The organism is Sphingopyxis sp. C-1 (assembly GCF_001047015.1).
In the GTDB taxonomy this organism is placed as follows: domain Bacteria; phylum Pseudomonadota; class Alphaproteobacteria; order Sphingomonadales; family Sphingomonadaceae; genus Sphingopyxis.
Genome location: NZ_BBRO01000001.1, coordinates 593,378 through 1,047,263, shown reverse-complemented (window position 1 = coordinate 1,047,263; position 453,886 = coordinate 593,378). Strand labels below are relative to the sequence as shown.

431 protein-coding genes, 2 tRNA genes, 1 other RNA gene, 1 pseudogene and 1 other annotated feature (1 of these 436 only partly in view) are annotated in these 453,886 nt (G+C 63.7%); of the genes and pseudogenes, 196 read left to right on the top strand and 239 right to left on the bottom strand.

Features of this window, described 5'->3' with window-relative positions:
• Positions 1-289: 289 nt before the first annotated feature.
• Positions 290-2,491 (bottom strand): catalase/peroxidase HPI, encoded by a 2,202-nt coding sequence (gene katG / locus SC1_RS04780; protein ID WP_062178277.1) that lies wholly within the window; start codon positions 2,489-2,491, stop codon positions 290-292.
• A 364-nt stretch (positions 2,492-2,855) separates the two neighbouring features.
• Here katG and SC1_RS22090 point away from each other — a divergent pair, with 364 nt between their 5' ends.
• Positions 2,856-3,002, top strand: coding sequence for a hypothetical protein (locus SC1_RS22090; RefSeq protein WP_193749110.1), 147 nt, complete (start codon positions 2,856-2,858; stop codon positions 3,000-3,002).
• A 69-nt stretch (positions 3,003-3,071) separates the two neighbouring features.
• Here SC1_RS22090 and SC1_RS04775 read toward each other — a convergent pair whose 3' ends face one another.
• The gene (locus SC1_RS04775; RefSeq protein ID WP_083435687.1) at positions 3,072-5,594 is read right to left on the bottom strand and encodes a TonB-dependent receptor; all 2,523 of its coding nucleotides are present in this window, start codon (positions 5,592-5,594) and stop codon (positions 3,072-3,074) included.
• Between the two features lie 88 nt (positions 5,595-5,682).
• Entirely contained in the window at positions 5,683-5,853 is a 171-nt protein-coding gene (locus SC1_RS21490) for a YezD family protein (RefSeq protein ID WP_082521326.1), read from the bottom strand.
• Positions 5,854-6,057: 204 nt separating this feature from the next.
• Between SC1_RS21490 and SC1_RS04770 the strand changes: the two genes are divergently transcribed.
• The 4 genes from SC1_RS04770 (at position 6,058) to ptsP (ending at position 11,165) form a co-directional block, all read left to right on the top strand.
• Positions 6,058-7,062: a nitronate monooxygenase family protein gene (locus SC1_RS04770; RefSeq protein ID WP_062178275.1), complete on the top strand. Its 1,005-nt coding sequence runs from the start codon at positions 6,058-6,060 to the stop codon at positions 7,060-7,062.
• A gap of 32 nt (positions 7,063-7,094) precedes the next feature.
• Positions 7,095-7,814 carry a hypothetical protein gene (locus SC1_RS04765; RefSeq protein WP_062178272.1) on the top strand — a complete coding sequence of 240 codons (720 nt, stop codon included), beginning with the start codon at positions 7,095-7,097 and terminating at the stop codon, positions 7,812-7,814.
• Positions 7,815-8,161: 347 nt separating this feature from the next.
• Complete coding sequence (locus tag SC1_RS04760) at positions 8,162-8,809, top strand: hypothetical protein (RefSeq protein ID WP_062178268.1); 648 nt, start codon at positions 8,162-8,164, stop codon at positions 8,807-8,809.
• Positions 8,810-8,867: 58 nt separating this feature from the next.
• Positions 8,868-11,165 (top strand): phosphoenolpyruvate--protein phosphotransferase, encoded by a 2,298-nt coding sequence (gene ptsP / locus SC1_RS04755; RefSeq protein WP_062178265.1) that lies wholly within the window; start codon positions 8,868-8,870, stop codon positions 11,163-11,165.
• Here the strand turns inward: ptsP and SC1_RS04750 are convergent.
• Positions 11,144-12,163, bottom strand: a complete 1,020-nt coding sequence (locus SC1_RS04750) for a phosphatase PAP2 family protein (RefSeq protein WP_083435686.1) — start codon at positions 12,161-12,163, stop codon at positions 11,144-11,146. The two genes, ptsP and SC1_RS04750, sit on opposite strands and share 22 nt — an antisense overlap.
• A 141-nt stretch (positions 12,164-12,304) precedes the next feature.
• On the opposite strand from SC1_RS04750, the gene SC1_RS04745 reads away from it, so the two are divergent.
• On the top strand, positions 12,305-12,721 hold the full coding sequence (locus SC1_RS04745; protein ID WP_062178251.1) for a GFA family protein: 417 nt from the start codon (positions 12,305-12,307) through the stop codon (positions 12,719-12,721).
• Here the strand turns inward: SC1_RS04745 and SC1_RS04740 are convergent, their stop codons facing one another.
• The 6 genes from SC1_RS04740 to SC1_RS04715 form a co-directional block, all read right to left on the bottom strand.
• Positions 12,722-13,993, bottom strand: a complete 1,272-nt coding sequence (locus SC1_RS04740) for a serine hydrolase (protein WP_062183583.1) — start codon at positions 13,991-13,993, stop codon at positions 12,722-12,724.
• A 79-nt stretch (positions 13,994-14,072) separates the two neighbouring features.
• Positions 14,073-14,426 (bottom strand): MmcQ/YjbR family DNA-binding protein, encoded by a 354-nt coding sequence (locus SC1_RS04735; protein ID WP_062178248.1) that lies wholly within the window; start codon positions 14,424-14,426, stop codon positions 14,073-14,075.
• A 13-nt stretch (positions 14,427-14,439) separates the two neighbouring features.
• A complete protein-coding gene (locus SC1_RS04730; RefSeq protein ID WP_062178245.1) occupies positions 14,440-15,186 on the bottom strand; it encodes a hypothetical protein in 747 nt (248 codons plus the stop codon).
• 76 nt (positions 15,187-15,262) lie between these two features.
• Positions 15,263-16,582 (bottom strand): replication-associated recombination protein A, encoded by a 1,320-nt coding sequence (locus SC1_RS04725; protein WP_062178242.1) that lies wholly within the window; start codon positions 16,580-16,582, stop codon positions 15,263-15,265.
• A 6-nt stretch (positions 16,583-16,588) separates the two neighbouring features.
• Positions 16,589-17,746 (bottom strand): glycosyltransferase family 1 protein, encoded by a 1,158-nt coding sequence (locus tag SC1_RS04720; RefSeq protein ID WP_062178239.1) that lies wholly within the window; start codon positions 17,744-17,746, stop codon positions 16,589-16,591.
• Between the two features lie 44 nt (positions 17,747-17,790).
• Positions 17,791-18,852, bottom strand: coding sequence for a hypothetical protein (locus tag SC1_RS04715; RefSeq protein ID WP_062178236.1), 1,062 nt, complete (start codon positions 18,850-18,852; stop codon positions 17,791-17,793).
• A 176-nt stretch (positions 18,853-19,028) separates the two neighbouring features.
• Between SC1_RS04715 and SC1_RS04710 the strand changes: the two genes are divergently transcribed.
• Complete coding sequence (locus SC1_RS04710) at positions 19,029-19,748, top strand: hypothetical protein (protein ID WP_062183580.1); 720 nt, start codon at positions 19,029-19,031, stop codon at positions 19,746-19,748.
• Positions 19,749-19,756: 8 nt separating this feature from the next.
• Here the strand turns inward: SC1_RS04710 and SC1_RS04705 are convergent, their stop codons facing one another.
• Positions 19,757-20,695, bottom strand: coding sequence for a hemolysin family protein (locus SC1_RS04705; protein WP_062178234.1), 939 nt, complete (start codon positions 20,693-20,695; stop codon positions 19,757-19,759).
• A 19-nt stretch (positions 20,696-20,714) separates the two neighbouring features.
• On the bottom strand, positions 20,715-21,221 hold the full coding sequence (ybeY, locus tag SC1_RS04700; protein WP_062178231.1) for an rRNA maturation RNase YbeY: 507 nt from the start codon (positions 21,219-21,221) through the stop codon (positions 20,715-20,717).
• 176 nt (positions 21,222-21,397) lie between these two features.
• Here ybeY and SC1_RS04695 point away from each other — a divergent pair, with 176 nt between their 5' ends.
• Positions 21,398-22,024 carry a TetR/AcrR family transcriptional regulator gene (locus SC1_RS04695; protein WP_238586575.1) on the top strand — a complete coding sequence of 209 codons (627 nt, stop codon included), beginning with the start codon at positions 21,398-21,400 and terminating at the stop codon, positions 22,022-22,024.
• A 72-nt stretch (positions 22,025-22,096) separates the two neighbouring features.
• Positions 22,097-22,921 carry an SDR family oxidoreductase gene (locus SC1_RS04690; protein ID WP_062178225.1) on the top strand — a complete coding sequence of 275 codons (825 nt, stop codon included), beginning with the start codon at positions 22,097-22,099 and terminating at the stop codon, positions 22,919-22,921.
• 14 nt (positions 22,922-22,935) lie between these two features.
• Here the strand turns inward: SC1_RS04690 and SC1_RS04685 are convergent, their stop codons facing one another.
• On the bottom strand, positions 22,936-23,814 hold the full coding sequence (locus tag SC1_RS04685; protein WP_062178224.1) for a sigma-70 family RNA polymerase sigma factor: 879 nt from the start codon (positions 23,812-23,814) through the stop codon (positions 22,936-22,938).
• The gene (locus SC1_RS04680; RefSeq protein WP_062178222.1) at positions 23,814-24,269 is read right to left on the bottom strand and encodes a carboxymuconolactone decarboxylase family protein; all 456 of its coding nucleotides are present in this window, start codon (positions 24,267-24,269) and stop codon (positions 23,814-23,816) included. The genes SC1_RS04685 and SC1_RS04680 overlap by 1 nt, the downstream gene beginning before the upstream one ends.
• Positions 24,270-24,409: 140 nt before the next feature.
• Here SC1_RS04680 and SC1_RS04675 point away from each other — a divergent pair, with 140 nt between their 5' ends.
• Positions 24,410-24,787 carry a DoxX family protein gene (locus SC1_RS04675; protein WP_062178219.1) on the top strand — a complete coding sequence of 126 codons (378 nt, stop codon included), beginning with the start codon at positions 24,410-24,412 and terminating at the stop codon, positions 24,785-24,787.
• A gap of 731 nt (positions 24,788-25,518) precedes the next feature.
• On the opposite strand, the gene SC1_RS04670 is transcribed toward SC1_RS04675, so the two are convergent.
• The 11 genes from SC1_RS04670 to SC1_RS21790 all read right to left on the bottom strand — a co-directional run bounded on the left by SC1_RS04670 (position 25,519) and on the right by SC1_RS21790 (position 36,363).
• Positions 25,519-26,496 (bottom strand): DUF6607 family protein, encoded by a 978-nt coding sequence (locus SC1_RS04670; protein ID WP_062178216.1) that lies wholly within the window; start codon positions 26,494-26,496, stop codon positions 25,519-25,521.
• Between the two features lie 22 nt (positions 26,497-26,518).
• Positions 26,519-28,825, bottom strand: a complete 2,307-nt coding sequence (locus SC1_RS04665) for a TonB-dependent hemoglobin/transferrin/lactoferrin family receptor (protein ID WP_238586574.1) — start codon at positions 28,823-28,825, stop codon at positions 26,519-26,521.
• Between the two features lie 889 nt (positions 28,826-29,714).
• Positions 29,715-30,722 carry a PhoH family protein gene (locus SC1_RS04660; RefSeq protein ID WP_062178213.1) on the bottom strand — a complete coding sequence of 336 codons (1,008 nt, stop codon included), beginning with the start codon at positions 30,720-30,722 and terminating at the stop codon, positions 29,715-29,717.
• Between the two features lie 130 nt (positions 30,723-30,852).
• Positions 30,853-32,190 carry a tRNA (N6-isopentenyl adenosine(37)-C2)-methylthiotransferase MiaB gene (gene miaB, locus SC1_RS04655; protein WP_062178210.1) on the bottom strand — a complete coding sequence of 446 codons (1,338 nt, stop codon included), beginning with the start codon at positions 32,188-32,190 and terminating at the stop codon, positions 30,853-30,855.
• A gap of 7 nt (positions 32,191-32,197) precedes the next feature.
• Entirely contained in the window at positions 32,198-32,986 is a 789-nt protein-coding gene (locus tag SC1_RS04650) for a 1-acyl-sn-glycerol-3-phosphate acyltransferase (protein WP_238586572.1), read from the bottom strand.
• On the bottom strand, positions 32,955-33,380 hold the full coding sequence (locus SC1_RS04645; protein ID WP_056369183.1) for a Fur family transcriptional regulator: 426 nt from the start codon (positions 33,378-33,380) through the stop codon (positions 32,955-32,957). The genes SC1_RS04650 and SC1_RS04645 overlap by 32 nt, the downstream gene beginning before the upstream one ends.
• A 134-nt stretch (positions 33,381-33,514) precedes the next feature.
• On the bottom strand, positions 33,515-33,949 hold the full coding sequence (locus tag SC1_RS04640; protein WP_062178207.1) for a MucR family transcriptional regulator: 435 nt from the start codon (positions 33,947-33,949) through the stop codon (positions 33,515-33,517).
• A 108-nt stretch (positions 33,950-34,057) separates the two neighbouring features.
• Positions 34,058-34,540, bottom strand: a complete 483-nt coding sequence (locus tag SC1_RS04635) for a GNAT family N-acetyltransferase (protein WP_238586571.1) — start codon at positions 34,538-34,540, stop codon at positions 34,058-34,060.
• Complete coding sequence (gene tsaB, locus SC1_RS04630) at positions 34,537-35,154, bottom strand: tRNA (adenosine(37)-N6)-threonylcarbamoyltransferase complex dimerization subunit type 1 TsaB (RefSeq protein ID WP_062178204.1); 618 nt, start codon at positions 35,152-35,154, stop codon at positions 34,537-34,539. The genes SC1_RS04635 and tsaB overlap by 4 nt, the downstream gene beginning before the upstream one ends.
• A 17-nt stretch (positions 35,155-35,171) precedes the next feature.
• On the bottom strand, positions 35,172-35,765 hold the full coding sequence (locus SC1_RS04625; RefSeq protein WP_062178201.1) for a malonic semialdehyde reductase: 594 nt from the start codon (positions 35,763-35,765) through the stop codon (positions 35,172-35,174).
• Positions 35,766-35,790: 25 nt separating this feature from the next.
• On the bottom strand, positions 35,791-36,363 hold the full coding sequence (locus tag SC1_RS21790) for a NifU family protein (RefSeq protein ID WP_062183568.1): 573 nt from the start codon (positions 36,361-36,363) through the stop codon (positions 35,791-35,793).
• A gap of 63 nt (positions 36,364-36,426) precedes the next feature.
• Here SC1_RS21790 and SC1_RS04615 point away from each other — a divergent pair, with 63 nt between their 5' ends.
• From SC1_RS04615 to SC1_RS04605, 3 genes are all read left to right on the top strand, one after another.
• Positions 36,427-37,296, top strand: a complete 870-nt coding sequence (locus tag SC1_RS04615; protein ID WP_062178199.1) for a hypothetical protein — start codon at positions 36,427-36,429, stop codon at positions 37,294-37,296.
• A 17-nt stretch (positions 37,297-37,313) separates the two neighbouring features.
• Positions 37,314-37,389: transfer RNA gene (locus tag SC1_RS04610), tRNA-Thr, on the top strand.
• A 196-nt stretch (positions 37,390-37,585) separates the two neighbouring features.
• Entirely contained in the window at positions 37,586-37,933 is a 348-nt protein-coding gene (locus tag SC1_RS04605) for a RidA family protein (protein WP_062178197.1), read from the top strand.
• Positions 37,934-38,032: 99 nt separating this feature from the next.
• Here SC1_RS04605 and SC1_RS04600 read toward each other — a convergent pair whose 3' ends face one another.
• Positions 38,033-40,813, bottom strand: coding sequence for a TonB-dependent siderophore receptor (locus SC1_RS04600; RefSeq protein ID WP_062178195.1), 2,781 nt, complete (start codon positions 40,811-40,813; stop codon positions 38,033-38,035).
• Positions 40,814-41,012: 199 nt separating this feature from the next.
• On the opposite strand from SC1_RS04600, the gene SC1_RS04595 reads away from it, so the two are divergent.
• From SC1_RS04595 to SC1_RS04570, 6 genes are all read left to right on the top strand, one after another.
• Positions 41,013-42,896, top strand: coding sequence for a CocE/NonD family hydrolase (locus tag SC1_RS04595; RefSeq protein WP_202966782.1), 1,884 nt, complete (start codon positions 41,013-41,015; stop codon positions 42,894-42,896).
• 94 nt (positions 42,897-42,990) lie between these two features.
• Positions 42,991-44,136 (top strand): dipeptidase, encoded by a 1,146-nt coding sequence (locus SC1_RS04590; RefSeq protein ID WP_238586570.1) that lies wholly within the window; start codon positions 42,991-42,993, stop codon positions 44,134-44,136.
• Positions 44,136-45,176, top strand: coding sequence for a DUF1611 domain-containing protein (locus tag SC1_RS04585; RefSeq protein WP_062178189.1), 1,041 nt, complete (start codon positions 44,136-44,138; stop codon positions 45,174-45,176). Before SC1_RS04590 ends, SC1_RS04585 begins: the two co-directional genes overlap by 1 nt.
• 26 nt (positions 45,177-45,202) lie before the next feature.
• Entirely contained in the window at positions 45,203-46,687 is a 1,485-nt protein-coding gene (locus tag SC1_RS04580; protein ID WP_062178186.1) for a serine hydrolase, read from the top strand.
• A gap of 12 nt (positions 46,688-46,699) precedes the next feature.
• Positions 46,700-48,649 (top strand): serine hydrolase, encoded by a 1,950-nt coding sequence (locus tag SC1_RS04575; RefSeq protein WP_062178183.1) that lies wholly within the window; start codon positions 46,700-46,702, stop codon positions 48,647-48,649.
• Positions 48,650-48,668: 19 nt separating this feature from the next.
• Positions 48,669-50,294 (top strand): amidohydrolase family protein, encoded by a 1,626-nt coding sequence (locus SC1_RS04570; protein WP_062178179.1) that lies wholly within the window; start codon positions 48,669-48,671, stop codon positions 50,292-50,294.
• A gap of 12 nt (positions 50,295-50,306) precedes the next feature.
• Here the strand turns inward: SC1_RS04570 and SC1_RS04565 are convergent, their stop codons facing one another.
• From SC1_RS04565 to SC1_RS04515, 11 genes are all read right to left on the bottom strand, one after another.
• On the bottom strand, positions 50,307-52,835 hold the full coding sequence (locus tag SC1_RS04565) for a glycoside hydrolase family 3 C-terminal domain-containing protein (protein WP_083435682.1): 2,529 nt from the start codon (positions 52,833-52,835) through the stop codon (positions 50,307-50,309).
• Positions 52,835-53,170: a hypothetical protein gene (locus SC1_RS04560; RefSeq protein ID WP_193749109.1), complete on the bottom strand. Its 336-nt coding sequence runs from the start codon at positions 53,168-53,170 to the stop codon at positions 52,835-52,837. Before SC1_RS04560 ends, SC1_RS04565 begins: the two co-directional genes overlap by 1 nt.
• A complete protein-coding gene (locus SC1_RS04555; RefSeq protein ID WP_062178175.1) occupies positions 53,167-54,843 on the bottom strand; it encodes an AMP-binding protein in 1,677 nt (558 codons plus the stop codon). Before SC1_RS04555 ends, SC1_RS04560 begins: the two co-directional genes overlap by 4 nt.
• Positions 54,840-56,438: a tannase/feruloyl esterase family alpha/beta hydrolase gene (locus SC1_RS04550; RefSeq protein ID WP_062178172.1), complete on the bottom strand. Its 1,599-nt coding sequence runs from the start codon at positions 56,436-56,438 to the stop codon at positions 54,840-54,842. Before SC1_RS04550 ends, SC1_RS04555 begins: the two co-directional genes overlap by 4 nt.
• Positions 56,435-57,289 carry an alpha/beta hydrolase gene (locus SC1_RS04545; protein WP_238586569.1) on the bottom strand — a complete coding sequence of 285 codons (855 nt, stop codon included), beginning with the start codon at positions 57,287-57,289 and terminating at the stop codon, positions 56,435-56,437. Before SC1_RS04545 ends, SC1_RS04550 begins: the two co-directional genes overlap by 4 nt.
• An 8-nt stretch (positions 57,290-57,297) precedes the next feature.
• Complete coding sequence (locus SC1_RS04540; protein ID WP_062178167.1) at positions 57,298-58,761, bottom strand: carboxylesterase/lipase family protein; 1,464 nt, start codon at positions 58,759-58,761, stop codon at positions 57,298-57,300.
• Entirely contained in the window at positions 58,761-62,081 is a 3,321-nt protein-coding gene (locus tag SC1_RS04535; protein WP_083435679.1) for an alpha-L-rhamnosidase, read from the bottom strand. The genes SC1_RS04540 and SC1_RS04535 overlap by 1 nt, the downstream gene beginning before the upstream one ends.
• Complete coding sequence (locus SC1_RS04530; protein WP_062178162.1) at positions 62,029-64,674, bottom strand: TonB-dependent siderophore receptor; 2,646 nt, start codon at positions 64,672-64,674, stop codon at positions 62,029-62,031. The genes SC1_RS04535 and SC1_RS04530 overlap by 53 nt, the downstream gene beginning before the upstream one ends.
• A gap of 211 nt (positions 64,675-64,885) precedes the next feature.
• On the bottom strand, positions 64,886-65,647 hold the full coding sequence (locus SC1_RS04525; RefSeq protein WP_238586568.1) for a DeoR/GlpR family DNA-binding transcription regulator: 762 nt from the start codon (positions 65,645-65,647) through the stop codon (positions 64,886-64,888).
• An 84-nt stretch (positions 65,648-65,731) separates the two neighbouring features.
• Positions 65,732-67,027 carry an L-rhamnose catabolism isomerase gene (gene rhaI, locus SC1_RS04520; RefSeq protein ID WP_062178157.1) on the bottom strand — a complete coding sequence of 432 codons (1,296 nt, stop codon included), beginning with the start codon at positions 67,025-67,027 and terminating at the stop codon, positions 65,732-65,734.
• A gap of 22 nt (positions 67,028-67,049) precedes the next feature.
• Positions 67,050-69,164 (bottom strand): bifunctional rhamnulose-1-phosphate aldolase/short-chain dehydrogenase, encoded by a 2,115-nt coding sequence (locus SC1_RS04515; protein WP_062178154.1) that lies wholly within the window; start codon positions 69,162-69,164, stop codon positions 67,050-67,052.
• Between the two features lie 115 nt (positions 69,165-69,279).
• Between SC1_RS04515 and SC1_RS04510 the strand changes: the two genes are divergently transcribed.
• The 3 genes from SC1_RS04510 to rhaT are packed head-to-tail and all read left to right on the top strand — an operon-like array spanning position 69,280 to position 72,921.
• A complete protein-coding gene (locus tag SC1_RS04510) occupies positions 69,280-70,698 on the top strand; it encodes an FGGY-family carbohydrate kinase (RefSeq protein WP_062178151.1) in 1,419 nt (472 codons plus the stop codon).
• A complete protein-coding gene (gene lldD, locus SC1_RS04505) occupies positions 70,695-71,837 on the top strand; it encodes an FMN-dependent L-lactate dehydrogenase LldD (protein WP_062178148.1) in 1,143 nt (380 codons plus the stop codon). Before SC1_RS04510 ends, lldD begins: the two co-directional genes overlap by 4 nt.
• A 22-nt stretch (positions 71,838-71,859) precedes the next feature.
• Complete coding sequence (rhaT, locus tag SC1_RS04500) at positions 71,860-72,921, top strand: L-rhamnose/proton symporter RhaT (protein WP_062178146.1); 1,062 nt, start codon at positions 71,860-71,862, stop codon at positions 72,919-72,921.
• A 6-nt stretch (positions 72,922-72,927) separates the two neighbouring features.
• Here rhaT and SC1_RS04495 read toward each other — a convergent pair whose 3' ends face one another.
• Positions 72,928-73,551, bottom strand: a complete 624-nt coding sequence (locus SC1_RS04495) for a cation transporter (protein WP_062178143.1) — start codon at positions 73,549-73,551, stop codon at positions 72,928-72,930.
• A gap of 69 nt (positions 73,552-73,620) precedes the next feature.
• Here SC1_RS04495 and SC1_RS04490 point away from each other — a divergent pair, with 69 nt between their 5' ends.
• Positions 73,621-74,031 carry a helix-turn-helix domain-containing protein gene (locus SC1_RS04490; RefSeq protein WP_062178140.1) on the top strand — a complete coding sequence of 137 codons (411 nt, stop codon included), beginning with the start codon at positions 73,621-73,623 and terminating at the stop codon, positions 74,029-74,031.
• 48 nt (positions 74,032-74,079) lie between these two features.
• Here the strand turns inward: SC1_RS04490 and ssrA are convergent.
• Positions 74,080-74,436: a transfer-messenger RNA gene (ssrA, locus tag SC1_RS04485) on the bottom strand.
• Between the two features lie 38 nt (positions 74,437-74,474).
• Positions 74,475-74,891, bottom strand: coding sequence for a large conductance mechanosensitive channel protein MscL (gene mscL / locus SC1_RS04480; protein ID WP_062178138.1), 417 nt, complete (start codon positions 74,889-74,891; stop codon positions 74,475-74,477).
• A 116-nt stretch (positions 74,892-75,007) separates the two neighbouring features.
• On the opposite strand from mscL, the gene SC1_RS04475 reads away from it, so the two are divergent.
• From SC1_RS04475 to SC1_RS04460, 4 genes are all read left to right on the top strand, one after another.
• Positions 75,008-75,610, top strand: coding sequence for a LemA family protein (locus SC1_RS04475; protein WP_083435677.1), 603 nt, complete (start codon positions 75,008-75,010; stop codon positions 75,608-75,610).
• Between the two features lie 7 nt (positions 75,611-75,617).
• Positions 75,618-76,439: a YgcG family protein gene (locus SC1_RS04470; protein ID WP_238586567.1), complete on the top strand. Its 822-nt coding sequence runs from the start codon at positions 75,618-75,620 to the stop codon at positions 76,437-76,439.
• Positions 76,440-76,451: 12 nt separating this feature from the next.
• Positions 76,452-77,132, top strand: a complete 681-nt coding sequence (locus tag SC1_RS04465; protein WP_062178133.1) for a TPM domain-containing protein — start codon at positions 76,452-76,454, stop codon at positions 77,130-77,132.
• A 99-nt stretch (positions 77,133-77,231) separates the two neighbouring features.
• Positions 77,232-77,777, top strand: a complete 546-nt coding sequence (locus SC1_RS04460) for an NUDIX hydrolase (protein ID WP_062178130.1) — start codon at positions 77,232-77,234, stop codon at positions 77,775-77,777.
• Between the two features lie 185 nt (positions 77,778-77,962).
• Here SC1_RS04460 and SC1_RS04455 read toward each other — a convergent pair whose 3' ends face one another.
• The 5 genes from SC1_RS04455 to carA all read right to left on the bottom strand — a co-directional run bounded on the left by SC1_RS04455 (position 77,963) and on the right by carA (position 84,119).
• Positions 77,963-78,598 carry a rhomboid family intramembrane serine protease gene (locus tag SC1_RS04455; protein ID WP_062178126.1) on the bottom strand — a complete coding sequence of 212 codons (636 nt, stop codon included), beginning with the start codon at positions 78,596-78,598 and terminating at the stop codon, positions 77,963-77,965.
• Between the two features lie 14 nt (positions 78,599-78,612).
• Positions 78,613-79,089, bottom strand: a complete 477-nt coding sequence (gene greA, locus SC1_RS04450; RefSeq protein WP_062178124.1) for a transcription elongation factor GreA — start codon at positions 79,087-79,089, stop codon at positions 78,613-78,615.
• 97 nt (positions 79,090-79,186) lie between these two features.
• Complete coding sequence (carB, locus tag SC1_RS04445; RefSeq protein ID WP_062178121.1) at positions 79,187-82,507, bottom strand: carbamoyl-phosphate synthase large subunit; 3,321 nt, start codon at positions 82,505-82,507, stop codon at positions 79,187-79,189.
• Positions 82,507-82,950 carry a hypothetical protein gene (locus tag SC1_RS21785; RefSeq protein ID WP_152682297.1) on the bottom strand — a complete coding sequence of 148 codons (444 nt, stop codon included), beginning with the start codon at positions 82,948-82,950 and terminating at the stop codon, positions 82,507-82,509. Before SC1_RS21785 ends, carB begins: the two co-directional genes overlap by 1 nt.
• Positions 82,947-84,119: a glutamine-hydrolyzing carbamoyl-phosphate synthase small subunit gene (gene carA, locus SC1_RS04435; protein WP_062178115.1), complete on the bottom strand. Its 1,173-nt coding sequence runs from the start codon at positions 84,117-84,119 to the stop codon at positions 82,947-82,949. Before carA ends, SC1_RS21785 begins: the two co-directional genes overlap by 4 nt.
• 131 nt (positions 84,120-84,250) lie before the next feature.
• Between carA and SC1_RS04430 the strand changes: the two genes are divergently transcribed.
• From SC1_RS04430 to SC1_RS04390, 9 genes are all read left to right on the top strand, one after another.
• Complete coding sequence (locus SC1_RS04430) at positions 84,251-84,703, top strand: GatB/YqeY domain-containing protein (RefSeq protein WP_062183557.1); 453 nt, start codon at positions 84,251-84,253, stop codon at positions 84,701-84,703.
• Between the two features lie 116 nt (positions 84,704-84,819).
• Positions 84,820-84,960, top strand: a complete 141-nt coding sequence (locus SC1_RS22610) for a GIY-YIG nuclease family protein (protein WP_368389946.1) — start codon at positions 84,820-84,822, stop codon at positions 84,958-84,960.
• A 256-nt stretch (positions 84,961-85,216) separates the two neighbouring features.
• Positions 85,217-87,112: a DNA primase gene (gene dnaG / locus SC1_RS04420; protein ID WP_062178112.1), complete on the top strand. Its 1,896-nt coding sequence runs from the start codon at positions 85,217-85,219 to the stop codon at positions 87,110-87,112.
• 36 nt (positions 87,113-87,148) lie between these two features.
• The gene (gene rpoD / locus SC1_RS04415) at positions 87,149-89,164 is read left to right on the top strand and encodes an RNA polymerase sigma factor RpoD (protein WP_062178109.1); all 2,016 of its coding nucleotides are present in this window, start codon (positions 87,149-87,151) and stop codon (positions 89,162-89,164) included.
• 545 nt (positions 89,165-89,709) lie between these two features.
• Positions 89,710-90,291, top strand: coding sequence for a LuxR C-terminal-related transcriptional regulator (locus SC1_RS04410; protein ID WP_062178107.1), 582 nt, complete (start codon positions 89,710-89,712; stop codon positions 90,289-90,291).
• 64 nt (positions 90,292-90,355) lie between these two features.
• A complete protein-coding gene (locus SC1_RS04405) occupies positions 90,356-90,703 on the top strand; it encodes a hypothetical protein (protein WP_062178104.1) in 348 nt (115 codons plus the stop codon).
• Positions 90,704-90,741: 38 nt separating this feature from the next.
• On the top strand, positions 90,742-91,239 hold the full coding sequence (locus tag SC1_RS22085; RefSeq protein ID WP_062178102.1) for a hypothetical protein: 498 nt from the start codon (positions 90,742-90,744) through the stop codon (positions 91,237-91,239).
• Positions 91,179-91,766 carry a JAB domain-containing protein gene (locus tag SC1_RS22080; protein ID WP_062178098.1) on the top strand — a complete coding sequence of 196 codons (588 nt, stop codon included), beginning with the start codon at positions 91,179-91,181 and terminating at the stop codon, positions 91,764-91,766. The genes SC1_RS22085 and SC1_RS22080 overlap by 61 nt, the downstream gene beginning before the upstream one ends.
• Before the next feature lie 149 nt (positions 91,767-91,915).
• The gene (locus SC1_RS04390) at positions 91,916-92,278 is read left to right on the top strand and encodes a winged helix DNA-binding protein (RefSeq protein ID WP_062178094.1); all 363 of its coding nucleotides are present in this window, start codon (positions 91,916-91,918) and stop codon (positions 92,276-92,278) included.
• A 173-nt stretch (positions 92,279-92,451) separates the two neighbouring features.
• On the opposite strand, the gene SC1_RS04385 is transcribed toward SC1_RS04390, so the two are convergent.
• The 12 genes from SC1_RS04385 to SC1_RS04335 all read right to left on the bottom strand — a co-directional run bounded on the left by SC1_RS04385 (position 92,452) and on the right by SC1_RS04335 (position 105,012).
• Entirely contained in the window at positions 92,452-94,782 is a 2,331-nt protein-coding gene (locus SC1_RS04385) for an EAL domain-containing protein (RefSeq protein WP_062178091.1), read from the bottom strand.
• Positions 94,783-94,991: 209 nt separating this feature from the next.
• A complete protein-coding gene (locus SC1_RS04380) occupies positions 94,992-97,439 on the bottom strand; it encodes a fimbrial biogenesis outer membrane usher protein (protein ID WP_062178088.1) in 2,448 nt (815 codons plus the stop codon).
• 47 nt (positions 97,440-97,486) lie between these two features.
• Positions 97,487-98,242, bottom strand: coding sequence for a fimbria/pilus periplasmic chaperone (locus SC1_RS04375; RefSeq protein ID WP_238586566.1), 756 nt, complete (start codon positions 98,240-98,242; stop codon positions 97,487-97,489).
• Positions 98,243-98,371: 129 nt separating this feature from the next.
• A complete protein-coding gene (locus tag SC1_RS22075) occupies positions 98,372-98,539 on the bottom strand; it encodes a hypothetical protein (protein ID WP_193749108.1) in 168 nt (55 codons plus the stop codon).
• Positions 98,540-98,611: 72 nt separating this feature from the next.
• On the bottom strand, positions 98,612-99,172 hold the full coding sequence (locus SC1_RS04370; protein ID WP_062178083.1) for a hypothetical protein: 561 nt from the start codon (positions 99,170-99,172) through the stop codon (positions 98,612-98,614).
• Between the two features lie 148 nt (positions 99,173-99,320).
• Complete coding sequence (locus SC1_RS04365) at positions 99,321-100,256, bottom strand: hypothetical protein (protein WP_152682296.1); 936 nt, start codon at positions 100,254-100,256, stop codon at positions 99,321-99,323.
• Between the two features lie 98 nt (positions 100,257-100,354).
• Complete coding sequence (locus tag SC1_RS04360; protein WP_152682295.1) at positions 100,355-100,717, bottom strand: hypothetical protein; 363 nt, start codon at positions 100,715-100,717, stop codon at positions 100,355-100,357.
• Positions 100,718-100,779: 62 nt separating this feature from the next.
• Entirely contained in the window at positions 100,780-101,349 is a 570-nt protein-coding gene (locus tag SC1_RS04355; RefSeq protein ID WP_152682294.1) for a hypothetical protein, read from the bottom strand.
• 178 nt (positions 101,350-101,527) lie between these two features.
• Positions 101,528-102,154, bottom strand: coding sequence for a response regulator transcription factor (locus tag SC1_RS04350; RefSeq protein ID WP_062178072.1), 627 nt, complete (start codon positions 102,152-102,154; stop codon positions 101,528-101,530).
• An 89-nt stretch (positions 102,155-102,243) separates the two neighbouring features.
• Positions 102,244-102,528 carry an Hpt domain-containing protein gene (locus SC1_RS04345; protein WP_062178069.1) on the bottom strand — a complete coding sequence of 95 codons (285 nt, stop codon included), beginning with the start codon at positions 102,526-102,528 and terminating at the stop codon, positions 102,244-102,246.
• Positions 102,521-102,892, bottom strand: coding sequence for a response regulator (locus tag SC1_RS04340; protein WP_062178066.1), 372 nt, complete (start codon positions 102,890-102,892; stop codon positions 102,521-102,523). Before SC1_RS04340 ends, SC1_RS04345 begins: the two co-directional genes overlap by 8 nt.
• Positions 102,889-105,012 (bottom strand): CHASE3 domain-containing protein, encoded by a 2,124-nt coding sequence (locus SC1_RS04335; RefSeq protein ID WP_193749106.1) that lies wholly within the window; start codon positions 105,010-105,012, stop codon positions 102,889-102,891. The genes SC1_RS04340 and SC1_RS04335 overlap by 4 nt, the downstream gene beginning before the upstream one ends.
• Positions 105,013-105,272: 260 nt before the next feature.
• Here SC1_RS04335 and SC1_RS04330 point away from each other — a divergent pair, with 260 nt between their 5' ends.
• Both SC1_RS04330 and SC1_RS04325 read left to right on the top strand, forming a co-directional pair.
• On the top strand, positions 105,273-106,184 hold the full coding sequence (locus tag SC1_RS04330) for a LysR family transcriptional regulator (RefSeq protein ID WP_062178061.1): 912 nt from the start codon (positions 105,273-105,275) through the stop codon (positions 106,182-106,184).
• A 137-nt stretch (positions 106,185-106,321) separates the two neighbouring features.
• Positions 106,322-107,524 carry an acyl-CoA dehydrogenase family protein gene (locus SC1_RS04325; RefSeq protein WP_238586565.1) on the top strand — a complete coding sequence of 401 codons (1,203 nt, stop codon included), beginning with the start codon at positions 106,322-106,324 and terminating at the stop codon, positions 107,522-107,524.
• A gap of 22 nt (positions 107,525-107,546) precedes the next feature.
• On the opposite strand, the gene SC1_RS04320 is transcribed toward SC1_RS04325, so the two are convergent.
• From SC1_RS04320 to SC1_RS04300, 5 genes are all read right to left on the bottom strand, one after another.
• The gene (locus SC1_RS04320; protein ID WP_062178055.1) at positions 107,547-108,884 is read right to left on the bottom strand and encodes a hypothetical protein; all 1,338 of its coding nucleotides are present in this window, start codon (positions 108,882-108,884) and stop codon (positions 107,547-107,549) included.
• A 12-nt stretch (positions 108,885-108,896) separates the two neighbouring features.
• Positions 108,897-111,053 carry a polysaccharide biosynthesis tyrosine autokinase gene (locus SC1_RS04315; RefSeq protein ID WP_083435670.1) on the bottom strand — a complete coding sequence of 719 codons (2,157 nt, stop codon included), beginning with the start codon at positions 111,051-111,053 and terminating at the stop codon, positions 108,897-108,899.
• Between the two features lie 22 nt (positions 111,054-111,075).
• On the bottom strand, positions 111,076-111,933 hold the full coding sequence (galU, locus tag SC1_RS04310; RefSeq protein ID WP_062178052.1) for a UTP--glucose-1-phosphate uridylyltransferase GalU: 858 nt from the start codon (positions 111,931-111,933) through the stop codon (positions 111,076-111,078).
• Between the two features lie 158 nt (positions 111,934-112,091).
• On the bottom strand, positions 112,092-113,027 hold the full coding sequence (locus tag SC1_RS04305; RefSeq protein ID WP_062178049.1) for a hypothetical protein: 936 nt from the start codon (positions 113,025-113,027) through the stop codon (positions 112,092-112,094).
• 70 nt (positions 113,028-113,097) lie between these two features.
• Entirely contained in the window at positions 113,098-114,369 is a 1,272-nt protein-coding gene (locus tag SC1_RS04300; RefSeq protein WP_062178046.1) for an aldehyde dehydrogenase family protein, read from the bottom strand.
• 309 nt (positions 114,370-114,678) lie between these two features.
• Here SC1_RS04300 and SC1_RS04295 point away from each other — a divergent pair, with 309 nt between their 5' ends.
• From SC1_RS04295 to SC1_RS04285, 3 genes are all read left to right on the top strand, one after another.
• On the top strand, positions 114,679-116,031 hold the full coding sequence (locus SC1_RS04295) for a UDP-glucose/GDP-mannose dehydrogenase family protein (RefSeq protein WP_062178043.1): 1,353 nt from the start codon (positions 114,679-114,681) through the stop codon (positions 116,029-116,031).
• Complete coding sequence (locus SC1_RS04290) at positions 116,028-117,041, top strand: NAD-dependent epimerase/dehydratase family protein (RefSeq protein ID WP_062178039.1); 1,014 nt, start codon at positions 116,028-116,030, stop codon at positions 117,039-117,041. Before SC1_RS04295 ends, SC1_RS04290 begins: the two co-directional genes overlap by 4 nt.
• 94 nt (positions 117,042-117,135) lie before the next feature.
• Entirely contained in the window at positions 117,136-118,269 is a 1,134-nt protein-coding gene (locus SC1_RS04285; RefSeq protein ID WP_193749105.1) for a glycosyltransferase family 4 protein, read from the top strand.
• Here SC1_RS04285 and SC1_RS04280 read toward each other — a convergent pair.
• Together SC1_RS04280 and SC1_RS04275 are read right to left on the bottom strand one after the other, a co-directional pair.
• The gene (locus SC1_RS04280) at positions 118,266-118,538 is read right to left on the bottom strand and encodes a hypothetical protein (RefSeq protein ID WP_062178032.1); all 273 of its coding nucleotides are present in this window, start codon (positions 118,536-118,538) and stop codon (positions 118,266-118,268) included. The two genes, SC1_RS04285 and SC1_RS04280, sit on opposite strands and share 4 nt — an antisense overlap.
• A 34-nt stretch (positions 118,539-118,572) precedes the next feature.
• Complete coding sequence (locus tag SC1_RS04275) at positions 118,573-119,733, bottom strand: acyltransferase (RefSeq protein WP_062178028.1); 1,161 nt, start codon at positions 119,731-119,733, stop codon at positions 118,573-118,575.
• A 185-nt stretch (positions 119,734-119,918) separates the two neighbouring features.
• Here SC1_RS04275 and SC1_RS04270 point away from each other — a divergent pair, with 185 nt between their 5' ends.
• Genes SC1_RS04270 through SC1_RS04260 form a run of 3 tightly spaced genes read left to right on the top strand, consistent with a single transcriptional unit; the run spans position 119,919 to position 122,388 of the window.
• Positions 119,919-121,079 (top strand): glycosyltransferase, encoded by a 1,161-nt coding sequence (locus tag SC1_RS04270; RefSeq protein WP_062178025.1) that lies wholly within the window; start codon positions 119,919-119,921, stop codon positions 121,077-121,079.
• 17 nt (positions 121,080-121,096) lie between these two features.
• A complete protein-coding gene (locus SC1_RS04265; RefSeq protein ID WP_062183551.1) occupies positions 121,097-121,660 on the top strand; it encodes a polysaccharide biosynthesis/export family protein in 564 nt (187 codons plus the stop codon).
• Positions 121,661-121,665: 5 nt separating this feature from the next.
• Complete coding sequence (locus tag SC1_RS04260; RefSeq protein WP_238586564.1) at positions 121,666-122,388, top strand: serine acetyltransferase; 723 nt, start codon at positions 121,666-121,668, stop codon at positions 122,386-122,388.
• 6 nt (positions 122,389-122,394) lie between these two features.
• On the opposite strand, the gene SC1_RS04255 is transcribed toward SC1_RS04260, so the two are convergent.
• From SC1_RS04255 to SC1_RS04240, 4 genes are read right to left on the bottom strand one after another with little or no spacing between them, the layout of a single operon-like run.
• A complete protein-coding gene (locus SC1_RS04255) occupies positions 122,395-123,693 on the bottom strand; it encodes an outer membrane beta-barrel protein (protein WP_062178022.1) in 1,299 nt (432 codons plus the stop codon).
• A complete protein-coding gene (locus SC1_RS04250; protein WP_152682292.1) occupies positions 123,690-124,607 on the bottom strand; it encodes an endonuclease/exonuclease/phosphatase family protein in 918 nt (305 codons plus the stop codon). Before SC1_RS04250 ends, SC1_RS04255 begins: the two co-directional genes overlap by 4 nt.
• On the bottom strand, positions 124,604-125,569 hold the full coding sequence (locus SC1_RS04245) for a glycosyltransferase family A protein (protein WP_062178013.1): 966 nt from the start codon (positions 125,567-125,569) through the stop codon (positions 124,604-124,606). The genes SC1_RS04250 and SC1_RS04245 overlap by 4 nt, the downstream gene beginning before the upstream one ends.
• Positions 125,569-126,438, bottom strand: coding sequence for a glycosyltransferase family 2 protein (locus SC1_RS04240; RefSeq protein WP_062178011.1), 870 nt, complete (start codon positions 126,436-126,438; stop codon positions 125,569-125,571). The genes SC1_RS04245 and SC1_RS04240 overlap by 1 nt, the downstream gene beginning before the upstream one ends.
• A 225-nt stretch (positions 126,439-126,663) precedes the next feature.
• Between SC1_RS04240 and SC1_RS04235 the strand changes: the two genes are divergently transcribed.
• From SC1_RS04235 to SC1_RS04225, 3 genes are read left to right on the top strand one after another with little or no spacing between them, the layout of a single operon-like run.
• Entirely contained in the window at positions 126,664-127,425 is a 762-nt protein-coding gene (locus SC1_RS04235) for a glycosyltransferase family 25 protein (protein ID WP_238586563.1), read from the top strand.
• Complete coding sequence (locus SC1_RS04230; protein WP_062178008.1) at positions 127,415-128,896, top strand: oligosaccharide flippase family protein; 1,482 nt, start codon at positions 127,415-127,417, stop codon at positions 128,894-128,896. Before SC1_RS04235 ends, SC1_RS04230 begins: the two co-directional genes overlap by 11 nt.
• Positions 128,893-129,891 carry a polysaccharide pyruvyl transferase family protein gene (locus SC1_RS04225; RefSeq protein ID WP_062178004.1) on the top strand — a complete coding sequence of 333 codons (999 nt, stop codon included), beginning with the start codon at positions 128,893-128,895 and terminating at the stop codon, positions 129,889-129,891. Before SC1_RS04230 ends, SC1_RS04225 begins: the two co-directional genes overlap by 4 nt.
• Positions 129,892-129,913: 22 nt before the next feature.
• Here SC1_RS04225 and SC1_RS04220 read toward each other — a convergent pair whose 3' ends face one another.
• Complete coding sequence (locus SC1_RS04220; protein ID WP_062178001.1) at positions 129,914-131,302, bottom strand: exopolysaccharide biosynthesis polyprenyl glycosylphosphotransferase; 1,389 nt, start codon at positions 131,300-131,302, stop codon at positions 129,914-129,916.
• A 271-nt stretch (positions 131,303-131,573) separates the two neighbouring features.
• Between SC1_RS04220 and SC1_RS04215 the strand changes: the two genes are divergently transcribed.
• Positions 131,574-132,671 (top strand): thioredoxin family protein, encoded by a 1,098-nt coding sequence (locus tag SC1_RS04215; protein ID WP_152682291.1) that lies wholly within the window; start codon positions 131,574-131,576, stop codon positions 132,669-132,671.
• Positions 132,672-132,675: 4 nt separating this feature from the next.
• On the opposite strand, the gene SC1_RS04210 is transcribed toward SC1_RS04215, so the two are convergent.
• Together SC1_RS04210 and SC1_RS04205 are read right to left on the bottom strand one after the other, a co-directional pair.
• Positions 132,676-133,347, bottom strand: coding sequence for a UTRA domain-containing protein (locus SC1_RS04210; RefSeq protein ID WP_062177995.1), 672 nt, complete (start codon positions 133,345-133,347; stop codon positions 132,676-132,678).
• Complete coding sequence (locus SC1_RS04205) at positions 133,344-134,693, bottom strand: formimidoylglutamate deiminase (protein ID WP_202966781.1); 1,350 nt, start codon at positions 134,691-134,693, stop codon at positions 133,344-133,346. Before SC1_RS04205 ends, SC1_RS04210 begins: the two co-directional genes overlap by 4 nt.
• Positions 134,694-134,722: 29 nt before the next feature.
• Between SC1_RS04205 and hutI the strand changes: the two genes are divergently transcribed.
• The 11 genes from hutI (at position 134,723) to SC1_RS04150 (ending at position 144,800) form a co-directional block, all read left to right on the top strand.
• Positions 134,723-135,934 carry an imidazolonepropionase gene (hutI, locus tag SC1_RS04200; RefSeq protein WP_062177990.1) on the top strand — a complete coding sequence of 404 codons (1,212 nt, stop codon included), beginning with the start codon at positions 134,723-134,725 and terminating at the stop codon, positions 135,932-135,934.
• Entirely contained in the window at positions 135,931-137,463 is a 1,533-nt protein-coding gene (hutH, locus tag SC1_RS04195) for a histidine ammonia-lyase (RefSeq protein WP_062177987.1), read from the top strand. The genes hutI and hutH overlap by 4 nt, the downstream gene beginning before the upstream one ends.
• A complete protein-coding gene (hutG, locus tag SC1_RS04190; protein ID WP_062177984.1) occupies positions 137,463-138,266 on the top strand; it encodes an N-formylglutamate deformylase in 804 nt (267 codons plus the stop codon). Before hutH ends, hutG begins: the two co-directional genes overlap by 1 nt.
• A complete protein-coding gene (gene hutU / locus SC1_RS04185) occupies positions 138,263-139,942 on the top strand; it encodes a urocanate hydratase (protein WP_062177981.1) in 1,680 nt (559 codons plus the stop codon). The genes hutG and hutU overlap by 4 nt, the downstream gene beginning before the upstream one ends.
• A gap of 74 nt (positions 139,943-140,016) precedes the next feature.
• Positions 140,017-141,180 (top strand): acyl-CoA dehydrogenase family protein, encoded by a 1,164-nt coding sequence (locus tag SC1_RS04180; RefSeq protein ID WP_062177977.1) that lies wholly within the window; start codon positions 140,017-140,019, stop codon positions 141,178-141,180.
• Positions 141,180-142,022 carry a MaoC family dehydratase N-terminal domain-containing protein gene (locus SC1_RS04175; protein ID WP_062177974.1) on the top strand — a complete coding sequence of 281 codons (843 nt, stop codon included), beginning with the start codon at positions 141,180-141,182 and terminating at the stop codon, positions 142,020-142,022. Before SC1_RS04180 ends, SC1_RS04175 begins: the two co-directional genes overlap by 1 nt.
• A 67-nt stretch (positions 142,023-142,089) precedes the next feature.
• Positions 142,090-142,272, top strand: coding sequence for an ATP-binding protein (locus tag SC1_RS04170; protein ID WP_062177971.1), 183 nt, complete (start codon positions 142,090-142,092; stop codon positions 142,270-142,272).
• A gap of 89 nt (positions 142,273-142,361) precedes the next feature.
• Positions 142,362-143,000 (top strand): hypothetical protein, encoded by a 639-nt coding sequence (locus SC1_RS04165; protein ID WP_062177969.1) that lies wholly within the window; start codon positions 142,362-142,364, stop codon positions 142,998-143,000.
• Positions 143,001-143,081: 81 nt separating this feature from the next.
• Positions 143,082-143,483 (top strand): hypothetical protein, encoded by a 402-nt coding sequence (locus SC1_RS04160; RefSeq protein ID WP_062177966.1) that lies wholly within the window; start codon positions 143,082-143,084, stop codon positions 143,481-143,483.
• A 16-nt stretch (positions 143,484-143,499) separates the two neighbouring features.
• Positions 143,500-144,225: a C39 family peptidase gene (locus tag SC1_RS04155; RefSeq protein WP_193749103.1), complete on the top strand. Its 726-nt coding sequence runs from the start codon at positions 143,500-143,502 to the stop codon at positions 144,223-144,225.
• 8 nt (positions 144,226-144,233) lie between these two features.
• Positions 144,234-144,800 carry a hypothetical protein gene (locus SC1_RS04150; protein ID WP_062177961.1) on the top strand — a complete coding sequence of 189 codons (567 nt, stop codon included), beginning with the start codon at positions 144,234-144,236 and terminating at the stop codon, positions 144,798-144,800.
• Positions 144,801-144,905: 105 nt separating this feature from the next.
• Here SC1_RS04150 and SC1_RS04145 read toward each other — a convergent pair whose 3' ends face one another.
• Together SC1_RS04145 and SC1_RS04140 are read right to left on the bottom strand one after the other, a co-directional pair.
• Entirely contained in the window at positions 144,906-146,357 is a 1,452-nt protein-coding gene (locus SC1_RS04145; RefSeq protein ID WP_062177959.1) for a hypothetical protein, read from the bottom strand.
• Positions 146,354-147,034, bottom strand: a complete 681-nt coding sequence (locus SC1_RS04140) for a helix-turn-helix domain-containing protein (protein WP_062177956.1) — start codon at positions 147,032-147,034, stop codon at positions 146,354-146,356. Before SC1_RS04140 ends, SC1_RS04145 begins: the two co-directional genes overlap by 4 nt.
• Positions 147,035-147,407: 373 nt before the next feature.
• Between SC1_RS04140 and SC1_RS04135 the strand changes: the two genes are divergently transcribed.
• Positions 147,408-147,659, top strand: a complete 252-nt coding sequence (locus SC1_RS04135) for a response regulator transcription factor (protein ID WP_238586562.1) — start codon at positions 147,408-147,410, stop codon at positions 147,657-147,659.
• Positions 147,660-147,842: 183 nt separating this feature from the next.
• A complete protein-coding gene (locus SC1_RS04125) occupies positions 147,843-149,078 on the top strand; it encodes a site-specific integrase (protein WP_062177951.1) in 1,236 nt (411 codons plus the stop codon).
• Between the two features lie 13 nt (positions 149,079-149,091).
• Here the strand turns inward: SC1_RS04125 and SC1_RS04120 are convergent, their stop codons facing one another.
• From SC1_RS04120 to SC1_RS04085, 9 genes are all read right to left on the bottom strand, one after another.
• Positions 149,092-149,310, bottom strand: a complete 219-nt coding sequence (locus SC1_RS04120) for a DUF2274 domain-containing protein (RefSeq protein ID WP_062177948.1) — start codon at positions 149,308-149,310, stop codon at positions 149,092-149,094.
• Positions 149,307-150,545 carry a TrbI/VirB10 family protein gene (locus tag SC1_RS04115; RefSeq protein WP_062177946.1) on the bottom strand — a complete coding sequence of 413 codons (1,239 nt, stop codon included), beginning with the start codon at positions 150,543-150,545 and terminating at the stop codon, positions 149,307-149,309. Before SC1_RS04115 ends, SC1_RS04120 begins: the two co-directional genes overlap by 4 nt.
• Complete coding sequence (locus SC1_RS04110) at positions 150,542-151,132, bottom strand: TrbG/VirB9 family P-type conjugative transfer protein (protein WP_370568700.1); 591 nt, start codon at positions 151,130-151,132, stop codon at positions 150,542-150,544. The genes SC1_RS04115 and SC1_RS04110 overlap by 4 nt, the downstream gene beginning before the upstream one ends.
• Before the next feature lie 223 nt (positions 151,133-151,355).
• Positions 151,356-151,505 (bottom strand): hypothetical protein, encoded by a 150-nt coding sequence (locus SC1_RS21780; protein ID WP_370568699.1) that lies wholly within the window; start codon positions 151,503-151,505, stop codon positions 151,356-151,358.
• A 103-nt stretch (positions 151,506-151,608) separates the two neighbouring features.
• Positions 151,609-151,884, bottom strand: coding sequence for an excalibur calcium-binding domain-containing protein (locus SC1_RS04105; RefSeq protein WP_238586561.1), 276 nt, complete (start codon positions 151,882-151,884; stop codon positions 151,609-151,611).
• A 77-nt stretch (positions 151,885-151,961) separates the two neighbouring features.
• Positions 151,962-152,390 (bottom strand): thermonuclease family protein, encoded by a 429-nt coding sequence (locus SC1_RS04100; RefSeq protein ID WP_062177943.1) that lies wholly within the window; start codon positions 152,388-152,390, stop codon positions 151,962-151,964.
• Positions 152,391-152,645: 255 nt separating this feature from the next.
• Positions 152,646-152,864 carry a hypothetical protein gene (locus tag SC1_RS22070; RefSeq protein WP_193749102.1) on the bottom strand — a complete coding sequence of 73 codons (219 nt, stop codon included), beginning with the start codon at positions 152,862-152,864 and terminating at the stop codon, positions 152,646-152,648.
• Positions 152,865-152,995: 131 nt separating this feature from the next.
• The gene (locus SC1_RS04090) at positions 152,996-153,673 is read right to left on the bottom strand and encodes a hypothetical protein (RefSeq protein WP_062177936.1); all 678 of its coding nucleotides are present in this window, start codon (positions 153,671-153,673) and stop codon (positions 152,996-152,998) included.
• Positions 153,670-155,166, bottom strand: a complete 1,497-nt coding sequence (locus SC1_RS04085; RefSeq protein ID WP_062177933.1) for a DUF389 domain-containing protein — start codon at positions 155,164-155,166, stop codon at positions 153,670-153,672. Before SC1_RS04085 ends, SC1_RS04090 begins: the two co-directional genes overlap by 4 nt.
• Before the next feature lie 183 nt (positions 155,167-155,349).
• On the opposite strand from SC1_RS04085, the gene SC1_RS04080 reads away from it, so the two are divergent.
• Positions 155,350-155,508: a hypothetical protein gene (locus SC1_RS04080; RefSeq protein ID WP_238586560.1), complete on the top strand. Its 159-nt coding sequence runs from the start codon at positions 155,350-155,352 to the stop codon at positions 155,506-155,508.
• A 135-nt stretch (positions 155,509-155,643) separates the two neighbouring features.
• Here SC1_RS04080 and nhaA read toward each other — a convergent pair whose 3' ends face one another.
• Both nhaA and SC1_RS04070 read right to left on the bottom strand, forming a co-directional pair.
• Entirely contained in the window at positions 155,644-156,894 is a 1,251-nt protein-coding gene (nhaA, locus tag SC1_RS04075) for a Na+/H+ antiporter NhaA (protein ID WP_062177927.1), read from the bottom strand.
• Positions 156,895-156,968: 74 nt separating this feature from the next.
• Positions 156,969-157,466, bottom strand: a complete 498-nt coding sequence (locus SC1_RS04070; protein ID WP_062177923.1) for a MarR family winged helix-turn-helix transcriptional regulator — start codon at positions 157,464-157,466, stop codon at positions 156,969-156,971.
• Between the two features lie 219 nt (positions 157,467-157,685).
• Between SC1_RS04070 and ectA the strand changes: the two genes are divergently transcribed.
• From ectA to SC1_RS04005, 13 genes are all read left to right on the top strand, one after another.
• Positions 157,686-158,234, top strand: coding sequence for a diaminobutyrate acetyltransferase (ectA, locus tag SC1_RS04065; protein ID WP_083435668.1), 549 nt, complete (start codon positions 157,686-157,688; stop codon positions 158,232-158,234).
• Between the two features lie 4 nt (positions 158,235-158,238).
• The gene (gene ectB / locus SC1_RS04060; RefSeq protein WP_062177918.1) at positions 158,239-159,543 is read left to right on the top strand and encodes a diaminobutyrate--2-oxoglutarate transaminase; all 1,305 of its coding nucleotides are present in this window, start codon (positions 158,239-158,241) and stop codon (positions 159,541-159,543) included.
• Positions 159,544-159,557: 14 nt separating this feature from the next.
• Positions 159,558-159,971 (top strand): ectoine synthase, encoded by a 414-nt coding sequence (locus tag SC1_RS04055; protein ID WP_054587271.1) that lies wholly within the window; start codon positions 159,558-159,560, stop codon positions 159,969-159,971.
• A 23-nt stretch (positions 159,972-159,994) separates the two neighbouring features.
• The gene (gene thpD / locus SC1_RS04050) at positions 159,995-160,915 is read left to right on the top strand and encodes an ectoine hydroxylase (protein ID WP_062177915.1); all 921 of its coding nucleotides are present in this window, start codon (positions 159,995-159,997) and stop codon (positions 160,913-160,915) included.
• Positions 160,912-162,357, top strand: a complete 1,446-nt coding sequence (locus SC1_RS04045) for an aspartate kinase (protein ID WP_062177912.1) — start codon at positions 160,912-160,914, stop codon at positions 162,355-162,357. Before thpD ends, SC1_RS04045 begins: the two co-directional genes overlap by 4 nt.
• Positions 162,358-162,379: 22 nt before the next feature.
• Positions 162,380-163,654 (top strand): MFS transporter, encoded by a 1,275-nt coding sequence (locus SC1_RS04040; protein WP_062177910.1) that lies wholly within the window; start codon positions 162,380-162,382, stop codon positions 163,652-163,654.
• Positions 163,651-164,991: an MFS transporter gene (locus SC1_RS04035; protein ID WP_062177908.1), complete on the top strand. Its 1,341-nt coding sequence runs from the start codon at positions 163,651-163,653 to the stop codon at positions 164,989-164,991. The genes SC1_RS04040 and SC1_RS04035 overlap by 4 nt, the downstream gene beginning before the upstream one ends.
• Positions 164,992-165,038: 47 nt before the next feature.
• On the top strand, positions 165,039-166,265 hold the full coding sequence (locus SC1_RS04030; protein ID WP_083435890.1) for a mechanosensitive ion channel family protein: 1,227 nt from the start codon (positions 165,039-165,041) through the stop codon (positions 166,263-166,265).
• 68 nt (positions 166,266-166,333) lie between these two features.
• A complete protein-coding gene (locus SC1_RS04025) occupies positions 166,334-168,133 on the top strand; it encodes a sodium:proton antiporter (RefSeq protein ID WP_062177905.1) in 1,800 nt (599 codons plus the stop codon).
• Between the two features lie 179 nt (positions 168,134-168,312).
• On the top strand, positions 168,313-168,846 hold the full coding sequence (locus SC1_RS04020; RefSeq protein WP_083435889.1) for a fasciclin domain-containing protein: 534 nt from the start codon (positions 168,313-168,315) through the stop codon (positions 168,844-168,846).
• Positions 168,847-169,318: 472 nt separating this feature from the next.
• The gene (locus SC1_RS04015) at positions 169,319-171,061 is read left to right on the top strand and encodes an SLC13 family permease (protein WP_238586559.1); all 1,743 of its coding nucleotides are present in this window, start codon (positions 169,319-169,321) and stop codon (positions 171,059-171,061) included.
• Positions 171,062-171,184: 123 nt separating this feature from the next.
• Complete coding sequence (locus SC1_RS04010; protein WP_238586558.1) at positions 171,185-171,595, top strand: GNAT family acetyltransferase; 411 nt, start codon at positions 171,185-171,187, stop codon at positions 171,593-171,595.
• A gap of 50 nt (positions 171,596-171,645) precedes the next feature.
• Complete coding sequence (locus tag SC1_RS04005; protein WP_062177896.1) at positions 171,646-172,071, top strand: GFA family protein; 426 nt, start codon at positions 171,646-171,648, stop codon at positions 172,069-172,071.
• Positions 172,072-172,103: 32 nt separating this feature from the next.
• Here the strand turns inward: SC1_RS04005 and SC1_RS04000 are convergent, their stop codons facing one another.
• Together SC1_RS04000 and SC1_RS03995 are read right to left on the bottom strand one after the other, a co-directional pair.
• A complete protein-coding gene (locus SC1_RS04000) occupies positions 172,104-173,465 on the bottom strand; it encodes a chloride channel protein (protein ID WP_062177891.1) in 1,362 nt (453 codons plus the stop codon).
• Between the two features lie 208 nt (positions 173,466-173,673).
• On the bottom strand, positions 173,674-176,286 hold the full coding sequence (locus tag SC1_RS03995) for a hypothetical protein (RefSeq protein WP_062177889.1): 2,613 nt from the start codon (positions 176,284-176,286) through the stop codon (positions 173,674-173,676).
• Between the two features lie 376 nt (positions 176,287-176,662).
• Here SC1_RS03995 and SC1_RS22065 point away from each other — a divergent pair, with 376 nt between their 5' ends.
• Positions 176,663-176,881 (top strand): hypothetical protein, encoded by a 219-nt coding sequence (locus tag SC1_RS22065; RefSeq protein ID WP_193749101.1) that lies wholly within the window; start codon positions 176,663-176,665, stop codon positions 176,879-176,881.
• Here SC1_RS22065 and SC1_RS03985 read toward each other — a convergent pair.
• From SC1_RS03985 to SC1_RS03970, 4 genes are read right to left on the bottom strand one after another with little or no spacing between them, the layout of a single operon-like run.
• On the bottom strand, positions 176,874-177,356 hold the full coding sequence (locus SC1_RS03985) for a hypothetical protein (protein WP_062177884.1): 483 nt from the start codon (positions 177,354-177,356) through the stop codon (positions 176,874-176,876). The genes SC1_RS22065 and SC1_RS03985 overlap by 8 nt on opposite strands.
• 21 nt (positions 177,357-177,377) lie before the next feature.
• Positions 177,378-177,848, bottom strand: coding sequence for a hypothetical protein (locus SC1_RS03980; RefSeq protein ID WP_062177882.1), 471 nt, complete (start codon positions 177,846-177,848; stop codon positions 177,378-177,380).
• A gap of 25 nt (positions 177,849-177,873) precedes the next feature.
• Positions 177,874-178,317, bottom strand: coding sequence for a hypothetical protein (locus SC1_RS03975; protein WP_152682288.1), 444 nt, complete (start codon positions 178,315-178,317; stop codon positions 177,874-177,876).
• 46 nt (positions 178,318-178,363) lie between these two features.
• The gene (locus SC1_RS03970; protein WP_062177874.1) at positions 178,364-179,491 is read right to left on the bottom strand and encodes a hypothetical protein; all 1,128 of its coding nucleotides are present in this window, start codon (positions 179,489-179,491) and stop codon (positions 178,364-178,366) included.
• A gap of 169 nt (positions 179,492-179,660) precedes the next feature.
• On the opposite strand from SC1_RS03970, the gene SC1_RS03965 reads away from it, so the two are divergent.
• The 4 genes from SC1_RS03965 (at position 179,661) to SC1_RS03950 (ending at position 184,331) form a co-directional block, all read left to right on the top strand.
• Positions 179,661-182,063: a serine/threonine-protein kinase gene (locus SC1_RS03965; RefSeq protein WP_062177871.1), complete on the top strand. Its 2,403-nt coding sequence runs from the start codon at positions 179,661-179,663 to the stop codon at positions 182,061-182,063.
• 115 nt (positions 182,064-182,178) lie between these two features.
• Positions 182,179-182,748, top strand: a complete 570-nt coding sequence (locus SC1_RS03960; protein ID WP_062177870.1) for a hypothetical protein — start codon at positions 182,179-182,181, stop codon at positions 182,746-182,748.
• Between the two features lie 3 nt (positions 182,749-182,751).
• Complete coding sequence (locus tag SC1_RS03955; protein WP_152682287.1) at positions 182,752-183,726, top strand: hypothetical protein; 975 nt, start codon at positions 182,752-182,754, stop codon at positions 183,724-183,726.
• A 71-nt stretch (positions 183,727-183,797) separates the two neighbouring features.
• The gene (locus tag SC1_RS03950) at positions 183,798-184,331 is read left to right on the top strand and encodes an ECF-type sigma factor (protein ID WP_062177864.1); all 534 of its coding nucleotides are present in this window, start codon (positions 183,798-183,800) and stop codon (positions 184,329-184,331) included.
• Between the two features lie 34 nt (positions 184,332-184,365).
• Here the strand turns inward: SC1_RS03950 and SC1_RS03945 are convergent, their stop codons facing one another.
• The 3 genes from SC1_RS03945 to SC1_RS03935 form a co-directional block, all read right to left on the bottom strand.
• The gene (locus tag SC1_RS03945) at positions 184,366-184,770 is read right to left on the bottom strand and encodes a response regulator (RefSeq protein ID WP_062177862.1); all 405 of its coding nucleotides are present in this window, start codon (positions 184,768-184,770) and stop codon (positions 184,366-184,368) included.
• Positions 184,737-185,126, bottom strand: coding sequence for a response regulator (locus SC1_RS03940; protein ID WP_202966779.1), 390 nt, complete (start codon positions 185,124-185,126; stop codon positions 184,737-184,739). The genes SC1_RS03945 and SC1_RS03940 overlap by 34 nt, the downstream gene beginning before the upstream one ends.
• Positions 185,127-185,343: 217 nt before the next feature.
• Positions 185,344-186,363 carry a YihY/virulence factor BrkB family protein gene (locus SC1_RS03935; protein WP_238586557.1) on the bottom strand — a complete coding sequence of 340 codons (1,020 nt, stop codon included), beginning with the start codon at positions 186,361-186,363 and terminating at the stop codon, positions 185,344-185,346.
• Positions 186,364-186,499: 136 nt separating this feature from the next.
• Positions 186,500-186,555, top strand: a sequence feature (sul1 is cis-regulatory element that is thought to sense ions involved in sulfur or methionine metabolism; They are found in Alphaproteobacteria).
• 60 nt (positions 186,556-186,615) lie between these two features.
• Here SC1_RS03935 and SC1_RS03930 point away from each other — a divergent pair.
• Positions 186,616-188,112: a SulP family inorganic anion transporter gene (locus SC1_RS03930; RefSeq protein ID WP_062177859.1), complete on the top strand. Its 1,497-nt coding sequence runs from the start codon at positions 186,616-186,618 to the stop codon at positions 188,110-188,112.
• A 440-nt stretch (positions 188,113-188,552) separates the two neighbouring features.
• Here the strand turns inward: SC1_RS03930 and SC1_RS03925 are convergent, their stop codons facing one another.
• From SC1_RS03925 to SC1_RS03910, 4 genes are all read right to left on the bottom strand, one after another.
• Positions 188,553-189,203 carry an NrsF family protein gene (locus tag SC1_RS03925; protein WP_062177856.1) on the bottom strand — a complete coding sequence of 217 codons (651 nt, stop codon included), beginning with the start codon at positions 189,201-189,203 and terminating at the stop codon, positions 188,553-188,555.
• 2 nt (positions 189,204-189,205) lie between these two features.
• On the bottom strand, positions 189,206-189,727 hold the full coding sequence (locus tag SC1_RS03920) for a sigma-70 family RNA polymerase sigma factor (protein ID WP_062177852.1): 522 nt from the start codon (positions 189,725-189,727) through the stop codon (positions 189,206-189,208).
• Entirely contained in the window at positions 189,727-190,185 is a 459-nt protein-coding gene (locus SC1_RS03915; RefSeq protein ID WP_370568697.1) for a DoxX family protein, read from the bottom strand. The genes SC1_RS03920 and SC1_RS03915 overlap by 1 nt, the downstream gene beginning before the upstream one ends.
• A gap of 188 nt (positions 190,186-190,373) precedes the next feature.
• A complete protein-coding gene (locus SC1_RS03910) occupies positions 190,374-190,643 on the bottom strand; it encodes a DUF2282 domain-containing protein (RefSeq protein ID WP_062183531.1) in 270 nt (89 codons plus the stop codon).
• A 230-nt stretch (positions 190,644-190,873) separates the two neighbouring features.
• Between SC1_RS03910 and SC1_RS03905 the strand changes: the two genes are divergently transcribed.
• From SC1_RS03905 to SC1_RS03875, 7 genes are all read left to right on the top strand, one after another.
• Positions 190,874-191,134, top strand: coding sequence for a hypothetical protein (locus SC1_RS03905; RefSeq protein ID WP_062177849.1), 261 nt, complete (start codon positions 190,874-190,876; stop codon positions 191,132-191,134).
• Between the two features lie 75 nt (positions 191,135-191,209).
• Positions 191,210-192,040: a DUF692 domain-containing protein gene (locus tag SC1_RS03900; protein WP_062177845.1), complete on the top strand. Its 831-nt coding sequence runs from the start codon at positions 191,210-191,212 to the stop codon at positions 192,038-192,040.
• Positions 192,037-192,819, top strand: coding sequence for a putative DNA-binding domain-containing protein (locus tag SC1_RS03895; RefSeq protein ID WP_083435666.1), 783 nt, complete (start codon positions 192,037-192,039; stop codon positions 192,817-192,819). Before SC1_RS03900 ends, SC1_RS03895 begins: the two co-directional genes overlap by 4 nt.
• Positions 192,820-193,233: 414 nt before the next feature.
• On the top strand, positions 193,234-194,664 hold the full coding sequence (locus SC1_RS03890) for a DUF1800 family protein (RefSeq protein ID WP_062177839.1): 1,431 nt from the start codon (positions 193,234-193,236) through the stop codon (positions 194,662-194,664).
• A 3-nt stretch (positions 194,665-194,667) separates the two neighbouring features.
• Positions 194,668-195,789 carry a DUF1501 domain-containing protein gene (locus SC1_RS03885; protein ID WP_062183530.1) on the top strand — a complete coding sequence of 374 codons (1,122 nt, stop codon included), beginning with the start codon at positions 194,668-194,670 and terminating at the stop codon, positions 195,787-195,789.
• A 313-nt stretch (positions 195,790-196,102) separates the two neighbouring features.
• Positions 196,103-198,514 carry a CHAT domain-containing tetratricopeptide repeat protein gene (locus SC1_RS03880; RefSeq protein WP_062177836.1) on the top strand — a complete coding sequence of 804 codons (2,412 nt, stop codon included), beginning with the start codon at positions 196,103-196,105 and terminating at the stop codon, positions 198,512-198,514.
• A gap of 68 nt (positions 198,515-198,582) precedes the next feature.
• Positions 198,583-198,912 (top strand): DUF1153 domain-containing protein, encoded by a 330-nt coding sequence (locus SC1_RS03875; protein WP_083435664.1) that lies wholly within the window; start codon positions 198,583-198,585, stop codon positions 198,910-198,912.
• Positions 198,913-199,103: 191 nt separating this feature from the next.
• Here SC1_RS03875 and SC1_RS03870 read toward each other — a convergent pair whose 3' ends face one another.
• Positions 199,104-199,748 (bottom strand): Crp/Fnr family transcriptional regulator, encoded by a 645-nt coding sequence (locus tag SC1_RS03870; RefSeq protein WP_062177833.1) that lies wholly within the window; start codon positions 199,746-199,748, stop codon positions 199,104-199,106.
• Positions 199,749-199,846: 98 nt separating this feature from the next.
• Between SC1_RS03870 and SC1_RS03865 the strand changes: the two genes are divergently transcribed.
• Complete coding sequence (locus tag SC1_RS03865) at positions 199,847-200,725, top strand: sterol desaturase family protein (protein ID WP_062183527.1); 879 nt, start codon at positions 199,847-199,849, stop codon at positions 200,723-200,725.
• Positions 200,726-201,158: 433 nt separating this feature from the next.
• Here SC1_RS03865 and SC1_RS03855 read toward each other — a convergent pair whose 3' ends face one another.
• Positions 201,159-201,974, bottom strand: a complete 816-nt coding sequence (locus SC1_RS03855) for a preprotein translocase subunit YajC (RefSeq protein WP_062177827.1) — start codon at positions 201,972-201,974, stop codon at positions 201,159-201,161.
• A 148-nt stretch (positions 201,975-202,122) separates the two neighbouring features.
• Between SC1_RS03855 and SC1_RS03850 the strand changes: the two genes are divergently transcribed.
• From SC1_RS03850 to SC1_RS03835, 4 genes are all read left to right on the top strand, one after another.
• Complete coding sequence (locus tag SC1_RS03850; protein ID WP_062177824.1) at positions 202,123-203,379, top strand: DUF4118 domain-containing protein; 1,257 nt, start codon at positions 202,123-202,125, stop codon at positions 203,377-203,379.
• Positions 203,380-203,983: 604 nt separating this feature from the next.
• Positions 203,984-204,355 carry a PRC-barrel domain-containing protein gene (locus tag SC1_RS03845; protein ID WP_062177821.1) on the top strand — a complete coding sequence of 124 codons (372 nt, stop codon included), beginning with the start codon at positions 203,984-203,986 and terminating at the stop codon, positions 204,353-204,355.
• Between the two features lie 538 nt (positions 204,356-204,893).
• Complete coding sequence (locus SC1_RS03840; RefSeq protein WP_193749100.1) at positions 204,894-206,498, top strand: hypothetical protein; 1,605 nt, start codon at positions 204,894-204,896, stop codon at positions 206,496-206,498.
• A gap of 135 nt (positions 206,499-206,633) precedes the next feature.
• A complete protein-coding gene (locus SC1_RS03835; RefSeq protein WP_152682285.1) occupies positions 206,634-207,056 on the top strand; it encodes a hypothetical protein in 423 nt (140 codons plus the stop codon).
• 249 nt (positions 207,057-207,305) lie between these two features.
• On the opposite strand, the gene SC1_RS03830 is transcribed toward SC1_RS03835, so the two are convergent.
• A complete protein-coding gene (locus SC1_RS03830) occupies positions 207,306-210,026 on the bottom strand; it encodes a winged helix-turn-helix domain-containing protein (protein ID WP_062177813.1) in 2,721 nt (906 codons plus the stop codon).
• Positions 210,027-210,134: 108 nt separating this feature from the next.
• Here SC1_RS03830 and SC1_RS03825 point away from each other — a divergent pair, with 108 nt between their 5' ends.
• Genes SC1_RS03825 through SC1_RS03805 form a run of 5 tightly spaced genes read left to right on the top strand, consistent with a single transcriptional unit; the run spans position 210,135 to position 214,135 of the window.
• Positions 210,135-210,464, top strand: a complete 330-nt coding sequence (locus SC1_RS03825) for a hypothetical protein (protein ID WP_062177809.1) — start codon at positions 210,135-210,137, stop codon at positions 210,462-210,464.
• Positions 210,465-210,474: 10 nt separating this feature from the next.
• Positions 210,475-211,182 carry a hypothetical protein gene (locus SC1_RS03820; RefSeq protein WP_152682284.1) on the top strand — a complete coding sequence of 236 codons (708 nt, stop codon included), beginning with the start codon at positions 210,475-210,477 and terminating at the stop codon, positions 211,180-211,182.
• Positions 211,118-212,197 carry a hypothetical protein gene (locus tag SC1_RS03815; RefSeq protein WP_152682283.1) on the top strand — a complete coding sequence of 360 codons (1,080 nt, stop codon included), beginning with the start codon at positions 211,118-211,120 and terminating at the stop codon, positions 212,195-212,197. The genes SC1_RS03820 and SC1_RS03815 overlap by 65 nt, the downstream gene beginning before the upstream one ends.
• 32 nt (positions 212,198-212,229) lie before the next feature.
• Entirely contained in the window at positions 212,230-213,255 is a 1,026-nt protein-coding gene (locus SC1_RS03810) for a hypothetical protein (protein WP_152682282.1), read from the top strand.
• A gap of 19 nt (positions 213,256-213,274) precedes the next feature.
• Entirely contained in the window at positions 213,275-214,135 is an 861-nt protein-coding gene (locus tag SC1_RS03805) for a hypothetical protein (RefSeq protein ID WP_152682281.1), read from the top strand.
• A 310-nt stretch (positions 214,136-214,445) separates the two neighbouring features.
• Here the strand turns inward: SC1_RS03805 and SC1_RS03800 are convergent, their stop codons facing one another.
• Positions 214,446-216,485, bottom strand: coding sequence for an AAA family ATPase (locus tag SC1_RS03800; RefSeq protein WP_062177796.1), 2,040 nt, complete (start codon positions 216,483-216,485; stop codon positions 214,446-214,448).
• A gap of 506 nt (positions 216,486-216,991) precedes the next feature.
• On the opposite strand from SC1_RS03800, the gene SC1_RS21475 reads away from it, so the two are divergent.
• A complete protein-coding gene (locus tag SC1_RS21475) occupies positions 216,992-217,531 on the top strand; it encodes a nuclear transport factor 2 family protein (protein WP_193749099.1) in 540 nt (179 codons plus the stop codon).
• 256 nt (positions 217,532-217,787) lie between these two features.
• On the opposite strand, the gene SC1_RS03790 is transcribed toward SC1_RS21475, so the two are convergent.
• Complete coding sequence (locus SC1_RS03790) at positions 217,788-218,756, bottom strand: DUF4238 domain-containing protein (protein ID WP_062177789.1); 969 nt, start codon at positions 218,754-218,756, stop codon at positions 217,788-217,790.
• Positions 218,757-218,948: 192 nt separating this feature from the next.
• Here SC1_RS03790 and SC1_RS03785 point away from each other — a divergent pair, with 192 nt between their 5' ends.
• Together SC1_RS03785 and SC1_RS03780 are read left to right on the top strand one after the other, a co-directional pair.
• On the top strand, positions 218,949-220,493 hold the full coding sequence (locus tag SC1_RS03785; RefSeq protein ID WP_193749098.1) for a helix-turn-helix domain-containing protein: 1,545 nt from the start codon (positions 218,949-218,951) through the stop codon (positions 220,491-220,493).
• 176 nt (positions 220,494-220,669) lie between these two features.
• Positions 220,670-221,941, top strand: coding sequence for a hypothetical protein (locus SC1_RS03780; protein WP_062177783.1), 1,272 nt, complete (start codon positions 220,670-220,672; stop codon positions 221,939-221,941).
• A gap of 104 nt (positions 221,942-222,045) precedes the next feature.
• Here SC1_RS03780 and SC1_RS03775 read toward each other — a convergent pair whose 3' ends face one another.
• On the bottom strand, positions 222,046-223,101 hold the full coding sequence (locus tag SC1_RS03775; protein WP_062177781.1) for a hypothetical protein: 1,056 nt from the start codon (positions 223,099-223,101) through the stop codon (positions 222,046-222,048).
• Between the two features lie 171 nt (positions 223,102-223,272).
• Between SC1_RS03775 and SC1_RS03770 the strand changes: the two genes are divergently transcribed.
• Genes SC1_RS03770 through SC1_RS03760 form a run of 3 tightly spaced genes read left to right on the top strand, consistent with a single transcriptional unit; the run spans position 223,273 to position 225,345 of the window.
• Complete coding sequence (locus tag SC1_RS03770; protein ID WP_152682280.1) at positions 223,273-223,851, top strand: ATP-binding protein; 579 nt, start codon at positions 223,273-223,275, stop codon at positions 223,849-223,851.
• Entirely contained in the window at positions 223,848-224,774 is a 927-nt protein-coding gene (locus tag SC1_RS03765; protein ID WP_083435660.1) for a bis-aminopropyl spermidine synthase family protein, read from the top strand. Before SC1_RS03770 ends, SC1_RS03765 begins: the two co-directional genes overlap by 4 nt.
• Positions 224,761-225,345 (top strand): hypothetical protein, encoded by a 585-nt coding sequence (locus SC1_RS03760; RefSeq protein WP_202966777.1) that lies wholly within the window; start codon positions 224,761-224,763, stop codon positions 225,343-225,345. Before SC1_RS03765 ends, SC1_RS03760 begins: the two co-directional genes overlap by 14 nt.
• A 48-nt stretch (positions 225,346-225,393) precedes the next feature.
• Here SC1_RS03760 and SC1_RS03755 read toward each other — a convergent pair whose 3' ends face one another.
• From SC1_RS03755 to SC1_RS03730, 6 genes are all read right to left on the bottom strand, one after another.
• Positions 225,394-226,059, bottom strand: coding sequence for a hypothetical protein (locus SC1_RS03755; RefSeq protein WP_062177773.1), 666 nt, complete (start codon positions 226,057-226,059; stop codon positions 225,394-225,396).
• Positions 226,052-227,044: a hypothetical protein gene (locus tag SC1_RS03750; protein ID WP_202966776.1), complete on the bottom strand. Its 993-nt coding sequence runs from the start codon at positions 227,042-227,044 to the stop codon at positions 226,052-226,054. Before SC1_RS03750 ends, SC1_RS03755 begins: the two co-directional genes overlap by 8 nt.
• A 1,282-nt stretch (positions 227,045-228,326) precedes the next feature.
• Positions 228,327-230,594: a TonB-dependent receptor gene (locus tag SC1_RS03745; protein WP_062177769.1), complete on the bottom strand. Its 2,268-nt coding sequence runs from the start codon at positions 230,592-230,594 to the stop codon at positions 228,327-228,329.
• A gap of 292 nt (positions 230,595-230,886) precedes the next feature.
• On the bottom strand, positions 230,887-232,161 hold the full coding sequence (locus tag SC1_RS03740) for an MFS transporter (protein WP_062177766.1): 1,275 nt from the start codon (positions 232,159-232,161) through the stop codon (positions 230,887-230,889).
• A 77-nt stretch (positions 232,162-232,238) separates the two neighbouring features.
• Complete coding sequence (locus SC1_RS03735; RefSeq protein ID WP_062177764.1) at positions 232,239-233,201, bottom strand: VOC family protein; 963 nt, start codon at positions 233,199-233,201, stop codon at positions 232,239-232,241.
• 11 nt (positions 233,202-233,212) lie between these two features.
• The gene (locus SC1_RS03730) at positions 233,213-234,073 is read right to left on the bottom strand and encodes a fumarylacetoacetate hydrolase family protein (RefSeq protein WP_062183519.1); all 861 of its coding nucleotides are present in this window, start codon (positions 234,071-234,073) and stop codon (positions 233,213-233,215) included.
• Between the two features lie 353 nt (positions 234,074-234,426).
• Between SC1_RS03730 and SC1_RS03725 the strand changes: the two genes are divergently transcribed.
• Both SC1_RS03725 and SC1_RS03720 read left to right on the top strand, forming a co-directional pair.
• Positions 234,427-236,082 carry an FAD-dependent monooxygenase gene (locus SC1_RS03725; RefSeq protein ID WP_062177762.1) on the top strand — a complete coding sequence of 552 codons (1,656 nt, stop codon included), beginning with the start codon at positions 234,427-234,429 and terminating at the stop codon, positions 236,080-236,082.
• Between the two features lie 34 nt (positions 236,083-236,116).
• Positions 236,117-237,667: an amidohydrolase family protein gene (locus SC1_RS03720; protein WP_238586556.1), complete on the top strand. Its 1,551-nt coding sequence runs from the start codon at positions 236,117-236,119 to the stop codon at positions 237,665-237,667.
• Here SC1_RS03720 and SC1_RS03715 read toward each other — a convergent pair.
• From SC1_RS03715 to SC1_RS03705, 3 genes are all read right to left on the bottom strand, one after another.
• Positions 237,639-238,616: a LysR substrate-binding domain-containing protein gene (locus SC1_RS03715; RefSeq protein WP_062177757.1), complete on the bottom strand. Its 978-nt coding sequence runs from the start codon at positions 238,614-238,616 to the stop codon at positions 237,639-237,641. The genes SC1_RS03720 and SC1_RS03715 overlap by 29 nt on opposite strands.
• Before the next feature lie 87 nt (positions 238,617-238,703).
• On the bottom strand, positions 238,704-239,672 hold the full coding sequence (locus tag SC1_RS03710; RefSeq protein WP_193749097.1) for an MBL fold metallo-hydrolase: 969 nt from the start codon (positions 239,670-239,672) through the stop codon (positions 238,704-238,706).
• A 37-nt stretch (positions 239,673-239,709) separates the two neighbouring features.
• Entirely contained in the window at positions 239,710-240,687 is a 978-nt protein-coding gene (locus SC1_RS03705) for an amidohydrolase family protein (protein WP_062177748.1), read from the bottom strand.
• A 194-nt stretch (positions 240,688-240,881) separates the two neighbouring features.
• Here SC1_RS03705 and SC1_RS03700 point away from each other — a divergent pair, with 194 nt between their 5' ends.
• Entirely contained in the window at positions 240,882-241,946 is a 1,065-nt protein-coding gene (locus tag SC1_RS03700) for a sulfatase/phosphatase domain-containing protein (protein ID WP_152682279.1), read from the top strand.
• A gap of 127 nt (positions 241,947-242,073) precedes the next feature.
• Here SC1_RS03700 and SC1_RS03695 read toward each other — a convergent pair whose 3' ends face one another.
• The 5 genes from SC1_RS03695 to SC1_RS03675 form a co-directional block, all read right to left on the bottom strand.
• Positions 242,074-242,382: a hypothetical protein gene (locus tag SC1_RS03695; protein WP_238586555.1), complete on the bottom strand. Its 309-nt coding sequence runs from the start codon at positions 242,380-242,382 to the stop codon at positions 242,074-242,076.
• 27 nt (positions 242,383-242,409) lie between these two features.
• Complete coding sequence (locus SC1_RS03690; protein WP_062177741.1) at positions 242,410-243,141, bottom strand: SDR family NAD(P)-dependent oxidoreductase; 732 nt, start codon at positions 243,139-243,141, stop codon at positions 242,410-242,412.
• Positions 243,142-243,217: 76 nt separating this feature from the next.
• Positions 243,218-244,168 (bottom strand): fumarylacetoacetate hydrolase family protein, encoded by a 951-nt coding sequence (locus SC1_RS03685; RefSeq protein ID WP_062177738.1) that lies wholly within the window; start codon positions 244,166-244,168, stop codon positions 243,218-243,220.
• Between the two features lie 5 nt (positions 244,169-244,173).
• The gene (locus SC1_RS03680) at positions 244,174-245,292 is read right to left on the bottom strand and encodes a VOC family protein (RefSeq protein ID WP_062177736.1); all 1,119 of its coding nucleotides are present in this window, start codon (positions 245,290-245,292) and stop codon (positions 244,174-244,176) included.
• Entirely contained in the window at positions 245,289-246,875 is a 1,587-nt protein-coding gene (locus SC1_RS03675; RefSeq protein ID WP_062177733.1) for a bifunctional 3-(3-hydroxy-phenyl)propionate/3-hydroxycinnamic acid hydroxylase, read from the bottom strand. The genes SC1_RS03680 and SC1_RS03675 overlap by 4 nt, the downstream gene beginning before the upstream one ends.
• A 121-nt stretch (positions 246,876-246,996) precedes the next feature.
• Between SC1_RS03675 and SC1_RS03670 the strand changes: the two genes are divergently transcribed.
• The gene (locus tag SC1_RS03670; RefSeq protein WP_193749096.1) at positions 246,997-247,677 is read left to right on the top strand and encodes a TetR/AcrR family transcriptional regulator; all 681 of its coding nucleotides are present in this window, start codon (positions 246,997-246,999) and stop codon (positions 247,675-247,677) included.
• A gap of 85 nt (positions 247,678-247,762) precedes the next feature.
• On the opposite strand, the gene SC1_RS03665 is transcribed toward SC1_RS03670, so the two are convergent.
• The 5 genes from SC1_RS03665 to SC1_RS03645 form a co-directional block, all read right to left on the bottom strand.
• Complete coding sequence (locus SC1_RS03665; RefSeq protein ID WP_062177726.1) at positions 247,763-250,147, bottom strand: TonB-dependent receptor; 2,385 nt, start codon at positions 250,145-250,147, stop codon at positions 247,763-247,765.
• A gap of 297 nt (positions 250,148-250,444) precedes the next feature.
• Positions 250,445-251,878, bottom strand: a complete 1,434-nt coding sequence (locus tag SC1_RS03660; RefSeq protein WP_062177723.1) for a sulfatase — start codon at positions 251,876-251,878, stop codon at positions 250,445-250,447.
• Positions 251,879-251,904: 26 nt separating this feature from the next.
• A complete protein-coding gene (locus SC1_RS03655; RefSeq protein ID WP_062177719.1) occupies positions 251,905-254,325 on the bottom strand; it encodes a TonB-dependent receptor in 2,421 nt (806 codons plus the stop codon).
• Between the two features lie 84 nt (positions 254,326-254,409).
• On the bottom strand, positions 254,410-255,243 hold the full coding sequence (locus SC1_RS03650) for a VOC family protein (RefSeq protein ID WP_238586554.1): 834 nt from the start codon (positions 255,241-255,243) through the stop codon (positions 254,410-254,412).
• A gap of 532 nt (positions 255,244-255,775) precedes the next feature.
• The gene (locus tag SC1_RS03645) at positions 255,776-256,441 is read right to left on the bottom strand and encodes a TetR/AcrR family transcriptional regulator (RefSeq protein WP_062177714.1); all 666 of its coding nucleotides are present in this window, start codon (positions 256,439-256,441) and stop codon (positions 255,776-255,778) included.
• Between the two features lie 299 nt (positions 256,442-256,740).
• Here SC1_RS03645 and SC1_RS03640 point away from each other — a divergent pair, with 299 nt between their 5' ends.
• The 5 genes from SC1_RS03640 to SC1_RS03620 are packed head-to-tail and all read left to right on the top strand — an operon-like array spanning position 256,741 to position 261,699.
• Entirely contained in the window at positions 256,741-258,243 is a 1,503-nt protein-coding gene (locus tag SC1_RS03640) for a bifunctional 3-(3-hydroxy-phenyl)propionate/3-hydroxycinnamic acid hydroxylase (protein ID WP_062177711.1), read from the top strand.
• Positions 258,240-258,950 carry a 3-oxoacid CoA-transferase subunit A gene (locus SC1_RS03635; RefSeq protein WP_062177708.1) on the top strand — a complete coding sequence of 237 codons (711 nt, stop codon included), beginning with the start codon at positions 258,240-258,242 and terminating at the stop codon, positions 258,948-258,950. Before SC1_RS03640 ends, SC1_RS03635 begins: the two co-directional genes overlap by 4 nt.
• On the top strand, positions 258,947-259,585 hold the full coding sequence (locus SC1_RS03630) for a 3-oxoacid CoA-transferase subunit B (protein ID WP_062177706.1): 639 nt from the start codon (positions 258,947-258,949) through the stop codon (positions 259,583-259,585). The genes SC1_RS03635 and SC1_RS03630 overlap by 4 nt, the downstream gene beginning before the upstream one ends.
• Before the next feature lie 22 nt (positions 259,586-259,607).
• Positions 259,608-260,450 (top strand): fumarylacetoacetate hydrolase family protein, encoded by an 843-nt coding sequence (locus SC1_RS03625; RefSeq protein WP_062177704.1) that lies wholly within the window; start codon positions 259,608-259,610, stop codon positions 260,448-260,450.
• Positions 260,434-261,699, top strand: a complete 1,266-nt coding sequence (locus SC1_RS03620; RefSeq protein ID WP_193749095.1) for an MFS transporter — start codon at positions 260,434-260,436, stop codon at positions 261,697-261,699. Before SC1_RS03625 ends, SC1_RS03620 begins: the two co-directional genes overlap by 17 nt.
• A gap of 31 nt (positions 261,700-261,730) precedes the next feature.
• Here SC1_RS03620 and SC1_RS22060 read toward each other — a convergent pair whose 3' ends face one another.
• A complete protein-coding gene (locus SC1_RS22060; protein ID WP_193749094.1) occupies positions 261,731-261,895 on the bottom strand; it encodes a hypothetical protein in 165 nt (54 codons plus the stop codon).
• Between SC1_RS22060 and SC1_RS03615 the strand changes: the two genes are divergently transcribed.
• The 3 genes from SC1_RS03615 to SC1_RS03605 all read left to right on the top strand — a co-directional run bounded on the left by SC1_RS03615 (position 261,869) and on the right by SC1_RS03605 (position 264,044).
• On the top strand, positions 261,869-262,777 hold the full coding sequence (locus SC1_RS03615; protein WP_193749093.1) for an MBL fold metallo-hydrolase: 909 nt from the start codon (positions 261,869-261,871) through the stop codon (positions 262,775-262,777). The genes SC1_RS22060 and SC1_RS03615 overlap by 27 nt on opposite strands.
• Positions 262,778-263,019: 242 nt before the next feature.
• Positions 263,020-263,469 (top strand): helix-turn-helix domain-containing protein, encoded by a 450-nt coding sequence (locus SC1_RS03610; RefSeq protein WP_062177695.1) that lies wholly within the window; start codon positions 263,020-263,022, stop codon positions 263,467-263,469.
• Positions 263,466-264,044 (top strand): PIN domain-containing protein, encoded by a 579-nt coding sequence (locus SC1_RS03605; RefSeq protein WP_062177691.1) that lies wholly within the window; start codon positions 263,466-263,468, stop codon positions 264,042-264,044. The genes SC1_RS03610 and SC1_RS03605 overlap by 4 nt, the downstream gene beginning before the upstream one ends.
• Positions 264,045-264,066: 22 nt before the next feature.
• Here SC1_RS03605 and SC1_RS03600 read toward each other — a convergent pair whose 3' ends face one another.
• The 4 genes from SC1_RS03600 to SC1_RS03585 all read right to left on the bottom strand — a co-directional run bounded on the left by SC1_RS03600 (position 264,067) and on the right by SC1_RS03585 (position 269,190).
• Positions 264,067-264,993, bottom strand: coding sequence for a HEPN domain-containing protein (locus tag SC1_RS03600; RefSeq protein WP_062177687.1), 927 nt, complete (start codon positions 264,991-264,993; stop codon positions 264,067-264,069).
• A gap of 65 nt (positions 264,994-265,058) precedes the next feature.
• On the bottom strand, positions 265,059-266,009 hold the full coding sequence (locus SC1_RS03595; RefSeq protein ID WP_062177684.1) for a DUF2493 domain-containing protein: 951 nt from the start codon (positions 266,007-266,009) through the stop codon (positions 265,059-265,061).
• Between the two features lie 324 nt (positions 266,010-266,333).
• The gene (locus SC1_RS03590; protein WP_062177681.1) at positions 266,334-267,395 is read right to left on the bottom strand and encodes a toprim domain-containing protein; all 1,062 of its coding nucleotides are present in this window, start codon (positions 267,393-267,395) and stop codon (positions 266,334-266,336) included.
• A 205-nt stretch (positions 267,396-267,600) separates the two neighbouring features.
• Entirely contained in the window at positions 267,601-269,190 is a 1,590-nt protein-coding gene (locus SC1_RS03585) for a hypothetical protein (RefSeq protein WP_062177678.1), read from the bottom strand.
• A gap of 25 nt (positions 269,191-269,215) precedes the next feature.
• Here SC1_RS03585 and SC1_RS22530 point away from each other — a divergent pair, with 25 nt between their 5' ends.
• The 4 genes from SC1_RS22530 (at position 269,216) to SC1_RS03570 (ending at position 275,152) form a co-directional block, all read left to right on the top strand.
• Positions 269,216-269,344 (top strand): sigma factor-like helix-turn-helix DNA-binding protein, encoded by a 129-nt coding sequence (locus tag SC1_RS22530; protein WP_274520223.1) that lies wholly within the window; start codon positions 269,216-269,218, stop codon positions 269,342-269,344.
• Positions 269,341-270,330: a FecR domain-containing protein gene (locus SC1_RS03580; protein WP_062177676.1), complete on the top strand. Its 990-nt coding sequence runs from the start codon at positions 269,341-269,343 to the stop codon at positions 270,328-270,330. The genes SC1_RS22530 and SC1_RS03580 overlap by 4 nt, the downstream gene beginning before the upstream one ends.
• Before the next feature lie 98 nt (positions 270,331-270,428).
• Positions 270,429-272,954, top strand: coding sequence for a TonB-dependent receptor (locus tag SC1_RS03575; RefSeq protein ID WP_062177673.1), 2,526 nt, complete (start codon positions 270,429-270,431; stop codon positions 272,952-272,954).
• A 5-nt stretch (positions 272,955-272,959) separates the two neighbouring features.
• Entirely contained in the window at positions 272,960-275,152 is a 2,193-nt protein-coding gene (locus SC1_RS03570) for a prolyl oligopeptidase family serine peptidase (protein ID WP_062177670.1), read from the top strand.
• Here SC1_RS03570 and SC1_RS03565 read toward each other — a convergent pair.
• The 8 genes from SC1_RS03565 to SC1_RS03540 form a co-directional block, all read right to left on the bottom strand.
• Positions 275,149-276,624: an asparagine synthase-related protein gene (locus tag SC1_RS03565; protein ID WP_062177667.1), complete on the bottom strand. Its 1,476-nt coding sequence runs from the start codon at positions 276,622-276,624 to the stop codon at positions 275,149-275,151. The genes SC1_RS03570 and SC1_RS03565 overlap by 4 nt on opposite strands.
• 245 nt (positions 276,625-276,869) lie before the next feature.
• Positions 276,870-277,511, bottom strand: a complete 642-nt coding sequence (locus SC1_RS03560) for a lasso peptide biosynthesis B2 protein (protein ID WP_062177663.1) — start codon at positions 277,509-277,511, stop codon at positions 276,870-276,872.
• Between the two features lie 52 nt (positions 277,512-277,563).
• On the bottom strand, positions 277,564-277,692 hold the full coding sequence (locus tag SC1_RS22525) for a hypothetical protein (protein WP_274520222.1): 129 nt from the start codon (positions 277,690-277,692) through the stop codon (positions 277,564-277,566).
• Between the two features lie 53 nt (positions 277,693-277,745).
• Positions 277,746-277,892: a benenodin family lasso peptide gene (locus SC1_RS21775; protein ID WP_152682275.1), complete on the bottom strand. Its 147-nt coding sequence runs from the start codon at positions 277,890-277,892 to the stop codon at positions 277,746-277,748.
• Positions 277,893-278,400: 508 nt separating this feature from the next.
• Positions 278,401-278,477, bottom strand: a tRNA-Arg gene (locus tag SC1_RS03555).
• Between the two features lie 49 nt (positions 278,478-278,526).
• Entirely contained in the window at positions 278,527-279,036 is a 510-nt protein-coding gene (locus SC1_RS03550) for a DUF1178 family protein (protein WP_370568696.1), read from the bottom strand.
• Complete coding sequence (grxC, locus tag SC1_RS03545) at positions 278,996-279,256, bottom strand: glutaredoxin 3 (RefSeq protein WP_062177660.1); 261 nt, start codon at positions 279,254-279,256, stop codon at positions 278,996-278,998. Before grxC ends, SC1_RS03550 begins: the two co-directional genes overlap by 41 nt.
• A gap of 4 nt (positions 279,257-279,260) precedes the next feature.
• The gene (locus SC1_RS03540) at positions 279,261-280,043 is read right to left on the bottom strand and encodes a double zinc ribbon domain-containing protein (RefSeq protein ID WP_370568747.1); all 783 of its coding nucleotides are present in this window, start codon (positions 280,041-280,043) and stop codon (positions 279,261-279,263) included.
• Between the two features lie 183 nt (positions 280,044-280,226).
• Between SC1_RS03540 and SC1_RS03535 the strand changes: the two genes are divergently transcribed.
• The gene (locus SC1_RS03535) at positions 280,227-281,018 is read left to right on the top strand and encodes a methyltransferase domain-containing protein (RefSeq protein ID WP_238586552.1); all 792 of its coding nucleotides are present in this window, start codon (positions 280,227-280,229) and stop codon (positions 281,016-281,018) included.
• Here SC1_RS03535 and SC1_RS03530 read toward each other — a convergent pair.
• Positions 281,015-281,443: a (deoxy)nucleoside triphosphate pyrophosphohydrolase gene (locus tag SC1_RS03530; RefSeq protein ID WP_083435651.1), complete on the bottom strand. Its 429-nt coding sequence runs from the start codon at positions 281,441-281,443 to the stop codon at positions 281,015-281,017. The genes SC1_RS03535 and SC1_RS03530 overlap by 4 nt on opposite strands.
• An 87-nt stretch (positions 281,444-281,530) precedes the next feature.
• On the opposite strand from SC1_RS03530, the gene SC1_RS21465 reads away from it, so the two are divergent.
• Together SC1_RS21465 and SC1_RS03525 are read left to right on the top strand one after the other, a co-directional pair.
• The gene (locus SC1_RS21465; protein ID WP_370568695.1) at positions 281,531-281,680 is read left to right on the top strand and encodes a Flp family type IVb pilin; all 150 of its coding nucleotides are present in this window, start codon (positions 281,531-281,533) and stop codon (positions 281,678-281,680) included.
• Between the two features lie 144 nt (positions 281,681-281,824).
• Positions 281,825-281,992: a Flp family type IVb pilin gene (locus SC1_RS03525; protein WP_062177648.1), complete on the top strand. Its 168-nt coding sequence runs from the start codon at positions 281,825-281,827 to the stop codon at positions 281,990-281,992.
• A gap of 88 nt (positions 281,993-282,080) precedes the next feature.
• On the opposite strand, the gene SC1_RS03520 is transcribed toward SC1_RS03525, so the two are convergent.
• The 4 genes from SC1_RS03520 to SC1_RS03505 all read right to left on the bottom strand — a co-directional run bounded on the left by SC1_RS03520 (position 282,081) and on the right by SC1_RS03505 (position 287,406).
• Positions 282,081-283,580: a M48 family metalloprotease gene (locus SC1_RS03520; protein ID WP_062177645.1), complete on the bottom strand. Its 1,500-nt coding sequence runs from the start codon at positions 283,578-283,580 to the stop codon at positions 282,081-282,083.
• A gap of 135 nt (positions 283,581-283,715) precedes the next feature.
• Positions 283,716-284,663, bottom strand: a complete 948-nt coding sequence (locus SC1_RS03515; RefSeq protein WP_062177642.1) for an acetyl-CoA carboxylase carboxyltransferase subunit alpha — start codon at positions 284,661-284,663, stop codon at positions 283,716-283,718.
• Positions 284,664-284,672: 9 nt separating this feature from the next.
• The gene (locus SC1_RS03510; protein ID WP_062183514.1) at positions 284,673-285,596 is read right to left on the bottom strand and encodes a tyrosine recombinase; all 924 of its coding nucleotides are present in this window, start codon (positions 285,594-285,596) and stop codon (positions 284,673-284,675) included.
• Positions 285,589-287,406, bottom strand: a complete 1,818-nt coding sequence (locus SC1_RS03505) for a hypothetical protein (RefSeq protein ID WP_062177639.1) — start codon at positions 287,404-287,406, stop codon at positions 285,589-285,591. Before SC1_RS03505 ends, SC1_RS03510 begins: the two co-directional genes overlap by 8 nt.
• Before the next feature lie 159 nt (positions 287,407-287,565).
• Here SC1_RS03505 and SC1_RS03500 point away from each other — a divergent pair, with 159 nt between their 5' ends.
• From SC1_RS03500 to SC1_RS03490, 3 genes are all read left to right on the top strand, one after another.
• Entirely contained in the window at positions 287,566-288,156 is a 591-nt protein-coding gene (locus SC1_RS03500; protein WP_083435649.1) for a shikimate kinase, read from the top strand.
• Complete coding sequence (gene aroB / locus SC1_RS03495; RefSeq protein WP_062177636.1) at positions 288,144-289,238, top strand: 3-dehydroquinate synthase; 1,095 nt, start codon at positions 288,144-288,146, stop codon at positions 289,236-289,238. Before SC1_RS03500 ends, aroB begins: the two co-directional genes overlap by 13 nt.
• 181 nt (positions 289,239-289,419) lie before the next feature.
• The gene (locus SC1_RS03490; protein WP_062177633.1) at positions 289,420-289,776 is read left to right on the top strand and encodes a hypothetical protein; all 357 of its coding nucleotides are present in this window, start codon (positions 289,420-289,422) and stop codon (positions 289,774-289,776) included.
• Between the two features lie 978 nt (positions 289,777-290,754).
• Here the strand turns inward: SC1_RS03490 and nth are convergent.
• Positions 290,755-291,411, bottom strand: coding sequence for an endonuclease III (gene nth, locus SC1_RS03480; RefSeq protein ID WP_062177626.1), 657 nt, complete (start codon positions 291,409-291,411; stop codon positions 290,755-290,757).
• A 5-nt stretch (positions 291,412-291,416) separates the two neighbouring features.
• Complete coding sequence (dapB, locus tag SC1_RS03475; protein WP_062177623.1) at positions 291,417-292,145, bottom strand: 4-hydroxy-tetrahydrodipicolinate reductase; 729 nt, start codon at positions 292,143-292,145, stop codon at positions 291,417-291,419.
• A gap of 124 nt (positions 292,146-292,269) precedes the next feature.
• Between dapB and SC1_RS03470 the strand changes: the two genes are divergently transcribed.
• Both SC1_RS03470 and SC1_RS22605 read left to right on the top strand, forming a co-directional pair.
• The gene (locus tag SC1_RS03470; RefSeq protein WP_062177620.1) at positions 292,270-292,974 is read left to right on the top strand and encodes an NAD-dependent deacylase; all 705 of its coding nucleotides are present in this window, start codon (positions 292,270-292,272) and stop codon (positions 292,972-292,974) included.
• A 396-nt stretch (positions 292,975-293,370) separates the two neighbouring features.
• Positions 293,371-293,481: an F-box-like domain-containing protein gene (locus SC1_RS22605; RefSeq protein ID WP_368389973.1), complete on the top strand. Its 111-nt coding sequence runs from the start codon at positions 293,371-293,373 to the stop codon at positions 293,479-293,481.
• Between the two features lie 56 nt (positions 293,482-293,537).
• On the opposite strand, the pseudogene SC1_RS03465 reads toward SC1_RS22605, so the two are convergent.
• From SC1_RS03465 to radA, 4 genes and pseudogenes are all read right to left on the bottom strand, one after another.
• Positions 293,538-295,139 (bottom strand): annotated as a pseudogene (locus SC1_RS03465) (cation:proton antiporter); the annotation flags it as partial.
• Positions 295,136-295,564 carry an iron-sulfur cluster assembly scaffold protein gene (locus SC1_RS03460; protein ID WP_062177613.1) on the bottom strand — a complete coding sequence of 143 codons (429 nt, stop codon included), beginning with the start codon at positions 295,562-295,564 and terminating at the stop codon, positions 295,136-295,138. The gene SC1_RS03460 and the pseudogene SC1_RS03465, both read right to left, overlap by 4 nt.
• Positions 295,561-296,106, bottom strand: a complete 546-nt coding sequence (locus SC1_RS03455; RefSeq protein WP_083435648.1) for a CvpA family protein — start codon at positions 296,104-296,106, stop codon at positions 295,561-295,563. The genes SC1_RS03460 and SC1_RS03455 overlap by 4 nt, the downstream gene beginning before the upstream one ends.
• Before the next feature lie 10 nt (positions 296,107-296,116).
• Positions 296,117-297,478 (bottom strand): DNA repair protein RadA, encoded by a 1,362-nt coding sequence (gene radA / locus SC1_RS03450; RefSeq protein WP_062177610.1) that lies wholly within the window; start codon positions 297,476-297,478, stop codon positions 296,117-296,119.
• A 147-nt stretch (positions 297,479-297,625) separates the two neighbouring features.
• Here radA and fsa point away from each other — a divergent pair, with 147 nt between their 5' ends.
• The 3 genes from fsa (at position 297,626) to SC1_RS03435 (ending at position 300,741) form a co-directional block, all read left to right on the top strand.
• The gene (gene fsa, locus SC1_RS03445; RefSeq protein ID WP_062177607.1) at positions 297,626-298,276 is read left to right on the top strand and encodes a fructose-6-phosphate aldolase; all 651 of its coding nucleotides are present in this window, start codon (positions 297,626-297,628) and stop codon (positions 298,274-298,276) included.
• 166 nt (positions 298,277-298,442) lie between these two features.
• Positions 298,443-299,237, top strand: a complete 795-nt coding sequence (locus tag SC1_RS03440; protein ID WP_062183506.1) for an enoyl-CoA hydratase-related protein — start codon at positions 298,443-298,445, stop codon at positions 299,235-299,237.
• Position 299,238: 1 nt separating this feature from the next.
• A complete protein-coding gene (locus tag SC1_RS03435) occupies positions 299,239-300,741 on the top strand; it encodes an acetyl-CoA acetyltransferase (RefSeq protein WP_062177604.1) in 1,503 nt (500 codons plus the stop codon).
• A 3-nt stretch (positions 300,742-300,744) separates the two neighbouring features.
• Here SC1_RS03435 and SC1_RS03430 read toward each other — a convergent pair whose 3' ends face one another.
• Positions 300,745-302,244 carry an aldehyde dehydrogenase family protein gene (locus SC1_RS03430; protein WP_062177601.1) on the bottom strand — a complete coding sequence of 500 codons (1,500 nt, stop codon included), beginning with the start codon at positions 302,242-302,244 and terminating at the stop codon, positions 300,745-300,747.
• Positions 302,245-302,341: 97 nt separating this feature from the next.
• Here SC1_RS03430 and acs point away from each other — a divergent pair, with 97 nt between their 5' ends.
• On the top strand, positions 302,342-304,306 hold the full coding sequence (acs, locus tag SC1_RS03425) for an acetate--CoA ligase (RefSeq protein ID WP_062177597.1): 1,965 nt from the start codon (positions 302,342-302,344) through the stop codon (positions 304,304-304,306).
• Between the two features lie 183 nt (positions 304,307-304,489).
• On the opposite strand, the gene SC1_RS03420 is transcribed toward acs, so the two are convergent.
• From SC1_RS03420 to SC1_RS03385, 8 genes are all read right to left on the bottom strand, one after another.
• Positions 304,490-305,692, bottom strand: a complete 1,203-nt coding sequence (locus tag SC1_RS03420) for a serine hydrolase (protein ID WP_062177594.1) — start codon at positions 305,690-305,692, stop codon at positions 304,490-304,492.
• A 48-nt stretch (positions 305,693-305,740) separates the two neighbouring features.
• Positions 305,741-306,475, bottom strand: coding sequence for a peptidase (locus tag SC1_RS03415; RefSeq protein ID WP_062177591.1), 735 nt, complete (start codon positions 306,473-306,475; stop codon positions 305,741-305,743).
• A 46-nt stretch (positions 306,476-306,521) separates the two neighbouring features.
• A complete protein-coding gene (locus SC1_RS03410; RefSeq protein ID WP_062177588.1) occupies positions 306,522-307,325 on the bottom strand; it encodes a transglutaminase family protein in 804 nt (267 codons plus the stop codon).
• 2 nt (positions 307,326-307,327) lie between these two features.
• Positions 307,328-308,272, bottom strand: coding sequence for an alpha-E domain-containing protein (locus tag SC1_RS03405; protein WP_062177586.1), 945 nt, complete (start codon positions 308,270-308,272; stop codon positions 307,328-307,330).
• Positions 308,272-309,669, bottom strand: coding sequence for a circularly permuted type 2 ATP-grasp protein (locus SC1_RS03400; protein WP_062177583.1), 1,398 nt, complete (start codon positions 309,667-309,669; stop codon positions 308,272-308,274). The genes SC1_RS03405 and SC1_RS03400 overlap by 1 nt, the downstream gene beginning before the upstream one ends.
• A gap of 304 nt (positions 309,670-309,973) precedes the next feature.
• Positions 309,974-312,709, bottom strand: coding sequence for a preprotein translocase subunit SecA (secA, locus tag SC1_RS03395; protein ID WP_062177580.1), 2,736 nt, complete (start codon positions 312,707-312,709; stop codon positions 309,974-309,976).
• A 108-nt stretch (positions 312,710-312,817) separates the two neighbouring features.
• Positions 312,818-313,084, bottom strand: coding sequence for a hypothetical protein (locus SC1_RS03390; RefSeq protein ID WP_062177577.1), 267 nt, complete (start codon positions 313,082-313,084; stop codon positions 312,818-312,820).
• Between the two features lie 277 nt (positions 313,085-313,361).
• The gene (locus tag SC1_RS03385) at positions 313,362-313,877 is read right to left on the bottom strand and encodes a hypothetical protein (protein WP_062177574.1); all 516 of its coding nucleotides are present in this window, start codon (positions 313,875-313,877) and stop codon (positions 313,362-313,364) included.
• A 109-nt stretch (positions 313,878-313,986) separates the two neighbouring features.
• Here SC1_RS03385 and SC1_RS03380 point away from each other — a divergent pair, with 109 nt between their 5' ends.
• On the top strand, positions 313,987-314,790 hold the full coding sequence (locus SC1_RS03380; RefSeq protein WP_062177571.1) for an SDR family oxidoreductase: 804 nt from the start codon (positions 313,987-313,989) through the stop codon (positions 314,788-314,790).
• Between the two features lie 484 nt (positions 314,791-315,274).
• Here the strand turns inward: SC1_RS03380 and SC1_RS03375 are convergent, their stop codons facing one another.
• Positions 315,275-315,997 carry a head GIN domain-containing protein gene (locus tag SC1_RS03375; RefSeq protein WP_062177570.1) on the bottom strand — a complete coding sequence of 241 codons (723 nt, stop codon included), beginning with the start codon at positions 315,995-315,997 and terminating at the stop codon, positions 315,275-315,277.
• 43 nt (positions 315,998-316,040) lie between these two features.
• Complete coding sequence (locus SC1_RS03370; protein WP_062177567.1) at positions 316,041-316,790, bottom strand: head GIN domain-containing protein; 750 nt, start codon at positions 316,788-316,790, stop codon at positions 316,041-316,043.
• A 120-nt stretch (positions 316,791-316,910) separates the two neighbouring features.
• Here SC1_RS03370 and SC1_RS03365 point away from each other — a divergent pair, with 120 nt between their 5' ends.
• From SC1_RS03365 to SC1_RS03345, 5 genes are all read left to right on the top strand, one after another.
• Positions 316,911-317,387, top strand: a complete 477-nt coding sequence (locus tag SC1_RS03365) for a GreA/GreB family elongation factor (protein ID WP_062177564.1) — start codon at positions 316,911-316,913, stop codon at positions 317,385-317,387.
• Positions 317,384-317,563 carry a hypothetical protein gene (locus tag SC1_RS03360; RefSeq protein WP_062177561.1) on the top strand — a complete coding sequence of 60 codons (180 nt, stop codon included), beginning with the start codon at positions 317,384-317,386 and terminating at the stop codon, positions 317,561-317,563. The genes SC1_RS03365 and SC1_RS03360 overlap by 4 nt, the downstream gene beginning before the upstream one ends.
• Before the next feature lie 7 nt (positions 317,564-317,570).
• Complete coding sequence (locus SC1_RS03355) at positions 317,571-318,749, top strand: NAD(P)/FAD-dependent oxidoreductase (protein ID WP_062177558.1); 1,179 nt, start codon at positions 317,571-317,573, stop codon at positions 318,747-318,749.
• Between the two features lie 67 nt (positions 318,750-318,816).
• Positions 318,817-320,676, top strand: coding sequence for a DEAD/DEAH box helicase (locus SC1_RS03350; RefSeq protein WP_062177555.1), 1,860 nt, complete (start codon positions 318,817-318,819; stop codon positions 320,674-320,676).
• Positions 320,677-320,776: 100 nt separating this feature from the next.
• Positions 320,777-321,763, top strand: coding sequence for a quinone oxidoreductase (locus SC1_RS03345; protein WP_062177552.1), 987 nt, complete (start codon positions 320,777-320,779; stop codon positions 321,761-321,763).
• 24 nt (positions 321,764-321,787) lie between these two features.
• Here the strand turns inward: SC1_RS03345 and fghA are convergent, their stop codons facing one another.
• From fghA to SC1_RS03280, 13 genes are all read right to left on the bottom strand, one after another.
• Entirely contained in the window at positions 321,788-322,636 is an 849-nt protein-coding gene (gene fghA / locus SC1_RS03340; protein WP_062177549.1) for an S-formylglutathione hydrolase, read from the bottom strand.
• On the bottom strand, positions 322,633-323,136 hold the full coding sequence (locus SC1_RS03335) for a prolyl-tRNA synthetase associated domain-containing protein (protein ID WP_062177547.1): 504 nt from the start codon (positions 323,134-323,136) through the stop codon (positions 322,633-322,635). Before SC1_RS03335 ends, fghA begins: the two co-directional genes overlap by 4 nt.
• A gap of 9 nt (positions 323,137-323,145) precedes the next feature.
• Entirely contained in the window at positions 323,146-323,526 is a 381-nt protein-coding gene (locus tag SC1_RS03330; RefSeq protein ID WP_062177544.1) for a VOC family protein, read from the bottom strand.
• 56 nt (positions 323,527-323,582) lie between these two features.
• Complete coding sequence (gene purU / locus SC1_RS03325) at positions 323,583-324,443, bottom strand: formyltetrahydrofolate deformylase (RefSeq protein ID WP_062177541.1); 861 nt, start codon at positions 324,441-324,443, stop codon at positions 323,583-323,585.
• Positions 324,444-324,566: 123 nt separating this feature from the next.
• Complete coding sequence (locus tag SC1_RS03320) at positions 324,567-325,679, bottom strand: S-(hydroxymethyl)glutathione dehydrogenase/class III alcohol dehydrogenase (RefSeq protein WP_062177538.1); 1,113 nt, start codon at positions 325,677-325,679, stop codon at positions 324,567-324,569.
• A 114-nt stretch (positions 325,680-325,793) separates the two neighbouring features.
• A complete protein-coding gene (locus tag SC1_RS03315) occupies positions 325,794-326,123 on the bottom strand; it encodes an SMR family transporter (RefSeq protein ID WP_062177536.1) in 330 nt (109 codons plus the stop codon).
• Positions 326,124-326,465: 342 nt separating this feature from the next.
• Positions 326,466-327,845 carry an L-serine ammonia-lyase gene (locus SC1_RS03310; protein WP_062177533.1) on the bottom strand — a complete coding sequence of 460 codons (1,380 nt, stop codon included), beginning with the start codon at positions 327,843-327,845 and terminating at the stop codon, positions 326,466-326,468.
• 232 nt (positions 327,846-328,077) lie between these two features.
• Positions 328,078-328,692, bottom strand: a complete 615-nt coding sequence (locus SC1_RS03305) for a superoxide dismutase (RefSeq protein ID WP_062177530.1) — start codon at positions 328,690-328,692, stop codon at positions 328,078-328,080.
• Positions 328,693-328,881: 189 nt separating this feature from the next.
• Positions 328,882-330,450: a cisplatin damage response ATP-dependent DNA ligase gene (locus SC1_RS03300; RefSeq protein ID WP_062177527.1), complete on the bottom strand. Its 1,569-nt coding sequence runs from the start codon at positions 330,448-330,450 to the stop codon at positions 328,882-328,884.
• Positions 330,447-331,460 (bottom strand): ligase-associated DNA damage response exonuclease, encoded by a 1,014-nt coding sequence (locus SC1_RS03295; RefSeq protein ID WP_062177525.1) that lies wholly within the window; start codon positions 331,458-331,460, stop codon positions 330,447-330,449. Before SC1_RS03295 ends, SC1_RS03300 begins: the two co-directional genes overlap by 4 nt.
• Positions 331,460-332,890, bottom strand: coding sequence for a UdgX family uracil-DNA binding protein (locus SC1_RS03290; RefSeq protein WP_062177522.1), 1,431 nt, complete (start codon positions 332,888-332,890; stop codon positions 331,460-331,462). Before SC1_RS03290 ends, SC1_RS03295 begins: the two co-directional genes overlap by 1 nt.
• A complete protein-coding gene (locus tag SC1_RS03285; protein ID WP_062177519.1) occupies positions 332,887-334,137 on the bottom strand; it encodes a putative DNA modification/repair radical SAM protein in 1,251 nt (416 codons plus the stop codon). Before SC1_RS03285 ends, SC1_RS03290 begins: the two co-directional genes overlap by 4 nt.
• Before the next feature lie 50 nt (positions 334,138-334,187).
• Positions 334,188-335,735 (bottom strand): sensor histidine kinase, encoded by a 1,548-nt coding sequence (locus tag SC1_RS03280; RefSeq protein ID WP_062177517.1) that lies wholly within the window; start codon positions 335,733-335,735, stop codon positions 334,188-334,190.
• A gap of 206 nt (positions 335,736-335,941) precedes the next feature.
• Here SC1_RS03280 and SC1_RS03275 point away from each other — a divergent pair, with 206 nt between their 5' ends.
• Entirely contained in the window at positions 335,942-336,736 is a 795-nt protein-coding gene (locus SC1_RS03275; protein WP_062177514.1) for a response regulator, read from the top strand.
• Between the two features lie 48 nt (positions 336,737-336,784).
• On the opposite strand, the gene SC1_RS03270 is transcribed toward SC1_RS03275, so the two are convergent.
• Positions 336,785-337,387: a sigma-70 family RNA polymerase sigma factor gene (locus tag SC1_RS03270; protein WP_062177511.1), complete on the bottom strand. Its 603-nt coding sequence runs from the start codon at positions 337,385-337,387 to the stop codon at positions 336,785-336,787.
• Positions 337,388-337,733: 346 nt separating this feature from the next.
• Between SC1_RS03270 and SC1_RS03265 the strand changes: the two genes are divergently transcribed.
• The 4 genes from SC1_RS03265 (at position 337,734) to SC1_RS03250 (ending at position 340,764) form a co-directional block, all read left to right on the top strand.
• Positions 337,734-338,027 carry a NepR family anti-sigma factor gene (locus SC1_RS03265; protein ID WP_238586551.1) on the top strand — a complete coding sequence of 98 codons (294 nt, stop codon included), beginning with the start codon at positions 337,734-337,736 and terminating at the stop codon, positions 338,025-338,027.
• Positions 338,027-338,662: a sigma-70 family RNA polymerase sigma factor gene (locus SC1_RS03260; RefSeq protein ID WP_062177505.1), complete on the top strand. Its 636-nt coding sequence runs from the start codon at positions 338,027-338,029 to the stop codon at positions 338,660-338,662. Before SC1_RS03265 ends, SC1_RS03260 begins: the two co-directional genes overlap by 1 nt.
• A gap of 102 nt (positions 338,663-338,764) precedes the next feature.
• Positions 338,765-339,943, top strand: coding sequence for a PQQ-dependent sugar dehydrogenase (locus SC1_RS03255; protein WP_062177502.1), 1,179 nt, complete (start codon positions 338,765-338,767; stop codon positions 339,941-339,943).
• A 47-nt stretch (positions 339,944-339,990) separates the two neighbouring features.
• Positions 339,991-340,764 (top strand): triacylglycerol lipase, encoded by a 774-nt coding sequence (locus SC1_RS03250; RefSeq protein ID WP_062177499.1) that lies wholly within the window; start codon positions 339,991-339,993, stop codon positions 340,762-340,764.
• Here SC1_RS03250 and SC1_RS03245 read toward each other — a convergent pair.
• Positions 340,743-341,261, bottom strand: coding sequence for a GNAT family N-acetyltransferase (locus SC1_RS03245; protein WP_062177497.1), 519 nt, complete (start codon positions 341,259-341,261; stop codon positions 340,743-340,745). The two genes, SC1_RS03250 and SC1_RS03245, sit on opposite strands and share 22 nt — an antisense overlap.
• 253 nt (positions 341,262-341,514) lie before the next feature.
• On the opposite strand from SC1_RS03245, the gene SC1_RS03240 reads away from it, so the two are divergent.
• Both SC1_RS03240 and SC1_RS03235 read left to right on the top strand, forming a co-directional pair.
• A complete protein-coding gene (locus tag SC1_RS03240; protein ID WP_062177493.1) occupies positions 341,515-341,979 on the top strand; it encodes an Rrf2 family transcriptional regulator in 465 nt (154 codons plus the stop codon).
• Positions 341,972-342,667 carry a class I SAM-dependent methyltransferase gene (locus SC1_RS03235; protein ID WP_062177491.1) on the top strand — a complete coding sequence of 232 codons (696 nt, stop codon included), beginning with the start codon at positions 341,972-341,974 and terminating at the stop codon, positions 342,665-342,667. Before SC1_RS03240 ends, SC1_RS03235 begins: the two co-directional genes overlap by 8 nt.
• Positions 342,668-342,673: 6 nt before the next feature.
• Here SC1_RS03235 and SC1_RS03230 read toward each other — a convergent pair whose 3' ends face one another.
• Entirely contained in the window at positions 342,674-343,789 is a 1,116-nt protein-coding gene (locus SC1_RS03230) for a fatty acid desaturase (RefSeq protein ID WP_062177487.1), read from the bottom strand.
• 118 nt (positions 343,790-343,907) lie between these two features.
• On the opposite strand from SC1_RS03230, the gene SC1_RS03225 reads away from it, so the two are divergent.
• The 3 genes from SC1_RS03225 to SC1_RS03215 all read left to right on the top strand — a co-directional run bounded on the left by SC1_RS03225 (position 343,908) and on the right by SC1_RS03215 (position 347,693).
• A complete protein-coding gene (locus SC1_RS03225) occupies positions 343,908-345,074 on the top strand; it encodes a hypothetical protein (protein ID WP_062177485.1) in 1,167 nt (388 codons plus the stop codon).
• 63 nt (positions 345,075-345,137) lie between these two features.
• A complete protein-coding gene (locus SC1_RS03220) occupies positions 345,138-346,568 on the top strand; it encodes a DUF1800 family protein (RefSeq protein WP_062177482.1) in 1,431 nt (476 codons plus the stop codon).
• 3 nt (positions 346,569-346,571) lie between these two features.
• Positions 346,572-347,693: a DUF1501 domain-containing protein gene (locus SC1_RS03215; protein ID WP_062177479.1), complete on the top strand. Its 1,122-nt coding sequence runs from the start codon at positions 346,572-346,574 to the stop codon at positions 347,691-347,693.
• 3 nt (positions 347,694-347,696) lie between these two features.
• On the opposite strand, the gene xth is transcribed toward SC1_RS03215, so the two are convergent.
• The 7 genes from xth to SC1_RS03180 form a co-directional block, all read right to left on the bottom strand.
• Positions 347,697-348,467, bottom strand: coding sequence for an exodeoxyribonuclease III (xth, locus tag SC1_RS03210; protein WP_062177476.1), 771 nt, complete (start codon positions 348,465-348,467; stop codon positions 347,697-347,699).
• Positions 348,468-348,506: 39 nt separating this feature from the next.
• Positions 348,507-348,848, bottom strand: a complete 342-nt coding sequence (erpA, locus tag SC1_RS03205) for an iron-sulfur cluster insertion protein ErpA (RefSeq protein WP_062183503.1) — start codon at positions 348,846-348,848, stop codon at positions 348,507-348,509.
• Between the two features lie 92 nt (positions 348,849-348,940).
• Positions 348,941-349,615: a M23 family metallopeptidase gene (locus SC1_RS03200; RefSeq protein ID WP_238586550.1), complete on the bottom strand. Its 675-nt coding sequence runs from the start codon at positions 349,613-349,615 to the stop codon at positions 348,941-348,943.
• 143 nt (positions 349,616-349,758) lie between these two features.
• Positions 349,759-350,550: a ferritin-like domain-containing protein gene (locus tag SC1_RS03195; RefSeq protein WP_062177470.1), complete on the bottom strand. Its 792-nt coding sequence runs from the start codon at positions 350,548-350,550 to the stop codon at positions 349,759-349,761.
• Positions 350,550-351,014, bottom strand: coding sequence for a peroxiredoxin (locus SC1_RS03190; RefSeq protein WP_193749092.1), 465 nt, complete (start codon positions 351,012-351,014; stop codon positions 350,550-350,552). The genes SC1_RS03195 and SC1_RS03190 overlap by 1 nt, the downstream gene beginning before the upstream one ends.
• Complete coding sequence (locus SC1_RS03185; protein WP_062177467.1) at positions 351,011-353,719, bottom strand: bifunctional [glutamine synthetase] adenylyltransferase/[glutamine synthetase]-adenylyl-L-tyrosine phosphorylase; 2,709 nt, start codon at positions 353,717-353,719, stop codon at positions 351,011-351,013. The genes SC1_RS03190 and SC1_RS03185 overlap by 4 nt, the downstream gene beginning before the upstream one ends.
• 64 nt (positions 353,720-353,783) lie before the next feature.
• Positions 353,784-354,578 carry a response regulator gene (locus tag SC1_RS03180; RefSeq protein ID WP_062177464.1) on the bottom strand — a complete coding sequence of 265 codons (795 nt, stop codon included), beginning with the start codon at positions 354,576-354,578 and terminating at the stop codon, positions 353,784-353,786.
• A 209-nt stretch (positions 354,579-354,787) separates the two neighbouring features.
• On the opposite strand from SC1_RS03180, the gene SC1_RS22055 reads away from it, so the two are divergent.
• A complete protein-coding gene (locus SC1_RS22055) occupies positions 354,788-354,958 on the top strand; it encodes a NepR family anti-sigma factor (RefSeq protein ID WP_193749091.1) in 171 nt (56 codons plus the stop codon).
• Between the two features lies 1 nt (position 354,959).
• Here SC1_RS22055 and tgt read toward each other — a convergent pair whose 3' ends face one another.
• The 3 genes from tgt to SC1_RS03165 all read right to left on the bottom strand — a co-directional run bounded on the left by tgt (position 354,960) and on the right by SC1_RS03165 (position 358,833).
• Entirely contained in the window at positions 354,960-356,099 is a 1,140-nt protein-coding gene (gene tgt, locus SC1_RS03175) for a tRNA guanosine(34) transglycosylase Tgt (protein WP_062177461.1), read from the bottom strand.
• 45 nt (positions 356,100-356,144) lie between these two features.
• Complete coding sequence (locus tag SC1_RS03170; RefSeq protein WP_062177458.1) at positions 356,145-356,633, bottom strand: hemerythrin domain-containing protein; 489 nt, start codon at positions 356,631-356,633, stop codon at positions 356,145-356,147.
• A 61-nt stretch (positions 356,634-356,694) separates the two neighbouring features.
• Positions 356,695-358,833 (bottom strand): EAL domain-containing protein, encoded by a 2,139-nt coding sequence (locus SC1_RS03165; RefSeq protein WP_238586549.1) that lies wholly within the window; start codon positions 358,831-358,833, stop codon positions 356,695-356,697.
• A 276-nt stretch (positions 358,834-359,109) separates the two neighbouring features.
• Between SC1_RS03165 and SC1_RS03160 the strand changes: the two genes are divergently transcribed.
• A complete protein-coding gene (locus SC1_RS03160; RefSeq protein WP_238586548.1) occupies positions 359,110-359,769 on the top strand; it encodes a helix-turn-helix domain-containing protein in 660 nt (219 codons plus the stop codon).
• Positions 359,770-359,840: 71 nt separating this feature from the next.
• On the opposite strand, the gene SC1_RS03155 is transcribed toward SC1_RS03160, so the two are convergent.
• From SC1_RS03155 to SC1_RS03130, 6 genes are all read right to left on the bottom strand, one after another.
• Positions 359,841-360,254, bottom strand: a complete 414-nt coding sequence (locus tag SC1_RS03155) for a hypothetical protein (protein ID WP_062177449.1) — start codon at positions 360,252-360,254, stop codon at positions 359,841-359,843.
• Between the two features lie 121 nt (positions 360,255-360,375).
• Complete coding sequence (locus SC1_RS22365) at positions 360,376-361,293, bottom strand: hypothetical protein (protein WP_062177446.1); 918 nt, start codon at positions 361,291-361,293, stop codon at positions 360,376-360,378.
• 8 nt (positions 361,294-361,301) lie between these two features.
• Positions 361,302-363,920, bottom strand: a complete 2,619-nt coding sequence (locus SC1_RS03145) for a hypothetical protein (protein ID WP_238586547.1) — start codon at positions 363,918-363,920, stop codon at positions 361,302-361,304.
• Positions 363,917-364,720, bottom strand: a complete 804-nt coding sequence (locus SC1_RS03140) for a molecular chaperone (RefSeq protein WP_062183492.1) — start codon at positions 364,718-364,720, stop codon at positions 363,917-363,919. The genes SC1_RS03145 and SC1_RS03140 overlap by 4 nt, the downstream gene beginning before the upstream one ends.
• 103 nt (positions 364,721-364,823) lie before the next feature.
• A complete protein-coding gene (locus SC1_RS03135; protein ID WP_062177443.1) occupies positions 364,824-365,576 on the bottom strand; it encodes a hypothetical protein in 753 nt (250 codons plus the stop codon).
• Positions 365,577-365,722: 146 nt separating this feature from the next.
• A complete protein-coding gene (locus SC1_RS03130; protein WP_062177439.1) occupies positions 365,723-366,247 on the bottom strand; it encodes a spore coat protein U domain-containing protein in 525 nt (174 codons plus the stop codon).
• Between the two features lie 517 nt (positions 366,248-366,764).
• On the opposite strand from SC1_RS03130, the gene SC1_RS03125 reads away from it, so the two are divergent.
• Together SC1_RS03125 and SC1_RS03120 are read left to right on the top strand one after the other, a co-directional pair.
• The gene (locus SC1_RS03125) at positions 366,765-367,457 is read left to right on the top strand and encodes a helix-turn-helix domain-containing protein (protein WP_062177436.1); all 693 of its coding nucleotides are present in this window, start codon (positions 366,765-366,767) and stop codon (positions 367,455-367,457) included.
• An 84-nt stretch (positions 367,458-367,541) separates the two neighbouring features.
• Entirely contained in the window at positions 367,542-368,294 is a 753-nt protein-coding gene (locus SC1_RS03120; protein WP_062177433.1) for a MerR family transcriptional regulator, read from the top strand.
• Here the strand turns inward: SC1_RS03120 and queA are convergent.
• The 5 genes from queA to SC1_RS03095 all read right to left on the bottom strand — a co-directional run bounded on the left by queA (position 368,273) and on the right by SC1_RS03095 (position 371,930).
• The gene (gene queA / locus SC1_RS03115) at positions 368,273-369,319 is read right to left on the bottom strand and encodes a tRNA preQ1(34) S-adenosylmethionine ribosyltransferase-isomerase QueA (protein ID WP_062177430.1); all 1,047 of its coding nucleotides are present in this window, start codon (positions 369,317-369,319) and stop codon (positions 368,273-368,275) included. The genes SC1_RS03120 and queA overlap by 22 nt on opposite strands.
• A 23-nt stretch (positions 369,320-369,342) precedes the next feature.
• Positions 369,343-370,146, bottom strand: coding sequence for a peptidylprolyl isomerase (locus SC1_RS03110; RefSeq protein ID WP_062177426.1), 804 nt, complete (start codon positions 370,144-370,146; stop codon positions 369,343-369,345).
• Between the two features lie 87 nt (positions 370,147-370,233).
• Entirely contained in the window at positions 370,234-370,740 is a 507-nt protein-coding gene (gene coaD, locus SC1_RS03105; protein WP_062177423.1) for a pantetheine-phosphate adenylyltransferase, read from the bottom strand.
• Positions 370,740-371,660, bottom strand: coding sequence for a polyprenyl synthetase family protein (locus SC1_RS03100; RefSeq protein ID WP_193749090.1), 921 nt, complete (start codon positions 371,658-371,660; stop codon positions 370,740-370,742). Before SC1_RS03100 ends, coaD begins: the two co-directional genes overlap by 1 nt.
• A 6-nt stretch (positions 371,661-371,666) precedes the next feature.
• The gene (locus SC1_RS03095; RefSeq protein ID WP_062177420.1) at positions 371,667-371,930 is read right to left on the bottom strand and encodes an exodeoxyribonuclease VII small subunit; all 264 of its coding nucleotides are present in this window, start codon (positions 371,928-371,930) and stop codon (positions 371,667-371,669) included.
• 72 nt (positions 371,931-372,002) lie between these two features.
• Between SC1_RS03095 and SC1_RS03090 the strand changes: the two genes are divergently transcribed.
• From SC1_RS03090 to SC1_RS03075, 4 genes are all read left to right on the top strand, one after another.
• On the top strand, positions 372,003-372,656 hold the full coding sequence (locus tag SC1_RS03090) for a hypothetical protein (RefSeq protein WP_062177419.1): 654 nt from the start codon (positions 372,003-372,005) through the stop codon (positions 372,654-372,656).
• Between the two features lie 130 nt (positions 372,657-372,786).
• Positions 372,787-373,083 carry a hypothetical protein gene (locus SC1_RS03085; protein WP_062177415.1) on the top strand — a complete coding sequence of 99 codons (297 nt, stop codon included), beginning with the start codon at positions 372,787-372,789 and terminating at the stop codon, positions 373,081-373,083.
• An 83-nt stretch (positions 373,084-373,166) separates the two neighbouring features.
• Complete coding sequence (gene purL / locus SC1_RS03080) at positions 373,167-375,410, top strand: phosphoribosylformylglycinamidine synthase subunit PurL (protein WP_062177411.1); 2,244 nt, start codon at positions 373,167-373,169, stop codon at positions 375,408-375,410.
• Between the two features lie 130 nt (positions 375,411-375,540).
• Positions 375,541-376,278 (top strand): DUF72 domain-containing protein, encoded by a 738-nt coding sequence (locus SC1_RS03075; RefSeq protein ID WP_062177408.1) that lies wholly within the window; start codon positions 375,541-375,543, stop codon positions 376,276-376,278.
• Between the two features lie 30 nt (positions 376,279-376,308).
• Here SC1_RS03075 and SC1_RS03070 read toward each other — a convergent pair whose 3' ends face one another.
• Positions 376,309-377,088 carry a Coq4 family protein gene (locus tag SC1_RS03070; RefSeq protein ID WP_062177404.1) on the bottom strand — a complete coding sequence of 260 codons (780 nt, stop codon included), beginning with the start codon at positions 377,086-377,088 and terminating at the stop codon, positions 376,309-376,311.
• Positions 377,089-377,228: 140 nt separating this feature from the next.
• On the opposite strand from SC1_RS03070, the gene SC1_RS03065 reads away from it, so the two are divergent.
• On the top strand, positions 377,229-378,476 hold the full coding sequence (locus SC1_RS03065) for a DUF418 domain-containing protein (protein ID WP_152682274.1): 1,248 nt from the start codon (positions 377,229-377,231) through the stop codon (positions 378,474-378,476).
• On the opposite strand, the gene SC1_RS03060 is transcribed toward SC1_RS03065, so the two are convergent.
• The 6 genes from SC1_RS03060 to panB form a co-directional block, all read right to left on the bottom strand.
• A complete protein-coding gene (locus SC1_RS03060) occupies positions 378,470-378,874 on the bottom strand; it encodes an Hpt domain-containing protein (protein WP_193749089.1) in 405 nt (134 codons plus the stop codon). The two genes, SC1_RS03065 and SC1_RS03060, sit on opposite strands and share 7 nt — an antisense overlap.
• A gap of 117 nt (positions 378,875-378,991) precedes the next feature.
• On the bottom strand, positions 378,992-379,222 hold the full coding sequence (locus tag SC1_RS03055; protein WP_062177401.1) for a sulfurtransferase TusA family protein: 231 nt from the start codon (positions 379,220-379,222) through the stop codon (positions 378,992-378,994).
• Positions 379,219-380,607 (bottom strand): ribosome biogenesis GTPase Der, encoded by a 1,389-nt coding sequence (gene der, locus SC1_RS03050; protein WP_062177398.1) that lies wholly within the window; start codon positions 380,605-380,607, stop codon positions 379,219-379,221. Before der ends, SC1_RS03055 begins: the two co-directional genes overlap by 4 nt.
• A 46-nt stretch (positions 380,608-380,653) precedes the next feature.
• Positions 380,654-381,988: a PQQ-binding-like beta-propeller repeat protein gene (locus SC1_RS03045; RefSeq protein ID WP_062177394.1), complete on the bottom strand. Its 1,335-nt coding sequence runs from the start codon at positions 381,986-381,988 to the stop codon at positions 380,654-380,656.
• A 1-nt stretch (position 381,989) separates the two neighbouring features.
• A complete protein-coding gene (locus SC1_RS03040; RefSeq protein ID WP_062177391.1) occupies positions 381,990-382,763 on the bottom strand; it encodes a tetratricopeptide repeat protein in 774 nt (257 codons plus the stop codon).
• Positions 382,764-382,873: 110 nt separating this feature from the next.
• A complete protein-coding gene (gene panB, locus SC1_RS03035; protein WP_062177388.1) occupies positions 382,874-383,737 on the bottom strand; it encodes a 3-methyl-2-oxobutanoate hydroxymethyltransferase in 864 nt (287 codons plus the stop codon).
• A 127-nt stretch (positions 383,738-383,864) separates the two neighbouring features.
• On the opposite strand from panB, the gene SC1_RS03030 reads away from it, so the two are divergent.
• The 3 genes from SC1_RS03030 to SC1_RS03020 are packed head-to-tail and all read left to right on the top strand — an operon-like array spanning position 383,865 to position 384,969.
• Positions 383,865-384,287: a hypothetical protein gene (locus tag SC1_RS03030; protein ID WP_062177386.1), complete on the top strand. Its 423-nt coding sequence runs from the start codon at positions 383,865-383,867 to the stop codon at positions 384,285-384,287.
• Between the two features lie 39 nt (positions 384,288-384,326).
• Entirely contained in the window at positions 384,327-384,752 is a 426-nt protein-coding gene (locus SC1_RS03025; RefSeq protein ID WP_062183479.1) for a hypothetical protein, read from the top strand.
• Positions 384,745-384,969, top strand: coding sequence for a helix-turn-helix transcriptional regulator (locus tag SC1_RS03020; RefSeq protein ID WP_062177383.1), 225 nt, complete (start codon positions 384,745-384,747; stop codon positions 384,967-384,969). The genes SC1_RS03025 and SC1_RS03020 overlap by 8 nt, the downstream gene beginning before the upstream one ends.
• 59 nt (positions 384,970-385,028) lie before the next feature.
• On the opposite strand, the gene SC1_RS03015 is transcribed toward SC1_RS03020, so the two are convergent.
• The 4 genes from SC1_RS03015 to SC1_RS03000 are packed head-to-tail and all read right to left on the bottom strand — an operon-like array spanning position 385,029 to position 388,109.
• A complete protein-coding gene (locus SC1_RS03015; protein ID WP_062177378.1) occupies positions 385,029-385,958 on the bottom strand; it encodes an aldo/keto reductase in 930 nt (309 codons plus the stop codon).
• The gene (locus SC1_RS03010) at positions 385,955-387,028 is read right to left on the bottom strand and encodes a glycerophosphodiester phosphodiesterase (RefSeq protein WP_062183476.1); all 1,074 of its coding nucleotides are present in this window, start codon (positions 387,026-387,028) and stop codon (positions 385,955-385,957) included. The genes SC1_RS03015 and SC1_RS03010 overlap by 4 nt, the downstream gene beginning before the upstream one ends.
• Positions 387,025-387,375, bottom strand: coding sequence for an ArsC family reductase (locus SC1_RS03005; protein WP_193749088.1), 351 nt, complete (start codon positions 387,373-387,375; stop codon positions 387,025-387,027). Before SC1_RS03005 ends, SC1_RS03010 begins: the two co-directional genes overlap by 4 nt.
• A 56-nt stretch (positions 387,376-387,431) precedes the next feature.
• Positions 387,432-388,109, bottom strand: coding sequence for a cyclic nucleotide-binding domain-containing protein (locus tag SC1_RS03000; RefSeq protein ID WP_062177375.1), 678 nt, complete (start codon positions 388,107-388,109; stop codon positions 387,432-387,434).
• 253 nt (positions 388,110-388,362) lie between these two features.
• Here SC1_RS03000 and SC1_RS02995 point away from each other — a divergent pair, with 253 nt between their 5' ends.
• Complete coding sequence (locus SC1_RS02995) at positions 388,363-389,736, top strand: class II 3-deoxy-7-phosphoheptulonate synthase (protein ID WP_062177372.1); 1,374 nt, start codon at positions 388,363-388,365, stop codon at positions 389,734-389,736.
• 59 nt (positions 389,737-389,795) lie between these two features.
• Here SC1_RS02995 and SC1_RS02990 read toward each other — a convergent pair whose 3' ends face one another.
• Both SC1_RS02990 and SC1_RS02985 read right to left on the bottom strand, forming a co-directional pair.
• Positions 389,796-391,298, bottom strand: coding sequence for a M28 family peptidase (locus SC1_RS02990; protein WP_238586545.1), 1,503 nt, complete (start codon positions 391,296-391,298; stop codon positions 389,796-389,798).
• A gap of 67 nt (positions 391,299-391,365) precedes the next feature.
• Entirely contained in the window at positions 391,366-392,178 is an 813-nt protein-coding gene (locus SC1_RS02985) for a CoA ester lyase (RefSeq protein WP_062177368.1), read from the bottom strand.
• Positions 392,179-392,261: 83 nt separating this feature from the next.
• On the opposite strand from SC1_RS02985, the gene SC1_RS02980 reads away from it, so the two are divergent.
• Together SC1_RS02980 and SC1_RS02975 are read left to right on the top strand one after the other, a co-directional pair.
• Positions 392,262-393,176 (top strand): SPFH domain-containing protein, encoded by a 915-nt coding sequence (locus SC1_RS02980; RefSeq protein ID WP_062177365.1) that lies wholly within the window; start codon positions 392,262-392,264, stop codon positions 393,174-393,176.
• Between the two features lies 1 nt (position 393,177).
• Positions 393,178-393,624 (top strand): NfeD family protein, encoded by a 447-nt coding sequence (locus SC1_RS02975; RefSeq protein WP_062177362.1) that lies wholly within the window; start codon positions 393,178-393,180, stop codon positions 393,622-393,624.
• Here SC1_RS02975 and SC1_RS02970 read toward each other — a convergent pair.
• From SC1_RS02970 to SC1_RS02960, 3 genes are all read right to left on the bottom strand, one after another.
• Positions 393,621-394,151, bottom strand: a complete 531-nt coding sequence (locus SC1_RS02970; protein WP_062177347.1) for a GNAT family N-acetyltransferase — start codon at positions 394,149-394,151, stop codon at positions 393,621-393,623. The genes SC1_RS02975 and SC1_RS02970 overlap by 4 nt on opposite strands.
• 31 nt (positions 394,152-394,182) lie before the next feature.
• A complete protein-coding gene (locus tag SC1_RS02965) occupies positions 394,183-394,743 on the bottom strand; it encodes a hypothetical protein (RefSeq protein ID WP_062183467.1) in 561 nt (186 codons plus the stop codon).
• 132 nt (positions 394,744-394,875) lie between these two features.
• Entirely contained in the window at positions 394,876-395,766 is an 891-nt protein-coding gene (locus tag SC1_RS02960; RefSeq protein ID WP_062183464.1) for a metal-dependent hydrolase, read from the bottom strand.
• 56 nt (positions 395,767-395,822) lie between these two features.
• Here SC1_RS02960 and SC1_RS02955 point away from each other — a divergent pair, with 56 nt between their 5' ends.
• The 3 genes from SC1_RS02955 (at position 395,823) to SC1_RS02945 (ending at position 398,491) form a co-directional block, all read left to right on the top strand.
• A complete protein-coding gene (locus SC1_RS02955) occupies positions 395,823-396,437 on the top strand; it encodes a TetR/AcrR family transcriptional regulator (RefSeq protein ID WP_062177344.1) in 615 nt (204 codons plus the stop codon).
• A 168-nt stretch (positions 396,438-396,605) separates the two neighbouring features.
• Positions 396,606-397,646, top strand: coding sequence for a GTPase ObgE (gene obgE, locus SC1_RS02950; protein ID WP_062177342.1), 1,041 nt, complete (start codon positions 396,606-396,608; stop codon positions 397,644-397,646).
• 50 nt (positions 397,647-397,696) lie between these two features.
• Positions 397,697-398,491: a MipA/OmpV family protein gene (locus SC1_RS02945; RefSeq protein WP_062177339.1), complete on the top strand. Its 795-nt coding sequence runs from the start codon at positions 397,697-397,699 to the stop codon at positions 398,489-398,491.
• A 39-nt stretch (positions 398,492-398,530) separates the two neighbouring features.
• Here the strand turns inward: SC1_RS02945 and SC1_RS02940 are convergent, their stop codons facing one another.
• Together SC1_RS02940 and SC1_RS02935 are read right to left on the bottom strand one after the other, a co-directional pair.
• On the bottom strand, positions 398,531-399,418 hold the full coding sequence (locus tag SC1_RS02940) for an OmpA family protein (RefSeq protein WP_062177337.1): 888 nt from the start codon (positions 399,416-399,418) through the stop codon (positions 398,531-398,533).
• Positions 399,419-399,663: 245 nt separating this feature from the next.
• Positions 399,664-400,098 carry a VOC family protein gene (locus SC1_RS02935; protein ID WP_062177335.1) on the bottom strand — a complete coding sequence of 145 codons (435 nt, stop codon included), beginning with the start codon at positions 400,096-400,098 and terminating at the stop codon, positions 399,664-399,666.
• 160 nt (positions 400,099-400,258) lie between these two features.
• Between SC1_RS02935 and SC1_RS02930 the strand changes: the two genes are divergently transcribed.
• Both SC1_RS02930 and SC1_RS02925 read left to right on the top strand, forming a co-directional pair.
• Entirely contained in the window at positions 400,259-401,578 is a 1,320-nt protein-coding gene (locus tag SC1_RS02930; RefSeq protein ID WP_083435647.1) for a S41 family peptidase, read from the top strand.
• The gene (locus SC1_RS02925; RefSeq protein WP_062177330.1) at positions 401,562-402,041 is read left to right on the top strand and encodes a MarR family winged helix-turn-helix transcriptional regulator; all 480 of its coding nucleotides are present in this window, start codon (positions 401,562-401,564) and stop codon (positions 402,039-402,041) included. Before SC1_RS02930 ends, SC1_RS02925 begins: the two co-directional genes overlap by 17 nt.
• On the opposite strand, the gene SC1_RS02920 is transcribed toward SC1_RS02925, so the two are convergent.
• From SC1_RS02920 to SC1_RS02910, 3 genes are read right to left on the bottom strand one after another with little or no spacing between them, the layout of a single operon-like run.
• Positions 402,042-402,524, bottom strand: coding sequence for a GNAT family N-acetyltransferase (locus tag SC1_RS02920; RefSeq protein WP_062177327.1), 483 nt, complete (start codon positions 402,522-402,524; stop codon positions 402,042-402,044).
• On the bottom strand, positions 402,521-402,913 hold the full coding sequence (locus SC1_RS02915; protein ID WP_062177324.1) for a thioesterase family protein: 393 nt from the start codon (positions 402,911-402,913) through the stop codon (positions 402,521-402,523). Before SC1_RS02915 ends, SC1_RS02920 begins: the two co-directional genes overlap by 4 nt.
• On the bottom strand, positions 402,910-404,160 hold the full coding sequence (locus tag SC1_RS02910) for a threonine ammonia-lyase (RefSeq protein ID WP_062177321.1): 1,251 nt from the start codon (positions 404,158-404,160) through the stop codon (positions 402,910-402,912). Before SC1_RS02910 ends, SC1_RS02915 begins: the two co-directional genes overlap by 4 nt.
• A 58-nt stretch (positions 404,161-404,218) precedes the next feature.
• On the opposite strand from SC1_RS02910, the gene SC1_RS02905 reads away from it, so the two are divergent.
• The 4 genes from SC1_RS02905 (at position 404,219) to SC1_RS02890 (ending at position 409,263) form a co-directional block, all read left to right on the top strand.
• On the top strand, positions 404,219-405,097 hold the full coding sequence (locus SC1_RS02905) for an NAD(P)-dependent oxidoreductase (RefSeq protein WP_062183458.1): 879 nt from the start codon (positions 404,219-404,221) through the stop codon (positions 405,095-405,097).
• The gene (locus tag SC1_RS02900) at positions 405,094-406,755 is read left to right on the top strand and encodes an amidohydrolase (protein ID WP_083435646.1); all 1,662 of its coding nucleotides are present in this window, start codon (positions 405,094-405,096) and stop codon (positions 406,753-406,755) included. Before SC1_RS02905 ends, SC1_RS02900 begins: the two co-directional genes overlap by 4 nt.
• Entirely contained in the window at positions 406,745-408,016 is a 1,272-nt protein-coding gene (locus SC1_RS02895; protein ID WP_062177319.1) for an FAD-dependent oxidoreductase, read from the top strand. Before SC1_RS02900 ends, SC1_RS02895 begins: the two co-directional genes overlap by 11 nt.
• Before the next feature lie 98 nt (positions 408,017-408,114).
• Positions 408,115-409,263: an alpha-hydroxy acid oxidase gene (locus SC1_RS02890; RefSeq protein ID WP_062177317.1), complete on the top strand. Its 1,149-nt coding sequence runs from the start codon at positions 408,115-408,117 to the stop codon at positions 409,261-409,263.
• 101 nt (positions 409,264-409,364) lie between these two features.
• On the opposite strand, the gene creD is transcribed toward SC1_RS02890, so the two are convergent.
• Together creD and SC1_RS02880 are read right to left on the bottom strand one after the other, a co-directional pair.
• Positions 409,365-410,762 carry a cell envelope integrity protein CreD gene (gene creD / locus SC1_RS02885; protein ID WP_238586544.1) on the bottom strand — a complete coding sequence of 466 codons (1,398 nt, stop codon included), beginning with the start codon at positions 410,760-410,762 and terminating at the stop codon, positions 409,365-409,367.
• A gap of 225 nt (positions 410,763-410,987) precedes the next feature.
• A complete protein-coding gene (locus SC1_RS02880; protein ID WP_062177312.1) occupies positions 410,988-411,737 on the bottom strand; it encodes a TorF family putative porin in 750 nt (249 codons plus the stop codon).
• Between the two features lie 265 nt (positions 411,738-412,002).
• On the opposite strand from SC1_RS02880, the gene ispG reads away from it, so the two are divergent.
• On the top strand, positions 412,003-413,154 hold the full coding sequence (gene ispG / locus SC1_RS02875) for a flavodoxin-dependent (E)-4-hydroxy-3-methylbut-2-enyl-diphosphate synthase (protein ID WP_062177309.1): 1,152 nt from the start codon (positions 412,003-412,005) through the stop codon (positions 413,152-413,154).
• 21 nt (positions 413,155-413,175) lie between these two features.
• Here ispG and SC1_RS02870 read toward each other — a convergent pair whose 3' ends face one another.
• Positions 413,176-414,072: a beta-1,6-N-acetylglucosaminyltransferase gene (locus SC1_RS02870; RefSeq protein WP_062177306.1), complete on the bottom strand. Its 897-nt coding sequence runs from the start codon at positions 414,070-414,072 to the stop codon at positions 413,176-413,178.
• Between the two features lie 269 nt (positions 414,073-414,341).
• On the opposite strand from SC1_RS02870, the gene SC1_RS02865 reads away from it, so the two are divergent.
• Positions 414,342-414,821, top strand: coding sequence for a GNAT family N-acetyltransferase (locus SC1_RS02865; RefSeq protein WP_062177305.1), 480 nt, complete (start codon positions 414,342-414,344; stop codon positions 414,819-414,821).
• Between the two features lie 96 nt (positions 414,822-414,917).
• On the opposite strand, the gene SC1_RS02860 is transcribed toward SC1_RS02865, so the two are convergent.
• The 4 genes from SC1_RS02860 to SC1_RS02845 form a co-directional block, all read right to left on the bottom strand.
• On the bottom strand, positions 414,918-416,036 hold the full coding sequence (locus tag SC1_RS02860; RefSeq protein WP_062177302.1) for a S41 family peptidase: 1,119 nt from the start codon (positions 416,034-416,036) through the stop codon (positions 414,918-414,920).
• Between the two features lie 79 nt (positions 416,037-416,115).
• Positions 416,116-416,313: a hypothetical protein gene (locus SC1_RS02855; RefSeq protein WP_062177300.1), complete on the bottom strand. Its 198-nt coding sequence runs from the start codon at positions 416,311-416,313 to the stop codon at positions 416,116-416,118.
• Between the two features lie 13 nt (positions 416,314-416,326).
• Entirely contained in the window at positions 416,327-417,481 is a 1,155-nt protein-coding gene (locus SC1_RS02850) for an acyltransferase family protein (RefSeq protein WP_238586543.1), read from the bottom strand.
• Positions 417,482-417,568: 87 nt separating this feature from the next.
• Positions 417,569-419,095: an acyl-CoA carboxylase subunit beta gene (locus tag SC1_RS02845; protein ID WP_062177294.1), complete on the bottom strand. Its 1,527-nt coding sequence runs from the start codon at positions 419,093-419,095 to the stop codon at positions 417,569-417,571.
• Positions 419,096-419,153: 58 nt separating this feature from the next.
• Here SC1_RS02845 and SC1_RS02840 point away from each other — a divergent pair, with 58 nt between their 5' ends.
• Together SC1_RS02840 and SC1_RS02835 are read left to right on the top strand one after the other, a co-directional pair.
• Positions 419,154-419,645 (top strand): thioredoxin family protein, encoded by a 492-nt coding sequence (locus SC1_RS02840; protein ID WP_238586542.1) that lies wholly within the window; start codon positions 419,154-419,156, stop codon positions 419,643-419,645.
• A 10-nt stretch (positions 419,646-419,655) separates the two neighbouring features.
• Positions 419,656-420,435: an SDR family NAD(P)-dependent oxidoreductase gene (locus SC1_RS02835; protein ID WP_062177288.1), complete on the top strand. Its 780-nt coding sequence runs from the start codon at positions 419,656-419,658 to the stop codon at positions 420,433-420,435.
• A gap of 3 nt (positions 420,436-420,438) precedes the next feature.
• Here SC1_RS02835 and SC1_RS02830 read toward each other — a convergent pair whose 3' ends face one another.
• Complete coding sequence (locus SC1_RS02830; RefSeq protein WP_062177286.1) at positions 420,439-421,002, bottom strand: VOC family protein; 564 nt, start codon at positions 421,000-421,002, stop codon at positions 420,439-420,441.
• A gap of 86 nt (positions 421,003-421,088) precedes the next feature.
• Between SC1_RS02830 and SC1_RS02825 the strand changes: the two genes are divergently transcribed.
• A complete protein-coding gene (locus tag SC1_RS02825; protein ID WP_062177283.1) occupies positions 421,089-421,991 on the top strand; it encodes a DMT family transporter in 903 nt (300 codons plus the stop codon).
• Positions 421,992-422,096: 105 nt separating this feature from the next.
• Here the strand turns inward: SC1_RS02825 and SC1_RS02820 are convergent, their stop codons facing one another.
• Complete coding sequence (locus SC1_RS02820) at positions 422,097-423,029, bottom strand: L-threonylcarbamoyladenylate synthase (protein WP_083435880.1); 933 nt, start codon at positions 423,027-423,029, stop codon at positions 422,097-422,099.
• Positions 423,030-423,101: 72 nt separating this feature from the next.
• Here SC1_RS02820 and SC1_RS02815 point away from each other — a divergent pair, with 72 nt between their 5' ends.
• The 8 genes from SC1_RS02815 (at position 423,102) to SC1_RS02780 (ending at position 434,075) form a co-directional block, all read left to right on the top strand.
• Positions 423,102-424,844, top strand: coding sequence for an acyl-CoA dehydrogenase (locus SC1_RS02815; protein WP_062177281.1), 1,743 nt, complete (start codon positions 423,102-423,104; stop codon positions 424,842-424,844).
• 114 nt (positions 424,845-424,958) lie between these two features.
• On the top strand, positions 424,959-427,250 hold the full coding sequence (locus SC1_RS02810) for an EAL domain-containing protein (RefSeq protein ID WP_062177278.1): 2,292 nt from the start codon (positions 424,959-424,961) through the stop codon (positions 427,248-427,250).
• A 723-nt stretch (positions 427,251-427,973) separates the two neighbouring features.
• Entirely contained in the window at positions 427,974-429,932 is a 1,959-nt protein-coding gene (locus tag SC1_RS02805) for a ribonucleoside-diphosphate reductase subunit alpha (protein ID WP_083435643.1), read from the top strand.
• A 120-nt stretch (positions 429,933-430,052) separates the two neighbouring features.
• The gene (locus tag SC1_RS02800) at positions 430,053-431,114 is read left to right on the top strand and encodes a ribonucleotide-diphosphate reductase subunit beta (protein ID WP_062177276.1); all 1,062 of its coding nucleotides are present in this window, start codon (positions 430,053-430,055) and stop codon (positions 431,112-431,114) included.
• A gap of 122 nt (positions 431,115-431,236) precedes the next feature.
• Positions 431,237-431,467, top strand: coding sequence for a hypothetical protein (locus SC1_RS02795; protein ID WP_062177273.1), 231 nt, complete (start codon positions 431,237-431,239; stop codon positions 431,465-431,467).
• A 69-nt stretch (positions 431,468-431,536) separates the two neighbouring features.
• On the top strand, positions 431,537-431,830 hold the full coding sequence (locus tag SC1_RS02790; RefSeq protein WP_062177270.1) for a BrnT family toxin: 294 nt from the start codon (positions 431,537-431,539) through the stop codon (positions 431,828-431,830).
• Positions 431,823-432,482, top strand: a complete 660-nt coding sequence (locus SC1_RS21455) for a Panacea domain-containing protein (protein WP_083435642.1) — start codon at positions 431,823-431,825, stop codon at positions 432,480-432,482. Before SC1_RS02790 ends, SC1_RS21455 begins: the two co-directional genes overlap by 8 nt.
• Before the next feature lie 855 nt (positions 432,483-433,337).
• A complete protein-coding gene (locus SC1_RS02780; RefSeq protein ID WP_062177264.1) occupies positions 433,338-434,075 on the top strand; it encodes a hypothetical protein in 738 nt (245 codons plus the stop codon).
• A 31-nt stretch (positions 434,076-434,106) separates the two neighbouring features.
• Here the strand turns inward: SC1_RS02780 and SC1_RS02775 are convergent, their stop codons facing one another.
• The gene (locus SC1_RS02775) at positions 434,107-434,859 is read right to left on the bottom strand and encodes a hypothetical protein (protein WP_062177262.1); all 753 of its coding nucleotides are present in this window, start codon (positions 434,857-434,859) and stop codon (positions 434,107-434,109) included.
• A 173-nt stretch (positions 434,860-435,032) separates the two neighbouring features.
• On the opposite strand from SC1_RS02775, the gene SC1_RS02770 reads away from it, so the two are divergent.
• From SC1_RS02770 to SC1_RS02765, 3 genes are all read left to right on the top strand, one after another.
• On the top strand, positions 435,033-435,647 hold the full coding sequence (locus SC1_RS02770) for a hypothetical protein (RefSeq protein ID WP_152682273.1): 615 nt from the start codon (positions 435,033-435,035) through the stop codon (positions 435,645-435,647).
• Positions 435,648-435,723: 76 nt separating this feature from the next.
• A complete protein-coding gene (locus SC1_RS22050) occupies positions 435,724-435,891 on the top strand; it encodes a hypothetical protein (RefSeq protein WP_193749087.1) in 168 nt (55 codons plus the stop codon).
• 163 nt (positions 435,892-436,054) lie between these two features.
• Positions 436,055-436,522, top strand: coding sequence for a hypothetical protein (locus SC1_RS02765; protein WP_062177257.1), 468 nt, complete (start codon positions 436,055-436,057; stop codon positions 436,520-436,522).
• A 289-nt stretch (positions 436,523-436,811) separates the two neighbouring features.
• On the opposite strand, the gene SC1_RS02760 is transcribed toward SC1_RS02765, so the two are convergent.
• Positions 436,812-437,051 (bottom strand): DUF2171 domain-containing protein, encoded by a 240-nt coding sequence (locus tag SC1_RS02760; protein WP_056368769.1) that lies wholly within the window; start codon positions 437,049-437,051, stop codon positions 436,812-436,814.
• A gap of 139 nt (positions 437,052-437,190) precedes the next feature.
• Here SC1_RS02760 and SC1_RS02755 point away from each other — a divergent pair, with 139 nt between their 5' ends.
• On the top strand, positions 437,191-437,931 hold the full coding sequence (locus tag SC1_RS02755) for a hypothetical protein (RefSeq protein WP_062177254.1): 741 nt from the start codon (positions 437,191-437,193) through the stop codon (positions 437,929-437,931).
• Between the two features lie 99 nt (positions 437,932-438,030).
• On the opposite strand, the gene SC1_RS02750 is transcribed toward SC1_RS02755, so the two are convergent.
• The 4 genes from SC1_RS02750 to mnmA form a co-directional block, all read right to left on the bottom strand.
• On the bottom strand, positions 438,031-438,342 hold the full coding sequence (locus tag SC1_RS02750) for a hypothetical protein (protein WP_062177251.1): 312 nt from the start codon (positions 438,340-438,342) through the stop codon (positions 438,031-438,033).
• A 55-nt stretch (positions 438,343-438,397) separates the two neighbouring features.
• A complete protein-coding gene (locus SC1_RS02745; RefSeq protein WP_083435641.1) occupies positions 438,398-439,090 on the bottom strand; it encodes a DsbA family oxidoreductase in 693 nt (230 codons plus the stop codon).
• Positions 439,091-439,545: 455 nt separating this feature from the next.
• Positions 439,546-439,965 (bottom strand): hypothetical protein, encoded by a 420-nt coding sequence (locus tag SC1_RS02740; protein ID WP_062177248.1) that lies wholly within the window; start codon positions 439,963-439,965, stop codon positions 439,546-439,548.
• Positions 439,966-440,018: 53 nt separating this feature from the next.
• Positions 440,019-441,179, bottom strand: coding sequence for a tRNA 2-thiouridine(34) synthase MnmA (mnmA, locus tag SC1_RS02735; RefSeq protein WP_083435640.1), 1,161 nt, complete (start codon positions 441,177-441,179; stop codon positions 440,019-440,021).
• Positions 441,180-441,311: 132 nt separating this feature from the next.
• On the opposite strand from mnmA, the gene SC1_RS02730 reads away from it, so the two are divergent.
• The 4 genes from SC1_RS02730 to SC1_RS02715 all read left to right on the top strand — a co-directional run bounded on the left by SC1_RS02730 (position 441,312) and on the right by SC1_RS02715 (position 442,706).
• A complete protein-coding gene (locus SC1_RS02730; RefSeq protein WP_062177245.1) occupies positions 441,312-441,692 on the top strand; it encodes a hypothetical protein in 381 nt (126 codons plus the stop codon).
• Positions 441,693-441,694: 2 nt separating this feature from the next.
• Positions 441,695-441,994, top strand: a complete 300-nt coding sequence (locus tag SC1_RS02725) for a DUF1153 domain-containing protein (RefSeq protein WP_037518529.1) — start codon at positions 441,695-441,697, stop codon at positions 441,992-441,994.
• A gap of 101 nt (positions 441,995-442,095) precedes the next feature.
• Positions 442,096-442,302, top strand: coding sequence for a hypothetical protein (locus SC1_RS02720; RefSeq protein ID WP_083435639.1), 207 nt, complete (start codon positions 442,096-442,098; stop codon positions 442,300-442,302).
• Positions 442,303-442,421: 119 nt separating this feature from the next.
• Positions 442,422-442,706, top strand: coding sequence for a hypothetical protein (locus SC1_RS02715; protein WP_062177243.1), 285 nt, complete (start codon positions 442,422-442,424; stop codon positions 442,704-442,706).
• 213 nt (positions 442,707-442,919) lie between these two features.
• Here SC1_RS02715 and SC1_RS02710 read toward each other — a convergent pair whose 3' ends face one another.
• Positions 442,920-443,567 (bottom strand): GNAT family N-acetyltransferase, encoded by a 648-nt coding sequence (locus SC1_RS02710; protein ID WP_062183438.1) that lies wholly within the window; start codon positions 443,565-443,567, stop codon positions 442,920-442,922.
• A 183-nt stretch (positions 443,568-443,750) separates the two neighbouring features.
• Here SC1_RS02710 and SC1_RS02705 point away from each other — a divergent pair, with 183 nt between their 5' ends.
• Positions 443,751-444,092 carry a helix-turn-helix domain-containing protein gene (locus SC1_RS02705; RefSeq protein WP_193749086.1) on the top strand — a complete coding sequence of 114 codons (342 nt, stop codon included), beginning with the start codon at positions 443,751-443,753 and terminating at the stop codon, positions 444,090-444,092.
• Between the two features lie 76 nt (positions 444,093-444,168).
• On the opposite strand, the gene lepA is transcribed toward SC1_RS02705, so the two are convergent.
• Positions 444,169-445,992, bottom strand: a complete 1,824-nt coding sequence (lepA, locus tag SC1_RS02700; RefSeq protein WP_062177237.1) for a translation elongation factor 4 — start codon at positions 445,990-445,992, stop codon at positions 444,169-444,171.
• 428 nt (positions 445,993-446,420) lie between these two features.
• On the opposite strand from lepA, the gene SC1_RS02695 reads away from it, so the two are divergent.
• Entirely contained in the window at positions 446,421-447,371 is a 951-nt protein-coding gene (locus SC1_RS02695; protein ID WP_062177233.1) for a beta-propeller fold lactonase family protein, read from the top strand.
• Between the two features lie 9 nt (positions 447,372-447,380).
• On the opposite strand, the gene SC1_RS02690 is transcribed toward SC1_RS02695, so the two are convergent.
• The 6 genes from SC1_RS02690 to argH all read right to left on the bottom strand — a co-directional run bounded on the left by SC1_RS02690 (position 447,381) and on the right by argH (position 453,010).
• Positions 447,381-448,556, bottom strand: coding sequence for an aminotransferase (locus SC1_RS02690; RefSeq protein WP_062177230.1), 1,176 nt, complete (start codon positions 448,554-448,556; stop codon positions 447,381-447,383).
• Positions 448,553-449,323, bottom strand: a complete 771-nt coding sequence (locus SC1_RS02685) for a bifunctional precorrin-2 dehydrogenase/sirohydrochlorin ferrochelatase (RefSeq protein WP_062177228.1) — start codon at positions 449,321-449,323, stop codon at positions 448,553-448,555. The genes SC1_RS02690 and SC1_RS02685 overlap by 4 nt, the downstream gene beginning before the upstream one ends.
• Before the next feature lie 70 nt (positions 449,324-449,393).
• Positions 449,394-449,927 carry a GNAT family N-acetyltransferase gene (locus tag SC1_RS02680; RefSeq protein WP_062177225.1) on the bottom strand — a complete coding sequence of 178 codons (534 nt, stop codon included), beginning with the start codon at positions 449,925-449,927 and terminating at the stop codon, positions 449,394-449,396.
• 61 nt (positions 449,928-449,988) lie between these two features.
• A complete protein-coding gene (lysA, locus tag SC1_RS02675; protein WP_062177222.1) occupies positions 449,989-451,248 on the bottom strand; it encodes a diaminopimelate decarboxylase in 1,260 nt (419 codons plus the stop codon).
• Positions 451,249-451,382: 134 nt separating this feature from the next.
• Positions 451,383-451,634, bottom strand: a complete 252-nt coding sequence (locus SC1_RS02670; protein ID WP_062177219.1) for a hypothetical protein — start codon at positions 451,632-451,634, stop codon at positions 451,383-451,385.
• Complete coding sequence (gene argH, locus SC1_RS02665) at positions 451,634-453,010, bottom strand: argininosuccinate lyase (protein WP_062177216.1); 1,377 nt, start codon at positions 453,008-453,010, stop codon at positions 451,634-451,636. Before argH ends, SC1_RS02670 begins: the two co-directional genes overlap by 1 nt.
• Here argH and SC1_RS02660 point away from each other — a divergent pair.
• Complete coding sequence (locus SC1_RS02660; protein WP_062183435.1) at positions 453,009-453,638, top strand: TlpA disulfide reductase family protein; 630 nt, start codon at positions 453,009-453,011, stop codon at positions 453,636-453,638. The two genes, argH and SC1_RS02660, sit on opposite strands and share 2 nt — an antisense overlap.
• Positions 453,639-453,716: 78 nt before the next feature.
• Here the strand turns inward: SC1_RS02660 and SC1_RS02655 are convergent, their stop codons facing one another.
• On the bottom strand, positions 453,717-453,886 hold the 3' portion of the coding sequence (locus SC1_RS02655) for a hypothetical protein (RefSeq protein WP_062177213.1). 169 nt of this gene lie beyond the right edge of the window; 170 of the gene's 339 nt are visible here — the last part of the coding sequence; its start codon lies beyond the right edge, outside the window — the gene reads right to left on this strand; it ends in the stop codon at positions 453,717-453,719.

The following is a 453,886-nucleotide window of genomic DNA, read 5'->3' as shown; positions in this document are numbered from 1 at the left end:
AGCTGGTCGCTGCCTGGCTTGCGGGTACGACCACGATCGGACGTGCCGCGCACATCCGGCACTCCGCGACTTGCAAATCGGGGCGCTCATAGGGCTGAACTTTCCTGAACTTTGGAATATCGCGCGGCCACAAAGGCCACATTTTTAAATGCGCGCATGCAGGGCTTTTGTGGCTTTAAGCCCAAAGAAAGACCCGCCCCCAGGCCCATGTCCCCGGGGGCGGGTCGCGACCCGTCGTCCGTTGGCCGCCTCCGGCCCCGCGGCATGATTGCGGGACCGGGGCGCCGGATCAGGCGAGGTCGAAACGGTCGGCGTTCATCACCTTGGTCCACGCCTTTACGAAGTCCTTGACGAATTTCTCCTCATGGCCCTTCTCGGCATAGACTTCGGCGACTGCGCGGAGTTCCGCGTTCGAGCCGAAGATCAGGTCGGCGCGTGTCGCGCGCCACGTCTCGCCCCCGCTCGCGCGGTCGGTCGCGACATATTCCTGGTCGTCCGAGCCTTCGACGGACTTCCACACATTGGTCATGTCGAGCAGGTTGACGAAATAATCGTTCGTCAACTGGCCCGAACGTTTTGTGAAATGCCCGTGCCCGCGCTCGCCGTGATTGGCGCCGAGGACGCGCAGCCCCCCGATCAGCACCGTCATTTCGGGCACCGACAGGCCGAGCAGCGAGGCGCGGTCGAGCATCATTTCCTCGATCTTCACCGCGAGCTTCTTCTTGCCGACATAGTTGCGGAAGGCGTCAGCCTCGGGCTCCATCACCGCGAAGCTGTCGGCGTCGGTCTGCTCCGCCGACGCATCGCCGCGGCCGCCGTTGAAGGGCACCGAAACGCCGAAACCCGCATCCTTGATCGCCTTTTCGAGCCCGACGACACCGCCAAGCACGATCGCGTCGGCCATCGACAGGCTGCCGCGCAGGCCGTCGAGCGTGCCGAGCACCTTCGCGAGTTCGGCAGGTTCGTTGACTTCCCAGTCCTTTTGCGGCGCAAGGCGCACACGCGCACCATTGGCCCCGCCGCGGAAGTCGGATTTGCGATAGGTACTCGCCGAGGCCCAGGCCGTCTTGATCAACTGGCTGACGGTCAGGCCGCTGGCCGTGATCTTGTCCTTTACCGCCTTGACGTCGGCGTCCGACGGCTTCGAGCCGGCGGGGATCGGGTCCTGCCAGATCAGATCTTCGGCCGGGACTTCGGGGCCGAGATAGCGAATCTTCGGCCCCATATCGCGGTGGGTCAGCTTGAACCATGCCCGCGCGAAGGCATCCCGAAACGCCTCATGATCGTCGCGGAACTTCTCGCTGATCTTGCGGTATGCCGGATCGCGCTTCAGCGCCATGTCGGCGGTGGTCATCATCGTCGGGACCTTCAGGTTCGGATCCCAGGCCGCGGGGGCCATATCCTCTTCCTTCTGGTCGATCGGCTGCCACTGGTTGGCCCCCGCCGGCGACTTCACCAGCTCATAATCATAATCGAACAGCAGGCGGAAGAAATTGTCGGTCCATTTGTCCGGCGTATTCGTCCACGCGCCTTCGAGGCCGCTGGTGACCGTATGCTCTCCGATGCCGCCGCTTTCATGCCCGCTGACCCAGCCAAAGCCCTGCGCAGCGAGGTCGCCGCCCGCGGGAGCGTTGCCGAGCAGCGACGCATCGCCATTGCCGTGCGCCTTGCCGAACGTATGGCCGCCCGCGGTGAGCGCGACTGTTTCCTCGTCGTTCATCGCCATGCGCGCGAAGGTTTCCTTCATGTCGCGCGCCATGCCTTCATCATCGTGCGAATTGCCCTGGGGCCCCTCCGGATTGACGTAGATCAGGCCCATCTGGATCGCGGCGAGCGGCCCTTCGATCGCATGGAAGCCATGTTCGGGGGCGATGCGCGTCTGCACGCCCTGGTTGACCCATTTGTCTTCGCTGCCCCAATAAATGTCGCGTTCCGGCTCGAACACGTCGGCGCGGCCGCCGCCGAAACCGAAGACCGGTCCGCCCATGCTTTCGATCGCGACATTGCCTGCGAGGATAAACAGGTCGGCCCAACTGATCTTGTTGCCGTATTTCTGCTTGATCGGCCACAGCAGGCGGCGCGCCTTGTCGAGGTTTCCGTTGTCGGGCCAACTGTCGAGCGGCGCGAAGCGCTGTTGCCCGCTATTGGCGCCGCCGCGCCCATCGGCGGTGCGATAGGTGCCGGCGGCGTGCCATGCCATGCGGATGAAAAAAGGCCCGTAGTGACCATAGTCCGCCGGCCACCAGGGCTGGCTGTCGGTCATCAGCGCGGTCAAATCATCCTTCAGCCCCTGATAGTCGATCGACTTGAAGGCGGCCGCATAATCGAAGTCATCGCCCAAGGGATTCGACGAGCCGTTCGGGTTCAGTATCTCGGTCGCCAGCATCTCGGGCCACCAATCCTTGTTGGTGCGACCAAGCAGCGCGCGTGCGCCTCCCGGCTGATGGACCGGGCAACCGCCCGCTGGATCGATGGGGGTGGGGTCGTTCATGCAGTCTCTCCTTTTATGGTTTCTTGGAAAGCGTGGCGCAGGCCGATGACCGGCGCATGACGAGTGGGCGACCTGGGGGTCACCATATGGCTTTCGGTGCGGGCATGGCGCGAGTCGATGCCGTCATCCTTTCGCTCTGACCCGGCAACGATAGGCCCCGTCCGCCCATCGACCTAAACGAATAAGGTGAATTCAGTGATTGAGTGGTCCGATCATAGACGCAGCTTTCCTCCACGCTCCAGCGCGTCCATCGCACAACGGCCACGCCTCGGCGAAAGCACGACGAGTTGCGGAACATCGGCCGCAGCGGTCGGTTTTTCGGATGCCGCATGATTATGTTTTGCGCGGCAAAAGGAGATGGAAAGTGGCTAACACCCCCAACCAGCAGAATGAGAAGAAGCCGCAGTCGGATCGTCACCGCCAGCAGCAACAGCAGCAGGGCGGCGAGAACCGCCAGCCCGGCAGCGAACAGCGTCCCGATCAGGGCCGCCAGAACCCGCAGCAGCGCTGACACCGTCAGCCTGCAAGAGAAAGGGCCGCCCTCGCGGGCGGCCCTTTTCTTTTGTCCAGAATATGAAGGTCAGAAGCTGAACTTCACCGTCCCGCCCCAAGTGCGCTCGTCGCCCACCTGACCGGCGATCAGGCCGGTGTTGCCGGGCGCGACCTGCAGCAATTCGATATAATCGATATCGAAGGCGTTGCGGACCCACCCAAAAACATCGAGGCCCTCGCCGCGGAAACCGACGCGGAAGTTGGTAAGCGCATAGCCCTTTACATTGGTATAGATCGACGGCGACGCGTTCGAATTCCAATGCGAGCGGTAATTGCCGTCGACGCCCAGATAAATCTGCCCTTCCTTCGCCAGCAACGTCACCGGAACATTGGTTTCGGCGCCGTAGGAAAAGGCCCATTTCGACACGCCGGGCAGGCGCTGGCCAGAGATGTCGCACTGCCGCGGGCTCAGCGCGCCGGGAACCCCCGGCTGCGAATAGTTTGGCGTCGCATTTGCCGGCTGAAGCGTTCCGCCCGACAGTTCGGGCGGGCACGGCGCGTTGGTGAACTTCTTGTACTTGGCGTCGGTATAGGCGCCATTGGCATAAGCGGTGAAGCGATCGCTCGCGACGATCTTGAGGTCCGCTTCGATGCCCTGCGTCCGAACCTTGTCGGCGTTGGCGAGATAGCCGCGCACCGTGCCGAACTGCCCGCCGTTCACCGTAGCCTGGAAATCCTTGATTTCGGTGCGATACGCCGAGAGGTTGAACGTCGCGCGCCGGTCCAGGAACTGCGTCTTGAGGCCGATTTCGAAATGGTCGATCGATTCAGGCTTCACCGTGCTCGCATCATAATTGACCGTGTTGTCGGCATTCAGCGGCAGGCCATTCTGGTTGATGCCCAGCGTCTTGAAGCTCTTGGCATAGGTCGCATAGGCCAGAATATCGGGCGCGACCTTGTAGTTCACGTTGAAATCATAGGTGAAGTTCCACGCGCTGTCCGACGGCGCGCTTTCCTGCGGCTGATAGACGCCGCACTGCGCCGCCAATATTGCGGGAAGGCTGGTGCCTGGTGCCGGGGTGCAATTGATCACCTGCCCCGCGCCGTTCGTCACGACGCGCCGGTAAAAACCCGATTTCTTGTCATAATTGACGCGCGCGCCCGGCTGGATCGTCAGGGCGTCGGTCACCTTCCAGCTAAGCTGGCCGAACAGCGCGGCGCTGGTGCTCTTGAGATATTGCGTATTGGTGGCGGTCAGGCCGTTGAGGACGGCGGGATTATCCGCCAATGCGCCGGTCAGGCTCCATTTGCTGGCATCGGCGCCCTGCTGCTCGGTCCCCTGCGTGTCGATCCGCTGCTTGAAGCCGAACAGGCCGACGACGAAATCGACCTTGTCGCCCTCGTAATTGTAGCGGAATTCCTGGCTATATTGGTCCTGCTGCGACGGGTTCTGCGATTTCGAGACGATCGAGAGGCCGGTGAAGTCGCGGTCATTCTCGGGCTTCCAGTCCCAGAAGCGCCAGGCGCTGATCGACGTCAAGGAACCGGGGCCGACGTCCCATTTAACGCGCACCGAAGCGCCGCCGATCTTGTTACCGGCGTTCAGGCTGGCATCCAGGTCGGTCAGGCGGTCATAGGGATTGGTGCTTGGCACGGCATAGTTGCGCCCCGGATTGGCGGCATTCACCGCCGCAACCAGCGCGTCATACTGACGGGCGAGCGCGCGCTGCGTCCGGCCCACGCGGACATAGGTCGTGCCGTAACCTTCGGGGTCCTGTTTGCTATAGTCGCCCGCGAGCGTGATGCTGAGATCTTCGTTGGGCTGGAACAGCAACTGGCCGCGCAGACCCAGATTGTCCTGCTCGTTGATCCAGCGATCGCTGACCGTGTTATAAAGCGTGCCACGTCGGCTGGTAGCCGCGATGGCGATGCGCGCTGCAATCTTGTCCGTCAGCGGGCCGGAAATTGCCGCCTTCGCCTGACGATAATTGAGATTGCCGACGCTCACTTCCGCCCTGCCCTCGAAATCGAAGGTCGGCTGGTTCGTCGTAATGTTGATTGCGCCGGCGGTCGTATTCTTGCCGTACAGCGTGCCCTGTGGCCCGCGCAGAACTTCGACCTGCGCGACATCGAGGAAGTCGAAAGTCGCGGCGGCAACGCGCGAATTGTAAACATCGTCGACATAGATGCCGACGCCCTGCTCGAAACCGTCGCTGGTCAGACCGAACGGCACGCCGAGGCCGCGAATATTGACCGAGGTGTTGCGGGGGTTCGAGGTGTAGACCTGCAGCGTCGGGGCGAGCTGCTGGAGCTTCACGACGTTGAAATTGCCTGTCGCCTCGATCGAATCGCCGCGGATCACCGAGATGGCGACCGGTACTTCCTGCGCGGTTTCCTGACGGCGGCGGGCGGTGACGATGATGATGTCGCCGCGGCTGGCCTGATCGTCGGTATCAACGGCGGCATCGGCAGCGGTCGCAGCGGCGGCAGCGGCTTCGTCGGCGGCGGTTTCAGCGGCCGAAGCGGGCGTCGCGCCGCACGCGAGCAAAAAGGACAGTGTAAGCGAGGAGGCCTGCACGCGGCGGCGGACCGAAGGATATTTCGCAGTCATGGGTCAATTCCTGTTGCAATAGAAATCACCACATCCGGCGGTCCGGTCTGCGGCAAGTGGGACATAAGTCCCTTTGGGAGCTCAAAATTCAGTTGGGGTAGCGGTGCCGCTCGGTCACATCGACCTGCACAAGACGCCCCTCGTGCACGGTCAGCTGGATCGCACCGAACTTCAGCTTGTCGAGTGCTTCGAGCACAGTCTGAATGGCGCGCGGCACCTCTTCGGAGCCGCCTTTGGCGACTTCGTTGATAGCGCTCATGATAATTCCTTTCCCTCGTGGATTCGCCGGACAAGCATATGCCAAGTGATTTAGTAGACAATGATTGATTTGCTTTCTGCGCCGAAAGGTTGGGTTGTCGCGCCCAACGGACCGCGCCGAACGGAATCACACGTGCGACGGGCCGACTGGCCGAGCGACGCTAGGGATTGCGCGCGAGTCCCAGTGCTGGCAAAGGCTGGCTCAATGAGCAAAATTAACGATCTGATGGCCCGCGGAACCGAGCTTCTCGGCAGCGACTATGCCATTCTCTGCGGTGCGATGAGCTGGGTTTCCGAACGCCATCTGGTCAGCGCGATCAGCAATGCCGGCGGTTTCGGCGTGATTGCGTGCGGCGCGATGACCCCGGAGCTTCTCGACACCGAAATCGCGGCGACAAAAGCGCTCGCAAAACGCAATTTCGGCGTGAACCTGATCACGATGCACCCGCAGTTGTTCGAATTGATCGAGGTGTGCGCGAAGCATGCTGTCGGTCATGTCGTGCTCGCGGGCGGGCTTCCGCCCAAGGGCAGCCTGGAGGCGATCAAGGCATCGGGCGCCAAGGTCATCTGCTTCGCCCCGACGCTGGCGCTGGCGAAAAAGCTGGTTCGTTCGGGCGTAGACGCGCTGGTGATCGAAGGGATGGAGGCCGGCGGCCATATCGGTCCGGTGTCGACGAGCGTCCTGGCGCAGGAAATCCTGCCCACGCTCGCGGACGAGGTCCCGGTGTTCGTCGCAGGCGGTATCGGTCGCGGCGAGGCAATCGCCGCCTATCTGGAAATGGGCGCGTCGGGCGTGCAACTCGGCACGCGCTTCGTCTGCGCGACCGAAAGCATCGCCCACCCCAATTTCAAAAAAGCCTTTCTACGTGCATCGGCGCGCGAAGCGATCGCGAGCGTCCAGATCGACCCGCGCCTGCCCGTGATCCCGGTTCGCGCGCTCAAAAATGCGGGCACGGAGGCTTTCACTGCGAAACAGCGCGAAGTCGCGAACAAGCTCGACAAGGGCGAAGTCGACATGATGGAAGCGCAGCTCGAAATCGAACATTATTGGGCAGGCGCACTACGCCGCGCAGTGATCGACGGCGACGTCGAAAATGGTTCGTTAATGGCAGGGCAATCTGTCGGTATGGTATCGGAAGAGGAGAGCGCGGCAGCAATCGTCGCATCTCTGGTGCAACAGGCCGAAGCGGCGTTGCACGCTCGGGGTTGATCCCGCATATTTATGCGGATGGGGAGTGGGTCATGAATTTGTCGCGTAAAATCATCGTAGCCGGTTTGCTTGCGAGCCTTGCGGCCTGTGCGCCGAAGGCCCCGCCGCCCCCGCCTCCGCCGCCTCCGCCGCCGGTTGCGGTGGTCATCCCGCCGCGGCCGCTACCGCCGGGCAACGCGTCGCTGACCCAGATTCTGCCCGCTCGCGGTCTTGACGGCCGTTTTGTCACCGCAAACAGCGGCGTGACCGGCGACAAGGCCTTCTGGCAGCTTAAGATCGGTCTCAATGTGGCCGCCATCGGCTGCCGCGGGCTTGAAGAAACGACGCTCGTCTCCGCGTACAACAACATCATCAAGACGCACGGCAAGGTGATCAAATCCACCGAGAAATCGGTGATCACCCAACTTGGCAAAGAGAATAAGAACAATGGCATCGCGCCGCGCGATCGCCTGTCGACGCAGTTGTTCAACTATTTCGCGCAGCCGCCGGCGCAGCGCGGTTTCTGCACGCGCGCCAACGAAATCGCGCAGATCGTCTCGTCGACGCCGACCGCGCAGCTCGTCGAACAAGCTCCCGCGCATCTCGCCCGGCTCGATGAGCCGTTCAACGACTTCTATCAGGCCTATGCCCAATATCAGGTCGACGCCGTTGCGTGGGACGCCAAATATGCGCCTAAGCCGGTGATTATGAATACTCCCGCCACGCCGATCGCAACACCTGCACAACCGGGAACGTCGCCATCCGGCATCTGACCTGAACGTCAGGCGGGGCGGCCTGTTGCATTCGCGCAACGCCGCCCTCGCGAGGCGATGGAATTTCCATCGGCTCGTCGCATTTTCCGCGACGGCACAGCGCGCCGGTTGACGTCATGCCGTCGACGCTGCGACGGCACGGCCCTTGTCGTAACAAGTCAGATATTCCCCGCTTTTCTGCCGGTCTGCGCACCATTTCCTCATGGTTAAGCAATGCTCGCAATGGATGCTCAACGGGGCGTTCATGATGAATTTCCGGAAACCTTTCGACTCTCTCCTACCGCTTAGCTTCAGCCTCGCCGGGATCGTCCGGTGTTGCTCGGGGGAGCATTGGGGGAATTGGGAACATGACCAGAGGGATCGGATTCGCCGCGGCGTGCGCGGCGGCGTTGGCTGCTGCGCCCGCAGCGGCCCAATATATGCCACAGGAACCGCAGGCGCCGGGGTATGCAGCAGCCAATTTACGGCTGCCGCCGCGCGATGCACAGGGGGACTATGCAACGCCAAATCGTGATTTGACCGGTCACGACGCGTTCTGGAACTTGCGCATCGCGCTCAACGTCGCGGCCATCGGTTGCCGGCATCCGGGATCGCTGCAGTTGATCGCCGACTATAACAGCATCATCGCGCGGCACGGCGGATTGATCCGCTCGGCCGAAACCGCGGTGATCGCCCGGCTGGGACGCGAAACGGGTAGCAATGGCATCGCTGCACGCGACCGCACCTCGACAAAATTGTTCAACTATTTCGCACAGCCGCCCGCGCAGAAGGATTTCTGCCGCGTCGCCGGATCGATCGCGCAGCAGGTCAGCGGGATGGACAGCGCGGGTGCAATGGCGATGGCGCCCGCAATGCTGGCACAGGTCGACCAGCCGTTCGTCGACTTCTATGACGCCTATGCGCGCTATCAGGTCGAACTTGCCGCCTATCGCGCCCAAAGCGGTCATCAGCCGAGGACCGAACCGGGCATTCAGATGGCCGCCGCGAAACCCTGAGCGAAATTCGCTGGGGGTCATAGCAACGGTGCCAAGCATCTGTTAGCAGGGCGGAGCGATGACCAATGCTCCGCCCCCACCTTCGACCGCGGCCCAGTCCGCGCGCAATATCCTGACCCGGTTGCACGAGGTCATGGCATCGCGCGCCAATGCGCAGGGCAAGCTCAATCAGGTCGTCGGGATCATCGGCGAATGCCTCGATAGCGAGGTCTGCTCGATCTATCTGCTGCGCGAAGGCGCGCTCGAACTTTATGCGACGCGCGGGCTGAAGCAGGAGGCGGTGCACGTCACCCGCCTGGGCCTTGGCGAAGGACTGGTGGGGACGATCGCCGACCAGATCGAAACGCTCAACCTCGACGAAGCCGCCGCGCACCCGGACTTTTCCTATCGCCCTGAAACGGGCGAGGAACTGTTCCACAGCTTCGCCGGTGTGCCGATCATCCGCCGCGAACGCGCGGTCGGCGTGCTGTGTGTCCAGCACAGCGATCCCCGCCGCTATGACGATATCGAGATAGAGACGTTGCAGACCGTCGCGATGGTGCTGTCCGAACTGATCGCCAACGCCGACCTCGTCGATACCGCGGCGCGCACCGATGCCGCCGCGGCCGATCAGTCGGCGCAGCGGCTGAACGGCCAGAAGCTGGTCGACGGCATGGGCGCGGGCGTTGCGGTGTTTCACCAGCCGCGCATCACCATCGAGCATACGGTCGCCGACGATATCGAGGCCGAACGGCACCGCGTCTATGCCGCATTCGACAAGATGCGCGAGCAGATCGACCGCATGGCGAGCTCGGCTGATTTCGGCGTCGGCGGCGAGCATGAGGAGGTCATCGAGACCTATAAGATGTTCGCCTATGACGAGGGATGGTCGCGCCGGATCAACGAGGCGATCGACAGCGGCCTGACCGCCGAGGCGGCGATCGAGCGCGTCCAGCAACGCACCCGCATGCGAATGCGTCAGATTGACGATCCCCTGTTGCGCGACCGCATGCACGATCTCGAAGACCTGTCGAACCGGCTGATCCGCATCGTGTCGGGGCAGATGGGCACCGCGGCGCAAATGGGGCTCCGCCAGGATTCGATCCTGATCGCGCGCAACCTTGGGCCGGCCGAACTGCTCGAATATGATCGCCGCCGCCTGAAAGGCGTCGTGCTCGAAGAAGGGTCCTTGACCGCGCATGTCATCATCGTCGCGCGTGCGATGGGCGTTCCGGTGCTCGGCCGCGTCAGCGACGTGCGGGCCTCGATCCGCGAAGGCGACCTGCTGCTGCTCGACGCCACGGCAGGCCAGCTCCACGTGCGCCCGACACAGGCGGTGCAGGACGCCTTCGACGCCAAGCTGGAGATTTCGCAAAAGCGCCGCGCCAATCTCGCGTCGCTGCGCGATCTGCCCGCTGTCACCAAAGACGGCGTACCGATCGAGCTGATGATCAACGCGGGGCTGCGCGAGGATGTCGCCGCGCTCGACCTGACCGGCGCGCGCGGGATCGGCCTGTTCCGCACCGAATTCCAGTTCCTTGTGTCAGCGACATTACCCTCGCGCGACCGCCAGCAGCGGCTTTACCGCGACGTGCTCGATGCTGCAGGCGACCGGCCGGTGATCTTTCGCACCGTCGACATCGGCGGCGACAAGGCGCTGCCCTATATGAATGTCGGCGACAGCGCGCACGAGGAAAACCCCGCGATGGGCTGGCGCGCTCTGCGCCTCGCGCTCGAACGCGAAGGATTGCTGAAGGTTCAGGCGCGCGCGCTGATGGAGGCCGCGGCGGGACGCACGCTCAACGTGATGTTCCCGATGGTATCCGAGCCGTGGGAATATGAGGCCGCGCGCGACCTGTTCGTCGGCCAGCGCGCCTGGCTCGCGAGCCACAACAAGAAACTGCCGGTCGCGATCCGCTATGGCGCGATGCTGGAGGTTCCGGGCCTTCTCGAAACCCTCGACCTGATGCTGCCGCATCTCGACTTCCTGTCGATCGGTACCAACGATCTCACCCAGTTCCTGTTCGCCGCCGACCGCGCGCATCCGCGGCTCGCCGAACGCTACGACTGGCTGTCGCCGACCGTCATGCGTTATCTCGCGCGCGTCGTCCGCACGGTATCGGGATCGAAGGTCGCGCTCGGTGTGTGCGGCGAGATGGGCGGCCGCCCACTCGAAGCCATGGCGCTGCTCGGCGTTGGTATCGAACGCCTGTCGATCACGCCCGCGGGCGTTGGCCCCGTCAAGGCGATGATCCGTTCGCTCGACCTCGCAGCGTTGCGCGCCGACATGCCGGCGATCCTAGCCCAGCCGTCAGCCGACCCGCGCGGTCAGTATCTGGCGTGGGCGCAGCAGCATCAGGTCGATCTGGGCGATTGATCGAACCGGCGATCTCCCGGATATAATCGGTTCCGGACAACAGTCGTAAGCGCGCAAGCGGCATAGACCGATACTCCGGCGACGATTGCGCCCGCAAAGGTGTCCGTGAGATGGTGGCTGCCATGGAACAGCGTACCGATCCAGACCAGCAGGTTGAACCCCACCGCTGGCCAGCGAAGCGCAGGAATTCGCCAGAAGGCCCACGCGGCCTGGATAGCCATGATCGTGTGAAAGCTGGGAAAGGTAATCAGTCCCATAATCGACGACCGGTTTAGATCGAAAAGCGCGCCCGTTCGCAACTGCATCACATGAACGACCGTCCGGCCCTCTGAACTGAGCGCCATCTGCGGGTGATCCGCGGCCGTCAGCTGCAGATATCCGTATGCGCCGACGGCGGGCAAAAGGACTGCGATGAGATGAACGGCGACCAGCGACAAGAAGGTCGCGGCAAGCAGCTTCATCAGGCGGTCGTTCTGGCGTGCGAGGATCAGCACGGGCAGGGCCAGCATGGCCTGGATGCCTGCCTGGTCATAGGCGATGCGCGTCCAATGCACCAAGGCGGGATAGTCGCCGAACCGATGGAGCATCGTCAACCAATCGAAGCCCAACCATTGATCGGCCGCATAGAGCTGGGCATCGATCAGTGGAAAACCGCGCCCGGCCGAATAGATTAGATACCCGGCTTCAGCGCCCAGAACCTTGCCGAGCTGCACCGCAAGGATGAAACCGAGGACCGTGGCGATCACCGGCGAAAACCGAAAGGTGCAATAGCCAGCGGTGACGATCGCCAGAGCAAAGATCAGTGGGATGCTTGCGCCCGGCGGCCGGAGCGCGACATTGGCAAAGAACCAGAGAATGCCAAGACCCGAGAAGAGAAGCGCACTGGCGCAAGCGACGATGATAGAGGGTACCAGCTCTTCTCGCGTGAAGGCGCCGTCCCACTTCGTCAATGCATCGCCGGGATCGAGGCGCAGCAACAGGGAGGATGTTGAGGTCATGGAGCGGAGTTAACTATCTTTCCGCGATTAAAATCGCGTAAACGAGCGATTTTTCAATATTTTCACAGATGGATGAACCATGTTGAACGCGATATTTGTTTATGTTATGTTCTCCACTCGATTCCTTGAGGAGAGAAAGCGATGACCGAGCAAGCCCCACGTGCCAGCGGCCAATGTCATTGCGGCGCAATCCGCTATTCGATGAGCACCGCGGTGCAGCATCACGCGCTTTGCCACTGCAGCGATTGCCGCCGCCATTCGGGCGCGCCGCTCGTCGGCTGGGCGCTCGTCGGCAATGACGAGATCGAAATCGACGGTAACGCCAAGATCTACGCATCATCCGAACATGGCCGTCGCCATTTCTGTGCCGATTGCGGCACAGGACTCTTCTACACCAACGATGCGATCTTTCCCGGCCAAATCGATGTGCAGACCGCAACGCTCGACGATCCCGACCTCATCCCCGCGCAGGCGCAGATTCAGACTGCCGAGCGTATCGGCTGGATGGAAAAGCTGAGCGATCTTCCGGCGTTCGAGCGTTACCCGCCCTTCGAATGATCAGCGGTCGGCGGCGACAATGGCCTTGACGAGTTCGGCGGTGTCGAGCCTGGCCTTGTCGTCGTCATAACCCTGACGGACGATCACCAGTTCGCGCGACGGGATGATGACGACATATTGGCCGCGATTGCCGAAAGCGCCAAAAGCGTCGGCGGGAATACCGTCCGACTTGTTCAGCAGCCAGAAGCCCGCGCCATAGCCGAACGGTCCGTCGGGTTGCGGCCCGCTCGGCGCCGTGACGAAGCGGCGCCAGTCGGCGGGAAGCAGGCGCTTACCCTGCCACATACCGTCGTTCTGATAGAGCAGCCCCAGCCGCGCGAGGTCGCGCGCGGTCGTCCACACCTGGCTCGACAGGATATAATCGCCGTCCTTGTCATGCTCGACGAAAGTGCGCGTCATGCCGATCCGATCGAAGAAGGCGGCGGGGTCAAGCGGCGCCCCTGCCTTTTTCAGCGCAGCCTTCAGCGACAGCGTCGCGAGCAGCGTGTCGTTGTTGGCATAACGATAACGGCTGTTCGGCGGGTTGAGCAGAGGCCATTGCGTAGTCCATTGCCGCACCGACGCCCCACCCATATAAATGGCGTCGCTGCGGTTGCCCGCAGTATCGCTGGTGAGGCCGCTCGCCATTCGCATCAGTTGTTCGGTCGTGATCGCCGCGCGCGGATCGCCCGGCGACTGCCATTCGGCGATCATCGCGGGCTTTGTGACGTCGATCGAGCCCTGCTGCACCGCATGGCCGATCAACGTCGCCGCCATCGATTTCGCCACCGAAAAGGTGCGCTGTGCGGTATGGATATCATGCCCGCCCCAATAGCGCTCGAGCGCGATCCGGCCGTTTTTGACGATCAGCAGCGAGCTGGTGCGCCCGCCGAAACGGTCGATGCCCATTGCCGTTTCCTCGAACGGGCTCTTGCCCTTGGGAATGGGGCGGCGCGCATCCTTGTCGCCGATCGGCCAAGGCCGGGCGTCGAGATCGGCGCGGCGCTCGGCGGCGGGTATCGCTGCCGACTGTGCCCCGATCGGCAACGCGACGCAGCCGTCGCGCCCGCTCCATTCGGCGATGCGCGGCGGCATATCGTCGCGATAGCTTACGCTGACGCGCTTTGCCCCGGTATCGACATCGGCCTTCAACGCCCGGACGTCGGCCTCAATCTCCGGATAGATGCCGGTGAGTTCGTCGCGCTCGATCGCCTCGATCGGCTTGCCTGCGCCGTTCCAGAGCGACGAACAGACGAACGCAGCGCGATAGCCCGCCGCCCATGCGCGGTTCAACTCGGCGTTGGGTTTGGGCGCCTGCGCGGCTCCGGGAACGGCGCCGGCTAAGAGGAAGGCGCCGAGAACGCACAGAAGGTCAGGGGCGGTCGCCGAAAGCCTGCCGCTGCGCCTTTTTTGCACGATCCCACCAAGCACGCCGGATGACATTGGCGACGCGTTCGGGATCGTCCGATCCGAAGCGGACGAGCAGCGCGTGCCAGCCTTCGTAATGCGGCGTTTGCCAGAAGGTGCCGGGATCGGTTTCAAGCAGGATTTCCTTTTCGTCGGGCTTGCACATCACCGCAAAACTGCCCGGCTCGCGTCCGGGAGACGCGAGAGCCTTGCCGTTGAGCTTGGGACAAGGCGTGCCGTAAAAGGAAAGCATTTCAACCTCTGGGAGCGTGCAGGCAAAGGCTACCACATCGTCCCAACTGTCGAATACAAGCGTCATGCGTCCCGTCGAACTAGTCTTCGAGCGTCCCGGCCATAACCTCGACGTCCCGTCCCAACGGCTGCATGGGCTGGAAGCGCAGGCGCGTCAACACCAGCCGGTCGCCCTGAATATCGAGGTCATAGAAAGCGTTGCCGCCGCGAGGACAGCAATTGCCGTCGCCGTCGCGCGCAACAGGTGCGGAGGCGAACATCTCGTCAAAGGTGAATTGCGCCGGGCCGCGCAGCCAATAACCTGTCGGCAGTAGCTTCCCGCCCTGTTCCGCCCAGTCGGACATATCGACGCGGCGCCATTTGGGTCCGTCGGTATCGCTCGCGAAAAGCGCGTCGGCATTGCCGCCGCCACTACCCGCGAGTGTGCCGCCGATATGGACGAGCCGCCGTTTGTCATTGTCGACGACCAGATCGGGCGTCCCGATCGACCCCGAGCTTTCGGCAAATCCCGCTAGCGCCGTCTTGCCCGCCTTGTCCTGCGACAGGAGCACGACCATCCGCGCCTGCGGCCCGTCGCGCGGCGCAAGCAACATCTTTTGCCAGAGCAGGGTCGCGTCGCGGTCGCTGCTGTTGATCCGTCCGCTGGCTTCGACGCTGCACTTGCCGCCGAAGTCGTAAAGGCATCGCTGCGCAATATTGGTAACGCGTACGCGCGTCAGCGCGATCTTCGCCGTTACCTCCGCAGCGGTGCAGGTGGTTTCGATAGTGCCGCTTGGACAGGACAGGATCGGTGTCGCTGCAGCGGCAAGGACAAGCGCCAATGCCATGATGACTACCCCAGTTTCGGCGCGACCCGGATTGCGCCAAAACTATACCCATGCGCGGTGCGGGGCAAGACTGACGTCATTCCTTCACATGCCGACGCTCATCCCACCAGGCGAGCCGTTCGGCGATGCGCTTTTCGAACCCGCGATCGACGGGGCGATAGAAGGTCGCCGGCGCCATATTGTCGGGCCAGTAATTGTCGCCCGAAAAGCCGTCGGGCGCATCATGGTCGTAGCTGTAGCCCGCGCCATAACCCAGATCTTTCATTAACTTGGTCGGCGCATTGAGGATGTTGGCGGGCGGCGCGAGGCTACCGGTTTCGCGCGCGGCCGCCCACGCCGCCTTCTGCGCTGCATAGGCCGCGTTCGACTTGGGTGCGGTAGCGCAATAGAGGCACGCCTGCACGATCGCGAGTTCGCCTTCGGGCGATCCGAGGAACTGGTAAGCGTCTTTTGCCGCAAGGCACTGCACCAGCGCCTGCGGATCGGCGAGGCCGATATCCTCGCTCGCGAAGCGGGTGATTCGCCGCAACACATAGAGCGGCTCCTCGCCCGCCACGAGCATGCGCGCGAGCCAATAGAGAGCCGCCTGCGGGTCCGACCCGCGCAGCGCCTTATGCAGCGCCGAGATCAGATTGTAATGGCCGTCGCGATCCTTGTCGTAGACCGGCATCCGGCGATGCAGGAATTGCGCGAGCTCCGCCGGATCGAGTGGTGCCTCGATCGTCACCGAGAAGAGCGTTTCGACCTGGTTGAGCAGGAAGCGGCCGTCGCCGTCGGCGCTGGCAATCAACGCCGAGCGCGCCGCGTCGGTCACCGGCAGGCGCTGGTCAACCTCTGCCTCGGCACGCTCGATCAGCGTACCAAGCGCCGCCTCGCCCAACCGGTTGAGCACCAGCACCTGCGCGCGGCTGAGCAATGCAGCATTAAGCGCGAAGCTCGGATTCTCAGTCGTCGCACCGACGAGCACCACGGTGCCGCGCTCGACATAAGGCAGGAAGCCGTCCTGTTGCGCACGATTGAAACGATGGATCTCGTCGACGAAAAGCAGGGTCCGCTTGCCGGCCGCAGCCATCTTTTCGGCATCGGCAAAGGCTTGCCGGAGGTCTGCAACGCCCGAGAAGACAGCCGATAGCGGCGCGAAACGCATTCCTACCGCCTCGGCGAGCAGCCGCGCGATCGTCGTCTTGCCAGTGCCCGGCGGACCCCAGAGGATGATCGACGACAATTGCCCCGCCGCAACCATCCGGCCGATCGCCCCCTCGGGCCCGGTCAGATGTTCCTGCCCGACGACGTCGACAAGCGTGCGAGGACGCAATTTTTCGGCGAGCGGCACCGGGCCGGTCGCCCTGCCCTGCTGCGCCGCCGGCACATCCTCGCCGAACAGATCCTCGGCCATCGTTCCTCAGCCCCGGCGGCGCTGCTTTTGGCGGATCAGGCGGATATAGGTATCGGCGACCGTCTGGTTGATCGCATCCCATTGATAGGCGCCGCTTTCGAGCACCGCCGCAGAACCATGTTCGGCGCGAAGCTGGATATCGCGGCAATAGCGCTCAAGATGATCGGCAAAGCCGGTGATCGATCCCGGGGTAACGAGATAGCCGGTCTGCCCATGCTTGACGATGCTGGCGCTGCCGGTCGCGCGCGCCGCGACGACGGGCAGCCCGCAAGCCATCGCTTCCAGCGTCACATTGCCAAAGGTTTCGGTGACCGAAGGATTGAAGAAGATATCGCATGAGGCGAGCGCGTGGGCGAGATCTTCGCCGCCCTGAAAGCCGACGAAATTCGCGTTGGGCAACCGCGACTCAAACCATTCGCGGGCGGGGCCCTCGCCGATCACGACGACCTTGTGCGGGACGCCGCGCCGTTGGAGCACCTCCACCGCGTCGGCGAACACGTCGAGCCCCTTTTCCATGACCAGCCGGCCGAGGAAGGCGATCGCGGGAACATCGTCTTCGATGCCGAGCGAGCGGCGCCATGCCACGTCGCGGCGCGCCGGATTGAAAATCCCCTGTTCGACGCCGCGGGTCCAGATGCCGATATCATAGTTCATCCGTTGCTCGCGCAACACCTGCGCAAAGCTTTCGGACGGTGCGATCAGCGCATCGCATTTGCGGTAAAGCTTGCGCAACCACGCAACCATTACGGGCTCGAGGAACGACAGATTATAGTAGCGAACGTAGGTTTCGAAACGCGTGTGCACCGAACAGGCGACCGGAAGCCGCCGACGCCGCGCCCACGCCGCCGCCTGCCGCGCGACGCGGTCGGGGCTGGAGATATGGACGATATTGGGTGCAAAAGCGGTGATGTCCTCGCGGACGCGCGATGAAAAGGACACGGGAATGCGATATTCGCTCCGCCCTGGAATCGCGACCGACGGCACGCTGACCAGATCGCCCGTCGGTTCGAAAGCGGGGTGCTCGACGGTCGGCGAATAGACGCGAACCGCGGCGCCGTGAACCAGAAGATAGCCCACAAGACGGTTCAGCGCCTTGTTCGCGCCGTCGGTGGTCATGTTGTAATTGCCGCTGAACAGGGCGATGCGAAGGTCGGAGACGTCCATCACGCCTCCGCTAGTCCCGTCGCGGTGCAAACGCAACGCCGCCGTCAGGCCATGATGCTATAAGGTTCGCCGGGCTTCGCACGGCACATGCGCTTCGATACGCGCGTTTCCTCGCCCTCGACAATCGCGATGTCGGTGATCGACAGACATTTGCTGCCATTGGGCTCGGTGTTGAGTGCGGTGATCGTCGACGACCCCGCCACGCCTTCACGCGTCGGGCTCGTCCAATTCGCGGTCGCACCGACCTCTTCCTTTTTCGTGACGGCCACCGTCGCCTCCGCGGCGACTTTCTGCTCCTTTTCGTCGAGCTGGCACGCGATTTCGGCAACGAGCACCGCCCCTACCAATCCCGACACGAGCGTACCGACGCCCTTGAGGCCCACGGCGCTACCCGCCACACCGCCGATGAGGCCGCCCAGCGCGCCGCCGCGCTTGCGGGCGCGCTTGCATTTGGGGTCGGGAGCGTCGCTGTCCGCGCGCTTCGTTTCCTCGGCCTTCTTTTTTGGGGGCTGCTCGACGGTTTCTGGCGCTACGACTTTGACGCCAGATGCTGGCGCCGGATAACCGTTGCAGCCGGTGTTGAAGCAGAAGCGGTCGGCGAGATAGGCGCGGTCGGTCTGATATTGCGCCTCAAGTCCGCGATATGCAGCGAGGTTCGCGCCTTCGGGATCAGAGGCGGCGTGTTCCGCCATCACGGCCTTATAGAAGCGGTCCTGCGTCGCCGGGGAATAGCGCATATTACCGCCGACCCTGGTCGTATAAAGCGACGACAGCGCATTTTGATAGACAATCATCGCCTCGCGGTACGGCAGCATTTTCTGCGAATAATAGGCGTCGATCGCCACCGTGCAGCGATTGATCGCGGCCGCCTTGTCGAACGGCGCGTCGATCTTCTTATAATCCTCGCGGCATTTCGGATAGCTGCGGGTATCTAGCGCGGGCCGCTCTGGGAGAGCCGGCAGCGCGGGTTCGGTGACCGGTGGCGGGACAAAAGCCTTGTCGCCCTCGCTCGGCACACTCTGCCAAGCTGCCGCGGCAACATTACTCGACAGCAGCACCAAGAAAATGGCGCCCCACCCCGATCGATATCGCAGCTTTGCCGGCATGATTGAACTCCCACCCTTGTCTCCAAGGCTAGGACCGAATGACCGTCCTCACAAGTCGGGTCAATGACCCGGATCACACCGCAAACGAGCGTGTCGTGATATTGTTTTGGCTGCGGCGATGACATAGCATGACCGCGTGTGCGGTCGGGGGTCTGCACGTTGCTGGGGATGATCGTATGAACCGTTGGATCAAATCGATCGCTGCGCTTGTCGCGACGCTCGCATGCACTGCCGCGACCCCGCCCGGCATGGATCCCGACAACCCCACTTGCCCCGCCAAGCCCAATTGGTCGGACTATAGAACGATGGTGCTGACCCCGTTCCAGCGCAGCGGCGAAACCGTGCTGCTGGCCGAAGGGCGCGTCGACAGCGAACTTCCCGCGCGGCTTGAGAAGGTTCTGACCGACAATCCGTCGATCAGCGAAATCTGGATTCGTTCGCCGGGTGGCGATGCGCGCGCCGGCAATGCCGCAGGATTGCTGATCCGCAAATTCAGCAAAGAGCGGCAAATGGTGACACGAATTCCAGCGGGTTGGACCTGTTTCAGCGCGTGCAATTTCGTCTTCATGGGCGGCCGTGCACGCACGATCGACCCGGGCGGTTATTTCATGGTCCATATGTTCACGATGACCGGCGACAAGAACGCCATTCAGTCAAGCGTCGCACTGGGCGCCGAGTCCACCACCGAATTGATCAGCGACGTCGAGCGCGAGGCCGCCTTGATGGCGACTGAGGACAATGATCTGCTGATCCGTCTCGACGTATCACGCGACCTGCTGTCCGACATCATGTACCGGCAAAAGTCGGTGGCGACCGAAAGCGACCGTTCGACGCGCCGATGCCTGACTATGGCCGAAGCGCTGCGCTATAATGTGATCAATATCGGTCCCGAATAACCGGCGCGCTAGTCCCCGGTCTCCGACGGCGCCTCAAGGTCGACCACCACCGGCGGGTGAAGGCGCAAACGGTGCACGCGGCGTTCGTCGGCCTCGGTCACCTCGATGCGCCAGCCGCTCGGATGCTGCAGGATTTCGCCGACCTCTGGAACATGGCCGGCCAGCACGGCGGCAAGGCCGCCCAGCGTATCGACATCTTCCTCGACCTCGGCAAGCCGCGGGTCGATCGCCTCCCCGATATCGTCGAGTTCGGCGCGCGCATCGGCTTCCCAGCAGCCGCCCTCGCCGGGTGCGAAAAGCGCGGTCGGCTCGTCGTCATGCTCGTCCTCGATCTCGCCGACGATTTCCTCGACCAGATCCTCGATCGTCAGCAGCCCCTCGGTGCCCGAATATTCGTCGATCACGATCGCGAGATGGGTGCGCTTGGCGCGCATCTCGGCGAGCAGGTCGAGCACGCCCATCGATTGCGGAACGTAAAGCGGCTGGCGGATGAGGTCGAGCAGCGGCGGCGGCGTCCGCCCCTCCGCAAGCACCGCGAACACGTCCTTGACGTGGATCATCCCGACGACTTCGTCCAGATTTTCGCGGTAGACCGGCAGACGGCTATGCCCCGCCTCGGCAAACAGCGCGACGATATCGGCAAAGCTCGCGCTTTCGGGGATCGCGATGATGTCGGCGCGCGGTACCGCGACATCGTCGACCGTCTGCTCGCCAAAGTGAAGTAGGTTACGCAGCATCTTGCGCTCGATCGGCGACAGGTCGCCGACGACGCTGCTCCCGCGCCGTTCCTGCCCTTCCTCTTCGGCCTCGTCGATGACCTCTTCGATCTGTTCGCGCAGCGACGGTTCCTTGTCGCCGCCGAACAACAGGGTTTTCAGCCCGGAGAATAATCCGGGTCTACTACTGTCCTCTTCCGATCGGTTCGAAGATCCCTGGTCGTCGGGCATAGATAATGGCTTTTCCCTGTTAATCCTGATCCGCATATGGATTGGCGATGCCCAGCGATGCAAGCGCTTTCACCTCAAGCGCCTCCATGGCGGCCGCCGACCCGTCGTCCATATGGTCGTAACCGACAAGATGCAGCGTGCCGTGGACGATCAGATGCGTCGCGTGATCGGGGATCGAAATCCCCTTTTCCTCCGCTTCGCGCGCGCAGGTTTCGCGCGCCAACACGATGTCGCCGAGCAGGATTTCGCCGTCGTCGCTGTTCGACATGGCGATGAGGAGGTCGGCCTGTACCTGCGGAAAGGAGAGGACGTTGGTCGGCTTGTCCTTGCCGCGAAAATCGCGGTTGAGCGTGTGGACCTCGGCGTCGTCGGTCAGTCGCACCGATACCTCGACGAGCGGCGCGGCGTCGGCGAGCGAGGCATAGGGCGTCAGCGCAAGCGCCGCGGCGACCGCCTGCCCCGCCCGCACCTCCCAATCCAGCGGATCGGGCCAAGGCGTCGCGGCATAGGTTTCGACGCTCAGCACCGAATTGCTCCCGCGAAGAAATCAGCGGAAAACTGCGCAACTTCACTCGCAAATCGCGTTTTTCGTGTCGCAGGCGGTACGGGGATTCTGTCGTGGTTCATGGGTCGACGCTATAGCGGGGATGCGGTGTAGGACAGATAAAAAGCCATGGAGCCAAACATCGTCGAAATGAACTGATGCGGCACTTGCCCATTCAGTTATTGACTGATCGTTCCATAATTCCTATTTGGTCCCTCATGGCACGACCCAAGGCATTCGATACCGATGAGGCGCTGGACGCGGCAGTCGCTGTATTTCGCGATCATGGGTATGAGGGATCGTCGGCATCGATGCTCGTCGGCGCAATGGGGATCGGCCGGCAGAGCCTTTATGATAGCTTCGGCGACAAATGGCAGCTCTATTGCGCCGCGCTAAGGCGCTACACCACGACCGAAGTCCAGGCGCATCTCCAAACGCTGCGAAGGGAAGAGCGCGCCATCGATGGCATCCGTGCCATGATGGATCGCGTCGTTGTGGAGGCGTCGAATCCCTGCCTCGGCGTTGGTTCGATCTGCGAGTTCGGGACGAGCCGCGCCGATCTGGAAGAGATCAAAAACTCCGCCGCGGCTGTTTTGTACGACGCGATCGCGGAACGCGTTCGCGAAGCGAAGGAGCAGGGTGACCTTGCCGCAGATTTGGACCCGGTGGCGGTCGCGGGCTTCTTTGACAGCAGCTTTGCGGGAATACGCATCGCCGCGCGCGGGGGCGCCGACCAGAAGCAACTGCAATTGCTCGGAGAACTCGCCCTGCGGGCGCTTCGCTGACCCCCTTTTTTTGATCATTTCTGGAACAATCATTCCATAACTTACCGATCCCGCACAACAAGGAGAATATCGATGACGTCCCCCACGATCCTGATTACCGGCACCAGCAGCGGCCTTGGCCGAATGACCGCCCTCCATTTCGCGAAGCAAGGTTGGAATGTCGCCGCGACGATGCGCTCGCCCGAGAGGGACGAGACGTTCAGGGACCTGAAAAATGTCGCGGTGATTCCACTCGACGTGACCGACGTCGCCTCGGTCCGGGCTGCCGTGGCAGCCGCGATCGATCGCTTCGGCGCCATCGACGCGGTGGTGAACAATGCCGGCGCGGGCGCCTATGGGCCGCTCGAACTTGCCGAGGAGGCAACGATCGACTGGCAATATGCGGTCAATGTGCGCGGCCCGATCAACGTCATCCGCGCAATCCTGCCGCATTTCCGGGAAAGAAAGGCCGGCGCCATCGTCAATGTCAGTTCTTATATGGGCCTGACAAGTGCGGTGCCGACTGGGTCGCTCTACAACATGTCAAAATTCGCGCTCGAAGGGCTGATCGAGGGCCTCCATTATGAGCTGCGCCCGTTCAATATCCGCCTGCGCCTCGTCGAACCAGGCGGCTTCACGGGCAATAAATTCCGCGACAATATGATCTTCCACCGTTCGGACGAAATCCGCGATTACGACCCGCTGGTCGGACAGCTCGAAGCCATGTTCGCGTCGGTCGATCCCGCGCGCCTCGACGACCCCCAGGTGATTATCGACGCGATCCATACGGCCGCTGTCGATCCGGACAGCCCATTCCGGGCCGTCATCGGCGCCGAAGGCAATGGCCTTATGGCGATGCGGAGCGCGATGCCGATCGAGCAATATCTCGATACGATCGCCGGACAATTCGGCCTGTAGTCGCCCGCGCGACGTCAGTGCATATGCTTCAGCTTGTCGGGGTTGCGCATGACATAGATGGCAGTGATCTTGCCGTCCTCGATTTCCAGCGCCGTCGTCTGCAGTTCGCCGTCGGCTTCGCGCGTGACGAAGCCCGGCAGCCCGTTGATCGTGCCGGCGTGGACGAGCGTCGAGCCGTATTTTCCGAACAGCACCGCCAGGCTGCGATGCAGTTTCAGCACGATGTCATGGCCGAGGACGGGGCCCATCGCGGCGGGGCGCTTGCCGCCACCGTCGGCCCACATGCCGACATCGGCGGCAAGCAGCGCGCCGAGCGCGCCCATGTCGCCGCTGCGCGATGCCGCGAAAAAGGCGTTGGCGATCTGAAGCCCCTGCTCTTTTTCAAGCTTGTAGCGCGGGCGCGCGTCGCGGACGTGGGTTCGCGCGCGCGCCGCAAGCTGGCGCGTCGCGGCGGGGTCGCGGTCGATCGTCTTGGCGACCTCTTCGAACTCGACGCCGAAGACGTCGTGGAGCAGGAAGGCGGCACGTTCGAGCGGCGACAGCCGTTCGAGCGCGATCATCAGCGGCAGCGTGACGTCGTCCTCTTCCTCCTCCTCGACCAGCGGATCGGGGAGCCAGGGGCCGACATAGGTCTCGCGCTGACTGCGTGCCGACTTTATCTGGTCGAGGCAGAGACGCGTCACGGTCCGCCGCAGGAAGGCCGCGGGCTCGCGCACGGCGCTGCGGTCGGTGCCGAGCCAGCGAATGAAGGCATCCTGCACCACATCCTCGGCATCCGCGACCGAGCCGAGCATGCGGTAGGCCACGCGCGTGAGGAGCGGGCGCAGCGGGTCGAAACTCCCCGCTGCGTCCGCTGCCGCATCGATTTCGCCGCGGATGCCCTCAGGGGTCATCAGGCAGCCTTCAACGCGCCGTTTTCGTACCAAAGGTCGAAACCGACCGCGATACGATTCCAGCCATTGATGACGTTGATCATCACGGTCAGATTCACCTGTTCCTCCGGCGTGAAATGCGCTTCGAGCGCATCCTTCGCAGCCTTCTGTGTGTGCCCTGCGGACAGCTTGGTCAAGGCGTCGGTCCAGGCGAGTGCCGCGCGTTCGCGGTCGGTATAGACCGGGGCTTCGTGCCAGGCCGAGAGCAGATAGATGCGCTGTTCGGTCTCGCCCTTCGCGCGGGCTTCGACAGTGTGCATGTTGATGCAGTTGGCGCAGCCGTTGAGGATCGACGAGCGGATCTTCACCAGTTCGATCAGGCTCGGCTCGAGGCTCTTTTCGGCGCCGAGGCTGACAGCCATCCATTGCTTCATCAGGTGCGGGGCGGCGGCGTAGGGGTCGGTTACCTTGGTCATGTCATATCTCCTTCATGGGGGTTGTGCAGACTTGACGAGACAGGATCGGCGGATGTGACATGGATCGCGAAAAAAATTCGCGCGGGCCGAAAAATCGGTTAGCTTGCCCACCTCGATAATCAGAACGAGGGGGTCCAATCATGAAATTTCTCGATGGTTTCGGCGAACAGGCCTATGCATTGCTGCGCATCGTTGCGGGTGTACTGTTCCTCGCGCACGGGGTGCAGAAATTCCTCAACTTCCCTGTCGCCTTTCCGATGCCGCTCAACCCGATGCTATATGCTGCGGGGACGATCGAACTGGTCGCGGGCGCGCTGATCATCATCGGCCTGTTCACCCGTCCCGCCGCCTTCATCGCGAGCGGCATGTCGGCGGTCGGTTACTGGGTCGCGCACGGCAGCCAGGGGCCCTTCCCGATCGTCAACGGCGGCGAGACGATCATCCTCTACTGCTTCATCTTCCTGTTTATCGCGACGCGCGGTGCGGGAATCTGGAGTGTCGAAGGCGCTAAGAAATAGGCATTCCAACTCTATCTTGTGGCAGGGATAAGGGAGATGAACGTCGGGCGAACGCCGGCCTCCGGAGAAGTGGCCGCTCGCGGCCTTAAGGCGACAAAAGATACGGACGTACGCGTCCAGAATATCTCCTTTGTCGCCTTAAGGCGATGACGGGCGCGGAGTGTCGAAGGAGTGTTCTGCAGGGTGATCGATGCGGTCATCCACAAGGGTAGATCATCGCCGGATATATTGGGAAAGCGGTTTTTTCTGTGCGAGGTTCTGGCTGATTTTGGTCGGGAGCTGCCGTTGTAGGTGTGTACCCTAGCGAAGGCCGGGGTCCAAAATTCCAACACTAACCTTGCGCTTTTCCGAACTGGGCCCCGGCTTTCGCCGGGGTACACGGATGGGCAGGAGTCGACCGGGAGCTGCCCTCTCCATCTTCGTCACCCAGGACTTGATCCGGGGTCCCGCTTGATCTCGAAGGCCGGTAGATGCGCAAAAAAGCGGGATCCCGGGTCAGGCCCGGGATGACGGAAGTGGGGTAACGAACGGAAGCGGACGATAGTGATGTGCACCCCGGCGAAAGCCGGGGCCCAGAATTCCAACGCTGCCTTTCCGCACTAGGCCCCGGCTTGCGCCGGGGTGCACAAAGGGCAGCTCACCACCCCGTTGCCGCCATTCGCCCGCACCACAAAATAGGGGGCGGCCCTTGCGAGCCGCCCCCAGTTTCGGGCTTCACATGGTGAAGGTCTTCAAAGCTTGCGCGTGTTGGTCTCGATCAGCTTTTTCGCCTCGGCGATGGCTTTCGCGGTGGTCAGCTTCTTTTCCTGAATATCGTCGGCCATTTCGAGCAGGCGGCCGCTGATCACGGTGCCCGTCTGTGCTTCCTCATCGATCGCGATACCGCCCTTGGCTGCGGCGACACGGTCCCATTCGGCGCGCACGGCGGCCCAATAGTCCTTGGTTGCGGCCCAATAATCGTCGGCCGCCTTCACGTCATATTGGTCATATTTGATATAGGTGTTGAGGACATATTCCTGGACGATCGGCACCAGCTTGCCGTCCTTCGTCCCCATTTTCGTATTGTCCTGCCAGTGGACCCAGCCGTCGGGCGAGGGCTGGTGGCGGTTGATCGAGAGGTAGCGGTCGTAGACCGGATTACGCACGGCATCGCGGCGCGCCAGTGGGCGCCAGGTCCAGTTCGAGCGCCAGCGGCGGACGCCGCCCTGCGTTTCGAACTGACCCCAGCCGCCATATCTTGGGGAATCATCGACCTGATACACCGTCTGCGACCAGCGACCGGTGCGCATCTTTTCGGGCACATCTTCCCACGTCCAGGCGTTGCGGTCGGAATAGACCAGCACCTTCGCAGGTTCATATTCCCAATCCTGGCGCCAATGCTTGATGATCATGCTCTTGTCGTCGTCGCCGGTGATGACGAGCATATGCTGCAGGCTGATCTTGCGGCCGGTGTCCTCGATGACGCGCACGACCTCATTGCCGCCCGAACGCTTGGGTTCGAGGACCTCGTACGTCGGATCCCAGCGCGTCGATTCCTGCATGTTAAAGCTGACGCGGTAATTGCCCGCCATCGCGAGGATGTCGGCACGGTCCTGTTCGAAGTTGGCGGCGGCAGCCTCGGCGGCGATCGGCGGATGGGCCGAAGCGGCGATGGGCAGCGCTGCGGTCAGCAACAGCAACCCGGCGGCGATCTTACGATAGGTTTTCATCGGTGCAGTCCTTTTCGTTTTTTTAAAAGCGGAAGCTGAGCGACACGCTCGCGTTGCGGCCGGGCTGGGTATAGGCGTCGGCGATCACGGCGATCGGCAGGTTCCGGCCGCCAATGAGCGTCGTGTTGGCAAGGCCGCGCGCGTCGCTCCACCAGCTATATTTCTTGTCGAGGATGTTGAAGACGCCGCCGCGCAGCGTCAGCCCCTCGGTCAGGCGGACAAAGGCGGTCGCGTCGAGGATGGTGAAACCGTCGGGGCGGTAACCGCCGGCGGTGCGCGACGCTTCCTTGCGTGCGCTGTGCGTCATGATCAACTGGCCGCCGAAACGGCCCTGCGGCTGACGATAGCCGACCCCCGCGACGAGCTTGAGCGGATCGATCGATTCGAGCGGCGAGCGAATGCCGTCGGGGTCGATGATGTCACCCTTCGCATAGGATAGGGCGAGCGTCGTATACAGGCCGGACGACGCTCGCCCCTCGAACCGCGCCTCGGCCCCTTTGACCCGGACGCGATCGAGATTCACGAATTGGAAGATAGCGGGGTCGGCGGGCGTAAAGCTGCCGTCGACCTGCTCCTGGCTGATGAAATCCTTGTAGCGCGCCGAAAAGCCCGTGACGTCGAGGCTGATCGCGTCGCTCGAAAAGCGGATGCCGCCCTCAAAGCTTTCGCTGCGCTCGGGCCCCAGATCGGGGTTCGGGATCGACGTATAGCCCGACGCGAGGTTCGAGAAGAACTGGTTCACCTGCCCCGGCTCGGGTGCCTTGAAGCCCGTCGCATAGTTGGCGAACAGGCGGAATTCGTCGGTGACCTTCCACACCGCGCCGAACTTTGGCGACAGGCGCGAGCCGTCCTGTTTGGCGCCGGCGAAGGTCGGCAGCAGCGGATCGTCGTCGGGCGACAGGTCGTACCAGTCGAAACGCAGCGCCGGATAGAGGATCAGACGTCCGTCGGCGATGGTGATTTCGTCGCCGACAAACAGGCCCGCGCGCGTGAAATCGGTGCTCGGGAAGGCGCGTGTCGGATAAACCTCGCCGAACGGCGGCACGGTGCCGTCGCGCAGACCGCGCTGACGCGTCTTGCTGATGTCGCCGCCGAAGACGAGACGGTGAGCGATCGCGCCGGTCGCGAAATCGGCGCGGGCATCAGCCGCGGCGCCGATCACGCGGTTCTCGAACGTGTTGAGGCGCGTGCGGTCGGCCGCGGGGGTGCGATCTTCCTCGGTATATTGATTGTCTTCGCCGTCCTGCCAATAGAGCGCGACGCGGGCGAAATCGATCGCGCCCTCGCCTTCCCAGCTCCAGTCGAGCGAGACGCGCTTGCGCTCTCCGCTGTCCCACGCTTCCAGCCGGTCGACGCTGGCGGTGACGACGCCCGCCGCATTCCGCGTCGCGGTGACGCCGGTGAGGCCGTTGGTGTAGAGGTCGGTGTCGAGATATTCACCGGTCAGGCGGATCTTGTGGCCGTTGGCGGGGTCATAGACGATGCGCGCGAGCGCCGCGTTGGAGCGGCCATCCTGGGGGTTCGGCCGCGTGCGGAGCGGACCGGTGTTCGCGTCCTTGCCCGAAGTGCCCGCGACGCCGTCGACATAGATGCCGCCCGCAACATCGCCCTTGTTGTCGAGTTCCTTGTGATCGCGCCGCGTATAGGCGGCCATGATCGACCAGTCGCCGCTGCGTCCCGCAAGGATTGCGGTTTCGCTGAATTCCTTGTCGGCGCTGCTATAGGCGGCGCGGAGGAGGCCGCCGACATTCTTGCCGGGTTCGAGGAAATCGACGGGGTCCGAGGTGATGAAGCTGACCGCGCCCGCTAGGCCGTCACTTCCATAAAGCGCGGACGACGGACCGCGCAGGATTTCGACCGACTTGACGAGACCAAGGTCGACATAGTCGCCGCGACCCGACGCCTGCGCGCCGAAGCTGAAGCCGTCGGGAACGCGGACGCCGTCGACCTGGACGAGCACGCGATTGCCCCCGATGCCGCGGATGTTGAAGCTGTCGTTGCCCGCGCGGCCGGTGGTGCCGAGCGCGGCGCCGAAGCGCGCGGGCTGGCGCTGGACGCTGACGCCGGGTTCGAAGCGGACGAGGTCGCGGATATCGGTGACGAGTTCGTCGGCGATCTGTTCGTCGCTCTTCACCGTAATAGTGACGGGAATATCCTCGGCCTTCACGGCGGTGCGCGTGGCGGTGACGACGATACGGTTCTTGAGCGACACCCAATATTCGCCGTCATTGTCCTGCGCAAAGGCCGGCGTAGCGGTCGCGGCGAGCGCGAGGCCCAGCGCGCTGCTCGCGGCAAGGCGGGTTACGGACGGCAGATATCGGATGTTCAATTTAATTCCCCCGGTTAGATTGCGACTGACTCGCAATAGCGGCGCTCTAGGCGCGCAAATTCAGAGGGTCAAGATGCTATTGCGAATCGTTTTCGACATGATGGCGCATGGCCCCGCGCGACCGCCGGCCGCAAAGCGTGGAGAATGCGGAAACAAGCTCGGAATCATGAAGGCGGGTAGCGACCGGGGGCGGACAGATTCTCCCCTCGTCACCCCGGGCTTGACCCGGGGTCCCGCTTGAGGTCGAAGCCGGAGAGTGCCTCAAAAAGCGGGATCCCGGGTCGAGCCCGGGATGACGAGAGCGAAGAAACGACCGGAAACTAACGACGGTAATGTGTGCCCCGGCGAAAGCCGGGGTCCAGGGCGGCAATCCGCACAGCTCGGCTCTCCAGAGCCCTGGGCCCCGGCCTTCGCCGGGGTGCGCAAATGGGAAACGACCGGTTGCCGACCAATCCTTTTTCGTCACCCCGGACTTGATCCGGGGTCCCGCTTGAAATCGAAGCCAGTGGGTGCCGTCAAAAAGCGGGATCCCGGGTCAAGCCCGGGATGACGGAAGTGGGGGGACGGGATGTCAGCTCACCACCCCAAAACAGACATCGCCTTCAAATAGGCCTTTCCTACATTATTCGGCCGTGCCAGCCTTCATCCGGCTCTTTCATTCGGTGAACAAAAAGGTGGTCGCGACCCGGCTTGCGGATGCGACCATGGTCGGACGTGCCGCGCACGTCGAGCGCTCCGCGACTTGCAAATCGGGGCGCTCATAGGGCTGAACTTTCCTGAACTTTGGAATATTGCGCCGCCCTCGCGCCGACCCGATCCGGATTCAGCCGGGCGATAGCCAAAGAGGGTAACGACAGCTCCCCACCCCAAACAGCCGCTGTTCCGCGCGCTAAGCTCCCGGCCCCTCATAGGCATCGACGATGCGCCCGACGATCGGATGGCGGACAACGTCGGCGCTGGTGAAGTAGCTGACGTTGATGCCCTCCAGCCCTTCGAGCCGGCCGACCGCATCGGCAAGGCCCGAGGTTGCGGGGATCGGCAAGTCGACCTGTTTCGGGTCGCCGCAGATCACCATGCGGCTGTTCATCCCGAAACGCGTCAGGAACATCTTCATTTGTGGGATCGTCGTATTCTGCGCTTCGTCGAGGATAATGAACGCGTCGGCGAGCGTGCGCCCGCGCATGAAGGCAAGCGGCGCGATCTCGATCTCGCCCGACGCAATCCGGCGCTCGACCTGCTCGGCGGGCAGGCAGTCGTGGAGCGCGTCGTAGAGCGGGCGCAGATAAGGATCGACCTTTTCCTTCATGTCACCGGGCAGGAAGCCCAGCTTTTCGCCCGCCTCGACCGCGGGGCGCGAAAGAATCAGCCGCTGGACGCTGCCGGTGATGAGCTGCGCCACCGCCTGCGCAACCGCGAGATAGGTCTTGCCCGTGCCCGCCGGACCAAGCGCGAAAATCACGTCGTCGCGCGCAAGCGCCTGCATATAGGGCACCTGCGACGGCGCGCGGGGGACGATCGTCTTTTTGCGCGTCCGGATCATGATCGGCGGCGCCTCATCCTTGTCGTGGCGGATGATGCCCGCGAGCGTCGGCTGCGCCGACATCGCGATCACGCCGTCGACCAGGCCGGTGTCAACCTCCTGCCCCTGTTCGATGCGGTTGTAGAGTTCGGTGAGCACGTCGCGCGCGCGCGCGGCGGCTTCGGCTTCGCCCTCGATCTGCACGCGATTGCCGCGCGCCGAGATATAGACGCCAAGGCGGTTTTCGATCGCGACGAGGTTGCGGTCGAACTCGCCGAAAAGAATGCCCAAAAGCTGCGTTCGCTCAAATTCCGCGGTCAGTCGGACGCGGTCGCCGGGTTCGGCGGGGGTGGAGGCGGTCAGCGGGCGTTTGGACATATGGGCAAGGCTCCTTCGATCGACGACACGACTGTACTCCCGCCAAGACGGGAGTCCATGACTTGCGGACTGCGAATGCGACGGAAGGAGACGGAGTGTGTCTTCGAAGAGACAGCTTCCGCCAGGCGCACTAGGCGACCTCTTCCGTCAAGGCTTCGGCGCCGACACTGTTCGCGCCGGCCGAAGTGATCCGTACATCGATCATATCGCCGATCTTCAGCCCCGGCGCGATGACATGCACCGACTGGAGCCAGGGCGACTTGCCGATGAGCTGGCCGTCGAGCTTGCCCTTGCGTTCCAGGAGCAGGCGCGTCGTGCGGCCGACGGTCGCTTCGTTGAACGCCTGCTGCTGTTCGTTGAGCAGCGCCTGCAATCGCTGGAGGCGGTCGTTCATCACCGCCTCTTCGATCTGGCCCTCCATCGTCGCGGCGGGGGTGCCGGGGCGGCGCGAATATTTGAAGCTATATGCCATCGCATAATTGGTGGCGCGGACGATATCGAGCGTCGCCTCGAAATCCTGGTCGCTTTCACCGGGGAAACCGACGATGAAGTCGCCCGAAATCGCGATATCCGGGCGAACGGCGCGGACGCGTTCGATGATCTTCAAGTAGCTTTCGACCGAATGGCTGCGGTTCATCGCGGCAAGGATGCGGTCGCTGCCCGCCTGCACCGGCAGGTGGAGGAAGGGCATCAGCTTGTCGATCTCGCCATGCGCGGCGATCAACCCATCGGTCATGTCATTGGGGTGGCTGGTCGTATAGCGGATACGATCCAAACCATCCTCGCGCGCCAGTTCGCGGATCAACCCGTCGAGGCCGATTGCCCTGCCCTTGTCGTCTTCGCCATCCCATGCGTTGACGTTCTGCCCAAGCAAGGTGATCTCACGCACCCCGCCCGCGACGAGCGCACGCGCCTCCGCGATCAGATCCGCATAAGGCCGGCTGATCTCGGCACCGCGCGTGTAGGGCACGACACAATAGGTGCAGAATTTGTCGCAGCCTTCCTGCACGGTCAGGAAAGCGGTCGGGCGCTGGCCGCCGGCGCGCTTCGGCAGCGCGCCGAACTTGCTTTCGAGCGGCATGTCGAGATCGATCGCCTTTTCGCCCTTTTCGGCGCGGGCGATCAAGTCGGGCAAGCGGTGATAGGCCTGCGGGCCGACGACGACATCGACGCTGGGCGCGCGGCGGGCGATCTCGGCACCCTCGGCCTGCGCGACGCAACCGGCGACCGCGATCGTCGGGGTGCTGCCGTCGGCGCGCTTCAGCCGGCCGATGTCCGAATAGACTTTCTCGGCCGCCTTTTCGCGGATGTGGCAGGTGTTGAGCACGACAAGGTCGGCGTCGGCGCCATCGGCGGCGGCAACATAGCCCTCGGCGCCCAGCATCTCGGCCATGCGCTCGCCGTCATAGACGTTCATCTGGCAACCGAAGGATTTGACGTGAAATGTTTTAGGAGAGTCGGATTTCATCGGCGCGCTATAGGCGATGCGGCGCGCTGGCGGAAGACCGTGCGATTTCCGCCGCGATCGTCGCGCGCGCCGCCTCGGCGAGCAGTTTTCGGTCGCCTTCGACGATATCGGGAAGCGGATCGAGATAGTGGATCGTCAGGTGGATCGGGCGCTTGCGCGCGAGCAGCCGTTTGAAATTGCCGAGCCCGGATTCAGGATCGAGCCAGGCGATGTCGCTCGCCTCGGGCCCGTAATCGAGAAACACCGGCTGAACGCGCAGGTTCGGCGGCGTCGGGATCATCGCCTGGAACAATGACGCGCGGAACGGCAGCAGTCCGTCGCCGGGGCCCGTCGTACCTTCGGGAAAGAGCGTCACGGGACGGCCGCGCGCGAGCGCGTTGCGCAGGTCGTTCGCCTGATTGTGAATCTCGCGCCGCGCCTCGCGCTGGACATAGACGGTGTGGTTCTGGTCGGCGAGCCAGCCAACGAGCGGCGTCGTGCCGACCTCTGCCTTCGACACGAACGCCGAGCGTGCGGCACCGCCCAGAGCGAGAATGTCGAGCCAACTCACATGGTTCGACACGAACAGTACATTGCGCCGGAGCCGCGTACCCGTCGTGCGGATGCGCAACCCCGCGATCCAGCCGACGGCGTTTAGGAAGGCCATGACCATCGGCGACGGACGCCCGACGGCGCGATAGAGAAGGTGCGGGACGATCAGAAAAAGGAGCGTCAGCACCATCAAGGCGAGACGGGCGACCGTCCGCCAGGTAATCGTACTGCGATCAGTCGCGCTTGCGATCGATGGCGACACCATAAAGCTCCATGCGGTGGTCGACGAGGCGGAAGCCCAGCCGTTCGGCGATCACCTTCTGCAACGCCTCGAGCTCGGGATCGACGAATTCGATCACCTTGCCGGTTTCGACGTCGATCAGATGATCGTGATGCGCCTCGGGCGCGGCTTCGTAACGCGAGCGGCCGTCGCCAAAGTCGTGACGATCGAGGATGCCCGCCTCTTCGAACAGGCGGACGGTACGATAGACGGTGGCGATCGAGATGCCGCTATCGACCTTTGATGCACGCTCATAGAGCGTCTCGACGTCGGGGTGATCCTCCGAATCCGAGATTACGCGCGCAATGATGCGACGCTGCTCGGTGATACGCAGCCCCTTTTCGTGGCACAGGGCTTCGAGATCGATGTTACCGGACATGCTTGCCTTTCCTGCAGATGCAGCCGTGTCTGTCTTTGTTACAAACTGTATAGGCACGCCCCGCGGATAGGACAAGGGCGGCACCCCTACGACGCCGCCCTTCCCTGCTCCGCCGGAGCTAATATCGCAGTGCCTCAGACCTTCGGCTTACGCTTGCGGCCACCGCCACGACCTTTGGTGCCGAGGCCGATTTCTTTCGCCAGCGCACGGCGCTTTTCGGCGTAATTCGGGGCAACCATCGGATAGTCGGCGGGAAGCCCCCATTTGGCGCGATAGTCTTCGGGGGTCATGCCATAATGCGTCATCAGGTGTCGGCGCAGCATCTTCAACTTTTTGCCGTCTTCGAGACAGACAATATAGTCGGGCTTCACCGAGGTGCGGATCGACACCGCCGGCACCAGCTTTTCCTCGACGACTGCTTCGGTCCCGAGACCGGACAGCGCGGCGTGCACATTATTTATCAAAAGGGAGAGGTCTGAAATGGCGACGCTGTTATTGCTGACATGTGCCGCGACGATGTCGGCAGTCAGCGTAACGAGCATCTCGTTGGTATCGGCTTGGTCGGACATGAGACTATTCCTCGTATATATTACCCAAGAGCAAGGTCGGCGAATATTGGATCTGTTCTTTCGCCGGCCCGATTACTGCCACTTTGGATGGAATTCCGCAATGACCGATCAGTCGGGCTTTGCCTCTCGTGCCGATCTCCGCATGGTTATTGCGTCGCGAACGACGCCGTCGGTACCACGATAATAGGCCGGACGCCGCCCGCACTCGCTAAAGCCGGCGGATTCATAAAGATGAACCGCGTCATTATCTGCCCGCATTTCAAGGAAATAATCTTCGGCACCCAGTTCAGCGGCCCAAGCGCGCCAGTCGTCGATCAGTAATGCGCCGATACCGCGGCCTCGAAACTGCGGATCGACCGCAAGCAACAATAATTCGCTTTCGGGACCGGCGATACGCGCCGCAGAGAAACCGCAGGCCCGCTCGCCATCCCATGCGAGGCATACGCGCGCCGACGGCAAAGCGAATAACGTCAAAAGCTGCGCCCCGCTCCACGCTTCGCCATAGGCGGGCTCGAACGCGGCATCCATTACGCGCATTACCGCGGCAAGGTCGCCGACACGGGCGGTGGCAAGGCGAACGTCTGCGGTCATGCCGGCGCCATCGGCTTGGCGTCGGGGGCGCGGCCATAGATCGGGCTGGGCTGGTCGTTCAGCGCGGCGGCGGGCAAGCGGAGGAACGCGCGCGCGTCGGGCAAGGTCGCAAGTGCGCACCCCGAACCACGACGCTCAACAAAAGGTTCGGCACGGTTTCCGACGACGAGTTCGCCCTCGATCAACACCGCCTCGTCCGGCACAAGCGAGCGAATCTCAGCACGCGGCAACAGGTCCGCGGCGAACGGCTGGACGAACCATTGACCATGCCCGCCTTCGACCACGACCAGCCCGCCGCCCGCCGCCGCGATGGCATCGGCTGCCCCTGCCGCGACGAGCGCGAGCGTCGAAAAGCCGCGTACCGGCACTTGCCAGCCAAGCGCCAGCGCGCGAGCCGCCGCCACGCCGATACGTACCCCGGCAAAACTGCCCGGGCCGCATCCCGCAGCGATGATGTCGGCACGTCCGCCGCCGGCAAGTTCGGCAATCAGCGGAACCAGCCGCTCGGCATGACCGCGGCCGATGATCTCATGACGATAGTCGACGACGGCCTCCGCCTCCAGCAGCGCCACCGAACAGGCCTCGCTCGCCGAATCGATGACCAGATACCGCATGGAGGTGAGGCGCTCGCTCAGGCGATGCGGTTGAAGCGCGCGAAGTCCGGCCGCGGGCTGCGTTCGAAGATCGTCGCCGGATCGCCATAGCCGAGGGTCGAGATGAAATTGCTCTTCACATGCGGCTGGTCGGCGAAGAAGGCTTCGTCGACCGCGGCGTTGTTGAAGCCCGACATCGGCCCGGTATCGAGACCAAGTGCGCGCGCTGCGAGAATGAAATAGGCGCCCTGCAGGCTCGAATTGCGGAAGGCGGTCGTCTGCGCCAGCGCATCATTGCCGACGAACCAGCTCCGCGCATCGGTGTGCGGAAAGAGTTCGGGCAGATTTTCGTAGAACTCGTTGTCGCTCGCGATGATCGCGGTGACCGGTGCGGCAAGAATCTTTTCGGCATTGGCCGGGAGCGCGAACGCCGCAACCTTTTGCTTCGCTTCGTCGCTCACGCACCAGACGATCCGCGCCGGCAGGCTGTTCGCGCTGGTCGGGCCGAATTTCACCAGATCCCAGATCGCGTGCAGTTGCGTCTCCGAAACAGGCTTGTCGAGATAGCCGTTATAGGTGCGCGCGGTACGAAAAAGCTGGTCGAGAGCGCTGTCGGAAAGCGGCTCGCTCATGGGCTAACTCCTCAGGAAATATTGGTCAGACGGCGTGGACTGCCGTTACCTCAGGCACATAATGTTTCAAGAGGGACTCGATGCCATTCTTGAGCGTTGCGGTCGATGACGGACATCCCGCGCAGGCGCCCTGCATCTTGAGGTACACATTGCCCTTGTCGAAACCGCGATAGACGATGTCGCCACCGTCGTTGGCGACCGCAGGACGGACGCGCGTTTCGATAAGTTCCTTGATCTGGTCGATGATGTCGGCGTCGGCGGGATCATCGGCGAACCCCTCATCCTCGGCCGGCACCGAAAAGCCCGCGCTCGCGGCGTTGAACAGCGGCACTTCGGCAAGGAAATGGTCCATGACGATGCCCAGGACGTCTGGCTTTACGTCGGCCCATTCGGCGCCGGGCGCAATCGTCACCGACACGAATTCACGGCCGAAAAAGACGCCGGTCACATCGCCGAGCGAGAAAAGCGCGCTCGCGAGCGGCGACGCCTCGGCCTCTTCGGGGCTGGCAAAGTCGCGAGTCCCCGTTTCCATCACCGCCCGGCCGGGCAGGAATTTGAGCGTCGCGGGATTGGGCGTCGATTCGGTTTCGATCAGCATGGCGTGCATGTGGGGCGGAGCGAGGCTTTGTGCAAGATGATAGGGATGCGCTAAGGCGCCCCGATGCGCCGTTTCACTCATTTCGCCGCCATCGACTGGTCGGGTGCACGCGGAGAACGGCAGCGCGGGATCGCGCTCGCTGTCGCGAGCGACACGGCGGCGCCCGCCCTGGTGCAGCCCGAGCATGTCTGGTCGCGCGCCGAAATCCTGAACTGGCTGGAGGATGTCGCGGCGGCGGGCACGAATATGTTGATCGGATTCGACTTTTCGGCAGCCTTCGCCTTCGCCGACCATGGCGCCTATTTCCCCGGCTGGACGGAGACTCCTGCTGACATGGGCGCGCTCTGGGCGCTCGTCGAGCAGTTCGCCGGCGACGATCCATATTATGAGGCTGGCGGGTTTCTCACGCATCCGGAGGCGCGCCGGCACTTTCGGCAAACGGGTGCGGCCGGCGACCTGTTCGAGCCCGGCGCGGGGCGACTGCGTGTCGTCGAACAGCATCAGCGCACGACGAAGCAGGCGGCAAGCGTAAGCAATTTCAACCTCGTCGGCGCGGCGCAGGTCGGCAAGGCCAGCCTGTCGGGGATGCGGCTGCTCCACCGGCTGACAGGCCGCATACCCTTGTGGCCCCGCGATCCCGTGCCTCGAACAGGCCCGATGCTGGTCGAAATCTATACCAGCCTTGCCGCGCGTGCGGCGGGTCTTCCTCCGGGACGCAGCAAGATCCGTGACGGCGCCGCGCTCGACAAGGCGCTCGCGGCGCTGGGTTCGCCCCCTTGCGGCTTGACCGGCCCCGTCAGCGACCATGCGAGCGACGCGCTGCTCACCGCCGCATGGCTGCGCGCAATAGCCGGCGACACGGCGCCTTGGGCGCCATCGCCGCTGACCGACGCCCTCGCACAAACCGAAGGCTGGACCTTTGGCGTCATTTGAAGCAAAGGGCGAAAAGTGCCGGCTTAGCTCAGTTGGTAGAGCACCTGATTTGTAATCAGGGGGCCACGGGTTCGAATCCTGTAGCCGGCACCATCACATAATTCGGGAGGTTTCAGGTGCGCTTTCGGGCGCTGCCGGTCCTAGACGCGGTGGCGCCGTGCGCATGATCAAATTGCCGAACTCTTCGCGACCTGTCATCCGCCCTTCGGCAAATTGGCGCGGGGTCGTCTCGCGGCGACGCCTGCGACCATGATTTCATTTGCCGGTCCCACAAACGAAGGAGATTCATATGACCATCGAACGCCTGCATGCAGGTCCACGCATGAGCCAGGCCGTGATCCATGGCGGCATCGTTTATCTTGCCGGCCAGGTTGGCGCACCGGGCGAGGACGCGACCACGCAAACACGCGCCATTCTCGCATCGATCGACGCGCTGCTCGCCGAAGCCGGCACGGACCGGTCGCACCTGCTCACGGCAATGGTCTGGTTGGCCGACATGGCCGATTTCGCCGCGATGAACGCGGTCTGGGAAGACTGGATTGGCGGCGCCAATGCGCCGACGCGGGCGACCGGCGAAGTTCGTCTGGCGACGCCCGATTACCGGGTAGAAATCATCGTCACGGCCGCTCGACCTTGAAGTAGAAACGAAGGCTTCTGCCTGCTCCCTTATCGAGGCAGTCGAAGCAAGGCCGGGACTGCGTGACCTTGCTTCGAACTGCCCCGAAAACGGATTCGATCAGAAATTGACCCTCGCGCCGACGGTCATATAGGTGCCGACCACGTCATACAGCGTGCTGTTGACGGTAATCAGCGGCGGCTTGCGGTTGAAGACGTTGTTGACGTTGGCGAACAGGGTGAAGCGGTCCTCAATCTTGAACCGCGCGCCCAGGTCGACATAGGTCCGCGACGCGATCTTGTTGTTGATGAGCGTCGTGCGCGTCCGGTCGTAATTGCCGCCATCGATGTAACGGGCGCGGATGTCGAACCCGAAACTGCTATCTTCATAGGTCGCACTGAGCGTTCCGCGCCACTTCGGCGTTGCACGCAGCACCGCATCGCCGACGTCGCCGGCTGTCTCGACGCGCGTGATGCCGGTATCGAACACCAGCTTGTCGACATAGGTCGCAAGCGCGCGGATGCGCAGGCTGCCCGGCAGGCCCGAACTGACGTTCGACAGGTTGACGACATAGGATGCCTCCATATCCAGCCCACTCGTCTCGAAGCTTGCGATATTCTGCTGGGTGGCCGCAACCTGCGTCACCGTCCCCGTCGCATCGCGCGTGACGCTATCGCAGGCAGAGGTGACCCCGCGCGAACACAGAAGCGTCAGGTTTGACCCGTTGAGCGCTGTGATCGCACCGTCGATCTTGATCTTGTAGTAATCGACCGAGGCGCTGAAGCCGCGCAGAAACGACGGCGAATAGGTTGCACCAATCGATGTCGTATAGCTCACTTCGGGTACGAGATTGGGGTTACCGCCGGTATAGGTCGTGACGGCGGACGGCGTCGGATTATAGGCAGGGTTCGCTGCGGCCCGCCCAGCCCTGTCCTGATCGTTGAGCAGCCCGATGTTGATCGACCGGAGCGCGAACAATTCGCCGATACCCGGCGAACGAATGTCGCGCGACCGCGTTGCGCGAAGGAGCAGGTCGTTGAACAGCCGCGCGGTACCGCCAGCTTTCCACGTCCAGATGCCGCCGCTGGTGCTGTAATCGGAATAACGCGCCGCCCCGCTCAAATCGAGTTCCACCGCATTTTCAAGCTTGAGCAGCGGAAACAGCACTTCGCCGAAGGCTTCCTTGACGTTGAACCCGCCCGACGTGGGCGTCGAAAAGACGAGGATGCCGAAATTACTGGCATTCGCGACCGTGAAGTCTTCGCGCGATGAAACCTGTTCTTCCCAGCGCGCCTCGGCGCCGAGCGCGAGGGTCACCGGGCCAGCCCATAGCGAGAATAGATCCCCCTGAACTTCGGCGCCCACCGAATCGAGCTTGTTGGTGCTGAACGCCCGCTGCGCGCCTGTGACATAGGCGCGCGCTTCGGGGGACGCATTCAAGGCGCCGAAGGGATTCAGCGGCCGGCAGGCGGCATCGTCGTTCGCCGTGGTGGCGTCGGCATTGATCGCGCAGACGATTTGCCCGCCGCTCAATACCGCGTTGATCGCATTGTTGAACTGCCGGACAAGGCGCGAATTGCCCATCGTCTGATCGCTGTCGACCTCGCCATGGCTGTACCAGGCCTTGTAGCGGAAGCCGTTGCCGAAGGTGCCGTCGACGCCGATCGCGCCTTCCTTGCTGACCCGCTCACCGCGGAATTGCAGTTGCAGGATGTCGTTGAAATAGCGGCCGAAGGTGAAGCTCGTCTCCCCGGCGGCGGCAAGCCGATCGCGGATCGCGGTCGACAGATAGGGATTGTTCGCCTGGATCGTGAGATATGGCAGGCCGAGCGCTCCGCCGACCGTATAATCGCCGAAGAAGGGCGCGTTCGACACCGCGCGCGCATAGCTGCCATCCACCCAGAAAGTCGCATCGCCCACTTCGTAGCTCAGCCGGGCATAGGTGCTCAGCCGCTCGAACGGGGACGAAACCGGAATCGTGTCATAGAGGTTGATGCCGTCCGCGCCACCGACCATCCGGAGCGGAAACGCGCCCGCACCGACACTCGTGCCACGCGCGAAAGGCCGCAGCGTCCCGTCGGCGTTGAAGGTCTGTCCCGCGAGCACGCCGCTGGTGATGAGGCCGCCCAACGTGACGTTGCCGAAATTCACGTCGCGAACCAGTTCCGACCCCGTGCCCGACGGGATGAAATCGGGGCTGTTGAGCTGCTGCCGCGTGCTCCGCTGGATCACGCCCTCGTCTTTGACATATTCGCCGCCGATGATGAAATGACCGCGCCCGTCGGCGAAGCTCGTGCCGAATTTCGCATCGAAGCCATAGCGGAAGCCATCGCCGCGCGACGAAGTGCCGACATTGCCGCCGATCGAGAGGCCTTCATAATCCTTGTCGAGCAAGATGTTTACGACGCCAGCGACTGCGCCGGAGCCCCAGGCCGCCGACGCGCCGCCGGTCACGACCTCGACGCGCTCGACCAGATTCGTCGGGATGAAATTGAGATTGCCCTCACCCACGAAACGGCGACCGTCGAGCAGCACGAGCGTGCGGTTCGAGCCGAGGCCGCGCATGTCGACGGGTGCGGTACCGGTCGACGTGTTGCCGTTCGACACGCTTGGCGTCGTGGTCGGTCGGATTTGCGGAAGGTCGTTCAATACCTGCTGGATGTTCGGGCGCGCGCCGAGGCGCAGATCTTCTTCGCCGATCACCGTCGTCGGCGTCGGCTGATCATAGCCGGCGCGTGCGATGCGCGATCCGGTGACGAGAATCTCTTCGTCGGCCGTGGCCTCCGTGTCGGCGACGGTCTGCGCCGCGGCCGGCACGGCGAGCAACAATCCGGCCGCCAACGCCGCAATACTGCTGCCGCGCGCGATCCGGTAACCGAGTTTGTCGTTAAGGTTGTGCATCTCATCCGCCCCTTTGTGCTGAGCCGCTCGATGGCGGCTTATCTGGTTTCCCCTGCAATGAAGCTGCCATAATGTCCTATTCAGGACAATATATTTCTTTTGCGAGAAATTAAGCCCATAACTGACAAGGCGTTTAGGTTGAGGTCTGTAAACCGCCGGTGTCGAATCGGGCCCGAAAACTGGGATGACGGAGTTGCTGATGTTGCGCTTTTGCTCGCCGCTCGCTTTGGTTCTTGCCGCCGTGGCGGCGCAGCCCGTAGCCGCGCAGGACCTTTCGAAATACACTCCGCAAGCCTTGGAGAGCGAACTCGCGGCGCTCGCGGATTCGCGCATCGCGGTGATGGTGCCGATGCGCGACGGGGTACGCCTGTCGACAAACATCTATACGCCGAAGAACGCCAAGGGCCCGCTGCCGGTGATCCTGTGGAAGACGCCCTATAACGAACATAAGCTGCGCGGATCGACGCAGCGCTATGCGATCGAGGCGGCGCGACGCGGCTACATCTTCATCGTCCAGAACGAACGCGGCCGCTATTTTTCCGAAGGCAAATATGAGATTCTCGGCAAGCCGCAAACCGACGGATATGACACGCTGAGCTGGATCGCGTCGCAGGGCTGGTCGAACGGCAAGGTCGGCACGCTCGGATGCTCGTCCTCTGCCGAATGGCAGCTCGCCCTCGCTGCGCAGAACCATCCCGCGCACGCGGCGATGGTGCCGATGGCGGCGGGCGCCGGGATCGGCAAGGTCGGCCGTTTCCAGGAACAGGGCAATTGGTACACCGGCGGCGTACCGCGCAGTCTGTTCTTCGTCTGGCTCTATGGCGTCGACAATCCCGTCCGCGCCCAGCTTCCCGCCGACATCGACGAGGCCACCCGCGCGCGCGCAACGCTCAACAACGACCTCGCCGCGACCAAGCCCAGCGTCGACTGGAACAAACACATCAAGCACCTGCCGGTGGATAGCTTGCTGTCGAGCCTGGGCGAGCCGCCGCAGACCTTCGACACCCTTATCGCGCGCACGCCCGCCGACCCGGCTTGGCGCGAGGGCGGGCTTTATCACGACGACATGGGCTGGGGCGTGCCCGCGCTATGGTTCAATAGCTGGTACGACGTCTCGATCGGGCCGAATCTTGAGTTGTTCAACCACGCCCGCGCGAGCAAGACCGACGCCGAGGCGGCGGCAAACCAATATGCGGTGATCGCGCCCGTCACCCATTGCGGCTATTCGCGCCTCGGCAAGGATACAGTGGTCGGCGAGCGATCGATGGGCGACACGAGCTTCGATGTCGACGGTGCGGTCTTCGGCTGGTTCGATCGCTGGCTGAAGGGCGACAAAAAAGCCTTCCCCGACTCGACGCCGCACGTCCGCTATTTCGCGATGGGTGCCAACCAATGGCGCAGCAACGAGAGTTGGCCGCCCAAGGGTACCAAGCCGCTGCGCCTGTATCTCGACAGCGGCGGCGACGCGAACAGCCTCAACGGTGGGGGCCGCCTGGTCGCCGCCGCGCCCGCCACGGATACGCCCGACCGCTTCCGCTACGATCCGATGAACCCCGTGCCGACGGTCGGCGGCGGCGACTGCTGCAACGGCGGCATCGTGATCCCCGGCGCATTCGACCAGCGCGGCGTCGAGATCCGCGACGATGTGCTCGTCTATTCGACCGAGCCGCTGACCGAGGCGATCGAGGTGAGCGGTTTCGTCGACGCGCTGCTGAACGTCTCGTCGAGCGCGGCCGATACCGATTTCGCGGTGAAGCTGGTCGACGTCGCGCCCGACGGCACCGCGTGGATCATCGGCGATACGATTTTTCGCGCCCGCTATCGCGATGGCTTCGACAAGCCGGCGATGATGCGTCCGGGAGAGGTGTATCCAATCAGGCCGTCGCCGATCGCGACGAGCATCCGTTTCGGCGTCGGCCACCGCATCCGCATCGAGGTGACTTCGTCCAACTTCCCCAAATTCGTACGCAACCTCAACACCGGCGGCCCGAACGAGCGCGAGAGCAAGGGCGTCGTCGCAACGAACAGCATCCACCATGCGCCCGGCCGACTGTCCTATGTCGAATTGCCCGTGGTGCGATGAACTTCGGGAAGGTTCTTCGGCTCGAAGGAAATGATTGACGATACCCAATTGGGACAATATCGTCCTGATTAGAAAATTTGCGAAATGGGGGATGATGATGTTATTTTCTCGACGACAGGCGATTTGCGCCGCCGGCGCAGCGCTCGCCGCCCCCCTTGCCGCGCCTTATATCGCCCGTGCGAATCTCCAGATCAGCCCCTTCACGAACCGCGCCTATTCGAAGCGCGCGATCGAACTGGTCCAGCGCGCGGTCGTCGTGGACATGCTGGCCCCGATCAAGATCGATTTCGATCCCAGCTATTATACCAAGGCGCTGAGCGAAAAGGAAACCGCGGACTTTCGCGCCAGCGGCATCAACGCCATCCATCACGCGGTGGGCATCGGCGGCCCGACGGCAAAGGAACAGGCGCTCAGCTTCTTCGCGATCTGGGGCAACTTCGTCGCGCGCAACAGCCATGTCTTTACCGGGGTCGACAAGTTCGCCGACATCCTGCGTGCCAAGAAGGACGGCAAGGTCGCGGTGATCATGGGGCTGCAGAATGCGGACCATTTCAACCGCCCCGCCGACGTCAAGACCTTCTATGAGATCGGGCAGCGCTGCGCCCAGCTCACCTATAACTCGCAAAACCGCATCGGATCCGGGTCGACCGACCGCGTCGACGGCGGCGTCAGCGATTTCGGCGTCGAGATCATCAAGGCGATGAACGAAGTCGGCATGCTGGTCGACGTGTCGCATTGCGGCGACCGCACAACCCTGGACGCAATCGAGATTTCACCGAAGCCGATCGCGATCACGCACAGCAATTGCCGCGCGCTGATCGACCATCCGCGCGTCAAGACTGATGAGGCAATCAAGGCCTGCGCCGCGAAAGGCGGCGTGATGGGCATCACCGGGGTGCGCAATTTCGTGAGCAAGACCGATCCGACGACGATCGTGAACTATGTCGACCATATCGACCATGTGGTGAAGCTTGTCGGCATCGACCATGTCGGCGTCGGCACCGATTCCGACCTCTATGGCTATGACGATACGTCGCCCGAGATGAACAAGATGCTGCGCGGCGCCTATAAGGACAGCTACGCCTTTCGCGAGAAGATCGACATCGACGGGTTCGACCACCCGCGCAAGATGTTCGATCTGACCGAAGAATTGCTGCGCCGCAAATATTCGGACGCGAACATCCTTGCGGTACTCGGCGGCAATTTCCAGCGGTTGCTGACCGCGACCTGGGGCGGTTGATGAACGCGCTGACCGACCGCCTTGCCGGTGCACTTGTGCTGCCGCAGCCCTATGTGCTGTTCCTGGGCGACACGACGATCGCCGGTTACGCCAAAACCGCCTTTGGGCTGAAGGATTGGGCGCCCGACAAATGTGTCGGCGAACTGCGGCTGCCCGGCGCCACGGTCACCACCGGGCTGGAAGCGCTCACCGCCGCCGAAGCGCGGGCACGCGGTGCGCGCGCGCTGGTGATCGGGGTCGCCAACCCGGGCGGGGTGATCCCGGCAAATTGGCGTGCATCGTTGATCGAGGCGCTGGAGGCGGGCCTCGACCTGATCGCGGGCATGCACATGCGTCTCGCCGACATTCCCGAACTCGCCGAAGCGGCGCACCGGCTCGGCCGCCAACTGATCGACGTGCGCGTGCCACCCTCGCAGCTTCCGGTCGGAACCGGGCGGAAACGCAGCGGCAAGCGGCTGCTGACCGTCGGAACCGACTGCGCGCTCGGCAAGAAATATACCGCGCTGGCGCTATTTCGTGCGTTCGAGCAGCGCGGCATCGACAGTGATTTTCGCGCAAGCGGTCAGACAGGCATCATGATCGCGGGCGGCGGCATCCCGATGGACGCGGTCGTCTCCGATTTCGAGGCCGGTGCGGCCGAGCTGTTGTCGCCCGATGCGCCCGCAAACCATTGGGACGTGATCGAAGGTCAGGGCGCGCTGACCCACCCATCCTATGCCGCGGTGTCGCTTGGCCTGCTCCATGGCAGCCAGCCCGATGTCTTCGTCGTCTGCCACGAGCCCGGCCGTACCGAGATGCTCGGCACCGCAGGCTATACGCTGACCAGCGTCGAGGAAGTGGTCGAACTCACGATGCTGCTGGGCCGACGGACCAATCCCGCGATCCGTTGCGGCGGCTTTGCCTTCAACACCTCGGCGCTCGACGAAGAGACGGCGACCGAGCTGATGGCGCGTGAGAGCGCGCGGCTGGGCCTGCCCGTGGCCGATCCGATCCGCGGCGGGCCTGCATTCGACGCCCTCGTCGATAGCTGCCTTGCATGAACCCCTTTGATCTTCGGAGACCTTGCATGACCCGATTCCCGGCCCTGCGCCGTACCGCATATGCCGCCGCGCTGCTCGGCTCGATCGCCCTGCCCTCCGTCGCCACGGCGCAATCCGCTGCGGAAACCAGCTATAGCATCCCGCAGGACCGGATCGGCGGGCTTGCCGATTTCGTCGACGGCGTGATGGCGCAGCAGATCGCGACGCGCGAAGTCGCGGGCGCCATTGTCACCGTCGTCTATCGCGACAAGGTGCTATTCTCGCGCGGTTACGGCTTTGCCGATATCGACAAAAGCGTCGCTGTCGACGGGCAGCAGACGCTGTTCCGACCGGGATCGGTGTCGAAGATGTTCACGTGGAGCGCGCTGCTGCAACAAGTCGAAGCGGGCCGCGTCGACCTTGACGCCGATGTGAACAAATATCTCGATTTCAAAATCCCCGAGTTCGAGGGCAAGCCGATCCGCGTGCGCGACCTTTTGTCGCACACGCCGGGGATGAGCGATGTCGGCGGGCTGACCGCACCGACGCCCGACAAGATCACGCCCTATGTCGAATGGATGAAGACGCATATTCCCGTTCGCCATTGGGCCCCCGGGACCGAGACATCCTATTCCAACTATGGCTCGGTGCTCGCCGGCTATATCGTCGAGCGCGTGTCGGGCGAAGCTTTCCCCGATTATGTCGAAAAGCATATCTTCGCGCCGCTCGGCATGAATGCCACGACCTTTCGCGAACCGCTGCCCGCCGCGCTCGCACCCCGGATGGCGTCGGGCTATCAGGTCAAGGACGGGCGGCTGGTGGCCGAACCGTTCGAACTGTTCAGCCCGGTGATGCCCGCTGGGTCGGGCACGAGCAGCGGCCCCGACATGGCCCGTTTCATGATGGCGATGATGAACGGCGGCGCGCTGGGCAAGGCGCGCATCCTGAAGCCCGAGTCGGTCAAATTGCTGATGACCGATTCGGTCGCCAACGCCCCCGGCCTGCCCGGCATGGCGCACGGCTTTTTTGTCGTTCGTGAAAAGGGCCCGCGCATGGTTGGGCATGGCGGCAACACCGGCGATTTCCATTCGAACATGATTTTGGCGCCCGAGGCCGGGCTCGGCTTCTTCGTCTCCGAGACCGGCGGCCAGGGCAGCTATGGCGGGCGGACCGAACTGACCGAAGCGCTGATCGGCCGGCTGTTCCCGGTCGCTCCCGCCCCGCGCATCGCCGCACCGGCGGGTGAGGTGCTGCCGCTCGGCGCCTATCGCGGCAATCGCCGCGACTATGCGCGCACCCCCAACCCCGAACGCGACCTGAAAATCGCAGCGGCCGGACCGAATGCCGTCACCGTCACCAGCGAGGGCAAAACCACCTATTGGGAACGCGTCGGCCCGATGCGGTTCGAACAGGCCACGGGTGCCCGCGCCGGCGGCCCTTACGAGCAATTGCTGTTCCACGGCGCCGAGGGGCGCTGGCGCCTGTCCTTCACGTCGCAACCGCATGTTCTCTATCATTTTGTCCAACCCTGAGGAGAAGCCATCATGAAGCTGTTGATCGCACTCGCGCTCTCCTGCGCGCCCGTCGCCGCCCTCGCGCAGACCGTCGCGGCCGATACGCCCGGCAAGCTCGCCAGCGGCGTGCAATATGTGCAGCCCAAGGACTGGACCGCATCGAAGCAGGGCCCCGCGCTCGTCTTCACATCGCCCGAGGGAGACCTGCGTATTGTGGTCGCCGAAATCGGCGCTGCCGCCGACGCCGCGGATGCCGCCGCCAAAGCCTGGGCGGTCGTCCGGCCGGGTGCCGTGCCGACGCAGCGCACCAGCACCGCGGCGCCTCCGGCCGACGGCTGGGACGAGCGCGTGAGCTTTGCCTATGAAACATTGCCGACCGAGCGCGCCGCGCGCTCGGCAAGCGCGCTGCGCAAGGGCACCGCGTGGACCGTGCTGATCGTCGATGGTTCGGCGGGTACCGCCGCCAAGCGCTCGGCCGCGATGTCGGTGGTGTCGCAGGGCCTTCGCCCGGCGGGTTTCCAGAAGGAAAGTTTCGCCGGCAAGACCGCGCACGAACTCACGCCCGAGCGGATCAAGCTGCTCACCGACTTCGTCGAGCAGAGCCGTGAGGAACTCGAAGTCCCCGGCGTCGGCTTTGCGCTGATCGACGATGGCAAGGTGCTGTGGCAGGGCGGCTTCGGCGTTCGCGCGCTCGGCTCGCCCGAAAAGGTCGACGAGCACACCAAGTTCATGATCGCGTCGAACACCAAGGGGATGACCACGCTCCTCCTGTCGACGCTTGCCGACGAAGGCAAACTGCGCTGGGACGAGAAGGTCGTCGACCTGTATCCAGAGTTCCGCCTCGGCAATGACGAGGTCACCAAGTCGGTACTGGTCAAGCATCTGATCTGCGCTTGCACCGGTTTGCCGCGCAAGGATTTCGGCTTCATCCTCGCCGACAAGGGACAGCCTGCCGCGGACACGTTCAAACAGCTTGCCGCGACGATGCCGACCAGCAAGTTCGGCGACCTGTTCCAATATAACAACCAGCTCGCCTCGGCGGCGGGCTATGTCGGCGGGCACATCCTCTATCCGAAGATGGAATTCGGCGCCGCCTATGACCGGGCGATGGAAGAGAAAGTCTTCAAGCCGCTCGGCATGAAGGACAGCACCTTCGATTATGCCGAGGGCATGGCGGGCAATTGGGCGGCGCCGCACGGCCTCGACATCGACGGCAAGGTGACTTTGATGTCGAACGACTTCAACTGGTCGCCCTATCCGTATCGCCCTGCGGGCGCAGCCTTTTCCACCACCGCCGACATGGTGCGCTATGTCCAGCTCGAACTCGGCAAGGGCATGCTCGACGGCAAGCGCCTGGTGAGCGAAACCAACCTGCTCGCGCGCCGGGAAAAAGGCGTGCAGGTCGGACCCGACAGCTGGTACGGCATGGGCCTGTTCCAGCGCGACGCATCGGGCGTGCAGGTCGTCACGCATGGCGGCACATTGGTCGGCTATCACAGCACCTGGTTTGCGCTTCCCGAGTCCGGTGTCGGCATGGTGATCCTGACCAACAGCGATCCGGGCGCATCGATGCTGGCGCCGACGCTCCGCCGCCTGCTCGAAATACTCTATGACGGCCAGCCCGAGGCGGCGCGCGATATCACCGCGGCGGCGACACGGATCAAGGCGCAGGCCGGTGCGAAGCGCGAGCGGTTGACCTATCCGGGCGACGCAGCGGTGCTGGCGGGCCTCGCCGGTCACTATCGCGACCCGTCGGTCGGGCAGATCACGATCAGCGAAAAGAACGGCCAGAAATGGATCAAGGCCGGCTTCGTCGAGGGGCCGATCGCGACGCGCAAGAATGCCGACGGCAGCATGTCGATCATCTCGGTCGGCCCCGGCAACATCGGCGTCGATGCGCTGGTCGGCACCAAGGACGGCAAGCGCACGCTCAGCATCAACGACGGCCAGCAGACGCAATATCTGTACGTCGAGGACTGAAAATCAGGGAGATTTCCGCATGACACGGCCGTTCGCGCTTGCCCTTGCCTCGTTGCTGCTGGTCGGCGCGGCCGCGCCTCCGCCCGCCGCCTATGACATCGTCATTCGCGGCGGCCGCGTGCTCGACGGCGCGGGCAATCCTTGGGTCACCGCCGACGTCGCGATCAAGGACGGCCGCATCGCGCGCGTCGGCGTGATCGAGACGAAGGGGAAACAGGAGATCGATGCGCGCGGCCGCTATGTCTCGCCGGGGTTCATCGACATGCTTGATCAGTCGGGACGCGTGCTGCTGCGCGACGGATCGGCGGCAAACAAGCTCCAGATGGGCGTCACCACGCTGATCGCCGGCGAAGGCGGAACCGCGGTCCCCGCGGGCGAACTCGCGGGTTATTTCAACACGCTCGAGACGCAGGGCATCGCCGTCAACTTCGGTACCTATTATGGCGCGATCCAGGCGCGCGTGAAGGTGATGGGCGATGGCGATGGCGCCCCGAACGAAACCCAGATGCGCGCCATGGAGGATGAGGTGCGTACCGCGATGAAGGCGGGTGCATTCGGCATTTCGTCGGCGCTCATCTATTCGCCGGCGAGCTTTCAGGCGACGGACGACCTTGCGCGGCTCGCTGCAATTCCGGGCAAATGCGGCGGCTTTTATGCGACGCATATGCGCGACGAGAGCGACAAATTGCTCGCCGCGATCGACGAGGCGGTCCAGATCGGCGAACGCAGCGGCGCGAAGGTCGAGGTGTTCCACATCAAGGCCGCCTATGCGCCGCTGTGGGGCAAGCTGATGCCGCAGGCGATCGCGCGGATCGAGGCGGCGCGGACGCGCGGCGTCGACATCGGCGCGAATATCTATCCCTATCGCGCCGGTGGCACCGGGCTCGACGTCACCGTTCCGACGCATGTCTTCGCAAAGGGCCGCGAGGCAGCGCATGAAGCGGTGCGCGATCCCGCCGTTCGTGTTCAGCTCAAAAAGGAACTCGCCGCCGGGCCGCAGGCGGACTGGTCGAACCTGGTCCATGCGTCGGGCGGGTGGAAGAATGTCGTGCTCGCTAACGGTCAGGCCGAACAGTACAAGCGCTTCAACGGCCAGAATTTCGCCGAGATCGGCAAGGCGCTGGGCAAGGATCCCGCCGACGCCGCGTGGGACATCTGGCTTGCCGCGCTGCCCGCGCGCGCGTCGGCGCTCTATTTCATGATGGACGACAAGGACATCGACCTCGCGATGAAACAGCCGTGGGTCAGCATCGGGACCGACGCCTCGGCAGCGGACAGCACGGTCGCCGCCGAAACCGCGGGGCGGCCGCATCCGCGCTCCTATGGCACCTTTCCGCGCATCATCGCCGAATATGTCCAGGCACGTCCGGTGCTGACGTTGCCCGACGCGATCCGCAAGATGACCGGCTGGCCGGCGCAGCGGCTAGGCCTCTCCGATCGCGGGCTGCTACGCGAAGGCATGCGCGCCGACATCGTCGTCTTTGACCTCGCGGCGATCAAGGACCGGGCGACCTATGAAGCGCCGACGGCAGCGCCCGAAGGCATCGGCGACGTGATCGTCAACGGCGTCGTCGCTCTGGCCAAGGGGCAACCGACCGGTTCGCGGAGCGGCAACGTCCTGCGTCATGCGTGCACCGCGATCTGAGCCAGCGACTTTTCAATCCGCCGTCACGTCAATCTCGCGCTGCTGGCGGATATCCGCCGATGACGATCCGGCCATGATCCGGTAGCGGCCGGGCACGACGCGCCATTTCCCCTGCTCTGCATCGAATTGCGAAAAGGCGCGGGGATCCAGCGTCACGCTGACGGTTCGGCGCGCGCCGGCCGCAAGGTCGACCTTGGCAAAGCCGCGCAGCGCGATCGGCAGATCACCGGCGGCGGGGGCGAGCGGCGCGACATAGATCTGCACCACTTCCTTGCCGGCACGCTTGCCCGTGTTGCGGAGCGTGAGTTTCGCCGACACCAGTTCGCCGCCGTTGACGCGCACAGGCGCCGACAGCGCCGAATAGGCGAAGCTGGTGTAGCTGAGCCCATGGCCGAAGGGGAACAGCGGCTTCACACCCTTTGTGACATAGCCGCGGTAACCCACGAGCAGGCCTTCGGAATAAGGCGTCTTGGCACCCTTGAGGTTGACCATATCGTCTTCGCTCCGGGCCGGGAAGGTCACGGGCAGTTTACCCGAGGGGTTGACCTTGCCGGTGAGCACGCTCGCGAGCGCCGCCGCGCCGCCTTCACCCGGCAGCCACATGTCGACGATCGCGGGTGCCTTGTCGGACCAGGGCATCGTCATCGCGGCGCCCGCATTGACGACGACCGCAGTCTTCGGATTGGCGGCGATGATCGCCTCGACGAGCTTGTTCTGGTCGCCCGGCAGGTCGAGCGAGGTGCGGTCATACCCTTCGCCTTCGGTTGTCGACGAGGAGCCGACGAACACAAGCGCGGCATCGGCACCGCGCGCCGCCGCGACCGCCTCGTCGAACGAGGGGAGCGGTTCGCGGATACCGAAGCTCAGATACTCATAGGGCGTCTGGCCGGTGACATAGTCGATGCGGATCGGATAGCTGCGCCCCGCTTCGAGCTGGACCGACACCGTCCGGCGCGGGATCGGGAAGCCGAGGACGTCGCGGATGTCGGGCTTTGACGCACTTTCCTTGTTGAGCACGGTCTTGCCGTCGAGCGTGATTGTCGCATTGCCGGTACCGCGCGTGCTGAATTCATAGGTGCCGCTCGTTTCGGGCCAGAACAGCCCCTCCCAGCGGAACGCCGCATAGCCCGTCACCTGCGGTCCGGCGATATTGCCGCTGATCCGCTTCAAAAAGCTCGTCGCGGTTTCGCGTTTCACCGGCTCGCCGCTCATGTCGGCAGTGGCGTAATAGGTCGCGGCGAGGCCAGTGACGCTGCGGTCGGTTCCGGGGCTGAACAATTTGGGGTTCGCGCCCGGCGGCGTTTCCTCATTGTCGACGCCGCGCGCGAAGTCGATCCTGACACCCGGCAGCGCAGCCTTGAGCGCCGCGAGCGGCGTGCTCGTCTCGAACGGTACGACAGCCGAGCTGCCGCCGCCCTGAATACGCACGACGTCGGCGTTCGGGCCGATCACCGCAAGCGTCTTGATCGACGATGGCAACGGCAGAACGCCGCTGTTCTTGAGGAGGACGATCGCCTCTTCGGCGGCGCTCTGCGCGAGCGCTGCATTGCGCGGGGTCGTTTCGGCGATCGGGCGTGCAACGCCGCGCTCGATCGCGCCGCTGCGCACGATCAACCGCACCATGCGGCGCGCATTGTCGTCAAGCTGCGCGGGGGTAACCTTGCCCTCTTCGACCGCCTTTTTGAGCTTTGGCCCGAAATGGTTCGGCGGTCCCGGCATTTCGAGGTCCATGCCAGCGTTGACGGTGGTCGCGGTCGAATGGACCGCGCCCCAGTCGGACACCACGAAGCCCTTATAGCCCCATTCGGTCTTGAGCAGGTCGGTCAGCAGCCAACGGTTCTCCGCCGCATGCGTGCCGTTAATCTTGTTGTACGATGCCATCACCGACCAGGGGTCGCCCTGTTTGATCACGGTCTCGAACGCCTGGAGGTAGATTTCGCGCAGCGTGCGCGGATCGACCACTGAATCGACGATGAAGCGGTTGGTTTCCTGATTGTTCGCCGCAAAATGCTTGAGCGACACGCCGATACCCGCGCCCTGTGCGCCCTTCACATAGCCGAGCCCGATCTGACCAGCCAGATACGGGTCTTCGGAGTAGGTTTCGAAATTGCGACCCCAGCGCGGGGTACGAACGATGTTGACCGTCGGTGCGAGCAGCACGTCGGCGCCATGCGCGATCGTTTCCTTGCCGATCGCCGCGCCGACTTTTGCCGTGAGGTCGGGATTCCAGGTCGCCGCCATCGCGACACCGACAGGGAACACCGTCGCGGGCTTACCCTCCGGCGAGCGCACGCCGGTCGGACCGTCGGTCATGCGGATCGAGGGGATGCCGAGCCGTTCGATCGGGTTCAGCGTCATCGAGCTTTCGCCCGCGAGCAGCAGGATTTTCTCGTCGAGCGTCAGCCGCCCCATCAGATCGTCGACACGCGCCTCGATCGGCGCGGATTTATCCTTGTAGATCATATCCTGCGCCTGTGCGCCGGACAGCGCCACCGTGGAGGACAGCAAACTTGCCGTCAGATAGGCTGTCCGGCCCTTCATCACTTGATCTCCGCCAGGTCCTTGGCGGTCGCGGCGAGCATCTCGTCGGTGATCTTGCCGTTCGAATAGGGTTGAAGCTGCGTCAGGCTGATCGCCTTGAACATCTCATATTCGGGCAGTGCGATCATGCCGGGGAAATGCTTTTCGATCACCGCCTTGCCCTTTTCGTCGGCGACGATGTCCTGCAGCGGGGTGTCGAGGTTGAACTTCGCATCGCTGGCGGGGGCAGCCGCGGCCGGTGCGGGCGCGGCGGGTGCGGGTGCCGGCGCGGTCGTGCCTTGAGCAAAGGCGGGAGCAGCGGCCATCAGCGCCGCAACAAATATGGCAGTTTTCATTCTACTTCTTCCTTTTGAAGATCGGCGACCATCGCTTCTCTGATCAGATATTTCTGGACCTTCCCCGTCACCGTGGTGGGGAATTCGCCGACGATACGCACGTAGCGCGGGACTTTATAGTGGGCGATCTGGCCGCGACAGAATTCGCGTATCGCTTCGGCATCGACGTTGGCATCGGGCTTCAACCGTACCCATGCGCACAGTTCCTCGCCCATGCGTTCGTCGGGGATGCCAACCACCGCCACATCCTCGACAAAGGGATGGCGATAGAGATAATCCTCGATCTCGCGCGGGTAGATATTCTCGCCGCCGCGGATGACCATATCCTTGAGGCGGCCGACGATATTGCCATAGCCCTCGGCATCGATCGTCGCGAGATCGCCCGAATGCATCCAGCCGTCGGCGTCGATCGAATCCGCGGTGCGTTCGGCCTCGTCCCAATAACCGATCATCACCGAATATCCGCGCGTGCAAAGCTCGCCGGCTTCGCCCGAGGGGACGATATTGCCACCGCCATCGACGATCTTGCATTCGAGGTGCGGCTGCACGCGGCCGATCGAGCCGACGCGGCGTTCGAACGGATCGTCGGGCGCTGTCTGGAAGCTCACCGGGCTGGTTTCGGTCATCCCGTAAGCGATCGTCACGTCGCGCATGTTCAGCCGCTCGACAACCTGCCGCATCAGCGGTTCGGGGCAGATTGCGCCGGCCATGCAACCGGTGCGCAGCGAGGACACATCAAAGTCATCGAAGCGCGGATGCGCGAGCACCGCAATGAACATTGTCGGGACGCCGTAGAGCGCCGTGCAACGTTCGGCTTCGACGGCGCGCAGTACGGCTTCGGGATCGAAACCTTCGGACGGATAGATCATCGCCGCGCCGTGGGTGATGCTGGCGAGATTGCCCATCACCATGCCGAAGCAATGATAGAGCGGCACGGGGATGCAGATGCGGTCGCCCTCCCCCAGCCCCTGCGTACGACCGACGAAATACCCGTTGTTCAGGATGTTGCGATGGCTGAGCGTCGCCCCCTTCGGCAGACCGGTGGTGCCGCTGGTGAACTGGATATTGATCGCGTCGTTGGGATCGAGCGCCGGGCCGATGGCGGCGAGACGCTGGCGGTCGGTATCGGTAGCAAGCGTCGCCGCATCGTCGAACGGCAGCCAACCTGGACGCGCTTCCGGACCGATGAGGATCAGCGAGCGCAGGGTCGGCAGACGTTCGGCGCGCAACTGACCGGGCGTGCTGGTGACCGCCTCGGGCGCGAGTTCCTCGATCATGCCCGGATAGTCGCTCGTCTTGAAGCTGGTCGCCGCGACGAGCGCCGAAAGGCCGACCTTGTTGATCGTATATTCGACCTCGGACAGGCGATAGGCCGGGTTGATCGTGACGAGGATCAGCCCGGCGCGCGCCGCGGCAAACTGGGTCAGCGTCCATTCGGCGCAATTGGGTGCCCAGATGCCGATCCGGTCGCCGGGATTGAGGCCAAGCGCAAGCAGTCCGGCGGCGAAAGCGTCGGACCGTTCGAGCAGTTCGGCGAAGGTCCAGCGAATGCCCTGCCCGACCGATACGAGCGCGTCGCTGCTCCCCCAGCGTTCGGCGGCAAGCGCGAGCGCTTCGCCGATCGTATGCTCGATCAGCGGCGGTTCGCTCGCGCCTGTCACATGGCTCGTCATTTCCCGGGCGCCTCGCACGTAAAGCTGGCTGCGTCGTCGGTCGAACCTTTGCCGTCCCACTTTGCGACCTTCGGAAATGCACAGAGCGGCCGCGTCCGCCCGGCCTTGGCGGGCAAGCCGATATAGGCGAACAGGTCGTTGTCATATTTGGTCGCGATGATCCGCTCTGGCGCTGGGCCGCCCTGCCGCCAGCCATCGAGTGCCGCCAGCGGATCGAAGTTGTTCGGTCCCGGTCCCGCAAGGCAGTGCGACATGCCGGGCACCATGAACAGGCGGACCGAAGTCGCCGTAGCCTTCGGGTTCGCCGCGACCAGGCGCTCGTAATAGTCGAGCGTATTCTGTGCCGGAATCCCGGCATCGTTCCAGCCGTGATAGAGGATCAGCTTGCCGCCGCGTTTGTAGAAGGCACCGAGGTCGGTGCTGTCCGCATCAAGATCGCCGCCGACCCGCGCCTTCGCCAACGCATAGTCGCGTTCGAGGTTGAAATCCGAAAGCTGCCAGTCGGGATTGGCGTGGACAAAATAGCGGAAGAAGGCGGTGCCGAACTTTACATGCTGCGACGTCTTGCCCGTCAGCCATTGTGACCAGGTGCCTGCCTCCGCCTCGGCGCCGGGTGCGAAACCGGGGTAGAAGCTCTTGCCTCCGGTCGTCTTTGGACCTTCGTAGAACAGCCTTGCGGTCGCGACTTCGCCCGGCGTCAGGCAATCGGCGCCATCGCCGCCTTTGCAGGCGAGTTTGGCCGGATCGAAATGACATGCGCGCGGATCGTCGATCACGCCATCCTTCACCCCGTCGAGCCCGTCGCACTGGCCGAGCGATGCGGCCTGGAGCAATTTCAGCTTCGCCATCGGCAGGTCGGCGCCGGGCTTGCCCGCCGCGACGGCGTTGTTGGCAAAGGCGCTCGCCATGCGCGTCCATGGCATCGCGGGGGCTCCCGCGATGATCGCGTCATAATCGGCCGGGTATCGCTGCGCGAGGGTCAGCGCCTGCCGCCCGCCATCCGAACAGCCATGGAAATAGCTCGCCGCGAGCGGGTTTTCGTAAAAGGCGGCGATCACCTGTTTCGCAGTCTCCGCGCCGACATGATTGGCGCGCCAGCCATAGTCGCGGATCTTTTCGGGCGCGTTCAGCGCCCAGCTTGCGTCGACATCGGCTTCGCTGAAATGCCCCATGTCAGTACCGACCGCAGCATAGCCCTTTTGCACCGCGCCGCGCATAAGCAGCGACGGCAGCAGCATGTTCGCGCCGAAACCGCCATTGCCCGCGCCGAGCAGCTTGCCGTTCCACCCCGCGCGCTCGGGTAACCAGACCTCGACCTTGATCGACGATCCGGGCACCGGCGACAGCGTAGCCTGTACGCGGCAGAAGGCGGCGGGGGCTGGAAGGCCGGGCTTGCCCGCCTCCAGATTGACCATTGCGCCGCCCGAAAGCGAGGTCGCGGCGTCGACCTTGCCGTCCTTCAGCGTCATGCCGGTCAGCGCTTCGCAGCTTCCGACCTTCTGCGCCGAGGAAGCCGGTGTCGGGGCGGGTTCGTTTGCGGTGCAGCCCGCGAGCAACGATCCGCCGGCGAGCAGGAGGAGCGATGCCGCCCTCATTTGCCGACCAGTCCCTGGCTGCGCAGCCATCCGGACATTGCGTCGGTCCATGCGTCGCTCGGTTTGCCGCTCTTCTTCATGCCGAAACCATGGCCTCCGCTTTCGTAAGTGACGATCGTGCTGCTCGCGCCAGCCGCCTTCCACGCCGCGGCAAGGCGGACGCTGTCGTCATATGCCAGCTTGTCGTCCTTTGCCGCTGCGACGAACAGCGGCGGCGCCTTCTTTGGCACCGCGATTGTGTCGGGCAGCAGGCCCGGATAGATGGCGATCGCGAAGTCTGGACGGCTCGCGGGCTTGTTCGCCGTCAGCGTCCATACCGTCACCGCGCCGCCCGCCGAAAAGCCCATCAGCCCTACCCGGTTCGACTTGATGCGATAGCGGGCGGCATTTTTGCGCACCCACTTCACCGCATTCTCGCCGTCGGCGGTCGCGAGCGGGCGCAGCGGTTCGACCGCTGTGCGCAGCGAAGGAAGATTTGCGAGATAGCGCATCATCTGGAGCGGAAAATCGGCTCCGGTTTCGAGCAGACGATATTTGAGTACGAACGCGGTGACGCCCTGGCTGTTCAGCCATTTGGCGACCGCCTCGCCCTCATTTTCGATCGACAGCATGTGAAAACCACCGCCGGGCGCAACGATTACCGCAGTGCCGTTGGGCTTATCAGCGACATAGGGCGTCAGCGTCGCGTCGGATACATTGCGCACGATCGTCCCGAACGGTCCGGTCTCGCGCACTTCCTTCGACGTCGCGGGAACGGGGTCGGACGACAGGCGGATCGCTTCCCACGCGCAGGCGGGGATCGCGACGATGGCGAGCGCGCCGGCGATGGCGGCAGTAAGGCGCATGGTCATGACTTTCATTATTTTCCGTCCCGTGCGGCGGCGATGGCAGTGAGCGCAGGCGTGGTTGCCGGCGCCATTGCGGTTGCGTCGATACCCATCGACAGAAGCTGCGGCCTTACGGGGTCGAGCCGTACCCATGCGGGAAGTCCGCTTCCGTTCGGATCGCCGGTTTTCGCGAAGTTGGTCCAATAGTCGCCAAGCTGCTTCGCGGCGGCGCGGTCGGCGGCGGTCGCGTCGGCGAGCAGGTTGCCGAACTGGAATGCGACGTCCGACGCGTGAACGGCTCCGACATCGGGCTTGCGCTGGCCTTCAGCGACATAGCCGAAACGATAGAGGAAGGTCGGCACCCCCGCGCGCGCCTGCAACAGGCCGAAAGCGAGTGCCGGCTCGGCGAAGATCGCGTCACCGCCAAGCCGGCGGTTCGCTTCATCCTCGCTCGCATAGGCGGCTTTCACCGCAGCGGCGGAAGCACCGAGCGACTTTTCGACCGGGCCGTTGACCATCGCGCGAAACGGCGCCGGGATGAAGCCGAGTTCATCATCGTTGCTGCCGATAATATAGGGAATGCGCGCCTGTTTACCCTCGGCAAAGATCGTCTCGGCCCCCGCGGGCACGATCGTCCCGTCGGTCATCGGCCCCGAATAGCGATCCTCTTCCTTGCTCATCAAGGCAAGGCTGCCGAGAACCTTGTCGGCGGACAGCGCGCGCAAGGCCGCAGCGTCGGCAGCGCCTGCTCGCGCACCGAACGCCTGCCCCTTCGCTTGTGCATCCGCAAGCGTCGGCCAGTCATCGCGGCCGCCCCCCGAAGCGACGATCGCGCGCGCGAACAGGCCCCTGGCGGCGGGCGACGCCATCAGGCGCGACACCGATTCCCCGCCCGCGCTCTCGCCGAAGATCGTAACCTTGGCCGGATCGCCGCCGAACGACGCGATGTTGCGCTGGACCCATTTCAGCGCAGCAATCTGATCCATCAGCCCCCAGTTGCCGTCCTTGCCCAACGCGCGGTGCGCGAAGAAGCCGAAGCGGCCAAGGCGATAGTTGAAGCTGACGATCACGACGTCGCGCTTCGCAAGCACGCCGCCATCGGTCTCGGGCAAGGTCCCCGACCCACCGACGAAGCCGCCGCCGTGAATCCAGACCATCACCGGCAGCTTCGCTCCCTTGGCTGGCTTCGGTGTCCAGACGTTGAGCGTCAGGCAATCCTCGTTCATCGGCCGCGATCCGGGCTGGATACCGGGGAGCGGATTCTGCATGCAATCGGGGCCGTAAGCGGTTGCGTCGCGTGGTGCACTCCACGGCGCCGCGGGCGCGGGTGCGCTCCAGCGCAGGGCCCCGACCGGCGGCGCGGCATAGGGAATGCCCTTGAACGCCGCAACGCCATCCGCCGTTACGCCCGTGATAGCGCCACTGTCGATCGCCACTTGCTGGGCCGCGACCGGCGATGCCAACAAGGCAGCCGAAACCAATATGCTGCGGATCATTATTTGCCTCCGGTCGTGAAGATGAAACGGCCGGGGCCGGTACGATAGATGAAATAACCCTTGTCCTCGCGAACGGGGCTGGCGCCCGCAGGCGGGGTTACGGCGCCAAAGCGTGTCGGCACCCAAATCTCCCCCGCCGTATTCGCCGGCACCTCGGCGGTCAGCGCCAGCCTGCCCCCGTCGACCTTCCATCCCGAGAGGGCGCGGCCATGCACCGTATCCATTGCGGCTTCGGCACTCGCCAGCCCGTCCGGGATCGCGGGTTTGACCACCACGAGCTTGTACCCCGGTGCGCCGGGACGCAGGCCGGCGAGCCGCTGACGCATCCAATCGGCGATCGACGCGAAATAATGATGGTCGCGCGATCGGCTGTTCAGGCTCCACGTCTCGAACATCGTCGAATGACCGTTCTTGATCCACCAGCCCCAGCTCGGCTCGTCGGTGCGCGTCGCGACGCGATAGGCAAGGTTTGCATGACCGTAATCGCTGAGGATTTCGAGCAGGTAGCGCGCGCCATAGACACCGGTGTGCAGCCCCTGCTTGTCGACGTCGCGTGCGATCGTGTCGGCGACATCCTGTTCGCGGCCCGCGGGCACCATGCCGAACGCGAGCGGCAGGATATTCTGCACCTGCGTCGCCGGACCCGCGACGCCCTTTGCATCGACCGTCCGGTACCAGCCGTTCGCCGCATCCCAATAGCGCGCGTTATAAGCAGCACGGATGTCGGCCGCGAGTTTTCCATAACGCTCGGCGTCGTCGGCCTTGCCGATGATCGCCGACGATTTCGCAAGCAGGTCCGCCTGATGGAAGAAATAGGCCGTGGTCACCGCATCGATGCCGCCGCCGCGCGCATTGCTGTAATCCATGCCGCCCGCCGACGCCCATTCGGACAGTCCCGCCGAGCGTTGATAGTCGGGCGCCTTGATGAAGGTCGCGGTGTAATCGACCAGTCGCCGCTGCATATCCTGATTGTCGGCAAGGATGCGCGTGTCGCCATAGGTCGTATAAAGTTCCCACGGCAGGATCATCGCCGCGACGTCCCAGGGCGTCGTCGGGCCCCAGATCACGTTCCAGCCGGGGGTGTTCTCATATCCGTAGAAAGGCGTCGTCGGCGCAATCTCCGGCACTTCACCCTTGTCCGACTGCGCGTCGCGGAAATCGGCCAGCCATTTCGTCCAGACGCGCGCTATATCCAGACTGCGCGCCGCGGCGCCCGCCGATGCCTGTGCATCGCCGCTCCAGCCATTCTTCTCATAGGTCGGCGTGTCGGTCTGGAAGCCATGAAGATTGTTGAGGATCGACGCGATCGCGGCAAAGTCGATCTGATTCAGCAACGGGTCGGCACTCGTGAAGCTGCCGGTACGCGCGACCGCCGAATGGACGATGCGGGCGGTCAATGCACCCACGGGCGGCCTGTCGGGGAAACCGTCGACCTGCACATAGCGAAAGCCACGATAGCCGAAGCGCGGTTCCCATTGCTCGGCGCCCTTGCCTGCCAGCGTATAGCGGTCGGTCTGAAGCTGCGCGTCGATCAGCCCGGCGGCAGGGACGACTTTGCCGTCGTCGGCAACACGCTCGCTCGCGATCATCGAAACGGTCAGCCCGCGCGACCCGCTGACTTTGAGCACCGGCCAACCCGCAACGATGCGCCCGAAGTCATATACATGGACGCCCGGCGCGACCTCCTTCACCGCGACCGGCGCGATATCCTCGACCGGCTCGATCGCTTCGCTGTCGGCGGCGACAATCTGCCCTGCCGGACCAGCAACGACCGAAGCCGCCGACCATTTGCGGTCGCGAAAGCCCGCACGATCCCAGCCTGTCGGCACCAGCCGCGCATCGAAGCGCTCGCCGCGATGCACCGAGTCATTGAGCGTCGGGCCCGAAATGGTGCGCCAGCCGCCATCGGTCGCGACCGTTTCGCGGGTCCCATCGGCGTAGGTGATTTCCAGCTGCGCCTTGAGCGCAGGCTCGGCGTGCCAGGGTGCCGCGTGAAAATACCATTCGTTCGGATCGGTCAGCCCGTACCAGCCGCGCCCCAACTCGGCGCCGATCACATTCTCTCCGCGGCGCAGCAGCGCAGTCACGTCCAGCGTGTAAGCGAGCACGCGCTTATCATAGGCGGTGTAACCGACGCCGAGCGACGAGCCGACGATCGTGCCATTGACCGAAAGCCGGGGCATGCCCCCGCCCGCATAATAGAGCCGCGCGCTCGCGACCGGTTTGCCGAGGCGAAAAGCGCGGCGAACAAGTGGCGCCGGCAGTTCGATCGGGAGGACCAGGTCGACACCCGGAACCCCGCTCGCGACCACCAACCCATCCTTACCAACGCCACCGCCGGTGAAAGGATTGTCGCCGCCCGCAAAATCATATGCAACCGCAGGGCTTTGGGTGCCCGACACGCGGACCGAATGCACGATCGCAGCCGCCGCTTCCTTACCAGCGAAGCCGATCGTGCCATGCTTGTGCGCGTCATTGTCGACCGTCCCGACGACGACCCCGTCGATGCGCGTCACGATCTGACGACCCTCGGCGCGGATCGAAAGCGCGATGCGGCGCCCCTTGAGCGGTGCCGCAAGCTTGACCTGCCCCAGCCGCTCCATCTTGATCGCCGAACTCGTCCCGCCCGGATAGCGGCGGATCGTCTGGATCAGTTCGGGCCCGTTCTTGTCGTCCGCGAGCGTCCAGACATAGGCGTCGCCATAGGTTTTGCCGTTGGGCAGCGCGCGAAACAATATGTCGACGCTCTTGCCCGTCAGCGTCAACTCGGCGTCGAGCGTCAGGTCGCCCCAGTCATGGGCAAGGCGTTGGGGCCCCGAAATCCATTTGGCCTGCCAGTCGCCATCGGCAAGCAATCCCGTTTCCCACCAGGCCGGCGTGCTCCAGCCAGAGACCTTGCCATCGGCGTCCCACACCTGCACCTGCCACCAATAGCGCTGGCGCGACACCAGCGCTGGTCCGGCGTAGGCGATCTGGACATTGTCCGTCGACACGGTCTTGCCGCTATCCCAGAGCGGCGCGCGCTCAAGGTCGGCTTCGGAGGTCGCGACACGTATGCGATATGCGCTCTGTCGCGCCACCGGCGATCGCCAGGCAAGGCGCGGCGCCGCCGTGTCGAGGCCCAGCGGCGCCGCAGCATATTCGGTCCTGAGTTCGGCGGGCGCCGGATCGGCCGCCCACACGGGCGAGGTTGCCATGCCGACGGCCGCGAGCGCACCCAGCAACAGGCCTCGCAAGCTTCCGATCAGCGGCAACCCAACCTCCTCGTCAGAATTTGGTGCGAATACCGAAGGATACCAGCCGGCCGAGCGTGCTGCCATTCGTATATCCCGATGCACTGTTCAGGAACGGCGGATCCTCGTCAAAGACATTGTCGACGTTCAGCGTCAGCAGCGTGTTTGCGAGCATGTCGCCGAGATCGTAGCTGAAGAAAAGATCGACGGTGTCGAACGCGGCGACGCGTTCCTGCGGCGCCAACCCGACGACCGGATAGCCGCTGCGATGGTTGAGCGTCGCGCGCGCCGTAAAATCACCGACCGTCGCGCCGAGCCCTGCCGTGAAGAGGAAGCGACCGGTGCCATTTTTGAGATCGTCGTTGACCGGGCCGCCCTGCACAACCTGCGTCTCGCGATTGAGGAGGTAGCTGCCGGTGAAATTCGCATTGACCGAACCGAAGCCGGTCGGGCGATTATAGGCGAGGTTGAAGTCGACGCCGTCGACATTCACCGCGCCGAGGTTCGCCCGCTGCGCAAGGAACAGCACATAGGGCGAGCTGAACGCAAATAGCGTCGCGAGGTTCGGCACGCCGTCGACGCGGAGATTGCCGGCCGCGGCCTGCGCCTGCGCGAGCGTCGGGTTGAGGATGAAGAAATCCGCATAGGCCGGCGTCGTGAACAAGAGCGGCGACGTGAACGGCGGGACCGCGATGGCGTCCTTGAACTTCACGTTGAAATAGGTCGCGCTGGCGACGAAACCTTCAAGCGCGGCGGGCTTGAGATCGAAGCCAAGCGACCAGGTATCGGCCTTCTCCGGTTTCAGATTGGCGTTGCCGCCCGCGATCGCGATCGTCGGACGCAGCGCGTCGAAGGGCGAGCTGTTCGGCGCGCGGAACGGACTGAACGGAAGCACCTGCACGCGCGCGTCGACCGAGTTGCCCAGGTCGGCAAGGCTTGGCGCGTGGAACGACGTGCCGTAGTTGCCACGGATCGTCAGCGCCTCGAACGGGCGCCAAGTCACGCCGATCTTGGGATTGGTCGTGCTGCCCACATCGCTGTAATCGTCGTAGCGGACCGAGCCCGACAGTTCGAGGCTGTAGAAGCCGGGCGCGCGATTGTCGGCGCCGAAGATCGGGATCAGCAGTTCGCCGAACAGCGACTTCACATTGCGCGCGGCATAAGCGTTCGAGCCGGTGACCGCATTTTCGGGGCCGCTGCCGGTGAAGGAGCGGATATTCTCGTAATGATATTCCCCGCCGACCGCGAGGCGGATGTCGCCGCCGGGCAAGCTGGTCAGCGGACCGTCGAGCACGACGCGCCCTTCGGCCAGTTCCTGCGTCGCGTCGCCATAGTTGACGAAATCGTCGATCGCCGCGAGCACCGCGGGCGACGTTGCCGAGAGGTTATAGGGGTTGAGCGCGGTCGCGGTCGTGGTGCCCGCCAGCGCAAGCGTCGCCAGGGTCGAGTTGAAAGAGCGCTCGGTCGATTCATTCTCGCTGCGTCCGAAGTTGGCCAGCGTACGCAGCTGCCAGCCACCGCCGAGCTCGAAATCGAAGCTGGGGGTGATGCCATAAGAGGTGAAGCTCGACGGGCTGTCGTTGCTGGGCCCGAAGACATCGTCGAATGCGAACGAAACGGTGTGCGCGAGTTCGGTGCCGATCGGGCGGAAGAAGGGATTCGCAGCGGTGATCGTTCCGCTCGCGCTGCTTTGCGCACTGCGGTGCAGCGTATCGCGCTTCGACCAATAGGCCGACAGCTTGAACGCGACCGAGTCGCTGAGGTCCTGCGTCAATCCGGCGAAAACGCTGTGGCGTTCCTCGCGCGGATAGATTGCCGCATAGTCGGTCTGGTCGCAGCGATTGACGCCCGGCGTCCGGCCGGGAAGCGCATAGGTCGTCGTGCCGACGGTGATATTCGCCAACGCGCAGGCGGTGCTGCGGAAATCGCCGCCGCCGCGATCGGTCTGGTTCGCGGTCGCATAGCCGCGGTCGAGCCCGATAAGGTCGTCGTGCCAGGCGTAGGAATAGGAGATGAAGACCGAGCCCGAACCCCAATCCTTGCCCGCGATGACGCTGGCGTCGATCGTCTGGTAATCCTTGGCAAAGCCATAGCGCGCATTGACGCCGATGCCGTCGTAGCGGTCGCGCGTGATGAAGTTGATCACGCCGCCGATCGCGTCGGAGCCATAGATGGACGAACCGCCATCGGGAATGACATCGACACGCTTGATGACGTCGGGCGGGATGACCGACGGGTCGAAACTCGTCTGCAAAATACCCGCGCCGACCATGCGGTGCCCATCGACGAGCACGAGCGTGGTCGAACCACCGCTGTTGCCAAGATTGCGAATGTTCGGACGCACGATCGGATTGCCGAAATTGCCCAGGCCCGCCGGGATCGTACCGAAATTGCCGACCTGCGGGATCGAGGCGAGAAGGTCGTTCGCCGAGGCTGCGCCCGAGGCGACGACATCGGCCTCGCTGACCGCGACGACATTGGTGCCGACCGGCGCAACGCCGCGCAGCAGGGTACCGGTCACGACGATATCGGCATTGGTCGGTGCTTCGGAATCGGCATCCTGCGCATGGACACCGGTCGCGCCGAGCAGCGCCCCCGCACACGCCATTGCCGAAATGCCCCGCCGCCACGCGTTCCGCCGCGCAGCAAAATCCAGACCCGCGTTCGTCATCGCCTTCATCGCATCCTCCCTGCACTCGCCCTCGCGAGTTGTCCCTTTTGACGGAGGCGCCTGTCCGGCAATCTTGTTCCTCCGATGCCACGCTTCGCTGAGCGTTTCTGCATCAATGCTCATTATTTGTCTTTATCAATCACGTCAACGATCAATTTCAATCATTCGTGCCTGAACGGCACGCCAGACCGCGGTTTTCTTTTTAAGGGTTCTGGAAAATTCAGGCGATGATGACGCGGATGCCGGCGGCTTCCATCATCGCGACATGACGCGTTTCGATTCCAGAGTCGGTGACGACGACGTCGATCTCGTCCAGCGCACATACGACGTTGCCCGACGGGCCCGAAAATTTAGAACTGTCGACGAGCACGATGATCTCGTCGGCGCGTTCGATCAGCCGGCGTTCGGCCGCAACAAGGATCACGTCGGCCTGCATTAGCCCCGCGGGACCCATCGACGCCGCACCCATGAACAGCTTCGGCGCGTGAAAGCGCGGCATGCCGTCATCGCCGGCGGCCGACAGGACGATATTCTGTTCGCGAAAGACCTGGCCCGATGGAATGAGGATCCGCGTCGTCGACTGCGGCAACAGCGCGCTGACGATGTGAAGCGAGTTGGTCAGAACCTGCAGGCTCAGCCCGTCCAGGTGCGGGCACATCTGCAGCGTCGTCGAGCCGCCGTCGATCATGACGCCTTCGCCCGGAATGCAGAGCCCTGCGGCGGCGCGGCCGATCGCTTCCTTGGCGCCGCGATTGCGGCCGATATTTTCGTGGAATGGAACGCCCGACAGTCCGTCTTCGGACGTACTGGATGTAACGCTTCCGCCTCCGACGCGCTTCGCCCCGCCACGTACGCGCGTGATGACGCCCGCCTCTTCCAGCCGGTCGAGATCGCGTCGGATGGTGGCTGGCGACGCGGCGACGCGGCTTTCGAGGTCGCGGAACGAGACGAAACCGCTCTCGCCCAGGCTATCGAGGATCATTTTTTCGCGTTCGGCTGCGTGCATCGGGGTCCCTGTCTGATTGCGTCTATTTGACGGGAGCTGCGCCGAGTTGCAATCGAATGATTAGACGATCCCCGCCGTCGTGCCCGCCGCGCGCCGTTCCTGCGCCTTGCGATCCCGCCACCCGCTCGCGCGATAGGCCGTAATTGCATCGATCGCCCCGCCCGCCTCGGCGCGCGCCGCCGCGAGGATCGGGGTGACGTCGGTGCGGTACGCGACGCGCAGCGCCTGGAACGCCATCATCGTGTCGTTCGCTTCCTGCGCCGCGAGCAAAGCCTCGCGGTCGACGAGCAGCGCCTTGGCATAGGCCGCGACGATCGCCTCGGCCGACGACAACATGCTTTCGATCGGGTCGGTCACATTGTGCGACTGGTCGATCATGTAGGCGGGGCGGAAATCGCCGCGCGGGTTCATCTCGGCCTCGATCAACTCGTTGAAGACGAGGAAGAGCTGGTGCGGATTGATCGATCCCGAGTCGAGGTCGTCGTCGCCATATTTGCTGTCGTTGAAGTGGAAGCCGCCGAGCTTTCCGAAGCGATGGAGCCGGGCGACGATCTGTTCGATGTTTACGTTCGGCGCGTGATGCCCAAGATCGACAAGGCATTTCGCCTTGTCGCCAAGCTCCTGCGCGACGAGGATCGAACTGCCCCAGTCGGCGATCACGGTCGAATAGAAGGCGGGTTCGAACATCTTGTGTTCGATCAGCATACGCCAGTCGTCGGGGAGCGCGGCATAGACCTGCGCAGCCGCATCGAGATAGCGGTCGAGGCTGCGACCGAGATCCTGCTGTCCCGGAAAATTGGTGCCGTCGCCGACCCAGACGGTCAGGTCGGTGACGCCAAGCTGCCGGCCAATCTCGATACATTCGATGTTGTGCGCGACCGCCTGCTCGCGCACCTCAGCGCGCGTTGAGGAAAGCGAGCCCGTGGCGTAGCTTGCCGCCTGCCCTGGCTGATCCTGAAAGGTGTTGCTGTTCACCGCATCGAAGCCGAGCCCGAGCGCCGCCGCTTCCTCGCGCAACCCGCGGTAGTCGCCGACCTTGTCCCACGGAAAATGTGGACTGACGCGCGGCGTCGCGCGCCCGAGTTGCTGAATGACCGCACAATCTTCAAGCTTTTCGTGAATGTTGGTCGGCTCGCCGGCAATCGGGAATTTGGCGAAGCGCGTGCCGCCGCGCCCGGCGCCCCAACTCGGCACCGCGACCGAGAAACCCGCGACCTTTGCCTTCACGCCGTCGATGTCGATCCCCCGCCGGCCAAGCTGGCGGCCGAGGCTGCCATAATCGTCGTCGAGCGCATCGATCAGACCGGCGTTCAGCCGCTCGATGTCATCCTGTGCGAGCGGCAGGTCGCCGGCCATAAATCTCTCCTGATTCCGTATCTTATCGCGTAAATGCCTGCGCGTTGCCCGCGTCGACGTTGATCATATTGCCGGTCGACTTTGCCGACATATCAGAACTGAGGAAATAGACCGCTTCAGCGACATCCTCGGGCAGCACGTCGCGCTTCAGCATCGACCGGTTGCGATAATGTTCTTCGAGCTCGCTGCCCGAATCGATGCCGTGCGCACCCGCGCGTTCGCGGCGCCAGTCGCCGTCCCAGATACGCGATCCCTTGATCACCGCATCGGGATTGACCGTGTTGACGCGGATACCGAACGGCGCCCCTTCCAGCGCGAGGCAGCGCGCAAGGTGCAGTGCCGCCGCCTTTGCCGACGCATAGGCCGAGGCGTTGGTCGCCGCGGCGATCCCGTTCTTCGACCCGATGAAAACGATCGAACCGCCGCCCTGCGCCTTCATCAGCGGAAAGGCTGCGCGCGCGGTGAGGAAATAGCCCTGCGCAAGCACATCGTAATTGCGCTGCCACAGTTCGAGCGTCGTATCCTCGATCGGCGCCGACGAGGCGATGCCCGCGTTCGCGACAAGAATGTCGAGCCCCCCGAACTCGCGCGCGCAGTCCGCAAAGGCCGCCGCAACCTGCACTTCGTCGGTCACGTCGCACACTGCCGAGCGAATGCGGTCGCGGCCAAAGCGGCCTTCAAGTTCCTGCGCCGCCTTGGTCAGCGCATCGGCATCGCGGTCGACAAGCAGCACGCACGCATCGTCAGCGGCAAGGCGTTCGGCGGTTGCGGCACCGATGCCGCCCGCGCCGCCGGTTACGAGCGCGATGCGACCGGCGAGAGGCTTGCGCTTCGGCATGCGCTGGAGCTTCGCTTCCTCGAGCAGCCAATATTCGATATCGAACGCTTCCTGCTCGTCGAGCCCGACATAGGCGCCGATCGCCTCGGCACCGCGCATCACATTGATCGCGTTCGCATAGAATTCGCCCGCAAGCCGCGCGGTCGTCTTGTCACCGGCAAATGTCATACGGCCGATGCCGGGAACCAGCACGACGACGGGATTGGGATCGCGCATTGCCGGCGAACCCGGCCGCGCGCATCGCTGATAATAAGCGGCATAGTCGGCGCGATACGCCTCGATCCGCTCCGCCAGATAGTTGCTGTCGTCGATCCGTGCCGGGTCGAGCACGAGCGGCGCAATCTTGGTGCGCAGGAAATGGTCGGGGCACGAAGTGCCGATCACTGCGAGTTTTGCAAAATCTCGGCTGCTCGTGAATTCGAGCGTTTCGGCATCGTCGGCGAAATGCCCCACGCGCCGTCCCCCCATCAACCCGCGCAGCAGCGGCATCAGCCTGGCGGCTGCGAAGGCGCGTTCGGCGGCTGGCAGCGGCGCGATGACCTCACCTCCGAACCCCGACTTGGTGGCCAGCTTGGCGTTCAGATGCCTCGCGGCATCGGTGATCAGCGCGATGGTGTTATCGTAACAGACCTTGGCGCTATCGCCCCAGCAGATGATGCCATGGCCCGCGAGCATCACGCCGCGAAGACCCGGATGAGCGGCAACATAGTCGCGCAATTTGAGCCCGAGATCGAACCCGGGGCGCTGCCAGGGCAGCCAGCCCACCGCTCCGCCCCAGATCGCCTTGGTCGCAGCCTCGCCTTCGCTCGACGCGGCGAGCGCGATGATCGCGTCCGGATGGACATGGTCGACATGTGCAAAGGGCAGATAGCTATGGAGCGGGGTATCGATCGACGCCGCGCGCGGATTGAGCGCGAAGGTGCAGTGCGGCAGATAGCCGACCATCTCGTCTTCATGCTCCAGCCCGCGATAGAGCTTCTCGAGACCAAGAAGCTTGCTCTGGTAGAGTGTCGAAAACCCGTCGAGCTTCATCGAACCGATGTCGCCCCCCGATCCCTTCACCCACAGGACCGGCACCGTTTCGCCGGTGAGCGGATCGCGCGCATCGAGCTTGGCCGATGTGTTCCCCCCGCCGAAATTGGTGACGGTGAGGTCCGACCCGAGCCGGTTAGAGCGATAGAGCAGCAGATCTTCGGGCGACTTGTCCGCCGCCTCTTCGTCCGACCAGCGATTCGCCGGAATGACGAATGGCAGCGCGGCAGCGTTGGATTTCGGTGGGACGTCCAGAAGATCGGGCATGAAGGAAACTCGTTGTTTCGACTATGACAAGCCATGTATCGAAAACGCTGGCGTCCTGCAATCAGTTTCGATAAAGTTCGATCAAATTCGGTCGCAACGAAGCAAAGGGAGAGGGATGAAGGGTCGCGCCACCATAGTCCTCGATATCGGGAAAACCTTGGCAAAGCTGAGCCTCTGGTCGCCGGATGGCGCCTTGATTGAACGGCGCGTGCGGCCGAACGAGCGCATCAGGACGGCGGGCTATGCCGCGCTCGACACGGCCGGGATCGAAGCCTGGGCCGTCGAGGTGCTGCGATATTTCGCGACGCTTGCGGACGTAGGCGCGATCGTTCCGGTGGGCCATGGTGCCGGCGCAGCGATTATTCGCGGCGACCATCTTGCTTGCCCCCCGCTCGACTATGAAGAAGCGCTGCCGGCGGACTTGCGCACAGCCTATGCGGCCGAGCGGGACGCCTTTGCAGAGACGGGCTCCCCCGCCCTGCCCGACGGGCTCAATCTCGGCGCGCAGCTTTTCCGTCTTGAGCGTCGCGACCCCACGCTCGCGCGCGGCACGCAAATCGTGCCTTGGGCGCAATATTGGAGTTGGCTATTGAGCGGGGTGGCCGCATCGGAGGTGACCAGCCTCGGCTGTCATACCGATCTCTGGAACCCGATCGCCGGCAGGCCGTCCGGACTCGCCGAACGGCACGGCTGGGCGGAACGACTTGCCCCGCTGCGCACGGCGGGCGACATATTGGGCACGCTGCGGCCCGAATGGGTTTTCCGGACCGGGCTGCCCGCCGACACCGAGATCCATTGCGGCCTTCATGATTCGAACGCGGCGCTGCTCGCCGCGCGCGGCTTCGCCGAAATCGCAGATCATGAGTCGACCGTGCTGTCGACGGGCACATGGTTCGTCGCGATGCGATCTCCCCAGGACGCGGCGTCGGTCGACATCGCCCGCCTCGACGAGCGTCGCGATTGCCTGATCAACGTCGATGTCCACGGCACACCGATCCCGTCGGCCCGATTCATGGGTGGGCGCGAGATCGAGACATTGATCGGCCTCGACACGCGGCAAAGCGACATTGCGCCTGACCAACCCGCACTGCTGGACGCGCTGCCCGATACGCTCGCCGGTGGCGCAATGCTGCTGCCCACCTTCGCGCCGGGCTTCGGCCCCTTCCCGCATGGTCGCGGCCGATGGATCGCCGAGCCTCCGGGGCAGCCCGCGCGCCGCGCCGCAGTGTCGCTATACGCCGCGCTGGTCACCGACGCGTCGTTGGGCCTGATCGGCACAAGGGAACGCCTGTTGATCGAGGGCCGCTTCGCCGAAGGGCAGGTTTTCGTCCGCGCGCTTGCGGCGCTGCGGCCCGACCTTCGCACCTATATCGGTAAGGCGCACAATGACGTTTCCTATGGTGCGCTGCGGCTCTTGGACGCCGCGTTGCCCACGGCAGAACCGCTCGAACTGGTCGAGCCGCTCGATATCGATCTTGGGCCCTATCGCGACCGCTGGCGCGAAGAAGCCGAACGGGTGGAAGAAACCGCGTGAAAGCAGCATCGATCGGCGACTATCGCGAAGCCGCCCGGCGACGCCTGCCGCACTTCCTGTTCGAATATTTCGACGGCGGCTCCTATGCCGAGCGGACGCTACATGCCAACATCGCCGACCTGCAGGACATTGCGCTGCGCCAGCACGTGCTGAACGACGTGTCGGCGATCGACCTGTCGACGACGTTGTTCGGCCAGCCAGTATCGATGCCCGTCGCGCTCGGTCCGATCGGCCTCGCCGGAATGGCTGCACGCCGCGGCGAGGTACAGGCCGCGCGTGCGGCGGCAGCGAAGGGTGTGCCCTTTACGCTGTCGACCGTTTCGGCCTGCTCCCTCGCCGAGGTCGCGCAGGGCTCCCCGACGCCCTTCTGGTTCCAGCTCTATATGATGCGCGACCGCGGCTTTATGCGATCGCTGCTCGACGAGGCCAGCGAGGCCCGCTGCCCCGTGCTCGTCTTCACCGTCGACATGCCGCTCCCGGGCGCGCGCTATCGCGATGTGCGCTCGGGCCTGTCGGGCGCCTCGGGACTTCGCGGGCAACTGCGCCGTATCGGCCAGGCCATGACCCGCCCCGGCTGGGCATGGGACGTCGGCATCCATGGCCGCCCGCATCAGCTAGGCAACGTCGCGCCGCTGCTCGGCCCGAAATCGGGACTCGAAGACTTCTTGGGCTGGATGAAAAATAACTTCGATCCGGGCATAACTTGGGCCGACCTGGATTTCGTTCGCGCCCACTGGGCCAGACCTATCGTCTTAAAGGGCATTTTGGACACCGAAGACGCACGGCGCGCCGCCGAGGCGGGGGTCGACGGGATCATCGTATCGAATCATGGCGGGCGCCAGCTCGATGGAGTGCCGTCGGTCGCGCGCGCGCTGCCCGCGATCGCCGATGCGGTCGGTGACCGGCTGACGCTGCTCGCCGATGGCGGCGTGCGGTCGGGCCTCGATGTCGTGCGGATGCTCGCATTGGGCGCCAAAGGCGTGCTGCTCGGTCGGGCCTGGGCATTTGCGCTCGCGGCGGACGGGGGACGCGGCGTGCGACACGTGCTCGACCTGATCGAGGCCGAAATGCGTGTCGCAATGGCGCTTACCGGGGTGACCGGGGTGGACAGGATCGGGCCGGAGACATTAGCCGCCTGACGGGAATGAGGGGAGAAAAAGGATGGATGCGAACCCGCTGCTCGGCGTGTTCTTTCACTGGCTGGGCGGGCTATCGTCGGCGAGCTTCTATGTGCCGTACAAGCGCATCCGCGCCTGGTCGTGGGAGGTTTTCTGGATCACCGGCGGCATCTTCTCGTGGCTGATAGCTCCTTGGCTCTTCGCCTCGATCCAGACCCACGACCTGGTCGGTGTCCTCAGCCGGACGCCCGGTGATATCTGGTTCTGGTGCTGGTTCTGGGGCGCGATGTGGGGACTTGGCGGACTGACCTTCGGGCTCACCATGCGCTACCTTGGCCTCTCGCTTGGCATGGCGGTCGCGCTCGGGCTGACGACCGTCATCGGCACGATGGGGCCGCCGATCTTTCGCGGGACCTTGGGAGAATTGTTCGCCACGACCAGCGGGCAGACGGTGTTTCTCGGCATCGCGATTACGCTGATAGGGATCGTCATTGTCGCGCAGGCCGGACGCCGCAAGGAACGTGAGATGGGCGCGGCGGTCGCAGAGGCCGACAAATCCGAATTCAATCTCCGCAAAGGATTGGCGATCGCAGTCTTCTCCGGCATCATGTCGGGCTGTTTCGCCTGGGGCCTCGACGCCGGCGCGCCGATCCGCGAGCTGACGCTCGCCGCCGGGACCGACCCGCTATGGCAGGGACTGCCCGTTCTGTGCGTCGTGCTGCTCGGCGGGCTTACGACAAACCTAATATGGTGCGCGATCCTCATCGCGCGCAACCGCAGCATACGCCAGTTCGCCGGCGAAGCCGCGCCCGGTGCGACCGAACGGCCGCCGCTCGCGCTCAACTATGGCCTCGCTGCGCTCGGCGGCACGCTCTGGTATTTCCAATTCTTCTTCTACACGATGGGCGAAAGCCAGATGGGGCGCTTCGGCTTCTCAAGCTGGACGCTGCATATGGCGAGCATCATCCTCTTTTCGACCCTCTGGGGCTTCGCGCTCAAGGAATGGGCGCCCGCGGGCCAGCGCACCCGCGCGCTGGTCTGGCTCGGGATTGCAGTGCTGATGGCGTCGACCGTCGTGATCGGCCTCGGCAACAGCCTCGCGTAATCTCTCCTAGGCAGGCGTTGCGGTAAGTTCGCCGCGCGCCTGCCGGAACACCTCGACGCTTCCCCAGATCGCGAGTGCAGCCATGATCGCAGCGACGATCAGGTCGGGCCAACTGCGCCCGGTGCCGAACACGCCGAGCGCCGCGCCCATCACCGCGATATTGCCGATCGCATCGTTGCGCGAGCAGATCCACACCGAACGCATGTTCGCGTCGCCGGTGCGATAGCGATAGAGCATAAGCGCGACCGCCACATTGGCAGCGAGCGCGAGCGCGCCGATCAGTCCCATCGTCTCGGCATGCGGCGCCGATCCGCTAACAAAACCCCAGACCGCCGATCCGAATACCCAAAGGCCGAAGGCGAGCATCGTCCCCGCCTTCAGCAAAGCGGCGCGCGCACGCCATGCGAGCGCCATGCCCGCAACGCCAAGGCTGATCGCATAATTTGCGCTGTCGCCGAGGAAGTCGAGCGCATCAGCCTGAAGCGCGCGCGAGTCCGCCGCGACGCCCGCGACGATCTCGACGCCGAACATCGCTGCGTTAATCAGCAGCGCGATCCACAGGATACGCCGCCACTTGGGATCGTTGAGCGCGGTCTTGCCACTTTTGCCGGCACAGCATTGATCGGCCATCGCCGAAATCTCCTGTCATCTTCGAGTCGGCACCCTATATGCACCCTGTAGCAACTACAGGGTCAAGCGATGAAAATTGGCGAACTGTCGCGTGCCACCGGCACGAATATCGAAACCATCCGCTATTATGAGCGCATCGGTCTGCTGCCCGCGCCGAGTCGCACCGCCGCGAACTACCGCAGCTATGGCGACGCGCATCGGTCGCGGTTGAGCTTTGTGCGCCATTCGCGCGATCTGGGCTTCACGATCGAAGAGATTCGTTCGCTGCTGGACCTGTCGGACGATCCCGCGCGCGATTGCGGTGAGGCCGACCGTATCGCGACCGCGCATCTGGAACAGGTCGAAGAAAAGATCGCGCAATTGACCGCGCTGCGTGACGAGCTCGCGCGGATCGTCGGGCGTTGCCGCGGTGGTGCGGCGGCCGACTGCCGGGTGATCGAGGCACTTGGCGATCACCGGCACTGCGAAAGCGCGCATTGATTTGGGAAAGGTGGGACGATTCTGTTGCCCGGCTCGTCCCCAGCCGCTGGTATCCGATTCTGTTGCCCGGTTCGGTCCGAACCGCGTTCTATTTGTCTAACCTTAGGCCGTGAGGCTTATCGGTTAGGCAGCCAGAGCGAGTGCTTCGTTATCGTTAGCACCTATTGGTTTTGAGCCTTTAACGGGTTACTCAGCCCGGAAGAAAATATCGTCTTTGAACACACGTCGATCCTGGTTCGGCCCCGTCAGAAGCCCGCGCGCCCATCGAAGAAACGCGGGTTTGTGGTGGAGCCGCCGGGTACTGCCCCCGGGTCCGCTGTGTCTATTCCACGACACCATTTATCCTCATAGCCGGCCGAAACCGGCACGACTTATATAGGAAGCCCGCCCGCACTTGGAAAGAGCGCAGGCGGGCCATTCGTCCCGTAACGGGCTCAACTCCCTTATTTCTTTCGCAATTCGTCCCGGATTTCGGTGAGGATATCGACCTCGGTCGGACCTGCGGGCGCGTCAGGCGCCTTCCGCACGACCTTGTTCACCGCCTTTACCAGCAGAAAGATGATCCACGCCAGAATCAGGAAATTGATCGTCGCCGTGATAAAGGCGCCATAGCCGAACATCGCGACCCCGGCCTCTTTCAGCGCCGCATAGTCGGTCGCCGAAACGCCCTCAGGAACCGGGCCGAGACGAATAAACATGTTCGAGAAATCGACCCCGCCAAAGAGCGCGCCGACGACTGGCATGATGATATCTTCGGTCAGCGATTTGGTGATCGTCGCAAACGCGCCGCCGATGATCACACCGACCGCAAGGTCGATGACATTGCCGCGCGCGATAAATTCCCTGAATTCACTCAGCATCTTGTCGTACCCCGGATTGTTGAGCCTTGCCGAGAAAGGTGCCGCGACGATTGCACAAAGGCAAGCGGCTTCCTATTATGTGTATTGTTGCGGCAAAACGCCGCCGGAGGGAGTTTTTGACCATGACCTATCGTTCCGCTCGCTGGTTGATCCTGCCTGTCGCCGCGATGAGCCTGTCCGCCTGCGGCATCAACAGCGTCCCGACCAAGGAAGAAGCGGCGAAAGCCAAATGGGCGAATGTCGAAGCCGCGTACCAGCGCCGCGCCGACCTGATCCCCAACCTCGTCGAAACCGCAAAGGGCGCGTCGAAGATCGAACAGTCGACGCTTGAGGGCGTAATCCAGGCGCGCGCCTCGGCGACGCAGGTCAAGCTCAGCACCGACGACCTCAATGACCCCGCGAAGGTTCAGGCCTTTCAGCAGGCACAGGGCAATGTGTCGGGTGCGCTGGGCCGCCTGCTCGTCACCGTCGAACAATATCCCGACCTCAAGAGCCAGGCCCGCTTCGCCGACCTGATGACGCAGCTCGAGGGCACCGAGAACCGCATCAACGTGACGGTGCAGGACTATAATGCCGCGGTGCAGGACTATAATACGACGATCCGCACCTTCCCCGACATCATCGGCGCAAAGATCGTGCATGGCGCGCAGCCGATGACGCCATATAAGGCTGTCACGCCCAACGCCAACCAGGCGCCGAAGGTCGACTTCGGGCAATAAGGTGGGCGTGCCCACCCCATTTCGATCGCTGACAGCAGCGGCCCTGGCAGGGCTGCTGCTGTTCGCGGCGCCTGCCGCGGCGCAGACTTTTCCCAAGCTCGCGGGGAATCCGGTCGTCGATCAGGCCGATATCATTCCGGCGGCGGAGGAAGCGGCACTCAATAAACAGTTGCTCGAACTCCAGCAAAGGACCGGGCATCAGCTTGTCGTCGCGACGGTACGCGACCTCGAAGGCCATGACGTCGCCGATTACGGCTACCGCCTCGGCCGCGAATGGCAGATCGGCGACAAGGAAAAGGACGACGGCGTCGTCTTCCTGATCGCCCCGAACGAACGGCGGATGAATATCGCGGTCGGCTATGGCCTCGAACCGATCCTGACCGACGCCTTGTCGGGCCGGATCATCCGCGACGTCGTGACGCCGAAGTTCAAGGCGGGCGATATGCCCGGCGGAATTCAGGACGGCGTCAACGCTATCGCGCAGCAGATCCAGCTTACACCCGAGGAAGCCGCCGCGCGCGCCGCCGCCGCCGACAAGGCCGAGCGCGACCGCGCCGGCGACGGCAATTTCGGCGGGTTGTTCTTCATCGGTTTCATCTTCTTCATCTTTTTCGTCATCCCCTGGCTGTCGAGCCGGTCGCGGCGCGGCAAGAAGCGGCGCAAGGACAGCCCGTGGGGCGCCCCGCCGATCATCATCTGGGGCGGCGACGACGATGACCATTGGGGATCGGGCGGCGGCTCTTCATGGGGCGGCGGCGGTGGCGGCTTCGGCGGATTTTCGGGCGGCGGCGGCAGCTTCGGGGGCGGCGGCGCCTCCGGCGGCTGGTAAGGGAGCGGGCGCATGAAAGTCAGCCATGTCAGCGAAGCCGACCACGATATCGTCACCGCCGCGGTCGCGGCGGCCGAGACGCACACAAGCGGCGAGATCGTCACCGTCGTTGCCGGCAAATCCAACGACTATGACGATGTCGCGCTAGTCTGGGCGAGCATCATCGCCTTTCTCGCGATGTCGATCGTCGCGCTTTTTCCCGAATTCTACCGCGGCCTGTACGACCGGTTGACCGGCGGCTGGGGACATGAGCTGACGGCCAATCAATGGCTTGGAACGGTGATTGCGATCGGCGTCGTCAAATGGATCGGCATGTGGCTGATTCTGCTCTGGCGGCCGCTGCGCATGGCGCTTACCCCGCGCAGCATCAAGGCCGAGCGCGTGCGCGCCCGCGCGATCGACCTGTTCAAAGTCGGAACCGAGGGCAAGACCGTGGGCCGCACCGGCGTTCTCCTCTACCTCAGCCTTAAGGAGCATCGCGCCGATATCGTCGCCGACGAGGCGATCGCCGCCAAGGTATCCGCCGATGTCTGGGGCGACGCGATGGCTGCGCTGATCGAACGCGTACGCGCAGGAGAGCCGGGTCAAGGCATGGCCGAAGCGGTGCGCCAGATGGGCATCGTGCTTGCCGCGCATTTCCCGCGCGGTAGCGAAAATCCGAACGAATTGCCGGACCGGCTCATCGAATTATAGTCCTTCGTCGTTGCGAGCGGTGAAGCCGCGTGGCAATCCAGCGCAGCGCAAACCGGCCTGGATTGCGTCGCTCCGCTCGCAATGACGATAGGATAAGATATGCCCCTCCCCTTACCCGACGCCCCCATCGAAACGCGGTGGGAAGGCCGCTTCATCACGGTCAAGCAGCAGGGCACGTGGGAATATGTCTCGCGCTCGCGCGGCATTCACGCTGCGGTGATTCTCGCGATCGACGAGGCCGACGATGGCCGCCATGTCATCCTTGTCGAACAATATCGCGTCCCGCTGAAGGTTCGGTGCATCGAATTGCCCGCAGGGCTGGTTGGCGACGATGGGATCGCGGAAGTTGCAGAAGTTGCCGCGCAGCGTGAGCTGGAGGAAGAGACGGGGTATCAAGCTACCCGTTGGCGTACCGTCGGCGAATTCTACAGCTCGCCGGGAATGGTCAGCGAAAGCTTCACCCTGCTGGTCGCAACCGGCCTGACGAAGATCGGCGAAGGCGGCGGGGTCGATGGCGAGGATATCATCGTCCACCGCGTACCGCTGGATAGCATCGCCGATTTCGTGGCGGCGAAACGTGCCGAGGGATGCGGGATCGATGTCCGCGTGGCGATGCTGTTGGCGGGTGGATTGTTGGCCGGATAGTGGATTTCGAGCGGAAGCTGTCGTCTCTCTCGTCGTCACCCCGGACTTGATCCGGGGTCACGCTTGATACCGAAGGTAGCGCGTGCGTCAAAAAAGCGGGATCCCGGGTCAAGCCCGGGATGACGGAAGTGGGTGACTGAACGTCGGCCCCACCCCAAAGCCGATATTCTCGTCAGATCCGGTAACTAGCGCGCGCCGAAGCGCCAGCGGAGTAGTGGGCGCGCCAGCAGGAGGCCGGCGAGGAAGCCGCCGACATGCGCCCAGATCGCGACCGCGCCGAACCCGCCGCCGCCCGTAAAACCGATAAGCAGCTGAAGCCCGATCCACGCCGCGGCGAGCCAGAGCGCGCGCACCCAATGGCCGGGAATCGGGCCGATCGCAGAAGCCTTTGACCGGCTGAAGATCAGCGCGAAGACGGCGATCAGCGCCGAGATGGCGCCGCTTGCACCGATCATCGGCACCGCCGATGCCGGATCGGCGAGATATTGGGCAAGCGCGCCGCCATAGGCGCCGACAAGCAGCAGTACCGCCATCGCTTTCGATCCCAACGGCGCCTCTAGCTGGCGGCCGATGAAAAGCAGCACCAGCATGTTGAAGGCGATGTGCAACACGCCGCCATGCAGGAAGGCCGACGACAGCGGCGTCAGCACAAAGGGAACCATCGTCCCCGGCGGCAGGATCAGTTCGGAACCGAAACGCGCGGGGATGAACCCCGCGCGCACGATCGCGTCGATCTGGAAGCCGGTGATCCAGAGGAGCACGAAGACGACGACGCAGACGAGCGCATAGCCCGTGACCAGCGGCGCGTCCTGAGGCTTCATCCTCGCAGCGCCCGTCAGATGAATTCGATCTTGGTCACCAGATAATATTTGTCGCCCGCAGGCACGGTGACTTCGACCTCGTCGTCGACGCGACGACCGATGAGCGCACGGCCGAGCGGCGAATTATAGCTGATCTTGCCGTCCTTGGCGTCGGCTTCGGCCTGCCCGACGATTTGATAGCGGACGGGCTTGTCATCCTCGTCAGCGAGCGTGACGGTGGCACCGAACACGATGCGGTCGCCCGACAGCGTCGTCGGGTCGATCACCTGCGCGCGCGAAAGCTTGTCCTCGAGATCGCCGATCGTCGCTTCAACCTGACCCTGGCGTTCCTTCGCGGCGTGATATTCGGCATTTTCCGAAAGGTCGCCATGCGCGCGTGCTTCCTCGATCGCATCGACGATCAACGGTCGCTCGGCTTTGAGGATCGCGAGTTGCGCGTTCAGCTTCTCATAGCCTTCTGCCAGCATCGGCACCTTTTCAACGCTTGCCATTATCCTGTTGTCCTTCGTCAATAATCCAGCGCCAGCGAAACTTCGCCGGGCGGCTGCGCCGCTGTTCCGTCAATGTCGGGGAGTTGGAGCGGTGCCTTCAATAATAGTCCTGAAGCGGCTTCACTTCAAGAGAGTGCGCGCGAAGCGCCCCGATCGCCTGCGTCGACGCGTCACTTGCCGCAGCCGTCGTGTAATAGGCGATGTCCGCCGCGAGCGCCGACGCGCGGATCGACTGCGAATCCTGCAACGATTGCCAACCCTCGGTCGTGTTGAAGATCAGTTGGACGTCGCCGTCCTTGATCCTGTCGACGATATGCGGACGACCTTCGGCAACCTTGTTGACGCGCTCGACCTCGATGCCCTGCCCCGCCAGATAATCGGCGGTGCCGCCGGTCGCGACGACCTTCCAGCCCCAGTCGGTCAGTTGCTTCACCGCGCCGAGAATGCGCGGCTTGTCGCTGTCCTTGACCGACACGAAGACACGGCCCGTCGTCGGCAGGCGGTCGCCCGCGCCGAGCTGCGCCTTGGCAAAGGCGAGGTTGAAATTGCGGTCGATTCCCATGACTTCGCCGGTGGACTTCATTTCGGGCGACAGCACCGGATCGGTGCCCGGGAAGCGCGCGAAGGGGAACACCGCTTCCTTCACCGCGACATGCGCGATGTCGCGGTTGATCTTGGGAAGGTAGGCAAGCTTCTCGCCCGCCATCACACGCGCCGCGATCTTGGCGATCGGCGAACCGACGGCCTTTGCGACGAAGGGCACGGTACGGCTGGCGCGCGGATTGACCTCGATCAGATAGACCTCGTCATCCTTCACCGCGAACTGGATGTTCATGAGGCCGCGGACCTCGAGCGCGCGCGCGAGCGCTTCGGTCTGTCGTTCGATTTCGGCGATGATTTCGGCCGACAGGCTGTACGGCGGGATCGAGCAGGCGCTGTCGCCCGAATGGACCCCGGCTTCCTCGATATGCTGGAGCACGCCCGCAACGACGACGTCGGTCCCGTCGCACAAGGCATCGACATCGACCTCGATCGCGTCGCGCAGATAGCGGTCGATCAGCACCGGCGAGTCGCCCGACACCTGTACCGCGGTCTCGATATAATTTTCGAGCTGCGCCTGATCGTCGACGATCTCCATCGCGCGGCCGCCGAGCACATAGGAGGGACGCGTGAGCACCGGGTAACCGATGCGCGCCGCAACCGCGACGGCTTCCTCGCGGCTGCGCGCGATGCCATTCTCGGGCTGTTTCAGGCCAAGCTTGTTGACGAGTGCCGCAAAGCGCTCGCGGTCTTCGGCTAGGTCGATCGCATCGGGCGAGGTACCGAGGATCGGGATACCCGCTTCGGCGAGCGCCTGCGCAAGCTTCAGTGGGGTCTGCCCGCCGAACTGCACGATCACCCCGACGAGCTCGCCCTTCGACATTTCGACGTGCAGGATTTCGAGCACATCTTCGGCGGTCAGCGGCTCGAAATAGAGGCGGTCCGACGTGTCATAGTCGGTCGACACCGTCTCCGGGTTGCAGTTGATCATGATTGTTTCATAACCCGCTTCCTCAAGCGCGAAGCAGGCGTGGCAGCAGCAATAATCGAACTCGATTCCCTGCCCGATCCGGTTCGGGCCGCCGCCGAGGATAACGACCTTCTTCCGATCGCTCGGGTTCGCCTCATTCTCGGGCTCGCCAAAGGTCGGCGCTTCGTAGGTAGAATAGAGATAGGGCGTCTGTGCCTGAAATTCGGCGGCACAGGTGTCGATCGTCTTGAACACCGGGCGGACGCCCAGCTTGTGGCGCAGCGCGCGCACTTCGGCCTCGGTCACGCCGCCGGTCATCGCCTTTACCGCTTCGTGGATCAGGCCCGAACCCCGCGCGGTCGCGCGCTTCGATCCGGGGCGCAGATTCGCCGACTGAAGCGCAAGATAGGCGAGACGCTTGTCCGAGAAGCCCATGGCTTTCAGCTTGCGAAGCCCCTCGGCGTCGCGCGGCAGGCCGTTTTCGCAAACATCCTGTTCGGCCGCAACAATCTCGGCGATGCGTTCGAGGAACCACATGTCGTAACCCGCGACGCGGTTGATCTCGGTGAGCGGCAATCCCTCGCGGATCGCCTGCGCGGTATTGAGCAGCCGGTCGGGGGTGCGCTTCGCGAGTTCGCTGCGAAGCTGGTCGTGGCTCGCGCCCTTGAGGCGATCGACGAAGTTGAAGCCGCTCAGGCCCGTCTCCAACCCGCGCAGCGCCTTTTGCAAGCTCTCGTGGATCGTTCGGCCGATCGCCATCACTTCGCCAACCGACTTCATCGCGGTCGACAGCGTCGCCTCGGCGCCCTTGAACTTTTCAAAGGCGAAGCGCGGGATTTTGGTTACGACATAGTCGATGGTCGGTTCGAACGACGCCGGGGTGACGCCCGTGATGTCGTTCATGATCTCGTCGAGCGTGTAGCCGACCGCGAGCTTCGCCGCGACCTTGGCGATCGGGAAGCCCGTCGCCTTCGACGCGAGTGCCGACGAACGCGACACGCGCGGATTCATCTCGATCACGATCAGGCGGCCGTCCTTGGGATTGACCGCGAACTGCACGTTCGAACCGCCTGTTTCGACGCCGATTTCACGCAGCACCGCGATGCTCGCGTTGCGCATGATCTGATATTCCTTGTCGGTCAGCGTCAGCGCCGGCGCGACGGTGATGCTGTCGCCGGTATGCACGCCCATCGGATCGACATTTTCGATCGAGCAGATGATGATGCAATTGTCCTTGCGGTCCCGGACAACCTCCATCTCATATTCTTTCCAGCCGAGGAGCGATTCCTCGATCAGGACCTCGGTCGTCGGCGACGCGATCAGGCCGCCGCGGACGATATGCTCGAATTCCTCACGGTTATACGCGATGCCGCCGCCGGTGCCGCCCATGGTGAAACTGGGACGGATGATCGACGGCAGGCCGGTGCGTTCGAGTACGGCGAACGCCTCTTCAAGCGTGTGCGCAATGCCCGAGCGCGCGCTTTCCAGCCCGATCTTGTCCATCGCGTCGCGGAACTTGATCCGGTCCTCGGCCTTGTCGATCGCCTCGGCATCGGCGCCGATCATCTCGACGCCATATTTCTCCAGCGTTCCGTCGTTGAACAGCGCCAGCGCGGTGTTGAGCGCGGTCTGCCCGCCCATCGTCGGCAGCACCGCATCGGGGCGCTCCTTCGCGATGATCTTCGCGACGATCTCGGGCGTGATCGGCTCCACATATGTGGCGTCCGCCAGATCGGGATCGGTCATGATCGTCGCGGGGTTGGAGTTGACGAGGACGATGCGATAGCCCTCCTCCTTCAACGCCTTGATCGCCTGCGTTCCCGAATAGTCGAACTCGCACGCCTGACCGATAACGATCGGGCCGGCGCCGATGACGAGGATGGATTGGATGTCGGTTCTTTTGGGCATTATTTTTTCGTCTCGTTCTTCGCCACAAAGACGGCTTCGACCATCTCAGCTACTTGTTTTTGATCGAATATGAGCTTGCTGGAATAGCCACAGATCTCGTTCGTGGCGTTCAGCAAAACCAGCAGGTTTTCGTTGAAAGCCTTTTGGATGTCCGCGCCGGACACCCCTCGCTTCAGCGGCACAACGATCGACGGATTTTCGATAATCTTTGTTCGATCCTGTTTCGGTGTGCAAAGACCGATCTGTTTGATCTCCATACCTTGGTCGACCCGTTCGACAAGAATTGGAGGAGGTTGGCTGGAAGCCAAAGCATTGCATAGCGGCTCACCGTCGCGACCCTGCTTACCTGCGGGGCACTCGATCACCCATTCCGGAAACTCTACCGGAATAGACATCACCTGCGCATTCGCGGCGAGTAGCGACATGATTGCCGAGACGATCACTTCAGCCCACCCACAAACTTCTCAAACAGATAGAAACTGTCCTGCGGGCCCGGGCTCGCCTCGGGGTGATATTGCACGCTGAACGCCCGCTTGCCCGTGATCGCGATGCCGCAGTTCGATCCGTCGAACAGGCTCTTGTGCGTTTCGACCACACCGGCGGGCAGCGTCGCGGCGTCGACTGCGAAGCCATGGTTCATGCTGGTGATCTCGACCACGCCATCTTCGGCGCGCTGTACCGGGTGGTTTGCGCCGCGATGGCCTTGATGCATCTTTACCGTTTTCGCGCCCGCCGCGATGCCGAGCATCTGGTGGCCGAGGCAGATGCCGAAGATCGGCACGTCGCGTTCGAGCAGACCCTGGATCACCGGCACCGCATAATCGCCCGTAGCCGCGGGATCGCCGGGACCGTTCGAGAGGAACACGCCCGCGGGCTGGTGGCTGAGCACCTCGTCGAGGGTCGCGGTTGCGGGCACCACTGTGACGCGCGCGCCGGCTTTCACGAGATTGCGGAAGATATTGTCCTTCGCGCCATAGTCGATCGCGACGACATGCGGGCGCTCGCCGCCCTCTTCGCTCGCATAGCCATGCCCCAGCGTCCACGCGCCGCCGGTCCAGTCGCCGGTGTCGGTGCGGCTGACACCCTTCGCAAGGTCCATACCCTCGAGTCCCGCCCAGCCGCGCGCTTGTCCAAGCAGTTCGTCGATATCGAACTTGCCGTCGGGGCTGTGCGCGATCACGCCGTTCGGCGCCCCCGCGTCGCGGATGCGGCGCGTCAGTGCTCGCGTGTCTATGCCGGCGAGGCCGATCACGCCCTGCTCCACCATCCATTCGGGGAGCGTCTGGACGCTGCGGAAGTTGCTGGGCTGCGTCGGCAGCTCGCGCGTGATGGCACCGAGCGCGCCGTGTACGCCGCGTTCCATATCCTCGGGGTTCGCGCCGACATTGCCGATGTGCGGGAAGGTGAAGGTGACGATCTGCCCCGCATAGCTGGGGTCGGTCAGGATTTCCTGATAGCCCGTCATCGACGTATTGAAACAAATCTCGCCCACAGCGGCGCCCGCAGCGCCATAGCCGACGCCCCACAGGATCGTGCCATCGGCAAGGACAAGGACGCCAGTCGCCCCGGAAGGCTGGTTTTTGGGCGCGGCAGAGGGGTTGGCAGGTGCCATTCAACATGCTCCGGACGGGGGGCTAAACGGCCGACCAAGTAGGAGGCAAAAAAGTGATTCACAAGCTATCGGATTAGGAAACTTCTCGCTAGAGAGGGCCTTTCCGAAATTTGCAGCGCATGGGGACACGCATGATTCGTGACGACATCAAGGCTGCGCAGGTCGCCGCGATGAAAGCCGGCGACAAGGCGCGGCTCGGCACCATCCGGCTGATGCTGGCCAAGATCAAGGACAAGGACATCGAGCTTCGCACCGGCACCGCGCCGGCCGACGACGATGTGCTCGTCACCGACGTGCTTCAGAAAATGGTGAAGCAGCGCCGCGAATCGATCACCATGTACGAACAGGGCGGCCGCCAGGAACTCGCCGACATCGAGGCGGCGGAAGTCGTCGTGATCGAGGATTTCCTGCCCGCGCAGCTTAGCGACGACGAAGCGACCGCGGCGATCAAGGCGATCGTGGTCGAACTGGGCGCCGACAGCCTCAAGGACATGGGCAAGGTCATGGCCGCCGTGAAAGACCGGCTGGGCAGCCAGTTGGACATGAGCAAGGCGAGCGGGTGGGTTAAGGCGGCGTTGAGCTAACGCGTCGGCGAACCTCGCTTTCCGTTCGTGTCGAGCGAAGTCGAGACACCCATCGCATTAGCCAAAACGCGACGGGCATCTCGACTTCGCTCGGTGCGAATGGGTAAGGAGGATGGATGGCGTTTTGGACCTACATCCTGCTTTGTGCCGACGGGCTTTGCTACACCGGTCATACGGATGATCTTGAACGCCGCATCGGTCAGCATCAAAGTGGCGCGATCGAAGGTTTCACGTCCTCTCCAGGCCCGTTCGTCTGATGTGGTCGCAAGACTTTTCGACGCGCTTCGAAGCATTGGATGCAGAACGCCGGATCAAGAAATGGTCGCGAGCGAAAAAGGAAGCCTTGATCCGTGGCGATTGGGAAACTGTGAGCCATTTCGCCAAGCCCCCTCAGGAACGCCATCCCTCTCCGTTCGCATCGAGCGAAGTCGAGATGCCGGGAGGCCATGCGCCGACGATGGGTGTCTCGACTTCGCTCGACACGAACGGATTTGGGACTGAGGGCCTTTCCTCGTGAGCCTCACCCCCCAATGGCTCGACGAACTGCGCGCCCGCATCACCCTGTCGACCCTCATCGGCCGCACCGTGAAAGTCACCCGCGCCGGCCGCGAATATAAGGCCTGCTGCCCCTTCCATAACGAAAAGACGCCCAGCTTCACGATCAATGACGAGAAGGGCTTCTACCACTGCTTCGGCTGCTCGGCGCATGGCGATGCGATCCGCTGGATGACCGATCAGCGCGGGCTGTCGTTCATGGACGCGGTCAAGGAGCTGGCCGCCGAGGCGGGCATGGACGTCCCTGCCGCCGACCCGCGCGCCGCGAAAAAGGCCGAGGAGCAGGCGAGCCTGCGCGACGTCACCCAAGGCGCCGCCGACTGGTTCACCCAGCAACTCGACAGCAGCAACGGCGCTCCGGCGCGCGAATATCTGGCGAAGCGCGGCATTTCGGACGCGACGCGCAAAGCCTTCGGCTTCGGCCTCGCGCCCGACAGCCGCAGCGCGCTGAAAGAAGCGCTCAAGAAATTCCCGACCGCGATGCTCGTCGAATCGGGAATGCTGATCGCCGTCGACGACAAGGAACCCTATGACCGGTTCCGCGGCCGGCTGATGATCCCGATCCGCGATGCGCGCGGGCGCGTGATCGCGTTCGGCGGGCGCATTTTGGGCGACGGCGAGCCCAAATATCTGAACTCGCCCGACACGCCGCTCTTCGACAAGGGGCGGACGCTCTACAATCTGGACAAGGCGAGCCCGGCGTCGCGGCAGACGAACCGGATCATCGTCGTCGAGGGCTATATGGACGTCATCGCACTCGCCGAGGCGGGGATTGCCGATGCCGTCGCGCCGCTGGGCACCGCGCTCACCGAGAATCAACTCGGGATGATCTGGCGGATGGTGCCCGTGCCCGTCCTCTGCTTCGACGGCGACAGCGCCGGCCAAAAGGCGGCGATGCGCGCCGCGATGCGCGCCCTCCCCCTGCTCCGCCCCGGCTTCAGCCTGTCCTTCGCGACGCTTCCCACCGGGCAGGATCCCGACGATATCGTCCGCGCGCGCGGCGCGGCAGGTTTCACAGAAATCCTCGAAGAGGCACAGCCGCTCGTCGAGCGGCTGTGGGCGCACGAAGTCGCGGCGGGGCCCCTTGCCACGCCCGAAGAGCGCGCGGCGCTGAAAACCCGCCTGCTCACGCACGCGGATGCTATTCAGGATGCCGACGTCCGCCACCATTATCGCGAAGCGTTCCGCGAACGGCTCGACGCGCTGTTTGCTCGAAAAATGCCGGAACGGCCGCAGCGCCAGCCATGGACGCCCAACGCGCCGCGCGACGGGTTCGGTGGAGGGGGTCGCCGCTTCGCGCCAGACCCGCGGCTGCAACCTCCGGCCGACGAGACGCGTTCCATCGGACAAGCCGGGATTTCAGCCCCTTATGTCGCGGCATTGATCGGCGGATTGCTGCGCTATCCCGAAGCGCTTCGGCGCAACGAGGAGGCGCTGACGCGCCTGCCAGTGAGCGATTCCGGCGACGCCGAATTGCTCGGCATAATGCTTGACAGCGCAATGTGCCAGGAAGGGCTTGATTGCGAGGGGTTGCTTGCCATATTGGAGCCAATGAAAGTGTATAATAGGGCGACGACATTGCTCAGAGCCGACGGAATGCACTTCTCGTTCAATCGCAGGCTGGAAAGCAATGACGAGGCCGCAGCGGCGCGGGAAACGGCGCTTCGCGACCTCGACGAATATATCGGCGTGCTGGTCACCCAGCCCGAAATCCGCGAGCGGCTGGCACAGGCCACGGCGGATTTTCAGCGCACGATGGATGACGAAGGCCTGGCGCGTCAGCAGAAACTGCGCGCCATGGACGAAGACCTGACCCGCCGCCTGGCCGCGCTGTCCGAGAGCAGCAGCCAGTAACGACCAGTAAATGCCCCTTCAGGCAGGAAGATATAGATGGCCACCAAGAACACCGAAGCCGATACCGACGCCCCGCTGATCGACCTCAACGAGGCCGACGTCAAAAAGCTGATCGCGCGCGGCAAGAAGCGCGGTTACCTGACCTATGACGAACTGAACGAGGCGCTGCCGCAGGACGAGATGTCGTCGGAGCAGATCGAGGATATCATGTCGGCGATCTCCGACATGGGCATCAACATCGTCGAGAGCGACGAGGATGTTCAGGAAGAAGCCGAGCAGGAAACCGACGACGAAGTCGATGTTTCGGCCGGCACCGGATCGGTTTCGAACCCCGCGATCGAAAAGAAGAAGGAAACGGTCGATCGCACCGACGATCCCGTTCGCATGTACCTGCGCGAGATGGGGGCGGTCGAACTGCTCAGCCGCGAAGGCGAAATCGCTATCGCGAAGCGCATCGAGGCGGGCCGCGACACGATGATCCTTGGCCTGTGCGAAAGCCCCCTGACGTTCAACGCGATTATCGACTGGTCGACCGCGCTCAACAACGGCGACATGCAGCTGCGTGAAATCGTCGACCTGGAAGCGATGCTGTCGAAGGACCCCGCGCCCGAGAATATGGACGAGGAAGGCGCCGAGGACGACGGCGAGATCAGCGAAAAGACCGCCGGCGTCTCGTTCAAGGACGAGGACGAAGTCGAGGAAGAACCGTCGGCCGACGGTGACGACGAAGACGGCGAAGGCTCGTCGGGCAAGCGCGAAAGCTTCGAGGAGGATGAGGAAGACAACACGCTCAGCCTCGCCGCGATGGAAGAGTTGCTGAAGCCCGATGCGCTCGAAAAATTCGCGAACATCACCAAGAGCTTCAAGGCTTTCCAGAAGCTGCAGGAAGCGCGCCTCGAATCGCTCTCGGGCGGCGAGGAATTCCCTGCGGCGTCGGAAAAGAAGTACCACAAGCTGCGCGAGGAACTCACCGCGCAGGTCGAAAGCGTGCAGTTCCACGGCACCAAGATCGAATATCTTGTCGACCAGCTCTACAGCTACAACCGCCGCCTGACCGCACTCGGCGGCCAGATGCTGCGCCTGGCCGAGCGCCACAAGGTGCCGCGCAAGTCGTTCCTCGACAATTATGTCGGGCGCGAGCTGGAAGAGAACTGGCTCGACGAAGTTTCGGGTCTCGACAAGAAATGGGCCGCCTTCGCCGAGAATGAAGCCGGCGCAGTCGACCGTATTCGCATCGAGATTTCGGAAATCGCGCAGGCGGCGGGCATGAGCCTCGTCGAATTCCGCCGCGTCGTGAACATGGTCCAAAAGGGCGAGCGCGAAGCGCGCATCGCCAAGAAGGAAATGGTCGAGGCGAACCTGCGTCTCGTGATCTCGATCGCCAAGAAATATACGAACCGCGGCCTGCAGTTCCTCGACCTCATCCAGGAAGGCAATATCGGCCTGATGAAGGCGGTGGACAAGTTCGAATATCGTCGCGGCTACAAGTTCAGCACCTATGCGACCTGGTGGATCCGACAGGCGATCACTCGCTCGATCGCCGACCAGGCGCGCACGATCCGCATCCCGGTCCATATGATCGAGACGATCAACAAGCTGGTGCGCTGCAGCCGCCAGTTCCTCCACGAAAGCGGCCGCGAGCCGACGCCGGAGGAAATGGCCGAGCGTCTGTCGATGCCGCTCGAAAAGGTCCGCAAGGTGATGAAGATCGCCAAGGAGCCGATTTCGCTCGAAACGCCGATCGGCGACGAGGAAGACAGCCACCTGGGCGATTTCATCGAGGACAAGAATGCGGTGATCCCGGTCGACGCCGCGGTGCAGTCGAACCTTAAGGAAACCGTTACGCGAGTCCTGGCGTCGCTGACTCCGCGTGAGGAACGTGTTCTCCGCATGCGCTTCGGCATCGGGATGAACACCGATCACACGCTCGAAGAAGTGGGCCAGCAGTTCAGCGTGACGCGCGAACGCATCCGCCAGATCGAGGCCAAGGCGCTCCGCAAGCTGAAGCATCCGTCGCGCAGCCGCAAGATGCGCAGCTTCCTCGACCAGTAAACGAATGGCCCCGCCTCGGCGGGGCCTTTTTTTTTGGACGGCAGCTATATGTCTGTGGGCCTATCGCCGCGATGTCGGCTTTGGGTTTGGTAGCGGCCCTCGCCTCTTCGTTCGCCATCGCGGAAAGCGGCGAGGCGCCGGACATCGCCTCCAGACGAGCCCGGCACTCCGCTAATCTACGCCGCGGGTTGCGCCAGATATTCCGACGACGACGGGAGCAGTCCAGGGACTCGACGGCCCAGCGATCTGTTGGCGCAACAATCGTTACCAGACTGGCCGCATCCTGGCAGCGATTGGTGGAAGCCGTTTCGATGGCAGAAATCGAACGGAATGGAGACGGATATCATGGCTAGCCTGCGCATCGCCGACGGAATAGCGCCCTGAAATGATACCAGAATGTCTGCTGGACCGCTCATTGAACGGTTTTAGGTTAACATCGGAAATGGCCGAATTTGGGCAAGGCGCATGGAATATGTTATCCCTTGTTAAGGAAACATTGCGCCAAGCATGTTCCTGACAGCACGAGAAATGACTAACCGAGCGGAATGAAAGTCGTGGCCTCGCATAGCCCATCACCCGGAGACTTTGATTTCCTGACAGAGAAGCAGGTCGCTGTGCTCGACCTGCTGGCGAACAATCGAACCAGCAAGGAAATTGCCTGGACGCTCGGCGTGTCCGAAACCGCCGTCAACCGCCGGGTCGAGGTGATCCGATCGCGCCTTGGCGGCGTCACGCGCCAGGAAGTGGCCCGGCGTTACCGTGAATGGAAGGCGACCAAAAGCAGCACCGCCGCACCGACGAGCCGTGACAAGTCATTGAAAGACAAGGATACCACATGTGTAGATTCTGAAACCCGGATTCTACAACTGGCCGGCGACCCGACAATCGACACAGAAACGCCTCAGGACGGCGAGGCTTCCGCCGCGACCTTCGAGGACCCGGTCACAATGTCGATCGACGCGCCTTGGAAGGAGTGGAAGGAGCCCCGCATTGTCCCGAGGGTGCTCGACGGCGATAATGCCACTTTCACCCGCGGCGCCGCGATCGGGATCTTGCTGACCCTGATTCTCGCCAGCCTGATCCTCGCGATCACGGTGGCACAGTCGCTCGCGGATGCAGTGCGCTAGCCGACCCTGAAGGACTGGACAGAATTGGGGGGTGGGGACGAGCGCCGCCGCCAAGGGGAATATTATGACCATCGAAGCCGCCAAGCCTGCTCCGGCCTATATGGCACGGATTCGTAAGCAGATCCGCGATGCCGAAGCCAAGGCCGACGAGAGCCTGATCGCCAAGCTTGAACTGATGAGCTCGATTCTTCGGGCACGACAGGTCGAGGATATGCCCGCACCGCACGTCGGCCAGGACGCGATCATCCGCATCGGCCGCGCAGTCGCCTCGGACATCAGCTCGGCGAACGATATTTTCCGTTCGCACAATGCGCTTGTCGATGCGCAGACGCAGATCACCGGATGCCCGCCGGGCCATGGCGACACGCTTGCCTTTGTCGATGAAGACGGGAAGCGTCAGGCAGCCGCCTGATCCTTGACGCCGCCCGGCAGGAGGCTCACCACCATCCGGTGGACCCTTTTCTGATCATCAATCTTGTCTCGGTTGGCTTTCTCAGTGCGGCTGCGCTGCGCTGGGGAGCCGGTCCGGAAAAGATATGTGCGGCGGCGATCTTCGCGATGACCTTCGGCGACCCCGTGTACCATCTTTTGGTGGCACACGGCCCCAGATACGGGACGGTCGACGTCGGGCATTTCATAATGGACGTTGCCGTTGCCGCCGTCTTCACGGGCGTCGCGCTTCGGGCGAACAGGGTTTACCCGATATGGCTCGCGGCCTTTCAACTGGTCTCGCTCCTCTCGCACTTCGCGCGCGAGGTGACCGACTTCTTTCCCAAGCTCGCCTACGGGCTGATGAGCTATGGACCCTATTACACGACCCTGCTGATCCTGGCTCTGGGCATAGCGGCGCATGCGCGGCGGAGCCGACACCTGGGGCCATACCGGTCGTGGCGACGCTCCTCGAACCATTCGCGGGCAAGCGAGCTGGCGCAGCAGCCGAACGGCTGATCGGACATTTCGGCGGACTTGGCCGTGCCCTTGCAGCCTCGCACGAGCAGCTCGGTGCAGCCCTTAGTGAAGACCCCGATGTTGTCAGTTCGATATTGGCCGCGCGCAATCTGTTCGGTGCGGCGCTCCACGAACAGGTCAGCCGCACGCGTATATCGGCCGACGACCCCGATTACCGGCGCTATCTGCGCTTTACCATCGGCAAGGGGACGGTCGAACGGCTGCACGCGACCTTTGTCACGGCCGACTGGTGCTATCTTGCCGACGACCAGATCGCTCTTGGGACGACATCTCAAGTCGCCATAAATCTGCGCTTCCTCCTCAGCCGAGCCTTTGACGTCGGCGCGCACGGTGTCCTCTTGGCGCATAACCATCCATCAGGTTCCGCCGAGCCAAGCGCCCGTGACATTAGCCAGACGCGCGTCATCGCGCGGGTCATGCGCATGGTCGAGATCGAGTTGCTCGATCATCTGATCATCGGGGCCGACGCAATCGTCAGCATGAAAGATCGGGGGCACCTCGCATGACCGGCCGTTCGAGAAAAATATCGCTCGCGGCCGGTTTCGGCCACCCTTCTCACGCGACTGTCGAAACAGGTGTCTACGGCGGCCGTGCACACGCCCCGCGCGCCGAGGAGGCAGTTGACGCTGGAGCGGCTCCCGAGCATCGGGCCCAAATGGCCGCAGTCGCCAAGGCCGAATATGCTGCGCGTCGTCGCCGCGACAGGATATTCGCCACGGACCTGTTCGCCGATCCGGCGTGGGACATGCTGCTCGATCTTTATGTCCAACGGCATCTGTCGCGACCGGTGAGCATTCACAGCCTCTGCATCGCCGCCGCGGTGCCTCAGACAACTGCTCTGCGCTGGATCGGGAAGCTAGATCGCTCCGGACTAATCGTCCGCCGCCGCTGTCCCTATGACAATCGCGTCATCCATGTGTCGCTGAGCGACGAAGGCCTGAACGTGATGGAGCGCTATCTTGTCGGCCAACTGGGCGAAAGCGGTACCGCCGCCGGTCCACGACCAACGCTCAGTTGAGTGAAAGCCATAGGAGACCGCAGCACCGCAGTCGTTTGCGCGGTGATCAGAAGGCGGAACGCAAAATCGGTACGGTGAGGATCGAAAGGGGCCGGCCGACAGATCGATATGGCGGTCGATCTGATCCGCGATGCCGTGGCCGTTGCCGGACGTCCGACGGCAAACTGCACCCCCTATTGTCCGACGACGCGCAGGAAACCTGGGATGCCCACAACCGCCTCTGCCGGCCCGCCAAACAGAAACCCTTGCGCCTGCGGACAACCTTCCTCGAGAACCATGCGACGCTGCTCCTCGGTTTCCACCCCTTCCGCTACCACTGGGAGATCAAGGCTGCGGCCGAGCCCGACGATCGCACGGATGATCGAGCGCGCCGATTCATCGTCGGTCACATGGCTGACGAAACTCCGATCGATCTTGATCTTGTCGAACGGAAAGGCCTGAAGGTTCGACAGTGACGAATAACCCGTACCGAAATCGTCCATCACGATCCGCACACCGAGGGCCTTTAACCGGTGAAGCGTCGCGAGCGCGCTCTCCCGATCCCGCAGCATGACGCTTTCGGTTACCTCGAGTTCGAGCCGATCGGCGGCAAGCCCGGCCTGAGTAAGGGCATCCTCCACAATTGCAGCCAGATTGGGCAGCTGAAACTGCACCGCCGACACATTGACCGCGATGTTGACATGCTCCGGCCATTGCATGGCAGCGGCACATGCCTCGCGCAGCACCCACTCACCTATTGGGATGATCGCGCCGACATCTTCGGCGATCGGCACGAAGATTTCGGGAGGGATCGGCCCACGCGTCGGGTGCGCCCAGCGAAGCAGCGCCTCATAGCCGACGATGCGCCCGCCCGATGTCGCAACGAGCGGTTGGTACATGAGACTGAGCTGGGCGCGCGTAATGGCGTGGCGGAGATCATGTTCGAGTTCGCGACGTTCGCGGACGAGTTGATCCATTTCAAGATCGAAGAAGCAGGCCATCCCGCGGCCGCGCTCCTTCGCCCGATAAAGCGCAACATCAGCATGGTGACGAATGGCCTCAGCACCGGCCGCATCGCCAGGGAAGAGTGCGACCCCGATGCTCACGCCCACCGCCATCGGGTCGCGTGTGATGTCCATCTTCGCGGCAAAGGCATCAAGAATGTCGCGCGCGAGCCGCCGCGCATCAGGCAGATCGTCGATGCCGCGTTGGATAATCAGAAATTCGTCGCCACCGATGCGCGCGACAAGATCCGCCTCGCTGGTCACATCGCGGAGCAGCGCGGCGACCCGACAAAGGATCGCGTCCCCGGCCGCATGACCGAAGATGTCGTTGACCGCCTTGAAACGATCGAGATCGAGCGCGAAGAGCGCAAAACTCTCTCCGCTTCGGACCAAGCCATCCAGTACCGCAGTCAACCGCGCGCGATTGGGGAGCCCGGTCAATACGTCATGGGCGGCGAGATGTTCGACCTGAAGTTCAGCGCGCTTCCGCGCCGTGAGATCGCGCACCGCGAGCACTTCGCAGCGACGTCCACGATATTCGACGGCATGCGTTGCGACCTCGACGATCAGATCGTCGCCCTCACCGCGAGTGATGACCGCCTCGGCTGCTCCCGTCCGCGGGGCTGAGAGGTCCTGACCGTCGACAGGTGCCAGCCAGCGACCGGGGTCGCTCCCAATCAGTTCAACCGGCGATACGCCAAGAAGCGCGGCAAGCTGGCCATTCGCCTCGACGATCCGGCCTCGGCTCAGAATAGCCAGCCCTTCGAGCGTCGCCTCGGTAAGGCCCCGCAAATCGGTAAGCATACGATCAAGGAAAGCGCCTCCCAGAACCACAGCAATCAGGCCGAGCGTCGCCGCGACGATCGCAACGATCAACCATTCATGCCCAGCGACGGCCGCAGGATCGAATCTGGCGGGATCGGGTGCGAGAACAGTTGCCGACATCGCTGTGAAATGAAGCGCAACAACGCCGGCGACCGAAAGCAGTGCGGGCAGGATGATCCGCCATTGCCCGGCCATCCGACCGAAAGCGAACAGCGCGAGACCGAAGCAGGAGGCGAGAATCAGGAAAGCGACCGCGATCGCGCCAAAATCATATCGGACGACCGCGGGCGCAATGATCGCGGCCATGCCGATGAAGTGCATCGCGGCAACACCGATGGCGGCGATGAGGCCGGCCACCATAGAAGCCGGCGGTTCGAAATTGCGGCCTGCGACGAGAAAGCTCAACCAGAAGGCGAAGATCGCGATCGCCACGGAGAGCATCGTCAGGCCGGGATCGAAGCTCAACGGCATCGATCCGTCATAGGCGAGCATCGCGATGAAATGGGTTGCCCAGACTCCGACGCCCGCCGCGACCGCAGCAACCGCGACCCATTGTCGGCGGCGCGTCTCCACGCAGTCGATCGAACGCGCGAGCAACAGGAACAGCGCGGCGCTGCCAAGTATCCAGACCATCGCTGCCAGAAGGACGAACCGCAGATCATGCTGCCCGACAATACATTCGAAAACCCTGAACATGAATCACCCCCCGTTTCGGCAAAGATCATCCGGAGGGGCTAAATTCGCCGTTATGGTCGGACGAAGAGACTTATCCGGATCGGATCAATTGGGCCCCAAGGAAGAAAGCATCGACGGCATCGACGGACTCGCGATGGAGATCAGGCAAACTCGACGAGCATTCGGGCCTGACCGAAAGAATCCTGCCTTCACGGTCCATCATAAAGCGATCACGGCCTGTTCGGAATGAGGTCTCCCGCTGCTATAGTGCGATCGGCGCCATCGGGGATCGTCAGGATGAATTGCGTCCGGTCCGGGTCGGTCAGGGTGATCCGCCAGCGCCCGGGCGCGAGACCGGTCGCACCGAACCGGCCAGCGCCGTTGGTGAACAGCGGGACGGGCTCGCGCTCGGGATGCGCCTCCTCCACCGCGCTGCCGGCGACCAGCGCGATCGGTTCGCCATTGGCGCCAAGCAGGCGCCCGACGGCGCTGATCATATAATCCGATCCCACCGTCAGCCGGTATCCGCTGCGATAGCCGGGCAGCAGCCGGAACGATCCCTCGCCCAGGTCGGTGCCGATCGGCGCGTCGGGTGCGGTCACGAGCAGATTGCGCTCGCTGTAGCTGCTGAGGCTCGGTTGCAGCGCGGTGCCAAGTGCGCCGCTGTTCGCGGTCGAAAAGCGGCCGTTGGCGTCGATGAAGATGTTGGTGCCTTGAAGCGAAGGGTGTGCACTTACGATGGCGAAACTGTCCTGGATCGGGCGCCCGATCGAGAAGGCGCCGTCGGCGACCGCGAGCGAGGTGCCGAAGCGTAGCGAGGTGCGCTGGCTGGTCGATCCACCCAGATCGCGCTCGAACGTCCCGAAATGGCTGAAGCCGAGTTCGGCGCGGTTGCTGTAATAGATGCCGTTCGCCGTGGTCGCGACGCCAAGGTCGCTATGCTCGACATCGGCACTGAAATTATACGCACCCGTGCCCGAGCCATGATAGGTCTGGTACGTCATGCGCTTGCGGTCGTTGCGGCTGTCATAGTCCGCGCGCACGCTGGACGCGCGATCGAGGCGGAAGACAAGCGACAGAAAGACGCCGACACGATCCTGCCGGCCGGCACGCTCGTAGCTGACGTCGCCGGTCAGGTTAAAACGCGGCGAAATGCGCCAGCCGCCCGTCGCGCGCAGGCTCGCGACATTGGGCTCGTCAGCACGCCCGCGCGAATAGCGTGCATCGAGCCCCGCATAGAGCGCGTCATTGATCGCGCCATTATAACTCGCGCCCGCGACATAGCGGTACGGATTCGACGGTAGACCGACGCCGATCGGCGCGAAGTTGCGGCTGCGCGCCTCGAACGACAGCGACAGAGCGTCAGCGCCGCCGCTGCGCCGCGCAATCGTGCGCTGAAAGGTCAGGATCGACGCCCAGCCCGACCCGATATCCCTGACGTGCGAGGCCGAGGCAAAGCCGCCGAACGAACCGATCGGGGTCGCGATCACCGCCTCCGCACCCCCCATCCAGCCGCCGCGATCCGCCTGCGCATTGACGCCGAGGGTCAACTGGTCGCTGACCCCGCGCCGATAGAAGCCGCTGAACGCCATATCGTCGCTATAGACCGGGCCACGCCGGCCGAGCGGCGCAAGCACCCCGGCATAAAGGCCGAACTCGCTGAGCCCTTCGGCAAGCTGCGCCTGATCAAGAAAGATGTCGAAATTGAAGGATTCGGTACGCCCGGCATCGTCCGTGATCGTGAGGCGAACGTCGTTCGAGCCTTGGGTAAAGGGAAAGTCCTTAAGGTCGAACGTTCCCGGGTCGAGTTCGAGGCGCCGGACAAGCTGGCCGTTGACGCGCACTTCGACGACCGAGCGCCGCTCGATACGAAAGCTGCGGTTGCCACGCGGACGGATGATCCGCTGCGGGTCGAGCAGCGAATAGAAGCGCGACACCGACAGGCCGCTGATTTCCGGCGCCGCCTGAAAGCCACGCGCGAGCGTCTGCAAATCACCGCCCGTCCAACGCACAAGATTGTTGCGGTCGTCATAGACAAGGCGCGTGCCGCGGCGCTGGAAATCTGCGCCGCGCGCGCCGGCCTGCCAATTCGCTTCGCTTTCGAGCACGACTCCGCCGAGACGCGCGGCGCCGTCGAGGAAGGTGATCGGCGCGGCCAGTCCCTCGTCGCTGCCCTGCTGCACCCAGTCCATCGACCCGCGGATATTGAGATAGGCGCTGAAATCGGCGGGCGCGATATAGTTGACGGTGCCCCGCGCCGCGTCGTCGCCAAGCGTGACCGACCGGCTCGCGCGGCTGGCGGGCGCGATCTCCATCACCAATTGCAGCGTTTGGGGGTCGTAACGAATTCCAACGCCGACGCCCTGGAGGTCGGTCCGCGTGATCGTACCCCGTTCGGCAAGACGCGCACGCAACCGATCGACGAGCACGGGCGCGAGCCGCGGCGCCAGCAGCGCGAACAGCCGTTCGGCCGAAAAGCTCGCCTGCCCGCCGGGTTCGAGCGTCAGCGTCGTGTCGCCAAGATAGGCCTGTCCGTCGAGCAGCGGCGCGGTCAGCACGACGGCACGGCCGGTCGCGTTGATAGCCGCGCCGTCGGCGCCCGGGTCGATGACCACGCGGGAGCCGGCGTCGGGCGTGCCCTGCGCCTGGCTGGCGACTGGAATCGCCGAGGCAGCCAATAAGAATCCTGCAACGAAAAGAGGGTTCATGCGACCCGCCGGTGTCTTCAGCTATCGGGCGTGAACAGCGCCTCGATCCGCCCACCCGGTTGCGGAAGGCGCATGGGCAAGGTCATCCGGCGCGTCTGCCCGCCGCCGATCAAACCGTAACCGAGCGTTTGCTGAAGTTCGGGCCCCGAAATTTCTTTGCGGAAGATTTCCTTTCCGTCGGGCGCGAACTGGACGACGCGGACGCGGCCGCGCGACAGATAGCCGTGCGCAGCCGATGCATTGGCGACCGCGATCACCGGCGCCGGATTGCCCTCGGCGTCCTTGCCGATTTCGGCCGACGCGATCGACAGAGCGGGTTTGACGCCGTCGGGCGAGACGCTGACAAGAATCTGGAAATTATAGAGAAGCTGGACATTCGACTGGGTGTCGTTCGTCTGCACCGGCAGCTGCGCCGCGGTAAGGAAATAATGCTTGCTGCGTGCGAGCGCCGGTTCGCCGACATATTGCACGCGAAAGCTCTGCCGCTGGCCCGGCTGGATCAGCGTCTGCGGGGGAAAGATCGACAGGTCGCCCGGATCCTTGCCGGTTGCGTTGACGCCATCGGGCGTCAGGTCGAGCCCCTCGACGCGCATTTCGACCGGCAACGGCTTGTCGAAGGTATTTTCGACCGTCACCACCTGGCTCATCGCGCGACCCGAGGTCGTGAGGTCGATGACCACCGGCTGGACGACCATTGCATAGGTTGCGACCGATACGGCGGCCGCGATCGCCACAGCGACCAACGCGCCACCAAAACTCCTGAGCAACTGCAATGACCTACTCCTCGCCCGTTGCCCCACCCGCTGGCGCGACGATGGACCGAAGCCTGTAATCCGCCAAGAAAGAAATTTAGTAATCATAGCGTTATCCATAAAGGCGACCGGCTTTCCGGCCGGCCGCCTTCATTTGGGAAGAGGGACCCCCAACCAGTCGGCCCGCCGCCCGAACGCGGGCATGTCGGCCATTCGTTCATATTCCGCTGCGAGAAAAAGCAGTTCGGCCTGCTCCTGCGGTTCGGCGTCAAGCGCGCGAAGGCGGAGTTCGGCCGCTAGGGCTTTGGGATTTCGCATGACCATATCCTTTAAAAGGCTAATCCCGGCAGGCCAGTGGACGTTGGCCTGCCGGGAACACCCCCCCAGGTGTCAGGCGGTCGGAGCGATCGTGATTTCGACCTTGCCGGCATAGGTGCCGGCGTCGAGGATCGCCGTCGAATCTGCGGTTGCGCCGCTGCCAACGGTCAGCGTGATGTTGTTCGAGACGGCAGCGAGACGATCGCCAACCTGACCCGAAGTCGCGCCCGAGCTCAGCGACTGGTCGGCGACCGAGGTCGTGCCGCCCTTTGCGCCCATCGCAACGAGCGTCGCGGTGTAGTGCACGGTGTTGGTGTAGCCGTTCGGCGAGTTGGTCGCGGCAGCATTCACCAGCGGCTTGGCGTCGACCGTGATCTTTGGGTTCGCGCCGTTGCACTTCACGGTGAAGTTGCGGCTGAGGCCCCCGGTGTTGCCCGCGAAGGCAGGGTCGACGGTGCCGTCGGCCTTGGCAAGTTCGCCGAGCGTGATGCTGCCGGTGATCGGCGTGACGGCCGAGCAGCGAGCGGCGACGGTACCGGTCACATCGACCGAACCAGCGGCAGTCTGGGCGAAAGCGGGAGCAGCGGCGAAGGTCGAACCGATGATCAGGGCCGAGAGAACAAGCTTTTTCATTTCATATCTCCAATCGAAAATCCTGAGGGGCTCATCGCCCCGACGAGTTGGAGATAGGCCGGATCCACGCCCGGCAATATTTAGCGTCCGGCAAAAACGAAGCTAACTTCGGGCATCATTCCCTATACCCGACGATATAGCGAGAGGGTCAGAGCCCGGCGCAGCTGGTCGCCGAGCTTGCGGTGACGATCGGCGTGAAGGTGATGCTGATGATGTCGCTATAGTTGGTCGCGGGCGTCTTCGCCGATCCGCCTTCCTTTAGCGTCGCACGCAGCGGCAGCACCCCAGCGCTGCCGTCCATGCCCGCGCGCGCGCAGGTACGCGTGCCGAAACCGCTGTTCGAGCTTATATCCTGCCCAAGGAAACGCGCGCTGTAACGGATCGTCTGTGCCGCGTTGGACAGGTTGCCGCCGGGATAGGTCAGCTTGAAATCATTCTGCGAGCGCATCTTGACCTCGAACGGCCCCGAACTGCGCACGCGCAGCGAGTTCGCCGCCGAGGTCGTGTAGCGATCGGGCGCCGCGAGCACCGCCGCGGTCGTCGCGTCGCCGATCTCGCCGAAATCGAGCGGCGATCCGGCGTAATATGCCTGCAGCGCGCTCACCGTGTTGACGTTGATCCGGATCGATCCGGTATCGCGCGTCGGGACCGACACGCTCGCCATGCCATTCTCGCCCGAACAGATATAAAGGAGGTCGAGGATGATCGGATCGCCCGCCGACAGGTCGGTCCCCGGCGGCACCGTCACGCGCAGGTTGAGCGGCGTCGACGTGTCCGCAGCGAGCAGGCTGCCGAAATCATAGCGGATCTCGCCCGCCGCGCCCGCACCACTGTCCTTCGAATTCAGCGAGCGCGGACGTCCGGCAGTCGCCCCCTCTGGATAGATGACGCGATAGCCGTTGTAAGTAACGTCGAGCGCGGGGGAGCCCGAGGGCGATACGATCACCAGGCTGACCTCCCGCGTGCGGCCGAGGATCAGGCCCCGGTTGCGGCGGAGAATCAGCGGGACCGTCGCTTCGGACAGGCCGCCGGGCGAAAAGGGATCATAGGTGATGCTGGCGGGTGCGGTCGCGGCGCCGGTCACACCGCAAACCGATGATATCTGCGATTGGGCGGCCGCTGGCTCTGCGAGCGCGAATCCGAACGCCAATCCCAGCGCTGATAAACCGGTCGTCCAAACCCTCATAGCTGAGGTGTTACGACGATCTCCAATGCTGTGCGAGCGGAGAGTGATGCGGCGGCGACGGGCCGCTCTGTGGCTGCGGGAACTCGCTTTATCAGCAATCCGTCCGAATCGACCATCCGCACTTCCGACGCCAGAACCGGCCGCCCGTGATTGCAGATCGCCCGTGCCGAAATCACCTTCGGCGCCGCGTTCGTCGCGACGATCTTCATCGGATCGACAACCCAGCATCGCGGGGCGACCTCGCCGTAAACGGCGATCTGATTGACCTCTTCGGCCATTGCCGGCGCCGCAAGATTCAGCCCCGTCAGCACAAGCGCGACGCGAGCGATCCGGTTCGAAATCAATCTCGTAGGTGTCATATCGAACCCCGAAATAGGGTCCGATAGTTAATAAGGGCGGATTCGAATTGTTCAACATCGCGTTAAGGACTGACACTGACGGTGATCGAGAGAGTATCGGTGTAGCGACCCGCGGCGAGCGTGTCGGTTCCCGAGTAAGCCGGCGCGCTGACACGCAGATACGAACCGTTCGCCTTGGTCGAAGCGCCGCCAAGGCGAAGCCCGGCGGCCGTGCTCGCCGTGCCGGCGAAGGTGCAACTGCCGCCCGCGGCGAGCGTCGCGGCGGCACAGCTCGCCGAGGCGTTCGTGCCATTGTCGGCCGCCACATAGAGCGCGACATTATAAGGCGCCTTGGTCTGGTAGCCGGTAGCGCCCGTCGCGGCATTGGCCATGCCGCCATTGGCCGACGACACCGCGATCCGCGATGCGCCGGAGCAATTGAGCTGGATCGCGAAATCCTTGGTAAAGCCGCTCTGGTCGAAATCGGCCTGGTCAATGGCGCCCGACGGTGCACCCGACGTCGCGAAACCGCAGCGGCCGAGCACCGACGCGCGGACCTCTACCCCGACTTCGATGCTGTTAACGGCTCCCTGCCCCGCGGCATAAGCGGTCACCTGCGCATGCGCGTGCTGGCTGGCGATCACACTGATCACCGCCAAGGCCAGCAAGAAAAGGGTGCGCAAAAAGCCCATGAATCGCCTGTCGTCGGTGACGGCCCGATGCCGCCAACTTGATCGACAAATGCGCTAACTCTTGCGCATGCGATATTCACCGGGAGGCGACAAAGGCGCTCCCCAACGGCTAAAACGGCTTATATCTTTCGGTATAGATTCAGGCGCCGCGGTCCTGCGCCAAAAGGATCAATTCGGTGCGGCCACGGATGTTAAGCTTATCAAAAACCTTGTGAAGATGAACCTTCACCGTCCCTTCGGTCAGCCCAAGCTCGTCGGCGATTTCCTTGTTGCGCAGCCCGCGCCGCGCCAGCGAGGCAACCGCACGCTCACGCCCGCTCAGCGCCTCGAACGGGTCGCGTGGAGCGTCCGGCGACATCGCCTGTTCCATCACGCGCTGCATCACGTCCTGGTCGAGCCAGCGCCGCCCCTGCACCACGCTTTCAAGACAGGTCAACAGGTCGCGCGGCGCGGTCGCCTTGATGACGATGCCGTTGATCGAAAGCTGGATCGCCTCGCGCGCAAGTTCGTCGTTGAGACCACCGGTCAGCAGGACGACGGGCCGGTTGTCGCCGCGGCTGCGCAGCGTCCGCAGCACGTCGAGCCCGCTGCGTTCGGGCATGCCGTTATCGAGGATCAGAAGATCGGGCCGCGCGCTGCCCAGCGTTTCGAGTACCGCAGCGCCGGTGTTGACCGTCGCCACCACGTCGAAATTCGTCTTGTCGAGAAGCGCCGTGATGCCTGCCATGGTCAGCGGGTCATCGTCCGCCACGAGCACTTTCGTCATGTAACTCCACCGACATGCTGTTGGGATTTATATATTATCACTCGCTGCGGGCCGCGGTCCACCCCGTTGCGGTTACCCGAATTAACCAATCAGCGCCCATTCATCGCGCCGAGCTGGCCAAGCAGGTCACGCGTCAGCCCTTTGACGTCGTCGGGCGACCGTCCGGCATCGATTGCTTCCTCCACAGCGCGCGCCGCGTCACCGATCGCGCCATAGCCGAACATGCCCGCGCGCCCGGCGAGGCTGTGCGACAGGCGCGACAGTTCGGCCCGGTCCCCGCGCTCCAGACTATCTTCGATCGCCACACCCGTTTCAGCGGCCTGCGCCGCGAAGCGTTCGGCAAGGGCGGCGAGGCGAGCGTCGATTTCACCCATCGAGGAACGTCCGCACCTGCCGCGCCAGCGTCATCGCGTCGAAGGGTTTCGCGATGACACCGCGCGCGCCGAGTTCGCGGAGCCGCGCCACTTCGTGCGCCTGCGTCCGCGCGGTGATGAAGACCACGGGAATGGCCGTCGTCGCAGCGTCCTGCCGCAGGATTTCGAGAACGCCTGGCCCGTCGAGTTCGGGCATCATCACGTCGAGCAGGATCAGGTCGGGCTGCCAGTCGCGCGCCGCCTTAATTCCCTCGCGGCCCGACCCGCAGGTGCGAATATCGAAATCGGCATCGAGCGAAAGCGCCATCTCGGCGACTTCGCGAATATCCGCTTCGTCGTCGACATAGAGGATTTGGATGCTCATTTACCGCCTCCACCGTTGCCGCGCCCCGAAACGATACGCCCACTCACCTCGCTGACCAATCGGTCGAGACTGGCGCGCGATTTTACGAGGACCAGATCGATACCGTTCTTCGGCGCTCCGTCGACTTCCTGTGCGGTGAAGAGAATGATCGGCAAGGTCGGCGATCGTTTGCGAAGCGGTTCGACCAAGTCGGTCCCGCAGCCGTCGAGCATCCCGATGTCGAGAATCGCGGCATCATAGCGCGTGCGCCGGATCGCGGCCCGCGCCTCCGCGACGCTGGGCGTCGAATGGATCATCGCCTTGCCGTCGAATGCGCTGGCCACCACCGCGAGCATGTCGGGGTCGTCGTCGACGTGGAGCACGACCGGAAGCGCGCGATCCGTTCGCTGGCTTGGTTCGGCCGCGTCGGGCGCGGGCGCCATGCCCGGGGTCTCCGCCGCCGGCAGGTCGACATGAAATATACTGCCCGCGCCCTCGACACTCTCGAAATCGACCGCACCGCCAAGCCGTACGACAATCTCGCGTACGATGCTGAGGCCAAGCCCGGTGCCGCCCTTCTGGCGCGAATCCGACGCATCCGCCTGCGCGAACTTTCCGAAGATGCGGTTGCGAAATGCCTCGGGAATGCCTTCACCGCGGTCGATGACGCTGATCCTGTAACGCCGATCGAGCGGTGTTACGCGCACCGTCACCGCTTCACCGCGCCGCGAAAATTTGATCGCATTGGAAAGCAGGTTAGTCACGACCTGCATCAACCGATCCTCGTCCGCGAGGACGGCGGCCTCCGGCGCGACGGTTTCGACCTGCACCGATACGCCATATTCGCCCGCAAAACCGGCCGCCTGATGCGCCGCAGCCTCCAGCAGCGGACCGAGCGCCAGCGGCCGGACATCGAACTGCATCCGCCCCGCTTCGATCTTCTCGATATCAAGGATATCGTTGATCAACCGCACGAGACGCGCGGCGTTGCTGTGCGCAATTTCGACCAGTCGCGCGGCCTTCGGGGGAATTTCCCCCGCCGCTCCACCGCTGATGAGTCCCAGCGATCCCGCGATAGAGGTCAGCGGTGTCCGCAATTCATGACTGACCGTCGCGACGAATTCGCCCTTCATCTGTTCGATTTCGCGGCGGTCACTGATGTCGCGGATCACGGCGACGAACAAGGTGGCGTCGGCAAGATGGACCGGGCTGACCGACACTTCGAGCGGAAAAGTCTGGCCATTCTGGCGGCGACCGACGAACTCCTGGATCTGTCCGTAGCTTTCCTTGCGGTTCGCCTTCAGGCGGCGCAGGAAGGTCTCGATCTGTCCGCGGTCGGGCGCGATTTCGAAAAGTGCCCCGATGTCGCGGCGCAACAATGATTCAGACGGTACGCCGAACATATTGGCCGCCGAAGGATTCAGGCTTTCGATGCTCCCGCTCGGGTTCAGCACGATCATCCCGTCCTTGGCGCTGTCGAAGATCGCTTCCTGACGCGCGGCCAGATCGCGGGCGCGGCGATGCGCCCTCTTCCGCGCCAACTGGCTACGCGCGATCAGGAAAGCCGCGAGCGCGAGCAGCATGATCAAACCGACCTGCAAGGTGAAGGTCCGCTGCCGCAGACGTTCGCGAGCATTATTCGCGAGCACGGTTCGCTGTTCGAGTTTCGCTCGCTCGCCTTCGGAAATCGTGCCGATCAGCGTGCGGATATGGTCCATCGACCTCTTGCCCTCGCCGCCCGTTATCAGCCGCGCCGCCTCGTCGCGTCGGCCCTCTTCGACGAGCGCGATCGTTCTCGCGACAAAGCGACGTTTCTCGATCGACGTGCGTTCGAGCTCGGCCATCAGCGCCGCCTGACCGTCGGCCCCCGCGAATTTTTCGAAGGCTTCGAAATTGGCATCGATCCGCGCCTCGGCACTCCGGTACGGCGCGAGAAAGCTGGGATCGCCGGTGATGACATAGCCCCGCTGCCCCAGTTCGATATCCTGATGCAGCGTCAGCACCGCCTGCAAAACGGCGCGCGCATTATAGGATTCGGCAACATCCTGCCTCAGGCGCGCATTCTGTTCGAAACCGCGGTCGGTCGCGAGCGAGAGGAACGACAGGATCAACAGCACGCCTATCGCGGCGGTGATCAACACCCAATTCGCTTTTCCTGCCCGCAGCCAGGCTGATGCACGACCCATCAATGCAAGTCCCAACCTACCGGACCAAAGGGCCCGTTCGACGGTATCGATAGCAGAAGAGAAACGGCGATGCATTGAAAAGGGATGGTTAATCAATGGTGTCGCGACATTATAACGCAAAGGGCAAGACGGACGGCCTAGCCACGGTTTCCTTCCGGATCATTAGCGATTAGGGCCGATAATCCATCACATGTCACGTCGCGGAGGAGGACGTCTTGCGCCAGCTCGCCAGGTTCGATCTCAACCTGCTGCGGATATTCGACGCGATCTTCGTCAAGGGCGGCGTATCGGCGGCGGCACGCCATCTGAACCTGTCGCAGCCGGCGATCAGCCATGCCCTGACGCGCCTGCGAACGCAGTTCGACGACCCGCTGTTCGTGCGGCAGGGCAACGGGCTGGTGCCCACCCCGGCGGCGCGCGCTATCGCGGGGCCCGTTCGCGAGGCGTTGCGCGGGCTCGATGCCGCGCTCGATGCCGCCGCATCGTTCGACCCGGCCGAAGCGTCGCGCGAATTCCGTATCGGCGTGCGCCTTTCGGGCGAAATGCCGCGCTTCTCTTCGCTCGTCGCGCGGGTCCGGCGCGAAGCCCCGCATGTCGCACTCGCCAGCGTGACCTTCCGCCGCCGAGATCTGGTGATGATGCTCGCGAGCGGCGACCTCGACCTCGCGCTCGATGTCGCCCTGCCCGCGGACGACCGGCTCCAGCGGCATTATCTCGGCACCGAGCCTCTCGTCATCGTGGCGCGCATAGGGCATCCGCGCGTCGACGGCGCGATCGACCTCGATACCTATCTCGCGCTCGAACATATCATCGCGACTTCAAGACCCTATGGTCCCGGGATCGAAGACATGGCCTTGGACCGCATGGGCCTGTCGCGGCGCGTCGCGGTCCGCTGCCAGCATGCGATCACCGCCTGGCAAATCGTCGCGGCATCGGACATGCTGTTCTCGCTGCCGCGGTCGCATGCGGAGGTTCTGGGTGCGATGTGGCCGATGCAACTCGTTGACCTGCCGTTGCCGGTCGAACAGGGCGGCAGCTATCTTTACTGGCATCAGGCAGCGCAGGCCGACCCGGGTCTGGGCTGGCTGCGCACGATCATCGCCGACGAACTGGCGCAGCCCGCATAGTTATTCGCGATACGAATATCCTATATTCATCCATATCATTTTCTTCGATAACATGGTGCGACTAAGGCTGCGGGCGAAACCAGCGGAGAATTGTCATCACCGAGATCGAACTCGAAGCCGAACTCAACGACCTCAGAATGTCGAAAGAAGCGCAGCCGCTGTTCGATGCGGTCAAGCGCCACATCGCCGAGAATGTCGACCCGATCACCGAGGAGTTTTTCCGCCTCGGCGAAGGCCGCGCCGACCGCTGGAGTTGGGCGCCAGGACAGCTCGAACTGCTGGAAGGCGCGAAGAACAAGGCGAAGGCCGCGGGCCTCTGGAACTTCTTCCTGCCGCACGGCGATACGGGCACCCCGCTCAGCAATCTAGACTATGCCTATATCGCCGCCGAACTCGGCAAGTCTCCGCTCGCATCGGAATCGCTGAACTGCTCGGCGCCGGACACGGGCAATATGGAAGTGCTCGAAATGGTGGGCACGCCCGAGCAGAAGGAGCGCTGGCTTAAACCCCTTTTGAACGGCGAAATCCGCTCGGCCTATGTCATGACCGAACCCGACGTTGCCTCGTCCGACGCCAGCAATTTGGAAACGAGCGCGGTGCTCGACGGCGACGAATGGGTGATCAACGGCGAGAAATATTTCATCAGCGGCGCCGGCGATCCGCGCTGCAAGATCCTGATCTGTATGCTCAAGACCAACCCCGAGGCGTCGCGCAAGGGACAGCATTCGCAAATCCTGGTGCCGATGGACACGCCCGGCGTGAAGGTGCTTGGCCCGATGCGCGTCTTTGGCGCCGACCATGCGCCGCAGGGGCATATGCACATGCGTTTCGACAATGTCCGCGTTCCGCGTGAGAATATCCTGCTCGGAGAGGGCCGTGGGTTCGAGATTTCGCAAATGCGCCTCGGGCCCGGGCGCATCCACCATTGCATGCGCACGATCGGCAAGGCCGAGGTCGCGCTCGACCTGATGGTCAAGCGGGGCAATTCGCGCACCGCCTTTGGCCGCCAACTGTCGCAGCTCGGCAAGAATCTGGAGGTTATTGCCCGCGCGCGCGTCGAGATCGAAGCGATGCGCCTGATCGTGCTGAAGGCCGCGAAGGCGATGGACCTGCTCGGCAATCGCGAAGCGCGCGTCTGGGTTAGCATGGCGAAAGCGATGGTCCCCGAACGCGCCTGCCAGATCATCGATCAGGCGATCCAGATCCACGGCGCCACGGGCATCTCGCACTGGACGCCGCTCGCCGATCTTTACGCAGACGTCCGCCATCTACGCTTCGCCGACGGTCCGGACGAGGTTCATTATATGGTCGTCGGACGTGAAGAGCTGGGGCGGCACTGAGCCGCTTCCGGCGCTCGCCCGCTCAGCCGCGGGCGAGCTGCAACGCGCGGACGCGTGGCGGTGCCGCGCGGGCCGCGTGGATGGTATAGCCGCAGAGCAACCCGTAGAGCGCGAGCCCCTCGACCTGCCAAAAGGGCATCGTCGCCATGTTGAGCAGGAAGAAAGCGAAATGCGCGGCGAGCAGCTTGAAGCGTTCGCCGCGTGCCGAAGCCGCCGCGGCGAACATCGCCGTCCATAGCGTGACCATCGCCCCGATCCCGAACCAGCCGAGTTCGTAAAGCGTCGCGACCAGCGTGTTGTGCGGATAGACCTTGAACACGCCTTCCCAGCTCTCCGGCCCCAGGCCGAACAGATGCTGGATCGGCGTGCCTTCGGCCCAGGCGTAGATATAGCTGCTCCAGATCAGCGGGCGCGCCGACATCACCTGCCGTTCGAGGAGATCGAAATCGCGCGGCGGTTTGATCATGCCCGCCGGGTCCGCGAGGAAGGCGGCGAGATCGGTGAATTTCTCGCTGTAGAACAGCGCCGCAACCGAGACGAACAGGACACCCGCCACCGCCGCGCTCACCGCCATCGCGGCGCGCTGGTCGCGCCGCACACTCATCGTCAGCCCGCTTAGGAACACTGCCAGGGCGAGCGGCGCGAACGCAAGGATTGTCGTGCGATAGCCTGCGAGCAGGACGCCGACGAAGGTCGCGGTCAGGAAAGCGACGCGGACCGCGCGCGGCGCCGACTTCGCAAAACAGCCGACGAGAAAACCCGTCATCATCGCGACCGAAAAGGCCGCCTCGTGATTATAGCCGCCGATCCAGACCAGCCCGTCGCCATCCTCCGATCCTTTCGGCAGGTTCAGCGCCAGCGAGAGCATCTGGAAGACAAGCAGCGGCAGGAACGAAACCATCGCCCAGCCTAGGAAGCGCGCTTCGGGATCGACGCGCAGCGCCTGGAACACCGCGATCATGATGACGATCATATAGGCATATTTGACCGCCGCGTTGATTCCCCCGGCCGCATCGCCGTTGAGGCCGGCGCTGACGAGCGCGAGCAGGATCAGCGCATAGACGGGCAGCAGCCATTTGAGCGCCAGATTGGCGGGCCGCACCACGAAGAGCAGCCCGAACGCCGTCACCCCGATCGAGAGCAGCGCGTTGCCCGAAAGGCCGGCCGCCAGCGGCTTGAACATATAGAGGTGATAGGCACCGGCCGTATATCGCATCCACAACGCCACGACGACGAAGGCGCCCGCCACGCTGCCCGCCCGCCGCGCCGCGATGACGAGCGAGACGAGCAGCACCGCCGTGACCGGCAGCAGGATGCCGAGTCCGAATGACGGACCATAGGGTAACGCCTGTCCGGTCACGGCGCCGCCCGATCAGTCGGCATAATAGGAGCGATACGCCTTCATAAAGGTGCCGCCATCTTCATATCCCGCCCGCTCCTGCTCGCGCACGTCGACCAGTGTCAGCACCGCGCCCAGCATTTCTGCGTGGACGTCGTAGAGCCGCCGCAGCGCCACAGAAACCGCCTTCGACGGCGTCTTGCGCCAGCGCACCAAAAGCACCACGCCGTCGGCCATGCTGGCAATCACGCGCGCCTCGTCCACCGGCAGCACCGGCGGCGTGTCGAGGATGACGAGGTCGTAGCGCTCGCGCACCTGCTCGATCAGTTCGGCGAGCCGCGGGCTTTCGGTCAGGCCAACACCCTTGGAATCGATCCGCTGGGGCAGAAGGAAAGCGCCCGACAGGCTGTCCTTGACGATCGCCTGATCGAGCGTCGCCTGGCCCGCGAGCACCTCGTCCAGCCCAAGCGTCACCCCATCGGTGAATTGCCGGCTTGAGGCGCGGCGGCGCGCGTCGGCATCGATCAGCAGCACTTTGCCGCCCGCAGCGGCAACCGCCCGGGCGAGACCCATTGCGGTGGTCGTCTTGCCCTCGCCCGGCACCGCTGAAGTGATTGCGACGACGCGGATCGGACTCGCTGCTTCGGCGAACTGGATCGACGTGCGGAGCGTGCGAAAAGCCTCAGCATAGGTGGATTGTGGACGCTTCAGCAACAGCTCCGCCGGGGGTGCCGGCGGGCCCAGCTTGCGATAGCCCGGCAGTGTGTTGGCGTCGGGGATCGAAGCAAGCGTTGAAAGCCCCAACATATCCTCGATCGCGTCGCTTGTTTCGATGCCGCGTTCGAGCAACTGCAGCAGCACAACCAGCAACACGCCGATACCCAGCCCGCCGACAATGGCCATCGCGGCATAGATGAGCATGTTGGGCGAACTCGGCGCACCGGGTACGCGCGCCCGGCTGACGATGTAGGAATCGCTCTGCTCCAGCCCCGCTTGAGCGACCGTCTGGCGATAACGATCAAGAAATGCCTGATAGAGGGTCCGTGAAGATTCGGCGTTACGTTCCAGTTCGCCCAGCCGGACCGATGCCTCGTTATCACTGGCAAGCTTGCCCTGCGATTGCGCGACCGAACCCGCGAGCGAACCCGCGCGCTGGTTGGCGATGCTCGCCTGGATCGAGACGTTGGCGACGATACGCTGCACTTCGGCCGCGATCGCCGCGTCAGCGGTGCGAAGCTGATTCTGCGCCTGCATCAGCGCGGGATGACGCGGACCGTAGCGTTTCTCGAGCGCCGCAACCTCGCGACCCGCTTCGGCACGCTGAGCACGGAGCTGACTGACCACCGGCGAATCGAGTGAGTCGCCCAACTCCTCGCCGTTCCGTCCGCCGGCAAGCTGCGCGCGAGCGGCCGAGAGGCGCGCCTGTGCCGCGGCATTTTCCGCTTTCGCCTGAGCGAGCTGGGTCGAAAGGCCCGAGAGCTCCTGCTGCGTGATCGTGCTCGCTTCCGAGACGGCGAAAAGATTGTGCGCGGCGCGATAATCCGCGACTTCGCGCTCGGCGCGCAGCAATTGCGTGCGCAGTTCCTCTAACCTTTGTTCGAGGAATTTGCTCGCGCGCTGCGTCGCGTCGGTCTTGGATCCGACCTGCCCCGACACATAATCGTCGACCAGCGCATTGGCGATCTGCGCCGCCTGCACAGGCGTGCTGCCTTCGTACGATACGCTGATCGCATAGGAGAGGCCGTCGCGTTTCACGGTCAACCCACCGAGCAGCGTGCCGATCGCGCGCTGGCGACCGATCAGGTCTGGCTGCGCCGTTGGCTGACCCTCACCGGCCGCATTGTTGAACGCCGGATCACGGGCCAACCGTAACCGATCGACCACGCGCCCAATCAGTTCGGGCGAACGTAGGGCCTGCACCTCGGTATCGACCGCAGCGGAATCGGGATCGGACGTCGGCACCACCGAATCAACGTTGATCACGCGCTCGGCCGTCCGTTCGAGCGCAACCTGTGCGGTCGCGAGATAGCGCGGTTCAGCGGCAATATAAGCGGCCGCGGCGATGACGATCGCCGCGGCCATCGCCGCACAAAGCACCATCCATCGCCGGCGCAGGACTCCGCCGACACGGCGCAAATCGATCAGCGCGCCGCGATCGACCTGCGGGTCTGCTTGCCGGCTGCGCGGCATGTGTCGTGTAACTGCGTCCATATCACGCCGCGGCCAGGAACGCGCGCACCGCGGGCGCGATGTCGGGACGGGCCAGTGCCAGCGCCAGCGTCGCGGTCACGAACCCGCTCTTGTCGCCGCAGTCGTACCGCTTCCCTTCGAAGGTGACGCCGTGGAACGGCTGCTGGCCGATCATCCGCGCCAGCGCGTCGGTGAGTTGGATTTCACCGCCCGCGCCTTCCTCCTGGCTGCCGAGGACATCCATCACCTCCGGCTGGAGGATATAGCGGCCGATGACGGCAAGCCGCGACGGCGCGACGTCTGCTGCGGGCTTTTCGACCAGCCCCCGGACTTCGGTGACCGCCCCCGCACTCACGCCCGGCGTGATGATGCCGTATTTATGCGTATCCTCCGCCGCAACTTCCTCGGTGCAGATGAGGTTGCCGCCGAGCTCCGCATAGGCGTCGACCATCTGCTTAAGGCACCCGGGCTCGCCGACCATCAGATCGTCGGGGAGCAACACTGCAAAGGGCTCGTCACCGACGAGACGACGGGCGCACCACACGGCATGACCCAGCCCCAGCGGCTCCTGCTGCCGCACGATATTGATGTCGCCCGGCGGCGGACGGGTGCCGTCGAGCGCGGCAAGCGATTTGCCGCGCCGCGCCATCGCCTCTTCGAGTTCGAAGGCATGGTCGAAATGATCTTCGATCAGGCTCTTGCCGCGGCTGGTCACGAAAATGAACTGCTCGATGCCCGCCTCGCGGGCTTCATCGACCGCATATTGAATCAAGGGCCGGTCGACGACAGGAAGCATTTCCTTTGGCATCGACTTGGTCGCCGGAAGGAACCGGGTTCCAAGGCCGCCGATGGGGAACACGGCCTTGCGTATCTTTCGCATCTTTTCACCCTTTTCTGGTCACTGGGTTCCCCCCCAAAAAACCAGCTTTCGGATTGTGCAGACACGATCGTCTCGCGCTGACGGACGGCAACTGCGCCTTTACGCTGCATTGCAGCAAGAGCCCGGCGTCGAAGCGTGTGCAAAGTGCGCCGGGCCATTCAGAGCGTCGGAGGTGTACCAACGAAGGACACTCCGCCCGGCACCGAACCGCCACCTCGCGAACGCCATAGCTGGGTACCGGGCGGAACATTGATGTCGTGCGAGCCGATGATGATCCGCGCCGCACCATTGTGGACGTCGAAGATCGGCCAGCCCCGATCGCTCTTTACGACCAGATGCTCGATATGGATGGTCACCGGTTCGCTCGCGCCCCGCGCTCCCATGATCGTGAAATGGTTTGTGTCACCGATCCCGCCGATCTTGACGGGGTCGAGACTGGTGAGCCGCGTCGCGCGAATACTGGACCACAGCCGAAAATTACGTGCATTCCGGCCGCTGATGCAGTCATCGAGCGTCGTTTCGGTCGATTTGAGATCAAATCCGCCATCGCTGTTGTCCCACGCGGCGCATTGTCGGAAGAGGAAGCGCGAATTGCCGCGCTCGGTCGAGAAGCCGTCGCCGTTCCAATATTGGCGGGGCTTACGCTGCCATTGAAACCCGCGCATCAAGCATCGTTCGATCCGGAAGTCGTGGGCGGTGCCGTCGAAGGCGATACCCACCGGCAGATCGGTCTTACCGGTCGCGAGCGTCCCGGAAGCGCTGACATCCTCGATCACGCCGTCATGACTGTCGTAGCGAATGCGGGCGAAGCTGCGGCGGAGATTGCTCGCCCGCGCGCCGCTGACCCGGAGCCCCGCGCAGCCTGCGCTTACTCGATCAGGCGCCGCACCATTTTCGATAACCCGGTAGCCGCCATCGACCTGGATGCCGGAAATCACGACATCGCGGACCGGCTCGCGGATCACGAACAGGCCGTTGCCGACATTGCTCGCCCGCACGCCGCGATAGACCCCGCCCGATTGCGCGAAATAGACCGGCTCCCCGCCCGCGACGACCGAAACGGCACTGGCGAAAAGAGAGGGGGTGCCATCCATAGGCCATGGCTTTTGATGTGGCGTACCGCGCGGCACCAGCCATATGCGGCGTTGCGTGGCGCGGCCGGGATCAGTGTAGTGCGGGCGCTGCCCCGCCCAGATCGTCGCCGGTTTCGCGCGCGAAGCGGCGAGCGAAATCGGGCCAGGGCTGGCGATACACATGCCGGATCCGGCTAAATCGGCGGAAGCCCGCTTCGCCATGGTCGATGTTAAGTGTCATGCCCGCGTCGGGTTTTGCCGCCGATGGCGCCCGACCGTCGATCGCGATGGCCGACGAAAGCGTATGTTCCAATATGTGCCGACGCTCCGCAGCATCGCGACCGAAATAATAGATGGCGAGCGGCGGCGGACGCCGGTGGATCGTATCGATCGCATCCTCGATCCGCGCATAGTTCCGCAGCGGCAGGATGGGCCCCGTGCTATCCTCCTGCATCACCAGCATATCCTCGCTGGCGTGGCGGATGATGTGGAGCGGCGCCGCCGACCCGCGCGGCTGTGCCGTCATCACCTCGCCCCCGCGCGCGCGCGCGTCGTCCAATAGCCGCGCCAGCCGCTGCTGATCACCCTCGGTCGATGGCGCATCTTCGGCAACCGGCTGCATCGCCGCACGCCACAGCCATGCCGCGATCGCCTCTTCCTGTTCGTCGGGCACGAGAAGATAGTCGGGCGCGAGCGGCCCCCGTCCGTCCTTGAGCCACTTGCGCGCGACCACATTGTCGGCCGCCTTGGCAAAGTCGGCCGAACGGCCGAAAATGGCCGGCGACTTGCTCGACCGCGCGATCGTTACCCCCTCGCCGTCCTGGGGCTCACTCGTCACCAGCAGGTCGAACGCCTGTTCCGCAAAGACGTCGCCGGACGCTACCGCCAGTTCGAGCATATCAAAGAAGCCCGGCGCAAGATCGCCGATCAGCCGCGCGAGTTGCGGCGAAGCAGCGTCGAATTTCAGCATCACCCGATTGCCCGCGGCGAGCGCGCTCGCGACGATGCTGGCCGTCTGGAGCAGCGGCAAGGAAGCCGGCGCAGATATGCCGATGACCCCGAGCGGCTGATATTCGGCATAGTCGCCGCCCCCGCCCAATCGCGCGAGCAGCCCATGCCCGCCTTCGGGACGCATCCAGCGGCCGACATTGGTCATCGAAGCGCGCAGAGCCGCGATCGCCGGCTTCACTTCGGTCAGCATCGCCGAATCGGCATCCTGATTCGCCTGATCCGCAGCGAGCGCCAAACAGAGCGCATCGGCATTTTGTTCGATCATCAGCATCGCGCGCCGCAGCCGGTCGCGGCGAATGGCCAGCGACACCGGCAAGTCGGCGAAAAATGCCGCGCGTTGCGCTTCCAGCATCCTGCCCTTCCCACCACTTATCCCGTCTGGCTTCTACTCCGACGCCGACCCGTGGCAAGTTCAAGTCGAAACGTTTCGTCGCATTGCAGCCAAATCGCCTGACCATCGTTTAGGCAAAGCCGCGAATTATCTGCTTATAATATATCCCCTTTTCTCGACTTGTCCCGTTTCGGGCCGGGATTTTGGGAACGATCATTTCGCCTTTCAATTGCCTCCGCTCAAAGCTGGCAAGTTGACCGTTAACCGTCGCGACGCGATTGTTCGCAGGCGCAGCAAAATCGCCTTCATATAAAAAGGGAGCAACGCGTAATGCGTATCGTAATGATCGGGTCCGGCTATGTCGGGCTCGTTTCTGGCGCGTGTTTTGCCGATTTCGGCCATCATGTGACCTGCGTCGACAAGGACGCGAACAAGATCGCCCGCCTGCAGGCTGGCGGCATCCCCATCTATGAACCCGGGCTCGATGATCTGGTCGCGCGCAATGTTGCCGCGGGCAATCTCGCCTTTACCACCGAGCTGTCCGAGGCTGTCGGCGCCGCCGATGTGGTGTTCATCGCAGTCGGCACCCCCAGCCGCCGCGGCGACGGCCACGCCGACTTGTCCTATGTTCATGACGCGGCGCGCGAGATCGCCGGGGCGCTCTCCGGCTTTACGGTGATCGTCACCAAGTCGACCGTGCCGGTCGGTACCGGCGACGAAGTTGAGCGGATCGTCCGCGAGTGCAATCCCGTCGCCGAGTTCGCGGTCGCCTCCAATCCCGAATTCCTGCGCGAAGGCGCCGCGATCGAAGATTTCAAGCGCCCGGACCGCGTCGTGATCGGCATCGAGGACGAGCGCGCCCGCGGGCCACTGGAAGAAGTTTATCGTCCCCTGTCGTTGAACAGGGCGCCGATCGTCTTCACACGCCGGCGGACGAGCGAGCTGACCAAATATGCCGCCAACGCCTTCCTGGCGATGAAGATCACCTACATCAACGAGATGGCGGATCTGTGCGAACGGGTGGGAGCGGACGTCCAGGAGGTCGCGCGCGGCATCGGGCTCGACAATCGGATCGGCGGCAAATTCCTGAATGCCGGCCCCGGCTATGGCGGCTCATGTTTCCCCAAGGATACGCTCGCGCTGATGAAGACGGCGCAGGATCATGACGCGCCGCTGCGACTGATCGAGGCGACGGTCGCGGTGAACGACCAGCGCAAGCGCGCAATGGGCCGCAAGATCATCGCAGCGATGGACGGGCAGGTGCGCGGCTGCACTGTCGCGGTGCTCGGTCTGACCTTCAAACCCAACACCGACGACATGCGCGATGCGCCGTCGATCGCGATCATCCAGACGTTGCAGGATGCGGGCGCCAAAGTCCGCGCCTATGACCCCGAAGGGATGGACGCGGCCAAAGCGGTGTTGAGCGACGTCGAATATGCGTCCTCCGCCTATGCCGCCGCCGACGGCGCGGCGGCGACAGTGATCGTCACCGAATGGGACGCGTTCCGGGCGCTCGACCTGGTTCGCCTGAAGGCCGCAATGGCCGAGCCGGTGCTTGTTGATCTGCGCAACATCTATCCCCCCGCACGGGCCGAAGAAGCGGGCCTGCGCTATGTCGGCATCGGCCGACCGGGCCAGCTCGCCGACGAGGCCGGAGCCGCGAACGAAAGGCACGCCGCGTGACCGACGACAGCCCCATTTTGGTAACCGGCGCCGCAGGCTTCATCGGCCATGCGGTGTCCGAACGGCTCCTCGCGCGGGGCGAACGCGTACTCGGGCTCGACAATTTCACCGACTATTACGACGTCGCACTGAAGAAGGCGCGCACGGCGCGGCTGGTCGACAATTTCAATTTCCGGCTGATCGATGGGGACATCGCCAGCCCCGGACTGATCAGCGAGCTGGTCGAGGCGAACGGCATCCGCCGCATAGTCCATCTCGCCGCGCAGGCGGGGGTACGCTACAGCCTCGAAAACCCCTTCGCTTACGAACATAGCAACCTAAAAGGGCATCTCGCGGTGCTGGAGGCGGCGCGCCACGCGGGCAATATCGAGCATCTCGTCTATGCCTCGTCGAGCTCGGTCTATGGCGACCGACCGCTCGGCGGCACGGGCTTTCGCGAGGACGAGCCCTGCACCGCGCCGGTCTCGCTCTATGCGGCGACCAAACGCAGTTGCGAGCTGATGAGCGAAAGCTATGCCAAACTCTATCACCTGCCGCTGAGCGGCCTGCGTTTCTTCACCGTCTATGGTCCCTGGGGCCGGCCCGACATGGCCTATTATGGCTTCGCGCAGAAGATCCTGCTCGGCCAACCGATCGAGGTGTTCGGCGAAGGCCGGATGGCGCGCGACTTCACCTATATCGACGATATTGTCGACGGCGTGGTCGGCGTGCTCGACCGGCCGCCGGCGGGCGGTGAAAACCGGCTGCTCAACATCGGCGACTGCAACCCCGTCGGACTGATGGACATGATCGGCCTGCTCGAACGCGCGCTCGGCCGGCCAGCGATCAAGCTGATGCGGCCGATGCAGCCGGGCGACGTGACCGCGACCTACGCGGACATTTCGGCGATAAATGCGCTCACCGGATACAGCCCCAAGGTCCCGCTGGCGCGCGGGATCGAGCGGTTCGTCGACTGGTATCTGGGCGAAATAGAAAATGGTGGAAGAGGGCCGATGGCAGCGGTTGCCTGAGCCGGGAAATCCGGCCGGGCGCTAGTGGAGTTTGATAATGCTGCAACGGACAAGTGCGTCTTCCAGCGATCCCGCGAGGTCGCCCATCATCTGCGTGACCGGCCTTCGCGGCTTCCCGCATGTGATGGGCGGCATCGAAAGCCACTGCGAGGAGCTGCTCCCGCGGATCAAGGCGATATGGCCCGATCATCGCTCGGTCGTGCTCGGCCGCGCGCCCTATCTGCCGGAAGCGGTCGGAGAACATCGCGGTGTCGAGATCGTCGGCATCCCCTGCCCGCGCTCGCAAAATCTGGAGGCGGTGGTGTCCACCTTCCTCGCGGTCCTGTCCGCCCGCAAGCGCGGCGCCGGGCTGATCCATATCCACGCGATCGGCCCCGGCCTGCTCGCGCCGCTGGCCCGGCTGCTCGGGCTGAAGGTCGTCGTGACGCACCACGGGACCGACTATCACCGCGCCAAATGGGGTCTGCTCGCGCGCACCGCACTCCGCGCCGGCGAGTGGTTGGCGCTCAGCTTCGCGAACCGGGTGATCGCTGTCTCTCCCTCGCTCGCCACCCAGTTGCAGCAGAGCTTTCCTAAACGCGCGCACGCAATTTCCTATATTCCCAACGGCACATCGGATTTGCCCGGTGATGCCGATCCGGCGTTGGTGCTGGAACGGCTGGGGCTACAGGATGGCAATTTCCTGCTCGCGGTGGCCCGGCTCGTTCCCGAAAAGGGCCTGCACGATCTGATCGATGCCTATGAGCAGTCGAATTGCACGGCGAAGCTGGTGATTGCGGGGTCGGCTGACCACGAAAGCGAATATGCCCGCGAACTGCTCGCGCGCGCCAGCGACCGCGTGATCTTTGCCGGTGTTCAGTCGCGCGCGACGCTGAAGTGCCTTTATGAACAGTGCGCGCTGTTCGTGATGCCCTCCTATCACGAGGGTCTGCCCATAGCGGCGCTCGAAGCGGCGAGTTGCGGCGCGCGGATGCTGCTGAGCGACATCTCCGCCAATCTCGATATTGGGCTCGATCCGGAAAATTATTTCCCGGTCGGCGATGTCGCGGCGCTCACCGGGCGGCTCAACGCCGATTGCGCGGATTTTCAGGTCGATCGCGACGCGGTGCGCGCTCGCTTCAGTTGGGACAGGGCGGCGGAAGAGACGCTGGACGTCTATCGCGCCACGCTCGCGCCCGGCCGCCGGGCTCCGCGCGCCACCGGCTATTCGGGGGCGGTGGAAGCCTAGGCGCCGAGCCGGGCGATAACCGTCGCCCGGTCCGCCGCGTCGATCGGCCCGTTCACCGATATCCCGGCATCGGTCCGTATCGCCGATGCAATCAGCGGGTGCCACGCATTCGCCCGCCACTGCCAACTGCGGATGCGCCAACGCCCCGTACCTTCGGCATCGATCGCCAGCGTCGGCCGCCCGGCGGCTTTGGATCCGGCGTCTTTTGCGGTGCAGCCAGCAATGGCTGCGGTTCCCGCCATCGACGTCAGCAACGTTCGGCGATCCATCGAAACATCTCCTCGTAAATCCAGCGACCGGTGATTACGGCGCGGCGATTTTTTCAGGGGCCGTCTGAAGGGCGCGGGGGGTACCGCGCCCGGCCACCCATTTGATCGCCGCTTTGCCGAGGCGCTGCCCGGGCACCTCCACAAGCCTGTAGGTCAGGAAAGCAACGGCATAGGTCGCCGGTATCACGATCGCCCCGGTCAGGGCAAAGCGGCCGACCGCGCCGAGCCCGGTTCCGAAATGTCCGATCACCATCGCCGCGACGGGCTGCAGGATCAGCAGATGGATCAGATAGGTGCCGTAGGACAGCTCACCGAGCCAATAAAAGGGCCGGCTGCCGAGCAGGCGTGAAGCCCAGCCGACCGGCCCGAGCGAGTGCCAATGGACCAGCGCGAAAAAGCCGAGAACGAGCAGCTCGCGCACGACAAAATGGAGCATGTCCTGATCGCCCCCGTTGGGAATCGCGGCGAGCAGCATCGCGGCGCCGAGGCGTAACCATAGCTGTGCGCCGCTCTCGCCCGGCCCCGCGGCGATCAGCATGCCGGCAAGGAAAAGCTGAAGTTTCAATGGCAGGAAAGACGGCATCGGATAGTCGAGCCCTGCCCCACCGGCGACAAGGGCAATGACAACCCCGGCTCCAGCCGCAAGAAATGCCGACGGGACCCATCCGATCCGCCGACCGAGCAGGATGAGGAAGGGAAAGAGCAGATAGAATTGCATCTCGAGCCCCAGGCTCCAGTCGGGCAGCGGGGTGCGAAAGGCATAGTCGGGCAGCAATCCGAACAGGAAGGTCAGGTGCAGCGCGATGTTGGTCGGGCTCGCGTCGGTATAGCGTTCGGCGGGCTGGAGTCCTTGACCGAGGAAAGTGTCGATCGCGACGCGGTCGGCATAGATCGCCGGCCCCGCGATCAGTGCGGCCGCGAGCGCCACATAGAAAAGCGGCGCCAGCCGGAAAAAGCGGCGTGTCCAGAAGGCGGCCCAAGTGCCGGGGGCGTTCCAGTCCTCGCTGCCCGCGCGAAGCCGGTACTGATACATCATCAAGAAGCCCGAAAGCAGGATGAACAGGTCGACACCGAGGTCCGGCTTGCCGATCAGCGGCAGGCGGAAACCGGTCAGGATCATCATATGTCCGATGAGCACCCAGAGGGCCGCGACGCCGCGCAGGCCATCCAGACACTCGACTCGCCGAATGTCCATAAAATACCTCCGCAAAACGTCCGTCGATGTTCGCCCTGATAGACGTATCGGGGGGCGAAACCCTTTGAAATCGGCCAGCCGCCCCGCCGGGGCGATGAAGCGGGGGATGCTGTGTGCACTGCAACAAATGGCCGTGGTAAGCGTTCTCCCGAAGCGAATTCCGCACCCCATATCAGCGAGGAAATATGTTGCACCGAAAGCGGATTTTATTCGCGATCAACTCGCTCGCGGGCGGCGGCGCCGAGCGCGTGCTCGTCACCTTGCTCGGCGGTTCCGAGCCCTGGCGCACGCGCTATGATATCCATCTCGCGCTGCTCGACGACGAGCCGCGCGCCTATGATGTGCCCGAATGGGTCGGGGTCCATCAGCTGGACGCAAAGCATAAATTGCTGCCGAGCCTGATGCAGCTACGCGCGCTCGCACGGCAGCTTTCGCCCGACGCGACGCTCAGCTTCCTGACCCGCGCCAATATTGCCAACGCCTGGGCGATGGCGGGGCGCGGCAAGCCCTGGCTGATCAGCGAGCGCGTCAATACCAGCGCGCATCTGGGCGGTGCGTTCGCGGCCAAGGCGATGGTCCGCATGGTCTATCCAGGCGCGGCGCACGTCATTGCCGTGTCCGAGGGCGTGGTCGACGACCTTGCCGCCAATTTCGGCGTCGCGCGCACCCGCATGTCGGCGATCGCCAACCCCGTCGACCATCGGCGTATCGCAGAACTTGCGGCCGAGCCGCCAGCTTTCAAGCCAGCGGGCCCCTATATCGTCGCGGCCGGGCGCCTGATGCCCAACAAGAATTTCCCGCTCCTCCTGCGCGCCTATGCCAAGGCGGCGCCGCAGGAACGCCTCGTCATCCTCGGCGAAGGACCCGAACGCGGCGCGCTGGAAGCGCTGGCCGGGACGCTCGGCATTGCCGACCGCGTCGACATGCCCGGCTTCGTCGCCAATCCGTTCGCGCTGGTGTCGCGCGCGCAACTTTACGCGATGCCGTCGAATGCAGAGGGCTTTCCCAACGGGCTGGTCGAAGCGATGGCGTGCGGCGTCCCCGTCGTTGCGACCAATTGCGCGTCGGGCCCGTCCGAAATTCTGGCCGGCCGGTCGCGCGATGCGATTGGCGGCAGGATCGATGTCGAAGCCGGTGCGTTGGTGCCGACCAATGATGTGCAGGCCTTTGCCGCGGCGCTCGTCGACGTGCTCGCCGAACCGCGGCGCAGCGCTTGCGGGCAGAGCGCGCGTGCGCGTTCGCTCGCCTATGGCGTCGAACAGGCCGCGGCAAATTACTGGGCACGGATCGAGGCGGCGCTGGGCGCACCCTCCGCGCTGCCCGAACTCACCGATATTGCAGCATGAAGGCCGGGAGCAAGTTGATGAAATGGCACAGACAGATCGCGTTGGCGGGGGCGCTTGCGATACTCGGCGGGTGCGCCGGGCAGGCCCCGCTAGCGGGCAGCGGGGACGCGCCGCCACCCGCCGCCGCGTTCGTCCTTTCGCCTGGCGACAAGGTAAAGGTCGCGACCTTTGGCGAAGAAACGCTGACGGGCGATTTTGAGGTCTCGCCCGCCGGCACGATCGCATTCCCGCTGATCGGAGAAGTCAAGGCGGCGGGGCTTCAGACCGAACAGCTTTCGAGGGATATCGAGGCGAAGCTTGGCCAGGGCTATCTGCTCGAACCCAAAGTTTCGGTGCAGGTCGCAAGTTTCCGTCCGGTCTATGTGCTCGGCGAGGTGAACAAGCCGGGAGAATATCCGTATACGCAGGGGCTGACCATTCGCGGTGCGGTCGCGAAGGCCGATGGTTTCACTTATCGCGCCAATGAAAAACGCGTTTTCCTGAAGCGCGCGGGCGAAGCTGGCGAGAAGGAATATCCGATGACCGCCGATTTCGCCGTACTACCCGGCGACACGATCCGTTTCGGCGAGCGCTATTTCTGATGGATATGGCCACCGCATCGCTCACGCCCGTCCCGGCGTTCGACGAACCCATGTCCGACGAGGCGGGCAAGCCGCATCTTCGCGGCTGCCCCGTAAGCTTCGCCAAGCTGAAGGCGCTGCTCGCAGCCGATCTCTACCGCTATGCGGGGCGTGTCAGTTTCGGCGCCTTCGCAAAGCATTATGCCTTCACCCCCGGATATAAATATACGGTCCTGATGCGCACCGCCGGCTGGCTGAAGCTCAAGCCCGCCAAGGGTTTCGGACTCTATATCATCGCCAAATGGCTGCTGCTGCGTGCGCGCTACAAATATGGATTCGCGATCCCCGAATATATGGAGATCGGGCCGGGACTGTTCCTCAACCGCTTCGGCGGATTCTATTTTCACGGCGACACGGTGCTGGGCAGCAACGTCAATATCACGCACGGCGTCGTCCTTGGATATATGAACCGCGGCAGCCGGCGCGGCGCACCGATGATCGGCGACCGCACCTTCCTGGGATCGGGTGCGAAGGTCATCGGCGGGATTCATGTCGGCGCGGAAGCCGCGATCGGCGCCAACGCCGTCGTGACAAAGGACGTGCCCGAGCGCGGGGTCGTTGGCGGCATCCCCGCGAAATTGCTCTCGGATCAGGGATCGCACGGCTATATCAACCGCCTTGCACCGCCCGAGCTTCTCGCGGCCTGCGAAGGCGCGCTCTATGGCTCGCGGGCAAAAAGGGCCGACTGACCGGACCTAAAGGCCCGAGAAAGTCACACCGACCGAAACGCGATTATCCGCAAATTCCCGCCCGGCGGTCGCACCCCAGCTTGACTGGGTGCGGCGCTGGAGATCGACGCGCAGCGCCATCCGCTTGCTCACCAGGTACGTCGCGCTGCCGCGCCAGGTCCAACGGTCGTCTTTTCGGTCGATATTGTTGAAATCGCGCTTTTCCAACTCGCCGCCCGCGCTGATGATCAGGTTGCGCAGCAGTTCGTAATCGGCGCGCACCGTCATGTCGGTCGCGAGATAGCCGGTCGCGCCATTCACCCCCGTTTCCTTGATGCCGCGGTCGACGGTGCCGGTGATCGTCACCAGCGGGGTCAGGAAATAGGCAAGCTCGCCGCGCACAAGGAGGCCCGAGACATCCTCGAACTCGGTCGGCCGGTAATCCTGCTGGAAATAGCCGAGCCGCAGCGCCCCCCTCGCCTTGCGGCCGAGTTCGAAACTCGCGCCGCCGGCAAGCTCGAAACCTTTGGAATCGCGCGCCGGAACCGGGCCGATCCGCTCGCGATAGTCGCGTTTGTTGACCGACCCGGCCACGAACAGGGCGATGCTCGGGCTCAGCGCATATTCACCGACGGCGGTGCCGGTATAGATTGTGTGATCGCGAAAATCCTGGTCGATCTCTTCGCCGCCGGGGGTCAGGCTGTCGCCGTAATTGCGGTTCTCGACATCGAGCACGCCGCGAACGCGCAGCCGGTTGAAGACATGCGTATAGGTCGCCGTGCCGCCGTTCAAATCGAAGCGGACCGGGCGCGATGCCTGCGTCGGACTGTCGGGCGAAACGCGTTCCTGGCTGTAGCGCCCATTTCGCAAGGTGACGTTGAGCGTGTCAGACTTGCTGATCGTATAGAGCGCCCCCGCATTCACCGAATATTGCGTGGCGTTCTCGCTCGCACGATCCGCATAGCGCAAGAGGTCGAGCTCGCCATCGAGCGACAGCTTGAGGTCGGGCGAGGGCCGGACCAACGACAAGCGCGGGCGAATGCGCAGATAGGCATCGCCGATCCGGTCGTCCTCCTGCGCATAGAGATTGTCGTCGTAACCGGCGCCGATCGCCATGCGCGGCGTCAGTTCAAGGACGCCGAGTTGGATCGCCTCGGGCGTGTAGTCGGGCCGGCGGCGTTCGAGCACGGCGATATTGCGGTCGCGCCCGAAACTGTTTTCGCTCGAAACCGAGCCGAGGCCATCGGTCGCATCGGATTGCTGCGCGGTCGCAGGCATTGCGACGCCGCAGCCGCCGAGCAGCGCAAAGGTAATCGCGCGTTTCACGGGCGCGCCAGCGTCACGAGGATCGGAACATGGTCCGACCCGGTGGCAGGCAGCCGCCGCGCCGATACCAACCCCCAATCGGCCCCGGCATAAAGCTGGTCGATCGGCAGCACGGGAAAGGCGCGCGGCCAGCTAGGCAGCGCGCGCGTCATGCGGGTAAGCGGTGCGAGGGCGCGGTCCTGCTCGCGCATCGCCGCGGCCCAGGGGGTAAGGTTCATGTCGCCTCCAACGATCAAGGACCCGCGTTCGATCCGTGCCAATGCATGCGCCACATCGCGCCTGCGCACCGCCTGATCGCGCGATGTGGGGCGCGGATAGTGGAGCGTCACCACGGTAAACGGATCGACGCCGGGCTCCGCGATTTGCGCCCAGAGCATCGGGGGGCCGAATTTGCGGCCTTTCGCATCCTCTAGGAAATAGTCGCTGTCGGCGATCGGCCAGCGCGAGAAGATCGCAAGATCGCATCCCGGCGGACATTTGGTTGCATAGGCGAAATGCTGGCGCAGCGCCGCAAGCATCGGCTGAAAACTGCCGTCCACCTCCTGCAGCATCACCACATCGGGCTTTGCATCGATGATCGCCTGCGCGGTATCGGCGGGGTCGCTGTTCCCGCTCCAGACATTGTGGGTCAGCAGCCGGACGGGGGTCGCGCCCTTTTGCGCGGCTGGTATTTCGCGCGCCAGTTCGGGCATGACGCCGATCGCCACCGGCGTCAGCCCGAGCAAGGCCACGACGGCCGTCCAGCGCAGGCTTCGGCGGGCGAACAGCAATCCCAACAGGACGGCCGCGCCGAACAGCGGTAGAAACGACGCCAACACGTCGAGCGCCGGAACCAGCCCGCCCCCAAGCGACAACCAAGCAGCAAGGCAACCCCCGCCGGCCAGCAGGACACCAAGAGTGCGGATCGGCTTCACGCGCGGGCACGCAGCCGGTTGCGCAGCGCGTAGCTCGATTGGCGGAGCGAGGCAGGGATCAGCTTCGCGGCGAGGAGCAGCGCGGCGGTGCTCGCCCCCTCGGGCAGGTAAAGGTCGCCGACCCGGATCGCCGTGCGGCCGGGATATTTCATGGCGTAGCGCGCATAATGGGCGATTTCCTGGTTCACGAGCCGCCGCAGCAACGCGGCCTCGCGCCCGGTAGCGACGGCAATCATTTCGCGCGCGGTCTCGACGAGACAAGGGACGTCGAGCGTCGTCGTCGAATTGCTGACCTTGTTGTCGCTGTCGCGGTGAAAGACCGCGGTGACGCGCGGGTCGTACCGCAGCGCACCCCTGGCGAGCACGCGCAGCCACAAATCCTTGTCGCCGCCGCGTACGGCGCGCCCTTCGGGGAAAAGCCCCGCCTCGAACAGCGTATCGCGCCGGATCGCGATCGCACCCGTCCACATCGGGCACTCGCGCACGGCCAGCCAAGCGGCAAGAAAGCCGGCGAGGTCGAGGCTTTGCGGTTGCTCCAGCTCCGGCGCGATCCGCTGCGGCTGCACGCGATCGTCGAAAACATGGTCAAACCGCGTCGCTGCCGCGCGCGCAGCCGGGTCGGCACCTATGCTTTCCGCAAGGACAGCGAGATGATCGGGATTCCACAGATCGTCGGCGTCGAGAAAAGCGATCCAATCGCCACGCGCGGCGCGAATACCGATATTGCGCCCGGCATAGCCGCCCGGCCCCGGCGTCGACAGATCCAGCAGCTTGATCCGCTCATCCCCGATCGCCGCGACGATCTCGCGCCCGCCGTCGGTCGAACGATTGTCGACCACCAATATCTCGTGCGGCTGGAATCTTTGGGCAAAGATGCTCTCGATCGCCGCACGCACATGCGCGGCCTTGTTATAGAGCGGCATCACCACGGAAAATTGTGGGGCGTCATGGAGAGAAGTCATCAGTCGCGTGCTGCCTTTCGTCCCCCCGCAAGATTGAGAAATTCACCCACCGCCACCCCGGCGAGTTGCAACGTCAGCCCCATCACCGCCAGCCGGCGTCGCAAAGGCAATTCGCGTGTGATCGCCGCGCGGCGTAGTCGCCGGACCGTGTCGACCGCGGTGATACCGAGCACATGGGCAAGGCGTGGACGCTGCCTCGTCCGATCCCAACGCCCGCCGCTCAGCCGCTGACGCTTGCGCACCAGCTCGGCACGGCTTGCGCGCACCGGATGGCGTACGACCATCGTAGGAACATAGACGAGCGGATAGCCTGCATCGCGGATGCGTAGCGCCATCTGCCGGTCGCCGCCCGACTTCAGCGCAGCATCGAACCCGTCCAGCGCCTTCAACACCGCCGTCTCGCTCGCCCAGTTCGCGGTCGCGCAATTGCCGCGCGCGGCATGCGCCTGCGGAAAGCTGAACAGTCGTTCGTAATCGCCGAATACCTCGCGCTCCTGCGCGATCTCGTCGAACAGTTCGATCTTGCCCGCGAGCACACCGAAGCCGGGATTCGCCTCCGCCGCGCGCAATATCTGTTCCAGCCAGTCGGGGGCGGGTTCGCAATCTGCGTCCGTAAAGGCCGTGATCGGGGCGCGCACGCGCCCGATTCCAAGGTTGCGCGCGACATAGGAACCCGGCTGCTTCTCTTCGAGCAGATCGACACCGGGATAGCTGCGCGCGATGTTACGCGTTGCGTCGCTCGATCCATTGTCGACGACGATAATCTGATACGCGCTGCGGGAAAGCGTCTGACGCGCGAGCGCGTCGAGGCAACGGCCCAGCACGGCCTCGCCGTTCCATACGGGTATGACGACTGCGACTTGAAACATAGATACGCCTGTCCAGTGCCCCCGCACGGGACCCAATCGGCCCGCCGCCGCCTCCGGGTCAACCGGATGCTGCACCTGCGAAGACGAGTTGCCCTGTTGGCCGGACGACCGGAGCGCGAGCGCCTTCGCTCTCAAATAATTGCCCGCTACCAAGGATCGCGTCGGGCCCGTCGTTGGTTCTGAACCGCGCAGCCATGCGCAACCGCAAGTAAAAGGCGATATCAAGTGGGTGATTCCTTACCCGAATCGGGCGTAGCAACCGAAGTGCTGGTGGTGTCGCTCGAAACGGCCACAGCGCGCCGGGCAGCCTTTGCCGCGCGCGCCAAAGACACGTCGCTCGGCTGGCGCTTCTTCGATGCCTGCACCGCCCCCGCGCTGGGAATGACAATCGACGAACCCGCGATCCGCAGCAACAAGGGCCGCCCGATGAGCAAGGGCGAGATCGGATGCTACGCCAGCCATTTCTCGATCTGGCAGGACATGGTCGCGCGCGGCGTGCGGCAGGCGATCGTCCTTGAGGACGATACGGTCGTCGACTGGGCGTATCTCGAACCGCTCGCCCGCACCGATCTTCACGCCGAGGGTATCGATTACCTGAGGCTCTATGCAAAGCGCCCCACGTGGCAACGCGTCGTTCGGCGCGACTTCCTCCAGCATTCGCGCGCGATCGTCGAGCTGGTCGGACTTGCCTATGGCACGCAGGGCTATGCGATCACGCTCGACGGCGCGCGGCGGCTTGCCGAGCATTGCCGCACCGTCCGCCGCCCGATCGACGACGAGATGGACCGGTCGTGGGCGCATGGCCTGCCCAATCTCGCGCTCTATCCCGCGCCAATTCTGGAAGCGGCGATCGTTTCCGATATCGGCAGCTCGCGCTTCGGACCCAAGAGCGATCCGCTCTATCATTCGGTCAGGCAAAAGGCCTGGCGCTCGCTCGAACGCGCACGCATGCGGATGCTGAAAGCGAGACGCCTGCTTGAGCGCTGACCTCCCCGCCCGCTTCGACGACGGGTTACGCGCGCGCAGTCGCAGCTCGATTGGCTGGACGGTCACGCGCTTCCTGTCGGACCAGATTTTCTCGTTCATCGTCTTCGTGATCCTTGCGCGTCTGCTGACGCGCGCAGATATCGGCGCCTTTGCGGTGATGGCGGTGACCGCCGAAGCCTTCCGCATCATCGCGACCGCGGGGCTGGTGCAGACGATTGCGCGCAAACGCGACATCACCCCCGCCTTCCTCGACACCATCTATCGTTCGCAACAGGCCTTTTCCTTCGTGTCGGCGATCCTGATCATGGCGCTTGCGGCGCCGATCGCCGACTGGATGGGCGCGCCAAATATCGCCCTCCCGCTTGCGGTGATGAGCCTTGCGCTGCCGATATCCTCCTTTGGCGCCACCCATATGGCGCTGCGGCTGCGCGAATTCGGGCATCGGACCACCGCGCTCCGTTCGGTCGTCGGCGGGTTGATCGGCGGTGCCTGCGCGGTGGCCGCCGCCTTTGCGGGACTGGGCCTCTGGAGCCTCGTCATCCAGCGCCTGGTCACCGAGATCGTCGGCGTCGTCCTGTCGCGCGCCTCTTATGACTGGAAGCCCGGCTGGCAATTCGACTGGGCCATATTGCGCGGCAACATCATGCTCAACGCCAGCCTGATCTATGTCCAGCTCGCCTTCCTTGCCACCGTACGCGTGCAGGAGATGGCGATCGGCGCAGGAATCGGGCTGGCGGCCGTCGGCGTCTATCGCACCGCCTGGCGCACCGTCGAACTGATCGGCCGCGGCGCGATCCAACCTTTCACGCAGGTGGCAGTCCAGACGCTCGCGCGCGTGAAGGACGATCCTGCCGAACTGCGCGAAGCCTATCGCTGGATGATCTCGCGCGCCTCTGCTCTGTCCTTTCCGGCGCTCGTCGGTTTCGGCGCGCTCGCGCCGATCGCGATCCCCACCGTGTTCGGAGCGAAATGGGACGAGGCCGGGCAGCTCGCACAGATTTTCGCCTTCATGGCCGTGCCGTTCACGCTCAATTTCTTTGCCTCGCCGTCGCTCAGCGTCCTTGGCGCATCGCGCAGCCTGATTTCGCTTTCGACGACGCAATTGGCGCTGGGCGTGATCCTGACGCTCGCGGCGCTACCTTATGGGCTGTTCGCGGTCGCCGTCGCTTATGTCGGGCGCGCTTATCTGACACTGCCAATGCAGATATGGCTGCTGCGCCGCGCCTCTGGAATCCGACCGATCGACAGTTTCCGCGCCGTGCGCGCTCCCTTGTTCGCCTCGACGCTGATGGGCGTGGCGCTCGCGATCGCGATGCGGCTGCTCGATGCGCGCCTGCCGGACTGGCAATCGCTGCTGCTGCTCATCGCAATCGGCGGATTTTTCTATGCCATCGCGCTGCTCGCCATCTCCGGGTCGTGGCGCGGCCATTTCCTCTCCCTGTTCAGACGCTTTAGAAAGATCCCGACATGACACAGAAGACCGCCGACCAGCTCGTCGGCGAACTCGCTCAGCGGTTCTCGCAGCAACTCGACCGGGTACTCCCCGCGGGCCAGCTCGCGCTGGTCGACTTCCCCGATCATTCCAACGTCGGCGATTCGGCGATCTGGCTCGGCGAGATGGCCTATCTGCGACGGTCGGGCCGCCTTCCCGCTTATTATTCGGCGATCGCCGATTTCGACGACGCCGCGTGCCGGGCGGCGATCGGCGGCGGGGCGATCCTGATCCATGGCGGCGGGAATATGGGGACGCTGTGGCCGAAGCACGAAGCATTTCGCCTGCACCTGCTGCGCACGCATCGCGGACGCCCGATCATCCAGATGCCGCAGTCGATCCACTATGCCGACCCCGCCGCAGCGGCCGAAATGGCCGAGGCGATCCGCGCGCACGGGCAATTCACCCTGCTCGTTCGCGACGCGCGCTCGCTCGCCTTTGCCGAGCAGCATTTCGATTGCGATATCCGGCTGTGTCCCGATGCCGCGCTGATGCTAGGGCGCCAGCGGCGCGACCCCGCCACCGTCCCGGTCTTTGCCCTGCTCCGTACCGACCATGAACGCGCCGCCGACGAGGCCACCCTGCCCGCCGGCGTCGTCGCCGACGACTGGCTAGAGGAAGATGCGGGCCAGAAACGCCGCCTGCGCCTGTCGCTAAAGCTCGGCCGCCTCTTCACTCGCGATCCGATGGCGCAGCGCGCCGCGCGACAACGGCGCCTTGCCGAATGGCGGTTCCAGCGCGGCCTCACCATGCTGTCGGCCGGCGAGCTGGTCGTCACCGACCGGCTGCACGCGCATATCCTGTCGCTGCTGCTCGACATCCCGCACGTCCTGCTCGACAACAGCTATGGCAAGGTCGCGGGTTTCGCCGATCAATGGACGGGCGATTATGCGGGGCTGATGCGCGCCACCACCCGCGCCGAAGCCTTCGACACGGCCCTGGCCTGCCGCGCCCCGCAGATCGTGGACGGCTGAGCGCCGTCCACAAGCCTTTACCTCAATAAGCGTTGCGGTGGACGAGTACTTGCGCGGTGCGCGCGAGGATCGAAACGTCGCGCAGCAACGACCAGCCATGCTGATATTCGAGATCGGATTCGAGCCGGTCGAGAATATCGCGCTTCGTGTTGGTGGCCCCGCGAAAGCCGCGAATCTGGGCGAGCCCCGTGATCCCGGGCTTGAGTGCATGACGGTGCCAATATTGCCGGTCGACGCGCCAGAACAGCTCGTCCCCGGCGGTCGAACCCAGCGCGTGCGGGCGCGGCCCGACAAGGCTCATCTCACCCGACAACACATTGATGAGCTGCGGCAGTTCGTCGATGCTCGTCGCGCGGATGAATTTGCCGACGCGCGTGATCCGGTCGTCGTCGCGGCTTGCCGACCGCGCCCCGTTCGCGTCGGTCGTCTCGACGCGCATGCTGCGGAATTTCAGGATGCGGAAGATGCGATTGCCGCGTCCCATCCGTTCCTGACGGAAAAAGACCGGGCCGGGCGTATCGAGCTTGATCGCCAGCGCGACAATCATCAGCAGCGGCGACAACAGGATCAGCGCAGGGATCGTCACGGCCAGGTCGAGCGCGCGTTTCTTTACCCGGTTCGCCCGGTTGAGCGGGCCCCACGACACGACCAGCGTCGTCACCCCGCCGCGCTGCCGCGTGGTGAGCGGGCCCAGTTCGGCAATCTCGGGCATCACGATCTCGCCCACGATGTTGACGCCCTTCAACGCGCGCGCCCATTCGGCCCGATGCGCGGGGGCACAAACGATCGTCACGCGATCATAATCTTGCAGCACCGTACCGAGACGATCGAGCATATAGGGATCGTCCAGATCGGTCCGCAGCCCCGATGCGCGCGCGTCGATGATCTCGCGATCAAGGTAGGAGGACGGCAGGTTCGCGCCGTCGACGATGACCAGTTCGGCGGTCATATCGCCGAAAGCGCGGCGCACCATTCGGCAGATCAGAAGCCGCTGCGCCACCAGCAACGTCACCGCGGTCACCATGCCCATCCCGATGGCGAGCCGCGGCACCTTGCCGGTGATCCGTAGCGAGAAGGCGACCAACAGGAAGACGAACAGGGTTGTCGCGAACGACAAGAGCGTCTGCCGCACGCTTTTGACCGGATGCGTCAGGCAGCGCGGATTATAGGCCTGATTCTGGAATGCGATCGCGAAATGGACGAACAGGGCACCCAGCATCGCGGTCAGCAATCCATCCGAAATGACGCGCGGCTGTTCGATCATCAGCGTCACCGCAAAGCCGACCGCGAGCGCGGCCGCGTCCAGGGCGATCAGCCCGAGACAGAGCCATATTTTGGCATCGCGCCGTGCCGCTTTGGCGAGTGGCGTTCGAACGGGCGCACCGTGGAGCGCCAAGTCGATCTTTGTCATGGGATGGGGAGGCTCCCTGAATTTGCATGATATTGTTGCGATGCAACATGCCTGGGCCCTCGGCGAATACAAGCGGACCGCGCGAGCACGTGCCGGATACAGGATGATCCGTGCGGAGACCGTCGGTCCACCGCGTTCAAGCGGGCGCGCGCAGCCGCCGCGCGCGGCAGGTAACTTTTCTGTCCGCGTAAACGAAGGTGTCATTGCGGCCGCCAAGCGCAAGCATGATCCTCGGCCTGTGAAGCATCTTTTATCGAAGGAAAGACAGTTTATGCCCGGCAAAGGACGCCGTTTCGGTTTCGCCAGCATTGCAGCGCTTGCCGCGGTGGGCGCCGTCGTCGCCTGTTTCGGCGACATTCCCGGGGGGCCGCTCGTCGCTCGCCCAATCCCCGTCGCCGGCGCTGCCGAGACGTCTGTCCGCCCCCTTGCCGCGCTGGACGCCGACGGACCCTGGCTGGGCAATGACGCACCGAAAGCGCTGCGCGGAAAGGTCGTCCTCGTCAATTTCTGGACCTATTCGTGCATCAACTCGCTGCGCCCGCTCCCCTATCTTCGCGACTGGGCCCAAAAATATAAGGATGACGGCCTGGTGGTGGTCGGCGTGCATACCCCCGAGTTCGCGTTCGAAAAGAATGTCGGCAACGTCCGGCGCGCCGTCGCGGAGTTGGGCGTCAGTTGGCCGGTCAAGCTCGACAGCGACTATGCCACCTGGCAGAAATTCGGCAACGACGGATGGCCGGGCTTCTATTTCATCGACGCCAAGGGCCGCGTCCGCAGCCACCGCTTGGGCGAAGGCGATTATGCGGCGTCCGAGCGGCTGCTTCAGGAATTGCTGGCCGAAGCGAACGGAAGGCCGATCCATGCGCCGCTAACCGGCGATATCGGAAAGGGCATCGAGGCATCGCCCGATTGGGCCGAACTACGCTCGGGCGAAACCTATGTCGGCTATCGCCAAGCCCAGAACCTCGCCGCGCCGCAGCGGTTCAAATCCGACAGCTCGGCCCAATATGACGCCCCGGCGTCGATCGGCCCGAACCAATGGAATCTCGCCGGACGGTGGACCGTCGGCGGCGAATACGCGCGTGCGGATGCGGCGTCCGCGCGGATACGCTACCGCTTTCAGGCCCGCGACCTGCATCTCGTCCTCGGCGCGCGGCCAGACGGCAAGCCCGCGCGCTTTCGGGTGACGCTCGATGGACAGCCGCCCGCGGGCGATCACGGCGTCGATGTCGATGCAAACGGGATGGGCGTCGTCACCGGCGACCGTTTGTATCAACTGGTCCGACAGTCGGCGGGCGTGAAGGCGCGGACGTTCGAAATCGAATTTCTCGACCCCGGCGTCCGCGCCTATGCCTTCACCTTCGGCTAGTTCGTCACGGCCCGGCGTTGAATTCGGCGACCAGATCGAAACGATCGCCGCGAAATAGCTGCCGCACATGCGTCACGACGCGGCCCGCGCGCCAGGTCGTCCGGTCGAGTTCGAGGCAGGCAGTGCCCGTGAGCAGCCCCGCTTCCTTGCGCGTCGGGTTCACCGCGCGGATCACGTGGCGCGCCTGCGTCCAAGGGATATGGCCGAGCAGCCAGGTTCCAGGCGCCTCCTGCGCAAAGTCGGCATCCGCCGCCTCGGGCACTTCGCCGAGCGCGATGAAGCGGCGCTCCAGCGCAAACGCCTCGCCCGCCGCCATGTGGACGCCCTCGATGCATAGCGCCGGTCCGGGACATAGCTCTTCGCCCGCCGTCGATGTTTCGATTGACGTCAGTTCCCAGCGATAGGCTTCGCCGCGCGCCGCGATCAGTTCGGCAAGGTCGGGCACGGTCATCACCGCCGAATGGACCGGCGGATGCGCTACGAATGTCCCCGCCTTGCGTCGGCGTTCGACCAACCCCGATGCGGCAAGTTCGCCGAGCGCCTTGCTCACCGTCGCGCGCGCGCAACCGTAGCGCGCAGCGAGTTCCTGTTCGGTCGGCACGCGGTCGCCGGGGCGCCATTCGCCAGTCTGGATCGACGCGGTGATTTCGTCGCGGATACGGCGCGCAGGGTTCATGCGAGCAGCCGCGCGACGCAGGCGCGATAGGTCGCACCGACTGCCTCGCCCTCGACATGACGGCCATGCGCGACGCGCTTGACGCCCGCGCGCCAAACGCTGTCGATCGCACCTGAGCGTGCCGCAAATATCCAGCGGTCGAGCAGCGTGGCATCGTCGGTTCCCGCGAAAACGGGATGATCGAGATCGAGGGAAACGATGTCCGCGGCGTGCCCGGCGGCCAGTCCGGCCGGCACGCCCAGCGCCTGCGCCCCGCCCTTTACGGCATTTGCGAAGAGATTGGCGCCGACGAACGGCGCCGCGTCGCTTGCAAGCAACGCGCGCGCGCGCTGCGCCAAGCGCTGCGAATATTCGAGCGCGCGCAGTTCCTGCGCCGCATCGACGAGGATATTGCTGTCGGTGCCGACCCCGAAGCGCCCACCCGCGGCGAGATAGTCGACTGCCGGAAAAATGCCGTCGCCCAGATTACCTTCGGTGATCGGGCACAGTCCGGCGACCGCGCCGCTTGCGGCAAGCCGAGGGACTTCGTTGGCATCAAGGTGAGTCGAATGGATGAGGCACCAGCGTTCGTCGACCCCGGCGTTATCGAGCAGCCATTCAACCGGTCGCGCGCCGCTCCATGCGACGCAGTCGGCGACTTCCTTCACCTGTTCAGCGGCGTGGATATGCACCGGCCCCGTCGGCGACAGGTCGAGCAGCGCCGCCAGTTCATCGGGCGTCACGGCGCGAAGCGAGTGGGGCGCGACCCCGATATTGGCGTCGCCGGAGAGTTTCGACCGCGAGGCGTCGAGCAACGCGGCAAAGCCGTCGATGTCGTTGAGGAAACGCCGCTGCCCAGGGCTCGGCGGCGCCGCATCGAAATTGCCATGCGCGTAAAAGACGGGGAGCAGCGTCAAACCGACACCCGTTTCGGCGCTCGCCCGCACGATCGCGCCGGCCATTTCCGCGCGATCGGCATAGGCAGCGCCCGCCGGATCATGGTGCAGATAATGAAATTCGCCGACGCGGGTGAACCCCGTCTCCAGCATCTCGACATAGGCCTGCGCGGTGATCGCCGCGACATCCTCGGGCGTTAGCCGATCGAGGAAGCGGTACATGATCTCGCGCCAGCTCCAGAAATTATCGTCGGGGCGGCTGCGGCGCTCAGAAAGTCCGGCCATGCCGCGCTGGAAGCCGTGGCTGTGGACGTTGCAAAGACCCGGAAGCGCGACGCGATGCCGTTCGTCATCGGGCTCGGCCGCAACACCGGTTTCGATCGATGCGATCCGGCCGTCGGCAACACCCAGCCGCACGTCCTTTTTCCATCCATTGTCGATCCACGCACGTTCGAACCAGAGAGCCATCACCTGTCGTCCTCATATTATGTCTAGACATAATGGCGCATAAGAACGACAGTGTCCAGATGGAGCAACACTGGACGAACGCCCGACTCGCGACGATGGCCGATGGAGACCTCGGCCTGATCGACGATGGCGTGGTGGCCGCGAAGGACGGCCGAATCGTCTATGCCGGTCCGGCCGAAGGCGCCCCAGCAGCGACAGGAACGGTGCATGATTGCAAAGGCCGGCTGATCACCCCCGGGCTGATCGACTGCCACACGCATCTCGTCCACGGCGGCAATCGCGCGAACGAATGGGCGATGCGATTGGCGGGCGCGAGTTATGAAGAGATTGCCCGCGCCGGCGGCGGAATCGTTTCGACGATGCGCGCAACGCGCGAGGCGAGCGAGGCCGAACTGGTCGCCAGCGCGCTCCCGCGTCTCGACGCACTGATCGCCGAGGGTGTCACGACGATCGAGATCAAATCGGGCTATGGCCTGTCGACCGACGACGAACTCAAGATGCTGCGCGCCGCGCGCGCGCTTGGCGATCACCGCGCGGTCCGTATCGAACCGACCTTTCTCGGCGCGCACGCGCTGCCCCCCGAATATAAGGGCGACAGCGACGCCTATATCGACCTCGTCGTCGGCGAGATGATCCCCGCGGCGGCGCCGCTCGCGACCGCGGTCGACGCCTTTTGCGAAGGCATCGGCTTTTCGCCCGCGCAATGCTCGCGCGTGATCGAGGCGGCGCAGGCGCACGGCCTCGCGGTCAAGCTCCACGCCGAACAATTGTCGGCGCTCCACGGCAGCGCGCTCGCCGCACGGCATGGCGCGTTATCCGCCGACCATCTCGAACATGCGACCGACGATGATGTCCGCGCGATGGCCGAGGCCGGAACCGTCGCCGTGCTGCTGCCCGGCGCTTATTATTTCATGCGCGAAACCAAGCTGCCGCCCATCGACGCGATGCGCCGCCATGGCACGCGCATTGCGATCGCGACCGACAACAACCCCGGCACCTCGCCGACGACGTCGCTGCTGCTGATGCTCAACATGGGCGCGACCTTGTTCGGCCTGACGGTCGTCGAGGCGCTGCGCGCCGTGACGGTCAACGCCGCGGCGGCGCTCGGGCTAAGCGCCGAGGTCGGCACGCTCGAGCCCGGCAAGGCATGCGATCTCGCGATCTGGAACGTCAGCGACCCCGCTGAACTTGTCTATCGCATCGGCTTCAACTCACTTCACCAACGCATCAAGGACGGACAATGATCATCGAGCCCGGGCATATATCGCTCGCCGACTGGCGTGAAATCTATGAGGGCGCGAGCGCTGAACTAAGCGACGGAGCATGGGAAGCGATCGACGCGAGCGTTGCCGCGGTCGCGCGTATCGTTGCGAAAGGCGCGCCCGTCTATGGCATCAACACCGGCTTCGGAAAGCTAGCGAGCGTGCGTATCGCCGACGACGATCTGGCGACGCTCCAGCGCAATATCGTGCTCAGCCATGCCGCGGGCACCGGCGCTCCATCACCGACAAAGGTCGTGCGGCTGATGATGGCGCTGAAGCTTGCGAGCTTCGGCATGGGCGCCTCGGGCGTGCAACGCGAAACCGTCGCGATGATCGAGGCAATGCTGGCGAAAGGCCTCACCCCCGTGGTCCCGTCGCAGGGTTCGGTGGGCGCGAGCGGTGACCTTGCGCCGCTGTCGCATATGGCCGCCGCGATGATCGGCGTCGGGGCGATCGAGGTCGGCGGCAAGACGTTGCCCGCCGCCGAAGCGCTGGCGCAGGCCGGCCTGGCGCCGCTCGACCTTGGTCCGAAGGAAGGCCTTGCGCTTTTGAACGGTACGCAATTTTCGACCGCCAATGCGCTCTCGGGCCTGTTCCGCGCCGAGACCGTCTTCCGCTCGGCGCTCATCACCGGCGCGCTTTCGACCGAGGCCGCGAAAGGCTCCGACGCCCCCTTCGACGCGCGCATCCACGCATTGCGCGGCCATGCGGGCCAGCGCGAGGTCGGCGACACGTTGCGCACTTTGATGGCCGGATCGGCGATCCGCGCCTCGCACGCCATCGACGATCCGCGCGTGCAGGACCCCTATTGCCTCCGCTGCCAGCCGCAGGTGATGGGCGCCGTGCTCGATCTGCTGCGACAGGCCGCAACGACGCTCGGCATCGAGGCCAATGGCGTTTCGGACAATCCACTGATCTTTGCCGGAGCTGGTCCGTTTGGGGACGAGGCACTATCGGGCGGCAATTTCCACGCCGAGCCCGTCGCCTTTGCCGCCGACATGATCGCGATGGCCTTGTGCGAGATCGGCTCGATTTCGGAGCGGCGGATCGCGATGCTCGTCGATCCCGCACTTTCGGGTCTGCCGGCCTTCCTCACGCCGCGTCCCGGCCTCAACTCGGGCTTCATGATCCCGCAGGTCACCGCCGCCGCGCTCGTCAGCGAGAATAAGCAGCGCGCCTATCCCGCCAGCGTCGACTCGATCCCGACCTCGGCCAATCAGGAGGATCATGTGTCGATGGCCGCACACGGCGCGCGCCGCCTGCTCGACATGGCCGACAATGTCAGCGCGGTGATCGGCATCGAATTGCTCGCGGCGTGCCAGGGCATCGACTTCCACGCGCCGCTGAAATCGAGCGATGCGCTGGAGGCGGCGCACAAGCATCTGCGCGCCGAGGTGCCGACGCTCGAAGACGACCGGCATTTCCATCCCGATATGGAGGCCGCAACCGCGCTGATCCGCACCGGCAGCCTCGTCGCTGCCGTACCCGCCAGCCTGCCGGGCGTAGGCTGATGGATTGGCTGCGCGTCCATCGCGGCGACGCGCCGCTCGTTATTTCCTTCCCACACGGCGGGACCGATCTGGCGGGTCTCGACGAGCAGTTCGTCTCACCCTGGCACGCGCAGATCGACACCGACTGGTGGATCGCCGAGCTCTACGCCTTCGCCGCCGATCTGGGCGCAACGCTGGTCGCGACCGACATCTCGCGCAGCGTGATCGACATGAACCGCGATCCCTCCGGCGCGTCGCTCTACCCCGGACAGGCGACGACCGAGCTGTGCCCGACGACGACCTTTGACGGAGATGCGCTCTATCGCTTTGATCCACCGGACGAGCCAGAGATCATGCAGCGGCTGAACTCTTACCACCGACCGTATCACGATATGCTGACACGGGAACTCGACCGCCTGCAATCGGCGCATGGCCGCGTCGTCCTCTATGACGCGCATTCGATCCGCAGCCATGTCCCGCGCCTGTTCGACGGCGAACTGCCGCAGTTCAACATCGGCACCAATGGGGGCGCGACCTGTGCGCCCGAGCTGGAAACCATCGTTGCGAACATCTGCGCCGCGAGCGGCCGCAGTCATGTCGTCAACGGCCGTTTCAAGGGTGGTTGGACAACGCGCCACTATGGCCGCCCCGACGACGGCATTCATGCCATCCAAATGGAATTGGCACAGCGCGGCTACATGACCGAACCCGAACCGATCACCCACGCCAACTGGCCATCCACCCTTGCCCCCAATCCCGCGATCCGGCCCGTGCTGGAGCAAGTGATCGCCGCGACCCTCGATTTTGCGAAAGGACATTCATGACCACCCGCCCCCTGAATCCAAGACTCGATAACAGCCGCGTGATCCGCCCGGCCACCGGCAGCGAGATCAGTGCGAAAAGCTGGCTCACCGAAGCGCCGATGCGGATGCTGATGAACAATCTGCACCCCGACGTCGCCGAAGCACCGCACGAACTCGTCGTCTATGGCGGCATCGGCCGCGCCGCGCGCGACTGGGAAAGCTATGACAAGATCGTCGAGACGCTGAAGCGGCTCGAAGGCGACGAGACTTTGCTCATTCAGTCGGGCAAACCCGTCGGTGTCTTCCGCACTCACGAAAACGCTCCGCGCGTCCTGCTCGCCAATTCGAACCTCGTCCCCGAATGGGCGAATTGGGAGCATTTCCATGAGCTCGATAAAAAGGGCCTGATGATGTACGGCCAGATGACGGCCGGAAGTTGGATTTATATCGGCAGCCAGGGCATCGTTCAGGGCACCTACGAAACCTTCGTCGAAATGGGCCGTCAGCATTATGGCGGCAGTCTAGCGGGGCGCTGGCTGCTCACCGCCGGGCTGGGCGGCATGGGCGGCGCGCAGCCGCTCGCGGCCGTGATGGCGGGCGCGAGCTGTCTTGCGATCGAATGCCAGCCGAGCCGCATCGAGATGCGCCTGCGCACCGGATATCTCGACAAGCAGGCGAACAGCATCGACGAAGCGATCGCAATGATCGAGGCGAGCCATGCCGAGGGCAAGCCCGTGTCGGTCGGCCTGCTCGGCAACGCCGCGGAGATCCTGCCGGAGATGGTCCGCCGCGGCATTCGTCCCGACCTGCTCACCGACCAGACCTCAGCGCACGATCCGGTCAACGGCTACCTCCCCGCCGGCTGGAGCCTCGACCAATGGTTTTCGAAACGCGAGAGCGATCCCGTCGCGGTCGCCAAGGCCGCGAAGGCGTCGATGGCCGTGCATGTTCAGGCGATGCTCGACTTTCAGGCCGCGGGCGTCCCGACAACCGACTATGGCAATAATATCCGGCAGATGGCCAAGGATGAGGGCGTCGAAAATGCGTTCGACTTCCCGGGCTTCGTCCCGGCCTATGTCCGCCCGCTCTTCTGCCGCGGCATCGGTCCGTTCCGCTGGGCGGCGCTGTCGGGCGATCCCGAGGATATCTACAAGACCGACGCCAAGGTGAAGGAACTGCTTCCCGACAATGCTCACCTTCACAACTGGCTCGACATGGCGCGCGAGAAGATCCAGTTCCAGGGCTTGCCCGCACGCATCTGTTGGGTCGGCCTCGGCGACCGCCACCGGCTTGGCCTCGCCTTCAACGAGATGGTCGCCAACGGCGAGCTCAAAGCTCCGGTCGTGATCGGCCGCGACCATCTGGATTCAGGTTCGGTCGCCAGCCCCAATCGCGAGACCGAGGCCATGCGCGATGGCAGCGATGCCGTCAGCGACTGGCCGCTGCTCAACGCGCTTCTCAACACCGCGAGCGGCGCCACCTGGGTGTCGCTCCACCACGGCGGCGGGGTCGGCATGGGTTATTCGCAGCACAGCGGCATGGTGATCGTCGCCGATGGCACGCCCGAGGCGGCGAAGCGGCTTGAGCGCGTGCTGTGGAACGATCCCGGCACCGGCGTGATGCGCCACGCCGATGCGGGCTATGACATCGCGATCGACTGCGCGCGCGAAAAGGGACTCGACCTGCCAAGCGTTTAGCGCTTGTTTCAGTTGCGCCGAAACAGCTTCGCATTCTAAGGCTCTCCCCACACCAAGGGGAGAGCCAAAAGCCGATGTCCGAAGCGCAGTCGCAGAGCCACCCGGAAATCCGCGATGCAGTGCGCAGGCTCTGCGCCGAATTTCCCGGCGAATATTGGCAGCGGCTTGACCGCGATCGCATCTATCCGACCGAATTTGTCCGCACGTTGACCGAGGCGGGGTTCCTCTCGGTCCTTATCCCGGAACAATATGGCGGATCGGGCCTGGGGCTGAGCGCCGCAACCGCGGTGCTCGAGGAAATCCATCGTTCGGGCTGCAACGGCGGTGCGTGTCACGCACAGATGTACACGATGGGCACGCTGCTCAAACACGGATCGGACGCGCAGAAACAGGCCTATCTTCCCGCCATCGCCAGCGGCGAACTGCGGCTGCAGGCCTTCGGCGTCACCGAACCGACCGCAGGCACCGACACCACGCGCATCCGCACCTTTGCCAAGCGGGTCGGCGACAAATATATCGTCAACGGCCAGAAAATCTGGATCAGCCGTGCCGAACATTCCGACCTGATGGTCCTGCTCTGCCGCACCACCCCGCGCGAGGAGTGCGCGAAGCCCTCCGACGGGATGAGCGTCCTCCTCGTCGACATGCGCGAGGCGCAAGGGAACGGCCTCACCATTCGCCCCGTCCGCACGATGCTCAACCATGCGACGACCGAATTATTCTTCGACGACCTTGAGGTTCCCGCCGCCAACCTGATCGGCGAGGAGGGCAAGGGCTTTCGCTATATCCTGTCGGGCATGAACGCCGAACGCATCCTGATCGCATCCGAATGCATCGGCGACGGCCGCTTCTTCATCGACCGCGCCACGGCCTATGCGAAGGACCGCTCGGTCTTCGGCCGCGCCATCGGAGAAAACCAGGGCGTACAGTTCCCGATCGCGCGCGCTTATGTACAGGTCGCCGCAGCGGCCGAGATGGTCGACAAGGCGGCGCGCCTGTTCGACGCCGGGCAGGATGGCGGGACCGAGGCGAATATGGCGAAGATGCTCGCATCCGAGGCGAGCTGGTACGCCGCCGATATGTGTGTCCAGACGCACGGCGGCTTCGGCTTTGCCGAGGAATATGACATTGAGCGCAAATTCCGCGAGACGCGGCTCTATCAGGTCGCGCCGATCAGCACGAATTTGATCCTGAGCCACGTCGCGACCCACGCGCTCGGTCTGCCCAAAAGTTTCTGATGGACGACTATTCCGCCTGGGTCGGTCGCAGCGAAACGCGCGTAGATGTCGCCACCGCTGCCCCGCTCGCTGGCCTCGCCGCGCTGCTCGATCATGACGTTTCGCCATGGGTTCCCGGCGAAGTGCCGCCGCTTGGTCATTGGCTCTATTTCCTGCCCGATGCGCGCCAGTCGGTGATCGGCGAGGATGGCCATCCGCGCCGTGACGGCACGGGTCTGCTGCCCCCCGTTCCTCTCCCCCGCCGCATGTGGGCGGGAAGCCGCATCGACTTCCTCGCGCCGGTCGCGGTGGGCGCCGCGCTGACCCGCGTCACGACGATCGAGGCGATCAAGCCCAAACGCGGCGCGAGCGGGGACCTCCTATTCGTTACCCTGCGTCACGACATTGCGGCGGACGGCGTCGCCGCGATCCGAGAGGAACAGGACATCGTCTTTCGCGAACCCGCGCCGACGGTTCCCGCGCCCGCCGCCCTTCCGGTCGCCCCGCCAGAATCCGAGCCCGCCGACGCGGTGCGCAGCCTGACGCCCGACCCGGTACTGCTGTTCCGCTACTCGGCGCTTACCTTCAACGCGCACCGCATCCACTATGACCGCGACTATGCCCGCGATATCGAGGGTTATGCCGGTCTCGTCGTCCACGGTCCGCTGATCGCGACCTTGTTGATGGATCATTTCCTGCAATCCACGGCTGGCGCGAAGCCGCGCCATTTCCGCTTCCGCGCCGAAGCGCCTCTCGTCGACGGCGCGCCCTTCGACCTCTGCCTTGCCCGCGATGGCAACACCGCGCGCTTGTGGGCGCGTGACGCGGCGGGGCGTGCAACGATGCGCGCGGATATCGGCTGATGGCGCGGCCATTCCCGAGCATATTCCTCGCGAAAGTCGGCGCGAGGCGGATTTCGGACTGATCAGCATGCGCGAACGCGCCGAACGGATCGGCGGCAAATTCGCAATCGACAGCGCACCCGGAAAGGGCACGATGGTGTCGCTGAGCGTGGCGGCTAACCTCGTCTACAAGCACTCCCGACGTGCAGGCCTTTGGAAACGGCTCAAGGATTATTTCGCCGGCGGTACTTACGATTCTCGTCCCGACTGACCTCCGCAAATCCCCCTACGGGGATCATCTGGGTATTTCTCCACGCCCGACATTGTGAATTCGCAAAGCGGGCGAGGCATCGGCGGATCATGATCGCCTTGTTCGCACCGATGCGGACGGAGTCGGGGAGGATCCGCATCAGCAATGCCGTTCGGGCATCGCGAGCCATCCCCTTTTATCGAGAGGAAGAAGTCATGATGAAGAAAGTCATGCTGGCGGTGTCGACGCTGGCTCTTGCTGTCACGGCCGCACCCGCCTTCGCGCAGGGCAGCCAAGATCAGGACAACGACAACACCACGACCGGCGCCGCAGGCGGCCTCGGCAACGACACCACTGTCGTCAACGACCTGATCGATCTGTTTGTACAGGACAATGCGGCCGACACCTTCTCGGACGACGACCAGGACAATGACGGCAATGGCTCGGGCAACGGCAATAATTCCGTTGTTGCGTTCCAGGTTCTCACCGCAACCAACACCAACCAACAGATGGACGAACTCGTCGATCTGGACGGTGAAGACGACACCGATACGGCTGTCGGCTACAACAGCGGCAACAACTCGGTCTCTGGCAGCGCCTTCGCGGCATATGCCGGTATTCTGAACGCTGCTTGGAACACGGGCATCAACTCGAATGCCCAGGCTGCAACCAACATCGCAGCACAAGGCACGGTCAGCTTCGGCGACAGCGCTCCGGCCGCAGCCGGCGGCGGTGGCGGCGACGACTAAGCGTCCCCCCGGATGGCCGGCCCGGCACCACTGGCGGGCCGGCCATTTACACCAGTTTCGCTTTCAAGGAGCGCCCGTGTCATGAAACCCCCGATCGTCCTGCTGCTCATGGCGGGCTTATCAACGCCGGCTTGGGCGCAATCGCCTCCTCCGCAAGCCCAGCTCCCGATCGTGACCCAGGCGGCTCCGTCCGACATCGTGGTGACCGCGGACGTGCCGGTTCGCGCCGAACGCAAGTCGCCGATGTTGAAGGATGCCGAGCTTGAAACATTGCGCGGCGGCCAATCGCTCGTGATCACCAATCAGACCATGGACTCGATCGTCAGCGGCAACGTCCTCAAAGGCGACTATACCGCCGGCGCGGTCACGCTGAGCGATTTTGCGCTGTCCAATTTCAACGGTGTCGGCAATCTTTTGATCAACACCGGTGCGCAGGTGAGTGCCCAGAGTGGTATGAACCTGACCATCAACCTCGGCGATTGAGCCCGCGATGCGGCGCATGCGCTTCTTGATCGCAGGCCTGCTGTGTGCCCTCTCCGTCACCCCGGCCACCGCCGAGGTCCGGCTCACCGGTCCCGAAACGGGCGGCAATTACCAGCTTCACGTGATGACCTGGTGGGACATCCCTTTCCGTTCCGTCATTCGCCAGCGGTATGATTTTAGCTGCGGCTCCGCTGCCGTCGCGACCCTGCTCACCTATCATTATGGCGCACCGACATCCGAATCGATGCCGTTCCGTTCAATGTGGGAAAAGGGCGACCGCGAAGCGATCCGCAAAGTCGGCTTCTCGATGCTGGACATGAAGAATTATCTCGCGACGCGCGGCTACCGCGCCGAGGGATTCCGGATCACCGCCGAACAATTGAAACAGGTCAAGCGTCCGACGATCGTCCTGATGGACCTTAAGGGCTTCAAGCATTTCGTCGTGATCAAAGGCGTGCGCGGCGATCGCGTACTCACCGGCGATTCGGTGCTCGGCCTCAACGAATATTCGCTCGCGGATTTCGAGAAGCACTGGAATGGCATTGCGCTGGCGATCGTGGAGGGCGGACAGAAGCGCCCTTCCTTCAATCTCGCCGGTGACTGGGGTCCCTGGTCACGGGCTCCCTTGGAAAGAGAAGGGTCGCTTCATGTATCGGTCGGCGATCTGACGACCAACCTTCCCCCTCAGTATCAGCTGTCGCCGCAGATCCTGCTCGATGTGCGCGTCGGTACCGTGAAATGAGATCAACCATGTCCCCACGCATCCTCCTGCTCGTCTTCGCGCCCACGCTCCTCGCCGCGAGCGAGCCGGAGGATGCAACCCTGCTGGCCGAGGCACAGACCGTACCCGACGAAGTGCTCGCCATTCAGCGCGGCGGCTTCGCCTTTCAGGGCATGACCATTTCCTTCGGCGCCGATATCCGCAGCTTCGTGAACGATGAGCTGGCGCTCCGCACGATCGTCAGCTGGACGCCGGAAGGACAGACGATCGAACGCTTTGTGTCGCCGTCGCTGACCGCGGTCAGCGCAGCGCAGGTTCAGGGCGGCATTTTGACCAGCGGCGGCATCACCATGCGGGTGGGCGATGAATCGGTGTTCCTCGCGAACAACGGACAAACGGCGCTCGTCCAGAGCACCGATGCAATCCAGAATGTCCTGATCAACACCGCCAGCAACGTCTCGTTGAATCAGCAGGTCGACGCCGTGCTCGACCTCAGCGGTTATGAAGGTTTCCGCGACGCAATTGCTTCAACCCGGATGAGCGATGCGATCGGATCTGTGATGGGCGCTCAAACGGTCAGCGCACTCGGGAACTGAACGACCCCCCGCCCCCGTTTCGACAGGGACGGTTCACCTGGCCCCGCCTCTTCAGGCGGGGCTTCTTTCGTTATAACTGCTGTTCCGAACTTTCGGCGTCGGGATTTATATCTTGCCGCCGAACGGCATCCGCAGCGTGATCGACACGTCCGGCGCATCCTCGGTCACGCCGATTTCGAAGCCGAGGTTTAAGACGTCCCGCTCGGTCAGACGGTAGGACATACCGAAATTGAGCGAACCGACGTGCAGGTAGTTCGATTTCTGACGCGTATCGCCGATCTCGGTCTTTGTCGGAAAGATATAGTTGTGCCGATAGCCAAGCGAGAAGGAAAAGCGCGGATTGAGCGCGAAACCGAAACCGATATTGGCCGAAACGGCGTCGCCCGGATCAACGCGCCCGATCATCACATCCCCGACCATCTTATTTACGTCGCGCGGGATATGGTAAAGATAGGCCATTCCGCCGTAGATCACTGCGGGATCCGACGGCATCAGGAAATTGACCCCTGGCTGCACCGCCCAAAATCCCGAACCGGTGGCAAGGCCCGTCGCGACGCCGAATTCGTCGTAACCGACCTCGAACGGCCCCTTGCCCGTATCCGACTTCACGCGCAGCGTTCCGACGAAGATCGGTTTTTGTCCGACCGGGCGATTGAATTGATAGCGCAGCGAAAATTCCGCATCGCCGATTCCGTCCTCGCGCAGCGCGATCGAACGGACGATACCCTCGTCTCGCTGCTGTACGACCTCGATCCGATCGTTGCGATAGAGATAGGGTATGCGCACCTCGGCTTCGAGCCGGTCGCTGATCCCGTAGCGGAGCGAGGCGGTGCCGACGAGCGTGTCGCGGTCGGCGTCGGTCGCCTCGATCAGCCCGATCTGGATGCCGGGAATCAGCTCGATCCCGCGGAACACAAGGCGATTGGTCGACGAGCGCGTATATTCGAACGAGGGTTCGAAGATGAGATTGCCGGCGCGCGTCAACACGCCCTGCCCCTCTGGAACAGCGGCAACGCGTTGCTCAGTCGGCTCTTCCGGCGGCGGCGCCTCGCCCACCGGCGCATCCGGCAGGGCGACCGCGTCGCTCCCTGGACCGGGAAGCGCGGGGCCGGCCACACCTTGCCCCCCCATGCCCGTTCCGCGAAACATCTCAAGCGGGGCCTCGGCGAGGGCAAAGGAAGAGAGACGGTCGATCTGTGCCTGCTGGGCGATCAACTGTCCCTGCACCTTCACTATCTGTTGCCGCTGTTCGACGAGCATCGTGTTCTGCTGATCGATTAGCGCACGCTGCTCCGCGATGATCCGGCGCAGCGCTTCGATCTCACTCTCGACGCTCGCGGCCGGCGGGCTTTCCGCAACGCCCCCCGAACCCGCCGGCGCCGCGGCTATCGCCGTGTTCCACGTCGGCGCAGTATCCAGAAATGGCAACGCTTCGCACAAACATTCGAGCGTCGGCATTTCATGCGCCTCGGCCTGCGAGGGCGTAAGAACCGCCGAAAGGCCGACCGCCGCCACACCCATATGGCGCAGCATCGGCGGAGCAACGATGCCGCTCATGCCCCTGCCCCTTGCCCAGTGAATGTTCGCCGGGGCCGCATCGCACCCATATTGTCGATCGCAACGCCCATTTCCTCGCCGGCGATCGCGCGGAGCCCGTCGAGATCGACCAGCCGGCACAATTGGGGGCCCTCCAGCTCGATCAGCCCCTGACGAACAAAGCCCGAGATCGTCCGGCTAACCGTATGGATCGTCAGGCCCAGATGATCGGCGATATCGCCGCGCGTCATCGGCAACGGAACGCTGCCAAGCGCCGACAGCCGTTTCGCCGCGATCAATAAAAACGCGGCAACGCGCTCATTGGCATTGCGGCGACCGAGCAGGAATATGCATTGGTTCGCACTGTCCAGCGCCCGTTCGAGCGCTCGATTCTGTCCAAACGAATCGGGATCGACGTTCAATGCCGGACGGCGGGTCAGGATCGTGTTGGTGACGGCTTCGGCCGCAGCATCGCGGGCGCCATATTCGACGCCAAAGACATCGCCTTGATAGAAGAAGCCGGTCAGTTGGCGGTGGCCATCGACGTGAAAATGGCAGGTTCTGACGGTTCCCGAGATGACTTCGAACCAGCAATCACCCGGATCGCCCTGCGAAAAAATAATCTCGCCTTTACGAAATTTTAGGATGGTATCCTGCGGAATGGACCCGCGTTGAAACTCTGCCGACAGACCTTGCACGCCACGTCTCCAATCTGGAATTGGTATTTGCGGCGACCCCGTTTGCGAGTCTCATCTGCCTTTGCGGGTGTTGAATCCATCCGCATAAAAACCAAGGAATTCGTGTGTATGAACAGCTAAGGAAAATCACTTACGTAAATTTCCTTAGCATTTCAGGGCAGATTAAGACTGAATTTCAATATCATAGGCCTATTGTCATAGGCAGTGTCGCTAGATAGTTAATTAGCTTAGGTTAATTGATAAACAGCGCACAAACATATATCATCGAAAGCAGAGCAGGTGGGTTGCGGCTATTGCCGCGCAAAAGATGCTCGTCGGTCGCACAGAGTCTACGCCTTGGGTGTCAGGGGATTGCGCCGTGCATCGAAACGCATTGAACACCGAACCGCATTTGACCTTTCGTGAGCATCAAATACTAGAATTGGTAGCAGTCGGCTGCTCGGCCAAGCAGATCGCGCTTGAGATCAATATCGCTCCGCGAACCGTTGAACGTCATATCGAAAATGTGCGGCTGAAACTGAACGCGCGCAACCGCGCGCATCTCATAACGCAGGCGATGCATCTTGGCCTGCTGATCATCGAAACCCCGCCTCCGGACGAACCGACGCTTTTCGAACTCAAATAATGGTGCACCCGACTGGATTCGAACCAGTGGCCCCCAGATTAGGAATCTAATTTTGGGGCTTTCCGGGGGCTATCCGAGAATTTTCTAAACTACGATTTATATCATAATTTCAATGTATTACTTACGCCACGGTAAGATCGAGTTTTCCTTGGTTTTCTTCGGCGTGATTGCTATGTGATTGCTATGCCGACCATCAGATTGAGCAAACGGACCGTCGACGGAGCCTGTCCCGGGGCTCGGGACCAGTTCCTTTGGGACAGCTTTCGGAAGGGCTTTGGGCTCAAGGTTACACCTGCCGGCAAGCGCATTTACATCCTTCAATATCGAATGGGAGGCCGCGGAACTCCGACTCGGCGATACAAGATTGGGCAGCACGGGAGTGGCTGGACGCCAGAGTTGGCCGGTCAAGAGGCAGAGCGGTTACTGATGCTCGTAAGCCAGGGGATCGACCCCGCCGAGGAGAAGAAGCGCAAACGGCAGGTCGATACCGAACTGATCTTCGACGCTGTCGCCGACAAATTCGAGAGACTGGCTTTCGAGACCGGTCGCGATCGCTACCGCGATTTCGTGAAATCGATCCTGCGGAAGCATTTGCGGCCAAATCTGGGAACGCGTTCCCTGCCCTCGATCAAGGGCTCCGAGATCGTGGCGATTATCGACGACATCCCGGGACAAAGCGCTGCGCTCCGGCGAAACGTGTTTGCCGTCGCACGGCGGCTCATGCGCTGGGCCAAAGGTCGGGGCATGATCGAGAAAAACCCCCTGGAAGGTTTCGAGGTGCCGACAGCGGCGCGCAGCCGTGACCGCGTGCTCAAGGACGCAGAAATCAAGCTGATTTGGGAAGCCAGCGAAGATATTGGCCTCGCGTTCACCGGGCTCGTTCGGCTTCTCCTCCTGACCGGCCAGCGACGAGAGGAGGTCGCCGCGCTGGAATGGAATGAACTCGACCGTGCCAGAGCCGAATGGATATTGCCCGCCGCGCGCGCCAAAAATGGCCGAGAGCATCTCATTCCGCTGTCGGCGCAAATTATTGCGGAACTCGACCGAATTGCAGGCGGAAGGAAATGGCCGGCGAAAGGCTTCGTGCTTACGACCGACGGCGGCCAGTCCCGCGTATCGGGTTATTCAAAGTGCAAGGCCAAGCTCGACGAGCAAGTGGCCAAGCTTCTCGATGAGGATGCCGCACCCTTCGCTCCCTGGCGTTTTCACGACCTTCGCCGGACGGTTGCCACGGGCCTCCAAAGCCTGCGAATTCCGGGAGACTGGATCGAGGCCGTTCAGAATCGCAGCAAGGGCGGTGTTGCGGGCGTCTATCAGCGCTACACTTTCGCCGATGAAAAGCGCGAAGCACTCGACACGTGGGGCGCACATATTGCTTCTGTCACGCGCAAAAAGCGCGCGCCCGCACGAACGAAATAGGACGCCCCCGGCGCTAGCGTCGGCGCTGTTTGCTGAACTCGCGGTCGCCCGCGATGAACCGCTCGACGATAGGTGCGATCAGCTTTTCCGGCGGCATCGGTGACGCCAGACCGTTCAATCGTCCATGGACCGCAGCATAATCCTTCAACTCCCGCATCAAGGCCCCCGGCAATTCGACAGTGAGCTTGACCGGTCGATCCTCGGCGATTGGCCCCAAGCGCAACTTGCTCATGATGGTCCTCCGGCGATCGGCTCGAGTATCAGATCGCGCGTGACGACGACGCGAAATTCGAAGCCCGGCCGCACGGTGATGGTCGGCGGGATCGCAATTTGCCGCGACACCAGCTGGCGCCCCGTCTCGCCCAGCGTGTCCTGCAAACCATCGCGCAGCGCCCGGACAAGCCGATCATCGTTACTCGAACCCAGCTGTGTGCCGATGCCGAGCAATGTGGAGACGAGGGCCGCCTTGACCATATGTCCCCAGTGATGATCGGCGCGGTCGGCAAGCCCCGCCATGCCCGAAGCGTCGGCGCCGGGCTGCCGCGCGAGATCGAGCGAGCGCCCGCCCGGGAGGATCAGCCGGTCCCAGGCGAGCAGGACGCGATTCTGTCCGGCGGCGATGTCGCTGCTGTAGGCTCCGACCAGGCGCGAGCCCTGCGGAATAAGCAGCACCCGGCCAGTCGCACTATCGAATATATTCTGTGTCACTTGCGCCGTGATCTGTCCGGGAAGATCCGATTGGATGCCTGTGAGAAGTGCTGCCGGGATCACGCTGCCAGCCTGCACAATATAGGGCGAAGAAGGCTCGGTAAGACGTGCCGGGTTTTCCATCGGCCCGCCTTCCCGGGTTCGCATGAAGGTCTGGGGCCGGTCGGCGGACTGAATACCGGCTTGGCCCGCCAATACGTCCCGTTTTGACGAGCCTTCCGCAGCGAGCCCGGCGTCCGGCGCAGTGCTTGACGCGCCAGCAAGAAAGAGCCGGCTCGAACGGGCAGCGTCGCCCTCCTGTGCCAGGCGTGCGCGATTCTGCTCGATCGCGCTGGCACGCGGATCAACCGGCTGAGGCTCCGCCGGCGGTATCATCTCACCGTCCCTTTGGGCCGCGAGGATCGCACGGCCAAGGTCGCCGGGAAGCGGACCTCCAAGTTTCGGGACCTTGCTATAATCCGCAGGGGCCCCCGTCACGACCTCCGATTTGTTCGGCGTGTCGCTCTCGTAAACATTGACGGCGGTTTTCGGCGCCCCCGGCTGAAGCGCATAGATCAGCGCGCCGGCGATCGCGAAGCCCGATGTTGCGCCTATAATGGCGAGGGTCTTGCGCGAAAGCCGCATGACCTGCGGCGGCTCGCCGCCAAGCCGGAACCCTTCGGGGCTTGCCGGAGCTATGGGCGCCTCGACGTCCGCCGCGGAATGATCCGGCGCCGCGGCTCCGATCGGCGCTTCCGTTTCATATTCGGGGAGGCTCATGAACGGCCGCCCACGCGCGCCGTGCGCTCAATGATCACGCGGCGTGCCGCCTTCCCCGCTCCCAGGCGAAGTTCGCCGCGCTCGAACAGGCGATCGACGATCATGTATCGACCGTGCACCCGGTAATTCAGCAACTCTGCCGCCCCCTTTTCGCCAATCGCGAAGAGCGGCGGCATGTCGCCCACAGCAATCGCCTCGCCGAACTCGATGAAAAGTTGGCGCCCGTCGTCGAAAATCCGAACCGGCCGCCAGTGCGGCTTGTCGCCCGACAAGCGGTAGCGAAAGTTGAGCGCCGCGACATCGATCCCTGCCGCGACCGGCGCTGCGGGCTCGCGTTCGGCTTCGGCGGCGCGCAGCGCGATGAGTTCATGTTCGGGATACGTCCAGGAGACCGACGCCATATAAATCGCCGGCGTCGCGCGAAGCTCGAGATGATAGGTTCTGCGGGTAGTGTTGATGACGGGCTCGCTGTCCTTCACCTTGCGGCCATTCGGCACGATGGCAATCGGCGCCGTGACATTGAGCGTGGCGAGCGTGCCTTCGAAGCTGCCGTCGGCCTTGACGGTCAGGTTTGCAATGGTGGGCATGACAAGTCTCCTCTTTCTGGTCGGGGACCATCCCCGATGGCGCCAGGAAAAGGATCCGCGAGCCGCCGTCACCGAGCGGCACGCGAGGGCGAACCCCGAATGGGGTTGACGGCCCAAGGCGAGCCGGGTCCGCAGCAAGGCGACAAGAAGGGGTGGTAAACGGCCGGAAAGGAAGCGCGATGACTGCGGGCAACTGGCCGATGCCGGCGGCGGAAATCCTGGCCTAGCTTCCCGTGTCGGCGCGCTGAAGCATCGCGAGGCAGGCCGCGATGGACTGCCACCGCGCGACGCCGGCGGCGTCTCCGGCAAGGTCCAGCGCCCGGATCCGTTCGGCAATGTGCGCCCGTGCCTTGACGCCATGCAGTTTTTTCAATGGCGAGTGCGCACGCCCATAGATGCTTCTCGTCGGTCACCCGGCATCCCGGGCTGGTCGCCGGCCATGGTTCAGAGAGGCGATCATGAACCGCGTTTCATTCCTATTCGCAGCCCACGCCATCGCCATCCCGGTCAAGATGGCGCCCATAGCCGGGGTCGCCGCGCCGGACGGGCGCGGCACCGGCAGCGCGCGCTGCCGAGCAATTGGCGTAAGATGCCCCGCCGCCGGAAACGCGTTGGGGCCGTTCGGCGGACGACCCGCTGCCGCCTTGCTGGCGATGGCAATGCCCCCCGCCATTTTTGCGATCATTATGGCAGCCGTCGGCCGCCAGGCCGCCGGGATGGGCCGCGGCGCCAAATGACAGCGAAGCGGCCATTACCGCAGATCCCAACATGATCAGTCGCATCGCATCCCCCTCGGCCGAGACTAAGATGCCACGCGCATTCTGTCCAATCAGTCGCAGCGATGCTTGCCCCAATATTTGGTCCACCGCGCGGCATATCCACCGCGCACCATCGCGCAGGACAGGTCGCCCGACTTCGGCGATGTGCAGAATGCAGCCGTGCGATTTCCCCCCGCCCCGCCGCGCGAGATGCAGGTCATTGCGGGCCCGCGGACCAGGATATGGCCGGTCCGGTTTCTGCCCTGCGGCTCGCCAACGAGCCGCGCGAGATGGTCACGTGCCGCGACCGGATCGGCGTTTGGGCATGGATGCCCGGCGCTGCAGCTGCCGTCCATTTCGCGCGCGGCCACGCCCGCCAAGCGGATGTGCGGGCCTTCGGCGCACCAGATGGGGCCATCGCCATCCCATACAGCCGTGGGTGTGCAGGTGAAGGCCTGACCAGATGGAACGACCGCCGCGAAGAGAAGGAGGATGAGCATGGACTCGCCCTAGGCAGGGTCGTCTCATGGAGCAAGCGGCCGCCCCTGGCGCGGGCGCGCACCGCCAGAAGGACGCGCTCTTGGAGAGCCCGCAGGCGGGTGGCGTGCGCGCGGGCCTGTGGGCCAGCCGCCGCCCGACAAGGAAAGCGAGCCAAGTGCGCCGCGCGGCCAAAGCAAAGCTGCGCCCCCTGGGGCCGCTTGCCGGCGCCAGAGCGCGCGCATCATATGCCGCGCACGACTTGCGCGCAGAGGGTGTCAGGCCTTGTGGCGAATGACCGGCTTGTCCCGGGCACAGAGGGTACATGGTGCCCTGAGCCGCTCGAACCCATCGCCCCCGCTCGCCGCAAGCGTCACGACGGCTGTCTGCGCGACCGACGAGAGGTCCAGTCGATCGGTGATGCATTCGTCGCAAACGGCCGCCCCGGCCATGCGCCTGACGAGAGCCTTTACCCGGTCTTCAATGGTCGCACGCATGTTCATAGCGCCGCAATACCGTCGAAAATCCGCCTGTCGATAACCCGAATCGAGAATATTACGATCCACTGCGCCTTGATCGGATCGATGCAGGTGGCCGGGAAGGATGCACCGGCGGGACGGCGACCAGGCTATCCTTCGATCAGCAACAGGGTGGCCGGCGTCTCGGCCGCGACCGACAGGCGGCTCTCGTTTCGGATCGCGAGACCGTCATGGCGCGTCATGCGATGACCTGCGGCGGCGATCGTCCCGTCGATCACGACCAGATAGGCGTACTCGCGGGCGAGTTGCAGATCGATGACCTGCCCGCCCGAAAGGTCCAGCCATTTGACGCGCGCGGGCGCACGCAGGCGGACATGCGCGACATCATCGTCGGCGCCGCTGGCGAGCCAATCCGCCACGGCCGACAGCGAGGAGGCTTCGCGAAAGACCGCGGGCTCGTCCGCGGCGCTCGTCAACGCGACCGTGGTGAAGGAGGCTGGCCTGCCCGACCGATTGGCGATGCCGAACTCCGCGCCGGTACCGGCGGCGATACAGGCGAACCGGTTCTGCCCGATCGCGATATCACGATCTGCAGGCCGTGTGATCTGTATCTCGCCTTCGTCGACGATCAGGAGCATGTCGGTGGCGAAATGGAAACTGGGTTGCAGCTCGGCGCGAGCGGCAAGAACATCGTGATTGAGATAGCGGGTGCGCCCCCATTCGAGGCGCTCGACATCCTGGTAGCCGGCGAAGCAGAAATGGTGCCGCGCCTGAAGCCACGCGAGGTCGGTCTCGCCAAGATCCGACGCGGGGCGATATTCGATCATGGCCGCGCGCGTTCGCCCGGGGTCACGACCCACTGCAGTTCGAGCCTGGCACCGCCTGCGGCCATCCGCACCGATTCTTCGGGCAAGCCGAGCGCGGCGGCAACTTTTGCGCGCCGGGCCGGATTGCCGCCCACGATATCGAGGGCCAGATCGCGCCGCCGCGCGGCCCACGCGGCGGTCGCCACAGCCTCCCGGCCGGCGGCGTCCAGTTCATCCTTGTCGAACGTCACCGCCGGTAAGTCGAGAGCCGGCGGCACAAGCTCGACGGTCCAGTTTGGCTCGGTGCGCGCGACACGGGCTTCGAGTTCGCGATAGGTCGCAAGATCGGCCGTACCGATCCTGACCGCCCGGACCAGTGCGCGGCGGCGCTCGGGATCGACCAGGACTTTTTCCCTGTCGACCCCGGAAACCAGCGCCAGCTTGTCGGCCACCCGCTCGCCTGCAAGCCCGGGCGCGGGACCGCGTGCGGCCGCGACCTGATTGGTCTCGGCGTCGCCGCTGCCGACCCGCAGCTGATCGATTTCGAGCCGCACGGGCTGACCGAGCGACCGTGTCAGCGCCGCGGCCGCGGACCGCTCGGCGTCCTTGACCAGGGCCGGGGTGAGCACGGTCGCGGTGATGGCGAGCGGCCGCGCCTCATAATCGATCTGGAGATCGCTGATCCGCGCATCACGGCCGAACTGTCCGGCAACAATTTCGCCGGTCTGACGCGACGTCACCGCTTCCCACGCGATTTGCTTCAACGCGAGGCCGAGCGGAACGCCGAGCGCCAGAAAGACGATCATGATCAGAGTCGCCTGAAGCCGCGTCTGCTGGGGCGACAGCGTATGACCGAAGCCATAAAGCCGCGCCATGATGGCCGCGGCCAGCGCTATCACCATCAGGTTGGTCAGAAACAGCAGGCCGGCCCCGGCGAATACGGTGCCATTGCCCGTTGCAAGTCCGAAGCCGATTGTCGCCAGCGGCGGCATGAGGGCGGTGGCGATCGCCACGCCGACGATCGCGCCGTGGCGGCCGCGCACCATCGCATAGGCACCCGCAAGACCCGAAAAGAGGGCGACGAGGAGATCGAAGAAATTGGGACGGGTGCGCGCGGCGATTTCGGCGGTCACCGTCTGGAGCGGCGAGAGCACCACGATGAGGGCGCTGAAGCCCACCGCGAGGACAATGCCCAGTCCGAGGGCAACGAGCGAGTGATAAACTTCCTCGGAATCGAAGGTCGCGAGCCCGAAACCGAGCGCGACGATCGGACCCATTAGCGGCGAGATCAGCATGGCGCCGATCACCACGGCAGGCGAGGACAGCAGCAGGCCGAGAATGGCGATGCCGCCCGACATCAATGTCATGAAGGCGTAATGGCCATTCCAGCCGCCCTCGGCGCGGACGCGATCGACGACATCGGCATAATCGACCGTGCCGACGACCTCGCGCAGCCACCACCGCTCCAGCAAGCCGGTGCCCTGCGACGAAAAGAATCTTCTCCAGGCCTTCATTCGTTGTGCCTGTCGCAGCGAGGCTTGGAACGCAAGGCAAGACGACCTAGACTGGTTTGGCGCCAGCGCGTCGCGCGGGTCGCCGAGCGGCCGGAAGCTTGGCCGGAATGCGGCGAAATAGCCACTTGCAGGAGCGAAGGAGCCGCTCGGAAAGGACCGCCCATGCATGCAGCAATGCCACCCTTGAAGCTTTTCGCGCTTTGCGCCTTCCTTGCCATGATGGTGGGGGGAATGGGCTTTTCGCTCTACAAGATGATCCCGACGCGGCGTGCACGGCTTGCGGTTCTCGCTATTGGCCTGTCAGGCCTTGCGGTCGGCGCTATCCTGCTCCTTCCACTCTGAGCGTTTGGAGACCGCCGCGCGGCGACAGGTCACAATGTCATGATCGCGCGCGGACACAGGTCAGGGGACGCAGGTCAACGACCAGAGTGCGGGTCCATCAAGAAATAGCCGCGATCTTGATCGCGGCTATGTGGGTCAGCAGCGCGCAACGTCTCCGTTCTGCTCGATCTCCTCATTCAGCTCGGCTTCTTCGCGAAGTTGCTCGGATGCAGGTGGTGCACGGCGCAGCAGGATATATCCGAGCAGCGCGGCGAGCAGCGACCCCGTCAATGTGCCGAGCTTTGCTTCCTCGACAAGCGAAGGATCGGCAAATGCCAGGCCACCAATGAAGAGACTCATGGTGAATCCGATGCCGCACAGCACCGAGACGGCATAGATTTGCAGCCATGTGGCGCCGCGCGGACGCGTGGCGAACCCGGTCTTTACGGCAACCCAGACCGCGCCGAAGATGCCGAGTTGTTTCCCGAGAAACAGACCGGCCGCGATCCCCACCGGCAGCGGCGCGAGGATTTCATTCCATGTGATCCCGGCCAGATGCACACCGGCGTTCGCGAACCCGAAGAGCGGAACGATGAAGAAAGCCACGGGTGCATCGAGAAGATGCTCGAGCCTGTGAAGCGGCGAGTGAGCGTCGTCGGGGGTTCCCGGCGTCGGGATCAGAGGGACCGCAAAGGCGGCCACCACACCCGCAATCGTCGCGTGGATGCCCGACAGCAGGACGGCGTACCAGAGCATGGCAAAGCCGAGAAGGTAGAGCGAGATCGCCCGAACGCCGAGACGGTTGAGGACGAACAGCGCGGCGACGATAGCGGCAGCCGCCGCGAGCGGAACGAGCGCGAGACTCGAGGTATAGAAGGCGGCAATGATCGCGACGGCGCCCATGTCGTCGACGATGGCGACGGTCACGAGAAAGAGTTTCAGCGACGTCGGTGCGCGGCGACCAAGAAGCGCCAGCACGCCGATGGCGAAAGCGATATCGGTGGCCGACGGGATGGCCCAGCCGTTTGCAAGCGCCGGGTCGCCACCGGCAATGAGCAGGTAAATGACGGCTGGAACGGCCATGCCGGCGGCGGCCGCGAGAATGGGCAACCGGCGCTGGTTCCAGGTCGAGAGGCGTCCATCGACAAGCTCGCGCTTGATTTCGAGGCCAACGAACAGGAAGAAAATCGCCATCAACCCGTCGTTGATCCACAGGTGTAGCGTCATCGGTCCGAGCTTGTCGGTGAGCGCCGGACTGACCGGCGTATGCAGCCAGTCGTGATATTGCGACGCGAAGGGTGAATTTGCGACGGCCATGGCAAGCGCCGCGGCAAACATCAGGATGATGCCGCCCGCCGCTTCGCTGGCCATAAACGCGCGGAGCGCTGATCGGGTTTTTGGAGCCATGCGAGGCTCCCTAGCTTGCGCCCGCGCCGCACAAAAGGTGCACAGGAAAAAAGAATGACCGAGCCGTAACCGGTTCAGGCAAGGTCGGCGCCCCCTGTCCGGTCAATGGCGCCACTGTCGAGGAGGGGAGCGGCGTCCATTTCTCCGGCGCCAAGCAAGGCTGCCAGGCGTTCGGTGCTGGCGAGGATCATCGCCTGCTCCCATGGCGGCAGGTCGGCGAAGCGATCGATGAAGATTCCCTGCAGCATATCGGGCGCCTCGGCCACGCGGCGGCGTCCCTCGGCGGTCGCGCTCAAGAGGATTTGACGCTTGTCGCGATCGCTGCGCGTTCGAACCGCGAGGTCGAGGGCGACGAGCCGGTCGACGATGGCGGTGATCGTCGCCTGGCTGAACTGCAGCTGCTTGGCGAGAGCACTCGGCGTGCCCTCGGCATGGGCATCGATTTCGCGCAGGACGAGCATTTGCGACGGCGTGAGGCCGGTCGCCACGGCGAGCTTGCGGCTGCCGCCTTCGGTCGCCCGCAGGATACGCCGAAGCGCTTTCAAGGTGGCATTTGCAATCTCGGATTCCATCCGGATTTGTTAGCCGCGCAGCGGGGCCGGACAACCCCGTATTTTATATCAACCCATTTTATTATATTTCAGGTTGTGAAGTATATTTCGTCGCACGGGTTGAACGCCTCGACGTTATCCCTATATTTTGCGCATCCTCCCGGCGAGTCGCGATGCGCTTGCCTCGAATTATCCTTCAGGAGATGAACAATATTTGACCGGCAACAGGACGAAGAGTCATTGCCTTCAGAAAAAGAAGCGGGCGTCCCATCTTCCCCCGCCGGGTTCGCGTTCAGAGCGCCCGTCGCCACCGACGGACCGGTGATAACGGCGCTCATTTCGCGCTGCCCGCCGCTTGATCGCAATTCGGCTTACTGCAACCTCATCCAGTCGACCCATTTCGCCGACCATTGTGTGGTCGCGCAGCAGGGCGAGCGGATCGTCGGCTGGGTCTCGGGACATCGTCCCCCATCCGACCCGGCGAGCTTTTTCGTCTGGCAGGTCGCCGTCGCGTCAGAGGGACGCGGACAAGGCCTTGCAAAGCGGATGATCAAGTCTCTGCTCGCGCGGCCAGCGCAGCGGGGCGTCACCTCCCTGACGACCACCGTGACCGAAGACAATAAGGCGTCCTGGGCACTGTTTCACTCGCTCGCTCGCGACTGGAATGCGCCGCTCGAACGCACCGCGCTTTTCGAGCGCGATGCGCATTTCGCCGGGGCCTATCCGACCGAATATGAGGCCCGCATCGGCCCGTTCGACCTCAAAAAGATTATAGAAGCACAGGGGTAAATCGATGACTATGCAACCGAAGCCGTCCGGCGCGATTCCGGACAGGACCCTCTATGAGCGCCGCGAGTCCGCGGTACGAAGCTATGCCCGGTCGATGCCGCGCCAGTTCGGCAAGGCTGAAGGGGTCTGGATGCACGACAGCGAGGGTGGGCGCTATCTCGACTTCCTGTCGGGCTGCTCGACGCTCAACTATGGTCACAACCATCCACTGCTGAAACAGGCGCTGCTCGACTATATCGCCGCCGACGGGATCGCGCATGGTCTCGACCTGCACACCGACGCCAAGGAGGCCTTTCTTCGCGCGTTCGAGGATGTCATCCTCACCCCGCGCGAGCTCGATTATCGCGTCATGTTTACCGGTCCCACCGGGACCAATGCGGTCGAGGCCGCGATCAAGCTCGCGCGCAAGATCACGGGCCGCGAGATGGTCATCGCCTTCACCAATGGCTTTCACGGCATGACGCTTGGCGCGCTCGCGTGCACCGGCAACGCCGCCAAGCGCGGCGGCGCCGGGGTGCCGCTCAGTCACGTCGCACACGAACCTTATGATGGCTATTATGGCCCCGAGGTCGACACTGCCGATTTGCTTGAACAGCGATTGTCCGATCCGTCGAGCGGCCTCGACGCCCCAGCCGCCATTCTCGTCGAAACCGTCCAAGGCGAAGGCGGGCTCAACGCCGCGTCGCCCGAATGGCTGCGCCGGATCGCGGCCATCGCAAAGGCACATGGCGCCCTCTTGATCGTCGATGACATCCAGGCGGGCTGCGGCCGGACCGGCGGCTTCTTCAGCTTCGAGACGATGGGGTTCACCCCCGACATCATCACGATGGCCAAATCGCTGTCGGGCATGGGACTGCCCTTCGCGCTCACGCTTTTCCGTCCCGAGTTCGACCAGTTCTCGCCCGGCGAGCATAATGGCACCTTCCGCGGCAACAACCATGCCTTCGTTACAGCAACCGCGGCGCTCCGCCACTTCTGGAGCGACGACGCCTTCCAAAGCGACGTCCGTCGCCGCGGTGACCTGCTCGAAGGCCGGCTGGCGCGCATCGCGGCGGAGCATGGCTTCGAACTTCGCGGGCGCGGCATGATGCGCGGCGTGAGTACAGGCTCGGGCGACCTCGCGGGCGCGATTACCGCCGCCTGCTTCGACGCCGGCCTGATCATCGAAACCAGCGGCGCGCACGACGAGGTGATCAAGGTGCTGGCGCCGCTCGTCATCGACGATGCCGTGCTCAGCGCCGGCCTCGACATTCTCGAAACCCGGATCCGCGAAGCGATGGCCGCCGATTACGCCGTCGCCGCCGAATAAATCAGGAGACAGACATGATCATTCGTAACCTCAATGACGTCCGCAAGACCGACCGCAATGTCCGTTCGGACGGCTGGGCCAGCGCCCGCATGCTGCTCAAGGACGACGGAATGGGCTTTTCCTTCCACATCACCACCATGTTCGCCGGCACCGAATTGAAGATGCATTACCAGAATCATCTGGAATCGGTCTTCGTGCTGAAGGGCAAGGGCACCATCGAAGATCTCGCCACCGGCGAGATTCACAAGCTCGAGCCGGGCGTCATGTACGCGCTCAACGACAATGATCGCCACATCGTGCGCCCCGAGACCGATATCTTGACCGCCTGCGCCTTCAATCCGCCGGTGACCGGCACGGAAGTGCATGACGAAACCGGCGCCTATCCCGCCGATCCGGACCATGTGCGCGCGACCGTTCTTGCCGAATGATAGAAGAAAAACAGGGATCTTCCATGATTGACCTCTACCCCTCGCGCCACGCCGCGGCAGCAGAGATGCGGCCGCGGCAGGATCCCGTCGTCCATAGCGAATGGGACAATGACGCGCCGATCAGCCCGGCGCAGGCCGCGCAGTTCGACCGCGACGGCTATATCGTGCTCGAGGATATCTTCTCGGCCGATGAAGTGGCCTTTCTGCAACAGGCCGCGGGCGCGTTGCTCGCCGATCCCGCCGCGCTCGACGAGGACACGATCGTCACCGAGCCGCAGGGCAAGGAAATCCGTTCGATCTTCGAGATTCACCGGCAGAATGCGGTGATGGCACGCCTCGCCGCCGACGAACGCCTCGCCGACGTTGCAAGGTTCCTGCTCGGCGACGAGGTTTATATTCACCAGTCGCGTCTCAATTACAAACCGGGTTTTACCGGCAAGGAATTCTACTGGCACAGCGATTTCGAAACCTGGCATGTCGAGGATGGCATGCCGCGGATGCGCGCGCTGTCGATGTCGATCCTGCTCGCCGAGAACACCCCGCACAATGGGCCTTTGATGGTCCTGCCGGGATCGCACCGCACCTATCTCACCTGCATAGGCGAGACGCCCGACGATCATTATCTGAGCTCGCTCAAGCGCCAGGAATATGGCGTCCCCGACGAAGACAGCCTCGCTGAACTGGCGCATCGGCACGGCATTGTCGCACCGACCGGCAAACCGGGCACGGTGATCCTGTTCGACTGCAATCTAATGCACGGTTCGAACGGCAACATCACGCCCTTCCCGCGCGCGAACGCGTTCCTTGTCTATAATGCTGTGAGCAACCGGCTCGAAAAGCCGTTCGGCGCACCCAAGCCCCGCCCCTGGTTCCTTGCCCATCGCGGCGAGCCGGAGCCCCTGCGGAGCGAAGGCGGTCGTCTCGACGCACCGGTGCCGGCATGACGGGCCGCCACAGTGTCGAGAAAATCGGCGGCACCTCGATGGCAGCGACCGAGACGCTGCTCGACAATGTCCTTATAGCGGATCGCAAGGGCTCAGATCTCTACCAGCGCATCTTCGTCGTGTCGGCTTACGCAGGCATGACCGATCTGCTGCTTGAGAACAAGAAAAGCGGCGCCCCGGGCGTCTATGGGCGCTTCGTCGCCGATGATGCCGCCGAGGGCTGGCGCAACGCGCTCGGCATCGTCCGCGAAGCGGTGCGCGATCGCAACGCCGCGATGTTCGCGCGGGCGAAGAGCCGCGCCGAAGCCGATGCCTTTATCGAGCAACGGATCAGGGCCGTTGCCGCGTGCCTTGAGGATCTGGCGCGGCTGCGCAGTCACGGCCGCTTCTGCGTCAAGGAGCAGTTGCTGACGCTTCGCGAGCTTCTCGCGGGGATCGGCGAGGCGCATAGCGCCCACAGCCTGGCACTGTTGCTGCGCGATCGCGGCGTGAATGCCCGGTTCGTCGATCTCAGCTTGTGGGACCAGGATGACCTGCGCAGTCTCGACCAAAGGATTGAGGAGGCGTTCGCGACGATCAACCTGGCCAACACCCTGCCGATCGTCACCGGCTATGCTGGCTGCGAAGGTGGAATGGTGCGCCGCTACGCACGCGGCTATACCGAAATGACCTTTTCGCGGCTCGCGGTGCTGACCGGCGCGCGCGAGGCGATCATCCACAAGGAATTCCACCTGTCGAGCGCCGACCCAAAACTGGTCGGCGCCGACAAGGCGCGCAAGATCGGGCGGACAAATTATGACGTTGCCGACCAGCTTGCCAATCTCGGCATGGAGGCGATCCATCCGGGCGCGGGGCGCGGGCTTCGCCAGACCGATATTCCGCTGCGCGTCCGCAACACCTTCGATCGCGAGGATGAAGGCACGCTAGTAACCGGGGACTATGTCTCGGACGTCGCGCGGGTCGAGATCGTCACCGGCATTCGCCAGATGCAGGCGCTGCAATTTTTCGAGCAGGACATGGTGGGGATCAAGGGGTATGACTCCGCGATCCTCGATGCGCTGGCGCGCCACGGGCTGTGGATCGTCAGCAAATCGTCGAACGCCAACACGATCACCCATTATCTCGCGGCCTCTCCCGACGCGGTGAAGAAGGTGATCGCCGACCTGCAGAAAGACTATCCGGAGGCCGCCATCTCGGCCCACCCCGTGGCGATGGTATCGGCGATCGGCAGCGATATCTCGCGGCCCGGGCTTGTCCCCGATGCCCTGCGTGCGCTCGATGAAGCGGGCATCCCGATGATCGCGATGCAACACCAGATCCGCAACGTCGATATCCAGTTCATTGTCGAGTCCCGCGATTTCGATGAAGCGGTGCGCGCGCTCCATCGGGCGCTGGTGGAGAATGAGGGTCTTCAGGCTGCCGAAGGCAGGCGCGCCGCCTGACGCGGCCCCCCGACGACGCCTGATGCTTGCAACCATCCTGCCGGTCCGCAGTCTGCTGATCGCCATCTTTATCATGATGGCGGGCAGCGGCTTTCTGTCGACCTTGATCGGGCTCCGGCTCGAGCGCGCCGGCAGCGGGACGATGATCATCGGTCTCGTCGCGACCGCCTATTTTGCCGGACTTGTGATCGGCGCGCTCAGGGCGGGCGATATTGTCCGCCGCGTCGGCCATATTCGCGCCTTTGCGGCGCTTGTCGCACTTCTGTCCGCGAGCACCCTCGCCTATGCGCTGTTCGCGCATCCCCTGCTTTGGGGCGCGCTGCGACTGGTTGACGGTCTCTGCGTCGCCGGCGTTTTTGTTTGTGTCGAGAGCTGGCTCAACGACCGCGCCGAAGCGGGCACGCGTGGCACCATACTCGCCTGGTATATGGTCGCGCTCTATTCGGGGCAGGCGTTCGGCCAGTTGATCCTGCGTTCGGGCAACACCGCGCCGCAGGTCCCATTCCAAATCGCCGCGATCCTGATTTCGCTCGCGATCATCCCGGTCTGTCTGACCCGGAGTAGCGCGCCGGTTCTCGAGGAGGCCGCGTCGCTGCCACTGCGGCGCCTGTTCGAGGCCTCGCCGCTCGGCGTCGTGGGAGCGGGCGTCACCGGGCTTTTGCTTGGCGCCTTCTATGGCCTCGCAGCCATTTACGCGCGTCGGATCGGCCTCGATCTCGGCGAGACCGCGACCTTCATGATGACGGTCATCCTCGGCGGTGTTGCGCTGCAATGGCCGCTCGGCCGGTTGTCGGACCGCTATGACCGCCGCCGGGTCATCCTCGCCTGCTTCGCCGCCACCTGGGCAGCGAGCATCGCGCTGGCGACGCAGCCGCAGGGCCTGCTCCTTTTCGGCCTCGGCGCCGCCTTTGGCGGCCTGAGCTTCGCGCTCTATCCGCTCTGCGTCGCCTATGCGAACGACCGGCTTCTTCCGTCCGAGCGCGTCTCGGCAAGCGGCCAGCTCGTGCTTCTCTATTCCGCCGGCGCCGCGCTTGGCCCGCTCGGCGCGGCCGCCTCGATGACGCTCACCGATGCGGGCGGGCTCTTCCTCTTCATCGCGCTGGCCGCCGCGGCGATGCTGGCCTTCGGCATGTGGCGCGTCGCGATGAGCGATCCCGTCCCGGGAGACCGGCAGCAGGATTTCCAGATTCTGCCGCGCACGACCCCGGTCGCCGCGCTGCTCGACCCCGCCGGCCCCGATCAGCCCGTCTTGTCAACCGAACCCAACACCATAGGTGACCAATGGATAACCCGATGACGCTTCACGCCCCCGGGCACCCCCCGCCCTTTCCCGAGCCTTCGCCGCTCCACCGCGCGGTCGGTGCCTCGGCGCTCGGCAATGCAGTCGAATGGTTCGATTATGGCATCTATGCCTATGGGCTGACCTATATTTCGGCCGCGCTGTTCCCCGGAGACACCGAAGAAGCGGTGCTGTTCGCGCTCGCAACCTTCGCCATATCCTTCCTCATTCGTCCGCTCGGTGGGCTGTTCTGGGGACCGCTCGGCGACCGGATCGGCCGCAAGTCGGTCCTCGCGATGACGATCCTCCTGATGGCGGGCGCGACCTTCGCCGTCGGCCTTATTCCCTCCTATGACACCGTCGGCTTCTGGGCTCCAACTGCGCTCGTCGTTCTGCGCATGCTTCAAGGGTTTTCGACCGGCGGTGAATATGGCGGCGCGGCGACCTTCATGGCCGAATATGCGCCCGACGACAGGCGTGGCTTCTACGGCAGCTTCCTCGAATTCGGGACGCTGGCGGGCTTCTCGCTCGGCGCGGCTATCATGCTCGGCTATTCGCTTCACCTCGGCGACGAGGCGATGCACGAGTGGGGCTGGCGCATTCCGTTTCTGATCGCCGGGCCGATCGGTCTCGTCGGCATGTATCTGCGGTCAAAGATGGAAGACACGCCGATCTTCCGCGAAGAAATGGCGGCCGCCGCGGAACGCAAGCCGCCGGGTCTCGGGTCGCTGATGCGCAATCACTGGCGCCCCTTGCTCGTCGTCAGCGGACTTGTCGTCGCGCTCAACGTCGTCAACTATTCGCTGCTGAGCTATATGCCGACCTATCTCCAGCGTCGCATCGGCCTGTCCAGTGAGGAGGCCTTGCTCGTGCCGATCATCGGCATGGTCTTCATGATGGTCTTTCTGCCCTTCGCCGGCGCGCTCTCGGACCGCGTCGGCCGCAAGCCCATGTGGCGCTGGTCGCTGATCGGCCTGCTCGTTTTCGTCGTACCGCTCTACATGCTGATCGGAACGGGGTTCGCGGGCGCGATCATCGGCTTCATGGCGCTGGGGCTGCTCTACGTCCCGCAGCTCGCGACCATCTCGGCGACCTTTCCTGCCATGTTCCCGACCGCCGTGCGTTTCGCGGGCTTCGCGATCGCCTATAATGTCTCGACGTCGATCTTCGGCGGCACCGCGCCGATCGTCGGGAGCGGCCTGATCAGCCTGACGGGCGATCCGCTTATGCCGGCCTATTATATGGCGCTCGCCTGCCTCGTCGGGCTCATCGCCTTGCGCTTCATGCCCGAGACGGCCGGCCGGTCGCTCCGCGAAGATCCGTTCGCCCCCAACACCGTCGCCAAAGACGAATGAAAGGAGACCGGTCCGCATCGCCCGGAACCGAAACCATGCACAATATGATGAGCGAAGCTTTTCCGACCGTGACCGACATCCCTTTGCTTGCCGGCACGCCGCCATGGGCCGAAACCCTCATTGCGCTCGCCATACTCGGCGCGGTTGCCTGGCTCGCGAATTTCCTTGTCCGGAAAATCGTCCTGCGTTTCGTGCTGCGCTGGCTGCCGCATGACGGTCCCACCCCCGCGCCGATCGCCGCGCGTCTGGCCAATATCGTCCCGGCGCTCATTATCGCGTCGGGCATCGCCGCAGTCCCGCATCTCGCGCCGACCGTCGCGATCGTCGTCGGCAATGTCGTTTCCGCCTCGATCATCCTGTTCGTGGCGATGGCGATCGGCGAGGCGCTCGGTCTGGCCAACCAGCTTTACGAACAACGCCCGGGATCGGCGAGCCGCCCGATCAAGGGCTATGTGCAGGTCCTCAAGATCCTTCTGTATGCGGGCGCGGCGATCCTGATCGTCGCCGCGCTGATGGAGCAGTCGCCGCTGCTGTTGCTCTCGGGTCTGGGCGCAATGGCGGCCGTGCTGATGCTGGTGTTCAAAGACACGATCCTGTCGCTGGTCGCCTCAGTCCAGCTCACATCGAACGATATGCTGCGCGTCGGTGACTGGATCGAGATGCCCCAGCTCAATGCGGACGGCGACGTGATCGATATCGCACTGCACACGATCAAGGTGCAGAATTGGGACAAGACGATCACGACCATCCCCACCCACCGCTTGATCGCCGAAAGCTTCAAGAACTGGCGCGGCATGGCGGAATCGGGCGGGCGGCGGATCAAGCGCGCGCTCCTGCTCGACCAGAATTGCATCCGCTTCCTGTCCCCCGGGGAGCGAAGGGAACTGGGCCGGATTGCGTTGATCCGCGATTATCTCGATCGCAAGCAGGACGAGCTTGGCGAATGGAACGCGCGCCTCGGCGACGCCGGACGCGAACCGGCGAATGCCCGCCGCGTGACGAACATCGGGACTTTCCGGGCTTATGTCGTGGCCTATCTGCGGGCGAGGACCGACATTGCCGACGGGATGACGTTGATCGTTCGCCAGCTCGCGCCGACGCCGCAAGGCCTGCCGCTCGAGATATATTGCTTCACCGGCACGACCGCCTGGAGCGATTATGAGGACATCCAGTCCGACATCTTCGACCATCTGCTGGCGATCCTCCCGGCATTTCATCTCCGGCCGTTTCAGGAACCGAGCGGCCGCGACCTGCAAGCCCGGTTGGCGGCATGACAGCGCGTTGAACGGCCCCGCCCAAGCCGCCTAGTCGTGCGCCATCATTTGCCGCATAGGCGGCGGTCATGTTCGTGATCGACTCCCTCCTCATCAAAATTGCCCTGATCGGCGTCATCGGAATCGGTGCGCAGTGGGTCGCCTGGCGGACCGGGCGTCCGGCTATCGCGCTGATGCTGATTGCGGGGATCATTGCGGGACCGGTCCTCGGACTGATCGATCCCGAGCGTGATTTTGGCGCGTTGCGCGAGCCGGTGATCAAGCTGGCGGTCGCGATCATCCTGTTCGAAGGCGGATTGAGCCTCAGGTTTCGCGAGCTCCGCCATGCCGGCGTGGCGGTGTTCATGCTCGTCTTCGTCGGCGTGCCTGTGGGCTGGGCGCTCGGCACCGCGGCCGCTTATTATGGCGCCGGGCTGCCGTTCGAACTTGCCGCGCTTTTCGGCGGCGTCATGGTCGTCACCGGCCCCACGGTGATCGTGCCGATGCTCCGGACGCTCAACATCGCGCCGCGCGTCAAGCATATGCTCAAATGGGAAGCGATCGTAAACGATCCGATCGGAGCGCTGCTCGCCGTCGGCGTCTTCAGCTACATCACGCATGGCGGAGCCGGCACCAATGGCGCATCGATCATTATCGATGTCGGGGCGGCGAGCGTGCTGGCCATGGTGATCGGCGGCGCCGCCGGCTTTGCGCTGACCTGGGCTTTCCCGCGCGGCTGGGTCCCCGAATATCTGAAGGCGCCGGTGCTGCTGACGACGGTGGTCGCCGTCTTCGTCCTGTCGGACATGGTGATGCATGAAACAGGCCTGATCACGGTCACGATCATGGGTGTCGTGATGGCCAACCGCGAGACCTACTCGAGCCATCTCCTGCTCCGCTTCAAGGAGGATCTGACGATCCTGCTCGTCTCCGGTGTCTTCATCATCCTGTCGGCGACGCTCAATTGGGAGGTCGTGCGCAACTTCGAGCTCCGCTTCGTCATATTCCTGCTGCTGCTCCTCTTCGTCGTGCGCCCGCTCACGATCATGACCGCACTGCTTTTCACCCGCGTGCCGTTCAAGGAACGGTTGTTCGTCGCCTGGATCGCGCCACGGGGTATTGTCGCCGTCGCGGTGACAGGCCTCTTTGCGCTGCGCCTATCGGATCTCGGCATCGCGGGGGCCGAGGCCCTGGTCCCGCTGGGGTTCGGCGTCGTGATCGTGACGATCTTTGCGCATGGCTTCACCGCGGCGCGCTTCGCCCGCTGGCTCGGGCTCGACCGCGGCAAGGGCAATGGGGTTCTGCTCGTCGGTGCCAATAGCTGGACGATCGCATTCGCCGACTTCATCAAGGCTCAGGGCCGCGAGGTACTGATCGCCGACGCCAGCAAGCTTGCGCTGCGCCGCGCGAGGCGCGCCGATATTCCGGTCTATCATGGCGATATTCTAGATGAAGCGCACGACGATGACATCGATATGGGTCAGTATCAGCAGCTGATCGCCGCGACCGACAATGACAGCTACAATGCGCTGGTCTGCAGCGAGCTGGCGCCCGAGGTCGGGTCGGACCGCGTCAGCCGGGCGATCGGAGAATCGGGCTCGGGCAGCCGGCGGCGGGGCCGCGTCTTCACGCTGGCCGGCACGCCCATCGAAGACCTGCTCGATCGGCTGCAATCGGGATGGGTGTTCGGCCGCACGCGGATCACCGAGAAATTCACCTACGGCGATTTCGTCGCGCGCATGAAGGCGAATGGCGGCGACAGCCTCGCCGTGGTCCGGCCCTCAGGCGATCTTGTCATCTTCTCTGCCGAACATCGCCCATCGGTCGATGTCGGCGACATCATCTGGACCTTCGTGCCGCCCGACATTCCGGCTGCGAAGCCCGCTTGATGGTCGCGGCGGCGACACCTCCCAGCCTTAAGAAAAGTGGCGGATTTTAGCCATTTGTTGCAACCATTGCCGTCGTTGATCGTTCTATAGGCACAGCCTGTCTCACAGCAACCGGAGAATGACCGATGATACGCGCGAAGCTTTTCGCCACACCCTTTTATGCAACCGCCCTCTTCGCGATGGCAGCCTTTCCCGGACAGGCGGCGGCCCAGCAGGCAGACGCCGTGACGACATCCGAAGTGGGCGGAGTGACGCTCTATTCGAACTGGAACATCGTTCAGAACGTCACGAAGTCGCCCGTCCACAAGACCCTGATCAAGGCGATCAGCGCTGCAGGACTGGTCGATGAACTCAGCGCCAGCGGCCCGTTCACGCTGTTCGCGCCCACCGACAAGGCCTTTGCGGCGATCCCGAAGATGACCGGTTGGCTCATGACCCCCGCGAATTCGGCGACCCTTGCCGAGGTCCTCAAATTTCATGTCGTTCCCGGCCGACTGTCGGCGAGCGACCTTTACAAGAAGATCAAGGCTGGCGGCGGCACGGCGGTGCTGACGACCATTGCGGGCGAGGATCTGAAACTCACCGAGGTTCAGGGCAATATCAGGATCGAGGGCACGCAAGGCAGCGTCGGATTCATTACCGGGAACGACGTCGAACAGGCGAACGGCATGATCCATGTCATCAACGGGGTGTTGATGCCCACGCTGGGGTGACACGGCGCGCGCTCACTCGTCGTCACGCGACGCGAGGAGGACAATCACCACGCAAGCCAACATCACCGCGACCGCAAACAGCCCCAAAAACACTGCGATATCGTGCATATGGCAGTTTGCGTCGCGGCGCTTCGCATGTCAAATCATGGCTTGGCTATAGCCGCCCCGGGCTGCACACGCATGAACGGACCCGCGGGTAGCCCGAGGCGAGCGAACCATGGGCCTTGTGCTCAGGTCCACCCGGTCGCCGAGAGAATAGAGCGCTGGCAAATCGGGAGCCAGGCGTCCAGTGGTGAGCAACGGTTGACGAGACAGGGATTCCGAATGCTGTGCACGAGACCATTCTTCCCCCCTTCGATATGCTTCGAGGACAAACAGGCTGGTCCTTCGGCGGCGAATGGCGCACCGAAGCCGCGCGATGCTTGATGCGCCTCCCCCGCATGCGATCGGCGCCCTATTGCTCACATTTGCGATGTTCTACGGCTTTGTTTCCGGCCGGGTCCGCGTCGAAATCATCTCGCTTCTGACCCTTGGGGCGATCGCGCTCGGCCTCTACATATTTCCTCTTCCCGATGATGCGCCCACCGACGGTCTCAAGCTGGCGTTCGAAGGTTTCGGGCATTATGCGCTCGTTACCATCTGCGCCCTGATGATCATGGGGCGCGGGCTCGTCACTACCGGCGCGCTCGAACCTGCGGCACGAACCTTGACGAAATTATGGCGTTTCAACCGCCAGCTCGGCCTTCTCCTCACGCTGATCCTTGCGATGGGCATGAGCATGATGGTGAACGACACGCCGGTCGTCGTGTTGTTGCTGCCCGTCCTCGTGTCGCTGGCGTCGCGCGGCGGGATGCCGGCGTCGAAGACGCTGATCCCCGTCAATAGCGCGGTTCTGATCGGCGGCATGGCAACGACGATCGGCACCTCGACCAATTTGCTCGTCGTCGGCATCGCCACCGATATGGGCATGCAGCCCATGGGCGTGTTTCATTTCACACCGATCGTATTGATGGCCGCGCTGGTCGCTCTCCCCTTCATCTGGCTCGTGATGCCGCGTCTGCTGCCCGACAATTCGCCGGCGAGCGGCCATGCCCCCCGCCGCTTCCGGTCGACTCTGCGGCTCGGCGGGCGCTCGATGGCCATCGGCAAGTCGATTGACGAGCTGAGGCGGCTGCTGCCGGACGACGCGCGCTTCGACGGACCGACCGACCAACTCCTCGTCGCGGGCGCACGGCTCGGCATTTCGGCGACCCACGAGGGTCTCGAGGAAACGATGCGGATACTCGGCGCACAGGCAGCCCCCCCTTGGCTGATGGATCGCCTCCAGGCGGATTATGGGCGAACGGGCGAGGATCTGTCGGTGGTCGAACTTGCCGTCGCCTCCGATTCCGGGCTGATAGGCAAGCGGGTCACCAATTCGGGGGTCGCCGAAGCCTATAATGTGGCGATCCTCGGTATCCAGTTTGGAACGCGCACGCCCGGCTCGGCGGATGGTCGCGACGGCCATGCGCCGATGTCCGAAGGCGACATCTTGCTGGTCGCGGGATCGCTCGCGAATGTCCAGAGCCTCGCACGCGGCGAGAATTTGCTCATGCTCGAGGGCATGAAGGAATTACCGCGAACGGCAAAAGCCCCGCTCGCGCTCGCGATCATGGCAGGGGCCGTGCTGCCGGCAAGCATCGGCCTCGTGCCGATTGCCATCTCGTCGCTGGGCGGCGCCATCCTCATGTTCGCCACGGGGTGCGTCAAGTTCGACCGCGTCGGCCGCGCGCTGTCGGCGAAGGTGATCGTGCTGATCGCCGCAAGCATCGCGATCGGCAAGATCGTGCTCGATACCGGCGCTGCGGAATGGTTAAGCCAGCTCCTCGCGCTTGGCCTCCAGCACCTGCCCGCTGCGGGAGTTTTGGCCACCATCATGCTTTTCGTCACGCTGTTGACCAATTTCGCCTCGAACGCGACCGCGGCAGCGGTCGGCACGCCGATTGCCTTCAGCCTGGCCCAGCAACTTGCCATACCTGTCGAACCGCTCGTGCTGGCGGTGCTGTTCGGTTGCAACCTCTGCTACGCAACGCCGGTCGCCTATCAGACGAATATGCTGATCATGTCCGCGGGCGAGTATAAGTTCGGCGATTATACACGGACGGGTCTGCCGCTCGTCGGCCTGATGATCCTGACCTTGTCGGCGCTGCTCGTGTTTCGATATGATTTGCATTGAGCAAGCCCGATGTCGCTGGGAAGCAGGCACCGATTTCATCAGGCCATCCGGATTCCCCCCTCCCCGGCGCCTGCACATTGCCGCTATCCTCCACCACTATCAGGCTGAGCCATGGTCACGATCATGACATATCGGGAAGCGCATTTCGTCGGCGTAGCGGCGCTCTGGGCGGAAGCCTTTCCGAACGATCCGCCCTGGAATCGCGCCGACGAAGCCATTCCGGAAAAGCTCGCGCGCCAACCCGACTTGCTTCTCGTGGCCGACGACGGCGGGAGGGTCGTGGGCACGGTCATGGCCGGATATGACGGTCATCGGGGATGGCTATATTCCTTGGCGGTCGAGGCGAAGCGGCAGCGCGAAGGGATCGGGACGCTCCTCCTGAAGGAAGCCGAGGCGCGGCTTGCGGCGCTGGGCTGCCGCAAGATCAACCTGCAGATCCGCGGCGGCAATGACGCGGTGGCCGCTTTCTATTTGCGGCACGGCTATGGGCTGGAAGAGCGCATCAGCCTGGGCAAGCGGATCGGCGCGGACTGAGGTCCGCGGCCTCCTGTCTTCCGGTCGGGAGGCGTGATATCGTCAGGCCCATGGAACGACGCGCCGCCTGCCACTGCGAGGCCCTTGTGCTCAATTGCACGGGCGAGCCCGCCAAGATATCGCTCTGCCATTGCCGTGACTGTCAACGGCGGACCGGTTCGCTCTTCAGCGTGGCGGCCTTTTATCCCCGTGAGCAAGTCAGCCGGATTGCGGGCCGGGCGGAGCGTTTCGAGCGACCGTCCGCGAGCGGTTTCCGCGTCACATTCCATTTCTGCACCGGATGCGGTTCGACGCTCTGGTGGGAGCCCGAACGAATGCCGCATCTGATTGGCGTCGCCGTCGGGTCCTTCGCCGACCCCGATTTTCCGATGCCGGGCCAGGCGGTCTGGGCACAGGATCGGCATCCCTGGCTCGAACTTCCGCATGGCGTTCGGGTCCACGACCGGAACCCCGAAAAAGTCGTCCGCGACGACTGATCGTCTGCGGCCGCAGGGCCAAGCGCCGAGGGTCAGAGGCCGGGAGATTGCGGCGCGTCATGCCGCGGATCGTCCGAGGTGCGCGCCGGGGATGCCAGACGCTTCGACAGCCCGTGGTACAGGCGGGTGGGACAAATCTGCGCGCTCGCCCAGTCGGCGATCAGGGCGGTGGCGAATAGCGGCAGGATGACGCCGCGGGCCGCGGTTGCCTCGATCAGGATAATGACCGCCGTCAAGGGCGCACGGACGACGCCGACGAAATAGGCAACCATGCCCATCATGACGACAGCGCCCGCCGGACTGCCGGGAAAAATCGGCGTCAGGAGATTTCCGAAGCCCGCGCCGACTGCGAGCGAAGGCGCGAAGATGCCGCCGGGCGCACCGCTCAAGGTCGATGCCAGGGCGGCCGTGAATTTGGCGGGGAAGAGCCAGAGTTCGCCGGGATGGCCTTCGACGAGGAATTTCGTGATGTCATAACCCGTGCCCCAGGTCGCGCCGCCCGACGCGATACCGACGATCGCGACGACGAGGCCGCAACCGGTTGCAAAAAGGACAGGCCGAGAAGCGGCGCGGCGCGCCCAGGGCGACGCCCGTTCGCTCGCGGCAAGCACGATGCGCGAAAACAGGCCGCCAAGCAGGCCGCCGCCGAAACCGACCACGGGTGCGACCAGCAGCACATCGGATACGGGCAGCGTGTCGCGCATCACGCCGAAATAGATATAGTCGCCAGCGATCGACAGGCTGACAAGACCCGAGATCATCACCGCGCCCATTGTGAGGACGGCCACGCGCTGCTCATAAGCGGCCGCCAGTTCTTCGATAGCAAAAGCGATCCCGCCCAGCGGCGTGTTGAACGCCGCCGCGACGCCCGCCGCGCCGCCTGCGATGAAGACGCCGGGGGTAATGCGCACGCGCAGCAGGCGGTGCACCGCCACCATGATTGCCGCGCTCACCTGCACTGTCGGCCCCTCACGGCCGACCGAACCGCCCACCGCGAGTGTGGCGAGCGTGAGCCCCAGCTTGGCAAAGGCGGTGCGAAGCGAAACGAGCGGCCCCTTCGCTTCCTGCTCGGGACGCCGGCTCGCGGCAATAATCTGGGGGATGCCCGACCCGCGCGATGCCGGAAAATATCGGTTCGCGGTCCATACGATCAGTGCGAAGCCGGCGGGCGTGATCAGGAGCGGAAGCCACCATATCCGGTCGGTCGCCATGAAGATCACTCGCTGGGCGCGATCGCCGGCCGCGGCGAATGCCAGCGCGACAAGACCGAGCAGCACCGCGCCGCTGATCATCGCGATGCGGCGGTGAATATCAACCACTTCGGTTTTCGCGCGGCGGTTGATGCGCAGCTGCCAGAGGCGCAGCCAGCGCGGACGAGTCGGCTTGGCGGGCATGGGTCCATGTGGACGCAGCGTGGCACGGGTGCAACCCTGCCGGGGGATTCCAGGCGAGGCGACGCCGACGCTTGTTATCACCTTGGTCTCGAATTCGGCGAGGGGCGACGCCGCTATCGCAAAGATCGATACCGTCCGGGAAAATAGCGGCGCATTTCTACCGCGACGGCGCCTACCGGCCGCGAGCTGCCGAAGAGTCAGCGGCCAATCAGTCTTCTCCCAGTTCGAAACGGGCGGGCCGCCCCGCTTCGATCCATTGGCAGATATAGGGAGCGAGGATAGCGCCGCCCATCTGGCGGAGCGCGCCCAGGACCTGATTGATCGTAGCCGGGTCGTCCGCGCCCGATCCGGCGGCGACCGCGCGCATGAACTGCTCTGAATCGCCCGGCGATATGGCCGAGCCCTTGCACTGGCCGCCGGTCGCAGCCGATGAAGCGGCACCACCGGATGTTCGATAGGCGGCCAATTGCGCGCGGGTTTCGGGCCGCATTTCGTCTTCCGGCAGAATGTCCGAGCGCTCCTCGATCGGGGTCATCATCTGCAGGACGATGTCCTGCTGGGCCAGCGCATCCTCCTCCGCCCGCGCAAAATCGAGCGCATATTTGCCGTTGGGTCCGATCGAGACAAAGCCCGGCGTGGCGAACGAGACGGTCACCTCGCCTGCCCGCACGCGCGGCGCTGTGCAGGCGGCTTCATCGTCGGGATTATCCTCATAAAGAGTCGCTGAGAGCGAGCCGGCCAGCATACCCATCCCATTGGCGGTAATATTGACGGTGCCGTTGGTGGCATAGGACAGGATTTGCCGGCAACCGGTTCCGTCGCTGCGGGTGCGGGCGCCCGACAGCGAGTTGAGCCCGGTCTCCGACAGGTCATCGCCAGCATAGACGGTCGCGGGAAAGGATCCTGTCTGCCCCTCTTCGAGCCGCGGCATCGCAACACCGATCATCATGCCGTCGATCTCACCGCTCGCCATCCGCAGCGAGGCCGCCTGAGCCAGCGCTGCGAAATCCGCATTGACATAGATGGTGCCAAGACTGTCGAAACCATCGCGCGTGAATTCGCCGGCAGGATAGTGAAGCTTGGTTCCCTTGGTCAGTATGTCGGCCATGCGGGCGATGCCTGTCGCATCTTTCCCTGTCGCGATGGAGAAGCCCATCACGTCGCCGCATTTGAAGATCGCCGCGCCGTCGGCGTCGCAAGGCTCGCCGGGATCGATCTCGCGCATCACAGGCTGGCTGATCTGGGTTTCGTCCCTTCCACCCGCATCGGGGAGCGGCTTCTTCGTCTTGCGGTCACCGCGTTTGACGGTGTGCGATCCCGACAAGCGCGTCTTCGCTGTCGGACGGACGAAATTCAACGTGAATTCGGTCGCCTCCATGCCGTCCCGCGGGCTGTCCGGCGCGTTGATCAGCACGACCGTCTGCCAGCCCTGCAGTCCGTTCGGGTCGGATATATTGAGCGGGGCAAATGCCGCCTCCCACATTGCGGCGCAGCTGCTGGCCGCGTTTCCGGTCCGGCTGGGGTTGAAGACCAAGGGCGAGCCGAGCAATTGGCCGCGCGTTCCCAGCGCGAGGTCCTTGCATCGGCCGGCACCGACCGCGGTGACGTTGAATGGCGGCGGCAGATTGCTGCCCAGCAAGCCGGGCGTGCCGCTTTCGACGAAATTCTTTTCCTTGAAACCGCCCGATGGCATGCGAATGCGCAGGCAACGAGCCGAGTAGGGAAAAATCTTCAACCGGACGGACGCGGCGCCTTCGACCATCAGGTCGACCTTCTGGCAGCCTTCGGACCAGAGCAGGCTGTCGAAATAGTCGGCGCGCAGCTTTCCCGTGCGGTTGCGGGCGACGATATCGGGAAAATCGGCGAGTTCGGCGATCATTTCGGAATAGACCTGGCGAACCCCGCCGCGCCAGATCCTGGCCTCGTTGAATGTCGCAGCTTTCAGGCCGCTGTCGGTCCATCGCAGCCATTGGAGCGACGATGTCGGATCGTCTGGTCCCGCCCGAAACAGCATTTGCTGGAACGCATTGAAACCCTTGGGGCGCCCCCGCATCACATGGCGCCAGAAACTGCCGGTCATATAACCCGCCATTTCCACATGATCGTTCGACCGGTCCTTATTCCCTTCAAGGCCATATTCGGGATGGTTTACGGGAAATATGCTCTTCCAGCGGTCGACATCGAGCGGGCGGTCATAATAGCGCAGACCAAGAAAGAAGGAGAAATTGCTGTTCTCCATGTCCTTGGTGTGCAGCGCCATCGCGCGGCGGCCGAAACCCTTTTCGCGTTCCATCAGCCCGAATCCGATGCCATTCGCCTGTCCGTCGACGAGCCAGAAAGGCGCGCCCCGGTTCTTGGAGCCTGGAATATTCTGATATTGCCGCAGATGGATGAATTCGTGCGACAACAGGATCGGCGTCGACCATTCGGCCATCCGGTCGGCGTTCAGTTTCACGCTATAGTGGCTGTCACTGCACCATTTTTCGCGCCGGGGCGATTCGCCAAGGCATATCCGGCCTTGCGGCGAGTCGGTATCGAGGCCGCTCGGATTATAGGGCAAGAGATTGCCCGCGGCGGCGGCCGTCGCATTGTTGGTCGTGCGCTTGATATAGAAGATGTTGATCCGGCCGTCGTAGCGGGTGTCGATCGGCGGCGGCGCACTGAAGGCGTTGCGGTGCTTTTCGTAGACGAGATTCGCCTTGTCGGTGACATTTTTCGGCACCGGAATTTCGCTGTGCCGGGTGATGTCCACGCCGACCACCGTCAGCTCGGGCTGGCCGCTCTCCTGCGCGTCCGAAAGGGGCGCATGAACGAGGAGCATGACGGTCAGGGCGGCCCCGGTTCGGGCCAATAGCCTGGAAAATTTCATTGGCCTGCTTTCAACGGGATGTCGGCAATCCGCGCGCGGCACGAATGGCGGAATAGGTAAAATCGTACGAAAAATCGGCCTTGCTGTTCATCAGCTGACCGACAGGCATCGGATTGCTCCCGGACCGTCCGGAAGATCGTCGCAGAATGACAATGACAGGATCGTCTCCCTCCGCAGACAGCGGAAGCGCGAAAACCAGATCTTGCTGCAATATCCGCCCCTGAACAGTGCCGCCGGCCCCGATCCATTCGCAGGGTTCGGCCGCCGGATCTTCGCAGATCGCCCGACCCGCGACCCAGTTGATCGTCGCCGCGGGCCGCCCGCGTGAATGAACGACTTCGATCCGAAGCAGGTCCGCTCCGCCGCGCGTGCGAATGCGCGGATCGTCGCGGTCGAGTTGAAAACTGCCGTGCCACGCCCCCACCGCTTCGCTACCGACCTCGTCCTGCGCCGCGGCGACAGAAGCCGCGAAGAGCAGCGCAAACCCGGCCGCGATCGAAGCGACGGACCGCGCGCAGCGGCCCTGCCCGGCCACCGCATCAAGTGACCGGAACGACATAGTTCATCTGCACGGTTGCCTCTTGCGGCGACTGCGCGATCACGATGACGGTCAACGACCGGCCATCGGCCGCCGCGCCCTCGATCACCGTTTCGTTACGGCCGCGCACGACCCGTTTCGTCGGTACTTCGACGTCAAATCCGAGCCTTTCCATCGACGCCGTATGAAAGCCGGCGACATCGGCGGGTGCCGCCATGACCGTGTAAAGCAGCGTCCCCGACTTTCGCTTCTCGTTGCTGCCGAAAAAGGAGGTGCCATATTGCCCGCCTTCATATGTTTCGACAAAATCGGGCAGTTTGTCGCGCGGAATCGGGCGTCCCCTCGCAGCGGATTTGACGACCTCGGCAACACCGGAAGCCGCGGCCTCCGCGGGGCCGTTGCCACCGGGGTTTGCTCCGGGCGCTTCGCTACCGCAACCGCCGAGCAACAGGGCGCACATCATCGTACCGAGATAGGTTTTCATCGCTCGCTCCAATCGAGAAAATCAGGATGTCGTGCGCGAATGAACGAGGTTCAGTGTGGTGACACCTTCGTCATCGGTCAGAACCGTAACCATCAGCGTCTTCGCCTTGTCTTCGCTCTCACCCATCAGCTGCATCATCTGGTCCGCGCTATTCTCCAGTCCGATTTTGAGGCCATGACGCGCCATCGACGCGCGATAGAAGGCCAAAAGGTCGGCGGGAGCCGTGGCGGTCTCGAGTGTGAGTGTCCCCCCTGCCCGCGTGCCATCGTTCATTCGCATATTGGTTATTGCTCTGGCGCCTCGCGGCAGTTCGACAAAATCGGGCAGCTCGCCGACCGAAACGCCGGGGCCCTTGTCGCCGTCCGCACGCGCGACGTTCGCGTCGCTCGGCTCGTCGATGGTGGTAGTCGAGGCGTCTGCCTGATCCTTTTGCGCGTCACCACATCCCGCCAGGGCGATCGCCGCGAGCACGATCATAATACGCATCATCATCGGTCTTCTCCTGCAAAGCGGTGCGTCAGCTGTCCGACGGCCATGAGGGGTCGGGCTCGCTCGTCGGGGGCGGCACCGTGTCGATGCAGGTCCGGACCGCTGCCGCATGGTCCGGTTCGACGGTCAGCGAATAGATGCGGACGTCGCGCTTGGCCTTGTCCTTCATCTCGTTGAACGCCTTGAAGCCCATGCCCTTGTTGAAGGACAGGATCGCCAGCTTTTTGGCCCAGCCCGTGTACACCGCCTCGTCCGGCTTCGGCAGGTTGCCGCGCTCGCCGGCCAGCGCCATGTGCTGGAAATAGGCGCCGCTCGTCAAAGCCCAGCAGCGCAGTGCGGTGTCGAGTTCACCGCCGCCGGCGACCGCTGCGTCCGTTTCGCCGCCGCCTGCAGCCCCGCCATCCTTCTGTCCGCAGCCGGACAGGAGGAGCAGCGCGGCGGCCAAGGGGCCAAGACATTTCGATGATTTCATGATGGTCTCCGCAAGGAAGCAATGGGTCCCGTCAGCCGGGCCGCAACTAGAACAGCCGGTCGAGGATCCCCCGGGCTGCCTTTCGGGCTTCGTCCTCCGCCTTGGCGTTGACTTCGTCTTCCGCGGCGCGCGCGGCCCTGCCGATGATCCGGCTTGCGGGTTTCACCCCTGGCGTCGCGCTCGATCCGACGGGCGAAGAGGCGGTTGGCGCCTGCGCCGAAGCGGCAGCTGCGACCGAGGGCGCGGCGGCTTGTCGTCGGACAAGCGTCCCGTTCCATGTATTATAGCTGTGTTCATAGGCGTCGGGAACGATCTCGCACCCGGTCCGCAGACCGGTGAAGGATTTCCGATCCGCACTGAACGTCAGGACGAAGCGGCCAAATACGCGGGTGCCTTTGCGCTCGGTGTCGCAAGCGCCTTGAAGCCCTGCATTATAGGCGGTTTCGTACCAGTAGCCGGTGAGCGTATTGCCCGAGAACGCACCTTCCAGCGTGCCGCTGGTAATGCCGTAGGTGCCGGTACGATAAATGGCGTCGAGCTCGGCTTCGCTCTGCGTCGCGGTGTATGTTCCTGTGACGGTGGCGGCGCGCGTGTCGAGAATGAGTTCGGGCTTGATCTTGTCGAATCCGATCGTCGCATAGACATAGGCCTGTTCCGCGCCAGCCTGCGGCGTCGCCACCGGATCTGCAGCCGCCGCTGCGGTTGCGGATCCCGCTGCGCGCCGGGCCGGCTTTTTCGCAGCCGTGTTTGCCGCGGTACCGCGCCGGGTCAGCGTGCCGTTCCAGGTCGCATAAGGGGTTTCGTCGCAATAGCCCCACCGGCCCTCGAAGCTGTCGAGCGCCGGATTGAAGGTGAAGATCATACGGCCATAATGGTAGCTGCCATCGCGGGGCGTGGTGCAGGTGCGGTCGCTCGTCGCCTGGGTCCAGAAGCCGTCGATTTCATTGCCTTTGCGGACGCCTTCGATCTTGCCCCGTTCGAACGTATAACCGGCACGAAAGCTTTCCGCCTCCCACTCGGTAACCGAAAGATCGCCCCAGTCGTTGGTCGAATAAACGTTGCCGAGAGCGGACGGACCGCCGGCACCGGGTTGCGCCGCCGCGGGCACAGTGGCCAGGGCCGTGCCGGCCAGCAGGATGGACCCTGCCGTCAGAATTTTCCGGATCGGTTGCATGTACTAATCTCCCTCATCCCGCGCCAGCCCAACCCTTGCGGGCCGGCACCGTTCTGAAGATGAAAACAGGATCGGCGCCCCGAACCGGACATGGCGGTCCGAAAAAATTGGCTTGCGTCAATCCAGCAGTCTGGGATGCTAAAGCCAAATCGGGTGGCGGGGGCGTTGCGTGACAATCGAATGGAGCAGGCTGTCGGCGTTGATCGACCGGACGCACGACTTGCCCGAAGCCAAGCGCGAGGCCGAACTTGCGGCCGTCGATCCGATCCTGGCGGCCGAGGCTCGCAAATTCCTCGCCCGCATGGATTCAAGCGTTGATTTTCTTGAGCCGTCCGACGCGACTTTCGCGGCGGAAAGGCCGATCGATCCAGGCCCGCAGGTCGGTGATCGTTATGGGGCATGGCGGATCGAAGGGCTGATCGGCAGCGGCGGGATGGGATCGGTCTTCGCCGTGCGCCGCGCCGACGGGGGGTTTGACCAGACCGGGGCCTTGAAGCTCATCCGTGGCGGTCCGGGCGTCGATCCCGAGCGACTGGCCACCGAACGGCAGGTGCTGGCGACGCTCGACCATCCGCATATTGCGCGTATCCTCGATGGCGGGGTCGATGATGCGGGCAATCCCTGGATGGTGATGGAGCGCATCGACGGCCCACCCTGCGACATCTGGTGCGATGCCAACCAGGCCGACCTCGCCCGCCGGATCGCGCTGGTCATCGACGCGATCGGCGCGGTGGCGCGGGCGCACCAAGCGCTGGTCCTGCACCGCGATCTCAAGCCCTCGAACATATTGGTCGATACGGGCGGGCGCGCCCGGGTGATCGATTTCGGTGTCGCCAAGCGGATGGCGCTGCCGACGCAAACACAAAATCCACTGCCGGTTTCGGCGCCCTATGCGCCGCCCGAACTACTGACGGGTGCCCCCGTCGGTCCACCGTGCGACGTCTATGGCGCGGCGGCGCTGCTCTATGAGCTGGTGACGCGCAGGCCGCCGATCGAACTCGACGGCTTGCCCTTCGTGCTCGGCGTCGGGCGCATCCTCGATACGGCGCCCAAGGCGCTGGCGGCGCACCGCGACGTCGATGTCCTGGCCGCCGCACCCGACGCGATGGTCGCCGATCTCAGCGCGGTGCTGTCCAAGGCACTTCGCAAGGAACCGGCGGATCGTTATCCGACGCTCGAGGCGTTCGCCGCCGATCTTCAGCGCGTACTCGACCGGGCACCCGTGACAGCGCGGCGCGGCGAGCGGGGCTATGCGGTGCGCCGCCGTCTTTGGCAGTGGCGCTGGCCGATCGCGGCCGGCGTCGCGATTACACTGAGCCTCGCGGGCGGGCTTGTAGCGACCTTGTGGCAGGCACGCGAAGCTTATGCCGCGCGCGATGCGGCCCTGGCCGAGGAAGAGCGCTCCGAGGCGGTTCGCGAATCGCTCTATGTGATGTTGTCCGAGAGCGCCGATGTCGCCGGTGACGACGCCGACCGCCGCGATATACTCGAACGATCAACCGGGCGGATCATCGAACGTTTCGCCCGCTCGCCCGCGGACCAGGCGCCCGTGCTTCACGCACTGGGCGAGCTCTATTTCTATCTTGGCGACTATCGGGGCGCGATCGCGGCGTTGCGGCCAGTGGTCACCGCCGGTGGCACGGTCCGGATCGATCCCGAGACGCTCGCGCTTTCGCGCTATGATCTCGCGCAGGCGCTCGTTCGCACCGGTGAGGTGAAGGAAGCGCGTGCTCTGCTGGCGCAGGCCCAGGCATATTGGACCAGCGATCCCGATCAGTGGCGTCACCGACTGATCGACAGCCGCCTGCTCGAGGCGCAGATCATGCGCGAGGCCGATCCGGCGGCGGCGGCGGCGCTGCTGCAGAAGGCCGCGGACGACCATGTCGCGATGCTGGGCACCGACAACCGCCTTGCAGGGGTGTTCCAGAACAATCTGGGTGTCGCCTTGCAGGCGAGCGGCGACCTGCCAGGCGCACGCAAGGCGCTGCAACAGGCGCGGCTGATCTGGGCCCAGACAGGACTGACCGATACGCCCGACGCGCTCAACACCGCGAACAATCTGGCCGCCATCGAGGTGCTGTTGGGAAATCCCGCCAAGGCGGCGCCCATTTTTGCCGAAGCCCTTCGCCTGCGCGAAAAACTGTTTGGCGCATCGGGCGGGACCGCGGCCTTGCTGAGCAATTATGGCAAGGTGCTGTTGCAGCTCGGCGACGCGACAAAGGCCTTGCCACTGCTCGCGCGTGCGGAGCCGATGGCCGAGCGCTTCGCCGGTGCGGGATCGATCCTGCATGTGTCGGCGCTGGCGGGGCTATCCGAAGCGCATTTAGCGCTCGACAATGGCGACGAAGCTCTCGCAGTCGCCCGGAAATCGGTGGCGACCGCCGGCAACGACCCCACGCCGCCGCGCGCGATCGCCCAGATCGCGCTTGGCCGGGCGTTGGCGGCCCGCGGGGACAAGGCGGGCGCTCGCGCCGCGCTCGGCACTGCCGAGCCGATCGTCAAGGCGATGGGCGCGCCCGCGGCCCGCCTGCAACAGGGGATAGGCGACATCAGGGCGCGTTATCGCCTCTAGTCGCGGTCAAGCGAGACCATCTGACTGCGGGGCGGATGTCCGCTTTCTCTCGCCATTTCTGTTTTCCCCCGTGAGGCCGGCGCGACCGCCGCCGATGCACAGGGAAGGATCGATCATGGCAGTGACACGCAGGAATTTCATCGCAGGGACCGCAGTTCTCGTCGCCGGTGCGACGAAGGCAACTGTCGCCTTTGCCAGGGACGGTGGGACGGTCGAATTGGAAGTCGCCGGTGCGCGCCGCCTGGCAGGCATGTCAGGCGAAAAGCTGCGCGCGGCGCTCGTCAAGTCGGTGCGGCTACGGTCGCGGCTGGAGCAACCGGTCAAAATGCAATTTCTTGCCGCGCGCCTCGTCGATGGCGAGATCGCCGAGATGTTCGCGTCCGACGCATTCGAACTCGCCTCGGGCGCGCAAGCCTTCCCGGGCGACATGTTCTTTCCGGGAGACATGTTCTTCCCCGGCGACATGTTTTTTCCAGGCGATATGTTTTTCCCGGGGGACATGTTCTTCCCCGGCGACATGTTCGTGCCCTCGAACGAGCCGCGAGCGGCACGGGAACTGCTGGGCCGTGTCGCAAAGGACACGTTGCTGCGCGGCGGAGCCGAGAATGGCATCATCTTCTTCATACTCGCCGAGAGCCGCGCGGTGTCGACCCGCGGGCTCGGCGTACCAACCCGGCGCGGCTGAGCGATGCGTAGCGCGATGGTCCTGGGCGACGGCCCGGCCGGACTGCTGGCGGCCATCGCGCTGCGGCGCGCGAACTGGACGGTCGAAATCGCACCGGGCCGACGGGTCGCCCGCGCGCACCATGGTCATATTCACCAGATTGCCGCCACAACGATCGCGGGGATCGAGGCCATCGCAGGGCGAGACCTCGCCGGATGGTCGGTCGCCGATCAGCTCCGGATCGACGGAGACGCACCGCCGGCCGTTGTGCCGGCCCCGATCGTCGATGCCCCCGCGCTGGTCCGCGCCTTGTCGCGGCGGGCAATCGAGCTAGGAGCCGTCGTAACCAGTCCACGCGCGGCCATTCCGATGGCACGCCAGGCGTTCGGTCTGGTGGTCGATGCCAGCGGAAGCGGCGTTCTTGCAAGCCGCACCGCCGGGCTCGATGTCGCGATCGACGAAAGCGATGCGACGGACATTTGCTGGACGTGGCGCGGATCGTTCGGCGACGATGCCCTTCCATGGATGATTGCCGCGCGCAATGTGGGAGGCGCCGCGAGTCTGTGGCTGTGCCGTCATCCGGAGGGTCGATGCACAATGACCGTTCGTACTGCGGGCGATGTCGAACGCCCTGGCTCTCCCTTCCGTCTTCTTGACAGTCTGATGCTCGCCGCCGGCCATGACGGGGCACGCCGCATGGGCAGCCTGCGCCTTGATTGCACGTCGGCGCGCCACTGCGCGCCCTATGCCCGGCGTGTCGAGGTCCGGGGCGCGCCGTGCGGGACTCCGCTGATACGTATCGGCGACGGCCTCATCCAGACGGCGCCGCGTTTCGGGCAGGGCTTTGCCCAGATCGTCGAGCAGATTGACCTGATGCGTCCTGCCATAGTCGGCGACACTTCGCTGCCCGACGCCGTCGCCGCTATCGAAGCCAGCGCCGATCGCCGCTGGCTGGCGGCGATGATCGGCTCGGCAAGCAAGTCTTTGCTCGCGGCCTGACAGCGCCATGCCTATCGGCGCCGATGTGACGCAACGCATAGATATGAAACGATCAATCCGCATAATGGGGCATGCTTACCGATTCATCCGATTCGCTCGTGGCAACGCTATACCCGCAGCTCAAGCGGCTCGCGCGAGACATGCACTGGCGCTACAGCGCGGGCGAAACGCTGCGCTCGACCGCACTGGTCAACGAAAGTTTCCTCAAGCTGAGAAGCACTGGCGGCTTTGTCGACGAGAAGCATTTCCTTCGAACGGCGGCGCGCGCCATGCGGCAGATCCTCATCAATCATGCCCAGGCCCGGCTTGCCGCAAAGCGCGGCGGTGGCATGCATGCCGATAGCTTCGACGATGAGTTGCCCGACGTCTATTGGGAGAGCGATGAACGCCTTCTGGCACTGAACGATGCCCTGGATCGCCTGACCGTGGCGGCGCCGCGGCTCGCCGAGATCGTCGAATATCGGTTTTTCGGCGGCTATTCCGAGCGCGAAATCGGCGAACTGCTGGGTGTGACCGAACGCACGGTCCGACGTGATTGGACGAAGGCGAAGATACTCATGCAGATGGAGATGGAGGGAAGCGAAATCGCTGAAGGCGCATCATAGGCCAGCGGCTGACGTCGGGGCTCATGCCCGGGGGCTAGCCTGTCTGCCGCCGGGTCGCTGCCAAAAGGCGCTTTATGTGCGCCGCCACGCTTTGCGGATCATAGGGCCTCTGGAGATGCGGACCCTCGTCACACAAGTGACCTGCTGCCTTTGCCGCTGAATCGACGCTGCCCGCCAGAACGACTTCGACATCGGGATGATGATCCCGCACCCACTTGCGAAGCTCGAACGCGTTGAATCGTCCCGACAGTTCCGCGTCCGTCAGCAAGGCGTCGATCTTCGCGGCACCTTCTTCCAAGGCCATGATCACTTCGTCGGCCGTCGCCGCTTCGAAGACCTTGTAGCCGCAGTTTCGAAGATATTCCGCCAATGCGTTGCGGATGAGGACATCCGCGTCCGCGACGATCAGGCACTTCGGGTCTGGGAGTTCGTCTGCCATGGCTCTCCTGTCAGCCGTTCGATCACATTGGCGAGTTCGGCAAAAGTGTATGGCTTGGGAAGAAATGCGTCAGCCGGATAGGATTCAGGTTCGAACAGGTGCGCCGAACAAACGATGACCGGACGCGCCGGCGCCAAAGATTTGGATCGGCGCGTGAGGTCTATCCCGTCGATACTGCCGGGCATCCGAACATCGGTGACCATGAGATCGACCGCCTGTCCGGATAAAAGAACCGCCAAGCCCTCGTCCCCATTTGCCGCTTCCAGAACCTGATAGCCAATCTCCCGCAAGGAATCGGCCAACATGAATCGAATGAGGAATTCGTCCTCGACGACGAGTATCGTCCGTGCGCTCACCGAATGTCCCTGCCCACAACCCGTACCCAGCGACTCCGTTTGGACCCGCACCCCGTCACGTTCTGGATGAACCTATTACGCCGCGCGGCAGGGGCTGGTTCCTTCGCTCGGCGAATCCAAACCGGATCGTTGGCGCTTCTGCAACCTGCGAGGCCCTATCGTATCAATACGCCTGGCCGGGATGAAGATCGGTCCAGCCTTCTTGGGCGATGCGACTCTACGGCCAAATCGCCGCGCTGGTGTCGGCCATCGTTGCACCGCGCTCGCCGATCGGACGCTCGGATCCCGTGGTGGTATCGCACGCGGTCTGGCGCTCGGCTTCGGCATTGATCAAGGCGCCGAGCAGGACGGCCCAAGCCGACAGGTAGAACCACATCAGCAACACCACCACGGCACCAAGCGACCCGTAGGTCGCATCATAGTCCGCGAAGCGGGACGCATAAAAAGCAAACCCGATTGTCGCAAGCAGCCACAAGATCGTCGCAAGGACGGAGCCGATGGTCAGCCATTGCCAGCGCGCATTGGCGCGATTGGGGGCAAAGCGGTAAATCCCGCCAAGGGTGAGGACGCACAGGGCAGCCGCAAGGAACCAGGTCAGCAACTGCACGGCCGCGGCCGCGAGATATCCGAGTGTGGCCGCCCATGCGCCTGCAAAGCCAAGCATGGATGCAGCGATGAGCCCGACGACCCCGACGAGGACGGTGCCGCCGACGAGAGCAGCAGACACGAACATTCCGCGGAGATAGCTGCGCTTCTCGCGCTCTTCGTAAATGATGTTGAGCGAAGTCATCATCGCTGCCGCTGCGCGCGAGGCGCCATAAATCGACACCAGCATCGCTACGGCAAGCCCAAATCCCTTCTGTTTCGACCCGCCCTGTGTGAGCTGTGTCAACTGGTCATGGATCAGCCGCGCGGCGTCGGCGGGCACGAGGTCGATGACCAATCGCATATGATCGGGCACTTTCGACGGGTCCGCGACAAGACCATAGGCCATGACGAGCGCCGCCAGAAGCGGCACGAAAGCGAGAAAGGCGTAAAAAGCGACCCCCGCCGCGAGCAGGCTGACATCATGCGCGCCGCTGTTCTGCCAGACCCGTTTGATAATGATCCAGATGGTGGACCGCGAGTAGCTGCGCGGCGTCTGTGCCGCCGCGCCGCGCTCGCGCGCCTTGCCCCCAAAAGGGGACGGCGTCGGGGTCGGCCCCTTGGCTCGGCTGGTCATCAGGACCATACGCATGAGATGCACATTCTTTCCCGGACCGGAGAAGAGCGATGCCATGCTTTGGCAGCGCCATCCCGACCGCACATCGATCGACGTCACGCGCGAAGCCTTGCCATGTTGCCCGAAGCAGGGCTAGGGCGTGGGGCATTCGCAAGGACCCGGTGTAATTCCGGGTGGCTATTCCGGCCGCCTATCCGCCGGACAACATCGCACATGCCAGTCTGAATGCGTCCATGGGGGCGCCATGTGTCCTGATGTGAGCTTTTCATGATCAACGGATTTACCGCATACCGCCGGCAATGGTTCGTCGGCGCCAGGACGGCACGCACCGATATCCTTGCAGGCATCGTCGTCGCGCTGGCGCTCATCCCGGAGGCGATCGGCTTTTCGGTTATCGCGGGCGTCGACCCGCGCGTCGGCCTCTACGCCTCGATCGCGATCGCGATCGTCATCTCCTTCACCGGTGGGCGGCCGGGGATGATATCGGCGGCGACCGCCGCGGTCGCCGTGCTCGTCAGCCCGCTCGTTCGCGACCATGGTGTCGAATATCTGTTCGCCGCAACGATCCTGATGGGGCTCATACAGATCGTCGCCGGCCTACTGCGGCTCGATCTCGTCATGCAATTCGTGTCGCGTTCGGTGATCACCGGGTTCGTGAACGCGCTCGCGATTCTCATCTTCATGGCGCAATGGCCACAGCTCATCGACGTCAGCTGGCAAACCTATGCCATGGTCGCAGGTGGCCTCGCGATCATCTATCTGCTGCCGCGCGTCACCAAAGCGGTGCCATCCCCGCTGGTGGCAATCCTCATCCTGTCGGTCATCAGCATCTGGTACGGCCTCCCGGTCAACACCGTCGGCGATATGGGCAAGCTTCCCGAAGGCCTGCCGAGCATAGTCCTGCCGAACGTGCCGCTCACCATGGAGACGCTCCGGATCATCCTTCCCTATTCGCTGACGATGGCAGCGGTGGGCTTGCTCGAATCTCTGCTCACGGCCCAGATCGTCGACGACATGACGCATAGCGACAGCGACAAGCGGCAGGAGTGCGCAGGACAAGGCAGTGCCAATATCGCCGCTGCCTTCGTTGGCGGCATGGGCGGCTGCGCGATGATCGGCCAGTCGGTGATCAATGTAACATCGGGTGGCCGCACCCGGCTTTCGACCTTTACTGCCGGCGCGACGCTGCTCATTCTGCTCGCGGGGCTCGGCCCCTATGTCGGACGGATGCCGATGCCGGCGCTCGTCGCGGTGATGATCATGGTATCGATCGGGACTTTCAGCTGGAATTCGATCGCCAATCTGCGCCGTCATCCGCCGACCTCGTCGATCGTCATGCTGACTACGGTGGTCGTCGTCGTGGCGACGCACGACCTGTCGCTTGGCGTGCTTGCCGGTGTCCTGCTGTCGGGCATTTTCTTCGCCGGCAAGGTCCAGCGTATGTTCGCGGTGCGGCGCGATGTCAGCAGCGACGGCACCCGGGCCACCTATTTCGTGACCGGCCAGATATTCTTCGCTTCCGTCGATCGCTTCACCCGCAGCTTCCCGAACGATGACCCTGCTCGCGACATTCTCATCGACGTCTCGGCCGCTCATTTCTGGGACATCTCCGGCGTCGGCGCCCTCGACAAGATTGTCGCGCGCCTGCGCCGAGACGGCCGCTCGGTTGCGATCGTCGGCTATAATCGCGCCAGCGCCGACATCGTCGACAGGTTTGCGCTGCACGACAAGACCGGGGTGGAGCTTGGGACAGTGCCGCTATAACATTGGGCGCATCGCGGTTCTTGGCAGTTTCCAGGCCCCCGCTCATGCTTTTGCGACGCGCCGAAATGAGACCGGGACGATAAAGCAAGATACCACGCGTAGCTGGCGGTGCGTATCGGAAGCGCACCGCGTCAACGCTCACATTGTTCATTTCCGTCGATCTTCACTCGGTCTGTCGTGTAGCCAGCTTCGTCATTGAACAGAGAGGCTACACGTCCGGACCTCTCTCTGGTCTGGACCACCGGTTCACGGTAGCCGAAAATGCGCGTATCGATGGTGATCGGGCCAGCTTGCCAACTCCGACATGAAGCGGCCGAATGGCGCCGTCCAGATCATAGGCACTATATTGATGCCAAGCTGATAAAAGCCTGTGTCCCGTCTGCCTCCCCTCAGTGATTGGAGGCAGGTCGGAGCCGCCGAAATCTCGACGCCTGTTTTGCCTACCAGCGCAGGAGCGGAGTGAGTATGAACCGCCCCGCTGCCGCCGACGATAGAACGACCAAGCCATGCCAGACGGCGATGTGGACCATATCGTCCGACGAGCAGTGCAGTGCGAGGATCGTCGCGCCTGCCGCTCCGGCGGCGATCCCGATTACCAGGCCTGCCCGTACGGGCGAGGTCGGCGCGCTGCCCTTGAGCCAGCAGAAGAGTGCAATTCCTACGCCCAACCCTCCGACCAGTCCGTCGAGCGTGCAGCGCAAACCGTTATGGGGACGCAGTGCTTCGATGGCACCATGGCTATCGCCGAAGCCCATGAACAACGCAGTGAGCGGCAACGCGAGCGATGCCAGCCCGGCCCAGCGCCAGCCGCTATAATCCCGCCCGACCCCCGGCAACCCCATGCGCAGCGCACTCCACGCGGCCGACAGGCCGAGCGCTGCGATCAGCCAGAAGGACAGCATCGGCAATGGCGCCATCATCGCGCCGCCCGCAAGATCGTGTCGCATGCCGAGCAGCCACAGCAGCAGCGTGCCGACGGCAATCCAAGCGGCCGCGACCCAGAGCCCGCCGCGGAGCAACCGCCGCGGCCGCACCGGCTTGAGATCGTCGGCCAGCCCGTCGATCAGCGCGTCGGTCGATGCGTCGGTCATTCTCATTCGCTTTCAATCATATCGGCGAGCTTCTTGAGCCCGCGATGGATGTTCACTTTCACCAGCGATTCGCTCTGGCCGCAAATCGTCGATGCCTCGGCAATCGAGGCGCCCTCGATCTTCACCAAGGTTATCGCCTGCACCTGTCCCGGCGTGAGATAGCCGAGCATCCGGTCGATGCTGAGCCGCGCATGCACCGCCTCGTCCCCGGCGCCAACGGGAGCATCATTATCGCCAAGTTCCGCTTCGTCACGTTGGCGACGAAGCATGTCGATCCAGCGGTAGCGCGCAATCGCCGCAATCCAGGGCAAAAAGGGCCGCCCGCTATCCCAAGTCGCCAGTTTGCGATGCATCGACACAAGCGTCTCCTGCACCAGGTCGTCGATGTGATGGGGAGCGATCCGGCGTGCAAAATAGCGTTCAAGCCAATTGCGGCAGCCCCCGAGCAACGCACGATAGGCCGCACGATCCCCGCGCTGCGATGCAGCCATCAGGCGCGACAGCGAGGGTTCGTCGAGGCTCATTACGCGCGCACTCTAGCAACCAGCGCGTCGGCCGAAAACAGCCCCCCACCGCGCACGATCAATATCGCCGCCATCGCGACCCACAGCGAGTGCACTGGCCACCAGGCATCGGGATAAACGAATATCTGAATGACGAGCGTCATCACCAGCAACGCGCCAGCCGAGAAGCGCGTCGCAAGGCCGAGGAGCAGCAGCGCCGGAAAGACATGCTCGGCATAGGTGGTCAACGGCACTGCGAATGCAGGATCGAGCGGCAGGCCCGAAAATTCGGATGCGAACAGATCATATTGCGACGGATTGATCTGCAGGAAGCCTCCTTCGACCAGCTTCGTCTGACCCGACCGCCAAAACACGCCCGCAAGCGCAAGGCGGAGCAGGAATAAAGCGGCGGATTCGGGAATATGCGAGGCAGCGATCTCTACGCCGCGGTCGTAGAATGCGACTAAGCGATTCATCATAAAGCCTTTCGAATACCGGGCATCGATTGGCGCCGCTCATCCGGCAGCACTGTCGCGATTGGGTTCGGCAGGATACGCCCGGAAGTTACAACACATTGAGCGCCAGGCGCGCGAAGAGCGATATTCTGGGAAATGGGATCGCCGGGCGGCGTGTATGGCCGCCCGGCGCTCGCGTGGGCCGAGACGCGTCAGGCCTTTGGGGTCAGCGATCCGGTGCCTTTGGGTGTCTTGATCGCGGTGCAGGTCCCGGCCTTCACCAGCTTCCACGCATTGCCTTGGTAGTTAACTGTGGACGTACCCGCGCAGCTCGTGCCCGCGCCGGCTTTGCAATCATTCTTGCCGGCGAGCGACACGCCATAGCATTTCTCCATGGCCTTGGGCGCCGCAGAGGCATTGGTCGCGGTCGCAGCGATCGCGAGCGCCAGCGTTGCAGCGACAGTGGCATAGGTCTTGGTCATCATCATTCTCCTATAACGGCGGATGCCCACTCCGAGGTCGGGCATGACCAGGAGTTCGCAGACGATCGACCGATGGTTACAATGGCGTGCCGTGAAATGCGGCGGCGAGGATCTCCGCGAGCTTCGACTCCTTGGCAGCACCTCGCCATTTGCGCTGGGGATGTAACCGTGGTGCGATCCGCGCCGAACTGGGGAAGCCAATCCGGCGAAATATTCTCCAGGAGACCGATATGATCACGCTTCGTACCAGCACCAGCATCGCCGCTTCCGCCGCTCTCATCGCGATGGGCGCTGCAGCCGCCCCGACGGCGGCTGTCGCCAAGGGCGCGACCACCGTCCATTGCTATGGCATCAACACGTGCAAGGGCACGTCCGACTGCAAGACCGCGCACAACGAGTGCAAGGGCCTGAACGACTGCAAGGGTCAGGGTTTCAAAGCGATGTCCGCCAAGAAATGCGCTGCCGCCGGCGGCAGTCTGACCGAGAAGTAAGTACCTCCAGTCCGGCGGGTTCCCTAACGCCCCCCTGCCCGCCGGGCCACCGTCCTTCTGTTCCGCGAGGTCCCGATGATCCCTTCTTTTTCCGGCTTCGGTCTCGGCCTGCGTAAGCCGCATTATCCCGAATTTCTCGAACAGCGCGTTTCGGTTGATTTTGTCGAGGTCATCTCGGAAAATTTCATGGTCGACGGCGGCCGCCCGAAACGCATCCTGCGGGAAATACGCGAGCGCTATCCGGTAGCCCTGCACGGCGTGTCGATGTCGGTCGGTTCGGCCGATGGCGTGGACGCGGCCTATCTCGCGCGGCTGAGGGCGCTCGTCGATGAAATCGAGCCCTTGTTCGTGTCGGACCATCTCTGCTGGACACAATTCAGCGGGTTCAATTCACACGATCTCCTGCCCCTTCCCTACACGGACGAAGCGCTCGGCATCGTCTGTGCAAATGTGGACCAAGCGCAGGACATGTTGGGCCGGCAGATGCTGATCGAAAACCCGTCGAGCTATATCGAGTTCGATGGCGACACGATGCGCGAATGGGGATTCCTCGATGAACTGTGCACACGCACGGGATGCGGATTGCTGCTCGACATCAACAATGTTTTCGTCAGCGCGACCAACCATGGTTTCGACCCGATCGCCTATCTCGACGGCATCCCGCACCATCGCGTCCGCCAAGTCCACCTCGCCGGGCATTCGCAAGGAAGCGCCATGCTGATCGATACGCATGACAGCCCCGTGCCGCCGTCTGTGTGGGATTTATACGCGCATGCGCTACCCCGCCTCGGGCCGGTCGCGACGATGATCGAGCGCGACGACGCGATCCCGCCGCTGCACGAATTGCTCACTGAACTGGACCAGGCCCGCGCCTCCAGCGCGGCGGCGCGGTCGTTGGCGGCATGAGCCTCGCCCAAACGCAGCGCGCGTTCAGCGCATGGTTGCGGACGGGAGCGACCGACGACGCCATTCCTTTCGGTTCCAGCGCGCAGCCAGGCATGGCCATCTACCAGAATAACTTCCGGGCGCAGCTCGCGGACTGCCTGGAAGACAGCTTCCCGCAAACGCGCCAATGGATCGGCGGTGAGGCTTTTCACGATGCGGTCGTCCACCATGTCGAGCGCGTACCGCCGAGCAGCTGGACTCTTGACGCCTATCCGCGCGATTTCCCTGCGACGCTCGCGCTGCTCTATACCGACGATCCCGAAGTCGGCGAACTGGCGGATCTCGAATTGGGATTGGCAGAGGCCTTTGTGGGGCCGGATGCCGAACAGATCGCGGCCGTTCGCATCGCGCAGGTCGACTGGGATCGTGCTATCCTGCGGTTCACGCCGACGCTCGATTTGCGCCCGCTAAAAACGAACGCCCCGGACATATGGAACGCCCTTGCCAGCAAGGAAACACCACCGGCTGCCATGCCGTCGCCCAAGGGCGCTGCGCTGATGATCTGGCGTCAAGGCGAAACGTCGCGGTTTCGCGTGATCGACGGTGCGGAACACCAGAGCATTCTGCAGACTCGCAATGGGCTGTCCTTTGCGGCGCTTTGCGCGCAGCTGGTCGACCAGATGGGAGAGACAGACGGGGTGGCCGTCTGCGGGGCATGGCTCGGCACCTGGCTAGCGGAAGGCCTGCTGACGGATATCGTTCAATGTCCGAACTCATCGACGGGCGCAGCGAGAGAGTAAAGGCTTTTCCGACGGAGCCAGTGGCAAAGCGCGCCATCGGGGCACCGGTCACGGGGCGTGTCGTCTCAGCGGCCGAACATTTCCCACCGGGCGGGCAAGACTTCGTTTTTTCATGAAAGGCGTAGCGGACCTGGTTCCGCCCGTAGGTCAGCCATATCAGGTCCGCACTGACAGGCCCCTCGCGTCCGCATGAAGAATGATCGCCGTGCCGGATCAATCGAGCTGACCGCGCAACCGACAGACCGTTAGTCCCGCGCACCCATGGTCAGCGGGCCCCACTGCACGAATGACAATCCCAACTTTTGGCCAGGACCGCCGGGCGTCTCCTAATCTTCCCGATCCCAAGACCGCGGATGACACAGCTTTGCGACAGATGGCGGCCATCATGTGGACGGGGCACGGAAAGGCATTGTCATGGCAGTCCAATATCGAGCCACCACCCGCTTCGGCCTCGGCCGTCGATTTGACGACGTCGCGATCGCCGACCCGCAAGGCTGGCTGATACGCCAACTCGTCGAATATGATCCCGCGCCCGCGCCGATCGCGGCGCAGGCCAGGCGCGAGGCAATTGCCAACGCTTATGTGACATATCAGGACCAGAGGCGGGCGATGCGTCGCAAAACGGCTGAAATGCCGATGCCCGAGAACCAAGACAGCATGCCCCCCGAAATGCAGCGGCTTTCGCGGTCAGGGATCCGGCGCCATTACAGCGATGCGGCCGCCGCGCGCCTTGCCGCCGCCGTCGCGACGCCGACGCCCTTTCCCGAACGGCTGGTGCATTTTTGGTCCAATCATTTCGCGGTGTCGGCCGACAAACAGTCCGTGATCGGCTTTGCCGGCAATTACGAGTTCGAGGCGATCCGCCCGCATGTGATGGGCAAATTTTCTGACCTGCTGATCGCCGCGGTTCGCCATCCCGCAATGCTGTTCTATCTCGACCAGGCCCAAAGCTTTGGCCCCGACAGCCCTTTTGCAGCTCGCGTCAGAAATCGCGGCAAAGGCAAGGCGCCGGGTCTCAACGAAAATCTGGCGCGCGAGATACTGGAGTTGCATACGCTCGGTGTAAGAACGGGCTACACGCAGGCCGATGTCACCGCCTTTGCCAAGGCACTCACGGGCCTGACCGTCGCCGGTCTTGGGCGCGGAGCAGGGCTGCGATTGATGCCCGCCGATGCGCGGCCGGGCGCGACCCTGTTCATCGGCTCGCTCCATGAGCCGGGTCCCAAGACGATCCTTGGCAGGCGGTATGAGGATGAAGGCAAGAAACAGGCCGACGTAGTGCTGCGCGACCTCGCCGTCCATCCAGCGACCGCCGAGCATATCGCGACCAAGCTGGCGCGCCATTTCACGGCAGACGAGCCGCCGACGGCACTGGTCGACCGGCTGTCGGCGGACTTCGTCAAGACCGGCGGCGACCTTCCGTCGCTGTACCGAACGCTGATCGCCTCGCCCGAGCCATGGGCGTCAAAACCGGCGATGTTTAAATCACCATGGGACTGGACGGTGTCGATGTTGCGCGCGCTGAACGTCCCGGCGCTTGGAGAACGGCAGAATGTGGCGGCCATTTTCACGCAGCTTGGGCAACCCGTTTGGCGCCCCGGATCCCCCGCAGGCTATGACGACAAGGTCTCGACCTGGGCAGGGTCTGCGGCGCTGATGCAGCGCGTCGAACTTGCGAGCCGGATCGCCGGACGGATCGGCGACCGCGCCGATGCGCGTCAACTTGCGCCGCTCGTCCTTGCTGACGCGCTCACGTCTGAAACCGGCGAGGCGATCGCCCGCGCCGACAGCCCGGGCCAGGGTATCGCAATGCTGTTCGCCAGCCCGGCCTTTTTGCGGAGATAGATGATGAACCTTTCACGCCGCTCTATCATCCTGTCGGGCATCACGGTTGTCGCCGCAGGCGCGCTTCCCCGCTTCGCCTATGCCGCCGCAGGCACGCCCAAACGCCTCGTCTTCATCATTCAGCGCGGCGCAGCGGACGGGCTGGCGATCGTCGCACCGACCGGAGATCCTGCATTTGCCGCCGCGCGCCGCACGATGGCCGATGAGACCGCGGGCGGAGCCAGCCTCGATGCGATGTTCACCCTGCACCCGGCGATGGCGGCCACCGGGAGCCTGTTCGCCGGCAATCAGGCGCATTTTGCGCACGCAGTTGCCACGGGCTATCGCGACCGCTCGCATTTCGACGGACAAAATATGCTCGAAGGGGGCGGGTCGCGGCCCTATGGGCGCGACACCGGCTGGCTTGGGCGATTGCTAACTCTCTTGCCCGCCGCAGAGCGCGACGCCATCGCGATTGCGCCTGCCGTGCCGCTCGCGCTCCGCGGTACGGTGCAGGCCGGCACTTACGCGCCTAGCCGCCTGCCACAAGCCGACAGCGATCTGATCACGCGGCTTGGCGCGCTCTATCAGGACGATCCGCTGCTGCACCCGCTTTGGGAGAGCGCAGTCAAGACGCAAGAACTGGCGAGCGACATCGGCGGCAACAACGGCCGCAACGGCGCCGACCTCGGCAAGCTCGCCGCCTCGCTCATGCTTCCCGCCGACGGCGCGCGGGTCATGATGGTCGAAACGGGCGGTTGGGACACGCACAGCGGCCAACGCGGTCGGCTCGCGGCGCAGCTGCGTGGGCTCGACCAGCTTGTCGGCGCCGTTCAGACCGGGCTTGGCCCGGCGTGGGCCGAGACGCTCGTCATCGTCGCGACCGAGTTCGGCCGCACAATCGAAATCAACGGCACCGGCGGCACCGATCATGGTACCGCGGCGACCGCGATGTTGCTCGGAGGCGGATTAAAAGAAGGCGGTAAAGTATCGGCAGACTGGCCAGGGCTGACCCCATCGGCGCGGTACGAAGGTCGTGACCTCAAACCGACCCGCAGCCTCGAGGGCGTGATCGCGGGCGCGGTGTCGCATCATTATGCGCTTGACCCGCGGATTGTCTCCAAAACTCTCTATCCTGATATGTAGAAGCGATTTTGGCGGCCTCGCAAACGGATGACGGTGGCCGCGAGTTACCCGTCAGATGCGGGGCTTGAATCTGCGACGCGGGGCCCTTTTCGCTACAGACGCGACCACAAAAAAGCGCCCGCCCGGGTTAGTCCGGGCGGGCGCCAGATGAAGAATTCGTCCTCGTGCGAGGGCGAGCTCTTCTGGGTCGCCCGGCGCTGTTAGGACGAACATCAGGGATTCGATTGGATGGAAACGCCAAATCGGCCGGTGCCGCATTGCCGCCCCCGCGATGAGCGGCTAGCTCAATGCAGACCAGCGGGGGCGAATGGTTATGCGCGGATTCTTCGGACAGCTTGCGGCGCTCGCCTGCGTCATCGGCCTCCCCTATGTATCGCCTGCCCAAGCGCAGTCGCCCCAAGTCCAGGATGAAGCCCGCAAAGCCGATTTCGACACGCGGATGGCGGACATCAGGAGGCGCCAGAGCGCGGTTCCGTATAGCGACCAGGCCGCGCGGATCGCCCTCCTCACTGAACGCGCCAAGCTGATTGCCGGATATCATGGCGAAGCGAGCGTTGCCCATGCCGATGCCCTCCAACTTCTCGCTTTCGAATATTATTCGGAGAAGCGCTGGGCTGAGGATGCGGCGCTTCGCGCACGGGCTCTCGAAATTCGTCGCAAGGTCGAGGGCGATAGATCGAGCGACACGCTTTATGCCGTGCGCGCCCTCGCCCACTCGCTCGCAGAAGACCATCGAAGAGCGGAGGCCACCAAAATATTGGCCGACGTCCTTCAAGCCTGGCAAGGCGGCGCCACCCTGAGCGACGCGGCCGAACGCACGGTGCCGCGCGGGCGCACGGTCGAGGGCAAGGCACTCGGCATGGCCGCTGCCACGCATGCCAAACTTGCTCTCGACAACGGCGATGCGGCATCGGCGCTGGCGTCGTCGCGTATCGCCGCAGCGTCGTCCCTGGCCTACCGGCGCGGATTCGGGGTTGGTGTTCTCGACGAGCAGATGGTCGAGCTTGCCGAGCGGGATCCGTCCACCCACACCGGCGAAGAGACATTCGCCGAATGGTCACGTCTCTACGCCGATGTGCTTTGGGAAGCTGATCAGGCGGGCCCATCGGCCAAAGGTGATGCGCTCCTTGTCCTGCAGGACATCATGGCGGGCCGGACTTCACGCGCCTTGGCGCGATCGGCAGCGACGCGCGCGGCTGCCGCGTCGGGCGCCGCCGGACTTGCCGCAGACCGCGATGCCAAGGCGGCCGAACTCGGCGCGCTCTTCGCCAGGAGCGAGGGCATGAAAACCGGCAGCGAGGCCGATCGGGCGCTGTGGCAGGACATCGGCACAGCGAATACCGCGCTCGAGGCGATCGACGCCCGGCTGACCGCTGCGACGCCAGGCTATTTCGAATTGATAAAGCCCGCCATGCTGAACGAGGCGTCCGCCAAGGCCCTGCTTGGCGCCGACGAGGCCTTCTTGATGATTGTGCCGACCCCGCGCGGCACGCACAGCCTGATCGTGACGCACGAAGGCATCGACTGGCACCGCTCCGCCATGACAGAGGCGGAACTGGCAGGTCATGTTCGCCGACTGCTATGGGATGTCGGCGCGGATATCGATGTCACGCCCGAAGAAGATGAGCGGTGGTCTGCCGAAGGCGAAGGCGACTTCCCGTTCGATCGCGGCACGGCCTTCCACCTCTATGAGGAACTGATAGCGCCCGTGAGCAAGGCGCTGGCAGGTAAGCGCCATCTGTTTACGTCCGCGACGGGTTCGATCTCCTCGCTGCCCTTGGGTATCCTTGTCACCGAAAAGCCCGAGGGCGTTGACGGCGACCCTGCCACATTACGCGCAACGCCCTGGTTTGCGGACAAGGTGGCGATCGTCCAGCTTCCCTCGCTCCAGTCGCTTCAGCTTCTTCGGGCGGTGGCAGACCGCGACGCCCCCGACAGAGGGAATAACATGATCGGCTTCGGCGATCCATTGCTCGAAGGAAATGCCGCCACGCGCGGCGTCGAGGGTCGAACCCGGATGGCACGCGGCGGCAACGCGCCGCTCGCCAGCAACATCTGGCGCACATCGAGCGGCGAGACCCAGCTCGCCGATCCAGCCGCGCTTCGCCGGCTGGCGCGGCTTCCAGGGACCGCGAAGGAGCTGAAAGCGATGGAGACGCTTGTCGGCTCCGAGAAAACGAAGTTGTTTCTGGCAGGCGAAGCGACCGAGACAAAGCTGAAGGGGGCCGACCTTGCGTCCGCATCGGTGCTGTTCCTCGCAACGCATGGCCTGGTCGCGGGCGAGGTCGGCGACATTGGCGAACCGGGCCTCGTCTTCACACCGCCGGTGGTCGCCAGCCCCGCCGACGATGGCTTGCTCACCGCGAGCGAAGTGGCATCGCTGCGCATCGGCGCGGAGTGGGTCATCCTGTCGGCCTGCAACACGGCAGCTGGCGACGGCCGCGCCGGCGCGCCTAGCCTTTCCGGTCTCGCACGCGCTTTCTTCTTTGCAGGATCCGAGAGCCTGCTCGCCTCGCACTGGCCGGTCCGTGACGATGTCGCGGCCATTCTCACCGTGCGCCTGTTCGAGATTTTACAAGGCGACCCAGGGCTGTCACGCGCCGAAGCGCTGCAGCAGGTCGAACGCGAAATCCGCGACGACACGCGTGACGATCCCTATCTCAAGAGCTGGTCGCACCCGAGCGCCTGGGCGCCCTTTTCGCTGATTGGCGATGTCGGCCGCTGATCCGTTCAAGACTAACCGTTGGTCGCACAGGGCGGCAATTGGCAAGATTTCGTTAACCTCGTCCGCGCATGTCCGGTGCGGGGGGCACGACAAGCGGCTTCAGCCGCGCGAATGGAGATTTCGCGGTGCTCGAATATGAAACGAGACCGGTATCGGTCGCCGGCCCGCTGGGGCCGGTGACGTTGGCCGACCTGCCATCGTCATCGACGACCTATTGGGTCGCACGGCGCAAGGCCGAGCTTCTGGCCGCGATCGACGGCGGCCTGCTCGGACTTGAGGACGCCTGCCGGCGATACCGGCTCAGTGAGGAAGAACTTGATGGCTGGCGGCGCACGCTCGACCGTGCGGGCATCCCGGGCCTTCGGATCACGAACATAGCGCGAGACCGGAAGCGATAAGATTTACCCTAGGTGCCGCGCGTCCCCCACAATCGCGCGATGCCAGGGGGACGGCGTGAGCAGACTGGTCCCTCTCGCGCCGTCTTTTCTTCACGGCTTCGGACCTGGGGGCCAGCACGATCGGCGCTGCACGGCGATTGGAGTCATCCCCTTGAGAGGGGAGTTGAAAGGAAGCGGACCGTTTCCCGTCTTTAGCGACCATCGAGATTGGCCGCCCGATCGGCAAGCGCGCCAAGCAAATGAATCCCGCGATAGCGCTGTTCGATCTGCCCCAGTCGCGCCAATTCTCTCATCGCTGCGCCCAATGTAACGCGCGACACGCCGAGCAGGTCGGCGAGCTGTTGCTGCGTGGCATCGACGGTGTCACGACCAGCGCTACTGCGTGCCATGGTTACAAGCAGATGCGCCAGCCGATCCGTCGCGCTCAGTCTTCTTTCGGCATCGATCGTGTCGAGCGCGCTTGCGAGTTGCCGCGACAGGCTTCGTAGCAGGAGCTCGGCCCAGCCGACGTCCGCAGCCATCAATTGGCGAAGCAAGGGACGATCGATAGCGATCATGCTCGCGCCACCCTCGGCGATGGCATCGACCTGCCGCGGCACGCCGGTGAAGAAGGCAAGTTCACCGAACAGGTCGCCGGCAGCAAGCACCGCGAAATGCGTGAAGGCGCCGTCTGCTGAATGACGGCCGATCGTCACATGCCCATCGATGACGGCCCAGAAGGCATCCCCGGGATCGCCCTGATGCTGGATGAACTGTCCGGCGGCAAATTGCTGCACGCGTGCACGCGCCGAAAGTTGCGCCAATTCGTGCGCAGAAAGCCGTGAATGCTCGGCCATCGCAAAATGATAACTTCTTTGCATTCCTGAACCGGACGCTGTGGCATTTACCGATTCAAGGCAAGCGGCAATCGATCGCGGGCCCATGGGAGACGGCCATGCATCTGACGACAGCGCAATCGAGCCTCATCGTGCTCGGCATCTATCTGGCCTTCGGACTGCTCGAACTTACCTCGACGCGTCTGTTCGCGAAAGACGAGCAAACACGCCATGACGGAATATTGGAAGCGGTTAGCACGATCGTGCTGCTCGCGATCACGCAGCCGACGATCCTTCTTATCGTCGGCGCGATCGGGCACCGCACCGCCCCCCAGTTTGAAGGCGCACTTGCGGGCATTCCCGTCCTCGCCGCGCTCGCGTTGTTTCTCGTCTTCGAGGACATGATGCAATATTGGTGGCACCGTGCGAGCCACAGCTTCGGCTGGCTCTACAACCTCCACCGCGCCCATCATAATGCGCGCTATATGAGCGTGCGGCTCGTGTACCGGAACAACATCATCTACTATGCCCTGATGCCGAGCATCTGGTTTGCCGGCGTGCTGGTCTATCTTGGGCTCGGCTGGTTCTATGCGGGCTATCTGGTCGTCAAGATGGCGGTGATCATAGGCGCCCACAGCGACGTCGCCTGGGACCGCCCCCTCTATCGCATCAAGGCGTTGGCGCCGGTCATGTGGCTCGCCGAACGCACGATCAGCACCCCCGCCACCCATCATGCGCATCACGGCCGCCATCTCAGCGATCCCGCCGTCCATTATAAGGGCAATTTCGGAAATCTGCTCTTCTTCTGGGACGTGCTGTTCGGCACCGCGAAGATCACCCGCAGCTATCCTGAAAGCTACGGCGTCGAGGATCTGCCGCCGGCGACGCTCGGCCAGCAATTGCTGTGGCCGATCTTTCCAGAGAACAAGGATATGGCTGCGGATATTCCCGGGAGCGTTCCAGCGGCGCCCTTGCCCCGAAAAATTGCCGCCGGTTGATGGCGGTTCGCGGTCACGCAGCCGGCCGGGGGGATTTGACGGGGGCGGACGCGCAGAGCCATTTTTTTAGCCTCGAGCTCACTTCCGCATTTTGCGACCGGTATAGGCAAGGACAGTGCGGAAAAATTGAGCGCCCTACCGCGGTGGCGACCAAAAGTGCCCGTGTAGCGACGCTCAGCCCCCTGACCCGAAAACCGCCCAAGCCAGCGCGCAAATGGTCAGAATTACCGAAAGCGCGAATAGAATACGCACGGCCGGCGAACGGACCATGTCCAATATGGCGCCAAACATCCCCGTAACAAGAAAAAGGACGAGCGCGATGAAGGCAATGAAGTGTAGCGGAGGTATCTCGAACTGCATTTTTCATCCCCCGTTGCCGACTGAGGCCAGCGAGCGGGGTGCGCGCGTCCAACCATAATTGTTGCGCGGAATCTTATTGCGCAGACTTTTGCGTCTTATCGCTCGCAGTCGCTCCATCTTCCGATGTGGCAGCGACGGCGTCGGCGAATTGCTCCGCCGTGTAGGCTGCCGCAAGGCCTTTCGGCGACATGATGAAAGCCGAGCGGGCGACAGGCACATCGCCCTGATCGGTGGCCAGCGTAACTGTCTCTCGATCGACAGATTTAACGGTTCCGAGAATCTGGCTCCCTTTCGCGCTATGGACGGTTACCCCCGGCTTGAGGGCGCTCGCCACGGCAGCTTCGACTTTGGCCCGCCCTTCCGCCGCCTGCTTGAGCGCATCGGCGAACTGCGCCGGGCTGAAGCTAATCGCCAGTCCGGATGGCGACAGGAAGAAGGCGCCCCGCGGCAGTTTCACATCGCTCGCCGGGGTCGATACGATCACCCCGTCGGCATCCACCTGCTTTACCGTGGCAAGGACGGTCGCGCCGTTGACACCGCGAACCTCCGCGCCAGGCTGCACGGCCGCTTCGACTGCATTCGCCTGCGCATTGGCCGCCTTGTCGCGAGCCGCGACGAGCTCGGCGCGCGACACCGAGATCAGCAACCCCTTTTCGCCCTTCCCGAACGAGGTGACAGGCAGGGCAATCGGACCACCGTCCAGGCCGATGACCGCGTTGCCGCCGCTTACGCTTTCGACAGGCCCCACGAGATCGCCTGCCGGATCGTAGACCGGCGCGCCCGCAATGACATCCACGTTCGCTGCCGGCTGTGCGATGGCGGCGCCGAATGGCGCTCCGAGCGCGGGTACCAACGCAAGGGACAATAGGGCGCCGAGACGCTCGAGCATCCGATATTCTCCTGAATTTTGTGCGATGAGCCACCTATTCACAGATGGGCGGGAGAGTTAACCGCAAAGCAGGATGAACCGTGCAGCGAGCGAGACGGGCAGAGTTGAGCATGCGATGCGGACCTCGCGCATGCGCTAGGACGTGGCGATGGAGGACAGCCCGGCCGTATCGGCAACCGAACCCAAGTCTCCGCCGACGCTTGCGGCGCTGATCAGCGGCAGTCCAGCGTCCGGCGATGTCGTCCGGGCTGCGGAGACGCTCTCACGAGCGCTCGGAATCGCCTGGGAGGCAATCTTTGTCGAGACGCCGGAAACCGATCTGGCGGGTGCCGCCGGATCGCGTGCATCCGAAGCGCTGGATTATGCGGCACGGCACGGCGGCACCGTGGCAACAGTTGCTGCCGCGACGATCGCGGGCGGCATTTGCGAGCATCTTCAAAGTTCACCCGCTGCTCATCTCGTGATTGAAGCGCAGCCGGCCCGGCGCTGGCGCGACCGATTACAGCCGTCGGCGATCGAGAATTTATTGGCGCGGGAGCCAGATATTCTCCTTCACATCCTACCCAGCATCGCAGAACCAGCGCGGGAAGCGACGCCTTTGAAGGCTCCCGTGCGCATGACTGCAACACATTATGCAGTCGCCGCAGTCTGGGTCGGCGCGACGCTCCTGTTCGCCGAGCTTCTTCATCTTTTCATTCCAGCGCGGTCGCTCGACCTCGTGTTTCTCCTGCCGGTGATCGCTATCGCCGCCCGCTACGGGCTGCGCCCGGCCCTGTTCGGCGCCATGCTATCGGTGCTTGCCTATAATTTCTTCCTGCTCGCCCCCTCCTTCCGCTTCGACCCCGCTGCGCCGCAGAATCTTGTGATGGCGGCGGTCTTGTTCGGGGTCGCCGCCTATACGACCATGGTGACCGGGCAATTGCGGGGACGGCTTATCCTCAGCGACCGTAGCGCGCGCGACAACGCCAGCCTCGCAGCGCTTGCGCAGCGACTGACGCGCGAAGCCGACTGGGAAAGCACGGCGGCAACGCTGTGCGAACATGTCCACGGGCTGTTCGATCTGAACGCCGCCGTGTTTCGCGAACGGAACGGCACGCTGGTCATCACGGGTGCGGCGCCACGCGAGCCGGTGCTGGGCCCGGTAGACCGCGCGGCCCTCGAATGGTGCCATGCCCATGCCGAGGAAGCGGGCGCGGGCACGGCGCGGATTTCCTCGTCCGACTGGCAATTCCATCCGCTGGCCACATCGCTCGGGCAACTGGCCGTTCTCGGCATTGCGCGCGACGATGGCGCGGAGCCCGTCAGACCCGACCAGCGCGTGTTGCTTTCGACCATTATCGCGCAGGCCGCCCTCGCGCACGAGCGCCTGCGGCTCGAAGACGAGATGCGAAGGGGCCAGCCGTGATCAGGTCGCGGCCCATCTTTTGAATCATTTGACTGGCCGCGGCAGACTGCGACGATCATCATACCGGGATGATTCCAGGCCGCAGGATGGTCCTGGCGCTGTTCGCAACCGCGGTTATTGCGGACGCGGTCAGCGCAATCCTATCGCTTGAGCGGCACTAGGCTTCGGGCTTGCCTGCAGCTTCGCTGCCGCCCGCAGCTTTCCGGGCCGGATGCCGGCGTTTTGACGGGGCGGAGCACGAGCCGTCCTTGGCTCGCTAGCCAGCGATCGTCGCCGAGGGTGATCAAGTGCCGTAGCGGCGGGCGCGCGAGAGGAAGGGAATGACTTCGACGCATTTCGACGAGTCCCCAGCTCCAGGATCGCTCAATTGCCAAGCAGAGCCCCGCTGATTTTGCGAGACATGCGACTGCGGCGCTCCAACGACGTGGCGGGGCGGGGCCGGCCAGGTCCCCGGTCTTAGCGCCCCACCCGAGTGCTTCGCAGAAAAGAGCAAAAAGAAATTTGCCTATACATGCAACGGCGATGGCCGTGACCGGTTCGTTAAACAGGAGGGGGGCGAACCGCATGCATAGCGTGCGATCAACCATCAACCCGGAGAAGTATCATGGTAGAAACCATCGAACGCAGCCAATCCCATCGCCTCATCGCATCCGACAAGGTCGAAGGAACGAGGGTCTACAATCCCCAGAACGAAAAGCTCGGCACGGTCCGGAATATCATGATCGACAAGAAGTCGGGCAAGGCCGAACATGCCGTGCTCGAGTTCGGCGGGTTCTTCGGCCTGGGCAGCGACCACTATCCGATCCCGTGGGACATGCTCACGTACGACACCGAGAAAAACGGCTATGTCGTCGATCTATCGAAAGAGCAGGTCGAAAGTGCGCCGCACTATGCGGCAGACAACGCGCCCGACTATGACGATGGCTACGGCCGCAGTGTTTACGGCCATTATGGCCTGAATTATCCCGTTGTCTGACCGACGATGAGAGTGACATTGGGTCGTTATTTTGATGTACCTACGCAGGCGCGTGCCGGAGAGATCAACTCCGGCCCGCGCTCTTGCCGGCTCAGGGTTCCAGGCTCGTACCTTGACGCGAATTGAACTCTTTGTCCTGCGTGCGGACGCCAAATCTATCGGGATTGCTCCCTCGGCCTGCCAGAGGCACGTGATTGCCAGCAATCGAAAATTTGGCCGATTTGAGATTGTCCGAAATTAGGTGTCAAACAAAGGGAGCGGACGTTCAACGACGAACCGGAGAGCTCGCTCAACGGGATAGCGAGTTTTACTGGCTAGACTTTGATGTTTTCCGTCAGAGTCAACGCATCTTCAACGTCGACGCCGGGGTAACCTCTCTTGCACAAGTCATCTCGCGCGCGCTCCGAAAGTCGCTTGATCGGCAACGTGACAATCAAAACGTCTCAAGCTATCGGCGTCTTGGGTCGCACCGCTTTTCTTCTCTCGCCGAGGCGACACGATGCGCATACCTGTTTTATCCCGACTATCCACATTGCTGATGCTGGCATTTGGCGCGGGTTCAAACGCGCAGGCCCAAGCCGGTCTCGAAAGCTGGACCTGCACCGCGGTGGCCGAAGGCGCCCATTGCATCGAAAGGCTGGACGCCGCCGATCTTGCCGTCGCGGTTCAGTCGTCGGCGCGCGATTTGCGCAAGCTCAAGGCCTACAGCGCGGAGGAGTGGCGCAAACAGCAGCGCGGCGCGCAGGGCAAAGGCGCGATGGGTAAGTATAAGCTTGGAATTGCCGACGCATCAGGAGCGGTCGTCGTGCCCCCGCTCTACAATCATGTTACGATCGTCAATGACGATACCGCCTACGCCGTGCTGCTGACGATGAATGGCAAGACGGCGCGGTACGACAATCTGATGATCGACCTCAAGACCGGAGTATCTCGGCCTGCCGACCCCGGTCTCCCCACCTTCTTCCGTCCTCAAACCTATCTGACCGCGTCGGGCCACCGCTATGTCGTGGGTTACAATGACAGACATTCCGAGGCCTCCGTGCCCTTCAATCACCAGCGCTTCCGGGCATGGGACGGCAGCAAGTTCCGGGTCCTCGGTGATGTCAGCCTCGAAGGCGGGGGCTCGAGCGGCCCCAACCTCCTGCGATTGTACGGCGAAGTGCTGGTGCTGCGGCAGACGTCGTTGAGCCACATCACCCCTGTGCGCATCTTCGACCGATCGCTCACCGAACTTCACAAGGACCACGACCTTGTCATCGCACGTGACGACAAATGGCGGCTCACGACCCTTGCCGCCGTGGAACCGATCGATGGCAACCGGGTCTACCGTCCGCTCGCAGCGAACGGTGAGTTGGAGACGCGGCCCGATGGTTGGATCGGGTTCGTGGCCAGCCACCCCGATCCGCAGTGGGAATTGTACGACGGGAATTTGCGCGTCAGCGTTTATCGGACGCCGCGCGGGATCCGCTACCGTTACGCTGGCGGCGAATATGTCTCGCTCGTCACCGATCCAGCGCTGATACCGGCTTTCTTCGGCAATTTCCGCGGTCGCACCGGGCGCCAGACGGTATTGGGACGGCTCGAGACCGGGCAATGGACCGCAGTCGAAGATCCGGCGCGCCAGACCTATGCGAGCCTCGCCGACGCGATCGCTGACCTGCCGCGCCGCAACAGCAACATCGCCGCAGCCGCTTACTCAGCCGCACAGGCGGCGCGAAGCAAAGGCGACCGCGGGCAGTTAATCGCCGATTTCCAGGCCCATCTCGATGCGCCCGCCTATTCACCCGACGGCACGAGCCTGATCGCGAAGGCACGCAAGCTCGGCGGCGACTATCTTCTAACCTATGCCCGGCGCTTTCCTCTGGAACCGCAGGACCTCGCCGTTCTGTGCACCGGTGGCCGGAATGCAATGATTTGCGACAGTCAGCGCTCGCGTCTCGCCGCGCTCGATGCGGCCCGGGCCGCGCGCGCCGAACGCGGCGCCGAAGCCGCTGCTTTCGCCAACGCCATGGCTGCCGCAGCCAGCCGCCCGAGTGATCCGGCGCTTGTCACGGTCCGCACGTATGACAGCAAGGGCAATTATCTCGGCGATCGTCTGATGACCCCGTCTCAGGCCCAGACGATCGGCGCCAGAGCCTATTGAGGGTTAAGCATATCGACAACGCACCCGCATATCGGGTCGACAGCCGGTACCGAGGCAAGGATTTAAGGATCGAACCTTTGGACAGGAGCCAGGCCAACGGTCGAATATCGATGAGCAAGCAAAGGGAGACCGACAATGGCAAAAGGAAACTATCTGATTACGGGTGCCGCCATGGCGGCAGTGGTTGTCATGACATCGGCGGATGCAAAGTCTCCTCCACCACCGGCTGAAGTGACTAGCCGTTGGAAAAGCTATTTTGCTGACAGCAGCTATCGCCAATATCGCGACCCGGCGATCGTCCGCGACGGAACGAACGCAAGTTTGTGGAAGGTATCCGTGCCGACGCCGTCCATGAGCAAACTCGGCGTTCCCACGATCTATGAACGGGTGACCTATGATTGCGTGGGCAAGCGCAAGAAGATCATGGAAATAAAACGCTTCAAGGCGGATGGATCGATCCAGCCGCCGCCTGAAAAGGATGTCAAACTGGACAGCTGGTTTCCGACGCTGAGCGCGTCCGATACATTGCTTCTACGCGAAGTTTGCTCATCGATTTGATGGTGGCGTAACGTCGTCGCAGAATCGCCAATGACCGCGACTAGGTCGAAGCCGCGACTTCGTCGTCGCATGCAAGCCACCGCTATCGATCGGCGACAATTGAGCTCGCCCAATGCGCGGTGGCGCTGATCAAGGTTGGCCGATTGCTGCCGGTCTTCTATTGTGCGGAAAGTCAGAGAGGCCGCCATTGGCGGCCAAGCGAAGGTCTCGTGCTTCTCGGCCGGGCCACCCTGACGTTTCAGTCCCCCATCAAATAACCAACGCCCGGCGCAGTACCGCCAGGCGGTTGCGAGTAGTCGCATCTTTTGCGGTACGAAGCGTTTTATCGGCGGCTGTAAACGCGCGTATCGCCTCCGGACGATCGCCACGCGCCAACGCGATTTCAGCCAAGGCGAGATCGACTCCCGCACCGAACTCCGATCGTCCGGTGAGATCAGCGGCCTTCTGCCTGTCGAGGCCGTCCAGCAGCGCGCCCGCTTCGGCATAGCGGCGATTGGCGATGAGACATTCCGCCGTGTAGAAGCTGATGACGTGCGCCAGCGGATAGTCCGCGCCGAAAGCGCGTTGCACTGACAACAGTGCGTCTTGCGCGACAGCGACGCCGCGAGCACGCCGGGCGGTCTGACACAGGGCAACGGCATAGTCATTCTGCCCGACGAGCGCCTGATGCGACTGGGGGCCAGCCTGCACCGCAGCGCCTTGCCAGACACGTTCAGCTTCACCCGCTGCATCGTCATAGCGACCGAGCGCGGCAAAGCTCTCAAAGCGGGTGGAATGAAGCGCAAGGGTGAAACGATGATTGTCGCCGAACCGCGCGCGCATTGCCGCAAGCAATGGCCCGCTCGCACGCAGCGCTTCTTCATCCCTGCCCGCCATGGAAAGACTGTTTACCCAGTGCTGACGGGTAACCAGTGTGTCGGGATGATCGTCTCCGCGCACGCGCCGGGATTGCGCGACAATGGCCCGCGCGGCGGGTTCGGCATCCTTGGCCCGGCCAAGCCGCATCAGGACAAGAACCAGCGACGACTTCGCCTTGAGAAGCTGGGTGGGCGGTACATCCGACCCATTCGCTTCGCCGATGGTGACGGCGCGGCGAAAGGCGCGCTCGGCGAGTTCGATATCCGCCATATAGCCGTACGCGCCTTCAGCCTGCGCCAAGGCAAAGCCGACCCTTCCCTTCTCGCCGCGCGGCCCAAGGCGCCGTCGCTCGGCCCCGAGCAGCCGCCCGGCTTCTTCGAGGCGTTCGGGCTGACCCGAGGTCGATTCCATATGAATGCGTCCGAGCCGTCCAATCACGGCATCGTCGCTGTCCACTTCGTTCGCCTGTGCAAATAGCTGTTCCGCGCGATCGTATTCGGCGCGTGCGGTGTCAAAATCCGACCGCGCGTGAAATGCTCGCGCCACGGCGAGGTGCAACCGCGCAGCGACTGCGGGAGAACCGGCAAAGCGCCGATCGATGTTCCCGCTCGCGCGCTTGATCGCGTCGATCACCGTCTCATCAGCGGCCGAGCGCGTCGGGTCGGGGCTCGCCAGCACGTCTTCGGCGATGAAGCTGTAGCCCGTGTCGGCCAATTGCTGCGCGGCGACCGCCCGATTTCGCTGCGTCCATGCATAAACGGCAAAGGCCGAGCTGGCGATCAGGCCGAGCACGAGGCTGGCGGCTGCGGCGCGCATCCACGGACGGCGCATGCGCCGGCGCTCTTCCAGCCGCTGCTGTTCCGCAACAAATGCGGCACGCTCGGCGGCGCGGGCAGCGGCCTGCCGGCGTTCATCGAGATGGTGCAGGCGGTGAGCCAGATCGGCGGCGCTGCCTAGTCTGCGCTCAGGCGCGACCTCGGCGGCATGGCGAATGTCGTCGCGCAACAGCGGATCGGGAATGCGATGCTCCCAGCCGGGCCCCAGAGTCGCCGTGAAGTCGCCCACGGCGAGCTGATAGAGGATGAGACCAAGCGCATAGATATCGCTTTTGACGGTCGGCATGGCATCGCCCGTCAACTCGGGGGCACGATAAGCGAGCGTGCCCGAACGCGGTTCATCCTTGCCAAGGTCGGTGTCGAGCGAGCCGGGGTCGGTGATGTGAAAGCTCTCGAGCACCGTGTCATCGAGCAGGCGCCCGCTGCCGAAGTCGGCCAGCCTGACGGATTGGCCGCTCTCGCCCTCGGCAAGAAGGATATTCGCGGGCTTCAGATCCTTGTGCAGCACGCCAAGACCATGCACCTCGGCGACCGCGCGGCAAATGTCCGCCGCGACCGCCAGCCGCCTCTGCAGCGGTATCGCCGCCAGCCCGCCCGCTTCATCCGCCCAGACAGTCAGGTCGTGACCACCATAGGCGTATTCAATAAAATAGGGCGAGGCGTCGAAGTTCCATTCCAGCAGCGCCGGCAGCGGGGCGGCGGCGCCAAGGCCGGCGAAGACGACGCGTGACAGAGCTGCCTCGCGCTTGAGCGCGCGCAGCCGGTCGGGTGCGTCGGCAAACTTGAACACCCGCAGCTCGCCTGTCTTCTCGTGACTGGCGAGCCAGACATCCTCTGCGCCCGTATCGCCGAGCGGCTCAGCCAGCCGCCATTGCTTGCGCCCCGGCACGGCGTCGCCGACCGCGAAGGTGAAGCGCGGCGCGAGTGGGGATTCGACGCTTGCTATCTTGACGGTGCAGGTCAGGCGATAGCCGACGCGCGGCACGGTCTCGATGATATTATCCTGCCGTCCGCCGAGCACCTTTCGCAGCTTGGAGATGGCGGTCGGCAGCGAGCCTTCGACCACATTAAGGCCCGGCCAGACCGCATCGAGGATTTCGTCCTTGGTGACGACCTCGCCCGCGCGCAGCAACAGCTCGTGAAGCACCTCGAGCGGCTTGCCTTCGAGCGCGACGACATGTCCATCGACGCGCAGCGCCCAGCTCGCCTCGTCGAACTCGGCACCCGCGAATGTCCAAAGGCGTCTACGCCGCCGCGACGAACTGCTGCCAGCCATGCTTTTCCCCCTCGAACGCGGTTTTAGAAATTCTTGAGAATGCCATCAAGACTTTGATGGGCTGGTCTTTCTAGGCTCATCGCAACAGAACCAGTCAGGAGAAGGCAAATGACCAGGACAGCACAACGTGCGGCGATTTCCGCGCTCGCACTGCTCGGCCCGATGTTCGCGCTCAGCGCGTGTGGCGGCAAGCAGGCAACATATGTTCATACCGAAAAGCCGGAGTGGCGGCTCCAGTTTGTATCCGACGACCATGTGAAATATCTTGGCAATCGGGGCGATCTAGAATGGTCCTATACCGCCGTACGCGATTCCGAGGGCCGCATTCTCTCTTTCGAGATGAGCCATCCCAACATCGGCTCGATGGATTTTCGGCTCAACCAAGGCACCGGGTGTTTCTTCAATCATCGGGAGGGCGTCTTCTGTCCGCAGGGATGAAGGATCGATTTTGGCGGCGAACATCCCTGTCGGAAATGCCGCAGGTTTTGGAGGGCGGGTCGACATGGCGACAGTAGGGAAAATCCGCAGCCAGGCGGAGCTGAATATCTTCACGATGACCGGAACGGTGGTCGGACAGCAAGGCCGTACCTCCACCCACCTGTCATCTGAAACCACGACGACGGGCGGCGGCGGTTATCTGCATCAGGGGAGCGGGTTTATATCAGCGCCGACGACGCGGACATCGGTGTCTTCCTCTTCGACGCAGCATCAGCGACTGTTTGCGCGCCAAGACGATGGCGACGAATTCGACGTCGAGTTTCCGGACCTCAAGTTCGGCGTTCGCGACGGTCACCGCGTGTCCGTCGTCTGCGCCGGACCCAAAAGCACGGGGCGGGGCCATCCGATGGCGCTGGTCAATCACACCACAGGTAACCATCAGCTTTTTCCCGCGCGCGTGAACTGGATTCTGAGCAACCGCATCAAGCTCTACGCTGTTGGCGCGGGCGCTGTTCTTCTGCTCCTCTCGATCATCGCAGTGTCCCTGTCTGGCAGGGCTACCGGGGGGATCATGCCCGCGGCGTTTCTGATCGGCGGCGGCGTGGTGGCATGGGAGATATTTCGCTGGCTGACCCTCTACCGACAGGTGCGCCTTGAGATCGAAAAGGCCGCGCAATCGGCCCTGCAAGAAGAGAAGGATCAGACCCGTGCAACATGATAGAATCAGCAAAGGCGCTTGCCGTCCCATCGCCCTGGTCATGGCCTCCGCATGCCTGGCGGCCTGCGGATCGCAATCCACCGCCGCGGCGAACGACGCGCAGACAAACACGGCCACCAATGCGGCCACCAGCGTTGCGGCTGCCACACCAGCAGCAGCACCGACCACCTTGCCGCCCGCTGCCCTGAGCGCATGGGTAAGCTTCGCGCGCGGCCAGTGCCGCGATCAAGGCGAGCGGTTCGCCGCCGTACGTTTTGCGCCGCTGGCCGGGCGCGCAGAGGCGGTCGATCTTGTGGAGCAGCATTTTGCAGGCAGCAAAGGCGGCTTCGTGTCCGCCGATTTCAATGCGGACGGCAGCCCCGATTTCGTCGTCACCACGCCGGGACACGGCTGCGTGACCAGCAGCCCGGCCTATGGCGATCAAGGGCCGCCCGTCGATTTTATCGTTTCCTCAGGCAGCGGCTATCGCGTGTTCGACGGCTTCATGGGCTGGATTTCGCCTGACATGATCGCGCGTCGCGACGACCGCGACCTGCTCGACCTGCCGGGCGGCTTCAACGGCCGCTGCGGCACCGTCACCAAGGTCACATGGGGCTGGACGGGCACCGATATCGACGCCCTGGAACGGCGCAACGATCGCGGCCAGCTCGTTGACAGGGAGGGATGCGCGCACGCTACCGCTGCACGACAGCCGCAGGCCGCAGCCACCTCCCTGCCCGTCGAAAAGGGATTTTACGCCTTCGCCGCCGGGAACGGCAGCTGCGCCGACGCTATCGAGCAACAGTTTTTTGCCTATTGGGATGGGACGCACATCGAAGCGCTGGGCGGCAACCGCTACCGCATCCGTTTCCGCGAAGTGGAAGCCGCCGAAGTCATTCTCAATGACCGCATCTTCACGGTGAACAGCCGGACCAGCCTGACCGAGCAATATGGGACCCGCTGGACTCATTGCCCAACGGCGCAAATTCCTCCCCCCGTGCTGCAATATGTCCGGCGGGAACTCGATCTGAGGTGATCGACCGTAAGCCATCGATGGAGTTTCATTCAATGGCTGACGCGGTGGCGCCAGCAGCTAAAGAAGGAGTGCGGAATATGTCCACCATATGCAGTGCGGCGCGCGGCGGCGCCCTTGGCCTCGCGATCTTCGCCTTGACGGCCTGCGGCTCGGAATCCACCGCTGCGTCCAAAGCCGCACCGGATAGTGCCATGAACGCAAGCGCGTCCGCGCAGCCCAAGGCAACGTCGCAAGCCGCACCAGCGACGACGCCATTGCCCATCGAGCGGGGTATCTACGGCGATGTCGAACGGGGAAGCTGCGCTCGCGCCAGAAGCGCCTTCTTCTACGACGGGACGAATTACGGATATGTCTCCCCGGCCGAGCCGGGCTGGAATGACGCGGCATATTTCGAGATCAATCGTATCGCTCGCGTGGGCCCACCGACACGGGGAAGCGATTTTTACGACTATTACCAGGGATACACCCTCGTCTGGACCGCCGAGCATGCAGCGGGAGACAATGAAGATGTTCTCGGGATAAAAGCCGAAGCAAATGGCCGGGTCAGGAGCATTGCGGTTAGTAGCGGACCCAAAGGAGATATGGTTTCTGAAGAGACCTATCAGAAATGCGGCTTCGCGCAGCTTTCACCGCAGATGCAGGCGACGATCCGCGCCGAGAGGCCCCAGCTTGCGGACGGGTCAGGTGCCGCCGGCAACGCGGGTGGCCAAGCCCCGGTTGCGCCAGCCCCCGTCGCCGCGCCGCTTGCACCCTTCAACATCCGCCCCGGCCACTATGTGCCGGTTCGTGCGGCCTGCGGCACGGCGACCGAGATGATCTTCTATTATGACGGTCGGCGCGCAGGCTGGATTGACCTGTCCCCCTTCGCCGCGAACCGCATGGAGCCAGTTGCGAGCGCACGGCGCCGCGGCGCCGCATGGGTCATCGACCCCATGACAGGTGAAACCCTGCAGGTGCAGTCAGCGGACAGGATCACGGTTGGCGATCCCAATACCGGTGCCGAGACGATGCGATGGTGCCCGGCCGCCGAAGTGCGCGCCTCGGCGCGGGCGCGGTAGGTCAAGGGGGCGGACAGCTATGTCATTTGCATTGCCCGTGACGCGTATCGCCCTTTTGGGTGTTGCGACCCTTGCCCTGCCGGTCCTCGCGCAAAGCCCTGCGGGGCCATCTCTTGCCGTCTTTGGCGTTCCTCTCGGCGCGACTGCCGCCGACATCGAGCGGATGGCCGTTCAGCGCGGTATCACCGGCCCGGTTCTCGACGGCGATTGCCGGACGGGCCGCATATGCCGCTACGGTGTCACCATCGAGAATCTTCCTGGCACGGAGTTCGTCTCCACCATGTGGGGGAACCAGCGGCTGGCTGATCGCATGGAGTCTTTCAGCTTTGCCTTCACCGCACCGCCCAATGCGCCGCGCATCTGGTCTGCCGGGTCGGATCAGACGTTCGGCGACCGGTACACACCAAGCCCGGCAGCCCCGTTGCTGAACGATGTGCTGGCTGAGCTTCGTCAGCGTTTTGGCGAGCCAGCGCGCATGTTCGCCGCGGGCGGCGGCGAGATCAGCCGCAACCTGCCTGTCGGGCAGATCTACTGGGTTTGGGACGCGCAGGGACGGCCGGTGCCATGGACCAAAGCGTCGCGCCAGACCTGTTACCTCGCGATCAGTCAAGCAATGGTCGAGACCGGCAACACCGTGCGCGCCAGCTGGAACGCCGCTCCCGTCAATCCCCGGCCATTCCTGCTGGCACGACAGGGCAATTGCGCCCGCGTCGTGCGGGCCGAGATCGGTCACGCCCGAGGGCTGGTCCATTCACTCTCCGTACGGATGGCGGATTTTCAGGCGGGTCACGACGCGCAGTTCCGCACGAACCAGCTTCTCCGCGAGAAGCGCGGCGAGGCGGACAGCGCGCGCTCAACTCGTAACCGGCCAGATTTTTGAACGAACGTGACGCGGCTTTCTGGGCAGTGAAATGGGAGAATGTCATTACACTGTTCGGTCGCGGGATGGCCGGTTGCGACCAGTCCGCTTTTGGCCGCAGCCTTCAAGAAGCGGACATTTCGGCTACCAGTTCTTCTGGTTGGCACAAAGCGATCAACAACAGCACTTGTGCTGAGGGAATGAATTAAGTCGCCACCGCAAAATTGCCCGGGCTTTCGAGTTTTGTCATCCGCTGTCGCGCTTGCCCGTTGCAGCGCGCCGCAGCTACCGTCTTAACCCGACGCTTTGGGCAGATTTAGCTGGTAAGCTTTCAATCGATAGGAATATCGATTGCGTCGATGGTCGATAGATCGAGCGATTGGTCTTCCGCGCGGCGCATGCTGTGCAATTCGACGGTGCGCTCGAAGAGCGTGCGCACCGATCGCCCGTTCGCGAAGCCAAGATCGTTGCGCGCGGTCATTTCTGCAAAGCGACCTAACAGTTCCTCGGCAGCGGGCTCGGTCAGCATATAATCTTGCTCAGCCGCCAGCGACCGGAAAATCTCGATCATCTCGGCGGGGGTGTAGTCTTCAAACGGAATCTTGCGCGTAAATCGCGATCGCAGCCCGGTATTCGCATTGAGGAAGCGCTCCATGTCCCTGGGATAACCTGCAACGATGACTGCCAACCGATCACGACGGTTCTCCATCTCGACGAGCAGAGTCTCGATAGCTTCACGGCCGAAGTCCGCCTGGCTGTGCGGTGGCGCTAACTTGTACGCCTCGTCGATGAACAGGACTCCGTCCTCGGCATCGAGGATGCGCGCGAGCGTCTTGCCGCTTGTCTGGCCGACATAGTCCGCCACCAAGTCGGAATAGGCGGCCTCAATGAGATGGCCGCGCTTCAGCAAACCGAGCTCGGCATAAATCCGGCCAACTAGCCGTGCGACAGTCGTCTTGCCCGTCCCGGGGTTGCCGGTGAAGACTAAGTGCAGGCTGCTCGCGCCGGTCTTGAGGCCTTGCTGTTTGCGCCGCTCTTGCACGAGCGCCGTCGCCGCAATCCGGCGCAGTTCTGCTTTCACCGTTCCGAGCCCGATCAAGGCGTCGAGTTCGGCCATGATATCGGGGATCGCGTTCGAGGTCAGCGGACCTGTGGTTTTAGTCGCCTGGTGGAAGTGCGGCTTGGCTGGAGCCGTTTGCTCAGGCGTGCCGGGCTCCCTCTCCAACTGGAGCATCACGAGCGTGTAATTTTCCAACTCCGGCGCGCCCTCGAGCGCGGCCTCGCCATCGGGCCAGGGCGCTTTGATGACGCCAGCGACATAAGAAACGATGGCGTCAGGGAAAGGCTCGCCGACGAGCCGCTCTTCAAGCTCCGGCCACCGGCGCTGCAAGACCTTGGCTGCATAGACCGCGCCAGCGCGGGCGTAGCTCGCGCCACGCCAGCCGCTCTTTTTAGAGCAGGCTAGAAGGCCGGTCTCGAGCGCAGGCCAAGGTGCCTTCATCACCTCATCGGCGTAGCGCACCGCCGCATCAACCGAGAAATTCGGTCCCATATCCCACTCGTCTCGGCTATCGTGCAGCTGGACAAGCGCGGATTCGAGAGCTGGCCAGCGGCCCCCAATGACCGCAGCCGCGTAGCTCACTGCTGCGTCACCGGCCTCCAGTATCGCCGCCTCGGCGTCGGGCCATCGCCGCTCCAATACGCGTTCTGCATAGCAGGCGGCCGCGATGCCGTCATGCAGGATGGCCGACTCTGCTTCCGGCCATGGCCTTTTCAAGACGGTTTCGGCGTAGGTCGCCGCGGCGCGCGGTGCAGTCAGAATCGCCGCTTCCGCAGCCTCCCACCGCCCCTTAATCACCTCGCGGGCATACTGCGCCGCAACGTCACCGTCGCTGGCAAGGGCGGCCTCGGCCTCAGGCCAGCGATTACCTATGACGTCTCGCGCGTAGGAAAGCGAAGCCTGCAGGTCAGACTGGATAATCGCTTCCGCCTGCGGCCAACGGCCGTCGATGACGGCATGCGCGTAGTCAACGAGGGCGTTGGCTTTGGAAAGATCAAGCAGATAGTTTTCCCCCGCCTCCCACCGCTGCCCCAGTTGCTTGGCATAGGTCAAAACATGTCTGACATCGCCGAATTTGAGGATTGCTTCTTCCGCCGCCTGCCAGCGAAGCTGCCCGGCAAAGCGCATATAGTCTTGCATGTCGGCCGTGACCCGATGGCCGTCGTCGCCGGCTGTTTGCAACTCAGCTTCAAGGTACGCTTCGTAGGCTGGCCAACGACCCTGCAGAACCGCTTTGGTATATTCGGCCGCGATCCACGACACACGCATGATCGCGGGCTCACCTTCAGCGAAGGGGCCGTTCACCGCCATCGTAGCATATTGAGCGAGGCGATTGCGTCGGATGCGATCATCGGCTCCGCACTCGGCCAACGGCCGCCGATGACGTCCGCCGCATAGCTGGCCGCCGCGGAAGGACTGTCGGCAATCGCAGTTTCGGCCTCAGGCCACCGGCGACGCAACATGTTCGAGGCGTAACAGACCGCCGCGGTCGGGAATGTCAGAAGCTTGTCCCTGTCTTCGTGCCGGAACCGGCCGGATCGGATGTCGCCAATATAGCTTGCTTCTCTTGGGCTCATCACCGTTCCTCGACAGACCAAGCCCGATCGGGCACGGAGAAATGAAATGCACCGTGAGACAATCATCGTCAATTGCTGACAATCCAATGGATGGTCCGCCGTGGGCGCGAATCAATAGATTCTGACCACAATGGCCGATTGTAGTCAGGCCGCTTTTAGGTCTGAAACCGAGAAAAGCGGACGAACGCTGTGCGCACGATGGCGACGACTGGAAACGACCAATTGCGGACACGCAGAAGAGTGTCATCCTCCACCATCGGCGAAGCCACGACCGACATTGCGGCGACAAAAGAAATCGGCCATCATGATGTCCCCGCACTCAGGCAGGTTGCTATGCGCAATTTAACCGCAGCTATCGCAATTACTTTAGCGGTTTGTTCCTCTTCCGTTGAAGCTCAGACACCTGAAGATCAGGTGCGGGATGCGATTGCTGGCATGATGGGCGCGGCAGGAAAGCTTGATGCAGATGAGTTTATGCGCAGCTACTGGCAGTCCCCTGCGCTCGCAATAACGTTCGATGGCGAAACATTGCGGGGATGGGACGCCATTCTCAGTGAACAGCGCAAATGGTGGAGCGACAAGAATTCCGGCATCAAATTCGAGGAAGTTCGGCCGCCTGAAATCGTGTCTCAAGGAAGCGATGTGGCAACGTCAATTCAATGGATGAACGTGACGAGTCCCGAAACCAAAAAGCCGAGCAGGCTGGTGATCACTTCAGTCTGGAGGAAGCTGCCGGAAGGATGGCGAGTGGTGCTGGCCCACGAGACGCTTATCCCCTGATGGTCTGGTAAATCACGTGGGAGACATCCGCACCCCCCCCATTCTGGCCGTCGAGGGCTGCAGTCCCCCTTTAGTCGCAGGCCCGCCGAATCTGGCCGATTGCGGACCATCTGCTTTTGGCCGCCGAATAAAGAGAGCGGACGTTGTAAAATCCTCTGGAGGGCTCGCTTTGATGACATGCGCGCCGACGAGTTTCGGGGTGTAGAGATCTGCAACGATCGCACGGCGCCTCAATCTTTGCTCCAGTTCAATAAGGCTAAGGAGCACCTGCTTTTGGCTGGAGCAGCGGGCCGCGGGTTTTGCCCACATGCCCCTGTCCGATCTTTGGCACGATCCTGACCTGCCGGGTTCCGAGGTGATCCTTGACGAACTTGGCCGGCGGCGGGGTGCGGCAAAAAATTTCTCGTTCCGCGTTCTGAACCATCGTTTTGTTGAACGCCTTCACGCTCTTCGGCATTGAGCGGAAGATCGCGATCCTGTCATCGAACGGCGGGCGATAGCCCCTGATCATGAATAGCGCCCGATTCGGCGCTATTGGGCACATCGCTTCGGCTTCACCAAAGCCGAGCGCCGCCGGAATAACTGGCGTGTCCCCTATCAGAAATTCAAGGCCGTCGGGCGCGTCGAGTAAGACGAAAGCGCATTGTTCTAGAAGTGCCGAATAGTCGTTGAGATGATCGCGAACGATTTCGAGATGGTTCTCGTCCGTCTCGCGCCTCGCCTCCTCCGACGTAAGGCCGAGAAATGTGGCAATATCCTGCCGCATGCGCTCTGAGTTCAATTCATCCTTATAGCTTGGAACGCGCACGATCAGTGATGCGACATAGCGCGCCAACGCTCGGCGATCTTCCGCCGGAAGATGCGTCGAAAAAGCCCGGTCGTCCGGAACAAAGCCGTCCTGCTTGATCTCCTTACGCTGCGACTTGAGGCGCGCCTTGTCGTAATGCCGCTCGAGTTGATGGTCGCGGCGGGATTCGGTTGCAAGCCTTGCCAACACCGGGCCGGCAACGCCTTCGATCTCGTTCGCGAAGAACGTCTCTAGCGAGGCGTCCCGCGTACCGTCGGCGCGCAATATCGAGTTGTAATATTTTCGAACGGCGAGGTTCTTCGGCCGCCGACGGTCTACCTCGCCAGACGCGTTCATAATGGCGATGCAGCCATCGTCACCGGTCCACAATGTCGAATGGCACATCGGCCACCAATGATGCCGCTTTGGGTCGCTCATCGAAATCTCGACACAGAGGAGTGTCCCAGCGCGCCAGGGGCCAGGATCGTTGCGGCTTATGTAAGTCTTCGCTTCAACTGGCGCAATCGGCAGCGCCGGAGACGTAATCCTTTAGAATGGATCGGCCCCTCGCCGTTTCGCAACGCTCACATAATCTCATGGCTCGCCCGGAACCCCGTGTATAGACCGCTTATGGCGAAGAGAACCATCACCGACGTAGAGATCGCTCTGATCAAGGCGATGCTTAGCCGCGACATGAAAAACAATGATATACAGTTTTTCTTCAATCGCCCTGACCGTCCGGTAAACAGCGGTCGCATAACGGGTATCCGCAACGGCACATATGGCCCATCAAAGTCGATCTCGGCGGCATCGAACAAAGATCTCGACGCGTTCATTGCCGCCTATGCGGGTGGCGCTGCCACAGCCGGCGCAACGACCGTCGCACTTGACCTTTCGACCGGCGACCCGCTCGCAGATGACATGATCGCCTCATTATTTACGGAAGGCAACGACGGCCTCTGGCGTCTTGGCTTGGGCGAAACCGACCTCCATGAGTGCAAGACGAGCTTCGGCCTCAAGCATCCTGGCGCTTGGCTGCGCGCGGTTGCGGCTCTTGCCAATAATTCGGGCGGTTACATATTCTTCGGCATCCCCGACAAGGGAACGGTCGACGAAAATGGCGTCGATGTCGGCGATGTCGCGTTAGGAATGAAAACCGACGAGTTCGCAAAAATGGACCCCGCCGACGTGACTAGGAAGGTCAAGTCGGTGTTCGACCCAACGCCGCGTGTCCGTACGCGCCTCGTCGAAATCGGAGGCGCGAGCATCGGCGTGGTTTACGTGGCACAGCACGAAAGCCGGCCGGTGATCGCGACGAAAAATGAAGGCTACGATGTTCGCGAAGGGGATATTTACTACCGCTATCCGGGGCAGTCCGCGCGGATCAAATATAGCGACCTTCGAACACTCCTGGACGCGCGTGATCGCGATGCCCGAGAACAGATCCTTCCGATGGTCGAACGCCTGCTTCAGCTCGGCCCCGAGCGCACGTTGATTGCGGATCTTGTTGACGGCACCCTCACCGACGGCAAACATGCGATACGGATCGATGAAAAGCTGGTCGAGAAGCTCACTTTCGTCAAGGAAGGCGAGTTTTCCGAGGTCGCCGGAGCGCCGACACTTCGGCTTATCGGAGACGTACAGGCTTCCACAGACAAAGATACTGGCTCGACCAAATTTGGGCTTGTGACACGTGACGCGCTGATCGATGCTTTTCTCGACCAATCGGATCCTGATGAGCCTGAAGCCTATATTCGTTTCGCCGTCGAGGTCGGTCAAGACGGCTGGTATCCGCTCCACTACTTCGCGAAGCTCGCGGGGATGTCCCGTGCAGAGCTCGAAGCCTTCATCAACTCGTTGAATATCACGTCCAAGCGGAAGGAAAACTACATCAAGCGTATACAGCCGGGAGCGGCCTTTGACGCTCCCGTTGGGACGCCGAAGGCCTTCCTCGATCGGTTGCTCGCGGGTGAAAAGCTGGCTGTAATCGACGCTAAGGAAGCGGGCGCGGTCGCGCAAGCGCTGGAAGGCCTGCCTGACGACTTTGAAGCCGAGCCGAAGGAGATTCTCTGGCTACTTAAGCAGTGCAATCATTTCTTAAAGGGAAAGCCGGCACAGAGCTATGCCCGACGGGCGAACTGCAGGGTCGATGAGTTGCTCTTTTCGTCGGGCTGAATCAGCAAATGCTCGCCGGTTCAGGACTGGCAGCTTACGACGACCGATCGGCAGTGCGCACATTCGATAGAGGGTTGGTCCATCGCTGCCACGAAAGCTGCGCCCAATTAGAACGGTCTGTAATTCTGGCAGCCGAACCGCTACCATTCCGTGCAAATGAGCGGCATCGACAAACCATGATAACGGAAATCCCCACGCCAGCCGAATTCCGCGAAGCAGGGCTAAACCAACTTTATCTTGCGTGGCAAATCTCGATTCAGGCTGTGCTGGATTATGAGCAGATCGAAGAAGCTTATGGGGATTATATCGACGAAGGCGAGAAGGAGCAGGCGGCCGCGCAATATTGGACGAAGTCACAGCCTGCACTCGCAAATGCGTTCGGCTTGATCCAGCAGGCGATGGAAATGGCACTAAAGGGTAGAATTGCGGCCATATCCCCGCTTCTACTAATTGCTCGCGACCCCAAGGACTGGCCAAAGGGCGCCGATAGTCGGCCAGTACCGTTTAGCGAATTCAGAACGCTCGATGCTGCCGATCTGGTGAAGGTCCACAATAGCTTTGCGGCGCCTCCTCTAGACGATAATTTTCGTTCCTTTTGGGATGATGTCCGTCGTGATCGGAACCGGATAATGCACTCAGTTTCGGTGAAGACATTCGACCCTTCGTTACTGGTCCGAACAATGATGGAGACGATCAAGTCTCTGTTCGACGACGAGTCTTGGCCTAACCGTTTGAAGGCTATGGAGTTTGACGGCCGATACGCCGCTTACGGCCTGCGCGATGACAGCCAGAACGTCGTGATGAACCAAATAGATGTTGCCCTCCGCCATCTCGATCCCGCGGAGAAGCGCCGCTATTTTGGTTTCGACCCGAACCGGCGCACGTACCTTTGCCCCAAATGCTATGATCACGCCGATACCAAATGGCAGGATGAGTGGCCCCGCCTGGCTCAACTCATGGATCGAAAGAAAGATTGCAGCGCTATCCGTTGTGTGATTTGCGAAGATGTTTTCCAGGTTGAACGGCGGTCATGCAATCACGCTGGTTGTCAGGGAAACGTGCTGCACAACGGTCTATGTCTTACCTGCGTCGGGTGGCAGTATGACATGCGCGGCTACGCATCCGGATTAGAAATCCCTGAGGACGAGGGCGGCACACCTTATATCATCGACTACATTCGAGGTAACTCCTCCCAGAGCTCGACGCTCAGTTTCAAGAACAACAAAGATGTGCGCGAACACGCTCGTAGGTCGATGCTCGACGATCGTTTCGAGGATTTCGAGGCGGTGGCCATCCGGCTGGAGGGCCGGATGTCACCCAGCTTGTCTTATCGACGCGGTCGTTTGATCGGAACATGGTATCGAACCGGTGATGGCCTGCGTTGGGACTCCAAGACAGAGCCCCCTCCCTTTGGCATCGATCTGACGCGAGAGGCAGCCACGATCTAATCAGCAAGCAGACCCAATGGCCCGCAGCTACAAAAGAGGACTGTTAGCGAAATAATTAACTGACGATAACTTCCGAAATCTCCTCCGTGCCCGGCAATTGCCGGTCAGTCGCGCTCCCAGCCAGCACGGCCATCGCAGAAGTTGCAGCCCTTCCATGTGCTGCCTTCCATATCACCATTATTACCCTCGCTACACCAGCCACATATACCGATCACCCCGGTGAGCTCGAGGCAGGCGGTGCAAATGTAATGGTCTTGGTACATGACGACCGTCTGATAACCGTCACACCAGCTGCAATTTGCCGGCGTAGCCTTGTCCATATCGTCATACGTTGCCGGATCTTGGTCGATGCGCTCGGCAATGTCACCCGGCAGATGATTTGTAAGGCAGTAGCCGCAAAGGCTGTTTTCATCGCCGGTCACGCGAAGTGGCTTTTCGCAATCACTACACTCTGTCATTAACCAGCGCGTTGCATATCTGCAGACGTGGCAAACACCGTCAAACAGCCCGGGCACGACGGTTTCCACCTCGGCGGCCTGATATTTGCAGGCGCCGCACTCCCGAACGTCAGCTCCACTCTTCTTAAGATCTGCGAGCACCTCGCAAAGGCTGTCGAACCGCGTCTGAAGATAAAGTCGATGATCAGCGAAGCCGCGATCAAGTTTAGCAATATCGATGTCGAAGCGCTCAAATATTTCCCGCCAGGGCCCACTTAAAAGGCCGCTCAGCGCGTGCCAAGCGTGGAGTTGTTCCTCGGCGATCTGCTCCTTCACGCCGGGCGCTTCCAAGTCTTGAAAAAAGTGAACGAGCTTATTGCGATGCTTACGCAGAGCATCAAACGCCCGTCTGGCGCGTTCAGGTAGTGGATGCCCAACGATTTTGACGAGCCTATCGCACGCTTCCTCGAAGGTCACAGAGACGAAATCGCCGGACTGAAATTGCGTAAGGCTAGGCCCCTTGCTGACAACGAGGCTCCAATGCTCGTGCATAAGCCGCGCTTTCAGAAACAGTTCGACCGCCGAATGAAATGCAATGATGGAGGGTTTCGGACGGCCCTTCCTGAATTCGCGAGTTGCGCTCTCGAGAAAGTCGACGGCGTTCGCAACGATGTCCCGGATAGGGTCCCGCTCCTGTTCCGGTTTCTTGGCGTTCGCGTTCATGACGCCCCATAGCGAAGCTGTGAGAAACTAGCAAAACGGAAGAGTCAGCTGATACTCTCTGGGCATGTGCAATCCTCGCGATACTCTGGGCATTACGAAGCGCCTTCAGATCGGGTGTAACGTTACTTGACTCTTGAGGGACTTCAGTGCCCCTTATGCTTGGGGGTGGACATGCCAAAGGTGATTTACCTAACGGGCGCGCCTGCGGCCGGAAAGAGTTCGACGACTAAGGAGCTCTCCGAGCGTATCCCGGACCTCGTGGTATGGGAATATGGCGCGCGACTCACAGAACATTGCGCAAATAAGTTCGTTCGCCCAGTGACTCAGGACGAGTTACGCGCGAAATCCGCCGCCATTGTAACACCGGATGACGTTCGCGCCGTAGATACGGCTCTGCTTTCTTTCGTGCGCGACCATCGGACGACACAGAATCTATTAATCGATACGCACGCCGTAACCAAAGAAAACTATGGATTTAGAATTACACCCTTTTCGGTGGAGCAATTCGCAGAGTTAGCGCCGGATGAAATTTGGGTTTTTTACGTGGGGCCTGACGAAACGCGCGAGCGCATAGAAAAAGATGCCGGCGGCCGCCCTGTGGTTAGTGAGGAGGATGCGAGGATGCATACCATGCTGCAAGCTTCTGTCGCTGCAACGTATAGCATGTCTATCGGCTGCCCGGCATATTTGTTCGATACCTCGGCCCCTCGCGAACAGCTTATTGCGCTCCTAGTGGATCGCCTGAAATGATCGGGGCCCTCGCTCGCGCTGTGAACCGATTACGCGGAACAAGAGAATCCCCCAGCTCGCTTGCGTCCCCATCGGCTCACCCGACGGAGCGACGACGTGTCGACCTTCGAAAGGCAATTAATGCCGTATCTGACGTTGTGCAGAATCGGCCAAGGCCGCTTCGGGTCTTCGATCAGATCCACATGAAAACCGGCGACATGGTGCTGCAAAGCGAGATGATCGCGGACTGGGCAGACGGCAAGCGATTAGCGTTCATTGGAGATGGTGACGCTATTAGCGTTTGCGTCGCGTATCTAAAGGCTCGTGGAGTCCTGACTTTTGGGCCTTCGCATATCACGGTCTTCGACTTCGATGAGCGGACCGTTGAGGCAGTGATGAACTTCGCGGACCGAGAGGGCATTCCGAATTTGGATGCGCGGCTGTATAACGTACTGGACGCGATGGAACCCGGCGAACTCTACGACTGCTTTTACACAAATCCGCCGTGGGGCGCATCGAACGGCGGTGAAAGTGTGAATGCTTTTGTCGAACGTGGAATGGAAGCGACTGGCCACATCGGAGAAGGTGTCGTGGTTATCGCTGACGACGATGATTTACCTTGGCCGAAACAGGTTCTTGCAAATGTTCAGCGGTTCGCTTCTGAGCATGGCTTCTACGTGTCGAAAATGCAGCGCAAATTGCACGAGTATCATTTGGATGACGCACCCGAATTGAAGTCGTGCAACTTATACTTGGCAGCGTTACCTCAAAACCAGCCACCCGGACTGAGCGCTCCCATAACAGACCCTAATAGGCTCGAAAACTTCTATGGCCTGTCCCAGCGCCCAACTGTTCGCTATGTAAGGGCGCGCAAGCGTCTTGATTATGGTGTTGCGCACGAGGACGAATACGAACTGGAGTGGCTTGATCGTGGCAGTGAATGAAATCATCAAACCGGGCGCAGGCTTGCTCTTCATGAAGATTGGCACGCACGCAAACGAAGGCCTTGCCGAGATAATTGCCAGGAAGGCAGAAGAGATACGTCAAACCGGGTTCGGAATGTGGGGCTACGGTGGAAATACCTGCCATCCCGGATCGATGGTTCAGCCGTTTGCGCGATCTTTTGCGCAGAAAGGGCAAACGATCCACCTTTGCATGGAAGAAATGGATTCACATCATTTCGCCGAAGGAGTCGCTTCAGAGTATTCCGTTGATGGCATCGCGTGGAAGGAGATTCCTCCCACGATCGAAGTGCGAGGGTCAAAATACGCTCTTGTCATTAATGATCTCCACGAAGAACAGCTAATCCTCCCATTGGATCAAACCCGCGTGCCGGTGGGCCCGAGTACCGGGCGGCTCGGGAGTCGGTACATAAAAGGACGGGTCGACAAGGCTTGTCTAGAGGTCTTGGATGCGCCGGAAATATCAAACGAGTTCGAACCTCGGAATCTAGAAATCGGGCTCGTGGCAACGCTAGCGGATCCGTACGCAGTTTTCTTGCGGGGGCAGCGATAAATCGGAATCCCCATATTCTCATGCATCGCCTGCGGCAGTTCGCGATAGTCAGTATATATCGCCCGGCGGTAGTCCATTTGTATGTAAGAGCATGGCCGGAGCGGAACTTTCGAGGTGGGCGATGTAGCTTGTCAAACCGGCCAATATATCGTCGACCTCGGCCGATGGCTGCGAGCATCCGAAACTGGCCGTTATGGCCCGATCAACTGAGGGTTCGGCACAAACGCGCGGACGCACGGTCTCAGGAGTGAAAACTTGGACCAGGCGCGTCATCAATTGCTCCATACAGTAGAGCTTTCCTCCCGCGATGTCTGCAGCAACAACGCTGAGCGCGGCAATCGCACGTTTGTCTCCAGTTATTAGGAGCATGCACGCGCGTTGGATTAGGATAGCAAGGAGCTGACTTTCGCCCCCGTCTAGCTCGAGGCCATTTCGCATTGCTGCCGTTTCGAGGTTGGCGGCAAACGCAACCTCTTTTTCTGTCGGCTCCAGCCACATGATATTGGCTGCAAGTAGTTCAAACGCAGCCAACGCGGCTTCTCGATCAACTATCTTGTCTCCGCGCTCAATCTTGCTCCGCACCACATATTTGCCTACCCCTAGCATCGCCGGGGGAAATCCATTTACCGTTGTTATTGACAGCATTTGTTCAACTAGAAGGTAGCAAGCCACCTTGAGCGACACATCGTTGTCGAGCAGGACTTGATCAGTCATCGCTGCCAATCATGACGTTTCGCAGATAGTGCGAAGCTTCGTCTCCTAACTCATCCCACAGAAGCTCTCCGTCTGCTATCCCGTTGATTTCGCGCCAGACTGGCTTTGGCTCACTGTAGATGAAACGCATTGCAGACATCGCAACAGGCCAAGCGTTACGGTTATGCGCGACACAAAGGGCGAGCATCCCCGGCTCGACGCTGTGACGGGGGCCCGCCTCCAAGACTGAAGCCGCGAGGGTGGGTGCATTGAATCTGCCGAGATTTGGCACAATCTCTGGCTCGGGTGACCCTGTCAGCAAAGTGAGGGCAAATCGATCAGCATCGTTCTCCTGATCATCCTTCCCGCGAGAAAGCGCGGGATCTTCTAGGTCGATCAGAGCTGGGGCGTCGGCGAGGTGGCCAAGCATGATATGACCGACTTCGTGCGCAAGGGTGAACGCGACTGGGGCTGGGTAACCCGCGTCACGTCCTAACAAGATAGCGAAGCGACCGTCTTCCTTCACCACCATTGCATGCATAGATTTGGTCTCCAGAGGAAACACGCGAAGATGGATCACCGGAATGCGCAGAGCCCAGCAAGTCGCCACGAGCGAACTCAGGTCGACAAACTGACTGCCGGCGAGAATGGCAGTTCGAAGGGTCTCGGCATCAATCGTTGCACTAGGCGGAGCCGGAGTCGCTCGAAGCAAGAGGCGACCAATTGCGAGGCCGAACGATGCAAGCGCGGCCCGCTGACCCTCATCCTGCGTTGACAAGTGCTTGAACCGGGCTTCGTCGTTCCAAACAAACTCGACGCGTTCACCGAGCAAGGGTTGCGGCTCAAGACCAAGGCGACGCGCCAAGGCAAATCGTAGCTCAGCGCGACCGGACAAAGACGAGTCCGCCTCTTCCGTCCACCAAGATGGCCAAGCTGCATCAATCGCGCTGCGGCTGATGCCCACCCTGCGCAATAAACTGATCAGAGAATTTTTGTCGCCGGCCAACGCCCCACCCTCGATCAGCGATTAGCGTTAATAGGAAGAATAACCAACTCTCTTCTTACAGCAGCAGCCCACGTGAAGTTGGTTCCGACTGAGTAGGTGGTCCCGCCCGAATTGCTTCTACGGTAGCGTCCCACGGGCTTTCACAGTTTGAGCCCAGATTCGCCAAAAGTTGAAGCTTGCTGGGGCTAAGTTCTATAGGGTCGGTAAGCCTCACCCAATAACTGCCGGTGAGCCAAGCCGTCAAATTGGCCTCGTATCCGGCCGCCTCGGTTTGGGCATCAACCTTCCTTAGCAAAGCGGTCACCTGAGAAGCACCTACTGGAGCCCCCGTCCCGCCAGCATTCCGATAGGCACCCGGGTTGAACGAATTTCCTCGGCGAATCTCCAAAGGCTCGCTTGATTGGCACATGAGAGCATAGTGCGATCGCTTGGCTCCCTTGGCGCTGTCGCCCCTACTCGTAATTAGCGCGTAAGCTGGAAGAGGGCGATCAGCCCCTTCCGCGTCAACATACCGGCGCCAAACGAACGTGCGCGATGGTGCTATATCGATCGATTTCGGCGGGGTCTTCATTATTGAAAACACCGCTCGAACTGGGACCTGGGCACGCGCAAGCACTCTCGCAATTACCGCGGGCGCATTTCCAACCCCCCAGAGAAAACAGCCGTCACCGGCCTGTCGCTCCCGCTCTTTTCGGGCGATAATTGCTTCCAGTTGCTGGCCGGCTTCTGCCTGCATTCGCGACCAACACACAAACTCCTCGAGCACGTCAAACCTATTATCGGTAAGCCGTGCGACACCGTCACCGGCAAGTTCACTCCAGATGTTCATCTCAAATTTCTCATTCGCTCTTGTCGCACTGGGCCGCTACCCAATCAACTGACGGTCGGCTGGCTGAATGAAAATAGAGGTGGAGAGGATGTTGGCAGCATGTGGATAACTAAGTCTGACTTCTGCTCGGGAGCACATATCTGACTACCAATGATTGAGGCGGCGGATTGCCGCACGTTTTGGGCGACCAGCTCGTCGATCTTTGCGACTACGGTCGGGCGCGTCGGAGATTTCATGCCCTTCGGAGCTAAATGGCGGCTTTCGGACGCCAGTAAAACGGCCGCTACGTCTTAGATCGGGCGCAATCCCGACAGCCAGGCAATCAACGGTCGCTATGCCAGGCTGCGACGGACTCCAACCAGCCCGCATTTGAATCACACGATCAGCCGGCAGCAGTTCGCCTACCCTCCCCACCCCTATTGCTGCCGATCCCGTCGCAACGTTGGCTGAAAGTTAGTAGACTGCTCGCAATGTCACACCGAACTCCCGAGGCCGCCCAAGGTCGTATCGCGCAGCACCGACATTGGCGTAGAAGTTCACACCGCCCACCGCATATTTCTTGTCGAAGAGGTTCGTGACATAGGGTGCGATCGAATAGCGGCCGCTCGGGTCGGTATATTCGATACGCGCGTTGACCAGGCCATAAGCGTCGAGGATCAGCGTGTCGGCGTCGGTCGCCGTGCTGCGCTGCTCGTCGTTGAAGCTGAAATTCACCGAGGCGACGAGCTTTGCGCCCGAATCGAGCTTCAGCGTGTGCGCCGCCGCGATCGAGAAGGTGATCGGCGGCGCACGTTGCAGGTCGCTCTCCACCGTGATGCCAGTTGCGTTACCGACATCGGTGTAGCGAACGTCGAGATAGGCGAAATTGCCCGAGAGGCGAAGCGTGTCGGTCACCATCGCCGCCCATTCGAGCTCGAAGCCATAGCTGCGCGCCGCGCCTGCGTTCTGCAACGCGCGCACGACCTGCCCTCCCTCGTCGGTGCCGATTGCCTGGACCTGGATTTTCGTCCAGTCGACGTAAAAGGCGGTCGGGTTAAACGTGATGCGCCGATCGAGGAACTGAAAGCGCGCGCCGACCTCGTAACTCGTCGCCTTCTCGGGCTCGAACGGCTGGAATCGCGGCGTATTGGTCGCGCTAAAGGGATTGAAGCCCCCGGCGCGAAAACCCGTCGCGACGTTGAAATAGGTCATGATATCGGGCGTCCAGCTATATTGGATACCTGCGCGATAGGTCGTGCTGCCGAAACTGCGGTCACCCGATGCAATTTCGGCGCCGGTCGCCGTGTTGGTCTGCACGATCCGCTTCTTGTCCTTGCTGTAGCGAATTCCGCCCAGCAGCAGCAGGTCGTCGACGATCTCGAACGAGCCGTCGATATAGCCCGCGTAGGACTTCAAATATCGCGAGCCGATATTGGCGACAACCACGGGGTTCCCGAGCACGGTATTCGGCCGTTCGGGCGTCATGGCGGGCTGGCGCTCATTATAGTAGAAGAGGCCCGAAACGAAGTTGAGCCGATTGTCGAGCAAGCGCCCGTTGAGCTGGAGCTCCTGCGAAAAGGCGAGGATCTTTTCGCGGTTCAGCGCGCCGCCGTTGACGGGGAGCGGGGTGCTGTCCTGGTCCGAGCTGCGACGCGTGAACGTGTCCTGCCAACCGGTGATCGATTTCAGCTCGAACCCGTCCGCGAAATTCCAGCCCGCGCGCACCAGGGCATTTTTGTAGCGAACATCGGCGAACTCGGGATTGTTCGTGCCGAATTGGCAGTAATAGCAGGTCGACCGGTAGGCGTCGGTATAGAGCGGCAAGCCGCGGGCCGGCGCGACCGTGTTATTATAGACGAGAGGCTGGGTCGGCGACGCACCCGGCCGCGGCGCGACCGGCGTCATCGGACCCGGAATATTGTAAGGAATCCCGTCGAGCTCGAACTTGCTATATTGGGCGGACGCCTCAATGTAGGTCGAGTTCGTTGGCTCGATACGGACCTGGCCGCGAACGAGATCGGTTTTGCTGCCGCCCGCTTTGCCGCCGCTACTCTGGATATCGACGAAGCCGTCCCGCTCGAGATGGCCGGCCGTGAGCCGCACCGCTGCGGCATCGGCGATCGGGAGATTGACCGAACCCGAGATTTCGCGGCGGTCATAACTGCCGATCCGCCCGGTGACCCGCGCCTCGAACTTCGAGACATCGGGACCGCGCGTCGTGTAGCGGATCGCTCCGGCGATCGTGTTGCGTCCGAACAGCGTGCCTTGCGGTCCGCGCAGCACTTCGACCTGCGCCAGTTCGACGACGTCGAAGATGGCGCCCTGCAGCGAGGGATAGTAAAGGTCATCCACGTAAACGCCGACCGCGGGTTCGGCGCCGTTCGACGACTGCAATTGCCCCATCCCGCGCAGAAAAAATGTCGCCGCGCCGCCGCCGGCGTTGGCCGACGTGCTGACCTGGAGGCTCGGCACCACCTGCATGAGATCGCGGGTGGTAAGGACATTTTGCTGATCGAGCGCGGCCGAACCGAGCGCCGTGACCGCGACGGGTGCATCCTGCAATCGCTGCTCGCGGCGCTGCGCGGTGACGATGATATCGCCCGCAGCGGCGGTATCGCCGACGGCTTGGGCACCGTCGCCCTGGTCCTTGGCTTCGCCGAGAGCGCCGGTGTCCTGGGCGTTCGCCGGCGCGCCCAGCAGCAATGCGGCCAGAGACGACGACAGCAAGAATGCGACCTTCATTGGAACCTCCCCATGTTTTCGATCGCGATTCTCATCCGAGATCCCGGCACATCGATCGCAGCGGGCGGCAGTCGCGTCGTTCATTCGGGGATAGGGCAGCAATGCCAGCTAGAAACGATGGATAAATCGGCTCGCCGATACCGCTGGCGTATCATCGAAAGCGTGCATCGCGCAGCAGGCGGCGCTTCTCCCGATACAAACGATCCACCCGCTTGGTCTTAAGCCGGCCGCTGCAGTCCATAAATACCGTGGCAGATAGCGCTTAGCTCACGCCGACCGCTCGCGCGCCAAGCTAGTCCGTCGCCGTCCGCCGCCGGTTCGTCGCGATGATCGAGGCGAGGACGCATGACGCCGCGAGCGCGAAGATACCGAATATTGCCGACACCATTCCCGTCCCGAGGCCCGCCGCGAAAAGCCACCCGGCGAGCGCAGGGGCCGCGGCGCTGCCCGCGCGGCCCGCGCCGATGACGAAGCCAACGCCCGATGCGCGCGCTTGGGCAGGAAAACTCGTGGCGAGTACGGCGTAGAGACCGGCCATGCCGGCAAAGAGGAGAAAACCGCAGAGAATCGCGCCGGCCATGAACAAAGGCAGCGAAGCGGGCGCAATCCCGATCAGCGCGACGACAATCCCGGTGCCCGCCATGACCAGCGCGGTAAGCGGAAGGAGACGCGCCGTCGAAGCTGCATAGCCGAGCGCGAGACCGCCGGCGATCCCCGCGAGGTTGACCATGGCGCCGGTGAGACTGGCTTGGCTCGGCGCAAAGCCCGCGTCGGCAACGAGCTGCGGAAGCCAGCTCAGCACATAATAGACGGGGATAACGAAGAAAAGGTTCAGCGCGGTCACCTGGACCGTCCGACCTAGCTGGCCGCGCGCGAACACGCCCGAATAGCCCATGTGGGCGTCGGGCGGCGCGGCGGCGAAATCGCGCTCCTGTCCCACGCCCAAATGTTCGAGCATGGCGCTTAGCTGGCGCTTCTCGCGCAGCCCGCCCTTGCCGAGCAAATAATGGGGAGATTCGGGAAGAAAGGCGAGAACAACAGGCAGCATGACGATGGAAGCCAAGCCACCGGCGAGGAAGACCGCTCGCCATCCTTCGACCTCGATCAGAGCGGCAGCAAGCAATCCACCGGCGAGGCCGCCCGCGGGATAGCCGATCGTCATCAAGGCCATCGCCAGGGGACGCCGCCTGTTATTGGCGAATTCGGCCGCAAGCGGGTTGATGACCGCAACCATCGAGCCGATGCCGACGCCCGTCACGAGGCGGCATGCGCCTAGCTCGAAAAGCGACCCGGCAAAGGCCGAGGCGAACATACCCGTCGCCATCAGCAAAAGGTTGATGATGACGAGGCGGCGGCGGCCGATGCGGTCCGCCACGGGCCCGAGCAGGAGCGAGCCGGCCGCCATTCCGACGAGGCCGATGGACAGGAGCATGCCGAGGGCCGCCTTGCCGACGTTCCAGTCCGCGACGATCGCGGGAGCCGCGAAACTGAGCGACAGAACATCATAGCCGTCGAGCGCCGACAAGGCGACGGTGACCGCGACCGCAGCCGTCCGCGTGCGCGTCATCGGGGCGGCGTCCAAAGCTTCGCGAAGGTCGCGCGGCGCCGAGGCTGAACCCGGGTGCGGCGAGGAGGCGGACGCGGTCACGCGGTCCCTTCGCGCGCGGCGGCAGAGGCGAACGCCTCGGGGTCCGCTTCGTAATTATGGACGAAATCGCTCGGCACTTCGGGCCCCCAGTTCGCCAGGCTGTCCTCCATCGAATAGTTCGTCGGAGACCAGAGCGAATAATCGTCGATATAGTCCATGTCCGCATAATATTCGAACCACGACCCCCACGGGTCTTGGATATAATGGAAGAAATTGGAGCCGATCGTATGCCGGCCGAGTCCCCAGTCGCCGCGGCCCCACTTTGCGGACAATGCGCGGCCACCTCGCCCAACCTCGTCGGGATCGCGAAGCTGGAAGCTCGCATGGTGGAAGCCGACGCCCGGCGACTTGGCAAAAGCGACGACATGATGATCCGATTCCTGGCGCGCGCAGGTGAAGGCGATCACATCCTGCGCGCGGTCGGCCAATCCCATGCCGAGCGCCTCGGTCATGAAGGCGACGCTTCGCATCACATCGGGGGTGAAGAGAAGCAGGTGCCCGAGCCGCAGCGGCATCGCTGGCGGGTAGGACCCGCCCGGGCGCATCGCCGAGCGGCGCGTGCGCACGATGGCGGCGGGCGCGTTGATCGCGTAAGGTTCGCCGGCCTCTAAAGGCGCGTCAGGGGCGCGATCGACCAGGTGAATCAGCATTGCGTGCGGATCCTCGACCCACAAGCCATCGGCCGAGAAACCCCGAGGCGCGTCGACGACGCGGCCTCCCTGCCCGGGAGCCGCCGCAGCGATCGCGTCGAGCCCGGTTGCCCGCAGCGCGACATGGTGAAGGCGCTTTCGCGGGTAACCGCCGAGCAGCACGACCGAGGCCCGCTCCTGTTCCGGGCAGCGCAGCTCGGCGGTATCGCCGTCGATGCGTGCGACGAGGCCCGCATCGGTATAGAAGCGAACGCCCTCCTCGATCCCGGGCACCTCGAGCGTGACGGACAGGGCGTTGAGCACGGACATGACGCTCTCCTTCAAAAAGCCGTCGAGACCTTGTTCTCGATCGCGCCGATGCCGGCCACCTCGCAGCGGACCACATCGCCGGGTGCGAGGAAACGCGGCGGGGTCATGGCGACGCCGACGCCCTCGGGAGTGCCGGTCGCGATCAGGTCTCCCGGCTCGAGCGTGAAGGCGGTCGAGAGATAGGCGATCTGCGCCCACAGATTATGGATCATGTTCGCGGTGTTGCTGTCCTGGCGCAGTTCGCCATTCACCCAGCTACGCAGCGCCAAATCGTGCGGATCGGATATTTCGTCCGCCGTGACGATCCAGGGTCCGATCGGACCATGTGTGTCGAAGGATTTGCCCATGGTGAAGGTCGGCGAATGAAATTGCCAGTCGCGCGCCGAAACGTCGTTTGCCACGAAATAGCCGAAGACATGGGCCCGGGCGTCAGCCGCATCGACGCGCTTCGCGGGCTTGCCAATGACAGCACCGAGCTCGACCTCGTAATCGAGTTGCTCGCTGACGCCCGGATCGATTTCGTCGTGGGGACCGCACACGCAGGTCGTCTGTTTGTTGAACCAGACCTGATGCTTGGAGCGCGCCACGCCGAGCCTGTCGGCCTCTTCGAGGTGCTTGGCGTAGTTCATGCCGATCGCGAGATATTTGCCCGGACGCTCGATCGGCGCGAGCAAACGTACATCCGCGAGGAAGCGCGTCGGCATACGCCTTACGACCATCGCGGAGAGTTCGGCCACCGCGGCTTCGCCGGCGCCGGCGATTTCGCGGATCGTGCGCCACCGGCTTCCCGCCACGACCAGATCGACGATGCCATTGCCCTTGATCGCGCCGATCCGCGGACCCTTGCCGTCGTCGAACCTCACCAGCTTCACGTCCAATCCCCTCCCCGGTCTCGATTCATGCGGATTTCTCTGACCCGCCTTGCTCGCGCAGCCGCGCACCGTTTCGCTCCGCCGCCAAATAGCGCAGCGGCAGCGATGCCGGGCGATGGCAAAATCCCCCACGCGTTGCCAATTTGGTATCGCCCTGACGATGTCGAGCAGGGCCTGGCCCACGGTTCCGTAACCACGAGGCGACCCCGAGTGATGCCGGGAACGAAACGCCTGGGGAGATTTGTCATCGTTTCCTGCCGCGAGGCGTGACCTATCAACCGCCGCAAGAGAACATGCGGCAGCCCCTCCCGGGCGGACAAGGGCGCCCAAGATAAGCGAGAGGCATCAACGCGATGGAAGCCATACATCACACGTCGGTGGTGATCGTCGGGGCGGGACCGAGCGGTCTCGCGCTCGCAATCGAACTCGGCACGCGCGGAATCGAGTGCCTGTTGGTCGAACGAAACGACCGTGTCGGCTACGCGCCGCGCGCAAAGACGACCAACGTCCGGACGCGAACGCACCTGCGTCGCTGGGGCATAGCCGACCGGCTGGCCGAGCTCTCTCCGTTCGGCGTCGACTATCCTTCGACGGTCAGCTTCGTGACGAGCCTCGGCGGCGCCAAGCTCGTCGATATCCCGAATGCGTCGAACTGCGACCCGACGCCGACCCCGCTCTACCCCGAACATGGCCAATGGATACCCCAGTACAAGCTCGAGCAGGTTCTGCGCGAACGCGTCGAAACCCTTCCAACGGTCAGGATCGCGTTCAGCACCGAGTTCGTCGGTGCCTCGCAGGACGAAAACGGCGTCTACGTCCGTTTGCGCGACCTCGTTGCCGAACGCGACATCTCCGCGCGCGGCGCCTTCGCGGTCGGCGCCGATGGTGCGCGCAGTCGCATGCGCGATATCATCGGGGCCACCATGACCGGTACCTACGGCCTGTCGCGCAACTATAATATCGTCTTTCGTGCGCCGGGCCTCGCCGACGCGCACCCGCACGGCCCGTCGGTTATGTATTGGCAAGTCAATCCGGCGATGCCGAGCCTGATCGGCCCTATGGACGAAGGCGACATCTGGTTCTTCATGCCCACGCGCCTCGAGGCGGGAACGAGTATCGACACGTCGAATGCGGCCGACATGATCCGCGCAGCGACCGGGATCGATCTTCCTTACGAGGTCCTGAGCAGTGACGAATGGACCGCGAGCAGCCTGATCGCGGATCGCTACCGTGACCGGCGGATTTTCCTCGTCGGAGATGCCTGCCACCTTCATCCGCCGTTCGGCGGCTATGGCATGAACATGGGCATTGCCGACGGCGTCGATCTGGGCTGGAAGCTGGCCGCGGTCCTGCAAAGCTGGGGCGGAAAGGCGTTGCTCGACAGCTACGAAATCGAACGGCGCGGCATCCATATGGAAGTGATCGCCGAGGCAGCAGCGAACCACGCGCTGCTTTCCAACGACTTCTGGGCGGACGGTCTCGACCAGCCAGGCCCGGCCGGCGACGCGCTACGGAGCGCGGCCGGTGAGCGCATTCGCGCGGCGAAAGAGCGAGAATTCCACACGCTCGGAACCGTCCTTGGGGGCCGCTATGGCACATCGCCGATCATCGCGCTCGAGCCCGCCGGCGACAGAAAACCGGCGAATGGCTCTTACACCCCCGACAATTTCCCCGGTGCGCTGGCACCCCATATGTGGATGTCCGATGGCAGCTCGCTTTACGACCAGTTCGGCGACGGGTTTACCCTCATAGCGACCCCCGACGCCGCCGGGCCCGAGCCGGCTTCATGCGAGAACGACGCTGCCGCGCTCGGCATCCCCCTCAAAACGGTCCGGATCACGGCGGCCGAGGCTGAGAATCGCTATTTCACGCCGCTGACGCTGATCCGGCCCGACCAGCATGTCGCTTGGCGCGGCACCCGCTGGCATGAGGATATCCTGCGAAGCGCCACCGGCTATCTACCGCCCATACGGGAGCCGGCGCCTGCTGAGTCGCATTTGCACTATTGAACAGTATCCCGGTCGCACAAATGAGGATGAGATGATGAAAATGCCCTTTCGCCAGTCGACGCAGTCGCAGGGAATGGCGCTGCCCCGCCGCAAACTGATGGCGGCCTGTCTGATGCTGACGCTGGTCGCGGGCTGCGGGGCGCATGGAACGCCCGCGAACCCGTTGCCCTCGCCAAAGCCTGGCCCCCTCAGGATCGATCATGTGACCGTGGTCGATCCGCTCGACGGCGCGCTCCAGGAGGACATGACGATCAGGATCGAGGACGGCAAGATCGTCGCTATATCCAAGACGGGCCGCGATCCCGCGCGAACTGGCGAAACCATATTGGACGGCCGCGGCAAGTTCGCTGTGCCCGGTTTCAACAATATGCATTCGCACGCGCTTATCGCAAAATATCCTCGCCTGATGCTGGCGACGATGCTCGCGGAAGGAACGACCGGTTTCCGGCAGATGTCCGCGTCGGACGACCTGCTGCGCGACCGCCGCGAGAACCGTCTGCCGATCGGCAACGACACCCCCGCGCTCCTCCAGATGCCGGGCGAGCTTCTCACTCCGCTGAACGCCTTTGCGCCAGGCCCCGCGCGCGCGACGATCAAGGCGCAGCACGAGGAAGGCGCCGACTTTATCAAGATCATCATGATGCCGCGCCCGGCCTTCTTCGCCGCCGTCGAAGAGGCTCATCGCTTGGGACTGAGAACTGCCGGCCACATCCCATCCTCGGTGTCGATGAGCGAAGCGATCGCGGCAGGATATGATTCGATCGAGCATTTCGGAACCGGCAACGCGATCTGGGTAGCCTGCGCGCGTCCCGGGACGCCAGCTCCGCCCACTTCGTCAGCCGGTCCGCTGGCTGCGCTTACGCGCGGACCGGGCTATTTGCTGAACCCCGCCGCGGCCGAATCCGAAGAGGCGGTGCAACAACGCCAGCTTCTCCTTAATGCCTTCGACGAGGACACGTGCCGCAAGTCGGCGCACACGATGCTCGCAAAGCCGGTCTGGCAGGTGCCGACGCTCGTTCGTCTTCGTACGCAGGAACTCGCCGACGCGCCCGAGTACCAATCCGATCCCGCGCTCGCGAATATGACCGACGAAGCGATCGCGGCGTGGCGCGCAAGCGTGGAACGCTTCAAGGCCTTGCCGAGCGCGAGCCGCGACACCTTCCGCCAAAGCTATGCTCTGCGCCTGCGCATCGTCTCGCTATGGAATGCCGAGGGCGTGTCGATGATGACAGGGACCGACGGAAAGCTCGAGGTCCCGGGTCAAAGCCTGCAGCAGGAGTTCGGCGAACTCGCCAAGGCTGGTCTTTCACCCCTCCGGATTCTCCAGATGACCACGACCGACCCGGCACGCTATCTCGGCCGCAAGGACATGGGCCGGATTGTCCCGGGCGCGCCGGCCGACGTCGTGTTGCTCGATGCCAATCCGCTTGTCGCGGCGACGAACCTCGGCAAGATCGCCTTCGTCGTACGGAACGGAAAATCCTGGTCGAAGGACCATCTCGCGCGCAACGTCGAAGAGCAGCGCTCGGCCAAGCAAGCGGTCAGCGGATGCAGCTTTACCGCGGGTGACCGGTGCGGCAATTAGGCGGGTCACCGCCGCGCGTGGAAGCTGCCCCGAGGCTCTCGAGCCGATAGGCATAGTGGGCGGCGGCGCGGCGGATCGCGTCGCTCATATACTCGGCCATAGGGGTCAACGGCATTCCGCGCCGGCGTACCACGCACATGTTCAGCGGCGGTAACTGCTCCGCGATCTCGATACGGACGAGTTGGTCGCCTGGGAGCGGCACCTCGAGCCATTGCTGCGGGAGGATCGTAACGAGGTCCGAGTTGGACACCATCATCAACGTCATCAACGCAGAATGGGCGTACATGACGATCTTCGGGGGTGCTCCGACCCGCGCTTCGAACAATTCGTCGAAGTCGGCTTCGAAATGATTCTCCGAGAGCGCGAGCGGCCGCACCCACTGGGCATCCGCGAGGTCGGCAATCGACGACGCCTGCGCCAGCGGGTTCCCTTTGCGCGCGAGGATAAACCGATTATATTCGAACAGCTTTTCCGACTGCAGCGACGCCGGGGTCAGACCCGGGTCGAACGGACCCACATAGAAATCGATCGTGCCATCGAGCAATTGGGCCTCGATCCCCGAAAACAGGCTCTCGGTCACTTTCAATACTGCGCCGGGATATTGCTTGCGGAACGCTGCCATCGCGCTCGGCATCAGCGCGATCGTCGGCGCGGTCGAAGCCGCCATCACCACCTGGCCGGTTGTTCCACCGGAAAGCTGGGCGATCTCCTCGGTCGCCCGGTCGAGCTCGCTGCGCACGATCCGCGCGCGGCGCAGGAAATGATCGCCGAGCGGCGTGGTCGTCACGCCGCGGGCATGGCGTTCGAACAGAGACACGCCTAGTTCGCGCTCGATCTCCTGGATACTGCGGGTCAGCGCCGGTTGAGCAACCTGGAGATGCCGCGCAGCGGCCCGCATGCTGCCCAGTTCAGCTACCGCTAGCACGTCGCGGATATGGGTGAGTTTCATAGCTGATGCCTCGTCGCTGGAGTGCGATGTTCATGCCGGTTGTCCGAACTGGATCACCGGCCCGGTGACGACGGGCACTCAGCCGGTTCACCGGAATAATTGTCGATCGTGCGCAAAGGTGACCGGACCGCTATAAACGGCACGAATATCGCGAAGCGCCGGCTCGATCCGCGCATCGGTCATCCCGGTATGCGTCAGCACCAATGCGCCGACCCCGGCGCGCTGGGCCATCAAGCCGACTTCGCGCGGCGGCAGATGCTGTTTGCGATGATGGCCTTCGACCTGCGCGAGCGCTGATTCCGGAAGGTCCGGCCGCCGCTCGCGAAGCAAGGCGACGGCTTCGTCGACGTCCATGATCTCGGCGACGAGAAGATCGGCGCCTTTTGCGAGTTCCTCGACTCGCGCGCTCGGGCCGGTATCACCGGTATAGACGATCGAGCGCCCTGGCGCATCGAAGCGATAGGAATATGACGCCGTTTCACTATTGAGCCCAGGGCCGGTCGTATTGTCATAATGGCTGTTGCGGGCGACCGTGACCACCACCTTGCCGACGGTCACCTTCTGGCGGTCGGCAAGCTCGACGACGCGGACCGCCTCGTCGGGCGCCAGCGGGCTGCGTTCGCGGACATTGGTGCCCCGATCGGTCATCGGCCCCATGCCAGCCAATATGCCCTCGACCGTTCGCCGCGTTCCCGGTGGACCATAAATGGTCACCGGTTTTGCGGACATCATCTGGTAACGCTGGCTCAAAAATGCGAACAGGCCGCCGGTATGGTCGAAGTGCAGGTGGCTGATAAACACCGTTTCGACGTCGCCGAGGATGACGCCGACCTTGCCAAGGCCGTCGGCCGCTCCGTCGCCCGCGTCGACAAGAATGCGCTGACCGCCGACATCTAGGAGGTTCGCCGGCTGCGCCCTTTCGGGATCGGGCACCGGCCCCGAGTTCGTGCCGAGCACAGTAAAGCTGACCTGCGTCGGTGACGAGGCTTCTGCGCCAGCGGCAGCGGGTGCTGCGATGACCGCCCCGGCGGCAAGCAAGATGTGCAACAGCTTCATGTCCATCCTTCTCGTCATGAGCGATCCGGCGTGACGCTCAGCCGCCGCAGCCGCAGGCGCGCGCGAACGCCGGGAACAGCCGGGCCGTGTTGTGCTGCAGGACGTCAGCACGTTCGGTGTCGGCGAGGGGCAATTTTGCAAATTCCGCAGCCGCCATTCGTACCCCGAAGGCGGGCGAGAACGGATAGTCGGTGCCGTACAGGACCTGCGACATCGGCGCGATTTCCCGCAGCGAAGCCAATTGCGCCGGCGTGCTCACCGACGCGGTGTCATAATGAAAGCGCGCCAGCCAATCGACCGCATCGGGGATCGGCAGGGCGCGATCGCCGATCAGCGGCGTCCCGCCGATCCGCGTGATCCTGGCCGCCAGCAGCGAGACGGTGCCGCCACCATGGGTGAAGATAAAGCGTATGCGCTTCCGGCGCTCAAGGGCACGCGAGTAGAGCAGGCTGACGATCGCGCGCGTCGAATCGAATGGGAATTCGATCATCGGAGCGGGCAGTTGCAGTCCAAAGCCCTCGAAGCAGCAAGGCGACGTCGGATGGACGAAGACGGTCGCGCCCCGCTCGTCGAGCGCGTCGAGGATCGGCGCCATTTCATCGCTGCCGAGATAAAGCCCCGCGGCATTCGTCGGGAGGGCGACGCCATCGAGCCCGAGCGTGTCGAGCGCACGCGTGATCTCGACAAGGCTTTCGTCGACGAAGGGCACAGGCAACATGGCGAACGCCCCGAAACGGCTCGGGTATTTTGCTTTCATCGCCGCGGCATAATCGTTCACGCTGCGACATAGCGCGCTCGCCCCCTCGCCCGCCACGGTGACTGCGAAAGGCGACGATACCGAGAGCATCGCGCCGGCAATCCCGAGTTCGTCCATCAGATCGATTGCAATCTCGGGTGTCCAGTCCGGGATGGGCATTCCCCCGTCGAGCAACGTCAGACCCGCGCCGCGAAGCGCTTCGCGGTAACTGGGAGGCAGGAAGTGCGCGTGAACGTCGATCGCGCGTGTCGGTAGCATATTTCGATCCTCTCCATCGGGTCCCGGGGCCGCCTTTGCTGTCGCACCCTTCCGTCGGCTCGCGAGCCGCGATTGCATCCTGACATTGACTCGATAATGACTATGTAGTCAATATCTAAGCGGTGCCGAATGGGAGAAGATGATATGGGCTGCGTTAACAGGCTATGGGCCGATCGCAGGAAGGGGACCGGGGCGTGATCGCGCGCCGCACATTCCTCGCGGGAATGGCAAGCCTGACGAGCGCCGCCCTCGCCACCCCTGCGCGAGTGGCGGCGGCCAGCCGCGATATCGTCCTTTTCATCTTCCGCGATATCGATTTCATGCGCACCGACAACGCTTTGCCGGGCATCGCGGACACCCTCCGCCGCGGAACGAGCTTTTCGAACGCCTTTTCAGCCACCGCATCGCCGCTGGCGGCGCTGCCGGTGCTGCGATCGGGGCTTTACGCGCATCAGCTTGGACAGCGAGGCGGCATTCTCAGCCCCTGGCCGGCACGGGGAGTCACGGCGCCCGCCTTTGACGACCTGCTGAAGTCGCTCGGCTATTCTGTCGGTCGCTTCGAGACTGCGATGACCAAGGAAGAAAGGCGAGCGGGTCTCCGGGCGCTACTGACCGGGCGCGCGAATGTCTGCGCGGAGTTCGAGGTGCGCGCGAAGCACGGGCACGATGCAGGCGCGGCATTACGAACCGCCGATGGGCTGCTCTCTGCGTTGCCCAGAATATGGCAGGCGCAGCGCCGCGGCCCGCCGCTCATCCTGCTGGCCGGCACCGGGGCAGCCGTCGACGCCGCGCAGGCGGTCGAGCAGCCTATCGGTCTCAGCCTGACCGGACCCGGCAGGCCGGGAGGCGACCACAATGGCGCTCTGGTGAGCTCGGTCGATATCGTACCCACTCTCCTCGACTGGGCCGGCGGAGCCTCCCTCGCCGCGTCGCTGCCCGGGCGCTCGTTTCTGCAATTGTCGCACATGACACCTGCGCCGGACGATGCAGTCTTCGCCGGCCACGACAATTTCGCGATCGGCCATTTTGCGCCCGTACGCGCAATCCGGACGGCGGACTTCCGGCTAGTCCACCGGATGCCAAGGGGTGGCGGCATCCGCCGCGACCCGCAGGCGATCGCATTTTATAATCTGCGCGAGGACCCCGATTGCAAAATCAATCTGATCGGGCGCGAGAAGTATCGACAGCATGCGGCGAGGCTTGAAGAACGCCTGGGCCGGCACCGCCGAGAAACCGGCGACCCGTTGCAGAGCATTTGAAACGGACGGGGACCAACGATTGCGCACGCCAAGCCCACCGCCAATAATGACTATATAGTCACTATAGGAGATAGGCTTGCCGGCTATGTTTGCCGGCCGCGACGATGCGCCGCTGGCGCCCGGGCGCTTAAAGCTTCGCGAGCTTCGCCTTGATCGCGGCGAGCTGCGCATCGCTGATCTGGCCGGCGGACAGCGGCTGCAGCTTGGCGAGGCTCATTGTCTTGAACTGCGAATAGGCCGGGTGCTGGTCGAGCTTCGGCAGCTCCTGGTCGAGGATGGCACGCGCTTTCGGGTTCGCCATGAGTGTCTCGATCGGCGTGTCGATCGAGAGGGTGACCTTGGCTGCTGCCAGCGAAGCGGGACGCACATCCGCGCGGGGAGCGTCGCTGCCTGCCGAAGCCGCGGCCAGCATGGCAACAAGCAATATATTCATCATCTTTCTTCTCCTTGGCTTTGGGTGATTTCAGGATTTCAGCGTCATCCGCTCGAGGAGGCCGGGAAACAGCCGCAGTCCGAGCGGGATGAAACGCGCTTGGCCGGGCAGCACCGCTTCGCGGCCCCGGTCGAGGCCACGAAGGGCAGCCGCGACGACCGCGTCGGGTGCGAGCTTCGCAATGTCGCGATGCGCGACCGCCGGCGTGTCGACCGGAGGCGGCACCAGCTCCAGTACGTGGATACCGAGCGGGCGCAGTTGGGCGCGCAGCGCCTTGGCGAACATCCGCACCCCGGCCTTGCTCGCGGAATAAAGCGGCGCGCGCGCCGAGGGCGACCAGCCGAAACCCGAGCCGGTCAGAATGACCGCGCCGGCACGCGATCGGCGCAGCAATGGCAAGCAGCGATTGACGGTCAGGATTGGCGACAGGAGGTTGAGCGCCACCTCCTCCTGCAGTCCCGCCGCATCGAGCGGCGAGGCAGTAAAATCCGTCTCGCTCAAGCGGCCCGCATTGGCGACCAACAGGTCGATACGTCCGACATCGCTCGCGATAGCATCGCTCATCGCAGCCAACGCGGCGTCGTCAGTCACGTCGCACACATAACCCTTGCTGCCCGGGAGGGCGCGCTGGACCGCCTCGACGGCGTCGGGAGACCGGGCGCAGAAGCGAACGTCGTCGCCGCGCTGCTGGAGCGTCTCGACGAAGGCCCGGCCGATGCCGCTGGTGCCCCCGGTCACAAGGCTGACGCGCCTTGCGGTCATCGCGGGATTACGCCGATTGGTTTCAGGCCGTTCATCTCGTCTCCGTTCATCTTTGGCACCGCTACCGGCTTGCCGCTCAGGCCGCGCGCACCGCTGTGCGCTGGCGGCCGAGGTCGATGGCCCCGTCAGGCGTTGCGATGCCGCATTCGATGACATCGCCCGGCCGGAGATAGGCCGGGTTCTTCAATTGCCCCTTCAGGAAAGCCTTGTACCGGGCCGACGGGGACAGCAATTTCGAAATGAACAGAAGCGCCGGCGGAGGCACCTTCAGTGCGACGCCCGACGGTGTCCCCGTGGCAATCAGGTCGCCGGGACGCAAGTCACGGACGCGTGAGAGCTCGGCGAGCGTGGCAACGGGATCGAAAATCATGTCCGAGGCGGGCGCGCGCTGACGCTCATCGCCGTTGACCGACAACGTCAGGACCAGTTCGCCCCAGCGTTCGAGTTCCTGCGGCGTCGGCAGCAACAGATAGGGTCCCGTGGGACCGAACGTCCGGTAGGACTTGGCCTTGCAGAATTGCTCGTGACTGACCTGGACGTCGCGCGCCGAAATATCATTGGTGACTACGAGACCGCCGATCCAGCGATGCAGCGTCGTCGGAGTGGGGTCGATAGGACCAGCAATTTCGGTCGCGACGACGAGCCCCAGTTCAACTTCATAGTCGAGCAATTGAACATGATGCGGCTTCACGACATCGTCGTTCGGTCCGGACAGGCACGACGAGGCCTTGTGGAATATCACGTTATTCACCTGGTCGGCGGGGTCGCGTCCGATCTCGCGCAGGTGGCTCGCATAATTCGTAGCCTGGCAGATATAGTCGCGATCGGACGTAACCGGGGACAGCAAGCGAACGTCGCTCAATGCGATACCGGGACCGGTCACCGAAGCGGCTGCAGTCGGCCCGCCCTCGGAGAGGAAGGCGCCCGTGGTCGTCCACCCGCCGGACAGCGGCACGATGTTACCGGCACCGTGCACACCCCAACCGATGCGACCGCCATGCTCATATCGAACAATCTGGATTGCCATGTCTGCTATTGTCCTTTTCGTTTCGGCCGAGCCGGCGCGTCGATCGCGCGCTTGAGATCCCCGATGCGCGCCAAGGTCAGTTCCTCGCTTCGGCTAAGATTGCGGATAACGCGCCAGATCAGCGCCGGGGTGAGCCTTGGCGCCTCGAAATCCTTCGGCACCTCGGGACCCCATTGATAAAGGCCGGCGCTCGAGAGAGGACTGATGCCCGGTGGCACGTCGGCCGTGAAGCGGTCCGAATCGCAGAAATGCTCGAACTTTTCGCCCCAGGGATCGCGCCAATAGTCGAAGATCTGGCTGCCGAGCAGGTGACGGCCGACGCCCCAGCTGTGCCGATATCCGCGCGACAGGAGATGCTCCTGCCCCATGGCGATATCGTCGAGGTCGATGACCTCGTAGGCCGAGTGGCTATAGAGGTTGTCGATGTTCTGCGCGACTACGATCGCGTGATGGTCGGCCGGCTCATCGCCCCGATCGCATCGCATGAAGACAAGTGCCGCGTCCCCGTCGCCGATCGTCTGGATATCGGATGGCAGAAGTCCGAAAACATCCATGTACCAGCGCGCGGTACGAAAGAAGTCGACCGCCCCGAGCACGGCGTGCCCCATGCGCAGGATCGTCGACGGACGTACCGGCGGTCGTTGCCCGGCGTTGACCCGTGCGGTCATGTCGTGGTCGTTACGCATCAGCTGCTCGCGAACGGCGGGCGCGTCCGGCATCGGTCCGAAGACCGCACGGACGCGAAAGCCGGCGGGATCGGTCAATGTGACCTCTTCGCCTCCTGCCCACCCTTCAGCCGGTCCGATCGGCGATGCGTCCGGCAGCGCGCTCAATGCGACGAGATCGTCCCGCGAGAACATCATCAATCCAGGGCCGACGAACCGCGCGCGCTTACCCTTGCGCACGATCACGCAGGGCCCGTAGCCAGCCTCGGGATAGAGGAAGACGCGGTCGCCTTCGAACCGCGGACGCGAGAGGCCGAAGTCGCACAGGAAGCGCACGGCCTCGCCGAGGTCGGGTCTTTCGAACGTGACGCTTGCGACATCGCGCGCACGTGCGACCGGGTCTGCCGATCGCGCAAGCCGCGGGTCGATCCGCTCGGGCGCAGTTCCATATTCGCTCATGCCGCGATCCTCTCCGATCGCGCCGCCTGCCCCGGCATCGAGGCCGGGACGATGTGATAGGCGTCCCTCATCCAGCCGAGACGATCGCCTGCGAAGCCGGCTGGAATTCGGTCGGCCAGGAACCGATCGGGGCGCACGACAAGCAAGCCCTGTTCCATCCCTGCCCAGCAGGCGAGGTCGCGTATCGTGGCGTCGCCGACGCTCACTTCGTTGAGGAAAAGCAGCCGCGCCTGAAGCGCGCCCGCGATTGCCTGGTCGTTCGCAGACAGCGCCTCGCGCGGATCCACTCCGAGCCCGATGATGCAGAAGCCGGATCCCAGCAGCTCGTCGAGCAGAAAGTTGCCTGCAGCGACGCGGATCACCGGCTGAGGCATCATATTGCCGACCGGCGCGCCGGCGCGCCAGTTGACGAGCGGGGAGCGTGCGACGCTCGGTCCCGGTATGATGTCGCCCGATTCCATGCGGCGTCGCTGCGCCGGGATGGCCCATGCCGATCGCATGACGATATCGCGGACGAGGGCCCGAGCCGGACTCGTTGGCATGATCGCGCGGCCGAGCCGGACCGCGAGCGAGGTCATGGCCTTCGTATGCGCGCGGCGCTCGGCATCGTACGTGTCGAGCAGGCTGTCTTCCATTCGCCCCTGGCAAACCGCAGCGATCTTCCATGCCAGGTTCGCCGCATCGCGGATTCCGCCGTTCAGCCCCTGCCCTGCAAAGGGAGGGGTCACATGGGCCGCATCGCCCGCAAGCAGGATTCGGCCTGCCCGGAAGCGGTCAGCGATGCGCGCATGGAAGCTGTAAATCAGGCTGCGCTCGACCGCTTCGGGCGACGAGCCGCACGCCTTCATCAGCGCCCGGGCATTGTCGTGGTCGGCAAAGCGCGCTTCATCGTCCGAAGGGAGCAGCAGGAATTCCCAGCGCCTGCGGTTCCCGCTCACCGGGAGGGTGAGCGCCGGGCGCCTGGGATCGCAAAAGAAACGGATCTCGCGATGCGGATAATCGTCGCCCTGAACATCGACGACCAGCCATTTCTCTTCGAAGGTCGCGCCCTCGAAGCCGATTCCCGTACGCTCCCTCGTACGGCTCGCCCCGCCCTCGCACGCCACCGCGTAGCGGGCGGCGATGCGCTGTACCGATCCGTCCGGCACCTTGACCGACAGATGAACGCGGTCGCCCAGATCGGCGACATCGCCGACCTCGACGCCGCGGAACACCGACAGGCTCGGCCAAGCGCCGAGGTCTTCGGCGATCGCGGATTCGAGTTCGGGCTGGTAGAAGGTCCCACGCGGCGAGAAGCCGAAGCGCGGTTCAGTGGAGGTCACCCGCCCCAGCAAATGCCCGTCGCCATTATAATAGGCAACCGGCACATCCAGTTCCAGCGTGGGTGCGAGCGCGTCCAGGCGACCGATCCGCTGAAAGCAGCGCAGCGTTTCCGGGTCGAATGCGATGGCGCGGGGCTCGGTGAACGGCGCGTGCCGGCGTTCGAGCAGGACCGTCGCGACCCCTTGCTGCCCTAAAAGCGCGGCCAGCATCAGCCCTACCGGCCCAGCGCCGATGATCGCGACGTCTGTCGTCTCCGGCAAGGAAACCTCTCGCGACAGGCGAGATGACATATGTTCCAAAGATCGACTCCATTGCCGAAAATGACCGCTCGGTCATATTTGACTATATGATTCTTTTTGTCGGGGCAATATGAAAGACGCCATGACAGATATGATCGTTGATTCAGCGCCCGCTTCAGGGCGCGTGGCGCGCAAGCGCGCAGAGGTGCGGCGCAAATTGCTGCTCGCGGGCTTCGACCTCGTGGGGCAGCACGGGCTGGACGCCTTTGCGGTCGCCGATCTGACCGAGGCTGCCGATTGTTCGAAGGGTGCTTTCTATTCCCACTTTGCCAACCGAGACGAGTTCATTGCCGAACTCATCGCCCATGGCGTCGAAACGGTGGGCGTCGCCCTCGATCGCCATGGTGCAGGGCTGCCCGGCGACGAAGCATTGGCCGTCGGTCTTCGATACAGCCTGACGCTCGCACAGCAGCAGCCGCGATGGGGCCGCTTCGTCGCCGCGGTGGCTGGCTCGGCGCGTCCCACTTATACCGGCCTTGGAGAGAGACTGGCATCCGACATCGCGCGCGCGCACGCCGAGGGACGATTGGATTACCGCGACGCGCAGGCCGTTCTCCTGTTGGCGAGCGGAACATTTCTCGCCGCAGTTATCGGCTCAGGTCTCGATATGTTGCGTCCTGGAACGCCGAACGAGGCCACACGACACCTGCTGATAGGCATTGGCGTCCAGGCGGATCGGGCGCTTGCCCTCACAACCGCCTCCTTGCCTATCCTGATATTTGATTCGGTGCTTGTATCATCGCTCGACGTTTCCATTAGATAAGGCAGCCATAACGGTCGGACACGAAAGCGGGAATTTGCGTACCAAACCCGTCCGCATTGCCGTGCTAAACCGCCGCGATGGCGGGTTAGAATTTCACACCGAACCTCACGCCGTACGTCCTAGGTGCAGTGACCTGTGCGGTGACAGTCGGCAAACTAGGGTGTTGCGGTGCGAATACGAGAGTACGATTATTCTCGATGTTGCGCACATAGGCGGCAATCGACCAGCGATCATCCTGTGGCCCGAGAGAGATCTGCGCGTTACTGCGCCAGTCGCCGCCGACGAACTGCGATGGCTGATATTGGAAATAGATGTAACGGCTCGAACGATACTGCGTGTCCGCAGCAAGGACGATCTCATAATCACCAAGTTCCACCGTCTGCTGCGCTCCGAAATTCATCGTCCATTTTGGCGCGTTGAAGGTCGGAAATCCGGAGCAGTCCACGTCGAACAAGGTCGCGTTGGCCGCGTTCACCGTCACCGGGCAACTGGTGTTCGGACGACCCGCCGCGACGGGCTGCTGATACCGGAATGAATCATATTTCGAGTCGAGATACTGGACATTGGCATTAAGCAACGTGGAGGGGGTCGCGAGCACCTTCAACTCGCCTTCTATGCCCTTGATTGTCGAGCGGCCGATATTGTCCGTGATATTGGCGGGCCTCAGCGTCGAATCGAGCCCGATGTAGGAAAGCTGCTGGTCGCGGTATTTCCAGAGGAAGCCTTCGAGATTGAGTTGCACGCGGTTGTCGAAGAAGCGGTTTTTCGAACCCACCGTGTAAGCCGTGATATATTCCGGATCGTATGGACCGCGGCCTTGCGCGATGTTGAAGCCGCCCGACCGATAGCCGGTCTCCACGCTGGCGAAGAGCAGCGAACGCGCTCCCAGGTCAAATTCTACCGCGCCGCGATAGGTGATCTCACCGCGACGAATTGTCAGCTGATTGATGGTATCGGTGCGGGTCAGCACCGCGCCGGCGCCGAGAGGAGTAGAGCCGCCGGGAGCCGGTACGCGCGGCTGTTCTTCCAGCGACTGCGTGTAGGTGAGCAGCGGCGCGTTCGGACAGGAGGGCACCCCGGCAACCATGACGGTGCAGCGGACGGCAAGCGCGATCCCCGACGAGTCCGTCGTCTTGCGATCATGCGTGTAGCGAATGCCTCCGGTGACACGCAGCCGGTCGGAAAGATGCGCGGTCAAGCGGCCATAGACCGCCTTCGAAAGCGTATCATAGCGAGAGGTCGTGTAATTGTTCGCCGATTCAAGCGCGATGACCCCGCGACCTCGAATCTTCTCGTCATAATAATAAGCGCCTGCCGTCAGGTCGAAGATCGAAAAGCGCGAACTTGCAAATCGCAGTTCGAGACTGTGCTGGTCGTCCTTTTCGCGCGAGCGCGCGACGAAGGCGGCACCCGCGATGCTGTCGATCTTGGCGTATCGCCACGCGGGAATTACTGTCAGCGTACCGATACCCGTGTCCCAGGCGATGTTGACGTTCGCCCCGAAAAACTGGTTGTCGAGGCCCGGCTGTACGGTGATCGGATTCGCCCTGGCCCCGATCGAGGTGAAGGCGATCGTCTGTCGGAACGCCTGCGACGCCGGCGACCTGGAACCCTCATCGAGGTCCAGGCCCGAGGGCGTCACCGCGAAACTGTTTGTCGCCCGGTCGAATACGAAGCGGTTGAGATATGTTACGCCCTCGCCGCTGCCACTGACGCGCGAATAGTCGAAGCTGGTTCGCACCGTCAGCGTCGGCGTGAGCTCGGCTTTGAGCTGGACCCTCAATCCCTTCGTATCGTCGTCGGATGTCCCATCCTTGAGATAGCCGTCCCGCTTCGACAAATTGCCGGAGATGCGCATCGCACCGTTTTCGCCGATCGGCAGGTTTATCGCCCCCTCGGCCGTGATCGTGTCGTAATTTCCGTAGCTGCCTACGAAATACCCGCCCCATTCGCCAAGTTGAGGCTGGACGGGAATGACATTGATCGCGCCCGCGGTTGCGTTGCGGCCATAAAGAGTCCCTTGTGGCCCCTTGAGAACCTCCACGCGTTGCAGGTCGTAGAAAACGCCATTGCTCGATGACGGGCGCCCCACATAGACTTCGTCGTAGTTGAACGCGGTCGCGGGATCGCTGTTCGCAGTGAGCGCGAAATTGCCGACACCGCGAATGAAGATGAGGTTGCCCGAGCTCGTCGGCTCGATCGCCAGCGCCGGCACCAGTTCCTGAAGCCGCCCAGGCGCCGTTATCCCTGCCCGCACCAAGTCGTCGCCGCCCACGACAGCGACTGCTACCGGAGCCGATTGCAGGCTTTCTTCCTTGCGCTGCGCCGTGACCACGATGTCGGCAAGCTGGGCCTCGGCCGCCTCGCTCGCCGGACCTGAGGCTCCGCGTGCGGGCGCTTCCTGAGCGCCAGCAGAACCCGTTACGCCGATCGCAACTATCGACGCCGAAAGCAGTAACGCCTTGCGCATTTTCCCTCTCCCCACAGGCTTTGTGCCCGATGTTTTCGCGCCGGACATAGCTGCGAAGACAGATAAGCGGATGATGGCAAAATACGTTTACAGATGCCGAGCCATTATCGCTGAAACCGGTCGCTGGGCTACGCGATGCTAAGGGCGATTGGGAAGCTCGGCGGAGACATAAGCTTAGCCCGCCTCGGAGAGGCGGGCCACTGATTGGCACGGAAGCTCGTCGCCACGAGAGCGGCGGCGGCGGTACTACCGTTAGAAGAAGGGAGCGGCCAAGCCGCCTGATCGGAGCCTGTTCGCTCAGTCCGCCTTCTTCACGCTGGTCGTTATCGGACTGTCGATCCCGAAATGATCCGCCATCTGGTTGTCCGAGAAGCCTGCCGTGTGCGCTTCCGGATCAAGCGGCAGCATCGTCGCGTCCCATGCGTCGAACACCGCCTTCAGCTCGGCATATTTCTCGGGCATCCGTTCCTTGAGGTTTGCCCGCTCAAGCGGGTCTTCGACAACGTTGAACAGGAACGTCTGATCCAGAATCTTGAGATATTTATAATCCCCTTGCCGGCACGCCTCCTGATCGAGGTTCATGTAGCGCCAGCACAGGGTTCTGGGTTCAGCAGCATGCCCCCCGAGTGCCGGCCGAAGATCGATGCCATCGCTTGGAAAGGCCGGGTCGGGCTTGCCCCCCGCAGCAGCGACAAGCGTGGGCAGCCAGTCCATGGTGATCATGACCTGCTCGCTCGTCGAACCCGCCTTTACCTGCCCCGGCCAACGAATGATGACCGGAATGCGCAGTCCGCCCTCGAGCAGCTCGGATTTCTTGCCCGAGAAGGGCCAAGTGTCCGAAAAGCGCTCGCCGCCATTGTCGCTGGTGAAGACGACGATCGTGTCATTATCGATGCCCGCGGCGCGCAGAGCGTCCATGACGCGGCCGACCTGGTAATCCATGCGGGTGACCATCGCCGCATAGGTCTTGAGCGAGCCGCCATCGAAGGCGCGAATACCGTAGGGATCCTTCTTCGCGGCAATCCGGTCGGACTCGGCCTCGTCGTCAGGACCTTCCCACGGCCAGTGCGGTGCATTGAAATGAAGGCTCATGAAGAAAGGCTTCTTCGCCGCCGCCATCTCGCCGACCATCTCGACCGCCTTATTTCCGAACAGATCGGTCAGATATCCCGCTTCGTCGATCTGGACGTCACCGTCCCAGAGGTCCGAGCCGCGCGAATTGCCGTGGCGGAAATAGTCGATCCCGCCCATCCGAAAGCCCCAGAAATGATCGTAACCGCTCTTGAGCGGACCGTAATCGGGAAGCTGACCAAGGTGCCACTTGCCGATCAGCGCAGTCTGGTAGCCCTGCGCGCGGAGCAAAGAAGGTAGCGTCGGGTGCTCCGGCGGCAGGCCGACATTGCGGATCACCAGCGGTTCCTCAAGCCCGATCGGCAAGCGGTTCTGGTAGCGCCCAGTCATCAGGCCAGTGCGCGTTGCCGAGCAGACCGCCGAATTGGCATAGCCCTGGAAGAAGCGCATGCCCTCCTCGGCGATCTTGTCGATCGCAGGCGTCTTGTAATCACGCCGCCCGTAGCAGCTGAGATCGGCATAGCCGAGGTCGTCGGCCATGATGAACAGGATGTTCGGCTGTTTCGCGGGCTTCGCGGCGAAAGCGGGCACCGCGTCCGCCAAGAGCAACGACCCTGCGGCGGCCGAACTGGCCAGCAAGCTACGGCGGCTGATTGTCATATCATGATCTCCGGTCTTTGCGCGGTTCAGGAACCGAAACGATAGGTGAACTGGGCATAGACCTCGCGCGGTCGGGCGAGCGTTCCATAGACAGCGGCGGACGAAGACGAGAGCGTCTTGGTCGTGAAATACTCCTTGTCGAACAGGTTACGCGCCCCGAGTGCGAGGGTGAAGCGGTCATTCGGCCAAGTGTAGGCGATCCGTGCCTCGGCCTCGGCATAGCCGGGCTGAACGATGATATCGTAGTTGGCGACGCTGTTGCTGTCCTTGCTCTCATAATGAACGTCGAACGAGGTATCGAGGCGACCGCCATTGTCGAACTCGAGACGATGCGCGAGCTGGGCGTTGAGCTGCCAGGCCGGGCCGGGCAGCACGCTGTCGGCGGTAATTGCCACGACGGCGTTCGTACCCTCGCTCGACACGGTGCCGGGGGCCACGTTGGTCAGCTCTTTCTTCGTATAGCCGGCCGAGAGGTTCGCGGTGAACCCGCCGCCGAGCACCGCGCGTGCCTCGGCCTCGAAGCCCGCGAAGCGCGCGTCGGCGAGATTGAGGACGAAGCCGGCGAGCCCCGGCGTTGTCGCAGTCACCTGGATATCGCGATAATCGATCCGGAAGGCCGCGAGATTCAGCGTCAGGCGGCGGTCGAACAGCGTCGACTTCACCCCGGCTTCGTAGGAGGTCACATATTCAGGTTCATAGGACGGCAGCGGCGAGATCAGGCCGCCCGAGAAGCGCGCCGCGAAGCCGCCGGCACGATAGCCCTCCGAATAGGTGGCATAGAGGAGAACATCGTCGGTCGCCTGCCAGGCAAGGTTCGCCATCGGCGTCCAGATCTTGGTCCCCTGGATGCCGGTCGCGCTCTGCAATGGGCCCACCGATCGGAACTGGCTGACGAAATAGTCTTTCGTCTCGTCGGTGTAACGTAGCCCGCCAGTAAGCTTGAGGCGGTCGGTGATCGCGTAAGTGAGCTGCGCGTAGGCGGCCTTCGACGAGTTATCGACCGTACGCGTCGTGGTCTGGAAATAGGGCAGGAACGGAGCCAGCGCCGCAGCTTGCGCGGCAGGAATATTGCCCGGTGCAAGCAGGTCGACGGCCTGGTCGCCCTTTTCATTGAAGTAATAGAGGCCGAGCACATAATCGAGCCGGTCACCGAGCGCGCTGCCGACGAGCTGGAATTCCTGGGAGAATTGCTGCTGGTTGAACGGCATATTGTTGTTGGTGAAGATCGAATAGGGCGTGAAATCGAGATCGCCATAGAAGGTCGAATCGAATTCGCGATAGGCCGTGATCGATTTCAGGGTCCCGATGCCGGTGTCGAGCGCAACGGTTCCCACATAGCCTGTCAGGTTGAGCTTGTTGACGGGATTGATCTTGTTTCCGGCGCGATCCTGCCACACCGAGTTGTTGCCCGACGTACCGGCGAGCCAGGCATTGCCATAGCAGGAGAGGCTGGAATTGCGGAACGCGGCGTCGGTGGCGCAGCGCGGCGCATCGGCCGAAATCCACGGCAGTCTGGCGATGGGAGCAGGCCCCTGCCCGCGATTGAAAGCGTTGGAAAGCGCGCCAGTGACGCCTGTCTGGCCGGGCGAGACGTCACCGAGTTGCAAGGCGACGCTCGCGGAGGGCGGATCGCGCCGCTCGGTATGATCGACCGCGAGATCGATCGTCAGATTATCGGTCGGCTGCCAACGTAACGCCGCGCGAACCGCCCAGAGCTTCTCGCCGCCGAGCTTGAGATCGTCATATTGAAGCGCATCGACATAGCCGCCGCGATGCCGCGCCATAGCCGATACGCGAAGCGCAAGATTGTCGGCAAGTGGCAGGTTGAGCGAGCCGCGGATTTGCGCGAACTCGCGGCTGCCTCCAGCGATCGAGAAGCTACCCGACGTTTCGCGCGGGTCGGGCGCCTTTGATACCACGCTGATCGCGCCGCCGATCGTATTGCGCCCGAAGAGCGTTCCCTGCGGACCGCGCAAGACCTCGACACGCTGAACGTCGGCGAGGTCGAGCACGCTGCCGACCGAGCGGCCGAGATAGACGCCATCGATATAGACGCCGACGCCGGGGTCGGTGTTGATCGTGAAGTCACCCTGACCGATGCCCCGTATGTTGATGATCGGCGTGAAGGTCGCCCCCGACGTCCCGCCGCCGGTTTTCAGCGTCAGGTTCGGCGCAACATTCTGCATTGCGGTCAGGTCGACCGCCCCCCGCGCCTCGAGCTGGGCGGCGCTGATTGCGGTGATCGCGATCGGCGTGTTCTGGAGATTCTCCTCGCGCTTGCGCGCCGTGACGATGATCTCCTCATAGCCCGGCGTCTCGGACGATGCCCCTTCCGGGTCCGCGGCCTGCGCCGCGTAAGCCGGTCCCGCCGCAAACAGCAGGCTGGCGGCCAGCACCGTCCCGCACAGCAAACGCGTCCGCGCGATAGAATCGAAATGCGCTTTCATGAAAATCACCTCCCAATGTTCGGGTCCGCTTTCGGGATCCCTTGTTCTTCACTCCGGGGGCCTATTTCGTCCCCGCATCGTTTCTCAGTTGGCCGGGTGCGGCATCGCATGCCCCCATTGCACGCCCATCAGTTCCGCAAGCGATGCCTGGCGCGAGCCGTCAGCCGCGGTAAACAAATCGCCGTCGGTCCAATGTTCGAGGGTGTGGCCCCACGGGTCGCGCCAATAGTCGAAGATCTGCGAGCCGAGGACGTGCCGCCCGATCCCCCAGTGCGGGGTCCATCCTGCGCGCTGCAGCCAGTCGTGACCGACGAAGAGGTCGTCGGCGTCGAGAATTTCGAACGCGGCATGGTTGAAACCGACCCCGCGCGGACCCTGGATGAGGAAAAGGCTGTGATGATCGGTCAGCTCGTCGCCGCGGTCGCAGCGCAGGAAGGCCCCGATCGCTGCCCCGTCGGGAAGCACAACCTCGTCAGAGGTGATGAAACCGAAATGCTCTTTGTACCAAGCCTCCGACCGCCGAAAGTCGGAAACACCGAGGACACAATGACCGAGGCGCACGACATGCGAGGGCTTGGGATCGATTCGATGCACCGTGCGCAGCCGGCGCTTCTCTGTTGCGTCGTTAGGCGCCGTTGAGCGCGAGGGAATGGCTGGCGCTGCCGCCGCCTGCCCGGCGACGAGTTCGAGGAGATAATTGTCGGGATCGCGAAGCTGGACCATCGTTCCGCCGCCGGGACGGTCAAGCGGCTCGACCGCCAGCCCGCGCGCCGCCGCAAAATCTGCGAGCGCTTCGCTCGATGGCGCGACGAGGCCGAGTGCGACGAAGCCGGGATCGCCGAGTTCGGTCATGTGCAGGTAACGCGAGCCGCCACAGCCCCGACCATAGAGCGCGCCGCCCTCGCGAAAGGACTGCATTCCAAAATCCCCGACGAATCGCTCCATCAAGTCGAGATCTGGCGCCGAAAATCGAACGTGGGCGACATCGGTGACCCGCATGGAACCTCTCCATTTATGACTATATGGTCACTTTATTATGAAATGGATATGTAGAGCGCAAGCCATAAAATCACTGACCCGCAATCAACTTGTCGATCAATCTGCCTAATCGGTCATTTATTGGGCGGCCGCCGGACGCCGTCGATTGCCCCTTGATAGAGCCAGCGCCGCGCCGCCTCACCGGGGAAATAGGCAGGGAACCAAGAGCCTTTCGGCCGGATCGAACGCGCATGGCAGCACTGCGATGAGGTCATAAGAATCCGACCTGCGATCTGACCCCCGACCGCGTTTCGCCGCGCACGAGGGTCAGCAGATTTCGGATCGAATGCGCCGCTTATATGTGAAGAGACAAGTGACACATATCCGCGGCGGCGCTTAAGCGCTGCTTACTCTGATGTGTGTGCGCCTGTGCGCTGCACAAGGGCGACGCCGGCTGCCCGTTGATGGCGCCCTACCCTTCGCGTGGGTCGTATGCGCGCAGGCGGATGATGTCGTCTGCCGCTTGCGACGCGATCAGTTCGGCGTCGCGGTGATCGATGCCGAAGGAGCGCAGCATCATCGAGCAGAGCTGTTGCGCCGTCAGGATCGACCGCCCCCGCTCGCCTCCCCTCGCAGTGGCGAGCAGGAGGCTGTGAACGATGCCGATGACGAAAAGCAGCCCGGCCTCGATCGTGGGAATAGCAAGCCGACCGCTGTGGAGACCAGCCGCGAGGTCGTCTCGCAGCCCGTCATTGAGCGATTCGCGCGCCGAACCGCGCGGGTCGTTACGCAGCATGATATGCGCCTGGACAGGATCGTCGGCCGCCATGGCCGCATAGACGCAGATCGCGCGCGCGATGCGGGCTGGCGGGTCGTCGACACCGAGGTTGACCATCGTCACGCGCCCCTCGATTCCCAGGCGGATGTCCGCGACGATCGCGCCCAGCAGCGCATCCTTGTCGTCGAAATGATTGTAGAAAGTCCCCTTCGCGACGCCCGCTTCCTGTACGATATCGTCGACCGCCACGGCATCGAACGGCCTGTCGGCGAAAAGCTTGCGCCCCGATGCAAGCAGCGATGCGCGGGTGCGGGCTGTGCGCGTCCCCTGCGCGCGGGCTTCGGTCTGTGTAGCGGTCATGCGTGATGGCTTGCCCCAAAAAATCACAAGGCGCTAGCCCCCGGAACGGCTCGGCCTGCTCTCCCCTAAGCATGACCATATGGTCACGAAAAGCTCGACCCGAAAAAATCCACTTGCCAAATCGCAATCGATACGAAATACAAACTGACTATATGGTCATTTATTGGAAGTGACCCGCTATCTGCCGCGACGCCATCCAACGGGTTGCTCGCGACGACGCGAAGTCGGGATGGTGGGCGGGCTTCCTGCGCCCGACGCTGAACGCGCGGGCTGGAACTGGGAAGAGGAACAGGGAACCGATGAGCGAGCGATTCGACGTGATCGTGGTCGGGCTGGGGCCGGTAGGCGCGGTCCTTGCCGGTCTGCTCGGACAAGCCGGGCTACACGTTCTGGCAATGGAGCGATCGCACGAGGTTTATCCATTACCGCGCGCGGCGCATTTCGACCATGAGATCATGCGCGTCTTTCAGCAGCTGGGGATCGCCGACGAAGTGCTCACCCACTCTCGTCCCGCCGGCGCCTACGAGTTTCGCAACGCGAAGGGCGAATTGCTGATGTCGGCGCGCCGCGGAGGGGAACAGGGCGTCTCGGGTTGGTCCAATTCCTACATGTTCAATCAACCCGGCATCGAACGGGCGTTGCGCTCCCGGCTCGCCGCGATGCCGAACGTGATTGTCCGGCTCGGCCTCGCGTTTCAAACCCATGCGCAGCAGGACGACCATGTCGCCGTGACCGCGCAAGATGACGCCGGGAATGCCGAGACATTCGAGGCACGCTATTTGGTCGGCTGCGACGGCGCGTGGAGCCCCGTGCGCGAGATGCTCAAGATCGGGCTTGAGGATTATCAATTCGACGAACCCTGGTTGGTCGTCGATACCATCCCCCGCGCGCCGACCAACTTGCCGACCGTCAATTTACAGATTTGCGACCCCGCACGGCCCACGACCTGCGTCCTGATGGGTCCCGGACGTCATCGCTGGGAATTCATGATGCTGCCCGGCGAGACGGCGGAAAACGTGCTAGCACCGGGGTTCGTGGAGACACTTCTTGCCGGGTGGCAGGTCGATGTCGAGGTCGAGCGCAAAGCGGTTTATCGCTTCCACGGCCTCATCGCCGAACGATGGCGAGAGGGCCGCGTGCTTATCGCGGGCGATGCCGCGCACCAGATGCCGCCCTTCGCCGGACAGGGAATGTGTTCGGGCATCAGGGACGCAGCCAACCTCGCATGGAAGCTTGAAGCCATTCTGCGGCATGGCGCCGAAGAGGCCATATTGGACACCTACCAGGCAGAACGCGATCGCAGCGTGCGCGACTATATCGAACTCGCGATCGGCATGGGCCGCGTGGTCTGCACACTCGATCCGGCGGTCGCGGCGCACCGCGATGCCGAGATGATGGGAAGGCGCGACGCCGAGGAGGCCCCGGCCCCGGTCGGAGGCCCCGGTCTGAATGGCGGCCTTTTCGCGGAAAATGACGAAGCAGCCGGTCGAATCTTCCCGCAGTTCATCGGCGCAGACGGCGCACGGCTCGATGACGCGCTCGACGGCCGGGCGTGGCTGATCGACGCCGACGGCGGCGGCTCGACGGCTGGCCTGCGCCGTATAGCGACAGGCGACCCGTTGCTCGCGCCGTTCCGCTCCAATCTTACCGCGTGGCTCCGAACGCTGGGCGGCGATGCCGTCCTGGTTCGGCCCGACCGATATGTCTTCGGCGTCGGCGATGCCCAAGACCTGCTCGCGTCGTGGCACGCGGCTGCGGGCGACGATGCCCCCCACGCCATGGCCCAGGAGACACAAATATGATCAACAAGATCAACGACGATGCCGTCGCTGCCGTCTCGGCCGTCAAGGACGGCGACACGGTGCTCATCGGAGGCTTTGGCGAAGCAGGCAATCCGACCGAACTTGTCCACGCGCTCATCGAGCATGGCGCGCGCGACCTGACGGTCGTCAACAACAACGCAGGCAACGGTGAAATCGGGCTCGCCCGGCTGTTGCTGAAGGGCCGGGTCGCAAAGCTTATCTGCTCCTTTCCGCGCAGCTCGCACGGCCATGTCTTCAACGAACTCTACCGGGCCGGAAAGATCGAGCTCGAACTCGTCCCGCAAGGCACGCTCGCCGAACGGATGCGCGCCGGCGGCGCCGGCGTGCCCGCCTTTTTTACACCGACAGCGGCCGGAACCGATCTCGCAGTAGGAAAAGAGGTCCGGATATTCGAAGGGCGCGAGCATGTTCTGGAAACCGCGATCCGCGGCGACGTCGCGCTGGTCAAGGCGGAGGTCGCCGATCGCTGGGGCAACCTTGTCTATCGCAAGGCGGCACGCAATTTCGGCCCGGTCATGGCAATGGCCGCTCGTTCGACGATCGCGCAAGTTCGGCGCACCGTGCCGCTTGGCAGCATCGATCCCGAACAGATCGTGACCCCGTCGATTTTCGTCGACCAGGTCGTCGTCGTTCCCGTCCCCGTCAGCGAGCGCGACCATCTGCTAGAAAAGGAGGCCGTGCGATGAGCTGGACCACCGACGAGATCGCCGCACGGGCAGCGGCCGACATCCCCGAAGGCGCCTTCGTGAACCTCGGCATCGGTCAACCCGAGCGCGTGGCAGATCATATCCCGGACGACCGCGAGGTCGTCTTGCACAGCGAGAATGGCATTTTGGGCATGGGCCCGCAGCCCGCCGCGGCCGATGAGGACATGGAGCTTATCAACGCCGGCAAGAAACCGGTGACCCTGCTCCCGGGCGGGGCCTTCTTCCATCATGCCGACAGCTTCTCGATGATCCGCGGCGGCCATGTCGACATCTGCATTCTCGGCGCGTTCGAGGTTGCCGCGAATGGCGATCTCGCCAACTGGACGACGGGCGGCGATGGCGTTCCGGCCGTCGGCGGTGCCATGGACCTCGCGGCGGGCGCGCGGAGCGTCCGCGTCATCACGTCGCACACAACGCGCGCGGGCGAGCCCAAGCTGCTGCGTACGCTTTCGCTGCCCGCGACCGGCCGCGCGATCGTGAAACGCATCTACACCGACCTCGCCGTGCTCGAGCCCGATGGGGACGCGTTTCGCGTGCTCGAGCTTGCGCCGGGAGTGTCGGTCGAGATGCTCGCCGAGCGCACCGGCGCGCCGGTGCTGCCCACACCAAAATGACTGTATCGAGAGGAAGTAACTGATGAAGCTTGTATCTTATCGCACATCCGGCGCGGATTCCTTCGGTATCTGGCGCGACGACGGGATCGTCGACCTCAAGGGCAAGATTGCCGGTGGTGGCGCGACGCTTCGCAGCCTCCTCGACAAGCTCGATGCCGTCGCCCCTTTCGCAGCAAACGCACCCGATCTGGCCCATGATGCTGTAGACCTGCTGCCCCCGGTCATCGATCCGCCCAAGCTTTTGTGCGTCGGGCTCAACTACAAGACGCACATCGCCGAGACCGGCCGCGATGCTCCCGCTCATCCGATCCTTTTCCCGCGCTATCCGTCGAGCCTGGTAGGCGCCGGCGAGGATCTCGTGCGGCCGAAAGTCTCGCACGACTTCGATTTCGAGGGCGAGCTCGCTTTCGTCGTCGGGCGTGGCGGCCGCCACATCTCCGAAGCCGACGCGCTCGATCATGTTGCGGGCTACGCCTGCTTCAACGACGGATCGATCCGCGACTGGCAGCGGCACACCACGCAGTTCATGCCCGGCAAGAGCTTCTGGCGTTCGGGGAGTTTCGGCCCCTGGCTCGTGACCCCCGACGAAGTCGGCGACCTCGGCAGCCTGTCGCTGACGACGCGGCTGAACGGCGAGGTCATGCAACAGGCGACCCTCGATGATCTACTGTTCGGCGTTCCCGCGCTCGTCGCTTACATCTCGACGATCCTTCCCCTCGAACCCGGCGACGTCGTGGCGACCGGTACGACCGGCGGCGTCGGCCTGTTCCGCAAGCCGCCTGTGTGGATGAAGCCCGGCGACCGGGTCGAAGTCGAGATCGAAGGGCTCGGCATCTTGAGCAACGGCATTGTCGACGAGGCCTGACGCGATGGCGGCGGGCGCACCGCTCGATCACGGCCGAGCGGCCTGGACGGTGGCGGTCGGCTGCGCAATCGGCCTCTCCGTCGCTTTCGGCCCCGCCTTCATTGCGAGTTTCGGCCTCTATGTGAAGCCAATCGCAGCCGAGTTCGGCTGGTCGCGGACCGCGGTCAGCTCGCTCTATGCTCTCGTCGCGATCATGGGCGCGATCGGCACCCCTTTCCTCGGGTTCCTGCTCGACCGGAAAGGTTCGCGCGGCGTGATCATCGCCGCGAGCCTTTTGCTGCCCCTCGCTTTGCTCCTGCTGATCGCAGTGCCAGCGGATTTCTCCCTGTTTCTCGCCTGCGGCTTCGTGATCGGGCTCGTCTCGATCATCGCCTCTCCCACCGCCTATGTCAGCCTGCTCCCGCAATGGTTCTCGCGGCGGCTCGGCCTGGCTGTGGCGCTGGGCATGTTCGGATCGGGATTCGGACAGTTTGCAATGGCGCACGCGCATGGAGAACTTCTCTCCCATTATGACTGGCGAACCGCCTGGGCGATCATGGCGGGCGTGGTCGGCGCAGTGGGTATCCCCGTCGCACTCTTCGCCGCGCGCGACCGGCCCGAGTTACGACGGCTTCGGCAAGCGCGAAACGAAGAGGCGATTGAAGGCGCATCCCTACGCGACGCGATGCGCTCGCCGCTATTCTGGTCCGCAACACCGGCCTTTTTCCTGGTTATGCTCGTCACCGCTGCCATGCTGACCCATCTGGCACCGCTGCTAACCGACAAGGGTTGGGCGATCGAGCGCGCCGCCGGAGTCGTCGCAATGATCGGGCTCGTCTCCCTTGCCGGCCGAGCCGTGTCGGGCGCTTTGCTCGACCGGTTCGGCTTCGGCATACTCGGTGCGACGCTGTTCCCGCTCCAGGCGGCGGGCTGCGTTATGCTGGCGACGGTGGACAGCGACGGCGCGATCTACCTTGCCGCAGCGTTGATCGGCCTCGCCTACGGCGTGGAGGCCGACATGCTGCCGTGGCTACTGCGGCGTTATTTCGGCCTGCGCTGCTTCGGCCGCTTATACGGTATCGCGTTCGGGGTCGTGCAACTCGGGTCGGTTTTCGGCCCCCTCCTCCTCGGCTATTCGTTCGACCGCCTCGGTGGATATGCGGCGGGTCTCTGGATTCTCGCAATCGCGTCGATGATTTCGACCTTGCTCATCATCGCGGCGACACGGCTCGCGGGCGGCGAATCCGTTCGCCAGGCGCAGGCCGCATGACGCAGGTTGCCCCTCTCCTCACAATCGGACATCAAGAGGCTATCGCGTGAAACGAAAAATTACGTTCGCCGTCCTGACGCTTCTCGTCTTTGCCATTCTGCTCGTCCTCCTCAACCGCGACCGCCTGCTCGACATGGCGATCCGCGAGCGGCTTCAGCGCAAACCCGACATGAGTTTCGTCGCCGACGACGGCCATATTCGTGTGCTCCTGTGCGGAACCGGCACGCCGGAAGTCAGCACGGCCCGCGCCCAGGCTTGCACCCTGGTCGCCGCGGGCGGCAAGATGTTCCTGTTCGATGTCGGCGACGGCGCCGTGCGGTCGCTCGAGAAATCGAATGTTCCGATCACGAGCCTGGAGCGCGTCTTCATCACCCATTTCCATTCGGACCATTTCAATGATCTCGCGACGCTCATCAACGCCAGCTGGATCTGGGGACGCGAGACGCCGCTGGAGGTCGAAGGGCCGGTCGGGATGCAAGCAGTGCTGAGTGGATTTGCCCAGAGCTATGCGCTCGACGAAGGCTATCGCAGCACCAATATGCCGCACCTCGCAGCGCGGCGCGACGTCGCGTTCGGCAAGGCGCTCGAAATAGCCTTCCCCGAGGGCAAGCGAAGCACGCGCGTCTATGACAAGGACGGCATCACCATTGACGCGGTGCTGGTCGCGCACGAACCCGTCAAACCGGCTCTCGGCTACGTGCTGCGCTATCGCGGCAAGAAGATTTTCATCAGCGGCGACACCGAGGTCAGCCCCGCCAATATCGCCGCGATGCGCGGTACAGACCTTGCCATCCACGAAGCCTACGCCACCCATGTCGTACGCCGCGCGATCCCCCAGATGAAGAAGCTTGGCATGACAGCGGATGCGGAGGTGGCCGAGCGGACCATCCCCTATCACGCAGACAACATCGCTCTCGCGCGGCAAGCGGAAGCGGCCGGGGTGAAACGCCTCGTGCTCACGCACCTCACGCCTTACCCGGGCAATTTCGTGACCCGACGACTTTTTGTCCAGGGAATGTCCGACATCTACAAGGGTGAGCTGTCTGTCGGGCAAGACGGGATGATCATAATCCTGTGAAACGACCCTAACGAATGGCGGCTTTCGGAAATTAACCGGCAGTCACCGAGCGACCGTAATCGGGCGCAAACCTGACCCACCTGAACATCCCGAGGGATGCGGGTTTCGCCAGCTTCATGCGCCCTGCAATCGAAATCTTCAGCAACCATTCAGGCCCATTTACGTTTATTGCATATATTTCACTTATTGCGTTTGCTGTTCCGGCTCTATATAGGGCCGGCCCCGGCAGCGAGGAGAATGATATGAGCGATCAGGAACTTTCGCAGCGGCCACCGACCGAAACGGAAGTGCGACAAGCCTCCGAGGCCGCGCGTGCGCTTGCCAAGGCGCTCACGCCCAAAGGCCTTCCCTTTTCCGTCCAGCGGAATGGCGATCGGACCGAGGTGGACCTGTCGCCGGCGCTCGGTCAGCTGGTTCTCGACGTGCTGACGCATGTGGCCCGCGGCGAAATGGTGACATTCGTTCCCTACGGAGCGGAACTGACGACGAAGGAGGCGGCCGACTTGCTGAACGTATCGCGCCCCTTTCTGGTTTCGATGCTGAGTGACGGGAAAATACCGTTCCACAAGGTTGGATCGCATCGACGCGTGCGGGCGAGCGATGTTCTCGCATTTCGCGCACAGCGCGATGCGGAGCGAAGCGGCGCACTCACCGATCTGCAGCGCCTCGGCCAGGAGTTCGACGCGGATTGAGGTGCATAGCCGACCGCTTCGTCGTCGTTCTCGACGCGAATGTGCTTTATCCGTTCAGGGTAAGGGACGCCCTGCTTCGCTTCGCCGAGGCAGGGCTGTTCCGCGCCCGATGGTCGCCGACCATCCTCGACGAATGGCGCCGCAACCTCATCGCCCAGAAGCCCGGTTATGAGGCCAGCATCGATGCCCAGATTGCCGCGATGCGGATCGCCTTTCCCGAAGGGTGCGTAACCGGCGGCGGGGATCTTATCGGCAGCCTGGACCTTCCCGACCCCGACGATCGCCACGTGCTGGCAACGGCCATCCGCGCAGGCGCCGAGCATATCGTTACCGAGAATCTGAGAGATTTTCCGGAAGCGAAGCTCGACCAATATGGGATCAGCGCGGTCTCGGCCGACGACTTCCTCGCCAGCACGTTCGAGCTTTATCCGACCGAAGCCCTGGCGGCGCTCGCGACGATGCGGCGCTGTTACACACGGCCGCCCTTCACGCCGAGTGAGTTCATTTTCGATCTGCAGAAAAAGGGCCTGCCCAAGCTCGCCTCGATGCTCCGCGAGAATATCGACCTGCTGTAAGCGACCGCCATCTCGCCGACGTTCAGGAGGATGTGCAGCGCGCCTCCAACTCCGCGATGCGTTCCGAACATATGGCGTGCACAGCGCGCCCGAGTTCCTCGACACATCCTGCAAGCCAGAGAAGCTCTTCCTCGCTGATCCGGTAATGTTTGGAATAGCGCGCCTTCACATAGGCCTCCTTGAGCTTCTCGAAGCGCGCTCGATCCGCCTTCAGTTCACGCGGCCAGGCATCGACCAGACGCATGTCGATCCGCTCTGCCTGCGTCCGCAGGAAGCCCAGATTATGGACGTGGGGCGTGTAAAAGGTGCAAACCAACAATACGCCATGATAGAGAAACTCCGCACTCTGATGAAGATCGAAAGCCGCTGGCTTGAGAAAACCCTTCTCTCGGCCAATAGCTGACAGCTCAAAACGCTGCATCGAGAGTGGGAACCACTCGTCAAAATATTCCTTGGCCATCGCCAGCGCTTGTTCGGGCGTCTTCGGCTTCGGCTTGTGCAATTCCTTGTCGTCATATTCATAGAGCGCGATGCCGTCGCGCGCGACGTCCATGAAGAAATAGCGCCCGTGCGCGAGCCCGTCGTTCACCTCCTGAAGGGTGTGGACGATGAAGTTGACCGGGGTCTTGAGCGTCTTGTCGATCGCCAGCTCGCGGATAAGCCGATCCTCGAGCTTGCCCCAGAAGTCGACCTTCTCGGTCAGGCGCTTGTCGTTGACGATGACCAGGAGATCGAAGTCCGAACGATAGCCCTTGGCGGTGTGCGGCTCGTCGACCCAGCCGCCGCGGGCGTAGCTGCCGTAGAGGATGATCTTGTCGATCCGGCCCTTCTTTTTCCAGCCCATGGTGCCGAGCGCGATCGCATCCTCGAATTCTTCGAAGATGATCGCCTTCACGCGCTCAAGCTCGCGCTGCTTGTTGGCCGGGAGATGATCGAGATCGGTACGCATCGTTCTTTCCTTCTGTGGTGGGACGCTCGCCCGATGGCAAGCGCCGTCCGATCCAAATCGGCATCTCAGCCCGCTTCCCTGATCCGAAAATCCCAAACCGGAATGCCGAACGCCCGGGCCTTGTCGACGAGATTGTCCTGGATGCCGGTGCCCGAGAAGACCACCAGCCCCGCCGGCATGGCATCGATCATCCGCTCGTTGCGCTTGAAGGGCGCGGCTTTCTTGTGGCGGTTCCAGTCGGGACGGAAGGCCACCTGCGGCACGCCGCGGGTGTCGGCCCAGCAGGCGGCAGCGCGTTCGGCGCCGGTCGGCGTTGCGCCGTGCATCAGGACCATGTCGGCATGGCGCGCATGGACCTTGTCGAGCGCCGACCAGATATGGCGATGGTCGTTGCACGCGGGGCCGCCGCTGAACGCGATGCGCGTGCCCTCGGGGATCAGGGATTTCGCCTTTTCGCGGAGCCGGCGATCCATGAAGTCGCGGCTGTCGATCATCGCCGCGGTCATCGTGCTGTGGCGGACGCGCGATCCCGTCCGCGGCAGCCAGGCCTTGCGGGCATGGATGCGAAATTGTTCGGCGGCGCATTCGCGGAAAAATTCCATCGTGTCGCGCCGCTCGATCATCGTGACCCCCTCGGCAATGGCGCGCTCGAGTTCGACCGAACGGATTTCGCTGCCGTCCTGTTCGCGCTGAAGCTCGCGCTGCGCCTGTTCGTTGCGATCGAGTTCGCGCTCGGCGCGCTCACCGGCGCGGTGAAAGATGTTGACGACGCTCCAGAGCAGATCCTCGAGATCGGGTTCGATCCGGGTATCGACGAGACAGCCGGCCAGCGCGTCGAAGATGTCGGCGACCGCGCCGCCGGCGAGCCGGTCGTCGGGAAGCGGCCGCCCGTCGGGTTCGTCCTCATAGGGCCGATGACCGTAAAGCTGCATTTCCTGAAGGAGCCAGGCGCTGGCGCCGGGTTCGAAGGGTTCGCCGGATGCGGCGGGTTCGGGAAGATCGGGCTCATATTTCATGTCGCTTCTCGCAAGTTGGAGCCGCGCCTTCCGCGGCCTTCGCGGCGACCGCTTGCGGGACGCGGGGCGGGACCGCACCGCAAGGGGGCTCGCCCCCCGCGCGGCCGAAGCGCCAGCGAAGGATGGCGGGCGAAGGCTATTTTGATTCGCGATGCAAAGGGGCGCAGCCCCGGCGGAAAATAGCCGCACGGCAAGCCATTGCGACCCCGCCCCGCGTCGCGCAGTCGCCCTCCAGCGAAGGCCAAAGGCGCGGCCTTACGCGTTGCGCAGAAGCAGGCCGTCCCGATAGCCGACCTGCCCCGCCCCTTCCGTCCCGGCGTTCGCTCAGCCCGGGAGAAAGCGCGCTGCGTCGTCGGCGCGCAACTGAAGCCGAAGAAGGGCTGCGAGCCGCTGACGCCCCAAGGCACACAGGTCGCGATTGAAATCGTCGCGCTGAGGCCGAAGCGGCACGACTTCGACTGCGGACGATGGTGCGCATTCGGCCGATATCTGCGCAGCCCGTTCGACGAGCGACCGCAGCGCGCCTTCGCCTGCACGGTCATCGTCGCAGGCGACATAGAGTCGGCGAAGCCCCCGGGGCAATTCGATCGCGGCGAGATGCGCGGCCGAGAGACAAGCGATCGCCGGAAGGCGCGGCATGAGCTGACGGAGCGACAGGATGGTTTCAATGCCCTCGCCTGCTGCCATGACGGGACCCGCGTCGCCGAAACGGACGCCATGCCCCAGCAGATGGCCCATAGCCCGGCGCGGACAAGCGACGGGCGCCTTGCCGCCCGCCGGATCGAGCCAGGTGCGATGAACGCCGACGATCGCGCCCGCCGCGTCGGTGACCGCCGCGATCATCGCGGGCCAGGCCCGCCGAACGTCGGGTGCGTCGTCCTGCGACGCCCGGTAATAGCAGGACGGATGAAAGCGCAGCGTGCCCTGGTCGTCTGGCCGCTCGATCCCACGCGCGGCGAGATAGGTCGCCACGGGCGTGCCGATGATGGAACGCGATGCCGCCCATAGGCGCCGCGCTGCAGCGGGCGTTCCGCCCGGCGCCTTGCGAACGCGCGGATTCGCCGTCACCGGGACCTCAGGCTGGGGCAAGCTCAGAAAGCGCCGCGCCTCGGCCAGCGTTTCGCGCATGAGGCCATGGCCGCAGCTGGCAGCGATGACGTCGAGCAGATCGCCATGCTCACCGCTGGCGGCATCGGTCCATTTGCCTGCCTGGCCACGCGTATCGCCCGAAGCCGACAATCGCACGTAGAGACTGCGACCCGGGGCGCCCCGAACGTCGCCGACAAGCCAGTAACGGCCTTCACGCCGACCATTGGCGAGATAGCGGCGGCAAACGGCCTCGGCATTTTCCGCAAGGCGGCGAGCGATGTCGGAGGGACTGTCCATGGGGCTCCTCGGCAGCTGGCGCTGCGTCCACCGACAAGCGATCGGACGACACAGGCATGCGGCGCCGACAGCCCCTGCCGGCAGATGGCGGGAAGACTGCCACAAGGCGCACGCGGAATTCAACAAAATGCGGCAGCGACCGGCGGACCGGTCGCTGCCGCAATTCGGAAAAAAGGCGGAACGGCCGAAGCCGCCCCGCCCGATGTTATTCGGCTGCGACAGGCCAATCGTCCTGATCGGCTTCGCCGCTATCAGCTTCCGCGCCGATCTCGTCGACCTCGGCCGCGGCGACAGCGCCTTCGACCGGGACCTCGCCTTCGGAAGCAATGTCGGTTTCAGCATCGGTGCCCCCTGCGGCGGCACCTCCGTCAACGGACGTTTCGTCGGTCGGCGTACGCAGCGGTTCGGGCAGCCAATCGCATTCTTCGAGCAGCTTCTCCGCTTCGCGCGCCATGTCGGGCTTCTTCAGATGGTCGATCATGTCCGCGAATTGCGCGCCGCGTGCCTCGGTAACATCGGCGAGCAGCCGCGCCTTGGTGACGCCCCGGAAATAGCCCTCCGCGGTAGGCCGCCAGCCCGCCGCGAGGACGTCGAGGTTGACGGCGCGGGCCAGGACATGGCTGTGCGCGATGCGACGGTCGACGACGCGCGCCGAGACGCGCCCGTTGCCATATTTCGGAACGATCTCGGCCTGCGCATTGACGCCGAGCGATGCACAGTGCGCGAACAGGCTCGCCTGCTCGTTCGCGTCGAGCGCGAGGAGAGCGTCCCAAAGCGCGGTGTCTTCGTCAGGAAGACGGTCCCGCCAGGCTTCGTGCCGGGCATCGATCGCGCGCGCCGGTGCGCATTCACGAAGCCCCGTCGGCTCATTGGTGAAATATACCGTCGAGGCCGACAGTTCGAGACAGGTCTCATTGCTGGTGCGATAGAAGACCGCCAACACGAGTGCATGCAGGACCGCCGCGAAGGCCGCCTGCGGATTTTGCGCGAACGCGTCCTGCAGCGCCAGCGTACGCCAGGCGGTGAGGTCGGATACGAGCCGTTCGGGCAGCGGCTTCAAGCCTTCCTCTTCGGCATCGTCGCCGCCAGCGCCCGGATCTGCCGCACTGTCGCCATCGGCAGAAGGCGCGTCGCCTTCCTCTCCCCCGGTCCGTTCGTCGTCGCCGTCCGCAGTTCCATCCTCTTCGACAACCGGCTCATCCTCGGGCCGCACGAAGCCGCGATCGATACGGACCGTCCCGTCATAATCGACCGACACGAAGGCGCCGCCATGGACCATCCCGGTTTCGTCGAAGATCAGCGGCCGATCGGTCAGCGCCCCGATTTCGCTCTCGATGGCTTCGAGCCGTGCGTGCACTTCGGCGGGCACGTCGGGCTCCTCGGACCATTGGTCGGACAGCTTGTCGGCCTCGGCTTCGAGCTCGGCGAGCTTCGCTTCTTCTTCGGCGGTCATCGCGACCTCGGAGCTGACGAGACGGCGGAGACCGCTGGTTGCGCTCCATGGCAGGTCGATCGCGGTCTGCACCCACAGCCAGCCTTCCTTGCCGATATGCGCGGCGACGGCGCCGAGCTTTTCATCGACGAGCCGGTCGAGCAGCGCCGGGTCGGTCAGCCAGCCGCCGTCATCGGCCTCGAACAGGTCGCGCACGATTCCGCCGCCCGCGGCGAGATAGGCGTCGACGGACACGAAGCGCACGCGCTTGTCGGCGGCGCGCACGCTATTCTCGGTCAGCTTCTGGCGGATGAAGGATGGCGACTTGTTGTAGCTGTGCGCGAGCATCTCCCACACCTGCACCTGCCGCTCATGATCGTCCGTCCTTATGCACCGGGTGGACGAACTCAGTTATCGCGAGATACATGAGTTGCTTGGCATCAGCATCGCGACGGTGGAATATCATATGATGAAGGCGCTCAGTCAGATTTCGAAGGTGGTGGACGGCGGCCGATGACCAACAGAAACGGCGACGACCATCCGGTCGATGAAGTCGCCCAGGCTTGGCTGATCAAGATGCGCGGCGAAGATGCCGGTGCCTTGCGTGGAGAGTTCGAAACCTGGCTGCTCGCATCGGCCGAGCATGCCGAAGCCTACCGCCGCGCCGAACGCCGGATGTCGGCACTGACAATCCTCAAGACATCGGCGCGCCACGGAACCGGTCATGCCCACGAGCGGCGGGGCCTGGTTCGCGGCTGGCTGCCCTGGGGCGCCGCCGCGACGGCAATTGCGCTGCTGATCCTTGCGTTCGGGGCGGGAGGCGCCTCCCTTCCCGGCCAGCCGGGCGCCGCCTCGATCGCCTATGCCGCCGAACCACTTGTCACGCAGCGCGGCGAAATCCGCACATTCAAGCTCGCCGACGGGTCGCGTGCCACGCTCGACACCGACAGCCGGCTGGACGTCGCGTTCGGAAATGGCGAGCGAAGCGTCCGGCTGGTCAAGGGCCGGGTGCGTCTTGCGATCGCAAGGCAGGATGTCCCGCTTCACATTGCGGCGGAACGCGGTGCGACCACCGCAAATGATGCCGAGATCGATCTGAGCATCGACGAGGCCGGCACCGTTACCGCTGCCCTCCGACGCGGTGACGCCGATTGGCGTCCGGATATGAAATCCGGCGCGGCGAAGCCGCTGTCTCGAGGCCAGACGCTGACCTATCGGCGGGATGGCCAGCTGCAACCTGCGGGAGCAGCGACGCCCGACATTCCCGTAAACTGGCCCGAAGGCTGGGCGGACTATCGTTCGATACGGCTCGACCGGCTGGTTGCCGAGGCCAACCGTTACGCCGTCCGCCCGATCTTGATCGACGACGGCAAGATTGCGGCTCTCGAAGTGTCGGGACGCTTTCATATCAGCCAGACCGAGGTTTTCGCCGAACGGATCGCCAGCCTGTTCGGCCTCGGCATCGATCGCAAGGCAGACGGGGTCCATCTGCGCCGCCGATAATTTTTTCACCGATCGACTAAGGACCCCCTCTTCGCCCCGTCAACGCACCCCCACTGGCCGCCTGCCTGAAGCACGGCCGAGATTTTGGGGGAGTGTTTATGTTGAAGAAGTCCCGTTCGCTGGTTGCGCTGCTGGTGGGTACCGCCGCCTGTTTCACGCCGGCGGTCGCGCTGGCAATGCAGGAGCAGCGCCAGTCCTATGACATGCCCGCGCAGGATCTGGGCGACGCGCTGCGCGGCGCCGCTGCGATCGCCGATATCGAACTTTACGCGTCCTCGCGCGATCTCGAGGGAAAGACGGCGCCGCCGCTCAACGGCAAGCTGACGCCGCGCGAGGCCATTGAGACGCTCCTGGAGGGGAGCGGGCTCGTCGCTCGGTTCGATGCCCGGTCGGTCATGATTTCGAGTGGCGATACCGTAAGCCCCACCGATGCAGAGGTCATCATCGTCACCGGCTCGCGGATCGCCGGCGCGCCCGCCGCTGCGCCGGTCATCGAAGTCACCTCCGAAGACATTCGCAATGCGGGGCATGCCGATCTCGGTGAAGTCGCCCGCAGCTTGCCGCAGAATTTCGGCGGTGGTCAGAACCCGGGCATCGGATCGGGCCAAGGCATCCCGAATGAAAATGTGAATGTGAACGGTGCCTCGACCTTCAACCTGCGGGGGATCGGCCCCAACGCGACGCTGACGCTGCTCAACGGCAATCGCTTTGCCTACAGCGGCAACAATAGCGTCGTCGACATCAGCGCGATCCCGGTCTCCGCGGTCGACCGCATCGAAATCGTTACCGACGGAGCCTCCGCGATTTACGGTGCGGACGCCGTCGCGGGGGTCGTCAACATCCTGCTGCGCAAGGATTATGAGGGTCTGACAACGAGCGTCCGTCTCGGCGCGTCGACCGATGGCGGCAATTTTCAGCAACAATATACGCTGCTCGGCGGCGCCAAATGGACGGGGGGCGGGTTCATTGCGACCTATGACTATTTCGACAACAGCGCGATTCTTGCTCGTCAGCGTGATTACACGTCGAGCAGCAATCCGGTATCGACGCTCTATCCCGACCTCAAGCGCCACAGCATCCTGCTGAGCGGTCATCAGCTGCTGGCGCCCGGCGTCAATCTCAAGGCCGACCTCATCTACAAGCGCGGCGACATGCGGTCGGTCCGCGGCCTGATTGTCGACCGGCCCGTCGAGGCGCGTGGCAGCCGCGTCGTCAACAAATTCGAGACATTCGGTGTAGCGCCGTCACTCGAAGCTGAACTCGCAGGAGGTTGGACCGCTAGGCTCACGGGTTTTTATGGCAGCGACGACACGCTCGGTCTGACGCAGAATTTCACGAACAACGTCGCGATCCAGAATGTCCGGATCTTCGACAACCGAAATGTCGCGGTGGAGGCAGGCGTCGAAGGACCGCTCTTCGGGCTTCCCGCCGGCGATGTCCGGCTGGCGGCAGGCGCAGGCTGGCGGCGCAACGAGATCGACGCCGAGATCACGCGGCGGCGCATTCTCGCGAGCCGCGAGAATAAATTCGCCTATGGCGAGCTGTTCGTGCCCCTCGCAAGCCCCGCGCAAAATCTTGGATTCGCGCACCGCGCCTCGATCACTGCGGCGCTGCGCTGGGAAGATTATTCGGATGCGGGCAGCATCGTCACACCGAAGCTCGGCTTCGTCTACGCTCCGGCGCCAGAGGTCAGCTTCGGGGTATCGTGGGGACGTTCGTTCAAGATGCCGACCCTGCTCCAGCAATATAGCGGCTATATCGCGATCCTCTACCCGGTCGCCGGCTATGGCAGCCTGTTCCCGCCGGGATCGACCTATGTCGCGCTGGCGTCCTCGAACCCTGACCTCGGTCCCGAACGATCGGAGAGCCTGACGCTGAGCGCGACCTTCCGGCCCTCCCCGCGGCTCCAGATCGTGACCAGCCTGTTCAACCTCGACTATCGCGATCGCGTTGCGCCGCCCTTCGCCTCGTCAGTCGGTGCGCTCACCAACCCGCTGCTCGCGAGCCTCGTCAGCTTTGATCCGACAAGCGCCGAACTCGACGCAGCCATCGCCGGTGCCTATGCCCCGCTCGCCAACGCGACGACTGGCGCGTATAATCCGGCCAATGTCGTCGCGCTGCTCGACGGCCGCGACCGCAACATCGCCGAGCAACGCTTCCGGGGCGCCGACCTGTCGATCCGCTACCGGGCGCCAATGGGCAACGGCCGCTCCCTGACGCTCACCGCTGGCGCGACATGGCTGGATAGCCAGCAGCGCCTCCTTCCCGGCCTGCCCGCGACCGACCTTGCCGGGACCATCTTCAACCCGCCGCATTTCAAGGCGCGCGGCGGCGCGAGTTTCGGCGACGAACGATTTACCCTCGCCTCCTTCCTGAGCTTTACGGGTGGGGTCACCGACAATCGTCGCGCAGTGCCAGTGAAGATATCGCCGGTCGCGACCCTCGACCTCACCGCGCGGTTCAAGCTTGCTGACCTCGCCGACGTGTCGCTGAGCGCGCTCAACATCTTCGACGCGAAGCCCGACCAGACTGTCGTCGCCGGCGCGGGAGATACGCCTTTCGATTCCACCAATTATTCGCCCTTCGGACGCTTCATCGGCGTCACGATCAGCCGCGACTGGTGAGCGCCATGAATGTCACCAGCAAAGCTCGCCTCCTCTCGGCCGCCGCGTTCCTTGCCGCAGCGGCGCTCTCCCCCGTCACCCGGGCGGGGGAGAGCATCCCGCGTCTCTGGACGCTCGAAGACATATTGATGGTCCCCGAGGTGACCGAAATCGCCCTGGCATCAAACGGCCGCGCGGCAGTCTATGTCGTCGAGCAGGCCGACCCGGCAAGCGAACACCCCCAGTCCTCAATCCATATCGTTGATCTCGCAGCCAAGACAGAGCGCCGAGTGGCAAACGCCACCATTGCAAAGCTCATCAAGCGCATCCCCGGCACCAGCGACTGGAGCGGCCTTCTCGACATGGGTGATGGCCTCCAACTTTACCGGATCTCACAGTCTGGCGCGATTGCGCCCCTCATGATCAATCCCGACACCGTGGCTGTTGGGAGAGGTGACCTTTCCTTTCCGATCAGCGGGTCGCCGCCGCACCGCGTCGGAGTCCTCGCCTACGACTGGTCGCCTGACGGTCGCTGGCTATGGTACAGCGTGCTGCGTGAGCAAACCGGGGCGCCGCGCGTGCGCTTCGACGAAGCGGTGGCGTCGCTCGGAACGCGGCGCCGCTCGCAGATCGAGGTGGAAATCGCGTTCCAGCTCCGCGATCCGGGCGGACACTCCGAGACAGTCGTCGTGCGTCCATCGACTGATCGCATGGCCGTCCATGCTGGCGCGAACATCGTCTGGAACGGCGACCAGATCGAATTCCGCGTCGAAAACGCCAATGGCACGACCGGCAGCGCCTTTGAGACACTGGCGTGGAACCGCCGAACAAAAGCACTGCGTACGCTGACGAGCGAGCAGGATGCCAAGACCATGTTGATGCTACAGGGGCCGCGCGGTGGCCGCCTCAATACGGAGGGTGCCGAAAGCCAAAACAGGCTCTTGGAGACGTTGGCTGATGGCCGGCGTCACGACTATGGCGGCGTTGACTTCATTATTGGCGATCCGCGGGCGGTCGGCACGGCCCGTTCGGCCGATGGGGGCCGTGTAATTATGGGCACGCGAAGCCTTGCCATGCCCTCCTATGGCCTGGCCTTTCTGGACCGGAACGGGTTGCGCGAAATCAGGAGCAAATTCAGCCTCACCCAATGCGGCTTCGATGAAGCGCTCCGTTTCGGGGTTTGTGTCGAGCAGGGCATGACGCGTCCGCCGCGCCTCGTTCGCGTCGATCTGGAAAGCGGCAAGATCTCTCCAATATTGCCGATTTCGCCGCGCCACGAAGCAATCGTTCCGCTTGAGGTGAAGCCCCGTACCTGGGTCAACCGCCACGGCTACAAGGCGACGGGATATGTCGTACTGCCACGAGCCTACCGGCCTGGTCGGCGCTATCCCACAGTCATCGTGACCCATGGCGGCGATGCCGACGACCGTTTCTCGGATGTCGGAAACCAGTGGAACTATCCAGTCCAGCTGCTCGCCGAACGCGGCTATGTGGTGTTGCTGATCAATGATCCTGCCCCAAACCAGACCCCTGAACAGATCGCCGCTTACCGGGCATGGGGCCAAGGAAAAGGTCCGCTCGAACCCGAGGCATTGCAACGGCTCATCTGGATCAACGGCGTGCACAGCTTCGAGGATGCGATTGACGAATTGGTCGAAGAAGGGCTGGTCGACCGTGATCGCGTCGGCATCGCGGGCTACAGCCGCGGGTCGCAGATGGTCAATGTCGCGATTACCCGGTCATCCTACTTTCGCGCGGCCTCAAGCGGCGACGGCGGTTTCCTAGAACCGGCTGCCTATGCGGCGTCAAAAGCCAATTATGATTCAGTCTATGGCGGCGCTCCGCTGAGCGACCATTTCCCGCAATATCGCCAGTTTGCCCCGTCGCTCAATGCCGACAAGATTTGTGCGCCGGTCCTGCAGCAGGTTGCTGCCGCCTCCCCTGCCCAGGTCGAATTCTTTGAAGCGGTCCGCGCAGCCGGGGTGCCGACCCAGCTCAGCTATTATCCCGGGGCAATCCCCGCAACCGATGAGACTCATATCTTCTACATCCCCCGGAACCGTCTGCTCGCCATGCGCGAGAATATTGCCTGGTTCGACTATTGGCTGCTCGGAAAGCGCGATCCCGCCATGCCCTTTCCCGAGCGCCTCGCGGAATGGGACAAGATGGCGCAAGCCATGCCAGATCGCTGCGCCACGGTCCTCGATAAGCCTGGCTAGGCACCGCTCCACCAACGCGCCCAGCTCTCGGCCGCAGCGAGCGCGAGGATGCGATGACGGCGCGCCGTGCCGCGCCAACTCGGATCCTCGCGCTCGTCGAGCAGCGCGCGATCGAACACGCCCGCGCCAGCGAGCACACCATCGCGAAGCATGGCATGCAGAGCCTCGCGATACTCCCGGTAGATCATGAGATGAAAATCGCCGGGTCCGCCCTTGCTCGTGCGGTCAATGACAAGCGGCGGCAGCCAGCCTTCGAAGGCCTTTCGCGCAACCGCGCGATTGCGGCCCTCGGCGATCCACATCCACGTCGGGATCGAAAGACAGAGCTCGACGATCGGCTGCGCGTGCAATGGTGCCACATGCGGCGGTGCCTCCGCTCGCGGGTAAAGCTCGATGCTTTTGTGGGTGCGCATCAGATAGGTGGCATGCACGGTCTTGCCGGGCAGCACGGAAGAGTCTGACTGCAACCAAGGGTGGGTCGGACCTTCCTCCTCCAGCTCCGCGACAAGGCCGCCGTGGAGACCCGCCGCATCGAACCGCGGAACATGCTGCCCGCGGTTTCGGCGGCAGCGCGACCAGGCGTGCCGCAAGACCGCCATGTCATTCGCTCCCGTCACGGTTCCGATATCGCGGATGGTTGCAGCGAGTGGCGGCCGCAGTCCCTCGGCAAGGAAGCGATCGAGAAGCGGCACTGCACTGCGGACGCTGCAGAAGATCCCGTCGCCGCCATTGCCCGAAAAATGCGCATCGAGAGACAATTCAGCCTCGAAGCGTCGGTGGATCGCCTCGATCGACTGCTTGAAGATCGGCGCCACCGGCCACGGCAGATGGGGTGCCACAGCGCGCTCAACATCGATATGGGCGAGATCGTAAGCTGCATCGCGAAGGTCCATCCCGATGCCATTCGCGAGCACACGCGAATATCGCCGCTCGTCGCCATCAGCACCCGGACCGACAAGTGTGAGCCCGGTCAGCCGAGTGGCGCGCCGCGCCGCCGCTGCCGCGACGATTGAGGAATCGAGTCCACCGGAGGCCCCGAGCAAAATCGACGAATAGCAGCTTGCCCAAGTGCCGACACAATCTGCAACGGTCTCGCGAAGCTGCTCTGCGAGTTCGCTGAGGTCGCCGCCGCTGTATGCCATATGATCGAAAGGCGACCACCAGGTTTCGGTCCGCACTGCGCCGTCTTTGGCGACAAGGCATTCACCCGCGATCAGCTCCTCGGCACTAGCAAGACAGGTCTTGCGTCCCCGCGCATCGCCCGAAGCAAGGGTGCGCGCGAGTTCGCGATAGTCGACTGCTGCATCGCCGGGCGTAACGAGGTCGCGGATGTCGCCCGCCAGGATCACGCGTTCGGCTTCGCGACGGATGTAGCAGGGCAAGCCACCTGACGGATCGCGCAGCACTTGGATTGCGCCGGTCGGGTCGGCGTGAATGAGCAGATAACCGCCCCAGAAGTCCGATAGGAGCATCCGCCCCCGATCTTCGCAGAGTCCGGCCGCGGATTCTGCGTCGAGGCCGAAAACCCGTGAGCTCGGCGGACCTTTTCGAAATAGGTGGCCAAGAAGGATGGTCGACGCGCCTGCCGGAATGACGGGTTCGTGGGACCAGAGCGCTACACGTCCGGAAAGAAAGTTGGGCGATGGCTCAAACCCGCGTCTCGCGCCAGGCGCGATGTCCGGTCGCAGAGCAATTTCGATGCGAAACCCTCCCGCCATCAGACGATGTAGATCGGCTGGTAGTTGCGAACAATATCGAACGGGTCGGTGAGAATCCGGTCGCCGGCCTGAATCCAGCAATGCGCTGCAAATGGAATCGTCACACCAAAGACCAGCGATGCCGCGACGCCCTTCCGGTGAAGTACATTCAACATCGCAACACCACGGACAAGGCACTGGTCTTGCATCGAAATGAAGCGTCCGGCTCGGCGAAAGTCGGCGGCGATATGCGCCAACTTCTTGTCGTCCGACCCCGCTCGCACGGGTTTTGTGCGGGCAAGATCTTCGAGCACGTCGGAGAGCGGTCGGCGCCGAAGGTCGGAACGGGCCCGGCGCAAGAACCACAAGCTCGTCGTCGTCCCGCGCAATCCTCCCTCGGGAAGTCCATCGTCGATGAGGCTCGAAGTAGGTGGAACGAAGGCTTGGTGTCCAAGCGTTGCTCTATATCCGGCGGGTTCGATCAGATCGCGAGCGGAAAGCTCAGCAAGGTCTCCGTCGGTCGCATAGCCTGAGAGGAAGCGCCCGAAACATGCGGCAGTCGACCCGGCCAGCAGGATGTAGCGGTCCGCAGGGAGGTCGAAGAGGATGTGGGCGCCGGAAACCTCTCGATGATGAAGGCCGCGGCGCAGCGTGAGATCCATGAAATTGCTTTCATCGGCCCGCGTGCCACTCGTGCATGACGCGCTCCTGGCCTCAGTCGTCGGCGCCGATGTCATAATTGCCCAATTCTGCCTCCGGTATGCCGAGGGGCTCGGCACCGCGAGTTTCGGTGCTGATCGCGCCAAGGTCGACCATGTCATCGCCGCAGTGAGGGGACTTCATTGCATGACCTTCCCAAGTCGGCGTGCCGCCCGAGAGCAGCACGCCGCTCGCCTTCAATCGTCGGCGCTGATGGCGCCGCCGCCGAACGGATAGTGGTCACCCTGCTCGACGTCGGGCTTGCCGATCGGTTCGAGGCCACGGGTTTCGGTGCTGATTGCACCCAGGTCGATCAGTTCATCGCTGTGCTGCAAAGTCTTCATCACTTTTACCTTTCCCAAAGCGACCAAAATGAGTCGCAGGGAAAAGCTATGAATAGATAAGTCCGGATTCCATTTAATAATCGGATTATTATCAGGCACCTGATTGTGATCCTCAAAAAGAGTGACCGAGCTATAGAAAGCGCACGTCGGGCGTGCACACCGACACCTTTAGCTGGATGCCTGGACATTCGTGCCAGAACCCGGTCACGCGCTCATAAGTTCGAGCGCGATAGTATTTTGCCAGCCTGCGCACCTATTGCAATGAGAACTGGAACCGCGAGCGGATGTATCCGAACCAAGGTTTTGCCTGAGAACCTGCCACGAAACGAGCCGTCGATCTCGCTATCTGTCACTTGACCGGAATCGTCAGGCGCTCGCGCCTGCAAGCGCGCGCCAAATCGAACGGCGAACCTTCCGACAGAGCCCCGCGTATCGTTGCCACGGTGATTGCTAGGTGATTGCTGAAAGCGGACCGAAGAAATCGGCAGCCAGCTAAGTCATTGAAAAATGGTGCACCCGACTGGATTCGAACCAGTGGCCCCCAGATTAGGAATCTGATGCTCTATCCTGCTGAGCTACGGGTGCGCCGTCGTTCGTGTAGCGGCGCTGCGAGCGAAGCGTCAATCGCGATGGATCAATTGGCTGCTTCGGGCGGAACAATTGGTACGAGCAGGGGCATCGCTGCGATCCCATCGTCGCGGAGCGATTGCGCCTCTTCGGGCGACGCCTGGCCGTGGATCAGGTCCTCGGTCGCTCGGCCTTCGTGCATTGCGCGCGCGGCGTCGGCGAAATCGCGGCCCACCCAGCGCGACTGCGGCAGCATCTCGGCCTGTTTCGCCGCAATATCCGCGAGCAATTTACGCACCAGTTCGGGCGACGGCTCCCCCGGCCCAGCCGCTTCCCGAGGGGCGTGAGCCACAAGTTGCTGGTTGGATTTGGCGCCGACCCGGGGTGCCATCACCGCCTTTTTGACATCGTCGTCGCCGCACACGGGGCAGTTGATGAGCCCGCGCACCTGCTGATCAGCAAAACTCTCGCTACTCGCGAACCAGGCTTCGAAACGGTGATCTCCGGCGGCACAACAAAGGTCGAAAACGATCAAGTCAGGCCAGTCCCAGCAACGGATCGAGGCCGCCGCGCGCATCGAGCGCCGCCATGTCGTCGCTGCCGCCGATATGCTTCCCGTCGATGAATATCTGCGGGACGGTGCGCGCGCCGCCCGCGCGCTCGACCATGGCGTCGAATCCGGCGCGGTCCGTCGTCAGGTCGATTTCCTGATATTCGACGCCCTTGCGATTGAGCAGCGCCTTGGCGCGCGAGCAATAAGGGCAGAAAAATTTCGTAAACACTTCGATCTTGGCCATGCGGCTATCCTGTCATCACTAGGTCCGTCATATCGGAATCCAACGAAGCAAAGTCAAATATGTTGCCTGTCATCAGGGCCTCGGGGACCACCCGGGCCCAGGTAAGCGCCGATACGCGCGCCGTGCCGAGGCGTCCGAGCAAGCGCGCCGCCGCACGGAGCGTCGCGCCGCTGGCATGGACGTCGTCGACCAGCACCAGATGCCGCCCCGCGGCCCGCACCTTGGCATCCGCTGCCAGCGCAAATGCGCCTGCAACGATCCGCTCACGCTCACGCCGTCCCTTGCCGCGCAGCGATGCGGTCGGCTTGGCCCGCAAAAGCAGGTGGTGGTCGTGGGGTACGCCGGTCAGCCGCGACAGTTCGTCGACGACCAACGCGGCCTGGTTGAACCCACGCGACCAGAGTCGCCAGCGTTGCAGCGGCACCGGAACGAGCAACATCGCCTCCATATCGCCGAGCATATTAAGTTGCCGCGCCATCAGCCGCGCCATCAACCGCGCATGGCCGGTACGCCGCGCATATTTGAGGCGAAGCGCCACCGTGCGCGCGACGGGACCGTAAGCGACGGCAGCGGGAGCGCCCTCGAACGGCGGAGCGTTTGCGAGACACGCGCCGCATTCGACAAATCCGCCGGACAAGCTTGTCGGCAGTGGGATCGAGCAGCGCGAGCAGGACGGTCCATCGAGAAAATCGAGCGAGGACCAGCACGTCAGACAAAATTGCCGGTCTTCGCCGACGACAACTCCGCAGCCGGGGCAACGCGGTGGTAACGCATAATCGATGATCATACGCGCCGCGACGTGCAAACCGCTGCGCCAAGCCCCCGACGGCGCGCCGTCTTTTTCGACATCCCCCTTCGTCGTCGCCATCCCCGGCTTGTGCAGCATCGCCGGGAACGGCACAAGCGGCGCATGTCGCAACCTCCCCGCCCGCTTTTCTCCCCATCCCGTCATCGTGCCCAGCGCGACCGCATGGCGCGCCTGCCCGCATCGGCCAATTTTCTTGCGCCGATCATCGCCGAAACGCTTCTCGACCGGCTGACGATGGTCACGCGCGAATTTTCCCGCACCCTGCTGATCGGCGCGCATGACCCGGCACTGGCCGACCATCTGCGCAACACCGGCACCGACCTTACCCTTGTCGAGGCGGGGCCGTATCTTGCGGCGCAAACCGGCGCGATCACGGTCGAGGCCGACGCCATCGACCTGCCCTTCGGCAGTTTCGACCTGATCCTTTGGCCGGGCGGGCTCGACAGCGTCAACGACGTGCCGGGCGCCCTGCTCCGCCTCCGCGCGCTGCTCGCACCCGATGGCTTGCTCCTCGGCGCATTTGTCGGCGACGGCAGCCTGCCGCGTCTCCGCCGCGCGGTAATGACCGACGGGGTACGTTCGATCGCGCGCCTGCATCCACAGATTGATCTTTCCGCGATGGGCAATCTGCTCCAGCGCGTCGGCTTCACGCTACCCGTCGTCGACGTCGAGGCGTTGACAGTGCGCTATGGCGACTGGTTCACGCTCGTCCGCGATCTGCGTGCCGCGGGCCTGTCGAGCCGACTCCTGCCCACGCCTTCGCCATTGACCCGCGAAGAAGTCGCTCGGATTGCGGCCGCTTTCGCCGCCCACGCCGATCCCGACGGTCGGATCGGCGAAACATTCCGCCTCGTGCATTTCAGCGGCTGGGCGCCGCATCCCGATCAGCCGCAACCTGCGCGGCGCGGCAGCGGCACTGCCTCGCTGGCGGCAGCGCTGAAACCGAAGGATTAAACCAGCGCCTCCAGCAAGCCGATCAACGGCTTGTCGGCGGGCGGCATATCGAGGCCGTGCAGTTCGACGGGGCGCACCCAGCGGAGCGCGCTGGCGTGCTGGGCAACAGGCGTCCCGCGCCATTTGCGACAGACGTAGAGCAGCAGAAGAAGATGCCGGTCGCCGATCATATCGCTCGCGAAACAGGCTGGTGCGAGGCAGGCATGGTCGACATCGATCGCGAGCTCCTCTTCGAGTTCGCGGATCAAAGCCTGCTCGGGCGTTTCACCCGGCTCCAGCTTGCCGCCCGGAAACTCCCACAGCCCCGCCATCGACAGGCCTTCGGGACGCTGCTGGACAAGCAATCGCCCATCGCGGTCGACAAGCGCCACAGCGACAACCACAAGCGAGGTTTTCTGCGGATTTCCGGCTTCGGACACGGACAAATTATTAACCTTCCTGTGTAAATATTGGCACCCTCGGGAACTATAATTTCAGTCAGGGGTGGAACAATGCGAAACTTTTACAGGCTGATGCGGTCGACCAGGGCCGCCACAGCCGTCGAATATGGGCTGATACTGGCCCTTGTCTTTTTGGCGGCTATTGTTGCGATAACCGATGTCGCGAACTCGACGAGCGCCATGTGGGGCAAGGTCTCGACCGCCGCCACAGAGAATATGTAGCATATAACGGCATTCTCATTTCGGGACCGCGGTTCGGCGTGTCTCCTTCAGCCATTAAGATTTTCAAAACCTATTCGCCCTAAACCCGCTGATGTTGACCCAGACCAGACCGTCAACAGGGTAAGTGAAATCAGGAGACCAGTCATGAAGTTCATCAAGAAGTTCGTCCGCGACACCAAAGCCGCCACCGCCATTGAATATGGCCTGATCGCCGCTCTGATCGCCGTTGCCGGCATCGCCGCGATGGGCGCAGTTGGCAACAGCGTTACCAACACCTTCGAAAAGGTCGATACTGGCCTCCAGAACCAGTAATCGACGTCGCACCCGGTTTTCGGGCGCAACAAAAAGAAAGGGCGGTGGAGCAATCCACCGCCCTTTTTCTTGTCCGTCGCAGACGGCGTTACCGGCTGGCATATACCACGATCTTCACCCTCTGCCCCGGGGTCAGGCGGCTCGATGCGGTCAGGCGGTTGAGCACCTGGAAACGCTCCGCCTGATAATCGCTATAGGCCATCCGCCGCGCCAGGCTGGCCATCGTGTCGCCGCGCCCGACCGTAACGACATCGATCCGCCGCGGTTTGATGGCCGCCGCCTCCGCGGTGCTCAAACGCCGGACGCTGTTGAACATCGAATTGAAGACGCTTCCGCCACCCGCCTGCGTCAGCGCGACGAAGTGAAACGCGCTGCTACGCGAAAATTCATAAGCGAAAATGGTGAGGTCGACCTGTCCCGATTGGGTATTCACCCGCGCAGTCGAATAGGATGCGGGGATGCCGTTCACCGTCGTGCGCTGGATCGCGCCGGGGGTAATCGACGCATTGCCCGCGACAGCCTTGAACGCCGCTGCGATATAAGCGTTCATGTCGCCGCTGTACGGCCCCGTCGTAAATTGCGCCTGCCCGCCATTACCGCTGACGGAAACTGCATCGGCGCCATTCTGCATGCCATAACCGTTCGGGACGGTGAAACGCAGCTTGAGATCGGGATGCAGGAAATCGCGCCCCTCGACCACGCCTTGTGCAGGGTCGTCGCCATAAAGCACGCCATCGACCGAGGCGAGGAAGGCGTCGGCGTTGCGATTGCCGCCACTGCCCCCCACCCTGCTCGCAAGCGTCTGTGCATTGCGCACGCGCGAAGCGGGGTCGGGGTGCGTGCTCGCCCATTCGGGCAGCGACCGCGCATCGCCCCCCGACAGACGCGCGTCGAGCGTGGTCTGGTTGGCAAGGCTCGTCAGCATCGTCGACAGCGCGAGCGGGTCATAGCCCGCGCTTCGCAGATATTGCACCCCGAGCTGGTCGGCCTGCAATTCCTGGCTACGCGAAAAGCCCAGTGTCGCAAGCTGCGCGACGCGCATCGAATTATTCTGGAGGAGCCCGCCGAGCCCCCCGAGCAGTCCGCCATTGTCCCCTATCGCGCCGCCGAGCACGGCCCCAAGCACGCCGAGGATCTGATTGCGCGTCGCGGCCGACTGGCGCTTCTTGCTATGCTGCGCGGCGACATGGCCGACTTCGTGCCCGAGCACGCCGGCAAGCTCGGCCTCATCGTTCATCAGCGCCATCAGTTGGCGCGTGACGTAGACATAGCCCCCTGGGATCGCGAAGGCGTTATTGACCGGCGAATTGAGGAGCGTGACGGTAAAATCGCTGGGCGACCGCGAAAGCCCCGACTGGACCGCGATATTCTGGCCGATGCGGTTCACATAGGCGGCCTGCGGTCCGCTGTATGCGCCGCCGAATTCCTGAAGTAGCTGCGGATGCGCCTCGTCGCCCTGCTTGCGTTCGGCGGGCGAAATATTGGTCTGGGTCCTGATCGCCTTCAACTGCGCATCGGCGACGCCGGTAAAGGCAAGGCCGCCCACCGCCAGCACCGCCGCCAGTTTTTTTCCGGTCTTCCAGTTCATCGAAAAGCCTCCCACTGAACTTCTTCGGTCAGGGATATCCCCATCGCGCGACAAGGCAAGCCGCGCGATGAACCGCGGTCGCCGATTTCGAAATGGGAACGCGATGACCCGCGAACGGGTTCCGCCGGAGCGCGCCTAAGCGCGCCCCATCGCAAGGAATTTTTCCTCGCGCGCGGCGAGCAATGTCTCACGCGGGAGGCCTGACAGCGCGTCGAGCTCCTGCGCGATGGCATCGCCCAGCGCCGCGATCGCGACGTCGGGCGCACGATGCGCACCGCCGACGGGCTCGGTCACGATACGATCGATGACTTTCAGACCCAGCAGGTCCTGCGCCGACATCTTCATCGCGGCGGCGGCATCGGCCGCCTTGTCCGACGTGCGCCACAGAATCGACGCGCAGCCCTCAGGCGAAATCACCGAATAGACGGCATGTTCGAACATCAAGACACGGTTCGCGGCTGCCAGCGCAATCGCGCCGCCCGAGCCACCTTCCCCGACCACCGCGGCGACCATCGGCACGCCCAACGCAAGGCATTGTTCAGTCGACCGCGCAATCGCTTCGGCCTGACCGCGCTCTTCCGCCTGGATGCCCGGAAAGGCACCCGAAGTGTCGACCAGCGTCACGACGGGCAGCCCGAAGCGGTCGGCAAGCTGCATCAGGCGGATCGCCTTGCGATAGCCTTCGGGCTTCGCCATCCCGAAATTATGCTTCATTCGCGACGGAATATCGTCGCCCTTTTCATGACCGATCACCATGACACGCCGGCCGCGGAACTGCGCCAACCCGCCCAGGATCGCCTGATCGTCCCCGAAATTCCGATCACCGGCCAGCGGCATCCAATCGTCGAACAGGCCGGCGACATAATGTTTGAAATGCGGACGATCGGGATGGCGCGCAACCTGCGTCTTTTGCCAGGGCGTCAGCTTCGAATAGATTTCCCGCAACAATTTCGAGGACTTGCCCTCAAGCTGCGCAATATCATTGTCGATGTTGAGCGTGGGGTCGTCCCCCATCTCGCGAAGCTCGGCAATCTGCCGATCGAGCGCGGCGACCTGTTTTTCGAAATCCAGAAAGGCTGTCATAGGGGAGCGCTAGGACGAAGGCGTCGCAACGTCAACTTCGGGGTGGGTGCCATCCATCCGTGCCAGCGGATGCCGTTTGTTGACCAGTTCGACGAGGCGGCGGCTATCGACATGCGTGTAGATTTCGGTCGTCGCAATATCGGCGTGGCCGAGCATCAATTGCAATGCGCGCAGATCGGCGCCGCCCTCGAGCAGATGCGTGGCGAAAGCGTGACGCAGGACATGCGGGCTGATCGCAGCGGGATCGATCCCTGCGCGCGCCGCCAGTTCGCGCAGCATCTGGAACAGCCGCACGCGCGAGATATGCGCCTTGCCCGACGGAAACAGCCAAGTCGAACCGTCAGCCAGCAACGGCACCCAGCGGTCGAGCGCCTCGCGCGCACGTTCGGACAGAGGAACCAGCCGTTCCTTGTCGCCCTTGCCGCGCACGATCAGATATTCGCGCTCGCCGGCGATGGCGCGGCGCGGCAGCGACACCAGTTCGCTGGCGCGGAGGCCCGAACCATAGAGGAGTTCGAGCAGCAGCAGCATCCGGACGGCGGCTGCGGGCGGCGTTTCGCCTGACGCCTCCTCGCCGGCCTGCTCGAACAGCCGCGCGACATGCGCGTGGGTCAGTATCCGCGGCAGAGGTCGGCGCGTCGCGGGCCGCGCAATGTCGAGCGCCGGATTGTCCGCCCGTTCGCCTTCGCCTTGCAGAAAGGCAAAAAACTGGCGCAGCGCCGACAGCTTGCGCGCCGCGCTGCTTGCTGCAAGCGACTGATAATCAGCCATCAATTTGCGCAGGACCGCCGCGTCGGCGTCAGCCAGCGGGCCCTTTACCCACTCTGCCGCCTGCTCCAGATCGCGGCGATAGGCGGTCAGCGTGTTACGTGACGCTCCGCGCTCGGCCGCCATCATCTCGAGAAAACGGTCGATCAGGACGCCGTCAGACACGCACCAGCGCTTCGGCGGCAATCATCCGCGCTTCCGGCGCAAGGCCCACGTCGCGCAACGCCCGGACGATATAATAGAGATGATAGGGCGGCACTTTCGACCACTCGCCCTGCATCCCCGCCGCCGCGAGAAGCGCCACCATGCCGGGTTCGCGCCGTTCGGCGGCCGCCATGATCGCCCGCGACCAGCGCGTCTGCTTGCCCAGATCGACCTCAAGGTCGCTCGCCGCCGATGCCGCCGCGCTCGTGTCGAGCCGCCCCAGGCCGGCGAGGCCCGCAAGCAGGAATTTCGATCGCAGTGCGTCGGCGCTGTCGTCGTCGCCCGCGAACTGACCGACAGCGCCGGCGCTCATGCCTGTCAGCGGTCGCGGCGATCCCACCGCGAGCACGCCCCACGCGCGGCTGCCGACCGAAACGGTCGGGACCCATGCGACGGCATTTTCGTCATATCCGCCAGCCAGCATCGATCCCAGGAGCTGCCAGGGATCGCCGCCGACGTCGGTATTCACAGGCAAGGCGGCTGCGGCGCGTGCGGTTGCGACCATCGCCGCATAACGGCCGGTCGGATTGGCATCGGCGCCCCAAAGACGCTCCATTGCCGCATAGCGATCGGCACCGGTTGCCAAACGAAAGGCTGCGCGCAGTTGCTCGGTCTGCGCGGTGACCGCCTCGGCGGGTTCCTCTTCGCTCGCAGCGGCGCTCAGCAACGATACATAGGCCTCGCTCGACAGCACGCCGCGCGCGGCGGCTTCGGGCGCTGCGGCGATGCGGCTCGCCATATCGGTCATCGGCGCCAGGACCGTCCAGCTCTTGATATTGGGCGCCGCCGATGTGCGCAGCGCCTCGGGCACCGGAATCGCGGTCGCCGTCGCCATGCCAAAGCGCCAACTGGTCAGTCGGTCGATATTATTCCATTCGATCGTTGTCGAACGGCGGCCGGCGCCCGTCGCGCCCAGCACACGCTCGGCCAGCAATATGTCGAAGTTCGATATCCTGCCGCTCGACCGCACGCGGCCGATCGCCCAGCCCGCAGGCCCGGCTTCGCCCGACAGCCCCGAACAGATCGCCGACGACAGGCGCCAGGCCTGCTCGTCACCATGCGCAAGGCCCGCGGGAACATAGGGACACATGCCCGCCGGGTCGGCGTTGGCAAGATAGGTCTGCTGTGCCGCGGCGACCAGGCGCGGGCTCGCGCGGTCATAGTCGACCGACTGGACGATCCGGCGCGCCGTGATCGATTCGCCCATGCGCAGCAGCAACGAAGCACGGTCGGCGGCAAGGTCGGCACCGTTGATCGTCTCGGGCGTGTCGATCGCCGACGCGAGCGAGCGGCGGAGCAATATCTGGCCCCAGCGCGAGGCAAGCTGGCCATTCGTCTTGCGCATGATTGCAGCGGCATATTGCCCGCGTACGCCAAAGGCATCGGGAGCCAGCCCGCCCGTTTCGGGCGTCAGCGGCCCGATCCGGGTGAGCAGACGGCGCGCGCCCGGCGGCAGGTCATATTTCAATCCGCCTGCTTCGGCTTCTTCGCCTTCCTCACCCTCTTCGCCATCTTCGGCGGGTGCACTGACGCTCGAAGCCCCGATCGTCGGCGCGACGGGCGGTGGGGTGCTGCCATTTGCGGGCGCCGAACTCGGCGTCGGGGTTGCGGTCGGCGATGGCGTCGGGGCTGGGCGCGGCGCGGGCGTCTCGGCGGGGTTGCCAAAGCCCTCGGGCAACAAGGATTCCTGCGCGAGCGCGGGCAGGACCAGCACGGCTGCGAGCGCGGTGCCCGAAAGGCCCAACGTCAGCGAGAGCGTTTTCATCTTCATCGCACTTCGCTTTCGGGCGCAACACGCCGGGGCGGCGCGCTTGGGGCAATCTCGTCGGTCACATCCACCTCAATCATTCGCGGCTCGATCGGCCGGTCTTTTCGCCGCAGGCAGTAAAGCATTGTCCCGCGCGGCACGGGCGGTATAGCCGCGCGGACCATGTCGCGAAACCCGAAAAGCCCGGGCCCCGTTTCTTCGGGCGCCGTCCCCGCGTCGATCCGCGACCGGTCGATCGTGCTCGTCGGGCTGATGGGGTCGGGAAAGTCGACGATCGGCCGCCGCCTCGCGCAACGCCTGGGCATGCGCTTCGCCGATGCCGACGACGAAATAGAGCGCGCGGCGGGCATGACGATATCCGATATTTTCGCGCGTTTTGGCGAGGCGCATTTTCGCGACGGCGAACGCCGCGTGATTTCGCGCCTGCTGGGCGAAAAGCCGATGGTGCTCGCGACGGGCGGTGGCGCGTTCGTCAATGAAGAGACGCGCACCCTGATCCTCCGCGACAGCCTGTGCATCTGGCTCGACGCCGATATCCCGACATTAGTCGAGCGCGTCGGCCGCCGCAGCCACCGCCCGCTGCTCAGGAACCGCGATCCTGGCGAAGTGCTGCGCGAACTGGCGGCGGTCCGCAATCCCATCTATGCCGAAGCGCATCTTCGCATCAGTTCGGCAAGCACGCCGCACGACCATACGGTGCGCGCGATCCTGGAGGCCCTGTCAAAGTGGGAAAATCCGAAATGGAAAGCCTGACCGTTGACCTCGGCAGCCGCAGCTACCCGATATTGATCGGCGACGGACTGATCCGCGAGATCGGCGCGCATGTCGCACCGCTGCTGAAACGCCCGCGCACGATGATCGTCACCGACAGCCATGTCGCGGACCATTATCTGATCCCGCTCGGCACGTCGCTGGCGATGGAGAATATCTCTTTCTCCTCCTTCGTCCTCGAACCGGGTGAAGGAACGAAAAGCTGGGCCGGGCTCGCGCGGCTGACCGAATGGCTGATCGGTGAAGGGGTGGAGCGCGGCGATCATGTCATCGCTCTGGGCGGCGGCGTGATCGGCGACCTCGTCGGATTCGCCTGCTCGATCGTAAAGCGCGGCTGCAATTTCATCCAGGTGCCGACCACCTTGCTGGCGCAGGTCGACAGCAGCGTCGGCGGCAAGACCGCGATCAACGTGCCCGCGGGCAAGAACCTCATCGGTGCCTTCCATCAGCCCGCCTTGGTCGTGATCGACCCGACAACGCTCGAAACGCTGCCGCGCCGCGAACTCGGCGCGGGCTATGCCGAGGTCGTCAAATATGGCCTGATCGACGACGCCGATTTCTTCGCATGGTGCGAAAACCATGGCGCGGCGCTGCTCGCGGGCGACAGCGCGGCACGCCACAAGGCGATTGCGCACAGCGTCGCGGCCAAGGCGCGGATCGTCGCTGCCGACGAGCGCGAGACGCAGGATATTCGCGCGCTGCTCAACCTCGGACACAGCTTCGGCCACGCGCTCGAGGCTGAAACGGGCTATTCGGACCGGCTGCTCCATGGCGAAGCCGTCGCGGCGGGCATGGTGCTCGCGCATCAATTCTCTGCCGCGAACGGTCTTTGCACCGCCGCAGACGCCGAACGCGTGCGCGCGCATCTGGCAAGCGTCGACCTTCCGCACAGCCTTGCCAGCGCCGGAGTCAACACCGATGGCGCGACCCTCGCCGGCCATATGGCGCATGACAAAAAGGTCCGCGGCGGCAAGCTGCCGCTGATCCTGACCCGCGGCATTGGGCAGAGCTTCGTCACCGAGGACTACGGCCTCGATGCGGTGGCGGCATTCCTCGACCGCTGAAGGGGGCGCAGCGAGAGTCAGGTCGGTCAAGCGAACGTACACTTTCGACCGGAAGTCGCCATTTGCGCAGCCATGGTCGATGTCGCGTATGGGCGCCCAACCGCACGGCGCAGCCATCGTGTGAAAGGGGTTTTTAGTTTAGTTTGGCTAGCGCAGTAATCGACATTGCAGGTGAAACGAAGTGAAGCTGCCATTTATCGTTGGGACTGCGCTGATGATGACGGGTTGTCAGGTCTCCGAACCGGAGCGGCCTCGCTTTATCCCAATAGCCTCCCTTTCAAACGAGCAGCTCTGGAGCGTCGGGGTTCGGTATGGCGCCATTCAGGAACTCATGTGCGAGAACATCGCGCGGCCCGATGCCGAGCGGTTGCTGGATCAGCGCTATGGGGCGCAAGAGCGTCGCATTGCTGAGCGCCTAGGCGAGAAGACGGCAGAGGAAATTATTCTCACTCTGCCGCCATGCTCTTTTTTTCGCGGAGCCACGGATCGCTACGCGGACAGCCTACGCGAGCTGGGAAAGCGTCTTACGATGTTTTAACCGGGTTACGGACCGCTGCCTCTAAGCCCCCGCCCCGCTGCCCTTGCGGGTTTCGCTATTACGGCGGGAATCGACCGGTTGCTGCCGTTGCAGGTGTGTGCCCCGCCGAAGGCCGGGGTCCAGAGCGCAACGAGCAGAGGTCGGCTCTCTGAAGCCCTGGGCCCCGGCCTTCGCCGGGGTGCGCAAATGGGAAACGACCGGTTGCCGACCAATCCTTTTTCGTCACCCCGGACTTGATCCGGGGTCCCGCTTGAAATCGAAGTCAGTCAGCGCGCCAAAAAGCGGGATCCCGGGTCAAGCCCGGGATGACGAGAGCGAAGAAACGACCGGACACTAACGACGGTATTGTGTGCCCCGGCGAAGGCCGGGGTCCAGGGCGGCGATCCGCACAGCTCGGCTTTCCAGAGCCCTGGGCCCCGGCCTTCGCCGGGGTACAACATAGTAGCAAACGTCCGCTCACCACCCCAAAACAGACATCACCTTCAAAATAGGTCTTTCCTACATTATCCGGCTATGCCAGCCTTCATCCGGCTCTTTCATTCGGTGAACAAAAAGGTGGTCGCTGCCCGAATTGCGGGTGCGACCATGATCGGACGTGCCGCGCACATCCAGCACCCCGCGACTTGCAAATCGGGGCGCTCATAGGGCTGAACTTTCCTGAACTTTGGAATATTGCGCGGCCCTTGCGCCGATCCGATCCGGATACAGCCGGGCGAAGTTCCGCGCTTCGCTTTGGCGGCGGACATCAGGATGCGTTCGACAATGGCGTCAAACTCTTCCCTGCCCATCGGGTGGAGCGAATCGTAGCTGGTGACGCTGTCCGGCCACCGTCCATGCCCCTCGCCCGACAAATATAGCTGCCGGCTACGGTCTCGACCTCTTTGGCGGTTGAGCGATCGCTGCCTATGAAACGAGGCTGATGCATGACCGACGTCTATCGAAGCCAATATCCTCTATCCCCCCAAGCCGTCGTCTCCGTCACGCCGCCTTTTTTGCTTTCGGCGCCGGCGTCTTGGGCTTGTAACGGCAGAGGTCGTCGACCGGACACCGCCAGCATTCGGGGGTGCGCGCCTTGCAGATATAGCGGCCGTGGAGGATCAGCCAGTGATGCGCGCCGACGCGGAAGGGCGCGGGCGTGTTTTTTTCGAGCTGCTTTTCGACCGCAAGAACCGTCTTGCCCGGCGCAAGACCCGTGCGATTTCCGACGCGGAAGATATGGGTGTCGACCGCGAAGGTCTCGGCCCCGAAGGCACAGTTCATCACGACATTGGCGGTCTTGCGCCCGACGCCGGGCAACTCGACCAGCGTGTCGCGGTCGGCGGGCACCTCACCGTGAAACTCGCGGACGAGGATTTCGCTGAGCGCGATGACATTCTTTGCCTTGCCGTTGAACAGCCCGATCGTCTTGATGTGCTGCTTCAGCCCCTCCTCGCCAAGGTCGAGCATTTGCTGGGGGGTCTTTACCTCCTGAAACAGTTTCCGCGTCGCCTTGTTCACGCCGACATCGGTCGCCTGCGCCGACAGCACGACCGCGACGAGCAACTGATACGTGTTGTCGAACTCCAGCTCGGTCTCCGGACTTGGGTTAAGCTCGGCAAGCCGACGATAAAATTCGAAGATATCGGCCTTTTTCATGGCGGTCAGTTCAGCCCCAGCACCTGCGGCATCGTATAACGCTCGGGCTTCTGGTTCATCAGCCACAGCGCCGCTCGCACCGCGCCGCGCGCGAAGATCATGCGATTCTCGGCGCGGTGCGATAGGGTGATCACCTCTTCGTCGCCTGCGAAAATCACGTCATGGTCGCCCGCGACCGTGCCGCCGCGCAGGCTTGCGAAGCCGATATTGCCGCGCCCGCGCGCGCCGGTGAGGCCATCGCGGCCGCGTTCGGAGGCGGTGTCGAGATCGATCCCGCGCCCTTCGGCCGCAGCTTGCCCCAACAGCAGCGCGGTGCCGCTCGGCGCGTCGACCTTCATCCGGTGGTGCATCTCGACGACCTCGATATCCCAACCGGCGTCGAGCCGCGTCGCCGCCTCGCGCACCAGATGCGCAAGCAGGGTGACGCCCAGCGACGTATTGCCCGTCTGAAGCACCGCGATGTCCTTCGCAGCATCGTCGATCAGCCAATGGTGGCGCTCCTCGAGCCCGGTCGTACCGATGACGATCGGGGTTTTCGCGGCAACGCAGGCGTCGAGCGTCGCCTCAAGCCCGGCTGGCGAAGAGAAATCGACGAGCACGTCGGCATCGCTGGCGAGCTTCAGGACGTTGCCGCCCTTGTCGACGCCGATATGCTGCTGCCCCGCCTCGGATATCGCGGCCGCGAGCGCCACGCCCATCCGGCCTTCGCTGCCGATAATCCCGATGCTGGTCATGATGCGTCCCCTTGCTTTCGCTCCCCCTTAGCCGTTCGTGTCGAGCGAAGTCGAGATGCCCGTCGGCCAGACATGCCATCAGCGTGTCTCGACTTCGCTCGACACGAAGGGATAGATAGGAGGGATGAGCAGCATACAGAATATCGTCATCCTGACCGGCGCCGGCGTTTCGGCCGAAAGCGGCATCGATACCTTTCGCGATGGCGGCGGCCTGTGGGAACAGCATCGTGTCGAAGACGTGGCGACGCCCGAAGCGTTCGCGCGCGATCCCGACCTTGTCCTCCGTTTCTATGACATGCGGCGCGAAGCCATCCAGACGAAGGCGCCCAATGCCGCACACAAGGCGCTCGCACGGCTCGATGCCGAGTGGTCGGGCGAGCTGCTGATCGTCACGCAAAATGTCGACGATCTCCACGAGCGGGCGGGGGCGAAGCGGCTGATCCATATGCACGGCGAACATCTGAACGCCTGGTGCACCGGATGCGACACACGCGTGCCTTGGACGGGCCCGCTGCTTGACCGGCCGGCGTGTCCGGCGTGCGGCGCGGTCGGCCTGCTCCGGCCCGACATCGTGTGGTTCGGCGAGATGCCGTATCGGATGGAGGATATTTATCGTGCGCTGAACCGCGCCGACCTGTTCGTCTCGATCGGCACGTCGGGTGCCGTCTATCCCGCCGCGGGTTTTGTGCGCGAGGCGCGCGCATCGGGCGCGCGTACGCTTGAACTCAATATGGAACCAAGCCAGGGCAGTTACTGGTTCGACGAGACGCGCCAGGGCCCGGCGACGCAGCTTGTGCCCGAATGGGTCGAGCAAATGCTGGGCAATTAGGTCCTCCGCGCACAAGGCAGAGGCGGCGGGGGGGCACGGAGGCGGCGACTGGACGTTGTCGATAGAGACGTGCACCAAGGCGAAAGCCGGGGGACACAGAATTGCAACGCCATCTATGCGCTTTTTCGCATTGCCCCCCACTTTCGCTGGCGTGCACATAGGAACTGCTAACGGCAGCGCGTCAGACCCAAGCCGACGCCCCTTCCCCGCACGTCCTTTCCGCTAACCAGCTGCCTGCGATTTCCGCCGGCCTGATGACGCGGCAATCAGCCCTCGGTCTTCAGGCCCATCGCCTCATCTTCTTCGCGCGCGGCTTTCGCTTCCAGCCGTTTGCGGCGGAATTTTTCGAGCACACTGTCGGCCTCGCGCCCGCCGCCCGGTTTGAAGCGATGATCCATGCCCGCCGAAATATCGCCCTCGTCGATCTGCGCCTGCAGTCGCGTCTCGTCGAGATGGCGGAGCGTCGCCTCGACATCTTCCATCTCGCGCGGGTCGACGTCGAGATAGCGCAGCGCCGTGAGACCCATCGCGACCGAGCTTTCAAAGACCTCGCGAACAACCCCGTCGACCCCTGCCCCGTCGATCGCCAGCAATTGGCGCCGGTCGAACACGCGCATCAGGACTTTCGCGTTGGGAAAGGCGTCGACCACCGGTTTCAATGCCGCGGCATCAACCGATGAGTCGTCGATGCAAAAGATGATCAGCCGCGCCTCGTCGGCGCCCGCGCGGCGGAGTAGATCGACGCGTAGCCCGTCGCCGAAATAGACTTTGGTATCGAATCGACTCGACAGCTCGATCTGGCTCGGTTTTTTGTCGATCAGCGTCACCGAACAGGCAACACCGTGCAGCATCTGCGACACGATTTGGCCGAACCGCCCATAGCCAACGACAATCGCCGACCCGCGCGGCGCTCCGGCGGGATCGTCGAGGTCGGCGGGCTCCGCTGCCGGCGAAAACTCCAGATTGCGCGCGAAGAGCATCAGGAATGGCGTCGTCACCATCGACAGCGTCACGACAGCACTGAACAGGCTCGCCGCCTCGGGCTGGATCAGCAGCGCGTCGGCCGCTTGCGTGAAAAGCAGAAAGCCGAACTCGCCGCCCTGGCTGAGGAGCAGTCCGAGCCCGAGCGCGACCGGCCAGGGTTTGCCGAACAGTTTCACGATCAACGTGAGCACGACGACCTTTACCGCAACAAGGCCGAGCGCCAGCCCGACGACAAGCAGCGGACGCTCCAGCACCGCACCGACGTCGAGCACCATGCCGACCGCGAGGAAGAAGAGACCGAGCAGAATGAGGCGAAAGGGTTCGACGTCCGACTCGATCTCATGCCGATAGGGCGAGTCGGCGAGCATCACGCCCGCGATGAACGCACCGAGCGCGGTCGACAGGTGCAGGCTGTGCATCAGCGCCGCGCTCGCCAGGATGGTGAGCAGCCCGACGACGACGAACAATTCGCGCTCGCCATAGCGGCCGATAATCCGGAGCAGCGGATTCACGATGAAGCGGCCGGCAAGGACGAGAACGACGATCGCCCAAAGCGTAAAGAAGGCCATCTGCCATCCCGGGGGTGCCGACGGATCCGCGGGCGCGCGCGACAATACCGCGACGATGGTGATCATCGGAACGATCGCCAGATCCTGGAACAACAGGATCGAAAACGCCTTTTCGCCAAAGGGCGAATTGATCCGCCCCGAACTCTTCAGACCCGGCAACACCTGCGCGGTCGACGACAGTGCGAGCGGCAGTCCCAGCGCGAGCGAGGCCGCGGGGCTGAACCCCAGCGTCAGGTGGATGAGCCCGGTGAGGACCAGCCCGGTCACCACCACCTGCATCAAGCCCAACCCGAAGATAGCGCGCCGCATGTCCCACAGCCGGCGCGGCGACAGTTCGAGCCCGACGAGGAAGAGCAGAAAAGCGATGCCGAGTTCGGCAAAGGCGAGTTTCGATTCGCCGCCGCCGACAAGTCCCAACCCGTGCGGGCCGACGACCGCCCCCGCGATCAGATAACCGAGCACCGCACCGAGGCCGAGGCGGCGAAAGATCAGCACGAACAGGGTCGCGACGCCAAGCAGAATCGCGCCTTCGACCAGCGCCGTGTCGGTCGCGGTTTCCCCCACTTTCTCGGCCGCTTCCGCAGCAGCAGCGGTGAGCGCGAGCAAGGTCATGCCGCGGCGGCCTGTTCCTCGAGCGCCGCGATGGCGGCATCGAAGGGGAGCAGGATCGCACCGTGACGCGCGGGATAGCCCTGCGCTGCCGCAAGCAGGTCGAAACCCGGCCAGTCGGGCCGATCGCTCTCACCGGCGAACCAGCCCGCAATGCAATCGCGCGCGGCGCGCAGTTCGGCGAGCCCGAGTCCCGGCGCGTGACGTGCCAGCAGCGTTGCCGACGCCTGCCCCAGCGCGCACGCCTCCACATGCATGCCGATGCGCGTCACCCGGCCCGCATCGTCGGCATCGAGGTCGAGGATAATCGCGCTGCCGCACAGCGGCGCCCGCTTGCTCACGCGGTAGCGCGCATCGGCGATCGGCAGATATTCCGACGTTGCGACGGCAAGCGCCAAAATGTCGCGATTATAGAGCGGTGCGCTCATGACTTGTCGGCCTTGGCAGCTTCCGTCTCGGCTTCGCGCGCTTGCGCGCGGCGCTCCGCGATCACTTTGCTCATCGCGCTACTTGTCGCATTGAGCGCCGGATAGGTCCGGCTGTCAGTCATCCATGCCGGACGCTGTGCATTGCCATATCCGATGTCATAGAGAAGCGTCACGAGCATGAAGCCGATCGACGCGATCAACAGGCCTTTCACCGCACCGAATCCCGCGCCGAGCCCACGATCGAACCCGCCGACGAGCGACGCGCGGCTGCGCTGTCCCATCGCGCGCGATCCCCATTTGGCGAACGCAAACACGCCGCCAAACAAGAGAACGAAGGCCAGCGCCGCCGCACCACCCTCAGTCCCAACCCATCCCGTCAGCAGGTCGGTGACGAGCGGGTGAAAGAAACGTACCGCCGCGATCGCAAGTATCCATGCGAGCAGCGTCGTCACCTCCTGCACAAGGCCGCGCGAAAAACCGAGCACCGCGCCGCCGCCAACAAGCGTCAGCACGAGGATATCCAGAGCCGTCAAACTTCCCATTCGCCGTGCGCTAATCGCGCCCGAGCATCAGGTCAACGAGTTCGCCGAGCCGGCCAAAACCGGTAACCGAAATCCCGCCCACCGCTTTCATCCCCTTAGGCCCCCAGCCGCGCGAGAAACCGAGCTTCGCCGCCTCGCGCAACCGCAGCCCGTCGTGCGAAACCTGCCGAACCTCGCCCGACAGCGACAATTCGCCGAATACGATTGCGTCGGCGGGCACCGGCCGTTCACTAAATGCGGAAATCAGCGCCGCCGCGACGGCAAGGTCGGCGGCGGGATCGGTAAGCCGATAACCGCCTGCGATGTTGAGATAGACTTCGGCAGCGCCCATCTGGAGTCCGCAGCGCGCCTCCAGCACCGCGAGCACCATCGCCAGCCGCCCGCTGTCCCAGCCCACAACGGCACGCCGAGGTGTCGCGCCACTCGCCAAGCGGACGGTCAACGCCTGCACCTCGACGAGCACGGGGCGCGTGCCTTCCAGCGCGGGGAATACGACCGATCCCGGCACATCGCGGCTGCGGTCGGTCAGGAACAGGCTAGACGGGTTGCTCACCTCGCCCAATCCCTCCTCGCCCATCGCAAACACGCCAATCTCGTCGGTACCGCCGAAGCGGTTCTTCACGGCGCGAAGGATGCGATACTGATGGCTGCGCTCGCCCTCGAACGCCAGCACCGTGTCGACCATATGTTCGAGCACGCGCGGCCCCGCGATCGTTCCGTCCTTCGTCACATGGCCGACGAGCACGATCGCGGTATCGCTGTCCTTGGCATAGCGGATCAGTTCCTGGGCGCTCGCGCGGACCTGGCTCACCGTGCCGGGGGCGCTGTCGATCAGGTCGCTGTGCATCGTCTGGATCGAATCGATCACGACAAAATCGGCATCGCGCCCATCAAGCGTCGCCAATATATCGCGCACCGACGTTGCACTCGCGAGCGCGACCGGCGCATTGCCTAGCCCAAGCCGCTGCGCGCGGAGACGCACCTGCGCCGCGGCTTCCTCGCCGCTGATATAGACGACTGACTTGCCCGCTTTCGCCAGTCGCCCCGCGGCCTGCAGCAGCAAGGTCGATTTGCCGATACCCGGATCGCCCCCGATCAGCGTCGCCGATCCCGCGACGAAACCGCCACCGAGCGCCCGGTCGAATTCTGCGATGCCGCATAGCATCCGATCGGGCATCTTGCTGTCGGCATCGAGCGTTTCGAGCGCGAGCGTCCGACCGCCGCGGCTCAAATCATGCTTCGCCGAAAAGACGGTTTCGGCCGCCTCTTCGACAAGCGTGTTCCATTCGCCGCAATCGGCGCACTGACCCTGCCAGCGATAGGTGGCGGAACCGCAATTCTGGCAGACATATTGACGCTTCGCTTTGGCCATGCCGTGTCGCATAATCGGAACAAAGATGGAACGCCAGTCCTTTCCCTCTGGGGCCACGAAGAAGGGGCGGCGACGGTTCATTTTACGCGCATGTTGCTCTAGGGGAGCAGCAACGCCCGAATCACCTTCCCGCAGGAAAGCCCCATCATGAAATTCTTCGCCGACACCGCCGAAATCGCCGACATCCAGGAACTCGCCGCGACGGGCCTGCTCGACGGCGTCACGACCAATCCGTCGCTGATCGCCAAGTCGGGTCGCGACTTCAAGGAAGTGACGAAGGAAATCTGCGCGCTGACCGACGGCCCGGTGTCGGCCGAAGTCGTCGCGCTCGATCATGCGACGATGATGAAGGAGGCCGAAATCCTCCGCAAGATCGCACCCAACGTGTGCATCAAGGTGCCGCTGACGATCGACGGGCTCAAGACGTGCAAGGCGCTGACCAGCGACGGCACGATGGTCAATGTCACGCTCTGCTTCTCGGCGGCGCAAGCGCTGCTCGCCGCCAAGGCCGGTGCGACTTTCGTTTCGCCCTTCGTGGGTCGTCACGACGACAATGGCTTCGACGGAATGCAGCTCATCTCCGACATCCGGCTGATCTATGACAATTACGGCTATGAAACCGAGATCCTCGTCGCGAGCGTACGCCACGGCATCCATGTGCTTGAGGCCGCAAAGATCGGCGCCGATGTGATGACCGCGCCGCCGTCGGTGATCAAGGGACTGTTCAAGCACATCCTGACCGAAAAGGGCATCGAAGGCTTCCTCGCCGACTGGGCGAAGACCGGCCAGTCGATCTGAGGCCATCGCCTCACGATATTTTCGTCACCCCGGCGAAGACCGGGGTGACGATGTTTGGTGTGTCAACTCGCGCCCTTTCCAGTTGACGTAAACGTTAACGTCGGCCGATAGTTTTTCCCGACAGCCGGATTCGCGCCCTCGCGCGTCCGGCACAGGGAGAGACATGATGACCGACACCACCATCCTCACCGAACGCCGCGGCCATGTGTTGATCGTCACGATCAACCGGCCCGAGGCGCGCAATGCCGTGAACGCGGCGGTTCATGTCGGCATCGGCACTGCTCTCGAAACCGCCGAGAATGACCCCGAAATCCGCGCCGTCGTGATCACCGGCGCCGGCGACAAAAGCTTTTGCGCGGGCGCGGACCTCGTCGCGCTATCGCGCGATGAGAGCCTCTATCCGTCGGACCAGGCGCAACAGGCGTGGGGTTTTGCGGGCATGGTTTCGCACCCGATTTCGAAACCGATCATCGCTGCAGTCAACGGCTTTGCGTTCGGCGGCGGCTGCGAGATCGCGCTGATGAGCGACATCATTATCGCCGCCGACCATGCGCAATTCGGCCTGCCCGAAGTCAAGGTCGGACTGTTCGCGGCCGCGGGCGGTGCCTTCCGCCTTGCGCAGCAGCTCCCGCGCAAACTCGCGATGGAATATATGCTCACCGGTGATCCGATCCCCGCTGCGCGGGCCGCCGAGTTCGGGCTGGTCAACCATGTCGTCCCGCTGGCCGATCTTATGCCGACCGCGCTCGCTCTTGCCGAAAAAATCGCCGGCAACGCGCCGCTGTCGGTTCAGGCGTCGAAGCGCGTCGCACTCGGCATCGATCAGGGCCGTATCGCCGCTGATGCACCCTATTGGGAACATAACACGCGCGAGCGTTCGGTCCTGATGCGCAGCGAAGACGCACGCGAGGGCCCGCTTGCCTTTGCACAGAAGCGCAAGCCCGAGTGGAAGGCGCGCTGACATGACGATGATCGATCCTGAGCGCATTCCCGTCATCATCGGCGTCGGACAGGTGAACGACCGCCCCGACGACCCCGATCGTGGCCTCGACTCGCTCGGGCTGATGGTTGCCGCGCTCAAGGTCGCTGCCGAAGACGCTGGCGTTTCACTCGCCGAGATCGACAGCCTCGCGATCGTCGACCAGATTAGTTTCCACAGCCTCGGCAAGTTGCCCGAACCGCTCGCCGCCGCCATCGGCGCGACCCCATCGATCAATTACCAATCGGCCGCCCCGCACGGCGACACGCCGGTGCGCCTGCTCAACGAGGCTGCGAACCGCATCGGCGCGGGCGAGGTCAAATTGGCGGCGGTGGTCGGCGCAGAGGCGCTGCGCACCGCTGCGGGTCGCGTCGCCAAGGCCGCGAGCGGCGAAGACAAAAGCTATAATGCGATCCGCCAGGTCGCGACACGGCGCGAGCCCAATTACGCGCAAAAGCACGGGCTCGCCGCGCCGGTTGATGTCTATCCGCTCTATGAGAACGCCACGCGCGCCGCGTGGGGCGAAAGCCTTGCCGAGGCGCAGGCCGAAAGTGCCGAAATCTGGTCGCGTTTCTCCGAAGTCGCGGCTGCAAACGACGGCGCCTGGATCAGGAAGCCCGCCTCACCCGCGGACATCCTGCGCGTCGACGAGCGCAACCGTCCGATCGCTTTTCCCTATTCGAAGCTGATGGTCGCCAATTCGTCGGTCAATCAGGGTGCGGGCTTTCTCGTCGCGAGCCTCGCCGAGGCCCGCCGTCGGGGCGTTCCCGACGATCGCCTGATCTATGTCGGCATGGGCGCAGCGGCGAAGGAGCCAGCGAGTATCCTGCACCGCGATCGTTATGACGGCAGTGTCAGCATGGAAACGTCGATTACCCGCACGCTCGACCTCAACGGTATGACGGTCGACGATTTCGACTTCGTCGAACTTTATAGCTGCTTTCCCTGTGTACCCAAAATGGCGCGACGCACGCTTGGCTGGCCGGTCGACAAACCTGCTACGGTGTTCGGCGGCCTGACCTTCGGCGGCGGGCCGATCGCCAATTATATGAGTCACGCGATCGTCTCGATGGTCGACAGGCTGCGAAGCGAAGGCCGCTATGGCTTCCTCTTCGCCAACGGCGGTTTCGCGACCGACAATCATTGCATTGTGCTGGGCAACCAGCCCATCGCCGCGGCAATCTTCCCGCAGGATTTCGACTATCAGGCGGAAGCGGAAGCGAAGCGCGGCCCCGTGCCCGAACTTGTCGAGGATTATGCAGGGCCGGCAACCGTCGAAAGCTACACTGTCTTCTACAGCCGCGACGGCGCGCCAAAGGCTGGCGTGGTCGCTGCGCGGACGCCCGACGGCAAGCGGACGTTGGCGCATGTCGACGTCGGCGACGCGGCGATGCTTGCATTTTTGACCGACGGCGCGGTCGAGCCGGTCGGCACGGCAGGACAAATCGTCGCGCTCGACGAGGGCTTCGGCTGGCGGGCAGCCTGACCGCTACAGGTCGAAACTGACCCCCTGCGCCAGCGGCAACGCATCGGAGTAATTCACCGTGTTCGTCGCTCGCCGCATATAGGCTTTCCAACTGTCCGAGCCCGACTCGCGTCCGCCGCCAGTGTCCTTCTCGCCGCCGAAAGCGCCACCGATCTCTGCACCGCTCGTCCCGAGATTGACGTTGGCGATCCCGCAGTCGCTCATGACAAGGAAGTGCTCGGCTTCGCGCATGTCGGTCGTGAAAACCGCCGACGACAGCCCGGCGGCAACGTCGTTGTGCAAAGCCATCACCGCATCGAGATCATCATAGCGCATGATGTAGAGGATGGGCGCGAAGGTTTCCTCGAGCACCGGCCCGACTTGCCCCGGCATTTCGACGAGCGCCGGTTTCACATAGAAGCTTTCGCCGTCGCCGATCCGCTCCCCACCATAGACGACACCGCCTGCGGCGCGCGCGGCGTCCAGCGCATCCTGCATCATCTCATAGGCCGCGCGGTCGATCAGCGGCCCGACGAGCACATCGCCTTCCAACGGATTGCCAACACCGACGCTGGCATAAGCCGTCTTCAGCTTGGCGACGAAACCGTCGTAGATACTGTCATGCAAAAACAGGCGCCGGGTCGTCGTGCAGCGCTGGCCCGCGGTCCCCATCGCACCGAAGGCGACGCCCCGCAGCGCAAGGTCGAGATCCGCCGAAGGCGTGACGATCACGCCATTATTGCCTCCGAGTTCCAGGATGGCACGCGCGAAGCGTCCGGCCAATCGTGGCGCCACCGCGCGGCCCATGCGCGTCGACCCCGTCGCCGACACCAGCGCGACGCGCTTGTCGTCGACCAACGCCTCTCCCGCCTCACGCTCACCGATCAGTATCTGCGCGAGCCCTTGCGGTGCGTCGCCGAACCGCCGCGCCGCGCGGTCGAAAATCGCTTGCGTCGCTAATGCGGTCAGCGGCGTCTTTTCCGACGGCTTCCATACCACGCTGTTGCCGCACACCAGCGCCACAGCGGCGTTCCAGGCCCATACCGCAACGGGAAAGTTGAACGCCGAAATCACGCCGACGACGCCCAGCGGGTGCCACACCTCCATCATCCGATGCCCCGGCCGCTCGGTCGCGATGGTAAGACCATAGAGCTGCCGCGACAGCCCGACCGCAAAGTCGCAGATGTCGATCATCTCCTGCACCTCGCCGGCGCCCTCGGAGGGGATCTTGCCCGCCTCTATCGTCACCAGCTTCGCAAGATCGTCTTTCGCGGCGCGCAATTCCTCGCCCCACAGTCGCACCAGTTCGCCGCGGCGCGGCGCGGGAACCTGGCGCCAGGCGCGAAAGGCAGCACTTGCCCCGTCGAGCGCCTCGTCGATCGCTGCGGCATCCGCGATCCTCACTATGCCGATTTGTTCGCCGGTCAGCGGCGTCACCGCCGGCATCGATCCTTCGGTCCACAGCGCGCGGGCGACGCCCAGCCGATCGAGCAGTCCACCTATCTCCTGGCCCAGTTGAACCATATTCCGTCCCTTCGTAAGCGCGCATGCGCCTTGCAACTTGTGGCTCGCGGGTTATCGCAGCCAGCAAGTGAGTCAAATCGAAAGCGGGAGAATAGCCGTGTCCGACCTGCCCCCCTCCGAACCGCTGGTTCCCGTTCCGGCCGACGCCGCTGCGAATACGCATTGCACCGCCGCCGACTATGACCGTCTCTATGCGCAAAGCATCGCAGACCCCGACGCCTTCTGGGCGGAGCAGGCGAAGCGCGTCGACTGGATCACCGCGCCGACGAAGATCGCCGGTTGGTCCTATGATCCCGTCGAGATCAAATGGTATGAGGACGGCGTCCTCAACCTTTGCCACAACGCCGTCGACCGCCATGTTGCGGCGGGCCATGGCAGCCGCACCGCGATCATCTTCGAACCCGACGCCCCCGACGGCGAGACGCGGACGATCAGCTATGCCGCGCTGCTCACCGACGTCGTCCGCTTCGCCAACACGCTCAAGAAAATGGGCGTCCAAAAGGGCGACCGCGTCACCATCTATATGCCGATGATCCCCGAAGGAGCGGTCGCGATGCTTGCCTGCGCGCGCATCGGCGCGGTGCACAGCGTCGTCTTTGGCGGCTTTTCGCCCGAGGCGATCCATGGCCGGATCGAGGATTGCGCGAGCGACTGGGTGATCTGCGCCGACGAAGGGCTGCGCGGCGGCAAGGTGGTTCCGCTGAAAGCCAATGTCGACAAGGCATTGGAGCGCGTCGAGGTCAAAGCAGTGCTGGTGATCGCCCACACCGGCGGCAACGTCGCGATGAAAGAAGGCCGCGACCATTGGTACGACGCGCTGTCTGCCGATGTCGGCGACACCTGCCCGTGCGAGCCGATGAACGCCGAAGATCCGCTCTTCATCCTCTACACCTCGGGATCGACCGGCAAGCCCAAGGGCGTGCTGCACACCGTCGGCGGCTATTCGGTGTGGACCGCCAGCACCTTCTATTATGGCTTCGACTATCGCCCCGGCGAAATCTTCTGGTGCAGCGCCGACATCGGCTGGGTCACCGGCCACAGCTATGTCGTCTATGGCCCGCTCCAGAACGGCGCGACGACTTTGATGTTCGAAGGCGTACCGAACTACCCCGACCACGACCGTTTCTGGCAGGTCGTCGACAAGCACCGCGTCAATATCCTCTACACCGCGCCGACCGCGATCCGCGCGCTGATGCGCGAGGGCGACGATTATGTCACGCGCCACGATTTGAGTTCGCTCCGCCTGCTCGGCAGCGTCGGCGAGCCGATCAATCCCGAGGCGTGGCGCTGGTATCACCAGATCGTCGGCAAAGGACGCGTCCCCGTCGTCGATACCTGGTGGCAGACCGAAACGGGCGGGATCATGATCACCACCCTGCCCGGCGCACACGCAATGCAGCCCGGCAGCGCAGGCAAGCCCTTCTTCGGCATCCGCCCGCAATTGGTCGATGCCGAGGGCGCAGTGCTCGTCGACGAACAGACGGGCGGCGCATCCGAAGGCAATCTGTGCATCACGCATAGCTGGCCTGGTCAGGCGCGCACGATCTACGGCGATCACCAGCGCTTCGCCGAGACCTATTTCTCGACCTACAAGGGCAAATATTTCACCGGCGACGGCTGCCGCCGCGACGCCGACGGTTATTGGCGCATCACCGGCCGCGTCGACGACGTCATCAACGTCTCGGGTCACCGCATGGGCACTGCAGAGGTCGAAAGCGCGCTCGTCCTTCACGACCTCGTCGCCGAGGCCGCGGTCGTCGGCTTCCCGCACGACATCAAGGGTCAGGGCATCTACGCCTATGTGACGCTCAACGCCGGGGTCGAGCCGACCGAGGAGGTCGCCGCCGCGCTCAAGCAACAGGTCCGCAAGGAAATCGGCCCGATCGCGACACCCGACCATATCCATCTGACACCGGGGCTGCCGAAGACGCGTTCGGGCAAGATCATGCGCCGTATCCTGCGCAAGATCGCAGAGAATGACTTCGGATCGCTGGGCGATACTTCGACGCTGGCCGACCCGAGCCTGGTCGACGGGCTGATCGAAGGACGCAAGAACCGCTGAGCGCAGGCGCGCTACGCACCGGCATAGGCCTTATCATGCTTTCGTATGATTGAGCCGAGAGGCAGCAGGCGTCATATCGGAGGCACCCCCGAGTTCCGGCGGCCCCTCCCCCCTCCCTGGCGGCCGGAGCAACAAGGCCCGGAAGGTTACGTACCTTCCGGGCCCTCCCTTTCCGGACTGGCCTTAGCGGTTTGAACCCGCCGCCGCTTCGCACAAGCGATCGGTGGCAAGCGCGATACGCGATTCCGCGGTTTTTCGATTGGCGGCGCTATTCTCGACTCCGCGCGTTTCGGTGTTGAACGCGAGCAGGCTGCCAAGATGTTGGTCGGGACAGAGGCTGAGATAGGCGCGAAAGCCGTTCTGGTCGCCATTATGTCCGACGAACCGCACCGCCGCGCTGCGGTCGATGAAAAAGGATAGCCCGGCCTGCGTTGTCTTCGCCATCCGGCCTTGTGTAAAATCATCGCCAGCCGCGATTTGCGGTGCCCACATCTCCTCGATCGAAGACCGCTTCAGCACTAGGTCATAGTCTGACTGGCGCGCCGGATCGCCGAGCAGAAACGCAGCATATTTCGCCATGTCGGGCATCGGCGCATTGAGCCCGCCATTCGACACCGTCACCCCGGTATCGACATCGAACGGCGCCGCGACCCGCCGACCATCGCGGATATAATAGCTGTGCGACCGATGCGGCAGCAGGTGCGGCGGTGTGCGGTCAAAATAGCTGGCGTGCATGCCGAGCGGCTTCAGGATGTTCTTGTCGATATAGACTTCATAATCCTCGCCCGACAAACGCTCGATGACCTGCCCCAGGTAGACGATGCCAGGATTGGAATAGCCGAAGCGGCTGCCCGGTTTAAACTCCACGCGGGTGTAAGGCAGCATCGCGACCAACTGCGCCCATCCCTTCGGTTCGAACGGCTGCCAATCATGATCACGCCACGGCCAGGTTCCGCTGCGAAAGCCCGCGCTGTGGCTCATCAACTGGCGCAGCGTGATCGCGCCCGTGTCGCCATAGGGGTTATGGACGGCCGCCAGTTCGGGCACATGAAGGACGATTGGGTCGTCGAGCGACAGCAATCCGCGATCGCGCAATTGCAGTATCGCGATCCCCGTCATCGTCTTGGTGATCGAGGCCCAATGATAGATGGTGTCGGCATCGACGGGAATATGGGCATCGGCGTCCTGCTCGCCGAGATGGTCGGCAACGACGGTCCGGCCGTCGCGTATGACATAGAAGCTGCTCCCCGCGATATTCGCCCGGCGCATTTCCGTGCGATGCAACTCCCGGAAATCGCGCAGCGCCGTGTCGAAACCGGCTTCTTCAGCCACGGCCGGCTGGGCAATGGCGGCGACGGTAAGTGCGGCGGCAATCCAGCGCGGCATGGCGATCCCCTCTTGTTCGACAACGAAAGGGACGGTGGCCGAAGGTGATCAGAAATGAAAGTCGGGAAGCTCCGCGAGCGCAATCCCCAACGCCTCGGCCCAGCCGTCGGCGACGCTTTCGAAATAGGGATCGTTGCGCTCGAACCGGCGCTCGCGCACGGTCGAGAAATCGTCGCGCTCATGCACTTTCAGGTCGATGGGCAGATCGACGCCGGCATTGGCGCGGATCGTCGAATCGAACGAGACGCAAAGCAGCTTCACCGCATCCTCGAACGACATCGCCGGATCGTACGACCGCACGATGATCGGCCGGCCATATTTCGTCTCACCGATCTGGAAGAAGGGATTGTCTTCGCCCGCCTCGATGAAATTGCCTTCGGGATAGATCAGGAACAGCCGCGGTTCCGATCCCTTGATCTGCCCGCCCACGATCAGCGAGGCCCGGAACAGTGAATCCGCCGCAGATTGGCCCTCGTCATTGTGGCGCATCACGATGTGGCGCAGCGTTTCGCCGATGATCGTCGCAACCGCGAACATCGACGGCGCGGCCAGGATCGAGGGATGACGTTCCTCGGGCGCCTTGGTGCGCTCGTCGAGCAGGCTTACCACTGCCTGCGTCGTCGCCAGATTGCCCGCCGACATCAATGTTATCACGCGCTCGCCGGGCACGTGCCAGCTACGCATTTTGCGGACCTGCGAGATGTCGTCGACACCCGCGTTGGTGCGGGTGTCCGACATGAACACCAGCCCCTTGTTCAAACGCATGCCAACGCAATAAGTCATCGAATCCTGTTTTCCCCGCCCGGAAAGTCCTGATCGTCCCGCCCGCTTATTGCTGGACCTGCAATTGGACAACCAGATTTTCTTGCGCTGCACCATAGCGCATGCCGCGAACCGGGGCGGCGTCGCGATAATCGAGGCCGGTCGCGACACGAATATAGCGCTGGTCGGGTGAGTGGCCGTTGCTCACGTCGAAACCGATCCAGCCTATATGCTCGAAATACGCCTCGGCCCAGCCGTGGGTTGCATCCTGATCCGTCCGGTCGTTCATCATCAGATAGCCGGAGACGTAGCGTGCCGGATGCCCGAGGTGACGCATCGCGGCGATAAAGATATGCGCATGATCCTGACACACGCCGCCCTCGCCGGCGAGCGCCTGCTCGGCGGTCGTCTCGGCATCGGTGACGCCGATCCGGTAGGGAAGCTTCGCCAGGGTCAGCGCCGAAAGCGCATGTGCGCGTTCGATCTCGTTCGCAAAATCGCGGCCGAGCTCGGCGGTCAGCGAACGCACTGCGCGCCCCGCGCGCGTCAGCGGCGTCGGACGGAGGAAGGTCCAGAGCGGCATTGCGCCGCGATGCGGCCCGATCACCCCGTCCCACGTCACCAGTTCGACCTCGCCGGTGCAGCGAATGAGCAGTTCCGGCGCGCCGCTATGGACCGAGACGAGGTCGACGCCATTGCCATGATGATCGGTGTAGTGAAGCTGCTGAGTCCCGCCCTCGATCTCGATCGACCAATTGTGGATCAGTTGCTGCCCCGGGCGCTCCTTCGGCGTCAGCTTCAATTGCTGGAGCGCATATGCGACATGGCCGTCGAAATTATAGTGCGTGCTATGTTCGACACGAAGACGCATGCTCACTCCACGAACCGGTAGTCGCGCTCGATCTGCCGCGCGAGCACGGCATTGGCGCGGAGAAAATCGGTGATGAATTCGTGCAAGCCGCCATCGAAGATCGACTGGATGGGCCGCGATAGCCGGTCGCGGCAGATCGACATTCCCATTCGCACCGCCTCGGTCTCCTCCCCATAAGTGCGTTCGAGCAGGCCGAGGTTGTCGTTCATCTGATCGCAGCAGAAAGCGAGGCTGCGCGGCATCTGTTTATAGAGGATCAGGAATTCGGCAATCTTGAGCGCGCTGATCTCCGCCCCGTAAAGCCAGTGATAGGCGCGGTGCGCTGAAACCGATCGCAGGATCGTTTCCCACTGCACATTGTCGATCGAGCTACCGATATGTGCAACCGATGGCAGCAGCAGATAATATTTGACGTCGAGGATGCGCGCGGTGTTGTCGGCGCGTTCCAGAAAGGTGCCGAGCCGCGCGAAATTATAGCCGTCGTTGCGCAGCATCGTGCCCGAAAAGGCACCGATCACCTGCGCGCTCTGCTGGCGGATCGACGCGAGCACGTCAGGCAGATCATCCTCGCGAACCTGCCGTTTGAGCAGCGCGCCCAGCGTCATCCAGCTTGTGTTGACCGCCTCCCACACCTCACGCGTGAGATACGTCCGCGCGGTGCGCGCATTGTCGCGCGCGCGTTTGACGACGGACAATATGCTCGACGGGTTGGCGGGGTCGCGCAGCAGGAAATCGACGACGCGCTGCGACGTATAGTCCTCGCCGTGCGCCTGCCGAAACGTGAGATCCTGTCCCGCGGTGACGAGCACCGATCGCCATTCGGACCGCGCGGTGCTCGATCGCGTGAGAGCGATACGGAAACCCGCATCGATCAACCGCGCATTATTCTCGCTCCGTTCGAGGTAGCGCGCCATCCAATAGAGGCTTCCTGCGGTTTTCCCGAGCATCAGTCTTCCAATACCCAGGTGTCTTTGGTCCCGCCGCCCTGGCTGCTGTTCACCACCAGCGATCCCTTGCTCATCGCGACGCGCGTCAACCCGCCGGGCGTGATCCGGATCCTCTGCGGCGACATCAGCACGAAAGGTCGTAAATCCACGTGCCGCGGCGCCAAGCCCGCCTTGGTAAAGATTGGTACGGTCGACAGCGACAGCGTCGGCTGCGCGATATAATTGCGCGGGTTCGCTTCAAGCTTCGCGCGGAAGGCGGCGATCTCCTTCTTGCTCGCGGCGGGGCCGACGAGCATGCCATAGCCACCCGACCCATGGACTTCCTTCACGACCAGTTCGGGCAACCGGTCGAGCACCTCGCGCAGATGTTCGGGCTCGCTGCAGCGCCAAGTCGGCACATTGGGAAGCAGCGCCTTCTCTCCCGTATAGAATTCGATGATGTCGGGCATGTAGCTATAGAGCGCCTTGTCGTCGGCGATCCCCGTCCCCGGCGCATTCGCGATCGTAATCCCGCCGGCGCGATAGACGTCCCAGATCCCCGGCACGCCGAGCACCGAGTCCGGGCGGAAATTGAGCGGGTCGAGGAAATCATCGTCGACGCGGCGATAAAGGACGTCGATCGGCGTATAGCCCTGCGTCGTCCGCATCGCCACGCGGCCGTCGACGACACGCAGATCATGACCCTCGACCAGTTCGGCACCCATCTGATCGGCAAGGAAGCTGTGCTCGAAATAGGCGCTGTTGTGGATACCCGGCGTCAGCACCGCGACCGTCGGCGTTCCACCACACGCCGGCGGCGCGCAGGCGGCGAGCGACTTCAACAGGTTTAGCGGATAATCGCTGACCTCTCGCACCGAAATCTTCGCGAACAGCTCGGGAAACATCTGGAGCATCGTCTCGCGATTTTCGAGCATGTAGGAGACGCCCGACGGCGTGCGCGCATTGTCCTCGAGCACATAGAATTCGTCGGCGCCGGTGCGCACGATATCGATGCCGCTGATGTGCGTATAAACGCCGCCCGGCGGATCCATCCCCATCATCATCGGCAGGAAGGCTTCGTTGCGCGAGATCAGCTCGACGGGAACACGCCCGGCGCGCAATATTTCCTGCCGGTGATAGATGTCGTGGAGGAAGGCATTGAGCGCGCGCACGCGCTGCTCGATACCGCGCGACAGGCGGCGCCACTCGCTCGCCGAGATGATGCGCGGAACGACGTCGAAGGGGATCAGCCGCTCGTCGGCCTCATCCTCGCCATAGACGTTGAAGGTGATGCCCGTGGTCCGAAAAAATGCTTCGGCCTGCTGCGCCTTGCGCTGGATGCGCGCCGCATCCTCGCGCCCGAACCAGTCCGAATAGTCGCGATAGGGCGAGCGGACTTCACCGCCCTGCCCCGTCATTTCATCGAAAAAGGAGATGCCCCGACCCTTTCCACGCTGCACGCCACCGTCGGGCCGCACGCGGGGAGCGGCCCCCTATGTTCCTGCCTGCTGCGCTGCTTGTCTGGCTACGCGGCCGCCAAGCTTGTGAGACGGATGCTAATCGCGCCCGCACACCTTGGCAAGCGGACTCGTCGCGCCGATTGATACGGCAACTTCAAGAGCTTGCGAGATGGGCTGTCGCCCCCGCGAAGGCCGGGGGCGCCGGAAGCCTTTCGCTCGGCCGATAGCGGCCCCCGCCTTCGCGGGGGCGACGACTATCGGGTCAGATCGCCCCGTGGCAATGTTTGTATTTGCGCCCCGAACCGCACGGACATGGCGCGTTGCGGCTGATCTCCAGCTCGGCGTAGGGATTTTCGCCCTCGGGCAGATCGGGCTTCGGCACCTGCATCGGCGGGAGCGTATTCGCGATCACGCCGAGCGTACCCGCATCGATGTCGGCGCTGTTATCCTCGCCCGTGAACGGGTCGATGTGCGTCGTCAGGAAATCGGGCAGGTCGGGCAGCGGCATCGCCTCGGGCTCTTCGAAGCGAAGGTCGATGCGCGCAACGGTCCGCGTCACATCCTCGCGGATATTCTGCAGCATGCGTTCGAACAGGGCAAAGGCTTCCTGCTTATATTCGTTGATCGGCTGCTTCTGCGCATAGGCGCGCAGGAACACGACCTGACGCAGCGCGTCGAGCGTCGAGAGATGCTCTTTCCAATGGTGATCCAGCGTCTGGAGCAGGATCGACTTCTCAATCCCCTTCCACGTTTCGGCATCGACCAGGCCGGCCTTTTCGGCGGCGACCGCGTCGGCCGCCTGCTGAATGCGCTCCTCGAACATTTCGGCGTCGACCGCATCTTCCTGCATCCAGTCGTCGATCGGCGGCGAAAGGTCGAGGATGTTCGCCGTGCGCTCCTTCATCGCCTCGACGTCCCATTGCTCGGGATAGCTGCCCGGGGGGCACGCGTCGGCGACGATTGCATTGACCGTTTCCGCGCGCATTGCGGTCATGACCTCATCGACGGTCTCGCTGTCGATGATCTCGCCGCGCTGTTCATAGATGACCTTGCGCTGGTCGTTCATGACGTTGTCATATTCGACGACCTGCTTGCGGATGTCGTAGTTGCGCGCCTCGACCTTTTTCTGGGCGGTCTCGATCGCCTTCGACAACCATTTCGATCCGATCGCCTCGCCATCCTCCAGATTCTTGTTCATCATCTTGGAAAACAGCGTGTCGGGGCCGAAGATGCGCAGCAGGTCATCGTCGAGGCAGAGGTAGAATTTCGACAGGCCGGGGTCGCCCTGGCGTCCCGAACGGCCGCGCAGCTGGTTGTCGATGCGGCGGCTTTCGTGCCGTTCGGTCGCGAGCACGAACAGCCCGCCGGCGGCCTTCACCGCTTCGCGCTCGGCAGCGACTTCGGCCTGGATACGCGCGACCGCGGCGTCGCGCTCGGGGCCTTCGGGCAGGTCCTTGAGCTCGTCGTCGATGCGGAATTCTTCGTTGCCGCCGAGTTTGATGTCGGTGCCGCGGCCCGCCATGTTCGTCGCGATCGTCACCGCACCGGTGCGCCCCGCCTGAGCGACGATATGCGCTTCGCTTTCGTGGAAACGCGCGTTGAGCACGCTGTGCGGCACATTTTCCTTTTCGAGGAACGACGACAGCAGCTCGGATTTCTCGATCGACACGGTGCCGACGAGCACCGGCTGGCCGCGCTCGTTCGCCTCGCGGATCGTCTTTGCGATCGCGCCGAACTTGTCGGTGATATTCTTGTAGAATTCATCCTCGTCGTCGATACGCGCGATCGGACGGTTGGTCGGGATGTTGACGACGTTCATCTTATAGATGTCGAAGAATTCGGCCGCCTCGGTCGCCGCGGTGCCCGTCATGCCCGAAAGCTTCGGATACATGCGGAAATAATTCTGGAAAGTGATCGAGGCGAGCGTCTGGTTCTCGGGCTCGATCTGCACGCCTTCCTTCGCCTCGACCGCCTGGTGCAGGCCATCGGACCAACGGCGCCCATCCATCATGCGGCCGGTGAATTCGTCGATGATGACAACCTTGCCGTCCTTGACGATATAGTCGGTATCGATCCGGAACATCTGGATCGCCTTCAGCGCCTGGTTGACGTGATGGACGACCTGCGTGTTCTCGATATCGTAGAGGTTGCTGCCCTGCAGCAGCCCCGCGGCTTCGAGCAGGCGCTCGACATGCTCGGTGCCGTCTTCGGTCAGGCTGATCGACTTGGACTTTTCGTCCTTCTCATAATCATCCTCGGTCAGGCCCAGCACGACCTCGTTGACGCGGATATACAGCTCGGACTTGTCGTCCGTCGGGCCCGAAATGATCAGCGGGGTCCGCGCTTCGTCGATCAGGATCGAATCGACCTCGTCGACGATGCCGAAATTGAAGGTGCGGTGGACCATCTGCTGACGGTCGAACTTCATATTGTCGCGGAGGTAATCGAAGCCGAGTTCGTTGTTCGTCGCATAGGTGATGTCGCTGTTATAGGCGTCGCGGCGCTGCATCTCGTTGAGGTTCGGGACGATGATCCCTGTCGTCAGGCCAAGGAAGCCGTAAACCGTGCCCATCCATTCGGCGTCGCGGCGAGCGAGATAGTCGTTGACGGTCACGACATGGACGCCCTTGCCTTCCAGCGCGTTCAGATAGCAGGGCAGGGTCGCCATCAGCGTCTTCCCTTCACCCGTCGCCATCTCGGCGATCTCGCCGCGATGAAGGACGATGCCGCCGACCATCTGCACATCGAAATGGCGCATGCCGAGCGTGCGGACCGCGGCCTCACGCACCGTCGCAAAGGCTTCGGGCAGGATGTCGTCGAGCGTCTCGCCGGCTTCGAGCCGGTCGCGAAATTTCTGCGTCTGTGCCTGCAGCCCGGCGTCGTCGAGCGCCTGCATTGCGGGCTCGAAAGCGTTGATCTTGTCGACGATCTTGCGGATCGAGTTGACGTAGCGATCGTTGGACGAGCCGAAAAGACTCTTGGCAAGGCCAGCAAACATGGGATTTTCCTCGGAATTTGAATGAGTGGGCGGCGCTGTTGCCGCGCGAATGTACGAAAAAGGGCCCGTCGCGGGGCGGCGCCTCAAGAAAGGCGCGGGAACGGCGCGCTATTCCAGCGCGCGGTCGCTGCCGGTGAGAATGCCGGGAAGATGCGGCGGCGCCACCTTGCGCGGTTTTCCGGTTCCGCTGGAAACGCGCCGCGTCGGCGCCGTGGTCGTCGGACGACGTTCGGTATCGCTTGCCTCAGCCTTGCCTGCCGTCTCGGCAAACAGGACCAACGCCCCCATTGCCGCCGGCATGGCAGGCGCGGCAACGGCCCGGTCGGCGGAAGCCAGGCCGGTCAACAATGCCAAAAGGGTCAGCAACAGCCGCAAGAATCGCCCCTAACTACGTCGGAGCCCCAATTATTGCGCCCCGTTCCCTGAACATAGGGTGAAAGCGTCGCCGCGTCTAGGGGCGCCGATTGTCGGCTTGGGGTGGCAATTGCCTCAGCCCCATTCCACTTTCGTCATCCCGGGCTTGATCCGGATCCCGCTTCTTTGCCGATCGATCGGCTTCAGCATCAAGCGGGACCCCGGATAAGGTCCGGGGCGACGAGGATGATAGGTGCGGCTCCCGATCGAAAACGGCTCCCCGGTTCCGTTGCCGCCCTCAACCCAATTGCGGGTTCATCCCCTTGACCTCGATAAGGAAACTCTTCGGCTTTTTGAACAATTTGCTCTTGCGATCGACCTTCAACCCAACAACCTCGGCAAGTTCCATCACGAAATGGACGCAATTGCGTTTGTTCAAACTGTAACTCGGCTGCTCGCGGTCTCGCCATTCGGCGACCTTCGCCATCACCCGCGCATAGGTCGCATCGTCGACCGACACATCGAACTGCCGGTCGCTCTTGGCGATATAATCGGCCTTGGACGATTCCACCTTTCCCTTCACCGATCCCAGAAGAATCGCGGGACTGACCGAAACCGCGGTGAAGCCATAGTTGGTGTCGACAACCTCACCCGTCGCGTCGAGCGTGCCCTTCACCACGATGAAGGCGTGCGGGAAACGGTCGCCGAAATCATGGCTGTAAAAGCTTACGACCACTTCGGCCCGCGCCGGGACGGCGAGGCTCGCGCACAGCATCAGCAACGACAGGAAGATCAAGCGGAGGGCGCGGGTCATCCGCGCCCTCTTAGCGAGCGGTACTTCGCCTTGCCAAGCCGCGATTGCCGCTTGACGGAAACGTCAACTTGGCATCTTGTCACGCTGACATCAATGTAAGGAGGGTGCTGTGGCACGGAAGGCGATTTTCATCACCGGGGGCGGATCGGGCATCGGCCGCGCCGTCGCGCGTCATTTCGCCGGGCAGGGCTGGTTCGTCGGCATCGCCGACGTCAACCGCGCCGGAATCGATGAAACCGCCGCGCTGCTTCCCGAGGGGGCATCATCGCGCCATGTCATGGATGTACGCGACCGCGATCAGTGGAAGGCCGCGCTCGCCGAGTTTGAGAAGGCCGGCGGCGGCCGCCTCGATGTGCTGTTCAACAACGCCGGCATCGGGTCGGGAGGCCAGTATATGGACATGGCGCCGGAGGAGGCCGACCGATTGATCGCGATCAATTTCGGCGGCGTCGTCAACGGCATCTATATGGCGCTTCCGCTGCTCCGCGCGACGCCAGGGTCGACGATCCTCAACACCGGATCGGCGTCGGGCTTTTACGGCGTCGCAGGGCTCGCAGTCTATTCGGCGACCAAATTCGCGGTGCGCGGTCTGACCGAGGCACTCGAAATCGAGTTCGCCAAACACGATATCAAGGTGCGCTCGCTGATGCCGGGCTTCATCGACACACCCTTGCTCGACCAGGTCAGCGCCGACAGCAACGAACCCGCGCGCACCCGCCTGTCGGACAGCGGCTTCGAAATCGTCCCTGTCGAACGCGTCGCCGAGGCCGCTTGGGAAGCGGTGCACGGGACCAGCGTCCACACCACCGTCGGCAAGATGGCAAAGCGGCTGTCACGCCTCGCGCGCTGGTTCCCCGGATTGATCGTCCGCCAGTCGAAAAAGATCGACGGGCTGGGCGCGGCGGGACACTAAACCGGACGAATGCCTCGGGAACGGCGGGAACGGGGTGGCGAACGGACGTTACCCTCTTTGGGCATCGCCCGGCTGGCTCTGGGATCGGAACGGCGCAAGGGCCGCGCAATATTCCAAAGTTCAGGAAAGTTCAGCCCTATGAGCGCCCCGATTTGCAAGTCGCGGACTGCTGGATGTGCGCGGCATGTCCGATCATGGTCGCACCCATAAGCCAGGCAGCGACCGCTTTTTTGTTCACCGAATGAAAGAGCCGGATGAAGGCTCGCACGGCCAGATAATGTAGGAAAGACCTAATTGAAGGCGATGTCTTTTTTAGGGTGGTGAGCAGACATCCCGTCACCCTCTTCCGTCATCCCGGGCTTGACCCGGGATCCCGCTTTTTGACGCACTCACTGGTTTCGACCTCAAGCGGGACCCCGGGTCAAGCCCGGGGTGACGACGAAAGATAGGTCCGTAACCGGGCGAAACCGTACGTCGAGCGAGCCTATTTCCCCGGCCCGCAGGTCACCGACCCACTGCCGATATTGCGCACCGTACAGACCGGCTTGCCGAGCACGACAGTCTTGCCGATCCCGCGCGCGGTGACCGTGGCGCTTTTGACCGCGCGCAGGATATGGTCGCCTGCGCCCTCGCTGTCGCTGATCAGCTCGTCGACCGTCAGCGCGCCGGCATCAACCGAGCCGGCGCCGGACAGCGTCATCTGTGCATTTTTGGCGGCGCCCGCGAGGATCATCGTACCATTGCCGATCATCCCGACCTGAAGCCGGTCGGTGATAATCTGTCCTACCGTCAGCCTTCCCGGGCCGCGCAGACCGACCATCGCGCGCTGTCCCTTCAATCTGTCGATCTGGAGCGACCCCGCCCCGGCAAGCGTTGCCGCACGCAGGTTCGCGGCATTGATGCGTACGACCACCGGCCCGCGTGGGCCGCGGCGCTTTTCATCGCCCGCAAACTGGCGCTCGCTGATCACCAGCTTGCCATCGCGCGCTTCGACGTTCAGCCGGTCGAGCGCGTCCTGCGGTCCGGTCGCGACGGCGCTGACGGGGGCGCGGTTCACCACCTCGACCGTCACATCGGCGCTGACGTCGATCGTCTCGAAGCTGGTGAGGCCATAGCGCTTTTCAGCCGCCGATGCCGGGCCGGAGAGAAGCAGCGCAGTTGCCGCGAGCGCGGCTCCGCGCAGGATGTCGGACGATAAGCTGGTCATGATGCTGCCCTACCCTTTTCGGCCGGGCAGCACCATAGCCGCATCAGTTGCAGGTCGCGGTGCCCGACCCCATCGTGCGCGTCGAGCATTTGCCGCCACCGCCGATCGTCGCGTCGCCCGATCCGAGAATCGCGATATCGGCGCTGCTGCTCGCTTTCGCGTCGACGTCACCCGATCCGGTGATCGATACGTCGAGCGTCGTCGCTGAAAGCGCCCCCGCGTCGATGCTGCCCGATCCCGTCACATCGAAATCGCCCGATCCGATCGTGCCGCCGCCGACTTCGATGTCGCCCGATCCCGAAACGGTGATTTTTGCGCTCTTGCCGTTCAGGGTCGCGACTTTCAGGTCGCCCGATCCGGTGACGACCGCCTCGACCGCATCGCCGTCCACAGTGTCCGCGTCGATCTCGCCCGACCCGGTCAGGCGTACCGCGCGCAGCGCAGGCATGGTGATCGCGATCTCGACATCGTCGTCGCTGCTGCCGAAACTGAAGCCCGAATTCTTGCGCCCGATCGACAACATGTCGCCGTCCAGCTTGATCTCGAGTTCGTCGATCACGCCCTTCGGCCCCTTCGCGGTGATCGAGAAGGCCGCGCCGCGGCGGATGGTAACATCGTCGGGGCCGGCCACCTTCACACCGGTAAAATCTTTGAGATCATAGCTCTGCGTGGTCAACGGTCCGGCCTCGACCGTGCGCTTGCCATTCTTGCTGTCGCTCGTCACCTCGGCGCTGCACGCCGTGACGGTCATCGCAAGAGCCAGCGGCAAAACCGTCATCGTCCAGTTACGCATCGATAATCTCCTTCGTGTATTGCGCATCTAACACACTGAGGTTGCGCCTGTCCAGCCCGCGCGCCATCTTGTCGCCACCTTCATGGGCCAGGGGCGGCCCTTCAATCAGGAATAGAGACGATGAGCGTAGCATTTCGCCGCGAAAGCGACGACGAACATAAGGAACCCGAGTTCGAACTGCCGATCCCGGTCGGCGCGAACCTTGTGACGCCGCGCGGTGCACGCCTGCTCGGCGAAGAGGTCGTGCGTCTCGAAAGCGAGATTGCGGCAGCGGCGGATGAGGACGCGCGCAAGAAGTTGCAGCGCCGCCTCCGCTATTTCCACACCCGGCAAGCGACCGCCGAGGTGCAGGCGCCACCCGAGGTCGGCAGCGTCGGCATCGGAAGCCGTGTAACGTACCGGCTGAACCAGGCCGAAAAGACGATCACGATCGTGGGCGGCGACGAGGCCGACCCGGCGCGCGGCCATATCGCCTTTTCCGCCCCGCTCGCCCGCGCGCTGATGGGCGCAGAGGCTGGTGAGAGCGTCGAATATCAGGACCGTCAGGATGCCATCGCAATCCTCGCAGCCGAGCCCGATCCGGAGACGCAGGCATGAAAGACAAGTTCGAACGCCACAAGCAGCCGTGGACCCCGGCCGAAATCGACAAGCTCCACACGCTCGCCAAAAAGGGCATGGCGCTGAAGGCCATCGCCAAGGCGCTGACGCGCAGCGAGGAATCGGTGAAGGTCCGCGCCAAAGCCGACGGCCTGTCGATCGCAAAGCTGCACTGACGATCCGATGACCACGGTCAATTATGACGCCATCGTGCTGGGTGCCGGCGCGGCCGGATTGATGTGCGCCGCGGTCGCGGGACAGCGCGGGCGGCGCGTGCTGCTGCTCGACCATGCCGACCAGGTGGGAAAGAAAATCCTGATATCGGGTGGCGGACGTTGCAACTTCACCAACATCCACACCGCCCCCGACCGCTATATTTCGGCAAACCCGCATTTCGCCAAGTCGGCGCTCGCGCGCTACACCGCTGCCGATTTCATCGCGCTCGTCGATCGCTATGGCATCGCGCATCACGAAAAAACGCTTGGCCAGCTCTTCTGCGACGGTTCGGCGAAACAGATCGTCGCGATGCTGCTCGACGAATGCGCCAAGGGCGGCGTCGACGTCCGCTGCGGCGAAGCTATCGGCCAAATATCCCATAGCGATGCGACGTTCCGCGGCACTTTCGGCAACTTCCACTTCGCCGCCCCAAGCCTTGTCATCGCAACCGGCGGCCCGTCGATCCCCAAGATGGGCGCGACCGGCCTCGCCTATGACCTCGCCCGCCAGTTCGGCCTGAAGGTCGTGGAGCCGCGCCCTGCGCTCGTCCCGCTCACGCTCGGCGGCGATGATGTCCTGTTCCGCGAACTTTCGGGAATCGCGGCTCCCGTCGAAGCCCGCGCGGGCAAAATGGCGTTCCGCGAGGCGGCATTGTTCACCCATCGCGGCCTGTCGGGTCCCGCGATCCTGCAAGTGAGCAGCTATTGGCGCCATGGCGAGCCCGTGACGATCGACCTATTGCCCGACGCCCCGCGTGGCTGGCTGCTCGACGCGAAACGCACCCGGCCCCGCACCACTCTGCGCGCCACGCTCGGTGCGCTTCTCCCCGACCGCCTCGCCGAAACCCTCGCCGAACGCCTCGCGCTTCCCGGCGAACTCGGCGCCCAGACCGACCGCAAGCTCGCCGATGCAGAGGCGCAACTCGCGGGCTGGATTTTCCGTCCGAACGGCACCGAAGGCTTCGCCAAAGCCGAGGTCACGGTGGGCGGAATCTCGACTGCAAACCTATCCTCGCAAACAATGATGGCCAAAACCGTCCCGAACCTCTATGCGGTCGGCGAAGCCGTAGATGTCACAGGGTGGTTAGGCGGCTATAATTTTCAATGGGCCTGGGCCAGCGGACACGCTGCCGGACAGGTGATTTAAGCCCATTGAGCCCCTTTTCCGTCGGCCCGTCACCGCACCGGTGACTGCCCATATTATTGAGATAAAAATGCCTTTCGAAAATCTTTCTCCCGTCCTTTCGGACGCCCTTGTCGCGCGCGGCTATGAAGCGCTCACCCCCGTCCAGACGCAAGTCACCGAGGGCGAAGCCAAGGGCCGCGACCTGCTCGTCTCGGCGCAGACCGGGTCGGGCAAGACCGTCGCCTTCGGCCTCGCGATGGCCGACGAGCTGATCGAGGACGGCCGGCTGCCGTTCGCAACCTCGCCGCTCGCGCTGATCGTCGCGCCGACGCGCGAACTCGCGCTGCAGGTCAGCCGCGAACTCGGCTGGCTCTATGCCAAGGCCGGCGCGCGCATCGCGACCTGCGTCGGCGGTATGGACGCCAGCAAGGAACGCCGTGCGCTCGGCCAGGGCGTGCAGATCGTCGTCGGCACCCCCGGCCGCCTCCGCGACCATCTGGAACGCGGCGCGCTCGACCTCACCGCGCTGCGGGTCGCCGTGCTCGACGAAGCAGACGAAATGCTCGACATGGGTTTTCGCGATGACCTTGAGGAGATCCTCGACGGCACCCCCGCGACGCGCCGCACGCTTCTTTTCTCGGCGACGCTGCCGAAGCCGATCGTCCAGCTCGCCAAGCGTTACCAGCAAGATGCGCTGCGCATCTCCACCGTCGGTGAAGACCGCGGCCATGGGGACATCGCCTATCAGGCGGTAACCGTCGCCCCCGCCGACATCGAAGGCGCGGTCGTCAACCTGCTCCGTCTGCACGACGCCGAAACCGCGATGCTGTTCTGCGCGACGCGCGACAATGTGCGCCGCCTCCACGCCAGCCTGGTGGAGCGCGGTTTCGCCGCGGTCGCGCTGTCGGGCGAACATAGCCAGAATGAGCGCAACGCGGCGCTGCAAGCCCTTCGCGACCGCCGCGCCAAGGTTTGCGTCGCGACCGACGTCGCCGCGCGCGGCATCGATCTGCCGACGCTCAGCCTTGTCATCCACGTCGAAATCCCGCGCGACGCCGAAGCGCTTCAGCACCGTTCGGGCCGCACCGGCCGCGCGGGCAAAAAGGGCACCGCGGTCATCATCGTCCCCTATCCGCGCCGCCGCCGCGTCGACGGCATGCTGCGCGGTGCACGCATCAACGCCGAATGGATGGATGCCCCCACCGCCGCCGACGTGCGCAAGCGCGATCAGGAACGGCTGATGGAAAAGCTGCTCACGCCCGTCGAGCATGAGCCCGAGGATATCGAACTCGCGCAGCGCCTGATGGCCGAGCGCACGCCCGAAGACATTGCCGCGTCGCTCGTCCAGGCGCACCGCGCGCTGATGCCGCCGCCCGAGGACCTGCTCGACAACAGCCCGCGCGGCCGCGACGCCGCCGGCCGCCCCGAGCGCGGCGAGCGCTTCGAACGCCCCGAGCGTGGCGGCGACCGCCGCGACGGATTCGAGGATAGCGTCTGGTTCCGCCTCAACATCGGCCGCCACCAGAATGCCGATCCGCGCTGGATCCTGCCTTTGCTCTGCCGCCGCGGCCATGTGAGCAAGAACGAGATCGGCGCGATCCGCATCGGTCCCAAGGAAACGATGTTCAACATTCCGCGCGCGATCGCCGATCGCTTTGCCGAGGCTGTGGTACGCAGCGCCAACGAGGATGGCGAGGACGACAGCGGCGTTTCGATCACCCCCGCGCCCGACGGTCCGACCTACCCGCCGCGCCGCGATAAGGGCGGCCATGGCGGCCCGCGCGACGCCGCTCCGCGCAGCACGCTCGGCCGGGCGCCGGGCGGTGATCGTGGGTTCGGCGATCGTTCGGGCCCGCGCGGCCCGCGTGGCCCCGGTGGCCCAGGCGGCAACGAACGCTACAAGCCCAAGCCCTACGGCCAGCGCAGCCCGCGTCGCCCGTCGAAGTAAGCGATAAACCCCTCCCCCGACGGGGAGGGGCTTTCACCGCTCCGCCCTTGCGCTCTATGTTCCGGCCCACCAGATGGACCGGACAGCAGGAGCGCGCGACATGAAAGCGATCGAAGCCTTTATCGAAAGCCAGGGCGGACCCGAGGTCATCGACTGGCGCGAGGTCACGCTCGGCGATCCCGGCCCCGGACAGGTGCTGCTGCGCCAGACCGCGGTCGGGCTCAACTATATCGACACCTATCACCGTGACGGAACCTATCCTGTCGAGCTTCCCGGTGGCCTCGGCGTCGAAGCTGCGGGCGAAGTCATCGCGGTCGGCCCCGACGTCCACGGCCTCCAGCCCGGCGACCGCGTCGCAACCTTTGGGCCGCAGCGCAACGCATATAGCTCGGCCCGCCTCGTCCCTGCAGCGTCGCTGTTCAAACTGCCGCCGGCTATCGACGACGACACCGCCGCCGCCGCACTGCTCAAGGCCTGCACGGTCGAGGCGCTGGTCGAACGCTGCGCAAAGGTCGAGGCAGGGACAAGCGTGCTCGTTCACGCAGCCGCCGGCGGAGTTGGACTGATCCTCGTCCAGTGGCTGAAGGCGATTGGCGCGACCGTTATCGGCACCGTCAGCACCGAAGCCAAGGAACATGCCGCGCGCGAAGCGGGCGCCGACCATGTCATCCGCTACAAGCAGGACGATGTCGCGGCACATGTCCGCGAAATCACCGACGGTCAGGGTGTCCCCGTCACCTTCGACGGGATCGGTATGGCGAGCTGGGCGACTTCGCTAAAAGCAACTGCGCGGCGCGGGCTGATCGTCAGCTATGGCAATGCCGGCGGCCCCGTGGCTGGCGTAAACCTCGGCATTCTTGCCCAGCACGGGTCGCAGTTCGTGACGCGCCCGACGCTGTTCGACTATTATCTTCATCCCGGCGAGCGGGCTGCGGGCGCAGCACGGGTATTCGAGATGATAGAAAGCGGCGCGGTGAAGATCACCGTCGGCCAGCGCTACTCGCTTCAAGATGCGGCGCGCGCGCACGCCGACCTGGAAGCCGGACGGACGACGGGTTCGACCTTGCTGATCCCGGAACATTCCTAACCGTCGCCCTCACGGGGGCGACGTTTACGCCTTCAACCGCTCCGCGTGCCAGGCGACATGCTCGGCCATGAAGGTCGAGATGAAATAATAGCTGTGGTCATACCCCGGCTGCATGCGGATTTCGGCCTTCTGACCGGCGCGTTCGCATGCTGCGACCAGCAATTCGGTCTTGAGCTGTTCGACAAGGAAATTGTCGGCGTCGCCCTGATCGACGAGCAGGTCGGGCACGCGAAGCCCCTGATCGAGTAGCGCGCACGCATCATAGGCGTGCCAATCCTCGCGGTCGTCGCCGAGATAACCCCCGAGCGCCTTCTCCCCCCACGGGCACTGCGACGGCGCGACGATCGGCGAAAAGGCCGAGACCGAGCGAAAGCGATCCTGGTTGCGAAGGCCGATGGTCAGCGCGCCATGCCCGCCCATCGAATGACCCGTGATCGCCTGCCGCGTCAGATCCGCGCTCGCAAAGTTGCGCAGCACGAGCGACGGCAGTTCATCCTCGATGTACGAGCGCATCCGATAGTTTGTCGCCCATGGCTCGGCGGTCGCGTCGACATAGAATCCGGCACCCAGACCGAAATCATAGGCCGTATCGGGATCGTCGGGAACGCCCTCGCCGCGCGGGCTGGTGTCAGGCGCAATGAAAATCACGCCATGCTCGGCGCAAGCGGCCCGATATTCGCCTTTCTCCATCACATTGGCATGGGTGCAGGTCAGTCCCGACAGATACCAGAGCACCGGCAGCCGCACGCCATGTTCGTGATCGGGGACAAAGACCGCGAAGGTCATGTCGGTACCGGTCGTCGTGCTCGAATGTTTGTACACGCCCTGCGTGCCGCCATGACTGCGGACGGTGGAGAGGGTTTCGAGGCTCATACAGGCTCCTGAACGGGGATGGACGCGACGACGGGCTGATGCCCCCAATGACGCAAGAGGTCGAGGATCTTTGCGCCCGGCAAGCCGAGTGTCGCGGTGTTGCGGAGCGGATGGACATTGACGGTTCCAGCCCTCGCGAGCCCCTCGTCAAGCACCACCGTGATGCTGCCCGGCGCGGCGTTGATCGCAGCGAGCGGGGTTACCGACCCCGGCGTGATGCCAAGCAGCCGCTCCATGTCTTCGGCCTTGCCAAAGCTCACGCGCTTGCTGCCGATCGCCGCGGGCAGCGCCTTCAAGTCGACGCGCGCTTCGCCCGGAACGGTGACGAGCCAATAGGCGCCACCATTGTCCTTCAGGAACAGGTTTTTCGTGTGGGCGCCCGGAATCGCGGCATTCACGCCGTCACTCTCGGCGACGGTGAACACCGCGACATGTTCATAGGCGGCGAAGGAGATACCAAGCGCATCCAGATCGGTCAGCAATCCCGCTTCGCCGCGCATGACAGGTCCTCAGACGACGCGGTGAAGCGCGCAGAGCTTGTTGCCCGACGGATCGCGGAGATACGCAAGATAGAGCTGGCCGAAACCACCCTCGCGCACACCCGGCGGGTCTTCGATCGAGGTGCCGCCGTTGGCGACGCCCGCATCGTGCCAGGCCTTCGCCTGCTCCGGACCTTCCATCGCAAAGCCGATCGTGCAGCCATTGCCCGCGGTCGCCGGTTCGCCGTCGATCGGCGGCCCGACAAGGAACAAGCCGCCATTGTGCATATAGATCAAACGGCCCTTGTCGTCCTGGATCGCGGGCTTGCCGCCGATCGCCTGAAAGGTCGCGTCATAGAATTTCCGTGCTGCGTCGATGTCATTCGCACCGACCATATTGTGACTGTACATTGGCTTCCGCTCCTCCTGATTATGGTTGCGATTCGGGACTTATCTTGCCCCCTTGGCTAACGGAAGACCACCGTCTTGCGCCCATCGATCAAAACGCGCTGTTCGGCGACCCATCGCACCGCGCGCGCCAGCACCTGCGCTTCGGTATCGCGGCCGATGCGGATCAGTTCGTCGACCGAATCGCGATGATCGACACGTTCGACCGCCTGTTCGATGATCGGCCCCTCATCGAGGTCGCTTGTCACGAAATGCGCGGTCGCACCGATCAGCTTCACGCCACGCTCCTGCGCGCGGTGATAGGGTTTGGCGCCCTTGAAGCCCGGCAGGAAGCTATGATGGATATTGATGCAGCGCCCCGACAGCTTTGCCGACAGGTCCTGCGACAACACCTGCATATAGCGCGCAAGCACTAGATACTCCGCCCCGCCGCGCGCCATGATATCGAGGATCGCGGCTTCCTGTTCGGCGCGGTTCGCGTCACTGACGGGCAAGTAATGGAAAGGTACGCCGTGCCATTCGCTCAGCCGCCGCTGCGCCTCATGGTTCGACACGACCCCGACGATGTCGATCGCAAGATTGCCGGTCGACCAACGGTGAAGCAGGTCGTTGAGGCAATGGCTGCCTTGCGACACCGCGATCACGAAGCGCGGCTTGGCGGCGCGATCACTGATCCGCGCGTCCATCGCAAAGCGGGTGACGATCGGTGCGAAGGCGTCCTCCACCCCGGCCAGTCCGTCGGGAAAGCTCGGCCCCGCCCCGCGAAACTCGACACGCATGAAGAAGCGCCCCGAATCCAGGTCCGCATATTGCTGGCTGTCGAGAATGAAGCCGTCGCGTGTCGCGAGCAGGCCCGTCACCGCGGCAACGATGCCCACCGCGTCGACGCAACTGAACGTCAGGACATAGGGTCCGGTCAAACGCTTCCTCCCACAATTTCGTCATTGCGAGCGTAGCGAGGAAATCCAGGGCGGTTTACGCACACTCTGGATTGCTTCGCTATGCCCGCAATGACGACGCGGATAGGCCGAACGGCGGAAAGGTCAATAAACGACCACGCTGCGGATGCTCTCGCCCGCATGCATCAGGTCGAAGCCCTTGTTGATCTCTTCCAGCCCCATGACGTGAGTGATCATCGGGTCGATCTCGATCTTGCCGGTCATATACATGTCGACGATCTTCGGCACGTCGGTGCGGCCCTTGGCACCGCCGAATGCGGTGCCGCGCCAGTTGCGCCCGGTGACAAGCTGGAACGGCCGCGTTGCGATTTCCTTGCCCGCTTCGGCGACGCCGATGATGATCGAGGTGCCCCAGCCGCGGTGGCAGGCTTCGAGCGCGGTGCGCATCACATCGGTATTGCCCGTCGCGTCAAAGGTGTAATCGGCGCCGCCGTCGGTCATCTGCACGATCGTTGCGACGACATCCTCGCGGCTCATACCCTTTGAGTTGAGGAATTCGGTCATGCCGAACTTGCGGCCCCATTCCTCGCGGTCGGGGTTGATGTCGACGCCGATGATCTTGTTGGCTCCCGCAAGGCGCGCGCCTTGGATCACGTTGAGCCCGATGCCGCCGAGCCCGAAGATGACGACATTGTCGCCGACCTGGACCTTCGCAGTGTTGATTACGGCGCCGACGCCGGTGGTCACGCCGCAACCGATATAGCAGCTCGACTGGAACGGCGCATCCTCGCGGATTTTCGCGACCGCGATCTCGGGCAGCACGGTGAAGTTCGAGAAGGTCGAGCAGCCCATATAATGGAAGATCGGCTGCCCCTTGTAGCTGAAGCGCGTCGTGCCGTCAGGCATCAACCCCTTGCCCTGCGTCGCGCGGATCGCGGTGCAGAGGTTGGTCTTGCCCGACAGGCAGCTTTTGCACTGGCGGCATTCGGGGGTGTAGAGCGGGATCACATGGTCGCCCGGCTTCACGCTGGTGACGCCCGCGCCGACTTCGCGCACGATGCCCGCGCCTTCATGCCCCAGCACGCTCGGAAAAATGCCCTCGCTGTCGAAGCCGTCGAGCGTATAGGCATCGGTGTGGCAGATGCCCGTCGCCATGATCTCGACCAGCACCTCGCCCGCCTTGGGGACTTCGAGATCGAGTTCGACGATTTCGAGCGGCTTCTTCGCTTCGAACGCAACGGCGGCGCGGGTCTTCATGGGGCTGTCTCCTTCTCGCTCGTCCCAATCAGGCAAACGCCGCAGCAATGCAAGCCACCAGCGATTGCATAGCTATGACAACGCTATCATCGTTTCTCTAGGGCGGCGTTGCGACTAGTGCGCGGCTGCCTTCGAAAACAGGTTCATCACGACCACGCCCGAGATGATCAACCCCATCCCGATCATCGCGGGGGCATCGAGTTTCTGCCCCTGGAAAATCCAGGCAACTGCGGAGATCAGAACGATCCCGACCCCTGACCAGATCGCATAGGCGACGCCTGTCGGAATGGTTTTCAACGTCAACGACAGACAGTAGAACGCGGCGACATAGGCCGTGATCGTGATCAGGCTCGGCACCAGCTTCGTAAAGCCTTCGGACTGCTTCATGAAAGATGTGCCGACGACTTCGGCGACAATGGCAAGTCCAAGAAGAAAATAGTTCATTTCACGCTCCGCTTTGCAGGTGGCCTGAGCGCGTTGCCTCACCGCGTCACACCGAACCCAAGCCAGTTGACGCCGAGGCTGAGAAGAACCCGCAATGCGGGCGCAGGAGCCACCACCCTGCTGCTCTATTTTCGACCGCTCCCATATAGGTGGCCAAGAACCGCGTGTCACGCGTCCGGCCCCGTCACGCCTCGCGGCAAGCATGTCCTGTTCCCCGGCGAAAGCCGGGGCCCACGAGGCGCAGCGCTGTATCTTCTGAGCCCCCGCCTTCGCCGGTGAACGCTCGCTTACTCGCCGGGGATGATCGCCGACCGGGTAAGAAGCCGCGTGAGCAATGTCAGCTCAACACTCGACCACACTAACCGCCAACCCACCTTTCGAGGTTTCCTTATATTTGTCGCGCATGTCACGGCCCGTCTGCAACATGGTGACGATGACCGTGTCGAGGCTGACGACATGCGTGCCATCACCGATCATCGCGATGCGGCTGGCGTCGATCGCCTTGATCGCGCCCATCGCATTGCGCTCGATGCACGGGATTTGCACAAGCCCGCCGATGGGGTCGCAAGTCAGCCCCAGATTATGCTCCATGCCGATTTCGGCGGCATTTTCGACCTGCGCATTGGTGCCGCCGAGCGCCGCGGTCAGACCCGCTGCGGCCATCGAGCAAGCGACGCCGACCTCGCCCTGACAGCCGACTTCGGCGCCCGAGATGCTGGCGTTGCGCTTATAGAGCGCGCCGACCGCGCCGGCGGCGAGCAGGAAGGTGCGCACGCCCTTGTCATCGCCGCGATAGCCGCGGCGGTAGAAGCGGATGACTGCGGGAATGATCCCCGCCGCGCCATTGGTCGGCGCGGTGACGACCTTGCCGCCCGCGGCATTTTCCTCGTTCACCGCCATCGCCCACAGATTGATCCAGTCCATCATCGCGAGCGGATCGGTCAGATTCTGTTCGTGGCGATTGCGGATGTCGGCGGCGATCTGCGGCGCGCGGCGCTTGACCTTCAATCCGCCGGGCAGAATGCCCGTGCTGCAACAGCCCGCTTCGATCGACGCGTCCATCGCGCCCGCGATCGCATCGAGCCCAGCCTCAACCTCTTCGAGGCTGCGATGCGCGAGCTCGTTCTCGAGCATCATCTCGGCAAAGCTCTTGCCCGATGCCGCACCCATCTCGAGCAGGTCGGCACCCGAGGTGAACGCGAAAGGCAGTTCGACCTCATCCTCGGCGCCGCGGCTGTTGCGCCCCGCTTCATCCTCGTCGACGACGAAACCGCCGCCGATCGAGAAATACATGCGCTTGGCGAGAATCTCGCCTTCGCTGTCGCGCGCGGTGAAGCTGACGGCATTGCTGTGAAAGGGCTGGCGCTGGCGCATCTGGAAATGCAGGTCGCGCGCGGGCTGAAAGCGCGCGCGCTGGCGCCCGAGCAGATAAAGGAAACCTTCGCTCTCGGCGCGATCCCAATGCGCCTTGATCGCGGCGAGGCTGGTCGAAGCCGGGATTTCGCCGGCAAGTCCCGCGACGATGGCAGTGTCGGCGGCGTGGCCTTTGCCCGTCAGCGCCAGCGAGCCATAAAGGTCGGCTTCGACATGCGCGGATTTGGTCAGCAAATCCTGCTCGTCGAGCCAGACCGTGAAGCGCCGCGCGGCGACCATCGGGCCCACTGTATGCGAGCTGGAGGGGCCAACACCGATTTTGAAAAGTTCGAAAAGGCTGATCGTCATGGCGGCCCTATAGGAGAAGCGCCAGCGTCGGGATAGGCCCGGACGGGCCAAAAATCCCTTCCCCCTTGATGGGGGAAGGATACGGCAGCCTTGCCGCAAAGCGGCTAGGCGGAGTTGGATGGGGGTGATGGTGCGACCTTATACTACGCCAAGACCGCACCCCCACCGCTGCGGCTAGCCAGCAAGCTGGCAAGCCTCGCTGCCTCCCCCATCAAGGGGGAGGGATGGCGAATTACGCCGGGTAGGTCCAGGTCGTGTCGCGCGCCAAATTCTCTGCGGCGAAATCCCAGTTGAGCAGTTCGTCGACGACCGCGTCGACATAGGCCGGGCGCAGATTCTTGCGGTCGATATAATAGGCATGTTCCCACACATCGATCACGAGCAGCGGCTTGATGCCCGCGACCAGCTCGGTGCCTGCGTCGTGCGTGTCGGTAACCGACAGCTTGCCGTCGCGCGAGACGAGCCATGCCCAGCCCGAAGCGAAATGGTTGACCGCGGTTTCCTTGAGCTTCTTTTTCAGGTCGTCGAGCGAACCGAAATCGCGTTCGATCGCGGCGAGCAAGTCACCCTTGGGTTCGGTCTTGGTCGGCGACAGGCTTTCCCAATAAAAAGCGTGGTTCCATGCCTGTGCGGCATTGTTGAACAGGCCCTTGTTCCCCGAGCCTTCGGCGTGATGGACGATTTCTTCGAGCGGCTTCGACGCCAGTTCGGTGCCCTCGATCGCGGCGTTGGTCTTGTCGACATAGGCCTTGTGATGCTTGCCATGATGCGTCGCCAGCGTGTCGGCCGAAATATGCGGCTCCAGCGCGTCCTGAGCGTAAGGAAGGGGAGGATGGGCGATAGTCATGGCAGTCTCCATTTTATTATCGAGGGGTTTGCGGCCTTAAACTCGGTATCGAGGCCGCGGGTTGCAACCCTGTGACGAGGAAATATTAGGCACCTTGTCCGTCATTGCGAGCGTAGCGAAGCAATCCAGAGCGGCTTGTGCCTACTCTGGACCGCCGCGTCGCTTCGTTCCTCGCAATGACGAAGCGACCTAAGTCACCATCGACTGAAGCGTCGCAATCCGGTCGGCTTCTTCAGCGGGCTTGTCGCGGCGGATGCGCGATATGCGCGGGAAGCGCATCGCGAGCCCCGATTTATGGCGCTTGCTGCTGTGGATCGAATCGAATGCGACCTCCAGCACCAGCGATTTCTCGACCTCGCGCACCGGACCGAAGCGGTTGAGCGTGTTGTCGCGCACGAATTTGTCGAGCCATTTCAATTCTTCGTCGGTGAAGCCAGAATAGGCCTTGCCCACCGGCAGCAACTCGCCGCCATCGGACCAGCATCCGAACGTATAATCCGAATAAAAGCTCGCGCGGCGGCCATTGCCGCGCTGCGCATACATCATCACGCAATCGGCGGTGAGCGGATCGCGCTTCCATTTATACCAGAGACCGGCGCGCCGCCCCGCGACATAGGGGGCATCGCGGCGCTTGAGCATCACGCCCTCGATCGCGGCATCGCGCGCACCCGCACGGCGTTCGGCGAGATCGTCGAAGTCGCTGGCATCGATCACCTGCGACAGATCGAAATGGCTGTCGGCGAGCCGCGGCACAAAGGCTTCCAATTGCCGCCGCCGCTCGGTCCAGGGCAGCCCGCGCAGATCTTCGCCGTCTACGCCCAGCAGATCATAGACGCGCACGAACGCCGGATAATCGGCGAGCATCTTCTTCGACACCGTCTTGCGCCCGAGCCGTTGCTGCAGCGCATTGAAGCTCGCCGCTTCACCGCCTTGCACTTCGCCGCGAACAAGCAGTTCGCCATCGATCACCGCATCCTGATCGAACGCCGCAACCAGTTCGGGGAACGCGCCGCTGATCTCTTCGCCGCCGCGGCTATAGATGCGCGTCTCGCCCCCGCCATGGACAATCTGGACGCGGATCCCGTCCCATTTCCACTCGGCGGCATAGTCGGCCAAATCGACGCTCGCTTCTTCCAGAGGGTGCGCGAGCATGAAAGGCCGGAAGAAGGCGACATTGGCAAGATCGGGTCGCTCGGCCCTGCCCTCGCCCCACGCGAACAGCGGCGCATAGGGCGGCGGGATTGCGTGCCACAGCTCCTCGACATCATCGACGGGCACGTCGAACGCCTGCGCAAACGCCTGTTTCGCCAGCCGCGCCGACACGCCGACGCGCATCCCGCCCAGCGCGAGCTTGAGCAAGGCATAACGTCCATCGGCGTCGAGCCGGTCGAGCAGTGCAGCGACGATCGCGGGGGCATCGCTGCGCGTGGCCGACGCAAGGGCGTCGACGGCGGCGGAGACACTGAGGTCCGCTTTCGCGCCCGGCGCGTCGGGCCACAGCAGCGCCGCCGTCTCCGCCGTATCCCCCACAAAATGCCGCGACAGCCGGAACAATTCCTCATCGACCCGCGTCGCGAGCAAGGTCCGCACTGTCCCCGCCTTCACCGCCGGAAAATCGAGGCTTTCGGTCAGCGCCGCGATCGCCCAGCCGCGGTCGGGATCGGGTGTGTGCCGCAGATAATCGACGATCAGCGCCAGCTTGCTGTTGCGCGATCGCGTATAGATCAGCCGGTCGATCAGGGCGGCGAAGCGCTTCACGCCTCTTCTTCCAGATCGCGGCCGACCAGATGCAAGGCGCGCGCCTTGCGCTGATGCAGCTCGCACCAACGGAGCAGCCCGTCTTCGCTGCCATGGGTGATCCAGCTTTCCTTGGGATTCACCTCCGATATCGTCGTTGTCAGCTCGTCCCAGTCGGCATGATCCGAAATCACAAGCGGCAACTCAACCATCCGCTGCCGCGCGCGCTGACGCACGCGCATCCATCCCGATGCCATTGCGGTCACCGGATCGGGCAGCCGCCGCGACCAGCGGTCGTTGAGCGCCGACGGCGGCGCAATGACGATCTGCCCCGCCATCTCGGCCTTGTCGGTTTCGCTGACGAGCCGGAGTTCGCCGAGATCGACACCATGCGCAGCATAAAGCTGGCACATCTTCTCTAGCGCGCCGTGCATATAGATCGGCGCATCCCAACCCGCGCCCCGAAGCTCGGCAATCACGCGCTGCGCCTTGCCCAGCGCATAGGCGCCGATGAGCACCGACCGATCGGGCTCGGCGCGCACCGCGCCGATCAGCTTGGCGATTTCGTCGGCGGTCGGCGGGTGGCGGAACACCGGCAATCCGAACGTCGCCTCGGTGATGAAGATGTCGCACGGCACGACCTCGAACGGCGCGCAGGTCGGGTCGGGGCGGCGTTTATAATCGCCCGTCACGACGATCCGCTCGCCCTGATATTCCATCAATATTTGCGCGCTGCCCAGCACATGCCCCGCCGGATGAAAGCTGAAGCGAACCCCGCCGCGCTCGAACCCGTCGCCATAGGCAAAGCCCTGATTATGGCTCGCCTCGACATCGACACCATAGCGCAGCGCCATGATCGCGAGCGTCTCGGGGGTCGCGAACACCGCGCCATGCCCGCTGCGCGCATGATCGGCATGACCATGCGTCACCGCCGCGCGCTCGACCGGGCGCGACGGGTCGATCCAAAGGTCGGCGGGCTTCACATAGATGCCGCTCGGATGCGGCTCGATCCAGGACTTGGCCTTTACCATCAGGCGGCGAGTTCCCGCACCCGAATCAGATCGGCAACGAAGGCCTTGCGCTCTTCGGCGGCGCGGTCGCGGTCGGGCAGGCGCAGCAGGAACGACGGGTGGATCGTCGCCAACAGTTTTCCACCGCCCGCCAGTTCATGCACTCTACCGCGCATCGACGCGATGCTCGCGCTCTTGCCCGTCACTCCCCGCAGCGCGCTTCCGCCCAAGGTGACGATCAGCTCGGGCTGAACAAAGGCGCGTTCCTTGTCGAGCCACCAGCGGCAGATATCGATCTCGCCCGCAGTCGGATTCTGATGCAGCCGCCTTTTGCCGCGCGGCTCGAATTTGAAATGCTTGACCGCGTTCGTCAGGAACAATCGCGTGCGGTCGATGCCCGCTTCCTCGAGCGCTTCGTTCAGCACCTGCCCTGCGGGTCCGACGAACGGGCGCCCCTGCAAATCTTCCTGATCGCCCGGCTGTTCGCCGACGAACATGATGCGCGCCGACTGCGGCCCCTCGCCGGCGACAGCCTGCGTCGCGTTACAATGAATCGGGCAGCGCGTGCAGCGATCGACCGCGCGCGCCAGCTCGCCCAACGTCTTCACATCGTCATCGAGAAGCAATTCGTCGGGCACACGCGTCCGCCATTTGTCGGTCAAAGGGTTCGCCAAGGAAACGGCCGTTTCACGCATGCGTTCCACCCGCGCCTCCGCGCCAGCGAGCAACGGCGCAATATCCTGCGCCTCGGGCAGGTTCTTCCAGTATTTCTTCGGCATTTCGGCGCGCATCGCCTCGATCTTCACCCGCGCGGGATTGAAGATCGCGCCATAATAGGTGCGCCACTGATCCTCGACGACATCGCTGTCGGGAACATCGCTTTTCGTGCCGCCGGGACCATAGCTCAAATTTTCGGCCTGCCAGATCGCGCGCGCGTCGGGCGTGACGATCGCCCAGTCCATTCCATAGAAACGCCGCTGAAAGAAGGGCGCGGTGATCCGCAGGATGCGATGATCGGGCTCGAACCAAGCGGCAAAACTTTCGCGTCCTGCCTCATCTTCGCCAAGCCGCCGAAAGCGCACGAAGGCGTGCATCTTGTGAACATCGCGGCGGATCGCCTTGTCGGCTTTCATCAACCAGTCGACGTCGGGGTCGGTGGTGCGCGCGAGCAATTGCCGGTCGCGCGACGCGCGCCAGATGATCCGGTAGAGCCGCGCCGGAACTTCAGCGTCGCGGTGGCAGATCACGCGCTCGGCGATCCCCAGCAATTCGCGCGGCAGCGACACCGCCCCGGCCGACGCTTCCACCACTTCATCGCCGAACAGCGACGCGCCTGCTTCGCTGTCACGCCAGCTCACCGCATCGGGCGCCACCCCGCCGATCAGTAGTCCGCGCGCGGCGCTCCGCCATTCGGCAAAATCGCCGGACTCCTTCAGGACGATCTCTTTCACAGCGCGAGCGCCAGTTGCTCGGGCGGCGGCGCGAAGCGCGCGCGCAGGTCAGCACTGTCGGTCAGCATCCCCGGCCGCCAGTCGGGCAGGACGACAAAGGGCAGCAGCTTTTTGACCGATCCCGTCAGCTTCGCCAAATCACCGAGCCGCAGCTTGCCTAGTCGCCGCGCCGCAATGATACGCTCGACCGCACGCGTCCCCAGCCCCGGCACCCGCAGCAGCAATTCGCGCGGCGCGCGGTTGATGTCGACGGGAAAGGCTTCGCGCCGCTTCAGCGCCCAAGCCAGCTTGGGATCGATCGTCAGATCGAGCATTCCGCCGCTCGCCCCCTCCATAATCTCCGCGCGCTCGAAGCCGTAAAAGCGCAGCAGCCAGTCGGCCTGATACAGGCGATGCTCGCGCATCAGCGGCGGCCGCACCGGCGGCAAGTCGCTGCTCGCATCGGGGATCGGGCTATATGCCGAATAATAGACGCGGCGGAGCTGATAACCCGAATAGAGGTTCGTCGCGGTCTTCAATATATCATCGTCGCGCGACGCGTCGGCGCCGACGATCATCTGTGTCGACTGACCCGCGGGCGCGAAGCGTGGCGGCATCGCCTTGCCAATCAACCGGCTCTTTGCGGCATCGATCGCATCTTCGGCGCCGACGCGCACCGACGCCATCGTCTTGCGGATCGTCTCGGGCTTCTTCTCGGGCGCGAAGCTGCTCAACCCCGCTTCGGTCGGCAGTTCGACATTGGTCGACAGCCTGTCTGCATAGAGCCCCGCCAGAGCGATCAAACCCGGATCGGCCCCCGCGATCGTCTTAAGGTGAATATAGCCACCGAAACGATGCTCCTCACGCAGGATGCGCGCGACCTCGACCAGTTGCTCCATCGTATAATCCTCGGAGCGAATGATGCCCGACGAGAGGAACAGCCCTTCGATATAGTTGCGCTTGTAGAAATCGAGCGTCAGGCGGACGACCTCTTGGGGACTGAAACGTGCACGCTCGACGTTGCTCGACGCGCGGTTGATGCAAAAGCGGCAATCGTAGATACAGAAATTGGTGAGTAGAATTTTCAGCAGCGAGATGCACCGCCCGTCGGGGGCATAGCTGTGGCAAATGCCCATACCTTCTGTCGAGCCAATGCCTTTGCTCGCGACCGAATCGCGCTTTACCGTCCCCGACGACGCACAGGATGCGTCATATTTGGCCGCATCGGCCAAAATGCTCAGCTTTTCCAGAATTGGTTTGGCGGACATGACCCATGACTAGCACAAGAACATAGGCAGAACAAATCGCCCTGCCGCGTTTATGCCTCACGCCATTTGGCAGGCAGCGCGATTTCGACGATCAGCCCCGTCGGCTCCCAGCGTCGTGCGATCGATCCGCCCAGATTGTTGCGCACGCTGCGTTCCATCAGCAGCGTGCCGAAACTGGTGCGGTCGGGCGGCCCGATCAGTCCCTGGGTCCCGGTCTCGCTCCAGGTCAGCCGGAATATCCGTGGCTCGCTGCCCTCGGAATCCTGCGACCAATCGACGACAACGCGGCCCTCGTCGTTCGCCAGCGCGCCATGCTTGACCGCATTGGTCGCGAGTTCGTTGAACAGCAGCGCCATCGCGACAAGCGCATTCTCGGGCAGCAGCAGATCGGGACCGGACCAGCGGACTCGCGGAAAGGCGGCCTCGACCTCGCGCATCAGCGCGTGCATCGACCCGGTCATGAAATTGGAGCTGAGCAGGACGTTCTGCGCGCGGTTGAGCGCATCGAGGCGGCTGCTGATCCGATCGACATAATCATCGACGTCGCGCGCGGCATGTCGCGTCAACGAGATGATCGCGCTGACTGTCGCGAACAGGTTTCGCATCCGGTGGTGCAACTCGCGCATCAACAGATTGGCATTTTCCTGCCGGCTTTTCTGCTCGGTGATGTCGATGCTGACGCCGGTCAACATCGCATCGTCGGAATGCACGACCCAATCGCCGCGCACCGCATTCCAGCGAACGCCCCGTTCCGAATTCAGCACGCGATATTCGGCCGAATAGGGCGTACGATTGGCGACCGTTTCTTCCAGCAAAGTCCGAAGCGCCGCGCGGTCGTCGGGATGAACAAGATCGAAAAAACCGTTCCCCGTGGCCAGTATCGCCTCGAAACCCGAACCCCAGAGTTCGGCACCGGCACCCTGCGTGCTCAGCCGGTCGGTTCGCGGGTCATATTGCCAGGTTGCTATCCCTGAAAAATCGAGCGCCCGCTCAAGCGTGCGACGCGCTTCGTCGCGCTCCGCGCCGATCCGGCGCAAATCCGCCTCGGCCATGATGATCCCAGCGAAATCCTCCAACCGCGCCAGATCGACCTCAGTCAACTCGGAGCGCTCCTTGCGATCAAGGACGCAAAGACTCCCGAGGATCGCGCCATTGTGCGCGCGAAGGGGCACCCCTGCGTAGAACCGGATATGGAAATTGCCAGTCACGAGCGGATTATCGCGCGAGCGGGGATCGACCAATGCATCTGTGACCATCACCGGCGCATCCTTTGCGATGACGTAGGGGCAGAAGCTATATTCGCGCGGCGTTTCGCGAGTATCGATGCCGTACGCCGATTTGAACCACTGACGGCGATCATCGACGAGCGATATCAGAGCGATCGGCATGTCGAACAGTTCGGCGACCATTCGCGTCACCCTGTCGAACGCCGCCTCGGGCGCGGTATCCATGATCCGATATTCGCGAAGCGTGTCGAGACGCAGCCGTTCGGCCTCGATTGCAGCTTCGTTACCCCCGTCCGCCAAATGCCGTCCCTCGCTGTCGTGCGATTCCGGTGTCCCCATATCGCTCAATTCCCCGGGGCGCCGCTCTGCCATGAATATGGTCCCTGTAAAAGCATACACGCCTCGTAAAAGGAAAGTAGTTTCATTCCACTCACTTACGCTGCAACATCTTTGCGTCCCGGCAGACTCTACGCTTTGGCGCGCGACAAGTTGCAGCCGTCCGCGCCGCTTTCCCTCGCCGCGCGGGAACCGACCTCGACCTGGGCGCGTATGACTGCACTCAAGAGGGAGCAATTTTGATGACATTGGGTGAGGAACTTCGCGGACATCTACCCTTTCTGCGCCGCTACGCACGGGCTTTGACGGGCAGCCAGCAGCATGGCGACAATTTCGTGCACACGACGCTTGAAGTCATCGTGGCGGCGCCGGACGAATTCTACAGCGGCGACGGTGCGCGGATCGACCTCTACCGCAATTTTCACCGTATCTGGGAAAGCGCCTATATCGACGAAGGTGAAGACAGTGATGAAGGCGAGCATCCGCTGGTCCGCGCCGCACATCGACGTCTTGTTCAGATCACCCCGCTGGGGCGGCAGGTTCTGCTCCTCACCGCTCTCGAAGGCTTTTCGGTCGAGGAAGCCGGGCTGATCACTGGCGCAGACAGCCGAACAGTCGAAACACTGCTCGCCGATGCGGTGGGCGAACTCGACCGCGAATCGCGCACCTCGGTGCTGATCATCGAAGACGAACCGTTGATCGCCATGGAACTCGAACAGATTGTGCGCGATCTTGGCCATCGCGTCGCAGGAATCGCAACGACGCACGAGGACGCGGTCGCGGCGTTCGAGGATACGGATGCAGGGCTCGTCCTTGCCGACATCCAACTCGCGGACGGATCGTCGGGTATTGATGCGGTGCAGGATATATTGGCGATCGCCCCAGTCCCCGCAATCTTCATCACCGCTTTTCCCGAAAGACTGCTCACTGGTGGCCGGGTCGAGCCGACCTTCCTCATCTCGAAACCGTTTCGCGAAAACACGGTGCGCGCAGCGATCAGTCAGAGCCTGCTCTTCACGCCGCAACTCGCGGCATAGGCCGTCCAGCTATAATACCACCTGCGGGAGGGCTTTGCCGGGGCGATCTCAGTCTCCGGCGGGCCCGCTCCCAGTCAGCTGGTCGACATTGTCCATGATCGTTCGAAATGCCTCGCTCGACGGCATTACGTCGGTGCTACGCCGCGGCATTTCGCCGCTTTCCAATATCGTCTGAAGCGCCGCACGGCCGCGCGATACGCGGCTTTTCATCGTGCCGACCGCGCAACCGCAAATCTCGGCGCCCTCTTCATAAGAAAGCTGCCCTGCGCCGATCAACACCAGCGCCTCGCGCTGGTCGACGGGTAGCATCATCAGCGCACGCTGCACGTCGGCAAGGTGGAGGCTGTCGTCCTGATCGTCGGGCGCGACAAGCAATCGCTCGGCCGCCATCTCGTCATATTCGGCGGTGAATTTCTTGCGCCGCATCTGCGACAGGAAACAATTGCGCAGGATGACGAAAGCCCAGCTTTTCATGCTGGCGGGCCCGGGCACATATTGCGCGCGCGCTTTCCAGGCCTTCAGCATCGTTTCCTGAACCAGATCGTCGGCGAGGTCGGCATTACCCGTCAGACTGCGCCCAAACGCGCGAAGATGCGGCAGCATCGCCGCGAGTTCTCGCTTGAAGCTGGCATCGTCGAGCGGTTCGGGCATTACGTCGCTGATAAAAATGGCCTTTGCCTGGCAGGGGTTAATCGAGTTCCAACCGGCTTAGCGCCTCGACCTTGCAATGCAAGCGCCCCGCCGATCACCGGACATACGGGCATCGGCCCAGAGGTATGAAGTTGGCAAACTTCCTTCCGTTCCCGGCATCGATCCGGTCCTTGGCCGCGAGCCACCCGTGGCCGCGATGTGGCCCGGAGGCACAGATGCACAAGTAATGGAAAGCACCGGCCACCTCCTCTGCCTTCGACATATGCCCGGCGAAGTGTGACCCCTCACATGACGTTGCTTAAGGCTAGTGTGATTTATTGGCAACGCGTTCGTCGCAAAAAATAGAATGCGTGGAACCAGCGGGCTTCTTCATCGTTGCTCCCGCATGGCTACGCAAGGCAACAATAGGATGAATGGCAAGGCCCCGCTCCCCCCGGGCACAGAAGCACCGCGCCGTGCGCAAGGAAGCTTTCCCGGGACGAACGGCGACCAGTGGCACCGCACGTTGACGGGGCGACAGGCGCCCGAGCCTGTGAGTGCGAAGCTGCGCATGATTTATGGCAATGTCGTCGCCGAAAAACTGCCCGATAATATGCTCGATCTTCTTTCCCAGCTCGATCAGAAAAGTCCGAAGCAATAATGACCGGAACTACCGCCGCTGCTTCGCAGCCGCAGGCCGAAACCCTGTCTGACAGCGAATTCAAGACGCTGCTCGCGGGCGTTATTCCGCACCTTCGCGCTTATGGTCGCAGCCTGTCGGGCAATCCCGACCTCGCCGACGATCTGACGCAGGACACGATGGTCAAGGCATGGGCGTCGCGCGAACGGTTCGAGCGCGGCACCTCGATCAAAGCGTGGACCTTCGTAATTCTACGCAACACCTTCCTGTCGCAGATGCGCCGCAACAAGTTCGTCGGCGAATATGACGAGACTGCGGTCGAGCGCACCATGTCGACCCCCGCTAGTCAGGAAGATAGCGGCGAGATGGCCGATCTCCAGCGCGGCCTGATGGAATTGCCGCAGGACCAGCGCGAGGCGCTGATCCTCGTCGGCGCCGGCGGCCTGTCTTACGAGGAAGCCGCGAGCATCTGCGACTGCGCGCTCGGCACGATGAAAAGCCGCGTGTCGCGTGCGCGCGCCGCGCTCGAGGAGATCATGAACAGCGGCCAGTTCTCGCAAAAACGCGCCGATGCGCCGCCGTCGAGCGAGGCGGTCGACGCAATCATGGACAGCGTCGAGACGATCACCGCGCGGCGCGAGGCGGCGAACCGCTAGGGGCTTCGGCCGTACAGGCGAGACAATCGTATACGCCCTCGACAAGCGGCGGCGGGGGCGTCAGAACGACGCATCCTTCCCAAGCAAAGCGAGCCACTTTCGATGAAAAACCTGCCGCATCTTGCCCTCATTTTTGCGCTGGCCGTCGCCGCCTGTTCGGCCGCCCCGGCATCGACCGAAGCCGCCCCGGCCGATACTGCAAAGCTCGACGCCTCGGGCGCGCAGCCCGCGACGCCGCTCGCCGACGCGCCCTTCACGGTGAAGGAAGTCGCGAGCTTCAACGAGCCCTGGGCGATGACTTTCGTGCCCGGAACCCGCGCCGCTCTCGTCACTGAAAGGTCGGGCAAGCTCAAACTGTGGCAGGAGAATGGTCCGACGCAGGATGTCGCCGGCGTGCCCGCGGTCGCCTATGGCGGTCAGGGTGGATTCGGGGACGTAATCGTCGCGCCCGACTTCGCGACCAGCGGCGTTATTTATCTGAGCTGGGCCGAGGCCGGCACCGGCGACACCTTCGGCGCCGTCGTGGCAAGGGCAAAGCTGGTGCAAGGCGCAGCACCGCGGCTCGAGGGGCTGCAAATCATCTGGAAACAGGACCCCAAGGTGCCCGGCCGCGGCCATTATTCGCACCGCCTCGCCTTCTCGCCCGACGGCAAATATCTGTTCATCGGGTCGGGCGAGCGTCAGAAATTCGATCCCGCGCAGGATATGAACGCCAATCTCGGCAAGATCCTTCGTCTCAATCCCGACGGCAGCATTCCCGCCGATAATCCCTTCGCCGATCAGGGCGGGGTGACCGCGCAAATCTGGTCGCTCGGCCACCGCAATATCCTGGGACTCGCCTTCGACGGCACCGGCAAGCTCTGGAATCAGGAGATGGGGCCGAAGGGCGGCGACGAGGTCAATCTGGTCGAGGCCAAGGCCAATTACGGCTATCCGATCGTGTCGAACGGCGATCATTATGACGGCAAGGATATTCCCGACCATCCGACGCGCCCCGAATTTGCGGCGCCCAAGCTGTGGTGGAACCCGTCGGTCTCGCCCGCGGGACTCGTGTGGTACAATGGCGACCTTTACCCGGGCTGGAAAAACAGCCTGCTGATGGGGGCGCTGTCGGGCGCGGGGCTCGTTCGTATGCAGATCGATGGCGACACGCTCCATAAGTCCGACCGCTGGGACTTCCGCGAGCGCATCCGCGAGGTCGAGGTGCGCGACGACGGGTCGGTCTGGCTGCTGACCGACGGCGAAAATGGCAAGCTCGTTAGGCTCGTTCCGAAGAGGTAAGCGCCGTTCCGCTTTCGCCCGAAGCCAAGGATCACTATATCGCCCCCATGATCCGCGGCTTCCTCACCCGGCGCGCCGAATGGCCCGCGCGCATTCCCGACCCCGACGCGCTACCGCCGCTGACCTTGCTGTGGCGCGAGATCGGGTCGTTGGCGCGCGCACTTGGCGGCCGCATTCGCCCGATGCCGCCCGAACCCAATCCCGACAGCGACCATCCGCCGGTGATGATCCTGCCGGGCTTTCTGTCGGGCGACTGGGCGACGAAGGGGCTGCGCGCCGACCTTCGCCGATCGGGCTTTCGCTGCTATGCGTGGGGCCTCGGTTTCAACCGCGGCGCGACCGCCGACATCATCGATCGCATCGACACCCGCGTGCAGTGGATCATCGACCGCACCGGCTATGCCCCCGCGCTTGTCGGATGGAGCCTTGGCGGCATCTACGCCCGTGAATATGCCAAACATCACCCCGAAAAGGTGGCGCGCGTCGTCACGCTCGGTTCGCCCTTTTCGGGCAGCCGCCGCGCCAACCGCGCCTGGCGCCTCTATCATCTTATCGCACGCCACCCGGTCGATAATCCGCCGATCGATTTCCACCCCGCGCCGCGTCCCGAAATGCCGACCTTCGCGCTGTGGTCGAAGCATGACGGCGTCGTGGCGGTGAGCAGCGCACGAGGGCTTCCGCATGAAAGCGACCGGCAGGTCGAGGTCGATTGCGGGCATATGGGCTTTGCCTACGCCCCGACCTCGGTCGCCGCGATCGTCAAGGCGTTGACCGAGGAGGTCGCCTCGACCGATCCCGATCAGCAGACGTCGATGCGATAAGCCGGGGCCGCGCGCCACATCATCAGCATCCGTCCCGGACGTTTTCCGGGCCGGCCGGTCGAGACAAAGCCGATCCGGCGCAGCAGCGCGCGCGAATGTTCATTATCGGGATGGCATTCGGCAACGATCGAGCAGCCCGGCCGTGATGCGGCGAGCGCCTCAATCACCGCACGCACCGCCTCGGTCGCGATGCCCTTGCCGCGCACGCGCGCCGCGAACCAATAGCCGATCTCATACTCCTGCCCCAAACGGCGATGCACGCCGATCACGCCGTTAAGGTCGAGGCCGCTTTCGTCGCGTACCGCGTGGAATACGTCACCGCCGCCCGATCCCGCGATCAACGCGCGGGCATCGGCTTCGGTGAAAGGTGCGGGCAAGAAATGGACCCGCGAGGTCACCGTCTCGTCGGTGATCGCGGCCAGCGCGCGCGCATCATCGGCAAAGAGCGGCGTGATGCGGCAATGGTCGGTCGACAGGGCAAGCAAAGTATCGGTCATGTCGCGTCTTCTTCAAAAAGCGCGCGCCGTACCCGGGGGGTTCTGGTCTGATGATGTGATGACAACCATTCGCCTTCCGGACACGGCGGCGATGGTCACAGGTGATGCCATGCCGCTCCTATGTAAAGGAGCGCCAATACGCCTTGAATCGGGTGGATCGGTCGTTGGTCATCGTCGCCGGACCTAACAGCGCCACGCCGAGCGATCAACCCCCGGGGTTGACGGCGTCGTTTCACGTACTATTTAAAGTTGCATGAAACGCGACAGCCGACTCTCGGGCGTGCTCCACGTCCTCCTCCATATGGCCGAGCATCGCGCGCCGATGACGTCGGACCAGCTCGCGAAAGCCATGCAGACGCATCCTGTGGTCGTCAGGCGTATTCTAGGCGGACTGCGTCGGGCGGGTTTTGTCCATAGCGAAAAGGGCCATGGCGGCGGTTGGACGACCGCGCGCGATCTTGCCGACATCACGATGCGCGACGTCTATGTCGCGATCGGTCAGCCGAGCCTGATGGCGATGGGCAACCGCACCGAGGCGCCCGGCTGCCTTGTCGAACAGGCGGTCAACGCCGCGCTCGACGCCAGCTTTCAGGAAGCCGAGGCACTGCTGCTCGCGCGTTTCGGCGAGGTGACGCTGGCTGCGCTGGCGGCCGATTTCCACGCGCGCATGGCCGCGCGATCCACCTCCCCCACCCTACAGGAGCATATCCATGGCTGAAGGCGCCCAACATTTCCTTGATAGCTTCAAGGACCCGGCGGCGGTCGCACGCTATACCGAGGGACCGCGCCGCTTCGTCCCCGGCCTCGACGGCCTCCACCGTATGACCGGGCTGCTGCTTGCCGAACGTGTAGCCGACGACGCGCATATCCTCGTGCTCGGCGCGGGCGGAGGCAGCGAAATGAAGGCGATGGCCGAAGCGCATCCGGGCTGGCGCTTCACCGGTGTCGATCCTGCAGGACCGATGCTCGATCTTGCCGCCAAGGTCATGGGAGCAAACGCGCATCGCGCCGCGCTGGTCGAAGGCTATATCGATGACGCCCCCACCGGGCCGTTCGACGGCGCGACCTGTCTGCTCACGCTCCATTTCCTGGACACTGAAGAGCGCATCCGCACTGCCGCCGAAATCCGCCGCCGCCTGAAGCCCGGCGCACCATTTGTCGCCGCGCACGGCAGCTTTCCGCAAGGCACGGGCGAGCGCGACCGCTGGATGGACCGCTATGCATCCTATGCCATTGCCTCAGGCGGCGACCCCGAACAGGTCGCCAAGGGCCGCGAAGCCGTTGCGACGCATGTCGCGATGCTCAGCCCCGAAGCCGACGAAGAGATATTGCGGGCCGCGGGTTTCACCGGCGTCGAACAATTCTACGCCGCCTTCACCTGGCGCGGCTGGGTCGGTTATGCGTAAGGTCGGCTAGCGCCCGGCCGCCGCGGCGCCGCGCGCCGAGCCGGCGACAAGGTTCATCACCAGCTTGGGCAGGCTGTCGTAATTCGCGCCATGATATTGCGAATCCACGGGCAGCGCATCCTTCAGGCGGCGGTGCGCCTCGGCGAGCGAATGATAGGGCACGCCCGGCAGCAGATGGTGGAGCGCATGATAGCGCAAGCCCACAGGTGCCCAAAGCTCGGGCAGCAGGCCCGGCGGCGGGACGTTGACGCTGTCGAGGAACTGACCGGTCACGGTCAATACTTCGCCGTCATTTTCCCACAGATGCGCGACGAGCGTGCGGATCTGGTTGAGCACCAGAGTCGCCGAAGCGATCGCGCCAAAGATGATCAGCGCGCGCAGCGGCACCCAGCCAAAAACGCCCGCGGAAATCAACAGCGTCGACCACGCCCAGGCGCCGCCTTCCTGCCAGGCCCACTGGCGGCGGAACTCACCTTCGGGCGGCTTGCGGCGAAACAGCGGGTTGATGATCATCCCTGAATAGCGTTCGACGACCGTCCGGCGCAGCGGCGGGATCAGGAACGAGAGCGGGGTCAGGACGGCATAGCGAAAGACGAGCGCAACCGGCGCGAAGGCCGCGGCCACGACGAACAACGGTACCGTCCACGGCTTCATCAGCGCGAGCGGCAGATATTCGGGATCTTCGACCGTGCCATATTTGGTGCGGTTGTGGTGCAGGCTGTGAATGCCCTCGTACATGAATGACGGGATCAGCATCGGCACGCCGACAAGAATGTTCCAGCCAAGGCGGAAACCCGGCAGCGAATTTTTGCGGATATGCGTGAGTTCGTGGATGAAGCTGCCTGCGCGATAGAGCGCAATCACCGAAATCACCGCTGCAACCAGCATCCAGGCCGTCGACGGCGCGAGGATCGCCGCCGCGATGCCTGCATAACCGATGAAAGCCGACGCCAGCATATCGGTCCAGTAAATGCGCGGCGAAGGCTGCACGAGATCGCGCGTCAGCTCCGAAGCCGCGCGGATCATCGCCATATCGTCGGCGATCGCCGACTTGGGAGTTTTCGTTACCGACGGTGCGAAGGGGGTCGCGACCCGATCGGCGGGGGGATTGATCGTCGTCATACGGGTGTCTTCACCATTATTTCATGGCAGCAAAATGGCCGAATGCGGGTCGCCAGCGCCATTTCTATGCCCTAATGCGTCGCCACAAAATATAGGAAGCCCTTTTCAGGAAACCAGTATGAGCGGACATTCGGACGGCCCGATCACCATCCACCCGGTTAAGGACAAGGCGGATTTGCGCGAGTTCGTCGAGCTTGCCTTTCGTCTCAATCGCGGTGATCCGGCGTGGGTGCCGCCGCTGAAGGGCGAGGTCTACGGCCTACTCACGCCTGGCAAAAATCCGTGGTTCGAACATGGCAAGGCGCAATTTTTCCTCGCGCGGCGCGACGGCCGCACGATCGGACGCATATCGGCGCATATCGACGAGTTGGCGCTCGCGCAGCCCGTCGAACAGGGCATGGGCCCGGGCACAGGCAATTGGGGTTTGCTCGAAGCCGAGGATGAAGCAACCGCGCAAGTCCTGCTCGGTGCAGCAGAGGACTGGCTCCGTGCGCAGGGCATGCACCGCTCATTGGGGCCGCTGTCGATTTCGATCTGGGACGAACCGGGCCTGCTGATCGAGGGGTTCGACAACCGGCCGACGGTTATGATGGGGCACAACAGCCCGCTCTATCGCGGCTGGGTCGAGGGCGCCGGCTATCAACCGGTGAAGCAACTGCTGAATTACGACGTCGCGATCAACGAGGGTTTCCCGCCACTGGTCAACCGCATCGTCGCGGCGGGCGAGAAGAACGCACGCATCCGCATCCGCAAGGTCGACAAGCGTCGCTTCGCCGCCGAAGCGACGCTTATCATGGGGCTGCTCAACGATGCATGGTCGGACAATTGGGGCTTTGTCCCGCTGACCGACAGCGAGATTGCTTATGTCGGCAAGAAGCTGAAGGACATCGTCTTCGAGGATCTGATCCGCGTCGCCGAAGTCGACGGCGAACCCGTCGCATTCATGATCGTGCTGCCGAACATCAACCAGTTGCTGATCGACATGGACGGATCATTGCTGCCCTTCAACTGGGCACGCCTGCTCTGGTGGCTGCGCAAACCCCAAAGCCATATCCTGCGCGTGCCGTTAATGGGCGTCGCCAAAAAGCTGCAAAACAGCCGGATGGCGAGCACGCTCGCCTTCATGATGATCGAATATATTCGCCGCGACGCGGTCGCCGATTATGGCACCAAGCGCGGCGATATCGGCTGGGTGCTCGACGACAATCAGGGGATGAACGCCGTGGCCGACGCCATCGAGGCCAAGGTCAATCGCGTGTACCAGATTTACGACAAATCACTCTGACCGCGGGACAGCTTTGCGACAAATAGCGGCCATGATGCGTTTGGGGCGCGGAAAGGCTTTGTCATGGCTGTCCAATATCTTGCCACTAACCGCTTCGGCCTCGGCCGCCGGTTCGACGATCCCGCAATCGCCGATCCCCGGGCTTGGCTGACGCGCCAAATCGTCGACTATGATCCCGCACCACCCGCGCTCGCAGGATTGGCGGGGCGCGACGCGGTCGCTGCCGCCTATGTCGAATATCGCGACGAACGACAGGCGATACGCCGCGAAGCGGCCGACATGCCGATGAGCGAGGAGGAAAAGGGCATGGCCCCCGAACTCCGCCGCCTCTCCCGCTCGGCGATCCGCCGCCACTATGTCGATGCGAGCGCCGCGCGCCTGTCCGCCGCGGTCGCGACGTCAACCCCCTTCCCCGAGCGGCTCGTCCATTTCTGGGCGAATCATTTCGCGGTTTCGGCGGACAAGCAGACCGTCATCGGATTCGCTGGAAATTATGAGAATGAAGCGATCCGTCCGAATATCATGGGCAAATTCGCCGACCTGCTCATCTCCGCTGTGCGTCATCCCGCAATGCTGCTCTATCTCGATCAAGCGCAGAGTTTCGGTCCCGACAGCCCGTTTGCGACACGCGTGCGAAACCGGGGCAAACGGCAGGCGCCGGGGCTCAACGAGAATCTCGCGCGCGAGATACTGGAACTGCACACGCTCGGCGTCCGCGCCGGCTATACCCAAACCGACGTAACGGCTTTTGCGAAGGCACTCACTGGCCTTACCGTCGCGGGCCTTGGGCGCGGTGCAGGACAGCGCCTGATGCCCGCCGACGCGCGCCCCGGCGAGACGGTCTTCATCGGCGCACTCCACGAACCCGGCGCACAGACGATCCTCGGCAAGCGATACGACGACTCGGGTGCCCGGCAAGCCGAAGCCATTCTGCGCGACCTCGCCGTTCATCCCGCGACCGCGAAGCATATCGCTGCCAAGCTGGCGCGTCATTTCACGGCAGACGAGCCGCCGGCGGCACTGGTGGATCGGCTGTCGGCCGACTTCCTCATGACCGGCGGCGACCTCCGTTCGCTATACCGCACGCTCATTGCCTCGCCCGAACCGTGGGCGGCGGCACCCGCGATGTTCAAATCGCCATGGGACTGGACTGTGTCGATGCTGCGAGCGTTGAAGGCACCGGCTCTCGGCGAGCGGCAGAATATCGCCGCGATGTTCACCCAACTTGGCCAGCCCGTGTGGCGCCCCGGGTCGCCCGCGGGCTATGACGACAAAGTCGCAACATGGGCAGGGTCGGCCGCACTGATGCAGCGGGTCGAATTGGCGAGCCGGATCGCCGGACGGATCGGTGATCGCGCCGATCCCCGCCAACTCGCCCCGCTCATCCTCGCCGACGCGCTTACCCCCGACATGACGCAGGCGATCGCGCGGGCCGACAGTCCGGGACGGGGCATCGCGATGCTGTTCGCCAGCCCGGCCTTTTTGCGGAGATAGACGATGATCCTCTCACGCCGCTCGATCATCCTGTCAGGGATCACAGTCGCCGCCGCGGGCACCTTGCCCCGCTTCGCCTATGCCGCCGCAGGGACGCCGAAACGCCTCGTCTTCATCATCCAGCGCGGCGCCGCTGACGGCCTAGGGATCGTCGCGCCGACCGGAGATCCCGGCTTTGCCGCGGCACGGCGCGCGATGGCCGACGAAACAGCGGACGGCGCGAAACTCGACGCCATGTTCACGCTGCACCCGGCACTGGCCGCAACCGCAGGTCTCTATTCGCGCAAACATGCGCATTTCGCGCACGCAGTTGCCACCGGTTATCGCGACCGGTCGCATTTCGACGGGCAGAATATGCTCGAGGGCGGCGGATCGCGACCCTATGGGCGGGACGACGGTTGGGTCGGACGCTTGCTCACCCTGCTCCCGGCAGCCGAGCGCGACGCGATCGCGATCGCCCCCGCCGTCCCGCTTGCGCTGCGCGGGCCATTGCAGGTCGGGACCTATGCCCCCAGCCGCCTGCCGCAGGCCGACGCCGACCTGGTGGCGCGGCTGACCGCGCTCTACGCCGACGATCCGCTGCTCCATCCGTTATGGGACAGCGCCGTGAAGACCCAGGAACTCGCGAGCGACATCGGGGGCAATAATGGCCGCAACGGCGCCGAACTCGGCAAGCTCGCTGCCTCGCTGATGCTCCCCGCCGATGGAGCGCGCGTGATGATGGTCGAAACCGGCGGCTGGGACACGCACAGCGGCCAGCGCGGCCGGCTTGCGGCGCAGCTTCGCGGGCTCGATCAACTCGTCGGTGCGTTGCAAACCGGCATCGGACCTGCGTGGAACGACACGCTCGTCATCGTCGCGACCGAATTCGGCCGCACGGTCGAAATCAACGGTACCGGCGGCACCGATCATGGCACCGCTTCGACCGCGATGCTGCTCGGCGGCGGGCTGGCGGCGGGCGGCAAGGTATCGGCCGATTGGCCAGGCCTGGGCGTCGCAGCACGTTACGACGGCCGCGACCTCAAGCCGACGCGCAGCCTCGAAAGCGTGATCGCCGGAGCGGTCGCGCATCATTATGCGCTCGACCCGAAGCGAGTGATGACGACGCTTTATCCCGACGCTTGAGCGCTAGTCGAGCATGGCCCAGGTTGGTGCATGGTCGCTCGCCTTTTCGCGACCGCGATGATCCTTGTCGACGCCGGCGTCGACCAGCCGGTCGGCGAGCGCGGGGCTGAGCAGCAGATGGTCGATGCGAAACCCGTGGTCGCGCTGCCAGCCGCCCGCCTGATAGTCCCAGAAGGTCCACACGCCGCCCGCCGGATGGCGGCTGCGGATCGCGTCGGTCCAGCCGTCGCCGAGCATCCGAAAATATGCATCGCGCGATTCGGGCTGCATCAGCGCGTCGGTCGACATAGCACGCGGGTCCCACACATCGTCGTCGTGCGGGATGACATTGTAATCGCCGGTCAGGATTGTCGGGATTTCACTCGCGAGCAGGAATTTCGCGCGCTCGCGCAGCCGCTCCATCCAGCGCAGCTTGTAGTCGAATTTCGGCCCCGGCTGCGGGTTGCCGTTGGGAAGATAGATCGACGCGACGCGGAGGCCATGGATGTCGGCCTCCAGATAGCGTGACTGTTCGTCTTCCGCCTCGCCCGCGAGCCCGCGTTGCGTTTCGACCGGCTGCGTACCCTTGGCGAGAATCGCGACGCCGTTGAAGCCTTTTTGCCCATGATAGAGGAAGCCATAGCCCGCCGCCTCGATCTCTTTCGTCGGCATCGTCTCGTCGCTCGATTTCAGTTCCTGCAGGCAGGCGATATCGGGCTGCGTTTCCTCGAGCCATTCGACGAGGCGCGGCAGACGGGCCTTGATCCCGTTGATATTGAAGGTCGCGATTTTCATTGGCTCGCTATGCCAGCAAGCACGCCGCTGTGAAAGGCGTCAGATCGAGAAGCTGGATCCGCAACCGCAACCCGAAGCCGCATTGGGGTTTTCCACCTTGAAAGACGACCCACCGAGCGAATCGACGAAATCGACGATGCAGCCGCGCACAAGGTCGATGCTGATCGGGTCGACCACCAGCTTCACGCCGTCAGTCTCTGTGACGATGTCATCGGCATCGATCCCCTCGGCAAGGCCGAAGCGATAGGTGAAGCCCGAACAGCCACCGCCATCGACAGCGAGGCGGAGCGCCGCATCGGCCTCGCCCTTACGATCAGCGATCCAGCGGACGCGCGCCGCGGCGGCCGACGACAGGGTGATTTCGGAAAGCTGCGTTGCCATGATCATTAGATAGGAGCCTTGTGCCCAAATAAAAAGGGCGCCTCGACGGTTGACCCGCCTGGCGCCCCTCCTCTCCGACCCAGGAAAGCTTGTTATTCGGGACCGCCCATCGCGACATTCTTGCCGGTGATTGCAGCGATCGCCATCTGGTCCGACCGCACGAACGGCATCGGATTGACCGGCGCGCCTTCGATGCGGACTTCATAATGGAGGTGGTTGCCGGTCGAACGGCCGGTCGACCCGACATAACCGAGGACCTGACCCTTCTTCACCGACTGACCGGGGGTCACGATGTACGACGACATGTGGCCGTAGCGCGTCTGGATCGCGTTGCCATGCTCGACTTCGACATAGTTGCCATAGCCGCCGAGGCGCTGGGCGCGGCCGACGATGCCGTCGGCGGTCGCGTAAATCGGGGTGCCGTGCGGCGCCGGAATGTCGATGCCGTTGTGGCGGGCGACCTTGCCGGTAACCGGGTGGACGCGCATGCCATACGACGAGGACAGCGACATCTGGTCAATCGGGCGACGCGAAGGCACTGCAACGCCGATCGAGGCGGTCAGACCGGTGTCGAGGCGCTTCCACGCCTGAAAAATTGCGCGGGCTTCACTGTCTTCACCGGCCGACGGAACGCCAGCGGTAAAGCTGTCGTCATCGGGTTCGTCGGGAACGACAATGCTAGCATCGGCGCTGGTTTCGGCGGCGTGGACGGCCGGGGTGGCCAGTCCGAAACATGCTGCCGCGCAGACGATTGCGACTTGGTGCAACTTCTGCGCCAGAAGAGTGTTAATCAAAACGACGACCCCGCGTTTGCCATGTCGCCAAAGTCCGTAGATGGGCCTTGGCGCCGGTGTTTCTTGGTTTGGATGATTGCTCATCCCCCGCGGAAGCCTGTGTGCTGTTCCAATCCTTACGAAGCAATAACGGCGTAGAATTCTTGCGTTAAACCGGCGTCGTGGCGCGCCGAGTCGTTGAACGGTGGCTTCAAACTGCCCCGAAAGCGCGATTTTACTAGGGCGTGCCACGTTTCGACGACGTTGAATCCCATTTCATCGCACTTTCGCCGAAACCAGACTGTGCCGGCGGTCACATGGCGAATTTCATCGTTGTAAATGCGTGATAAAATCTTCGCCGAGGTCTCGTCGCCCACAGCGCGGAAGCGTTCCACGGTCGACGGCGTGACGTCGAGACCCCGCGCTTCAAGGACCATTGGCACGATCGCAAGCCGCGCTAGCACGTCATCGGCGGTGGATTCGGCCGATTCCCACAATCCGGCATGTGCAGGTAGCGCGCCATAATGACTCCCGAGCTGGCGGAGCCGCCGGTCGAGCAACGCAAAATGCATCGCCTCGTCGGCCGCCACCCCGATCCAGTCGTCGACGAACTGCCGCGGAAATTGATCACCGAACCGGCCAACCAGATCGACCGCAAGATCGATCGCGACGAACTCGATATGCGCGAGCGCATGGAGCAGCGCGATGCGCCCACGCTCGGAACCGCCCCTGCCGCGCTTCGGCATCCGGTTCGGCGGGAGCAGTTCGGGCGCGGCGGGCCATGCGGGCTGGTCGGGCATCGGCGTGTCGCAGCGATGCGCGAGCAGACCCTGCCGCCATGCCCGCGCCAGGCCGCGTGCCGCGCGGCGCTTGTCGTGTGGGTCCGGCGTCAGCAGGACCGCCCGCGCGGCTTCACCCAGCGAGTTCATCAAAGGGCCTTTGCGGCCTCCAGCACGGCGTCGGCATGGCCCTTCACACGCACCTTGCGCCATTCTTTCGCGAGCTTGCCGTCGCGGCCAAATAGGAAGGTCGAGCGCTCGATTCCCATATAGGTGCGGCCGTAATTCTGCTTTTCGACCCAAGTGCCAAAGGCTTCGCACACCGCCCCCTCTTCATCGGATGCGAGGCGGACGGTCAGCCCATATTTGTCGCGAAACTTGCAGAGCTTCGCCGGGGCGTCGCGCGATACGGCAAGAACCTGCGCGTTCAGATGCGCAAATTCGGGCGCTAGGCGCGTAAAATCCTGCGCCTCGGTCGTGCAACCCGGCGTGTCGGCCTTGGGATAGAAATAGACGACGAGCGGAGCGCCCTTCATCGCTGCAAGGTCGATCGCCGCGCCATCGGCATCCAATAATTTCACGGCGGGAATGGCATCTCCGATTGCGAGGGTCACGGCTTTGTCTCCTGCTTTGCGGGGCGAATCGAGGCCCACCAGTTCGCGATCTCCTGCCGCGCGGCGTCGTGCGCGGCAAGCAGTTGCGGCCAGCCGGGCTCACCGCACTGGCTCGCCACCAACTGCCGCGCCGCCGCGGTCGGCGGCTCTCCCTCAGGCGCGGTGAGACGAAGCATCACCAGCATCCGCGCGAGCAAGCCGTGCGCGTCGACCAGCTCGGGCGGGGCGAGCCCGGCCGCTTTCATGCACCCGAGTGCTGCCGAGATGTTCGGATCGTGGCACTGGCCGCTGACGAGCTGGGTCACCTGCATTGCAAATTCCAGGTCGACGAGCCCCCCGGGGCCGCCCTTTATGTCGAGCGGCCCCTGCGGCGGCTTGTGCGCCGCAATTTTGCTCCGCATTTCGGCGGCGTCGGCCGCGAGCTTCGCCGCGTCCCGCGGAATCGAGAGCAGTTCGTCGACAATGCGCTGCACCTCGGTCTTCGCCGCGTCCGAGCCATAAACCGGCCGCGCGCGCAGCAGCGCCATATGCTCCCACGTCCATGCTTCCTCGCGCTGGTAGCGTTCGAAACTGTCGACCGTCACCACCAGGGGGCCCTGCGCGCCTTGCGGACGCAGCCGCGTATCGACATCGTACAGCTTGCCCGCTGCGGTCGGCACCGACATCGCACCCGTCACGCGCTGCGCAAGGCGGTTATAATAGGTCGTCGCACCAAGCGGGCGCGGCCCGTCGGATTCGGCGAGATGGTCGCCGGTGAAGAGGTAGATGAGGTCAAGGTCCGACGCGTGCGTCAGCGCCCGGCCACCGAGCCGGCCGAGCGCGAGCACGACGAGTTCGCTGTCGGGGACGCGGCCGTGCGCCGCGACGAATTCGGCCACGGTCGCGTCGGCGAGCACCTGCAGCGCCGCTTCGGCAAGCTCCGAATAGCCGCAGGCGATCGTCAGCGGGTCGGTCGCGCCCGCCACGAGCTGCGCACCATAAGCGAAGCGCCGTTCGCCGACATGATCGCGCACCCGGTCGAGCAACCGCTCATAATCGAGCGCAGCCAGCCCCGGCCCCCATTCGGCAGTCAGTTGCTCCTTGTTGGCCGGCGCATCGAAAGCACGCTGATCGATCAGCCCCTCGATCAGCTCGACGCGAGTGCCGAGCGCGTCGGCGAGCGTCGGGGCGAGCGACAATATCCGCGTCGCGATCCGCGCCAGAGCCGGCTGCGCAGCGAGCAGATGAAAGAAGTTTATCGCACTCGGCAACCCCGCAACAAGCTTGTCGAAGCGCGTCAGCGTCGCTTGCGGATCGGGTGCCGCGCCCAGCGCCTTGATCAGTTCGGGCAGCATCGTCTCGAGCGCGTCGAGCGCCGCCGGGCTGCGCAGCGCGCGCAGCTTTCCGCCGCGCCATTCGGCGATCGTGCGCACCGCGGCATCGGGCGGGTCGAACCCCGCTGCGGCCAACTGCGCCGCAAGGCTGTCCTCGTCGCGCGGAAGGCCGGTGGTCACCGCGCGCTCCGCGACCAGCCGGTCGTAACAGGTGCCGACGTCCGCCACGACGGGTTCAAGCATCGCGAGCAGCGCCGCACCATCGGCCTCGCCATCGAGCTGTGCGACGCAGTCGAGAGCCGCCCCCTGCGTCGGCAGGCTATGCGTCTGCTGGTCCTCGATCATTTGCAATCGATGTTCGATGCGGCGGAGCGTCGCATAATGGCCCGAAAGGCGGGCCGCATCCTCAGGCTCGATCCGGCCCGCCGCTGCCAGCGCTGCTAGCGCATCGACCGTCGCAGGCACGCGCAGCGAGGGATCGCGCCCGCCATAGATGAGCTGATGGACCTGAGCGAAAAACTCGATCTCGCGGATGCCGCCGCGCCCGCGCTTCAGGTCAAAGCCCGGGCCGAATGCCTGCCCCTGCGCGAAATGGTCGCGGATCCGGTCGCTCATCGCACCGATTTCCTTGAGCTGCCGGAAATCGAGGCTGCGACGCCAGATGAAAGGTTGGATCGCCGACAGGAACTGCTCGCCCAGCGCTCGGTCGCCGGCCGACGCGCGGCTGCGGATGAACGCCGCCTGTTCCCACGCCAGCGCCTCCGATTCATAATAGGAAATCGCCGCATCGACCGGCAGCACGATCGGCGTCACCTCCGGATGCGGACGCAGGCGCAGATCGACGCGCAGGACATGGCCGTCGCCGGTGCGCGCCGACAATATCTCGGTCATCCGCCGCGCGATCCGCACCGCCGCCTCGCCAGGATCGTCGCGTTGCCGGCGCGGCAATGTCTCCGGATCGAAAATCAGGATCGGGTCGATGTCCGACGAGTAGTTGAGCTCGTGGCTACCGAGCTTGCCGAGCGCGATCACCGAAAGCCCGCGCGGCTCCTCGTCGGGAACACGTTCGGCGAAAGCCGCCGCAAGCGCCGCGTCGCACGCCTGGTCGGCAAAGTTCGACAGAAGCCGCGTCGTCGTCGCGACATCATGCTCGCCCGACAGGTCGCCGAGCGCAAGCAGCAGCGCCATACGGCCGCGCCACTGGCGCAGCGTCCGCATGATATCGTCGCCGACCGTCGGTGGCGCGACCGCCGTCAGCGCTGCATCGGTGCCTTCGCGCAGATAGCTGGCGACATCATCGGGATTGAGGTCCGCGAGCCGCGCGAGAAAAGGCGCATGCGCGGTAAGCCGGTCGAGTGCCGACTGGCGGCTGGAAGCGTCGAGGATAGCCATCGCCCCGCCCTATCACCCGCGGCGCCGCGTGTGACAAGGGTGCGGGGCGAAACGCCGCCGGGCGTCAGGCCGGAATCGTCGATTCGTCGAAGAACAGCACCTGCGAGATCGCTGCGCGCAGCGTTGCGGGCTGGTAGGGCTTGGTCAGCAGGAACGCTGGCTCGGGCCGGTCGCCGGTGAGCAGCCGCTCGGGAAAGGCCGTGATGAAGATTACCGGCACTTTAAGGTCGGTCAGGATTTCCTGCACCGCCTCGATCCCCGAACTGTTGTCGGCGAGCTGGATGTCGGCGAGCACGAGCCCAGGCTGATGCTTCTGTGCCTCGGCGACCGCCTCGCGGTGCGTCGTGGCAACGCCGACGACGTCGTGACCGAGTTCGCGGACGATCATTTCGATATCCATCGCGATGATCGGTTCGTCCTCGATGATCAGGATACGCGCGCGCGTCTGGCGGTCGATCTCGTCGGTCGCATCGGAGATCAGGCCGCGCACGGCCTCTCCATCGCGGCCGATGATGCGGCCGGTATCCTCGACGCTGAACCCCTCGACCGCAGTCAGTAACAAGGCCTGCCGCGCCAGCGAGGGTATGCGGCGCAGGCGCGCATCGGCAATCGCGATATCGGTCAGGGCGTCGCGGTCGTTCGCGGCCGCCTGTTCGGCCATCAGGCCGAAATTGTCATGGACCATCCGGTACAATTGGATGCGCAGGTCGGCGCCGATGTCGACCGCCCCGGGGTTCGCCACCAATGTTTCGAGCAGACGTGCGACCAGCGCATCCCCGCTTTGCTGGCTTCCGGAAATGGACCGGCCATAACGCCGCAGATAAGGAAGGTGCGGCGCAACCGACTGACCCAATGACATATTTTACCTCCTGATAACCGCACAAACTTTGGCAGACACGTCCGAAAAAGGGCCGGCTCACCACGCTTCCCCGGCATCATCCAATATATTTCGTCGATAGGGAACGATTTAGCATTAAAATAGTTTCATGCCGAAGGAACAAACGCGCCATTGCTCTTTGGTGTATGCGCGGTTAGCAAAAGGCCCCATGTCCAGCGGATGCTTCAATAATGTCGTCTAAAACCGGTTCGCCGCGCGGCGAGTCCTCCGGAAAGGACGCGGATAAGAAAACTTCCGCAAAAGGACAGGACGTCAACGGCGCCCTGCGCCGCGCCTATGAATCTACCGTCGACGAGACAATTCCCCAGTCGCTGCTCGATCTGCTGAGCAAACTCGACTGAGTCAGCTTCCCTTCGCCTCGCGCTTGTAGCGCGCGCCGAAATCGCTCTGGAACGCGGCGAAACTGCCCGCCCCGATCGCGTCGCGCATGTCCTGCATCAAATCCTGATAATAATGCAGATTGTGCTGCGTCATCAGCATTGCGCCCAGCATCTCGTTCGAACGGACGAGGTGATGCAGATAGGCGCGCGACCAGGTCGCGCACACGGGGCAAGCGCATGAAGCATCCAGCGGCGTCTGATCCTCGGCAAATTTCGCGTTACGGATATTGATCGGCCCGTCGCGGGTGAAGGCCTGCCCGTTGCGCCCGGACCGCGTCGGCAGCACGCAGTCGAACATGTCGACCCCGCGCGCGACCGCGCCGACAAGGTCGTCGGGCTTGCCGACCCCCATCAAATAGCGCGGCTTGTCGGCGGGAAGCTGGCCCGGCGCATAGTCGAGTACCCCGAACATTGCCTCCTGCCCTTCGCCAACGGCGAGTCCGCCGATCGCATAGCCGTCGAAACCGATGTCGGTCAGCGCCGCTGCCGAACGCGCGCGAAGCTTCTCGTCAAGCGATCCTTGCTGGATGCCGAACAGCGCCGAACGCGCCGCATGTTCCTCGCCCGCGTCGAAACCGGCGCGGCTGCGCGCCGCCCAACGCATCGATCGCTCCATGCTAGCCTCGGCACGCTTGGCGTCGACCCCGTTCGGCGGGCATTCGTCGAACGCCATCACGATGTCGCTGCCGAGCAGGCGCTGGATTTCCATCGAGCGTTCGGGGGTCAGCATGTGCCGCGAGCCGTCGAGATGGCTCTTGAACGCGACGCCCTCCTCGCTCTGCTTGGTCAGCGCCGACAGGCTCATTACCTGATAGCCGCCGCTGTCGGTCAGGATCGGTCGGTCCCACGCCATGAATTTGTGAAGGCCGCCCAGTCGCGCCATACGTTCGGCGGTGGGACGCAACATCAGATGATAGGTATTGCCGAGAATGATGTCGGCCCCGGTCGCGCGCACCTCGGCCGGGCGCATCGCCTTTACCGTTGCAGCGGTGCCGACGGGCATGAAAGCGGGGGTACGGATTTCGCCGCGCTGCATCCGGATCGTGCCCGTGCGTGCGGCGCCGTCGGTCGCTGCGATGGAAAAGGTGAATCTGTCACTCATGGCGCGCGCCTATGGCGGCGCGGACGCCAAAAGTCGAGCCGGAGGTCAGGCCTTCGCGTGTTCGCTTGAGGGTTCGTCCTCAGCCGCCTTCGCCTTTTCCTTTGGCTTCTCCTTCTCGAATATCTTGATGAGTTCGCGCTTCTTCGCCTCAGACAGCCCCTTTTCGGCCTGCGGGAACATCTCCTCCTCCTCCTCGTCGATATGGTGGAGGTAGCGTTCCTTCATCGACCGAAAGCGCGTAAGCCATCCCGTCGAAGAAAACTCCATCTCATACAGCTCGGTGAGGAAGTCCTCGATCTCCTTGTGCTCGGCGACGCTGTGCTGCGCCTCGTCGCGCAAATCGGGATTCGCGAGCATCGTCGCGTAGAGCGACATTTCTTCCGACGCCGCATGCGCGGTCACCTCGACCCGGAAAGTCTCGAACAGATAGCGACGCTCATCGCTGTCGCCCTGGGTCGCGTCAATGCGATCGAGAAGCTCGCGGTGCCGATCATGATCGGCCTTCAGTCGCGCAAAGATTTTGGTCTCGGTCATGTTCGTCTCCGTCCAATGGCGATCGGAGAGAGAACGGGTCAGCGCGCGGAGGGTTCCGGCGTCAGGCTGCCTTCCAGTCGCTCGTCGTCGTGAACGACGGCAGCGCCAACGCCGAAGTCGATTGGGTCGCGGCCGCGATCAGATAGGGTGACACGCGGTGCCGCGTGCAGAGCCCGCCATTGCCATCGCTGACCATCGTCTGTTCGAATTCCACGCCCTGCTGATGCTTCATCGACCGGCGGACCGTAGCGGTCACAAGCTGCCCTTCGCCAAAATCGATAACGAAGCGCGTGCCGACGGGCACATCCAGCAGGCCCTCGATAAAGGCGCCGGTGGCCGACAGGTTGCGGATCACGACCGCATAGCGATGATTGTCATGGATCGCGCCGACTTTGCGGAACAGCGAGAAACGATCATTGCGCTGGCGCGCGGGGCCCGTCGGCTTGATCGTCCACGTCCCCGATGTGTGTTCGAGCAATTCGGCCTGCGGCACCGGCTTGCTATAGACATAGCCTTGGACGTGGCTGACGTTCAGCTTGCGGATGAGTTCGAGCTGGTCGAGCGATTCGATGCCCTCGGCGGTAGTCTCCATTTCGAGCGCCTCGGCGAGCGCGACGATCGCGGCGATGATCGCGCCGTTGCGCGACCCGGCAACCGTCGCATCGCGGACGAAACTCTGGTCGATCTTGATCTTGTCGAACGGCGCCGACTGCAGATAGGCGAGCGAAGAATAGCCGGTCCCGAAATCGTCGAGGGCCAGACGAACCCCAAGTTCCTTCAGCGCCTTGAACATACGCGCGGTCTCGGCGGTATCGCCGAGGAACACGCTTTCGGTGATCTCCAGTTCCAGTCGTTCGGACGAGAGGCCGGTCGCCGCGAGCGCTTTCGCGACAACCTTGGGCAGATCGGCATTCGCGAACTGGATCGGCGAGACATTGACGGCGACCCGCATGTCGCCCGGCCAGCTCGCGGCATCTTCGCATGCGGTGCGCAGTACCCATTCGCCCAGTTTCCAGATCAGGCCGGCCTCCTCCGCGATCGGGATGAAGACCGAGGGAGAGATTATGCCGCGTTCGGGATGGGTCCAGCGGATCAGTGCCTCGACCCCGCTCACCATGTTCGATCGGGCATTGACGACGGGCTGATAGATCAGCGCCATCTCGCCGCGCAGCAGCGCGTCGCGCAGATCGTCCTCAAGCGCGCGGCGATCTTCGGCAGCGGTGTGGAGCTCGCTCGAATAGAAACTGAACCGCCCGCGGCCGTTCCCTTTTGCCGCATAAAGGGCCAGGTCGGCATTGCGAACGAGGTCGTCGCTGCTCAAACCGTCGAAGGGCGCAATCGCGACCCCCACCGAAGCGCCGATGATACAGCGGCTGCCCTCGACCGAATAGGGCTGCGACAGGCTGCCGATGATGTCCGCCGCCATGTCGCCGAGCTTGCCGCGATCCTCGATGTCGGGAAGGATGATCTGGAATTCGTCACCGCCCAGTCGGCTGACCATTTCCTTGTCGCCGACAATCTTGAGCAGACGTTCGGCGACCTGTTTGAGCAACGCGTCGCCCGCCGGATGGCCGAGCGTGTCGTTGACTTGTTTAAAGCGATCGAGATCAAGCAGCATGATCGCGCACGACCGCTGCTGCTGCGCGAAGGCAGCCAGTGTCGTGTCGAGCTTTTTCGAGATGTTGAAGCGGTTGGCGAGCCCGGTCAGCGAGTCATAAAGCGCGAGCCGCGATGCATCCTCGGCCGAGCGGCGCTGCGCGGTCACGTCGGTCCCGCTGCCACGATAGCCCGTGAACTTGCCACCGCCATCGAATTGCGGACGGCCCGAAATCGCCCACCAGCGATCGTCGCCCTCGAACGCACTGCGCAGCGGCAATTCGTCGAACTTGGACTGTTTTGTCAAAAGGAAGGGCAAGGTACGCTGGCGTTCGCCGTGGCTGTCGACGGGCAGGAACAGATCGACGAATGCTGTGCCGAGCAATGTGCCGGCCGTGCGCCCCATCAGTCGAGCGACGGAATCGGTGATATAGGTGAGACGCCCCCCGGCGTCGGTCGACCAGAACCATCCCTGGCCGCTTTCCTCATAATTCTGGAGAAGCAGCAGCGCTTCATGGGTGTGCAGATTTGCCGCGGAGTCGCCGCGCGGTTTGCCGGCACGGGCGCCGAGCAGGCCGAAAAAGCCGCGTTGGCCTTCGCCCACGTCATCATCCCCCCGCTCGCTGGAACTCATCCGCGATGGCACGTCCATCAAACAAACTCTTCGCCTGATCCCCACACTCCAGCCGCTATGCCGGGAAGGAATTGCGATAGTGTAAATATCTAAGGGTTTTCCGGAAGCTGTTCCGTTTGAAGACGTTGGCATCCTCACTCATCATATGCCCAGGCTCGTGCTGGTGACTTTCAGTCGCCCTGCCCTATTAACCTTCTCGCGAAGCCAAATATTAAGATAGGGCTCGCGATGGATGCGCGCATGGCGATGACTGTGTTTCTAAACAATATGCCGCGATCGGCTGGCAACGGTCGTGCATCGCGGCGGCAATTACGGCTTCCCCTGCACGGATCGAAAGCCACCGGCGCCGAAATCGCGGCGCTCGTTCACAATATTTCCGCGACGGGCATGCTTGTCGAAACCAGCGTAGCGTTCGAAATCGGCGAGGTGATCGAGGTTAATCTGCCGCATAGCGGTAAAACCGCGGCGCGGGTGATCTGGATCAGCGGCGACCTTTGCGGATGCCAGTTCGAGATATCGATCTCGCCCGCGACGCTCAGCGCCGCGCAACTGCGAAGCGTGGTAGGGCCGGACGCGTCAGCGCCAGACGACCAGCCCGCCCCCGGCGCCGAAAGCTTCGGCCTCCGCCTGCAGCGACTGCGAACGACAAGGGAATTGACGCAGGGCCAGCTCGCGCTCCGGCTGGGAGTCAGCGAGCCCTCGATTTCTGCCTGGGAGCTCGACAAGGCCAGGCCAAAGGCCGGCCGGATGGAAGCCCTGTCGGTAGCGCTCGGCGTCGAAATCACCGAGCTTCTCGGCGTCGGCGAGGTCGAAAATCTGAGCGAGCTGGTCGAGCGGGCCAAAGCCCAAATCGCCAAGGCGGCCGGCGTCACGCCCGACAAGATCAAGTTCACGATCGAGATGTGATTCGGACCTTGCACAACACAAAACCCCCCGGGAATGCCGGAGGGTTTGTGCTTGCGTTCATACGGCTGGCATCAGCTCGGAACGATTGTCAGCTCGAAACGATCGGTATCGAAACCCTGTTCGCCCGGAACCGCCGCGATCGGTCGTTCCCTTACCCGCGGCCCTGTCGCGCGGCTGAGCACCGCTTGGCCCGAGCCGTTGAGGATGATTTCGTCATTTCCGGCGATGATCCGCGTGCCTTCCAACGAACCGGGCGCATAGTTGATGACAAGATCATAACCCGTCGGCGCGTTGCAATATTCGCGGAAACTGCCGAGCGATACGGCATTGCCGCTGATCGCACCAAATCCCGTCGCCTGATGCTGGACCGTGCAATGCACGGGAACCGTCAGGCTGAGATTGAAACCGAAGGTTGCCGCCGTGGCGGTCGTCGGCGCCACTGCGAGTACGAAGCTCGCAACGCCGAGCGAGAATTTCTGAATCATCCGCCAAACCTTTCCGCCTGTAGGCCGAAGCTGTTGGAGGATGATTTAGCGGCGCAAATCTAACATTCAGTTAAGGCGGGGGCCCAGAATCCGGGCAATGAGCGTGATTCAGGCGAGCAGGTCAGCGGGCCGTGACGGAGATCGAAACGACATCACTATATACACCGGCACGACGGTCGGAGATGTCCCCGATCAGGAACTGAATCGGCAGCGCATCGCGACGAAGGTTGCCGTTCGTCGAACCCGATATGGTGCGCGCGCCCGTCAGATTGATGGCGTTGCCACCGATCGCAAGGCTATAGGGCACATACCATTCGCTCGAACCGAGACGCAGACGGCCCGAATTGGCCGATGTGACGCTCAGATCATAGGAACCGGTGCTGGCGACACGAAGCTGTAGTGGCACGGGCGCGACGCCGGGACGCAATTCGCCCAGATCGACGACCGCATGCCCCTCGCTCATCCTGTAAGCGCCGGCCAAACCGATCCTCGCCGACGGCAGGACGTCGATGCCAAGGACGATGCGCGTACCGCCGAGCGAACGGAGATTGCCGTCCTGCGCTTCCAGCGTGACGTCCTGGGTAAAGGTTCCCGACTCCTTCACATCATCGGGGTCGGCGACCAGCTTGTAGAGCAGGGTACGCGAGGCATTGGCGCCGAGCGTCAGCATCCGCTGCGACGGGCTGCGCTGCGTCCGCCCAACGCGTGGAGTCACATCCTGCGTATCGGTCAGGTTGAGCAAGGCATAGCCGATCGGCTTCCCCGTCCCCTTCGACAGACCAAAGGGCGGCTGGCTCAGTTCGAAGGTCGGAGTGAAGCGGCATTCCGCCGTGCCTTCGTTGACGAAGGTAATGCTGAACGTCCCTTCCGGAATCGCAGTGTCGAACGGGTCATAGCCCTGAATCATCCAGCTCGTCGGTGTCGCATTGGCGCGGATAAGACAATCGATGCCGCGGGCGTTCGCGCCCGGCGTCGGCGTCTGCGCGTGGAGAGGCATGGCGATGATTGCAGCAGCAAAGAAAAGCGTTGGGCGCAGCATGATGCCTCCTAATTTTTCGTACCGGGGCTAACGGTGCCAAGGTTCAACAGACCATCGGTATCCGCGGGCACGGTGAATTCGAAGCCCCGATCGACCGTGCCGTTCCGGCCAAAGGTTTCGACAAGATAGCGGCGGCCGGGCAGCAGATTGGTGATCGCGAAGCGGCCGGCCGAATTGGTGAAAAACGGGATCGGCTTGGGACTTTCATTTTCTTTGACGTCGAGCAGCGTTACACGCCCGCCGACGAGAGAGACCGGCTTGTCGGGCGCCAGAACTAGCGTACCCATGGCACTTGCAAAAGCGTCTGTGCCGATGCGCGCCGAATAGCCGCTCTTATATGGCGGGTGGACGCGGAACACGCCGGGTCCGGTATCATATCCCGTTGGCGGATCTTCGACGTCATACTGCACCGACTGGGTCGCATAGGAGCCGAGGAAGTTGTTGACCGCCGCACCCAATGGGCCGCTCTTCCCGATATAATTATTCTGAGCGAGCGACTGACCGGCGACGACGCTCCGCTTGCCCAGATTCTTGTGCGGCGATAGCAACATGAAGCTGTCGTTGATGCGCCGCCCGATGCCGAAATTGCCATCTGCAAAGGCCAGCGAAGTGCCGACGCGGACCGTCGTGGCATTGAGCTGCGCCACATCGCCCAGATTGGGCCCGAAGGTGGCGTGGCTGATCGCCGCATCGAAGCGGTTGGCGGCATAGGTCGCATAGCCGAGCGCCTGCGCGCTATTGTCATCGCGTGTCACGACACCGCCAAAACCAAAGCTATTCAACTGATTAAGTCCGCTTTGGTTATAGGAAAGCTCGCCCAGATTGTCGCGGCTTTCATACCGCGCCTCGGCGCGGCGGCGATAATCGGGTTGGAAGACCAAGCCTACGTTGAAACTGAAGCCGCTGCCGCGCGAAAAGGAAGACGGGTATTTTGTGTAGTCGGCCCCGGCCCGCACCGTCCAGCGACGATCGAGGCGGTAATAGGCCGTCGTTCCGGCTCGATAGCTGTCTCCGAGGATGCCGCGACCGCGCAGGTAGGTCGCCGTCGATGTCGTCGTCAGCTTGAAATTGAACTGGCGGGTGTATTGGGCAGACACCGTTGCCGACGTCGTGTTGATCCCTTCGAGATTGCCGAGGGTCGCAAATTTGGGCGAGAGATAATCGGCACGCAGCGTGAAGCTGTCCGATAGCCCTCTCCGATCAATGAAATGTTCGTAACTGACGCCGCCGGCAAAGCCCTGCCCCGCCTTTTTCGCGTTGCTCCCGCCAAGGTCCAGCAGCAACCTGCCCCCGTTACGCAGAACGAACTGCGTTTGTCCGGTCAGGGTCTGGACGTCCTTGCTGGCCTGCAATCCGATGCCGAGGGCAGGGCGATTGAAGAAGGCCTTGCGGAAAAAGCCGCTGAACGCGACCGGGCCGTCATAATCGGGCGAACCGCCAAACTTCCGGCTGGTCGGACCGAAGAATGCGCCATATTCATAGTCGCCCGGATCAAGGTCGATCGGGTCGAGATACTGTTGAAATGACAGATTCTGGACGGCGCCGCTGTTATCGGTCACCTGGATATCGACGTCGTTGCTGCCCGCGACAAGCGGCAGCGAACTGAAGTCATAGCGACCGGGTTGGAGCCGGAGCTCGCGATAGAGCGACCCGTTGCGCAGAAAGCGCACGGTCGATTCGCGTTGCAAAACGAGTTGGCGGTTGGCTTGAAGGACGGCCGATCGGAAGCTGTTGAACCGTCGCCGCTGACGCAGCACGCCGACGCCGCCCATCTCGACAAAGGATTGTTGCCCGCGGACTTCGGGATCGAGGTCACCCAGAAAAAAGCGCCGGTATTCCTCGGGCTGGTCATATACGAGCCGCGCATAGTTGCGCGAGAATTTGTAGGAATCCCCGGTCAGGCCGAATTGCTGGCCCAGTTGGGCGTCGCCCTCGAATACGACGCGACCGAACCGGAGTGCTCCGTCGAAGTTGATCGTCGGCGGATCAGCCCTGCTCCCCTCCCAGACATAGGTCTGAACGGCGCTGAGATTCAAATAGGCTGAAAAGTCGGCCGGTTGCAGCGAAACATCGTTCGCATCTTCGCGTGGCGGGGCGAAAATATCCTGGATTGCACGTTGTTCGGCCGACACCTCGACGACGACCACGGCCAGCGTACTCGGATCGTAGGTCAGCTGGACACCGGTTTTACCGAGATCGTCGGGACCGAAATTCGTCAGCGGTGCCAGCTGCGCCGACAAGGCTGCATGTGCCTCCTCGTTCAGCACCGGCTGCATCAGTCGCAGGAACGACGCGGATTCGAGCAGGAAACGGTCGTCCGCGGTCAGCAGCATGGGAATATCGCCCAAGCTGCTGCTTTGGAAATTCAGCGGCACCGTCATTTCGATGTCGCGATCGTAGGGATTTATGTCTGGCCGACCGTGCGCGCCGATCGGAAATTGCGGCGTCATCGGTGCTGGTGCCGGAGTCGGGGTCGGGGGCAGCGGGATCGGCGAGCCGGGCAATGGGATCGATGTCGGCGGAGAGGTCCGCGGTGCCTGCGGCAAGGGAATCGACACCTGTGCAGCGGCCGTGCCGACGCACAGCGCCGGCAACGCTACCGAACAAAGTACGAGACTCTTCTTCACCGCTTGAACGACAGCTTGATCGGTCCGGGGCCGAAACCGGGAACCGGAACGCGGAACGTCCGCTCGCCGAGGGCGGGGACATAGCCGGTGCCGACGGCACGGTTCAATTCTTCCGGCGAAATATCGACGCGAAGCCATTTGCCGGCGGCATCGGTGCCTTCGATCTGCCATCCGAAATTGGCCATCAGCGCATGACGCCGACCATCATTACGCAGGGTGATTTCCAGCCCGTCCTGCATCGGCGGCAGTTCGGTCGCCCCGGGAAGCGCCGGCGGCTGATAATTGAGTTGCTTGACCATAGAGGCCTTCACGTCGGGCTTTGCGCCCGGGGGCGCCACGACGACCAGCGCGCGCATATTGTAAAGCACCTGGACCTGGGCACCGACAGAATCGGATGAACCGGCTTCGAACGGAACCGGCAACTGCTCGACCGACACGTAATAAGCCTGCGATGCGGCCATTTCGGTGTCGCCGACCCATTGCAGACGGACGACCTGACGGCCGCCGGCAGCCAGAACGCCTTGCGGCGGGAAGACGAGGAACTGATCGTCGGCCGGGGTTTCGGTTATTGTCCCGTCCTTGTCGATTTCCATCCGGAAAACGCGGGTCTGGAACGCAAGATTGGCGGGGTTGATGTTCTGGACTTCGATCCGCGCCACGGCATTGGAACCGCGCGATTCCATTTCGATCACCATCGGCGATACGCGCATCGCCAGCGCAGGGGTCACCAGCACGGCCAATGCGACAAGCGCAGCCAGTAATGCGCGCGCATGACGCTTCACCATCGCCAAAGCTGTCATGATTCCCATCCCCTTGTCGTCCCTTGGCGACGTAATTTCACATATTCATAAAGAAAGGGGAAAGATTGCTCTTTCCCCTTCCCCTATTGGTTACCGCGCGAACTTAGAGGGCGCGCAGCGTCAGCGTGGTCGTGCCGCTGTAGTTACCGGCGACCAGGCCCTTGTTGGTGATCGCAGGAGCAACGAAGTCGATGTCCATGTTCGAACGCCAAGCGCCCTGCTGCTTCTGACCGCTGTTCTGCGTGGTCGTCACGTTCAGCGACTGGCCGGTACCGGCAGCAACCGAGTTCAGCGTCACGCCGGTCCACGAAGCATTCACGCTGTACGGAATGTGCGCCTGGAATTCGTCGGTGTCGTAGCCACCAGCAGCAGCGTTGACGAGGCCGCTCGAACCGTTGTTCTTGGTGATCACAACTTCGTTGTTGAAGTTGCAACCAGCGGTCAGCGTCTTGACGCTGGCAACAGCCGGACCAACCATTTCGAACGCCGAGTTGACGTTTTCATTGTTGCCCGTGCGGACGCCGATGGTGCCGAAGCTGATGTTCGTCGCGTTCGCATTGTTGCCCGAATAGAACGAGCAGTCCTTGCTCACCGAGCCGCTCAGGCTGAAAACGACGTCGACGGTCGGGGTTGCGGGGTCGCTGTTGGGCAGCGCGCCAGCAATGGCGGTGTAGCGCGTGCCAATGCCGCCAGCGATGGCGAGTTCAGCACCGATCTGCGCAAGTGCGCCGCCGAGGCCCGTCGGGTTCGTCAGCTGAGCGCCGGCGATGTTGTAGTGGACCTGGTTGGTCTGGGCGACGGCCGGGGTCGCGATGAGCGCGATGGCGGCAACGGCGCCGCTAAGGATCTTCTTCATAATCTTCTTCCCTCTATTATAACGCCCCTGCCCGAAAGCCGGGCGATGGCGTGATATTTTGCACCGTCTGGTCGGAGAACCGGGAGGGCATCGGTGCCTACCCTTCCGGCTTAATTCCGCCCGCGACCCACGTCGCAGGCGAATCTTCAGATCGGAGAGACCGTGATCGTGATCGTTTCCGAATATTCGCCAGCCAGCAGCCCGGCCTCGCCCGAAGGCTGACCAAGCTGGACCGCCAGACGCATGCCGTCCGTCGCGATCCCGCCGTTGCTGGAAATGACGCCACCGGCCAGAAGCTGATGGCTGTCGAAGGATTTGCTTACCGTCTGCTGCGAGGGATATCGCACGGGCATTTCGACGGCGAGATTATAGGGCAGGACGCCGCCGTACGGCCCTTGACCGTTGGGCATCGTGGTGTGGGTCAGGCCGCCTCGTGCGCCCTTGATCGTCATGGTGAAGGGCACGTTGCAATCGAGCGCGACGCGCGTCTCGATGCCAAGGCCTCGGCGTTCGAGATTGCCGAAATCCATGTTGGCGATGCTGCCCATCGCACAATGTTGCCGGATCGCCCCGCTGACCGCGATGTCGAGCGATCGGACGTTCTGGATTTCTTCTGCGTTCGCGGGCACAGCAAAAGCCGCCGCGGCGAGCGCAAAAATCATGAACCTCATGACACGAACCCCCAAAAATTTGCTGACGGTTCAGGCTCCGCTTTGCGGCTGGCCTTTGGCACCCCCGTGCCCGATGAGCTGCAACCCGACTCATCAACCCGTCTGTTAATAAAAACTTAGTACAGAAATTAAGTTGGCCGGGCACCCCCCAATTTGCCCTCCGGCGAAAATCCAGGCCGAGGATGCCGTTCATCTACAACGAGAATCCACACTTTTGTAGGGGTCACGACGGTTAACCGCACACACGGACGCGTCGACGGAAAAGCCGCGCTGTTCAGAATCGGGACAGCGACAGCTCAAATATTAACATTGAAATTAGCCGCGACTTAATCTGGGTTAAGAAAACTCTCAGAAAAATCAGGGCGATTTGCCGATTCACCCGCCGCAAGCCGCGCACAGTTCGCCCCGGGTCGGACCAAACTGACCTTGTTTCCAAGGGTCCGGCGGCGCATGGGCTCGCGATGAGGCATAGGCCATTAACTACTCGACAACCGATCACCCCGCATAGGGCTGGATCATGGCCATTCATGCGATGATCGAAAAGCAGCAGACCGTCGAAAGCGAGCGCGGTGCTCCCCGCATGCATATGCGCTTTGAAGCGCCCGGATCACTCGACGGCAACAATGCGGGCACCACCGTTGTGATTCACAATTTGTCGGCGACCGGGATGTTGATCGAGACGGCATCCGATCTGGCCATTGGCCAGCGGCTTACGGTGGCGCTGCCCGAAGCTCCCGATTGTGCGGCCACTATCGTGTGGCGCAGCGAGGCGCTGGCTGGCTGCCGTTTTGACCGCCCCCTATCGCGCGCGGCGCTTAGCGCGGCGCAGCTGCGTAATCCGCTTCCTGACGACGTCGATCCTGCCCGCACGCCCGATGGCGACGAGCTATTGGCCCAGCGCCTTCTCCGGCTCCGCAAGGAACATGGGCTCAGCCGCGCAGCCCTTTCGGATCGAACGGGATTCAGCAAACCGAGCATCTGGGCATGGGAAAGCGGCAAGACCGTCCCGCGGCGCGGAAATTTGATCGCGCTGGCCGATGCCTTTGGAATTTCGGAACGCGAGCTGCTCGCCGGCGATACTTCGACCGCGCATGGCGACCCTGCGGCGAACGCACAGCAAATGCATGCGCTAGTCCGGTCGAGCCGCGAAGAGATTGCCGCGCTGGCCGGCGTCGAGCCGGGCAAGGTCCGGATCACGATCGAATATTGATCGGCGCTTGCACCGCGTAAAAAGGGCTTGACCCTCACGCTGCGTCATCCCCGATAGGCCCGTCCCGCTATGAGGAGACGGTGAATGCGGACGGTTCGGCAAGTCGCAAAAGCGGCGGGCATCAGCGTCAGGACATTGCATCATTATGATGCGATCGACCTGCTGAAGCCCGGCCATGTCGGCGCCAACGGCTATCGCTATTATGGCAGGGAGGAGTTGCTGCGGCTGCAGCAGATCCTTTTCTACCGCGAGCTTGGCCTGCCGCTGGCCGGGATCGCTGCGGTGCTCGACGACCCCGCCTTCGATCCGCTTGCCGCGCTGCGCGAGCACCGCACGGCGCTCGACGCCCGGATCGGCCATTACCGGACCCTCATCCGAACCATCGATCGCACGATCGCATCACTGGAAAAGGACGAGGATATGGAAGACAATGACTATTACGCCGGCATAGCCCCCGAAACGCGCGACCGTTGGCAGCGCGAGGCCGAGGATTTTTGGGGCAAGGACGCCGTCGCGGCGGCGGCGGCAAAGGCGCGATCATTCAGTAAGGAACAGGTCGCAGCCATTCAGTCCGAAATGGAAGTAATCCGCGCTGATTTCCAGCGCCTGTTCCGCGACGGTGCCGATCCCGCTTCCGACGCGGTGCAGGCCGTGACGGACCGCCATTATCGCTGGGTATCGCATAGCTGGACGCCAGACGCCGAAGCCTTCGGGGGCCTCGGCCGCTATTATGTCGAAAATCCGGAGTTCCGCGGCACCTATGACGACGACAAAATAGCGGGATGCCCCGAGTTCATCGCGGCCGCGATGGCGGTTTACGCTGACCGGTCGCTCTGACGCGGAAGCAGCAGGCTGGAGTCGCCATAGCTGTAGAAACGATAGTCGTTTCCGATGGCGTGGGCGTAAGCGGCCTGCATCGTCTCCAGCCCCATCAGCGCGCTGACCAACATGAACAATGTCGAGCGCGGTAGATGGAAGTTGGTCATCAGGCCGTCGATCGCCCTGAAGCGATAGCCTGGAGTAATGAATATTGCCGTGTCGCCCGCGAAGGGCGCGATCGTGCCATCATCCTGCGCCGCGCTTTCGAGCAGGCGCAGGCTGGTGGTCCCGACCGCGATGACGCGGCCGCCCGCCGCGCGCACCGCATTGAGCCGCGCCGCGGTGTCGGCGTCGATCTGGCCCCATTCGGCGTGCATGACATGATCTTCGGTGTTGTCGGCCTTCACGGGCAGGAAGGTACCCGCACCGACGTGCAGTGTCAGCGTTTCGGTTGCGACGCCCGCCGCGGCAAGTGCATCGAGCAGCTTCGGCGTGAAGTGTAGCGCGGCGGTGGGTGCCGCGACCGCGCCATCCTCGCGCGCGAACATCGTCTGATAATCGCTGCGGTCGTCTTCATCGGTGGGACGCTTGCCCGCAATATAGGGCGGCAGCGGCATCGTGCCCGCACGTTCGAGCAGCACTTCGACCGGCTCGTCGCCGGCGAAGGCCAGGATGAAGCTGCCGTCGGACAGCCGCTCCTCGGCGAACGCTTCGACACCGGCGCCGAAATCGACCGTCTCGCCCACGCGCAGCCTTTTGGCATTGCGGATGAAGGCTTGCCAGCGGCGCAGGTCGATCCGCTTGTGCAGCGTGGCGCCGATGCGCGCGTCCCCGCGCCGTCCCTCGAGCTGCGCCGGAATAACGCGCGTATCGTTGAAGACCAAACAGTCGCCGGGGCGCAACCACATCGGCAGGTCGGCAACGCCCGCGTCGACGATCTGGCCGCCATCGACGACGAGCATCCGCGCCGCATCGCGCGGCCGCGCGGGGCGAAGCGCGATACGCTCATTGGGTAGATCGAAATCGAAGGCGTCGACGCGCATGATCTTGACGCGCGTCCCCGCGCTTACTGCTTGATCGGCGCGTTGAGCTGGTCGAGCGTCACTTCAGGCGCGGCAGCGGGCGCGGGTACCGTTTCCGTGAGCATCGAGGCCGGCGGCATCGGCTTGTTATCGGCCGCGACCGAAACCTGCACCATGCGCGACATCACCTCGGGCGGCTCGCCCTTATGGATCGCGTCGATATATTGCATGCCCGAAATGACACGGCCGAACGCCGTGTATCGGCGGTCGAGCGAAAAGCGCGGCTGGAGCATGATGAAGAATTGGCTGTTCGCGCTATCCTCATTCTCGGCGCGCGCCATCGACAGCGTACCGCGCAGATGCGGGGTCACGTTGAACTCGGCTTTCAGGTCGGGAAGCTGCGAGCCGCCCTGCCCGGTCGCGCTCGGATCGCCCGTCTGCGCCATAAAACCGTCGATCACGCGGTGGAACTTGATCCCGTCGTAAAAGCCCGCGCGCGCAAGCTGCTTGATACGATCGACATGGTTCGGCGCGACATTGGGAAAGAGCTGGATCACAACCCGGCCGCCCGTCGAAAGGTCGAGGTTCAGCATATATTCCGGGTTGTTGATATATTGGTCGGGCGTCATCGTCGGCACTGCGGGCGCCTGGACCGCGGGCGCGGCTTCAGTCGCCGCGGGTGCAGCCGGGGTGTCGAGCGGCGGCGGAGCCGGGGTTTCCACCGGCGGCGCCGGCTGGCTTTCTTCAGGATTTGGGCCGGGCGCGGGCGGCGCATCCTGTGCGATCGCCGCAACCGAGAGACCGAACGCCATCGCCGTAAGAACCAAGGGGCGGAAGGAAGATGTCATGCTGGATCGGCCTTTAGAAAAATAAACTGAATTTGCGCCCTGATGGCGCGCCCTAGCGGGAAAAAGCTGAACGCTCAATGATCGGTGTCAGCGCTCGCCCTGAAGGAGCCCCCGCTCGGCGATGCGAGCGACGACCGCATCGCGTACCGAGGGCGTCACGAATTTGTGGATGTCGCCGCCAAAGATCGCGATTTCCTTGACCAGCCGCGATGCGATCGGCTGAAGACTGACGTCGGCCATCAGAAAGACGGTTTCGACACGGTCATTGAGTTGGCGGTTCATGCCCGTCAGCTGATACTCATATTCGAAATCGGTGACACCGCGAATGCCGCGGACGATGATCGAGGCGCCCTGGGCATCGGCGAAGTCCATCAGCAGCGAATTGAAGCCGACGACCTCAATGTCTCCATCGATTCCCGCAACCTCGGCTTTTACCATTGCGATCCGTTCGTCGTCGTCGAACAAGGGCGATTTCGCGATGTTGGTCGTCACCCCGATGATCAGCCGGTCGACGAACTTCGCACCGCGGCGGATGATGTCCATATGGCCGAGCGTGATCGGATCGAACGTACCCGGATAAACCCCCACCCGCATCAACGGTCCCTTTCCACGACATAGCGCGCGATCGCGCGTAGCAGCGTCGCTTCTTCGCCGAAGCCGGCCAGATGCGCAATCGCCTGTTCGACGAGCGCGGTCGCCTGTTCGCGCGCACGCTCGATCCCCATCAGGGTGACGAAGGTCGCCTTGCCCGCAGCGTCGTCCTTGTGCAGCGCCTTGCCCGCCAGCGCCTCGTCACCCTCGACATCCATGATGTCGTCGGCGATCTGAAAGGCGAGCCCGATATCACGCGCATAACCGCGCAGCGGAGTGCGGCTGTCGGGCGGAATCCGCGCAAGTATCGCGCCGGCTTCGACCGAAAAAGCGATCAGCGCCCCGGTCTTCAGTTGCTGCAGGCGCGTCACCGTCGGCAAGTCGAAATTCGAGGTCTCGGCGGCAAGGTCCATCATCTGCCCACCCGCCATGCCAGCCGGGCCCGCGGCGCGTGCAAGTTCGCAGCACAGTTCGCTACGCACGAACGGGTCGCTGCTCGTCACCGGATCGCACAGCCATTCGAACGCGAGGGCATGAAGCGAATCGCCCGCGAGCACCGCAGTTGCTTCATCAAAGGCCTTGTGCACCGTCGGCTTGCCGCGGCGCATATCGTCATCGTCCATGCACGGCAGGTCGTCATGGATCAGCGAATAGACGTGCATCGCCTCCACCGCCGCCCCGACGCGCAGCGTCAGCGAGCGGTCAACATGGAACAGATCACCCGCCGCACGCACCAGCAAGGGCCGTAGCCGCTTGCCGCCCGCAACCGCAGCATGCCGCATCGCTTCATAAAGTGGCCTGCGCGGATCGGACGGTACCGCGAGAAGCTGTTCGAAGAGATTGTCTGTTCCGGCCGCGACCTCGGCCTGGGTGGACAGCAGCAATTGCCGGCCGCGCGAAACTTCGTCGTCGTCGAGCGCCACCCCGGATCAGCTTTCGCCGAAGGGAGTGGTTCCCGTGGGCCGGCCATCGGCGCCCAGGCTGACCTGTTCGATCCGCGCCTGCGCCGCTGCAAGCCGCGCTTCGCAATGGCCGCGCAGCGCATGGCCGCGTTCATAGAGCGTCACCGATTCCTCGAGACTGACGTCCCCGCTCTCGAGCCGACGCACGATCGTTTCAAGCTCGCCCATCGCCGCTTCGAATGACAGAGAAGCGATGTCGACAGCGGCGGCGGTTTCGGGGGTATCCGTCATGGCCCTGCTTTGGCCCCATCGCCCCCGGTCGGTCAAGCTTGACGTCGCGATTTCGCCCTATAGCGTCGCGCCATGTTCATCGGCCATTTCGCTCCGGCTCTGATCGCCGCGGCCCGCCCCAAGGCGGCGGGGCTCGGGACCTTGTTCGTCGCGGCGCAGCTCGTCGACATCGGTTTCGCCGCGCTGCTCATCCCGGGCGTGGAGGCGATGCGGATCGTTCCCGGCATCACCGCGATGAACCCGATGGACCTGCATCATATGCCCTATACGCACAGCCTGCTGGGCGCGTTGATCTGGGCCAAGATTTTCGGGGTGCTGGTCTGGTTTGCGACCAAACGCAAGGAAGCGGCAATCGGCGCAGCACTGGTTGTGGTGTCGCATTGGTTCATCGACCTCATCGTCCATATTCCCGACCTGACACTCTATGGCATGCCGCCCAAACTCGGCCTCGGGCTGTGGAATCATCCACTGATCGCGATGCCGCTGGAGATCCTGCTGATCGGCGGGGCATTCCTCTATTATATGCGCCGAACAGAGGCACCGGGTGGCAATCGCCGACTCTGGGTTCTTGCCGCGCTGCTTGCCTTTGCGCAGGCGGTCGACTGGTTCGGCCCGAAAGAGCCAGCCTATTCGCTCGCCGTCCCCGCGACGATGCTTTTCGCCTATGCGCTACTCGCGGGCACTGCGGCGTGGGCTGGTGCGAACCGTCGCGCGGCTACCCGCTAAGCCATTCGCCTTAGCGCAATCGCGGTTCTGTTTTTTGCAATTGCTCACATGGTGTGAGCCCGTCATGCTGCACTGCACAAGAAGAGAGGGGCTCGAAGGCAAGTTTTGTTTTTAGACAAGGACTTGCATCATGAAAAAATTCATTATCCCCGCCCTTGGCCTGCTCGCGCTGGCGCCTTCCGTTGCTCTTGCGAAGGACGCGCCGACCAACCGTTTCGAGCATGAGGGCAGCACCTACAGCTATACCGTCACGCAAGTTGGCGACACGCGCGTGATCAACGGTGTCGAGGAACGCACCGGCAAGCCGTTCACGCTCCGCGTCGGCCAGCACCGCGTTCGCGGCACCGTCGGTTCGCAGCAGGTCAGCTTCGCGCTGCGCGACGTCGAGCCGCTCAAGATCGAGACGGCCACTCTCGCTTCTCGCTAAAACGTCTCTCCGACCGCAGACCCCATGATGTTTTCGCATCATGGGGTCTGTTCGTTTTGCGCCTGTGCGGCTAAAGGCGCGCCATGACTCAGCAAGCGCCCACCATCACCCCCGAAATCGTCGCCGAGCATGGGCTTTCGCCCGAGGAATATGATCGCGTCCTGAACGCGATCGGGCGTGAGCCCAACCTCGTCGAACTCGGCATCTTCTCGGTCATGTGGTCGGAGCATTGCAGTTATAAAAGCTCGCGCCTCCATTTGAAGAAACTGCCGACGGAGGCCCCATGGGTGATCTGCGGCCCCGGCGAAAATGCCGGCGTCATCGATATCGGCGAAGGGCCGGACGGCAAGAAGCTCGCCGCCATCTTCAAGATGGAGAGCCACAACCACCCGTCGTACATCGAACCCTATCAGGGCGCGGCGACCGGGGTTGGCGGCATCTTGCGCGACGTATTTACGATGGGCGCGCGCCCCGTCGCGAACCTCAACGCGCTGCGCTTCGGCCGCCCCGACCATCCGAAGATGAAGCACCTCATCTCGGGCGTCGTCCATGGCATCGGCGGTTATGGCAATTGCGTCGGCGTCCCGACGGTCGGCGGCGAAGTCAATTTCCACAAGGCCTATGACGGCAATATCCTCGTCAATGCGATGACCGTCGGCGTCGCCGAGCAGGACAAGATTTTTTATTCGGCCGCCAGCGGCGTCGGCAATCCGATCGTCTATGTCGGATCGAAGACCGGCCGCGACGGCATCCACGGCGCGACGATGGCCTCGGCCGACTTTGGCGAGGATGCCGAAGAAAAGCGCCCGACGGTTCAGGTCGGCGACCCCTTCACCGAAAAATTGCTGATCGAGGCTTGCCTCGAACTGATGGCGTCGGACGCAATCGTCGCGATTCAGGATATGGGCGCCGCGGGCCTCACCTCGTCGTCGGTCGAAATGGCATCGAAGGGCGGCGTCGGCCTCCACCTAAAAATGGACGACGTGCCGCAGCGCGAAACCGGCATGACGGCGTATGAGATGATGCTGTCTGAAAGCCAGGAACGCATGCTGATGGTGCTGAAGCCCGGCCGCGAGGATTTCGCCGCCGCGATCTTCCACAAATGGGAGCTCGACTTTGCGGTCATCGGCACCGTCACCGACACCGGCCGCATGGTGCTCGAACATCATGGCGAGATCGTGTGCGACATTCCGCTCGCGCCGCTCGCCGACGACGCGCCGCTCTATGACCGCCCACATGTTCCAACGCCGAAGCAGGGCGAACTCACCAACGTCCCCGAGACGAAGGATGTCGCCGCCGACCTCAAGACGCTGATGGGCACCCCCGACATCGCCAGTCGCCGCTGGATTTACGAACAATATGACAGCCAGGTCGGCGCCGACACGCTGCAGACCGGCGGTGACGCCGCGCTCGTCCGCATCCACGGCACGAGCCGCGCGCTCGCCATGTCGACCGACTGCACCCCGCGCTATTGCTATGCCGACCCGGTCGAGGGCGGCAAGCAGGCGGTCGCTGAGACCTGGCGCAACATAACCGCGGTCGGCGCGACCCCGCTCGCGATCACCAATTGCCTGAACTTTGCCAATCCGCAGCGCCCCGAAATCATGGGGCAGATCACCGGCTGCCTCGACGGCATGGCACAGGCCTGCCGTGCGCTCGACTATCCGATCGTCTCGGGCAACGTCAGTCTCTATAACGAGAGCAAGGCAACCGGCGGCGGCAGCGCGATCCTTCCGACCCCCGCGATCGGCGGCGTCGGCGTGATCGAGGATCTGAACCGCGCGGTCGGCATCGGCTTCAAGCGCACCGGCGACATCGTGCTCGCGGTCGGCGAACGCGCCGGTCATCTAGGCCAGTCGGTGTGGCTCCGCGAAATTCTCGGCCGCGAGGAAGGCCCGCCGCCGCCGGTCGACCTCCGCGCCGAAAAACGCACCGGTGACTTCATTCGCGGCGCGATCAACGCCGGCTGGATCACGGCCTGCCACGATGTATCCGACGGCGGCATGGCGGTGACGCTGGCCGAAATGGCATTGAAGTCGAACATCGGCGTGCTGGTCAGCGAAGAACAGCCCTTCGGTGTCGCTGAAAGCTTCTTCGGCGAGGATCAGGGCCTGTACCTCGTCACCGTCTGCGACACCTGCCTCGCCGACTTCCTCGACGCCGCCGGCCGTGCCGACGTACCGGTCGATCCCGTCGGCCGCACGATCAAGGACCGCATCGTCTTCGAACTCGAAGGCAGCGACCATCAGGTGACTCTCGCTGAACTCCGCGAGGCGCATGAGGGTTTCTTCCCGAATTTGATGGGAGCCGACGCGGCGCTCGCCTAATTAGCTCGGCGTTTGCCTCATCCGTCATTGCGAGCGTAGCGAAGCAATCCAGAGCGGTGTACGCCTGCTCTGGATTGCTTCGCTACGCTCGCAATGACGAAAAATGATTTGGCACGGAGGTCACGCGCATATGAGCATCTATGTCGGCGTCGGGGGCTGGACCTTCGAACCGTGGCGCGGCCCCTTCTACCCCGCCGGGCTCGCGCACAAGCGAGAGCTCGAATATGCCGGCCAGCACCTGACCGGCATCGAGATCAACGGCACCTACTATGGCAGCCAGAAGCCTGAGACCTTTGCCAATTGGGCCGCATCGGTCCCCGACGGCTTCAAATTCAGCGTCAAGGCGTCGCGTTTCACGACAAACCGTAAGGTGCTGGCGGAAGGCGCCGCCTCTATCGAGAAGTTCCTGACGCAGGGCCTGACGCGGCTCGGCGACCGGCTCGGCCCGATCCACTGGCAGTTCATGGCAACGAAGAAGTTCGACCGCGACGATTTCGCAGGCTTCCTAGACTTGCTGCCCGACAGTCAGGATGGCCTAAAGCTACGTCATGCGATCGAGGTCCGCGACGAAAGCTTCCGCGACCCGAAGTTCGTCGACATGCTCCGCGACCGCAACATGGCGGCCGTCTACGCCGACAGCGACGAATTCCCGTGCATCGATGAGCAGACGGCGGACTTCACCTATGCGCGGCTCCAGCGCAGCGAGGAGGATGTCGAAACCGGCTATGACGCCCAGGCGCTCGATCATTGGGCGAAGCGCGCCAAGGATTGGGCGGCCGACGGCCGCGATGCCTATATTTTCTTCATATCCGGCGCGAAGGTCCGCAACCCCGCGGCCGCGCAGGCACTGATCGCAAAGCTGGATTAGCGGGGTCCCCGGCTTTCGCCGGGGCGCAGTTCAGGCCATTGCAGCCTTTGCCGCAAGGAAATTGTACGGATCGATGCCGCGGTTGCGGTAAGCGCGGTGCGCTTCCTGATAAAGCGTCGGCTCGCCGATGCCGAGGCGCGCACGCGCGGCGTCGAGCGGTTCGGCAAGCAGCGAGCGGATGTCCTGCTCGATGATTGCTTTCGACGCTTTGCCGTGGCGCTGGCCCTGGCGGATCGCGCCCATCACCGGCGCGTCGCTCTTGACGCCGCGCTTCACTTCATAGCCGCCGGCATAGGCGATGAAGGCATTGCCGTAATTGCCCGTCTGGCCATAGGTGAAACCGAGCACGCACTGTTCGCCCAGCGCATCGCGGCCATAGCCGGTCAGAATGTGGAACAGGTCGTGTGTGTCGCGCAGGCGGTTCGAATACCATTGCACTTGGTCGTCATATTGCGGGCGGCCCATCTTCTCGCTCTCGGCGACAAGCCCCGCCGCCGACAGGCCTTCACGGCGCATGAAGGTGACATAGGCGTGGCCGACGGTGCCTTCGGGCAAAGCATCGATCCAGCTATGATCGTCGAGCAGGTCGGGGAGATAGGGTTCGCGCTCCATGAGCTGCTTGCCAAAATCGCTTTCGACGAAGGCGCGCGCGTCGTCCATGAAGCCCTTGCGCGGCAGATTTTCAAAGATGTGGAACACCTGTTCGGTGTCTTCCTTGTCCTTGATGAGCTTGCGGAAGTGCGCGAACGCCTTGAACGGGCGGAACTTCGCGGGAATGCGATCGGGGTGGGAGAAGATCGTGGGGGTCATGACTATTCTCGTTCGAATCAGGTGATGCTGTGCAAATAGCATTACTGACATAGATGTCAATAGTCGCTGAATGCCGAAACTCCTCGACGCGTTTTACGGCGCGCGATACGCCTTGCCATCCACCGAAGGGGGCAGCGGGCATGGCCATGGCATCGACACGTTACGAAAGCCTCGACGCGATCCGCGGCGTGGCGGTTATGGGCATATTGGCAATGAATATTGCCGCCTTTGCCCTGCCCTTTGCGGCCTATTCCAACCCGATGGCGGGGGGACCGGTCGGCTCGATCGATCTTGGCACCTGGTTCTTCAACTTTGTACTGATTGATTCCAAGATGCGCGGAATGTTCTCGATGCTTTTCGGCGCGAGCACCTTGCTCGTCATCGAGAGCGCGGACAGCGCCGGGCGCAGCGCCGCGAGCGTCCATTATTCCCGGATGTTCTGGCTGGCTCTCTTCGGCCTCGCCCATTTCTACCTTATCTGGTTCGGTGACATATTGTTCCTGTACGCGATGTGCGGCTTGCTCCTTTTCGCGTTCCGCAATCTTTCGGTGAAGGCGCTGACGATCTGGGCGATCGTCTTTTTCGTCATCGGCATCGGTTTTCTCGGATCGGGATGGGCCGTGATGGCGCTGGCCGAAGCAGGTAAGCTGCCGGCCGACATGATGGGCGAGATGCGCAAGGGCCTTGCCGAAATGGATGCCGAGATGGGCCCCGGCGCGGCGAGTTATGCCAAGGAAATGGCAATCTATCTCGGCAGTTACGCCAGCATCGTCGCGCATCGTACCGGCGAGACGCTGACCGAGCCCTTCGTCGCGGTAATGATGTTCCTGTGGGAGACGATGGGCCTGATGCTGCTGGGCATGGCGTTGTTCAAGTCGCGCATGCTGACCGGCGACTGGGAGCCCGCCCGGTATCGCAAATGGGCGCTGCGCTGCTTCCTGATCGGCGTACCGCCGCTAATTGCACTCGCCTGTTACCAGATCGCGAGCGGGTTCAGCGCGGTGTCGACTTTCGGCGCGACGCTGTCGCTGTCGACGCCATTCGATATTGTGATGACGATCGGCTGGGCCGCACTCATCATGTGGCTGATCAAGGTGAAAGCCAACGACGCGATCCGTATGCGACTTGCCGCGACCGGACGCATGGCCTTCACCAACTATCTCACGACATCGATCGTCATGACGACGATCTTCTATGGCTATGGGCTGGGCTTGTTCGGGAGCATTGGCCGGACCGCGCTCTATCTCTTCTGTTTCGGAATGTGGGCCGCGATGCTGTTCTGGTCAAAGCCGTGGCTCGCGCGCTTCCACTATGGACCACTCGAATGGTTATGGCGCAGCCTGTCGCGCTGGCAGGTGCAACCGATGCGAAAAACTGCGGCTCAATAGCCGATGGCGCGATCGAAGCCCGACGGGCGACGCTGGACGAGCGGATTGGCCTCGCGTTCAAGCGCGCCGAGCGTTTCCTCAAACATCGGACGAAGCGCGACGACGCGCGGCAGATATTCCTCAGGACTGATCTGGCTCTCGACACAGTGCCGCGCGAAAACCTCGATATCCTCGGCGAGCGCGCCGAGCCTTTCGCCGCCGAACTGACGCGCTTCGCTTTTCAGCGTGTGCGCGGGCATGACAAGGCCGCCCGCGTCGCGCGCGCGCATCGCCTCTTCGATCGCGGCAACCGATTTGATGCCGTCTTCGCGAAAATAGCCGAGAATCCTTACAAACGCCGCGCCCAACTGGGTGCGCGTCGCGCGAAATTCATCCCAATCGACCAGGATTTCGTCCAATGTTCCGTCCCTTGGTATTCAAATTCGGTCGTGGTCCCGGCCGATCCATGCCCCAGCTTCGGTAAAAAAGACGTTACAATACCCGCGCCCGGATGACGAAAGGCGCCCCATTTTGGATCAGCGCCGGACTCGCCAGCCTGCGTCACCCGAAGGGGACACGGTATCTTCGACCGACCAGCCATGCTCGCCTGCCAGTGCTGCGACCTCGCGCGCCGCCTGCGGATCGTCGGCGAGCAGCAGGACATCGGCCGTCTCGCGCAGCGCCCGCGCCAGCCTGAGCGCCGGCCAGGGGCAGCGCATCCCGCGCGCATCGACGACGCGCGTCCCCAATGCGTCAGGTCCGGTCATTCGTCATAGGGATTGCGCGAATTGCGGAAATTGAGGCGTACCGGCACGCCCTGGAACCCCAGTTCCTTGCGCATCCCGTTGACCAGATAGCGTTCATAACTTCCCGGCAAACTGTCGGTACGCGACCCGAAGACGACGAAGGTCGGCGGCCGCGTGCGCGCCTGCGTGATGTAACGCAGCTTGATACGCTTGCCGCCCGGCGCCGGTGGCGGATTATTCTCGACCGCCCCTTCGAACCAGCGATTGAGCCGCGCGGTCGAAACACGGTTGGTCCAGATATCGCGCTGTTCGAAAGCGACACGGACCAGCGTATCAATCCCCTTGCCCGTCGCGCCTGAGATGCTGAGCACGGGAACGCCCTTCACCTGGCTGAGCCCGTCGTCAAGCGCGTTCCGAACGCCGTTGAACAGTGCCGAGGGATCTTCGGCGATATCCCATTTGTTGAGCGCGACGATCAGCGCCCGCCCTTCCTGCAGCACCTTGTCGGCGATGCGCAGATCCTGCGCCTCGAGGCCCTTCGTGGCATCGAGCAGCAGCACCACGACCTCGGCGAAATCGACCGCGTGGAGCGCATCGGCGACCGAGAGCTTTTCGAGCTTGTCGACGACCTTGGCGCGCTTGCGCATGCCCGCGGTGTCGAAAAGCTGGATTTCGTGGACCTCGCCGTCATTTTCCCATTGCCAGTCGACGCGGATCGAATCGCGCGTGATCCCCGCCTCGGGCCCGGTGATCAAGCGATCCTCGCCGATCATGCGGTTGATCAGCGTCGATTTGCCCGCGTTCGGACGGCCGACGATCGCCAGCTTCATCGGTCCGAGCGGCGCGTCCTCATCCTCTTCGCCTTCCACCGGCGGCGGAAAGGCTTCGGCTTCAGCCGCGTCATAAGCCTCGATGATCGGACGCAGCGCATCGAACAGGTCGACGACCCCCTCGCCATGCTCGGCGCTGAGCGCGATCGGATTGTCGAAGCCGAGCGAATAGCTCTCCATCAGGCCGTTTTCGCCCTGCTTCCCCTCAGCCTTGTTGACGAGGAGAATGATCGGCGTGTCCTCGCTGCGCAGCCAGCGCGCGATTTCCTCGTCGAGCGGAGTTACGCCCGCACGGCCGTCGATCATGAACAGCGCCGCATCGGCCTCGCGCACCGCCTTTTCGGTCTGCACGCGCATCCGGCCGGGCAGCGTCGCCGCGTCATAATCCTCGAAACCGGCGGTATCGACGATGGTGAACTTCAGGCCGAGCAGTTCACCGTCGCCCTCGCGCCGGTCGCGCGTGACTCCGGGCTGGTCGTCGACGAGCGCAAGGCGCTTGCCGACCAGCCGGTTGAACAGCGTCGATTTGCCGACATTGGGGCGGCCGACAATGGCGATCGTCGCGAATCGCGACATGGCTTGGTTCCTATCCTATCCGGGCCACCCCGGCCCGGACGCTGTATCAGCGCCAGGCCGTGAGCTTTCCATCGTCCGCGAGGACGTACAAAATATTATTCGCAACCACCGGCGGCTGCGACAGCGACGATTTGAATTCGGTCGATCCCAGCAGCGATCCGTCGGTCGGCGAGAATTCGGACAACGTGCCTTCGCTGTTCACCGCGATCAAACGGCCGCCCGCAAGAATCGGGCCGGTCCAGCGGATCGGGTCCTTCTTCTTCTTTTCGGTTTCAACGCGGAAACGCGCGAGCTGCTGCATCCAACGTACCTTGCCGCTGGTGCGAGCGACGCACAGAAGCTTGGCATCGTCGGTCATGGCATAGACCCACTCGCCAACGACATAGGGCGTCGAAATGCCGGCGATCGAGATTTCCCAGCTACGCTGGCCCGTGACGAGTTCATAGCTCGCCATGCGGCCGCCCTGACCGAGCGCGAAGACGCGGCCACGGTCGACGACCGGATCGGCATCGACGTCGGTGAGCGTCGAAACCGACAGCGCCATCGACGTGCGCGCAAGCGCATCTTCCCACAGGTCGCGGCCGTTTTCGTAACGATAGGCCTGCACTTCACCCGACGAGAAGCCAGCGACGATCGTCCCCTGCCCGGCTGCGGGCGACGCGGCGCCAAACACGCTGCCCGGCTCCATCGATGCGGTCGCCTGCCACTGCACCGCGCCATCGGCGGCGTTGAGGGCAAAAATCTGATTGTCCTGGCTGATCACATAGACCCCGCCAAAGGCGATCGTCGGCGCGCCGCGCAGGGGCCCCGAAGGCTTTACCTTCCAGATCACCGAGCCGTCCGCAACGTTCAGCGCCGCGACATCGCCGACGCCGCTCGTGGCATAAACCACATTGCCGTCGACCCCGGCACCACCGCCGAACAGCGATGCCTTGAAATCCTTGCCCGTGCTGCCGATCGCGGCGCTCCACAATTTCGCGCCCGTATCGGCGGCGAAAGCGGTGACGACAGCATCGGTATCGACGACGAACAGCCGGTTGTCGGCAATCACGGGCGAGGCCGCGATCCGCTGTTTGTTCGTGTTGCCCGCGATGCTGGTTTCCCACAGCTTGGTTCGCGTGGCGGCGAGCGCCGGATGACCCATCGATTTCGAAGCGTTGCCGCCCGACTGCGCCCAATTGGCGTTGACCGCCGGTTCGGGAAGCACGACCGCGATCGATGCGGTGGCGGGATCGACCTTGACGCTGTTGTCGTTCGACAGGATCGACACGCGGTCACCCACCGTCGGGGTCTTCGGTCCGCCGTCGCCCTTGAGCACCCCACATGCCGTGAGCGGCAGCGCCAGCAGCGCCGCATAAATTCCGTAACGCGCTTTCCGCATATTAATTGGCTTTCTCAGTCTTTGCGGCTGCCGCTGCCTTCGGCGCAGCATTGCCTTTCTGGTCCTTTTCGGCGCTTTCGTTCGCGCGATCTGCGACCGCGTCGACGCCGAGCATACCCGCCATCTGCACCGAGCGCGATTGCAGCGATTTGGAGACGTCGGGCAATTTGGCGATGCGTCCGTAAAGCGCGCCCGCCTGATCGAACTGCCCCAACTGATAATGCGCGGTCGCCGAAAGTTCGGCGGCGCTCGCGAACCAGCTCGACGCCGGATCCTTTGCGTCGACCATCGGCTTCATTCGCGCGATCACCACCTCGGGCTTCAGCGTGTCATATTCAAACGCCGTCTGGCGGATCAGCGCAAGGTCGCGCAGCGCCTGGTCGAGCTTCGTGTCGGCAGCGACTTTCGCCATCAACGCAGCGGCGGCTTTCAGGTCGCCGGTCTGCGCCTTGATATTCGCTTCCTGCATTTGCGCGACGGCGCGATAGGCGGGATCGCCTTCGGCAACGAGCTTCTCCAGTTCGGCGGTCGCGGCGCGCGGCTGGTTGGTGCTGAGCTTTTCGAACGCCGCAATCAGTTCTTCGGCCTGTTCGCCGCGCGCGGCATCCTGACGATGGCTCCAGAAGAGATAGCCGCCGAACGCGAGCAAAGCGGCGAGCACGCCGCCGATGATCCAGCGGCCGTAGCGCTGCATGATCGTGTCGAGCCGGTCCTTGCGGACGGCTTCGTCGACTTCCTGCAACAGCGCGGCATCATTCGTCGGGCTCAGGGCCAATCAAACCTCCATATACTCGTCATGGCTCTGGGCATTCGTCCCGCCGGTCGCTTCCTTAGCGACAGCACCGAAAAAGGCCAAGCGTTTCACTTTGGTGGATCGCTGAGCCATCAACCGGCGTAGGTCTGATCCTCGGTCGGGAATGAACGGGACCTGACTTCGTCGGCATAGTCCTTCACCGCGGCTTCCACGACGCCCGCCATATTCCCGAAGCGCTTCACGAATTTGGGGACACGTTCGAACATGCCGAGCATGTCGTCGGTGACGAGCACCTGGCCGTCGCACTGTGCCGAGGCACCGATGCCGATCGTCGGGCAATCGACCTTGTTCGTGATCTCGATTGCAATCGATTCGAGCACGCCTTCGATGACGATCGAAAACGCACCGGCCTGCGCGACCGCAATGGCATCTTCGACGATCGAGCGCGCCTCTTCCTCGCTCTTGCCGCGCACGCCATAACCGCCGAGAATGTTGACCGCCTGCGGGGTCAGCCCGACATGACCCATCACCGGGATGCCGCGCTGGGTCAGGAATTCGATCGTCGGCGCAAGCACCTTGCCGCCCTCGACCTTCACAGCGGCCGCACCGGTTTCCTTGAGCAGCCGCGCGGCATTGTCGAAGGCCTGCTGCGGGCTCCCTTCATAGCTACCGAAGGGCATGTCGACGATCACTGCGGCATGATAGCTGCCGCGGACGACCGCGGCGCCGTGCAGCGCCATCATGTCCATCGTCACGCCGACGGTATGCGGCAGACCATAGATCACCTGCGCGAGCGAATCGCCGACGAGCAACATGTCGCAATGCGGATCGAGCAGTTGCGCCATGCGGACGGTGTAGGCGGTGAGCATCACAAGCGGCTCGCCGCCCTTGCGCTGACGGATACGCGGCACCGTTAAGCGCTTCATCGGCTGCGGCGTCGGATTGGCGCGGCTCGTTGAGGTGTCGAGGGTGAGCGTTTTGGGGAGTGTAGACATGGCGCGGGGGCTTAGCGGCTAAAGCGCATACGCGAAAGCGGCAAAGGCCAAGCATGTCACTGATTATTGACTCCATGTTAAAAATATATAACATAGAGTTCGAATCATATGACATGGAGTAGGGCGAATGTCTTTTCGGGAAAAGATTCACTGGGTGACGCTGGTGACGATGATTCTGGCGTTCGGCTGGTATTTCCTCCTTTATCCTTGGCGGATTGTCGGGAGCCCGGCGGGCGTGATGGCGACCGCAGGAATGCTGGTTCCCGTGACGATTGCGATCATCGTGGCGATGACCATCGCGACCGCCTTTCTGGCGATCCGAAGCCCCCACGAGGCAGAAGCGCGCGAAGATGAGCGCGACCGCGACTTCCATTTGCGCGGAACGCATTTCGGCTACTATCCGCTCGTCATCGGAATCTGGATCAATATCTTCCTGATCTTCTGGGGCATCGGGCAAGCCGAGCAGCTCAACCTGATGATCGCGACGCTGGTCGTGGCCGAGCTCGTGAGGATCGGCACGCAGCTCTATCTCTATCGCCGAGGCTATTGAGCCATGGCGTATCGCACCGCTGACTTCGAAGGATGGCAGATGACCTATCGGGAAAAGACCGCCTGGCTCAATCTCGTCTGCATGCTGATTGCCTACAGCCTCTATTTCAGCCTCGTCATTGCCGGCCATCCCGCTGGGCGGGAGATGTTCCCGATGCTGTGGCTGTTCGGGGGAATCGCCGCTACGCAGGCGGTGGTCGTTATCGCGGGGACGATTGCCCTGCTTCTCGCGACGCCGAAAGCCGATCGCAAGCCAGCCGACGAGCGCGACCGCGCGATCAGTCGGCGCGGCCGGGCGGCCGCCTATTATGCCATGCTGGTTGGGATGATCCTTGTCGGAGTGGTGATGCCGTTCACCGACACCGGGGTGAAGATCGCCAATGCCGCCCTTTTCGCCATCGTGCTGGCCGAGACGGTCCACAGCGTCGTCGTCCTGCTGAGCTACCGGCGAGGCTGGCATGGCTAAGCCTCCCTTCACCAACGATATCCGGACGCTGCGCTTCCTTTCCGGCGAGATGACGCAGGGCGATCTCGGCGACCGCGTCGGTGTCACGCGACAGACGATCGCCGCGATCGAGCAGGGTAAATATTCGCCTTCGCTGGAGGTCGCATTTCGCATCGCGCGCGTGTTCGACAAGCCACTCGAAGCGGTGTTCCAGTGGACTGACACCACCAACGACTGAGACAGCGCGGCCGCGCGGGCCCGGACCGATGCCCCTCCCCGGTGGTGTCGGGCCGGGCCTTAGGCGGCGCTCAGCGCAGAGAGTTGTTCATCGTCGAGGCGAAGATCGAGGCTGCCCATCAACTCGTCAAGTTGCTCGACGGATGTCGCGCTGGCGATCGGCGCGGTGACGCCCGGCTGCGCGGCAACCCACGCAAGCGCGATCTGCGAAAGGGTAGCACCGGTTTCTGCCGCGATGCGATCCATCACCGCCAGCACCGCCGGCCCCTTGCCTTCGAGATAGGGCTTGGCCCGCGCACCGCGCGCACTTTTTCCCAAGTCGTCGGCGCCCCGATATTTGCCCGACAGATAGCCCGACGCGAGGCTGAAATAGGTGACGACGCCCAGGCCTTCGTCGACGCATGTTTGTTGCAGCGCGCCTTCATATTGGGCGCGGTCGAGCAGATTGAGTTCGGGCTGCATCGCGGTGAAGCGCGGCAGGCCCTGTTCGTCAGCCACGCGGAGCGCCTCTGCGAGGCGCTCCGCCGAATAGTTCGACGCGCCGATCGCGCGGACGATGCCGGCATCGACCAGTTCGGCAAACGCACCGAGCACTTCACCCAGCGGCACATCGGGATCGTCCTTGTGCGCGAAATAGAGGTCGATCGTGTCGACGCCGAGACGATCGAGCGATCCCTGCACGGCCTCGCGGATGCGATCGGGCTTCAGCCCGCCCGGCATCATCCCCACCTTGGTCACGATCAACACCTGTTCGCGCGCGCCGCTTTCCTTCAGCCAGGCTCCTAGCATGCTTTCGGATTCGCCGCCCTTGTGCCCCGGAACCCACGCCGAATAGACGTCGGCGGTGTCGATCATCCCGCCGCCGAGCTCGACGAAACGGTCGAGGACGGCGAAGCTCGCATCGCGCCCTGCGGTCATGCCGAAGACATTGCCGCCCAGCACGAACGGACGGATCGAAAGGCCGCTCTGGCCCAATGGCTTTTCGCTCATTTTCCGTTCCCTTTGACTGCGACCACCGCTTCGCGCGGATTGTCGCTGAACAGACCGTCGATCCCCGTCGCAAGATAGGCGGCGATCTCGCCCGCGAGGTCGCCGTGCCCCGCCGGATTGACCCCGCCCTTGTCACCGAGCGGCAGGAAATAATTTTCGCGCCGGAACGTCCAGGGATGGACTTTCAGCTTCGCCGCATGCGCATCGTGCACAAGGCTGGTCGGCGTGCCAAGCCGACCGAGCGCGCCGCGCGGGATCACCATCGCCTTGTTCGGGCCGATCCCGTCGGCGTAGGCGGCGATCATCTTCAGCCCCTCGGGCGACGTCATGGCGGCATAGCTGGTTCCGGGCCGATCGGCCGGTCCGCCCTCGGCATCCATCAACTGGATCAACGGCAGATCGCTCTTTGCGCGCAGGTCCATCAGATTGCCGACTTCGAAGCTTTGGATGAACACATGCGCGGCGCGGCCGCGATAGCCGAAGCGATCGAGCATGGCGAGCAACGGCGCCTCGTGCGGCAGGCCGATCGAGACGAAATAGCTCGGATGCTTGGTTTCGGGATAGACGCCAACCGGCGTCTTGCGGCCTTTGTTCACCTCCGCGAGCAGCGTGAGGATCTCCTCGAATGTCGGGATTTCGAACTGGCCGTCATATTCGGTACTGCGCAGCTTCGGCAGCCGCTCTCGCGCGCGCAGCGTCTTGAGTTCGGCGAGCGTGAAATCTTCGGTGAACCAGCCGGCAACCTGCTGCCCGTCGATCGTCTTCGTCGCCTTGCGGCCGGCGAATTCGGGATGCGCGGCGACGTCGGTGGTTTCCGAAATCTCATTCTCGTGCCGCGCGACGAGCACGCCGTCTTTCGTCAACACCAGATCGGGCTCGATATAATCGGCACCGAGGTCGATCGCGAGCCGGTAGCTTGCCAGCGTATGTTCGGGACGTTCGCCCGACGCGCCGCGATGGGCGATCACGATCGGCGGCTGGCCATCGAGAGTGGGCTGCGCTGTCACCGTGTCAGCAGTGCAACCAGCGGACAGCATGACGGCCAGCAAGGCCAAAAACGACCGGATCATGCTGCAAAACGCGCCTTCCATTCATCGGCCGAGAAACCGACGCTGATACCATTATCTGCTTCGACAACCGGCCGACGGATCATCGCAGGCTGATCGAGCATCAGCGCCTTCGCCGACGCCGCATCCAGCCCATCCTTCTGCGCATCGGGCAGCTTGCGAAAGGTCGTACCGGCCTTGTTGAGCAGCTTTTCCCAGCCGAGCGCGTCGATCCAGCCCTGCAGTCGCGCTGCGTCGAGCCCATCCTTGCGCACATCGTGAAAATGATAGGCCACGCCTTGCTCGTCGAGCCAGCGCCGCGCTTTCTTCACCGTGTCGCAGTTCGAAATGCCATAGAGAATCATCGTCATGGGTCAGGGACTAGCAGGCGCCGGTTGCAGTTTCGAGGCCGAGAGAGTGAACGCGCTCAGGAAATCGACGGTCGGTCCGCGATGCGCGTGTTCGCGCTCGCCAGCTTGCCGCGCAGCGCGCGCGCGAACCCTTCGTGTAGCGCACCCGCAATCCCCGGGTTCGCCGCCAGATAGGCGCGCAGCGCCGCCGCGGGCACGAACCACAGGCGGGCGTTGGTGCCCAGCAGCACCGTCCCCGTCGCATGGGTGCCGTCGAGGACGGTCGCTTCGCCGATCAGCGCGCCGTCCGAAAGCTTTCCGATCTCGACCCCGTCGCGCAGGATCGTGGCCTTGCCCTCCGCCAGATAGAAGAGGCTGGGCGCCGCCTGATTTTCGCGGATCAGCACCTCGCCGCGCCTTGCCGATATCCAGTTTCCCTGGTCGATCAGGTCGCGCGCGACCATCGCGCCAAGCCCCGGAAAATGCTGCCTGCGCAATTCTTCTTCCTCGGCGGTGAAGCGGATATTCGCCCCGCCGAGCCATAACCGCGCCAATATACCGATATTGATCGCTAGGATGGCGAGTACCAGCAGGCCGTAACCGACGTCGCCTCCCCTGAACAATGTCAGCGGCAGCGCCACCAGCGCCGCCGCGGCAAGGCCGATGCGCGCATATTCGATCCTCACGACAAGGCTTGTCGCGAGCAACAGGAGCAGCACCCCATATACGAACCACGCGGATTCGAAATTCGCCATTGCTAGTCGCTCGCATCCCGACCCGCCGCCGGGCCACCGGGTGTATGACGTTGCCGATCGCAAAAAGCCTTGGCCGCAGACCCCTCCACATCCAAAGCACGTAACAAACTAACCGTTTTTGCCGCTCAAGAAAAGCATAGGTGCGCAAATGTCACGATAATGCTAATTTTCGGGTTTGATCGTGCCGGAAACATTGCTTCCGCGCGACATAGGCGCCATGTGGCGCTCGATTCGAACGCGAAAAGACAGGCATATGACGAAAAACTGGCAACCGCATAGCTGGCGCTCGCACGAAGCCCGCCAGCTTCCCACCTATCGCGACGCCGATGCGCTGGCGGCCGCCGAGCGTGAGCTCAGCAATTATCCGCCGCTGGTCTTTGCCGGCGAAGCGCGCGACCTGACCGCCGAACTCGGCCGCGTGGCCGAGGGCAAGGCGTTCCTGTTGCAGGGCGGCGATTGCGCCGAAAGCTTTGCCGAATTCCATCCGAACAATATCCGCGACACCTTCCGCGTGCTGCTTCAGATGGCGGTCGTGCTGACCTTTGCGTCGAAAATGCCCGTGGTGAAGCTCGGCCGCATGGCGGGTCAGTTCGCCAAGCCGCGCTCGGCCGACATGGAAGATATCGGCGGCATCGAGTTGCCGAGCTATCGCGGCGACATCATCAACGACATCGCGTTCGAGGAAGCGGGCCGCGAGCCCGACCCGCAGCGCATGGTGAAGGCGTACAACCAGTCGGCGGCCACGCTGAACCTGCTGCGCGCCTTTGCCAATGGCGGCTATGCCAATCTGCACCAGGTCAACGCCTGGACGCACGATTTCATGGACCGCAGCCCGTGGGCGAAAAAATATCAGGAAACCGCCGCGCGCATTTCCGAAGCGCTCGCCTTCATGGAAGCGTGCGGCGTCACGCCGGAAACCGTGCCGCAGATTAAGGGCACCAGCTTCTACACCAGCCACGAAGCCTTGTTACTTCCTTATGAGCAAGCACTGACCCGTCAGGACAGCCTGACCGGCGGCTGGTACGATACGTCGGGCCACTTCCTGTGGGTAGGCGACCGCACCCGCTTTGAAGGTTCGGCGCACATCGAATATTTGCGCGGTATCGGCAATCCGGTCGGCATGAAGTGCGGCCCGAGCCTCGAGCCCGACGCGCTGCTGCGCCTGCTCGATACGCTTAACCCGAACCATGTCGCCGGACGCATGACGCTGATCACGCGTTATGGCCACGACAAGATCGAAGCGCATCTGCCCAAGCTGGTACGCGCGGTGAAGGAATCGGGTCACCCGGTCGTCTGGTCGTGCGACCCGATGCACGGCAATGTGATCAAGACGCCCAACGGCTATAAGACGCGGCCGTTCGATCGCATCCTCGCCGAAGTGCGCGGCTTCTTTGCCGTGCACCGCGCCGAGGGCACGCATGGCGGCGGCATCCATATCGAAATGACCGGCCAGAATGTCACCGAATGCACCGGCGGCGCGATGGATGTCACGCAGATGGATCTTGCCGACCGCTATCACACGCATTGCGATCCGCGCCTGAACGCCGGTCAGAGCCTCGAGCTGGCATTCCTGCTGGCCGAAATGCTCAATCAGGAAATGGCGGATCGCGCCAAGCAAGCGGCGTAAAACCAACTTTGTCATTGCGACCCCGGCGAAAGCCGGGGTCGCAATGACAATCTAAGAAATTACTTACCCGGCCACTGCTTCGTATCGGCGAACGCCCGGCCCAGCGCGACATGCAGATCGGCATCCTCCGCCGCACCGCCAAGCGGGATCTTGTCCGAGAAATTGTCGGCGGCACTGTGATAGTCGCTGCCAAGAAAAGCTTCGAGCAGCTTCATGTCCGAGAAGCTGCCGCCGACCATCAGCGACGTCACGCCCTTTGCACCCAGCGCCCAGCCGTCCTGCCGCTGGATGAAGGCATCGGCCTCGCCATCCTCGTCGAGCTTGCGGCCGAGCTTCGTCGCGGTCTCGCGCACAACAGCGTCATAGGCGGGCTTGCCGCGTCCGATCGTCGCCACCGGGGTGCCGCGCGGGGAGATGGCGATCGTATCGATGTTGAGCGCGACCGTGATGTCGGACAGCGGCACGACCGGATGATCGGCAAAATAATGTGCGCCAAGCAGACCCTTTTCCTCTGCTGTCGTCGCCATGAAATAGATGTCGCGGTCGGGGCGAGCGCCCGAACCCAGGCGCTTTGCCACCTCGATCAGCACCGCGATACCGCTCGCATTGTCGACCGCGCCGTTACAGATACGATCAGCGGCGCCTTCGGGCTCGCAAATGCCGAGGTGGTCCCAGTGCCCCAGAAACAGGATCGCCTTACCATCGGGCTTGGCGCCGGGAAGCTTTGCGATGATATTGTTGCTGGCAAAGGCTCGTGAGGTCGATTGCGCCTTCATGCTGGCGGTCACCGGCAGCGCCGCGCCCTTATAGTCAGGCGATTTCGCCGCCTCTCGCAGCCCATCGCCATCCTGCCCTGCCTTTTTCAGCAAGGCATCAGCCGCCTCGATCGACAGGAAGCCGCTGATCGGTGCGCCCGGCTTGGCGCTCGCGAGCCGTACCGACTTGGCGCCCGCGCTTTCGCGCAGTTCCGTCCACGGCACCGCATCGGTCGCGATCACCAGCACCGCCGAGGCACCCGCATCGGCAAGCATCTGGCGCCGCTCGCGATAGCGCGGCAGCTTGTCGCCGAAGGGCGCATTGTCGAACAGCATGATCGCGAGCTTGCCCTTGACGTCGGTATTGACCTTGCCCGCGCCATCGAGGCCATAGCCGACGAAGACGGCGGGAAGATCGTCAAAGGAGGCCGACGCATCGCGGCTGCTCAGGATAATCCCGTCATTCCCCAGCGCGAAGTCGCGGCCGTTGACCTTGAATTTCGCAGAGCCGCCAAGCGCCTGCGTTTCGACGAAGGGTACCGGCTGGAGCCAGGGTGTCGCGCTGCCCGGAACAGCTTCGAGCCCGGCCTTCGCCCATTCGCCGACGATATAGGCGATCGTGCGATCTTCTCCCTCGGTTCCCGGCGCACGGCCTTCGAACGCATCGCTCGCGAGGACCTTGATATGGTCGGCAAGCTCGGCCTCGGTAATCGGGGCGTCGCCCTTGGCGGGCGCGGCCGAGCAGGCGGGAGCGAAAGCGGCAAGGGCGATGGCCGCGACGGCGGCGTGGAAACGGGTGGTTTTCATGGCGCCGCCGCATGGCATTTCCGCCGCGGCGCGGCAAGGCGCGTTCGTCGAAAGACGAACGGCGGCGTCAACCCCGCCCCGCGCGCTCCAGCAATGCCTTGGCCGCTGCAACATGCATATCCTCGATCATCCGCCCATCATGCCGCTGCGCCCCGCCCGTTGCCGCCGCGACCAGCGCTTCTGCGGCGGCGACCTCGCGTTCGGAGGGCGCGAACGCCATGTTGCACGGATCGACCTGCAACGGATGGATCAGAGTCTTGCCGTCGAAACCGAACCGTCGGCCCTCAGCCACCTCGGCGGCGAAACCTGCGGCATCGTCGATCGCATTATAAACGCCGTCGAAACACCATACGCCGCCGGCGCGCGCCGCCAGCACGATCGTCTGGATCGCGTGGCTCATCGCGCCGCGGTCCATTCCGTCGGGCAGTTTGAGTTCGTGCGCGAGATCGTTGAGCCCACCGATCAACCCCGTCACCACCCGGTCGGCCGCGATATCTCGCGCCGCATAGATCGCAGCGGGCGTCTCGATCATGGCAAAGACCGGCAGGCCCATGTCGCGGAGCGGGTCGAGGTCGGCTGGCACGTCGACTTTCGGCAGCACGACCGCATCGAGTGCAAGACCATAGAGCGCCGCAATATCGGCCTCCTGCTCATAGGCGCCGGTGGCGTTGACGCGCACCGCGACGCGCTTGCCGGGATATCCGGCCTCGACCGCGCGGCGCATCGCATCGCGTGCCTCGATCTTGCGGTCCGCCGGCACCGCGTCCTCGAGGTCGATGATCAGCATGTCGGCGGCGAGCGCGTGCGCCTTTTCGAGCGCGCGTGCGTTCGAACCGGGGACATAGAGCAGCGAGCGCGGCGGATAGTCACTTGGGGTCATGCGCTTTTCTGTGGCGCAAGGCGGCCATTGCCGCAATAAGGAAGCGGGTTTGCAAAGTCGCAATTTTGCAGAGGGGATGATCGATGGAATTTGCGCTTGCACTGGTGGTTTTGGCTCTTGTGTTCCTGATCTGGGCGCTCACGCCCGTTCGTCAGGGCTATGCCTATACGATCGAACGCTTCGGCCGCTACACGCACACCGCGCAGCCTGGGCTCAACTTCATCATGCCGATCTTCGACCGTGTCGGGCGCAAAGTGAACATGATGGAGCAGGTGCTCGACATCCCGGGCCAGGAAATCATCACCAAGGACAATGCGATGGTCGCGGTCGACGGCGTCGTCTTCTTCCAGGTGCTCGACGCCGCGCGCGCCGCCTATGAGGTGAGCGACCTCTATCTCGCGATCATGAACCTTACGACCACGAACCTTCGCACCGTGATGGGTTCGATGGACCTCGACGAAACGCTGTCGAAGCGCGACGAGATCAACACCCGGCTACTCCACGTCGTCGACGACGCAACGACCCCATGGGGTGTCAAGATCACGCGCGTCGAGATCAAGGACATCCGCCCGCCCGCCGATATCTCGAACGCGATGGCACGGCAGATGAAGGCCGAGCGTGAAAAGCGCGCAAACATCCTCGAAGCCGAAGGCATGCGCGCCTCCGAAATCCTCCGCGCCGAGGGCGAGAAGCAGGGCCAGATCCTGCAGGCAGAGGGCCGCCGCGAAGCCGCTTTCCGCGACGCCGAAGCGCGCGAACGCGAAGCCGAGGCCGAAGCGAAGGCGACGCAGATGGTGTCCGACGCAATCGCCAGCGGCAATGCGCAGGCGATCAACTATTTCATCGCGCAGAAATATGTCGAGGCGGTAAGCCAGTTCGCAACCAGCCCGAATGCTAAGACGATCCTCTTCCCCGTCGAAGCAACGCAGCTCATCGGCACGCTCGGAGGGATCGGCGAACTCGCCAGGGATGCGCTCGAACGCAAGACGGGAGCCTGACATGCCCGACTGGCTGACGAATATGGAACCGCACTGGGCGTGGCTTTCGCTCGGCGTGCTGCTCGCCGCCGCCGAGATCGTCGCGCCGGGCTTTTTCCTCATCTGGGTCGGCGCCGCGGCGGTCGTCACCGGCGTCGTCGCCTGGATCGTCCCGCTCAGCATCCCGCTCCAGCTCGGCATCTTCGCCATATTGTCGTTCGTCGCGCTCTACGGCGGGCGCCGCTGGTTGAAGGCGAACCCGATCACGACGACCGACCCGCACCTCAACCAGCGCGGTGGCCGCCTGATCGGCGAAGTGCTGACGGTGACCAAGGCGATCGAGGACGGCCGCGGCCGGGCCAAGGTCGGCGACGGCGAATGGCCGGTGCGCGGGCCCGACGTTGCCGAAGGCGCGAAGGTGCGCGTTGTCAGCGCCGACGGCGGCGTGCTGGTGGTCGAGGTGGCCTAGCCGCCCTTCGACCGCGAATAGATTGCGACGACATGGCCTAGCGCATCGCTCTCGCCGATCCGGCGGAAACCGAGCTTCGCCGACACGCGCTCGGACGCGTCATTGCCCGGATCGATGATGCAGCGCACCTCGGCCTCATCCAGATGTTCGTCGGCCCAGCCTAGCGCCGCGCGCATCGCCTCGGTCGCATAGCCCGCGCCCCAATGGTCGGCGTCGAACGCCCATCCCGCTTCGGGAACCCCCTCCAGCTCGGGGATGCCGCGGCAAAAATAGCTTAGGCCGCCCATTCCGACCAGCGCGTCGCTCGCCCGGTCGGCGAACACCCAATAGCCAAAGCCCATCACCGGCCACAGCCCCGCCGAGCTCAGGAACTTGCCCCAGCTGACGTCGGGTGCGCGCGGTTCACCGCCGATGAAGCGCGTGACGCGTTCGTCGGCCCACATCGCGATATGGACGTCCTTGTCGGACAGGCGCCCCGGGCGCAGGCGCAAACGGTCGGTTTCGATGACGGGAGGCGATGTATACATCGCCCCGATGTGCCGAACCGGCGCGGGCCGGTCAATCCGGGTTCAGATAATGGTCGAACAGGTCGTGCAGCACGGCCTTGCCGTCGACCTGCTGCTTCGCGCGCATCACGCCGAGAGTGTCGACGCGCGTCAGCACGTCCACATGACGAAGCACGCCATGATATTGCGGCCGGTCGTTGAAATCGTGGAACAGGAAGATACAGTCGGGCTTGCAGTGGATGATCGACTGCAACAGGCAGGCGACACGAAAGCGGCCGTCGATAAACACCGCATCGGGGCTGCCGCCCATGACGCGCCAGATATGCGTGTGATAGCGCGGCCAGTCGCGCAGCCGGTTTTCATCGACCGGATAACCCCATTCGCCCACGGGTCCGATGTCGACATGAACGGGGGTAAATTCCACCGCCTCGCGGGAGACCTCGGTGTGAACCCTGGTCAGCCAGTCGGTATCGCTGTCGACGCTGACGATGCGCTGCACCTGCCGCGCCGCCACCACGGTACTGCCGCCGCACCCGAATTCGAGCAAGGAAGCCAGCCCAGCGAGCTGCAGTTCGAACTGCACGACCTCGGCCGCGGTCATATGTGGTTGCATGGTCCCCTCCACCGGTCGGAGGATATGGGAGGACGAACGCCGCGTCCAGCCTGCGTTGCCGGTCATGCCCGCGAAAGCGCGATCCAAAGGAGGGGAGAGAGAAACCGTCCCGGATCGCGCTTTCGCAGGGGGTCAGGCTGCCGCGGCAGCCAGTTCGGGTTTAGACGAATGCGCCGGCATGATCGCGTCGGCATAGTCGCTTTCATATTTCTGGATCAGCGACCGGTCGTCATGATTCCACGGGTGGAAGCCAGGCATGAAATAGGAAAGCCAAGGGAAGAAGCTCTTGCGCAACACGCCGGGCGTGCCGAGCAGATACCACCAGATGCGCGCCGTGACGCGCCAGCCGGTGAGGCCGTCCTGCCTAAGCAGCGCCTTCATCCCCTTCACGCGCTTCGGCCAGAAGCGAGTGGTGACAAGGATCATCATCAGCGATTTCGCACGCCAGCGCCGGAAACGGCTCCAGTCCTTCGTCGCGTGAAGCCAGGTGTCGTAGGCGACACCCTTATGCTCGATTTCCTCGATCGCGTGCCATTTCCATAAGCTGGCCCACTCGGGCTCGGCGCCCGCATACATCTTGTCCTCGCGCAGCATCACCGCCGCCATCATGGCGGTATAATGTTCGAGCGCGATCGTCGCCATCAGGTTGACGATCTGCGGCCGCGTCTTGATGAGGTCGAGGACCTGGTTCACATCGGCTTCGAGTTCCGACAGGTCGTACCCCGCTTCCGCTGCCTTCTTGTTAAAGACGACATGCTCGCGGCTGTGGATCACTTCCTGCTGGGTAAAGGCCCGGATTTCGCGTGCCAGCTTGTCGGGCACACCATCGCGGTGCGCCTTCACCGCCTCGATGAACATCGCCTCGCCGCGCGGAAAAGTTACCGACAGCGCGGTGTGGAATGCCGAGGCGATCGGGTCGCCGTTCAGCCACCAGCGGCCCTGCCGATCGTCACGGCCAAAGCGCATGTCGCGCGGAGTGATCGACAGATCGGCGGGCGTCGGCGACTGGGAAATGCTGGACATATGGCTCATACCGTCGAAAAGGGGAGACGGGCCAGCAATAGGGTTTACTTACACACATGTCAATAGTGAAGAAGCGTTTGAGTCCCGAGGAAAGCCGTTCGGCGGCGCTCGAGGCTGCACGCCAGATTTTGGTCGAAACGGGGCCTGCGGCGGTGACGCTGAAGGCCGTCGCGGCGCGGATCGACCGCACCCACGCGAACCTGCTCCATCATTTCGGTAGCGCCGCGGGGCTGCAAAAGGCCCTAGCCGCCTATCAGGCCGAAACCGTATGCGCGACGATCGGCAAGAAAATGGCCGAATCGGCGCCCGGCGACCGTAATGTGCGCGAGATCGTCGACCTCGCCTTCGACGCCTTCAATGAGGGCGGCGCGGGCGCTCTCGCGACATGGATGGCGGCGACGGGCAATGATGATGCGCTCGACCCGATCGTCGATGCGATCCACCGGCTGATCGACGGCATGGCGCCCGATGCGCATGAAAAGAGGCTGATGCATGAGGATACGCTTGCACTGGTGCTCATGGCGCTCGGCGATGCGCAGCTTGGCGGGCCGATGGCCGAGGCACTCGATCTGCCGCGCGACACCTCGCGCGTGCTGGCGACCGAGCTCATCACGGGGCGGATCGCAAAGTTCTGGGCCGAGCATGGCGGCAAGCCTGGCGCTGAGGGGTAGCATTTTCGTCTTTTAGGCGTTAGGAGCCGCAGCAATCCCTTCATTCCGTTTGCATCGAGCGAAGTCGAGATGCCCATCGGCCTTGCGCCATTTCGATGGGTGTCTCGACTTCGCTCGACACGAACGGAACTTGATGTGCAGTCAAGTTTACGCCCTAAAGGCCTCGCCATGCATTTCCTCGACCAAGCCAAGATCTTCATCAAATCCGGCGACGGCGGCCCTGGTGCCGTGTCGTTCCGGCGCGAGAAATATGTCGAATATGGCGGCCCCGACGGCGGCAACGGCGGCAAGGGCGGCGATATAGTCTTCGAAGCCGTCGCCGGCCTCAATACGCTGATCGATTTTCGCTATACCCAGCATTTCAAGGCGAAGCGCGGCACCCCCGGCGCAGGCCGCGACCGCACCGGCGCAGGCGGCCCCGATCTCGTCATCCAGGTGCCGATTGGCACCCAGATCCTCGACGATGATGAGGATCGCAGCCTGCTTGCCGACCTGACGAAAGAAGGCGAACGCGTTCATTTCCTGCGCGGCGGCGACGGCGGGCGCGGCAATGCAAGCTACAAGACGTCGACCAACCGCGCACCGCGTCAGCACGGGCCGGGCTGGCCAGGCGAGGAACTGTGGGTGTGGCTGCGGCTGAAGCTCCTTGCCGATGCCGGTCTCGTCGGGCTGCCCAATGCGGGCAAGTCGACCTTCATCAACGGCGTCACCAACGCGCAGGCCAAGGTCGGTGCCTATGCCTTCACCACGCTCCGCCCGCAGCTCGGTGTCGTCAGCCACAAGGGGCATGAGTTCGTGATCGCCGACATTCCCGGGCTGATCGAGGGCGCTGCCGAAGGCGCCGGCGTTGGCGACCGCTTCCTCGGCCATATCGAACGCTGTCGCGTATTACTGCACCTCGTCGATGCAAACGACACGGACGTCGCGACAAGCTATCGCATCGTGCGCGACGAACTCGAAGCCTATGGCGCCGACCTGATCGACAAGCCGGTCATCGTGGCGCTCAATAAGATCGACACGCTCGACGACGAATTGGTCGCCGCGCTTTCGGCCGAGCTCGCCGAAGAAAGCGGCCACCCCGTGATGGCTCTCTCGGGCGCGAGCGGCGCGGGCGTACCTGCGGTACTCGACAAGCTGCTTGAAGCGATCGGTCACCCCGAACCGGGCGAGGACGAAAGCGACGAAGCCGCCGGCTGGTCGCCGGTCTAGGAACGAAACAATGCCGCTGTGAATTTCATGCGGAACAACAAGGATTTCGCATGACCGATCGCAGCAAGTTTCCCGCCCTGTTCCTCACTGCACTCGCACTGGCAGCCATGCCGGCGCACGCACAGGAGGGCGATGGCGGCGGAGAAAAGCGCACGCGTATCATCCTCGGACCGCAGCTTTCGCCGTCATGGCCCGGCGCGGACAAGTTCAGTGTCGGCCCCTATATCGACGTCTCGCGTACCCGCGACGCCGAATTTGCGTTCGAGGCGCCCGACGAGAGCTTCGGTTCGCCACTGGTCCGTTCGGGCAATTTCGCCTTTGGTCCGGCGTTCGGCTTCATCGGCAAGCGCAAGGCATCCGACATCGGCGCCGATCTGCCCAAGGTTGGCCTGTCGGTCGAGGCCGGCGCGTTCGGTCAGGTCCATTTGACCCCCGAACTCCGCCTCCGTCTCGAAGGGCGCAAGGGGCTGAGCGGCCACAAGGGCTGGACCGGCGAAATCAGCGCCGACTATGTCGCGCGGCAGGGCGACGACTGGCTCTTTTCGATCGGTCCGCGCGTGACGCTGGGCGATGCGAAATATACGCGCGCCTATTTCGGGGTCACGCCCGCTGCGGCGCTCACTTCGGGCCTGCCCGCCTATGATCCGGGTGGCGGCGTCCAGTCGGTCGGTGTGACCGCCGGCTATCACCGAATGTTTGGGAAGAATTGGGGCATCGCCGTCTATGGCCGCTACGACCGGCTTGTCGGCGACGCGGCGGACTCGCCCGTCACGCGCCAACTCGGCTCGCGCAGCCAGCCCTCCGGGGGAATCGCGCTCAGCTATACCTTCGGCGGTAACCGCTAAGTCGGTTTGCCGGGGTGGGCGCCGCCCACCCCGAACATCTTACAGACCGTCGAGGCCCTTGCTCACCAGAATATTCACCGCAACGCGGCGATTCTGGGCCTTGCCCTCGGGCGTTGTGTTATCGGCCGCCGGGTCGGCTTCGGCCATCCCGGTGGGGGTCAGCATGCGATAGGGCTTCCAGCCGCACGCCTGCTGAAGGTGATTGACGACGCGGCTGGCGCGCTTTTCGCTGAGTTCCTGGTTGAACTCCTGGCTTCCCGTCGAATCGGTGTAGCCGACGACGAGCAACAGTGCGTTGTCCATCCCGTTCGCCTGATTGGCCGCGGTGCACAGATCGGCCTTCGCCTGTTCGGACAATACCGCCTTGCCGGTGTCGAAGTTCACGTTGGTCGTGCCCTTGACATTATACTGATCGATATCGCCCACGCGGCTGCGTAGCGCATCGGTCGCAGCCGTCTGTTCGGCAAAGCGCTGGTCGGTGCCCGTGCGGATCATCGACGCAGTCCGAAGATCCTTGTTCTTCAGCGAGACCTGGCTCGCCGCGAGGCCGCCGCTCCACTGAAGCGTATCGACCGTCACCGGCAGACCGTTGAGCAACGAATCTGCCGCCAGCTTGCTGCTGGCAAGACCAAGGAAACCGCCGCTGCCCTTTACGCGGGTTTCAGGAATGATCGAGAGGATCGTGTTGTTGCCATCAGCGGTCGTGACCTGAATCCGGCCTTCACTGCGCGCCGAGATAATACCTTCAACCTTGGGGCCCTTGGTCATCTCCGACGCAGGGGGAATCTGGGCAGTTACGGTCGCCATGACATCGCCACCCGACGCGTCCTGCGGTTCCTGCGACTGCGCGGCTACCCCCATTGTGGCGGTTCCTGCCAGCATGGCCAGCATCAGCAAAATTTTCGGACTCTTGGAAACGGCGCCCATATACTTCTCCTTACAAAACTGCCGCCCACGCAGGTCGGCCCGCGTATTCGCGTGGTCCGTTCTGGGACAAGATTACTCGCGGCGAAGTCGAAAGTTGCGCAGACTATCGGGCGCACGGCACGGACGGCCGATAAGGCCGTGTGTCAAAAGCGTAATTTTTTCGCCTGGAAATTTACGTAGGGATAAATTCCACGGCATTTGCTGGCTGGCAGTCGTCATTTTTCCAGGAGAAGTCTATGTTGCCGTCACCCTTCGAAACGAATTTTCACCGACGGCGCACTCCGATCATGCGCGCCATGATAGACCGCCTCGATATTATTGCCGTCGGGGTCGAGCAGGAAGGCGGCGTAATAGCCGGGATGATAGGGCCGCTCGCCTGGCGCGCCATTGTCGCGGCCCCCCGCACCGAGGCCCGCCTTGTGAAAATTGTCGACCGCGGCGCGGTCCGCCGCCTGAAACGCCAGATGATGCCGGCCGGTCAGTTGACCCAGCGCCGCCTGACTGTCTTTCGTCGATACGAATAACTCGTCCGCCCAGAAATAGTCCTCGGCCTCCCCGCCGATCGGTACACCCAGAACTTCGAAGATCGCACCGTAAAAGGCGCGGCTGGACTTCAGATCGGCGACCACCAGTTGAAGGTGGTCGATCAACCGGCCGCGGTGCAGCAATTGCGTTTCCATCGAGGTCTCCTCTCGCGCCCGCACCGCATGTGGAAAACCACTCCGTCGGGCGATAGTTCCCCCGACACTCTCTGCCGTCGATTGATCGCAGGCTTGCGCCGATGAGAATTACAATATATTGCGCAATATATTGTATAAATCGCATCACGGCAGGACAACCATGAATATCCGTCACTTGTCTATAATTTTCGCTGCAACTGCCGCATCGGTTGGCTGCGCTGCCTCGGCGCAAGACGCACCTCTCACGGCGGTCGACAAGCGCGCCATAGTTGAACAACTCAGCCGGATGATCGAGGCGAACTATGCCTTCCCCGACAAAGCCAAGAGCATCGCCGCGGCGCTGCGTCACCACATTGACGCCGGCGATTATGACGCCGTGCCAGACCGGGGGGCGCTCGCGCACGAACTGACCGACGACCTGATCTCCGCCAGCAACGATCTGCATTTCTCGGTCGGTTTCGATCCGAAGTGGGTCGCCGATTATGCGGCGCGGCGGGATCCCGCGCGCGCCGCGGCGCTCCGCGAAAAGGACCGCCGCGACGAAGAGCGGCAAAATTTCGGCTTCGCCGGCCTCCGTTATCTGGACGGCAATATCGCCTATGTCGACCTGACGCATTTCGCGGACCCCGAACTCGGCTATGACGCGGCGGCCGCGGCGATGCGCTTTATCGAGAATGGCGACGCAGTGATTTACGACCTGCGCTACAATAATGGCGGTCATCTGGAGATGGCCCAGTTGCTCGCCAGCCAGCTCTTTCCGGGCGACAAGGATCAGGAGCTGTTCGACTATGAATATACGCTCGACGGCCGCCGGGTTGAGCGTGGCCAATGGGTCCTCCCCGCACTCCCAGCCAAGCGGCTGACCGGAAAGCCCGTCTATGTTCTCACCGGTTCGACCAGCTTTTCCGCCGCCGAATGGTTCGCCTACACGCTGAAGAAGCTGGGACGTGCAACGCTGGTCGGCGAACGCACCGCAGGCGGCGCGCATCCCGTCGACCGCAAGCCCGTTGGCACCGACTTTTTCGTGCAGGTGCCGATCGGCCAGATTCGTGACCCGATCGATCGCGGCGATTTCGAGGGTCAGGGCGTCACGCCCGACCATCAGCTCCCATCGGCCGACGCCCTTGCCTTGGCGCACCGCCTCGCACTTGCCGACCTTGCCAAGGCCGATCCGGCGAAACGGGCCGATGCCGACTGGCTCGCGCCCGAACTTGCGGCGCACCCGCAGCTATCCGGCCCTGCGCTCAAGGCGATAGCGGGACGCTACGAAGGACGGCGCGTCGACCTCGTCGGCGGCAAATTGCTCTACACTTGGCGTGAACGCTTCCGCCTGGCGCTCGAACCGCTTGCCGGCGATCTGCTGGCGATCGAGGGGGTGGACGACTTCCGCTTCCGTATTGTGCGCAAAGGCGGCAAGGTCACCGCGCTCGAACGTATCGACCGCGACGGAACTACCCAGACCTATGCCCGCCTCGACTGACATCTCGACTGATCTCGACGACATCTCTTTCCTCGGCCGGCTCAGCGAAGCGCTGAGCCAGCAGATCGAGGAACAGACGCGGCCGCTGTTCGACGCCGCCGGGATCACGGTGCCCGTCCGCTCCTGCTCCTTGCTCACAGCATTGAACAATGCCGGCGAAGCGACGGCGGCCGAGCTGGCGCGCGCACTCGGCCAGTCGCACCAGTTGGTGATGCAGAAATGTCCTGCATTGTTGCGTCTCGGCTTCATCACCCAGCACGCCGACCCTGCGGACGCGCGGCGCAAGATCTTCCGGATCACCGACGCGGGCCGCGACCAGCTCCACCGCATCGACGCCTATAGCGCCCGGATTACCGAGGTCTATCGCACGCTTTTCGAAGAGGTTGGCGATGTTCACAGCGCCATACTGAAAGCCTTGAACGCCCTAACCAAAAAGCCCCTGACCGAACGCTTCAGCGAATAGTCATAGGGACCGGAACATCACCAGCGCGTCGACGAACCCCTCTGCCGGATGCTCAAAGGCGGCGGGCAGGCGCCCGACCACTTCGAACCCCAGCGACTGCCACAGCCCGGCCGCGCGCACATTGGTACTGACGACGAAATTGAACTGCATCGCACGAAAGCCGCGCGCCTTTGCATGCTCGATCGAATGCAACCCCATCGCCCGCGCGATGCCGCGACCGGTTGCCCCCGCGCCGGTGACATAACCCGCGTTCGCGACATGCCCGCCGCCGCCCGTCTGGTTCGCGCGGAGATAATAGGTACCGAGGACGACGCCGCCATCCTCAGCGACGAACGCCTCCTTGTCGGCACCGAACCAATAGGCCAGCGCGTCATGCTCGGTCATGTCGCGATCCAGCGTCAGTGTCTCGCCCGCACGGATCACGGGCGCGATGATTCCCCAGATCGCCGCAGCATCGGATTCAATTGCCGGCCGAATGATCATCCGAGAAACGGCGCGACTATGTCATCGGTGACGCGCAGCGGCCGCCCGCTTGCCTTGTCGAGCAGCGCCCATACCGTCCGCGCCCGCACATGCACTTTCCCCTCGGCGCCCGTGAACTCCATGAAGCGATCGAACTTCGCGCCCTGCGGCTTGTCGGCGACCCACGTCCGCGCGGTCACCGTCTCACCGGGGCCGAGCGCGCGCAGATAGTCGATCTCGTGCCGCACCACGACCCAGATATACGCATCCTTGTGCGACTGCGGCGCTGCAGCGTCCCAATGCGCCGTCGCGACCTGTTGGATCCACTGGACCCAGACGGCATTGTTGACGTGGCCGAGTTCATCGATGCTCTCAGGCGTCGCCGTGAGTTCGAGCGTGAACTCCCTCATGCGAGTTCGACGGTGGTCACCATATAGCCCGCATCGCGGAGCGCCGCGACGAGGCTGTCGAGATGCTCACGGTCGCGCGCTTCACACTCGATGTCGGTGATCAGGCCCTTGGCGGGCAGCGTCGTGAAGATGCGCTGGTGATAGATTTCGATGATGTTGACCTGCTTCTCATCGAACAGCTTCATCACCTTGAACAAAGCGCCCGGACGATCCTGCAAGCGGATGCGCAGGCGCGCGATGCGGCCCGAGCGGGCGAGATCGCGCAGCAGCACGTTCGCGAGCAGTCGCGTATCGATATTGCCGCCGGTCAGCACCAGCCCGACCTTGCGTCCGGCGAACTCCTCGGGATGCGCGAGCATCGCAGCGAGCCCCGCTGCGCCCGCGCCTTCGACCACGGTCTTTTCGATCTGCAGCAGCAGGCTCACCGCGCGCTCCAGATGCCGCTCGGCGACAAGAACGATATCATCGTTGAGTTCGGAGACGAGCCGCCGCGTATAGCTGCCCGGCTCCTTCACCGCGATGCCTTCGGCCAGCGTGTCGCCCTCGCACGCCATGTCGACGCCGTTGAGTTCGGCATACATCGACGGATAAAGCTCGGCCTGCACGCCGATCAAACGCATGTCATTCTTGATCCCGCGCGCCGCGGTACCCATGCCCGCGAGCAACCCGCCGCCGCCGATCGGAACAATGAGGGTGTCCAGTTCGGGCACATCTTCGAGCATTTCGAGCGCCACTGTCCCCTGCCCAGCCGCAACGTGGGGATGGTCGAAGGGATGAACGAAAGTCAGTCCGCGCTCGACTTCAAGCAGCCTTGCATGCGCATAGGCGTCGTCAAAGGTCTCGCCATGGAGCACGATCGTCGCGCCATGGCTCGCAGTCTGCGAGACCTTCACCTGCGGGGTCGTGCTCGGCATGACGATCGTGACCGGCACGCCGAGGCGCTTGCCATGATAGGCGAGGCCTTGCGCATGATTGCCTGCCGACGCCGCGATCGCGCCGCGCGCCTTCGCTTCGTCGCTGAGGAGGAGCAGCGCGTTCAATGCGCCGCGTTCCTTGTAGGCGGCGGTGAACTGGAGATTCTCGAACTTCAGCCACACCTCGGCGCCGACCAGTTCGGACAGCGTCTGCGAATGCAGCGTCGGTGTCCGCACGACCGCGCCGTTAATTCGCCCGGCCGCCGCGCGCACATCGTCCAATGTGATCGCCGGAAGATCGGCGGCGGAGGTCAGCGTGAGTTGATCTGTCATAGCGGAAGCGCCCTAGCCTATCTGGCGCGCCGCGCAAACTATGCTTATGGACTCGGCCATGAGCGAACAAAAATTGCGCATCAGCTTCATCGGCACCGGCGTCATGGGCGGACCGATGGCGGGGCACCTCGTCAAGGCGGGGCACGCCCTCACCGTCTATAACCGCACGCGCGCCAAGGCCGACGCCTGGGTCGCGCAGCACGGCGGCACCGCGGCCGCGACGCCGGCTGAGGCGGCGCGCGATGCCGATGTCGTCCTGACCTGCGTCGGCAACGACGATGATCTGGCACAAGTCACGCTCGGCCGCGACGGCGCGTTCAAGGCGATGCGAAAGGGCGCGCTGTTCGTCGACCATACGACCGTCTCGGCGCGCATCGCCCGCCAGCTTTCGGTCGAAGCCGACGGGCTCGGTCTGCTATGCGTCGACGCCCCCGTTTCGGGCGGCGAAGCCGGGGCACAGAATGGCACGCTTTCGATCATGTGCGGCGGAACGAAGGAAGCCTTCTCGGCCGCCGAACCGGTGATGCAGGCCTATGCCGCGCGTATGGTCCATATCGGCGGCCCCGGCGCGGGGCAGACGACGAAGATGGTCAACCAGATCGCGATCGCCGGCGTGATCGAGGGGCTATCCGAAGCGCTTCGTTTCGCGCAGGCGTCGAAACTCGACACCGACAAGGTGTTCGAGGCAGTCTCGGGCGGCGCGGCGGCAAGCTGGCAGATGCTCAACCGCTGGGGCACAATGGCCAAGGATGAATTCGACTTCGGCTTTGCCGTCGACTGGATGCGCAAGGATCTGGGCCTCGCGCTCGACGAAGCGCGGGTCAACGGCGCAACCTTGCCGGTCGCCAGCCTGGTCGACCAATTTTACGCCGACGTCCAAAAAGCCGGCGGCGGGCGAAAGGATACGAGTTCGCTCGTGACGAGGTTGCCGAAGTGAAGCGCCTCCTTCTGACCGCGCTGGCCGTCACCCTCGCGGCGCCCGCGCACGCCGATACACTCGTCGATAATGTCAACGGCATCACGCTCGACAAGGACGGCAAGCTCGTCCGCTTTACCGGCCTCGTCATCGACACGCAGGGCAAGGTGAAGCAGTTGCTCGACCGCAAGGACAAGCGGCCCGAACGCCCCGATTTCAAGGAAGACGGCAAGGGCCGCACGCTCATTCCCGGCCTGATCGACGCGCATGGTCATGTCATGGGGCTGGGCTTCCAGCTCATGCTGCTCGACCTGTCGAACACGAACAGTCTCGCCGAAGCGCAGGCGGCGATCCGCAAATATGCCGCCGAAAATCCCGAAATGCCGTGGATCATCGGGTCGGGATGGAATCAGGAAAAATGGGGTCTCGGCCGCTTCCCGTCCGCGGCCGACCTCGACGCCGCGGTGCCGAACCGCCCCGTCTGGCTCGAACGCGTCGACGGCCACGCCGGCTGGGCGAATACAGCGGCGATGACGGCCGCAAAGATCACCCCGGCGAGCAAGTCGCCCGAGGGCGGCCGTATCGAAATCGAGGGCGGCAAGCCGAGCGGCGTTTTCATCGACGCCGCCATGAGCCTCGTGGACAGCGCCAAGCCCAAACCGCTCGCGCGCGACCTCGACCGTGCGCTGTACCTCGCGCAGCAGAAATTGCTCGAACAGGGCATCACGACGATCGCCGACATGGGCACCAGCATCGCCGACTGGCAGGCGTATCGCCGCGCGGGCGACAAGAAGCAGCTTTCGGTTCGGATTCTGAGCTATGGCGGTGACATCGACAATATGGCGATCATCGCCGGATCCGAACCTACGCCCTGGCTGTACGACGACCACCTCCGCATGGTCGGGGTGAAACTCTATCTCGACGGCGCGTTGGGTTCGCGCGGTGCGTGGTTGAAGGCGCCGTACAGCGATGCACCGGGACAGAAGGGCCTGCCGCTCCTCACCCCCGCACAGCTTCGCAACAAGATGGTGCGCGCGTCGATGGACAAGTTCCAGGTTGCGATCCATGCGATCGGCGACGCCGCGAATGCCGAGGCGCTCGCCGCCATCGGCGACCTCACCGCCGACCTTCCCGGCGAGCGCCGCTGGCGCATCGAACATGCGCAGATCATCGACCCCGTCGACATTCCTCGCTTCGCAGAGCTGAAAGTCATCGCGTCGATGCAGCCCGTCCACCAAACGAGCGACCGCGTGATGGCCGAGGCGCGCCTTGGCCCCGACCGCCTCAAGGGCGCCTATGCCTGGCGCAGCCTCGAAAAGGCGGGCGTCCGCCTCGCCTTCGGGTCCGACGTGCCCGTCGAAAGCGCCAATCCCTTCCCCGGCATCGCCGCCGCAATCTCGCGCACCGATGCCAAGGGCGAGCCGTTCGGTGGCTGGCGCCCCGAGGAAATCGTGACGCGCGAAACCGCGCTCGACGGCTTTACGCGCACCGCCGCCTTTGCCGGTTTCGCCGAGGACCGCATTGGCACGCTGATGCCCGGAATGCGCGCCGACTTCCTGCTTATCGACGCCGACCCGATGCTCGCCAGCCCCGACGAGATCCGTCGCATGACCCCGCTTGAAACCTGGATCGGCGGCTATCGTTATTACAAGAAAGAGGCTTCATCGGGTGGCCGATAACAGTCCCTCGCGTCGCGCGCTCCTGACTGGCCTTGCCGCGCTGCCCGTTGCGGCGGCGGCCTCCGCCGCGGCCGAAAGCAAGGAACGCAAGCCCAAGAAGCGAAAACCCGCCAAGCCGAGGGTCCAGCATGTCGATGTCGCGATCATCGGCGCTGGCGTGTTCGGCGCATGGACCGCATGGCATTTGCTGCGCGCGGGCAAGACGGTGCGGCTGTTCGACGCCTATGGCGCGGGCCACGCACGCGCATCGTCGGGGGGCGAAAGCCGCGTTATCCGCATGGGCTATGGCGCCGACACCATCTATTCGGAGATGGCGCGCGACTCGCTCAAATATTGGAAAGACCTCTCGGACAGCGCGAGCGCGCCGATCTTCCACAACACCGGTGTGCTCTGGTTCGCGCCGCAAGGGGACGCCTACACCGCGCAGTCGCTCGCCTGGCTGCAGGCGAACCGCGTCGGGCACGAACATGGCGACGTAAGCTGGCTCCAGAATAAATATCGCCAGATCCAATTCTATCAGGGCGAGACCGGGATTCTCGAAACCGAGGCCGGCGCGCTCATCGCCGCTCGCGGGGTGCAGGAGTTGATCGCCGACGCCCAGATCGAGGTCGAGCGCGTCGTCATGCCCGCGCCGCTCTTTTCGAAAAAGACGAAGCGCCACACGCTGCCCGACGGCGGCACTGCCGACCATCTCGTCTATGCCGCAGGCCCGTGGATCGCCGAACTTTTCCCGCAGCAGTTGATGAACAAGATCGTCGCGACGCGGCAGGAGGTCTATCATTTCGGCGCGCCGCAGGGCGATACGCGCTTTGCACCGCCCGAACTGCCGGTGTGGGCCGACTTCAACAACGGCCGCATCGTCTATGGCGTCCCCGATCTCGAAGGCACAGGGTTCAAGATCGCGATCGACGTCCATGGCCCGACGGTCGATCCCGACACCATGGAACGCCAGCTTTCGCCTGCGGGTATAGCCGAGGCACGCACCTATATGCAGCGTCGCTTCCCCGGCCTGGCGTCGGCGCCGCTGCTCGGCGGACGCGTCTGCCAATATGAGAATAGCTCTAACGGCGATTATCTGATCGATCGCTTTCCTGGGCAGGAGCATGTCTGGCTCGTCGGCGGCGGATCGGGCCACGGGTTCAAGAACGGCCCCGCGGTCGGCAAGCGCATCGCCGCGCATATCCTCGACGCCAGCCTCGCAATCGAACCGCGCTTCAGCTTCGCGACCAAGGGGACGGTGGCGGCGCGGACGGTTTTCTAGATTCGTCATTGCGAGCGTAGCGAAGCAATCCAGAGTTGCGCAAACCGCTCTGGATTGCTTCGCTACGCTCGCAATGACGGGATAAAAGCAGGGCACGCATGAAACTCACCGACTGTCACAATATCGACGACTTCCGCGCACTCGCAAAGCGGCGCCTGCCTTGGCCCGTGTTCGACTATATCGATGGCGCCGCCGATGACGAGGTCACGCGCCGCCGCAACCGCGCCGCTTTCGACGATTGCGACCTCATCCCGCGCGTCCTAGCCGGTGTCGAAAGCGTCGACATGCGAACGACGCTGTTCGGGCGCGAGATGGCGATGCCGCTTTTCCTGTCCCCGACCGCGCTCCAGCGCCTCTTCCACTGGCAGGGCGAGCGCGCCGTGCTCCGCGCCGCCGCGAACGCCGGCACCGTCGCAGGCATATCGAGCCTCGCGACGATCAGCCTTGCCGAGGCGGGCGCGCTCACCGACGGCCCCAAGCTTTTCCAGCTCTACGTCCACCACGACGAAGGCCTAAATCAGGCGATGCTCGACGCCGCGCGCGACGCGAAGTTCGACGCCGTCGCGCTCACGGTGGATACGATCGTCGGCGGCAATCGCGAACGCTGCCTGCGCTCCGGCTTCACCTCGCCACCGCGTTTCACCGCCGGCAACATGCTGAGCTACGCCGCCAAGCCGGGCTGGGGCCTCAACTATGTCCTCCGCGAAAAATTCAGCCTGCCCAATCTTGCGACGCACGTGTCGGAAGGATCCAGCGTCCCCAAATCGGTCGCCGAATATTTCACCTCGATGCTCGACCAAAGCCTCGATTGGAACCGCGCCGAGGCCATCCGCAAGAAATGGGACGGGCCCTTCTGCCTGAAGGGCATCGTCGCGGTCGAGGATGCGAAGCGCGCCGCGGAGATCGGCGCCACCGCAATCATGGTCTCCAACCACGGCGGCCGCCAGCTCGACGGCAGCATTTCGCCCTTCGATGCGCTCGCCGAGATCGTGGATGCGGTCGGCGATAAGGTCGAGGTGATCTGTGACGGCGGCATCACCCGCGGCACGCATGTGTTGAAAGCGCTATCGGTCGGGGCGAAGGCCTGTTCGGGCGGCCGCCTCTACCTCTATGCGCTGGCTGCCGCGGGCGAGGATGGCGTCACGCGTGCGATCGCCTTGCTCCGCGCCGAAATGGAGCGCGGAATGAAATTGATGGGGGCTAAGGCCCTGTCGGATCTCGGCCCCCAAAATCTGCGCTGGCGGTAGACGATATCGTCATTGCGAGGAGCGAAGCGACGAAGCAATCCAGCGAAGTGGAACCGCTCTGGATTGCTTCGCTTCGCTCGCAATGACGAAGTAAAGCGACGCTAAGCCGCCACTTCATCCTTCTTGCCGATCCCGCCCCAGTCGATGTTGCGCGTCATATACATCACCCCGGCGAGGGCAAAGAACATCAACACCGAACCGATGAGCAGCGAATAGGCTTCGAGATTGAGCAGCACATAGAGCAGCGCATAGAGCCCGATCAGCATCGCCGCGAGGAAGCGCGCGCGCTTCCAGCTCTTGAGCACCGCCGCGCTGTAAAAGGCCAGCAAGCCGATGATCGCCGCCGACGCCAGCATATAGGCGAAGGTGAACCCGATCACTTCGGCAAAGGCGAGCAGCAGCACGAAGAACAGCACCAGCGCGATGCCGGTCAGCAGATATTCTGCCGGCGCCACCCGTGCGCCCGCGATGATGTCGAACATCAAAAAGGCGACGAAGGTGAAACCGATGAACAGGAAGCCATATTTGATGCTGCGATCGACCTGGCTGTAAAGGTCGACGGGCTCGATCAGGCTGATCGCGACCGCCTTCGCCGTGCCCCCCGACGCCTCGCTGCCGCCGCCACCGCTGGCAGCCTCGACCGCCACCGGTTCCATATAGGCGTCGCGCGGGCCGTAACTGGTCGTGACCGGCGGCGACAAATCGCCCGTCAGCACCTGCGCCTGCCCTAACGCCAGGTTCGGGACAGCATAGGTCGCGGTAAAACCGCTGCTCTTCACATCGCGCTTCGCCGGAAGGAAATCGCCGCCGAAGCTCGGATTGGGCCAGCTCGACTTCACCGTCCAGCGCGTATCGACGCCGCGCGGAATCAGCTTGAAATCGCCCAGCCCGCGGACGCCGATCTTGTAATCGACCTTCATCGGCGCCGCCGCGCTCCAGTCGACGAAAGCGAAGGTTCCCGAATTGCCAGTGGAGAGCAGCCCCTTACCGGGCTGGAGCGCAAGCGGCGTGCCGTCGACTGTCAGGCTGTTGCCGTCTACCAGCCCGCGTGCATCACTGATGCCCAGCCGCACTTCGGCGCGGTCGAGCATCAATGCCTCGCGGCTGACGCCATAGCGCGCTATGTCGGCGGGCAGAACGAACTCGGCGCTCCCAGCGATCTGGCTTTCGTAAACAACGGTCTCGTATATCGCTTTCTTGCGCTTCTCGGGTTTGATGACGACGTCGGCCTTGTTCGTCTGCGGCGACAGATAGAGGTTACGGATCGTGTTGACGGTGCGCGTCACATCCTTGCCATTCTCCTGCACCGTCGTCGTTTCCGTGGCGCGATAGGGGATGACGATCACCGGTCCGGCGATCGTCTGTTGCCCGCCCCAGCCTTGGCCGATCGAGGCCTGGGCGGTTTCGGCTTGCTGCTGGCGATCCCAGAGCAGGCCGTAAATCATCAGGAGCGGGACCATCAGCGCCACCGCAATCAACACTGCGATGACCAGCTTCACGCCGGGACTTCGCTCTGACCGCGCGGGCGGTACGGGGGGAAGGGAAACACTCTGAGTCATGGGGGATAAACTCCGCTGCTTCAACTCGTCGATGAAATTGCACGGTTCGTCTACACGGTCAAGCGCGTTGCGATGAGGCGTCGCCCCCCTTCTTCGTGCACGAAAAAGGGGGCGGCCTCCCCCGAAGCCGCCCCCTTAGCGCGTGGTCGCTGACCCGCTAGGCTGTCAGAAAGAGACGCCCAGCGTAAAGACCACGGTTGGATCGTAAAGTGTGTCGACGGCCTTGACGCCCGTCTTTTTAACGTCGGTGTCAATATATTGGACCGTCAGGGTCGCGGGACCGGCGGCGTAGGAGGCGCCGACCGACCAATCGACATATTTGCCATCGGGCGAAACGAGGCCCAGCGATCCATCATTGTAACCGATGCCTGCGGTCAGCGTGATCGGCGTGTTGGGTACGCCAAAGCCGGCGCCAAGGTTCAGATAGATATTATCGGCATCGCCCAGCGAATCCTGCTTGGGCGCATAAGCCACCATGCCAGTGATCGAGAGGGGGCCGATGTCGTGCGACAGCTTGCCGATGCCCTCGAAATAATCGGTCGGCGCGCCGCCGTCTTCGCTACCCGGATAGGTATAATAAGTGACGCCAACGTCGACCGTCGTGCCGGATGCGATTTCGGTCGCGAACCCGCCATAGACGTCGAGTTCGAACTTGCCATAGGCCGGGCTGTCGGGAAGCGAGGAACCCCAGACGCCGGCATAAAAACCGCTTTCGTGGCTGACGGTCAGCGTCGGCTGCACTGCGACCTTTTCGTTCGACAGCGAAATTCCGCGGAAACGATAGTCGCTCGTCACGGCGATACCGCCCGAAAGCGAGAACGGACCGCTGGCTTCTTCTTCCTGGGCAAAGGCGGGCGTCGACATGGATGACGCGGCGAGCAGCATGCCGAAACACGCTTTGGTAAGAAACTTCATGGGTGATCCCCCTAACCAAAAAAACGGATCGTCCCGGCCTGCCGTACGCGTCCGCGCCTCTTCAATATGGGCGTGTGACGACGAACGCTTAAGAAGTTGCCGATTTTGCTGCGATGCACAAACAGAAATTGCTCAAAAGTTACAAATCGGTGTCAAACTGTGTCTTTCCAGCAACAATTCACCTTAACTACGGCGGGCTTTGCCAAGCCGATCCCGGACGGCTAAAGAGCGGCACACACACTTCCCTTCGTATCGAGCCCGCATCATGAGCGATCACAACCCCGGCCTGCGCCCCTGGCGCGACATTGCGCGGCGCGAATGCCGCCAGATCATGGTCGGCAATGTCCCCGTCGGCGGCGGCGCGCCGATCAGCGTGCAGACGATGACCAATACGCTGACCAGCGATCCGGTCGCGACGATCGACCAGATCCGTCGCTGCGAGGAAGCCGGCGCCGACCTGATCCGCGTCTCGTGCCCCGACACCGAATCGACCGCCGCACTTGGCAAGATCGTCCGCGCGTCACGCATCCCGATCATCGCCGACATCCATTTTCACTATAAGCGCGCACTCGAAGCCGCCGACGCTGGCGCGGCGTGCCTGCGCATCAACCCCGGCAATATCGGATCGTCCGAGCGCGTCGGCGAAGTCGTTCGCGCCGCCAAGGCGAACGGCTGCGCCATCCGCATCGGCGTCAACGCCGGCAGCCTCGAGAAAGACCTGCTCGAAAAATATGGCGAGCCCTGCCCCGAGGCGCTCGTCGAAAGCGCGCTCGACCACATCAAGCTGCTGCAGGATCACGACTTCCACGAGTATAAGGTCGCAGTGAAGGCCAGCGACGTGTTCCTCGCGGTCGCCGCTTATGCGCAGCTCGCCGACGCGGTCGACTGTCCGCTGCACCTCGGCATTACCGAGGCAGGCGGGCTGATCGGCGGCACGGTCAAGTCGGCGCTCGGCATCGGCAACCTGCTATGGGCCGGGATAGGCGACACGATCCGCGTCAGCCTTTCGGCCGAGCCCGAGGAAGAAGTGCGCGTTGGCTATGAAATACTGAAATCCTTGGGCCTGCGCACCCGCGGCGTCCGCGTCGTCTCCTGCCCAAGCTGCGCGCGACAGGGCTTCGACGTCATCCGCACCGTGCAGGCGCTTGAGGACGCACTCAGCCACATCAAGACCCCGATGTCGCTCTCGGTCCTCGGCTGCGTCGTCAACGGCCCCGGCGAGGCTCGCGAAACCGATATCGGCATCACCGGCGGTGGCAACGGCAAGCATATGGTCTTCCTGTCGGGCGTCACCGACCATCATGTCGAGGACGCCGACATGATCAGCCATATCGTAAAGCTCGTCGAAGCAAAGGCGGCCGAGATCGACGCGGGCAGTTCGGTCAGCATGGACACGCTGCACGGCAAGGCGGCGTAAGCCACCCTGCCGCGCGGGAATTCAGGCGACTTCAGGCGTCCGTTCGAGCGGCTTTGCGGCCGGATCGCCGGCATAGACGCTCGCCGCCGGTGTCTTCAAATGCGCTTCGAGTAGGTCGAAAATCACCGAGTCCTCCTCCGCATCGAACTTGCGTGCGAACAGGTCGGGACTCAGCGTCAGGCGCAGCGCATCGGAGGTGACGAAGGTTCGCGGGCGCAGCTTGATGTCGCCGTCGGGCACCCAGTCAATCGTGCGCAAGTCGTCATTCATCACTTCGCCCTGCGCGCGGCTGTTCATCATCAACGTCTGGAAAAATGCCTCATCGGGAATGAAGCTGCGGCGATAGAATGTCTTGAAGCGCTCGGCGCTCGGATGATGAACTGCGAAATGGCAAAAGCTCCGCGTCACGGCTTTCCACTGCGTCCCGATATAGGGCGTCGCGTCTTTCAGAAACGCGCGTGGCAGACGGGTACGAAACATACGACCCAGAGCCTCGACGAACATATGGCTGACGCGGTTCATCGTATCGGGCCGCGCCGCTCGCTGGTCGAGCGCGCGAATATATTGGCGCCGCGGATTGGCGCGCAGGAAAGCCCGTATATACGCCTGTGACTTCAGCGGGAAATCCTGTCCGCTGAGGTTGATATAATGGGTCCAGCTGCGATTCATTTTCAGCAGTTGCTTCATTCCTCGCAATTCGGCGTCAACAAGGCTGTAGCCGCCCCACAGCGCGTTTTTCGATTCGATGATCTCAACCCCCTGAAAGGGCTTCAGAAATGCGGCGATGTCGGCCGCGAACTCGGATCCCGATCCCTTGTCGACATGGACCACATAGCTGTTTCCGGGCGCATAGATCGCATGGAACATTCGTTTGAACTGTTCGGGGAAGCGGTGGAGGAGGATGAAATAGCCGATCATGAAGGCACACCTTTCGGATCGCCGCCCCGGGCTGTCAGCCCACCGGAAGCGCGATCATTTTCCTGTCCCGGAAAACCCAACCAAAGTCATTTTGATCGATAGGAGACAATGCCCGACAGCTGGCCCGCTGCGTTGCGACGCCGCTTGGTCCAATGGCATAGCATCCATATGGGGCCACGGGCGGCGATTGTAAGGGCAGGACCATTGCCCATCGGCATCCGTCGCCGCTAAGGGATCGCCACGCCCCGTCTCTTCGCAGGATAATCCGCGTGACCCTATCGATCCGCCCCGCCACCCCCGCCGACCTGCCATTGATCGCGCAGTTCATCCGCGACCTCGCCGAATATGAAAAGCTCGCGCATGAGGTGCGCTTCGACGAGGCGAAGCTTGGCGACAATCTTTTTGGTCCGCGCCCCTATGCCGAGGTCGTGATCGGCGAGATCGACGGCGCGGCGCAGGGCTTTGCGCTTTTCTTCCACAATTTCTCGACCTTCGAGGGGCGCCCGGGCATCTATCTTGAGGATCTGTTCGTGCGTCCCGAAGCGCGCGGATCGGGGCTCGGCAAGGCGCTGCTCGCGCATCTTGCGAAGCTCTGCGTCGAGCGCGACTGCGCGCGGCTCGAATGGTGGGTGCTCGACTGGAACACGCCGTCGATCGGCTTCTACCAGAGCCTCGGCGCAAAGCTGATGGACGAATGGACGGTGATGCGGGTGGACGGTGAAGCGCTGACCAGCCTCGCCGCTTCCTAAACTTTCGTCACCCCGGACTTGATCCGGGGTCCAAGCCGCACCGGCGGGATGGATGCCGGATCAAGTCCGGCATGACGAGAGTGGAATATCGCGTGCCTAGCCCGCGGGCTTCATCCCGCGCGGCTTCCGCCGCTCCATCGGCCAACTTGGCATATGCGCATCGGACAGCGTCTTCGCCTCCGCCGGCGCGACGCCAAGCTCGGTCAACGCGCGCACCAGCGCATCCGCGGGCGCCACTGCGATGTCGGGCAAAACGCCCTCGCCTTCCCAATCCTTGCCCGTCACCGGATCATAGGTGCGCCCGACCGGGATGAAGGCACTATAGCCGCCGCCCAGATCCTCACCGCGCCCGAAATGATTGGCCCCCGCGGTGGGTGCACCGACCAGCGTGCCGCGTCCCGTATGCTTCATCGCGAGCGCGAAATGCTCGGCCGCCGAGGCGCTCGCCCCCGATGTCAGAACATAGACTTTGGCATCGCGCAGCCGTTTGTCGGCATTCGGCGTCGCCCAATGCTCGCGCGCGACCATATCCGCATCGCCCTTCGCCATCCGCATCGACGGCACCCCGGCGATCGGCGAGCCGCCCTCCGCGTCGACCGACGCGCGCGTCGCCATCGTCACCAGCCGCGTTTCCTTGCCGAAAAGCCAGGGAAAGATGACGTCCATCTGGTCCAGCCCGCCGCCGTTATGCGTGCGGATGTCAAAGATGATCGCCTTCGCATCGGCATGATCAGCCATGAATTTCGCCGCCTGCGCGGTAACTGCCTCGTCCTGCGGAAACATGTTGAAGCGAATGAAGGCAATCCCCGGTGCGATCCAGCCTGCCTGCTCGACAGGCACCTTGGGCGGGCGGCGCACCGGCGCGGCGCTGCCGGGTGCCGGGGCCGCCGCGGTCGCTGCCGCTTCAGGAACGCGCAGGCGCAAATGGCCATCCGGCGATACCGCATGGACATCGCCGTCGATCGCGGCGCCCAGCGCTTCGCCGTTTAGCGCCTTATAGCGGCCTGCGGCGATACCGGCGCGGATCGCATCGGCGTAGCGCTTGCCCGTCTCGGGATAGACATAGTCACGTTCGAGCAGCGCTGCATAAGCCTCTGCGATCGTATCGGCGGCGACCTCATCGGCCGCCATCGCCGGCGGCGGGGCAAGGACGGGCCCGACCGCCATCCCGGCGGCGAGCAAAAGCGCGGGCAATATACGCGACGAACGAATCATTCCTGTCTCCAATCCAACCCCGGCCGGATCGTAGTGTATCATAAGAGCAATACAGATCAACTACATTTGTAGTCGATAGTCAGCGCTTGCGCGCGAACCATAGCATGATTGCACCAACGACCGCGAGGATGGCACCATTTCGCGTCCATGTCGTATCACCGAGCATGAAGCTGCTCGCCGGCCAGCGGATGATATCGAGGCCCTGCAACACCCACAGCCCGCCGACAAGGATCGCCGCGATGCCGATGATCCCCAAGATGCTTTTCAAAGCCGCCATGCCCGGTCTCCCCCTATTTGCGCTGCAATCCGATCAGCGGCCGCAGCCAGCCGATGCTGCGCCCGATCAGGTAGAAAAGCCAGCACCCGGTCACCGTCGCCGCGACGAGGATCAGGAAGGAGGGAAGAGCAGCTACGTGCGCCCCCAGCAGATACCAGCCGACCACGACGATGATCGTCTGGTGAATGATATAAAAGGGGAACACCGCCTCGGCGAGCATCGCACGCCGCGGATGGTCGCGGTTCCAGTAACGGTCTGCAATCCCGACCAGCGCGACGATCGTCATCCAGCCCTGCACCTGATGCGCGATGTCGAAGGGCAACCGCCCCCATTCGGGCGGCTGCGACCCACTCAGCCACAGATACATGATCCCCGCCACCACTGCGAAAGCCGCAACCGCAACGCCCAGCGAAAACCGCCACCAGCGCGCGACCACCTCGAACAGCGCGGGCCGCACGCGAAGCAGCCAACCGACGAAGAAGGGCATCAGATAATGGAGATGCGACGGCCCGTCGTCGAACAGTGCATGCGTTTCGTCATGATCGGGAAAGAGCGCGAGCAGCAGCAGCCACCATGCGAGCGGCAGCACCAGCAGCCCCCAGCCGCCGAGCCACCGCACCGCGCCATCGGCGACCTTCGCGCGCGCGGCCACCGGCACCCACGCCAGAACCGCCGCGGCGAGTAGGGTATAGACCCAGAGATACACAACGAACCATAGATGCTGCCACGTCGGCAGGACGATGCCATCGAGCGTCCCGAAATGGAAATAATCGCTGGTCCAGAAGGCGCCGAGACTCTTCGCATAACCATGCTGCGTCACCAGCTCGATCCACGGTTGCGGCGGGATGACGACCAGGACGCCGAAGAGCAGCGGGATCAGCAGCCGGGCGCTGCGCGACCGCACGAACGCCCCGCTGCCACCGAGCTTCGCGAAGAGCGCCGCGCTCGCATAACCCGATACGAGGAACAGCAACGGCAGCCGCCAGCTATTCGTCGCGAGCATCGGCACCTGCACCCAGTCGAGCGGCTGCGCGATCTTCACGTGCCAGCCCCACGGCACGAAATACATGCCAATATGATAGAGGATCAGCAGGGCAAACGCCGCGATCCGCAGCCAGTCCATGCCGTAATGGCGCACGCCGGTCATTCCATATCCCCCCACCGTCATTGCGAGGGCCGGAGGCCCGCGGCAATCCAGAGCGTATAGTGAACCGCTCTGGATTGCGTCGCTTCGCTAGCGATGACGAGCCTTATTCTACGAACGACTGTTCAGCACCCGCCAGGCCAGCTCGGCAAACTCGCAAAGCAACGGCCGCGTATCGCGCGGGTCGATAATATCCTCGACCCCGAATTTCTCCGCCGTCCGGAACGGGCTTCGCACGCGGTTCAATCGCTCGCGGATCGCCTCCAGATGCGCCGCGGGATCTTCCGCGGCCTCAAGCTCGCTCTTGTATGCGACCTCGACCCCGCCCTCGATCGGCAGGCTGCCCCAGTCGCCCGACGGCCAGGCAAAGCGATATTGGAAACGCTCGGCGTTCGACATCGCACTCCCTGCAATCCCATAGGCGCGGCGCACCACGACCGACGCTAGCGGCACCGTCGCGCGGTAAATCGCGTTCATCGCCTGCACGCCATAGCGGATCGTTCCCGTCCGCTCGGCTTCGCCACCGATCATGAAGCCCGGATTGTCGACAAGGTGGACGATCGGCAGCCGGAACTGGTCCGCCATCTTGACGAAGCGCTCGGCCTTCTCGCTCGTCTTCGCGTCCCACGATCCGCCAAGATAGGACGGATCGCTCGCAAGCACGGCGACCGGATATCCGTCGAGCCGTGCGAATGCGGTGATCACCGCGCGTCCCCAGCGCGCGCCCATCTCGAAAAAGCTGCCTTGATCGAACACCGCATTCGCGATGCGCCGCATCGAATAGACCTGCTTCGCCTCGCGCGGCACGACCGCCAGCAGCGACTCCTCGCGCCGGTCGACCGGATCGCTGCACGCGGTCCGCAAAGCCCGATCGTGGATCGACGAAGGCAGGTAGGACAAAAACCGCCGCGCCGCCGCGAACGCCTCGACCTCCGACGCCACCTCATCATCGACCACGCCGTTGCGCGTATGGACGTCGACGCCGCCCAGTTCCTCTCGGTCCAGCGTATCGCCGATCGCCGCCGCAACCGCCGGCCCCGCCGCGAACAACTGCGACAGTCCGCGCACCATGACGCTGTAATGGCTCGCGACGACGCGCGCGGCGCCCAGCCCTGCGGTCGGCCCGAGCGCAAGCGCCACCACCGGAACCGTGTCGAGGTTGGCGATAATCTCGTCCCAGCCGGGCACGTGCGGGATATAGGTATAGCCCATGTCTTCCAGCGTCTTTACCGAGCCGCCACCGCCCGTGCCGTCGATCATGCGGATCAGCGGCAGGCGATATTCATGCGCCATCGCCTCGCACTGGACGAACTTCCTGTGCAGCGCCGCGTCGGCCGCGCCGCCGCGCACGGTAAAATCGTCAGCACTGGCGACCACCGGCCGGCCGTCGATATTCGCGCGTCCGAAAATGAAATTGCTCGCGGCTAGGTCTTCCAACTCGCCATCGGCGCCATAGCGCCCGCGCCCCGCGATCTTGCCGATCTCGCGAAAGCTGCCTGCATCGACGATCCCCGCGAGCCGCGCCCGCGCGTCCATCTTGCCGCGCCCGTGCTGCCGCGCGACCTTTTCCTCGCCGCCCATCTTCTCGGCCATCGCGCGGCGTTGACCCAGCTCGTCGATCTCTTTTTTCCAGCTCATGGCAGAAAGCTATCTTACGTTGACGGAAACGTCATGCAAAACCTATCGTCGTGCCATGATGCGCAAATTTGCCCTCGCCGTGGCCGCTACCATGCTCCCGCTTGCGCCCGTTTCGGCGTCCGAAACGCGTAGCATTCCTGGCGTCGTCGATCCCTACAAGACCGATGCCTTCAACCCCGACGCCGATCCGATCGCGCAGATCGATGCCGCGCTCGCCGAGGCTCGTAACACCGGCAAGCGCGTGCTGCTCGTCATGGGTACGAACGGTTGCCACGACAGCGCCTGGCTTGCGAACCTGCTTGCGACCGACCGCTTCGCCCCCGTGCGCGACCGATATCAGATCGTCTATGCCGACATCGGCATGCCGCATATTCGCGGCCTCGGACGCAACCCCGATGTGCCCGCGCGTTTCGACTTCAAGATCAAGGGCACCCCCACGGTCGCTGTGCTCGACGCCAATGGCCATGTGCTCAACCGCAAGGCCGCGCCCAAATGGCGTAACGCCGCGAGCCGCAGCGACGACGACATTTATAATGAACTGATGGGTTAGGGAGAGAGACATGGCCGAGATGAACCTTACGGGGCGCGTCGCGCTCGTCACCGGCGCCTCGCGCGGCATTGGCCGGGGCATCGCGACTGGGCTGGCGGAGGCGGGTGCCGACGTCGCGGTCAACTATACGCGCGGCCAGGAAGCCGCCGCCGAAACCGTCGCCGCGATCGAAGCGCTCGGCCGCAAGGCGAAAGCTTACCAGGCCTCCGTTACCGACGAAGCGGCGTGCGCCGCGATGGTTGCCGCCGTCGAGGCCGATTTCGGCCCGATTTCGATCCTCGTCAACAACGCCGGCGTCGCGAGCCGCGGGCTGTCCGTGGCCGATACCAGCCCCGAAGAAGTCGACAAACTCTTCGCCGTCCACGCCGCCGGCCCGCACCGCCTGTCGCGCCTCGCGCTGCCGCAGCTACGCAGCCACGCGCGCAGCGACATCATCGTCATCTCCAGCATCGCGACCTACACCCACTCGCCCAACGGCGCGCCGTACACGATGGCCAAGGCGGCGGGCGAGGCGATGGCCTATGCGCTCGCAAAGGAAGAGCTTGCGAACGGTGTCCGCGTCAACATCGTCGCCCCCGCGCTTACCGTCAGCGACATGGGCGAGAAGCTTTCCCGCGCGATCACCGGCAACGAGGATATCCATCACCTCGACACCAAAATGCCATTCGGCCGCGTCGCCGTTCCCGCCGACGTCGCCGCCGCAGTCGTCTGGTTCGTCAGCGACGCCAACTCTTATTGTTCGGGCCAAAAACTCAACATCGACGGCGCCGGACAGGCAACCTTCCGCTAACCCTCAAGCCATCCCATGCTCGGCGGGAATCCCCGACGGCGGGCCGACGGGCATAACCATTAACTCCGCCTCGCTCGCGCCCGCTTCATATCGCGCCAGCAATTCGTCGGGATCATATTCGATCCCGATCGGATTGCCGCCGAATGCCTCGCTTTTCATATAGGCAACCGCGTCGGCAACGGTCCCGTGGTCGACCTGGAACTCCATCCGGTTGCCGTCGGGATCGGCATAGTAGAGCGATAGCGTCGTCCCGTGATGGATCGGCCAATAAGGCTTGATCCCGTCGACCTTCAGCCGCTTGTAAACGTCCATCAAGTCGCCCGCACTCGCAAAGGTATAGGCGACATGATTGACGCCGACGTCGCCACGCCCGCCGTCGCCGCCGGGCTTCAAGAGGTCGAGGTTGGCGAAGGCGAAGCGGTGATGCTCGTCATCATAAGTCAGGAAAGCGAGCGCCGGGTCCTGATGCACGACATCGGCCTCGAACACCTTTTGGTACCATGCGATCATCTCGTCATAGCGCCGCGTCATATAGACGACATGCGCGAACTTGCTCGGTTTCGTCATGGCCCCACTCCATCCAACGACCCGCCGCGATGCTGCGCCGCTTCGTTTCATTGTGCAAGTCCGAACCCCTCCGCTAGAGGCGGGCCATGCGCCCCGATTCGCCCTCGCCCGTCATCCCCTTTCTGATCGCTTGCGCGGGGATCGCGACCTTTTCGGCGATGGACGTGCTGATGAAGGGGCTGTCGATCGACATCGGCGCGTATAACGCCGTGCTGTGGCGCACCGGCACAGGCACAATTTTGGCCGGCCTCCTCTATTTCGCGAGCCGGCCAAAATGGCCCGACAAGGCGACGATGCAGATCCATGCCTGGCGCTCGCTCTTCGTCGCCGGGATGGCGCTCAGCTTTTTCTGGGCGCTCGCGCGGCTGCCGATGGCCGAGGCGATCGCGCTCGCTTTCGTCGCCCCGCTGATGGCGCTCTATATGGCCGCGATCTTCCTGGGCGAGAAGATCGGCCCGCGCTCGATCGCCGCCTCGATCCTCGGACTGTGCGGTGTGATCGTCATCGTCGCGGGGAAGCTCGGCGGCAGCGACTATAGCGACGAGGCGCTGCTGGCGGTCGGCGCGGTGTTCCTCTCGGCGATCTTCTACGCCTACAACCTCATCCTCGCGCGGCGACAGGCCAAAATGGCCGAGCCGATGGAAATCGCCTTTTTCCAGAATTTCTTCGTCGCCGCGATCCTTGCGCTCGGCGCGCCGTGGTTCCTTGCGGTTCCAGCCGCGAGCCACGCGCCACATATCCTGGGCGCCGCGATCCTCGCGACGACCTCATTGCTGCTGCTGAGCTGGGCCTATGCCCGCGCCGAAACGCAGATTCTCGCGACCACCGAATATACCGGCTTCCTGTGGGCGATGCTGTTCGGCTGGTTCTTCTTCGACGAAGCGGTGACGCTGCCCACCTTCGCCGGCGCGCTGCTGATCGTCGCCGCCTGCCTGATCGTCGCGCGCAAGGCCCCGCACGGCGACCCGATCGAACCCGCAGCGGCGTAACCAGCAAGCCTCCCTATCTCCGTTCGTGTCGAGCGAAGTCGAGACACCCATCGTGCGAGCAGGACCGAGGGGCATCTCGACTTCGCTCGATGCGAACGGACATTTTCAGACCGCCGCCCGGCTCAACCGGTCGTTGATCGCCGCGCCCAGCCCCTCGGCCGGGATCGCCGCCACCGCGATCTTTGCCTTCGCGCTCGCCGCCCCCGCATGCAACGCATCGAAAAGCCGCGCCGCCGCCTCGGTCAGATCGCCGCTTGCGCTCAGGTCATAGTCGCCCGCGACCGCCCCGAACCCGATCCCAAACTCGTCGCCCGCAAATTCGCGCGCGCCCAGCCGCACCGGCTTGCCCGGCGCATAATGGCTCGCGAGCATCCCCGGCGCGACGATCTCCGTTCCCTTGACTCCCGTTACCGACATCCCGCTCGCCGCAGACAACATGTCGGCGGTCACCGGCCCCGGGCGCAACACTTCGACGGCACCATTCTTCACCCTCGCGATCGTCGATTCCACGCCCGCCGTCGTCGCTCCGTCATCGATCACCAGCGCGATCCGCCCATCGAGGCTCGCCAACACATGCTCAGCTTTGGTGGGGCTCACGCGTCCGCTCGCATTCGCGCTCGGCGCAGCAAGCGGTGCCCCCGTCTCCGCCAGCAAGGCCTGCATCGCGCGGTGCCCCGGCACGCGCAGCGCAATCGTATCGAGCCCCGCCGTCGCGATGCTCGCCACCGGGCAATCGGCGGCCCGCGGCACGACAATCGTCAGCGGCCCAGGCCAGAAACGCGCCGCCAGCGCCCGCTCGACCGCGCCGAACACGCCCAGCCGCTCGGCGGCAGCCAAGTCCGGCACATGCACGATCAACGGGTTGAAATCGGGCCGCCCCTTCGCGGCATAAATCCGCGCGACCGCGTCTGCGTTGCGCGCGTCGGCGGCGAGGCCGTAAACCGTCTCGGTCGGGACCGCGACCGGCTGCCCCTCCCCGATCAGCCCCCCGGCGCGCGCCATTGCCTCCGGCCCGAACGGGCGGATATCGGTCCTCATGCGCGTTTGACCATCAGCCATGCCGCGCTATAGCGCCCGCGCAACGATATTCACCAGGAAAGTCGGCTCTTCATGTCTTACACGCCGCCCACCACCGAACAGCTTTTCGTTCTCAACCATATCGCGCGTGTCGACGCGATGGCCGCGCACGACAAATTCGCCGCCGCGACCCCCGACATGGTGGAGGCGATCGTTACCGGCATCGGCGAGTTCGCCGCAGAGGTCTACGCCCCGCTCAACCGCGTCGGCGACACCACCAATCCCAAGTGGCAGGACGGCAGAGTCACCATGCCCCCGGGCTTCAAGGACGCCTATAAGCAGTTCGTCGAGGCGGGCTGGGGCAGCATCGACGGCCCCGGCGAATATGGCGGACAGGATCTGCCTTTCACGCTCGCGACGGTGGTGATCGAGGCACTCGGCAGCGCGAACATGGGCTTTTCGCTGTGCAGCATCCTGACCCCCGGCGCGATCCACGCGCTGATGGCCTATGGCACCGAGGAACAGCGCCAGACCTGGCTGCCGAAGTTGATCACCGGCGAGTGGAACGGCACGATGAACCTGACGGAGCCTGCCGCGGGCAGCGACGTCGGCGCGCTGCGCTCGACCGCCGAAAAGGTCACCGAGGGCGAGCATGCCGGCCTCTACAAGATCAAGGGCCAGAAGATATTCATCACCTTCGGCGAGCATGACCTCACCGACAATATCGTCCACCTCGTCCTTGCGCGCACCCCCGGCGCGCCCGAGGGAACGCGCGGCATTTCGCTTTTCCTCGTCCCCAAATATCGCCTCGATGCCGACGGCAAGCCCGCGCATTCGAACGGCGTCCAGTGCGCGTCGATCGAGCATAAGCTCGGCATCCATGGCTCGCCGACCGCCGTCATGGTCTATGGCGAGGACGAAGACTGCCTCGGCGAGATCGTCGGCGACGAAATGGGCGGCATGCGCGCGATGTTCGTCATGATGAACAACGCCCGCCTGATGATCGGTTGTCAGGGCATCCAGATCGGCGAGCGCGCGACGCAGCAGGCGCAGCGCTTCGCCGCCGAGCGCGTCCAGTCGTCGCTCGCGGGCTCGCCCGACCGCACCCCCGTCACGATCGACCAGCATCCCGACGTCCGCCGCATGTTGTGGCGGATGCGCGCCCAGACAGAGGCAGCGCGCGCACTCACCTATTACGCGGCAGCCCAGATCGATTTCGGCAAGCTCGGCGACGAAGCCGCCGCGATGCGCGCCGACGTGCTGATCCCGCTGGTAAAGGCGCATGCGACCGACATCGGCTGCGAGGTCGCCAGCCTTGGCGTGCAGGTCCATGGCGGCATGGGCTTCATCGAGGAAACCGGCGCCGCGCAGCATTATCGCGACGCGCGCATCGCCCCGATCTATGAAGGCACCAACGGCATTCAGGCCGCCGATCTCGTCGGACGCAAGCTCGGCATGGCGGGCGGCGATCTCGTCCGCGGCCTGATCGACGATATCGCAGCGGGTGCGGCCGATTTCCCCGAATTGCAGCAGTTGGTCGATGCCTGCCGCGCGGTCACCGACTGGATGATCGGGGCCAACACCGGCGACCGGCTTGCCGGCAGCTATCCCTATCTCACCATGCTCGCCACGGCGACCTGCGGCTGGCTGATGGCGATCCAGCACAAGGCGGCGCGCGCGGCACTCGATGAGGGCAGCGGCGACCGCGCCTTCCTTGAAGGCAAGATCGCCTCGACACGCTTTTACCTGCAACAGATCGTCCCCACGGCAACGGGTCTTGCGGCCTCGGCGCTGGCCGGCGACGCCGCGCTCGAACCGCTGCCGGCGATCGCCTGAAACCTCTGGAATCCTGCGCCTCGCGCCCCGGCTCGGGACGCAGGATTTTGTTCATAATTAACGCGATGATAACCATCTGGAGCTAGACGCGACCGGCAATTGCTGGAGACGTGCGTGCCCATCCCGGTCAAAAGTCTGATCATCAGCTGGCGAACCATCGCGCTCTCGCTGCTGCTCAGCGTGATCGTCGGCTTTTCGGCGATCGGTGAGCCGGTGGACCGCGTGATCGAGGCCGCAATCGGGCGCGCCGCGTGGCGCCCCGTATCGGGCGACACCGTCATCGTCGGCGTCGACGACAAGACTCTGCAGTCATTGCAGGATCAGGAATTCTCGGTCGCGAACCATGCGCGGCTCATCCGGGCCGTCGACGACGCCGGTGCGAAACGCCTGTTCATCGACTTTTCCTATTATCGCCGCCTGACGCATCCCGACTATTCCAAGGTCGCGGCCGCCGTTCGCCGGATGGACGACCGGGTCGTTCTGGCCGTGCCGGCTGCAAAAATGACCGGATCCGACGTAAAAGTCAGCTATTGGCCGTCGCAGGCGATGGGCGACCGGGCCGTGCGGGCCTGCATCTGCTGGGAATATGAATTCTGGCAGGTCTGGCGCGTTCCCCTTGCGGTCATCGCCGACGGCCGCCATCTGCCGAGCTTCGCGGCGTTGCTCGCGGATCGCCCGCTGGACAAGCCCGGGCTGTTCCTGCTCGATTTTTCCTACGATACCTCGACCATCACCGAATATAGCGCGATCGACGTGTTGAACGGCCGCGTGGGGCGCCAGCAGCTCGCCGGTAAATATGTCATTTTTGCTCCCACCAACGCCTCCTCATCGGATCAGCACTTCCTGCCCGGGCACGAAAAACTGCCGGGAGCTTACATCCATCTGATCGCCGGCGAAGCGCTGAAGCGTGGCAATCCCGTCGACATCGGATTTTTCCCGGGCCTTGCCCTCACCTTTGCAATCCTGCTTGGCGCCCTCGCGGTCCGGCGCGGCCGGTGGTTCGCTTGGGCGGCGTTTGTGACGACGTCCGCGCTGATCGCTGCCAAGATATTCCTCGGCCTCTCGCTCGTCTCGACCCAGATCGGCGCTGCGTGCTTCCTTATCGCCGCGCTTAGCGCAAACGTCTCGCGTACCCGCCGCCGCGCGTCGGCACAGCGCGAAAACCCCGTCTCGGGCCTGCCCAATTTCGAGGCGCTGCGCTCGCAGGCCGCTTTCGGCAGCGCCACCGTCGTCGCCGCCAAGGTCGTCAATTTCGAAGATCTCGCCGCCTTCATCCCGGGCGACGGGATCGGCAAGCTCGTCGAACAGGTCACGCGCCGCCTCCAGCTCGCGTCGCAGGGCACGACGCTCCATCACGATCTCGACGGCACCTTCGCCTGGCTCGTCCCCTATTATCAGCACAGCCAGATCGAGGGGCAGCTCGCGGGCCTTGCCGCGCTGTTCAACGCACCGCTCACGATTGGCGAATTGCGCGTCGACGTCGCGATCGCCTTCGGGGTCAACGACGAGTTTGAGGGATCGAACGCGCAGCGCCTCGCCGCCGCGCTCGTCGCCGCCGAACGCGCGATCCGCACGCGCTCGCTGTGGACCAAATATACGTCGCGTCAGAAAGAGGATGCCGGCTGGCAGCTCAGCTTCCACTCGCAGCTCGAGGACGCACTCACCGGCGGCGACATCTGGGTCGCCTTCCAGCCGCAATTTGAAATCGCGACGAACCGGCTCGTCGGCGTCGAGGCGCTCGCGCGCTGGACGCATCCGACGCGCGGCCCGATCCCGCCCGACGAATTCATCGTGCAGGCCGAAAAGAGCCAGGACATCTATCGCCTCACCCTGTTCGTGATGGATCAGGCGATCCGTTCGGCGGCGCAGCTTCGCGAGCGCGGCATCCATATCAACATGTCGGTTAACCTGTCGGCGAGCCTGCTCGACCACAGCGACCTCGTCGGCACGATCCGCGTGATGCTCACCGCGCACCATTTGCCGCCCGAAATATTGACGGTCGAAATCACAGAAACGGCGCAGATCGAAAACAGCCGCCAGGCGCGCCATACACTCGCGCAGCTTCGCCGCACCGGCATCCGCCTGTCGATCGACGATTATGGTACCGGTCAGTCAAACCTCGAATATCTCACCGAGATCGAAGCCGACGAAATCAAGATCGACAAGCGATTCGTCATGACCATGCGCGATTCGCAGCGGAACCTCGAAGTCGTCAAATCGACGATCGATCTTGCGCACCGTCTCGGGGCCGTCGCGGTCGCTGAAGGCATCGAAGATGCCGAAACCGTGACGCTGCTCGCCAATCTCGGCTGCGATGTCGGTCAAGGCTATCATCTTGGAAAACCTCAACTGTTTTCCGAACTGACCGCGACGCTAAGCGCCTCCCCCCAGAACCGCACAGCATAACTGCCAAAATGGCGGTAATCATGTTGGTTAAGACTCGATTTACCATATCGATTAAGGTATATGCTCCGTTAACTGTTCGTCGTGGGCAGTGCCAACAGGAGATCTGACATGGGTTGGTTCTGGAGATTTCTCGGCGGCGGCGGCACCGGTAACGGTGGCGGCGAAGCGTAAGCCAGAAACGAGATAAAAAAGGGTCCCGGACATTTCCGGGGCCCTTTTTCTTTGCCCGGAACACGCGCGCGACCGTGCGCTGAATACGACCCGATCGATGCATTTCCTGCGGCGCGAGCGGCATGCCCGCTGCCCCGCTTGTCCGGGCTCGCGGCCGCAAAAAAATTTGCCCTTTCGGACGGCCGGCACCGATCCGCGCGCAAAGCCGCGGAATGCCTTGCCCTCACCGCCCGGCACGTCCATCAGCGTCGACGAGACGAATCAAATTATCGACGAGTTGAGTCCCCGTTCTGTCATTTACCGTCTTGCATCGTCGCGCCGACGTGGCACTATAGGTGGTGGGTCAACCACGGGGGCACCCCAATAAATTGTATCAGGCTGCAAGTGGCGGATTTCCGTCGTCCATCCCATATGGACACGGGAAAACCCTTCATGCGGCCAAAATAAGTGCCCACGGGACAGGTTTAGATGCTAGGATCGGGGCTTCGCCCTGAGTCGAACAAGACAGGAACAAAGCGCACCGGGTGCGCGTTCAAATCGGGGGCGAGTAAGATGGATTTTCGGGAAACGGAACGGGTGGAGACGAGCGACGTGGCGACGATGGAACTGGCAAAGAATGACGCTCCGGCAGCGCCCGAATCGACCGGCGAATCGCTTGCCGATGCGGCGCCCGCGGCCAAGCTCAACGACAGCAGCGAGCCCAAGGTCCACGCGCGTCGATTCGACATCGTGACCGATCGCAGCCGCGACGCGCTGCTCACCGACTTCGGCAAGGAAACGCTCGAGGACCGCTATCTCCTGCCCGGCGAATCATATCAGGATCTCTTCGCGCGCGTGGCCGACGCCTATGCCGACGATCAGGATCACGCCCAGCGCCTGTACGACTATATCTCGAAGCTGTGGTTCATGCCCGCGACCCCCGTCCTCTCGAACGGCGGCACCGGCCGCGGCCTGCCGATCAGCTGCTATCTGAACTCGGTCGACGACAGCCTTGAGGGGATCGTCGGCACGTGGAACGAGAATGTCTGGCTCGCCAGCCGCGGCGGCGGCATCGGCACCTATTGGGGCGCGGTGCGTGGCATCGGCGAACCCGTCGGCCTCAACGGCAAGACCAGCGGCATCATTCCCTTCGTCCGCGTGATGGACAGCCTGACCCTCGCGATCAGCCAGGGCTCGCTCCGCCGCGGTTCGGCCGCCTGCTATCTCGACATCTCGCACCCCGAGATCGAGGAGTTTCTGGAGGTCCGCAAACCCTCGGGCGACTTCAACCGCAAGGCGCTGAACCTCCACCACGGCGTCCTCATCACCGACGAGTTCATGGAAGCCGTCCGCGACGGCGCCGAATTCAACCTCCGCAGCCCGAAGGACCAGAGCGTCCGCGGCACCGTCGACGCGCGCGGCCTGTTCCAGAAGCTCGTCGAAACGCGCCTCGCAACGGGCGAGCCCTACATCATCTTCATCGACCAGGTGAACCGCATGATGCCCAAGCATCATCGCGACCTGGGGCTCAAGGTCACCACCTCGAACCTCTGCTCGGAAATCACGCTGCCGACCGGCCGCGACCATCTGGGTCAGGATCGTACCGCGGTCTGCTGCCTCTCGTCGCTCAACCTCGAAACCTGGGACGAGTGGAACGGCGACAAGCGTTTCATCGAAGACGTGATGCGCATGCTCGACAATGTCCTTCAGGACTATATCGACCGCGCCCCGCCCGAAATGGCGCGCGCCAAATATAGCGCCAGCCGCGAACGCTCGGTCGGCCTTGGCGTCATGGGCTTCCACAGCTTCCTGCAGGCGCGCGGCCTGCCGTTCGAGGGCGCGATGGCGAAATCGTCGAACCTGCGCGTCTTCAAGCATATCCGCGCGCAGGTCGATCAGGCGTCGATGCTGCTCGCGAACGAGCGCGGCCCCTGCCCCGACGCCGCCGATCAGGGCGTGATGGAACGTTTCAGCTGCAAGATGGCGATCGCGCCGACCGCGTCGATCAGCATCATCTGCGGCGGCACCAGCGCGTGCATCGAACCGATCCCCGCGAACATCTACACCCACAAGACGCTCTCGGGCAGCTTCTCGATCCGCAACCCGCACCTCGAGGCGCTCCTCGTCGACAAGGCGAAGAACAGCGACGCGGTGTGGAACTCGATCCTCGAACGCGGCGGCAGCGTCCAGCACCTCGACTTCCTGACGCAGGACGAGAAGGACTGCTACAAGACCAGCTTCGAGATCGACCAGCGCTGGCTGCTCGAACTCTCGGCCGACCGCACGCCCTATATCGATCAGGCGCAGTCGCTGAACCTGTTCATCCCCGCCGACGTCGAGAAATGGGATCTGCTCATGCTCCACTATCGCGCGTGGGAACTCGGCATCAAATCGCTCTATTATCTCCGCTCGAAATCGGTGCAGCGCGCCGGCTTCGCGGGCGGGGTCGAGGCCGACAACACGCCCGAGGCCGCAAAGTTCGAACTCTCGGCCGAGAGCACCGATTACGACGAGTGCCTCGCCTGCCAGTGACGCTCCCGCCGCGTGAACCCCGGCGAAAGCCGGGGCCCAGCGCGCGGTAACGCAACATAGAATGGGCCCCCGGCTTTCGCCGGGGAGCACAACAAAAGATCAGACCCGAGGATAGCCGCTATGCCGTTGTTAGAAGCCCGCAAGACCTACAAGCCCTTCGAATATCCGTGGGCCTATGATTTCTGGAAACGCCAGCAGCAGATCCACTGGGTTCCCGAGGAAGTGCCGCTGGGCGAGGATTGCCGCGACTGGGCGCAAAAGATCAGCGATCATGAGCGCAACCTGCTCACGCAGATTTTCCGCTTCTTCACCCAGGCCGATATCGAGGTGCAGGATTGCTACCACGACAAATATGGCCGCGTGTTCAAGCCGACCGAGATCAAGATGATGCTGACCGCGTTCAGCAACATGGAGACGGTGCATATTGCGGCGTACAGCCACCTGCTCGACACCATCGGCATGCCCGAGAGCGAATATGGCATGTTCCTCGAATATGACGAGATGCGCGCCAAGCACGACTATATGCAGCAGTTCGGCGTCGAGAATGACGAGGATATCGCCCGCACGCTGGCGATGTTCGGCGGCTTTACCGAGGGGCTTCAGCTCTTCGCCAGCTTTGCGATGCTGATGAACTTCCCGCGCTTCAACAAGATGAAGGGCATGGGCCAGATCGTCAGCTGGTCGATCCGCGACGAAAGCCTCCACTGCGAAGGCATCATCAAGCTGTTCCACGCCTTTACCAAGGAACGCGACTGCCTGACCAAGGCGGTGAAGGAAGACATTATCGACACGTGCCAGAAAACGGTGCGGCTCGAGGATGCGTTCATCGACCTCGCGTTCGAACAGGGCCCCGTCCCCGGCATGACGCCGAAGGAGATCAAGCGCTACATCCGCTACATCGCCGACTGGCGCCTTGGGCAGCTTGGGTTCCAGCCGATCTATATGATCGACGAACACCCGCTCCCCTGGCTCGCCCCGCTGCTGAACGGCGTCGAGCACGCCAACTTCTTCGAAACCCGCGCGACGGAATATTCGAAGGGCGCGACGCGCGGCGACTGGAACACCGTGTGGTCCAGCTTCGACAACCGCAAAAAGGCGAAAGCCAACGACGACACCGGCGCCCTCGAAGCCGACGCCGACGGCGAAGACATGTTCGCCAAGGCCGGCATCGCCGCCGAATAAGCCATCAGCCCCTCCCCAGACGGGAGGAGCCCTATTTGCGAACCCCGGCGCAAGCCGGGGCCCACCGACCAAAGAGCCAAGCCCGCGAGCAAACGCAGGCCAACAAGACGTCAGAGGCCAAAATGACCGACAAGCAAAAACAGAAACTGCTAATCCTCAGCCAGCCGCAACGCGCGACCCTCGAAGGCCTCTCGAACCGCCGCCCCCAACTCCCCACCGACCCGATCCGCGACGAACTCGTCGCGCTGGGCCTGGTCGTGAAACAGGGCGCGAAATGGGCGCTGACCCAGACGGGCAAGAAGGTGCTGGCGGCGAGTTCGAACCGGCGCAACTCGGGCGGGTTTTCGGTTTGATGAAAGTATCGAAAGATTGCCTATTTATGCTAGAAGCTCCCAACGAATAGGGGCTTCTTCTGAGACACGATGGAAATCCACGGATATTGGACTTGGGATCAGAACAAGAATGCCGTTAATCTCGGCAAGCACGGTCTTTCTTTCGAGACAGCAACCTTAGTGTTTACAGACACCCTAGCGCTAACAACTATCGATCCATATGAACATGAAGAGCGCTATCGGACGATCGGCGTCGTTGGGCATCTGACCATAGTTGTGATACACACCGAACCCGTGGATTCCAGCGATGCCTTCATACCCGGCCGCATTATAAGCGCGAGGAAGGCGACGCGTATCGAGCGCCTCGACTACGAAAATGGATAAAAAGGCCCTTCCCGAACATATTCAACGAGAGCTGGACTTTGCGTCCTCAATCTCGGACGATCAGATCGACCTGAGTGACATTCCTCAGACAAGCTTTAGAGGTGGGGACCGCGGAAGGTTTCTACCCTATTCGCTCATGCGTAGCGCATATGATGTACGGTCAATCGCTAACTGGTTCATCGACAAGGCAGGCCAAAAGAAAACCTCGCTTTCCAACATGTCTTTGAATAAGCTCGTATATTTTACTTATGAGCAGGCGATTTTACTTTTGGGGCGCATCCTTACAGAGGCTCGCCCTCAAGCTTGGCAACACGGCCCAGTATTTCGAGAAATTTATCATCCCAACAAGGGGAATGCCTCGGAAACCGTCTCAAAGCGCATTCAAAAATTCGACCCCAAAACTCGTAAGCTTGCAGATTGTGAGGATAATTTTCCCCTTGAAGTGATAGAGCTTTTAGAACAGATTTGGAACAAATTTGGCTCTAAGAGCGGATCAGACCTTAGAAATATTTCTCATGATGTTGACGGAGCCTGGGAGCATTCGAGAGATCAAGGAAATCGCGGTAACGCAACACTTGAAATAACCCCTGCAACAATCCTTACATCAGCGCCGAGGCGCCTACGAAATGGATATAATTCAGCAAAAAATTGATCGCCTTCTTTCGCCGCGATCAGTGATTAACTGGACAAGTATAAATTTCCCGAGATCTGATGACACGGAGGAGGCGATTTGGAAAATTGCCAATCTTCTAAATTTGCCATCATTGAACTCAATCTATGCGCGATGCTCGCGCCTAGCATATCGCCAATCCACGATCGAAGAAGAAATGGAGAAAATAAGAAGAAGTAAATCTTCATACATACAGACAATGGGGTCAGAAATACTTCCTGCATTCCAAGAATTTTTGTCCACAAGACAAATTGATGCGATCCCGGACCTCCACGAATTTACAGACTATATACACATATATATTGGGGACGATATCCCTGACTTTCCGATAAGAATAAGGCCTTCATTCATCGCGATAGAAGATGGAAAACTTACCCCATATTTCCTCATAGGTTGGTCAGATCTTTCTCTTAGCCCTTACCAAAAACAACTTCTCTCGACCGTCATTTGCAATTCCATTTTAACTCATCAAGATTTCATTGGCTCCGATGCAATGATTGTCGTTATGCCGCGTATGGAATATTCGAATGACAGAGATGTTCGATGGTGGAAAGCTCGCTCCTACGCGTCGCTAACCGATGACCAATTCGCAGATCAGGCGTCTCGATTTCAGCGAGGCTTAGTCAATACGATACATAGATTGAGGAGATCTTAGTGGAATTACGGTGACAGCTTACTGAACCCCAAATTGCCCTGAGCAGCATGGATCCCGGATCAAGTCCGGCATGACGATGAGGGAAGGACTAACCTCTTACGTCTGCACCCCAAATCCTATTTCGCACACCCCACCCAAAAAACCCCTGTCCTACATTCTCCCGCCATGCTCCAAACTGGCAGATGAGCCACATCGCCCCCATCCCCTCGCCCGGCGCCATCCCCGCCCAGACCCCCACCCCTACCCCCACGGCCGCCGCCCCCGCGCTCGACGCGCACGGCCACGACCCCGCCGTTTACGACTGGATCCCGGTGCTGAAAAAGCGCCGCCACGATGGCTGGTCGCCCGACAAGCAGCGCGCCTTTATCGAGGCGCTGGCCGACTGCGGCTCGGTCGCCTGTGCCGCGCGCGCCGTCAATATGTCCGAATCCTCCGCCTATCGCCTGCGCCGCGCGCCGGGGGCGGAGGCGTTCGATCGCGCTTGGGGCGCGGCGATCGATGCGGCGTCAAAGAAATTGCTCGACGCCGCCTTTGAACGCGCGCTGGTCGGCACCGACGAGCCGGTGTTCAACCGCGAAGGCAACCGCGTCGGCCGCCGACTGCGCCAGAGCGACCGCTTGCTGATGTTCCTGCTGCGCGCCTATGGCCCCGATTGTTTCCGCAGCAACGCCGCCGGCCAAGCCGCCCCCACCGCGCCCCCGGTCGCCGAAGCGCTGGTCCATCTTCACCCCGAACCGCCCGCCGCGCCTGCCGCCCTGATGGCGCCCGAGGATCTCGCCGTGGCGCTGGAGGTGGCCGATCTGGGGGAGGGCGAGTTGCCGCACTGGTATCGCGACGGCCCGGCCGAAGCGGTCCCGGTGTCGCGAGCGATGCCGGCACCCGATACCCACACCCTTGACGATGAGGCTGAACTTTACTGAACTTTGGCGCCGCCGGAACGACCCCGCCCCCTCAATGCACCGTAACCGCCTCCAACCGGCCGCCCGCCCGCGCCACCGCGAACATCACACCGTCGCGCACCACCTCGGGCGGGCCTTCCAGCATATAGAGCTTCACCAGCTCGCGCGTGACCTCGCTGTCGTCGTCGACGACCAGCCGCAGCGACTCCAGCCCCAGATTGCCGCGCGCCACCACCACATCGCGGACCAGCGCGAGCGGCCACTGGGCGCTGCCGCCGCGATAGAGCGTCACCCCGTCATGGCGCAGATAATCGCCGCGCCGCCGCCACATGCCGATGATATAGGCCCACACCGCCAGCACCGCCGCGATGGCAAGCAGCAGCAGCGGCTGCCCGAATATCATGGCCCGCAGCGCATCGATCGGATCGCCGGCCCAATCGAGCCGCACCGCGAGCACGCCGAGCAGCACCGCGCAGGCAAACTGCCATCCCACCAGCGGCGCCGCGCGCAGCCGGGCCACCACCACCATCTTCCGGTCCATATCAGTCATCGCCGCCCAGATAGGCATCGCGGCCGCGCCGCGCCAGTCCGTGGTTTCGGCGGGCGCAACCTTCCCGTCCGGCATCCGTACTGACCAGGGGCAAGTCCGCCCCTCCCCGGAGCCGATGACATCGAACCCAGAACCCTGGTCGCCTACGCCCTGCTCGCCCTGCTCCTCGCGGCGCTGGTCGCCGGCATATTCTATCTGCGCCACAATAGGTACGACCGAAAAATCGAGCGCCAGCGCGAGCGCGAACGCCGCCAACGCGAGGAGCGCAACGATAGCACCTGACGCGCGGCGTCATGCGTGCAAGTCGCCGCGTGCCGCGCCCATCATGGTGCGCCGGCATGAAATGGGACCGAGCGCCCCTTTCCTACATCGCCGCCGCTTGACACGCCACAGCGCCGCGCGCACCCAGAACCGAGGAGGGTCGCCATATGATGTCGCGTCATCGCACCGTCGCCGCGGCGCTCGCCGCGCTCGCTTTCGCCGGGCTCGCGTCGCCCGCCGCATCGACGTCGCTGGCCGCCATTCCTCCCCACAAGCCTGCACGCACATGCGGCATCGTCGCGGGCCTGTTCGACCGGCTCGCGGCCGCCGATCGCGGTGAATTCACCAGGCTGCTATCCGGCATGCAGGTGACGACCGATGCGCTGGGCCGGGTGCAGCCGAACGAATGGGATGCGCTGCTCGCGGGGCTGCGCACCCATAATGGCAAGCCCGACAAGGCGCCGATGCGCTTGATCGCGCTCCGCCGGATCGACGATCGCAACGAGGAAACCGTCGCCCTTTATGTGGCGCGGGTCGAACGCGAACGCTGGGAGCTAGAACGTTATGCCGGTACCGACGGCATGCTGATGCCGGTCTATAACCCCGACCCGCATTATGAAACGGCCCACCACACATGGCTGGTCGGTTTTCGCGGCAACAATGTCGTCAGCCTGCGCGAGGCTGACGAGCTTTATGTGCTGGGCTTCGACAAGGCGACCGACTGCCGCGGCGCCATCGATCCCGACGCACCCGGGGCGATTGCCGCTCCCGGAAAGGATTAACCGGGCCCCGGGCGCGGCAAGCCGGTGCCGCGCTCGCCCGATCGCTGCTATACTGGCCCGCGAAAGGAGAAAGCCAATGCAGGCCGTAACCGAAGGCGACCGCCGCAAGGAGGTTCGCGTCCTCCTTGAACAAATTCAGGCGCATCCCGAGCGCGACTGGACCGCAGCGCGCCAGCGCCTTGCCACGCTCAACAAATTGATCGCCGGGCCGCCCGGAAAACCGTCGCGCCAACAGCCGCATTAACCGCTCGCCGCGCGCCCGCGACGGTCCGTCGCAACCCGCCCGCCGCGATGCAACAATCGGACATTGCACAGGTTTCTTGCGTCGAAGGCATCGGCGCCGCCCCTACCCCCCCCCGCGGGGCGGACGCCGATGCCGGACCACCGGTCCCAAGACGGAGACAGACATGCGCAAGGCATTCGCCCTTCTGACGGTCGCACCCGCTCTCATCGCTTTCCCCGCGTTCGCCCAGCTCGCGCCCGACGGCAGCGCCAACGTTAATCTGGTCGGCAAGGTCGGGTTGAAAGGCGGCGCGGTTCAGGACCCGGTCGATGGCGTAACCAATCCCGTCGGCAATACCGTCGGCAAAGTCGATGGCGCGGTGGGTAAGGCGGTCGACGCCGCGAACCTCACCCTTGCGACGCGCGAACAGGTGCGCGCGGGCGCCGAGCTTTACGACACCGGCGGCAACAGCCTTGGCACGGTACAGAGCGTCGAGGGCGACACCGCGGTCGTGGTGCGCGCCGGCAAGCTCTATAATGTGCCGATCGCCCAGATTTATCATGGCGCGGTGGGCGCGACCCATGGCCTCGTCACCAAATTGTCCACCGCCGAAATTCAGGCGCGCACCACAGCAGCGATCGAATCGCGCTGATGGACGGAAAGGAATAGGAACAAGCCGCGGCGACCCCTTGCAAGAGGGACGTGGCCGCGCTGGGGGGAGCCGGGTGCACTCGGCTCCCCGCCTTGGGCCTCAAGACACCGCATCGCGAGCGCGATCGGGGAGGGAGCCGGGATGCCGGCTCCCTTTCGTTTTTCGGGGACGGCGCCGCGCATATGAAAATGGGCGCATATGAAAATGGCCCGCCCCAGGGGAAGGGGACGGGCCAGTTTCGGTGCCGGCGCGCCCGATTGCGGCGCCGGCCCTCTGTTGTTCGGGAAGGCTATTCGGCCTCTTCGAACAGGTCGACCGCGTTCGCGGCGTTTGCCGACAGGCGCACAGTGTCGCCCTCGACCGCCGCGACCAGTCCGGCGGGCAGATAATGATGCTTGCCGTCGCCGCTGTCAGCTTTGGTCAGCTTGATACGCTCGCCGTCGAGATGATCGACGGTACCGATGTGGACGCCGTCGGCGCCTACGACATTCAGGCCTTCCTTGATCGCGCTATGGTCATGCTCTGCCATGGTCAGTCTCCTTGTCGCTCCGGAGGGGGGAGCCGTGCCATCATACGCATGGAAATCGAGTCGGCTCCATATACCAAGATAGGGTGACCCAAAGTCGCGCCCGCTTCCCAATCAGCGTCCGCATCGCTACCTTTCGGCCATGCGCCCCCTCTCCCTGTTCGCCGCCGTCGCGCTTCTTGCCGCGCCGCTCCCCGCCCTCGCCTGTTCGGTCGCGCCGGGCTACAGCGTCCCGACCAACCTCGAACTGGTCGAGGATGCCGATCTCATCCTGCTCGGCACCGTCACCGACGGCGATTTCGCGCCCGACAGCACCGAAGAACAAATGATCGAGGTCGAACCCGTCGCTGCGCTCAAGGGCGCCATGCCAAGCGCGCCGATCGCCCTTCCCGCGATGATCGCCACCGACGCGGACGTCCAGCTCAGCAATCCCTACGACCTCAGGGACGCGCATCCGCAAAGCCTGGCCGGCGCCTGCGTCCGTTATGTCTTCCCGCGCGGATCGCGCATACTCTTCTTTCTCGATCGGCAGGACGGCATGTGGCATCCCGCCGGCGGCGCATTCAGCCGTTGGGCCGAAGATGTGCTGACCGACGACGCACCGTGGCTGCAGGCGGTTCGCTTCTATATCGAAGTGGCACGGCTGCCCGAAGAAGACCGCGTCGCCGCGCTGGCGGCACGGCGCGACGAACTCGGCGCGCTTGCCGACGATCCGGTCGCGCAGCTGATCGCCGCCGACATCGACCGCCAACTCGCCGGGCCGAACGCGCCGCTGAAGGGCTCGATCGAACTCCTTCCAGCAGACGACGGCACGATCGAGGAAGCAGCAGACGCAGCCGAGGCGGCGGCCGAAGAGGTCGGAGACGCCATCCCGAACGATTAACATCAGGGGCGCCGCCTTGCCTCCCAAGGCCGCGCCAGCCCCTCATCGATCAGCACCGAGCGGACGCTCGTCCGGTCGCGCGCGACGATGCGCCGACAATCAGGGCGCGCCACGCGGCTCGTCATCGTCGATCCCGCCGGGACCAAGCTCATCATCTTCGTCGTCGTCGCTGCGCTCGCCGCGATAGGCATCCATATCGATCACGCCCGACCGCTCCATCTGCCGCATATGGTCGACCAGGTCCTGCGCGTCGTCGCTCTCGTCGCCGCTGCGTTTCTTCTCGCTATCCTGCAAGCGGGCTTCGCGCCGCGCCGCTTCCGCAACGCTCTGCGCCTGCGCTTCTTCGTCGTCCTGCTCGCGGTTGCGTGCCTCCGGGGCATCTGCCGCGGGTTTGTGGGGATCGTCAGCCATGACCTGCTCCTTGACGGGGGAGGCCTGAAAACGCGCCGCCGCGCCGCGGGGTTCCTCAGGCGGCGGCCGCCAATATCTTCGTCTCGATCACGCGGATAAAAACATCGGGGTCTTGGGCGCCGGGAATCAGCATTCGCCCGCCCAGAATGAAGGCCGGCACGCCGGTGATATTCTGGTCGGCCCAATAGGCTTCCTCGGTGCGCACCATCTCGCCGAACTCGCCCGATGCAAGGATCGCGGCCGCACGCGCGGGGTCCAGCCCCACCGACGCCGCGACATCGGCCAGCACCGCATGGTCGCTAACGTCGCGATTGTCCGTGAAGTGCGCGGCGAATAACGCTAGCTTCAATGCGGTTTGCACGCCCGTCGCACCATCCTGTTCAGGCTCCTCGAGTGCCCCCGCCCAAGTCAGCAGACGATGCGCGTCGAAACTATTGCGCATCCGAAAACCCGGCCCGCGATTGAAAGTGAAGCCCAAGTCGGCGGCAACCCCGGCCATCTTGCCGCTGTTCGCGCGGCTCTGCTCGGCGCTGATGCCATATTTGCGCATGACATGCGCGGAGGCATCCTCGCCTTCGGGCGGCATGTCCGGGTTCAGCTCGAACGGATGCCACTGAACTCGAAAATCGAGCCGCCCCGCAAAATGATCCATCACATTCCGGAATTTCAGCCAGCCGATGATGCACCAAGGGCACATCACGTCGGACACGATGTCGACACTGAGGCGCGGCACGCGCGGTTCGGTCAAAACTCTTCTCCTGCCGGCGCGCGCCGCGGCGCTCAATCGGAACGGCGGTCCTTGCCCGTCCGCCGGTCGCCCTTGCGACGATCCGGTCCATTATAATTCGGGTCGTCGGTTGTTCGGCGATCTCCCGACCGCCGCTCTGGACTTGCCCTTTTATCGTCATCGCTTGCCATACGCTTCCTCCCCACCACAAAGGAAAACAGAAGCGACCCGGGGCGCAGTAACTCACAAATTGGTTAAAAACACAAGCAACGCCGGAAATCCGCCGATTGTGGCAGCCTGTGTTCATGGGTGGGGGCCGCCTCAGCCCCACTCCACTTTCGTCATCCCGGGCTTGATCCGGGATCCCGCTTTTTCGAGGATCTGGGCCTCCACGCAAATAGCGGCCCCCCCCGGATCACGTCCGGGGTGACGAGGATGGATAAGATGACCCCCGCCCGAATGCAGCCGTTGCGGCTTTAATGTGCCATATCATTCGCAACCGGCTCGCTTGCCACCGGTCGCGACAGCACCCACCAGCTGCCAATCATCAACAGCACCGTCAGCGCTTCGATGATCATCGCCTGCACGATCCCCGAATTCACCTGATCGCCACTCGCGACGCCGAACAGCCTGCCCGCAAGCGCGGTCCCGTAAAGCGCGGCGGGTACCAGCAGTGCGCGCAGCCAGCCCGGCACCAGCGCGCCGACGGCGGCCGCTCCGGCGGCGACGAGGAAAAAGGCGGACAAGTCGGCGCGGATCGTATTGGTCGCGGGCCCCTCAACCAATATGCCGAAGGTCTCGCTATAGCTCGCAGGGTCGAACAGCCCGCGTGCGCCGACGATGACAAAGAACAGCGCCCACAGCAGAACGGCGCCGCGCAAGACCCAATTGACCATCACTCTTCTCCCTGTTTGCCGGCAGGCTGCGGCATCGGGGCAAAAAGTGCAATCTATTCCGGGCTAAAGTCCGCAGCGAACGTCGCTTCGATCCAGCCACCGCCAAGCACGCGCGAGTTATCGGCGATATCGTACAGCACCGCCGCTTGTCCTGACGCAACACCATATTCGGGTGCAGCAAAGACCAACCGGTCACCCGCCACGCGTGCGGGAACGGGCTTTGCCATGCTCCTTACCTTCGCAAGCACATCGCGCCCTTCGATCGCTGCGAGCCAGTTCGCTTCACCCAGCCGTGCCCCCGAAACCGCGAGTGCGCGCCGCGGCCCGACGACCACCGTTTTCGTATCGGCCTCCAGGCGCACCACATATAATGGCTCGGCCTGTCCGCCGATCTCGATCCCCCGTCGCTGTCCGACGGTATAATGAATCAAGCCCTTGTGCGTGCCGAGTACCGTGCCGTCGATATGGACGATGTCGCCCCGATCGTCGGCTTCGGGCCGCAGCTTCTTCACCAGCGTCGCATAATCGCCATCGGGAACGAAGCAGATATCCTGACTGTCAGGCTTGCCCGCGACACCAAGCCCGAGGTCGCGGGCGATCTCGCGCACAACGCTCTTTTCGAGCCCTCCCAAGGGAAAGCGCAGGAAGTCGAGTTGGTCCTGCGTCGTCGCGAAGAGAAAATAGCTTTGGTCGCGCGCCGGATCGACCGCGCGGTGCAGTTCGGCACCTGTAGGCCCCATCACACGGCGCACATAATGGCCCGTCGCCAGACAGTCAGCGCCGAGTTCCTTCGCGAGACGGAACAGATCGGTGAACTTCACCCCCATGTTGCAGCGCACGCAGGGAATCGGCGTACGCCCCGCCAGATATTCGTCGGCGAACTGGTCAATAACCGTATCGCGGAATCGGCTTTCATGGTCATAGACATGATGCGCGAAGCCCAGCCGGTCGGCGACCGCGCGCGCGTCCCGGATATCCTGCCCCGCGCAGCAGGCACCGACGCGCTTCGCCTTGGCACCATGATCATAGAGCTGGAGCGTCACGCCGATGACCTCGGCGCCCGATCGCGCGGCGAGCGCGGCGACCACACTCGAATCGACGCCGCCCGACATTGCGACGACGATTCGCCGGTCCTTCATGGGCTCGGCGAGCTGAAAGTCGGCCCCGGCGAGCGCGGCAGGAGAGGAAATCGTGTCGATCATGATCGGTGCCATCTAGGGATGCGAATGCAAAAATGCCAGCTTTTCCGCCGTAGCTGTCAAGATATTGACGCCGGTTAAGCTTCGCTAACGGGTTCTGAAACAGCCATTTACTGGACCTTAGCTCCTATCGCGTAGACGAGTCGCATGAACCTCGTACCGTCCGATCTTCCACGCATTGCAGGTGCGGCCAGACTGTCGAAGCCCGGCTTCGACATCTTGCTGGCTGTGTCCAGCGCGCGTCAGGCTGCGTTGCCGACCGTGCGACAGTTGCGGGAGTTGGCGCACCGCGAGCGCCACAATGCGAAGCTTAACGCGTTGCGCGATACATTCTGCGGAACGCGCTCTTCAACGGAACAAAAAGCGCCGCGTATCGTTCGCTTCCTCGATTTGTCCGACGATGTGAACGCCCTGCCCGAAACTATGAACAGCCTGTTTACCAGAGGATTTCAGCCGATGTTGAATCCCTCTGTTTTAGAGCCGAACGCGTCGGACACACCCCCCTCCGACGTTTCAAATATGGAATGACTATGATCGAGAATCAGAAAATCCGGCCCGCACAGGTTATCGGCCCCCTCGGGGAACCGCTGACGTTGGACTCGTTGCCTCCCCCGTCGACGACCCGCTGGGTCGTTCGCCGCAAGGCAGAGGTCGTAGCGGCCGTCAACGGCGGGCTCCTGTCCGTCGACGAAGCGTGCGAACGCTATGGGCTGACCCTCGAGGAATTTGCCGGATGGCAGCGGTCGATCGACCGCAGCGGCATGCCCGGACTGCGCGTCACGCGCATCCAGCACTACCGCGACCTGTATGAACGCCAACAGCGCTTCTAAGGCCGCGAGACCGGACCAGGCACGAGAGAGGGCGCTTCAGGCGCCCTCTTTTTTTGGGTACCGGCTGGACAGGCATGTCCTGCGGCCGCTACCGGCGCCCCATGGGTATCACCGCAACGATCATGAACACCGCCACCGGCCAGCCGATCCAGAAGATGAGCTTTGGCCGAATGCCCAAACCCTGGGCCAGCTTCAATCTAGCGACTGGCGAACTCGTGACCGCCGAGCGGATCGACGTCACCCCGCCCGCGCCCGGCAAGTTCGCCGCGACGGTGCAGGTCTGGGTCAAGGTCAAGCCGCCTGCCTGACGCAGATCGCCTTGGTAAAAAAAGAAAAACGGCGCGATTTCAGTGCCATGACGATTTCATTGCAACCCTGACGTTCATCCCGCGTTAAGCCCCCGAGTCAACTTTGGGAGTCACTCGATATGCGTAAGATGTTCATCACCCTCGCCGCCACTTCGGCCCTCGCGCTCGGCGCCTGCCAGAGCCCCGCCGCCGACAAGGTCGAGGATCAGGCCGAAGCCAAGGCCGACGTGATCGACGAACAGGCCGATGCCATGCCGGAAGGCCCGGCAAAGGAAGCAACCGAAGCGAAGGCCGACGCCGTCGAAGCAGCCGGCGAAGAAAAGGCCAATGCAATGGACGACAAGGGCGAGATCGCTCCGTCGGAAACCGGCGCCACACCGCCGGCCGACCCCGCCAAGAAGTAAGGGCTGCCTCCCCTAAAGGGCAGGGTGAAGGGCGCCGGTCGTTTCCGGCGCCCTTTATCGTGCGCGCAATATTTTGCGCCCCTGTGATTACGATCACCGCGCCGCCCGGCGATCAGGGTTAATGCGGAATTCGGGACGGGAACGGCGCTTTTAGCGACAGTCTCCACGAACCACCCTCCCGCCGCCCCCAGCGACCCAAGGCGGCGGGAGGGACTAGTCCGCCTGGCCCAGCCCGTCGGCCGCTACCGCGCGCAGCACATCCTGCACGCCCGGCGCATCACTATCGGCACGCAACGAAGCGATCCCTGCCGCAACATCGAGCTTATACTCGGCGACCCCCGCCGACTCGCCCGCCCACACCGCACCCAGCGATTTGACCAACCGCCGCGCTGCCGCATTTTCGGACAGCATATGCACGTCAAGCACGTCCAACCCCTCGACATGGCAATGGACGAGCAGCGCCGCAGTCATCATCCGCGCCAGTCCCAGCCCGTGAAATTCGTCGAGCACCGCGACGGAAAATTCCCCGACCGGCCCGTCATGCCGGTGGCGCACCGCGTGCACGGCGCCGATCGGCGGCCGGCCGGGACATTCGATACAGATCGCGCCCCACGCGATATGGTCGTGCCCGTCGACGTCGGCGAGTTTCTGCACCACCGCGTCGGGCAGCACCGGCGCGGGCGAGAAAAAGCGCAGATAGCGCGATTCCGCCGACAGCTTGGCGATCCCTTCACGAATCAGCGGCGCATCGTCGGGAGTGATCGTGCGCAGGCGCACCGCCGTGCCGTCGTTGAGCGCGCAATGCACGACGATGTCCTCGATCCGCATCCGCGCCCTTGCCTCTCTGTCCGTTCCGGTCATCGCGGCCTCCTGCGACGGCACGATAGGCAAGTGCCCGCCTGCCCGCAATCCGTGCGCGCTCACTCTCGCAGCGGCCATTAACCCTAAGCATTTTCACCGCGGCCGATGGGTGAAATGTTGAAAGCGAACCGCCCTTAACTTTGGTAAATGTTGCTTCCAGAAGTCGGAAAGGTTGCACGTTCTGTGATCCATGCTCACCCGGATAACAGCACTCCCTATGAGTTGCTCGGCGACCGCCTCTCGCGGCTGCGTCAGGCTCGGGGATATAGCAAGACCGACGTCGCCGGCCGCCTTGGCGTTACCGTCACCTCGATCTGCTATTGGGAGCAGGGCCGCTCGCGCCCCAGGCTCGCACGGCTAGAGGCGCTCGCCGACCTTCTTGGCACCTCGCCGACCGAGCTGCTGAGCCGCGACAGCACGCCCGGCGGCGATCATCTCTCCGACCTCGTTGCCCGCATGCGCACCGAAATCGCCCACGCCGCGGGCACGACCCCGTCGAAGGTGCGCATCACGATCGAGATGTAGCCGCCCGCACGCACGCCCCCTCCCCCTTCGTCACCCCGCTCCTGACCGGGGTGGCGTTGGGTGCTCATTCTGCGGATCAGGCGTCGTCGCCCATCCGTAGCGCCGCAATGAAGGCTTCCTGCGGAATGTTCACATTGCCATATTCGCGCATCCGCTTTTTGCCCTCTTTCTGCTTTTCGAGGAGCTTCTTCTTGCGGGTCGCGTCGCCGCCATAGCATTTCGCGGTCACGTCCTTGCGCAGCGCGGCGATGGTTTCGCGGGCGATCACTTTCCCGCCGATCGCGGCCTGGATCGGGATTTTGAACATGTGGCGCGGGATCAGATCCTTCAGCCGCTCGCACATGCCGCGGCCGCGGGTTTCGGCCGATCCGCGATGCACGATCATGCTCAGCGCGTCGACCGGTTCGTTGTTGACGAGGATGCTCATCTTGACGAGGTCGCCGGGGCGGTGGCCGATCTGGTGATAGTCGAACGACGCATAGCCGCGGCTGATGCTCTTCAGCCGGTCATAGAAATCGAACACGACCTCGTTGAGCGGCAGTTCATAGGTGATCTGGGCGCGGCCGCCGACATAAGTCAGGTTCTTCTGCACCCCGCGGCGGTCCTGGCACAGCTTCAGGATCGGGCCGAGATAGTCGTCCGGCACGTAAATCACCGCCTCGATCCACGGTTCCTCGATCTCGTCGATGCGGTTCGGGTCGGGCATGTCGGCGGGGTTGTGGAGTTCGATCTCCTTCGCCGCCTCATTCTTCGTATGGCCGAGCTTCAGCTTGTACACCACCGACGGCGCGGTGGTGATCAGGTCGAGGTCATATTCGCGCGTCAACCGCTCCTGGATGATCTCGAGGTGAAGGAGGCCCAGGAAGCCGCACCGGAAACCGAAGCCGAGCGCGGCCGAGCTTTCCATCTCGAACGAGAAGCTCGCGTCGTTGAGGCGGAGCTTCTGGATGCTCTCGCGCAATTTCTCGAAATCGTTCGCGTCGGTCGGAAACAGGCCGCAGAAGACGACCGGCTGGACTTCCTTGAACCCCGGCAGCGGCGCCGCGGCGGGTTTCTTGGCGTCGGTCACGGTGTCGCCGACGCGCGCCTGCGCGACGTCCTTGATCTGCGCGGTGATGAACCCGATCTCGCCCGGGCCGATTTCCGTCAGTTCCTCGCGCTTTGGCGTGAAACAGCCGACGCGATCGATCAGGTGACTCGTGCCCGCCTGCATGAACTTGATTTGCTGGCCTTTTTTAAGGATGCCATCGACGACGCGGACAAGGATGACGACGCCCAGATAGGGGTCGTACCAACTGTCGACAAGCATCGCGAGCAGCGGCGCCGCAGCGTCGCCCTTCGGCGGCGGGATCTTGGTCACGATCGCCTCGAGGCATTCCTCGATACCGATCCCCGACTTCGCCGAGGCGAGCACGGCGTCGTCGGCGGGCAGGCCGATGATGTCCTCGATCTCGGCCTTCACCTTGTCGACGTCGGCCGCGGGCAAGTCGATCTTGTTGATCACCGGCACGATCTCATGGTCGTGCTCGATCGACTGATACACATTCGCGAGTGTCTGCGCCTCGACCCCCTGCGCCGCGTCGACGACAAGCAACGCTCCCTCGCACGCCGCGAGCGACCGCGACACTTCATAGGCGAAGTCGACGTGGCCGGGCGTGTCCATGAGGTTGAGCTCATAGGTCTCGCCGTCGTGCGCCTTATATTTCAGGCGCACCGTCTGCGCCTTGATCGTGATCCCGCGCTCTTTCTCGATGTCCATATTATCAAGGACCTGCGCCGACATCTCGCGCGCGGTCAGCCCCCCGGTAAACTGGATCAACCGGTCGGCGAGCGTGGATTTCCCGTGATCGATGTGCGCGATGATCGAAAAATTGCGGATATGGGACAAGGGCGTGGTCATGCGCGGCGCGTTAGCAGGCGAAAGCCCCGCTGTCAGTAGGGAGTGGCGTCGATTGCCGGAGTCCCGGCCTAACTTGTCAGACTTGTCACTTCCCCAGATCGGAAATCAACGGGTTAGCGAAGCACGCTGGAGCAAAGGTCGCGAAGGTTCCCTACGGCGCCGACAGGCGAAAGGTCGCAAAGATCGCACGCGAGCGCGATGTTTCGCGCAGCGGCGGTGCAGCAGATTTCGAAGATTCAAAGAGCCGGACATGAAGCTGACATGGCGAAATAAAGTAGGAAAGGGATTTTGTGGCTCGGCGACATGGCCAGGAAGCGTTGGGATGCTACTCAGTTGACCTGCAATCGCAGTCATGTCGCTCGTCGAAGCGGGGTTGTCCGCGGTGCTCTGCTGGATAGGGTGCCGCCGTCGCAACCGGGAGATCTGTCATGCACCGCACCATCGCCGCCGCCTTCTATGCCCTTGCGCTTGCTGCGCCCGCCGCTGCGGAGACGCTGCTCGTCGGCAACAAGGGCGAGGATACGCTGAGCGTCATCGCGCTCGCGTCGGGGGAGGAACTGGCGCGGCTGCCGACCGGCAAGATGCCGCACGAGATTGCGGTGTCGCCCGATGGCAAGCAGGCGGCGGTCGTCGCCTATGGCAGCACCACGGTCGATGTGTTCGATGTCGCGAGCCGGACGAAGGTCCGCACGATCGACCTTAGCCCCAATCAGCGGCCGCACGGGCTGCTGTGGCTGTCGGACGGGCGGCTGGTCGCGACGACCGAAGGCAGCGAGTCGGTCGCCGTGGTCGCGCCCGATGGCAAGCTGACGTCGATTTCGACCGGGCAGAAGGGCACGCATATGATCGTCGTCGCGCCCGATAATCGCACGGCCTATACCGCGAATATTGGGGCAGGGACGGTGAGCGTGCTCGACCTCAAGACCGCGAAGAAGCTGCGCGACCTGACGATCGGCGGCAAGCCCGAGGGGCTGGCGCTGACGAAGCGCGGGCGCGAACTGTGGGTCGGCGACCTCGATGCGCCGCGCGTGTCGATCTGGGATACGAAGACCGGCAAGAAAATCACCGAGTTGCCCGTCGATCCGGTCGCGATCCGGGTACTGGCGAGCCCCGACGGCAAGCTTGTCGCAACGAGCAATATCGCGAGCGGTACGATCAGCCTGTTCGACGCCGAAACGCGCGCCCCGCTGAAAACGATCAAAGTGTCGGGCGAGCAGGCGAAGGGGCAGGTCACCTTGTTGTTCAGCGCCGATTCGAAGCGGCTTTATGCCGCCGAGACCGGGCACGACAAGGTAGCGGAAATCGATGTCGCGAGCGGAGAAGTGCTGCGCCGGATCGCGGCGGGCAAGAATGGCGACGGGCTGGCGATCGCGCCCTAGGGCGTGACCCTAGGCCTTTTCGGCCAGCAATTTGTCGCGAAAGGCGGCGAGGCGCGCGACCGCCTCGTCGAGTATCGCGCCCTCCTTCGCAAAGCAGAGGCGCAGGATATTGCGCGGGCCATCGCCTTCGAAAAGCGCCGAGACGGGGATCGAGGCGACCCCGGCTTCGCGCACCGCGCGTTCACTGAACTCGCGGTCGGACAGCGCGATCCCCGATGCGGCGAGGTCGATGCACAGGAACCAGGTCGCGGCGTTGGGCAGCACGGCGAAACCTGCGGCATCGAGCGCGTCGCGGAGATGCTGGCGCGACGCGGCCCAACGCGCGCGCTGCGGCGCGAACCAGCTATCGGGCCGGCCCAGCCCCTCCGCCACCGCCCATTGCAGCGCAGGGGGCGTCGTAAAGGTCAGGAACTGGTGCGCGCGGCCAAGTGCCGTCGCGAGCGTGGGTGCGGCGCACATCCAGCCGGCCTTCCATCCCGTCAGACCGAATATCTTGCCCGCCGATCCGATCTTTACCGTGCGTTCGGCCATTCCCGGAAAAGACATGAGCGAGCGATGCGGCACGCCGTCGAAGCGGACATCCTCCCAAACCTCGTCGCAGATCGCCGAAAGGTCGTGCCGCACACAGATGTCGGCGAGCATCGAGAGTTCGGCTTCGCTCGCGACTGTACCCGAGGGATTGAGCGGGTCGTTGAACATCAGCACACGCGTGCGCGGAGTGATCGCGGCGGCGATCCGCGCTGCGTCGTAACGCCAGCCGGGCGGCGCGAGCGCGACCGACACGGGCACGCCGCCCGCGCGGCGGACCATCGGCGCGTAGCTGTCATAGGCCGGCTGGAACAGGATCACCTCGTCGCCCGGCGCGACCAGCGCGAGGATGGCCGCGGCGAGCGCCTCGGTCGCGCCCGACGTTACGTTCACCTGCTCGCGCGAAAGGGCGAGGCCCTGCCGCCGTGCATAGAAGGCGCAGATCGCATCGCGCAGTTCGGGCAGGCCGAAGGCGGGGGGATATTGGTTCGATTGTTCGGCGAGCGCGCGCGCCGCAACAGCGATCATGTCGGGATGCGGCGGCTCGTCGGGAAAGCCCTGCCCAAGGTTGATCGCGCCATGCGCCCGCGCGAGCCCCGACATATGCTCGAAGATCGTCGGCTCCATCGCGGCATAGAGCGGGTGGACCGAGCTCATGAGAGCAAAAGCCAGATCGACAGGCCGACCGGCGCGTCGGTGGGCGGCGCATCAGCGACATGGCGCACCGCATCGGCGCGCGCGCGATCGAGGATGGCGGCGGGAACGCGCGCCGGGTGGAAGATATGGTCGGCCTCGCCGAGCAGGCGCGCGGCGCGGAGGGTGAGGTCGTCGGGATCGGCGCTGGCGAGGCGGACGGTTTCGAGGCGCGATGGCTGGATCGAGGCGTCGCTCTCCAGCCAGGTTTCGACCCGATCGGCAGCCCCGGGATCGAGCGGGTCGAGCGCACCGCCGCTTGCAAGCGCCGCGTCGATCGCGCGGCGGCGGTCGGCAGCGGCGGGCCAACGTGCCTTCATGGCGCCGCGTGCCGCATGGAGCGCCGAAGCGAGCGCGCCGAGCCGGGCCGGGAGCAAAGCTTCGATCCGCTGGCGAACAGCCTTTGCGAGACCCGCCGACGCGCCGCCCGTCCCGATCGCGATCGTCACCGGCGCGCGGTCGACGATCGCGGGCGTCGTGAAATCGCAAAGGTCGGGGCGGTCGACGACGTTGACGAGCAGCCCGCGCGCGCGGAGCGCCTGCGCGGCGGCGCGTGCTTGCGCGTCATCGTCGAGCGCGACGAAGGCGATTGTGGCGTCTTCCCGCCACTCCGGCACGACCCGGCCGCCGGCGCGCGCGATCAGCCGCGCCTTGGCATCGGCAGCCTCCCCCTCCCCGACCAGCACGACCGTGCGGCCGCGGAGATTCAGAAAGACGGGGAACTGGTGCATCAGACGGTCCTGCCATTATTCGTCGGCCCGGGCGGCGAGCCTGGCGCGGATCGAGAAAGCCGTGCAGCTTTCACCGCAAATCCTTGTACCAAAAGAGCGCGACTTCGCCCTCATGGGGCCCGCCCGCGTAAAGCTTTTGGTCGAAGCCGCCCAGCGTGTAGCCAGCGCGGGCATAGATACGGCAAGCCGCCGGGTTATTCGACTGGGTTTCCAGACGGATCAGCTCTAAGCCCGTATCACGTGCCCAGACCTCGACCCTTGCCAAGAGTGCGGCCGCCACCCCGCGTCCCCGCGCCCAGCGGTCGACCGCAATTTCCGCAAGGTCCGCCATCCCGTTCCAGCATTCGCACATTCTGGCATAACCCAGGATCCGATCGCCCGATCGAGCGATGAAGAGCGCCTTGCACCCCGGTGCCACGCCATCCCAGTCGGCAGGATCCCAGTTATAATCCTTGCGTCGCGGCGAGACAGGATGGAGCTGCCGCGGGTCATCATATGGGAAAGCGATGGCCTGCGAAATGTCGAACGAAAAATCGCACGCGGCAAAATCGGCGGTCGGAAAATCGTCCACCTGGCTGATCTGCATCGGATCGGTCGGCCTCATATGCTTACTCTCGCCGACCGATCCGATATTTTCAACCTGGGTAGGACTTCGAAGACCCGCCTCAGTCGATCCAGTCGGGCACGCGCTCGGCGGCCATGATCGTGCCCGCGGTGATGCGGTCGGCGACGACGACATAGCGGTCGCCATCGACGAGCACCTCGGGCACCAGGCTGCGGCTGTTGTAGGTCGACGCCATCGTCGCGCCATAGGCGCCCGCGGTGCGAAACACGGCAAGATCGCCCGGTTCGACCTTGTCGGTGACGCGGTCGCGCGCGAAGGTGTCGCCGGTCTCGCACACCGGGCCGACGATCGACGCCGTCATCGTCTCACCGGTCGGCTTGACGGCAACAAAGTCGTGATAGGCGTCGTAGAGTGCGGGACGCGCGAGGTCGTTCATCGCGGCATCGACGATCACGAACGGGTTCGTCGCGCCGGGCTTGACCCAGAGAACCTCGGTCAACAGCACGCCGGTGTTGCCCGCGATAACGCGGCCGGGTTCGAACATCAGAGTGACGTCCCAATCCTTTGTCACCCGCGCGACCATCGCACCATATTCGGCGGGGCTCGGCGGATTGTCGTCAGCCTTGTACGGCACGCCGAGGCCGCCGCCGAGATCGACATGGGTGATGCTGTGCCCCGCAGCGCGCAGTTCGGCGACGAGTTCGCCCACACGCTTGAACGCCGCTTCGAGCGGTTCGAGGCTGGTAAGCTGGCTGCCGATATGCACCGCAATGCCGCGCATATTGAGCCCCGGAAGCGCCGACAGCCGGCCGAAGATTTCGGGTGCGACGTCGATACCGACGCCGAACTTGTTTTCGGCCTTGCCGGTCGAGATCTTGGCGTGCGTGCCCGCATCGACGTCGGGATTGACGCGCAGCACCGCGGGGGCGGTCATTTCCTTTGCGAGTGCGATCTCGGCGAGGGCGACACCCTCGGGCTCATGCTCGATGTTGAACTGACCGATACCGCGGTCGAGCCCCTGCGCCAGTTCGGCGCGCGTCTTGCCGACGCCCGAAAAGACGATATCCTCGGCCGCCATACCCGCCGCGAGCGCGCGTTCGAGTTCGCCGCCCGACACGACGTCAGCGCCATAGCCCTGCCGCGCGAGGACGCGCAGCACGCCAAGGTTGGGGTTGCACTTGATCGCGAAGGCGAGATGCTTCTTGGGCACGTCCTTCAGCCCGTCGCGAAACGCCTGTGCATGACGTTCGAGCGTCGCGCGCGAATAGACATAGACTGGGGTGCCGATTTCTTCGGCAATGCGTGGCAGCGGAATATCTTCGGCGTGCATCACGCCGTCCCGAATTTCAAAATGATTCACAAGTAGATCCTAAATATATGCGCCGTTTGCCCCGAGCTTGTCGAAGGGCCGTCCTTCCCCTTTCCGACGTTCAAGACGAACGGTGCTTCGACAAGCTCAGCACGAACGGAATGGAGGGCGGCTCCCGACTTCAATCAGCCCGGAGGCGGCAAGTCAAAATCGTCGGTTTCGCGTTGTTCGGATCGTTTGAGAAGTTCGTCGCTGCGCGCTGGCCGGGCCTGCGCGTCAGGCGTCGTAAGCTCCTCCGTTGTCGGGGCACTGGTGGCGCCGACGGGAATCACCGGTGCAGGCTGGCCTGCCACGGGCTTCAGATCTTCCCTGCTGCCGCACGCGCCGAGCAGCGCGGTTGCGGCGAACACAGTCATGATGAGGCGCTTGGTCGCCATCATATTTGTCCTTCGAGCGCCGCGCGGGCTGCGGCCACGGCCTTCCTTACCCCGTCCGGCGCCGTGCCGCCATAGCTGGTGCGGCTGGCGACCGATGCCTCGACGGTCAGCGCCGCGAGCACCTCGGGAGTGACCTCGGCATGGATCGCGGCGGCGTCCCCGGCGGGCAGCGCTGAGAGTTCGACGCCCAATTCCTCGGCGCGCTTCACGCAGGCGCCGACCACATGATGCGCCTCGCGGAACGGGAGGCCCGCCTCGCGCACCAGCCAGTCGGCAAGGTCGGTCGCGGTCGAATAGCCCGACGCGGCGAGCGCGCGCATGCGGTCGGTACGAAAGGTCAGCGTCTCGACCATCCCGGTCATCGCCGCCAGCGACAGCGCGAGCGCATCAAAGGCGCCAAAGACCGTTTCCTTGTCGTCCTGCAGATCCTTCGAATAGGTGAGCGGCAGGCCCTTCACGATCACGGCGAGCCGCTGGAACGCGCCGAGCAGCAGGCCCGCGCGCCCGCGCACCAGTTCGGCGGCGTCGGGGTTGCGCTTTTGCGGCATGATCGAGCTGCCCGTCGACCATGCGTCCGGCAGGCTGATGAAACCGAAGGGCTGGCTGGCCCAGATCACGATTTCCTCGGCGAGGCGCGAAAGGTGGATTGCGGCGATCGACGCCGACGCGCAGAATTCGAGCGCGAAGTCGCGGTCGGAGACGGCATCGATGCTGTTCGCCATCGGGCGATCGAAACCGAGCGCGGCCGCGGTGGCATGGCGATCGACCGGAAAACCGGTGCCCGCCAGCGCCGCGGCGCCGAGCGGCGATTCGTTGAGGCGGCGGCGCGCATCGGCGAAGCGCGAACGGTCGCGGCCGAACATTTCGACATAGGCGAGCAGATGATGGCCGAGCGTCACCGGCTGCGCGACCTGCAAATGCGTGAAGCCGGGCATGATGCTGCCCGCATGTTCGTCGGCGCGCGTCAGCAGCGCGGTCTGGATCGCCTGCAACCCCGCGTCGATGCGCTCGCACGCGGTGCGCGTCCACAGACGGAAATCGGTCGCGACCTGGTCGTTGCGCGAGCGCGCGGTGTGGAGGCGGCCGGCGGCTTCGCCGACCAGTTCCTTGAGCCGCGATTCGACGGTCATGTGGATGTCTTCGAGGCTGAGGTCGACGGGCACACCGTTCGCGGCGAACTCGTCGGCGATCTGCGCCAGCCCGCGGTCGATCACCACCGCATCCTCGGCCGCGATAATTCCCGCGGCGCCGAGCATCGTCGCATGCGCGCGGCTGGCCGCGATATCTTCTTCCCACAGGCGCTTGTCGACGGGAATCGATGCGTTAATCTCTTGCATGATCGCCGCGGGTCCGCCACCGAAGCGGCCGCCCCACATGCTGTTGCTATCCGGAGTATTCGCCATCCGCCGCGTCCCAAATCCGTCTCTTGCGATCCTCGCCATATTTCTGGCCGGATCAATCGCGGGCTGCGATAGGGAAAAGCCGCCGGGCGAGCAAGCCGCAGACGGCCAAGCAAATATTTCGCCCGGCCAAGCGAAGGATGGCGGCGTCGGCCATTTTCAACATCAGGTCGAGCGCACGGGCAAGGGCAAGGCGGCACCGACGGTCGGCTTTCGCGGCCCCGACGATGCGCCCGTCACGCTCGCCGACTTTCGCGGCAAACCGCTGCTCGTCAATCTGTGGGCGACATGGTGCGCGCCGTGCGTCGCCGAGATGCCGACGCTCGACGCGCTCGCGGCGAAAAGCGGCGATCGCATGACCGTGATCGCGGTGGCGCAGGATCTGAAAGGCGCCGAGGTGGTCGATCCCTGGTTCCAGAAAGCCGGCTTGAAGGCGCTGCAACCCTATGTCGATCCCGAGAACGGCCTGCTCGACGCCGCGAGCAGCGCGCTGCCGACCAGCATCTATTACGATGCCGAAGGTCGCGAAATATGGCGCGTTGTCGGCGCCATCGACTGGCAGGGCAAGGAAGCGCAAGCGCTGCTGGCCGAGGCAAGCCGCTGATACAAGAAAGGGCGGGTGCCCCATGACACCCACCCTTCCCTGCGACCCAGAGCAAGGCTCCGGGGAACTTGATCGAGCTTAGCCGCCGACCGTCACGCGGCCGCTGCGATAGCCCTTCTTGCGCATTTCCTTCACATAATCCTTGTCGGCATCGACGATTTCATTCTCCCACTCGTCCCACGCATCCCAGCGGTCTTCGCGGTCGGTGGAGTGGCGAAGGTCGCTCCGCAATTCCTTCTCCGCCTCCA

What these genes read in the sequence shown, in the direction of transcription:
- SC1_RS21490 (WP_082521326.1), bottom strand. Translation starts at nt 5,853, where the DNA reads ATGAGCGCTATCAACGAAGTCGCCAAAGGCGGCTCCGAAGAGGTGCCG.
- SC1_RS03500 (WP_083435649.1), top strand. Translation starts at nt 287,566, where the DNA reads ATGTCGCGAAACCCGAAAAGCCCGGGCCCCGTTTCTTCGGGCGCCGTC.
- SC1_RS03710 (WP_193749097.1), bottom strand. Translation starts at nt 239,672, where the DNA reads ATGAAGCTGTTGCACATCTTGCTTGCCGCCGGGGCGGTCATCGCAGCA.
- SC1_RS02780 (WP_062177264.1), top strand. Translation starts at nt 433,338, where the DNA reads ATGAGCCACATCGCCCCCATCCCCTCGCCCGGCGCCATCCCCGCCCAG.
- SC1_RS04605 (WP_062178197.1), top strand. Translation starts at nt 37,586, where the DNA reads ATGACCATCGAACGCCTGCATGCAGGTCCACGCATGAGCCAGGCCGTG.
- SC1_RS03755 (WP_062177773.1), bottom strand. Translation starts at nt 226,059, where the DNA reads ATGACTGATCAAGTCCTGCTCGACAACGATGTGTCGCTCAAGGTGGCT.
- SC1_RS03335 (WP_062177547.1), bottom strand. Translation starts at nt 323,136, where the DNA reads ATGCGCGGCGAAGCGGGATTGCTGACCGATCTGGATGCGCTTGGTATC.
- SC1_RS02985 (WP_062177368.1), bottom strand. Translation starts at nt 392,178, where the DNA reads ATGACCCCAAGTGACTATCCGCCGCGCTCGCTGCTCTATGTCCCCGGT.
- SC1_RS02830 (WP_062177286.1), bottom strand. Translation starts at nt 421,002, where the DNA reads ATGACGAAACCGAGCAAGTTCGCGCATGTCGTCTATATGACGCGGCGC.
- SC1_RS04515 (WP_062178154.1), bottom strand. Translation starts at nt 69,164, where the DNA reads ATGCCCGATCTTCTGGACGTCCCACCGAAATCCAACGCTGCCGCGCTG.
- SC1_RS04325 (WP_238586565.1), top strand. Translation starts at nt 106,322, where the DNA reads ATGTCGAAAGAAGCGCAGCCGCTGTTCGATGCGGTCAAGCGCCACATC.
- SC1_RS03000 (WP_062177375.1), bottom strand. Translation starts at nt 388,109, where the DNA reads ATGGCGAATTTCGAATCCGCGTGGTTCGTATATGGGGTGCTGCTCCTG.
- SC1_RS03360 (WP_062177561.1), top strand. Translation starts at nt 317,384, where the DNA reads ATGAAAGACAAGTTCGAACGCCACAAGCAGCCGTGGACCCCGGCCGAA.
- SC1_RS03655 (WP_062177719.1), bottom strand. Translation starts at nt 254,325, where the DNA reads ATGAAAGCGCATTTCGATTCTATCGCGCGGACGCGTTTGCTGTGCGGG.
- SC1_RS03005 (WP_193749088.1), bottom strand. Translation starts at nt 387,375, where the DNA reads ATGACGATGATTCTCTATGGCATTTCGAACTGCGACACGGTGAAGAAA.
- SC1_RS22530 (WP_274520223.1), top strand. Translation starts at nt 269,216, where the DNA reads ATGCACCGGGTGGACGAACTCAGTTATCGCGAGATACATGAGTTGCTT.
- SC1_RS03520 (WP_062177645.1), bottom strand. Translation starts at nt 283,580, where the DNA reads ATGAACTGGAAGACCGGAAAAAAACTGGCGGCGGTGCTGGCGGTGGGC.
- SC1_RS04685 (WP_062178224.1), bottom strand. Translation starts at nt 23,814, where the DNA reads ATGACCCCTGAGGGCATCCGCGGCGAAATCGATGCGGCAGCGGACGCA.
- SC1_RS04070 (WP_062177923.1), bottom strand. Translation starts at nt 157,466, where the DNA reads ATGGAATCCGAGATTGCAAATGCCACCTTGAAAGCGCTTCGGCGTATC.
- SC1_RS04675 (WP_062178219.1), top strand. Translation starts at nt 24,410, where the DNA reads ATGAAATTTCTCGATGGTTTCGGCGAACAGGCCTATGCATTGCTGCGC.
- SC1_RS03305 (WP_062177530.1), bottom strand. Translation starts at nt 328,692, where the DNA reads ATGACTATCGCCCATCCTCCCCTTCCTTACGCTCAGGACGCGCTGGAG.
- SC1_RS03400 (WP_062177583.1), bottom strand. Translation starts at nt 309,669, where the DNA reads ATGACGGGGCAGGGCGGTGAAGTCCGCTCGCCCTATCGCGACTATTCG.
- SC1_RS03935 (WP_238586557.1), bottom strand. Translation starts at nt 186,363, where the DNA reads ATGCGTATGGTCCTGATGACCAGCCGAGCCAAGGGGCCGACCCCGACG.
- SC1_RS04160 (WP_062177966.1), top strand. Translation starts at nt 143,082, where the DNA reads ATGAAACCCCCGATCGTCCTGCTGCTCATGGCGGGCTTATCAACGCCG.
- SC1_RS21775 (WP_152682275.1), bottom strand. Translation starts at nt 277,892, where the DNA reads ATGAAGACTTTGCAGCACAGCGATGAACTGATCGACCTGGGTGCAATC.
- SC1_RS03420 (WP_062177594.1), bottom strand. Translation starts at nt 305,692, where the DNA reads ATGCCGCGCTGGATTGCCGCCGCACTTACCGTCGCCGCCATTGCCCAG.
- SC1_RS04225 (WP_062178004.1), top strand. Translation starts at nt 128,893, where the DNA reads ATGACACAGAAGACCGCCGACCAGCTCGTCGGCGAACTCGCTCAGCGG.
- SC1_RS04370 (WP_062178083.1), bottom strand. Translation starts at nt 99,172, where the DNA reads ATGAAAAAGCTTGTTCTCTCGGCCCTGATCATCGGTTCGACCTTCGCC.
- SC1_RS03240 (WP_062177493.1), top strand. Translation starts at nt 341,515, where the DNA reads ATGAAACGCGACAGCCGACTCTCGGGCGTGCTCCACGTCCTCCTCCAT.
- SC1_RS04280 (WP_062178032.1), bottom strand. Translation starts at nt 118,538, where the DNA reads ATGGATCGCCGAACGTTGCTGACGTCGATGGCGGGAACCGCAGCCATT.
- ectB (WP_062177918.1), top strand. Translation starts at nt 158,239, where the DNA reads ATGACTATGCAACCGAAGCCGTCCGGCGCGATTCCGGACAGGACCCTC.
- SC1_RS04575 (WP_062178183.1), top strand. Translation starts at nt 46,700, where the DNA reads ATGAAGCTGTTGATCGCACTCGCGCTCTCCTGCGCGCCCGTCGCCGCC.
- rhaT (WP_062178146.1), top strand. Translation starts at nt 71,860, where the DNA reads ATGGATGCGAACCCGCTGCTCGGCGTGTTCTTTCACTGGCTGGGCGGG.
- grxC (WP_062177660.1), bottom strand. Translation starts at nt 279,256, where the DNA reads ATGGCCAAGATCGAAGTGTTTACGAAATTTTTCTGCCCTTATTGCTCG.
- SC1_RS02930 (WP_083435647.1), top strand. Translation starts at nt 400,259, where the DNA reads ATGAATATCCGTCACTTGTCTATAATTTTCGCTGCAACTGCCGCATCG.
- SC1_RS03610 (WP_062177695.1), top strand. Translation starts at nt 263,020, where the DNA reads ATGAGCGATCAGGAACTTTCGCAGCGGCCACCGACCGAAACGGAAGTG.
- SC1_RS22050 (WP_193749087.1), top strand. Translation starts at nt 435,724, where the DNA reads ATGCAGGCCGTAACCGAAGGCGACCGCCGCAAGGAGGTTCGCGTCCTC.
- SC1_RS03015 (WP_062177378.1), bottom strand. Translation starts at nt 385,958, where the DNA reads ATGAGCGAAAAGCCATTGGGCCAGAGCGGCCTTTCGATCCGTCCGTTC.
- SC1_RS02840 (WP_238586542.1), top strand. Translation starts at nt 419,154, where the DNA reads ATGCGCAAATTTGCCCTCGCCGTGGCCGCTACCATGCTCCCGCTTGCG.
- SC1_RS03840 (WP_193749100.1), top strand. Translation starts at nt 204,894, where the DNA reads ATGCTGGCATTTGGCGCGGGTTCAAACGCGCAGGCCCAAGCCGGTCTC.
- obgE (WP_062177342.1), top strand. Translation starts at nt 396,606, where the DNA reads ATGCATTTCCTCGACCAAGCCAAGATCTTCATCAAATCCGGCGACGGC.
- SC1_RS03985 (WP_062177884.1), bottom strand. Translation starts at nt 177,356, where the DNA reads ATGAAAACCTATCTCGGTACGATGATGTGCGCCCTGTTGCTCGGCGGT.
- SC1_RS03950 (WP_062177864.1), top strand. Translation starts at nt 183,798, where the DNA reads ATGCTTACCGATTCATCCGATTCGCTCGTGGCAACGCTATACCCGCAG.
- SC1_RS04540 (WP_062178167.1), bottom strand. Translation starts at nt 58,761, where the DNA reads ATGATCCGCAGCATATTGGTTTCGGCTGCCTTGTTGGCATCGCCGGTC.
- SC1_RS04495 (WP_062178143.1), bottom strand. Translation starts at nt 73,551, where the DNA reads ATGGCCGATCAATGCTGTGCCGGCAAAAGTGGCAAGACCGCGCTCAAC.
- SC1_RS03130 (WP_062177439.1), bottom strand. Translation starts at nt 366,247, where the DNA reads ATGAGGTTCATGATTTTTGCGCTCGCCGCGGCGGCTTTTGCTGTGCCC.
- SC1_RS03085 (WP_062177415.1), top strand. Translation starts at nt 372,787, where the DNA reads ATGAAAAAATTCATTATCCCCGCCCTTGGCCTGCTCGCGCTGGCGCCT.
- SC1_RS02925 (WP_062177330.1), top strand. Translation starts at nt 401,562, where the DNA reads ATGCCCGCCTCGACTGACATCTCGACTGATCTCGACGACATCTCTTTC.
- SC1_RS04650 (WP_238586572.1), bottom strand. Translation starts at nt 32,986, where the DNA reads ATGGTGTCGCCATCGATCGCAAGCGCGACTGATCGCAGTACGATTACC.
- SC1_RS03170 (WP_062177458.1), bottom strand. Translation starts at nt 356,633, where the DNA reads ATGACCGAGACCAAAATCTTTGCGCGACTGAAGGCCGATCATGATCGG.
- SC1_RS04625 (WP_062178201.1), bottom strand. Translation starts at nt 35,765, where the DNA reads ATGAGCGAGCCGCTTTCCGACAGCGCTCTCGACCAGCTTTTTCGTACC.
- SC1_RS04175 (WP_062177974.1), top strand. Translation starts at nt 141,180, where the DNA reads ATGGACGACTATTCCGCCTGGGTCGGTCGCAGCGAAACGCGCGTAGAT.
- SC1_RS03550 (WP_370568696.1), bottom strand. Translation starts at nt 279,036, where the DNA reads ATGCGCGCGGCGGCCTCGATCCGTTGCTGGGACTGGCCTGACTTGATC.
- miaB (WP_062178210.1), bottom strand. Translation starts at nt 32,190, where the DNA reads ATGAAATCCGACTCTCCTAAAACATTTCACGTCAAATCCTTCGGTTGC.
- SC1_RS03345 (WP_062177552.1), top strand. Translation starts at nt 320,777, where the DNA reads ATGAAAGCGATCGAAGCCTTTATCGAAAGCCAGGGCGGACCCGAGGTC.
- SC1_RS03430 (WP_062177601.1), bottom strand. Translation starts at nt 302,244, where the DNA reads ATGGTTCAACTGGGCCAGGAGATAGGTGGACTGCTCGATCGGCTGGGC.
- SC1_RS02855 (WP_062177300.1), bottom strand. Translation starts at nt 416,313, where the DNA reads ATGGCGGCTTTGAAAAGCATCTTGGGGATCATCGGCATCGCGGCGATC.
- SC1_RS03220 (WP_062177482.1), top strand. Translation starts at nt 345,138, where the DNA reads ATGGCTGTCCAATATCTTGCCACTAACCGCTTCGGCCTCGGCCGCCGG.
- SC1_RS04595 (WP_202966782.1), top strand. Translation starts at nt 41,013, where the DNA reads ATGTTGCGCTTTTGCTCGCCGCTCGCTTTGGTTCTTGCCGCCGTGGCG.
- erpA (WP_062183503.1), bottom strand. Translation starts at nt 348,848, where the DNA reads ATGGCAACGCAGCTTTCCGAAATCACCCTGTCGTCGGCCGCCGCGGCG.
- SC1_RS04750 (WP_083435686.1), bottom strand. Translation starts at nt 12,163, where the DNA reads ATGACCTCAACATCCTCCCTGTTGCTGCGCCTCGATCCCGGCGATGCA.
- SC1_RS03540 (WP_370568747.1), bottom strand. Translation starts at nt 280,043, where the DNA reads ATGATCATCGATTATGCGTTACCACCGCGTTGCCCCGGCTGCGGAGTT.
- SC1_RS02920 (WP_062177327.1), bottom strand. Translation starts at nt 402,524, where the DNA reads ATGATCATTCGGCCGGCAATTGAATCCGATGCTGCGGCGATCTGGGGA.
- SC1_RS22055 (WP_193749091.1), top strand. Translation starts at nt 354,788, where the DNA reads ATGTCGTCTAAAACCGGTTCGCCGCGCGGCGAGTCCTCCGGAAAGGAC.
- SC1_RS03915 (WP_370568697.1), bottom strand. Translation starts at nt 190,185, where the DNA reads ATGATGAATCGCTTAGTCGCATTCTACGACCGCGGCGTAGAGATCGCT.
- SC1_RS03310 (WP_062177533.1), bottom strand. Translation starts at nt 327,845, where the DNA reads ATGACGATCAGCCTTTTCGAACTTTTCAAAATCGGTGTTGGCCCCTCC.
- SC1_RS04300 (WP_062178046.1), bottom strand. Translation starts at nt 114,369, where the DNA reads ATGCTGGAAGCGCAACGCGCGGCATTTTTCGCCGACTTGCCGGTGTCG.
- SC1_RS04265 (WP_062183551.1), top strand. Translation starts at nt 121,097, where the DNA reads ATGAAATGGCACAGACAGATCGCGTTGGCGGGGGCGCTTGCGATACTC.
- SC1_RS04555 (WP_062178175.1), bottom strand. Translation starts at nt 54,843, where the DNA reads ATGACGAGCCATGTGACAGGCGCGAGCGAACCGCCGCTGATCGAGCAT.
- SC1_RS02760 (WP_056368769.1), bottom strand. Translation starts at nt 437,051, where the DNA reads ATGGCAGAGCATGACCATAGCGCGATCAAGGAAGGCCTGAATGTCGTA.
- SC1_RS04510 (WP_062178151.1), top strand. Translation starts at nt 69,280, where the DNA reads ATGAAGGGTCGCGCCACCATAGTCCTCGATATCGGGAAAACCTTGGCA.
- greA (WP_062178124.1), bottom strand. Translation starts at nt 79,089, where the DNA reads ATGGCAAGCGTTGAAAAGGTGCCGATGCTGGCAGAAGGCTATGAGAAG.
- SC1_RS02825 (WP_062177283.1), top strand. Translation starts at nt 421,089, where the DNA reads ATGCGCCCCGATTCGCCCTCGCCCGTCATCCCCTTTCTGATCGCTTGC.
- SC1_RS03615 (WP_193749093.1), top strand. Translation starts at nt 261,869, where the DNA reads ATGAGTTTCGTCGCCGACGACGGCCATATTCGTGTGCTCCTGTGCGGA.
- ptsP (WP_062178265.1), top strand. Translation starts at nt 8,868, where the DNA reads ATGACCAATGCTCCGCCCCCACCTTCGACCGCGGCCCAGTCCGCGCGC.
- SC1_RS03030 (WP_062177386.1), top strand. Translation starts at nt 383,865, where the DNA reads ATGTCTTTTCGGGAAAAGATTCACTGGGTGACGCTGGTGACGATGATT.
- SC1_RS03095 (WP_062177420.1), bottom strand. Translation starts at nt 371,930, where the DNA reads ATGACGGATACCCCCGAAACCGCCGCCGCTGTCGACATCGCTTCTCTG.
- SC1_RS04115 (WP_062177946.1), bottom strand. Translation starts at nt 150,545, where the DNA reads ATGAGCCTCCCCGAATATGAAACGGAAGCGCCGATCGGAGCCGCGGCG.
- SC1_RS02990 (WP_238586545.1), bottom strand. Translation starts at nt 391,298, where the DNA reads ATGAAAACCACCCGTTTCCACGCCGCCGTCGCGGCCATCGCCCTTGCC.
- SC1_RS04455 (WP_062178126.1), bottom strand. Translation starts at nt 78,598, where the DNA reads ATGAAGCCTCAGGACGCGCCGCTGGTCACGGGCTATGCGCTCGTCTGC.
- galU (WP_062178052.1), bottom strand. Translation starts at nt 111,933, where the DNA reads ATGCGAAAGATACGCAAGGCCGTGTTCCCCATCGGCGGCCTTGGAACC.
- SC1_RS03925 (WP_062177856.1), bottom strand. Translation starts at nt 189,203, where the DNA reads ATGACCGACGCATCGACCGACGCGCTGATCGACGGGCTGGCCGACGAT.
- SC1_RS03010 (WP_062183476.1), bottom strand. Translation starts at nt 387,028, where the DNA reads ATGATCCGGTCGTTTTTGGCCTTGCTGGCCGTCATGCTGTCCGCTGGT.
- SC1_RS04030 (WP_083435890.1), top strand. Translation starts at nt 165,039, where the DNA reads ATGAGCGAAGCTTTTCCGACCGTGACCGACATCCCTTTGCTTGCCGGC.
- SC1_RS02850 (WP_238586543.1), bottom strand. Translation starts at nt 417,481, where the DNA reads ATGACGGTGGGGGGATATGGAATGACCGGCGTGCGCCATTACGGCATG.
- aroB (WP_062177636.1), top strand. Translation starts at nt 288,144, where the DNA reads ATGGAAAGCCTGACCGTTGACCTCGGCAGCCGCAGCTACCCGATATTG.
- SC1_RS04640 (WP_062178207.1), bottom strand. Translation starts at nt 33,949, where the DNA reads ATGTCCGACCAAGCCGATACCAACGAGATGCTCGTTACGCTGACTGCC.
- SC1_RS03890 (WP_062177839.1), top strand. Translation starts at nt 193,234, where the DNA reads ATGGCAGTCCAATATCGAGCCACCACCCGCTTCGGCCTCGGCCGTCGA.
- nhaA (WP_062177927.1), bottom strand. Translation starts at nt 156,894, where the DNA reads ATGGCTCCAAAAACCCGATCAGCGCTCCGCGCGTTTATGGCCAGCGAA.
- katG (WP_062178277.1), bottom strand. Translation starts at nt 2,491, where the DNA reads ATGAACGACCCCACCCCCATCGATCCAGCGGGCGGTTGCCCGGTCCAT.
- SC1_RS02940 (WP_062177337.1), bottom strand. Translation starts at nt 399,418, where the DNA reads ATGGGCGCCGTTTCCAAGAGTCCGAAAATTTTGCTGATGCTGGCCATG.
- thpD (WP_062177915.1), top strand. Translation starts at nt 159,995, where the DNA reads ATGATTGACCTCTACCCCTCGCGCCACGCCGCGGCAGCAGAGATGCGG.
- SC1_RS02965 (WP_062183467.1), bottom strand. Translation starts at nt 394,743, where the DNA reads ATGCAACCACATATGACCGCGGCCGAGGTCGTGCAGTTCGAACTGCAG.
- rhaI (WP_062178157.1), bottom strand. Translation starts at nt 67,027, where the DNA reads ATGGCCGGCGACCTGCCGCTCGCACAGGATGACATCGAGCGGCTGAAC.
- SC1_RS03195 (WP_062177470.1), bottom strand. Translation starts at nt 350,550, where the DNA reads ATGAACTCGCTGGGTGAAGCCGCGCGGGCGGTCCTGCTGACGCCGGAC.
- SC1_RS03045 (WP_062177394.1), bottom strand. Translation starts at nt 381,988, where the DNA reads ATGCGGAAAGCGCGTTACGGAATTTATGCGGCGCTGCTGGCGCTGCCG.
- SC1_RS03155 (WP_062177449.1), bottom strand. Translation starts at nt 360,254, where the DNA reads ATGATTCAGAAATTCTCGCTCGGCGTTGCGAGCTTCGTACTCGCAGTG.
- SC1_RS04585 (WP_062178189.1), top strand. Translation starts at nt 44,136, where the DNA reads ATGAACGCGCTGACCGACCGCCTTGCCGGTGCACTTGTGCTGCCGCAG.
- SC1_RS02945 (WP_062177339.1), top strand. Translation starts at nt 397,697, where the DNA reads ATGACCGATCGCAGCAAGTTTCCCGCCCTGTTCCTCACTGCACTCGCA.
- coaD (WP_062177423.1), bottom strand. Translation starts at nt 370,740, where the DNA reads ATGCGGGTGGGGGTTTATCCGGGTACGTTCGATCCGATCACGCTCGGC.
- SC1_RS03905 (WP_062177849.1), top strand. Translation starts at nt 190,874, where the DNA reads ATGATCACGCTTCGTACCAGCACCAGCATCGCCGCTTCCGCCGCTCTC.
- purL (WP_062177411.1), top strand. Translation starts at nt 373,167, where the DNA reads ATGACTCAGCAAGCGCCCACCATCACCCCCGAAATCGTCGCCGAGCAT.
- SC1_RS02755 (WP_062177254.1), top strand. Translation starts at nt 437,191, where the DNA reads ATGCGCCCCCTCTCCCTGTTCGCCGCCGTCGCGCTTCTTGCCGCGCCG.
- SC1_RS03630 (WP_062177706.1), top strand. Translation starts at nt 258,947, where the DNA reads ATGAGCTGGACCACCGACGAGATCGCCGCACGGGCAGCGGCCGACATC.
- SC1_RS04165 (WP_062177969.1), top strand. Translation starts at nt 142,362, where the DNA reads ATGATCGCCTTGTTCGCACCGATGCGGACGGAGTCGGGGAGGATCCGC.
- SC1_RS03350 (WP_062177555.1), top strand. Translation starts at nt 318,817, where the DNA reads ATGCCTTTCGAAAATCTTTCTCCCGTCCTTTCGGACGCCCTTGTCGCG.
- SC1_RS22060 (WP_193749094.1), bottom strand. Translation starts at nt 261,895, where the DNA reads ATGGCCGTCGTCGGCGACGAAACTCATGTCGGGTTTGCGCTGAAGCCG.
- SC1_RS04490 (WP_062178140.1), top strand. Translation starts at nt 73,621, where the DNA reads ATGAAAATTGGCGAACTGTCGCGTGCCACCGGCACGAATATCGAAACC.
- SC1_RS03970 (WP_062177874.1), bottom strand. Translation starts at nt 179,491, where the DNA reads ATGCAACCGATCCGGAAAATTCTGACGGCAGGGTCCATCCTGCTGGCC.
- SC1_RS04775 (WP_083435687.1), bottom strand. Translation starts at nt 5,594, where the DNA reads ATGACTGCGAAATATCCTTCGGTCCGCCGCCGCGTGCAGGCCTCCTCG.
- SC1_RS02905 (WP_062183458.1), top strand. Translation starts at nt 404,219, where the DNA reads ATGAGCGAACAAAAATTGCGCATCAGCTTCATCGGCACCGGCGTCATG.
- SC1_RS03825 (WP_062177809.1), top strand. Translation starts at nt 210,135, where the DNA reads ATGACCAGGACAGCACAACGTGCGGCGATTTCCGCGCTCGCACTGCTC.
- SC1_RS03265 (WP_238586551.1), top strand. Translation starts at nt 337,734, where the DNA reads ATGCGTGGAACCAGCGGGCTTCTTCATCGTTGCTCCCGCATGGCTACG.
- SC1_RS04680 (WP_062178222.1), bottom strand. Translation starts at nt 24,269, where the DNA reads ATGACCAAGGTAACCGACCCCTACGCCGCCGCCCCGCACCTGATGAAG.
- SC1_RS04405 (WP_062178104.1), top strand. Translation starts at nt 90,356, where the DNA reads ATGACCATCGAAGCCGCCAAGCCTGCTCCGGCCTATATGGCACGGATT.
- SC1_RS04530 (WP_062178162.1), bottom strand. Translation starts at nt 64,674, where the DNA reads ATGAAGGCGATGACGAACGCGGGTCTGGATTTTGCTGCGCGGCGGAAC.
- SC1_RS04125 (WP_062177951.1), top strand. Translation starts at nt 147,843, where the DNA reads ATGCCGACCATCAGATTGAGCAAACGGACCGTCGACGGAGCCTGTCCC.
- SC1_RS03455 (WP_083435648.1), bottom strand. Translation starts at nt 296,106, where the DNA reads ATGGGAAGTTTGACGGCTCTGGATATCCTCGTGCTGACGCTTGTTGGC.
- SC1_RS04120 (WP_062177948.1), bottom strand. Translation starts at nt 149,310, where the DNA reads ATGAGCAAGTTGCGCTTGGGGCCAATCGCCGAGGATCGACCGGTCAAG.
- SC1_RS03780 (WP_062177783.1), top strand. Translation starts at nt 220,670, where the DNA reads ATGATAACGGAAATCCCCACGCCAGCCGAATTCCGCGAAGCAGGGCTA.
- SC1_RS03230 (WP_062177487.1), bottom strand. Translation starts at nt 343,789, where the DNA reads ATGACGACGATCAATCCCCCCGCCGATCGGGTCGCGACCCCCTTCGCA.
- SC1_RS02860 (WP_062177302.1), bottom strand. Translation starts at nt 416,036, where the DNA reads ATGATTCGTTCGTCGCGTATATTGCCCGCGCTTTTGCTCGCCGCCGGG.
- SC1_RS04695 (WP_238586575.1), top strand. Translation starts at nt 21,398, where the DNA reads ATGCGGCACTTGCCCATTCAGTTATTGACTGATCGTTCCATAATTCCT.
- SC1_RS02975 (WP_062177362.1), top strand. Translation starts at nt 393,178, where the DNA reads ATGCCCGACTGGCTGACGAATATGGAACCGCACTGGGCGTGGCTTTCG.
- SC1_RS03160 (WP_238586548.1), top strand. Translation starts at nt 359,110, where the DNA reads ATGACTGTGTTTCTAAACAATATGCCGCGATCGGCTGGCAACGGTCGT.
- SC1_RS03515 (WP_062177642.1), bottom strand. Translation starts at nt 284,663, where the DNA reads ATGACAGCCTTTCTGGATTTCGAAAAACAGGTCGCCGCGCTCGATCGG.
- tsaB (WP_062178204.1), bottom strand. Translation starts at nt 35,154, where the DNA reads ATGCGGTATCTGGTCATCGATTCGGCGAGCGAGGCCTGTTCGGTGGCG.
- SC1_RS04580 (WP_062178186.1), top strand. Translation starts at nt 45,203, where the DNA reads ATGACCCGATTCCCGGCCCTGCGCCGTACCGCATATGCCGCCGCGCTG.
- carB (WP_062178121.1), bottom strand. Translation starts at nt 82,507, where the DNA reads ATGCCCAAAAGAACCGACATCCAATCCATCCTCGTCATCGGCGCCGGC.
- der (WP_062177398.1), bottom strand. Translation starts at nt 380,607, where the DNA reads ATGTCGCGATTCGCGACGATCGCCATTGTCGGCCGCCCCAATGTCGGC.
- SC1_RS04155 (WP_193749103.1), top strand. Translation starts at nt 143,500, where the DNA reads ATGCGCTTCTTGATCGCAGGCCTGCTGTGTGCCCTCTCCGTCACCCCG.
- SC1_RS03275 (WP_062177514.1), top strand. Translation starts at nt 335,942, where the DNA reads ATGACATTGGGTGAGGAACTTCGCGGACATCTACCCTTTCTGCGCCGC.
- SC1_RS03720 (WP_238586556.1), top strand. Translation starts at nt 236,117, where the DNA reads ATGAAAATGCCCTTTCGCCAGTCGACGCAGTCGCAGGGAATGGCGCTG.
- SC1_RS04055 (WP_054587271.1), top strand. Translation starts at nt 159,558, where the DNA reads ATGATCATTCGTAACCTCAATGACGTCCGCAAGACCGACCGCAATGTC.
- SC1_RS02845 (WP_062177294.1), bottom strand. Translation starts at nt 419,095, where the DNA reads ATGAGCTGGAAAAAAGAGATCGACGAGCTGGGTCAACGCCGCGCGATG.
- SC1_RS04040 (WP_062177910.1), top strand. Translation starts at nt 162,380, where the DNA reads ATGCTTGCAACCATCCTGCCGGTCCGCAGTCTGCTGATCGCCATCTTT.
- SC1_RS03110 (WP_062177426.1), bottom strand. Translation starts at nt 370,146, where the DNA reads ATGACATCTTCCTTCCGCCCCTTGGTTCTTACGGCGATGGCGTTCGGT.
- mnmA (WP_083435640.1), bottom strand. Translation starts at nt 441,179, where the DNA reads ATGGCACCGATCATGATCGACACGATTTCCTCTCCTGCCGCGCTCGCC.
- SC1_RS03215 (WP_062177479.1), top strand. Translation starts at nt 346,572, where the DNA reads ATGATCCTCTCACGCCGCTCGATCATCCTGTCAGGGATCACAGTCGCC.
- SC1_RS03725 (WP_062177762.1), top strand. Translation starts at nt 234,427, where the DNA reads ATGGAAGCCATACATCACACGTCGGTGGTGATCGTCGGGGCGGGACCG.
- SC1_RS22525 (WP_274520222.1), bottom strand. Translation starts at nt 277,692, where the DNA reads ATGAAGTCCCCTCACTGCGGCGATGACATGGTCGACCTTGGCGCGATC.
- SC1_RS03880 (WP_062177836.1), top strand. Translation starts at nt 196,103, where the DNA reads ATGCGCGGATTCTTCGGACAGCTTGCGGCGCTCGCCTGCGTCATCGGC.
- SC1_RS04020 (WP_083435889.1), top strand. Translation starts at nt 168,313, where the DNA reads ATGGCAGCCTTTCCCGGACAGGCGGCGGCCCAGCAGGCAGACGCCGTG.
- SC1_RS04275 (WP_062178028.1), bottom strand. Translation starts at nt 119,733, where the DNA reads ATGGACATTCGGCGAGTCGAGTGTCTGGATGGCCTGCGCGGCGTCGCG.
- SC1_RS03910 (WP_062183531.1), bottom strand. Translation starts at nt 190,643, where the DNA reads ATGACCAAGACCTATGCCACTGTCGCTGCAACGCTGGCGCTCGCGATC.
- lepA (WP_062177237.1), bottom strand. Translation starts at nt 445,992, where the DNA reads ATGACCACGCCCTTGTCCCATATCCGCAATTTTTCGATCATCGCGCAC.
- SC1_RS03385 (WP_062177574.1), bottom strand. Translation starts at nt 313,877, where the DNA reads ATGACCCGCGCCCTCCGCTTGATCTTCCTGTCGTTGCTGATGCTGTGC.
- SC1_RS03470 (WP_062177620.1), top strand. Translation starts at nt 292,270, where the DNA reads ATGAGCAGCATACAGAATATCGTCATCCTGACCGGCGCCGGCGTTTCG.
- rpoD (WP_062178109.1), top strand. Translation starts at nt 87,149, where the DNA reads ATGGCCACCAAGAACACCGAAGCCGATACCGACGCCCCGCTGATCGAC.
- SC1_RS03285 (WP_062177519.1), bottom strand. Translation starts at nt 334,137, where the DNA reads ATGTCCGCCAAACCAATTCTGGAAAAGCTGAGCATTTTGGCCGATGCG.
- SC1_RS02770 (WP_152682273.1), top strand. Translation starts at nt 435,033, where the DNA reads ATGATGTCGCGTCATCGCACCGTCGCCGCGGCGCTCGCCGCGCTCGCT.
- SC1_RS02970 (WP_062177347.1), bottom strand. Translation starts at nt 394,151, where the DNA reads ATGTATACATCGCCTCCCGTCATCGAAACCGACCGTTTGCGCCTGCGC.
- SC1_RS02790 (WP_062177270.1), top strand. Translation starts at nt 431,537, where the DNA reads ATGGAAATCCACGGATATTGGACTTGGGATCAGAACAAGAATGCCGTT.
- SC1_RS04105 (WP_238586561.1), bottom strand. Translation starts at nt 151,884, where the DNA reads ATGGCCGCTTCGCTGTCATTTGGCGCCGCGGCCCATCCCGGCGGCCTG.
- SC1_RS02690 (WP_062177230.1), bottom strand. Translation starts at nt 448,556, where the DNA reads ATGAGCTCGGTCCACCCGCTCTATGCCGCGATGGAGCCGACGATCTTC.
- SC1_RS03635 (WP_062177708.1), top strand. Translation starts at nt 258,240, where the DNA reads ATGATCAACAAGATCAACGACGATGCCGTCGCTGCCGTCTCGGCCGTC.
- SC1_RS04565 (WP_083435682.1), bottom strand. Translation starts at nt 52,835, where the DNA reads ATGAAGGGCCGGACAGCCTATCTGACGGCAAGTTTGCTGTCCTCCACG.
- nth (WP_062177626.1), bottom strand. Translation starts at nt 291,411, where the DNA reads ATGAAAAAGGCCGATATCTTCGAATTTTATCGTCGGCTTGCCGAGCTT.
- hutU (WP_062177981.1), top strand. Translation starts at nt 138,263, where the DNA reads ATGACCACCCGCCCCCTGAATCCAAGACTCGATAACAGCCGCGTGATC.
- SC1_RS04145 (WP_062177959.1), bottom strand. Translation starts at nt 146,357, where the DNA reads ATGAGCGGCATCGTTGCTCCGCCGATGCTGCGCCATATGGGTGTGGCG.
- SC1_RS03645 (WP_062177714.1), bottom strand. Translation starts at nt 256,441, where the DNA reads ATGACCGCTACACAGACCGAAGCCCGCGCGCAGGGGACGCGCACAGCC.
- SC1_RS02670 (WP_062177219.1), bottom strand. Translation starts at nt 451,634, where the DNA reads ATGGCGACCAAGCGCCTCATCATGACTGTGTTCGCCGCAACCGCGCTG.
- SC1_RS04345 (WP_062178069.1), bottom strand. Translation starts at nt 102,528, where the DNA reads ATGGGTGAAATCGACGCTCGCCTCGCCGCCCTTGCCGAACGCTTCGCG.
- SC1_RS02805 (WP_083435643.1), top strand. Translation starts at nt 427,974, where the DNA reads ATGGATTTTCGGGAAACGGAACGGGTGGAGACGAGCGACGTGGCGACG.
- SC1_RS03835 (WP_152682285.1), top strand. Translation starts at nt 206,634, where the DNA reads ATGGCAAAAGGAAACTATCTGATTACGGGTGCCGCCATGGCGGCAGTG.
- SC1_RS02835 (WP_062177288.1), top strand. Translation starts at nt 419,656, where the DNA reads ATGGCCGAGATGAACCTTACGGGGCGCGTCGCGCTCGTCACCGGCGCC.
- SC1_RS03830 (WP_062177813.1), bottom strand. Translation starts at nt 210,026, where the DNA reads ATGGCTGGCAGCAGTTCGTCGCGGCGGCGTAGACGCCTTTGGACATTC.
- SC1_RS04550 (WP_062178172.1), bottom strand. Translation starts at nt 56,438, where the DNA reads ATGAGGGCGGCATCGCTCCTCCTGCTCGCCGGCGGATCGTTGCTCGCG.
- SC1_RS03805 (WP_152682281.1), top strand. Translation starts at nt 213,275, where the DNA reads ATGTCATTTGCATTGCCCGTGACGCGTATCGCCCTTTTGGGTGTTGCG.
- SC1_RS02660 (WP_062183435.1), top strand. Translation starts at nt 453,009, where the DNA reads ATGCTGTTGCTATCCGGAGTATTCGCCATCCGCCGCGTCCCAAATCCG.
- SC1_RS02740 (WP_062177248.1), bottom strand. Translation starts at nt 439,965, where the DNA reads ATGGTCAATTGGGTCTTGCGCGGCGCCGTTCTGCTGTGGGCGCTGTTC.
- SC1_RS03850 (WP_062177824.1), top strand. Translation starts at nt 202,123, where the DNA reads ATGGAGGACAGCCCGGCCGTATCGGCAACCGAACCCAAGTCTCCGCCG.
- SC1_RS04110 (WP_370568700.1), bottom strand. Translation starts at nt 151,132, where the DNA reads ATGCCCACCATTGCAAACCTGACCGTCAAGGCCGACGGCAGCTTCGAA.
- SC1_RS03020 (WP_062177383.1), top strand. Translation starts at nt 384,745, where the DNA reads ATGGCTAAGCCTCCCTTCACCAACGATATCCGGACGCTGCGCTTCCTT.
- SC1_RS04150 (WP_062177961.1), top strand. Translation starts at nt 144,234, where the DNA reads ATGTCCCCACGCATCCTCCTGCTCGTCTTCGCGCCCACGCTCCTCGCC.
- SC1_RS02960 (WP_062183464.1), bottom strand. Translation starts at nt 395,766, where the DNA reads ATGTCCAGCATTTCCCAGTCGCCGACGCCCGCCGATCTGTCGATCACT.
- SC1_RS03295 (WP_062177525.1), bottom strand. Translation starts at nt 331,460, where the DNA reads ATGGTAAAGGCCAAGTCCTGGATCGAGCCGCATCCGAGCGGCATCTAT.
- SC1_RS04340 (WP_062178066.1), bottom strand. Translation starts at nt 102,892, where the DNA reads ATGAGCATCCAAATCCTCTATGTCGACGACGAAGCGGATATTCGCGAA.
- SC1_RS04270 (WP_062178025.1), top strand. Translation starts at nt 119,919, where the DNA reads ATGTTGCACCGAAAGCGGATTTTATTCGCGATCAACTCGCTCGCGGGC.
- SC1_RS04600 (WP_062178195.1), bottom strand. Translation starts at nt 40,813, where the DNA reads ATGCACAACCTTAACGACAAACTCGGTTACCGGATCGCGCGCGGCAGC.
- SC1_RS03640 (WP_062177711.1), top strand. Translation starts at nt 256,741, where the DNA reads ATGAGCGAGCGATTCGACGTGATCGTGGTCGGGCTGGGGCCGGTAGGC.
- dapB (WP_062177623.1), bottom strand. Translation starts at nt 292,145, where the DNA reads ATGACCAGCATCGGGATTATCGGCAGCGAAGGCCGGATGGGCGTGGCG.
- SC1_RS03765 (WP_083435660.1), top strand. Translation starts at nt 223,848, where the DNA reads ATGATCGGGGCCCTCGCTCGCGCTGTGAACCGATTACGCGGAACAAGA.
- SC1_RS21790 (WP_062183568.1), bottom strand. Translation starts at nt 36,363, where the DNA reads ATGCTGATCGAAACCGAATCGACGCCCAATCCCGCGACGCTCAAATTC.
- SC1_RS03625 (WP_062177704.1), top strand. Translation starts at nt 259,608, where the DNA reads ATGAAGCTTGTATCTTATCGCACATCCGGCGCGGATTCCTTCGGTATC.
- SC1_RS03660 (WP_062177723.1), bottom strand. Translation starts at nt 251,878, where the DNA reads ATGACAATCAGCCGCCGTAGCTTGCTGGCCAGTTCGGCCGCCGCAGGG.
- SC1_RS03900 (WP_062177845.1), top strand. Translation starts at nt 191,210, where the DNA reads ATGATCCCTTCTTTTTCCGGCTTCGGTCTCGGCCTGCGTAAGCCGCAT.
- SC1_RS04570 (WP_062178179.1), top strand. Translation starts at nt 48,669, where the DNA reads ATGACACGGCCGTTCGCGCTTGCCCTTGCCTCGTTGCTGCTGGTCGGC.
- SC1_RS03745 (WP_062177769.1), bottom strand. Translation starts at nt 230,594, where the DNA reads ATGAAGGTCGCATTCTTGCTGTCGTCGTCTCTGGCCGCATTGCTGCTG.
- SC1_RS21455 (WP_083435642.1), top strand. Translation starts at nt 431,823, where the DNA reads ATGGATAAAAAGGCCCTTCCCGAACATATTCAACGAGAGCTGGACTTT.
- SC1_RS03865 (WP_062183527.1), top strand. Translation starts at nt 199,847, where the DNA reads ATGCATCTGACGACAGCGCAATCGAGCCTCATCGTGCTCGGCATCTAT.
- SC1_RS04305 (WP_062178049.1), bottom strand. Translation starts at nt 113,027, where the DNA reads ATGGATGGCACCCCCTCTCTTTTCGCCAGTGCCGTTTCGGTCGTCGCG.
- SC1_RS03790 (WP_062177789.1), bottom strand. Translation starts at nt 218,756, where the DNA reads ATGAGCGACCCAAAGCGGCATCATTGGTGGCCGATGTGCCATTCGACA.
- SC1_RS03140 (WP_062183492.1), bottom strand. Translation starts at nt 364,720, where the DNA reads ATGACAGCTTTGGCGATGGTGAAGCGTCATGCGCGCGCATTACTGGCT.
- SC1_RS04005 (WP_062177896.1), top strand. Translation starts at nt 171,646, where the DNA reads ATGGAACGACGCGCCGCCTGCCACTGCGAGGCCCTTGTGCTCAATTGC.
- SC1_RS03365 (WP_062177564.1), top strand. Translation starts at nt 316,911, where the DNA reads ATGAGCGTAGCATTTCGCCGCGAAAGCGACGACGAACATAAGGAACCC.
- hutG (WP_062177984.1), top strand. Translation starts at nt 137,463, where the DNA reads ATGGATTGGCTGCGCGTCCATCGCGGCGACGCGCCGCTCGTTATTTCC.
- SC1_RS03075 (WP_062177408.1), top strand. Translation starts at nt 375,541, where the DNA reads ATGAGCATCTATGTCGGCGTCGGGGGCTGGACCTTCGAACCGTGGCGC.
- SC1_RS04360 (WP_152682295.1), bottom strand. Translation starts at nt 100,717, where the DNA reads ATGACACCTACGAGATTGATTTCGAACCGGATCGCTCGCGTCGCGCTT.
- SC1_RS02890 (WP_062177317.1), top strand. Translation starts at nt 408,115, where the DNA reads ATGAAACTCACCGACTGTCACAATATCGACGACTTCCGCGCACTCGCA.
- SC1_RS03810 (WP_152682282.1), top strand. Translation starts at nt 212,230, where the DNA reads ATGGCTGACGCGGTGGCGCCAGCAGCTAAAGAAGGAGTGCGGAATATG.
- SC1_RS04010 (WP_238586558.1), top strand. Translation starts at nt 171,185, where the DNA reads ATGACATATCGGGAAGCGCATTTCGTCGGCGTAGCGGCGCTCTGGGCG.
- ispG (WP_062177309.1), top strand. Translation starts at nt 412,003, where the DNA reads ATGAGCGATCACAACCCCGGCCTGCGCCCCTGGCGCGACATTGCGCGG.
- SC1_RS03410 (WP_062177588.1), bottom strand. Translation starts at nt 307,325, where the DNA reads ATGCGTCTTCGTGTCGAACATAGCACGCACTATAATTTCGACGGCCAT.
- SC1_RS04660 (WP_062178213.1), bottom strand. Translation starts at nt 30,722, where the DNA reads ATGTCCAAACGCCCGCTGACCGCCTCCACCCCCGCCGAACCCGGCGAC.
- SC1_RS03695 (WP_238586555.1), bottom strand. Translation starts at nt 242,382, where the DNA reads ATGATGAATATATTGCTTGTTGCCATGCTGGCCGCGGCTTCGGCAGGC.
- SC1_RS04465 (WP_062178133.1), top strand. Translation starts at nt 76,452, where the DNA reads ATGAAAGTCAGCCATGTCAGCGAAGCCGACCACGATATCGTCACCGCC.
- SC1_RS02715 (WP_062177243.1), top strand. Translation starts at nt 442,422, where the DNA reads ATGCGTAAGATGTTCATCACCCTCGCCGCCACTTCGGCCCTCGCGCTC.
- SC1_RS03320 (WP_062177538.1), bottom strand. Translation starts at nt 325,679, where the DNA reads ATGAAGACCCGCGCCGCCGTTGCGTTCGAAGCGAAGAAGCCGCTCGAA.
- SC1_RS04090 (WP_062177936.1), bottom strand. Translation starts at nt 153,673, where the DNA reads ATGATCGAATATCGCCCCGCGTCGGATCTTGGCGAGACCGACCTCGCG.
- SC1_RS03955 (WP_152682287.1), top strand. Translation starts at nt 182,752, where the DNA reads ATGCGTAGCGCGATGGTCCTGGGCGACGGCCCGGCCGGACTGCTGGCG.
- SC1_RS03560 (WP_062177663.1), bottom strand. Translation starts at nt 277,511, where the DNA reads ATGGATCTCACGCTGCGCCGCGGCCTTCATCATCGAGAGGTTTCCGGC.
- SC1_RS02955 (WP_062177344.1), top strand. Translation starts at nt 395,823, where the DNA reads ATGTCAATAGTGAAGAAGCGTTTGAGTCCCGAGGAAAGCCGTTCGGCG.
- SC1_RS03435 (WP_062177604.1), top strand. Translation starts at nt 299,239, where the DNA reads ATGACGATGATCGATCCTGAGCGCATTCCCGTCATCATCGGCGTCGGA.
- SC1_RS02815 (WP_062177281.1), top strand. Translation starts at nt 423,102, where the DNA reads ATGTCTTACACGCCGCCCACCACCGAACAGCTTTTCGTTCTCAACCAT.
- SC1_RS04730 (WP_062178245.1), bottom strand. Translation starts at nt 15,186, where the DNA reads ATGGCATTGGCGCTTGTCCTTGCCGCTGCAGCGACACCGATCCTGTCC.
- SC1_RS04000 (WP_062177891.1), bottom strand. Translation starts at nt 173,465, where the DNA reads ATGCCCGCCAAGCCGACTCGTCCGCGCTGGCTGCGCCTCTGGCAGCTG.
- SC1_RS03415 (WP_062177591.1), bottom strand. Translation starts at nt 306,475, where the DNA reads ATGACTTATTGCGTTGGCATGCGTTTGAACAAGGGGCTGGTGTTCATG.
- SC1_RS03690 (WP_062177741.1), bottom strand. Translation starts at nt 243,141, where the DNA reads ATGACCGCAAGGCGCGTCAGCCTTGTGACCGGGGGCACCAGCGGCATC.
- SC1_RS03975 (WP_152682288.1), bottom strand. Translation starts at nt 178,317, where the DNA reads ATGAAATCATCGAAATGTCTTGGCCCCTTGGCCGCCGCGCTGCTCCTC.
- SC1_RS02935 (WP_062177335.1), bottom strand. Translation starts at nt 400,098, where the DNA reads ATGGAAACGCAATTGCTGCACCGCGGCCGGTTGATCGACCACCTTCAA.
- SC1_RS04545 (WP_238586569.1), bottom strand. Translation starts at nt 57,289, where the DNA reads ATGACCATGCGCCTTACTGCCGCCATCGCCGGCGCGCTCGCCATCGTC.
- SC1_RS02720 (WP_083435639.1), top strand. Translation starts at nt 442,096, where the DNA reads ATGGGTATCACCGCAACGATCATGAACACCGCCACCGGCCAGCCGATC.
- tgt (WP_062177461.1), bottom strand. Translation starts at nt 356,099, where the DNA reads ATGAGTGACAGATTCACCTTTTCCATCGCAGCGACCGACGGCGCCGCA.
- SC1_RS03775 (WP_062177781.1), bottom strand. Translation starts at nt 223,101, where the DNA reads ATGAACGCGAACGCCAAGAAACCGGAACAGGAGCGGGACCCTATCCGG.
- SC1_RS03600 (WP_062177687.1), bottom strand. Translation starts at nt 264,993, where the DNA reads ATGCGTACCGATCTCGATCATCTCCCGGCCAACAAGCAGCGCGAGCTT.
- SC1_RS04035 (WP_062177908.1), top strand. Translation starts at nt 163,651, where the DNA reads ATGACGCTTCACGCCCCCGGGCACCCCCCGCCCTTTCCCGAGCCTTCG.
- SC1_RS04635 (WP_238586571.1), bottom strand. Translation starts at nt 34,540, where the DNA reads ATGACCGCAGACGTTCGCCTTGCCACCGCCCGTGTCGGCGACCTTGCC.
- SC1_RS03405 (WP_062177586.1), bottom strand. Translation starts at nt 308,272, where the DNA reads ATGCTCGGGAAAACCGCAGGAAGCCTCTATTGGATGGCGCGCTACCTC.
- SC1_RS22075 (WP_193749108.1), bottom strand. Translation starts at nt 98,539, where the DNA reads ATGCGAAATCCCAAAGCCCTAGCGGCCGAACTCCGCCTTCGCGCGCTT.
- argH (WP_062177216.1), bottom strand. Translation starts at nt 453,010, where the DNA reads ATGTGGGGCGGCCGCTTCGGTGGCGGACCCGCGGCGATCATGCAAGAG.
- SC1_RS03680 (WP_062177736.1), bottom strand. Translation starts at nt 245,292, where the DNA reads ATGAGCGAATATGGAACTGCGCCCGAGCGGATCGACCCGCGGCTTGCG.
- SC1_RS03270 (WP_062177511.1), bottom strand. Translation starts at nt 337,387, where the DNA reads ATGCCCGAACCGCTCGACGATGCCAGCTTCAAGCGAGAACTCGCGGCG.
- SC1_RS03855 (WP_062177827.1), bottom strand. Translation starts at nt 201,974, where the DNA reads ATGCTCGAGCGTCTCGGCGCCCTATTGTCCCTTGCGTTGGTACCCGCG.
- SC1_RS04670 (WP_062178216.1), bottom strand. Translation starts at nt 26,496, where the DNA reads ATGAAAACCTATCGTAAGATCGCCGCCGGGTTGCTGTTGCTGACCGCA.
- hutI (WP_062177990.1), top strand. Translation starts at nt 134,723, where the DNA reads ATGGCGCATAAGAACGACAGTGTCCAGATGGAGCAACACTGGACGAAC.
- SC1_RS03705 (WP_062177748.1), bottom strand. Translation starts at nt 240,687, where the DNA reads ATGCTACCGACACGCGCGATCGACGTTCACGCGCACTTCCTGCCTCCC.
- SC1_RS03770 (WP_152682280.1), top strand. Translation starts at nt 223,273, where the DNA reads ATGCCAAAGGTGATTTACCTAACGGGCGCGCCTGCGGCCGGAAAGAGT.
- SC1_RS02995 (WP_062177372.1), top strand. Translation starts at nt 388,363, where the DNA reads ATGACGAAAAACTGGCAACCGCATAGCTGGCGCTCGCACGAAGCCCGC.
- SC1_RS04560 (WP_193749109.1), bottom strand. Translation starts at nt 53,170, where the DNA reads ATGAAAACTGCCATATTTGTTGCGGCGCTGATGGCCGCTGCTCCCGCC.
- SC1_RS03135 (WP_062177443.1), bottom strand. Translation starts at nt 365,576, where the DNA reads ATGAAGAAGATCCTTAGCGGCGCCGTTGCCGCCATCGCGCTCATCGCG.
- SC1_RS04315 (WP_083435670.1), bottom strand. Translation starts at nt 111,053, where the DNA reads ATGCCGCGCAGCCGGCAAGCAGACCCGCAGGTCGATCGCGGCGCGCTG.
- SC1_RS04705 (WP_062178234.1), bottom strand. Translation starts at nt 20,695, where the DNA reads ATGCCCGACGACCAGGGATCTTCGAACCGATCGGAAGAGGACAGTAGT.
- SC1_RS03235 (WP_062177491.1), top strand. Translation starts at nt 341,972, where the DNA reads ATGGCTGAAGGCGCCCAACATTTCCTTGATAGCTTCAAGGACCCGGCG.
- SC1_RS22065 (WP_193749101.1), top strand. Translation starts at nt 176,663, where the DNA reads ATGAACGACTTCGATCCGAAGCAGGTCCGCTCCGCCGCGCGTGCGAAT.
- SC1_RS03980 (WP_062177882.1), bottom strand. Translation starts at nt 177,848, where the DNA reads ATGATGATGCGTATTATGATCGTGCTCGCGGCGATCGCCCTGGCGGGA.
- SC1_RS04760 (WP_062178268.1), top strand. Translation starts at nt 8,162, where the DNA reads ATGACCAGAGGGATCGGATTCGCCGCGGCGTGCGCGGCGGCGTTGGCT.
- SC1_RS03025 (WP_062183479.1), top strand. Translation starts at nt 384,327, where the DNA reads ATGACCTATCGGGAAAAGACCGCCTGGCTCAATCTCGTCTGCATGCTG.
- SC1_RS03260 (WP_062177505.1), top strand. Translation starts at nt 338,027, where the DNA reads ATGACCGGAACTACCGCCGCTGCTTCGCAGCCGCAGGCCGAAACCCTG.
- SC1_RS04460 (WP_062178130.1), top strand. Translation starts at nt 77,232, where the DNA reads ATGCCCCTCCCCTTACCCGACGCCCCCATCGAAACGCGGTGGGAAGGC.
- SC1_RS02680 (WP_062177225.1), bottom strand. Translation starts at nt 449,927, where the DNA reads ATGAGGCCGACCGATCCGATGCAGATCAGCCAGGTGGACGATTTTCCG.
- SC1_RS04525 (WP_238586568.1), bottom strand. Translation starts at nt 65,647, where the DNA reads ATGATCCTCGATAGCCTGGGCGAGAGCGGTTTCGTCTCGTTCCGCGAC.
- SC1_RS04025 (WP_062177905.1), top strand. Translation starts at nt 166,334, where the DNA reads ATGTTCGTGATCGACTCCCTCCTCATCAAAATTGCCCTGATCGGCGTC.
- SC1_RS21465 (WP_370568695.1), top strand. Translation starts at nt 281,531, where the DNA reads ATGCGGTCGACCAGGGCCGCCACAGCCGTCGAATATGGGCTGATACTG.
- SC1_RS04390 (WP_062178094.1), top strand. Translation starts at nt 91,916, where the DNA reads ATGGCCGCAGTCGCCAAGGCCGAATATGCTGCGCGTCGTCGCCGCGAC.
- SC1_RS03185 (WP_062177467.1), bottom strand. Translation starts at nt 353,719, where the DNA reads ATGGCTATCCTCGACGCTTCCAGCCGCCAGTCGGCACTCGACCGGCTT.
- SC1_RS03330 (WP_062177544.1), bottom strand. Translation starts at nt 323,526, where the DNA reads ATGTACAGTCACAATATGGTCGGTGCGAATGACATCGACGCAGCACGG.
- mscL (WP_062178138.1), bottom strand. Translation starts at nt 74,891, where the DNA reads ATGCTGAGTGAATTCAGGGAATTTATCGCGCGCGGCAATGTCATCGAC.
- SC1_RS03665 (WP_062177726.1), bottom strand. Translation starts at nt 250,147, where the DNA reads ATGCGCAAGGCGTTACTGCTTTCGGCGTCGATAGTTGCGATCGGCGTA.
- SC1_RS02820 (WP_083435880.1), bottom strand. Translation starts at nt 423,029, where the DNA reads ATGAGGACCGATATCCGCCCGTTCGGGCCGGAGGCAATGGCGCGCGCC.
- SC1_RS04085 (WP_062177933.1), bottom strand. Translation starts at nt 155,166, where the DNA reads ATGAAGGCCTGGAGAAGATTCTTTTCGTCGCAGGGCACCGGCTTGCTG.
- SC1_RS02725 (WP_037518529.1), top strand. Translation starts at nt 441,695, where the DNA reads ATGATCGAGAATCAGAAAATCCGGCCCGCACAGGTTATCGGCCCCCTC.
- SC1_RS02910 (WP_062177321.1), bottom strand. Translation starts at nt 404,160, where the DNA reads ATGACAGATCAACTCACGCTGACCTCCGCCGCCGATCTTCCGGCGATC.
- SC1_RS03930 (WP_062177859.1), top strand. Translation starts at nt 186,616, where the DNA reads ATGATCAACGGATTTACCGCATACCGCCGGCAATGGTTCGTCGGCGCC.
- SC1_RS02685 (WP_062177228.1), bottom strand. Translation starts at nt 449,323, where the DNA reads ATGCACCAGTTCCCCGTCTTTCTGAATCTCCGCGGCCGCACGGTCGTG.
- SC1_RS22070 (WP_193749102.1), bottom strand. Translation starts at nt 152,864, where the DNA reads ATGCGTGCGACCATTGAAGACCGGGTAAAGGCTCTCGTCAGGCGCATG.
- SC1_RS04170 (WP_062177971.1), top strand. Translation starts at nt 142,090, where the DNA reads ATGCGCGAACGCGCCGAACGGATCGGCGGCAAATTCGCAATCGACAGC.
- SC1_RS03875 (WP_083435664.1), top strand. Translation starts at nt 198,583, where the DNA reads ATGTCCGGTGCGGGGGGCACGACAAGCGGCTTCAGCCGCGCGAATGGA.
- SC1_RS04615 (WP_062178199.1), top strand. Translation starts at nt 36,427, where the DNA reads ATGCGCCGTTTCACTCATTTCGCCGCCATCGACTGGTCGGGTGCACGC.
- SC1_RS03535 (WP_238586552.1), top strand. Translation starts at nt 280,227, where the DNA reads ATGGCGCGCCTGCCCGCATCGGCCAATTTTCTTGCGCCGATCATCGCC.
- SC1_RS02765 (WP_062177257.1), top strand. Translation starts at nt 436,055, where the DNA reads ATGCGCAAGGCATTCGCCCTTCTGACGGTCGCACCCGCTCTCATCGCT.
- SC1_RS03945 (WP_062177862.1), bottom strand. Translation starts at nt 184,770, where the DNA reads ATGGCAGACGAACTCCCAGACCCGAAGTGCCTGATCGTCGCGGACGCG.
- panB (WP_062177388.1), bottom strand. Translation starts at nt 383,737, where the DNA reads ATGTCTACACTCCCCAAAACGCTCACCCTCGACACCTCAACGAGCCGC.
- SC1_RS03125 (WP_062177436.1), top strand. Translation starts at nt 366,765, where the DNA reads ATGGCCATTCATGCGATGATCGAAAAGCAGCAGACCGTCGAAAGCGAG.
- SC1_RS02880 (WP_062177312.1), bottom strand. Translation starts at nt 411,737, where the DNA reads ATGAAGTTTCTTACCAAAGCGTGTTTCGGCATGCTGCTCGCCGCGTCA.
- SC1_RS03070 (WP_062177404.1), bottom strand. Translation starts at nt 377,088, where the DNA reads ATGACCCCCACGATCTTCTCCCACCCCGATCGCATTCCCGCGAAGTTC.
- SC1_RS04725 (WP_062178242.1), bottom strand. Translation starts at nt 16,582, where the DNA reads ATGGCCGAGGATCTGTTCGGCGAGGATGTGCCGGCGGCGCAGCAGGGC.
- SC1_RS22610 (WP_368389946.1), top strand. Translation starts at nt 84,820, where the DNA reads ATGGCGTTTTGGACCTACATCCTGCTTTGTGCCGACGGGCTTTGCTAC.
- SC1_RS04710 (WP_062183580.1), top strand. Translation starts at nt 19,029, where the DNA reads ATGAACCGTTGGATCAAATCGATCGCTGCGCTTGTCGCGACGCTCGCA.
- SC1_RS04385 (WP_062178091.1), bottom strand. Translation starts at nt 94,782, where the DNA reads ATGTTCAGGGTTTTCGAATGTATTGTCGGGCAGCATGATCTGCGGTTC.
- SC1_RS03280 (WP_062177517.1), bottom strand. Translation starts at nt 335,735, where the DNA reads ATGGCAGAGCGGCGCCCCGGGGAATTGAGCGATATGGGGACACCGGAA.
- SC1_RS03995 (WP_062177889.1), bottom strand. Translation starts at nt 176,286, where the DNA reads ATGCTCCTCGTTCATGCGCCCCTTTCGGACGCGCAGGAGAGCGGCCAG.
- SC1_RS04350 (WP_062178072.1), bottom strand. Translation starts at nt 102,154, where the DNA reads ATGACGAAAGTGCTCGTGGCGGACGATGACCCGCTGACCATGGCAGGC.
- SC1_RS04045 (WP_062177912.1), top strand. Translation starts at nt 160,912, where the DNA reads ATGACGGGCCGCCACAGTGTCGAGAAAATCGGCGGCACCTCGATGGCA.
- SC1_RS03670 (WP_193749096.1), top strand. Translation starts at nt 246,997, where the DNA reads ATGACAGATATGATCGTTGATTCAGCGCCCGCTTCAGGGCGCGTGGCG.
- SC1_RS03575 (WP_062177673.1), top strand. Translation starts at nt 270,429, where the DNA reads ATGTTGAAGAAGTCCCGTTCGCTGGTTGCGCTGCTGGTGGGTACCGCC.
- SC1_RS04015 (WP_238586559.1), top strand. Translation starts at nt 169,319, where the DNA reads ATGTTCTACGGCTTTGTTTCCGGCCGGGTCCGCGTCGAAATCATCTCG.
- SC1_RS02695 (WP_062177233.1), top strand. Translation starts at nt 446,421, where the DNA reads ATGCACCGCACCATCGCCGCCGCCTTCTATGCCCTTGCGCTTGCTGCG.
- SC1_RS03685 (WP_062177738.1), bottom strand. Translation starts at nt 244,168, where the DNA reads ATGGCAATCCAGATTGTTCGATATGAGCATGGCGGTCGCATCGGTTGG.
- fghA (WP_062177549.1), bottom strand. Translation starts at nt 322,636, where the DNA reads ATGAGCCTCGAAACCCTCTCCACCGTCCGCAGTCATGGCGGCACGCAG.
- SC1_RS03255 (WP_062177502.1), top strand. Translation starts at nt 338,765, where the DNA reads ATGAAAAACCTGCCGCATCTTGCCCTCATTTTTGCGCTGGCCGTCGCC.
- SC1_RS22605 (WP_368389973.1), top strand. Translation starts at nt 293,371, where the DNA reads ATGCCCGCCGAAATATCGCCCTCGTCGATCTGCGCCTGCAGTCGCGTC.
- SC1_RS04430 (WP_062183557.1), top strand. Translation starts at nt 84,251, where the DNA reads ATGATTCGTGACGACATCAAGGCTGCGCAGGTCGCCGCGATGAAAGCC.
- SC1_RS22365 (WP_062177446.1), bottom strand. Translation starts at nt 361,293, where the DNA reads ATGCTGCGCCCAACGCTTTTCTTTGCTGCTGCAATCATCGCCATGCCT.
- SC1_RS04245 (WP_062178013.1), bottom strand. Translation starts at nt 125,569, where the DNA reads ATGACTTCTCTCCATGACGCCCCACAATTTTCCGTGGTGATGCCGCTC.
- SC1_RS02800 (WP_062177276.1), top strand. Translation starts at nt 430,053, where the DNA reads ATGCCGTTGTTAGAAGCCCGCAAGACCTACAAGCCCTTCGAATATCCG.
- SC1_RS03315 (WP_062177536.1), bottom strand. Translation starts at nt 326,123, where the DNA reads ATGAACTATTTTCTTCTTGGACTTGCCATTGTCGCCGAAGTCGTCGGC.
- SC1_RS03715 (WP_062177757.1), bottom strand. Translation starts at nt 238,616, where the DNA reads ATGAAACTCACCCATATCCGCGACGTGCTAGCGGTAGCTGAACTGGGC.
- SC1_RS03355 (WP_062177558.1), top strand. Translation starts at nt 317,571, where the DNA reads ATGACCACGGTCAATTATGACGCCATCGTGCTGGGTGCCGGCGCGGCC.
- SC1_RS02750 (WP_062177251.1), bottom strand. Translation starts at nt 438,342, where the DNA reads ATGGCTGACGATCCCCACAAACCCGCGGCAGATGCCCCGGAGGCACGC.
- SC1_RS04260 (WP_238586564.1), top strand. Translation starts at nt 121,666, where the DNA reads ATGGCCACCGCATCGCTCACGCCCGTCCCGGCGTTCGACGAACCCATG.
- SC1_RS03065 (WP_152682274.1), top strand. Translation starts at nt 377,229, where the DNA reads ATGGCCATGGCATCGACACGTTACGAAAGCCTCGACGCGATCCGCGGC.
- SC1_RS02730 (WP_062177245.1), top strand. Translation starts at nt 441,312, where the DNA reads ATGAACCTCGTACCGTCCGATCTTCCACGCATTGCAGGTGCGGCCAGA.
- SC1_RS03885 (WP_062183530.1), top strand. Translation starts at nt 194,668, where the DNA reads ATGAACCTTTCACGCCGCTCTATCATCCTGTCGGGCATCACGGTTGTC.
- hutH (WP_062177987.1), top strand. Translation starts at nt 135,931, where the DNA reads ATGATCATCGAGCCCGGGCATATATCGCTCGCCGACTGGCGTGAAATC.
- SC1_RS04765 (WP_062178272.1), top strand. Translation starts at nt 7,095, where the DNA reads ATGAATTTGTCGCGTAAAATCATCGTAGCCGGTTTGCTTGCGAGCCTT.
- SC1_RS03225 (WP_062177485.1), top strand. Translation starts at nt 343,908, where the DNA reads ATGAGCGGACATTCGGACGGCCCGATCACCATCCACCCGGTTAAGGAC.
- SC1_RS03650 (WP_238586554.1), bottom strand. Translation starts at nt 255,243, where the DNA reads ATGCAGTCCTTTCGCGAGGGCGGCGCGCTCTATGGTCGGGGCTGTGGC.
- SC1_RS03800 (WP_062177796.1), bottom strand. Translation starts at nt 216,485, where the DNA reads ATGGCGGTGAACGGCCCCTTCGCTGAAGGTGAGCCCGCGATCATGCGT.
- SC1_RS04745 (WP_062178251.1), top strand. Translation starts at nt 12,305, where the DNA reads ATGACCGAGCAAGCCCCACGTGCCAGCGGCCAATGTCATTGCGGCGCA.
- SC1_RS02870 (WP_062177306.1), bottom strand. Translation starts at nt 414,072, where the DNA reads ATGATCGGCTATTTCATCCTCCTCCACCGCTTCCCCGAACAGTTCAAA.
- SC1_RS04715 (WP_062178236.1), bottom strand. Translation starts at nt 18,852, where the DNA reads ATGCCGGCAAAGCTGCGATATCGATCGGGGTGGGGCGCCATTTTCTTG.
- SC1_RS04720 (WP_062178239.1), bottom strand. Translation starts at nt 17,746, where the DNA reads ATGGACGTCTCCGACCTTCGCATCGCCCTGTTCAGCGGCAATTACAAC.
- SC1_RS03740 (WP_062177766.1), bottom strand. Translation starts at nt 232,161, where the DNA reads ATGACGCGCACGCGGACGGCTGCGGTCGCGGTCACCGTCGCCTTGTCG.
- SC1_RS04240 (WP_062178011.1), bottom strand. Translation starts at nt 126,438, where the DNA reads ATGTTTCAAGTCGCAGTCGTCATACCCGTATGGAACGGCGAGGCCGTG.
- SC1_RS03895 (WP_083435666.1), top strand. Translation starts at nt 192,037, where the DNA reads ATGAGCCTCGCCCAAACGCAGCGCGCGTTCAGCGCATGGTTGCGGACG.
- SC1_RS04295 (WP_062178043.1), top strand. Translation starts at nt 114,679, where the DNA reads ATGCGTATCGTAATGATCGGGTCCGGCTATGTCGGGCTCGTTTCTGGC.
- SC1_RS03565 (WP_062177667.1), bottom strand. Translation starts at nt 276,624, where the DNA reads ATGCTCCTATCGGACTTCTGGGGCGGTTATCTGCTCATTCACGCCGAC.
- SC1_RS04100 (WP_062177943.1), bottom strand. Translation starts at nt 152,390, where the DNA reads ATGCTCATCCTCCTTCTCTTCGCGGCGGTCGTTCCATCTGGTCAGGCC.
- SC1_RS03120 (WP_062177433.1), top strand. Translation starts at nt 367,542, where the DNA reads ATGCGGACGGTTCGGCAAGTCGCAAAAGCGGCGGGCATCAGCGTCAGG.
- secA (WP_062177580.1), bottom strand. Translation starts at nt 312,709, where the DNA reads ATGTTTGCTGGCCTTGCCAAGAGTCTTTTCGGCTCGTCCAACGATCGC.
- SC1_RS03505 (WP_062177639.1), bottom strand. Translation starts at nt 287,406, where the DNA reads ATGAAGATGAAAACGCTCTCGCTGACGTTGGGCCTTTCGGGCACCGCG.
- SC1_RS02795 (WP_062177273.1), top strand. Translation starts at nt 431,237, where the DNA reads ATGACCGACAAGCAAAAACAGAAACTGCTAATCCTCAGCCAGCCGCAA.
- carA (WP_062178115.1), bottom strand. Translation starts at nt 84,119, where the DNA reads ATGGCACCTGCCAACCCCTCTGCCGCGCCCAAAAACCAGCCTTCCGGG.
- SC1_RS03920 (WP_062177852.1), bottom strand. Translation starts at nt 189,727, where the DNA reads ATGAGCCTCGACGAACCCTCGCTGTCGCGCCTGATGGCTGCATCGCAG.
- SC1_RS03595 (WP_062177684.1), bottom strand. Translation starts at nt 266,009, where the DNA reads ATGAAATATGAGCCCGATCTTCCCGAACCCGCCGCATCCGGCGAACCC.
- queA (WP_062177430.1), bottom strand. Translation starts at nt 369,319, where the DNA reads ATGCGCGTCGACGCCTTCGATTTCGATCTACCCAATGAGCGTATCGCG.
- SC1_RS03580 (WP_062177676.1), top strand. Translation starts at nt 269,341, where the DNA reads ATGACCAACAGAAACGGCGACGACCATCCGGTCGATGAAGTCGCCCAG.
- SC1_RS03370 (WP_062177567.1), bottom strand. Translation starts at nt 316,790, where the DNA reads ATGCGTAACTGGACGATGACGGTTTTGCCGCTGGCTCTTGCGATGACC.
- SC1_RS04690 (WP_062178225.1), top strand. Translation starts at nt 22,097, where the DNA reads ATGACGTCCCCCACGATCCTGATTACCGGCACCAGCAGCGGCCTTGGC.
- SC1_RS04535 (WP_083435679.1), bottom strand. Translation starts at nt 62,081, where the DNA reads ATGGCAGCACGCTCGGCCGGCTGGTATCCTTCGGTATTCGCACCAAAT.
- SC1_RS03180 (WP_062177464.1), bottom strand. Translation starts at nt 354,578, where the DNA reads ATGTCATTGGGTCAGTCGGTTGCGCCGCACCTTCCTTATCTGCGGCGT.
- SC1_RS03525 (WP_062177648.1), top strand. Translation starts at nt 281,825, where the DNA reads ATGAAGTTCATCAAGAAGTTCGTCCGCGACACCAAAGCCGCCACCGCC.
- SC1_RS03570 (WP_062177670.1), top strand. Translation starts at nt 272,960, where the DNA reads ATGAATGTCACCAGCAAAGCTCGCCTCCTCTCGGCCGCCGCGTTCCTT.
- SC1_RS04210 (WP_062177995.1), bottom strand. Translation starts at nt 133,347, where the DNA reads ATGAACCCTGCGCGCCGTATCCGCGACGAAATCACCGCGTCGATCCAG.
- SC1_RS03735 (WP_062177764.1), bottom strand. Translation starts at nt 233,201, where the DNA reads ATGTCCGTGCTCAACGCCCTGTCCGTCACGCTCGAGGTGCCCGGGATC.
- fsa (WP_062177607.1), top strand. Translation starts at nt 297,626, where the DNA reads ATGAAATTCTTCGCCGACACCGCCGAAATCGCCGACATCCAGGAACTC.
- SC1_RS03590 (WP_062177681.1), bottom strand. Translation starts at nt 267,395, where the DNA reads ATGGACAGTCCCTCCGACATCGCTCGCCGCCTTGCGGAAAATGCCGAG.
- SC1_RS03845 (WP_062177821.1), top strand. Translation starts at nt 203,984, where the DNA reads ATGGTAGAAACCATCGAACGCAGCCAATCCCATCGCCTCATCGCATCC.
- SC1_RS03960 (WP_062177870.1), top strand. Translation starts at nt 182,179, where the DNA reads ATGGCAGTGACACGCAGGAATTTCATCGCAGGGACCGCAGTTCTCGTC.
- SC1_RS04735 (WP_062178248.1), bottom strand. Translation starts at nt 14,426, where the DNA reads ATGACGCTTGTATTCGACAGTTGGGACGATGTGGTAGCCTTTGCCTGC.
- SC1_RS04220 (WP_062178001.1), bottom strand. Translation starts at nt 131,302, where the DNA reads ATGACAAAGATCGACTTGGCGCTCCACGGTGCGCCCGTTCGAACGCCA.
- SC1_RS02915 (WP_062177324.1), bottom strand. Translation starts at nt 402,913, where the DNA reads ATGAGGGAGTTCACGCTCGAACTCACGGCGACGCCTGAGAGCATCGAT.
- SC1_RS04215 (WP_152682291.1), top strand. Translation starts at nt 131,574, where the DNA reads ATGCCCGGCAAAGGACGCCGTTTCGGTTTCGCCAGCATTGCAGCGCTT.
- SC1_RS04770 (WP_062178275.1), top strand. Translation starts at nt 6,058, where the DNA reads ATGAGCAAAATTAACGATCTGATGGCCCGCGGAACCGAGCTTCTCGGC.
- SC1_RS04180 (WP_062177977.1), top strand. Translation starts at nt 140,017, where the DNA reads ATGTCCGAAGCGCAGTCGCAGAGCCACCCGGAAATCCGCGATGCAGTG.
- SC1_RS04590 (WP_238586570.1), top strand. Translation starts at nt 42,991, where the DNA reads ATGATGTTATTTTCTCGACGACAGGCGATTTGCGCCGCCGGCGCAGCG.
- xth (WP_062177476.1), bottom strand. Translation starts at nt 348,467, where the DNA reads ATGAAAATCGCGACCTTCAATATCAACGGGATCAAGGCCCGTCTGCCG.
- SC1_RS03460 (WP_062177613.1), bottom strand. Translation starts at nt 295,564, where the DNA reads ATGAGCGCACCGCTCTATAATCGCGACATTTTGGCGCTTGCCGTCGCA.
- SC1_RS03090 (WP_062177419.1), top strand. Translation starts at nt 372,003, where the DNA reads ATGTTCATCGGCCATTTCGCTCCGGCTCTGATCGCCGCGGCCCGCCCC.
- SC1_RS04410 (WP_062178107.1), top strand. Translation starts at nt 89,710, where the DNA reads ATGAAAGTCGTGGCCTCGCATAGCCCATCACCCGGAGACTTTGATTTC.
- SC1_RS03055 (WP_062177401.1), bottom strand. Translation starts at nt 379,222, where the DNA reads ATGACCGGACCTGACGCATTGGGGACGCGCGTCGTCGATGCGCGCGGG.
- SC1_RS04645 (WP_056369183.1), bottom strand. Translation starts at nt 33,380, where the DNA reads ATGTCCGGTAACATCGATCTCGAAGCCCTGTGCCACGAAAAGGGGCTG.
- SC1_RS03785 (WP_193749098.1), top strand. Translation starts at nt 218,949, where the DNA reads ATGGCGAAGAGAACCATCACCGACGTAGAGATCGCTCTGATCAAGGCG.
- SC1_RS03375 (WP_062177570.1), bottom strand. Translation starts at nt 315,997, where the DNA reads ATGACCAGCTTATCGTCCGACATCCTGCGCGGAGCCGCGCTCGCGGCA.
- SC1_RS03250 (WP_062177499.1), top strand. Translation starts at nt 339,991, where the DNA reads ATGATCCGCGGCTTCCTCACCCGGCGCGCCGAATGGCCCGCGCGCATT.
- SC1_RS03440 (WP_062183506.1), top strand. Translation starts at nt 298,443, where the DNA reads ATGACCGACACCACCATCCTCACCGAACGCCGCGGCCATGTGTTGATC.
- SC1_RS02980 (WP_062177365.1), top strand. Translation starts at nt 392,262, where the DNA reads ATGGAATTTGCGCTTGCACTGGTGGTTTTGGCTCTTGTGTTCCTGATC.
- SC1_RS02710 (WP_062183438.1), bottom strand. Translation starts at nt 443,567, where the DNA reads ATGACCGGAACGGACAGAGAGGCAAGGGCGCGGATGCGGATCGAGGAC.
- SC1_RS03870 (WP_062177833.1), bottom strand. Translation starts at nt 199,748, where the DNA reads ATGGCCGAGCATTCACGGCTTTCTGCGCACGAATTGGCGCAACTTTCG.
- radA (WP_062177610.1), bottom strand. Translation starts at nt 297,478, where the DNA reads ATGGCCAAAGCGAAGCGTCAATATGTCTGCCAGAATTGCGGTTCCGCC.
- SC1_RS03245 (WP_062177497.1), bottom strand. Translation starts at nt 341,261, where the DNA reads ATGACCGATACTTTGCTTGCCCTGTCGACCGACCATTGCCGCATCACG.